Annotated in this window: 397 protein-coding genes, 1 tRNA gene, 8 pseudogenes and 1 riboswitch (1 of these 407 running past the window's edge); of the genes and pseudogenes, 197 read left to right on the top strand and 209 right to left on the bottom strand. The window is 61.5% G+C overall.

What is annotated here, in order from left to right; all coding sequences use genetic code 11:
* Positions 1-22: 22 nt before the first annotated feature.
* Both AACH55_RS12060 and AACH55_RS12055 read right to left on the bottom strand, forming a co-directional pair.
* Entirely contained in the window at positions 23-904 is an 882-nt protein-coding gene (locus tag AACH55_RS12060; protein WP_338714856.1) for a DUF2520 domain-containing protein, read from the bottom strand.
* Entirely contained in the window at positions 901-2,067 is a 1,167-nt protein-coding gene (locus tag AACH55_RS12055; protein ID WP_338719960.1) for a branched-chain amino acid ABC transporter substrate-binding protein, read from the bottom strand. The genes AACH55_RS12060 and AACH55_RS12055 overlap by 4 nt, the downstream gene beginning before the upstream one ends.
* A 230-nt stretch (positions 2,068-2,297) precedes the next feature.
* On the opposite strand from AACH55_RS12055, the gene AACH55_RS12050 reads away from it, so the two are divergent.
* Positions 2,298-3,299: an AraC family transcriptional regulator gene (locus AACH55_RS12050; RefSeq protein ID WP_338719958.1), complete on the top strand. Its 1,002-nt coding sequence runs from the start codon at positions 2,298-2,300 to the stop codon at positions 3,297-3,299.
* Here AACH55_RS12050 and AACH55_RS12045 read toward each other — a convergent pair.
* Positions 3,272-4,336 (bottom strand): branched-chain amino acid aminotransferase, encoded by a 1,065-nt coding sequence (locus AACH55_RS12045; RefSeq protein ID WP_338719957.1) that lies wholly within the window; start codon positions 4,334-4,336, stop codon positions 3,272-3,274. The genes AACH55_RS12050 and AACH55_RS12045 overlap by 28 nt on opposite strands.
* Positions 4,337-4,533: 197 nt before the next feature.
* Positions 4,534-4,764 (bottom strand): annotated as a pseudogene (locus tag AACH55_RS12040) (cytochrome c family protein); the annotation flags it as partial.
* A gap of 3 nt (positions 4,765-4,767) precedes the next feature.
* Here AACH55_RS12040 and AACH55_RS12035 point away from each other — a divergent pair.
* Positions 4,768-4,925, top strand: a pseudogene (locus AACH55_RS12035) (transposase); the annotation flags it as partial.
* A gap of 325 nt (positions 4,926-5,250) precedes the next feature.
* Here AACH55_RS12035 and AACH55_RS12030 read toward each other — a convergent pair.
* Positions 5,251-6,144, bottom strand: coding sequence for a LysR family transcriptional regulator (locus tag AACH55_RS12030; RefSeq protein WP_338719956.1), 894 nt, complete (start codon positions 6,142-6,144; stop codon positions 5,251-5,253).
* A 218-nt stretch (positions 6,145-6,362) separates the two neighbouring features.
* Between AACH55_RS12030 and dld (AACH55_RS12025) the strand changes: the two genes are divergently transcribed.
* The 6 genes from dld (AACH55_RS12025) to AACH55_RS12000 all read left to right on the top strand — a co-directional run bounded on the left by dld (AACH55_RS12025) (position 6,363) and on the right by AACH55_RS12000 (position 14,499).
* Positions 6,363-8,162, top strand: coding sequence for a D-lactate dehydrogenase (gene dld / locus AACH55_RS12025; RefSeq protein ID WP_338719955.1), 1,800 nt, complete (start codon positions 6,363-6,365; stop codon positions 8,160-8,162).
* Between the two features lie 134 nt (positions 8,163-8,296).
* On the top strand, positions 8,297-9,130 hold the full coding sequence (gene budA, locus AACH55_RS12020) for an acetolactate decarboxylase (protein WP_338719954.1): 834 nt from the start codon (positions 8,297-8,299) through the stop codon (positions 9,128-9,130).
* Between the two features lie 14 nt (positions 9,131-9,144).
* The gene (alsS, locus tag AACH55_RS12015; RefSeq protein WP_338719953.1) at positions 9,145-10,821 is read left to right on the top strand and encodes an acetolactate synthase AlsS; all 1,677 of its coding nucleotides are present in this window, start codon (positions 9,145-9,147) and stop codon (positions 10,819-10,821) included.
* 104 nt (positions 10,822-10,925) lie between these two features.
* Positions 10,926-11,312 (top strand): cytochrome d ubiquinol oxidase subunit II, encoded by a 387-nt coding sequence (locus tag AACH55_RS12010; protein ID WP_338719951.1) that lies wholly within the window; start codon positions 10,926-10,928, stop codon positions 11,310-11,312.
* Positions 11,313-11,319: 7 nt separating this feature from the next.
* Entirely contained in the window at positions 11,320-13,416 is a 2,097-nt protein-coding gene (locus AACH55_RS12005) for an FUSC family protein (protein WP_338719949.1), read from the top strand.
* A 429-nt stretch (positions 13,417-13,845) separates the two neighbouring features.
* Positions 13,846-14,499: a hypothetical protein gene (locus AACH55_RS12000; RefSeq protein ID WP_338719947.1), complete on the top strand. Its 654-nt coding sequence runs from the start codon at positions 13,846-13,848 to the stop codon at positions 14,497-14,499.
* A 60-nt stretch (positions 14,500-14,559) separates the two neighbouring features.
* Here the strand turns inward: AACH55_RS12000 and AACH55_RS11995 are convergent, their stop codons facing one another.
* Positions 14,560-15,600 (bottom strand): DNA-binding protein, encoded by a 1,041-nt coding sequence (locus AACH55_RS11995; RefSeq protein WP_338719944.1) that lies wholly within the window; start codon positions 15,598-15,600, stop codon positions 14,560-14,562.
* A 170-nt stretch (positions 15,601-15,770) separates the two neighbouring features.
* On the opposite strand from AACH55_RS11995, the gene AACH55_RS11990 reads away from it, so the two are divergent.
* From AACH55_RS11990 to AACH55_RS11975, 4 genes are all read left to right on the top strand, one after another.
* Positions 15,771-16,775, top strand: a complete 1,005-nt coding sequence (locus AACH55_RS11990) for a site-specific integrase (RefSeq protein ID WP_338719942.1) — start codon at positions 15,771-15,773, stop codon at positions 16,773-16,775.
* A 266-nt stretch (positions 16,776-17,041) separates the two neighbouring features.
* Complete coding sequence (locus AACH55_RS11985) at positions 17,042-18,034, top strand: hypothetical protein (RefSeq protein ID WP_338719940.1); 993 nt, start codon at positions 17,042-17,044, stop codon at positions 18,032-18,034.
* A 324-nt stretch (positions 18,035-18,358) separates the two neighbouring features.
* Positions 18,359-20,158, top strand: a complete 1,800-nt coding sequence (locus tag AACH55_RS11980; RefSeq protein WP_338719938.1) for an AAA family ATPase — start codon at positions 18,359-18,361, stop codon at positions 20,156-20,158.
* A 19-nt stretch (positions 20,159-20,177) separates the two neighbouring features.
* Positions 20,178-21,548, top strand: coding sequence for a UvrD-helicase domain-containing protein (locus tag AACH55_RS11975; protein ID WP_338719936.1), 1,371 nt, complete (start codon positions 20,178-20,180; stop codon positions 21,546-21,548).
* 26 nt (positions 21,549-21,574) lie between these two features.
* Here the strand turns inward: AACH55_RS11975 and AACH55_RS11970 are convergent, their stop codons facing one another.
* The 3 genes from AACH55_RS11970 to AACH55_RS11960 are packed head-to-tail and all read right to left on the bottom strand — an operon-like array spanning position 21,575 to position 22,990.
* A complete protein-coding gene (locus tag AACH55_RS11970; RefSeq protein ID WP_338719934.1) occupies positions 21,575-22,039 on the bottom strand; it encodes a hypothetical protein in 465 nt (154 codons plus the stop codon).
* Between the two features lie 15 nt (positions 22,040-22,054).
* Positions 22,055-22,750: a 3'-5' exonuclease gene (locus tag AACH55_RS11965; protein ID WP_338719932.1), complete on the bottom strand. Its 696-nt coding sequence runs from the start codon at positions 22,748-22,750 to the stop codon at positions 22,055-22,057.
* Positions 22,751-22,771: 21 nt separating this feature from the next.
* The gene (locus AACH55_RS11960) at positions 22,772-22,990 is read right to left on the bottom strand and encodes a hypothetical protein (RefSeq protein WP_338719930.1); all 219 of its coding nucleotides are present in this window, start codon (positions 22,988-22,990) and stop codon (positions 22,772-22,774) included.
* A gap of 306 nt (positions 22,991-23,296) precedes the next feature.
* On the opposite strand from AACH55_RS11960, the gene AACH55_RS11955 reads away from it, so the two are divergent.
* Complete coding sequence (locus tag AACH55_RS11955) at positions 23,297-26,269, top strand: Tn3 family transposase (RefSeq protein ID WP_338719928.1); 2,973 nt, start codon at positions 23,297-23,299, stop codon at positions 26,267-26,269.
* Positions 26,270-26,944: 675 nt separating this feature from the next.
* Here the strand turns inward: AACH55_RS11955 and AACH55_RS11950 are convergent.
* Positions 26,945-27,268, bottom strand: a complete 324-nt coding sequence (locus AACH55_RS11950; protein ID WP_338719926.1) for a DUF3693 domain-containing protein — start codon at positions 27,266-27,268, stop codon at positions 26,945-26,947.
* Between the two features lie 347 nt (positions 27,269-27,615).
* Here AACH55_RS11950 and AACH55_RS11945 point away from each other — a divergent pair, with 347 nt between their 5' ends.
* The 20 genes from AACH55_RS11945 (at position 27,616) to AACH55_RS11850 (ending at position 36,887) form a co-directional block, all read left to right on the top strand.
* Positions 27,616-27,816, top strand: a complete 201-nt coding sequence (locus AACH55_RS11945; RefSeq protein WP_338719924.1) for a hypothetical protein — start codon at positions 27,616-27,618, stop codon at positions 27,814-27,816.
* Entirely contained in the window at positions 27,806-28,012 is a 207-nt protein-coding gene (locus AACH55_RS11940; RefSeq protein ID WP_338719922.1) for a hypothetical protein, read from the top strand. Before AACH55_RS11945 ends, AACH55_RS11940 begins: the two co-directional genes overlap by 11 nt.
* Positions 28,012-29,847, top strand: coding sequence for a replication endonuclease (locus tag AACH55_RS11935; protein WP_338719920.1), 1,836 nt, complete (start codon positions 28,012-28,014; stop codon positions 29,845-29,847). The genes AACH55_RS11940 and AACH55_RS11935 overlap by 1 nt, the downstream gene beginning before the upstream one ends.
* Positions 29,831-29,983: a hypothetical protein gene (locus tag AACH55_RS11930; protein WP_156481294.1), complete on the top strand. Its 153-nt coding sequence runs from the start codon at positions 29,831-29,833 to the stop codon at positions 29,981-29,983. Before AACH55_RS11935 ends, AACH55_RS11930 begins: the two co-directional genes overlap by 17 nt.
* Before the next feature lies 1 nt (position 29,984).
* Entirely contained in the window at positions 29,985-30,326 is a 342-nt protein-coding gene (locus tag AACH55_RS11925) for a hypothetical protein (protein WP_338719914.1), read from the top strand.
* 148 nt (positions 30,327-30,474) lie between these two features.
* A complete protein-coding gene (locus AACH55_RS11920) occupies positions 30,475-30,741 on the top strand; it encodes a hypothetical protein (protein WP_338719912.1) in 267 nt (88 codons plus the stop codon).
* 7 nt (positions 30,742-30,748) lie between these two features.
* Positions 30,749-31,135, top strand: coding sequence for a hypothetical protein (locus AACH55_RS11915; protein ID WP_338719910.1), 387 nt, complete (start codon positions 30,749-30,751; stop codon positions 31,133-31,135).
* Entirely contained in the window at positions 31,119-31,832 is a 714-nt protein-coding gene (locus AACH55_RS11910; protein ID WP_338719908.1) for a hypothetical protein, read from the top strand. Before AACH55_RS11915 ends, AACH55_RS11910 begins: the two co-directional genes overlap by 17 nt.
* A gap of 92 nt (positions 31,833-31,924) precedes the next feature.
* Positions 31,925-32,059, top strand: coding sequence for a hypothetical protein (locus AACH55_RS11905; protein ID WP_255220995.1), 135 nt, complete (start codon positions 31,925-31,927; stop codon positions 32,057-32,059).
* 263 nt (positions 32,060-32,322) lie between these two features.
* Positions 32,323-33,174 (top strand): major capsid protein P2, encoded by an 852-nt coding sequence (locus AACH55_RS11900; RefSeq protein WP_338719904.1) that lies wholly within the window; start codon positions 32,323-32,325, stop codon positions 33,172-33,174.
* Positions 33,175-33,187: 13 nt separating this feature from the next.
* Positions 33,188-33,454 carry a hypothetical protein gene (locus tag AACH55_RS11895; RefSeq protein ID WP_338719903.1) on the top strand — a complete coding sequence of 89 codons (267 nt, stop codon included), beginning with the start codon at positions 33,188-33,190 and terminating at the stop codon, positions 33,452-33,454.
* Between the two features lie 2 nt (positions 33,455-33,456).
* Positions 33,457-33,753: a hypothetical protein gene (locus AACH55_RS11890; RefSeq protein WP_338719902.1), complete on the top strand. Its 297-nt coding sequence runs from the start codon at positions 33,457-33,459 to the stop codon at positions 33,751-33,753.
* Positions 33,732-34,121 carry a hypothetical protein gene (locus AACH55_RS11885; protein WP_338719901.1) on the top strand — a complete coding sequence of 130 codons (390 nt, stop codon included), beginning with the start codon at positions 33,732-33,734 and terminating at the stop codon, positions 34,119-34,121. Before AACH55_RS11890 ends, AACH55_RS11885 begins: the two co-directional genes overlap by 22 nt.
* Positions 34,118-34,564 (top strand): hypothetical protein, encoded by a 447-nt coding sequence (locus tag AACH55_RS11880; RefSeq protein WP_338719900.1) that lies wholly within the window; start codon positions 34,118-34,120, stop codon positions 34,562-34,564. The genes AACH55_RS11885 and AACH55_RS11880 overlap by 4 nt, the downstream gene beginning before the upstream one ends.
* The gene (locus AACH55_RS11875) at positions 34,561-35,310 is read left to right on the top strand and encodes a hypothetical protein (protein ID WP_338719899.1); all 750 of its coding nucleotides are present in this window, start codon (positions 34,561-34,563) and stop codon (positions 35,308-35,310) included. Before AACH55_RS11880 ends, AACH55_RS11875 begins: the two co-directional genes overlap by 4 nt.
* Positions 35,303-35,893, top strand: a complete 591-nt coding sequence (locus AACH55_RS11870; RefSeq protein WP_338719898.1) for a lytic transglycosylase domain-containing protein — start codon at positions 35,303-35,305, stop codon at positions 35,891-35,893. The genes AACH55_RS11875 and AACH55_RS11870 overlap by 8 nt, the downstream gene beginning before the upstream one ends.
* On the top strand, positions 35,890-36,249 hold the full coding sequence (locus tag AACH55_RS11865; protein ID WP_338719897.1) for a hypothetical protein: 360 nt from the start codon (positions 35,890-35,892) through the stop codon (positions 36,247-36,249). The genes AACH55_RS11870 and AACH55_RS11865 overlap by 4 nt, the downstream gene beginning before the upstream one ends.
* Positions 36,250-36,269: 20 nt before the next feature.
* On the top strand, positions 36,270-36,536 hold the full coding sequence (locus AACH55_RS11860) for a hypothetical protein (RefSeq protein WP_338719895.1): 267 nt from the start codon (positions 36,270-36,272) through the stop codon (positions 36,534-36,536).
* 10 nt (positions 36,537-36,546) lie between these two features.
* Entirely contained in the window at positions 36,547-36,708 is a 162-nt protein-coding gene (locus AACH55_RS11855; RefSeq protein ID WP_338719893.1) for a hypothetical protein, read from the top strand.
* Positions 36,708-36,887 (top strand): hypothetical protein, encoded by a 180-nt coding sequence (locus AACH55_RS11850; protein WP_338719891.1) that lies wholly within the window; start codon positions 36,708-36,710, stop codon positions 36,885-36,887. The genes AACH55_RS11855 and AACH55_RS11850 overlap by 1 nt, the downstream gene beginning before the upstream one ends.
* A 105-nt stretch (positions 36,888-36,992) precedes the next feature.
* Here AACH55_RS11850 and AACH55_RS11845 read toward each other — a convergent pair whose 3' ends face one another.
* A complete protein-coding gene (locus AACH55_RS11845; protein ID WP_338719889.1) occupies positions 36,993-37,355 on the bottom strand; it encodes a hypothetical protein in 363 nt (120 codons plus the stop codon).
* Between the two features lie 912 nt (positions 37,356-38,267).
* On the opposite strand from AACH55_RS11845, the gene AACH55_RS11840 reads away from it, so the two are divergent.
* Positions 38,268-38,510: a hypothetical protein gene (locus AACH55_RS11840; protein ID WP_338719888.1), complete on the top strand. Its 243-nt coding sequence runs from the start codon at positions 38,268-38,270 to the stop codon at positions 38,508-38,510.
* Positions 38,511-38,631: 121 nt separating this feature from the next.
* Here the strand turns inward: AACH55_RS11840 and AACH55_RS11835 are convergent, their stop codons facing one another.
* The 3 genes from AACH55_RS11835 to AACH55_RS11825 are packed head-to-tail and all read right to left on the bottom strand — an operon-like array spanning position 38,632 to position 40,124.
* Positions 38,632-38,919, bottom strand: a complete 288-nt coding sequence (locus AACH55_RS11835; protein WP_338719886.1) for a hypothetical protein — start codon at positions 38,917-38,919, stop codon at positions 38,632-38,634.
* 45 nt (positions 38,920-38,964) lie between these two features.
* A complete protein-coding gene (locus AACH55_RS11830; RefSeq protein WP_338719885.1) occupies positions 38,965-39,171 on the bottom strand; it encodes a hypothetical protein in 207 nt (68 codons plus the stop codon).
* 50 nt (positions 39,172-39,221) lie between these two features.
* Positions 39,222-40,124: a hypothetical protein gene (locus AACH55_RS11825; protein WP_338719883.1), complete on the bottom strand. Its 903-nt coding sequence runs from the start codon at positions 40,122-40,124 to the stop codon at positions 39,222-39,224.
* Between the two features lie 636 nt (positions 40,125-40,760).
* On the opposite strand from AACH55_RS11825, the gene AACH55_RS11820 reads away from it, so the two are divergent.
* Complete coding sequence (locus AACH55_RS11820) at positions 40,761-41,060, top strand: hypothetical protein (RefSeq protein ID WP_338719882.1); 300 nt, start codon at positions 40,761-40,763, stop codon at positions 41,058-41,060.
* A gap of 1 nt (position 41,061) precedes the next feature.
* On the opposite strand, the gene AACH55_RS11815 is transcribed toward AACH55_RS11820, so the two are convergent.
* The 7 genes from AACH55_RS11815 to AACH55_RS11785 form a co-directional block, all read right to left on the bottom strand.
* Positions 41,062-42,369: a type II secretory pathway, component PulD gene (locus AACH55_RS11815; RefSeq protein ID WP_338719880.1), complete on the bottom strand. Its 1,308-nt coding sequence runs from the start codon at positions 42,367-42,369 to the stop codon at positions 41,062-41,064.
* Positions 42,366-43,433, bottom strand: coding sequence for a zonular occludens toxin domain-containing protein (locus AACH55_RS11810; RefSeq protein WP_338719878.1), 1,068 nt, complete (start codon positions 43,431-43,433; stop codon positions 42,366-42,368). The genes AACH55_RS11815 and AACH55_RS11810 overlap by 4 nt, the downstream gene beginning before the upstream one ends.
* 2 nt (positions 43,434-43,435) lie before the next feature.
* On the bottom strand, positions 43,436-43,723 hold the full coding sequence (locus AACH55_RS11805; RefSeq protein ID WP_310839192.1) for a DUF2523 family protein: 288 nt from the start codon (positions 43,721-43,723) through the stop codon (positions 43,436-43,438).
* Between the two features lie 12 nt (positions 43,724-43,735).
* Positions 43,736-45,184 (bottom strand): hypothetical protein, encoded by a 1,449-nt coding sequence (locus tag AACH55_RS11800; protein ID WP_338719873.1) that lies wholly within the window; start codon positions 45,182-45,184, stop codon positions 43,736-43,738.
* Positions 45,185-45,349: 165 nt separating this feature from the next.
* Positions 45,350-45,586, bottom strand: a complete 237-nt coding sequence (locus AACH55_RS11795; RefSeq protein ID WP_338719871.1) for a hypothetical protein — start codon at positions 45,584-45,586, stop codon at positions 45,350-45,352.
* Positions 45,587-45,739: 153 nt separating this feature from the next.
* Positions 45,740-45,979 carry a hypothetical protein gene (locus AACH55_RS11790; RefSeq protein WP_338719869.1) on the bottom strand — a complete coding sequence of 80 codons (240 nt, stop codon included), beginning with the start codon at positions 45,977-45,979 and terminating at the stop codon, positions 45,740-45,742.
* A 165-nt stretch (positions 45,980-46,144) separates the two neighbouring features.
* Positions 46,145-46,456: a hypothetical protein gene (locus AACH55_RS11785; protein ID WP_259435171.1), complete on the bottom strand. Its 312-nt coding sequence runs from the start codon at positions 46,454-46,456 to the stop codon at positions 46,145-46,147.
* A gap of 176 nt (positions 46,457-46,632) precedes the next feature.
* Between AACH55_RS11785 and AACH55_RS11780 the strand changes: the two genes are divergently transcribed.
* From AACH55_RS11780 to AACH55_RS11770, 3 genes are all read left to right on the top strand, one after another.
* Complete coding sequence (locus AACH55_RS11780) at positions 46,633-46,956, top strand: hypothetical protein (RefSeq protein WP_338719863.1); 324 nt, start codon at positions 46,633-46,635, stop codon at positions 46,954-46,956.
* Between the two features lie 137 nt (positions 46,957-47,093).
* On the top strand, positions 47,094-47,438 hold the full coding sequence (locus tag AACH55_RS11775; protein WP_338719861.1) for a hypothetical protein: 345 nt from the start codon (positions 47,094-47,096) through the stop codon (positions 47,436-47,438).
* A 30-nt stretch (positions 47,439-47,468) separates the two neighbouring features.
* On the top strand, positions 47,469-47,753 hold the full coding sequence (locus AACH55_RS11770) for a coiled-coil domain-containing protein (protein WP_017453330.1): 285 nt from the start codon (positions 47,469-47,471) through the stop codon (positions 47,751-47,753).
* 888 nt (positions 47,754-48,641) lie between these two features.
* Here the strand turns inward: AACH55_RS11770 and AACH55_RS11765 are convergent.
* Positions 48,642-50,036 carry an AAA family ATPase gene (locus AACH55_RS11765; RefSeq protein ID WP_338719858.1) on the bottom strand — a complete coding sequence of 465 codons (1,395 nt, stop codon included), beginning with the start codon at positions 50,034-50,036 and terminating at the stop codon, positions 48,642-48,644.
* A gap of 236 nt (positions 50,037-50,272) precedes the next feature.
* Positions 50,273-51,175 (bottom strand): hypothetical protein, encoded by a 903-nt coding sequence (locus AACH55_RS11760; protein ID WP_338719856.1) that lies wholly within the window; start codon positions 51,173-51,175, stop codon positions 50,273-50,275.
* Positions 51,176-51,811: 636 nt separating this feature from the next.
* Here AACH55_RS11760 and AACH55_RS11755 point away from each other — a divergent pair.
* A complete protein-coding gene (locus AACH55_RS11755; protein WP_338719854.1) occupies positions 51,812-52,111 on the top strand; it encodes a hypothetical protein in 300 nt (99 codons plus the stop codon).
* Position 52,112: 1 nt separating this feature from the next.
* Here the strand turns inward: AACH55_RS11755 and AACH55_RS11750 are convergent, their stop codons facing one another.
* The 7 genes from AACH55_RS11750 to AACH55_RS11720 form a co-directional block, all read right to left on the bottom strand.
* Positions 52,113-53,420, bottom strand: coding sequence for a type II secretory pathway, component PulD (locus AACH55_RS11750; RefSeq protein ID WP_338719852.1), 1,308 nt, complete (start codon positions 53,418-53,420; stop codon positions 52,113-52,115).
* Positions 53,417-54,484 carry a zonular occludens toxin domain-containing protein gene (locus tag AACH55_RS11745; RefSeq protein ID WP_338719850.1) on the bottom strand — a complete coding sequence of 356 codons (1,068 nt, stop codon included), beginning with the start codon at positions 54,482-54,484 and terminating at the stop codon, positions 53,417-53,419. The genes AACH55_RS11750 and AACH55_RS11745 overlap by 4 nt, the downstream gene beginning before the upstream one ends.
* A gap of 2 nt (positions 54,485-54,486) precedes the next feature.
* A complete protein-coding gene (locus AACH55_RS11740) occupies positions 54,487-54,774 on the bottom strand; it encodes a DUF2523 family protein (RefSeq protein WP_338719847.1) in 288 nt (95 codons plus the stop codon).
* Between the two features lie 12 nt (positions 54,775-54,786).
* Entirely contained in the window at positions 54,787-56,235 is a 1,449-nt protein-coding gene (locus AACH55_RS11735) for a hypothetical protein (RefSeq protein ID WP_338719845.1), read from the bottom strand.
* Between the two features lie 166 nt (positions 56,236-56,401).
* Positions 56,402-56,638, bottom strand: coding sequence for a hypothetical protein (locus AACH55_RS11730; protein ID WP_338719843.1), 237 nt, complete (start codon positions 56,636-56,638; stop codon positions 56,402-56,404).
* Between the two features lie 153 nt (positions 56,639-56,791).
* Complete coding sequence (locus AACH55_RS11725) at positions 56,792-57,031, bottom strand: hypothetical protein (RefSeq protein ID WP_017454896.1); 240 nt, start codon at positions 57,029-57,031, stop codon at positions 56,792-56,794.
* 165 nt (positions 57,032-57,196) lie between these two features.
* On the bottom strand, positions 57,197-57,508 hold the full coding sequence (locus AACH55_RS11720; RefSeq protein ID WP_338719832.1) for a hypothetical protein: 312 nt from the start codon (positions 57,506-57,508) through the stop codon (positions 57,197-57,199).
* Between the two features lie 167 nt (positions 57,509-57,675).
* Here AACH55_RS11720 and AACH55_RS11715 point away from each other — a divergent pair, with 167 nt between their 5' ends.
* From AACH55_RS11715 to AACH55_RS11705, 3 genes are all read left to right on the top strand, one after another.
* Complete coding sequence (locus AACH55_RS11715; RefSeq protein ID WP_338719830.1) at positions 57,676-57,999, top strand: hypothetical protein; 324 nt, start codon at positions 57,676-57,678, stop codon at positions 57,997-57,999.
* 150 nt (positions 58,000-58,149) lie between these two features.
* Positions 58,150-59,010, top strand: coding sequence for a site-specific integrase (locus tag AACH55_RS11710; protein WP_338719828.1), 861 nt, complete (start codon positions 58,150-58,152; stop codon positions 59,008-59,010).
* Positions 59,007-60,074 (top strand): hypothetical protein, encoded by a 1,068-nt coding sequence (locus AACH55_RS11705; protein WP_338719826.1) that lies wholly within the window; start codon positions 59,007-59,009, stop codon positions 60,072-60,074. The genes AACH55_RS11710 and AACH55_RS11705 overlap by 4 nt, the downstream gene beginning before the upstream one ends.
* A gap of 4 nt (positions 60,075-60,078) precedes the next feature.
* Here the strand turns inward: AACH55_RS11705 and AACH55_RS11700 are convergent.
* Positions 60,079-61,178 (bottom strand): IS3 family transposase gene (locus AACH55_RS11700; RefSeq protein ID WP_338719824.1). Its coding sequence is split into 2 segments (ribosomal slippage): positions 60,079-60,923 and positions 60,923-61,178, totalling 1,101 coding nucleotides; the frame shifts between segments, so codons are not numbered across the junction.
* A gap of 94 nt (positions 61,179-61,272) precedes the next feature.
* On the opposite strand from AACH55_RS11700, the gene AACH55_RS11695 reads away from it, so the two are divergent.
* From AACH55_RS11695 to AACH55_RS11685, 3 genes are all read left to right on the top strand, one after another.
* The gene (locus tag AACH55_RS11695; protein ID WP_338719822.1) at positions 61,273-61,707 is read left to right on the top strand and encodes a hypothetical protein; all 435 of its coding nucleotides are present in this window, start codon (positions 61,273-61,275) and stop codon (positions 61,705-61,707) included.
* Positions 61,697-63,478: a hypothetical protein gene (locus AACH55_RS11690; protein WP_338719820.1), complete on the top strand. Its 1,782-nt coding sequence runs from the start codon at positions 61,697-61,699 to the stop codon at positions 63,476-63,478. Before AACH55_RS11695 ends, AACH55_RS11690 begins: the two co-directional genes overlap by 11 nt.
* 29 nt (positions 63,479-63,507) lie before the next feature.
* A protein-coding gene (locus AACH55_RS11685) for an IS5 family transposase (protein ID WP_338717769.1) occupies positions 63,508-64,295 on the top strand; the annotation gives its coding sequence in 2 pieces (ribosomal slippage) (positions 63,508-63,859 and positions 63,859-64,295; 789 coding nt in all).
* Positions 64,296-64,326: 31 nt separating this feature from the next.
* Here the strand turns inward: AACH55_RS11685 and AACH55_RS11680 are convergent.
* Both AACH55_RS11680 and AACH55_RS11675 read right to left on the bottom strand, forming a co-directional pair.
* Positions 64,327-64,560 (bottom strand): hypothetical protein, encoded by a 234-nt coding sequence (locus AACH55_RS11680; protein WP_338719818.1) that lies wholly within the window; start codon positions 64,558-64,560, stop codon positions 64,327-64,329.
* Positions 64,561-64,692: 132 nt separating this feature from the next.
* Positions 64,693-65,480: pseudogene (locus AACH55_RS11675) on the bottom strand (IS5 family transposase).
* Positions 65,481-65,742: 262 nt separating this feature from the next.
* Between AACH55_RS11675 and AACH55_RS11670 the strand changes: the two are divergent.
* A complete protein-coding gene (locus AACH55_RS11670; protein WP_338719816.1) occupies positions 65,743-66,117 on the top strand; it encodes a hypothetical protein in 375 nt (124 codons plus the stop codon).
* A gap of 501 nt (positions 66,118-66,618) precedes the next feature.
* On the opposite strand, the gene AACH55_RS11665 is transcribed toward AACH55_RS11670, so the two are convergent.
* Complete coding sequence (locus AACH55_RS11665; RefSeq protein WP_338719814.1) at positions 66,619-67,188, bottom strand: hypothetical protein; 570 nt, start codon at positions 67,186-67,188, stop codon at positions 66,619-66,621.
* Positions 67,189-67,195: 7 nt separating this feature from the next.
* On the opposite strand from AACH55_RS11665, the pseudogene AACH55_RS11660 reads away from it, so the two are divergent.
* Positions 67,196-67,348: pseudogene (locus tag AACH55_RS11660) on the top strand (integrase core domain-containing protein); the annotation flags it as partial.
* Between the two features lie 118 nt (positions 67,349-67,466).
* On the opposite strand, the gene AACH55_RS11655 reads toward AACH55_RS11660, so the two are convergent.
* Positions 67,467-68,240 carry a 4'-phosphopantetheinyl transferase superfamily protein gene (locus AACH55_RS11655; protein ID WP_338719812.1) on the bottom strand — a complete coding sequence of 258 codons (774 nt, stop codon included), beginning with the start codon at positions 68,238-68,240 and terminating at the stop codon, positions 67,467-67,469.
* Between the two features lie 12 nt (positions 68,241-68,252).
* On the bottom strand, positions 68,253-73,940 hold the full coding sequence (locus tag AACH55_RS11650) for an amino acid adenylation domain-containing protein (RefSeq protein WP_338719810.1): 5,688 nt from the start codon (positions 73,938-73,940) through the stop codon (positions 68,253-68,255).
* Between the two features lie 300 nt (positions 73,941-74,240).
* Between AACH55_RS11650 and AACH55_RS11645 the strand changes: the two genes are divergently transcribed.
* Genes AACH55_RS11645 through AACH55_RS11625 form a run of 5 tightly spaced genes read left to right on the top strand, consistent with a single transcriptional unit; the run spans position 74,241 to position 97,295 of the window.
* Positions 74,241-86,759 carry an amino acid adenylation domain-containing protein gene (locus AACH55_RS11645; protein ID WP_338719808.1) on the top strand — a complete coding sequence of 4,173 codons (12,519 nt, stop codon included), beginning with the start codon at positions 74,241-74,243 and terminating at the stop codon, positions 86,757-86,759.
* A gap of 10 nt (positions 86,760-86,769) precedes the next feature.
* Complete coding sequence (locus AACH55_RS11640; RefSeq protein WP_338719806.1) at positions 86,770-93,714, top strand: beta-ketoacyl synthase N-terminal-like domain-containing protein; 6,945 nt, start codon at positions 86,770-86,772, stop codon at positions 93,712-93,714.
* Positions 93,711-94,853, top strand: coding sequence for a Gfo/Idh/MocA family oxidoreductase (locus AACH55_RS11635; RefSeq protein WP_338719804.1), 1,143 nt, complete (start codon positions 93,711-93,713; stop codon positions 94,851-94,853). The genes AACH55_RS11640 and AACH55_RS11635 overlap by 4 nt, the downstream gene beginning before the upstream one ends.
* Entirely contained in the window at positions 94,840-96,534 is a 1,695-nt protein-coding gene (locus AACH55_RS11630) for a thioesterase domain-containing protein (RefSeq protein ID WP_338719802.1), read from the top strand. Before AACH55_RS11635 ends, AACH55_RS11630 begins: the two co-directional genes overlap by 14 nt.
* Positions 96,531-97,295 (top strand): alpha/beta fold hydrolase, encoded by a 765-nt coding sequence (locus AACH55_RS11625; protein WP_058895442.1) that lies wholly within the window; start codon positions 96,531-96,533, stop codon positions 97,293-97,295. The genes AACH55_RS11630 and AACH55_RS11625 overlap by 4 nt, the downstream gene beginning before the upstream one ends.
* Positions 97,296-97,478: 183 nt before the next feature.
* Here AACH55_RS11625 and AACH55_RS11620 read toward each other — a convergent pair whose 3' ends face one another.
* Positions 97,479-99,530: a TonB-dependent receptor gene (locus AACH55_RS11620; protein WP_338719799.1), complete on the bottom strand. Its 2,052-nt coding sequence runs from the start codon at positions 99,528-99,530 to the stop codon at positions 97,479-97,481.
* 410 nt (positions 99,531-99,940) lie between these two features.
* Here AACH55_RS11620 and AACH55_RS11615 point away from each other — a divergent pair, with 410 nt between their 5' ends.
* Genes AACH55_RS11615 through AACH55_RS11605 form a run of 3 tightly spaced genes read left to right on the top strand, consistent with a single transcriptional unit; the run spans position 99,941 to position 103,970 of the window.
* On the top strand, positions 99,941-100,330 hold the full coding sequence (locus AACH55_RS11615; RefSeq protein ID WP_061790387.1) for a hypothetical protein: 390 nt from the start codon (positions 99,941-99,943) through the stop codon (positions 100,328-100,330).
* Between the two features lie 29 nt (positions 100,331-100,359).
* On the top strand, positions 100,360-102,204 hold the full coding sequence (locus AACH55_RS11610) for an ABC transporter ATP-binding protein (RefSeq protein ID WP_338719793.1): 1,845 nt from the start codon (positions 100,360-100,362) through the stop codon (positions 102,202-102,204).
* Complete coding sequence (locus tag AACH55_RS11605) at positions 102,201-103,970, top strand: ABC transporter ATP-binding protein (protein ID WP_338719791.1); 1,770 nt, start codon at positions 102,201-102,203, stop codon at positions 103,968-103,970. The genes AACH55_RS11610 and AACH55_RS11605 overlap by 4 nt, the downstream gene beginning before the upstream one ends.
* Before the next feature lie 74 nt (positions 103,971-104,044).
* Here AACH55_RS11605 and AACH55_RS11600 read toward each other — a convergent pair.
* The 4 genes and pseudogenes from AACH55_RS11600 to AACH55_RS11585 form a co-directional block, all read right to left on the bottom strand.
* Positions 104,045-104,246, bottom strand: a pseudogene (locus AACH55_RS11600) (IS256 family transposase); the annotation flags it as partial.
* 26 nt (positions 104,247-104,272) lie between these two features.
* Entirely contained in the window at positions 104,273-105,016 is a 744-nt protein-coding gene (gene xopAF, locus AACH55_RS11595) for a XopAF/AvrXv3 family type III secretion system effector (RefSeq protein WP_338719789.1), read from the bottom strand.
* Between the two features lie 168 nt (positions 105,017-105,184).
* A pseudogene (locus AACH55_RS11590) lies at positions 105,185-106,284 on the bottom strand (IS3 family transposase).
* Between the two features lie 81 nt (positions 106,285-106,365).
* Complete coding sequence (locus tag AACH55_RS11585) at positions 106,366-107,259, bottom strand: LysR family transcriptional regulator (RefSeq protein WP_338719787.1); 894 nt, start codon at positions 107,257-107,259, stop codon at positions 106,366-106,368.
* A 115-nt stretch (positions 107,260-107,374) separates the two neighbouring features.
* On the opposite strand from AACH55_RS11585, the gene AACH55_RS11580 reads away from it, so the two are divergent.
* The 5 genes from AACH55_RS11580 (at position 107,375) to AACH55_RS11560 (ending at position 113,677) form a co-directional block, all read left to right on the top strand.
* A complete protein-coding gene (locus AACH55_RS11580) occupies positions 107,375-107,872 on the top strand; it encodes a lactoylglutathione lyase family protein (RefSeq protein ID WP_338719785.1) in 498 nt (165 codons plus the stop codon).
* A complete protein-coding gene (locus AACH55_RS11575; RefSeq protein ID WP_338719783.1) occupies positions 107,865-108,872 on the top strand; it encodes a zinc-binding dehydrogenase in 1,008 nt (335 codons plus the stop codon). Before AACH55_RS11580 ends, AACH55_RS11575 begins: the two co-directional genes overlap by 8 nt.
* Positions 108,869-110,290: an MFS transporter gene (locus AACH55_RS11570; protein ID WP_338719780.1), complete on the top strand. Its 1,422-nt coding sequence runs from the start codon at positions 108,869-108,871 to the stop codon at positions 110,288-110,290. The genes AACH55_RS11575 and AACH55_RS11570 overlap by 4 nt, the downstream gene beginning before the upstream one ends.
* Before the next feature lie 419 nt (positions 110,291-110,709).
* Positions 110,710-112,938, top strand: coding sequence for a catecholate siderophore receptor Fiu (locus AACH55_RS11565; RefSeq protein WP_338719778.1), 2,229 nt, complete (start codon positions 110,710-110,712; stop codon positions 112,936-112,938).
* Positions 112,939-112,990: 52 nt separating this feature from the next.
* Positions 112,991-113,677 carry a Fe2+-dependent dioxygenase gene (locus AACH55_RS11560; RefSeq protein ID WP_338719776.1) on the top strand — a complete coding sequence of 229 codons (687 nt, stop codon included), beginning with the start codon at positions 112,991-112,993 and terminating at the stop codon, positions 113,675-113,677.
* Positions 113,678-113,692: 15 nt separating this feature from the next.
* On the opposite strand, the gene AACH55_RS11555 is transcribed toward AACH55_RS11560, so the two are convergent.
* The 3 genes from AACH55_RS11555 to AACH55_RS11545 all read right to left on the bottom strand — a co-directional run bounded on the left by AACH55_RS11555 (position 113,693) and on the right by AACH55_RS11545 (position 116,927).
* Positions 113,693-114,571, bottom strand: coding sequence for an NAD(P)-dependent oxidoreductase (locus AACH55_RS11555; protein WP_338719774.1), 879 nt, complete (start codon positions 114,569-114,571; stop codon positions 113,693-113,695).
* A gap of 69 nt (positions 114,572-114,640) precedes the next feature.
* Positions 114,641-115,159 carry an SRPBCC domain-containing protein gene (locus tag AACH55_RS11550; RefSeq protein ID WP_338719770.1) on the bottom strand — a complete coding sequence of 173 codons (519 nt, stop codon included), beginning with the start codon at positions 115,157-115,159 and terminating at the stop codon, positions 114,641-114,643.
* 193 nt (positions 115,160-115,352) lie between these two features.
* The gene (locus AACH55_RS11545) at positions 115,353-116,927 is read right to left on the bottom strand and encodes a subtype B tannase (RefSeq protein ID WP_338719768.1); all 1,575 of its coding nucleotides are present in this window, start codon (positions 116,925-116,927) and stop codon (positions 115,353-115,355) included.
* 588 nt (positions 116,928-117,515) lie between these two features.
* On the opposite strand from AACH55_RS11545, the gene AACH55_RS11540 reads away from it, so the two are divergent.
* The gene (locus tag AACH55_RS11540) at positions 117,516-118,976 is read left to right on the top strand and encodes a methyl-accepting chemotaxis protein (protein WP_338719766.1); all 1,461 of its coding nucleotides are present in this window, start codon (positions 117,516-117,518) and stop codon (positions 118,974-118,976) included.
* A gap of 148 nt (positions 118,977-119,124) precedes the next feature.
* Here AACH55_RS11540 and AACH55_RS11535 read toward each other — a convergent pair whose 3' ends face one another.
* Positions 119,125-119,439 (bottom strand): cupin domain-containing protein, encoded by a 315-nt coding sequence (locus tag AACH55_RS11535; RefSeq protein WP_338719764.1) that lies wholly within the window; start codon positions 119,437-119,439, stop codon positions 119,125-119,127.
* A gap of 494 nt (positions 119,440-119,933) precedes the next feature.
* On the opposite strand from AACH55_RS11535, the gene AACH55_RS11530 reads away from it, so the two are divergent.
* Positions 119,934-121,168 (top strand): IS3 family transposase gene (locus AACH55_RS11530; protein WP_338715475.1). Its coding sequence is split into 2 segments (ribosomal slippage): positions 119,934-120,294 and positions 120,294-121,168, totalling 1,236 coding nucleotides; the frame shifts between segments, so codons are not numbered across the junction.
* A 201-nt stretch (positions 121,169-121,369) separates the two neighbouring features.
* Here the strand turns inward: AACH55_RS11530 and AACH55_RS11525 are convergent.
* From AACH55_RS11525 to AACH55_RS11510, 4 genes are all read right to left on the bottom strand, one after another.
* Positions 121,370-122,002, bottom strand: coding sequence for an isochorismatase family cysteine hydrolase (locus AACH55_RS11525; protein ID WP_338719762.1), 633 nt, complete (start codon positions 122,000-122,002; stop codon positions 121,370-121,372).
* A 140-nt stretch (positions 122,003-122,142) separates the two neighbouring features.
* A complete protein-coding gene (locus tag AACH55_RS11520; RefSeq protein ID WP_338719760.1) occupies positions 122,143-123,090 on the bottom strand; it encodes a helix-turn-helix domain-containing protein in 948 nt (315 codons plus the stop codon).
* A 418-nt stretch (positions 123,091-123,508) separates the two neighbouring features.
* Entirely contained in the window at positions 123,509-125,065 is a 1,557-nt protein-coding gene (locus tag AACH55_RS11515) for a methyl-accepting chemotaxis protein (protein WP_338719758.1), read from the bottom strand.
* Positions 125,066-125,294: 229 nt separating this feature from the next.
* A complete protein-coding gene (locus AACH55_RS11510; protein ID WP_338719756.1) occupies positions 125,295-126,488 on the bottom strand; it encodes an HD-GYP domain-containing protein in 1,194 nt (397 codons plus the stop codon).
* Between the two features lie 173 nt (positions 126,489-126,661).
* Here AACH55_RS11510 and AACH55_RS11505 point away from each other — a divergent pair, with 173 nt between their 5' ends.
* On the top strand, positions 126,662-127,375 hold the full coding sequence (locus AACH55_RS11505; RefSeq protein ID WP_338719754.1) for a TetR/AcrR family transcriptional regulator: 714 nt from the start codon (positions 126,662-126,664) through the stop codon (positions 127,373-127,375).
* A gap of 181 nt (positions 127,376-127,556) precedes the next feature.
* On the opposite strand, the pseudogene AACH55_RS11500 reads toward AACH55_RS11505, so the two are convergent.
* The 13 genes and pseudogenes from AACH55_RS11500 to AACH55_RS11440 form a co-directional block, all read right to left on the bottom strand.
* Positions 127,557-128,545, bottom strand: a pseudogene (locus AACH55_RS11500) (porin).
* 205 nt (positions 128,546-128,750) lie between these two features.
* Positions 128,751-129,416, bottom strand: a complete 666-nt coding sequence (maiA, locus tag AACH55_RS11495) for a maleylacetoacetate isomerase (RefSeq protein ID WP_338719752.1) — start codon at positions 129,414-129,416, stop codon at positions 128,751-128,753.
* Between the two features lie 5 nt (positions 129,417-129,421).
* A complete protein-coding gene (locus tag AACH55_RS11490; protein WP_338719750.1) occupies positions 129,422-130,138 on the bottom strand; it encodes an ABC transporter ATP-binding protein in 717 nt (238 codons plus the stop codon).
* Positions 130,135-130,887: an ABC transporter ATP-binding protein gene (locus tag AACH55_RS11485; RefSeq protein WP_338719749.1), complete on the bottom strand. Its 753-nt coding sequence runs from the start codon at positions 130,885-130,887 to the stop codon at positions 130,135-130,137. The genes AACH55_RS11490 and AACH55_RS11485 overlap by 4 nt, the downstream gene beginning before the upstream one ends.
* On the bottom strand, positions 130,884-131,906 hold the full coding sequence (locus tag AACH55_RS11480) for a branched-chain amino acid ABC transporter permease (RefSeq protein ID WP_338720282.1): 1,023 nt from the start codon (positions 131,904-131,906) through the stop codon (positions 130,884-130,886). The genes AACH55_RS11485 and AACH55_RS11480 overlap by 4 nt, the downstream gene beginning before the upstream one ends.
* Positions 131,906-132,829, bottom strand: a complete 924-nt coding sequence (locus AACH55_RS11475) for a branched-chain amino acid ABC transporter permease (protein WP_338719747.1) — start codon at positions 132,827-132,829, stop codon at positions 131,906-131,908. Before AACH55_RS11475 ends, AACH55_RS11480 begins: the two co-directional genes overlap by 1 nt.
* Before the next feature lie 3 nt (positions 132,830-132,832).
* Positions 132,833-133,951: an ABC transporter substrate-binding protein gene (locus AACH55_RS11470; RefSeq protein ID WP_338720280.1), complete on the bottom strand. Its 1,119-nt coding sequence runs from the start codon at positions 133,949-133,951 to the stop codon at positions 132,833-132,835.
* Between the two features lie 213 nt (positions 133,952-134,164).
* A complete protein-coding gene (locus AACH55_RS11465; RefSeq protein ID WP_338719745.1) occupies positions 134,165-134,488 on the bottom strand; it encodes a non-heme iron oxygenase ferredoxin subunit in 324 nt (107 codons plus the stop codon).
* 9 nt (positions 134,489-134,497) lie between these two features.
* A complete protein-coding gene (locus AACH55_RS11460) occupies positions 134,498-134,968 on the bottom strand; it encodes an aromatic-ring-hydroxylating dioxygenase subunit beta (protein WP_338719743.1) in 471 nt (156 codons plus the stop codon).
* Entirely contained in the window at positions 134,969-136,231 is a 1,263-nt protein-coding gene (locus tag AACH55_RS11455) for an aromatic ring-hydroxylating dioxygenase subunit alpha (protein WP_338719741.1), read from the bottom strand.
* 29 nt (positions 136,232-136,260) lie between these two features.
* Entirely contained in the window at positions 136,261-136,959 is a 699-nt protein-coding gene (locus tag AACH55_RS11450; protein WP_338719739.1) for a fumarylacetoacetate hydrolase family protein, read from the bottom strand.
* Between the two features lie 112 nt (positions 136,960-137,071).
* Complete coding sequence (gene gtdA / locus AACH55_RS11445) at positions 137,072-138,130, bottom strand: gentisate 1,2-dioxygenase (RefSeq protein ID WP_338719737.1); 1,059 nt, start codon at positions 138,128-138,130, stop codon at positions 137,072-137,074.
* 14 nt (positions 138,131-138,144) lie between these two features.
* Positions 138,145-139,131 carry a 2Fe-2S iron-sulfur cluster-binding protein gene (locus AACH55_RS11440; RefSeq protein WP_338719736.1) on the bottom strand — a complete coding sequence of 329 codons (987 nt, stop codon included), beginning with the start codon at positions 139,129-139,131 and terminating at the stop codon, positions 138,145-138,147.
* A 146-nt stretch (positions 139,132-139,277) separates the two neighbouring features.
* On the opposite strand from AACH55_RS11440, the gene AACH55_RS11435 reads away from it, so the two are divergent.
* Both AACH55_RS11435 and AACH55_RS11430 read left to right on the top strand, forming a co-directional pair.
* Positions 139,278-140,201, top strand: coding sequence for a LysR family transcriptional regulator (locus tag AACH55_RS11435; protein ID WP_338719734.1), 924 nt, complete (start codon positions 139,278-139,280; stop codon positions 140,199-140,201).
* An 867-nt stretch (positions 140,202-141,068) separates the two neighbouring features.
* Complete coding sequence (locus AACH55_RS11430) at positions 141,069-141,824, top strand: papain-like cysteine protease family protein (protein WP_338719732.1); 756 nt, start codon at positions 141,069-141,071, stop codon at positions 141,822-141,824.
* A 179-nt stretch (positions 141,825-142,003) separates the two neighbouring features.
* Here AACH55_RS11430 and AACH55_RS11425 read toward each other — a convergent pair whose 3' ends face one another.
* The 4 genes from AACH55_RS11425 to AACH55_RS11410 all read right to left on the bottom strand — a co-directional run bounded on the left by AACH55_RS11425 (position 142,004) and on the right by AACH55_RS11410 (position 150,677).
* Positions 142,004-143,908, bottom strand: coding sequence for an acyltransferase family protein (locus AACH55_RS11425; RefSeq protein ID WP_338719730.1), 1,905 nt, complete (start codon positions 143,906-143,908; stop codon positions 142,004-142,006).
* 346 nt (positions 143,909-144,254) lie between these two features.
* Positions 144,255-146,693: a 1,4-alpha-glucan branching protein GlgB gene (gene glgB / locus AACH55_RS11420; protein ID WP_338719728.1), complete on the bottom strand. Its 2,439-nt coding sequence runs from the start codon at positions 146,691-146,693 to the stop codon at positions 144,255-144,257.
* Between the two features lie 271 nt (positions 146,694-146,964).
* Positions 146,965-148,305, bottom strand: coding sequence for a voltage-gated chloride channel family protein (locus tag AACH55_RS11415; protein WP_338719726.1), 1,341 nt, complete (start codon positions 148,303-148,305; stop codon positions 146,965-146,967).
* A gap of 71 nt (positions 148,306-148,376) precedes the next feature.
* Positions 148,377-148,450, bottom strand: a riboswitch (Fluoride riboswitch).
* 178 nt (positions 148,451-148,628) lie between these two features.
* Positions 148,629-150,677, bottom strand: a complete 2,049-nt coding sequence (locus AACH55_RS11410; protein ID WP_338719724.1) for a response regulator — start codon at positions 150,675-150,677, stop codon at positions 148,629-148,631.
* A 251-nt stretch (positions 150,678-150,928) separates the two neighbouring features.
* On the opposite strand from AACH55_RS11410, the gene AACH55_RS11405 reads away from it, so the two are divergent.
* A complete protein-coding gene (locus tag AACH55_RS11405; protein WP_338719722.1) occupies positions 150,929-151,738 on the top strand; it encodes a VOC family protein in 810 nt (269 codons plus the stop codon).
* Between the two features lie 12 nt (positions 151,739-151,750).
* Here the strand turns inward: AACH55_RS11405 and AACH55_RS11400 are convergent, their stop codons facing one another.
* The 20 genes from AACH55_RS11400 to AACH55_RS11305 form a co-directional block, all read right to left on the bottom strand.
* Positions 151,751-153,760 carry an AsmA family protein gene (locus AACH55_RS11400; RefSeq protein ID WP_338719720.1) on the bottom strand — a complete coding sequence of 670 codons (2,010 nt, stop codon included), beginning with the start codon at positions 153,758-153,760 and terminating at the stop codon, positions 151,751-151,753.
* Positions 153,761-153,945: 185 nt separating this feature from the next.
* The gene (locus AACH55_RS11395; RefSeq protein ID WP_338719718.1) at positions 153,946-155,679 is read right to left on the bottom strand and encodes a methyl-accepting chemotaxis protein; all 1,734 of its coding nucleotides are present in this window, start codon (positions 155,677-155,679) and stop codon (positions 153,946-153,948) included.
* Positions 155,680-155,901: 222 nt separating this feature from the next.
* Entirely contained in the window at positions 155,902-156,294 is a 393-nt protein-coding gene (rbsD, locus tag AACH55_RS11390; protein WP_338719715.1) for a D-ribose pyranase, read from the bottom strand.
* Between the two features lie 31 nt (positions 156,295-156,325).
* Complete coding sequence (gene rbsK, locus AACH55_RS11385; protein WP_338719713.1) at positions 156,326-157,237, bottom strand: ribokinase; 912 nt, start codon at positions 157,235-157,237, stop codon at positions 156,326-156,328.
* A 16-nt stretch (positions 157,238-157,253) separates the two neighbouring features.
* Positions 157,254-158,267, bottom strand: a complete 1,014-nt coding sequence (locus tag AACH55_RS11380) for a LacI family DNA-binding transcriptional regulator (RefSeq protein WP_338719711.1) — start codon at positions 158,265-158,267, stop codon at positions 157,254-157,256.
* A gap of 11 nt (positions 158,268-158,278) precedes the next feature.
* The gene (locus tag AACH55_RS11375) at positions 158,279-159,262 is read right to left on the bottom strand and encodes an ABC transporter permease (RefSeq protein ID WP_338719709.1); all 984 of its coding nucleotides are present in this window, start codon (positions 159,260-159,262) and stop codon (positions 158,279-158,281) included.
* Positions 159,263-159,313: 51 nt separating this feature from the next.
* Positions 159,314-160,882, bottom strand: coding sequence for a sugar ABC transporter ATP-binding protein (locus tag AACH55_RS11370; protein ID WP_338719707.1), 1,569 nt, complete (start codon positions 160,880-160,882; stop codon positions 159,314-159,316).
* A gap of 91 nt (positions 160,883-160,973) precedes the next feature.
* Positions 160,974-161,918 carry a sugar ABC transporter substrate-binding protein gene (locus tag AACH55_RS11365; protein WP_338719705.1) on the bottom strand — a complete coding sequence of 315 codons (945 nt, stop codon included), beginning with the start codon at positions 161,916-161,918 and terminating at the stop codon, positions 160,974-160,976.
* 471 nt (positions 161,919-162,389) lie between these two features.
* Complete coding sequence (locus AACH55_RS11360; protein ID WP_338719703.1) at positions 162,390-162,515, bottom strand: hypothetical protein; 126 nt, start codon at positions 162,513-162,515, stop codon at positions 162,390-162,392.
* A 491-nt stretch (positions 162,516-163,006) separates the two neighbouring features.
* Positions 163,007-164,194: a Na+/H+ antiporter NhaA gene (nhaA, locus tag AACH55_RS11355; RefSeq protein WP_338719701.1), complete on the bottom strand. Its 1,188-nt coding sequence runs from the start codon at positions 164,192-164,194 to the stop codon at positions 163,007-163,009.
* Between the two features lie 109 nt (positions 164,195-164,303).
* Entirely contained in the window at positions 164,304-165,221 is a 918-nt protein-coding gene (locus tag AACH55_RS11350; RefSeq protein WP_338719699.1) for a DUF2145 domain-containing protein, read from the bottom strand.
* 19 nt (positions 165,222-165,240) lie between these two features.
* Positions 165,241-165,741 carry a hypothetical protein gene (locus AACH55_RS11345; protein WP_338719697.1) on the bottom strand — a complete coding sequence of 167 codons (501 nt, stop codon included), beginning with the start codon at positions 165,739-165,741 and terminating at the stop codon, positions 165,241-165,243.
* A 299-nt stretch (positions 165,742-166,040) separates the two neighbouring features.
* Complete coding sequence (locus tag AACH55_RS11340; RefSeq protein ID WP_338719695.1) at positions 166,041-166,478, bottom strand: universal stress protein; 438 nt, start codon at positions 166,476-166,478, stop codon at positions 166,041-166,043.
* A gap of 158 nt (positions 166,479-166,636) precedes the next feature.
* Positions 166,637-167,437 (bottom strand): N-formylglutamate deformylase, encoded by an 801-nt coding sequence (gene hutG, locus AACH55_RS11335; protein ID WP_338720278.1) that lies wholly within the window; start codon positions 167,435-167,437, stop codon positions 166,637-166,639.
* 19 nt (positions 167,438-167,456) lie between these two features.
* Positions 167,457-168,905 carry a formimidoylglutamate deiminase gene (locus tag AACH55_RS11330; RefSeq protein ID WP_338719693.1) on the bottom strand — a complete coding sequence of 483 codons (1,449 nt, stop codon included), beginning with the start codon at positions 168,903-168,905 and terminating at the stop codon, positions 167,457-167,459.
* Between the two features lie 89 nt (positions 168,906-168,994).
* Positions 168,995-169,663: a HutD family protein gene (locus AACH55_RS11325; protein WP_338719691.1), complete on the bottom strand. Its 669-nt coding sequence runs from the start codon at positions 169,661-169,663 to the stop codon at positions 168,995-168,997.
* Positions 169,653-170,426, bottom strand: a complete 774-nt coding sequence (locus AACH55_RS11320; protein ID WP_338719689.1) for an amino acid ABC transporter ATP-binding protein — start codon at positions 170,424-170,426, stop codon at positions 169,653-169,655. Before AACH55_RS11320 ends, AACH55_RS11325 begins: the two co-directional genes overlap by 11 nt.
* Complete coding sequence (locus AACH55_RS11315; protein WP_338719687.1) at positions 170,426-171,091, bottom strand: amino acid ABC transporter permease; 666 nt, start codon at positions 171,089-171,091, stop codon at positions 170,426-170,428. The genes AACH55_RS11320 and AACH55_RS11315 overlap by 1 nt, the downstream gene beginning before the upstream one ends.
* Positions 171,092-171,206: 115 nt before the next feature.
* Positions 171,207-171,959 carry a glutamine ABC transporter substrate-binding protein gene (locus AACH55_RS11310; RefSeq protein ID WP_338720276.1) on the bottom strand — a complete coding sequence of 251 codons (753 nt, stop codon included), beginning with the start codon at positions 171,957-171,959 and terminating at the stop codon, positions 171,207-171,209.
* A gap of 144 nt (positions 171,960-172,103) precedes the next feature.
* Positions 172,104-172,841 (bottom strand): IclR family transcriptional regulator, encoded by a 738-nt coding sequence (locus tag AACH55_RS11305; protein WP_338719685.1) that lies wholly within the window; start codon positions 172,839-172,841, stop codon positions 172,104-172,106.
* 261 nt (positions 172,842-173,102) lie between these two features.
* On the opposite strand from AACH55_RS11305, the gene AACH55_RS11300 reads away from it, so the two are divergent.
* Genes AACH55_RS11300 through prpF form a run of 3 tightly spaced genes read left to right on the top strand, consistent with a single transcriptional unit; the run spans position 173,103 to position 177,687 of the window.
* Positions 173,103-173,825: a GntR family transcriptional regulator gene (locus tag AACH55_RS11300; RefSeq protein ID WP_338719683.1), complete on the top strand. Its 723-nt coding sequence runs from the start codon at positions 173,103-173,105 to the stop codon at positions 173,823-173,825.
* Positions 173,826-173,878: 53 nt separating this feature from the next.
* Complete coding sequence (gene acnD, locus AACH55_RS11295) at positions 173,879-176,500, top strand: Fe/S-dependent 2-methylisocitrate dehydratase AcnD (protein ID WP_338719682.1); 2,622 nt, start codon at positions 173,879-173,881, stop codon at positions 176,498-176,500.
* Positions 176,497-177,687, top strand: a complete 1,191-nt coding sequence (gene prpF / locus AACH55_RS11290; RefSeq protein WP_338719680.1) for a 2-methylaconitate cis-trans isomerase PrpF — start codon at positions 176,497-176,499, stop codon at positions 177,685-177,687. The genes acnD and prpF overlap by 4 nt, the downstream gene beginning before the upstream one ends.
* A 62-nt stretch (positions 177,688-177,749) precedes the next feature.
* Here prpF and dld (AACH55_RS11285) read toward each other — a convergent pair whose 3' ends face one another.
* The 9 genes from dld (AACH55_RS11285) to AACH55_RS11245 all read right to left on the bottom strand — a co-directional run bounded on the left by dld (AACH55_RS11285) (position 177,750) and on the right by AACH55_RS11245 (position 188,629).
* Complete coding sequence (gene dld / locus AACH55_RS11285) at positions 177,750-179,456, bottom strand: D-lactate dehydrogenase (protein ID WP_338719678.1); 1,707 nt, start codon at positions 179,454-179,456, stop codon at positions 177,750-177,752.
* Complete coding sequence (locus AACH55_RS11280; protein WP_338719676.1) at positions 179,453-180,463, bottom strand: ABC transporter permease; 1,011 nt, start codon at positions 180,461-180,463, stop codon at positions 179,453-179,455. Before AACH55_RS11280 ends, dld (AACH55_RS11285) begins: the two co-directional genes overlap by 4 nt.
* Positions 180,464-180,491: 28 nt before the next feature.
* The gene (locus AACH55_RS11275) at positions 180,492-182,009 is read right to left on the bottom strand and encodes a sugar ABC transporter ATP-binding protein (protein WP_338719674.1); all 1,518 of its coding nucleotides are present in this window, start codon (positions 182,007-182,009) and stop codon (positions 180,492-180,494) included.
* A gap of 51 nt (positions 182,010-182,060) precedes the next feature.
* A complete protein-coding gene (locus AACH55_RS11270) occupies positions 182,061-183,149 on the bottom strand; it encodes a sugar ABC transporter substrate-binding protein (RefSeq protein ID WP_338719672.1) in 1,089 nt (362 codons plus the stop codon).
* 167 nt (positions 183,150-183,316) lie between these two features.
* A complete protein-coding gene (gene rpiA / locus AACH55_RS11265) occupies positions 183,317-184,030 on the bottom strand; it encodes a ribose-5-phosphate isomerase RpiA (RefSeq protein ID WP_338719670.1) in 714 nt (237 codons plus the stop codon).
* Between the two features lie 65 nt (positions 184,031-184,095).
* Positions 184,096-184,935: a MurR/RpiR family transcriptional regulator gene (locus AACH55_RS11260; protein ID WP_338719668.1), complete on the bottom strand. Its 840-nt coding sequence runs from the start codon at positions 184,933-184,935 to the stop codon at positions 184,096-184,098.
* A 9-nt stretch (positions 184,936-184,944) separates the two neighbouring features.
* Positions 184,945-185,631 carry a phosphoglycolate phosphatase gene (gph, locus tag AACH55_RS11255; protein WP_338719666.1) on the bottom strand — a complete coding sequence of 229 codons (687 nt, stop codon included), beginning with the start codon at positions 185,629-185,631 and terminating at the stop codon, positions 184,945-184,947.
* Entirely contained in the window at positions 185,628-187,151 is a 1,524-nt protein-coding gene (gene xylB / locus AACH55_RS11250) for a xylulokinase (protein WP_338719664.1), read from the bottom strand. Before xylB ends, gph begins: the two co-directional genes overlap by 4 nt.
* A 2-nt stretch (positions 187,152-187,153) precedes the next feature.
* The gene (locus AACH55_RS11245) at positions 187,154-188,629 is read right to left on the bottom strand and encodes an NAD-dependent succinate-semialdehyde dehydrogenase (RefSeq protein WP_338719662.1); all 1,476 of its coding nucleotides are present in this window, start codon (positions 188,627-188,629) and stop codon (positions 187,154-187,156) included.
* 180 nt (positions 188,630-188,809) lie between these two features.
* Here AACH55_RS11245 and AACH55_RS11240 point away from each other — a divergent pair, with 180 nt between their 5' ends.
* The gene (locus tag AACH55_RS11240) at positions 188,810-189,562 is read left to right on the top strand and encodes an SDR family NAD(P)-dependent oxidoreductase (RefSeq protein ID WP_338719660.1); all 753 of its coding nucleotides are present in this window, start codon (positions 188,810-188,812) and stop codon (positions 189,560-189,562) included.
* A gap of 85 nt (positions 189,563-189,647) precedes the next feature.
* Here the strand turns inward: AACH55_RS11240 and AACH55_RS11235 are convergent, their stop codons facing one another.
* The 3 genes from AACH55_RS11235 to AACH55_RS11225 all read right to left on the bottom strand — a co-directional run bounded on the left by AACH55_RS11235 (position 189,648) and on the right by AACH55_RS11225 (position 192,117).
* The gene (locus AACH55_RS11235; protein ID WP_338719658.1) at positions 189,648-189,854 is read right to left on the bottom strand and encodes a hypothetical protein; all 207 of its coding nucleotides are present in this window, start codon (positions 189,852-189,854) and stop codon (positions 189,648-189,650) included.
* A gap of 123 nt (positions 189,855-189,977) precedes the next feature.
* Positions 189,978-190,727 (bottom strand): transporter, encoded by a 750-nt coding sequence (locus AACH55_RS11230; protein ID WP_338719656.1) that lies wholly within the window; start codon positions 190,725-190,727, stop codon positions 189,978-189,980.
* A gap of 457 nt (positions 190,728-191,184) precedes the next feature.
* Positions 191,185-192,117, bottom strand: a complete 933-nt coding sequence (locus AACH55_RS11225; protein WP_338719654.1) for an HDOD domain-containing protein — start codon at positions 192,115-192,117, stop codon at positions 191,185-191,187.
* A gap of 349 nt (positions 192,118-192,466) precedes the next feature.
* On the opposite strand from AACH55_RS11225, the gene AACH55_RS11220 reads away from it, so the two are divergent.
* The 7 genes from AACH55_RS11220 (at position 192,467) to AACH55_RS11190 (ending at position 204,554) form a co-directional block, all read left to right on the top strand.
* A complete protein-coding gene (locus AACH55_RS11220) occupies positions 192,467-193,534 on the top strand; it encodes a ligase-associated DNA damage response exonuclease (protein WP_338719652.1) in 1,068 nt (355 codons plus the stop codon).
* Complete coding sequence (locus AACH55_RS11215; protein WP_338719650.1) at positions 193,527-195,227, top strand: ATP-dependent DNA ligase; 1,701 nt, start codon at positions 193,527-193,529, stop codon at positions 195,225-195,227. The genes AACH55_RS11220 and AACH55_RS11215 overlap by 8 nt, the downstream gene beginning before the upstream one ends.
* Positions 195,228-195,258: 31 nt before the next feature.
* The gene (locus AACH55_RS11210; RefSeq protein ID WP_338719648.1) at positions 195,259-197,775 is read left to right on the top strand and encodes a ligase-associated DNA damage response DEXH box helicase; all 2,517 of its coding nucleotides are present in this window, start codon (positions 195,259-195,261) and stop codon (positions 197,773-197,775) included.
* The gene (pdeM, locus tag AACH55_RS11205) at positions 197,772-198,443 is read left to right on the top strand and encodes a ligase-associated DNA damage response endonuclease PdeM (protein ID WP_338719647.1); all 672 of its coding nucleotides are present in this window, start codon (positions 197,772-197,774) and stop codon (positions 198,441-198,443) included. Before AACH55_RS11210 ends, pdeM begins: the two co-directional genes overlap by 4 nt.
* A gap of 46 nt (positions 198,444-198,489) precedes the next feature.
* On the top strand, positions 198,490-199,293 hold the full coding sequence (locus AACH55_RS11200) for a transporter substrate-binding domain-containing protein (RefSeq protein ID WP_338719645.1): 804 nt from the start codon (positions 198,490-198,492) through the stop codon (positions 199,291-199,293).
* A 292-nt stretch (positions 199,294-199,585) separates the two neighbouring features.
* Positions 199,586-202,357, top strand: coding sequence for a type VI secretion system Vgr family protein (locus tag AACH55_RS11195; RefSeq protein ID WP_338719643.1), 2,772 nt, complete (start codon positions 199,586-199,588; stop codon positions 202,355-202,357).
* Positions 202,358-202,367: 10 nt separating this feature from the next.
* Positions 202,368-204,554, top strand: a complete 2,187-nt coding sequence (locus AACH55_RS11190) for a hydroxyethylthiazole kinase (RefSeq protein ID WP_338719640.1) — start codon at positions 202,368-202,370, stop codon at positions 204,552-204,554.
* 817 nt (positions 204,555-205,371) lie between these two features.
* On the opposite strand, the gene AACH55_RS11185 is transcribed toward AACH55_RS11190, so the two are convergent.
* Together AACH55_RS11185 and AACH55_RS11180 are read right to left on the bottom strand one after the other, a co-directional pair.
* The gene (locus tag AACH55_RS11185) at positions 205,372-206,748 is read right to left on the bottom strand and encodes a hypothetical protein (protein ID WP_338719639.1); all 1,377 of its coding nucleotides are present in this window, start codon (positions 206,746-206,748) and stop codon (positions 205,372-205,374) included.
* Positions 206,749-206,858: 110 nt separating this feature from the next.
* Complete coding sequence (locus AACH55_RS11180) at positions 206,859-207,944, bottom strand: nucleotide excision repair endonuclease (protein ID WP_338719637.1); 1,086 nt, start codon at positions 207,942-207,944, stop codon at positions 206,859-206,861.
* A 169-nt stretch (positions 207,945-208,113) separates the two neighbouring features.
* Here AACH55_RS11180 and AACH55_RS11175 point away from each other — a divergent pair.
* A protein-coding gene (locus tag AACH55_RS11175) for an IS3 family transposase (protein WP_338715475.1) occupies positions 208,114-209,348 on the top strand; the annotation gives its coding sequence in 2 pieces (ribosomal slippage) (positions 208,114-208,474 and positions 208,474-209,348; 1,236 coding nt in all).
* Between the two features lie 116 nt (positions 209,349-209,464).
* Here AACH55_RS11175 and ligD read toward each other — a convergent pair.
* Together ligD and AACH55_RS11165 are read right to left on the bottom strand one after the other, a co-directional pair.
* Positions 209,465-212,020, bottom strand: a complete 2,556-nt coding sequence (ligD, locus tag AACH55_RS11170; RefSeq protein WP_338719635.1) for a DNA ligase D — start codon at positions 212,018-212,020, stop codon at positions 209,465-209,467.
* The gene (locus AACH55_RS11165; RefSeq protein WP_338719633.1) at positions 212,017-213,045 is read right to left on the bottom strand and encodes a Ku protein; all 1,029 of its coding nucleotides are present in this window, start codon (positions 213,043-213,045) and stop codon (positions 212,017-212,019) included. Before AACH55_RS11165 ends, ligD begins: the two co-directional genes overlap by 4 nt.
* A 218-nt stretch (positions 213,046-213,263) precedes the next feature.
* Between AACH55_RS11165 and AACH55_RS11160 the strand changes: the two genes are divergently transcribed.
* The 4 genes and pseudogenes from AACH55_RS11160 to AACH55_RS11145 form a co-directional block, all read left to right on the top strand.
* The gene (locus AACH55_RS11160; protein WP_338719631.1) at positions 213,264-214,958 is read left to right on the top strand and encodes a thiamine pyrophosphate-binding protein; all 1,695 of its coding nucleotides are present in this window, start codon (positions 213,264-213,266) and stop codon (positions 214,956-214,958) included.
* Between the two features lie 3 nt (positions 214,959-214,961).
* Positions 214,962-215,219: a hypothetical protein gene (locus tag AACH55_RS11155; protein ID WP_338719629.1), complete on the top strand. Its 258-nt coding sequence runs from the start codon at positions 214,962-214,964 to the stop codon at positions 215,217-215,219.
* Positions 215,220-215,371: 152 nt separating this feature from the next.
* Entirely contained in the window at positions 215,372-215,590 is a 219-nt protein-coding gene (locus tag AACH55_RS11150) for a hypothetical protein (RefSeq protein ID WP_338719628.1), read from the top strand.
* A 69-nt stretch (positions 215,591-215,659) separates the two neighbouring features.
* Positions 215,660-216,190 (top strand): annotated as a pseudogene (locus AACH55_RS11145) (type 1 glutamine amidotransferase domain-containing protein); the annotation flags it as partial.
* A gap of 363 nt (positions 216,191-216,553) precedes the next feature.
* On the opposite strand, the gene AACH55_RS11140 reads toward AACH55_RS11145, so the two are convergent.
* From AACH55_RS11140 to AACH55_RS11130, 3 genes are all read right to left on the bottom strand, one after another.
* Entirely contained in the window at positions 216,554-216,802 is a 249-nt protein-coding gene (locus tag AACH55_RS11140) for a hypothetical protein (protein ID WP_338719626.1), read from the bottom strand.
* Between the two features lie 157 nt (positions 216,803-216,959).
* A complete protein-coding gene (locus tag AACH55_RS11135) occupies positions 216,960-217,529 on the bottom strand; it encodes a DUF4142 domain-containing protein (protein WP_338719624.1) in 570 nt (189 codons plus the stop codon).
* Positions 217,530-217,662: 133 nt separating this feature from the next.
* Positions 217,663-217,935 (bottom strand): PQ-loop repeat-containing protein, encoded by a 273-nt coding sequence (locus AACH55_RS11130; protein ID WP_338719622.1) that lies wholly within the window; start codon positions 217,933-217,935, stop codon positions 217,663-217,665.
* A gap of 279 nt (positions 217,936-218,214) precedes the next feature.
* Between AACH55_RS11130 and AACH55_RS11125 the strand changes: the two genes are divergently transcribed.
* On the top strand, positions 218,215-218,712 hold the full coding sequence (locus tag AACH55_RS11125) for a CBS domain-containing protein (protein WP_338719620.1): 498 nt from the start codon (positions 218,215-218,217) through the stop codon (positions 218,710-218,712).
* 332 nt (positions 218,713-219,044) lie between these two features.
* Here the strand turns inward: AACH55_RS11125 and AACH55_RS11120 are convergent, their stop codons facing one another.
* Positions 219,045-219,293 (bottom strand): hypothetical protein, encoded by a 249-nt coding sequence (locus AACH55_RS11120; RefSeq protein ID WP_338719619.1) that lies wholly within the window; start codon positions 219,291-219,293, stop codon positions 219,045-219,047.
* A 289-nt stretch (positions 219,294-219,582) separates the two neighbouring features.
* Here AACH55_RS11120 and AACH55_RS11115 point away from each other — a divergent pair, with 289 nt between their 5' ends.
* Positions 219,583-220,338: a YoaK family protein gene (locus AACH55_RS11115; RefSeq protein ID WP_338719618.1), complete on the top strand. Its 756-nt coding sequence runs from the start codon at positions 219,583-219,585 to the stop codon at positions 220,336-220,338.
* Positions 220,339-220,462: 124 nt separating this feature from the next.
* On the opposite strand, the gene AACH55_RS11110 is transcribed toward AACH55_RS11115, so the two are convergent.
* Positions 220,463-220,807 (bottom strand): KGG domain-containing protein, encoded by a 345-nt coding sequence (locus AACH55_RS11110; protein ID WP_338719616.1) that lies wholly within the window; start codon positions 220,805-220,807, stop codon positions 220,463-220,465.
* Positions 220,808-221,189: 382 nt separating this feature from the next.
* Between AACH55_RS11110 and imuA the strand changes: the two genes are divergently transcribed.
* The 3 genes from imuA to AACH55_RS11095 are packed head-to-tail and all read left to right on the top strand — an operon-like array spanning position 221,190 to position 226,569.
* Positions 221,190-221,939 (top strand): translesion DNA synthesis-associated protein ImuA, encoded by a 750-nt coding sequence (imuA, locus tag AACH55_RS11105; protein ID WP_338719614.1) that lies wholly within the window; start codon positions 221,190-221,192, stop codon positions 221,937-221,939.
* Positions 221,866-223,350, top strand: a complete 1,485-nt coding sequence (locus tag AACH55_RS11100; RefSeq protein WP_338719611.1) for a DNA polymerase Y family protein — start codon at positions 221,866-221,868, stop codon at positions 223,348-223,350. Before imuA ends, AACH55_RS11100 begins: the two co-directional genes overlap by 74 nt.
* Before the next feature lie 9 nt (positions 223,351-223,359).
* A complete protein-coding gene (locus AACH55_RS11095) occupies positions 223,360-226,569 on the top strand; it encodes an error-prone DNA polymerase (protein WP_338719609.1) in 3,210 nt (1,069 codons plus the stop codon).
* A gap of 26 nt (positions 226,570-226,595) precedes the next feature.
* On the opposite strand, the gene AACH55_RS11090 is transcribed toward AACH55_RS11095, so the two are convergent.
* The 3 genes from AACH55_RS11090 to AACH55_RS11080 all read right to left on the bottom strand — a co-directional run bounded on the left by AACH55_RS11090 (position 226,596) and on the right by AACH55_RS11080 (position 229,896).
* Complete coding sequence (locus tag AACH55_RS11090; protein WP_338719607.1) at positions 226,596-227,780, bottom strand: GGDEF domain-containing protein; 1,185 nt, start codon at positions 227,778-227,780, stop codon at positions 226,596-226,598.
* A gap of 327 nt (positions 227,781-228,107) precedes the next feature.
* Positions 228,108-229,055: a LysR substrate-binding domain-containing protein gene (locus AACH55_RS11085; protein WP_338719605.1), complete on the bottom strand. Its 948-nt coding sequence runs from the start codon at positions 229,053-229,055 to the stop codon at positions 228,108-228,110.
* A gap of 64 nt (positions 229,056-229,119) precedes the next feature.
* Complete coding sequence (locus tag AACH55_RS11080) at positions 229,120-229,896, bottom strand: FadR/GntR family transcriptional regulator (RefSeq protein WP_338719603.1); 777 nt, start codon at positions 229,894-229,896, stop codon at positions 229,120-229,122.
* 339 nt (positions 229,897-230,235) lie between these two features.
* Here AACH55_RS11080 and AACH55_RS11075 point away from each other — a divergent pair, with 339 nt between their 5' ends.
* The 3 genes from AACH55_RS11075 to AACH55_RS11065 all read left to right on the top strand — a co-directional run bounded on the left by AACH55_RS11075 (position 230,236) and on the right by AACH55_RS11065 (position 234,112).
* Positions 230,236-231,669: an aldehyde dehydrogenase family protein gene (locus AACH55_RS11075; RefSeq protein ID WP_338719601.1), complete on the top strand. Its 1,434-nt coding sequence runs from the start codon at positions 230,236-230,238 to the stop codon at positions 231,667-231,669.
* 217 nt (positions 231,670-231,886) lie between these two features.
* Positions 231,887-232,645 (top strand): SDR family oxidoreductase, encoded by a 759-nt coding sequence (locus AACH55_RS11070; RefSeq protein ID WP_338719599.1) that lies wholly within the window; start codon positions 231,887-231,889, stop codon positions 232,643-232,645.
* Positions 232,646-232,804: 159 nt separating this feature from the next.
* Positions 232,805-234,112 (top strand): MFS transporter, encoded by a 1,308-nt coding sequence (locus AACH55_RS11065; protein ID WP_338719597.1) that lies wholly within the window; start codon positions 232,805-232,807, stop codon positions 234,110-234,112.
* A 57-nt stretch (positions 234,113-234,169) separates the two neighbouring features.
* Here the strand turns inward: AACH55_RS11065 and AACH55_RS11060 are convergent, their stop codons facing one another.
* The 5 genes from AACH55_RS11060 to AACH55_RS11040 all read right to left on the bottom strand — a co-directional run bounded on the left by AACH55_RS11060 (position 234,170) and on the right by AACH55_RS11040 (position 238,172).
* Positions 234,170-234,451, bottom strand: a complete 282-nt coding sequence (locus AACH55_RS11060; RefSeq protein ID WP_338719595.1) for a hypothetical protein — start codon at positions 234,449-234,451, stop codon at positions 234,170-234,172.
* Between the two features lie 94 nt (positions 234,452-234,545).
* On the bottom strand, positions 234,546-235,262 hold the full coding sequence (locus AACH55_RS11055; RefSeq protein ID WP_338719593.1) for an ABC transporter ATP-binding protein: 717 nt from the start codon (positions 235,260-235,262) through the stop codon (positions 234,546-234,548).
* Positions 235,255-236,013: an ABC transporter ATP-binding protein gene (locus AACH55_RS11050; protein WP_338719591.1), complete on the bottom strand. Its 759-nt coding sequence runs from the start codon at positions 236,011-236,013 to the stop codon at positions 235,255-235,257. The genes AACH55_RS11055 and AACH55_RS11050 overlap by 8 nt, the downstream gene beginning before the upstream one ends.
* Complete coding sequence (locus AACH55_RS11045) at positions 236,010-237,233, bottom strand: branched-chain amino acid ABC transporter permease (RefSeq protein WP_338720274.1); 1,224 nt, start codon at positions 237,231-237,233, stop codon at positions 236,010-236,012. The genes AACH55_RS11050 and AACH55_RS11045 overlap by 4 nt, the downstream gene beginning before the upstream one ends.
* Positions 237,234-237,236: 3 nt before the next feature.
* Positions 237,237-238,172: a branched-chain amino acid ABC transporter permease gene (locus AACH55_RS11040; RefSeq protein WP_338719589.1), complete on the bottom strand. Its 936-nt coding sequence runs from the start codon at positions 238,170-238,172 to the stop codon at positions 237,237-237,239.
* Between the two features lie 170 nt (positions 238,173-238,342).
* On the opposite strand from AACH55_RS11040, the gene AACH55_RS11035 reads away from it, so the two are divergent.
* The 5 genes from AACH55_RS11035 (at position 238,343) to AACH55_RS11015 (ending at position 242,112) form a co-directional block, all read left to right on the top strand.
* Positions 238,343-239,818, top strand: a complete 1,476-nt coding sequence (locus AACH55_RS11035) for a YdiU family protein (RefSeq protein WP_338719587.1) — start codon at positions 238,343-238,345, stop codon at positions 239,816-239,818.
* 81 nt (positions 239,819-239,899) lie between these two features.
* Complete coding sequence (msrB, locus tag AACH55_RS11030) at positions 239,900-240,295, top strand: peptide-methionine (R)-S-oxide reductase MsrB (RefSeq protein WP_088753913.1); 396 nt, start codon at positions 239,900-239,902, stop codon at positions 240,293-240,295.
* 43 nt (positions 240,296-240,338) lie between these two features.
* Positions 240,339-240,959 carry a septation protein A gene (locus AACH55_RS11025; protein WP_338719584.1) on the top strand — a complete coding sequence of 207 codons (621 nt, stop codon included), beginning with the start codon at positions 240,339-240,341 and terminating at the stop codon, positions 240,957-240,959.
* On the top strand, positions 240,956-241,240 hold the full coding sequence (locus tag AACH55_RS11020) for a BolA family protein (RefSeq protein ID WP_338719582.1): 285 nt from the start codon (positions 240,956-240,958) through the stop codon (positions 241,238-241,240). Before AACH55_RS11025 ends, AACH55_RS11020 begins: the two co-directional genes overlap by 4 nt.
* A 95-nt stretch (positions 241,241-241,335) precedes the next feature.
* Positions 241,336-242,112 (top strand): peptidylprolyl isomerase, encoded by a 777-nt coding sequence (locus AACH55_RS11015; RefSeq protein WP_338719580.1) that lies wholly within the window; start codon positions 241,336-241,338, stop codon positions 242,110-242,112.
* Between the two features lie 42 nt (positions 242,113-242,154).
* Here the strand turns inward: AACH55_RS11015 and AACH55_RS11010 are convergent, their stop codons facing one another.
* Positions 242,155-242,334 (bottom strand): hypothetical protein, encoded by a 180-nt coding sequence (locus AACH55_RS11010; protein WP_338719578.1) that lies wholly within the window; start codon positions 242,332-242,334, stop codon positions 242,155-242,157.
* Between the two features lie 282 nt (positions 242,335-242,616).
* Between AACH55_RS11010 and AACH55_RS11005 the strand changes: the two genes are divergently transcribed.
* Positions 242,617-243,726, top strand: a complete 1,110-nt coding sequence (locus AACH55_RS11005) for a porin (RefSeq protein WP_338719576.1) — start codon at positions 242,617-242,619, stop codon at positions 243,724-243,726.
* Between the two features lie 181 nt (positions 243,727-243,907).
* Here the strand turns inward: AACH55_RS11005 and purL are convergent, their stop codons facing one another.
* Complete coding sequence (gene purL / locus AACH55_RS11000) at positions 243,908-247,930, bottom strand: phosphoribosylformylglycinamidine synthase (protein ID WP_338719574.1); 4,023 nt, start codon at positions 247,928-247,930, stop codon at positions 243,908-243,910.
* Between the two features lie 494 nt (positions 247,931-248,424).
* Between purL and AACH55_RS10995 the strand changes: the two genes are divergently transcribed.
* The 3 genes from AACH55_RS10995 (at position 248,425) to AACH55_RS10985 (ending at position 252,407) form a co-directional block, all read left to right on the top strand.
* Positions 248,425-249,696, top strand: coding sequence for an FAD-dependent oxidoreductase (locus tag AACH55_RS10995; protein ID WP_338719572.1), 1,272 nt, complete (start codon positions 248,425-248,427; stop codon positions 249,694-249,696).
* A gap of 247 nt (positions 249,697-249,943) precedes the next feature.
* The gene (locus AACH55_RS10990) at positions 249,944-251,503 is read left to right on the top strand and encodes an NAD(P)H-hydrate dehydratase (RefSeq protein WP_338719570.1); all 1,560 of its coding nucleotides are present in this window, start codon (positions 249,944-249,946) and stop codon (positions 251,501-251,503) included.
* Positions 251,463-252,407 carry a DMT family transporter gene (locus tag AACH55_RS10985; RefSeq protein WP_338719568.1) on the top strand — a complete coding sequence of 315 codons (945 nt, stop codon included), beginning with the start codon at positions 251,463-251,465 and terminating at the stop codon, positions 252,405-252,407. Before AACH55_RS10990 ends, AACH55_RS10985 begins: the two co-directional genes overlap by 41 nt.
* Here the strand turns inward: AACH55_RS10985 and AACH55_RS10980 are convergent.
* Positions 252,404-253,108, bottom strand: coding sequence for an ABC transporter ATP-binding protein (locus AACH55_RS10980; protein ID WP_338719566.1), 705 nt, complete (start codon positions 253,106-253,108; stop codon positions 252,404-252,406). The two genes, AACH55_RS10985 and AACH55_RS10980, sit on opposite strands and share 4 nt — an antisense overlap.
* Positions 253,109-253,199: 91 nt before the next feature.
* Here AACH55_RS10980 and AACH55_RS10975 point away from each other — a divergent pair, with 91 nt between their 5' ends.
* Positions 253,200-253,784 carry an arylesterase gene (locus tag AACH55_RS10975; RefSeq protein ID WP_338720272.1) on the top strand — a complete coding sequence of 195 codons (585 nt, stop codon included), beginning with the start codon at positions 253,200-253,202 and terminating at the stop codon, positions 253,782-253,784.
* Between the two features lie 73 nt (positions 253,785-253,857).
* Here the strand turns inward: AACH55_RS10975 and AACH55_RS10970 are convergent, their stop codons facing one another.
* The 3 genes from AACH55_RS10970 to AACH55_RS10960 form a co-directional block, all read right to left on the bottom strand.
* The gene (locus AACH55_RS10970; RefSeq protein ID WP_338719564.1) at positions 253,858-254,577 is read right to left on the bottom strand and encodes a glutamine amidotransferase; all 720 of its coding nucleotides are present in this window, start codon (positions 254,575-254,577) and stop codon (positions 253,858-253,860) included.
* A 457-nt stretch (positions 254,578-255,034) separates the two neighbouring features.
* On the bottom strand, positions 255,035-256,954 hold the full coding sequence (locus AACH55_RS10965) for a SurA N-terminal domain-containing protein (protein ID WP_338719562.1): 1,920 nt from the start codon (positions 256,952-256,954) through the stop codon (positions 255,035-255,037).
* A 215-nt stretch (positions 256,955-257,169) separates the two neighbouring features.
* Entirely contained in the window at positions 257,170-257,658 is a 489-nt protein-coding gene (locus AACH55_RS10960; RefSeq protein ID WP_338720270.1) for a hypothetical protein, read from the bottom strand.
* A gap of 380 nt (positions 257,659-258,038) precedes the next feature.
* Here AACH55_RS10960 and AACH55_RS10955 point away from each other — a divergent pair, with 380 nt between their 5' ends.
* From AACH55_RS10955 to AACH55_RS10935, 5 genes are all read left to right on the top strand, one after another.
* On the top strand, positions 258,039-259,127 hold the full coding sequence (locus AACH55_RS10955) for a putative 2-aminoethylphosphonate ABC transporter ATP-binding protein (RefSeq protein ID WP_338720268.1): 1,089 nt from the start codon (positions 258,039-258,041) through the stop codon (positions 259,125-259,127).
* A 12-nt stretch (positions 259,128-259,139) separates the two neighbouring features.
* A complete protein-coding gene (locus AACH55_RS10950) occupies positions 259,140-260,888 on the top strand; it encodes a putative 2-aminoethylphosphonate ABC transporter permease subunit (RefSeq protein WP_338719560.1) in 1,749 nt (582 codons plus the stop codon).
* Between the two features lie 80 nt (positions 260,889-260,968).
* Entirely contained in the window at positions 260,969-262,000 is a 1,032-nt protein-coding gene (locus AACH55_RS10945; protein WP_338719558.1) for a putative 2-aminoethylphosphonate ABC transporter substrate-binding protein, read from the top strand.
* 255 nt (positions 262,001-262,255) lie between these two features.
* Positions 262,256-263,458, top strand: coding sequence for a TIGR03364 family FAD-dependent oxidoreductase (locus tag AACH55_RS10940; protein WP_338719556.1), 1,203 nt, complete (start codon positions 262,256-262,258; stop codon positions 263,456-263,458).
* A gap of 555 nt (positions 263,459-264,013) precedes the next feature.
* On the top strand, positions 264,014-265,675 hold the full coding sequence (locus AACH55_RS10935) for an MFS transporter (RefSeq protein WP_338719554.1): 1,662 nt from the start codon (positions 264,014-264,016) through the stop codon (positions 265,673-265,675).
* Positions 265,676-265,772: 97 nt separating this feature from the next.
* Here AACH55_RS10935 and AACH55_RS10930 read toward each other — a convergent pair whose 3' ends face one another.
* A complete protein-coding gene (locus tag AACH55_RS10930; protein WP_338719552.1) occupies positions 265,773-265,958 on the bottom strand; it encodes a hypothetical protein in 186 nt (61 codons plus the stop codon).
* A gap of 63 nt (positions 265,959-266,021) precedes the next feature.
* Here AACH55_RS10930 and AACH55_RS10925 point away from each other — a divergent pair, with 63 nt between their 5' ends.
* From AACH55_RS10925 to AACH55_RS10875, 11 genes are all read left to right on the top strand, one after another.
* Entirely contained in the window at positions 266,022-266,666 is a 645-nt protein-coding gene (locus AACH55_RS10925; RefSeq protein ID WP_338719550.1) for a response regulator transcription factor, read from the top strand.
* A 379-nt stretch (positions 266,667-267,045) separates the two neighbouring features.
* Complete coding sequence (locus tag AACH55_RS10920; RefSeq protein ID WP_338719549.1) at positions 267,046-268,962, top strand: methyl-accepting chemotaxis protein; 1,917 nt, start codon at positions 267,046-267,048, stop codon at positions 268,960-268,962.
* Positions 268,963-269,008: 46 nt separating this feature from the next.
* Entirely contained in the window at positions 269,009-270,622 is a 1,614-nt protein-coding gene (locus AACH55_RS10915) for a chemotaxis protein CheW (protein ID WP_338719548.1), read from the top strand.
* Between the two features lie 33 nt (positions 270,623-270,655).
* Positions 270,656-271,762, top strand: a complete 1,107-nt coding sequence (gene cheB / locus AACH55_RS10910; protein ID WP_338719547.1) for a chemotaxis-specific protein-glutamate methyltransferase CheB — start codon at positions 270,656-270,658, stop codon at positions 271,760-271,762.
* 28 nt (positions 271,763-271,790) lie between these two features.
* The gene (locus AACH55_RS10905; RefSeq protein ID WP_338719545.1) at positions 271,791-272,408 is read left to right on the top strand and encodes a HEAT repeat domain-containing protein; all 618 of its coding nucleotides are present in this window, start codon (positions 271,791-271,793) and stop codon (positions 272,406-272,408) included.
* On the top strand, positions 272,405-273,265 hold the full coding sequence (locus AACH55_RS10900; RefSeq protein WP_338719542.1) for a protein-glutamate O-methyltransferase CheR: 861 nt from the start codon (positions 272,405-272,407) through the stop codon (positions 273,263-273,265). The genes AACH55_RS10905 and AACH55_RS10900 overlap by 4 nt, the downstream gene beginning before the upstream one ends.
* On the top strand, positions 273,262-273,648 hold the full coding sequence (locus tag AACH55_RS10895) for a response regulator (RefSeq protein ID WP_338719540.1): 387 nt from the start codon (positions 273,262-273,264) through the stop codon (positions 273,646-273,648). The genes AACH55_RS10900 and AACH55_RS10895 overlap by 4 nt, the downstream gene beginning before the upstream one ends.
* Positions 273,645-276,053, top strand: coding sequence for a chemotaxis protein CheA (locus AACH55_RS10890; RefSeq protein ID WP_338719538.1), 2,409 nt, complete (start codon positions 273,645-273,647; stop codon positions 276,051-276,053). The genes AACH55_RS10895 and AACH55_RS10890 overlap by 4 nt, the downstream gene beginning before the upstream one ends.
* On the top strand, positions 276,050-276,289 hold the full coding sequence (locus tag AACH55_RS10885) for a hypothetical protein (protein ID WP_338719536.1): 240 nt from the start codon (positions 276,050-276,052) through the stop codon (positions 276,287-276,289). Before AACH55_RS10890 ends, AACH55_RS10885 begins: the two co-directional genes overlap by 4 nt.
* A gap of 85 nt (positions 276,290-276,374) precedes the next feature.
* On the top strand, positions 276,375-276,749 hold the full coding sequence (locus AACH55_RS10880; protein ID WP_338719534.1) for a response regulator: 375 nt from the start codon (positions 276,375-276,377) through the stop codon (positions 276,747-276,749).
* A gap of 1 nt (position 276,750) precedes the next feature.
* A complete protein-coding gene (locus tag AACH55_RS10875; RefSeq protein WP_338719532.1) occupies positions 276,751-277,740 on the top strand; it encodes a methyl-accepting chemotaxis protein in 990 nt (329 codons plus the stop codon).
* Here AACH55_RS10875 and AACH55_RS10870 read toward each other — a convergent pair.
* The gene (locus AACH55_RS10870; RefSeq protein WP_338719530.1) at positions 277,737-278,675 is read right to left on the bottom strand and encodes a LysR substrate-binding domain-containing protein; all 939 of its coding nucleotides are present in this window, start codon (positions 278,673-278,675) and stop codon (positions 277,737-277,739) included. The genes AACH55_RS10875 and AACH55_RS10870 overlap by 4 nt on opposite strands.
* A 221-nt stretch (positions 278,676-278,896) precedes the next feature.
* Between AACH55_RS10870 and AACH55_RS10865 the strand changes: the two genes are divergently transcribed.
* From AACH55_RS10865 to nadB, 5 genes are all read left to right on the top strand, one after another.
* A complete protein-coding gene (locus tag AACH55_RS10865; RefSeq protein WP_338719528.1) occupies positions 278,897-280,198 on the top strand; it encodes a citrate:proton symporter in 1,302 nt (433 codons plus the stop codon).
* A gap of 43 nt (positions 280,199-280,241) precedes the next feature.
* Positions 280,242-281,597, top strand: a complete 1,356-nt coding sequence (locus AACH55_RS10860; protein WP_338719526.1) for an acyclic terpene utilization AtuA family protein — start codon at positions 280,242-280,244, stop codon at positions 281,595-281,597.
* Between the two features lies 1 nt (position 281,598).
* Positions 281,599-281,904: a hypothetical protein gene (locus tag AACH55_RS10855; RefSeq protein ID WP_338719524.1), complete on the top strand. Its 306-nt coding sequence runs from the start codon at positions 281,599-281,601 to the stop codon at positions 281,902-281,904.
* 387 nt (positions 281,905-282,291) lie between these two features.
* Positions 282,292-283,503 (top strand): formate-dependent phosphoribosylglycinamide formyltransferase, encoded by a 1,212-nt coding sequence (gene purT, locus AACH55_RS10850; protein ID WP_338719522.1) that lies wholly within the window; start codon positions 282,292-282,294, stop codon positions 283,501-283,503.
* Positions 283,504-283,672: 169 nt separating this feature from the next.
* Positions 283,673-285,277, top strand: coding sequence for an L-aspartate oxidase (nadB, locus tag AACH55_RS10845; RefSeq protein WP_338719520.1), 1,605 nt, complete (start codon positions 283,673-283,675; stop codon positions 285,275-285,277).
* A gap of 4 nt (positions 285,278-285,281) precedes the next feature.
* On the opposite strand, the gene AACH55_RS10840 is transcribed toward nadB, so the two are convergent.
* From AACH55_RS10840 to AACH55_RS10820, 5 genes are all read right to left on the bottom strand, one after another.
* The gene (locus AACH55_RS10840; RefSeq protein WP_338719518.1) at positions 285,282-285,989 is read right to left on the bottom strand and encodes a hypothetical protein; all 708 of its coding nucleotides are present in this window, start codon (positions 285,987-285,989) and stop codon (positions 285,282-285,284) included.
* A 179-nt stretch (positions 285,990-286,168) separates the two neighbouring features.
* A complete protein-coding gene (guaA, locus tag AACH55_RS10835; protein ID WP_338719516.1) occupies positions 286,169-287,761 on the bottom strand; it encodes a glutamine-hydrolyzing GMP synthase in 1,593 nt (530 codons plus the stop codon).
* Between the two features lie 105 nt (positions 287,762-287,866).
* A complete protein-coding gene (guaB, locus tag AACH55_RS10830) occupies positions 287,867-289,336 on the bottom strand; it encodes an IMP dehydrogenase (protein ID WP_338719514.1) in 1,470 nt (489 codons plus the stop codon).
* 135 nt (positions 289,337-289,471) lie between these two features.
* The gene (locus AACH55_RS10825; protein ID WP_338719512.1) at positions 289,472-289,777 is read right to left on the bottom strand and encodes an RnfH family protein; all 306 of its coding nucleotides are present in this window, start codon (positions 289,775-289,777) and stop codon (positions 289,472-289,474) included.
* A complete protein-coding gene (locus AACH55_RS10820) occupies positions 289,770-290,201 on the bottom strand; it encodes a type II toxin-antitoxin system RatA family toxin (RefSeq protein ID WP_013234181.1) in 432 nt (143 codons plus the stop codon). Before AACH55_RS10820 ends, AACH55_RS10825 begins: the two co-directional genes overlap by 8 nt.
* Before the next feature lie 67 nt (positions 290,202-290,268).
* On the opposite strand from AACH55_RS10820, the gene smpB reads away from it, so the two are divergent.
* Positions 290,269-290,718, top strand: a complete 450-nt coding sequence (smpB, locus tag AACH55_RS10815) for an SsrA-binding protein SmpB (protein ID WP_069373883.1) — start codon at positions 290,269-290,271, stop codon at positions 290,716-290,718.
* Between the two features lie 79 nt (positions 290,719-290,797).
* Here the strand turns inward: smpB and AACH55_RS10810 are convergent, their stop codons facing one another.
* Together AACH55_RS10810 and AACH55_RS10805 are read right to left on the bottom strand one after the other, a co-directional pair.
* Positions 290,798-292,366, bottom strand: a complete 1,569-nt coding sequence (locus AACH55_RS10810) for a hypothetical protein (protein ID WP_338719505.1) — start codon at positions 292,364-292,366, stop codon at positions 290,798-290,800.
* A 42-nt stretch (positions 292,367-292,408) separates the two neighbouring features.
* Positions 292,409-293,122 carry a hypothetical protein gene (locus tag AACH55_RS10805; RefSeq protein WP_338719504.1) on the bottom strand — a complete coding sequence of 238 codons (714 nt, stop codon included), beginning with the start codon at positions 293,120-293,122 and terminating at the stop codon, positions 292,409-292,411.
* A 370-nt stretch (positions 293,123-293,492) separates the two neighbouring features.
* On the opposite strand from AACH55_RS10805, the gene AACH55_RS10800 reads away from it, so the two are divergent.
* Positions 293,493-294,182: a response regulator transcription factor gene (locus tag AACH55_RS10800; RefSeq protein ID WP_338719502.1), complete on the top strand. Its 690-nt coding sequence runs from the start codon at positions 293,493-293,495 to the stop codon at positions 294,180-294,182.
* Position 294,183: 1 nt separating this feature from the next.
* Positions 294,184-295,608, top strand: a complete 1,425-nt coding sequence (locus tag AACH55_RS10795) for an ATP-binding protein (protein ID WP_338719500.1) — start codon at positions 294,184-294,186, stop codon at positions 295,606-295,608.
* Between the two features lie 104 nt (positions 295,609-295,712).
* On the opposite strand, the gene AACH55_RS10790 is transcribed toward AACH55_RS10795, so the two are convergent.
* The 5 genes from AACH55_RS10790 to AACH55_RS10770 form a co-directional block, all read right to left on the bottom strand.
* A complete protein-coding gene (locus AACH55_RS10790) occupies positions 295,713-296,969 on the bottom strand; it encodes a serine hydrolase domain-containing protein (protein ID WP_338719498.1) in 1,257 nt (418 codons plus the stop codon).
* Positions 296,970-296,972: 3 nt separating this feature from the next.
* Positions 296,973-297,884, bottom strand: coding sequence for a stomatin-like protein (locus AACH55_RS10785; protein WP_338719496.1), 912 nt, complete (start codon positions 297,882-297,884; stop codon positions 296,973-296,975).
* A 44-nt stretch (positions 297,885-297,928) separates the two neighbouring features.
* A complete protein-coding gene (locus tag AACH55_RS10780) occupies positions 297,929-298,363 on the bottom strand; it encodes an NfeD family protein (protein ID WP_338719494.1) in 435 nt (144 codons plus the stop codon).
* A 137-nt stretch (positions 298,364-298,500) separates the two neighbouring features.
* Complete coding sequence (ppsA, locus tag AACH55_RS10775) at positions 298,501-300,855, bottom strand: phosphoenolpyruvate synthase (RefSeq protein ID WP_338719492.1); 2,355 nt, start codon at positions 300,853-300,855, stop codon at positions 298,501-298,503.
* A 10-nt stretch (positions 300,856-300,865) separates the two neighbouring features.
* On the bottom strand, positions 300,866-301,171 hold the full coding sequence (locus AACH55_RS10770) for a hypothetical protein (RefSeq protein WP_338719490.1): 306 nt from the start codon (positions 301,169-301,171) through the stop codon (positions 300,866-300,868).
* A gap of 48 nt (positions 301,172-301,219) precedes the next feature.
* Here AACH55_RS10770 and AACH55_RS10765 point away from each other — a divergent pair, with 48 nt between their 5' ends.
* Positions 301,220-302,074 (top strand): pyruvate, water dikinase regulatory protein, encoded by an 855-nt coding sequence (locus AACH55_RS10765; RefSeq protein WP_338719488.1) that lies wholly within the window; start codon positions 301,220-301,222, stop codon positions 302,072-302,074.
* Here the strand turns inward: AACH55_RS10765 and AACH55_RS10760 are convergent.
* The 17 genes from AACH55_RS10760 to rpsB form a co-directional block, all read right to left on the bottom strand.
* The gene (locus tag AACH55_RS10760; protein ID WP_338719486.1) at positions 302,055-302,549 is read right to left on the bottom strand and encodes a DUF6314 family protein; all 495 of its coding nucleotides are present in this window, start codon (positions 302,547-302,549) and stop codon (positions 302,055-302,057) included. The genes AACH55_RS10765 and AACH55_RS10760 overlap by 20 nt on opposite strands.
* A gap of 14 nt (positions 302,550-302,563) precedes the next feature.
* Positions 302,564-303,355, bottom strand: a complete 792-nt coding sequence (locus AACH55_RS10755; RefSeq protein WP_338719484.1) for an RNA methyltransferase — start codon at positions 303,353-303,355, stop codon at positions 302,564-302,566.
* 11 nt (positions 303,356-303,366) lie between these two features.
* The gene (gene rnhB, locus AACH55_RS10750; RefSeq protein ID WP_338720266.1) at positions 303,367-303,999 is read right to left on the bottom strand and encodes a ribonuclease HII; all 633 of its coding nucleotides are present in this window, start codon (positions 303,997-303,999) and stop codon (positions 303,367-303,369) included.
* 60 nt (positions 304,000-304,059) lie between these two features.
* Positions 304,060-305,235, bottom strand: a complete 1,176-nt coding sequence (gene lpxB / locus AACH55_RS10745) for a lipid-A-disaccharide synthase (protein ID WP_338719482.1) — start codon at positions 305,233-305,235, stop codon at positions 304,060-304,062.
* Positions 305,219-306,007 (bottom strand): acyl-ACP--UDP-N-acetylglucosamine O-acyltransferase, encoded by a 789-nt coding sequence (gene lpxA, locus AACH55_RS10740; RefSeq protein WP_338719480.1) that lies wholly within the window; start codon positions 306,005-306,007, stop codon positions 305,219-305,221. The genes lpxB and lpxA overlap by 17 nt, the downstream gene beginning before the upstream one ends.
* A 136-nt stretch (positions 306,008-306,143) precedes the next feature.
* Positions 306,144-306,608: a 3-hydroxyacyl-ACP dehydratase FabZ gene (gene fabZ / locus AACH55_RS10735; protein ID WP_006462531.1), complete on the bottom strand. Its 465-nt coding sequence runs from the start codon at positions 306,606-306,608 to the stop codon at positions 306,144-306,146.
* Positions 306,601-307,689, bottom strand: a complete 1,089-nt coding sequence (lpxD, locus tag AACH55_RS10730; RefSeq protein ID WP_338719477.1) for a UDP-3-O-(3-hydroxymyristoyl)glucosamine N-acyltransferase — start codon at positions 307,687-307,689, stop codon at positions 306,601-306,603. Before lpxD ends, fabZ begins: the two co-directional genes overlap by 8 nt.
* Positions 307,690-307,818: 129 nt before the next feature.
* Positions 307,819-308,328, bottom strand: a complete 510-nt coding sequence (locus AACH55_RS10725) for an OmpH family outer membrane protein (protein WP_338719475.1) — start codon at positions 308,326-308,328, stop codon at positions 307,819-307,821.
* Between the two features lie 45 nt (positions 308,329-308,373).
* On the bottom strand, positions 308,374-310,749 hold the full coding sequence (gene bamA / locus AACH55_RS10720; RefSeq protein ID WP_338719473.1) for an outer membrane protein assembly factor BamA: 2,376 nt from the start codon (positions 310,747-310,749) through the stop codon (positions 308,374-308,376).
* 199 nt (positions 310,750-310,948) lie between these two features.
* On the bottom strand, positions 310,949-312,322 hold the full coding sequence (rseP, locus tag AACH55_RS10715) for an RIP metalloprotease RseP (RefSeq protein WP_338719471.1): 1,374 nt from the start codon (positions 312,320-312,322) through the stop codon (positions 310,949-310,951).
* A complete protein-coding gene (gene ispC / locus AACH55_RS10710; protein ID WP_338719469.1) occupies positions 312,319-313,491 on the bottom strand; it encodes a 1-deoxy-D-xylulose-5-phosphate reductoisomerase in 1,173 nt (390 codons plus the stop codon). The genes rseP and ispC overlap by 4 nt, the downstream gene beginning before the upstream one ends.
* Before the next feature lie 26 nt (positions 313,492-313,517).
* A complete protein-coding gene (locus AACH55_RS10705) occupies positions 313,518-314,345 on the bottom strand; it encodes a phosphatidate cytidylyltransferase (RefSeq protein ID WP_338719467.1) in 828 nt (275 codons plus the stop codon).
* Complete coding sequence (uppS, locus tag AACH55_RS10700) at positions 314,345-315,103, bottom strand: polyprenyl diphosphate synthase (RefSeq protein WP_338719465.1); 759 nt, start codon at positions 315,101-315,103, stop codon at positions 314,345-314,347. Before uppS ends, AACH55_RS10705 begins: the two co-directional genes overlap by 1 nt.
* Before the next feature lie 195 nt (positions 315,104-315,298).
* Positions 315,299-315,859, bottom strand: coding sequence for a ribosome recycling factor (gene frr, locus AACH55_RS10695; RefSeq protein ID WP_088753857.1), 561 nt, complete (start codon positions 315,857-315,859; stop codon positions 315,299-315,301).
* Positions 315,860-315,985: 126 nt separating this feature from the next.
* Complete coding sequence (pyrH, locus tag AACH55_RS10690; protein ID WP_006462540.1) at positions 315,986-316,702, bottom strand: UMP kinase; 717 nt, start codon at positions 316,700-316,702, stop codon at positions 315,986-315,988.
* A gap of 325 nt (positions 316,703-317,027) precedes the next feature.
* Positions 317,028-317,915: a translation elongation factor Ts gene (gene tsf / locus AACH55_RS10685; RefSeq protein ID WP_338719460.1), complete on the bottom strand. Its 888-nt coding sequence runs from the start codon at positions 317,913-317,915 to the stop codon at positions 317,028-317,030.
* A gap of 136 nt (positions 317,916-318,051) precedes the next feature.
* Positions 318,052-318,792 (bottom strand): 30S ribosomal protein S2, encoded by a 741-nt coding sequence (gene rpsB / locus AACH55_RS10680; RefSeq protein ID WP_338719458.1) that lies wholly within the window; start codon positions 318,790-318,792, stop codon positions 318,052-318,054.
* A 352-nt stretch (positions 318,793-319,144) separates the two neighbouring features.
* Between rpsB and map the strand changes: the two genes are divergently transcribed.
* The 3 genes from map (at position 319,145) to AACH55_RS10665 (ending at position 323,526) form a co-directional block, all read left to right on the top strand.
* Positions 319,145-319,969: a type I methionyl aminopeptidase gene (gene map, locus AACH55_RS10675; RefSeq protein ID WP_338719456.1), complete on the top strand. Its 825-nt coding sequence runs from the start codon at positions 319,145-319,147 to the stop codon at positions 319,967-319,969.
* A gap of 146 nt (positions 319,970-320,115) precedes the next feature.
* Complete coding sequence (locus tag AACH55_RS10670; protein ID WP_338719454.1) at positions 320,116-322,668, top strand: [protein-PII] uridylyltransferase; 2,553 nt, start codon at positions 320,116-320,118, stop codon at positions 322,666-322,668.
* Positions 322,669-322,779: 111 nt separating this feature from the next.
* On the top strand, positions 322,780-323,526 hold the full coding sequence (locus AACH55_RS10665) for a pseudouridine synthase (RefSeq protein WP_175342508.1): 747 nt from the start codon (positions 322,780-322,782) through the stop codon (positions 323,524-323,526).
* 208 nt (positions 323,527-323,734) lie between these two features.
* Here the strand turns inward: AACH55_RS10665 and AACH55_RS10660 are convergent, their stop codons facing one another.
* Positions 323,735-324,220: a DUF1854 domain-containing protein gene (locus AACH55_RS10660; protein ID WP_338719449.1), complete on the bottom strand. Its 486-nt coding sequence runs from the start codon at positions 324,218-324,220 to the stop codon at positions 323,735-323,737.
* Positions 324,221-324,223: 3 nt separating this feature from the next.
* A complete protein-coding gene (locus AACH55_RS10655) occupies positions 324,224-326,500 on the bottom strand; it encodes an ABC transporter ATP-binding protein (protein ID WP_338719447.1) in 2,277 nt (758 codons plus the stop codon).
* A 678-nt stretch (positions 326,501-327,178) separates the two neighbouring features.
* Between AACH55_RS10655 and cphA (AACH55_RS10650) the strand changes: the two genes are divergently transcribed.
* Together cphA (AACH55_RS10650) and cphA (AACH55_RS10645) are read left to right on the top strand one after the other, a co-directional pair.
* Complete coding sequence (gene cphA, locus AACH55_RS10650; protein ID WP_338719445.1) at positions 327,179-329,377, top strand: cyanophycin synthetase; 2,199 nt, start codon at positions 327,179-327,181, stop codon at positions 329,375-329,377.
* A gap of 53 nt (positions 329,378-329,430) precedes the next feature.
* Positions 329,431-332,004 carry a cyanophycin synthetase gene (gene cphA / locus AACH55_RS10645; RefSeq protein ID WP_338719443.1) on the top strand — a complete coding sequence of 858 codons (2,574 nt, stop codon included), beginning with the start codon at positions 329,431-329,433 and terminating at the stop codon, positions 332,002-332,004.
* 79 nt (positions 332,005-332,083) lie between these two features.
* On the opposite strand, the gene def is transcribed toward cphA (AACH55_RS10645), so the two are convergent.
* From def to AACH55_RS10610, 7 genes are all read right to left on the bottom strand, one after another.
* Positions 332,084-332,620 (bottom strand): peptide deformylase, encoded by a 537-nt coding sequence (gene def / locus AACH55_RS10640; RefSeq protein WP_338719441.1) that lies wholly within the window; start codon positions 332,618-332,620, stop codon positions 332,084-332,086.
* Between the two features lie 93 nt (positions 332,621-332,713).
* On the bottom strand, positions 332,714-333,604 hold the full coding sequence (gene galU / locus AACH55_RS10635; RefSeq protein ID WP_338719439.1) for a UTP--glucose-1-phosphate uridylyltransferase GalU: 891 nt from the start codon (positions 333,602-333,604) through the stop codon (positions 332,714-332,716).
* A gap of 118 nt (positions 333,605-333,722) precedes the next feature.
* On the bottom strand, positions 333,723-335,795 hold the full coding sequence (ligA, locus tag AACH55_RS10630; RefSeq protein ID WP_338719437.1) for an NAD-dependent DNA ligase LigA: 2,073 nt from the start codon (positions 335,793-335,795) through the stop codon (positions 333,723-333,725).
* A gap of 24 nt (positions 335,796-335,819) precedes the next feature.
* Positions 335,820-337,163 (bottom strand): cell division protein ZipA C-terminal FtsZ-binding domain-containing protein, encoded by a 1,344-nt coding sequence (locus tag AACH55_RS10625; protein ID WP_338719435.1) that lies wholly within the window; start codon positions 337,161-337,163, stop codon positions 335,820-335,822.
* Between the two features lie 410 nt (positions 337,164-337,573).
* Positions 337,574-341,104, bottom strand: coding sequence for a chromosome segregation protein SMC (gene smc / locus AACH55_RS10620; protein ID WP_338719433.1), 3,531 nt, complete (start codon positions 341,102-341,104; stop codon positions 337,574-337,576).
* A gap of 208 nt (positions 341,105-341,312) precedes the next feature.
* Positions 341,313-343,088, bottom strand: a complete 1,776-nt coding sequence (locus tag AACH55_RS10615; protein ID WP_338719431.1) for a methyl-accepting chemotaxis protein — start codon at positions 343,086-343,088, stop codon at positions 341,313-341,315.
* Between the two features lie 64 nt (positions 343,089-343,152).
* The gene (locus tag AACH55_RS10610) at positions 343,153-343,365 is read right to left on the bottom strand and encodes a hypothetical protein (RefSeq protein ID WP_338719429.1); all 213 of its coding nucleotides are present in this window, start codon (positions 343,363-343,365) and stop codon (positions 343,153-343,155) included.
* Between the two features lie 156 nt (positions 343,366-343,521).
* Here AACH55_RS10610 and dapC point away from each other — a divergent pair, with 156 nt between their 5' ends.
* The 8 genes from dapC (at position 343,522) to AACH55_RS10570 (ending at position 351,853) form a co-directional block, all read left to right on the top strand.
* Positions 343,522-344,733 (top strand): succinyldiaminopimelate transaminase, encoded by a 1,212-nt coding sequence (dapC, locus tag AACH55_RS10605; protein WP_338719427.1) that lies wholly within the window; start codon positions 343,522-343,524, stop codon positions 344,731-344,733.
* A gap of 58 nt (positions 344,734-344,791) precedes the next feature.
* The gene (gene dapD / locus AACH55_RS10600; protein WP_006462557.1) at positions 344,792-345,625 is read left to right on the top strand and encodes a 2,3,4,5-tetrahydropyridine-2,6-dicarboxylate N-succinyltransferase; all 834 of its coding nucleotides are present in this window, start codon (positions 344,792-344,794) and stop codon (positions 345,623-345,625) included.
* 106 nt (positions 345,626-345,731) lie between these two features.
* A complete protein-coding gene (locus AACH55_RS10595) occupies positions 345,732-346,091 on the top strand; it encodes an ArsC family reductase (RefSeq protein ID WP_338719421.1) in 360 nt (119 codons plus the stop codon).
* A 2-nt stretch (positions 346,092-346,093) separates the two neighbouring features.
* Positions 346,094-347,221 (top strand): succinyl-diaminopimelate desuccinylase, encoded by a 1,128-nt coding sequence (gene dapE, locus AACH55_RS10590; protein WP_338719419.1) that lies wholly within the window; start codon positions 346,094-346,096, stop codon positions 347,219-347,221.
* 29 nt (positions 347,222-347,250) lie between these two features.
* Positions 347,251-348,141, top strand: coding sequence for a 50S ribosomal protein L3 N(5)-glutamine methyltransferase (gene prmB / locus AACH55_RS10585; protein WP_338719417.1), 891 nt, complete (start codon positions 347,251-347,253; stop codon positions 348,139-348,141).
* Between the two features lie 31 nt (positions 348,142-348,172).
* A complete protein-coding gene (locus tag AACH55_RS10580; RefSeq protein ID WP_338719415.1) occupies positions 348,173-350,155 on the top strand; it encodes an ATP-binding cassette domain-containing protein in 1,983 nt (660 codons plus the stop codon).
* A gap of 137 nt (positions 350,156-350,292) precedes the next feature.
* Complete coding sequence (locus AACH55_RS10575) at positions 350,293-351,096, top strand: cystine ABC transporter substrate-binding protein (RefSeq protein WP_338719413.1); 804 nt, start codon at positions 350,293-350,295, stop codon at positions 351,094-351,096.
* Positions 351,097-351,193: 97 nt separating this feature from the next.
* The gene (locus AACH55_RS10570; protein ID WP_338719410.1) at positions 351,194-351,853 is read left to right on the top strand and encodes an amino acid ABC transporter permease; all 660 of its coding nucleotides are present in this window, start codon (positions 351,194-351,196) and stop codon (positions 351,851-351,853) included.
* Positions 351,854-351,939: 86 nt separating this feature from the next.
* Here AACH55_RS10570 and AACH55_RS10565 read toward each other — a convergent pair whose 3' ends face one another.
* Positions 351,940-352,221, bottom strand: coding sequence for a hypothetical protein (locus tag AACH55_RS10565; RefSeq protein WP_338719408.1), 282 nt, complete (start codon positions 352,219-352,221; stop codon positions 351,940-351,942).
* A gap of 187 nt (positions 352,222-352,408) precedes the next feature.
* On the opposite strand from AACH55_RS10565, the gene ompR reads away from it, so the two are divergent.
* Genes ompR through AACH55_RS10550 form a run of 3 tightly spaced genes read left to right on the top strand, consistent with a single transcriptional unit; the run spans position 352,409 to position 355,149 of the window.
* Entirely contained in the window at positions 352,409-353,173 is a 765-nt protein-coding gene (gene ompR, locus AACH55_RS10560) for a two-component system response regulator OmpR (protein ID WP_338719406.1), read from the top strand.
* A 37-nt stretch (positions 353,174-353,210) separates the two neighbouring features.
* Positions 353,211-354,572, top strand: a complete 1,362-nt coding sequence (locus AACH55_RS10555; RefSeq protein WP_338719404.1) for an ATP-binding protein — start codon at positions 353,211-353,213, stop codon at positions 354,570-354,572.
* Positions 354,565-355,149 (top strand): flagellar protein FlhE, encoded by a 585-nt coding sequence (locus AACH55_RS10550; RefSeq protein ID WP_338719402.1) that lies wholly within the window; start codon positions 354,565-354,567, stop codon positions 355,147-355,149. The genes AACH55_RS10555 and AACH55_RS10550 overlap by 8 nt, the downstream gene beginning before the upstream one ends.
* 17 nt (positions 355,150-355,166) lie before the next feature.
* Here the strand turns inward: AACH55_RS10550 and radA are convergent, their stop codons facing one another.
* Together radA and alr are read right to left on the bottom strand one after the other, a co-directional pair.
* Positions 355,167-356,552, bottom strand: a complete 1,386-nt coding sequence (gene radA, locus AACH55_RS10545; RefSeq protein WP_338719400.1) for a DNA repair protein RadA — start codon at positions 356,550-356,552, stop codon at positions 355,167-355,169.
* An 83-nt stretch (positions 356,553-356,635) separates the two neighbouring features.
* The gene (gene alr, locus AACH55_RS10540; RefSeq protein WP_338719399.1) at positions 356,636-357,715 is read right to left on the bottom strand and encodes an alanine racemase; all 1,080 of its coding nucleotides are present in this window, start codon (positions 357,713-357,715) and stop codon (positions 356,636-356,638) included.
* Positions 357,716-357,780: 65 nt separating this feature from the next.
* Here alr and AACH55_RS10535 point away from each other — a divergent pair, with 65 nt between their 5' ends.
* Positions 357,781-357,999, top strand: a complete 219-nt coding sequence (locus AACH55_RS10535; protein WP_338719397.1) for a hypothetical protein — start codon at positions 357,781-357,783, stop codon at positions 357,997-357,999.
* Positions 357,996-359,267: a lysophospholipid transporter LplT gene (gene lplT / locus AACH55_RS10530; RefSeq protein WP_338719395.1), complete on the top strand. Its 1,272-nt coding sequence runs from the start codon at positions 357,996-357,998 to the stop codon at positions 359,265-359,267. Before AACH55_RS10535 ends, lplT begins: the two co-directional genes overlap by 4 nt.
* 32 nt (positions 359,268-359,299) lie before the next feature.
* Here the strand turns inward: lplT and AACH55_RS10525 are convergent, their stop codons facing one another.
* Genes AACH55_RS10525 through tsaB form a run of 4 tightly spaced genes read right to left on the bottom strand, consistent with a single transcriptional unit; the run spans position 359,300 to position 362,556 of the window.
* Positions 359,300-360,310, bottom strand: coding sequence for a DUF1853 family protein (locus AACH55_RS10525; RefSeq protein WP_338719393.1), 1,011 nt, complete (start codon positions 360,308-360,310; stop codon positions 359,300-359,302).
* 13 nt (positions 360,311-360,323) lie between these two features.
* A complete protein-coding gene (locus AACH55_RS10520) occupies positions 360,324-361,334 on the bottom strand; it encodes a uracil-DNA glycosylase (RefSeq protein ID WP_338719391.1) in 1,011 nt (336 codons plus the stop codon).
* Positions 361,331-361,825, bottom strand: coding sequence for a ribosomal protein S18-alanine N-acetyltransferase (gene rimI, locus AACH55_RS10515; RefSeq protein WP_338720264.1), 495 nt, complete (start codon positions 361,823-361,825; stop codon positions 361,331-361,333). Before rimI ends, AACH55_RS10520 begins: the two co-directional genes overlap by 4 nt.
* A 2-nt stretch (positions 361,826-361,827) precedes the next feature.
* A complete protein-coding gene (gene tsaB, locus AACH55_RS10510) occupies positions 361,828-362,556 on the bottom strand; it encodes a tRNA (adenosine(37)-N6)-threonylcarbamoyltransferase complex dimerization subunit type 1 TsaB (RefSeq protein ID WP_338719389.1) in 729 nt (242 codons plus the stop codon).
* Between the two features lie 112 nt (positions 362,557-362,668).
* On the opposite strand from tsaB, the gene AACH55_RS10505 reads away from it, so the two are divergent.
* On the top strand, positions 362,669-363,097 hold the full coding sequence (locus AACH55_RS10505) for a thioredoxin family protein (protein ID WP_338719387.1): 429 nt from the start codon (positions 362,669-362,671) through the stop codon (positions 363,095-363,097).
* A 10-nt stretch (positions 363,098-363,107) separates the two neighbouring features.
* Here AACH55_RS10505 and AACH55_RS10500 read toward each other — a convergent pair whose 3' ends face one another.
* Entirely contained in the window at positions 363,108-364,019 is a 912-nt protein-coding gene (locus AACH55_RS10500) for a LysR family transcriptional regulator (protein WP_338719385.1), read from the bottom strand.
* Positions 364,020-364,257: 238 nt separating this feature from the next.
* Here AACH55_RS10500 and AACH55_RS10495 point away from each other — a divergent pair, with 238 nt between their 5' ends.
* From AACH55_RS10495 to AACH55_RS10485, 3 genes are all read left to right on the top strand, one after another.
* Complete coding sequence (locus AACH55_RS10495) at positions 364,258-364,536, top strand: DUF4148 domain-containing protein (RefSeq protein ID WP_338719383.1); 279 nt, start codon at positions 364,258-364,260, stop codon at positions 364,534-364,536.
* Positions 364,537-365,059: 523 nt separating this feature from the next.
* The gene (locus AACH55_RS10490; RefSeq protein ID WP_338719381.1) at positions 365,060-366,313 is read left to right on the top strand and encodes an aspartate kinase; all 1,254 of its coding nucleotides are present in this window, start codon (positions 365,060-365,062) and stop codon (positions 366,311-366,313) included.
* A 144-nt stretch (positions 366,314-366,457) separates the two neighbouring features.
* Positions 366,458-366,551 (top strand) — tRNA-Ser (locus AACH55_RS10485).
* A gap of 288 nt (positions 366,552-366,839) precedes the next feature.
* Here the strand turns inward: AACH55_RS10485 and sodC are convergent.
* The 6 genes from sodC to rph form a co-directional block, all read right to left on the bottom strand.
* Positions 366,840-367,376, bottom strand: coding sequence for a superoxide dismutase [Cu-Zn] SodC (sodC, locus tag AACH55_RS10480; protein WP_338719380.1), 537 nt, complete (start codon positions 367,374-367,376; stop codon positions 366,840-366,842).
* A 299-nt stretch (positions 367,377-367,675) separates the two neighbouring features.
* Positions 367,676-369,724 (bottom strand): EAL domain-containing protein, encoded by a 2,049-nt coding sequence (locus AACH55_RS10475; protein ID WP_338720262.1) that lies wholly within the window; start codon positions 369,722-369,724, stop codon positions 367,676-367,678.
* A gap of 5 nt (positions 369,725-369,729) precedes the next feature.
* Complete coding sequence (locus AACH55_RS10470; RefSeq protein ID WP_338719379.1) at positions 369,730-370,929, bottom strand: HDOD domain-containing protein; 1,200 nt, start codon at positions 370,927-370,929, stop codon at positions 369,730-369,732.
* A gap of 142 nt (positions 370,930-371,071) precedes the next feature.
* Positions 371,072-372,316, bottom strand: coding sequence for a radical SAM family heme chaperone HemW (gene hemW / locus AACH55_RS10465; protein ID WP_338719378.1), 1,245 nt, complete (start codon positions 372,314-372,316; stop codon positions 371,072-371,074).
* Entirely contained in the window at positions 372,313-372,903 is a 591-nt protein-coding gene (gene rdgB, locus AACH55_RS10460) for an RdgB/HAM1 family non-canonical purine NTP pyrophosphatase (RefSeq protein ID WP_338719376.1), read from the bottom strand. Before rdgB ends, hemW begins: the two co-directional genes overlap by 4 nt.
* A 154-nt stretch (positions 372,904-373,057) precedes the next feature.
* Positions 373,058-373,786, bottom strand: a complete 729-nt coding sequence (rph, locus tag AACH55_RS10455) for a ribonuclease PH (RefSeq protein ID WP_338719375.1) — start codon at positions 373,784-373,786, stop codon at positions 373,058-373,060.
* A gap of 348 nt (positions 373,787-374,134) precedes the next feature.
* On the opposite strand from rph, the gene AACH55_RS10450 reads away from it, so the two are divergent.
* The 4 genes from AACH55_RS10450 (at position 374,135) to AACH55_RS10435 (ending at position 378,334) form a co-directional block, all read left to right on the top strand.
* A complete protein-coding gene (locus tag AACH55_RS10450; RefSeq protein WP_338719373.1) occupies positions 374,135-375,049 on the top strand; it encodes a YicC/YloC family endoribonuclease in 915 nt (304 codons plus the stop codon).
* A 64-nt stretch (positions 375,050-375,113) separates the two neighbouring features.
* Positions 375,114-375,752, top strand: a complete 639-nt coding sequence (gene gmk, locus AACH55_RS10445) for a guanylate kinase (RefSeq protein ID WP_338719371.1) — start codon at positions 375,114-375,116, stop codon at positions 375,750-375,752.
* Positions 375,753-375,833: 81 nt separating this feature from the next.
* Positions 375,834-376,037, top strand: a complete 204-nt coding sequence (rpoZ, locus tag AACH55_RS10440; RefSeq protein ID WP_338719369.1) for a DNA-directed RNA polymerase subunit omega — start codon at positions 375,834-375,836, stop codon at positions 376,035-376,037.
* Between the two features lie 35 nt (positions 376,038-376,072).
* Positions 376,073-378,334 (top strand): bifunctional (p)ppGpp synthetase/guanosine-3',5'-bis(diphosphate) 3'-pyrophosphohydrolase, encoded by a 2,262-nt coding sequence (locus AACH55_RS10435; RefSeq protein ID WP_338719367.1) that lies wholly within the window; start codon positions 376,073-376,075, stop codon positions 378,332-378,334.
* Between the two features lie 76 nt (positions 378,335-378,410).
* On the opposite strand, the gene AACH55_RS10430 is transcribed toward AACH55_RS10435, so the two are convergent.
* The gene (locus AACH55_RS10430; RefSeq protein WP_338719365.1) at positions 378,411-379,382 is read right to left on the bottom strand and encodes a LysR family transcriptional regulator; all 972 of its coding nucleotides are present in this window, start codon (positions 379,380-379,382) and stop codon (positions 378,411-378,413) included.
* Between the two features lie 146 nt (positions 379,383-379,528).
* On the opposite strand from AACH55_RS10430, the gene AACH55_RS10425 reads away from it, so the two are divergent.
* Positions 379,529-380,137, top strand: a complete 609-nt coding sequence (locus tag AACH55_RS10425) for an FMN-dependent NADH-azoreductase (protein ID WP_338719363.1) — start codon at positions 379,529-379,531, stop codon at positions 380,135-380,137.
* A gap of 79 nt (positions 380,138-380,216) precedes the next feature.
* Here AACH55_RS10425 and AACH55_RS10420 read toward each other — a convergent pair whose 3' ends face one another.
* Together AACH55_RS10420 and greB are read right to left on the bottom strand one after the other, a co-directional pair.
* Positions 380,217-381,557 (bottom strand): DUF3422 domain-containing protein, encoded by a 1,341-nt coding sequence (locus AACH55_RS10420; RefSeq protein WP_338719361.1) that lies wholly within the window; start codon positions 381,555-381,557, stop codon positions 380,217-380,219.
* Positions 381,558-381,659: 102 nt separating this feature from the next.
* Entirely contained in the window at positions 381,660-382,217 is a 558-nt protein-coding gene (gene greB, locus AACH55_RS10415; RefSeq protein ID WP_338719360.1) for a transcription elongation factor GreB, read from the bottom strand.
* Between the two features lie 193 nt (positions 382,218-382,410).
* On the opposite strand from greB, the gene AACH55_RS10410 reads away from it, so the two are divergent.
* The 3 genes from AACH55_RS10410 to AACH55_RS10400 all read left to right on the top strand — a co-directional run bounded on the left by AACH55_RS10410 (position 382,411) and on the right by AACH55_RS10400 (position 385,548).
* A complete protein-coding gene (locus tag AACH55_RS10410) occupies positions 382,411-383,298 on the top strand; it encodes a methylglyoxal synthase (protein WP_338719359.1) in 888 nt (295 codons plus the stop codon).
* Between the two features lie 7 nt (positions 383,299-383,305).
* Positions 383,306-383,923 carry a hypothetical protein gene (locus AACH55_RS10405; RefSeq protein WP_338719358.1) on the top strand — a complete coding sequence of 206 codons (618 nt, stop codon included), beginning with the start codon at positions 383,306-383,308 and terminating at the stop codon, positions 383,921-383,923.
* A 158-nt stretch (positions 383,924-384,081) separates the two neighbouring features.
* Positions 384,082-385,548: an IS1182 family transposase gene (locus AACH55_RS10400; RefSeq protein ID WP_338714814.1), complete on the top strand. Its 1,467-nt coding sequence runs from the start codon at positions 384,082-384,084 to the stop codon at positions 385,546-385,548.
* A 108-nt stretch (positions 385,549-385,656) separates the two neighbouring features.
* Here the strand turns inward: AACH55_RS10400 and AACH55_RS10395 are convergent, their stop codons facing one another.
* From AACH55_RS10395 to AACH55_RS10380, 4 genes are all read right to left on the bottom strand, one after another.
* Positions 385,657-387,018, bottom strand: coding sequence for an HDOD domain-containing protein (locus AACH55_RS10395; RefSeq protein ID WP_338719357.1), 1,362 nt, complete (start codon positions 387,016-387,018; stop codon positions 385,657-385,659).
* 151 nt (positions 387,019-387,169) lie between these two features.
* Positions 387,170-388,057 carry a 23S rRNA (adenine(2030)-N(6))-methyltransferase RlmJ gene (gene rlmJ, locus AACH55_RS10390; RefSeq protein WP_338719356.1) on the bottom strand — a complete coding sequence of 296 codons (888 nt, stop codon included), beginning with the start codon at positions 388,055-388,057 and terminating at the stop codon, positions 387,170-387,172.
* Between the two features lie 198 nt (positions 388,058-388,255).
* Positions 388,256-389,992 carry a ClcB-like voltage-gated chloride channel protein gene (locus AACH55_RS10385; RefSeq protein WP_338719355.1) on the bottom strand — a complete coding sequence of 579 codons (1,737 nt, stop codon included), beginning with the start codon at positions 389,990-389,992 and terminating at the stop codon, positions 388,256-388,258.
* Entirely contained in the window at positions 389,985-390,362 is a 378-nt protein-coding gene (locus AACH55_RS10380) for a LysR family transcriptional regulator (protein ID WP_338719354.1), read from the bottom strand. Before AACH55_RS10380 ends, AACH55_RS10385 begins: the two co-directional genes overlap by 8 nt.
* A 126-nt stretch (positions 390,363-390,488) precedes the next feature.
* Here AACH55_RS10380 and modA point away from each other — a divergent pair, with 126 nt between their 5' ends.
* Genes modA through AACH55_RS10365 form a run of 3 tightly spaced genes read left to right on the top strand, consistent with a single transcriptional unit; the run spans position 390,489 to position 392,650 of the window.
* A complete protein-coding gene (gene modA, locus AACH55_RS10375; protein WP_338719353.1) occupies positions 390,489-391,259 on the top strand; it encodes a molybdate ABC transporter substrate-binding protein in 771 nt (256 codons plus the stop codon).
* Positions 391,259-391,933 (top strand): molybdate ABC transporter permease subunit, encoded by a 675-nt coding sequence (gene modB, locus AACH55_RS10370; RefSeq protein WP_338719352.1) that lies wholly within the window; start codon positions 391,259-391,261, stop codon positions 391,931-391,933. The genes modA and modB overlap by 1 nt, the downstream gene beginning before the upstream one ends.
* A gap of 48 nt (positions 391,934-391,981) precedes the next feature.
* The gene (locus AACH55_RS10365) at positions 391,982-392,650 is read left to right on the top strand and encodes an ATP-binding cassette domain-containing protein (protein ID WP_338719351.1); all 669 of its coding nucleotides are present in this window, start codon (positions 391,982-391,984) and stop codon (positions 392,648-392,650) included.
* Positions 392,651-392,771: 121 nt separating this feature from the next.
* Here the strand turns inward: AACH55_RS10365 and aceA are convergent, their stop codons facing one another.
* Positions 392,772-394,076, bottom strand: a complete 1,305-nt coding sequence (gene aceA / locus AACH55_RS10360) for an isocitrate lyase (RefSeq protein ID WP_338719350.1) — start codon at positions 394,074-394,076, stop codon at positions 392,772-392,774.
* A 472-nt stretch (positions 394,077-394,548) separates the two neighbouring features.
* Here aceA and AACH55_RS10355 point away from each other — a divergent pair, with 472 nt between their 5' ends.
* Positions 394,549-396,780, top strand: coding sequence for an FUSC family membrane protein (locus AACH55_RS10355; RefSeq protein ID WP_338720260.1), 2,232 nt, complete (start codon positions 394,549-394,551; stop codon positions 396,778-396,780).
* 302 nt (positions 396,781-397,082) lie between these two features.
* Here the strand turns inward: AACH55_RS10355 and AACH55_RS10350 are convergent, their stop codons facing one another.
* From AACH55_RS10350 to AACH55_RS10325, 6 genes are all read right to left on the bottom strand, one after another.
* A complete protein-coding gene (locus AACH55_RS10350; protein WP_338719349.1) occupies positions 397,083-397,550 on the bottom strand; it encodes a hypothetical protein in 468 nt (155 codons plus the stop codon).
* A gap of 110 nt (positions 397,551-397,660) precedes the next feature.
* Complete coding sequence (locus tag AACH55_RS10345) at positions 397,661-398,008, bottom strand: DUF2169 domain-containing protein (RefSeq protein ID WP_338719347.1); 348 nt, start codon at positions 398,006-398,008, stop codon at positions 397,661-397,663.
* Complete coding sequence (rraA, locus tag AACH55_RS10340; RefSeq protein WP_338719345.1) at positions 397,977-398,477, bottom strand: ribonuclease E activity regulator RraA; 501 nt, start codon at positions 398,475-398,477, stop codon at positions 397,977-397,979. The genes AACH55_RS10345 and rraA overlap by 32 nt, the downstream gene beginning before the upstream one ends.
* Before the next feature lie 38 nt (positions 398,478-398,515).
* Positions 398,516-400,201: a diguanylate cyclase gene (locus AACH55_RS10335; protein WP_338720258.1), complete on the bottom strand. Its 1,686-nt coding sequence runs from the start codon at positions 400,199-400,201 to the stop codon at positions 398,516-398,518.
* A 501-nt stretch (positions 400,202-400,702) separates the two neighbouring features.
* On the bottom strand, positions 400,703-403,291 hold the full coding sequence (clpB, locus tag AACH55_RS10330) for an ATP-dependent chaperone ClpB (RefSeq protein WP_338719343.1): 2,589 nt from the start codon (positions 403,289-403,291) through the stop codon (positions 400,703-400,705).
* A gap of 105 nt (positions 403,292-403,396) precedes the next feature.
* Positions 403,397-404,380 (bottom strand): LysR family transcriptional regulator, encoded by a 984-nt coding sequence (locus tag AACH55_RS10325; protein WP_338719342.1) that lies wholly within the window; start codon positions 404,378-404,380, stop codon positions 403,397-403,399.
* 210 nt (positions 404,381-404,590) lie between these two features.
* Here AACH55_RS10325 and AACH55_RS10320 point away from each other — a divergent pair, with 210 nt between their 5' ends.
* From AACH55_RS10320 to AACH55_RS10305, 4 genes are all read left to right on the top strand, one after another.
* Positions 404,591-406,060, top strand: coding sequence for an efflux transporter outer membrane subunit (locus tag AACH55_RS10320; RefSeq protein WP_338719341.1), 1,470 nt, complete (start codon positions 404,591-404,593; stop codon positions 406,058-406,060).
* Positions 406,057-408,261: an FUSC family protein gene (locus AACH55_RS10315; RefSeq protein ID WP_338719340.1), complete on the top strand. Its 2,205-nt coding sequence runs from the start codon at positions 406,057-406,059 to the stop codon at positions 408,259-408,261. Before AACH55_RS10320 ends, AACH55_RS10315 begins: the two co-directional genes overlap by 4 nt.
* Entirely contained in the window at positions 408,251-408,451 is a 201-nt protein-coding gene (locus AACH55_RS10310) for a DUF1656 domain-containing protein (RefSeq protein WP_338719339.1), read from the top strand. The genes AACH55_RS10315 and AACH55_RS10310 overlap by 11 nt, the downstream gene beginning before the upstream one ends.
* A 68-nt stretch (positions 408,452-408,519) precedes the next feature.
* The gene (locus AACH55_RS10305) at positions 408,520-409,494 is read left to right on the top strand and encodes an HlyD family secretion protein (protein WP_338719338.1); all 975 of its coding nucleotides are present in this window, start codon (positions 408,520-408,522) and stop codon (positions 409,492-409,494) included.
* Positions 409,495-409,547: 53 nt separating this feature from the next.
* On the opposite strand, the gene AACH55_RS10300 is transcribed toward AACH55_RS10305, so the two are convergent.
* From AACH55_RS10300 to thrC, 9 genes are all read right to left on the bottom strand, one after another.
* The gene (locus tag AACH55_RS10300; RefSeq protein ID WP_338719337.1) at positions 409,548-409,835 is read right to left on the bottom strand and encodes a helix-turn-helix transcriptional regulator; all 288 of its coding nucleotides are present in this window, start codon (positions 409,833-409,835) and stop codon (positions 409,548-409,550) included.
* A complete protein-coding gene (locus tag AACH55_RS10295) occupies positions 409,836-411,125 on the bottom strand; it encodes a HipA domain-containing protein (RefSeq protein WP_338719336.1) in 1,290 nt (429 codons plus the stop codon).
* A gap of 75 nt (positions 411,126-411,200) precedes the next feature.
* Positions 411,201-412,547: an Nramp family divalent metal transporter gene (locus AACH55_RS10290; protein WP_338719335.1), complete on the bottom strand. Its 1,347-nt coding sequence runs from the start codon at positions 412,545-412,547 to the stop codon at positions 411,201-411,203.
* 64 nt (positions 412,548-412,611) lie between these two features.
* Positions 412,612-413,064: a molybdopterin synthase catalytic subunit MoaE gene (gene moaE, locus AACH55_RS10285; RefSeq protein ID WP_338719334.1), complete on the bottom strand. Its 453-nt coding sequence runs from the start codon at positions 413,062-413,064 to the stop codon at positions 412,612-412,614.
* A 68-nt stretch (positions 413,065-413,132) separates the two neighbouring features.
* The gene (locus AACH55_RS10280) at positions 413,133-414,503 is read right to left on the bottom strand and encodes a gluconate:H+ symporter (RefSeq protein WP_338719333.1); all 1,371 of its coding nucleotides are present in this window, start codon (positions 414,501-414,503) and stop codon (positions 413,133-413,135) included.
* A gap of 140 nt (positions 414,504-414,643) precedes the next feature.
* Positions 414,644-415,288: a methyltransferase domain-containing protein gene (locus tag AACH55_RS10275; RefSeq protein ID WP_338719332.1), complete on the bottom strand. Its 645-nt coding sequence runs from the start codon at positions 415,286-415,288 to the stop codon at positions 414,644-414,646.
* A 1-nt stretch (position 415,289) separates the two neighbouring features.
* Positions 415,290-415,547 carry a molybdopterin converting factor subunit 1 gene (gene moaD / locus AACH55_RS10270; RefSeq protein ID WP_338719330.1) on the bottom strand — a complete coding sequence of 86 codons (258 nt, stop codon included), beginning with the start codon at positions 415,545-415,547 and terminating at the stop codon, positions 415,290-415,292.
* A gap of 20 nt (positions 415,548-415,567) precedes the next feature.
* Positions 415,568-416,857 carry a gephyrin-like molybdotransferase Glp gene (gene glp, locus AACH55_RS10265; protein ID WP_338719328.1) on the bottom strand — a complete coding sequence of 430 codons (1,290 nt, stop codon included), beginning with the start codon at positions 416,855-416,857 and terminating at the stop codon, positions 415,568-415,570.
* Positions 416,858-417,013: 156 nt separating this feature from the next.
* Complete coding sequence (gene thrC / locus AACH55_RS10260) at positions 417,014-418,474, bottom strand: threonine synthase (protein ID WP_338719326.1); 1,461 nt, start codon at positions 418,472-418,474, stop codon at positions 417,014-417,016.
* 311 nt (positions 418,475-418,785) lie between these two features.
* On the opposite strand from thrC, the gene AACH55_RS10255 reads away from it, so the two are divergent.
* Entirely contained in the window at positions 418,786-419,223 is a 438-nt protein-coding gene (locus AACH55_RS10255) for a surface-adhesin E family protein (RefSeq protein ID WP_338719324.1), read from the top strand.
* A 90-nt stretch (positions 419,224-419,313) separates the two neighbouring features.
* On the opposite strand, the gene AACH55_RS10250 is transcribed toward AACH55_RS10255, so the two are convergent.
* The gene (locus tag AACH55_RS10250; RefSeq protein WP_338719322.1) at positions 419,314-420,624 is read right to left on the bottom strand and encodes a homoserine dehydrogenase; all 1,311 of its coding nucleotides are present in this window, start codon (positions 420,622-420,624) and stop codon (positions 419,314-419,316) included.
* Positions 420,625-420,695: 71 nt separating this feature from the next.
* Positions 420,696-421,925: a pyridoxal phosphate-dependent aminotransferase gene (locus AACH55_RS10245; RefSeq protein ID WP_338719321.1), complete on the bottom strand. Its 1,230-nt coding sequence runs from the start codon at positions 421,923-421,925 to the stop codon at positions 420,696-420,698.
* A gap of 391 nt (positions 421,926-422,316) precedes the next feature.
* Here AACH55_RS10245 and AACH55_RS10240 point away from each other — a divergent pair, with 391 nt between their 5' ends.
* The 10 genes from AACH55_RS10240 (at position 422,317) to AACH55_RS10195 (ending at position 433,154) form a co-directional block, all read left to right on the top strand.
* Entirely contained in the window at positions 422,317-422,697 is a 381-nt protein-coding gene (locus AACH55_RS10240; protein WP_338719319.1) for an Mth938-like domain-containing protein, read from the top strand.
* Positions 422,698-422,753: 56 nt separating this feature from the next.
* Positions 422,754-424,481 (top strand): glycosyltransferase family 39 protein, encoded by a 1,728-nt coding sequence (locus AACH55_RS10235; RefSeq protein ID WP_338719318.1) that lies wholly within the window; start codon positions 422,754-422,756, stop codon positions 424,479-424,481.
* Positions 424,478-424,849 carry an EamA family transporter gene (locus tag AACH55_RS10230; protein WP_338719317.1) on the top strand — a complete coding sequence of 124 codons (372 nt, stop codon included), beginning with the start codon at positions 424,478-424,480 and terminating at the stop codon, positions 424,847-424,849. Before AACH55_RS10235 ends, AACH55_RS10230 begins: the two co-directional genes overlap by 4 nt.
* 97 nt (positions 424,850-424,946) lie before the next feature.
* Positions 424,947-426,068: a DegT/DnrJ/EryC1/StrS aminotransferase family protein gene (locus tag AACH55_RS10225; protein ID WP_338719316.1), complete on the top strand. Its 1,122-nt coding sequence runs from the start codon at positions 424,947-424,949 to the stop codon at positions 426,066-426,068.
* Positions 426,069-426,258: 190 nt separating this feature from the next.
* Positions 426,259-427,215 carry a glycosyltransferase gene (locus AACH55_RS10220; protein WP_006462632.1) on the top strand — a complete coding sequence of 319 codons (957 nt, stop codon included), beginning with the start codon at positions 426,259-426,261 and terminating at the stop codon, positions 427,213-427,215.
* The gene (locus tag AACH55_RS10215; RefSeq protein WP_338719315.1) at positions 427,212-428,129 is read left to right on the top strand and encodes a formyltransferase; all 918 of its coding nucleotides are present in this window, start codon (positions 427,212-427,214) and stop codon (positions 428,127-428,129) included. The genes AACH55_RS10220 and AACH55_RS10215 overlap by 4 nt, the downstream gene beginning before the upstream one ends.
* A gap of 29 nt (positions 428,130-428,158) precedes the next feature.
* Positions 428,159-429,214 (top strand): bifunctional UDP-4-keto-pentose/UDP-xylose synthase, encoded by a 1,056-nt coding sequence (locus AACH55_RS10210; protein ID WP_338719314.1) that lies wholly within the window; start codon positions 428,159-428,161, stop codon positions 429,212-429,214.
* A gap of 263 nt (positions 429,215-429,477) precedes the next feature.
* Positions 429,478-430,419 (top strand): xylanase, encoded by a 942-nt coding sequence (locus AACH55_RS10205; RefSeq protein ID WP_338719313.1) that lies wholly within the window; start codon positions 429,478-429,480, stop codon positions 430,417-430,419.
* A gap of 72 nt (positions 430,420-430,491) precedes the next feature.
* Positions 430,492-430,968, top strand: coding sequence for a peroxiredoxin (locus AACH55_RS10200; protein ID WP_338719311.1), 477 nt, complete (start codon positions 430,492-430,494; stop codon positions 430,966-430,968).
* 482 nt (positions 430,969-431,450) lie between these two features.
* Positions 431,451-433,154: a PhoH family protein gene (locus AACH55_RS10195; protein WP_338719310.1), complete on the top strand. Its 1,704-nt coding sequence runs from the start codon at positions 431,451-431,453 to the stop codon at positions 433,152-433,154.
* Between the two features lie 94 nt (positions 433,155-433,248).
* Here AACH55_RS10195 and AACH55_RS10190 read toward each other — a convergent pair whose 3' ends face one another.
* From AACH55_RS10190 to rpsF, 7 genes are all read right to left on the bottom strand, one after another.
* Positions 433,249-434,256: an inorganic phosphate transporter gene (locus tag AACH55_RS10190; RefSeq protein ID WP_338719309.1), complete on the bottom strand. Its 1,008-nt coding sequence runs from the start codon at positions 434,254-434,256 to the stop codon at positions 433,249-433,251.
* A gap of 70 nt (positions 434,257-434,326) precedes the next feature.
* Complete coding sequence (locus AACH55_RS10185; RefSeq protein WP_338719308.1) at positions 434,327-434,953, bottom strand: DUF47 domain-containing protein; 627 nt, start codon at positions 434,951-434,953, stop codon at positions 434,327-434,329.
* 203 nt (positions 434,954-435,156) lie between these two features.
* Positions 435,157-436,593, bottom strand: coding sequence for a replicative DNA helicase (locus AACH55_RS10180; RefSeq protein WP_338719307.1), 1,437 nt, complete (start codon positions 436,591-436,593; stop codon positions 435,157-435,159).
* A gap of 233 nt (positions 436,594-436,826) precedes the next feature.
* On the bottom strand, positions 436,827-437,279 hold the full coding sequence (gene rplI / locus AACH55_RS10175; protein WP_338719306.1) for a 50S ribosomal protein L9: 453 nt from the start codon (positions 437,277-437,279) through the stop codon (positions 436,827-436,829).
* Positions 437,280-437,305: 26 nt separating this feature from the next.
* Positions 437,306-437,590 (bottom strand): 30S ribosomal protein S18, encoded by a 285-nt coding sequence (gene rpsR / locus AACH55_RS10170; RefSeq protein ID WP_006462643.1) that lies wholly within the window; start codon positions 437,588-437,590, stop codon positions 437,306-437,308.
* Positions 437,591-437,644: 54 nt separating this feature from the next.
* The gene (gene priB, locus AACH55_RS10165; protein WP_088753773.1) at positions 437,645-437,944 is read right to left on the bottom strand and encodes a primosomal replication protein N; all 300 of its coding nucleotides are present in this window, start codon (positions 437,942-437,944) and stop codon (positions 437,645-437,647) included.
* A 23-nt stretch (positions 437,945-437,967) separates the two neighbouring features.
* On the bottom strand, positions 437,968-438,333 hold the full coding sequence (gene rpsF, locus AACH55_RS10160) for a 30S ribosomal protein S6 (RefSeq protein ID WP_006462645.1): 366 nt from the start codon (positions 438,331-438,333) through the stop codon (positions 437,968-437,970).
* A 327-nt stretch (positions 438,334-438,660) separates the two neighbouring features.
* On the opposite strand from rpsF, the gene lexA reads away from it, so the two are divergent.
* The 10 genes from lexA (at position 438,661) to AACH55_RS10110 (ending at position 448,764) form a co-directional block, all read left to right on the top strand.
* Positions 438,661-439,320, top strand: coding sequence for a transcriptional repressor LexA (gene lexA / locus AACH55_RS10155; protein ID WP_338719302.1), 660 nt, complete (start codon positions 438,661-438,663; stop codon positions 439,318-439,320).
* A 187-nt stretch (positions 439,321-439,507) separates the two neighbouring features.
* On the top strand, positions 439,508-441,490 hold the full coding sequence (locus AACH55_RS10150; protein ID WP_338719301.1) for a tetratricopeptide repeat protein: 1,983 nt from the start codon (positions 439,508-439,510) through the stop codon (positions 441,488-441,490).
* Between the two features lie 321 nt (positions 441,491-441,811).
* Positions 441,812-442,900, top strand: a complete 1,089-nt coding sequence (locus AACH55_RS10145) for a flagellin (protein WP_338719300.1) — start codon at positions 441,812-441,814, stop codon at positions 442,898-442,900.
* 78 nt (positions 442,901-442,978) lie between these two features.
* Complete coding sequence (locus AACH55_RS10140; RefSeq protein WP_338719299.1) at positions 442,979-443,338, top strand: flagellar protein FlaG; 360 nt, start codon at positions 442,979-442,981, stop codon at positions 443,336-443,338.
* 230 nt (positions 443,339-443,568) lie between these two features.
* Positions 443,569-445,638, top strand: a complete 2,070-nt coding sequence (fliD, locus tag AACH55_RS10135) for a flagellar filament capping protein FliD (protein ID WP_338719298.1) — start codon at positions 443,569-443,571, stop codon at positions 445,636-445,638.
* A gap of 28 nt (positions 445,639-445,666) precedes the next feature.
* Positions 445,667-446,125 (top strand): flagellar export chaperone FliS, encoded by a 459-nt coding sequence (fliS, locus tag AACH55_RS10130; protein ID WP_338719296.1) that lies wholly within the window; start codon positions 445,667-445,669, stop codon positions 446,123-446,125.
* 5 nt (positions 446,126-446,130) lie between these two features.
* The gene (locus AACH55_RS10125) at positions 446,131-446,460 is read left to right on the top strand and encodes a flagellar protein FliT (protein WP_338720255.1); all 330 of its coding nucleotides are present in this window, start codon (positions 446,131-446,133) and stop codon (positions 446,458-446,460) included.
* Positions 446,461-446,462: 2 nt separating this feature from the next.
* Positions 446,463-447,650: a flagellar hook-length control protein FliK gene (locus tag AACH55_RS10120; RefSeq protein ID WP_338720253.1), complete on the top strand. Its 1,188-nt coding sequence runs from the start codon at positions 446,463-446,465 to the stop codon at positions 447,648-447,650.
* The gene (locus tag AACH55_RS10115) at positions 447,637-447,981 is read left to right on the top strand and encodes an EscU/YscU/HrcU family type III secretion system export apparatus switch protein (RefSeq protein ID WP_338719294.1); all 345 of its coding nucleotides are present in this window, start codon (positions 447,637-447,639) and stop codon (positions 447,979-447,981) included. Before AACH55_RS10120 ends, AACH55_RS10115 begins: the two co-directional genes overlap by 14 nt.
* 27 nt (positions 447,982-448,008) lie before the next feature.
* Entirely contained in the window at positions 448,009-448,764 is a 756-nt protein-coding gene (locus AACH55_RS10110; RefSeq protein WP_338719292.1) for a flagellar brake protein, read from the top strand.
* A gap of 124 nt (positions 448,765-448,888) precedes the next feature.
* Here the strand turns inward: AACH55_RS10110 and fliE are convergent, their stop codons facing one another.
* Positions 448,889-449,245 carry a flagellar hook-basal body complex protein FliE gene (gene fliE, locus AACH55_RS10105; protein WP_338719290.1) on the bottom strand — a complete coding sequence of 119 codons (357 nt, stop codon included), beginning with the start codon at positions 449,243-449,245 and terminating at the stop codon, positions 448,889-448,891.
* Between the two features lie 250 nt (positions 449,246-449,495).
* Between fliE and fliF the strand changes: the two genes are divergently transcribed.
* The 13 genes from fliF to fliR all read left to right on the top strand — a co-directional run bounded on the left by fliF (position 449,496) and on the right by fliR (position 461,052).
* Complete coding sequence (fliF, locus tag AACH55_RS10100) at positions 449,496-451,268, top strand: flagellar basal-body MS-ring/collar protein FliF (RefSeq protein ID WP_338719289.1); 1,773 nt, start codon at positions 449,496-449,498, stop codon at positions 451,266-451,268.
* On the top strand, positions 451,261-452,256 hold the full coding sequence (fliG, locus tag AACH55_RS10095) for a flagellar motor switch protein FliG (protein WP_006462657.1): 996 nt from the start codon (positions 451,261-451,263) through the stop codon (positions 452,254-452,256). The genes fliF and fliG overlap by 8 nt, the downstream gene beginning before the upstream one ends.
* A gap of 62 nt (positions 452,257-452,318) precedes the next feature.
* Positions 452,319-453,020, top strand: a complete 702-nt coding sequence (fliH, locus tag AACH55_RS10090) for a flagellar assembly protein FliH (protein ID WP_338719288.1) — start codon at positions 452,319-452,321, stop codon at positions 453,018-453,020.
* A 38-nt stretch (positions 453,021-453,058) separates the two neighbouring features.
* Positions 453,059-454,465 carry a flagellar protein export ATPase FliI gene (gene fliI, locus AACH55_RS10085; protein ID WP_338719287.1) on the top strand — a complete coding sequence of 469 codons (1,407 nt, stop codon included), beginning with the start codon at positions 453,059-453,061 and terminating at the stop codon, positions 454,463-454,465.
* Positions 454,466-454,502: 37 nt separating this feature from the next.
* Complete coding sequence (fliJ, locus tag AACH55_RS10080; RefSeq protein ID WP_338719285.1) at positions 454,503-454,943, top strand: flagellar export protein FliJ; 441 nt, start codon at positions 454,503-454,505, stop codon at positions 454,941-454,943.
* Positions 454,944-455,044: 101 nt separating this feature from the next.
* A complete protein-coding gene (locus tag AACH55_RS10075) occupies positions 455,045-456,388 on the top strand; it encodes a flagellar hook-length control protein FliK (protein ID WP_338719283.1) in 1,344 nt (447 codons plus the stop codon).
* Positions 456,389-456,512: 124 nt separating this feature from the next.
* Complete coding sequence (gene fliL, locus AACH55_RS10070; RefSeq protein ID WP_338719281.1) at positions 456,513-457,028, top strand: flagellar basal body-associated protein FliL; 516 nt, start codon at positions 456,513-456,515, stop codon at positions 457,026-457,028.
* Between the two features lie 29 nt (positions 457,029-457,057).
* Positions 457,058-458,062 (top strand): flagellar motor switch protein FliM, encoded by a 1,005-nt coding sequence (gene fliM / locus AACH55_RS10065; RefSeq protein ID WP_338719279.1) that lies wholly within the window; start codon positions 457,058-457,060, stop codon positions 458,060-458,062.
* 2 nt (positions 458,063-458,064) lie between these two features.
* Entirely contained in the window at positions 458,065-458,520 is a 456-nt protein-coding gene (gene fliN / locus AACH55_RS10060; protein ID WP_338719277.1) for a flagellar motor switch protein FliN, read from the top strand.
* 19 nt (positions 458,521-458,539) lie between these two features.
* A complete protein-coding gene (gene fliO / locus AACH55_RS10055) occupies positions 458,540-459,133 on the top strand; it encodes a flagellar biosynthetic protein FliO (RefSeq protein ID WP_338719275.1) in 594 nt (197 codons plus the stop codon).
* Positions 459,134-459,179: 46 nt separating this feature from the next.
* Positions 459,180-459,914, top strand: coding sequence for a flagellar type III secretion system pore protein FliP (gene fliP / locus AACH55_RS10050; RefSeq protein WP_338720250.1), 735 nt, complete (start codon positions 459,180-459,182; stop codon positions 459,912-459,914).
* A 19-nt stretch (positions 459,915-459,933) separates the two neighbouring features.
* Positions 459,934-460,203, top strand: a complete 270-nt coding sequence (fliQ, locus tag AACH55_RS10045) for a flagellar biosynthesis protein FliQ (protein WP_338719274.1) — start codon at positions 459,934-459,936, stop codon at positions 460,201-460,203.
* Between the two features lie 45 nt (positions 460,204-460,248).
* A complete protein-coding gene (gene fliR / locus AACH55_RS10040; protein WP_338719272.1) occupies positions 460,249-461,052 on the top strand; it encodes a flagellar biosynthetic protein FliR in 804 nt (267 codons plus the stop codon).
* 107 nt (positions 461,053-461,159) lie between these two features.
* Here the strand turns inward: fliR and flgL are convergent, their stop codons facing one another.
* A protein-coding gene (gene flgL / locus AACH55_RS10035) for a flagellar hook-associated protein FlgL (protein ID WP_338719270.1) crosses the window boundary here: on the bottom strand, positions 461,160-461,373 show its end. The gene runs 920 nt beyond the window's last position; only the last 214 of its 1,134 coding nucleotides appear in the window; its start codon lies beyond the right edge, outside the window — the gene reads right to left on this strand; the stop codon is at positions 461,160-461,162.

Genomic DNA, 461,373 nt, shown 5'->3' with positions numbered 1-461,373 from the left:
TTCTGCAATAAGCTGTGAAGCCTCAGGCCAGGTCACGCAATTCATTAGCGATGGCGGCGTCGATTCGCCCGGCTCCCTCCGCAATGCGGATGCTGCGCAGGTAAAGCGTGCGATAAAACGCCAGATCCTCATCGCCCAATGCGGCCACGGACAGCATTTGTTTCATGACGGTGGCAACATCGCCACGCGATACCGGACCGGGCATGCTTGCCGCGACACCAGCGCTCTCCATCGCAGAAATCGTACCGCGCAGCAGTGGCAGCAGCGCACGCAAGGCGGCTTCTTCCGATGCTCCCCATGAGCGCCAGATCCTGATGGCCTCGTCCAACAGGACGTTGACGTACTGAGATGCATACGCCGCTGCCGCGTGATATCGGCCGCGCGCTCCTGCGGGGATACGGTTTACCTCACATCCAAGCAACTGGGCAATATCCGCCAACCGCGCGCCCAAGGCCTCTCCCGCTTCGATGGTCACCACGCAGCCAGGCAAGGTCCGGGCCGCTGTGAGCGCATCGCCAAAGGTCTGCATCGGATGGAAGCCGCCGATATCCGCACCATCGGCAGCGGCCTTGCCGAGCACCGATATCTCGGTGGCACCGCTGCAATGCACGACGCTACTGCCCGGGCGCCAGGAAAGACCCTCCACGGTCGGCGCTATCAGCGCGTCCGGCGTGGTCACGAAAATGAGGTCGCAGTGATCCGCTACCCCCTGTGCGGTGAGTACGCTGCAAGAGCGCATACGCATGGCCGTCTCGGCGGTCCGCGTTACCGAGCGGCTCGCCAGCGCATGGACATTGCCGCCGTGCGACTCCAGGCTCCAGGCGAGCGCCGTGCCAAGACGGCCCAGTCCTATGATGCCGATCTTGAGACGCCTTGCATCAGCGCGAGTGACAAGCGAGGTCATCGCACGATCCCGATGGGTTCTTTCTTCCCGCCGCGGAACGTTGACAGCGTAAGCGCGCCCTGGAGAATATCGCCCTTCTCATCGAAAGCGATCGGTCCCGTCAGCCCCTTGATCTGTACTTTCGACACCTGCGGGAGATAGATGGCCGGATCCGCGGAGCCTGCCTTCATCATCGCGGCCACCAACACATTGACGGCATCGTAGGCGTTGGCTGCATAGAGTTGCACATCTACCCCATACCTCCGGCGGAACTCGGCCTTCCATTCAAGCATCTTTTTCTCGAATTCACCTTCTACGCCTCCGGCCTCTGCGCAGTAGACGACATCGTCCCCCAGGGCATCGCCTGACAGCTTCGCCATTTCACCAGTACACAGGCCATCGCCGCCAAGGAACTTGAGGTTGATTCCGAGGGCCTTCATCTGCCTGAGCATCGGTCCGCCTACTGCATCCTGGCCACCGAAGAAAATGACGTCGGCATGTGCCGCTTTCAATTTGGTCAGGATGGCATTGAAGTCGGTCGACTTGTCGGTCGTGAATTCGCGACCGACGATGCTTGCGTTGGCGGCTTTAGCCGCCTTCTCAAATTCGTCCGCAACACCTTGACCATAGGCAGTCCGGTCATCAATGATGGCGATCCTGCGGGCCTTGAGCGTGTTCACGGCAAAGCGAGCCATGGCGCCGCCCAACTGGATGTCGTCTGCCACCAGGCGAAACGCTGTCTTGAAACCCTGGCGCGTGTATTTGGGATTGGTCGAGGAGGGCGATATTTCCGGAATGCCGGCCGCACTGTAGATCTTTGATGCGGGAATGGTGACGCCCGAATTGAAGTGGCCCACGACGCCATTGACCTTCATGTCGACGAATTTCTGGGCGATGGCTGTGCCTTGCTTCGGATCACCGGCATCGTCTTCCGATACCATTTCCAGGCGGACCCTGGTCTGCCCGATCACAAGGCCGCTCGCGTTGAGATCATCAATGGCCATCTTCACGCCCAGCTCATTGTCTTTTCCCAGATGCGCTATCGCGCCGCTCAGAGGCGCAGCAGTCGCGATCCGGACCACCGGGATATCGGCAGCCTGTGCGGGCTTTGCGGAATCATTCATCTTGCCACAGGCCATCAGTAACATCGATACGAGCAACACTGCAGTCCACTTTTTGTCCATGACGTTGTTCACCCGATTGAGGTTGATGAAACACCGTGACGCCCACGAACATCGTCACGGCGACTCTGCCGCTCTCTCAGGCCCGTTCCCACTGAATCGCAAATTCGAGATTAAGCGGGAGCAGGCCCTGTGGCAGCGTCAACATTATGGTGAGCAAATCCAGCGCGCCCTTTTACTGAACGGCCGCGTTTTATTGAAAAGTGCCCCGGTCTTCGCTTACCGGTCACCTGATGGCGAACGAGGATCTTTTTCTGGCGCAATTTTTGCTTCAGCCAGAAGACGATGACATCCGTTGGAGCCTGTCTATGTTGCCTTCAAAGTGGAAGCGGTACTCGGACTTTTACCGGGGCTCGGTCTACCAGACCTTCCCGCAAGAGCATCTGAGCAGTCCAGGGAAATTGCGATACGACCTGATCAAGGTGCAGCAGGGGCCGCACAACTTCTCTGACCCGGAAGTACCGGAAACGATTCTCGCCTTACCCTATCGTGTGAAGCAGCGCTGCACCTGGCGCTGGTCGATGGCCGGCCGACGCCACGAGGAAGCGGCCGAGCCCGGACGGCTGCTGGTCGTCCCGTCCGGTGTACAAAGTGAATGGGAAATTGATGGCGAGCGCGAGATTCTGATGCTGGTCATTCCCGATGCGACGGTACAGGCGGTGCTCGGCCAGACGCATGGTCGAAGCATCCGCGAGGCTTTTCGCAGGCTCAGCGAGAACTCATGGGAAGACACGTTCCTGAATGTATTACTACACCGGATGTGGAGTTGCGTCTCGGATGGCGCAGCCGCCAGCCGCCTGCTCAGCGACGGTTTACTGATTTCCGCCCTGTCGCAGCTGATGATCAAGGCCGATGCGCCGCTTGAGGCGGATCCGGCGGTGGCGCTGCCGCGCTGGCGACTCCAGCGGGTGATCAGTTTCGTGGACAACAATATCGACAGGAATCTGAGTCTGGAGGAGCTCGCGGCGGCGGCCGGTTTGAGTCGTCGCCACTTTGCCCGCAGCTTCCGCAGCGAGGTGGGCGAAACGCCGCATCGCTGGCTGATGGAGCGCCGACTTGAAAAAGCCAAGACATTGCTCGCCTCAACGGAGCAATCCCTCATTGATATCGCAATGAGCTGTGGCTTTGCCAGCCAAAGCCACTTCTCTACCGCCATGAAGCAAGCCACGGGCATGAGCCCGTACCACTGGCGCCAGCATCGCCGCGATCAGATCACATCGACACGCCAGCCATAAGGATCCTTGCCTGGCTGGGTATGCAGGCTGGTAATGGCAGCGTGCAGGCGTGCCGTTACTTTTCCGATCCGGCGTGCGCCGACTTCCAGCGTTTGGCCGCGATAGGTCAGTTGACCGATTGGCGATACCACGGCTGCGGTTCCAACGCCCCATATTTCTTCAATGGTGCCGTTGCCAATCCCGGTCATGACGTCGTTGATGTCAATTGGCCGCTCGCTGACCTGCAGTCCCCATTCACGCAGGAGGGCCAGCGCCGTCATGCGTGTGACGCCAGCCAGGATCGAATCGCTGAGGGGCGGGGTGATGATTTCGTTGCCAATTCTCAGCATCACGTTCATGGTGCCGACTTCTTCCAGGAATCTTCGCTCCGTCGAATCCAGCCACAGCACCTGCGTGTAGCCCATCGATTTGGCCTCTTCACTGGCCAGCAGACTAGCGCCATAGTTGGCAGCGGCCTTGGCGGCGCCGATGCCCCCGCGAGCGGCGCGTACATGCTTGTCCGAAACGAGGATGCTGACCGGATTGGCGCCCTCTGCATAGTACGAGCCGACCGGTGACAGGAAAATCATGAAGGTGTATTCGCTGGCCGGGCGTACGCCCATCAGCCCTTCCGTTCCGATCATCGTCTCGCGCACGTAGAGAGCCGTTCCTTTCTGGCGCGGGACCCACCGGCGGTCCAGATCCACCAGCTGAACCATGGCAGCCAACACGCTCTGCGGATCCACTGCGGGCATACACAGCCGGGCCGTCGACTTGTTAATGCGTTCGATATGATCGAGTGGCCGGAACAGGCGGATCACATCGTCGTCGCAGCGGTAAGCTTTGAAACCGTCGAAGATCGATTGCCCATACTGGATGGCAGCACAGGACGGATGCAGGCTGAGCGGGCCAAAAGGAACAATCCTGTGGTTGTACCATCCCAGGCCCTGCTTGTAGTCCATCAGAAACATGTGGTCGGTAAAGTAGGCACCGAAGGTATTTCCCACATCCTCTGGTATCGGCTTGGGGTTCAGGCTGGTCGTGATTGGAAAGGGCATGTCATCCTCAGTCAAACTGTGCAAGGGAGATAGGAATAGCTGCCGGTGCCGGAGAAGCAATCGGAGCCTGTTCACAGTGAGGCATATTAGGGAGGCAGTGCGCCTTTGGCTTTCATAGCCGGGCCCGGCTTTACAGCAGAGAGACATGCTGCGGTGAGGCGCGCCGTCATCTTCGCTTGGACAGGAGCAGGCCGTACTTAAGGATTGAAAGTACGCAGGTAAGCCAGGATGTCATCGATCTGCTTGTCGCTGCCGATGCCCCAGAAGCGCATCTTGTTGCCCGGCACGACCTCGCTGGGCGCCTTGAGGTAGGTACGCAGCTTGTCTTCGGTCCAGATGAAACCGGCCAAGGCCATCGCCGGGGAATACTTGAAATCGCTGGTGAACCCGGCCTTGCGCCCGATCACGTTGGTCAGCTGCGGACCAAAGATAAGTCGAAGATTCGCGCTCGCGTTGAGCATGTATTTGCGGTGGTCAAGCGGTTGAGGGGATTTACGAAGGTACGTTATCGCGGCTTGATGAAGAACGGATGTCGTGCGTTCACCGCTTGGCGTTGGCCAATATTTACCTGGCTCGCAGTCAGCTGATGGGACAGGTGCGTCCAGAATGGGCGCTCTGGAGGGCGAAAATGCCCTCAAAGTTGCCTGTAAGGGCGCAAAAAGTAGAAATCTCCCAGCATTGAAATACGTTGCGCTCTATCTCTCGCACTATCAGCGTAATCGAATGCCAATTCTGCGAAGCCTTAGATGAGGAAGGTAATATCCTGGGTTAGGTTCACGGCATACTCTATTGCGCGGTGGAGAATTTCCCCAATCCGCTGACGGTTCAAAATGCCGTTGAAGATCCGAAGGGACCGAAACACTTACCAAACAAAAAAATTACTGCGCTCTTTTCGGACGAAAGAAGCGTCAAAGTCACTCCATTTGCCGTGCAACGATACGGAGGTTGTCCACAAAATTTCGAACCGTCACGGATTTTTCTCTTGGCTTAACCACGAGCGCTATGGTCGTCTTCAGACTCTTGTTCCTGAGCCTTTGATAAGTCACACCTGTGGCGTGAATTTGTCGAATGGATTCAGGAATCAGCGTTACGCCAAAACCTGCGGCAACCATGTTGACCGTTGACGATAGCTGAGGCGACTCCATTTCCACCTTAGGTGAGAAACTAGCCAATCGGCAGGCGCTGATGATCGAATCATAGAGGTCGGGGCCGATCGGACGGGGAAAGAGAATGAATGAATCGGAAGAGAGCTGCGCGAGTTCGATGCTCCGCAGTCGGCCCAACCGATGGCCGGCCGGCAAGACTGCGATCATCTCTTCTTCGATTAGGGGGACGGTCAACAGCTCCCCACAACTGAGGGGCAACCGGACGATCGCACAGTCCACGTGACCCTCGATGACCTTATCGAGGAGCGCAGTGCTATTGCTTTCTTCCGTCTTGACCAAGACGCCCGGATAGCTTTGGCGAAACCTCCGAAGGGTGGTGGCGACTTGCGGATGAAACACTGTAGACCCGGCGAACCCGATCGAAAGATGGCCGCTTTCTCCTCGCGCCGCTTTCTTCACGTGTTCCAGTGCGTCATGGGCCTCATCCAATACGCGCTTCGCACGTTCCTTGAAGAGGACCCCAGCTTCGGTCAGCTCCACACGGCGTGGATAGCGCATGAAGAGCTTCGTGCCGATTTCCCTTTCCAGTTTGATGATCTGTTGGCTCAACGGCGGCTGCGCAATGCCGAGCCTCTCTGCTGCAACAGTGAAATGCAGGTGCTCTGCAACGGCGAGGAAGTACCGTAGCTGACGGAACTCCATGGGGCTGTCCTCCTAGGATAGGCAATTGACGTCCAATCAATCATACACTTTCGATACGATTTACGTCTTGAAAATGCAATCACGAAGTATTGGATCGAATGGAAGTATGCTCCTAGGATGGCAGCTGTGCAATCCAGCGATCGAATTCTCTGACGCTGGCCGGCGTGTCCTGGCACTCCGGAACGTGTGTCCGATGAACTCAAATCAAGGAGTCTTTCATGTCTGCAGTTCTCGAATGGCCGCCCGCTGCTTCTGTGAAGCCTGGTACCGATCATAGTCATCTTGTCTCTGACCTGGCGTCGATCGTTGGCAAGAAGTATGTGTTGACCGACGAAAGCAAGACCCGTCGCTACCGAACCGGCTTTCGTTTCGGTACGGGCAACGCACTGGCCGTAGTGCGTCCCGGCTCACTGGTCGAGCAATGGCAGGTTCTAAAGGCCTGTGTGGCGGCGAACGTCATCGTGATCTCCCAGGCGTCCAACACGGGCCTGACCGGGGGGTCCACGCCCGACGGGGATGACTATGACCGCGATATCGTCATCGTCAGCACCTCACGCATGAAGAAGATCTATCTAATCGAGGGCGGCAAGCAGGTCATTTGCCTTCCCGGCGCTACGCTCGATCAACTCGAACACGCACTGCTGCCCATTGGGCGCGAACCCCATTCGGTTATCGGCTCAAGCTGCATCGGTGCCTCGGTGTTCGGCGGTATCTGTAACAATTCCGGCGGCGCTCTAGTGCAGCGCGGTCCTGCCTATACCCAGATGTCGGTCTTCGCGCGCGTGGACGAAGCTGGCAACCTGCGCTTGGTGAACCACCTGGGCATTCGCTTCGAAGGTTCCGAGGAAGATGTCCTGGCGCGTCTTGATGCAGGAAAGCTTTCCGACGACGACGTACTGCACGACGCTGGTGCCGGCCACGATCATGACTATGTCGAACACGTGCGTGAGATTGACGAGCCTACGCCTGCCCGTTTCAACGCGGACCCACATCGCCTCTACGAATCCTCGGGATCGGCAGGAAAGGTCATGGTCTTTGCCGTGCGCCTCGATACCTTCCCGATCGAGAAGAACCCAGAAGTGTTCTATATCGGCACCAACAAGACCGAAGAGCTGACCGATATCCGCAGGGAGGTCCTGGGCAAGTTCGAGCACCTGCCCATCTCGGGCGAATACCTCCACCGCGATGCCTTCGAGATCGCCGAGAAGTACGGCAAGGATACTTTCCTGATGATCCATTATCTCGGAACCTCGCGGCTGCCGGGGCTGTTCGCGCTCAAGGCTAAGTTCGACTCAATCTTCGATCGCATTCCTTTCCTGCCGTCGCACTTGACGGATCGCATCATGCAGGCCGCCAGCCATCTCTTCCCGAATCATCTGCCGACACGCATGAAGGACTTTCACAAGAAGTACGAGCATCACTTGCTGCTGAAAGTGACCGCCGAAGGCGCAGACGAAGCGCGTGCCTTTCTGAAGGACTACTTCGCCAAAGCCAGCGGGAGCTTCTTCGAGTGCACGCCGGAAGAGGGCGAAAAAGCATTCCTGCACCGCTTCGCGGCAGCAGGTGCTGCCAATCGCTACCGCGCCGTACACCCGCGGACCGTCGAGAACATCCTGGCGCTGGACATCGCACTGCCACGCAATGAACGGAGCTGGTTCGAGCATCTTCCGCAGGAGATTGAGGAGCCGATGATTCTCAAGCTCTACTACGGCCACTTCCTGTGCCATGTCTTTCATCAAGACTATATCGTAAAGAAAGGCAACGACTGCATGGCTATAGAACACAAGATGTGGAAGCTGCTCGATCGCCGGGGTGCCGAATACCCGGCCGAGCACAACGTCGGCCACCTGTACTACGCCAAACCGGCGTTACGCAAACACTACCTGAAGCTGGATCCGTGCAACTGCTTCAACCCGGGCATCGGCCATACGTCGAAGTTCGCGTTCTACCGGGATTCCGAGAACGCTGAATCGGTGACGCCACCTATCCCGGCACTGGGTGCCCCGCGGAAGCATTAAGCTACCGCTGACTTCGCGGGTAGCTCGAACACCGTAGCCCCCCCTTTGAGAGATAAACCGTAACGCCATCGGCTATGCCAATGGAGGGTGGCTCGCTGCCGCCGTTTTTTTAGCTTTTACCAGGACTTCAGAACATGCCGAACCTCACTCTGGATATTCCAGTTTCCCTGCGATCCGCGCTGGAGCGCGAGACCGAAAGGACCGGAGACAGCGCGTCGTCGATCATGACGGCAGCCCTCGGCCAGTATCTCGGCACACCCATTCACACGCTCTTCCAGGTGTCGACTTCTGGTGCGCTGGTAGCGGGCGTGTATGCCGGCATGGTCGCTGTCGAAACAATTCTGAAGCATGGCGACTTCGGACTCGGCACCTTCGCTGGTCTCGATGGTGAAATGGTGGTGCTCGACGGCGTGGTCTACCAGGTCCGCGGTACAGGCCAAGTTTCCGCGGCGGCACCGAGTGCCGCCGCCCCATTCGCCGTCGTGACTCGATTTTCCGCAGAGCGAGACCTCAGCATCGCCGCCGTATCCACGTTCAGCGAACTCGAAGCGCGATGCGACCTTGAGCGCCAGTCCGACAACATTTTCTACGCGTTACGCGTAGATGGCCGGTTCTCGCGCGTTCGGACACGAGCAGTCAACCCGCCACAGGAAGGCACGCGTCTGGTCGAGGCGTCCAAGCAGCAGACCGAGTTCCACTTCAGCGACGTGGACGGCACTCTCGTGGGTATCTGGTCGCCGGGTTTTTCCAGCGCCTTCAGCGTGCCGGGCCATCACTTCCACTTTCTGTCCAAGGACCGCCGCCAAGGCGGCCATCTTCTCGATTGCGCCTCGGCCGGCCCGCTACGGCTGCGAGTCGAAGCGCTGACCGATTTCCATCTCGCCCTCCCCGAAACCGAGAGTTTCCTCAAGGCCGATCTCGCCCGAGACAGCAGTGAAGAACTCGCCTATGCCGAAAAGGCTAACTAGGAGCTTCCTTCATCATGAACAATTCTTACGATTCGAATACCCAGATTGGCGCGCAACTCGTCGTGCGCATGCTGGAAGCGCAAGGAGTTACCCACGTCTTCGGCATTCCGGGCGCCAAGATCGACGCCGTGTTCAATGCGCTGGTCGATTCGTCGATAGAGACCGTCGTGTGCCGGCATGAGCAGAACGCAGCCTTCATTGCCGGCGGCATTGGCCGCATGACTGGCAAAGCTGGCGTCGCTATTGCCACGTCAGGTCCAGGCGTCTCAAACCTCGTGACGGGGCTTGCCACCGCCAATTCGGAAGGCGATCCGGTCGTAGCACTCGGCGGCGCAGTGGCGACGTCCGAGACGCTCAAGCAGATCCATCAGACGATGGATGCCGTCAACATCCTTAAGCCCGTCACCAAATTTAGTGCGACGGTCGGCGCCTCCGATGCGATCGGCGAGGTAGTCGCCAACGCCTTCCGTGCGGCCGAGTCTGGCCGCCCTGGTGCCGCTTTCGTCAACCTGCCCAAGGACATCATGGCCGCCCCCTGCGCGCACGACGTCTTGCCACTACCGCGCTTTCAAGGGCCGGGCGTGGCCGACAGCGCGGCGATCGCAGAAGCCACGCGGCTGATCAACCAAGCCGACAACCCGGTGGTGTTGCTCGGCATGCTGGCGAGCAGCCCCGCCAACGCTGCTGCCTTGCAAGATTTCATTGGCCGCAACAACTTGCCAGTGGTCGGCACCTTCCAGGCGGCCGGCGCGGTAGGCGCACATCTGTTCGAGAACTTCGGCGGTCGCGTCGGGCAAATGGCCAACCAGCCCGGCGACCGGCTGCTGGATACGGCCGATCTCGTGATCACGGTCGGGTACGACCCGGTGGAATACCCGCCGTCGGACTGGAACGGGTCGAATCCACGCGCGATCATCCATGTCGATGTTCTGCCGGCGGAGCTGGACAACTGCTATCGCCCCCAAGTCGAATTGACGGGGGATATTGCCCAGACGCTCCAGGCGCTCACGCCTCGCCTGCAGCGCGTGGGACGCGCTGCGCTGTCGGTGAGCATGCTCGAAGCCATTCAGGCCGAGCGGCGCCACCTGCGGGACGAATCGGCCCGACGCAGCGGCTTGCCTATCCATCCATTGCGGCTGGTGTACGAGCTTCAGCAACTGCTGAGCACTGATATGACGCTCTGCCTAGACATGGGATCCTTCCATCTCTGGATCGCGCGCTATCTCTACAGCTTCCGGGCGCGCCAGGTTTTGATCACCAACGGCCAGCAGACGCTGGGGGTTGCGCTTCCTTGGGCCATTGCCGCCTCCATCGTGCGGCCTTCCGAGAAGATCCTCTCGATCTCGGGCGATGGGGGTTTCCTGTTCTCATCGATGGAGCTGGAAACGGCTGTGCGGCTGAAGTCGAACCTAGTCCACATGGTGTGGATCGACGGCACATACGACATGGTTGCGGTGCAGGAACAGGCGAAGTACGGCCGCACGTCCGGCATTCAGTTCGGCCCCGTGGATATCGTCAAGTACGCCGAGTCCTTTGGTGCTGTCGGCCTGATGATCCGCATGCCCGATGAGATCGGGCCTGTGCTTCGCAAGGCTTTGGAACTGGGCGGGCCGGTCGTGGTCGGGGTCCACGTCGACTACAACGATAACCACAAGCTCTTCGAAATGCTCAGTGGCGACGGTATCCATTGATGCAGTCCTCGTTTCCATTCTAAGAGGCTGTTGCGAAATTATTTTAAAAGTTGTTTTAACCGGGTCCAGCAAATCAAGGCGCAAGCCAATGACAGGAAGGCTTCGTGGATATCGTTGCGGTGCTATTGATCGGTTTGTTCGTGTATGCGCTTTGGGCCGATTTGGCTGTCATGCAGCGGTGGGCTGACCGTCCTGTCCTGTTCGTGGTTCCGCTGGTCGGCCTGATTGCAACTATCGCGATCGCCATAGGTACACGCCGTGGTGACGACGCTCTGCCGTTCAGGGCGATCGTCGCGCTGTTCGAAATCTCGTTTTGGCCCTACATGATTCCTTTTTCGGTGACGATCAAACAGGCGGCGGCGCCAGCTTCAAGCCTCTCTTTCCTGTTCTGGGGCGCGGGACTGTTCATTTTACCGCTGATGCTGATCTACACCTTTTGCAGCTGCCACTTGTTTAGAGGAAAGGTAGACGGTTCTGCCGGACGCTACTGAGAAAATCATGTCCTTTGGCCTACATAGCATCGAGCTTCTGCTGATCCAGAAACTGCGCGGACTCTCCCGCCAGCGTCCAAGCTGGATGTTGAACATTGCCATCGAGGAAGTGAGCCTTCTCGATGGGTTGCGGGCCGCGTGTGCGTCGACGCTCATGCTGCTGCTGGGCATTCTGCTGGGCAGGCCCGACTTCGCGTGGGCAGCCATCGGTGCGTTTTGGACTTGCCTAGCCGAAAGCCCCGGAACGTCAAGGGAGCGTCTGGCTTCTATGCTGTCATTCTCGACAGCGTCGGCCCTGTGCGGTGGCATCACGGCGTATGCCGCAGCGTTGGGAACCTTGGCGAGCGCCGTAGCGATCTTTGCTTTCGCAACCTTGGCGGGTCTAGTGAGGATGTGGGGAATCGCTTCGTACCAGGTCGCCATTCTTGCAGCGACCACATGTGTCGTGATGGTTGACAGCCCTTTACACGACCTTCATCGGGCAGCGACCTTCATCGGCATTTATTTCGGTGGCTGCCTGTTCGCGACCGCGTTGAGCCTTGCGGCATGGCGAATTCACTATCATTCGCCTAGCCGCTATGCTTTGCGTCTGACGTATTTTCGGCTTTCCGAATTGGCGACAGACGGTGCACGCCTGATCGGGTCAGAGGTAAAGGATATGCAGGCGTGGGCTGTTCATGCTTCCGAGTTGCGAGCACGAACTCGGTCCGCGATCGAAGGGGCACGCCGCGCGCTGAAGAGTTTGCCTAGGCGCTCTGCGGTAAAAAATGGAGAAGTAGATAAAGCGCTTCGCCTCGCACTAGCCGATGCGGAAATGGCGTTTGCAAGTCTGATCGCCGTCGCCCATGTGGAGGAAGAATCACTCCCTACCATCCTCCATACCCTTCGTGCGGCTCGCTGCCTGTCGGCTATTGCCGCGATTCTGCAAGATATCGGACAGCAGATCGGGGATTCAAACGTGGCCCATCCATATACGCTACGTAAACGCCTCTCTCGCTTTTCTCGACGCCTAGAGGCTGCCTTCGGAAATACCTTGGCATTGCCATTCCAGGCTGCACCTTCTGCGGATGGCCTGCCGCAGATCGAACTGGACTGGCTCGATACAGGAACGGCCACTATAAGGCGTTCCCTGCGGATGCTGCGCGATCATTCGTCTATCTACACGCCAAGCGTGCAATTTTCGCTCCGACTCGGTACTGCGGCAACCTTAGTTTTCCTGATTGTTCGGGCGCTGCACTTGCCATTCGGCTACTGGGCCACCATGGCCACGCTGTTGATCCTTCAGCCCTCCGTCGCCACAACCTGGCCACGGAGCGTCGAACGCGGGGTAGGAAGCATCCTGGGTGCCATTCTCGCGATTGCAATCGGCTGCGCCGTCCACACACCGTTAGCGATTTCGCTTGCTGTGTTCCCGTTGATCTGCCTGACGATGGCCTTGCGGCCTGCCAGCTATAGCCTTTATGTGGTTTTCTTGACCCCATCATTCGTCTTGGTGGCGGACTATGCAATGCCCTCCAGCGAGTTGGCCTATGCCATCGCGCGACTGGGAAACAATATTCTGGGCAGTGTGATCGCAGTTCTGGCGACTTATCTGCTATGGCCGAACCGCGAAGCCAAGAACTTGCAGATGGCACTAGTAGATGCGGTCCGGGCAAATCTTGCGTACTTGGCTATCGCTTTGGCGCAACGCTCCGCCCGAAAAGATGAGCACTGCGCGTCACTTCAGCGGCGAGCGGGCCTGGCCAGCAACCGGGCTGAGCATCTCTATAGATTGTCGCGATTGGAAGCGAGGCGGCATGACAAGGCGTTCGTGAAGATGGCAGACGTCTTTCCCTTGTTGCGCCGCATCGCCGGCACCGCAGCGAAGATACAGGCGAGGAAGGTAACACCGGAAGCGACGGTTGAACTTGCCACCTGGGTCGAGGCCGCCGACGACAGCCTTTACTCGTACTTGCGCGGCGAACATCCGTTGATCCAATTGCAACCTTTTCTGATAGATGAAGCGAGCCCTGTCGATGCGGTCGTCATCGAGCAAGTCCATCGCTTGTCGTGCCTACTTGGAGTCGCCACAGAACTCGGGAAAAATCGTACGCTAAGGCTTTGAGGATGGCAGCCGAGATAGGGGCCATGCCGGGATAAGGCCGGAAATGACACACAATCCTGAAAGTGCTTAAGGCTGCCTTCTTTATGCCGTGGGAGCATAAAGAAGGCGCTAAATTGAACACTTATCAACCGGGCATCGGCCGGGATATTTTCTCTTGAATCCTCGCGCTGAATCGGCCCCTCCCCCATAGGGAGCCAGCCGAGATAAGGCAAATTTTCGGATATAAGCGGAAAAGTAATTTGTGAAGGCCTCATTATTGCCATTTGTTATAAAGAGCCTCCGAAAGCGCAAGTAAAAGCTGAGGGTTGGCCGAGTCTTCTTGCGAGCCAGTCAAAATAACGAAAAATTTCGGATGTCCGCGTAAAAGTAACTAAGCCGCTCTATGGATGCTGGGTACGGCGTCCCACTTGGGATTCGGTTTCAAAGGCATTGATCGGCTTGCTTGGCGGCTGCGGCGCCATTTATGCACTTGCGAGCGTAGCTCGCGGGCGCGGGAAGAAGCTTGAAGAGATCCTGGTTGCAAAATGGGGCGGTATGCCAACAACCATCGCGTTGCGGCATCGCGACAAGTTTCTTGATGGTGTCAGCAAGCAGCGCTACCACACTGCCATCACGGCAAAACTGGGCATCGCCATGCCAACGGCAGAAGAAGAATCAGTAAGCCCTGACAAGGCAGACGACATCTACATTGGTGCCACAAAGCGACTTCGTGAACTCACGCGTTCCAACAAGCAGCTCTTGCTGAAAGAGAATATCGCCTACGGATTTCACCGCAATATGCTTGCAATGAAGCCCGTCGGTATATTGTCGTGCCTACTGGGCATCATTTATGGATTGCTGATTGCAAAGATCCTGCATCTAACGCCTCTCCAATTTAATCTAGAGCATCTTGCCGATCCGGGTCTTGCTGCAGGCTTGACACTGCTCATTTCGCTGGCATTGCTTGCTTCGTGGCTGCTGTATTTTGATCACAATGCGGTTAGACGAATGGGGTTCGTCTATGCAGAACGCTTGTTTGAGTGCTTACCGTCTTTGTCTTCTTCAGCTCCAAGAAAAAGAGCCTCAAAATCCACTACGGAGTGAGATTCAATGCTCTTGGGGAGGGTGATGCCGTTGCTTTAAGCTTCGCGTGCGAAACGTCCGCTATTCCGTGACTGGGCGCTCCTGCCCTTGAATTTCGCGCTGCATCAGGATCTTGTCGACCCAGGCAGCCTTGTCACGTTCTGCTTGCTCCGCCTTTCGTTCCGCGGTGACCAACAGATTCCCCAGCATTTCGACTTGCTTGCGGGCAGTCGCTGCCTCAGTCCTGGCCTCGATAAGCGCTTGCTGAACTGTATCGAGCCGACGTTCGGCGTCAGCTTTTGTAACACCCAAATCCTGTAGCTGGAGGTTTTTTTGATCACGCTCGGAAATAACCTGGTGCAGTTCATTTTGGGCGTGAGCCAAGCCTTTGCGAAGCCGATCAAGTTCGGCCGCCTGGTGCGCCAGGCTGGCCTCCTGTTGGCCAAGCAGTGCTTGCTGCGCCTCGTGACGCCTATGTCCGGCGGCAATTTCCTGCTCCAGGCGGCCAAGACGTTGCTCAAAAGCTTGCCGTTCTTCGGCGCGCTGCCGCGCAGTCGCTTCCTGGAAGTGCTCAAACTGCGCGCGCGCCTGCGTCAATTGCTGATTCAAGGCATGAACTTCTGTGGCGCGATCAGCCAGCCGCTGCTGGAGCCCGGCGTTCTCAGTCTGTGCCGCAGTGAGGGCGAGCGCCCCAGACTGAAGCTCTTCGTGGCACTTGCTCAGAGACTGCTGGGCCCGGCTGCACTCGGCGGCCAATGTGCTGTGGGCCTGGCGCAGTTGCGTCTCGCTTGCCAGTGCAGCGTCGCGCTGCTCGCGCATGGCAGTGAGGTCCGCATGGTGGGTTACAGTCATTTCTTCTAATTGCCTAGCAACATCGTCCCGCAGCCGTTGGTAGATGCTTTTGATCGCCTCCACCAGTTCTGCAGGTAAGCCGGTATCTGCGCCGTCGACGCTTTCCTGGTGTTCGGCCTTCCAGCGTTTTAGCATTGGCGCAATCGTACTCTTGCTGCCGGTATCACCCAGCGCCTCACGAACAGTATCAATCGTTGGCGTTTTGCCAGCCTGCGTCAATTGGGCTGCCGCTTTTGCCACCTGAGAGTATAGGATTCCTGCGCGCGCCATTACCGCTCCTCAAATAATGTATCGTAATACGATATACGTAATAATACGTTTAAATGCAATTCAAACCTTTTATGTTTTCGATTGATTATATGTTGCGATAAGTTACCTTATCGCGTGCTATAGTGAAATTCCGACTGCTTTCGCGCACTTACGCCAGTACATTAGCCAAAATGCCCGACAAATTGCTTCGCCCTGATAGTGACTCGACGGCGCTCGCTCTTGATCGCACTTCGATGGGCAGTACGCTTCCTGCGGCTGATTTGGAGTCCGCCCACCGTGACTTCCTTGCCGCAGCCACCTCGGAAAATACCCGCCGAACCTATCGCTCGGCCATTCGCCATTTTCTGGGATGGGGTGGTGTATTGCCCGCCGACGAAAAAGGGATCATTCGGTATTTGCTGGCGCATGCCGGAACACACAACGCCCGCACTCTCGCCTTGCGGTTGACTGCGCTGTCTCAGTGGCACGTGTATCAAGGGTTCCCTGATCCAGCCGGCACCGCCACCGTGCGAAAGACGCTCAAAGGTATCGGTCGTACCTATGGCCGCCCCAAAAAACAGGCCAAGGCCCTGCCTATCGAAGATCTTGAAAAAATCGTCTGTAAGCTGGCCAGCCTGAAAACCATCAAGGCAAAACGCGATATCGCCTTGCTGCAAATGGGTTTTTTTGGCGGATATCGTCGCAGCGAGCTGGCCGCGCTGCAGTTTGCTGATATTGCATGGGAGCCGGACGGTTTGGTCATCACATTGCAACGCTCTAAGACCGACCAACAAGGACAAGGCATCATCAAGGCTATTCCTTACGGCACCGGCACCTGCTGCCCGGCCACAGCACTGCGGACCTGGCTGGACGCAGCTAGCATCGATGGCGGCGCTGTTTTCCGGTCGATTAATAAATGGGAAATGGTCGGTGAGCGAGCCCTCCACCCGGCGAGCATCAATACGATCCTGGCCGACTGTGCAGCATTGGCCGGGCTGAACTATGTCCCAGATCTTTCCAGTCACAGCCTGCGCCGTGGCATGGCGACTAGCGCCTATCGCGCCGGCGCGGATTTCCGAGACATTAAACGGCAAGGCGGCTGGCGACATGACGGCACTGTGCAGGGGTACATCGAGGAGGCCGGCCGTTTTGAAGAGAATGCTGCGCGACACCTACTTCGAAAGCCACCTGCTTGATCCCGTTTCTCGGAGATGCCCTGGAGGTACGACGCTGGCAATCAAGCCGCAAGCTTTCTGCAGACTAGTCTTCTCGTGAAATTCCCAGCAAATGAGCCGCGGCTAGGCGCCCCAGGACCGTGAGCACTGCCAAAAGATAGATGACTAGGCAGAATTTCCACGCGGAACGTTCGTTTAGTCCGAACCAGATAGAACAATAATTTTATTAATAGCTGTATTTGCATACAGTATAATTTCTGGTGTCCATATTCTCCTAGGAGATAGTAATGACACGCAGAACGTCGTTTGCTCAAATTAAGGTGCGATGCTTTGAGTCGGCTGATGAATTCCATGAGCTCAAAGGTTACCGTGAGGGGAACCCACTAACTCGGCAGTCATATCGCGCTCTGGTGGGTTACTACAATTTGGCCGAAAAGCAATTCTGTTGCCTTGAGAAAGAAAATGGAAACCTCTGCAGACATGAGCATAGTAAAGGATGGGTCGTAGAAAAGGACGACGGGACGCACACGCTCCTCGGCAAAGACTGCGCCAACGAAAAATTTGGTGCTGATCCAAGGCTGATCAAAGACATTCAAAATTATAAGAACGCGATCCGGCAACATGAGCGCCAGGAAAAGCTACTGAGTCACTTGGGCAAGCGCACAGAGCGCACCATGGTTCTTAGAAAACTGAGAGCTGATTTAGAAGCCATGCATATCCGTATCTCAGACTTCTTGATCAATTTAGGTCCCGGAATCTCTAAACGTCTACAAAATATGGCGCGGTCGCGAGTTGCAGATGTAGTTGTGACGGCTGTGCGATTTCGTGAATACGTAGAGAGTGGAAGAAAAAAGACTGAACGCAGCGCCTTTCAGCACAGATTGGGAACGCTGAATGCTTTGATGGTGGTGACTAAAGACTCTTACGTACCAACTTTTATTTCCATCAACAACCTGTTAGGTGCATTTGATGCTGCAGCTAGATTAGGAGACCGACCCAAACGGAACGAAATGGATGCTGTAGTTGCTCAGCTGGACGACTTCGATAGGGTTATGAAAGAAGGCAATTCATTGCTTGGCGCTGAAGCTCAGTTCATGAGCAACAATATGGAGCTTCTATGCTATTTGGTGGATGACCGCGCCGAGCGATACAAATGCGCAAGAGTAGCGATGCGCCAGAGTGGCCTCGATGGAGGGAAAGACCAGGCGAAAACATGGCTGAATAATCGCGAGGCTGAACTGAGGACCAAACTCGGAATTGACCAGCTAGAGATCCACTGATCTCTTTTCTGGCTTACCCGCTTAGTGCTTTCCGAGCTTTGTGTCGGCCATGTCATGTGGAACGTGAGCGGGTCGAAATTAGAATGTGCGCATTTATGGCAACGCTCACGCAAACGGATTTGGAAGCGCTTAGAAGTTCTCTTGGCCATGGGTTCTATTGGTTTCAGCCAATTGCAGTAACAGAGTTTCTTACCGCGTTGGGGCTGGAAGAACGGCATTTACAGGCTGCTTTGGAAAAACTCAGGGCAGGCCGAACGGACGCCGACTAGGATTGCATCCCCACAGAACCCTACTCACTAATATAAGGTCGTTGGTCAACAATTCTTGCCGATTATTGGTTATCTCAACTACCATTGTCTGCAAATAAATATCAACGATCATCAGGCCGAAACCGCCATGCAGATCAGATACTTGAAAATCAAAAATTTCCGGGGGATCGCCTCGATGGAGTGGACTCCACGTGATCCGTTTTGTTGCCTGATCGGCGCCGGAGACTCGGGGAAGTCCACGATTTTGGACGCGGCGGAAGCAGCGCTAAACTCGAAATGGTTTTCTTTTTCTGAGTCTGATTTCTTCGCATGTGACACGAGCAACACTATCGAAATCGAAGTTACCGTTGGCGAGTTGTCGAAAACGCTCAAGTCCGATGCGCGTTTTGGTCTCTATATTCGTGGCTGGACTGAAGCTGGAGCGGTGCGTGACGAACCCGAAGACGGAGATGAGCCCGTGCTCACCGTACGCCTCACCGTTGACGCTACGCTGGAGCCGGTGTGGGAGGTTGTCTGTGATCGCGTGGAGACGCCAAGGACGATCTCGAACCGAGATCGAGCCTTGTTCGGGCTGGTCCGACTTGCTGGCGACGATGCTCGTCATCTGGCGTGGGGGCAAGGATCCGTGTTGTCGCGCCTCACCGGGGACAACTCCGAAGCGGCGGCGCGACTAGCAGAGGCGTATCGAGCGGCGCGCGATAGCGCCGAGCTCGACAAAATCAAGTCGCTGGCCGACGCCGCGGCGGAAGCCGAGCGCCATGCGAAAGCGTTGGGCGCCTATGTCGACGGCGCCTACGAACCCGGTCTTGAGCTTGGGCGCTCGGGTCTCTCTTCTGGATCAATCGCGTTGCACGACGATGGAGTTCCCCTGCGTCTTGCGGGGCTAGGCACGCGACGTTTGGCGACATTGGGCATCCAGCGATCCGCCATCAGCGAAGGGGCGATCATTCTCATTGACGAGATAGAGCATGGTCTGGAGCCACATCGGATCATAGGCGCTATATCGCAACTCAAGTCGGACCAAGATGTCGCCACCATCTTGGGTGACCCCGTTGGTCAAGTGCTGATGACTACGCATTCCGACATTGCGTTGGGTGAAACGGGCGGCTCTGGACTCTACGTGGTCAACTTGATCCGCCCAGACCGCCAAGTCACTATGCTCGCTCCAGGGAAGCCCGACCCGATCAATGCTCTTCTCCGCCATACGCCTCGGGCCATGTTTTCTCGGCGCATCCTGGTAACTGAGGGGATGACTGAGGTCGGCATGATGACAGGCATCCGCGAAAAATGGCCGCCTCGCCACAAGAACAAGCCCATCGAACAGCTCGGCGCCGCGATCACCGACGGCAATGGGAACGAAGCTTGTTCGCTCGCTTTGGCGCTGGCGGCACTGGGTTATTCCGTGGCACTCTTCCGTGATTCCGACGTTGCTTTAACAGCCGCTAACATCGCGGACCTGGCAAAGAAAGATGTTCCAGTCTTCGAATACGGAGACATGCTCAATACCGAGCAAGCCTTGTTCACGGTAGCCGATGACAACGCAGTACAAGCTTTGCTGGAATACACGCGGCTACAGCGCGGAGAAGACTCCGTCAACGACAACTTAGCCGCAAAGATCCCCGGCCTTAACCGGGCCAACGCCAGCATTTCTTTCAACGAATGGAAAGACACATTCGGCAAGTCGGGAGAAGAGCTTCGAGAGATTATCGCGGAGGTGACCTCGCGCAAAAAATGGTTTAAGGACCAGCGGATAGGCCGTGGCTTGGCTCCTCACGTTTGGGGTATCGCCTCCGAAAATCCTGAATCCCCTTTAGCAAAAACTTTAGCGGCCGTCGAGGCATGGCTGTATGCCTGAGATAGAGGATCTTGTGGCCATGAAGGTCGGCGCCATTGTGGCGCCGGCAGGGCATGGAAAGACAGAGTTTATTGCCAAACTTGCAGCGCTGGGCCGCCGAGCCTTGATTCTGACACACACTCACGCCGGAGTCCATGCCATCCGTGGCCGCCTCAAGCGACTCGGCATATCCGCCAATGCGGTCGCTGTGGATACGATTGCCGGTTGGTGCATGCGGTATGCAAATGCTTTCCCTGGAGTAGCCAAGCCGCCCAATGGCATGCCTAAAAATGGGGGCGAATGGGACCAACTTTATCGCGGAACCATTCTGGCATTGCGGGTCCGCGCGATGCGAGATGTCGTGGCCGCCTCATACGACAGGATTCTCATCGACGAATACCAGGACTGCCACCTCCTACAGCATGAACTGTCGGTCGCCTTATCTGAAATCGTGCCAACACTTATCTTTGGCGATCCAATGCAAGGCATTTTCGAGTTTGCTGGCGCCACACTTAGTTGGGAAGGCCAAATCCACGACGTATTTCCTCTTGCAGGAAGCTTAGATACCCCCCACCGCTGGAATGGGAAAAATCCAGCGTTGGGAGCGTGGATCGCGGAGACGCGCATAAAGCTTATGGCCGGCGAATCCATCGATCTTGGGGTAGGTCCGATCGCTTTCAAGCAGACAGGTGATGTATTCGACATGGGGCTGTTTTTTGACGGCATCGATGAGCGAGGGGGAACGCAGGCAGCAATTCATTGCAGAAAAGGGATTTGTTACCAGTTGGCGAGAGCGACCAGCGGCGGCTTTCAAGCAATTGAAGAGATGGCGGCCGGCAGGCTACAAAGCTTCGCAACAGCTTGGGATGCGTCGAATTCCAACGCGAGCCGATTGGCTGCGGTTAAAAGCTTGATCGAAGAGTGCGTTCACAAAAAACAAGCCAAGGAAGGGGATGCTCCTAATCCAGAAGATGAAGCCATCGCGACAGAAATGAATGCCATCGCCAAAACGCTTGGGGATGGTGATGGTTCTGCCTCGCTCAGAAAGCTGCTTAGCCTAGCTCGCAAACGCCCGCGCTGGAGGATTTTTCGCGGTGAAATATGGCGGGACGCGGAGCGAGCAGTCAACGAACTAGAATCAGGTCGCTGTGACACCATGACCGAAGCCACTGCAAACATCCGCCAGCGCATGACCAATTCAGGTAGGCGGCTCCCTCCGCGGACCGTATCAACGCCCCTACTTTTGAAAGGGCTGGAATTTGATCATGTCGTCATTCCGAACGCAGCACATTTCGCGAAGGAGGACGCTGCCCAAGCAAAGCTTTTTTATGTAGCGATTTCGCGTGCCACACGATCCTTAACGATTGCATCTTCTAACCGCATTTTGAAGCTCCCCAAGCCGATAACTTAAATATGATCTTTACGCGTCAAGAAAGCTTATGCGGGCTCTCTGAATGCATAACAGTTTGCCCTAGCATCATTCAGCGAGTGGTGCTCGGGAAGCGAGTTTTTTTGATGGTATTTGTACCGAAGTAACTCATTGATACGATCCGCGACAAGACGACGCTTGCACCAGGGCGGGACACGACCGTCTAAGGCGTCGTAAAAGAGATCCCAGTCTGTCTGGTAGTCATAGCAAATGAAGACCTCTTGATCCTTCGGCCTTACCAACCTGAGCCAGTTCGTCATCTGGACGTAGAGATCGTCCTTGGTCATTTCAGCGTGAGGTGCATATCCCAAGAGCGGAAGGACGGCCGCTTTGACGAACTCGCTGCATTCTCGGACTTCATAGGGAAGCTCCGCATAGAATTCCTCGCCACTTTGCGTCACTAGGCCGATGCTGATCAACTGCGGATCAAGAAAATCGGTGAATTCGGTGTCAATAAAGATGTTGAAAGACATCGATGCTCCGTCAGGTTAGGAATTCGCTGGCTTATTGGAACCCTGTAGAGAGGCTTGTCCCAATATCCAGGGCATCAGCTTAGCAATGTTGACAGCATCGTCCAAGCCACGATGATGCTGCCCCTCCAGATCAAGGCCGGCTAGCTTACACGCTCTGGCCATGCCGACCTCTTTACCGATGCGCTGCGCCTTGGCGAATAGTCTCTTAGCATTCTGATGAGGCATAGTCAGCGGCATTGCCACTCCGTGGCGCTGAGCGTCTCTGAGGAACTGCTTGCGGTCGTAGGCGCCCCAGCTCATCCAGACCGTATCATCGGAGACATGGTTATCGACGAACGCTTGAAGCGCCCGTGCCGCGACCGGGAACAAGGGGGCTTGGTCGATTTCTTCTTGGGTAATGCCAATCAATTGTTTGCAAAAAGGCGTGAGTAGCGGCTGCACCAGAGGCTTTACCAGGTGCTGAAATCGCTCCAACACCTGACCGCTTTCGGTGGTCCAGCAGGCTCCGACTTCGATGATTTCCATTTCATCCGGGGCAATTCTGCCGTCATCTGAACACGTCGCTTCCAGGTCGATTACGAGAATTCTGGCCAATTTGATCCTCTGCTGATTGTTTGAGGTTGGAGAGAAGCGCTGGATTTCGCATGCGAAATCGAGACCCTTTAGTGACAAAAGGGATTTGCGCTGCTTCTGCAGCTTGAGCCGGCTCAAGTTTGGAGTAGCGGATAGCTATCAGCTAGCCGAGAAATGTTTGCTGCTGAATTTCCGGCTGATACGCGCGGAAAATATTCGGCCATTCATTGAGCGTGATGGCCGCGTGGTCACGGCAACAGCATTGTCTTTGACGGAGAAGAACACCCGCTGGCCAATCTTCCAGTCCATCAATGCCTTCGGCCAGGAGACCTTACCGCCCCGTTCGATGATGGTTGAGTAGCTCTGACGTCTTTTCATACAAGCCAATCTTGTTCCCTTTTGCATTTTTGATCAGCCACGATCACGTTTTGCTGTATTTCGTGACACAGTTTATAGCATCTCGTGGCCACAATTTTTTCATGCTGCACGTCGAGCTGACGCAGGTTCGGCGCTCGAAATCTTGCAGTGATTTTTTTCCGTTGACAAGCTTATGTTGGTGATGCAATGTCACCATCGCTATGGTATTCAAGGGCTCGCTGAAGAAGATCCTCCTTCCTGTTTGAACTCAAAGATTACCGGCATGCACGAACGATTTCCCATGCCAAACTGGTGGAGCGAGCTTCGATGACGGCAATCCATGAGACAGCGTATCCACGTTTAAAAAATGAATATAGCCAAGAAGAGTTGACGGCTGTATATACACCTACAAGCTCGGAAATAGAATACGTCTTCAAACAGTATCGGCAGGTCGGGCCACGCGCATTCATGCTGATCAAGATGAAGCTACTTCAACGACTTGGATATTTTGTGTCAGTCGCGTCGGTGCCAACTGAAATTATTGAGCACATTTGCGATGCTGCAAATTTACGCAAGCCGGCAAAGCAAGCAATACTGAAATACGATGATTCCGGAACACGCTCACTTCAACATCAGCGCCTACGCTCCTACATTGGACTTCGCCTGATCGATAAGCAAGCGGAGAAATGGCTAGAGAGCTCTGCGATGCAGGCGGCACAGACTAAGCAAGAGCTACCGGACATTATCAACGTTCTGATCGAAGAGCTGGTACTCAGAAAATATGAACTTCCTGGCTTCACGGTTCTTTCTAGGTTGGCTGCCAAATGCCGGAATACAGTCAACGAACAAATCTACAAGACAGTAGGCGGCGTTTTAGGTCAAGACATGATTGAGCGCCTCGAAGCGATCTTGACACCCCAAGCTGGACGTAGTGGATGGGACAGTCTTAAACGGGAGCCGAAGCAACCTAACGTGCGTGAGGTCACTGACTTCCTGCAACACGTAGACAAGATGATGGAGTTGGCAGCAGGACTACCCAGCACCCAACATATTGCAGCCACAAAGCGCGAGCAAATGACGCTTGAGGCGAGAGCACTTGATTTGGCGGAAATGCGCTCTGTGAAGCCATTAAAGCGCTATACCCTGGCAGTACTTTTGATCCAGACACAACTGGAAAAGGCGATGGACGATATCGCCGATATCTTTTTAAAATCGCTGCGCAACCTGCACAATACCGCTGAGGAGAGGCTGCGGCAGTACCATTTGCAGCACGCCGAGCAGACAGAGCGCCTGATCGGACAATTTCGCGATGTTCTGAGTGTGCTAAATGAAGATGGCACGGGTGATCAAAAAATAGCCCGCGTTGACGAATCGCTGCACGGTGACTACGAAAGATGGATCAACCAGTGTGACGAGCATATGGCATTCGCAGGCAATAATTACTATCCATTTATGTTGAATGGATATGGCCCGAAGCGAAGTTTGCTTTTCAAGTGTCTTGAGGCTCTGAGTCTCAGTTCGAGTTCTCAGGACAACAGCTTGCTTCAGGCAATTGCGTTTTTGCAGAAGTATCGATCAAGCCATCGGGAGCAATTACCTTGTGCTGAATCGGGTATAGAGGACTTAGATGTGGAATGGATGCCAGAGAAATGGCATCAGCTTGTCTTCGGCAAGCGACAGGATGATTCTGAGCCACATTTCCATCGAAAATACTTCGAGCTATCGGTCTTTAGCGCGGTCATGGACGAATTGAAGTCCGGAGATCTCTACGTCGAACATAGTGGCGAGTATGATGACTATCGCACCCACTTGGTGTCTTGGGAGCAGTATGAGGAAGAAGTGCAAGCGTATGGCGAACTAGTAAATCTTCCGGTCGATCCGGAAGCATTTGTTGCGGGGCTGAAGCAACAACTGCGTGATCTCGCCAAGATGGTCGATCAGCGATTCCCAGACAATGGTTACGTGGACATCGATCAGACGGGCGTAGTTATCCGTAGGCCTGAACGTCCCAAACCTCCTGATGGTATTGAGGTCATTGATCACGCAATCATCTCTGAGATGACCGAGGCAAGCATACTTGATGTCTTGACCGAGACCGAGAAATGGCTTGATCTACACAAGTTCTTCGGACCACTTTCTGGCTTTGAGCCAAAAATTGACGATCCTAGAAAGCGATTCATCACCACACTTTTCTGCTACGGATGCAACCTGGGCCCCGTTCAAACGGCTCGCTCTGTTAAGGGGCTGAGTCGAAAGCAAGTGGCTTGGCTCAACCTGAAGCACGTGACCGAACAGCGGCTCGATAAGGCCATTGTTAAGGTCATTAATGCCTACAATCGCTTTGCCTTACCCCGGTATTGGGGGACAGGAAAGAGCGCATCGGCTGACGGCACGAAATGGAACGTATTCGAGCAAAATCTGCTGTCCGAATATCACATCAGATATGGCGGGTACGGTGGAATAGGCTATTACCATGTCTCGGATAAGTACATCGCGCTCTTTAGCCACTTTATTCCTTGTGGTGTCTATGAGGCTGTCTACATTCTAGATGGACTGATTAACAACCAATCAGACATTCAGCCAGACACTGTGCATGGCGACACCCAGGCGCAAAGCACGCCCGTGTTTGGACTGGCGCATCTTCTGGGTATCAACCTGATGCCGCGCATAAGGAACATCAAGGACTTGGTGTTTTTCCGTGGAGATCGATCGGATCAGTACGAACACATAGGAGGGTTATTCAGAGGCGTGATCGATTGGGATTTGATCGCTCGCCACCTGAAGGACATGCTGCGGGTAGTAATCTCAATTAAGGCGGGCAAGATTGCTCCATCAACGATCTTGCGACGTCTGGGCACTGCAAGCCGCAAAAATCGGCTCTATTACGCGTTCCGAGAGCTCGGGAGGGCAGTACGTACAATGTTTCTGCTGAAATATATTAATGACGCAGAACTGCGGAAGACAATCAATGCTGCGACAAACAAGAGCGAAGAGTTCAATGATTTTGTCAAATGGCTGTTCTTTGGTGGTGATGGCATCATCGCTGAGAACATCAGGCATGAACAGCGGAAGGTCATCAAATATAACCAACTCGTGGCCAACATGGTGATCCTGCACAACGTTCATACGATGTCCAAGATACTCAAACGGCTCCAGGCTAAGGGCTATGTGCTAACGGAAGAGATTCTCAGAGGAATGGCACCATATCGGCGTGCGCATATCAATCGCTTCGGCGAGTATCCATTGGATCTGGATCGCGCCGCAGAGCCGCTGAACTATAAAATTAATTTTTCTATATAAATCAATTGGTTACTGCGTATCTGGCCAAAATTTCACGAATCCCGGCCGATCCTCGTATAGGCATCCACGGCGACAACGATATCGTTTGGATTGGAAAGGCCGCCAACCATGCTGCAAAACTGGCCAGTCTGGCAGGTTCCGCGATCTGGATTACTTCCGACGTCTACAACGCACTGGCTGATAGCTTAAAGTTTGTGCAGCAGGCTTCCATCTGGGAGAGGTTCAGCTGGAATAACGCCTATATTTATAGAAGTGCCTGGAAGCAAACGTTCGTATAGCTGCAATTCAGGCGATTTAAAAAATAGGCTCAAGCGGCGTAGAGCAGAAACGGTGGCCACGTCCCGCGTGATTGGTGCGGCCATCAACAATGGATGCTTCAGTCCCTGAGTGGAGCGGGGCCAGTTTGTCGGGGAGGTCGAAGGTAACAAGCACAGTGCGTTGTGCGGCAATGTCACCTTCGATATCCACATCCACAGGGCTCAGGAGCGGGGGCGACACCTGAATCATGGCATTTTTACTTCACGCGCAACGGGAATTGGCAAATTTGCTTCAGTAAATTAGGTACTTTTACTTCAGCGAACGGTTGCCTCGGATGTAGCTTTGCATGGGGCTTCAAAATCTGAAGATGTTATTTTACATAATACAAATTGCACCAGACGAAGCCTACCCTTTACCTCATGCCACCACGCCTCTCAGGCGCGGGGTAGAGCGTGGCATGAGGAAATCAAAAGACGCCGACAGGCGTTGCATGACGCTCTGCCATGCGGCACGCACCTCGGGAGCCTTCGAGCGCTCCATATGCATGTCAATCAAGACTTGACCGGACGGCATGCCGAGAATCTCGGCGACACGAACGGCGGTTTCATCACACATGGCGGATTTACCGGCCTGCAAGTTGCTGACGGAACCGCGAGTGACACCTAGCACCTTTGCCAGGGCGTAATCGGACGGCAAGTCCAATTTCCTCTTCACTGCATCCAGATATTCGGGCGTTTTCATACGAGTGCTCTCCTAGGGCTATGTACGCCTACGCGTAGGCGGCGTAGCCGTATGATAGGCGTAGCCCCTCAAACGTTCAATGTACATAGACATACAACGTATTAATACCGTTGACATGTCAACGGCGCTTGAACTATATTTCGGCATCGACCGGGGTTCTTCATCGCTCCCCTAGGCACAGCGGCCAAGCCGCCCCCGGTCGAGTTTCGCCGGGGGAGGGCCAAGACCTAGGGGGTCTCATGTCGAAAAGCAACAAATTCCAAGATATCGCAATGTGCGCTATCGGCTTCGGTCTGCTGTGCTCGGCCACCATCCTCGCCGCACTTGACGTAGTGAAGGGGTGAAACATGCGAACCCTGGAACTGGATGACGATGATGTGAACTTGCTCTGTGCGGTCATGATGATCCGCGTGGAAGACTGCCAGCAGCGGATGGAGGAAGCCCGTCGCCAGAATTGGACGGAGATTGCCGAACGCTGGAAGGGACGGGAAGCATTTGCGCGGAAGATCATTAGCAAGCTCAATAAGCAGGGCGCATATGCTGCATGAAGGACAAATCGCAGTCATAGGCATGGGCCTAGAGCTGCATGCCGACGTGCGCCGCCGCCTGGAACTTGAGGTGGCGGCGCTGAAGGAAGCACGCGTACAGGTGCCGGTGGCACTGTTCGAGCAGGCGCAGCGCGCACTTGATGAACTGAATGACGGCCTGCAACGCGTCATCCTTTCGAGCATCGAGGCGCACTGATGCCAACCATCCGGCAAGAGAATTCCGTGCGCTATGTGGCGGGCCTGCCTCCGTTGTGGGGCAGGGCAGCGCATCGCACATTGTCGCGCACGCTGAAGGGCTGGCAAGTGGGACAGCCCATGCCAGCCGCGTACCTGGAATTCTCGGGCATGCTGGATGAAATGACGGGGGCCGATATACCTCTCGATGCGACAGACGCATATCTGTCGATCATGGCAATGCAGTGCGCGGAAGCCTGCACGCGGGTAATGATGAGCATCCAAGAAAAGGGTCTGGCGCGTGAGCGGATGGAAGCCATCTGCGGCGAGCGGGGTCTCGAGCCGCCGAAGTGCGATAGGCCGAAGAGCAAGCGCGATCCAGACCCGAAGAAAGAGGCCGATATCGTTGCGCGAGCGGTGATTGCGCGCTGCTGCGATCCGCGCTTCTGGCGTCGTCGCCTGAAGGTGAAGCACGCGAGGGCGTTGGAGCATGCAGGCATGCGCCTGGGGCGCGTGTCGAAGTTCGCGGGCCTGTACATCAGCGACGAATCAGCAGCGCGCTACGCAAAGCAACAGACCCGCAATGCCAATTGGGCAGAGGCGACCACGCTGGAAAGCGTGCAGGAGGGCGGCGAGGTGTGCCGCATGACGCTGGCTGAAATCATGGTGAAGACGCCATCCAATCGTGTCATCCGGGCCAATGAGGTGTTGGTGCGGATCCGTGGTATGGAAGACTACGCGCACAGTGGCGGGTGGGTGGGGGTGTTCGTCACGCTGACCGCGCCATCGAAGTATCACGCGGTGCTGTCCGAGTCGGGCGAGGTCAACCCTGCCTACATCGGCACATCGGCCCGTGATGCGCAGGACTATCTTCAAAAGGTGTGGACGCGGATACGCGCCGCCTATGGCCGCCTGGGTATTCGCCCGCTGGGCATGCGCATTGCTGAACCGCACCACGATGGTTGCCCGCACTGGCACCTGCTGCTGTTCATGCCATCGGATCAGGAGGCCGATTTCTCTCGCGTCATGCGCCGCTATGCATTGTCCGAAGATGGACAGGAAAAGGGCGCGCAGGAGAACCGCGTAAAAATCATCAGAATCGAGGCCAGCCAGGGAACGGCAACGGGATACATCCTGAAATACGTCCTGAAGAACACGGGCGACAAGAAGCTAGCGCACAAGGATGCAATGGGGATGCAGAAAAACGTCTTCGGTGATGAGGAATTGCAGCCGGGCGAGCGCGTGCAGGCGTGGGCATCGACGTGGGGAATTCGCCAGTTCCAAGCCATCGGTGAGCCGCCAATCACGGTATATCGTGAGTTTCGGCGGATCAAGGCTGATGCAGTCGAGGGCGGGACGGATGCCGTGCAGCAGGCGCATCACGCCATCCAGAAAGATGCGGAGACGGGGAAGCGCGTGGACTACTGCGCGTACCTGAAGTTGCAGGGTGTGTGCATGGGCCGTGACTATCGTTTCCGCATGTTGAGGGAAACGAAGGTGGTCAACGGTCGATACGAGATGGCAGAGCGCCGCTGCCCGGTGGGCATTTATGACGCCTGGGACCAAGCACGCCCGGAGCGGCCGTATCGCTCCGTGCGGTACGAATGGCGCACCGTCGCAAAAGTAGCAGAGGCTTTTCCTTGGACTCGTGTCAATAACTGTACGCCGCCAGCATGGACGGCGGAAGTGAAGGGCACGAATCCGATAGCCAAATTCGATGACTCGGGCTGGTTCGCCAGCGATGAATACCGGGAAATCGCCATTAGTGAGGGTCGGATGCTGGATTTGGTGGACCACGCCCAGCAGCAGGCCCGTGAGTATCGCAAATACGGGAGAAACCATGCGCGAAAAAATTGAAGCCGCCTTGCTGGTGGTGGGCCTGATGGTGCCGCGAGGCGTCCGCCAGGTGTTGATTGACTTGGGAACGGAGTTCGACCGCCTCCGCGCCGAAGTGGACGAACTGAAGCGGTTGAACTCCAACGACGGGAAATGACATGAACACCTTGCAAGAATCGAAAGGCCGCCTGCGCATGCTGCTGGCATCGCTGCTGACCATCCGTGACAACTACGGTATCACCAGCGCTCAATCCACCAACTTCGCCATCGCGAAGGATGAGTTGGAAGACATCATCACCAACATGGCCGACGTGCCGCCGCCGGCACCGGTGACCGTGGAGGATGTCGTGGCAGGTGTGATGGCCGGCGTCAGCGGCCTGCAGGCTGCAATCGACAATTCGACCAATGCCGCCGTGCATGAACTGGGCGAAAAGATTGACAGTCTCATCGCCCTGGCGAACAACGCCGGCACCGCGAAGCAAGCCGCGCAGGCGGCCTAAGTTTTTCCAATGGGGCGGCGGGCTCACAAGGCCCGTCGTCGCCGCCAACTGGCCGCGCCTTACCGGGCGCGGCAAAAGGGGACCTTACATGGCATCGAAAATCCTGGGCCGGACGGCCTGCCCGTGCTGCCCGCATGAAGCGGCACACGTGAAACTCAAGACGGACAAGGCCGAAGGCCAGACCGCATACCCATACGTACACTGCAAGGGCTGTGGCATCCAGATGCACACCCGGACGCAAGAGCAGGCAGAACATCTGCTGCGCAAGACCCGCGCCGAAAAGCTGGACCTGCCGCCACCGGCACCAGAACCCGAAAAGGAACCGGCACCAGCGCCGGCACCTGCCGACCTGCCGCCCGCCCCCATCCCGCCGAAGTCTGGCCGACCCATGTTCGGAGGGCTGTTCAGTGACTGAGCAAGACATGCAAGCCCTGATCGCGCAGGGCGACAACATCGACAACGACACCGCGCAGCAGGCGCAAGCCGCCATCGCCGGCCCGGCACCGGCCAATCCGGACGCCGCCGCGCTTGAATGGATGATGATTCCGGAAGCCCTGGCCTTCGTCATATGCGGCATGTTCCCTGAAGTGGCCGCCGCGTACACCGACGAAGCGAAACTGAACCTGGCGCGCAAGATTGCCCCGGTGGCCGAAAAACACGGCTGGAACGGGCCGGGCGATTCGCCGGAACTCATGCTGGCTATCGGCGCATTCGGATTCTCCATGCCGGCCATCATGGCCTACCGGAACCGCAAGGCGCTGGCCGCCCAGAAACCGGAGGAAGGCAAGCCCGATGAGCGTCCAGAATAAGGCCCAAATCTGGGCCGTGATGGGGCAATCGGGGACCGGTAAGGGGGCATGGGTAAAGGCGGAGCTAAAACGCCGCAAAATGCGCCGTATTCTAATTCTGGACCCACAGGATGAATACGGCGCATTCGCTCAACCGGTTTCGAAGGCCGGTGACCTGGCGCGCATCGTGGCAGCGGCTGGCGATCGCGGCCCGTTTGCCGTGCGCTACGTCTTCCCCAAGATGTGCAGCGCGGACCACTTCGCCAAGATTTTTGACTTGGCATGCCAGCTCACCTATGGTGCGCGGAACTGCTGTTTCCTGGTCGAGGAACTGTCGAACTTCACCACGGCGCAGCATGCGCCGCCCCTATGGCGTCGAATGTGCAACTCTGGCCGGCATGAGGGCGTGCATGTCATCGGGTGCAGCCAGTTCCCGGCCCAGATTGATAAATCGTTTCTCTCGAACGCAACCCTGATCCATGTCGGATTCCTGGGCGAGCTACCGCACCGCAAGGCGGTGGCGCAGCGCATGGACATCAATCCCGACCTCATACGCGATCTGCCCGACCTGCATTACCTCGAATGGCACCGTGAGGGCCGAAACATCGTGCGCGGCACGATTCACCCGGCATCGGGCCGGATCAACGAAAAACCGTTGCAGGTAGGCGACGAAAAAACCAGCCAGGTGCGCAGCACTACGGGAAGGAAACGCGCCTAGGCGTAGGGGTATCCGTAGGTGCAGGGGAGGGGGCTGTTTACGGGCCGCCGGAAATGGTCAGATGAAGCCTGATTCAACGAACTGAAGAAGGCATGAACAAGTTCTTTCCATCGGCGGAAAAAATCTCTCAAGAAATCATCGCTACGGGCATCGCGGTCATCGTGGTGGCCTGGGTGGTTTCCCGAGTGCCGGCCCTGAAAGCCCTTGTCAAGTCCTACGATTCTTAACACTGGGGAACCCATGAAAACCTACCTGAAAGAAGCCGCATTCATCCTGGTCGTGATCGCTGCCGCCAAGCTGGTGAAGAACAACGTTACGTTGCCTTCCAGCGTTGCCAGCCTGCTGCCGTAACACCACGGCCACCGCCATGAAAGACGCCATCAAGACAACCATTGTGACGCTGGCAGTCATCTACTGCATGAACCGCATCAGCGTCACGCGCCAGTTTGTGCAGACCGCACTGCTGGCATAACACGGGAACAGAAAAACCATGATTAACTTTCCTCTGCAACAGCCGGTCAACGTAGCCGCCGGCGCGGTCGCAACTCTGCGCATTCCGGCGGGCGGCACGCAAACGCTGGTCGGCATCATGCTGGCGCTGTCGGGCACCACCTTCACCAAAGCCCACATCGCGGCCATAAAGGTGAAGATCGGCCCGCGCCTGATGTGGGATTTGACCATCGCCCAGCTGAACGCGATCAACAACTACAAGGGCAACGCGGATCAAGCCGGGTTCCTGTACCTGGACTTCACCGAACGTGACCAGGCCATTTTCCCCGTGAAGGAAGTGGGCGGCATCGACCTCACCGCCGCACTGCCCGTGGGCGATGTGATCGTTGAAATCACCATCCTGGGCACCGCTGTCGCACCGAAGATCGACGCAACCGGCTTCTTCGAGCCCAGCCAAAACAACCCGCTGGTACTCAAGCTCCTGAACTTCCCCGCATCGAGCGCGGTAGGCGGCAAGGTGACTCTGCCCCTCTCGTTCCGTGGTGCGCTGCTCAAGCGACTGCATCACCAGTACGCCGGCACCAACTTCACCGCCAGCGCGAACGGCAACATCAACCGCGTGGAAGTGAAGAAGAACGGCCAGGTGATCTGGGATCAGACCTGCTTGGCAAATCGTTTCCTGCAAGTGCAGCAGAAGAAGGCTCCGCAGGCGCAGTTCTACATCACGGACTTCATCCTGGACAACAACCACGATGCGCACGTGACCACCGTCAGCAACGTGGCGAACGGCACCGCGCAGGTGTACGACACCTTCGAGGTGAACGCCTATCTGACCGCCGCGGATTCGGTCAACACCGTGGTCGAGGTGCTGGACGCCATCACCAATCTGTAATCGGGGGGCAGACATGGACCCGATCAATTCGGCAGTGTGGCCGAACGGTGTGCCGGACCAGTTGGCCCCGCAGCAGATGAACCCGGCGGCGTCGAACTGGGCGGACCTGTTCCTGTATGGGCTCTCGGGCGCAGCGGTCAATGCCGCTTACAACCTGTCGAACACCGTGGGCGCGCCGCAGAGCGGCCCGACCATTGGTGTATCGGTCGGCACCAGCGGCAACATCATGCCGCTGCTGATCGTCGCCGGCCTGCTCTATGTGGTCTTCAAGAAGGGCTGAAGATGGCTGTTCCTGTGAATACCTTTGCTGGCGTGCCTAGCTTCATGGTATCGCCAAGCGCGCAGTCCGGGGCTTCCAACTATTCGACCATCGCGCCATCGGTGCTGACGCCATTCAACTTCGATAACTCGGGCTGGGTGGTACAGGTGAAGAGTTCGGGCAACCCGTCTGCTCAAGGATCGACCGGCGCGAACGGCGGCGGCCTGAATTCTGAACCGGTGGGGTCCAGCGTGGCCCAGCGCCTGAATCCGGTCTTGATATTAGGAGTTCTGGCGGTATGGCTGCTGACGCGCAACTGACGTTCGCACGGTGCGAGGTGGGCGAAGTCCGGCACCTGCTGGAAGGTGCTCGCACTGAGCGCGTGAAGACGAATCCAGCTGAAACGCTGGATCAGTTGTTGGCGCGAGGCGAGGCATTCAAGGTGATGCTGGACGGTGAAATAGTCGGCGCATACCTCCTGGAAGTGCATGGTCCAGAAGTGTGGATTCTGCTGGCCGGAGGACGCGCACCGGTTGACCTGGCGCATTACGGCATTGCGCTGATAGAGCAGCAGGCGCGGGATTTCGATTCGATAGGTTTCCAGACACGCCGGCCAGGACTGATAAAGAAAGCCAAGCGCGCCGGCTTCGAGGTAGCAGCGGTGGTGATGAGAAAGAGATTGCGATGAGCGATAGCAACAGCGATTCGTCCAACAAGAGCGACACGACGACGACGAACAACACCACGTATGCAGATAAACGCAACGTGGCGAGTGAAGGAGCGGTGGCTGTGTCGGGTGACGGCAACAACGTCACGAACAGCTACAGCTACAGCTACAAGACAACCGACCTGGGCGCGGTACAGGCTGGCGTTACGCTGGCCGGCAACGTCGCGACGAAGGCTCTCGACCTGACAACAACAGGGCTTGCCAGCGTGCTGGATGCAATGAAGGCAAGTGCCACACAAAACAAAGAAATTTTTGACCAAACTTTGAAGCTGGTAGGCGATACAAACACATCGACAAAAGACGCATACGCGAAAGCTGCAGAAGAAGTCAACGGGAATCGCGTGCTTGTTGGAATGGGTGTTATCGCAATCGGCCTGGCGCTGGCAAAAGGGGCCTACAAATGATGAATTTTCCATTGAACCTGGCAGTAGGGGCGACACAGCCGGTCAGCCAGGTGGGCAACTATGTCTACTACAAATATGGCAGTGCTGGAGGCGCAGATCAGTCCATCAAGGTGAAAACAGACCTGGGCGACGAATACGTTTTGATGCCAGGCCAGGGATTCCGCCTAGACAATCGAACGTTCACGAATCTGCAAATCACCAACGCAACGGGGCAAGCTACCATCGTCGGAATGCTGCTGATTGCTGATGGCGGGTTCTTCGACAACCGGGTTACCGGATCGGTCGAAGTCATCGACGGCGGGAAGGCCCGCACGCTTGGGAATGGCGCGTTCATGGGCGGGGTGCAGTGCCAGGCGGCGGCGTCAACGTATGCGCATCTGCAACTGTGGAATCCAGCGGGATCAGGAAAGAACCTGATAATCGAATCAGCAACCTATTCCAGCAGCATCAACGGCGGGGTTTTCTTCCGTACGAACGGGGCGGTACTGGCGACATTGCAGGGCAACGGGGTGGCAAAAATGGCGGGCGCTCCTGCATCTGTGGGTGAACTGCGATATGCAAACGTCGCCGCCTATCAGGGCGGAAACAACATGCTGGTGCTGAACCTGGCGGCAGGCCAGTTCTCCACGTTCAATTTCAAAGAGCCCATTGTACTGAAGCCGGGCAATGGTTTCCTGATGATCGAGACCATTGCCAATGGTGACCTAACGGGGTGTTTCGAGTGGTACGAGGAAAGCAATGCGTGATGATCTGCTGATCGTGGCCGGGCTGCTGGTAGCTGCATACGTAGTGATGACAGCGAGCGGCCAGGGTTCACCGATCAGCGAATTCACGCTGACCACGGACCTTACAGCAGGGGATGAGCAATCGAATTTTATTGAGGATGCGGCAGACAATATGCAAAGCATGATTACCGGGTGGCCGGCTGGGTCCGGCCCGTATCAACAGATCATCACGGACAGCGCCAATGCCAACGGCTTGCCCGTGTCGGTCCTGGCGTACCTGCTGTGGAAGGAAAGCCGCTACCGCCAAGAGATTATCGACGGCACTGTGCGAAGCCGTACCGGCGCGATGGGCATTGCTCAGTTCATGCCGGCCACGGCCCGCGAAGAGCTTGGCAGCGAGGCGGCCGCATTGGACCCGCTGCAAGCAATTCCGGGCGCAGCGCGCTACCTGGCGAAGCTGGTGCGCATGGCCGGATCGATGGCGGGTGGCCTGGCCGCCTACAACTGGGGAATCGGCAACGTACAGCGCAAGGGCCTGGCCGCTGCGCCGGCTGAAACCGTGGACTACTACACCACCATCATGAAGAAAGCAGGTATCGCATGAGCAAGGCAATGAGCGGGGGAGGGGGCGGCAGTAACGATATTCTGCTGCTGGGTATCGTCGTCATCGGCGCAATGATGTTATCGCGCACAGCGCGAGCGCAGCAGCAGACAGCACCGCGCACCGTGTACGTGCCGGCAAGCGCATCGGGTGCAAGTGGCACAGGTGCTGCACAGATCGCGGGCGGCATCGCTGGCGGCCTGGCCGCCTGGCTTGGCAACCTGGGTGCGGCTGCTGGCAGCATCAACACCAATCCGGGCAACGGGTACGACACTTGGAACGGCACGGCCACCGTGCAGAACTCGTTCGGTCTGTATGGCCCCATCGGCGGCACCGCTGAAGACCCCTGGTACGGCTGATGGATCGAGGCGACTTCATCATGCTGGGCGTCGTGGCCGTGGCCGTGGTGGGCGCGGCGTATTACGCAAAGAAGAAAATCGGCGCGATGATTCCGCCAGTCGTGCAGGACGGCGTGCAGGCGGCCGGACTGATCGGCTCAAACTTCGCCAACATGCTGACCGATCCACTGGACGCATTTGGCGTCCGGCCACCGGTCAATAACGTGTGGGTCATCACTACGCCTTGGGAAAACCCGAACGACCCGGTGAGCAACAACAGCACCGGCATGAATTTCAACTACTTCTGAGAGGAAAGATATGGATCGCATCAAAGAGCCAAGCACCTGGGCGGGCCTGGGTATCCTGGCCCAAGTCCTGAAAGGCTTCTTCCCGGCGTACGCTCTCGCCCTGGATGGCGTCAGTGCGGCTGCTGGCGCACTGGCGGGCGTTCTGACCGAGAACAAGGGCAAGGCCGTCTGATGGACGTCACGCCCGAACTCATCGGCCAGGCGCTGATTGCACTGTCTACGGGAACGGGCGTGTACGCGGGTATTCGTGCCGATATCAAGGCACTCCGGGAGAAAGCCGACCGCGCCCAAAAAACGGCAGACACTGCGCACAAGCGCATCGACACGATTCTTTATCGGAGGGAGAAATGACCAAACGACGCACGCCGCCGCGCAAGGCAAACGGCCAATTCCGCAAGCGCAAGAAGAAATGAAAAAGCCCCGCAATGCGGGGCTTTTTCGTATCTCGAGGTAGGATCAGGATTCGCAAGTGAAGGTGAGCGTGACTTGATAATCGTCGTCGGCCTGCAGGGTCGGGAAGCTACCGAACTTCGTCCAGCTGAGAACAGCAGATACCGTGCCAAGGTTGCGGTTCGTATCCTCGCTGACGACACCCTTGTAAGCGGTGGTCTCGTTCTGCACCACATGGCGCATCTTGCGCTTGGCGCAAGTTTCCTCGGCGGCGTCAAGGGCGGCTTTCTGTGCGTCTTCCTGGGCGGCACCGAGGCCCGTTGTCTTGTACTGGCCGCCGGCCATCGGCATGACGTTGGCGGGCTTGGTGGATGCACAGGCCGACAGGATGAGGGCCAGGGCGATAGCGGATACGTGCTGCATCTTCATTTCTTTTTTTCCTCGTTAGATGATGGCGTTTAGAGCAAATCTTGCATGGTATGCCGGTTGCGGACGGTCTATGATGGATTCAAAGTCCCCCCGGAGCTTTGCTGCCTTGATCTTATCGACCACGCCCCAGGTGCGGACGTAGTTGCGATAGGAGCGCTCCGGTGTGAGCCAGCGCGGCGAGATAGCCTGTACCCATCGATAGACGTCATCCTCGGTCACCGGAACCTCCCCAAATAGGTCACGGCACATAGTTGTCTATTTTGCAAAATGCAGGGTAATTGTCAGTCAGATAACGGGAACTTGTAAAGAAGAAAAAGCCACCTAAAACGGCGGCTTTTCTGAGGTGCGAAACAGGGTAGGAATCGTTTGGCGCTTTATTGTTACTCTGGCAATAAATACCATTTTACATAATACAAATTATGCGAAATCGACGATATTCCAGCGAAGTGAAAGCAACGGCATAAGTTCTCGTAATTTGGGAACATATTTTTGTTGGCAACCACTTATCCACCCAACTAAATAAAACGCGAGCCCCATATGAGATATCCCAATATCAGATACGGTCACCAAGGCGAACTTGAATTTTGGATGCAAGGACATTCGGTGAAGGACGTCGCCAAGCGACTAAAACGCTCTGAGCGATCCGTGCATGACTGGCTGCACGGCAAACGGAAAATACCTTGGTGGGTTCCAGAGATTCTCAGGCTCCAGCACTACGAATACCAGGATCGACTCAGGCAAATGGGCTTCAAAGCACCTAAGACAAAGCTGGCCATCGCTACCGCCGACATCCTAGAGTTTCCGAAGCCCTCCGAACCGACAAGCGCACCGAGAAAGCCCTCGAGCCAGCACACCGAATTCACCCCGACCAGCGCCCGCTAACACGGTGCTATACTGACTGAAAGCAGCCCAATGGCAACTACACTTTTTGATACTCACGAATACGTCAAACGACTTGAAGCCGCAGGAATCCCAACGGATCAAGCCGAAGCCCACGCAAAAGCACTGGCAGAAGCTATGAATAACGAACTAGTCAGAAAAACAGACTTGAACGAGTTCCGGGCCGAGGTCAAAGGCCAGTTTGAACTTCTAAAATGGATGCTGGGCTTTGTCCTGGCTGGCACCGTTGGGATTTTGTTCAAGATTTTCCACTGACAAGCTCCCTGCTCTTCGCCATTAAAAAGCCCCGGATTTCCGGGGCTTTTTATTTTTACAGGTACAGACCGAGCCTGTCTAGCTAGCAAATAACAAGAACGGAGCAGGGCCGTTTTAAAGCTCATTTCAACGAGCTTTTAGGAATATAGGAAGCCGCCTGCTGCATGGCTTGTCGGTAAGCTGGCTGACTATCAGGGGTGATATCTACTATCAGGTTAAGCTGGCGACTAAACTCGCGAGAGCATTCGTTCTCGTCGGCTACCACCACGACACTAAAGTGATGAAGGGCATCCCGAACGGTCTGTTTTAGGCGACTGGCGACGTCTTCGCCTTGTTGGGCTTTGGTTGCCAGAGCTTGGATTTGTTCTACGTATTGCCGGATAGGTGCATCAATAGAAGACGAAGTCATCTTTTCCCTTTCACATTGTCATAAATTTAGGCCAACGATTAGCTCTCAAATCATTCCGAAGTAACGCATAGATGCTTCAATAAGCGGCCTGGCATGATCGGGACACGGTTTAACACGCCCGCTGGAACGACGATTGGGCGCAGCCTTTGTTTGCAGGCCATTAAGTTCCTTTACATGAGCTATCCAGCAAGACTGGACGGTCAGACCGTGTTTGGCTTTAACATCAAGTTGAATCTGCTTATAGGTAGCCATCCCCCATCCTCATTCTTTTTAACTTTAGGTGATAAAAACAACTAGGAGAATTAAAAAGGAGCAGTCTCCAAAGTTCCCACGCCTTGATAAGGTGCTGTTGCAATCCAAATAACATCTAGCGCCTTGTTATACCAGAATTGAGCGCCGTTTAACAGCCCACTTCCAGCAATCACAAAGGCCGTTTGCACCGCGCCGAGAGAGTCAGTACTAGCGAGGGTCCAGCGCTGCACATCGGGCTTAGGGATACCCCTGGAGGCGAAATAGCGCTTCTGGTCAAAGTCCCTGCACTCCATTTGTTTGCCGCAGTATTTGGCGATATAGGAGGCCAGCTTGTGAATGCCGTCTTTGCCAAAGCCAAATTTTGAGGGATTGCGTACATCGATGTTTGACATCGAGCGCCCGTGTTCATCCAGTCCGACGATGCTTGACCAGATCGAGCGCAAAAGCTGATAGCACTGACGGCCACGTACAGCGACATGGAAATGCAACGCTCCGCGCTGCTGTTCCTCAATCACCGCCACGTAATGGAAATCCACGCACTTCCCAACTCGACGCCGGAACTTGTCCCAATCCTTGAGCGCCTTTTCTCGGTCAACCATGTTGTCGCGATAGGTCAGCGTAATCATCCGATCCGCCCCTATCGACTTGCACCTCTCTCTTACGTTCTTCTTCGCATTGCGAGCGGCGACAGCTTCATTGCGCTCGCGATTTTCCGATTCGCCGCGCTTAGTGCGCTTGCCGATAATCGGGGCCGGGCCTTTGAAGTGTTTTTCACGGCAGACGGTCACTTCCATCTGTCCGTCTGGATATGTGACCTTACGCGCCACATAACGATCATTCCAAGTATTCCTGATGCCCTCATCGCTCCAGCCCGGAGACTTTTGTTCGAATTCGTTGCAGGCATCAAACGAAACGTTTGACAGATCAAAATCCGGGGTATAACTTGCAGACATTCATTCACCTATCTCAGCTAGTTGGATGAACGCCCCGAACGGATTGCGACTCCCTTCGGGGCATTTTCTTTTCTGGACTGCCCTTCCCTACTCTCTTCCTACTTTCGGTTTGTCTGCCTTGGCGTACCGCTCCAGGCTTGTTTCCGTTAAGTATGCTTAATACAAGTCTAGGCGCTCGCTTCGCTCGCGCCGTCCTCGCAAGCTGCGGGCGGCGCGATCTTGCTGCGCCTCTTTTCCGTTACGCGTAACGGAAATTCTCCGCCTTCATCGAGCGCCGCAGCGCCATAGATCAACCGCATAAAACCTGACTTGTGAGTGCTTTGCACTCATGGGCAGTTGAGGCCGTTTCTCCGATCAACCCGCCACCGTTTTCCAGAGTTCTGCGCCTTTTCGATGAACGATAGCCGGCGCGTCTTTTGCCGCAAGGGGGCATTCATAAAAGCGCCAGCAACCGCGCTTTTACAAACCTTCCCCCTTGCGGCAAAAGCCTCATGCGCCGTCTATTCGATCATCGGGCGAAGAACTCAGGAAAACGGCGGCAGGCGGAGGAGTCGAAACGACCGAAACCGCCGGTCTTACGGAGGGCTCCGAATCTAGGAACCCGGTCAGCTTTAACACCACCTCGAAGGCGCGATCATGGAACAACCAGAACTGCCCCTGCTGCATTTCCCGTATCAGCCCTACTTCGCCCATTTCAAGCGCACACGTAAGACGCTGGCCCCGTCCAACTTCGTCCCGCCGTGGAAGCAACTGCGTCTGACGCTCCATATCCGCAATCTGATGCGCAAGGGTGCTGCCTTCATCTGGACGCGCCCGGATGGACGTCAATTCTTCTGCAAGACCATGCGCCAACTGGTGGCGCGGATCATGGACTACGATGGCTATATCCTGCATACGATTTTCCAGTTCAAGAACGGGCGTTTAATCCGCACCTGATTTATAGGCGTGACACCTGCAAGACCAAGAGAATTTCCGTCTTGCTGTTCTGGCCGGTATTGGAGCGCATCCAATCAGGCAGGAACGAGAAGCCAATGCGGCCAGAACTTTCCCGGTTCTCCGCAAGACCACCGATGATGACGACATCACCGTCAGCGACCGATAAGGACGTACTGACTTCCCGCTTGGTCAGCGTGGGCGAATTGTTGACGCCGGTTTGCGTGACAATGAAATTTGATAGCTGCTGGCCGACTGTCAAATCCACTACTGACTCTCGGACAATCGGTTTCAAATCGAAGATCACGCCCGAACTGCGATACTCGACCGACTGCACCGGAGCGCTTCCATTTCCGGGATAGCTGATTGCGCCCAGCACAGGCACATCTTGACCAACTGAGAAACGGCCAGCGGCACCAGAGCGCACACGTAACGACGGTGCAGATATCGTCTTGAACCGGCTGTCACTGGAGAGCGCCGCGAATACCGCGTCAATGGATGCATTTTTGATCCGCACGAAACCGTCAAGCGTGGATGGCGTAGAGAGCCCGGCAGACACAGTGCCGCCGAGCAGATGTAGCGCAAGCGAAAACGCCGAGCCTTCCGCACCATTGGAAGCGACCTCAAACACCTGGCCGCGTACCATCACCTCACCTTGCCGCGTATCCAGTTGCGCAAGCAACCCGGACAGTTTCTTGATGTCTGTTTCCGTTCCATTGAATACCAGCGCATCAGGATCGGTATCGAGTAGCGAGGCGGCAGACCCTGCCGGAGCAGGCATTTTCGATTGGCCGGTAGCTGCATCCGCAGTGATGGTTTGCGGCGCGCCATGAATGGATCGCGTGGAAGTGAATTCTCCTTTCGGGAAAAGACCGCGCAATAGCTCAACTAGATAAGTCACATCCCGATACTTCGGTCGATAGACGAACGGCTCTTTGTCCGGCTCCACTTCTTTCACAATCCCGACGATATCAACGCCGTTCACCGTGCGCACAGACAGTCCAAGCAGATTCATGAATCGCGAGACTTCAGATCGAGCAGAAACGCCAGTGCCGAAGCGGAATGAGACGAGCCGCTCATCGGCTACGACTTCAGGCTGTATCAGGTAGGGCGTTTTGAGTATCTGCGTATACATCGCTTCGACAGCTTCGGCCACATGCACCCGAGAGAACTCCATTGCGCTATCGGACTGTAGCGGTGCACCGGCTGGAAGCGGCATAGACAGAGGCATGAGAGGAAGCAACGGGCCAGCAGGAGCAGCGACCGCGAGCGTGCCATGCGCCATCAGTAATACAGCAATCATGCGCTTCATTTCTTCCCCTCGATATGAACTGGATGAACCACCGCGCCGGAATAGCGCGTCACTTTGGCACCATCAATTTCCCCAATGGTCTGCGGTCCCATCTGCACGAACATCGAGGGAGATTCGTAGCGCAGACGGCCAGCCTCATCCGCAATGACGACATAGCTTGTCGTGCCGAATCGCGCCGTCCCCACAATCCGCCACGCGTCTGAGAATGCTGGCTTCGCGGGCTGTGCAGCAGATTGCTTGGCGTTGTTAGCGTTCGTGTCTTGCTTCCCTGCCTGAGTCGATTCGGCGACCGGCTTCGGGTGAAAAAAACGATTGATGCTGTACAGCCCAACCACCAAGGCCACCAGCAGAACCCCCGCTGTCATCCAAATCTTTTTACGCGCCAGCATGTTTTGGCGCTTATCGACATTGACGATTTTCCCGTCAGCGCCACCCTTGAAGGAGGAATACAGAGGAAAGATATCTTTGCGGTACTTGCGCAGTTCGACACTGATCCGCGCTGCTTTGCTCTGCTTATTTCCCTCAAAAATCGACACGCTGTAATGCGTGGGCATGCCTAGCGATATTTTCTTGTGCGTACGAATGTGGAACGCCACCACGTTTTTTACAAAGCGGTTCAACGTGGACATGTCCTGAATCATCAGCACCAAGTCGCAGGCCACTCCCGTTTTCTCATGAGTGAAATGGCGATGCTCTAGAAAGAAGCTTTTATGCTCTTGCAAGAGATTCGCACCAGTGGCAGGCCAGAAGCGCCACGCCTCATCGATACACACCAAATCACCAGGCAGCACGATGGTGTCTGTATGCGCACCTTTCTTGTCGTCGTAATAGGGGAAGAAGTTGGCGAGCGCAACATCGCCGTTCGTGACATGGACCACCTCGCCTAATTGCTCGGGAACTGGCTTGTAATTCTTTTCAATGTAGGCGCGAATCTTGTCTCCATCGATCCCATCAACATTGGTAACGACGCGCCGCCCTTTAGCGATGGCCGGGACAATGACTTCCGCCACCACCTCATAGCTTTTTCCGGAGCCCATCAGGCCGGTATAGACATTGATGCCCATAATCAGCCAATCAACGGAATACGGCGGATCGTGAACCGCGTCACGTAGGCCGACAGCAGCAGCGGTATCCCGGCTTTGATATTGAATAGGTTCAGGAAATACCAGACCGCATTCGGAATGCCGCCGAAGGCATTCGTGAGTTGATCGCCAGTCGGAAGGAATTGCGCGATGACGGCCATAAATTCAGTCGTCACAAAGAACAGTGCGAAGAACACGACGAACTTAACAATAATCGACCGCAGGACGAAGGCAAGGACCGCATTGAGCGCCGATAGAACGATGCCAAACATGTCTTGTCCCCCTTACGAGCGCAGCACAATAAACAACGCAAGTAGCGCGTAGACCACGGCCATTGCCGCATAGAGAGACGACCTCGATTGCTCCAGTAGGGGGCAGTGATCCTTGAAAGCGATGTCTTTGCCGAAGACCGGAACGCTCCAAGTCGGGCATTGCACATCCACACTAGGGACGACGAAGGATTTCAGTGTCGGAAAAATATTGCGCGTGGGCGCAATAATTTGCGTGGCCGTTGGAATGGGTTCCAATGAGGGCGCGCCAATGCCGGGATCAGGACCGAGATTTTCTAGCGGCTGAGTACTAGGGTTAGTACCAGTATTCGGCGCCGAGCTAGAAGGATCGACCGACGACTGTGGAGTGCTGGAGGTAGGCAATCCAAACGGTGAAGAGCTGGCTGGAGAACTAGAAACAGGGCCAGTGCTAGGAATCGGATTGGTCACATTGCCCGTTCCCGGATCTACCGGCGTGGCTTTTTGGGGCGTTACAAAGTCCCCAACGGTCGGCCAGTAATCAGGGTGCGAAGATTGCCAGTTGGAGACATCGCCCGTTGTGATCGGATTGGAAGCGTCGTAAGGCAAGCCATCATAGCCGGACGAACCTGCAGCGCTTCGCCACGCTGCATTAGCGATATCGGCAATGGGTTGCGTTGGCAAAGGCGCTGCCAGATCAGACGAAGACAGTGACTTGGCCGCGTCAGCAGCGCTCATCGAAGGGGCAGCAGCTAACTCTTTGAAATTGGAAGCGGGACAAACTCCATTGGAAGCAGTGAGTTTGATGCCGGGGCAAAGAGTTTTATTGCCTGACGATTTCTGTGGGAAACCCAATGACCCCATGTCTATGGTGTACGGACTTCCCGTATCAGGAATCACGTAGCGGATGAGGTGGCAATTGCCATCAGAATTCATGACAGCGCGTTGCGTGCCATGTCCACCTGACATTGTAAAGTCGGTAAACGACGCACCTAAACACGCACCATCCGGAGAACCGGCTACTGCATTGGAAAAAATATAAATCGTATCCGGAGGTGCAAGGCCCGCAGGCGTGTTGATCGAGCTAGGGTTATCCCCAACTTGCACACTTCCGTTTTTACCGTAGTACCACTTTGCCCCGAGATAGCCAATAGCCCAACCAACAGCACCGGCCACTGCAAGCGCACCAATGACAATCGCGCCGACCGTCCCCCAAGCTACCAGCGTGCTAGAGACGGCAGCAGCGCCACCGGCAGCAGCTTGTGCTTGCGTCGCCTTCACCACAGCATCCGTGAGCGGATAAGACGAACGCACCAACGTATTTGCCAAGCGGGGATCAGATGGGGAAATACCGTTGGATACGGCTTTAGCTTGAATCACACCGGCCAGCGCATTCTGTACTTTCGAGACAGGCACGTTAGCGCTATGCGCATCCAGCCAAACGGTCCACAGCGCTACGAGCAAGAGGAAATGGGCGCGCTTCATTTTGAAACCTCAAGTCCGACGACCACCGCCCACGCGCAAACCATGCCCCACGCGAATGCGATCAGATACCACCAGTTCGAGTAATTCACGCCTTCCCCCTTTTCGTATGGACGAAAAAAAGGACGATGCAGCGCTACATCGTCCCTGATTACAGCTTCGCGAACCTTAGGCCGACTTCAGGAACGCCATCACCAGCTTGGCCGCTTTCACGGTCACATGCACCACGGCCAGCACCGCACCGATGGCAAGCACGCCGGTCACGATGTCACCGGACGAGACGGCACCGGTGATCGAACTCAGATCAACGCTGGAGCCAGCGGCATGAGCAGGCACCGCGGCGACTGCGGCCAGACCAGCAGCGGCCACGGCTACACCTTTCTTGAACTTGGAGAGCACTTGCATGGTTTTACCCCTATAAAACGCCGGAAACGTCCGGCAGCGCTTGCCCAACATAGGCAAATCTTTAGCAGAAGGCGCGGAAGATCAGAACGAAATCCAGAACCCACAGAGCGGCAACGCCAGCCGCCAATAAACCCGTGATCGCGTCTCTTGACATCATCCCTCCCGAATCATTTGCAATAACGCGCCAATGGACCGCCCGATCAGAAAACACACCATCACCAGAGAGAAACCCGCAGCCCAAACACTAGCGACCGACGACGCATCAGGCGTATCCAATGTTGTTTCCAACAATCCGACCTGTAGCGCCGCCGTACCGCCATCGCACGAGAGCTTGCCGTCTGCTGAAACGGTGGGCGCGGCATCTTGCGAGCAGTACAGGACGTACTTAGGCATTGGATTGATCGTTACGCGTAACGGAAATTAGGAAATCGAACTTGCGCCGCTGGCGAAACTCGCGCTGACGTTGTGCATTCGTTTTAGGTGCGAGCTTCGGCGGGCGGCCACGGCGGCCACTACTAAACAAATCCGCCGTGAATTTATCCGCCGCCTGTTTCATGGTCAGGCCGCAGCTTTTGCTGGTTCTTTTGGTGCGGCCTTTGGTACGTAGGGAACGATGGAATCCACCACGGACTGGATGCGCTTGTCTTGTGCAACCGACAGGCGGAAATCAACTTCGTACATCCCTCGCGGAATATCGTTGTATTGCTTCGGTAGGAGCAGTTCACCAACAAGCGGCTCCACTTGGCCGGTCTCTTTGTTGACGTGATGGACGATGCATTGCGCAAAGCGCATGTCGTAAGCGTTGCCGGACTTTTTACCGACACCGGACAGAGGAACAACGTGGATGATTTCAATGATGGATTTAGCCATTTTCTTCGAGCCTCTAGACTGAATAGAAAAAAGTGAAAATTCGCGAGACTAGCCGTTTCGCTTAGTACACGCGTACTTGTGATATCGTACGAATAGCTCAAATGAACTAAGTACGAATGAGCTAACTCGAGGCCAATGTTAGCCCAAACGTACAAACTTTGTAATTGGAGTTTTATATGAACTACGAAGAATTAATAGCGAAGGCCGTCAAGGGACGAACAGTGAACAGCCTTGCCAAAGAATGGGGAATTCCTCAAAAAACCTTGGACAACTATGTAAAAGGAACGCGAACCCCCGACTTCCATACGGCTTTAATTTTGGTTAAAGAGACGGGGCTAAACGCAGAAAAGGTGCTGTTGGTGCTGGCCGAGCATGAGGCGAATCGAAAGCTGACCAAGAGAGATTTAAGCGCAATTACCGATAAATTTTCGCCGTCTTTTGAAGCGTTACTGCGTTTGGCGAACACTTGCTGGAATCAAATACAGCGAGTGGCGCAGTAACTAATTCGTCGGTTTCGGTAAATACAAATTATGCGAAGTTTGACGGGCGAGCAAAAGCGAGTGCGCAAAGACCGATCGCAGAACTACTGATCTGCATTTGCCACTCATATTCCCAATCACTGAGAACAGGAGGAAGCGTGAGATATCCGAACACCCGCTACGGCCACCTAGGCGAATTAGAATTTTGGATGCAAGGCGACTCCGTGCGTCGAATAGCAAAACGTCTAAAAAGATCAGAGAAAACTGTCCAAAATTGGCTAACTGGCCGCACAAAAATCCCGTGGTGGGTTCCTGAAATCCTCAGGCTGCAGCACTACGAATACCAGGATCGCCTCCGGCAAATGGGCTTCACTCCGCTCAAGACAAAGCTGGCCATCGCTACCGCAGATGTACTGACGTTTCCCAAGCCAACCAGCCCGGTAAGCGCCTCGATAACGCTCTCGAATCCAGACACCGAATTCACCCAAACCAGCGCCCGCTAACACGGTGCTATACTGACTGAAAGCAGCCCAATGGCAACTACACTCTTTGATACTCACGAATACGTCAAACGACTTGAAGCCGCTGGCATTCCCAGGGACCAAGCCGAAGCCCACGCAACCGGTCTTGCAGAAGCCATGAACAGCGAACTCGTAACCAAATCAGACCTAAACGCATTCCGAGCCGAAGTATCAAACAACTTCGCCTCAGTAGCAACCAGCTTCGCGGAGGTGCGCGGCCAATTCGAACTGCTTAAATGGATGCTGGGTTTTATGCTGGCTGGCACCGTGGGGATTTTGTTTAAGATTTTCCACTGACAAGCGCCCTGCTCTTTACCAAACACAAAGCCCCGGAATCCGGGGCTTTTCTTTTCAGCGCAACGCACCCTTGAACATCTGTTTCAGGGTCCTTCTTTGCTTCCGAGATTTGACCGCGTCTGCGCTGAGTCAAGCGGAGAGCCTGGCGCTGAAGTCATCGAGCGAGCTTGGCGAGCGCCTTGCTGGATAAGCAGGTTCGCTGTCATCGGATCGGATGTAGCGGCGAAGGTCAACTTTGGATGCAAATTTCCTGGGAAAGTGGGTCAGTTTTCAATGCAAATCAACAAAAGCCCCAAATCAATGGAGCTTCTTTTTTAAGGGTCGATTCTTTTAATCAAAGAATATAAATCTACCCTCGGGTGATTTGTCAATTTGAAGTACATGTAGTTGCCATACGGAGAAGGCTCTGGCGGAGGGATTTCAGCCGACCTACGTGAGGTCGACTTTCTGACAATATTTCTCGGAGCCATGTTAACTATGCCAAAAAAAATATGCTGACTCAAATCGCCCTTGCTCCAGGCTTTTGTGAAGTCAGCCATTCCAACCAACCACTCAAACGTTCGTCTCGCAGATTCCAATTGCTTAGTCGCACCGTTAGCACTGGACGATTTTAGATCCATAGCGCAAAAATATGTCTTACCGTCACAGACTGCGACGATCATGGCGTCACATACGCTTTTCATACCCGGGAACTTCCCAGTTAACATCGGAAAAGCATCTTTCCCTTTTTGGTCTAGAGAAAAGGCGACACAAGAGCACCCGTGGACATGAACCTCTTTATTATTCGAGCCTTTATTCCCCTCTCTCACAATCCACTTACTTCCGTCCCTGTCCAAATGCCAAGCCTGCGCCACCAATCCTTGGAATAATTTCACCCCCACGTTACCCTCAAACTAGATCAGATAAATCTTGGTCGTCACGATATTGGTAGTAAATATCGTCACTTGTATCGTTCAGATCTCGTATAACTTGGTCGAAAGTTTCCACGAAGATCCCCTCTTCCTCGTTCACCTGCATTGGATTAATTCCTGTTTCGTCAAAATAATATGCGCCGACGTCATCCAACTCTAAAAGTTGTTCAGGGACGTATCCATATTTCTGCATTAGCTCGTCGCGGCGAGGATGGGCCTTAGAAAGCATTATTAGCGTATTAATCTCACGCACAAAATAATCACTGTGAGTACTGACAATAACTGTAATACCTTTATTAGCCACCGCTGCCAGTAGTCTAGCTATCTCTCTCTGAGCGGCAGGATGCAAATTCAATTCTGGCTCATCGATCATCAAAATATCGCCTGGCTTAGCTTGATGTTCCAAGAAAAACCAAATACCAAATAAACTTTTGATAGCAGAAGATGTAAGGTGCAGCGACATCTTTTCTGCAGATGGCTGCCCCCGAATTTTGCGAGGCGTAAAGGAAATTACGCCCTCAGAATCCACCTCGTATTTTCCTCCGATCAGCGTCTTGCGAAGAGCGTCTGCAGAATCATGGCATTCAGCACCTTTAGTTTTTCTACGCGTACGAAGGCCATTAAGCCAATCTATATAATCTGCAATCGGCTCTGCATAGCGGGACTTCATAATGTCTGAAATCAGCTTTGTCACATCTAGCTCTTCGCGAGAGACGTGATGAAGCAGCGCAGAACGCCGGCTGCTCAATTCTCTAAAGAATAAATGAAGCCCATTGCGCTCAGCTGGCACAAGAAAAACATTTCTTCCGTCTTTTTGCTGCAGCAAAAAACGAACTATTACATCTGACAGATAACGCTTTAGATCAGGAAGTTTCTCCGCCAACAAGGTAATGGAAACAGTAGTTTCTCCACGAGGTTTTAGAAGCCGCAGCGCATCAACCTGTTTGCCAAGTTCCAGTCTAAAATCCAGCTCCTCCGTCATAATCACGTGGAGCATTTGCTCCTTGGATATCATCCAATCGATAACCGTGTTATCAAAAGAAACCTGCTCCGCATTAAAGATGGTAGACAGCCGCAATTGACAACCGCGCTTTATAAGGCGAGCTAAGTCCTTATAATGAGTTTGCACCAGAAGCTGCAGATCAAAAACGGCGGAGCCCTCTTTAATCAATGAAGACACGATTTCGTCAAGGCCAGGAATAGGCATGCCGCTAGGGAGGCGATCGAGACAACCATAAAGAGCGTACATTGCCCATGTTTTGCCGGTGTTATTTTTCCCGCAAAACAAAGTTAGTGGCTTAACTTCGAACTCTCCCCGTTTAATATAACCGAGGTTTTCGATATTAAACTTAGCGCCATTGAGTTGTTTCATTTAACAATTCGCTTTGTGAATGTTCACACGTTCTTCGGGTCTGGTTTTCTTACAACCGTTTACGATACACAGTCCGCAATCAAAAAAATCCAGAAGCGAGCAGAGTAACGCGGTGGATTAAAAGTTAGATCAGCGTGAGCCTGACACACGAACTAAGTCAAGCTAATTATATCTTGCCAGGAGCCAAGTTTGAATATTTGGCAATAATCTCCTGGGCACGCAGATGAATTAAAAAGCTAGAAAGGGATATCTCCCAAAGTTCCCACGCCATGATAAGGGCATGTTGCAATCCAGATAACATCGAGCGCCTTGTTATACCAAAACTGCGCGCCATCCAACAATCCGGCACCAGCGATCATAAAAGCTGTTTGAACTGCGCCAAGCGAACAGGTACTAGCAATGCTCCAAGTATGGACATCAGGCTTAGGAATCCCCCTAGAGGAGAAATAACGCTTTTGATCGAAGTCTCGGCACTCCATCTGCTTACCGCAGTATTTCGCGATATAGGAGGCCAGCTTGTGTATGCCGTACTTCCCAAAGCCGAATTTTGAGGGATTGCGTACATCGATGTTTGACATCGAGCGCCCTTGTTCATCCAGTCCGACGATGCTTGACCAGATTGAGCGCAGGAGCTGATAGCACTGACGACCGTGCACAGCCACATGGAAATGCAAAGCACCACGCCGCTGTTCCTCAATCACCGCCACGTAGTGGAAATCGACGCACTTTCCAACGCGACGCCGGAACTTGTCCCAATCCTTGAGCGCCTTTTCCCGGTCAACCATATTGTCCCGATAAGTCAGCGTAATCATGCGATCAGCACCAATGGACTTGCAGCGCTCTCTTACGTTTTTCTTGGCATTGCGAGCGGCGACAGCTTCGTTTCGCTCGCGGTTTTCAGATTCTCCGCGCTTAGTGCGCTTGCCGATAATCGGAGCGGGGCCTTTGAAGTGTTTTTCACGGCAGACAGTCACTTCCATCTGTCCATCTGGATATGTGACCTTGCGGGCGACGTAGCGGTCATTCCACGTGTTTCTGATGCCCTCATCGCTCCAGCCGGGAGCCTTTTGTTCGAATTCGTTGCAGGCATCAAACGAAACGTTTGACAGATCAAAATCCGGGGTATAACTTGCAGACATTCATTCACCTATCTCAGCTAGTTGGATGAACGCCCTGATCGGATCGCGAGTCCTTTCAGGGCATTTTCTTTTCTGGACTACCCTTCCCTACCCTTTTTGCTCTTTCGGTTTGTCTGCCTTGGCACGCCGCGCCAGGCTTGTTTCCGTTAAGTATGCTTAATACAAGTCTAGGCGCTCGCTTCGCTCGCGCCGTCCTCGCAAGCTGCGGGCGGCGCGATCTTGCTACGCCTCTTTTCCGTTACGTGTAACGGAAATTCCCCGCCTTCAGCGAGCGCCGCAGCGCCTTTAATCAACCGCATAAAACCTGACTTGTGAGTGCTTTGCACTCATGGGCAGTTGAGGCCGTTTCTCCGATCAACCCGCCACCGTTTTCCAGAGTTCTCCGCCTTTTCGATGAACGATAGCCGGCGCGTCTTTTGCCGCAAGGGGGCATTCATAAAAGCGCCAGCAACCGCGCTTTTACAAACCTTCCCCCTTGCGGCAAAAGCCTCATGCGCCGTCTATTCGATCATCGGGCGAAGAACTCAGGAAAACGGCGGCAGGCGGTGGAGTAGAAACGACCGAAACCGCCGGTCTTACGGAGGGCTCCGAATCTAGGAACCCGGTCAGTTTTAACACCACTTCGAAGGCGCGATCATGGTACAACCAGAACTGCCCCTGCTGCATTTCCCGTATCAACCTTACTTCGCTCATTTCAAGCGCACGCGTAAGGCGCTGGCCCCGTCCAACTACGTCCCGCCGTGGAAGCAATTGCGTCTTACGTTGTACCTCCGCAATCTGATGCGCAAGGGCGTGGCCTTCATCTGGACACGTCCGGATGGCCGTCAATTCTTCTGCAAGACTATGCGCCAACTGGTGGCGCGGATCATGGACTACGATGGCTATATCCTGCATACGATTTTCCAGTTCAAGAACGGGCGTTTGATCCGCACCTGAGTTACAAGCGCGATACCTGTAGTACCAAGAGAATTTCCGTCTTGCTGTTCTGGCCGGTATTGGAGCGCATCCAATCAGGCAGGAAAGAGAAGCCAATGCGGCCGGAGCTTTCCCGGTTCTCCGCAAGACCACCGATGATGACGACATCACCGTCAGCGACCGATAAGGACGTACTGACTTCGCGTTTGGTCAGCGTGGGCGAATTGTTGACACCGGTTTGCGTGACAACGAAATTTGACAGCTGCTGGCCGACTGTCAAATCCACTACTGACTCTCGGACAATCGGTTTTAGATCGAAGATGACGCCCGAGCTTCGATACTCCACCGACTGCACCGGAGCGCTTCCATTCCCCGGATAACTGATTGCACCCAGAACAGGCACATCCTGACCAACAGCGAAGCGGCCAGCGGCACCAGAACGCACACGCAGCGAAGGTGCGGAAATAGTCTTGAAGCGACTGTCACTAGAGAGCGCTGCAAATACGGCGTCAATGGATGCATTCTTGATCCGCACGAAACCGTCAAGCGTGGAAGGGGTAGAGAGCCCGGTAGAGACAGTGCCGCCAAGCAGATGCAGCGCGAGAGAAAACGCCGAACCTTCCGCGCCATTGGAAGCCACCTCAAACACCTGGCCGCGTACCATCACCTCACCTTGCCGCGTATCCAGTTGCGCAAGCAACGCGGACAGTTTCTTGATGTCTGGTTCCGTCCCATTGAACACCAACGCATCGGGATCAGTATCGAGTAGCGAGGCGGCAGAACCTGCCGGAGCGGGCGCCTTCGATTGGCCGGTGGCTGCATCTGCCGTAATCGCTTGCGGCGCGCCATGAATAGAACGCGCGGAGGTGAATTCTCCCTTTGGAAAAAGACCGCGCAATAGCTCCACCAGATACGTCACATCCCGATACTTCGGTCGATAGACGAACGGTTCTTTGTCCGGCTCCACTTCTTTCACAGTCCCGACGATATCAACACCGTTCACCGTGCGCACAGACAGTCCAAGCAGATTCATGAATCGCGAGACTTCAGATCGAGCAGAAACGCCCGTGCCGAAGCGGAACGAGACAAGCCGCTCATCGGCTACGACTTCAGGCTGTATCAGGTAGGGCGTTTTGAGTATCTGCGTATACATCGCTTCGACCGCTTCGGCCACACGCACCCGCGAGAACTCCATTGCGCTATCGGACTGTGGCGGTGCACCGCCCGGAAGCGGCATAGACAGAGGCATGAGAGGAAGCAACGGGCCAGCAAGAGCAGCGGCTGCAACCGCGCTGTATGCCATCAGTAATGCAGCAATCATGCGCTTCATTTCTTCCCCTCGATATGAACTGGATGAATAACCGCGCCGGAATAGCGCGTCACTTTGGCACCATCAATTTCCCCAATGGTCTGCGGTCCCATCTGGACGAACATTGAGGGAGATTCATAGCGCAAACGGCCCGCATCATCCGCGATGACGACATAGCTTGTCGTGCCGAAGCGCGCCGTCCCTACAATGCGCCACGCATCGGAAAATGCAGGCTTCGCGGACTGTGCGGCAGATTGCTTGGCGTTGTTAGCGTTCGTGTCTTGCTTCCCTGCCTGAGTCGATTCGGTGACCGGCTTCGGGTGAAAAAAACGATTGATGCTGTACAGCCCAACCACCAAGGCCACCAGCAGAACCCCCGCTGTCATCCAAATCTTTTTACGCGCCAGCATGTTTTGGCGCTTATCGACATTGACGATTTTCCCGTCAGCACCGCCCTTGAAGGAGGAATACAGAGGAAAGATATCTTTGCGGTACTTGCGCAGCTCGACACTGATCCGCGCTGCTTTGCTCTGTTTATTCCCCTCGAAAATCGACACGCTGTAATGCGTGGGCATGCCTAGCGATATTTTCTTGTGCGTGCGAATGTGGAACGCCACCACGTTTTTTACGAAGCGGTTCAACGTGGACATGTCCTGAATCATCAGCACCAAGTCGCAGGCCACTCCCGTTTTCTCATGCGTGAAATGCCGATGTTCCAAGAAAAAGCTCTTATGCTCTTGCAAGAGATTCGCACCAGTGGCAGGCCAGAAGCGCCACGCCTCATCGATGCACACCAAATCCCCAGGCTGCACAATGGTGTCGGTATGCGCGCCTTTCTTGTCGTCGTAATAGGGGAAGAAATTGGCGAGCGCGACATCACCATTTGTCACATGCACCACCTCACCCAATTGCTCGGGAACAGGCTTGTACGTCTTTTCAATGTGGGCGCGAATCTTGTCTCCATCGATCCCATCAACATTGGTAACGACGCGCCGCCCTTTAGCGATGGCCGGGACAATGACTTCCGCCACCACCTCATAGCTTTTTCCGGAGCCCATCAGGCCGGTATAGACATTGATGCCCATAATCAGCCAATCAACGGAATACGGCGGATCGTGAACCGCGTCACGTAGGCCGAGAGCAGCAGCGGTATCCCGGCCTTGATATTGAATAGGTTCAGGAAATACCAGACCGCATTAGGAATGCCGCCGAAGGCATTCGTGAGTTGATCGCCGGTCGGAAGGAATTGCACGATGACGGCCATAAATTCAGTCGTCACGAAGAACAGTGCGAAGAACACGACGAGCTTAACAATAATCGACCGCAGGACGAAGGCAAGGACCGCATTGAGCGCCGATAGAACGATGCCAAACATGTCGCCTCTCCTTTATGAGCGAAGCACAATGAACAGCGCTAGGAGCGCATAGACCACGGCCATTGCGGCATAGAGGGATGACCTCGATTGCTCCAGTAGGGGGCAGTGATCCTTGAAAGCGATGTCTTTGCCGAAGACCGGAACGCTCCAAGTCGGGCATTGCACATCCACACTAGGGACGACGAAGGATTTCAGCGTCGGAAAAATATTGCGCGTGGGCGCAATAATTTGCGTGGCCGTTGGAATGGGTTCCAATGAAGGCGCGCCAATGCCGGGATCAGGACCGAGATTTTCTAGCGGCTGAGTACTGGGATTAGTACCCGTATTCGGCGCCGAGCTGGAGGGATCGACCGACGACTGTGGAGTGCTGGAGGTAGGCAATCCAAACGGTGAAGAGCTAGCAGGCGAACTAGACACGGGGCCAGTGCTGGGAATCGGATTGGTTACATTGCCCGTTCCCGGATCTACCGGCGTGGCTTTTTGGGGCGTTACAAAGTCCCCCACGGTCGGCCAGTAATCAGGATGCGAAGATTGCCAGTTGGAGACATCGCCCGTTGTGATCGGATTGGAAGCATCATAAGGCAAGCCATCATAGCCGGACGAACCTGCAGCGCTTCGCCACGCTGCATTAGCGATATCGGCAATGGGTTGCGTTGGCAAAGGCGCTGCCATATCAGACGAAGACAGTGACTTAGCCGCGTCAGCAGCGCTCATCGAAGGGGCCGCAGCTAACTCTTTGAAATTGGAAGCGGGACAAACTCCATTGGAAGCAGTTAGTTTGATGCCGGGGCAAAGAGTTTTATTGCCTGACGATTTCTGTGGGAAACCCAATGACCCCATGTCTATGGTGTACGGACTTCCCGTATCGGGAATCACGTAGCGGATGAGGTGGCAATTACCATCAGAATTCATGACGGCGCGTTGCGTGCCATGTCCACCTGACATCGTGAAGTCGGTAAACGACGCGCCTAAACACGCACCATCCGGAGAACCAGCTACTGCATTGGAAAAAATATAAATCGTATCCGGAGGTGCAAGGCCCGCAGGCGTATTAATCGAGCTAGGATTATCCCCAACTTGCACACTTCCGTTTTTACCGTAGTACCACTTTGCCCCGAGATAGCCGATAGCCCAGCCAACAGCAACAGCCACTGCAGCCGCCCCGATGACAATTGCACCGACCGTCCCCCAAGCTACCAGCGTGCTAGAGGCGGCAGCAGCGCCACCGGCAGCAGCTTGGGCTTGCGTCGCCTTCACCACAGCATCCGTGAGCGGATAAGACGAACGCACTAACGTATTTGCCAAGCGGGGATCAGATGCGGAAATGCCGTTGGATACGGCTTTAGCTTGAATCACACCGGCCAGCGCATTCTGTACTTTCGAGACCGGCACGTTAGCGCTATGCGCATCCAGCCAAACGGTCCACAGCGCTACGAGCAAGAGGAAATGAGCGCGCTTCATTTTGAAACCTCAAGACCGACGACGACAGCCCACGCGCAAACCATGCCCCACGCGAATGCGATCAGATACCACCAGTTCGAGTAATTCACGCCTTCCCCCCTTTTCGTATGGACGAAAAAAAGGACGATGCAGCGCTACATCGTCCCTGATTACAGCTTGGCGAACCTTAGGCCGACTTCAGGAACGCCATCACCAGCTTGGCCGCTTTCACGGTCACATGCACCACGGCCAGAACCGCACCGATGGCAAGCACGCCGGTCACGATGTCACCGGACGAGACGGCACCGGTGATCGAACTCAGATCAACGCTGGAGCCAGCGGCATGAGCAGGCACCGCGGCGACTGCGGCCAGACCAGCAGCGGCCACGGCTGCACCTTTCTTGAACTTGGAGAGCACTTGCATGGTTTTACCCCTATAAAACGCCGGAAACGTCCGGCAGCGCTTGCCCAACATAGGCAAATCTCTAGCAGAAGGTCCGGAAGATCAGAACGAAATCCAGAACCCACAGAGCGGCAACGCCAGCCGCCAATAAACCCGTGATCGCGTCTCTTGACATCATCCCTCCCGAATCATTTGAAGTACTGCGCCAATGCAGCGTCCGATCAGGAAACACGCCATCACCAAGGAGAAACCGGCAGTCCAGACACCGGCCACTGACGATGCATCCGGCGTATCCAGCGTTGTTTCCAGCAACCCGACCTGCAGCGCCGCTGTACCGCCGTCGCATGAAAGCTTGCCGTCTACTGACACGGTAGGCGCGGCATCTTGCGAGCAGTACAGGACGTACTTAGGCATTGGATTGATCGTTACGCGTGACGGAAATTAGGAAATCGAACTTGCGCCGCTGGCGAAACTCGCGCTGACGTTGTGCATTCGTTTTAGGTGCGAGCTTCGGCGGGCGGCCACGGTGGGGACTACTAAACAAATCCGCCGTGAATTTATCCGCCGCCTGTTTCATGGTCAGGCCGCAGCTTTTGCTGGTTCTTTTGGCGCGGCCTTCGGGCTATAGGGAACGATGGTATCGACCACCGACTGAATTCGCTTGTCTTGTGCGACCGACAGGCGAAAATCAACTTCGTACATCCCTCGCGGAATATCGTTGTATTGCTTCGGCAGGAGCAGTTCACCAACAAGCGGCTCCACTTGGCCGGTCTCTTTGTTGACGTGATGAACGATGCATTGCGCAAAGCGCATGTCATAAGCGTTACCGGACTTTTTGCCGACGCCAGACAGGGGGACAACGTGGATGATTTCAATGATCGACTTAGCCATTTTTCGAGCCTCTAGACTGAATATTGAGAAGGGACAAGCGCACAGCCGGACGGATGCCCTCGCGCTTGTGATATGGTACGGATTAACCAAATATGCTTTAACCATAAATGGTTAATTCAAGGCAAATATTAACCATATTTGGTTAATTAACCTAATCGGAGTTTTAAATGACATACGAAGAATTCATAGCGAAAGCCATACGGGGGCGCAGCGTTAACAGCTTGGCGAAAGCCTGGGGCATACCCCAGACATCCCTGAGCAACTACTCACTAGGAAAAACGCTCCCGGATTTTTCGACGGCATTGCTATTAGCCAGAGAAGCGGGAATGGAAGAGGCGGAAGTATTCCGATTGCTCGCACGTGAAGATGCGAGGCGAAAAAAAGAAAAAGGACGAATCAAGCAACCGCTAGAAAAATTATTACCGTCTTTTGATTTGTTACTGCGTACGGCAAACACCTGCTGGATTCGAATCCGGCGAGTGGCGCAGTAACTGATTTTGCCTGTCAAACTTCCTACAAATTATGCGAAATCGACGAGATTCTATGTGCGTGGAACCAACGGCATAAGTTCTCGTATTTTGGGAACATATTTTTGATGGCAACCACTTATCTACCCAACCAAATAAAACGCGAGCGCCCATATGAGATATCCCAATATCAGATACGGTCACCAAGGCGAACTTGAATTTTGGATGCAAGGACATTCAGAGCGACTAGATCGGCTGTATGGCCAGCTGAGGGTGGGCAAGAAAAGCTCTCCTCATTTCGTTCGTGCGCTGCCAGCTTCGGTGTTGTCCGAGCTTTTCGAGTTGGTTGTGCCTGGTGCTGAGGCTAATCCGTTTAAGTCGCCGGCTACGCAGTGGCGCGCTTATTGCACATTCCTGCTCCTGCTTAATGCAGGTCTACGACGCGGCGAAACGTTGACGTTAAGGGCGGATTTCCTAAAATCAGAGAATTCGTTCTCTGGCCGGCAATTTTGGCTTAACGTTCAAACCAGCGCTGATGAAAATGATGATCCACGACATTCGAGTCCGAGCATCAAAAATGTGTCGTCAATTCGACAGATCCCGGTGGGTGGAATTGTGGCGGAGGCCTTTTACACATACTCTGAAAACTATCGTGGGCGTCCAAAACATCCCTACTTCTTGAGCAGCATGCGAGGTCAACCGCTGTCAGCCGAGGGGGTTAATCATTTCTTCAAGGTTCTTACCTCATCGCTTTCATCAACCGCTTTAAGGACTTTGCAGGATCGAACAGGCATGACGTCGATATCCCCGCACGACTTGCGCCATACAGCGGCGGTGATAAGGATGAAGCAGTTACTGACCCTTGGAGATTCAATGCCCGAAGTAATGCAGAAGATGCGCAGCTATTTTGGGTGGGCGGCAACCTCGTCAATGCCATTGCTTTATGCGAAGGCGGCCTTTGAAGAGAGATTGAACGCTGTCTGGGGTGATCATTTTGATGATCGCGTCGCGATGCTTATGGAGTTACCACAATGACCCAGCACCCTTATACAGTGGAAGATGGCTCAAATGTACGACTACTTCTCGTTAACGTCCCTGCTCTACCATCCGTGGTTCGCTACATTGATGATTACACTGATGAAGATTGCAGTATTAAGGATTTGGCATCGGAGCGATGGCTCGTTTCTATCGATGGTCGGAACCACCGGCTGCGTTTCGACCGGTACTCGCCTTCGCCGCCATTGCAGCGCCTGCTGCAAGCGTATGTCGCTGAGCGCTTAACGCGCGGCTCAGCAGCTACCGCCCGGCTCAATTTCTGCAGCCTCGTTCATGTTGAGATTAATGACCTAATTGATCTTATCCAATGCACCCCGGCAGATGCCAGGCCACTTTGGGATAATTTGCGAGTCAAAATCCCCTATGTCGACGTGTTCAAGGGTCTTAAATCCTTACTGGTATTTCTGGCCGAACGAAGAATCGGCGAATGGACGCCGAACTATCTAACCTTCATTTCCTCTTCACTCCCCCTTCCGCCAGTTGACAAATTTGCTGCGGTCCGCAGAAGAGACGTTTTTATATCGATAGAAGACGAAGCGCGGCTGGTTCGGTGGATTGAAGAACGTGCAGTTGCCGCGAAAGATATGTCTCTGGCATCTCTAATCGATACGGCTCTCATAATTTGTAGCTATCAATTCTCGATGCGTCCAAAGCAAATTGGAGTGCTCCGACGCCGCGATTGTCGAATAATTTCGTCCCAAAATGGGAATTTCTCTGTCCATTTGACTTTTCGGATGCTCAAACAGCGTGATGACTCAATGAGGCGGATGCCCTTAGTACGGCGGGTCAAACGGGAGTGGGCAATTATTTTCAGCGAGATTTTTTCCAGAACTTCGCACAACCCGGGAAATGCCCATTTTCTAGCCTACACTGACGCGGCGTCGATCTCTATCCGCATTCGAGAGTTGCTACTGGAAGTGACCGGCGTTGAGTGGTCCGCTAGAGATCTACGACATTCCGGTGCTATGCGAATGGTCGATGCCGGTGCCAGTGCAGAAGAACTCGCCGAATACATGGGGCTGACCTGCGTCGGTAATTTGTAGCCAATCAGGCAGTGAGTCGGTTGTCGATCATATTCGATTCCAACCAGGCTCGACGAACCGTAGCTGGAGGTTGGTAGTTATGTGCGCTATGCGGCCTGCGCTCGTTGTAGAACTGGCGCCATCTTTCGATCAGCACCTTCGCCTCTACCCGGCTGCGGAACCACTCCCGGTTAAGCAGTTCGTCACGCAGCTTGCCATTGAAGCTTTCCACGAATCCGTTCTGCCATGGACTGCCTGGCGCAATGAAGGCCGGACCAACTGAGGCGTCCCGCAGCCATCGCATGACCTTGGCCGCTGTGAACTCGGCTCCATTGTCCGACCGAACGTAGGCCGGCTTTCCATGTAACCGCATCAAGCGCGAGAGCGTCAGGATGACGTCCTGGGAGCGCAAACTGGCAGCAACTTCGATGGCCAGGCATTCCCGGGTGTATTCATCGATCACGCACAGCATCTTCAATGAGCGTCCATCCACCATCTGGTCATGAACAAAGTCGTAGCTCCAGACCGAATTGGGCTTGGTTGCTCCAGGTAGCCGAATATCATTGCCGCATCGACGCCTGCGAGGCCGCTTTCGTGGAAGGCCCAGTTTTAGCTCGCTCCAGAGCCGTCGCACTCGGGACTCGCCCAAGGCCAGCCAGGCAGACATACGCCGGTAGCCGAAGCGAGGGACCTCTTGCGATGCCGCGATGAGCTGCTGCGTCAGGCTCCGATCCTTTTCGGGTTGTAGCAACTGATAACCTGCTACCCGCCGGCTCAGTTCCAGATAACGACATGCCTTGCGTTGCGACAGCCCCCGACGAGTAAGGACTTCAAGCGCTTCGCGCCGGCCCGCGGAGGTCATCATTTTTCTCGGCTTAACTCCTTCAAGCCATCAATCACCAGCAGTTGTTCCGCCACCATGCGTTTGAGCTTGTCGTTCTCCGATTCAAGCTCTCTGAGCCGCCGGGCGTCCGAGACATCCATACCGCCAAACTTGTTTCTCCAGCGGTAAAAGGTCTGCTCAGTAATGTTGTGGCGCTTGCACAGATCTACCGTCGCAATCTCCTTGCTCTCCGCCTCCCGCAAGATGCTGATGATCTGTTCGTCCGTAAATCTCTTCTTCATTGAGTTCTCCTTGGCGTTAGCATAAAGAACTCACTTATCCGGTGGCTACAAAATTCGTCTCAGGTCAGGGCATTCCAGCCTAGAATCAGGGCAGGTGTATTACGCTGCATCGGCCACGCAGGCTGAGCGAGTTAATCAAGCACTGGGTATTTCAGATACATATCGCCAAGTAGCAAATATGGGCACGACGGGCTTCATTCATCCTGAAGAGCTGAGAAAGCTGAAGGGAGAGCAGCAAGTGGCGGGCGTTCCACACGGCATACCAATCGCAGGAATAGGAGCGTGCACTACGGGGCAGCCTTCCTGCCCATTCAATCCGGTGACGGCATGTTACGGATGTCCTAAATTTCTTCCTGTCTCAGACGAATCAATACATCAAGAAGTACTGCGTGGCTTCCGAGAGGTGGTGAACTTCTTTTACTCGACCTCCCGTGGCGAAGCGGATTCTCCGGCCTTTCTCCAGTTGAAGCGAACAATATCAGAAGTCCAAGCTGTTATCGGAGGCTTAGGAGAGCTCAATGCAGACTGAAGACCCATTTGTTGGTGTGCCCCCTGCCCCATTTACCCGATTCATTGATGTTGGAAGAGAGATCGCTGCGCGGGAGCTGATCGGCTGGGAAATACGTCTTGATCATAGTGGCGTGGCCATTGATGGCTCGGCTTGGGATCTTAGGAAGCTGTCGAAAGACGGAAATCCGACGGGTTCAAAACTGCGCCAGTTCGGTACCCTGCCTCAAGTGGCCGTTGAAATGCGCGAACGAGGGCTGCCCTGCATGGTGGCAGCTGACCAGAAGTCAGTGCCCGTTTCAGTGCATTGGCAAGAACTGGTCAAATCATACGTCCTGCAGCAGGTCGTGCTGGCTGGCCGAAGCCTATCGCATGTATTAGCAACCTGCAGTGCGATGCGCCTAATCGCTACCGTAACCAACAATAAGGCGCCGTGGCAATTAGTTGCCGACGACATTGATCTTTGCCTTTCCATTGCGCTTTCACTTCAATCATCCGGGCAGTCTGCAGTCGTCATCCGATCCTTTGTCAAGACTGTTCTCGATGCGCATCATCTTGTCGATGCAGCGCCGCTTATGCCTTTTATTGGGACGGAGCGGCTACGAAAACCTGGGAAGGTGCATCAAGCAAAATTCGTCAAAAAGACGGCAGATATCAAGGCAGCGCTACAAGAGCGAAAGTCGGAGGAAAAACTTCCAGAAATGCGCGCGTTTTGGGAGTTTATGCGCATCGTGTTCACCGAAAGACCGAAGACCTTTACGGATGCTATCCGGTTTGCGCAAGGCAAGCTGCTTACAATCACTGGACTTCGAATCGGTGAAATCGCCTTGCTTCCATTAGATTGGAAGAGAACCCATGATTACCATGATGAATTCGGCGCTCCCGCAGCGAAGCATGGTGGTATTTCTAGGGCTTTACTTCTTAGGCACTATTCAGAGAAACAAGGCAGCACCCGAAAGCAAGGCGGCAATCTATGGGAAGAGTCGCAGTACATCCCGGCGATGTTTGAGCAGATAGTTTGCGAGACGTTGCAAGAAGTGGAGCGCCTAACAGCCCCGCTGCGTCGAACACTTCAAGCTCAATGCGAAACAGGTCGCCTGCTACCTATGTACGAGCCAGATGCCTTACTTCCAATTATCGATCTCTATGTGCACCTGACAGGGATGGTCTTGACGACGGAAATCTCGGCGGCCGCTGCGCAACCGTTCTTCGATAGTTACCGCGCTAGTTATGATCCGATCGAGCTGGACCGATTGATTGATTTACAGCGCTGTGGGTCGCTTAAGCCGCGAATGGCACTTTATCAGTTTTCTATCCGTTTAAGGAAAAACGGAATGATACTTCGTGATCAGAACGGAAGTCCGAACAGAGGTCACGGCGCTTTGCATGCTTTCGTGCGAGTGAGCGATGCAGAAAAATATATTCGCGAACAGACGCCGACCAAGCTTTCCGATCTTACCCCTTTCCAATTGGACGGTGGCAGGCTCGTGCAGCCATGGGAAATGCTCTTCTTGCAGCCAAAACGCGCCCTTGCAGAGGGGCGAGACAATATTCCTTGTCACGTTGGCCGAGTAGTCGGCGTTGGCATCGCCACCCAAGAAGTTCTCAGACTCGGCCTTTCTTCAGACGAGAGCAGTTGCCCTACTCTCTTTGAAATTTACGGGGAAACCGAAGAAGACCGGCGCTTGTCCCTGTTACCTCACTCGCTAAGACACCTACAAAACACTGAGCTCTTTCGGCTGGGTGTTGCAGACACGATTATTAGAATTCATTTCATAAATAGGGTCTGTTAACTTTTTATCGTGCGTGTTAACTTCTTCGTATGGCACGAAGAGAAGAACTAACAGACGAACAATGGGCGATTCTGGAGCCGCTGATACCAGAAACACCTAGACGTGATGATGGGCGTGGACGCCCGGAATTGCACAGCAACCGCGCCGTCATGAACGGGATTCTCTGGGTGCTACGCACCGGTGCGGCCTGGTGTGATTTGCCAGATCGGTTCCCCTCTGGCACGACATGCTTCCGAAGATTTTCGCGCTGGGTCAAGAGTGGCGTGCTACGGCACATACTCGAAGCACTGGCGCAACACCTCGAAGAGGTTGGCCAAATCAATCTTTCCGAATGCTTTATTGACGGCACGTTTGTGTTGGCAAAAAAAGGGGCCCAAAGGTCGGAAAGACCAAGCGGGGCAAGGGTACGAAGCTCATGGTTATTGCAGACGCTACTGGTCTTCCACTCGGCGTGCACACGTCTTCTGCTAGCCCACATGAAGTCACCCTTGTCGAGGCTACCCTCGATGAGATTGTCACAGTGGGACGACCCGAACGAATTATTGGGGATCGCGCCTACGATAGTGATCCGCTCGATCAAAGACTTGCTGCCAAAGGCATTGAACTGATCGCACCACACAAGAGCAATCGAAAAAGAGCGGTCACTCAAGACGGCCGGGCGCTGCGCCGATACCGGCGCCGATGGAAGATCGAACGACTGTTTGCCTGGCTTAATGCCTTCAAGCGTGTACTTACCCGATGGGAGCGTTGCGCCGATCATTACACAGGCTTCGTTCATCTCGCTTTCTCCGTCATCCTCATGCGGCGCTATTTATGAAATGGGTTCTACAAAACGCTTTAACAGGCGTTCAGTTATCCAGAGCTAAGAGTACGACCACCGCAGCCTCAAGGAGGAACTGGATCAAATATCGCTCCCGGGCGAATGGGACGCATATCTTGGCGGCAAAGCAGCAAGCGTCGCCAAGATGATCATGGCGGGCCGCGCAAATGGTCCCATCGTCAAGGAATTCAAGCGTATTCAGGTCGATGAGGGGGATGAGGCTGCCTACATATTTTTGAAAGCCGAGGCGGATGGTTTTCATGCGACACCTTACGGTCACTGCCTGAATTCTTTCACGGTTGATCCGTGCCCTACGCACTTGGAGTATTTTAATGGTTGCGTGCACCTTTCTGCCACGGATCTCCCTGAAAATCGAAGAAATCTAGAACCCATTTCATAAATAGCGCCGCATGAGGATGACGGAGAAAGCGAGATGAACGAAGCCTGTGTAATGATCGGCGCAACGCTCCCATCGGGTAAGTACACGCTTGAAGGCATTAAGCCAGGCAAACAGTCGTTCGATCTTCCATCGGCGCCGGTATCGGCGCAGCGCCCGGCCGTCTTGAGTGACCGCTCTTTTTCGATTGCTCTTGTGTGGTGCGATCAGTTCAATGCCTTTGGCAGCAAGTCTTTGATCGAGCGGATCACTATCGTAGGCGCGATCCCCAATAATTCGTTCGGGTCGTCCCACTGTGACAATCTCATCGAGGGTAGCCTCGACAAGGGTGACTTCATGTGGGCTAGCAGAAGACGTGTGCACGCCGAGTGGAAGACCAGTAGCGTCTGCAATAACCATGAGCTTCGTACCCTTGCCCCGCTTGGTCTTTCCGACCTTTGGGCCCCTTTTTTTGCCAACACAAACGTGCCGTCAATAAAGCATTCGGAAAGATTGATTTGGCCAACCTCTTCGAGGTGTTGCGCCAGTGCTTCGAGTATGTGCCGTAGCACGCCACTCTTGACCCAGCGCGAAAATCTTCGGAAGCATGTCGTGCCAGAGGGGAACCGATCTGGCAAATCACACCAGGCCGCACCGGTGCGTAGCACCCAGAGAATCCCGTTCATGACGGCGCGGTTGCTGTGCAATTCCGGGCGTCCACGCCCATCATCACGTCTAGGTGTTTCTGGTATCAGCGGCTCCAGAATCGCCCATTGTTCGTCTGTTAGTTCTTCTCTTCGTGCCATACGAAGAAGTTAACACGCACGATAAAAAGTTAACAGACCCTATTTATGAAATGAATTCTAATAGTTTTACAGGGAAAGCTGAAAGATGCGCTGGATCTCGCTCGGGCAAAAGAAACAACCGCTATTGGGCGTGAGAACCAAATTAGGCACGCCGAAGTTCGCCTGGCCAACATTGCTCGTCTAATTCAGACCGCGGCTGGCGAGCAGGTCTTCCCAGATGGAGAGGATATTTCTCGGAAAGCGAAAGGAAGGAGCGTTTTAGATGCCTCGTAAGTTACAAGACAAAGACAACAGGGAACTCCTACAAGTTCTGCAGATGTTACTTGATGCAGATATAGATATCACGGCCAGAGAGGTGGCCAGACGCCACGGCACGCTTTCGAGCGCCTCGACAATTACTAGGCACCCTGGCCGGCGGGAACTTGTTGAAGATTTTCAAACAAAGCAGCAAGACATGCGTGAATGGCAAAAGCGACTCCGCAAACGCTCGAAAGGCCAGACTGCAGAACTAGTTTCCACTCAAGAGGCAAAGATCGTCCAACTCGACCAATCCGTTCGAGTTCTAATCGCTGGTCACCTTTCATTGATAGCTGCGGTGGCACAGGTCGGCGGCATGGGTAAGCTGGCTAAATTCTAGAACCCATTTCATAAATAGGCGTGAGTGCGAGCGAGTCCCGTTTGGGATGAAGTGCAAGGCGCGAATTTGGGTCAAGACTGGGCGTCTTGACCCAAATTCGTAACGCAGCAATTCGCCCAAACGGGCCGCTCCCTGCGGGTTCTGTCCAGAAAGGGCGCTGGCCGCGTTGCGCTCCTTGCGTGTGGCACCGCCACACGACGCGTCGCGCGCCTTGCCAGCGCCCTTTCTGGACAGAACGCATCTCACGCCTATTTATGAAATGGGTTCTATGAACGATTCCGGGAAGTTCGAGATCAATTGGCAATTCTGAAGGCGATACCGGACGGCTTAGAAAATGACGAATCCACGCCAATTCGCAATCCTAAGTAAATTGGAAGATATAAGACTAAGTGAATCGTCCCAGCTGCACTAGCTTCAACGATGGCCGCAGCGTCGTTGGCACCGTTCTTATTGGTCTTGACGAAGGGGCTGACGGCTCTGTCTCGGCGAGATAGCCGAGCCTTAGTCTTTCAGCGAATCGAGCAACAGGTCCCTGCTACCTTTGCGTTGAAAATTCTCCAGCTGGTTCAGCTTGCGACGCACTTCCTCAAACGCATTAATCAGGCTCGCCCGCGAGCGCTCCCAAGCCTGGGGGACATGGTACAGCGCCGCGTAGCGATAGTCACGCTCTCCGGTTGACGTGAATGCGGCCGCGCGGGCACGGCCCTCGCCTTCCCAGTACGAGCTATCCGCATGGGGCTGTTCGTCTACCTGCGAGATGGGTAATTCCGGAACAGGGCCATGAGCGCGCGGCGTGACCACGAGCTCCCACCACATCTTCGGTCCCGCAAAAGGCCGCTCTAGCGCGCCTGCCAGATCCAGACCAGCCTGCAGGCGGAAACGTTCGGCGCCTTCGGTCGACAGATGCAAGGTCCCATCAGGCAAGAAGGTCAATTGATTCGTTTTCAATGGCCGCTCAGGCGGCTGCACGCCATCGTACAGTGCCAGCAGAACGGACTCGAAAGCCTCCTCAAACCAAGCTTGTACACTGATCAATACCTGGCCACAGGCCATTACATCGGATTGTGTCATCGTATTCTTCCATACCCTCGGAGAAACTCAGGTCATCATCGAGTGATGGCTTCATCAGTACAATATCGTTCGGCCGCATAGCTCGCTGAAATACCGGCCGTCGGCACCGCAGGCTAAACTGCCGACATCACCCCCAGCACCACTGAGGCTTGCCGCTTAGACAAGCTTTAAGTCTGGACCAGTTGTTTCAGGCTGGTTAGGGTGATCTAGCAAACAATATCCATACAAATCCCGTTGCAGCAGGGCAAGGCCCACCGCTACGGTCACTGCAAGGAATGTCACTCTAACTCTCCATCGATGGATAGGTGCACATCCACCGCTGCAGCGGCTGTGCTCTCAGAGCATGCGATCCAGGTAAGCAACTGCTGGGCGCCAGCAGAAAATCCTCCCGTAAATTGTTTCCCCAGCAACAAGCCTTCGGCCAGGTCCTGATTCAGTCGCAGGCTAAAGCGATGACTCAGCGCATCCACTGCGCACAGCTGCGCGCAGTGGAAATCAAAGAAATGGCCCACCTTGGCAAACAAGGCCTTGTACAGACATTCCTTGGCTGAGAAGGCTAGCGTGAGCAAGCGCGCAGGGGACCAGTGCGCAGCCAGCCCGTCGAGCTCGCCCGGCAGGGTGATGCGGGACTGGATGGCGCTTGCGGTGGCCGCCGGTATCCAGTGCTCCAAGTCCAGTCCCAGGACCCTGTCACCCCGGTCCGGCCACAGCGCAGCCACGGCGCGGTTACCGCTGTGCGTGATCGATCCCAGCCAGCCCGCAGGCCAGAGTGGCTGGCGATGCGGCCCGATGGCCACTTGCCCCGCTTGTCCCTCTGCCTGCATCAGCAGGCGGCACAGGTAGCGTCCGGCCAGATACTCAGCCTTGCGTTTGACCACTGCGCCCATGATCTGCGCAGGCTGCGCCACACCAAGGGTCGCATAGAGTGCGTCGTGATAGGCCTGGCGGTCGAACGTGCAGGACAGCACCCGTAACTGGGAGCCGGCCTGCAGCGATAGCGGCGTGATGGTCGGAATGAAACTGCACATCTGCGCGCCGGCGTCGGCAAGCAAGACCTCCATGCGCTAGCCCAACGACTGCCGGATCAGTGCCGCCAGTTCAGCGGCCCGTATGCTTTGCCAGTGATTGCCCGGCAAGCTCAGGCAGCGGGTGCGCGAACACAGGCTGGCGGGCCAGACAGTCGTGATGTCGGCCCAGTCCTGGCGCTGCTGAGCAGCCTTGCACAGGTAGACCGTTTCCACGAAATCAAACGACTCGGGCAACTGATACCGCACCATGGCATCGATGCTGGCGTGTACGCCATCGATGAAACGGCGCAAGGCCGGATCGTCCAGCTGATCTGCCAAGGGCTGGTTCGCTAGCATCTGACGCCAACAGGCCAGCTTGGCGACGGGCGCGAGGGCCGCGTACTGGGTCGCATCGATGGCCATCGGTGCGCCCTCTTCCGTAAGGAAGGAAAGCAGCAGGCCGTATTCACTGGCCGCCAACGATTGCATGGCGCGTTGGTCCACCGGATCAATCAACCATAGCGCCGCAGCGCGACGGCCGGTGAGCGCAAGATGCTGCCTAGCCATTTCGATGGCGGTGTAGGCGCCCATGGACCAGCCCAGGTAAGCGGTAGTGGCGTTACGTTCTGTCTCGGGTAACTGGCCGTGATAATGCTGCGCCATCGCTTCGATACTGCCTGCCATGCTAGGCGGCAAGACTGTGGGCAACTCGGCGCCCAGGCAGCGGACCTGTCCTTGCAGCAGCCCCGCCAGAGCATTGTAGGACATGGCCTTGCCGTCACTGGCCGGCAGGCACAGCAACGTGGGCGCAGCGGCGGCTGCCGTATTGAGCGGGACTAAGTCCATGGCGGAGCTTGCGCTTGAGCTGGAGCCTGGGCTTTGCGCTTGCAGTTGGGCCACGGCCTGCGCCTGCTGCTCCAGCCGGGAGGTATCGAAGAGCTGGCGGATCGGGATGCTGATCTGGAAGCGTTCCCGGATTGCCGCCGCCAGGCGCGTCACCAGAAGGCTGTCGCCGCCCAGCTGGAAGAAATCGCTGTCGCGGCTGGTCACGGGCTGCTGCAGGATGTCTTGCCATATCGCTGCCAGGCTGCTTTCGCTGCCTGCGCGTACCGGCGTTTCCGGCGGCGCTGCCGATGGGCTGGCCGGCGCCGGAGCGGGAAGCCGGCTGCGGTCCACCTTGCCATTGGCCGACAAGGGCAGCGCATCGAGAGACTGCAGATGCGTGGGCAGCATGTAGGCCGGCAGGCGCTCGGCCAGATGCTGGCGCAGGCTCTTGTCGTCGCATACCGCGACAGCCTTGGTCCACCGGGCTACCAGCACCTGCTGGCCGACGAAGCCCATGTCGCTGTCCTGGGCTGGATAAGCGCCGATGGGCTCGTATCCGCTTGCGCCCAATGCCGCGATCCACTCGTCAGTACCGCGCAGTCTGCTCTGGCGATGCTGTGCCGCACCCTCCTGCGCCGCTTCCAGAACTGCCGCCACGGTAACCCATTGCAGCCTTTTCTGGCGCGTGGCCTCGCACAGCACCAGCAAGCCATCCGGCTTGAGCAGGCTGCCCAGGTAGGACAGCGAGGCATCCAGGTCCAGCGCGTTGTGCAGCACATTGGAGGCCAGGATCAGATCCAGCGAGCCCGGCGCAATGCCCTGATGCGCAGCAGTGCGGTCGATGTCGAACAGAGCGAAACGGGCGCCGGCATGCGTGCCGAATTTTTCCCGGCCGATCTGCAGGAAGAAGTGGCTGAGGTCGGTGTAGTGGTAGAGGGACTGCGGGCTGGCTTGGGACAAGGCCGGCAAGGCATACATGCTCAATCCGCCGACCCCGGCGCCGACTTCCATGAGTTCGAGAGGCCGAGCACAGTGCTGCACCTGATGTTGCAGGCAACGCACTACGATGCCACCCAGGTAGGCGGCCACGATGTTGTCGCCATAGAGCCCCTCCGCGCCTTCGCGCGCCCCTTCGGGGAAGATCAGCTCGGTGGACATGAGCTGGCCGGTGAGGCTGCGCCACAAGCTCGTCGCCGACTGGAACAGCCAGGCCAGGAAGGCCTGTCCATGATCCAGCCATCCAAGGCTGCCCTGCAAGCTCGTCCTGGCTTCGTGCAGAGCGGCTTGCAGCACGTCGCTGGATGGGAAACTGCGGGCGACCCGCCATTGCTGCTCGCCCAGCGGAACCAGCCATTGCTCTTCGCAAAGTATCTGCATCCATGCCTCCAGCACCGGCGCGTACCGTTGCTGGACAGCGTGATTGTCCAGCAGGGCTGCAAGCGAGAGCACTTGCCCCTGCTCGGCGCACAGCTTCAGCTGGATCAGGTTATGCAGGATCAGCAAGGGCGCCAGCGCCTCGCTCTGTTGCTGGAAGCGTGCCAGCGCATCCCGGTCGGTGTCGCCAGGCAACTGGCCGGCGGCTTCCTGTAGGACTGGCGCAAGCAGCGACGGCAGGCGCGACTGTGGCGTCGGACTGGCGGCGGGCTCAGGGACCACGAAGCCCGCCAGTTGCTGTGCTCCGGAGGGCGTGCGCCAGACCGTGACGACCGACGCCTTCACGCCGGGGCAGCTGTTGAGCGCGGCCTCGATCTCGCCCAGCTCGATGCGGTAGCCGTTGAGCTTGACCTGGCTGTTGACGCGTCCGAGGAATTCGATGCAGCCATCCGGCCAGTACCTGGCCAGATCGCCGGTGTTGTAGAGGCGGCCATGCCTGGGATGCTGACTGAAGCTGGCCGCGGTCTGGTCGGGCGCATGCCAGTATTCACGGGCCAGCCCCGCACCCGCGATGAACAGGCGGCCAGTAACCCAGTCGGGACAGTCGCGTCCTTGCGCATCCAGGATGTGGTATTGCTGATTGGCCAGGGGGAAGCCATAGGGGATGGATTTCCATTCAGGCGCAATGTCTGCGACCTCGAAACAGTTGGACCAGATCGCCGCTTCGGTGGCTCCCCCCAGGGCCAGCAAGCGCGCCTGCGGGGCATGCTGGCGTAGCGCCTGCGGCAGATCCAGTCCGATCCAGTCGCCACTGAGCATGACACGGGTAAGGCTGGCGGGAATACCGGCATCATCATGTGCGGCCTGTTCCAGCAGCATGCGGCACAAGGCCGGCACCGAATTCCATACCGTGACCCGATGGCGCTGCACCAGGTCCAGCCAATGCGGGGCATCGCGCAGTGCATCGGGCTCGGGCAGCACCAGCGCCGCACCCTGGCTGAGGGTGGCAAAGACATCGTAGATGGCCAGGTCGAAATTCAGCGCTGAAATGCCGAAGACGCGGTCAGTTGCCGATAGTCCAATGCGCTGGTCGATATCGGCCAGGGTATTGGCCGCGGCGCGATGGGTGATGGCCACCCCTTTGGGTTCACCAGTGGAGCCGGAGGTATAGATGATGTAGGCCAGGTCATCCAGCGCGCTCTGGTGTACCGGGCTGCTCAGGGGGACGGTCGGCACGTCCTCCCATTGCGCGGGCGGTGTCATCAGAATGCGCGGGCAGCCGGGTTCTTCCATCGGTTCTGCGGGGTCCAGCAGGATGGCGTCGATACCCGCCCTTTCTACGATGGCCCGGGTGCGCTCGCGCCCTTGTCCTGTGGGCAGCGGCACCAACACCGCGCCCACTGCCAGGATGGCCAGCGCCGCAGCGACCTGCATCGGGCCTTTGGGTAATGCGCATGCCACCAGATGGCCGGGCTGGATGCGGTGCGCTCTGAGCCGGTCCATCTCCTGTTCCACCAGGGCGCCAAGTTGTCCATAGCTGATCTGATAGTGAGCACCCAACAGCGCGGTCGCCGCTGGCTGGCGGCGGCACTGGGCGAAGAAGCCGGCATGCAGCAGGGCGAGGGTGAAAGCGGTCGCGGTCTGGTTGACCTCGGTGCGCACACGCAACTGCGACTCCGGCAGCAACTGACCGACCGGCTGCTCCCACTGTTGCGGCTGCTGCGCCAGTCGATACAGCAACTGGCTGTAACTGTCGAACATGGCTTGCGCCATGCCTTCCGGGAAGAGCTGGCAGGTGATGATCCAGTTGTATTCGAGGCTGCCTTTGCGCACCATCACCTGATGATCCAGCCAGACCTGGGGCGTGCAGGTGTAGAGGAAATCCGGCTCGCCCAGGGTATCGGCGCCCCGCACCAGCTCATCAAGGTCAATGCCCAGCAGGCTGGTGAAGACCACCGGCATGAGGCTTCCCGCCGCGGCATCAGTCGCGCTCCTGCGGCCCAGTTCGCGCAGCACTTCCACGCCGCCGAAGCGGGTATGGCCCAGGCATTGCCACAGGCTGGCCTGCACCTGGCGCGCACGTTCGACGAAGGATAGCGTGCCGCTGCAATCGAGCGTGAGCAGCAATACCGAGGTGAAGTCGCCCACCAGTTGGTCCACGTCCGGGTGGATGCGGCGGCGATTGAAGTGCGTCAGGTTCAGCGTGAACCGGGGATCCGCTGCCCAGGTGGCCAGCACTTCGGCAAAGGCCGTCAACAGCACTGCCGAGGGCGTGATACCTTGTGCCGAAGCCAGCGCAGACAGCGATTGCCAGGCCGTCTCGGGCAGGCGGTGCTGGAGCCGGATGAATTCGGGCTGGCTCAGTTCGGCCGGTGCGCAGGCCAACGGCAGCGCGGGGGCGGGCGCGATCGTCTCGATGCGTTGCAGCCACCACTCGCGGTCCTGCTGGTAGTGCAACTGGTACTGCGGTTCCTGCTGGGCCAGCATGTAGTCGCGAAAGCTCAGGCCGATGGGATCGACGCTGCGCTCAGGGTGGTGGTAGCGCTGCTCCAGCTCGGCCAGGACGATGTGGAAGCTCTGCACATCAAACATGAGCAGGTCCAGATCCAGATGCAGGCGCACGACCCCGCCGGACTCCAGGCTGGCCGACAGATCGAACAGTGGCCCATGCTCGGCATCGAGCACCTGCGCGCACATCCTGGCGCGCTTGGCGGCCAGCGCTTCGGCCTGGGCGCTGGGTGCGAGGTTGCGCCAGTCATCGACGGCGATGGCGTAATGGGGAAGCTCGGCCAAGATGCGCTGGCGGCCATCGGCGCCGATCACCGCGCGCATCATGCCGTGCCGGGCGATGATCTGGTTCCATGCCTGCTCCATGCGTTGCAGGTCAAGCCCTGCGATGCACCACTCGAAATACACATGGCAGGACACCCCGCCCAGGGACAGGCTGTCACCCCGGCCCAGCCAATAGGCGTGCTGGATATCGGTCAGAGGGAAGGACGGTAGGGATGGTCCGAAGATGCAGCCATGGCAGCCCTCGGTCAGCACCTGCTCCAGCGGCGCAAGGCCCGTCAGGCTGTCCGGCTGCGCACCGATGAGCAGCAGGCGGCCCTGCGGCGCCAGCTGCGCCAACAGCAAGGGCAGGCCGCTCTGCCATGGCTGTGAGCCCAGCGCATCCAGATCCACCACGATGAGCGCATAGCCGGATGGATCATGTTGCGATGAACCTGCCTGCCAGTGCTGGTCGAGCAATGCCCAGTCGAGCGGCAGGCGGGTCTGCCTGCGCGCGGCCGACAGGCGCAGGCTGGAGAACAGTCCCACGGTGTAAGCCACTGTGTCCATTGTGGCCGCTGAGACCGCTGAGCCCGAGGCAGCCGCCCAGCGTGCGCTGATGAGGCGATAGAACGCCTCATCTTCCCACCCTACTTGCAGGCAGCGCAGCGGCTGCGGCTGGCCGGCCAGACCGACCTTTTCCAGCAGTGCCGACAAGCAGACGGCGACTGGGCGCACGCCCTGGCCATTGGAGCGCGGCTCACTTCGTTGACTCAACACAAGCATCCCCTTCCGACGTGAATTTTGCATACGCACCACCCGACGCGGGATGGTCGGGGATGCTCTTTCGGGCTGGGGAACAGGGCCGTCACGACAGGGCCGGAACTGTGGTCCGGAACTGCACTTGCGGCACAACAAAAATGACCTGGCCAACCATCTTATCTAAAAAAATGAATATTGCAAATAGCAATCATTATCATTTAGTATGCCATCGACCTGTACTTTCATTTCACAGCCGGGCACCACCATCGGAGCCTGGCTGTGCTCTTTACATGCTGTTCAACTGAGGATTTCGCCATGACCGACCATGCCCACGACCTGAGTAGCAAACCCGCTTTGCCCGACTGGCTGGAGCATTGGGCCCGGCAGAATGGGGAGCGGGAAGCCCTGCATTTTTCCGACAGCCGCCAGCAGCGGCTCAGTTATGGCGAACTCTCCGAGCGCGTGCGCGCACATGCCGCAGCGCTGCAACAGCGCTGGACGCCAGGGACGGTGGCGCTGATCCTGTTCCCCTCGGGACTGGACTACGTGGTCAGCCTGCTGGCCTGTTTCTATGCCGGCATCATCGCCGTGCCGGTCAATCTGCCGGGGGCAGCGCGGGTCAAGCGGGTGCTGGCCAAGATCGACGCCATCAGCGACGACTGCAAGCCGGCCTTCGTGCTCACGGGCGAAACAATCGAACAGGCGTCAGGCGATGAGCTCAAGCAGTTTGCGGCCCGGCAGGCCATGGACATCGTCCATCTCGAATCGCTGGTGGCCGATGCGGCTGCATGGCAGCGTCCGGATGCACTGAACGCGCAAGCCATCGCCTTCCTGCAATACACGTCGGGCTCGACCGGTCTGCCCAAGGGCGTGGTCAACCGCCACGGGCAACTGCTACACAACATCCAGTTCCAGCGCCGCCTGCTGGCGCCGCAAGGCCAGTCCTGTACGGTGGCGTCGTGGCTGCCGCTGTTCCATGACCTGGGTCTGATCATGGGCATCCTCGCACCGCTGGCGCTGGGTGGCAGGGCGCTGTACATGCCGCCGATGTCCTTCGTGGCCGCCCCGCTGGACTGGCTGCTGCTGGCCAGCCGCGAGCGCGCCACCGTGCTTCCCTGTCCCAGCTTTGCGCTGCGAAGCTGCGTCAGCGCGCTGGCCACCGCCACGCCGCAGCAGCGCGGTGAACTGGACCTGTCCTCGGTGCATTGCCTCATGCCCGCCGCCGAACCAGTGCTGCCGGTGCATGTGCAAGGTTTCATCGACGCCTTTGCACCCTACGGATTGACCGCCACCGCCATGCGCCCTGCCTACGGCCTGGCCGAAGCCACCCTGGTGGTATCGGCCAATACCCATGACCGCGGGCCCTGCCTGCTGGCCGTGGACCGGCAGGCCATTGAGCGCGATATCGTCCTGCCTCATCCTCCCCAGGAGCGCGCCCGCTGGTATGTGGGCAATGGCGACGACTTTGGCGCGCAGGAAGTGCTGATCGTCGATCCCGAACACAAGCGCTGCCTGGGCCAGGACAAGGTGGGGGAAATCTGGGTGCGCGGGCCCAGCGTGGCCGGCGGCTACTGGGGCAAGAACCAGAACGACGAAGCCTTTGCCGGAACACTGGTCGATGCAGCGCCGGGAGAACATCCCTTCCTGCGCACAGGCGATATGGGTTTCCTGCATGAGGGCCAGTTGTTTGTCACCGGACGGCGCAAAGACATGATGATCTTCCGTGGCCAATGCCACTACCCCAATGACATCGAGGCCAGCGCCAGCCAGTGTCATGCACTGGCTGTCGAGGACAGTGCGGCGGCGTTTTCCCTGAGCGATGACAGCGGTGAGGACAGACTGGTGATCGTGCAGGAGGTGCGCAAGAGCGCCCAGGCCCAGAGCTCAGACTACGCCGACCTGGCCGCGACGATCCGCCAGACGGTGGCGCAGGAGCATCAGCTGAGCGCGCATGCCATCATCCTGATCCGCAAAGGCACCCTGCCCCGCACCACCAGCGGCAAGATCCGGCGGCGCACGGTCAGGCAGTCCTATCTCGCGCACGAGCTGGTAGTCTTGCATGAGGATATCCTGACGCCCGCTGCACCGATGGCAGCGCCGACCGCGCCAGCCTTCGACCTTTCCCTCCGTGGCCTGGGCCAATGGCTGGCGCAACACCTGGGCAATGTCTCCGCGCGTTCGCTGGACCCCGAGGTGAGCCTGTTCCAGTATGGTCTGGATTCGATGAGCGCCGTGGAGCTGACCGCCGCACTGGGCCGTGAACTGGGCCGCAACCTGCCCGACGATCTGCTCTACCAGCATCCCAGCATCCATGCACTGCTCAGACAGTTACGCGCCGATCTGGAGCCAGGCCCGGCTGCAGCAGCGCAGCAGGCCAGCGACAGCGCACGGACAAGCGACATCGCCATCATCGGCATGGGCTTGCGGCTGCCCGGTCCGGATGGCGCCGACATCGTCACCGAAGACGCCCTCTGGGACATGCTGGTGCAGGGCAAGGACGCCATCCGCAGCATGCCGGCACAGCGCTTCCGCCGGCGCGACGATATCCCTGGGTTGGGCAGCTACCTGGAAGACATCGACCGCTTCGATGCGCCCTTCTTCAAGATGTCGCCGCGCGAGGCCATCAATACCGATCCCCAGCAGCGGCTGTTGCTGGAAGAGTGCTGGCACGCGCTGGAAAATGCGGGACTGACGCCCTCCTCGCTCAAGGGCAGCGACACCGGCGTGTTCGTCGGCATCGGCACGGCCGACTACGGCCACCTTCCGTTTGCCAGCGCCGATCCGGCGCACCTGGACGCGTACTACGGCACCGGCACCGTCTTTGCGGCGGCGGCGGGACGTCTGTCCTTCCACTTCGACTGGCATGGTCCGGCCATGTCGGTGGACACGGCTTGCTCCTCGGCCCATAGCGCGCTGCACCTGGCCGTGCAGAGCCTGCGCGCGGGTGAATGCCCGCTGGCCGTAGCCGCCGGGGTCAAGCTGCACCTGGTGCCCGAGATCGATGTGGTACTTAACAAGGCCGGCATGCTGGCTGCCGATGGCCGCTGCAAGACCATGGATGCGGCCGCCGATGGCTATGTGCGTGGCGAAGGTTGCCTGGTGCTGGTGCTCAAGCCGCTGCAACAGGCCCTGGCCGATGGCAATACCATCCGCGCCGTCATCCGCGACACGACCGTGCGCCAGGACGGCAGCGGCAGCAGCCTGTCGGCGCCCAATGGACAGGCTCAGTTCCAGCTATTGCGCCGTTCGCTGCAACGGGCCGGACTGAGCCCGGCGCAAATCGACTATGTGGAAATGCACGGCACCGGCACCCGCCTGGGCGACCCGATCGAATATGACTCGCTGGCGCAGCTCTTTGCCGGGCGGGCAGACGATGACCCTCTGTGGCTGGGCTCCATCAAGACCAACATCGGCCACCTGGAAGCCGCTGCCGGGGCGGCGGGCATCGTCAAGACCATCCTGGCGCTGGAAAAAGGGCTGATCCCGCCGCTGGTCGGGCTCAATGAAGTCAACCCGCTGGTTGACCTGCAACGCATCCCTGCGCGGCTGCCGACGGCACCGCAGGCGTGGCCGCAACGCGCACCGGTCCGTCGCGCCGGTGTGACCTCCTATGGGTTTACCGGCACCATCGCCCACGTGGTGCTGGAACAGGCGCCGCCACCGCTGTCTTGCTCCCTGAGCACCGGGCAGCAGCAAGCCGCCGGGCCCTACGTCTTCCACTTCTCGGCCCAGACCGAGACCGCCTTGCGCCAGTTGCTGGCGCGCTATCACGCCCATCTGCTGGACGCAGCCTACCTTCCCGCCCATCTGGCCAATACCTTGGCGCGACAGCGCGAACACCTGCCAGTGCGGCAAGCCCTGGTCGCGCAGGATATCGCCCAACTGCGCACATTGCTGGGCCAACCTGTGGAGGACGGCACACCCGCCACGCAGCCGCCCCGCATCGCGATGATGTTTACCGGCCAGGGAGCGCAATACATCGGGATGGGCCGGCAACTCCATGAGCAACAGCCGGTATTTCGCGCCGCCCTGGACGAGGTCGATACATTGATGCTGCCCTATCTGGGCCGCTCCATCATCGATCTCATGCACCACGGCGAGGAAGCATTGCTGCAACAGACCTGTCACGCACAGCCCGCCTTGTTTGCCATTGAGTACGCACTGGCGCGGCTGTGGCTGCATCTGGGCGTAGCGCCGGTGGCGGTGATGGGCCACTCCATCGGCGAATTCGCCGCCATGGTGATCGCCGGGGCCTTGCCACTGGAACAGGCCTGCCGTCTCATCGTACGTCGCGGCCAGCTGATGCAGGCGCTGCCTGAGGGCGGCAAGATGCTGGCGGCCCGCCTCACCGAAGCACAGGCCAGCGATCATCTGCGGCAGCTGCCGCCGGCCTTGCAGGAAGAGCTGGCCATTGCGGCCATCAACGGCCAGCAGGATGTGGTCTTCTCCGGTTCTGGCAGCGCCATTGCCGTGCTGGCCGAACAGTTGGCCGGCGCAGGCTGCCACTGCCGCGCCCTGAGCGTCTCGCATGCCTTCCATTCGCCCTTGCTCGATCCGATGCTGCAAGAATGGGAGCAGGAGTGTCAGTCGGTCACGTCCAGCGCCCCCGCCACGGCCATGCTCTCCACCCTGACCGGAAGCTGGCTGCAGGAAGCGCCCTCGGCCCACTACCTGCGCCAGCATGCGCGCGAGCCGGTGCGCTTCCACCAGGCCCTGCAGGCGCTGGCCGAGGTGGCCGACGTAGTGCTGGAAGTGGGACCGCATGCCGTGCTAACGGCCCTGGCGCAGCGCAGCCCGTTGTCCAGCCCCGTGCAGTTCGTGGCCAGCCTGCTGCGGCAGCAGGATGATGGCCAGAGCATGGCGCACAGCTGTGCCGCCCTGTACCGGCTGGGTCAGGACTTCCTCTGGGAGCATAGCCATCCCGGCGCCACCGTGGCCGCCCACACGCTGCCGTCCTATCCCTTCGACCGCCATTCCTACTGGCTCGAATACGACGAAGATGCTCCCCGCCATGCACCGCTGGCGCTGCCCCCCCGGCCTCTGCCGGCGCAGGCGGCGGCGGTCCCGCTCTACCAGATCAGTTGGGAAGCCTGGAACCCACCGCAGCCCAAAGCGAGCGACCCGGCGCCGGGCCTGTGGCTGGCCAGTGCGCGCCAGCACGGAGGCGCATCGGCGCAGGCATGTCGCTGGTTCGATCCGGACCAACAGGCGCAGCTTCCCGGCAATGACGACATGCTGGTCTTCCTGGCGCGGGCCAGCGATGAAGCCGCGCCGTTTGCCCACGACGATATCTGGCATCTGGTGCGCTGCCTGCAGACCCTGCAACGCCATGCACGCACGCCCACCATGGTGTTGCTGACCGAACGGGGACAGGCCGTGGCCGGAAACCAAGTTCATCCCGGCCAGGCCGCCCTGTGGGGGAGTGCGCGGGCGCTGGCGCTGGAGTATCCGGCGGTACGCTGGCTGATGATCGACAGCGAGCATGCGGCAGACCTGGACTGGATCGCGGCCCAGGCCGCGCAATGGCAAGCGTGGCTGCCGCAGGAAAATGCCCTGGCCTGGCGACAAGGCCAATGGTGGACGCCAAGACTGGCGCCGCTGCCAGAGATGGCGACGCCAGCCGACGCCACTTTCCGCGCCGATCCGGCCGGACTGTATCTGGTGGCTGGCGCCAACGGTGCGCTGGGGCGGCATATGGTGGACTGGCTGGCGCGACATGGTGCGCGCCATCTGGTGCTGCTGGCGCGTCAGCCGGCCAGCGGGGTGCAGGCGCGGCGGCTGGCCCTGTTGCAGCAACAGGGCATCCGGATTGATCAGGTGCAGGCCGATATCGCTGAGGCAGCCTCCATGCAGCAAGCCTGGCACAGGATTGCTGCATGCGAAGAAGAAAGCGGCCATACCCTCTCTGCCCTCTTCCACTGCGCCGGCACCAGCGTCTTCCGCGAACTGACGCTATTGACCCCAGAAGACTACGAGCGCGTCAGCAGCGCCAAGGTCGAGGGCGCGTGGAACCTGCACCGCCTGAGCCTGCAACGGCCACAGGCCAGCCTGATCTGCTTTAGCTCCATCTCCGGCATCTGGGGCTCGCGCCTGCAGATTCCCTATGGCGCGGCCAATGCCTTCGAAGACGCCCTGATCCGCCTGCGCCGCCAGCAAGGGCTGCCGGGCATGGCCATTGCCTGGGGTCCCTGGGGCGGCGGCGGCATGTCCGACGTGGATGAATCCCTGCTGCAGTTGTTGCGGGCCGCAGGCATCCGACGCCTGAGCCCGGAACATTACCTGCAGCGGCTGGGGCAACTGCTGTCCTGCCCCAGCCTGCTGACCGATGGCTGCGCAGTGGCGGTGCAGGCCGACTGGTCCAGACTGATCGCCCTCATGACGCTGTATCAGCCTCTGGCCTTGTTCAGCCGCTGCCAGGACTTGCTTGGTCAGCGCCAGCCAGGAGCACTGGCGCAAGCGCTCGATACTGCTGACCGGGCCGCGCTGGCCGCCGCCATCCCCGGCTTCGTCACCGCCGAACTCTCCCGCATCCTGCGCATGAGCCCGGCCGAACTCACCCCGGACGCTTCGCTGCTGCGCCTGGGCATGGACTCCATCCTGATCATGGAGCTGGCGCGCCAGTGCGAGCTGACGCTGGGCATCCGCTGCGAGCTCAAGGCCCTGTTCGAACACACCACGGCGGCCTCGCTCACCGACTACCTGTTGCAACAGGCACAGCAGCAGGTCCAGGCGTCCGCTAGCGCGTCCATGGCGGCTGCTGAACCTATCCATGCTGATCCCGCACAGGCCGACCAACCCTTCGTGCTGACCGAACTGCAGCACGCCTACTGGGTCGGCCGGCAAAGCCATTACGCCCTGGGCGGCGTGGCCTGTCATGCCTATCTCGAAGCCGACGCCGTCCACGGCCTGGACAGCGCACGGCTGGAGCGTTGCTGGAACGTGCTCATTGCCCGTCACGGCGCCTTGCGCATTGTCATCGGCAGCGACGGTCTGCAACGGATCCTGCCGCAGACGCCGCATTATGCGATCCAGGTGACTGACTGCCGCCAGCACAGCCAGGCGCAAACCGACGCATTGCAGACACAGTGGCGCCAGGCCATGTCGCACCAGGTGATGGACAGCCAGCAATGGCCGCTGTTCGATGTGCGCGTGATGCACTGCCCGGAAGGCCGCAGCCGCCTCTTCATCGGCATCGACATGCTCATCAACGACGCCACCAGCGGCCAGATCCTGTGGGACGAACTGGCGGCCCTGTACCAGGCCGATGGCGATGCACAAGCGGCGGGACTGCGCCCCTTTAGCATCAGCTTCCGCGACTATATCCAGGCCAAGTACCAGCACAGCACGGCCCGCCAGGCTGCACGCGAACAGGCGCGCCAGTTCTGGCTGGAACAATTGCCGAGCTTGCCGGCCGCGCCGCAGTTGCCGCTGCGCCACGAAGCCCTGCAGCAGCACCAGCCACGCTTTAGCCGACGTCAGCACCGGCTCGACGCTCACCAGTGGAGCCGGCTGCGCGAGCAGGCCGCAAGCGTGAACTGCACCCCGGCGGCCTTGCTCATCACGGCCTTTGCCGAAGTGCTGGCAGCCTGGAGCAGTGAGAAGCGCTTTACGCTGAACCTGACCACTTTTGACCGCCTGCCCTGGCACGAGGATGTGCCGCATCTGCTGGGTGACTTCACTGCCGTCACCCTGCTGCCGCTGGACCTGTCCTCACGCAGCGGCTTTGCCCAGCGGGCCGCGGCGGTCAATGGCAGCATCCTGGGTTATCTGCAGCACCGAGCCTTCAGCGCCGTAGACGTGCTGCGCGAATGGAACCGGGGCCGCGAGCGGGCCGAGGCGCTGTCCATGCCGGTGGTCTTCACCAGCCAGCTGGGCATGAGCGATCCCACCAAGGGTGCGGCCCGCCAGAGTCCACTGGGCGAGGTGGTGTACGGCATCAGCCAGACTCCGCAGGTCTGGCTGGACCATCAGGCCTGTGAACAAGAAGGCGCGCTGGTGTTCAACTGGGATGTGATCGATGACCTGTTCCTGCCCGGCGTGGTCGATGCCATGTTCGATGCCTACTGTACGCTGCTGCACTACCTGGCCGCCGATCCAGAGCACTGGGAGAAGGCGCTGCCGGCCATGCTGCCGTTGCGCCAGCAACAGGTACGGCAAGCGGTCAATGACACCCCGGCGCCCTTGCCGCAAGCCTGCCTGGACCAGCTGTTCTTCTCGCGTGCGCAGCAACAGCCAGAGCAGCTCGCCCTGGTTAGCCGCGAGGGTCAATGGCGCTATGGCCAGCTTGCGCAATGGGCGCAGCGCCTGTCCCAGGCACTGCTGGCGGCCGGCGTGCGACCGGGCGACCGGGTCGCCGTGCTCATGCAGAAATGCAGCCAGCAGGTGGCGGCCTGTCTGGCCATCCAGCAATGCGGCGCGGCCTATGTGCCGGTCGATAGCAGCACCCCGGCCAGCCGGCTGCACAGCATCCTGGCCGGCAGCACCATCCGGGTCGTGCTCAGCCGCAGCGCCGAGCGCGCTCACGTGCAATCCCTGCTCGATGGCCAGGAAACGATCCTGCTGGAAGCCGATGAAGACCAGCTGGCCAGCTATCCGGCCCATACGCCCGAGGCGCCGCGCAATCTGCACGATGCCGCCTATGTGATCTACACCTCAGGCTCCACCGGCACGCCCAAGGGCGTATTGATCGACCACATGGGTGCGGCCAATACGGTGCTGGATATCAACCGGCGCTTTGGCATCACTGCCGGGGACAAGGTACTGGGGCTTTCTTCACTCTACTTCGACCTGTCGGTCTATGACATCTTCGGTACGCTGGCCGCAGGTGGCACACTGGTACTGCCGGATCACGACAAGGTACGTGATCCGGGCCACTGGCTCAGGCTGGTGCAGGAGCATGGTGTCACCGTCTGGAACAGCGTACCGGCGTTGCTGGAATTGCTGCTGGACAGTGCCGAACAGAGCGGCCAGTCCCTGCCCGGACTGCGCCATGTCCTGCTGAGCGGCGACTGGATCTCGCTGGGCCTGCCGCCGCGCCTGCGCCAGGCCGCACCTGCGAGCCAGCTTATCGCCATGGGCGGTGCCACCGAAGCCTCGATCTGGTCGAACTGGTTTGCGGTGCAGGAAGTGGCCGCGCACTGGCGCTCCATTCCCTATGGCAAACCCTTGAGCAACCAGGCCTATCACGTCCTGGACGGCCACGGCCAGCCTTGCCCCGACTATGTGACGGGCGATCTCTACATCGCCGGCATCGGCCTGGCGGTAGGCTATGAGAACGATGCACAGAAGACGGCCGACAGCTTCATCCACATGCCCGATGGCCAACGCCTCTACCGCACCGGCGACCTGGCCCGCTACTGGACCGATGGCAACCTGGAATTCCTGGGCCGCCGCGACTTCCAGGTCAAGATCGCGGGCAACCGCATCGAGCTTGGCGACATCGAGGCAGCGCTGCTGCGCTGCCCGGGCGTGCGCGAAGCAGTGGTCGATACCATCGGCACGCCGCCGCAATTGAGACTGGCAGCCTGGGTGGTGCCACAGGGCGGTCCTTCGCCCATCCTGCAGGCGCTGGAGAGCCCCTTCACAGAGCCGGAGCGGCTCTGGCAGGACATCCTCTCGCACAGCCAGCAAGTGTTTGCCGGCCAGCCGGCGCAGGCTGAGCGTCTGCAGGACTTCTGGCAGCTGATGGATCAACTGGGGCTGCGGATGATGCATGACACCCTGGCGCAGGCAGGCATTGCCGATCCGGCTGGCTGCAGCGCCGACGAGTTCATGCAGCAGACAGGCGCTGCACCGGTCTTTTTCAGCCTGCTGCAACGCTGGCACACGCTGCTGGCGGCGCAGTCTGCCCCCCTGCCGGGCTGGGCCGAACTGCGCGCGCTGGCCAGCGTGCAGCAACTCCCCGCCACGGTGCTGGACAAGCTGCAACACAGCGCCGCATTGCGGCTGGCCATCCTGCGCCAGCAGCGCGACGCCATGGAGTTGTTCTACAGCAGCGACGAGACCCTCTCGCCCGAACAGCTGACCCAGCTCAACCCGCTGGCCACCTGCGCCACCGCCGCTATGGCCGAAGCGATCCGGCGGCTTGCCCGTGCCAGTGCGCAACCGCTGCGCATCCTTGAAGTGGGGGGCCGCAGTGGCCTGGCCGCGCAGCAATTGTTGCTGCAGCTGGTCGGCTGCCCGCTGCATTACCACCTCAGCGATCCGTCGCGCACACTGCTGGAGCAGGCGCGCCAGCGACTGTCCGCGCATCCGCATCCAGAACATCAGTTCAGCTTCGAGCTCACGCAAGCGCCGCAGCATGGCCCGCAGGCCGAACACGACATGGACCTAGTCGTGGCCTTCAATGCCCTGCACCGGGAGCGCGACATTGCCGCTCTGCTGCACGCACTGCGCCAACGGCTGGCGCCTGGCGCTTGCCTGCTGGCCGTGGAGACCACCCGCAACAGCCACTTCCAGCTGGCCACCGTGGCTCTCTTGGAGCAGGGCTATACCCAGTTCGCCGACCAGCGCCAGCACAGCGGCGACGCCTTGCTCAGCGCCGACCAGTGGGTCAGCTCCTTCAACGAGGCTGGCTGGGAGCGGGCCGGCTGGAGCAGCATCCAGCCGGCTCCCCTGGGAGGACTGGCATTGCTGCTGGCGCAGCAGTGTGAACACGTCTACCGCTTCCGAAGCGCGCCCCTGCAACAGGCGCTGCAGCAGCTTCTGCCAGCCTACATGGTGCCGGGCGCCCTGATGGCGCTGGACGAGCTGCCCCTAAGCGCCACCGGCAAGGTGGACCGCAAGCGCCTGCCCAGGCCGGCCATGCGTGCGGCACTGGCATCGGCCACCTCCGCCGTGGCCGACAGTCCATTGGCCCAGCTCTGGCAACAAGCGCTGGGCGTGAGCACACTCACGCCCGACAGTGACTTCTTCGCCCTGGGTGGCGACAGCCTGATTGCGGTGCGTCTCATCGAGCGTATCCGTCATACCCTGCACGCCAATGTGGCGCTGACCGATCTGTTCGAGGCCTCGGGCTTTGGCGCTTTCGAGCGCCGCGTCCTGACCGCACCTGCTATGGCAGAGACGCACAGTGCTGGCTTGCAGCCCGACCCTGCCCACTGGGCCCAGCCCTTCCCGCTGACCGATGTGCAACAGGCTTACTGGATAGGCCGCAAGGCAGGCTTCGAACTGGGCGGCATCTCGACCCATATCTATGCAGAAATCGAGGTGGAGGGCTTCTCCATCGAGCAGTTGCAATCGAGCTGGCAGGCCGTGGTCAGGCGCCACGGCATGCTGCGCGCCGTCATCAACGACGATGGGCTGCAACAGTGCCTGCCCGAGGTGCCTCCCTACGTCATCACCTACCACGATCTGTGCAAGGCCGACGACGCGGCACGCCTGCATTGGCAAGAACAGACCCGCCAGCAGTTGTCGCATGCGGTCCACGACACCACGCGCTGGCCGCTCTTCGCCATTCACGCCGCCAGCCTGGACGCGCAGCGTATCCGCATCTGCATCAGCCTGGATAACCTGATCTGCGATGGCCGCTCCATGCGCCTGATCCTGGCGGAGTGGTCGGCCCGGCTGCGTCACCCGGAACAGTCATGGCCGCTGCTCAGCGCCAGCTTCCGCGACTATGTCCTGTTCCGCGAGGCCCAGCCGGTCAACCAGCAATCGCTGCATTACTGGCTCACACGCCTGCAACAGCTGCCGCCGCCACCTGTCCTGCCTATGCAGGCCAGGGCCAGCGATGCGCTACCGCATTTCACGCGGCGCCAGATGCGGCTGTCAGCGGATCGCTGGCAACGTCTGCAAGGCTTTGCCACCCAGCGCGGCCTGACCATCAATGCCCTGCTGCTGACGGCCTATGCCGAGCTCATTGCCCACTGGTCGGCGCGTGCCGACTTCACGCTGAGCCTGACCTTGTTCAATCGTCCCGCCGTCCATGCCGACATCGATGGCATGGTGGGCGACTTCACCTCGCTGGTCCTGTTTGCCTTCGACGCCCGCACGCCGGCCAGCTTCCAGCAACGCGCCACGGCCGTGCAAGGCCAGATGTGGCAAGACCTGGAACACCAAGATGTGTCGGCGGTGAGGGTGCTGCGCGAAGCGGCGCGCCAGCGCGGCCAGTTGAACATGGTGGCCGCGCCCGTGGTCTTCACCAGCGGGCTGGGTGTGGCCCAGGGGGGCGATGATCACGACAGCTGGCTGGGGGACTTCGTCTATAGCGTCAGCCAGACGCCCCAGGTCTGGCTGGACCAGCAACTGGTGGAGCGCCACGGCAGGCTGGAGTTGAGCTGGGACAGCGTCGATGGCCTCTTCCCGGAGGGCTTGCTCGATGAGATGTTCCATGCGTACGAACTGCTCTTGCACACCCTGGCCGACCATGACAGCGCCTGGGCCACACCGGCCACGTTGTTGCTGCCGGAGCGGCATGCGCGCCTGCTGGAGAGCACCGCCAGCGCGCCTGCGGCCAACGATGCCGCACCCCAGGCGCATCTGCCCGAGGCCATCGCCGATCAGTTGACCAGCCTGCTGGGGGAGCTGGTGGAATTGCCTGCCCATCTGCTGCAGCGGCGCGACGCCTTGTTGCAGACCAACTTCTTCGAACTGGGCGCCAGCTCGCTAGAGTTGATCCGCCTGCATCAACGCCTGCAGCATCGCTTTGACCTGACCCTGCCGGTGGTCGATGTCTTCAGCCACACCACCCTGGCCAGCCTGGCGACCCATCTGGGACGCCTGGCTGGCCAGCAGCAGCCCGCTGATCCTGCCGCCGCCCCGGACAGCGCTTCCCGCCTTGAACGCCGGCGCAACAATGACCGCGCCCAGAAACGCCGCGCACTCTCCGAATAAGGGCCTGATCATGTCCACTACTTCCTCCTCCTTCATGAACGAACACTACGGCGACACCTTCCCGATTGCCATCGTCGGGGCCGGCTGCCGCATGGCCGATGCCGATGATCTCTTTTCCTTCTGGCGCAAGCTGGCCGACGGCGAAAACATGGTGCGTCGCCTCGACGCCGCCGCGCTGGCCGCAGCGGGTGTGGCGACGGGCATGGCGCAGCATCCGGCCCACGTGCCGGTGGCCGCCGTGATCCCCCAGGCAGACCATTTCGACTGGGGATTCTTTGGCTACTCGCGCCAGGAAGCCGAAACCATCGACCCGCAGCAGCGGCTCTTCCTCATGTGCGCCTGGGAAGCCCTGGAAATGGCGGGCTATCCGCCCGAGGCGCTGGGCCGCAACAATCGCATCGCCGTACTCGGCGCCTGCAAGATGAGTACCTATCCGGCCGGGCGCTTCGAGCAGGTCCAGGAGGTCTCCTCTCCGCTGACCTTCCAGCGCCTCATCGGCAACGACAAGGATTACCTGGCCACGCGCGTGTCCTACAAGCTCAACCTCACCGGCCCCAGCCTGACGGTGCAGACGGCCTGTTCCAGTTCGCTGGTGGCGGTGCACATGGCGTGCGAGCAACTGGTCAGCGGCGAATGCGACATGGCCCTGGCCGGCGGTGTCGGGCTGAGCTTTCCACAGGAAAGCGGCTATCTGCACCGGGACGGCATGATCTTTTCGGCCCAGGGCCAATGTCGCCCGTTCGATGCCCAGGCCGATGGGGTGACCATCGGCAACGGCGCTGGCGTGGTCTTGCTCAAACCGCTGCAGCGAGCCCTGGCCGACGGAGATCCCATCCTCGCCGTCATCCGCGGCTCGGCCATCAACAATGATGGACAACGCAAGGCCGGCTTTACCGCCCCCTCGGTGGAAGGCCAACAGGCCGTCATTACCGAAGCCTTGTCGCTGGCCGCCGTCTCGCCGGCCGACATCGGCTTGGTCGAGGCCCATGGCACCGGCACCCCGCTGGGCGATCCCATTGAAGTCCGGGCACTGACCCAGGCATGGCGTCCCCACACCTCGGCCGCCCAGTATTGCGCCCTCGGTTCGGTCAAATCCAATCTCGGCCATCTGGACACGGCGGCCGGCATTGCCAGCCTGCTCAAGGCGGCGCTGGCGGTCCATCACGCCCACATCCCGCCCAGCCTGGGCGTGGAGACACCCAACCCGGCCATCGACTGGCAAGACAGCCCCTTCTATGTGCCACCGGTGCTACTGCCCTGGCCGGACAGCCAGACACCCCGTCGCGCAGGCGTGAGCTCGTTCGCCATCGGCGGCACCAACTGCCATGTGGTGCTGGAAGAGGCCCCGCCGATCACTGCAGCCAGCCCCGACGATGCGATACAGCCGCACAAACATGTGCTGTTGCTCAGCGCCCGCAGCCAGCGCGCACTGAGCCTGCTGGCGCAGCGCCATCTCCAGCGCCTGGAAGATGCGCCCGCCCTGGACCTCGCCGATTACTGCGCCACCAGCCGTCATCACCGGCAACTGTATGGCTGGCGTCTGGCCGTGAGCGGCGCGGACAGGGAGGCGCTGATCGACGAACTGTACCGTTTCCTCGAACAAGCCCCGGCGAGCCTGCATCCGCAATGCTGGGTCATGGGTGCTGACGGCCCCGATGCCGCCGCTCTGGCCGGCATCCTCAGCCAACCGCAGCCCGACTGGCAGGCGCATGTCCTGTTGCGCAGCACGCCACGGCAGCGGCAATTGCTGCCCACCGCCCCCTTCGAGGGTGAACGCTGCTGGTACAGTGCGCCGCCCGCCGCTGTGGAAGAAAGAACGTCCACCCCTTGGGAACACCTGTGCCAGACCGGTGAACAGCTCGGCGCCGAACTGGCGGCGGGGCTGGACCTGAGCCAGTTGGCACTGGAAGAACAAGGCGTCACCGCCCTGCATGCGCACTACGTGAGCATGGCCCTGGCCAGTCTGAAGGTGGTGCCCGAGGAGCAATGGAAGAGCGCCCGTCAATGCCTGCAGGACAGCGGCCTGCCGGACCGCTACCTCGATCTGCTGGCGCGGCTGCTACGCGACCTCGCCAGCGCAGGCCAGCTCAGTTGCCAGCGCCAGGACGGCCAGCCGCACTACCGCCGCCTGCGCCTGCCGCAGGCAGATCGCAGCGCCGAATGGCTGGCCACCATGCGCCAGCTCGGTTATGACCATCTGGCGCAACTGGTGGAGCGCAGCGGGCCGCGACTGGCCGACATGCTAAGCCTGAAGGTGGACCCGGTCAGCGTGGTATTCCCGGCGGCCTCCACGGAGGAAGTGGAACACATGTACCAGGACCAGCCCTATTCACGTTACCTCAACCAACTGGCTGCCGGCCTGCTGGCCCGCCATGCCGCCCAGAGCCCCGCGCCGCTGCGCATCCTGGAAATCGGCGGCGGCACCGGCGGCACCACGCGCGATATCCTCGCCGCCTTACCGGCCGGGCGCTGCCAGCACTACAGCTTCACCGACATCGGGCCGCTATTTCTGCAGCGTGCGGCCAGGAAGTTCGCGGCCTATCCCTTCATGTCCTACGTACCGTTCGACATGAACCAGCCCGCCGCCACTCAGGCGCTGCCGCTGGCGCAATACGATGTCATCGTCGCCGCCAACGTGCTGCACAATGCCCCGCATCTGAGTCACATGCTGCGCAACCTGGCGGGCCTGCTGGCCCCCGGGGGGATCATCATGATGCGCGAGATCACCCAGCCCAAACCCCTGTTTGACTTCGTATTCGGTCCACTGGTCCCACCGCTGGATCCGCAGGACCGACGCGCCGGCGAGCTGTTCGCCTCCCGCGAGATCTGGCAGGCCTCGCTGCAGGACGCCGGCTTCGAGGACTTCGCGGCCTTCCCCGCTGCGGATGATGCTGCCAGCAAGCTGGGGGAGCACATCCTGCTGGCGCGTCATGCCCAGGCGCGCCTTGCCCCGGCGGATCTGCCGGGGCAGCCGATCACTCTCACGGACCTGGCGCCGGGCGCCATCGTGGCGCAACTGCTAGATGGGCTCGATGCAGGCCAGACCAGCCCGCGTCTCTGCCTGGAACAACTGTGCTGGCATCTCGACCTCAGCGACGCACCGCTGCCGCTGACGGCAAGCCTGCAACAGTGGCAGGACCACTTGCAACTGTCGGTACAGCTACCACAGCAACAACGCGCCCTGCTGTTATCGGCACGCCTGCGCCAACTGCGCGCCCTGCCCTGCCAGTTGCCCGCAGGCAGCCTGCCCGGCGGCAAGCTGGCCGACGCAGGCAACGCCTACGACAGCCTGCTGTCGAGCCTGCCGCAGCAAGAACCATCGCCCTATCATCATCAGATCGCCCGCTTATACTGGCCTCAACGGCAGACCGGCAGCAGCCAGTGGTTCCGCCATCCCGACCAGAGCCTGTCGCTGCGCAATGCGCAGGGACAAGCCCTCATGGTCTGGCAGGGACATCGACCGGTCGCCGCTCTCCCGCAGCCATGGCGGCGTTCCGGTGAACCATCGGCGACTCTGTATCAGTGGGAATGGCAGCCCTGTCCCCAGAATGCGCAGGGCGACGGCGCGCTGCCGCGCAAGCTCCTGTGGCTGGATGCCCAGCCTTGCCCAGCGGCGTGGATGCGCCTGTTGCAGGCAGCAGGGATCACGCTGATCCAGCCAGAACAGCCTGCTTCCTGGACGACCGCTGCACTGAACGCTTTGCTGACCCAGCATCAGCCCGACACGCTGTGCTATCGCGCGCATGACAGGGCTGGCGACGCGCCTGAAGAACAAGTCCAGGCCAGCCAGCAGCAACTGGGCGCACTGGCCGTGCTGGTCCAGGCAATAGCGGCATGGCCGCAACCCATGCGGCTGGTCCTGCTGACCGAACAGAGCCTGGCCGTCTGGCCGGACGACGCCGTACACCATCGCACCGGCCAGGCCTTGTCCTGTGTGCTGGGGGTGGCCCGCCATGAATATCCTGCGCTGGACGCGCTGCATCTGGAACTGGACCCATCGCAGCCGCCGACCACGGCCATGCTGCCCTGGCTGGCAGCGGCCAACAGCAACGTACAGACAGTGATCGCCCAGCGCGGCCAGCAACTCTGGCAGCGCCAGCTGGCGGCGGCACGCGCGCACTCGCTCGCCAGCCTACCCCAGGGCCGATGCGTTATCGTGGGCGGACTGGGGGAGATGGGACTGACGCTGGCGCACTGGCTGCAGCAGCAGGGCGTGCGCGATATCGTCTTGCTGGCACGCCGACGCGCCACTGCCGCCGAGCAGGCAAGGCTGCAGATGCTGAGCCTGGACGGCGCGCTGATCCAGGTCGATGCACAGGCCGACGCCACCGATCCCGCACAGTTCCGCGCCGCGCTGCAACGGCTGGCCGAGGGCCCGGCCATCGGTGCGATCTTCCATCTTGCCGGGGTCGTCAACGATGCACCGCTGGCGCGCTATGAAGCGACGAGCTGGCAGGCGTCGGTGAACACCAAGTACCTGCCGGCCCTGTTGCTGCACGAGTACGAAACCCAGCTATCGCCGCAATTGACGGTCTACTTCTCATCGGCGGCCACGGCCTTCGCGCCAGCGGGCCAGGCCGCGCACGCTGGCGCCAACGCGCTGCTGGAAAGCCTGGCGCAGCAACGTAGCCAGGCCGGTTGCGACACCGTGGCGCTGGCCTGGGGGTTCTGGCGCGACATCGCACCGGACCAGCGCCAGGTACTGGCCAGCACCCTGGCGCAACGCGGAATGCTGGGCATGCGCAATAGTGAAGCGCTCGCCCTGCTGGCACAGGCGCTGGCAGGTGAACAGGCCGTGTATGTGGCCTGCCGTCTGGCCTCCACCTTGCCGGCAGAGGCCGTGGGAATCAACCATGCAGCGGCGCTCCCGACAGTGCAAGCCAGTCTGCCTGATGTCTCTGATGTGCGGGGGGTCTCCGGGTCTGGTCTGTTCGAGCAAGTAAGGCGAGACATGGCCGACCTGCTCAAGTGCGATGCCAACAGCCTGCATGGCCATAGCCAGCTGATCCAGTCCGGCCTGGATTCGCTGCTATTGCTGGAATTGTGCGAGCGGCTCAACAAGCGCTACGGCATCGATATCTCCGCCAGCACTGCCTTCGCTTCGCAAACGCTGCAAGGCTTCGTTGATGCCCTGGCCGGGCTGATCCCGCAGCAACGCACGCAAGCCCACGGGCCAACGCAAGTGAGCTTGCAAGCGCTCACACCGACGCGCGAAGAAGATCCGACCGGCCCTTATCTGCGCCAGCAACTGGCGCAACAGCTCAAGTGCGCACCGGACGAGATCGATCCGCTCACGCCGCTGATCCAGCTGGGGCTGGATTCCCTGCTACTGCTGGAACTCAACGAGAGTATCCGGCGCGATACCGGCGTGCATCTCTCTGCCGAAGATATCTTCAAGGCCAGCCATCTGCAGGCCCTCACCGAACTACTACGCCAGAAGCAAGCCCATGCCACCCCGGCCCCAGCGCAGGAAACCCCGCTGCTGCGCCAGGCGCTGCAAGCGCTGGAGCGGCAACGCCCCGGATGGCTGCTGGACAATGGCGATACCGCCCGTCCCGCCAGCGCCGCACCACCACGCCTGCAAGGGTTGCGCGCACTGCGCTGGCAACAGGCACATGCAGACCGGCCGCCACAGCTCTATGTCGAATACGACAAGACCGAGTCCTTCCCCCTGGCCCGCTTCGAGCAAGCCTGGAACAGGCTGCTGCAACGGCACCCCATCCTGCGCTGCGGCATCGCCAGCGATGGCCAGTTGCGTCCGGTCGCCGAGGTACACCAGCGCATCACGCACCATCATCTGACGGCGCAGCAAGGCGACTCCCTGGCGGTAGCGCGCCAGCAGTTGCGGCAACGACTGAGCAGCTATCGTTTCGCACCGGGGGAATGGCCGCTGTTCCAGTGGCACGCCAGCCACCTTCCGGGGGAACGGCTGTGCCTGCATCTGCTGGCCCACACTCTGCTGGTGGATATCGAGAGCTTCCGCATCATGCTGCGTGAGCTGCACCTGCTCATCAACGATCCCGACTATGGCCTGCCCAGCCTGGCCTTTGACGGACTGGACTATCTGCATGCCGAAACAGCACTGAGCCAGACCCCCCTGGCGCAGTCGCATCTGCAGCAGTACCGCAACATCGTGGCCGGCTATCCCACGCCGCCCGAACTGCCGGTCCATGCCAGCCAGCGCGCAGGTGCTGCGCTGCTGACGTGGCGCAGCACCCTGGCGCGCCCGGACTGGCTGCAGCTAAAGCAACAAGGGGAACAAGCCGGCGTGAGCGGCACCGTAGTGCTGCTGGCGGCCTTGGCCATGGCGCTGCAACCGTGGACGCAACAGTCCGCCTTTTCGCTGCGGCTGGACTATCCCGATCGCCTGCCGCTGCATGCCCACATCATGAACGTGATGCTCGATGCCAGCACCTGCGCCGTGCTGCCCTGCGACCTGACGGCCAGCCATGTCACGGCCCTCATGCAACAGTGCCAGCAGGCTCTGCAGCAACGCTTGCAGCTGTTCATCCCCGACCCCGCAGCAGTCTTGCAGGACCATCAGCACAGCACCCTGGGCAGCACCCATCTGGGGGCGCTGCCGCCGGTGGCCATGACCAGCCTACTGGGCGTGCGCCAGGCCTACAGCATCCCGGAAGTGTCCGATCCGCTGCTGGGCATGCCCAGCTACGAAACCGCCAGCCAAGCCGATACCTGGCTGCACCTGCAGGTGCTGGAAGAGGAAAGCGCCCTGCTCTACAACATCGACCTCGACACCAGGATATTCCCGGAAGAAGTCGGCGAGACCGTCATCCTGCGCCTGGAAGCGATCCTGCATGCGCTGGCCCGTTCAGCCGACAACTGGCAACGCCCGCCCACGGCGCTGATCCAGGCCGAGGCCGATCTTGCCGACATGGCCGCCTTTGCCGCTGAACTTCCCCGGCTGTCTTCGCTGCGCAAGAAAGGCCACCCATGAACGCCGACAAGAACTTGGCAACCAGGCCGCCGCACAAGGTCCTCGTCTGCGGCACCCGTTTCGGCGAACACTACCTGGCGGCGCTGGCGCAGCAAAGACCGGGCTACCAGCTGTGCGGCATCCTGGCCAGAGGGAGTGCGCGCTCGGTCGCGCTGGCACGGCAACTGGACATTCCCCTGTACCGGCAGGTGGATCAGTTACCCGCAGATATCGATATCGCCTGCGTGGCGGTGAGGACCAGCATCGTCGGCGGCGATGGCACACGGCTGGCCAGCGCATTGCTGCAACGTGGCATCCATGTGCTTCAAGAGCATCCGCTGCACCCCACCGATACCCAGCGCCTCTTGAGCACGGCGCGCGAGCATGGCGTGCGGTACCAGATCAATACGCTGTATCCCCATCTGCCCGCCGGCCAGCGCTTCATCCAGTACGTGCGCCAGGGCCTGACGCAACAGCCGATGTGGTTCATCGAGATGACGACCAGCCTGCAACTGCTGTACTCCAGCCTGGATATCCTGGGACGCGCCCTGGGCGGCTTGGCGCCCTTTGCTGTAAGCGCGCCCTTGAGCCTGGAGACGCTGCCCCGGCCAGCGCACCCCTGGCCGTTTCGCTCGCTGCAGGGTGTGCTGGCGGGGATTCCCTTGAGCCTGCATCTGCAAACCTATCTGGACCACCGCGACCTGGACCACCACAGTCTGGTGATGCACCGGATCAGCTGCGGTGGACCGCAGGGCAATATCCTGCTGGCCAACAGCTATGGCCCCGTAGTCTGGAGCCACCCGATCTACGCACCCAACTATCAAGAGGATGGTGCCGACGCCTCATACCTCCTCAACGGCGAAGCGCTGCGCAGCAGCCGCTACAACCGCCAGCCCACCTCCATCACCTTCGGGCCGGCGCAGGCGCCCAGCCTCAATGAGGCGGTCGAAGAGGACATTCCCCATGCCATCTTCCGGGCGCTGGACGAACTCATGCAGGAACCCAGCCCGGATAGTCCGCACTGGGTCCAGCATGGCCAGGCCTGGCTGGACATCATGCGCGCCGTCGGCCAGCCCGTCATGACCGAGCTGGCCCCGCCCTGCCCGCCCTTCCCTGATCCCGTTTCCTACGCCAGAGAACATGCCCATGCTGGACGCTAACCATCGCCGCAACCGGCTGGCCTACCAGGGTCTGGCCACCCTGCTGGAACACGCCGGGCTGGCCGACCATGCCCACTATCTGAACTGGGGCTATCACAGCGACTGCCCGGACAGGGACCAGGCCTGCCATCGCATCGCGGATCACGAGCCCAATCACAGCCAGGCCCGCCTGGTGCTGGAAATCATCGGCAAGACGCCCCTGGATGGCAAACGGATCATGGACATCGGCTGTGGCCGAGGTGGAGCGCTGGCCCTGCTGCAGCGTTTCTATGCGCCCACGCAACTGATAGGCATCGACATCAGCCCCAGCAATATCGCTTACTGCCGCCAGCAACACCAGGGACGGCGCCTGCGCTTCCAGCTGGGGGACGCCTGCCGCCTGCCGCATCCCGACAATAGCGTGGATGTGGTGCTGAACATGGAATCCTCGGGCGCCTACAGCGACCTGCCGGCGTTTTTCGAACAGGTGCAGCGCATCCTGGCCCCGCAGGGTTATTTCTGTTTCAGCGACGTCATCGACCAGAACAGCCTGCCGCTGCTGCAAGAGGCCCTGTCCCTGTGCGGCCTGGAGCTGCAGCAGCACCGCTCGGTCAGGCAAGAGGTGCTGGCTTCGCGTCGACGCGCCTCACCCCATTTGTGGCGGCGATTGCAGCAGGTCCTGGCGGAACTGGACAATCCCTCCTTGCACGCTGAACTGCAACAGTATCTGGCCAACCCCGACTCGCCCCTCTTTGCCGCTCTGGAAGAGGGCCGCGCCGACTACATCATCCAGCACTGGCGCAAGAGCACCCGGCGAGCGCAGCCGATTGGCCCTGCACTGCAGGAAGCGCTGCGCCAGCGCGGCCAGCGGCTGGAACAAGTGCAACAACCGCGACAAACACAGCCACCGACGCCACGGCCGGCCACGCCCGCCGAGCGGGGTGGCAGCTGGCTGCCGCTCAGTCATCCGGCCATGCAAGCCAGACCCGGTCATTGCCAACTGTTCGCGCTACCTTATGCAGGCGGCGGCGCGTCCATCTATCGGGACTGGACGTCGGCCAGCGCGCACTGGAGCCTGCATCCGCTCCAGTTGCCCGGGCACGAGAACCGGCTGGCCGAAGCCGCCCATGTGAACATGGACAAGCTGGTGCAGCAACTGGCCGCGGTATTACAGCCCTATGTGCAGCAGCCCTGGGCGCTGCTGGGCTGTAGCCTGGGCGGCAAGATCGCGTTCGAACTGGCGCGTCACTTCAGCGCCCAGGGAACACCGCCGCAGCATCTCATCGTGCTGGCCTGTCCCGCTCCCAGCGTGCCGGTACGACAAGCGCTTTCGCACCTGCCGCCGGCCCAGTTCGCCCACGCCGTGGCCCAACTGGGCGGCACGCCCACCGATATCCTGCAGCATACCGACATGATGCAGACCGTCATGCCGGCCCTGCGCAGCGACAGCCAGCTGGCCGAACACTATTGTTGCGCCAATGACTGCAGCATCGATGCGCCCATCACGCTCTTCTATGCCGAGGACGATCATCTGGTCACGCCTGAGCAGGCGTTGCAATGGCGCAACCACACCCGTGGTCGGTTTTCAGCGCAAGCCGTGGCGGGCGGCCACTTCTTCCTGCGCCAGCAGCGGCCACAACTGCTGGCGTGCATCGATCAACTGCTGTCCAGCCCTTGGACAGAGGAAATAGCACACGCATGATCTCTTCCACACCAACCAGCCCCTACCTGCCCTTCAACGATACGCATCGCAGTGGCATGACCTTGTTCTGCCTGCACCACGCCGGCAGCAATGCGGCCAGCTTCCGCAGCTGGCAAGCCTATTTTGCCGGCTACGGCATCCACATCGCCCCCCTCGAATTGCCCGGACACGGAACGCGCCGCAGCCAATCCCTGCATACCAGCCATCTCACGCTGATCGAGGACATGAGCCACGCTTTGCTCGGGCTACTTCCCGAACGCTATGCCATCTATGGACACAGCCTGGGTGCGCTGCTGGGCTTTGAACTGGCCAGCGCCCTGCAAGCGCAGGGTCGGCCACCGCAGGCCTTGTTCGTTTCGGGCAGGCGACCGCCGCAACTGCCGACACCGATGCCCTGGCGTCATCAGATGGGCGATGCCGAGCTGGTCGAGCAATTGCTGGCACTGGGTGGCAATGGCACCACACTGCTGGCGCACCCGGAACTGCAAGCGCTTTTTCTTCCCGTCATCCGCGCCGACTTTGCCATCACCGAGTGCTATCAATACCAGCCCAGACCGGCGCTGCAATGCCCGCTGCATAGCTTCGTCGGAGAGCGTGATCCCGAAGTGAGCGCGGCACAAATGGCGCTGTGGCAAATGCATACAGCAGCGGACTTCAGCCAGCAGGTCATTGCGGGCGCACATTTCCCCGATGAACAAGCCCAGCAGGGGCTATGGCAGCAGATTGCACGCCGGGCGGTGCAGGGCAGGGAGAAGGTTTGATGATTTGATGGCTTGATCCCGACATCAACATCGATCATCGATAAAGACAAAGGCAAAGATAGAAACGGAATATCAACAACAAAAACAAGAACAGGCAAAGGCCTGCGCCTTTGCCTGTTTTTTTACTTGCTTCGACCAGTGATCACGCCACGACTACGCTGATCAACTGGCCCTGCGCTCCGCTCAGAAATCGTAACGCAGCTTCACGCCGAACTCCCGGCCTTCGCCCAGGGTACCGAACCTCAGTCCGTTGGAGGTAGCGGCATAGTTCAGATAACGCTTGTCGAAGGCATTGTTGATGTAGAAGCTCACATCGAGCTTGCTGGTAGCGCGCCACGACACCTGGCCATCCACCAGCATGTAGCCCTGCTGCTTCAGGCTATTGGCCGCATCGAACTGCTGCTGGCCGATGTAGCGCGCTGCCACGCGCGGACGTACCATGCCCACGTCGGTAGCAATGCGGCCGCTCAGGCTGGCCGCCAGGATATAGCGGGGCACGAAGGGCAGCTTGTTGCCGGTGTAGTCGGTGCTGCTGTTGACGTGATAGTCGGTGAAGATCGAATCGACCACCTGCGCATCCAGGCCCAGCGTCCAGTTGCGCAACACTTCAGCCGACAGGTTGGCTTCGATGCCGCGAGAGCGGGCTTGTCCGGCGTTGGTCAGGTACTGGCTGCCGACGATGCCCTGGTACAGCTGGGTATTGCGGCTTTCGATCTGGAACACGGCGGCGCGGGCGCTCACCTTCTGGTCCGGGGTGTTGAACTTGAGCCCCATCTCATAGTTCAGCGAGGTCTCGGGACGATAGGAGCGGCTGTCGTTGGCGCTGGTCGGCTGGAGATTGTAGCCGCCCGGCTTGTAACCCTGGCTGAGGCTGGCGTAGGAACGCAGCGAAGGTGTGAGCTGATAGCCCGTGCTCAACTTGCCCAGCGCCTTGTTGCTGCTGGTGCTGGCGGCATAGGCAGCCACCCCTTCGATGGGTAGCACCCCGGAGGTCTCGGCCTTGTCCTGCACCAGGCGCGCACCGGCGCTGACATCCCAACGCGGGGTAACGTGCCAGATCCCGTCGACGAACACGGCGGCCGAGTCGGTGGTGGTCTGCGAGCGGTCGGTGCCGAAGGTCGGGAATAGCACGTAACTGCTGCGCTGCTTGTAGCGACCGTGTTCAAAGTAGGCGCCCACCACGCCATCCCATGCACGGCCCGTGCCGCGGGTGGCCAAGCGGACTTCCTGCGACAGGCTCTCCTGGCTTTCGGGCATGGACTTGCCCTGCGCACCCAGCAGCCGCTCGCGGATATCGACCTTGTTGCGGGCCGTGACCAGGCTGAGGCGATAGTCGCTGAAGTCGTAATCGGCGCTCAGCGACACGTTGTCGATACAGCGCTTCATATAGGAGTTCATCGTAGCCAGCCCCGGTACGGAGTTGCCGTCCAGGATGACCCGGTTGCTGAAATTGGTGTAGGAGACGTAGTTGTCTTCGGCAGAGCGGACGCACTCATGGCTGGTCATGAAACGCACGTCCAGCGGCCCGCCCACGGGGGCATAGCGCAGCTTGACCTGGCCGGCCACATCCTCGCGCATGCCCACATTGTCCTGCCCACTGGAGAGGCTACGCAGGAAGCCGTCGGCGCTGTCGTAGGCAATCACGGCTTCGCCATACAGGGTGTCCTTGACCAGCGGTCCTGAGATGGAAGCAGTGGTGGTGCGGCGGCCACGGTTGCCAAACCCACCTTCGACATGGCCGGCCAGTTCATTGTCAGGCTGGCGCGTGACGATATTGATCACCCCGGCGGCGGCATTGCGGCCAAACAGGCTGCCCTGGGGGCCTCGCAGCAGTTCCACCTGTTCCACATTGGTAAGCAGCTGCGACTGTGCCGTCACGAACTGCGGCACACCGTCCACATACATCACCACGGCCGGATTGTAGGTATTGAGGGAGGCCACGCCACGCAGCGACGGTGTGATGAACGCGCTGTTGCCCTGTTGCGGCAGATACAGGTCAGGCAAGGCGCGTTGCAGATCATCGGTGCGGCTGACGTTGGCTTGCTCCAGCGTCGCACCTGAGACTACGCTGATGGAGCCGTTGATCTTCTGCTCGGTCTTGCCCTGCTTGCTTGCCTGCACCGTCACCTCGGGCAGGGCGGCCCCTTGCGAAGCACTATCCTGCGCCACGCCCAGCGGCGAATACAGAGTCATCGCCCCGGTGAGGGCCAGACAGATCGGCTTTCTTTGGAACATGTTTTCGTTGTCCTTAATCTCGTACCTGCAGGTGTCTTGAGAAGACCGCGATGGCATGCCAGCACGCCAATGCGATCCCCTCTCCACTGTTCACGGGCAAGAAACAAGGCTAAGAACAGATTACGCGCCGATGCCGCTATTGAGATCCGCATGCCAGTGTCCTCCCCGGGCAAATTACGCGAGGTGGCACAGATGACACCCCGCTCCAGAACATCGGCCTCGAACGCTACGCAACACCTTCCTGGTATCAAAAAGTTCACGGTTGAATGATTACGACGATTTACAGCGGATCAGATAATACCAATAATGATTCGCATTTGCATCAAATTTTGATAGTATCGCTCGCACGCCCTCCAGGCGTCCACGGCAAAACGTCAACGCCACCTCATGAACAAAAAGGGAAAACCGAGATGAGCATCATCAGCACCCACGACTGGCCTATCGTCCACTACCAGATGCCCGATCATGTCGCCGACGCCGACGCCGACGGCGTCATTGCGCAGCTCGACGCCGTGCTGGCGCGCGGCGCGAAATTCGTTCTGGTCTTTTCCGGGGCGGAGCTGCCGCGCGATTCTGCGCATTTCATGAAGCTGTATGCGCAGTGGAGCAAACGCACCCTGGCCGAACAACGCAAGTGGTGCCTGGGCGCAGTGCGCATCGAGCCTGACGAGCGCAAACGCAATGCCTTCTGGCGCAAGGCGCTGATCTATGTGATGTCCAGCCGCTCGCCCTATCCCTACAAGATCGTGGCCGACAAGGATGCCGCGCTGGCCCAGGCCAACCACTGGCTGGCCGCCTGAGCAGGCCGGATTCCAAGAAAGGTGCTGCCGTGCAAGCGACTCCTCTGACCCCATCGGATGCGGCCCCTCCTGAGGCTGCCTCTGCTTCCGCAGCGCGCGCTGCCCCTGCGCCTGGCGCAGTCTCCCGGCTGCTGGCGCTGACCCGCACGAGACCAGGTCCCCTGCTCATTGCCACGCTGGCCGGCATTGCTGCGGCCATCCTGAGCCTCACGCCCAACTTAGTGGCCTATCAGTTCAGCCTGGCGCTGCTGCATGCGTCGCTCGACCAGGAGCGCCTCATTGCCCTGGTGGGCTGGCTCATTGGCGGGACGCTGGCGGGGCGGCTGTGCTTCCTGGCCAGCCAGGTGAGCTCGCACCTGATGGCGGCAGACATCCAGACCGAGCTGCGCGGCCAGTTGCTCTCCAGGCTGGTCAATGCGCCACTGGGTTTTTTCCAGGACCATTCTTCACAGAAGATCCGGCAGGTGGTGATCGACGACGTCGAGCAACTCGAAGATGGCCTGGCCCATCTGATCCCGGAACTGACTTCGCACTTCATTGCACCGCTCATCGTCATCGCCGCCCTCTTCGCAGTGGACTGGCGACTCAGCCTGGCTTCGCTGTCGAGCCTGGTACTGGGGATGGTGGCCTGCATGCTGCTCATGCGCAAGCGGCACGACATTGCCCAGGACTTCTATCTCAACCAGGGCAAGCTGTTCAAGGCCATGACCGAGATCCTGCGCACCATGCCCGCCGCACGCCTGTTCAACAGCGGGGCCGCCATGCAGGCCCGGGTGGAAGAAGCCAATGGTGACTATGTCGGCACCGCCCATCGCTGGGTGCGTGGCGCGCTGCTGCCCAATCTGGTGATGCAGGTGCTGGTGAGCTCACCGCTGCTGTTGCTGCTGCCGCTGGGCCTGTGGTGGCACCAGCAGGGCAGCCTGGATCTGGCCACCTTGTGCTTCTTTGTCTTCTTCACGCCTGGGCTGGGCAACCTCTTGACCAAGCTGGCCGGTTTTTCCAATCGCTTCGTGCAACAGCAACAGGCCTTCGAACACCTGGACATATTGCTGGGCGCTCCTGAACAGCGCGAGGGCAGCCACACCGCCCTGCCCGAGAAAATCACCATCCGCTGCGAGCAGGTTTCGTTCTCCTATCACCAGCAGGCGGTGCTGGACAATCTCAGCCTGACCCTGCATCCCGGCACCACTACCGCCCTGGTCGGCGGCAGCGGTTCGGGCAAATCGACGCTGGTGAAGCTCTTGCTGCGTCACTGGGATGTGACCAGCGGCCGCATCCTGCTGGGTGAGCGACCCATCAACGACTACACGCGCGAGGCATTGCGCCAGAACATCACCTGCATCTTCCAGGAAAACCAGCTCTTCGACATGAGCATTGCCGACAACATCCGCTTGGGCAAACCTGGCGCCACCGAAGAGGAAGTCATCCAAGCAGCGCGGGCGGCACAGGCGCATGAGTTCATCATGGCGCTGCCGCAGGGCTACCAGACCCTGCTGACGCCGGGCAGCGCACTGCTCTCGGGCGGCGAACAACAACGTCTGGCCATCGCCCGGGCCATTCTCAAGAATGCCCCCATCCTGCTGCTGGACGAAGCCACCTCCCAGGCCGACGCCCTCAATGAACATCGCATCCAACTGGCCCTCTCGGCCCTGGCCGCTGACAAGACCGTACTGGTCATCGCCCACCGCCTGAGCAGCATCGCGCACGCCGACCAGATCGTCTTGCTGGAACAAGGGCACGTACTCGAGCAAGGCCAGCATGCCGCGCTGCTGCAGCAACAAGGGCGCTATGCCAGCCTGTGGCAAATGCAGCACGCCCACGCCGTCACGCCCGCGCAGCCAGCCTCCGAACCCTCTTCTCCCGCCCTCTCATGACGACCCAACAGCCCCTGAGCTGGAAGCAGATTGTCCACACCTGGTTCGGCAACACCCCCGCCCAGGAGCGGCAACGTTATCTGCGCGCACTGTGCATCATGATGCTGGATGGTCTGCTCAGCGCTATCCCCTATCTCTGCGCGGCCATCTTGCTGGGCAGTCTGCTGCGCGGGACGCAGGCAGCACCACCTTACTGGACGGTGCTGCTGGCGTGCGCCTGCCCGCTGCTGCGGCTGCTGATGACTTCCTCTGCCCAGACTGCCCTGTTCATCGAGGGCTATCGCGTCACCGGGCAATTACGCTCCAGCCTGGTCGCCCACGCCATGAAGGTTCCGCTGGGCTTGCTCGCGCGCGCTTTTCCTAGCGAGCGCCTGTCGCGCTTCATCGTGCATGACCTGCGCTGGGTGGAAGAATTTTCTTCCTTCGGGGCCGCCCAGCAGATCAGCAACGTCTTGCTGCTGACTGCCCTGATCGGCGCGCTGGCGTGGCTGGACCTGACGCTGGCCTTCCTGGTCGTGGTCTTGCTGGCCGCAGCGGTGATGGTGCTGGAACGGATCGGCCGCTGGATGCTGGCCAGCGCACGGCAGCAGCAGGCGCAGCTGGAGCAGGTCTCGCGCCATCTGGGCGAGCTCAGCGACGGCATGCCGGTACTGCGCGCCTACCAGGACGATGCCCGCATCAAGCAGCGATTCACCCAACACAACCAGCAACTGCGACAGTTCTATCACCGCACCAGCTGGAAGCTGGCGCCAGGCCTGTTGCTCTCCAACAGCCTGTTCGGCTTGGTCATGGCCGTCGCCCTCAGCTTTGCCGGCTGGCGCTATCTGGACGGCCATCTCGACGGCGCCCAACTGCTCATCATGCTGGCGGTATTGAGCACACTGAGCCTGCCCATCGAATCCCTGTTGGTGCAACGCTTCCAGGCGCTGGCCAGCAAGGAGGCCATGGCCGCTCATGCTGCCCTGCTGGCTCAACCGGCTCTTCCCGACGGCCACGCGGAGGTGGCAGCGGGAGCGGCGCAGATCCGGCTGGAGCAGGTCAGCTTCGGTTACTGGCCTGGCGAGCCGGTGCTGCACAATCTCGATCTCGATTTCCCGGCTGGCAAGACCACCGTGATCGTCGGCCCCAGCGGTGCGGGCAAGTCGACCCTGCTGCAACTGCTGGCGCGCTTCCACGACACCAGCAGTGGTCGCATCCTGGTGGACGGTCAGGATATTCGCGCGGTTACGCTGGGCGACCATCTGGCGCGCATCAGCATGGTGTTCCAGGATGGCCTGCTGTTCCAGGACAGCATCGCAAGCAACATCGCAGCCGGCGCCCGCCATGCCACGCCGGAGCAACTACGCGCCGCTCTGCGCGCCGCCCAGTGCGAAGTTTTCGTAGATGCGATGCCGGATGGAGCCGACACCCAGCTAGCTGAATTAGGACGCAATCTCTCCGGCGGACAGAAGCAAAGACTCACCATCGCCCGCGCCTTGCTCAAGGATGCGCCTGTCGTGCTGTTCGACGAAATGACCTCGGCGCTGGACGCTGAAAATGATCACGCCATCCGCTGCGCGCTGCGTGAGCTGCTGCCGGGACGCACAACTATCATGGTGGCGCACCGCCTGGATCACGCCGTCGCGGCAGACCAGGTCGTAGTGATGGATCAGGGCAAGGTGATCGACTGCGGCAGCCATGCCGAACTGCTACGCCGCTGCACGCTTTACCAGCAGCTTTGGTCGGCATGGAGCCAAGGGCAGTCCTGGCAGTTGGGCCTGCATTGAGCAACTCAGATTGACGTTCGATGTCATCGCCGCGACGTGGGCGTGTCCGAATTTTTTTGCAAACGGGATTTCGTTTAATTCATAGAGATACGTTCACTGAACTGGATAGTAAACCGTGTCGGTGCAGCTTTCCAATCTCGGATGGGCCGCGTCCACTTTTACTGATGTTGCGCAGGCCAGGAAGAAGAGTTTAATCAGTGCCTCATCGCGTGGGAACGAGCCTCGGTTCTTAGTCAGCTTGGGCAAGCTCATGTTGACCGACTCGATGGCATTGGTCATATCTCTAAAGAAATAGCGAAGTCTTATTTGACAAGTTGAGTTACAAACCGAATACGACCGCCGGCGTCAATCACTGCGCCAAGGGCACCATTTCCTTCGCCGCCAGCTCCTGTTTCGTGAAAATCGATTGGAACCTCTAAACCTTCGAGCGTCGCATCAACAGCACCAAGCCTCCGATTGCTAGAAGCTGATGAAGAATCTCCGCCGTGAATAGCGGCACGCACAGAATAACCCTCTCGTTTTAATTGCTGCACATACATTCGAATATCCCGCTGCGCATTTTCATTCGCAGGCATAACATGAAAAACTCGGACTTTCGCTGCAGGCTCTCCCGACGTTTTTTCTCCACCAATGGCAACTGCAAAACATAAGTCAAGGCCATCAGTCATACAAAGAACGCCAGTCTTTGACGTCCCAGTGGTCGCAGGCGATCCTGTAGAAGTGTTATAGCCAACTCCTTTAATTTCAGTAGATCGATTCAGAAGAAATTGACGTTGTAGCACTGAACCTCCAGATCGAACAATTCGGCTTGATGCAAGTCTGGCAGGAAAAGCCGTTTCGTTTGATCTATCTTTTGGCGCTGCATTAGGGTGGCTCCTAAGAGCCTGATTTTGTGCGCTAGTAGCTTGCTGTAGCGGAGGATACTCAGCAGGATTATAGAAATATCGTGTGATCGCACTGGTCATAAACACTCCATTGAGGATAGATTTAATTGCTGTTTTAAATAACGAACAAATGTCGTCAGCGATAGGTGAAAAATAAGTCAATGGCAGTTCCTCTTACAAACGTGATACCTGAAGTACCAAGAGAATTTCCGTCTTGCTGTTCTGGCCGGTATTGGAGCGCATCCAATCAGGCAGAAACGAGAAGCCAATGCGGCCGGAGCTTTCCCGGTTCTCCGCAAGACCTGACCTGCGTCGGTAATTTGTAGCCAATCAGGCAGTGAGTCGGTTGTCGATCATATTCGATTCCAACCAGGCTCGACGAACCGTAGCTGGAGGTTGGTAGTTATGTGCGCTATGCGGCCTGCGCTCGTTGTAGAACTGACGCCATCTTTCAATCAGCACTTTCGCTTCTGCCCGGCTGCGGAACCACTCCCGGTTAAGCAGTTCGTCACGCAGCTTGCCATTGAAGCTTTCCACGAATCCGTTCTGCCATGGACTGCCTGGCGCAATGAAGGCCGGACCAACTGAGGCGTCCCGCAGCCATCGCATGACCTTGGCCGCTGTGAACTCGGCTCCATTGTCCGACCTTACGTAGGCCGGCTTTCCATGTAACCGCATCAAGCGCGAGAGCGTCAGGATGACGTCCTGGGAGCGCAAACTGGCAGCAACTTCGATGGCCAGGCATTCCCGGGTGTATTCATCGATCACGCACAGCATCTTCAACGAGCGTCTATCCACCATCTGGTCATGAACAAAGTCATAGCTCCAGACTGAATTAGGCTTGGTTGCTGCAGGCAACCGAATATCGTTGCCGCATCGACGCCTGCGAGGCCGCTTTCGTGGAATGCCCAGTTTTAGAGCGCTCCAGAGCCGTCGCACTCGGGACTCGCCCAAGGCCAGCCAGGCAGACATACGCCGGTACCCGAAGCGAGGGACCTCTTGCGACGCCGCGATGAGCTGCTGCGTCAGGCTCCGATCCTTTTCGGGTTGTAGCAACTGATAACCTGCTACCCGCCGGCTCAGCTCCAGATAACGACATGCCTTGCGTTGCGACAGCCCCCGACGAGTAAGGACTTCCAGCGCTTCGCGCCGGCCCGCGGAGGTCTTCATTTTTTTCGGCTTAACTCCTTCAAGCCATCAATCACCAGCAGTTGTTCCGCCACCATGCGTTTGAGCTTGTCGTTCTCGGACTCAAGCTCTCTGAGCCGCCGGGCGTCCGAGACATCCATACCGCCAAACTTGTTTCTCCAGCGGTAAAAGGTCTGCTCAGTAATGTTGTGGCGCTTGCACAGATCTACCGTCGCAATCTCCTTGCTCTCCGCCTCCCGCAAGATGCTGATGATCTGTTCGTCCGTAAATCTCTTCTTCATTGAGTTCTCCTTGGCGTTAGCATAAAGAACTCACTTATCCGGTGGCTACAAAATTCGTCTCAGGTCAGAAGTAAGCGCCCTTCAGCACGTTTCGTGATTCTCCCAATGAGGCATATTTTCACGGAGGGAGTCCATCAACCGGCGAGCGCTCGGCGATAGCGGCCATTCCGCACGATGGATGAGCCAGAGATTGTCAACTACCTGAGCACCGTTCTCCATGACATGCAGCTTGTCCTGTTGTGCGAATGCCTGACGCGCAAAGCGTGGTATGACTGTGAACCCCAATCCACGTGCAACCGGCTCTAAGATCAGACTTATCTGGTTACTGAAGCCTCGGACAGGAAGCTGACGTACACCGGGTGCGCTCGGGAAGCGGCGACTGAGCAGACGCGTCGCCATAGCATGACCATCGGGGTGATCAATAAAACCCAGTTTGACAAGGTCATCCCACTGATCAGCACGATGGCCGGCTGGCAACACCAACTCCAATGGCTCTTCCGCGAAATGAGTCACGCTCAGTCGCGCGTCATCCGGCCTTAACGCCAGTACGCCCAATTCATATCGGTTTTCAATTACCTCACGCAATACCTCGGTATCCGGCGCAAATCGGTGACGTATCGACAGCCCCTGCCAGCGCTGCTGCAAATCCATCAGCAGCGGGTACAGGCACAAGCCAATGCTGCCAGGGGTAATCAGTGAGACCTCACCCGGCGTATGATCGGCTTGCGCAAGGCGCTGGCGCAAACGGCGCTCGGCATGTTCAGCCTCCCTGCAGTGTTCCAGCAACAGGAGGCCGGCGGGGGTGAGTTCTAGACGGCGCGGGCCGCGGATCAGCAAGGGCCCCAGGTCAAGTTCCAACTGCCGTACGTGCTGGCTGACGGCTGCCTGCGTGAGACCAAGGCGAGCAGCGCTACGGGTGAAACTACCCTCCTCACCCAATACGGCAAAGGTTCGTAGCCATTGTGGATTTAACATAAGCAGAATTTATTGCACCGATAACTTGCAAGTTATTTTAATGATTTGAGGCCGGTCCTAAACTGGCGTGTGCTGCGTTTGTCGCGTGGCGCCATCAGTTTAAAAAGGAATCCTAGTGTCTCGTTATCCCCGAAATTTCTCCCATATCGGTATATCAGTCACAGATCTTGATGCTGCCGTCAGGTTCTATACCGAAGTGTTGGGATGGTACCTCATCATGCCGCCTACCACGATCAGCGAAAATGACAGTGCCATCGGCGTGATGTGTACCGATGTCTTCGGCGTCGGCTGGGGCTCCTTCCGCATCGCCCATCTCTCCACGGGTGACCGTGTCGGCGTGGAAATCTTCGAGTTCCTCAACGCTGAACGCCCGGCTGACAACTTCCAGTACTGGAAAAGCGGCGTTTTCCATTTCTGTGTGCAGGACCCGGATGTCGAAGGGCTGGCCGCCCGGATCGTGGCAGCCGGAGGCAAGCAGCGCATGCCTGTGAGGTATTACTTTCCTGGCGAAAAACCCTATCGCATGGTCTACATGGAAGACCCTTTCGGCAATATTCTGGAGATATACAGTCACAGCTACGAGCTGACCTATTCGGCGGGAGCTTATGCCTGAGATCGGCTTGCCGCCACTGCCACCCGACCACCTCGCGTGGGGTTGGTATGCAGGTTTTGATGCGCGGGCCTTGCGCCCCGAGCGGCAGCCGCTGCCGCAGGTCGGGACGGGCCAGGTGCTGGTGCGCAATCGTGTCGTCGGTCTCAACCCGGTTGACTGGAAAGTGCTGGGCCGCATGGGCGCATCCTGGGGCCCCGGACATGTGCCCGGGGTGGACGGTGCGGGAGAAGTCATGCGCTTGGGCCCGGACGTACCGTCCAACTGGCTGGGCAGCCGGGTGGCCTATCACCAGGACCTGCGCCGCGGGGGTAGCTTTGCGGAGTACACCGTGGTTGATGCGCGTGCGCTCATGCGTATTCCCTATGCAATGAGCTTTACTGATGCAGCAGCCTTTCCCTGCCCTGCATTGACGGCATGGATGGCGCTGCAGAAGCTGCCTTCTCCTGCGGGCCGGAGGTTGCTCATCAGCGGAGCCGGCGGATCGGTTGGCCACTATCTGGTGCAGCTGGCGCGCCGTCAAGGCTGGCTGGTAACCGCCATGGCCCATGCGCGTCATTGGCAGCGCCTGCATGCGCTGGGAGCGATCAACTGCCTCGATGGCCCCCTGTCGCCGACTCATGGCGCATTGATCAATGACCTGCACGTCACGGCCATCATCGATTGCATCGGTGCACAGCATGCCGCCCTGCTCGCCGCCGCCCTGGATGCCAATGGCCATCTGGTCTGCATACAGGGTCGCCTTGAACACTGGCCTTGCGCGCCATTCGGTCGAGCGCTGTCGCTGCACGAAGTTGCACTCGGGGCGTTGCACACATACGGAAATGATGTCGATTGGAATACGCTAACCATGGCCGGCCAACATATGTTGGAGGATATCGCCAGAGGCCATCTGCAGACCGAGCAGCACATTCTGCATGACTTTGACCAACTATCCACGGCGCTGGAACGACTCAAGCAACGCGATTTCACCGGCAAGTTGCTGGTCCACGTCAGTTCATGAGTGCACTTGCGGGCTTACCCGGGAACGCCGCCCGGATGCGCTGGATTACGTGGCTGGTCACCGGCGCCCTGTTCATGGAGATCCTCGACGGTGCCATCACGACGCCGGCCATCCCCGCCATGGCGCGCGACTTCGGTGTCACGCCGCTGGCCCTCAATGTAGGTATCACTGCCTATCTGCTGGCCGTGGGTATCTTCATCCCTGCCAGCAGCTGGATCGCCGATCGCTTCGGCTCGCGCCGTGTCTTCATGTCGGCCATCGCCCTCTTTACGCTCAGCTCAGTGCTTTGCGCACTGGTGCAGCATCTGGAAGCCTTCGTTGCGATCCGCATCATCCAGGGCATCAGCGGCGCCCTGATGGTCCCGGTCGGGCGATTGGTGATACTGCGACAGACCCCGCGCGAAAATCTCATGGCTGCGATGTCCGCACTGATCTGGCCGGCGCTGGTGGCCCCGGTCCTCGGTCCCCCATTGGGCGGCTTCATCAGCCAGCATCTGGGCTGGCAATGGATTTTCCTGCTCAACGCTCCCCTTGGCCTGCTGGCGTGGGCGGTGGCTTGGCGCATCCTTCCCGACGTCCGTGGCGAACAGATTACTCGCTTCGATTGGACCGGCTTCCTGCTGTGTGGGGGTAGCATCTCGCTGTTGCTGATTGCACTGGAGAAGTTGGAGGCCGATATCGACGCCACCAGCCTCTGGCCCGGCCTGTTCGGCGTGATTCTGGGCGCACTGTCATGTTGGCATTTCTTGCGCAGCAGTGCGCCGATGCTGGACTTGGCAGCACTACGTATTCCTACCTTCCGCTTTGCCATGTTCAGCGGCACACTGGCCCGCATGGCCATCGGTGCTGCGCCTTTCCTGCTGACGCTGATGTTCCAGCTCGGTTTCGGCGCCGATCCAGGTACGGCCGGCCTGCTGGTGCTGGCACTGTTCGCCGGCAACCTTCTGATGAAGAGCATGACCACCCGCGTGTTGCGCGAGTTCGGCTATCGCCAGGTCCTGTTGTTCAATGGGGTGCTCTGTGCGCTTGCGTTGCTGGGTTGTGCCCAGCTTCAGCCACACGACTCACCGGTCCTGGTGGTGCCACTGCTGATCGTTGCCGGAATGACGCGATCGATGCAGTTCACTGCCCTTGGCACCATCGGTTTTGCCGATGTACCCAAAGCCCTGATGGGGCATGCCAACGGACTGTCCAACACGATCAATCAAATTGGCATGGCAGCCGGCATCACCGTCGCTTCACTGAGCGTGCGCCTTGCGCACGGCGGGGTGAACCGTAACCTCGTTACTCCCACCCTGGAAGATTTCCAGACAGCCTTCATCGTACTGGCACTGATGGTGGTGGTCAGCCTGCTGGGCGTGCTGCGGCTACCTGCGCATGCAGGGCAGGATTTCATTCAACGCGGCGGCCAGGGCTGATCCCCAAGTTGGCATTTTGTCGTACGGGTTTCCATGATCATCTCTGGCGTTCTGTCGCGCATGGATCATCTGATCCAACGCAGTCCACCCTGAAAAGAGGCCTATCCCTACATTCGCGGCGACGTTGTCGCAATACACGCGCAACGATTGAAGCGCATACGCCTGTTATTTTCCGGTCCTGAAAATCCTGGTAAAGAACATCGAATATGTTTCAGATATAAATAATTCTTATTTAAAATATTTGAGTTCTAGCAGTCCCTTGCAGACTCCATCCATGGCTTGCACCTGCATCTGCCAGATACTCCGCGAAATCCCGCCATCCGCCAGACTCGCTCCCTCCCTTGAAACCAGGAATCTTCGCCATCTGCATGTCAATGCGGACGGTGGCGATTTCCTTTCCGCTTAACAGAGGATCCTTCGTGTCATACATAAAAAGTCGCAAACGCGCGCCAAACGATTTCCCTGTCTCACCGCTCTCCCGCGGCAGTGCTACCGTCATCACCGGACTGGCCATGACACTGTCGGTTTCCGTGACCCACGCCGCTGATACCGGCACCGGTACTGACAGCAGCAACGCTCTGCCCGGCATCACCGTCGAGGCCAGCGGGGCCAAGGTCCTGTCTTCGCCGAAGTACACTGCCCCGCTGGCAGAGACCACCCAGACCATCCAGGTACTCGACAAGGAAGTGCTGAAATCCGAGGGCGTAACCACCCTCACCGAGGCCATGCGCAACGTACCCGGCGTAGGCACCTTCAACGCTGGCGAGGGCAATGGCGGCCCGAACGTCGGTGATGCGCTCTACATGCGCGGGCTGGATATCTCCAACAGCATCTACGTCGATGGCATTCGCGACCTCGGCTCAGTGACCCGCGACATGTTCAATATCGAACAGGTCGAGGTCACCAAGGGTGCGGCAGGTACCGACAATGGTCGTGGCTCGGCGGCTGGTTCCATCAATCTGGTGACCAAGCAACCCAAGCTGGCTGACAGCTTCGATGCTTCCGCAGGCGCGGGTAGCGGCAGCTACCGCCGCACTACCCTGGACTGGAACAAGAACCTGGATGAATTCAAGAGCGGTACGGCTTTCCGCCTGAACCTGTTTGGCGAGGACTCCGGTGTGGCCGGTCGTGATCAGGTCAGGAACCGCGGTTGGGGTGTTGCCCCCTCACTGGCCTTCGGTTTGCATACCGATACCCGGGTCTACCTGAACCTGCTGCACGTGGAAAAGAACAACCTGCCCGACAGTGGACTGCCTACCATCGGCATGGCCGGTTTCTCCGGAACCGTCGCAGGACTCTCCTCAGCAAGCCAGGTCAACAGCAGCAATTACTACGGCAGTAGCGATTCGCACGACAACTCCATCGCTACCATGGCCACTGCACGTGTCGAGCACGATATCAACGGCTCCACCATGCTGCAGAACACCACGCGCTGGGGCAAGAACAGTGTCGATTACCTGGCCGTCACGGCCGGCGTTCCTACCACCAGCAACGGCACCATTACCCGTCTGGGTGCAGCCAAGCAGCTTGATGACGAGATCATTTCCAACCAGACGAACCTGACGACGAAATTCACGACGTTCGGCATGGAACACAGCCTGAGCTCCGGCTTCGAAATCTCGCGGGAGAAGCAAACCAATTACGGCTTGAACAAGACCGGCACCCTGTCTTCCCTGAGTCTCTACGATCCGCAACTGACCTCCAGCGGTCTGACCATTACCCGCAACGGGCAGGACGCTGTGTGGCAGACCGATACCGCCGCGCTGTATGCGTTCGATACGCTCAAGATCAACCAACGCTGGCAGGTCAATGCGGGTCTGCGCCTGGATCACTACAAGACCACTTACAATGCCATCGCCACTACCGGCAACACGAATATCGAGGGCAGCGGCAACCTGTTCACCTACAAGCTGGGTGCACTCTACAAGCTGACCAGCAACGGCAACCTCTACGTCAACTACGCGCTATCGCAGTTGCCGCCGGGCAGCACCAGCAGCTTCGGTGCCTATTCGCTGTCGAGTTCAACCAGCAGCGCCAGCAATCCGAGTATGGAACCGCAGAAGTCCAAGACGTTGGAAGCGGGCACCAAGTGGGAATTCTTCAACCAGAATCTCCTTCTAACCGCGGCGCTGTTCAGGACCGATGTCTACAACGAAGTCTACGAGAATGACGATGGCACGTATTCCCAGATCGGCAAGAAACGCGTGCAGGGTGTCGAACTGTCCGCTACCGGCAAGATCACCCGCGACTGGGACGTGACTGCGGCCTATACGCATCAGAAGACCGATATCGTGGTCGGCGCGGCGACCGCACAGGATGGCTCGTCCACCCTGCCCTATGCCCCCGAGAACGCGTTGAGCCTGTGGAGCAGCTACCGCATGCCAATGGGACTGACCGTCGGCGGTGGCGCGCGCTATGTCGGCATCGTCAAGCGCCAGACCAAGCTGGCCACCACGCCGGACCATATTCCTGCGTACTGGGTGTATGACGCCATGGCAAGCTACAAGGTCAGCAAGAACTGGGATCTGCAATTCAACGTCTACAACCTCTTCGACAAGCACTACATCACCGCCATCAACTACCTGGGATATCGCTATACCCCGGGCCTGGAGCGCTCGGCACGCGTGACCGTCAATTATCACTTCTGACGGAAGATGTTCCCGGGGCCTTCGGTCCCGGGATTTTTATGAGGTCTGGACGATGTTATTGCATATTCCCAACGTACTGAGCCGGGAGCAGGTCCGGGCGATGCGTGCCGCCATTGATGCAGCCGACTGGATCGATGGTCGCGCCACGGTCGGCAGCCAGGGCGCTCAGGTCAAGCGCAACCGTCAACTGCCCGAAGATTGCCCGGTGGCACGCGAACAGGGACAGATCATCCTGCGCGCCTTGCAGCAGAATCCGATGTTCTTCCGGGCAGCGCTGCCGGCGCGCTACATGCCTCCGCTATTCAACCGCTATGCCAGCAGCACCGGGGAAACCTACGGCCTGCATGTAGATGGTTCGTTGCGCGGGGTTCCCCATTCACCGGTGTGGCTGCGCACCGACGTCTCCAGCACGTTGTTCCTGAGCGATCCCGAGGATTACGACGGCGGCGGTCTCGTCATCGTCGACAGCTATGGTGAACATGAGGTCAAGCTGCCTGCCGGCGACCTGATTCTCTATCCGGCCACCAGCCTGCACAGCGTGGAAACGGTCACGCGCGGAGAGCGCGTGTGCTCCTTCTTCTGGACGCAGAGCCTGATCCGCGATGATGCGCGGCGGACCCTGCTGTACGAAATGGATCGCTCCATCGACAGCCTGCGCAGCCGCGTGGGGGAATGCAAGGAAACGCTCACGCTGACCGGCAATTATCACAACCTGCTGCGCATGTGGAGCGAACCGTGAAGCGGGATCACCGGCTCAAGCGCTACGCGTGGGCTCCGTGAACAGCTTGACCACGGCAGTCATGTTTTCCTTGCCCAGGCCACACTCCATTGCCGTACGGAAGACCCCGCGTGCGGCAGCGATGGTTGGCACCATCAGTTCCGACGTTGCAGTGTCCACGGTATAGGTAAAGTCCTTCTCGATCAGCTCGACCGGAAACTGCGGGGCAAAGCCTCCCGCGAGCATCGAGCCGGCCACACGCCCTGCTACCGGACTCCATACGGGCGTCGCCGCAACCGCTTCGAGTACCCTTGCCACGTCCGCGCCGGCATGACGGAGCAGGCCTATCAGTTCGCCAAGGACGCTGACCTGGATACCAAGCAAGGTATTGGTGGTCAGCTTGGTCAGTGCCCCCGCCCCGAGCGAACCCACGTGCTGGATGACGCTTCCCATCGCCGTCAGGACGGGTTCGGCGCGGGCCAGCGTAGCAGCCTCGCCACCGACCAGATAGACCAGTTGGCCCGCCTCGGCCTGGGGCGTACTTCCCGATACCGGTGCCTCGAGCAGGGCGATCGACCGGTCGGCAGCTTGGCGTCCCAGATCACGTATCCAGTCCGGAGTGAGCGTCGAGCTCTCGATCGCAATGGCGCCAGGACTCATGCCGGCCAGCGCACCGGTGGCTGCATCCAGCCACACCTGCCGCGAAGCCTGATCGTCACGCACCATGGCCATGACGAAGTCCGCGCCCATGGCGGCTTCCTTGGGCGTGCCGGCCCATCTGGCGCCGGCGGCTACCAAGGCATCGGCGGCAGCCGGGCTGCGATTCCAGACGGTCACGGTATGACCTGCCTTGATGAGATTGGCGGCCATGCGCGAGCCCATCGCACCCAAGCCCAATACGGTGATTGTTGTCATGTCTCTTACCTTTTGGTGGGCGGGCTTCCTGTGGGGGCCCGGCCCTGAATGAACAAAATGGCGATGCCGTTACGAGCGACGTGCCTGACGTGCTGCTGCCACCAGGCCATCCAGCCAGTCCTGGTGTCCGTTGATCATCGGATTGGGCTTGGTATTGTGTAGCACCTCGGCCGGCTTGCCTTTCTGAGTTTCCTGCGTAAGGATCCGCACCCGCCCCCCGTCCAGGTCTTCCACCAGCCATGCGTGATGCACGTCCAGGCGATCGTCGCTGCCTACCTCCCCGGCCCAGCCGTGCCAGGCGATACGACCGGCCTGGCCGGCAGCAGGGGCCACGTATTCATTGCATTGCGCCTCGACCGGGAAACCAAAGGTTTCGAAATAGAAGCGGTCCCCGTCCGCCAGTTGCGGCCCCTTGCCGTCGTAGAAACGTACATTCGCCGAGTTGGCGTAATAGGTAGGCCATTGGGATGGCACGGCGAGCAGCGGCCAAACGTCGGCCGCACTCAGGCCGGCGACGATGACCTCGTTGGAAGCAAAATTCTCGGTAAAGCCCGGCACGTAGCCTTCGGGCCAGATGATGGCGTTCATGTCACATCCCTTTACATTGTGCAGTTGAATGAAGATGAAGCAAGCCACAAGCGTGTCGGACTGTCATTTGCCGACGGTTGCAGAGGATTGCCTCATCACAGGAAGGTCATGATGCGAACAAATCAGATATAAATCCAATCCTGTTTTCTTATCATTGTCATCAGCTCAAATGATATGAGAAATGATCATTCCCTCAGCTGGTAGCTTGCTCTACCTGTGTGTGGATCCATGCAAACAACGCATCGAGATCGTAGTCGCCGCTGTGCGGCCGGCCCCAGGCGAATTCCAGGTCGACCGCAGCTCCGCGCTGACGAGCAGCCGCTGCCAACAAGGCGGGAACTGCCAAAGAGGTATCACGGTCCAGCGTCCCCTGACGGATCCGCCAGCGCCCTGCTGCGAGGGAGCGCGGATCATCGATCTGTTGCATGGCATCCATGGCCTTGACGGTCCGGGCGTCGGCCATTGCGGCCCCGGCCACCTTACTGTGGCGCGCCGAGAAGGAGGTGAAGTGACGCTTGTCGGTGGTCGCATCGCCGAAGAGCTGGTTCTCGCCGGTTTCGAGTGCCAGACCATCGAAAGCGGGCTGACTCTTCATGCGACCGACGGTGCGGACGTAGGCGGCAAAATCCAGCGCCACCGGCTGTCCCGCCTGCATGCGCAGCCAGGGCGTTCCGCTGAGGTCAGTGCCGCTGGCGCGAGCCTTGCGCGCGGCCTCCACCAGCAGACCGGCGATGTGCTCGCGCAACGGGCCCTGCCCATCGGCGTGCAGGCCCAACAAGTTGCCATCGGGCGAACGCAGTCCGAGTTTGTTGACATAGTCGACAAAGCTGGCACGCAGTTCAGCCGACAATTGCAGTTGCATATCGTTTAGTTGCCCGACGACTTCCTGGCGCTGCACCTTGTAGTCAAGCATCGAGATCGCAACGTTACGATACTCTCGTAAACCTTCGAACTGCCATTCGTAGGCTTCATCGGCATGAGCCAGATTTGTGATCGGGCAGTAGGCCGATACCGCAAAGATATCGTCGCGCCCGGGCGCCGCACCTATGGCGCCGAGCTCGGCTTCGTAATCAGGATGATTGCCGCTGGCGCCCAGAAGCGCGGACAGTGCGCCCCCGGCGCTGGTACCGTTGGAGATGATGCGCTCCGGATTTCCGGGAAAACGGCCAGCGTTGTAACGTAGCCAGCGTACCGCTGCCTTAAGGTCAACGATGGCAGCCGGTGCCTTACCGGTCCAGCGACCATCGGCTCGCTGCTGGGTGCGGCCGCGCGCACCCGGTGCGGCAACGATGAAACCCTGCGCCAGCGCAATCGCGCTGGCACTGGGAGCGGCTGCAGCATCTGCCATCCCGGGGGGCGGACCATCACCCGGCGGTAATCCGGGCGGACGTCGATCGCCGCCCATTCTTGGTGGCATGCCACGGCCCGTCAGAGTCCCCGGCTTTGCGGGCATATAGCCGCCTACCGCATTGGGAAAGAAGATAGGCGCGGTACGCGCATCGAAGCGACCGAGACTTCCTCCATGGAAATAGGTTTCAGGGATGTACAAGTTCAGGACCTGATATTCCGGCTCCACCGGTCGCGCCACGTAGGCAACGCCCTCGAAAGCTCTTAGCCTGACGACCTGTCCACCGACGGTCACGGTCTGAGGCATATAGCGAGTCAGGTCCAGCAGCAGTCTGTCATCCTGCGCAGACTGTCCCATTGCCAACCCAGAAGCGGTCGCCGCTGCTGCCAGCAGCGCCCAGTTGAATTCTCGACGATCCATGATCCTAGTTTCCTTTGGTAATGAAATATTCAACGCGCACACCGGCTATCTCCACACTCCCAGGCGGCGGCCAGCCCGCATGATCCCCGTCAAAAGCGAGCAAAGATCGCAAAGTTGGGGGCAGCAGTTTGGATTCAAGTTGGGCCTTAATATCCTCACCTCAATTAAATTTCCATAAATTTACGCCAAGGCGCCTGCAAGAAACATGCGGTCAAATGATTTTGTCGCGGGATCGTACCTTTCATTTTAGTTCCGCCAATGCCGTGTACAGATAACTCATTAACCACTTATATACTGGATGTTAAGTTTTTCGCAGGATTGCAAATCACCCCGTCGCGCTCACCCGGCAAGCAACGAACGATAAAGTAATGGCGCGAAGCCCACCGGGTACCGATTTGCAACATTACTTCGGTATTTGGCAACGCTGCTACTGGCCGGTTCGCTTTATGATGTAACGTCAGCACCAAAGCGTCTTATGGACTGATACAAAAACTACTCAGAGGGGGAGAGCACAATGAACATTTCCACACGCCTTTTAGTACTGACATTGACGGCGCTATCCGGGCGGCGCTCGTAGTCGGACTATCTTTGCAAGCGCTGGATACGGCTTTACACAATAGCCGAAAATCGGAAATTCTTAATCTGCTGAGTAAGGCAGAGTATCTCGTTACTGGCTACCAGCAGCAGGTCGCTGACGGCAAACTTCGGGCGGAGGATGCGCAGCAGGCAGTTCGATCAGCCTTGTCAGCACTCAATGCCAACCGCACCAGTTATTTCTTCGTGATGCGTCCCGACGGACTGATGCTGGTGCATCCCAACCGCGATTTGATCGGCCGCAAGATGCTGGGTCAAGGTGCTGTACCTGGGCAGACGGACTTGCAGGCCTATCGGGAAGGGCTGGACAAGGGACATTTCGCGCTGGTCGACGTAGTGGTGAAACGTTCCGCAGATGGTCAGTTGGAGCGAAAATTGCAGGGTCTGGTAGAAGTTCCACAATGGAACTGGTACATCGGGACCGGCTTCTTTTACGATGACATTAATGCTGTCTACTGGGAGGTGGCAACTCGGCTGCTCGGAGTGGGAATAGCCATTTTCCTGGCGTTGGGCACGATCGCCTGGCTCATTGCCCGCAGTGTGCGTCAGGTACTGGGAGGCGAACCGGCGCACGCGGGTGCGATCGTCGCCAAGATTGCCGCTGGCGATCTCTCATGCACGATCGAGCTCGCACAGCAGGACAGCAGCAGTCTGCTGTTTTCATTGAACGAGATGCGCCAGAGACTGAGCGCGATGGTCCGCGGCATCCTGCAATCTAGCGAGGCCATTTCGACGGGCTCGCGCGAGATTGCCCGTGGAAATCTGGACTTGTCGCAACGAACCGAAGCGCAGGCTGCATCGCTGGAGCAAACCGCAGCAAGCATGGCGGAGCTGGCCAATACTATCCATCAAAATCGCGTCAGCGTCGGTAAGGCCAGTGAGATGGCGCAACAGGCTCTACTTAGCACCCAAGACGGCGGGCAGATAATCGAAGAAGTCATCGGCACCATCCAGGGCATTGCAGCGCAGTCGAAGGAGATCGCGCAGATCACCGGACTCATCGAAGGTATTGCTTTTCAAACCAACATCCTGGCACTCAACGCCGCCGTGGAAGCAGCCCGGGCTGGCGAACAAGGACGTGGTTTTGCCGTGGTGGCTACGGAAGTGCGTTCGCTCGCTCAGAAGAGTGCGGGTGCCGCCAAGGACATCAAACAGTTGATCGATTCTTCGGTGATGCGTGTCACCGAAGGTAATAGGCAGGTCTCATCTGCAGGCCAGCAGATGGCCAGTATCACGCAGGCCGTAGAGCGGGTCAGCCAGATAATGAAAGCCATTGACGATGAGGCTGCCGAGCAGAGCAATGGCATCCAGCAGGTCAATGTCGCTGTGATGCAGATGGATCAGGTAACGCAACAGAACGCCGCGCTGGTCGAAGAAATCACTGCCGCTTCTGCCATGCTCGATGATCAGAGCAAACAGTTGCTAGAAATCGTATCCCGCTTCAGCCTGCGTTGACCGCGCCGGCCAGCGATTCAGGGCCTGCTCAGGAGACGGGCCTTTTTGAAACAGCTGGTCCAAAGCATCCCAAATCCAGTCTCCGGTCGACTCAAATTGTATGGACATCTCCATACTGATGAAAGCTGCTGCGTCGATATCGCCGCCATTAGACGCTGCCTTCCCGTTCAATCACGAGTATCCGAGCCTCACCTCGTGGATGTGCGACATGCTCACAACCAATGTCGGCATAAAACATATCACCGGAATCCAACAAGACCGACTGTTCGAATCCATTGTGATCGCGGTAGCGCATTTCTACACTCCCGTCCAGCACGACGAACAGTTCGGCCCCATCGTTGGTGTGCCATTGATAAGGTTGATTGGTCCAATGTAGGCGGCAGGTAATGCCATCCATATTGGCGATATCCAAGGCCTGCCAGGCGCGCTCTGCCTTGAACTCCTTGCTCCTAATGATTTTCATGATGCATTGCCTGTTGAGTTGACCAGTCTGGGCTACGTTTATTTCCGTGAATATTACGACTGGAAATTGACCGAGCACTGCCGTGAATTCCAGACGGGCCACATTAAAAACCATCTGGCTCAGGTCAATCACATTATAAATAGTCGCCGAATCACTCGTAGCCAACAGTTCGCGGCTCAGGACGGGCTGAGGTCGTTACACGGGCCTGGCTTGGATCTGCTTAAGGTCATGATAATAGCCCATGATGTTGTCCCGGTAGTTCGTGTGCGTTTCCCGAGAGTGGTGTCCGTGCACAAACTCAAGGACCATTTAGGTGGCGATCCAGCCACTTTGGTCCGATACAACTATCGAAAACCGATTCCCCCAACTGCCATGCCGACTTGCCGCTGCAGTGATAAATCTAATTCACTGCGCTTGCATCAACTTAAACGCTGCCTGGAATAGCCCCTTGAATCTCAGGACACGAAGACTCTCTTAAAATAGAGGATAGTCTTATGACCAGTTTTACGACTAGGCAAACCGTGGAGCACATCGAGATTCTGACCGAGCCGGAGCGTCGCAGAAGACGCACGCCCCAAGAAAAAATAGCCATCGTCCAGGAGACCTTGGCTCCTGGAGCTTCCGTATCAGCCGTTGCCAGGCGACACGGGGTGAACGCGAACCAGGTGTTTGGTTGGCGCAAGCAGTACCAGGAAGGCAGTCTGACCGCCGTCAAGGCTGGCGAGACGGTAGTCCCGGCCTCGGAGCTGGCCGCGGCCATCAAGGAAATCAAAGAACTGCAGCGGCTGTTGGGCAAGAAGACCATGGAGAACGAGATTCTGCGCGAGGCCGTCGAATGGGGCCGGTCAAAAAACCTGATTGCGCGCTCGCCCTTGCTGCCGGAGGACGACCAATGAAAGTGGTCTGTGACGTTCTCGGTGTGGCGCGCTCTGCAGTGGCAGTAAAACGAGCCCGGAGCCCGGAATGGCGAGATGGCCGTAGTGCTCGCAAAGTCGGCGACAGCGGCTTGCTCGAAGAGATTGAGCTGTATGTCGCGAGCTTGCCGAGCTATGGCTATCGCCGCATCTGGGCTTTGCTGCGACGTAGCCGGGAATCTCTGGGGCAAGCGTGCGTGAACCATAAGCGGGTCTATCGCGTCATGCGAGAGCACGCGTTGCTGCTGCGCCGACCTGGTGTGAGACGCGACAATCGACGCCACGATGGTCGCGTAGCGGTCAAGCAAAGTAATGCGCGCTGGTGTTCGGACGGCTTCGAATTCCGTTGTGATGACGGGGCTGCATTGAGAGTGACGTTTGCACTGGATTGTTGTGACCGTGAAGCCATCAGCTGGGCGGCCACTACCGGTGGGCATAGCGGGGATGTCGTGCGCGACGTGATGCTGGCCGCCGTGGAGCAGAGGTTTGGAAGCACGCAGACTCCACAGGTGATTGAATGGCTCAGCGACAACGGCTCGGCCTACATCGACCATCGCACACGCAGCTTCGCTCGCGAGCTGGGATTGGAGCCCTTGACCACGCCCGTGCGCTCGCCACAGAGTAACGGCATGGCGGAGCGGTTCGTAAAAACGATGAAGCATGATTACATCGCCTTCATGGACAAGCCCGATGTGCCTACGGCGCTCACGCATCTGGCCTCTGCCTTCGAGCAATACAATGAGCGCCATCCGCACAAGGCCCTGAAATACCGCTCGCCTCGCGAGTTCAGACGGGCTGCAGCATCAGTAACTTAACGATGTCTGAGTGTCCTGAATTGCGGGGGCAACTACACTGCCCATATTCATCGCGATCTGTATCCGCATCACTAGACGTCAGTGAAATTACGGGAACATACACAGGTATCAAGATCGCACAGCCAGCGCTCTTAAAGCCCGGATGCGTTGCGGAGAGCGACTCGTCGGCGTGCGCTGTTCCTTGATCTACTCTCGAGATGGTCAGAGCACTTTAGCTTGGAATTGTTGCGCGGTCATCACATGAGCGGTGGAAAATGCAAGCATGATGAGTGTTGCCTTGTGCATTTGCTCGGCCGTCATCGCACCGTGACCCAAGTCCGGATAGTCAAACGTGCCCGTTACGTCCGAAAGGAACACGGTCTTGTAGTTGAGGAACATAGCCTCCCGGGCCGTTGAGAGACAGCAATTTTCGGTCGTGGTGCCTGTGATAATTACTGTATCAATACCCCACTCGCGCAGTATCAGGTCTAGGTCAGTCGCAAAAAAGCCGCTGTAGCGGTGCTTCTTGATGACATGCTCACCAGGTGCGGGCTTCAGGTCCGGGTAAATCTCTGCGCCATGGGTTTCGTCCACCAGTGCTATGCGATTAGCAATCGGAGGGTAAAGATCATCGTAAAGACCCATATCGCTGCCATCCTTGCGATGCACGTGTGCGGTATAGACTACTTTGATACCCTTCTTTCGACAAAACGAAAGCGTCGCGGCGAGCCTGGGCACCATCGCCAGTGCTTGTGCAGACTGCATTGGAGCGCCTTCAACAACGAAGTCGTTTTGCATGTCTACGACAATCATTGCACTTTTCTTCGGGTCGATAATGTCGAGTTGATACGGCATGGCCAAGTTCTCTCCGTTCGGTTGATGAAATTTTCAGAATTATGGTATCGCTCGGTAGCTCCCCCCATTTGCCTGAAACCGACATTCGATTTGCTCAAGAAGACAATCATGCAATGCTGTGCTTGGTTCTAGTTTTCAGATTAAGCGTCGCGAAGTAGCTGTTGCGGGTTAATCCCATGCAGTGCTTTGAAAGAGCGACTAAAGTGGGACAGATTTCGAAAACCATGCGCGTAGGCGACATCGCTCACTCTCTTGAACGGCCCGGACGTCAACGCTGCATAGCTTGACTTGAGGCGTTCCTGCCAAAGCCATTGCATTGGAGTGGTGCCGTGCGCGGCGAACAGACGAAGCAGAGTTCGACTCGACATGTGCAGATCTGTAGAAACGCTGGACAGACTGATATCCGGGTCGCTAAGACGCTGTCGCAGGTAGCGTTGAGCCATGCGAAGACGCGATTTTTGTATTTCGCTCTGCTGTTCCGATTGTGGACAGTTACTTTGTATGGCAGCAAGGCAGATGTCCAAAAGCGGACTCCAGATATTCTTGCCGTGTGTGTCCAGGTCCGAGGCAATGTCGGATAACGCAATTTCACTCAACGTCGCCTTGGCGATTCTTGCAAGTGGAGAAACCGCAGGAACGCGCATGGCTGTACAGTTTGTTGCTTGCGCAAACCGAGACAACATGAGGAGACGCGGCACGGTAATCATCAAAGCGGCGCAATGTTGACCGAATGCAATGTTGAATGGTACTGCCTGATCGTGCAGCATTAAGTCGCCCGATTGAAGCTGCGTGCTGCGGCCGTCTTGCTCGAGCTCCATGGCCCCTAGTCGGCCGAACCAGATCAGAAAATCGTCGCGGTAGTCCTTTCGGATCTCTCTGTTTCCACGCATGACCTGCAATGTCACATCCGGGCTCACCTTAGAGCTAATCTTACTCACAAGCAGGTCGCCGAAGGGACGTACCTGTACTTGCGCGCTGAAGGCTTGGTCTTTGATTGAGCGGCACTCAGTTACGGAATAATTACGACAAGTCACCTGATGCCAGTGCTCAAAAGGATCATCTGGAAAGACATCTTCGTAAGCGGTCATATCGCGTCTTCCTAAGCAGCCTTATTGAAAATAGAGTGAGTTACCTGGGACTATATGATGCCCGAACGCGCTTACTGCAGATACCTGGCCGTCGTACTGTACGGACGCGCTAGCCCGGACACACTCCACGTGCACACCTGCAATACGGCGCTGGACGAACTGCGTACGCATTTTACCGAGGAAGCCTTTATGAATTTCAATGGTATAGCGATGGCGCTATTGAGCACATTCGGTGCACTATCCCGCAGGATGCTCTCCATGTTGCACGCCCTTAGTTCTCGGTCGCCTTCCTTGCCCGGCCAGATTCCGCCGGCCTTCTGCCGTATATCGTCATTGAGAAGTGTTCTGATCATCCCGCTCCCAAACTGAGTAACACGGGATGTAAAAGCATTTCAGCAGATGTGGCAGGCCCTTAGTCTCAGTGGCCCCCCTCCATGTCGACGATGACTCCCTGCGGACGAGTCTCGAAGAATGAGATTGTTTGTTGCAGGAATACCGCCTGCTCTTTCAGGAGGTTAGAAGCGGCCGCTATCTGCTCTACCAACGCTGCATTCTGCTGGGTATTCTGATCGATCTGGACAATGGCGTCATTGATCTGCGAAATTCCCGAGCTCTGTTCCTCAGAAGCATTGGCAATCTCGTGCATCAGTTCTCTGGTCTGTCCGGCACTGGAAGTGATTTGCGAAATCGTATCTACGGTACCTTCAACGATAAGCTTGCCGCTTTGAATATGTTCAACTGACGCCACAATCAAGTCCTTGATTTCCTTGGCTGCACTGGTACTGCGCTGGGCGAGTGCACGCACCTCAGATGCCACTACGGCAAAGCCACGTCCGTTCTCTCCAGCGCGAGCCGCTTCCACTGCAGCATTAAGCGCCAAGATGTTGGTCTGGAAGGATATTCCCTCAATCACAGCGATGATTTCCGACATACGACCGGAGCTGCTTGCAATCTCATGCATGGTATTGACTGCGTTCTGGATTTCAGCGCTACTGCGATGTGCGACATCAGACCCCGCAACTGCCAGTGTACTTGCCTGGCGGGCGTTGGTGGAGTTGGTCTTGACTGCACTCAGCAGCTCTTCCATGCTGGATGCGGTTTCTTCCAGCGATGCCGCTTGCTTCTCTGTCCGATTCGACAAGTCTAAGTTGCCGTTGGAAATTTCCGCGGCAATTGACGTCACAGCATCGGCGCTGTCCTGTACTTTTGCAATCACATCCTCCAGGTTCGACCGCATCGCCGCAATTGAATGCATCAACTTGGCGATCTCGTCACTGCCAGCAGTCTCCACCAAGGTAGTGAGTCGCCCGGCACCGATCTGTTCTGTCACACTTACCGCGCGCCGTAGTCGCGTCGATATCTGGCGCGCCAGCGATACACTGATAAAGAGGACCAACAAGCCCGCTAGGATGGATGCCATCCAACTGGCGCGATTGGACTCCGTCAGCGCGGCCGTCACCTCTGTCTGATATTGTCTGGCGAGTTCCTGGTTGTATGACTTTGTATCCTCTATGCTCTTGACCAGCGCGCCGATTACCTGCCTGCCCTGTAGCAGTATTTCGATTGAACGTTGAGGATCTCTTTGCTCAAGGATCTGCTCTCTCAACTTGTTGTATTCAGTGAAGTTTTTTTCGATCAATACAAACAGAGCACGGTCTTTTTCATCTGAAATATCTTGGCGTTTGTAGCGTTCCAATCCGTCCTGAACACGCTTGTAAGACACCTCCATTTCTTTCTTGGCGTTGACCTTCACCTTATCATCGTTGATGAAGACATAGCTCAATACATCAATCCGCAGTTTATAGACAGCTACACTGATCTCGTCGAGATCGGAAATACTCGGCACCGTATCGTCAACGATCCTGTGGATACTATTGCCAACTTTATCCAATTGCACGAGATTGACGCAGCAGATACTGGCCATCACAGCAACGATGAAAAGTGAAAAGAGATAGAGTTTTCTTGCGATACTCATGGCAGCATATTTCCTAGTCAGGTCGTCGGTTCGCCAGTGCTCTCTTCTCAAGGAGAACATACGCGACCGAACAGAAGATATAAGTCCTATCGAAACCAGATGAAAGGACCGTGAATGTTACTAGTGCCGCGACGTATGACATCGCGATGTCACGAGATGTTGAGAAGACGCCCCCCCCGAGAACGTATTTGTTGATTTATTTTCTTTCACCTGGCCTTCAGGCGTGTCCTTATATGCTTAGAAGCATGGATTTCGCTATTCCCTTCACATCGTTCCAATGCTCATCGATTTTCTCTGCAATCTCGTCTCCTGAATTGCGGTCGGATAGATCAATCAGGACGGGTTCAGTCATTTCTGTTGCCGCAGCGTATTCCACTATCCTGACTACCGGCCGCAAGAGTTCATCGTGGTTTTGTCTGATTACCACCGCATAGCGCCCAGAGCGCATCTTGACGACGCTGCCAACTGGGTAGATACCGATGCTCTTGACGAATGCTGACATCAGAGTGGGATCGAAATGCCCTTTCCAGCACGCCATACGGGATATGGCAGTAGCTGGTTCCCAGCCCTGCTTGTAGGGACGATCTGACGTGAGCGCATCGTAGACATCGGCAATGGCAGCCATGCGCGAATACAAATCGATTTCATTGCTGAGCTTGCGCAAAGGATATCCCGACCCATCCATTTTCTCGTGATGATGGAGACACACCAAAGCGACTGTAGGCGGTATTCGCGGGTTTTCCTGCAGATAACGGTAACCCAGCGTCGTATGGCGCTGGACAAGCTTGTATTCTTCCCTCGTTAGTTGCTCCGGCTTGTTGAGGATGTCCTCGGGAATAAAGGCTTTTCCGATATCGTGAAGATATCCTGCCAAACCGGCCTCCATACAGGCGTCTGCATCCAGGCCGATGGTGCGTCCAAGCGCGACCATCAGAACTGAGACTGAAAGAGAATGCGCATAAACATACTCATCGGCGAGCTTGAGGCGCAACACGCTCATGATGGTATCCGGGTCTCGTATTGCCGCTGCGGTCAGATCTTCGACAATGCGTTGGCAAATCCGCACGTCTACCGCTTTTCCCAGACGTACCTGGCAAAAGAGTTCCTTGGCCAACTCCTTCGTTTCCGCAAAGAGACGCTGCGCATCCTGCCATGCGGCGGGCACTTGTTGCGCTCGTTTCGCATCATCATTCCTAGTCTCAATCAATGGAATCAGATCGCTTGGTCCGGCAAGGTCGTCCCCCAGCGCGATATCAATCCAACAGGTGTCATAGCCCGCCCCAACCACCTCTGCAACATCCGAAGGCGAACTCAACTTGAAGCCTGTTCGCCAGAAGGGCGAGTTAATCCATGAGGCATCAAATCCACAAAAATACATCCCGACAGCCAGTTGTTCGACCGCGATTTTTTTGCGCTCGCTCATGTCATATCAAAGAGAGAAACAAGGGATAGTCGTGGGGTAACATCTGCCCAATTAGACAATGTCTAGTTGACAGCGTCAAGCGTTTCGCAGGCGCAGCGCATACAACAAGCCGAAGCATGGCGAGGTGGCCTGTTAGTTTTCCTGCGTTGGAGGTGCGCGTCCCTCTCGGCGATATGGCACTGGGGCTTTTCTCTGGCATTGCGCCAACTTCGTTTATCATGTATCGATTCCTGCAGGAAAACCAGAATTTGGCGGATCCATTGAGCATGACGAAAAAAGAAAGCAGCAATTTGATACCTGACACCGACCTCCGCGAGACGCTACTGAGGATAGGTAAGGCGATGCTGAATGAAGTCGACGAAGCCTCCCTTAACATGCGTGAGGTAGCAAGGCGATCCGGCTGTACGCATCAGGCGCCCTACTACCATTTCAGAAACAAGGAAGGTTTCGTCGCTGCACTGGTGGCCAGCGGTTTCGAGGAGTTGGCCGCGGCCATGGGTGCCGCCCACGATCAGGTCGATTGCCGCAGTGTTGGCGAAGTACTAAAAGCATCTGCAATTTCCTACCTCGAATTTGCCATCTACAACCCAGGCCTTTTTCGGACGATGTTTGCCCCGGTCGACGCGCGCTCGGAGCAATTCCTGAATACGACCAACCAACGTCGCGCGTCTTTTGCCGAGGTGCAACGACTTGGAACGATTGTCTTCGGTCCGCGAGCGACGCCGGTAGACGTGAGTTTGCTCTGGGTTGCCGTACATGGCTTGTCAAACTTGGTCATCGACGGAAAGCTGGTCGCCGATCCCGGCGACAAAAAAGCAAAGCGATTCGTCGAAAAAGTCATTGATGGCTTCGTCGAGATGTTTTTGGCACGCGCAGAAAAAGCCTGATCCACCGTGACGTCAGTAGAATATTGCCGACCCAGCCAGCGCATCCCTTGGACTCCACGAGGGCGCTGCGCTGACATTATTGACGGTATGCAGGACCTCTACGACCAGACGCGATGGCGCAGAGAGTTACCAACCGAAACCGCCTCTGCCAAAGACGGCTTCGGCGGGCTCCCAGCTCTTCTCAGAATGTATGCCGTAACCCACTCATGATCCCCAACTGGTTTCTGCCAGTCGCCACTGTTCCCCCGGCGTCTAGAGATATCCCCGAGCCACCTCGGTTGCGGATATATCCCAGCGAACCATACAGTGCCGTTCGCCTGGAAAGGTTGTAGGTTAGACGTAGCACCGACATGGTAGCGTCATTGCTGCTCCTCCTGACATTGAGGCGCATCAGCTGTGCATCGGCTACTAGTGCGACAGAGAAGGGATAGCTCACCCCAAGATAGTAAAGATCTGAGTCGGTATTGAGATTGGCCGCCGCGCGTGTGCGACGGTCAATTATTCCTCCCCCCAGCTTGGCCTGTCCGAGCATGACATAGCCGTTGAGGGTCACGCGCTGGTCCGTGTTGTCGCTGCTGCCAAGACCATTGGCGGCCCCTGCATTGCCATACAGGATATCGTAGGATGTACTCACTCCATAGCCCTGTGCGTCATAGCCGAACAAAGCGGTCACCTGGCGGCACGCCTTGTTGTTACCGGCCACTTCTCCGGGGCAGTTGGTGGCCGCCGGCCCACCTGCTGATGCAGTGTCGCGGCCAAAGCTGTAGGTAGCACCAATGGTAAATCCGTTAAAACTTCCCAAGTAGCCGATGGCATTGTCGCTGCGTGCATTCGGCAGATAGGGGTCGATGCTGCTGATGGAGAACAGGCTGGGTCCAATTACATCGCTCTTGGCCGTGGCCAGGAAGGTCATGTTGACCTGACGACCGAGAGACAACTGGCCCCAGCTGTTCTTGAGCCCGACCAATGATTGCCGGCCGAATAGCCGGTTGCCCTGCCCCAGTCCGCCGGTATCGGACCGAAGCCAGACTCCAGTACGAACAGGGCCTGCAGGCCGCCGCCCAAGTCCTCAATCCCCTTAAAACCTATACGTGATGGAAAGGAACCGGTCAGGCTCGGCATCTTCAATACCGAATTCCCTGCCGCATTCGCATTGGTGGTGTACGCCACCGCCGTATCGATGATGCCGTAAATGCTAACGGAATCTTGTGCCCGGACGGTACCGCCCCCCCATCCCGGCCAGCAGCGCGAGCGCGCCGGCCATTGCCATCTTGTGCATATTTCCTCCTGTTGATTGCTGGTTGTCCGCTCTTAATTGGCGTATTTTTATTTTTTGATCAAGCCCGTCTGCCATGTGTCATGCCGCCATAAGGGCTCACTCGGCATCGGGCTGACGCGAGGGATGCGCGCTGGCAAAGGCCTCGATCCGCTCACACTCTGCGGCAATGGCAAGCAGCGTGGGATAGGGTGTGAGATCGACCTCAAAGCGCTGTGCATTGAACAGCTGCGGAACCAAGCAACAATCAGCCAGACCCGGCCTGTCGCCGCACAAGAAGCGGCCGCGCCAGGGCGAGGTGAGGACTTGCTGCTCCAGTCCCTGCAGGCCGAGGCGATTCCAGTGGTGGATCCACTCCCTCTTCTGGGGCTCATCCAGCCCTAGCTTTCCCGAGAGATACTTCAGCACACGCAGGTTATTGAGCGGATGCATCTCGCACGCGATAGTATTTGCGAGTTGACGCACATATGCGCGGGCGAAAGGATCTGCAGGTAGCAAGGGGACCTCCGGATAGCGCTCCTCCAGATATTCAAGGATCGTCAATGACTGGCTAATCAGCGCGCCCTCCTCTTCCAGCACAGGAACCAGCGCATGGGGGTTCAGTGCTTGGAAGGCCGGCTCGAACTGCTCGCCGCCGTTGCGGTTGAGATGTATGGCGCGATATTCAGACGAAAGTCCCTTCAAGTTCAGGGCGATACGCACGCGGTAGGACGAGGAACTACGAAAGTAGTTATGCAGGATGCGTTCGCTGTGGATACCGCTCATGGTGGTCAGACTCCAAGATATTGATGGACCAGCTGGCTTTGTTCGGCCAGTTGGGAAGACTTGCCGGACCAGACCACGCGGCCCTTCTCCAGCACGAAATGACGATCAGCCAGCTTCAGCAGTGGCTTGACGTTTTTGTCGATGACGATCTGGGACAGTCCATCCTGCTTGAGACGCGACAGTGAATCCCATATTTCCTGACGAATCAGTGGCGACAAGCCTTCCGTCGCCTCATCCAACACCAACAGAGTCGGGTTGGTCATCAGTGCACGGCCGATCGCGAGCATCTGCTGCTCGCCACCGGATAATTGCCACCCCTGGTTGCGGCGACGCTCCTGCAGACGCGGGAATAGTCCATACACGCGCTGCAGTGTCCATGGCGCGGGATCGCTCTTGTGGCGCGGAGCACGCGCAGTGGCCACCAAATTTTCCTCCACGCTGAGGTTGGAAAAAATCTGTCGTCCTTCCGGTACCAGCCCCAGCCCAAGCCGGGAAATCTCATGCGAGGGCGCAGCATGAATCGCACGCCCGGCCAGGCGGATGCAACCCCGCTGGGGGCGCAGCAGCCCGAACAGGCATTTCACCGTAGTCGAACGCCCCATGCCATTGCGACCCAGCAGCGTCACCACTTCGCCGGCATGGACATCGAAATCAATACCGAACAATGCCTGTGCGCGACCATAGGCGGCAGACAGGTCTTGTACTTCCAGCAGGGTAGTCATGACACATCATCTCCCAGGTAGATGGCCTTCACCTCGGGGTGATGGCGAATTTCATCAGGCGTCCCGCAAAACATCACCCGACCATAAACCAGTACGGTGATGCGATCAGCTAGGGCGAATACGGCATCCATGTCATGCTCGATAAGCAGGATCCCGTATCGACCCTTGAGCCTCTGCAGCAGGCTCACCACGGCTGCCGATTCCTGCGCGCTCATGCCGGCCATGGGCTCATCGAGCAACAGGAAGCGTGGTTCGGCAGCCAGCGCCATGGCGAGTTCCAGCTGGCGACGCTGCCCATAAGCCAATTCGCCGGCACAGGTATCGGCGACCGCAGCCAGGCCGACTTCAGCTATCACCGGGTCAGACACTGCAACGAGGTCGGGCTGATCCAGCAGTCCGCGCCAGAAACCAAAACCATGGCGCCGCGCACCTTGTGCGGCCAGTACCACGTTCTCGCGCACGGTGAACTCCTCGAAGACGGCGGTAATCTGGTAAGAACGCAGTAGTCCGCTGCGCGCGCGCTGAGCGATACCTTGCCCGGTGACCTCACGGCCGGCAAAGCAGACCGTTCCAGCATCAGCGCGCAGTTCTCCACAGAGCTGGTTGACCAGACTCGTCTTGCCTGCGCCATTGGGACCAATGATGGCGTGTAGTTCGCCAGGGCGAATCTCTAGGTCAACATGATCAGTCACCAGCAGGCCGCCATAGCGCTTGGTGAGTCCGCGGGTTTCCAGCAGCATCCGGGTCATCGGGATTCCTCCGTCAGCAGAACGGACTGTGCTGGGCGCCCAGCCGCAGTGCGTCGCAAGAGCAGCGTATCGATACGTTCGAGCAACCCAGCGATTCCGGCTCGTCCCATCAACGCGATCAATACAATCATCGGGCCAAAGATTACCGCCCAATGATCGCTCCATGACTTTAGTACTTCTTCCATGCCAAGGAAGGCCAGTGCGCCCAACAAGGGCCCAGCCACTGAGCCCATGCCACCCAGCACCACCATCACGATAAGGTCACCGGAGACCGACCAGGCAAGCGAACTGGGAGAGGCGAAGGAATTGAGATTGGCAAAAAGCATACCGGCCACCCCGCACAGCACCGCCGAGAACACATACGCAGCCAGCTGGTAATGCTGTGCCGGAAAGCCCAACGCCTGGATACGACGTGCGTTCTGGCGCGCACCTCGCAGTACCATACCGAAGGGCGCGCTACGGATGCGCCACATCCCCAGCAAGCTCAGGCACAGCAGCACGAGAGTGCTGTAGTACAGAATCGTGAGATTGCCTAGGTCAAGCGGCCCAAGCTGTGACGGTGCCGTAATGGACATGCCGTCATCACCACCATAGTTCTTCAGGCTGACGAACACGAAGTAGCCCATCTGTGCGAAAGCCAGCGTGATCATGATGAAGGCGATACCGCTGGTGCGCAAACTGATCAGCCCGGTAACCGCGCCTAGCAGCGTGCAGACCACTACGCAGGCCAGCAAATGGACCCAACCGGCATCGATACCATAGAAGGCCGGAATGGCGACACAGTAACTGCCGACGCCGAAGAACAGTGCATGACCGAAGCTGACCAGGCCGCCATAGCCGAGCGCAAGATTGAGCGCAACCGCCGCCAGCGCATAGACCAGCATACGGGCCACCAGCGTCACGAAGAAGCCCTGGTCCAGCCATTCGGCCATCACCGGCAGCAAGGCCAATACCAGCAGCAACAGCAGCGGCACCCAGAAAGAAAGGCCGCGCGCTGCCGCAGAGACAGTTGTACGCATCATTTTCCTCCCGCAGGGAACAACCCATTGGGCCTGATCGCCAGCACCAGAGCCATGAGGATATAGACCAGCATGGAAGCTACCGCAGGACCCGCAGCGGTTGCCGTCTCACGCTCCATGAACAAGCGAAACATCTGTGGCAGGAAGGCCCGTCCCAGCGTGTCCGCTGTCCCCACGATCAGTGCAGCATAAAACGCACCTCGGATCGAGCCGATGCCACCGATGACGATCACTACCAGCGTGGCGATTAGTACCGGCTCGCCCATTCCCGACTGGATTGAGAGGATGGGAGCGGCCATCACGCCGGCAAGCCCGGCCAGCAAAGAACCGATGGCGAACAACAGGCCATTGAGCAGACGGATATTGATTCCCAGGGCGGCAACCATCCCCGGATTGACTGAGCCGGCCCTGATCAGCATGCCCAGGCGGGTACCGTTGATCATCCAGTGGCTACCCAGCGCCACCGCGATCCCTGTTACGATGATGGTCAGGCGATATACCGGATACTCCAAGCCGAATAGCGAAACGGTACCTTCGAACATAGCTGGCAGCGGAAGAAAATAGGACTGCGGACCGAACACCATGCGTACAAGTTCATTGAAGAACAATACCAGCCCGAAGGTTGCCAACACGTGATCGAGATGATCGCGCCGATACAGGCGCGCCACCACCAGTCGCTCCAGCAGCATGCCTACCAGCGCACTGCCGGCAAGCGCAGCCAGCACAGCCCAGAAGAAATTGCCGCCGTACTCATAGCCAAGGGCGGAAAAATACGCCCCCAGCATATAAAGCGACCCATGTGCCAGATTGACGAAGCTCATTATCCCGAACACCAGCGTAAGTCCTGCTGCTAGCAGGAACAGCAGTACCCCGTATTGCACGCCGTTTAGCAACTGCGTGGCGATCTGCGTGAAGAGGTCCATGGCTTAAATCCTCTTGCATAAGGCAGCGTAACTGTCGGCATGCCTGCTCAAAGCGACCCCGCCTTCCTTGACTACCACCTGCCCCGCCTCCCTGACCACTTGGAACATGTAGTAATTTTGCAAAGGCATGTTGTTGCGGTTGAAGCTGAACGGTCCTCGAACTGATCGGAACTCGGAACCAGCCGCCTTCACTGCTGCGGCAAAGGCCTTGCGGTCGGTGGTATTGCCTGCCAGTTTCTTCACCGCCACATCCAGTAAACGCGCTGCGTCGTAGCCGGTGGCGGCATACTCGCTGGGCACACGCTTGTACCTTGCTTGGAAGGCATCGACGAACTGGCGGTTCTCTGGTGTCTGCAATGCCGCATCCCACATCGCCCCGTAGACACTGCCCACTGCAGCCTCACGCAAGGCCGGCATGGTGGTACCGTCGACGGTGAAGACCGAGAACATCGGCAACTTGCCCAGCAGGCCGGCCTGACTGAATTGCTTGACGAAGTTCACGCCCATGCCGCCGGGATAAAAGACAAACACCGCATCAGCCTTGGCTGCCTGTATCTGGGCAATCTCCGCGGAATAATCCGTCTGGCCGACCTGGGTGTAGAGTTCATCCGCCGGCGCGTCTTGGTAGAAGCGTTTGAACCCGTTCACCATGTCCTTGCCGGCCTGGTAGTTGGGCGCCATCAGGACAACGCGCTTGTAGCCCTTGGACCTGACGTATTGGCCTACCGCTTCGGCGCTGCCGTCGTTCTGCCAAGCCACGGAGAACACATTGGGGGCGCAGCCGGCACCGGCTGCGGGCGAGGGGCCCGCGTTGGTAGCGATGGCGACCACACCGGCATCCACGACAGTCTTCAAGCCCGCCATGAAGACGTTTGAAAAACCCATGCCGACGATGGCATCAACCTTGTCCTTCTCGACAAACTTGCGCATGATCTGGGCGCCGATCTCCGGCTTGAGCTGGTCGTCCTCCCGCAATACCGTGACCGGACGGCCTCCCAGTTGTCCCTTGGCCTGCTCCAGCGCAAGGTTGAAACCGTCGACCTGATCCTGGCCGACCACCGCCTGGCCACCGCTCAACGGCGCCGACAGGCCGATCTTCAGTGGCTCGGCGGCCACGCTCATCCCGCTGATCAAAATGCCACTGACCGCCACGGCGGTCACGATATGCTTTCTCAATCCCATGTTGTCTCCTCTGTTGTATGCATGGTGGGCATGGATACACCCGCCCGCAGCGGGGCGCATCTTCTCTCTTCTTTTGTTCTGGCGCTGCCTGGCTGTCTTTCTTCTCAGGAGCTGGATACGGCTTTCTTCTGTGGAAAGCGCGGAAATACCTGTTCAGAGGGCGACGAATACCCTCCCCCCTTCGATGCGGATCGGATAGGTCCGCACGTCCACGGTCAGCGGCGCGCACATGGCACGGCCATCGCGGATATCGAACTTGCCTTGATGCAGTGGACATTCAATCTCATGCCCCTCAAGGAAGCCATCGCAGAGCCGCGCATGGCCGTGTGTGCAGATGTTGTCGGTGGCATATACCTGGCCGTCGACGCGGTAGAGGGCCAGGTCCTTCCCGTCCACTTCTACCCCGATCACGTCATCCTCGGGAATGGCCTCAACACTGGCGGCGTCGCACCATTGTTGGCTGCTCTGTTCAGTCATCACGCTGCCTTATATGGGATAGATCAAGGAGTTTGGAATCATCTCGGTATCGTAGATACACAGCTTGCGGTTGAAACGCAGGCCGTCTACGGTCCGCACAACCTGGTCCAGATAGCGACCGGTGTTGAAGACAGTGCTCTCCTGGCTGAGCTTGGTGCGAAAGATGGCGTAGTTGGCCTCTACCTCCAGGACCTCTCCCTGGTGTCCACGCAGCAAAGGCAGACCGGTCAAATTGCGCTGGTAGTAAGGATCATGGAACAGCGTCTCGCGGATCCCATAGACGCGATCATGCAACATGCCCTTGCTGATGAAGGACATGGTGGCCAAGGGAAAGTCTCGCTCGTAGTTCTCGCGCGGCTGCACCTTGTAGGTACATGTATCGGTGAAGAAATCGGGCCATTCTTCCCAGCGGCCGCTGCTGACCACCTCGGCATAGCGGGCGTAGAGCTGGCAAAGTTCGATGTACAGGCTGGCTTCCATTCAAACCTCCATGATCTTGCGCCAGTAGGCATACATGCCGCGAATGAGTGTTTCTGTCACCATATGTTCGGTGTCGCGGCACTCACGGCCATCCAGTTCAGCCAGGGTGCGATGCACTGGCTTTTGTTCGAAACCCGATTGGGAGAACTCGATCACTTCGCCATCGTCGGCAGATACGAATCCGGCCGGCCCGAAAAGGTTGGCCTGGATCAAGCGCCGCTCGGTCATTTCCGGGCTATCGTCTTCGAAACCGAAGTGGGTCCAGACGAAATCGAAGGAGCCGGTGCCATTGGGCTGGATGTGGCGAGTCGAAACGCTGTTGACCTGCTGCTGGAAGATCACGCTCGGGAAGACCGTCATCATCACCGCCGTCGGTCCTTTCCACCAGTCTTCCTGGACAATGTCGAGCAGACGCTTGTCATGCACCTGCATGCCTTCCTTGAAACTGGACACACCTGCGGTCACCTCGGTCTTTAGTCCACCGCTGCCGCGTGTGGAGATCATGGCGGCATGACGGAACTGGTCATCCATGCGCAACTGCGACTTGTTGTCTGCGCGCCAGAGACCATAGGTCACGAACCAGGTATGCAGCAGACCGGGATGATAGGGGTCCTTGATGTTTTCCTGCATCAGCTTCCAGTTACCGGGGATGCGCTGACGGTTATAGCCGAGGATCTTGAGCTGGCGACCATTGAAGAGACGGTCGAAATACTCCAGCATTTGCGGGCCGAGGAACTGCTCAAGCGGTTCAACGTCGTGATCGAAGGAGGCGAACACGACACCTCCACGACGCGCTACCTTGAGCTTGGTGAGTCCATGTTCCTCGATTCTGAAATCGGCAGGCATGCCACCATTGACCTTGCCATCCTGCTTGACGCCACGACGGAACGGTACGCCCTGCAGGTCACCATTGAGGCGGTAATTCCACTGGTGATACGGGCATACCAGTTCCTTGCGGTTGCCATGGCGCTCACGGCAGAACTGCATACCACGATGCGCGCAGACGTTTTCTACAACATGAATGTCTCCCTCGGCATCACGTGTCATGATGACTGAACGCTCACCGACGACAGTACGCTTGAAGTCGCCGTGATGAGGAATTTCCGCTTCCAGTCCGACGTAGTTCCAGTGACCGCGATAGAAAAATCGCTCCAGCTCCCGCTGGTATAGCGCCTGGTCGGTGTAAGCCCAGAAAGGGATGCGGCTGGAGCCATCCCCGTTCCAAATCTGCTCGTGCGGAAAGGCGATCGTCGCTTCTTGCATGATATTCTCCTCCGGAATTGACCGCGGTATCAGCCCGCCACGCGCACGCGGATGGCGCCGAGGCCAGCGACATAACCTTCCATCAGGTCACCGGTGATGACTGGCTTTACGCCTTCGGGCGTGCCGGTCATGATGAGGTCACCTGGCTCGAGTGCTTCGTATTGAGACAGATAGGCAATGCTCTCGGCCACCGACCAGATCAGTTCGCGCACATCGGAACGCTGTCGTGACTGGCCATTGACTGTCAGGCCGATTTCGCCCGTGACGATATGGCCCACGCTGGTCACCGGGTAGATGGGCCCGATCGGTGCCGAATCACGGAAGGATTTGCCGAATTCCCAAGGGCGTCCCTTGTCACGGGCTTCCAGCTGCAGGTCGCGACGGGTCATATCCAGACCGACGGCATAGCCGTAGACGTGCGCCAGCGCATCCTCAACCCGGATATTGCGCCCTCCCTTGCCGATGGCCGCCACCAGCTCAATCTCATGATGGAAATTGGCCGTCATCGGGGGATAGGCAATACTACTTTCGGCCTCACCGGCGCGCACGGCAGCGCACGCCGGCTTCATGAAGAAAAACGGTGGGTCGCGTTCCGGATCTTTGCCCATCTCACGCGCATGTGCAGCATAGTTGCGGCCGACACAGAAGATACGATTGACTGGAAAGGCATCGACGCTGCCAGCCACTTCCAGGCTGGTGACGGGTGCCAGGGGAAGCACGTAGTTCATTGAATCTCCGAATCAAGGTTGAGCCGGGCCCCGGCCCATTGACTGGCCGTATTGACACCGGGAATAACGAAAGAAAAGTAGTGCTATACCGGGGGCCACCCAGTTCGCCGGGCTAGCCTCCCGGGCACACCATGCGTTCGTCGCGCCATAGGCCGAGGGCCTGCTGAGCCGGACGATCCGAATAGCTGAACAGGATAGAGCGGCGTCTGGATTTCATCTGAAGGCTGCTCCACGAAGGCACAACGAAAACATCGTTCTCCTGGAACTGGAGCAACTGGTCGTCGACGTACACTTCGCCCTCTCCTTCAAGGCAGACATACACAGTGGCATCGGTACTGCGATAAGGCAGAGTTTCGAATCCTTTGGGTAGCCATTGGATGAAGGCCGCCATGGTCGGCATCGGCGACGCTCCTGTGGCGGGATTGACGAATCGCTGCTTATATCCATGGTGAGGATCGACAGGCCCTCTGGCTATCGCCTCCAACGCCGCGCGACTCTGCTCGTACGGATAGACGAAGACCTTGGTGGGTGCATTGGTGGCCTGCATGAAATCAACTGGAACCATATTGCTGCCGTAGCGTGCAAGCGCATCGCCTTCAGGACGGTTGACCTCCTGCGACAGGTGGTGACCAGGCTCGGCAAATCCTGCATCGAAGAAGCGCACTAACGGAATATCCAGGCCATCCAGCCAGACGACTGGTTGCTTGCCGAGATTGCCGTGGTCGTGCCAGGTCCAGGCCGGGGTGATGATGAAGTCGCCGCGGCGCATGGTCGTACGTTCGCCGTCAACGGCGGTATAGGCGCCCTCACCATCCAGCACCAGGCGCAACGCAGACTGCGTATGGCGATGAGCCGGAGCAACCTCGCCAGGCATGATCAGTTGCAGGCCGGCATAGAGACTCTGCGTCACGGACGAGTTGCCACGCAGACCGGGATTTTCCAGGATAAGCACACGGCGCTCCGCCTCTTCTGCACTGATAAGACGCCCGGCCAGCATGACCTGCTCACGCAATTCGGCGTATTTCCATAGCACCGGCTGCACCAGCGGCGTCGGTGATTTCGGTACGAGTCGTCCCAGCACTTCCCACAGTGGCGTCATGCTGAACCTATTGATCTGCTCGTAGTACTGTGCACGGGCGACGCGGACCTGTTCAGGGATATCCATTTTCATTCTCATTCCTTGACTTAGTTGGGACTGGCATAGAACGCATCCGCGTAGATGTGCTCCATGGCGATGCCCTTGGTCTTGGCGATCAACGTCGCCGCTTCCACCATCGGCGGAGCACCGCACAGATAAGCGCGCCAACCACTCAGATCCTGCCAGTCGGCGGCGACGGCGTCGGTTACGAGGCCTACGCGGTGACTTGAGCGGGGCTCGTTGGTCGCCAGCACGACATGGGTATGCAGGTTGGGATTTTTGCGAGCGAGAGCTTCCAGCCAATCCATGCCGTACAGATCACGAGACGAGCGCACGCCGAAATAGAGATGGATGGGATTGGTCATCTTCAGTACAGTTGCCGCGCGCACGATGGAGAGTACCGGCGCCAGCCCGGTTCCGCCGGCAATGCACAGCAGCGGTCCTTCATGTTTCTTGCGCAGGTAGGCCGTACCCATGGGCCCTGACACTCGTACCTGATCGCCCAGTTTGAGTTGCTCAAAAACATAGCCAGTCACGCGTCCACCGGGGACGCGACGCAGGTGAAACTCGAGCATGTCATCGTCCGGCATGCTGGCCATGGAATAAGGGCGGATATGCTCGGGTGCAAATTGCAGCAGCGCATACTGCCCTGGTGAAAAGGACAGTGGCTTGCTGGACTTCAGGACCAGGCGCTTGATGTCATGCGTGAGGTCTTCGATCTCAACCACATTGGTCTTCAGGATACGCGCGGGATGCATGACGATTTCGTCGGGCTCGGGGATCTCCACAACACAGCTCTCGGTGATGACGCTCATGCAGGCCAGCACATGACTGCCTTCTCCGGGATTGGTGAGCTTGGCGTCACCGGCTGATTCCAGTACGCGCCCCTCGATGAGCTTGCAACGACAGGTGCCGCAGCGACCGGCGCGGCAACTGTAGGACACCGGTACGTTATTGACTTGCAACACGTCCAGCAGGTTGTCACCTGCCTTCACCGCCAGCGAACGCCCGAGCGGTTGCACCACGACTTCCATGCCTGTCTCCTTCTGCCTGTCGTTTCTTTTTGAATGGGTGAGGCGATTATAGGAACAGGCATTATATAAACATAGAGTATTCTATGAATGTCTAACATCACTGCCAGTGATATTGCCCGCAATAGAAACTATCCGGAGACAAGTCTGTGGAACTGAAGGATATCGACCTGAACCTGCTGGTGGTCTTCAACCAGCTACTTACCGACCGTCGCGTTTCAATCGTGGCCGAAAAGCTTGGGCAGACCCAGCCGGCCATCAGCAATGCCCTGAACCGCTTGCGTAGGCTATTGGGAGATGAACTGTTCCTGCGTACCGCCAAAGGAATGGAACCAACTTCGCTGGCAATCCAGCTGGCCGAGCCGATTGCCTACGCACTCAGCGCCATTCACAGCACTCTCAACCAGCAGGCACTGTTCGATCCGCAGCGCACAAATCGTACCTTCACCATCGGCATGACTGATATCGGTGAAATCTATTTTCTGCCGCGCCTGATGGATACGCTGGCCAGCGTGGCACCCAACATCACGGTCAACACGGTCCGCAACACTTCGCTCAATCTCAAGGAAAGCATGGAGTCTGGTCACGTCGATTTGGCGGTTGGACTGCTGCCTCAGCTTAAGGCAGGATTTTTCCAACAGCGCTTGTTCGAGCAGAGATACGTTTGTCTTATGCGGCGCGGACATCCTCTTGACAAGAAGAAAATCACTGTAGAAGAGTTCTCGAAGGCCGATCACGTCAAGGTGGTAGCGTCGGGCACAGGACACGCGCGCTTGGACGAAGCGATTGAGCGCAAGGGAATACGTCGCAACATCCGTCTGAGCGTACCGCACTTCGTGGCGGTGGGCCATATCCTTTCCACCACCGACATGATTGCGACCGTACCGGAACGCTACGCGTTGCAATGCCTCAAGCCTTTCGACCTGCAATTCCTAAAGCATCCGGTGGATCTACCCGAGACGGGCATCAACTGCTTCTGGCATGCCAAGTTCCACAAGGAACCCGGCAATCAATGGATGCGCCGGCTGATCTTTCAGCTATTCTCAGACAAGAACGTCAAAAACGAGGAATAGGAATCTCAGAACCAAATTATGTCTTGCATCATAAGTACTTAGTTCATTAACTCACCTGCACTCATTAGGCAAATAGTCTTAAATCGTTTGGCCATGTACGCAGTCAAAATGCTGTCATCCCGCGTCTCGGTTGAATTGCATTGAAATCAGACCACATGGGTCAACTTAGGGTGCAAATTTCCGGGGAATGGGTCAGATTTCAATGCAATTCAACTCCTTATAAATGTGAGGGGAACGTCACCTTAATGCCAAGTGACAGGATCATTCTCTTATAAGCTCGCTTTTTTATGCTGACAAAATCCTTACAAATTCAATAACCAGAAATGAGATTTGTAAGTTTTTGTTAGCATCAACGAAAATTCACTTTTATTTTGAGAATCAATTCATCTAGGACGAGAAAATAATATAAATAAATAGATTATAAAAATTTCAAAGCCGAAGATGCGTTTAAACGCAATAAACGAATAAGCAGAAAAAATAGTAATTCTCATAGGTTTCTAAAAATTAACTCGCTTTCTTATTCGCGAAAAATGATATTAAAAAGGGAACTACAAAGTTTCTTTCCCTTGATAAGGGGCAGTCGCTAGGATGCACTCGACGCGAAGCGGCGCTTCTGATCAAAGTCCCTGCATTCCATTTTTTGCCGCAGTATTTCGCGATGTAGCACGCCAGTTTGTGAATGCCGTCCTTCCCGAAACCAGACCAGGAAGGATTGCGTCCATCGGTGTTTGACATCGGCCGCCATCTGCGAGCAAATCAACACGATGCTCAAGAACTATTTCCGCGAGCGTGTTTTAAAAGCGATTTGGAACTTTTAAGGAGAAGTTTTTACTTAGAAATGCCCCGTATGAACTACCAAAAGAGAATATGAAAGTTTCAAGCTTCAACGTCCTTTCAGGAACCGACCACACAAGCCAGGGCCCGGAAGAGGCCAACCACATGAATCGTCATCTGTTAAATGCGAGGGATGATACGAACGATAAGAAAACCCCAGGCGCCCACATGTGGGCTAGCTGTATTCTCGGGAAAAGTCGGCAAGCCAAATTACTCAACGCGGCAAAAGGTCAAAAAAAAGACATCCCGACTCAGATCAGACACGGCTTTCGAGGGGGCCACATGAGCACAGTTGGATCAAGCTCGACTTCAATGCAAGTGGAGGTGATTTCTGATGTGCCGTACATAAAACAAACTGGCTCGTACGGGTGCTGGGACGCAACGATGAATATGATTCGCAAATACTTTGGAGCAGAGCCTCTAGGAAAAGAATGCTTTAGTTATTTGTATGATGCGGAAGGGAATCCCAAAGCACTTGACAGTCAATTAGATTACAAGACGCGAAATCGACGAGCGAATCTTATCAATATCCCTGCTCCCGAAGACAAGCAATGGACTATCGAAAACTTATATTCGATGCTTGATAAATTCGGCCCCGTTGAAGCGACCATATACACTGACGAATCATATGACCACGCCATCGTTCTCATCGGTGTAGATAGAGCAAAAGAAAATGTGATCTATCACGACCCAGCAGAGCAAGAGCATGAATGGATGTCACTCTCCGACTTCAATGAACGCTTCTGCTGGAGAGATCACAGAAGCGCATTGACCGCTTATAAGAAGTAAGACATATGGCTAAATTCTATGCGAATCAAACATGGCAAATAGTCTGTTACTCGGGCCGGCACAGTTTCTAAAGTTCCAGAGCCGTGATAAGGAGCCGTTGGCGCAAGAGCGAGATTGATCGCCGTGACGAGAACGACGGTCCGGCAACCATGTCGTCCGTGGTCCCAGCCCCCGGTAAGTCAACCGTCTCTCAGCAGTTTGGCAATCCGGCTTTCAAGCCGCGCCGCACCGGTAGCAGACAGGTGCCATTGATCAGAGTAATTGGAGCGGCCTTGTTCAACCAGGTTGCACAGTCGCTCATCACAGAGCACATCCATCGGCCGAATGATGTCGACACCGCCACACAGCGATTCGATGCGAGACTCCACGGTCGCAAACACCTGTTCCATGTCGGATTGAGCATCCCGTGGCACGGCCATGCTGTCGATGGGTTTACGTCTGATCAGTTGTTCCATGGCCCAGGTGGATGGCACATCCCACTGGGCAACCGGGATCGGGGCGACCAGCACGACGTGGCGACCGAGACCTTTCAGGCGGCAGACAACCACGGGCAAGCGTTCAGTGAGGATGCCTGGCGCGTAGAGGCGATAGAACATCGCCATCACTACCGTATGGAGCGTTGGCGAGGTTTCTATATGCTGGAGGACCTTTGCCTGATAGCCGGAGGCACAGGATTGGAATCTTGCCCGATCCGCCGCGTCGGCGTAAGGAAAAACGTCCATCGGAGCGCAGCCCGAAACGGTCGCAACCTCGAGACTCGAATTGCTCTGCCTGGACGCAGCATCGAACGCGGGCTGCAGCGCGTCGGCAAAGGAATCCCCCCACAAGATGGCGGTGGCAGGGCCAGCGCGGCCAGAATGGCAGAAGGTGGGCGGATGCGCGGCTTTCGCATCATCCCGCTCCAGAAAACATTCGGCGCGCCTTGGGTTCACGTCCGCCGATGCCAGCTCGGCACGTTGCACATATTGGGGCAGGCGAAAAGGCATACCACCGGATTTGATGGCAGCGACCAGGCCAAGTCCGGTCAGTACGCAGGTGGCTGCATAGCTCCAGCCGATGCGACGATTGCTCCAGAACTGGCGGTCATTGCGCAGTGGCGTCTCTATCCAGCGCCAGCATAAATAGCCGAGCACAATGGAGGCCGAGATGCCGCCGATCCTGGCAATGCTGGAAAGATGCCCCTGCTGAAGCAGCGTGAGAAATACGACGATGGGCCAATGCCACAAATAGAGCGAATAGGAGATGTTTCCGAAAAATTGCGCGATCCCGTTCTGAAGGCATTTGCGCATGAACCCGACGTCTCCGTTCGCGATGAACAAAAGCCCCGTCAAGACCGGGAACAATGCCACCCAACCAGGAAACAAGGTTTGCTCAGTCACCGTCAACATCAAACCGGCCAGAACCATAGCGCCTCCCAAGCGAAGGGCACCCAGGTTCTTCAACTTGTTCCAGGCCGCGCATTGAGGTGGATAAAGGGCCAGCAGTCCTCCGGCCAGCAATTCCCATATGCGTGAAAAAGGCAGGTAGAAGGCGGCAACCGGATTGTGTTGTGTCTGCCACAGGCAGAAAGCCAGTGACATCCCCGACAAGCTCAACAGGGCCAGCTTAAGACGTTTGCGGGGGATGACCTTCAGCAATAACGGGAATGCGAAATAAAACTGCCACTCCACTGCCAGTGACCAGGTATGTATCAGTGGCTTGGTGGTGGTAACGGCATCGAAATAACCCGCCTCGCGCTGAAACGCGACATTCGAAAAAAAGAGCAGCGCCGCGCCGAGGTGGCGCCACAGTTTCAGATAATCGGCCGAGCTCAGAATGGTCCCGAACGCCAGCATTGTGCCCACGCATACAACCACCAGCGCGGGGACAATACGGCGCAGGCGCGCGCTATAGAATGCGCCCAGCCGGAAGCTGCCGGCGTCCACATTGGTAACGATGTTGCGGGTGATGAGGTAGCCTGAAATGACGAAAAAGATGTCTACGCCGATAAAGCCGGCGCGGAAACCCGGGACGCCGAAATGATGCAAGAGAACCAAAAGCACTGCGATGGCGCGCAAGCCATTGATGTTTTTCTGAAAGTCCATGCAGGTAAACGATGACCGAATAGCCGGTCATTGTGTCAGGTAGACCATCAATGAGCAACACTGCAGACCCGTCACCATCAGCGGATGAAAAGTCCCGCCGTCAAAGTTGAAAATTAATACCAAGTGAAATCAATGACTTGACGGCTCTTTGCATTCGCGATGTCAGCGGTTGAGCACCTTTTGCGGCCCGTAACTCTTTTCGATGCCGTGCAACTCCAGGGCCAGCCATTGAAAGCCAATGCTGAATACCGAAGCGATCAGGACGTAATAGACCGCTACCGCCAGCAGGATTTCAATCAGCAGGAAAGCCAGAACAGATCACTTTACGGAAAGGCCGGCAGGCCATTCAACATCGACGCAGCACCAGGGTCGATAACGCAGGCAAGGTCAGCACCAGGGAGGCAGACTGCCCATGAGACGGTTCCCGTTGCGCGGTCAGTTGACCGCCGTTGCCCTCGTTGGCACCACCATAGCAATGAGCGTCGGTATTGAGGATTTCTTCCCATTGATACTGATCGGCCTCACCTGGCGGCACGCCGACCCGGTAGTTGTGACGGGGCACCGGCGTCATGTTGATCACCACCAATACCGTCTCATTACTGGCATGCATGCTGTGCGCATCGGTTTGGCCGCCGTCGTCGCTCGTCTGCCGAAGATAGGCGAATACGCTGTTCGCGGCATCATCGCCCACCACCCACGAAAAGCCTTTTGCCTCCGTGTCATGGCGGTAAAGTGCCGGGGTTCGTACATACAGGCGGTTCAGATCGCGTACCAGCCGCTGGACGCCACGATGACGGAAATCATCCAGCAGATCCCAGTGCGGGGATCGGTCGGGATTGAACTCGTTGTTTTCAGCAAACTCGCAACCCATGAACAGCAGCTTTTTACCGGGATGCGTCCACATGAAGCCCAGATAAGCCCGCAGATTGGCCAGGCGCTGCCACGCGTCGCCAGACATCTTCTGCAACAGCGTGCCTTTTCCATGCACCACTTCATCGTGCGAGATCGGTAGCACAAAGGATTCCGAGAACGCGTAGACCATGCCGAAAGTCATGTCATGGTGGTGGTAGCGCCGATGGATGCTGTCGCGTTCTACGTAGCGTAGCGTATCGTGCATCCAGCCCATGTTCCATTTGTAGGAAAACCCCAGTCCGCCCTTCTCCACCGGCGCCGTGACACCGGGCCAGGCCGTGGATTCCTCGGCGATCATCAGTGCGCCGGGACAGCGCTCGGCTACCGTCTGGTTGAGCTCGCGCAGGAAATCCACGGCTTCCAGGTTTTCCCGGCCGCCATAAATATTGGGCACCCATTCCCCGGCGTTGCGGCTGTAGTCCCGATAGAGCATGGAAGCAACCGCATCCACACGCAGGCCGTCGACATGAAAGTGCTCCAGCCATTCGAGCGCGCTGGCGATGAGGAATCCGCGCACTTCATGCCGCCCGAAATTGTAGATATGGGTATTCCAATCCTGATGAATGCCCTCGCGCGGATCGCCATGTTCATACAAAGGCGTGCCATCAAAATACGCCAGGCCGTGCGCATCCGAAGGAAAATGCGCCGGTACCCAGTCGAGCAGCACCCCGATTTCAGCACGATGGCACGCATTCACGAAGGCGGCAAAATCCGTCGGCGGACCGAAGCGGGCGCTCGGGGCGAACTGCGACAAGGGCTGGTATCCCCATGAACCGCCAAACGGATGCTCCATCACCGGCAGCAGCTCCACATGCGTGAAGCCCATGCCTTTGACGTAGGGAATCAAGCGGTCGGCCAGCTCGTTCCAGTCGAGGTTGCGATTGCCCTCTTCGGTCACCCTTATCCAGGAAGCCGGATGGACTTCATAGACCGACATCGGCGCCTGGCGGGACTGCCGCTGCGGACGCTGGCGCAGCCACGCATCATCCTGCCAGCGGTGGCCTGCGGCCAGTTTTCTGTCATCGATGACGCGCGAGGCGGTGGCCGGAGGAGCTTGGGTGGCGCGCGCCATCGGGTCAGCCTTCCCAGGCAGCAGTTCGCCGCGCGGGCCGATGATTTCATACTTATAAAGCGCGCCCTCACCCAGGCGCGGAATGAACAACTCCCATACGCCGGCGCTCTGGCGCAGCCGCATGGGATTGCGTCTGCCATCCCACTGATTGAAATCGCCGATCACCGAGACACGCTGCGCATTGGGGGCCCAGACCGCGAAACGCACGCCCTCTACGCCATCGATCACCATCACTTGCGAGCCGAAACAGCGCGCCAGTTGCCGATGCCGCCCTTCGCGAAACAGATGCAGATCGAAGTCGCTCAGCAACAGGCCAAAGGCGTAGACATCTTCAGTCACCTGGACCGTTTCCGTGCCATCCCTGCCCGGCCATGCAACGTGATAAACATAGGGGATCGCGTGTGTTGCGCCTCGTATTGGTAGCGTTACCTCACCATAAAAAATGCCACTGCCTGCACGCGCGTTTTCATCGCTTTGACCCACGGCGGCGGTCTCGATGGCAGGCGACCATTCGGGCAAATCGTCCAGCAATGCTCCAGGCACACCGGGCGCGTCGGGTGAGCTGGCATATACCCGCACGGCGCTTGCGCCCGGAAAATAGCAGCAAAGCCGCAACCGCTTTTGTTTGGCTTTGCGAGTCCCCGAACCTGTGGCGCCGGAGATCTCCCGTGGCCCCAGCAATGCAAAGGGGTCGCCCAGCCGTCCTTCCTGCAGCCTGGTCGCCAGTGTCACATCCAAAGAGATTTCCGATGGATGATCATCTGCGTTTTCAGTGAGGCTCTTGCTTTGCGACCGTACCATTCCTGCTCCTTTGTCGATCAGTAGCGTCCCGGGCCGGACGATGTTCTACACGCCGCTTTCCTGTTCTAGAACCCATTTCATAAATAGGCGTGAGTGCGAGCGAGTCCCGTTTGGGATGAAGTGCAAGGTGCCAGTATAGCGGGCAGGCCGTCGTGCTTCGATGACCGGCACAGTACGGGGACAGTACGTGGGCATGTACAGCCGCCCCAGGCCCGCTCAGACAACGCCAGGCGCTATTTACCCGACGTGCGGCACGCAAGGCACGGCTGTTTCATTCATGGCCTTGCGCCTTCTCTGTCACGGCTTCGGAGGTTTGCTGCCGGTAGTTGTTCTTCAGTGTTGCCCGGTAGGCACTGACCTCGGAGATCTTCATCCCCTCCGGATGCGGACGATGCTTGGCCTGACCGATCCGTTGCGCATGGTAGATGCCGGTATGCCCGGAAAACAGATAGCTGACCACGCAGGCAAGCGCAGCGAAGGGGCCGATTTCCGGACCGAACAATTCAATGGCCATGATGGTGGAGGCAATGGGCGTGTTGGCTGCACCGGCAAAGACCGCCACGAATCCGATACCCGCCAGCAGGGAAAACGGCAGGTGCAGCAGCGGCGCCAAGGCATTGCCGAGGGTGGCACCGATGTAGAACAAGGGGGTCACCTCCCCTCCCTTGAAGCCGGTCCCCAGTGAGGTGACGGTAAAGATCATCTTGGTCAGGAAATCCCACGGCGCTACCGGATGCTGAAAGGACTCCACGATCACCGGGATGCCCAACCCGATATAGCGATCCGTGCCCACCAGCCATACCGCGACCGCGACCACCACGCCGCCGATGAAGGGGCGCAACGGCGCATAGGCAATATGCCGCTTCATGAAAGCAGACAGGCGATGCGTGGTGTTGGAGAAGATCATGCCGACCAGACCGAAGACGATGCCTGCTGCGATCACGGCAGCCACGCTCCAGAGCGCGATGGGTGCGCTGCCGGTCATTGCATAGTGGGTGTGATGCACACCCCAGGCCAGACCGACCTGATCGGCCGCAATGGCGGCGACGAAGCAAGGGAAGATGGCGTCATAGCGCATGCGCCCGATGGCCAGGACTTCCAGCCCGAAGATAGCGCCGGCCATGGGGGTGCCGAAGACCGAGGAGAAGCCGGCGCTGATACCGGCCATCAGCAGGATGCGGCGATCCTCCTGCCGCAGCCTGAAGAGGTGTGTCAGCTGGTCTGCCAGCGAACCGCCCATCTGCACGGCCGTGCCCTCGCGGCCGACCGAGGCGCCGAACAGATGCGACATCACGGTGCCGAACAGCACCAGCGGCGCCATTCGCAGCGGGATCACCTTTTTTGGATCGTGGATTTCATCGATCAGCAGGTTGTTGCCGGCCTCGACCGATTTGCCGGTATGGAGGTAGAGCCAACCGACCACGAAGCCGCCCAGCGGCAGCAGCCAGATGATCCAGGCGTGGCTTTGCCGCCATTGCGTGGCATGGTCCAGAGAAAACAGGAAGAAAGCCGATGCCGAGCCAGCCAGCCCCGCAATCAGGCTGGCAATGACGCACCACTTTCCGATGTAGGGAAGCAGATCGAGTTGTTCGGGGTAGTTGTGAGGTTTCATGCTGCCAGGAATCAAGGTCATCGGCCCGGCGCAGAACTATCAGGCGCATGCCTACAGTCCCGGGTTGCCAGGGTGCTGTAGGCATCATCAGCCCCAACAGAACGTTGGTGGCGGTTCAAGGAGGAATGCCATCTCCTAGGCGGCAGATACTAGCAAGTTTCGATTTAAAGAACAACCGGCAGGCGCGCTGCATGTTGTCTTATTCAGACGACGCCTTGAGGTACCTGGCAGTCCGAAAGTCGCATGCAGACAGAATTTCCGGACGGCCACGATGCTTGTGCCAGCCGACCTGCCCCCCCGGCTATGGCTTGCCGCTGCCTGCTTTACTGCGCGGCCGGCTCATCATCCCCCACCAGTTCCTTGACCCTGCGGGCCAGCACATCGGCTGCAAACGGCTTGGTCAGCACCTGCATCCCGCGCTCCAGGTGGCCGTGATTGAGTACCGCGTTCTCGGCATAGCCCGTCACGAAGAGCACCGGCAACTCCGGTCGCGGGGCGCGGATGGCATCTGCCAGCTGGCGGCCGTTCATGCCGTTGGGCAGGCCCACGTCGGTGACCAGCAGATCCAGTTCCGGACAGGCTGTCAGCAGCTTGAGCGCGGAGGGTCCGTCTTCCGCTTCCAGGACGCTGTAACCCAGGTCACTGAGCACCTCCACCGTGACCATGCGCACCAGCGGCTCGTCATCGACCACCAGGATGGTCTTGCTGCCGGGCGCGGCCGGGAGGCTGCTCTCGTCGGGCAATGACAGATCATCTTCGCCACCCTCGCCCAGATGGCGCGGGAGGTAGATGCACAGCGTGGCGCCTTGCCCCAGTTCCGAATAGATCCGCACGGCGCCACCCGATTGCCCGGCAAATCCATACACCATCGACAAGCCCAGCCCCGTGCCCTGCCCGGTGGGCTTGGTGGTGAAGAAAGGATCGAAGGCGCGCGCCACCACATCGGGTGACATGCCGGTGCCGGTATCGCTCACGCACAGCGATACGTATTGCCCTGGCGCCACACCACGCTGCATGGCGGCGATGTCGTCCAGCCAGCGGTTGGCGGTTTCGATGGTCAGGCGCCCGCCGTGCGGCATGGCGTCGCGCGCATTGATGCACAGGTTGAGCAAGGCGTTCTCGAGCTGGCCAATGTCGACGAAGGTGTTCCACAAACCACCTGCGGCGATCGTCTCCACCGTGATGGCCGGGCCGACGCTGCGGCCAATGAGTTCATGCATATCGGCCACGATGCGGTTCAGATCGGCGGGCCGGGGGTCCAGCGTCTGCCGGCGCGAGAAGGCCAGCAGGCGCTGCGTGAGCGCGGCAGCGCGCTTGACGGCGGCTTGCGCACCATTGAGGTGGCGCTCGATATCCGAAATGCGGCCCTGGGCCAGCCTCACCTTCATCAGTTCCAGACTGCCGCTGATGCCCGCAAGGATGTTGTTGAAGTCATGTGCCAGGCCACCGGTGAGCTGCCCCACGGCTTCCATCTTTTGTGCCTGGCGCAGCGCTTCCTCGGCTTCCAGCAAGGCAGCGGTGCGCTCCTGCACGCGTTGTTCGAGGGTGTCATTGAGGGTGCGCAGCGCCGCCAGGGCGCGGTCGCGTTCGGCTTCCACGGCGCGCCGGCCTTCGATGTCGATCAGGACGCCCGGGAAAGTGCTGGCCTGCCCGTCCGGGGTCAGCTCCACGCGGCCATTGGCTTCCAGCCAGTAGTAACGGCCATCGCGCCGACGCGTGCGGTATTGGTGGGCGTAGGCGCCTCCGCGCGCCAGCGCTTCGCCAATGCGCGTGGAAAGCAATTCGCGGTCGTCCGGGTGGACCGATTGCATCAGGTCTTCCAGCGTCAGTCCGACCAGGCCTTTTTCCGGGGGCACGCCGAACGCGGCGGCGAAGCCTTCGTCGACGTTGAAGCGGTCCGAGGGTATGTCCCAGATCCAGGTGCCGATGATGGCGCCAGCCTCCAGCGCCAGCTGCACGCGCTGGACGTTTTCGCGCAGCGCGGCTTCGGTGCGCCTGCGTACGGTGATGTCGCGAAACAGCACCGAGACCTGGCGCATTTCCACCGGCCCCACGCGGGTGGCCGAGACTTCGATGTGGCGGCCGACGGCCTGGAACTCCTGCTCGAAACGCAATGGCCGACCGGTCAGCAGGACCTGACCGTACACGTCCAGCCAGACCTGGGCATTGTCCGGTTCGATTTCGCGCAGGCGCTTGCCGACGATGCCTTCGATACCGGTGTGCCGGTAATAGCCTGAATTGGCTTCGATATGCACGTAATCACTGAGCGGCCCATGCGGGCCATCGATGAATTCGATGATGCAGAACCCGTCATCGATTGCCTCCAGCAAAGCGTGCCGATACGCCTTGCTCAAAGGAGGATTGCCTTCCATTGCCGCTTGCTGATCCAAGATAACGCCCTTCCTCGTCGCACTGGTCTGATTGAGCGTCATCCGCCAACACGGTCGTGCCGTCACGGTAGAGCTTGCCGGCATGGTAATCGAATAACAGGCGCTGCGACCATGTTGCCGGTCAACTCCCCTCGCCATGACAGGCAAGCCCGCGGCCCGTAAAATGGCGGCCCGCCGACCGTTGGCGTGCTCTTTCTTGTTGATTGGCCTCTATGACCTCCGCCCCAAGCAAAATGCTCCCCTCTGCACAAAATATTCCTGCCCGGCTTGATCACGTGGTGCTCAACACCCATGACGACATCGATCATGCCCATGCACAGTTGCAGGCGCTGGGCTTTACCCTCACGCCGCGCGGCCACCATACGCTGGGATCAGTCAATCATCTGGTGATGTTCGAGGGGGGTTACCTGGAGTTGATCGGCCAGCCGCGCGACAGTGCCAAGGTGCGACAGGAAATCCTCGACAGTCCCCTGGGCCTGGATGGACTGGTCTATGCCGTCGAGGACGTGCCTGCCTGTCATGATGCCTGGCAGGCGCTGGGGCTGGCGGTGCAGCCGGTGCAGCATTTCTCGCGGCCGGTGCAGGTGGATGGCGTGACCATCGATGCGCGCTTCTCCACGGTGCGCCTGATCCCCGGCCAGTTCGCGGCGGGCCGCGTCTATGCCTGCCACCACTTCACGCCGGAACTGGTGTGGCGGCGGGAGTGGATGGGACATGCCAACGGCGTGCACGGCATTGCCAGCATGGTGGTGGTGGATGGCGATCCGGAAGCGGCACGCCAGTCCTATGCGCGGCTGGGCCAGTGGGAGGACGGATTCCAGCTGGAGTTCATGGATGCCCGGGCGCTCGCCCAGCGGCTGGACGGGCTGGCAGCCCATGCCCCTGGGAGGCCGTCGTCCTTTGCGGTCTTGCGCTTCAAGGGCGGTGAGCGCGATGCGATTGCCGCCCGCGCGCATGCCCACGGCCTGCCGCTGCAGCAGGATGCACAGCGGCTCTTGGTGGCGCTGCCGGCGTTTGCTACCGTGTTCGAATTCGCCGACTGAGCCGCCATGCCGTCATGAGGGGGCGGCCGCCCCGTGCGCTGCGCAATCGTCCGGGATCTTCTGTCCCGGCGTAATCAGCGGAATCACCGCCGCTACCGGTGCCACCAACGCCAGGGCCGCCGCTGCGCCAGCCCTTGCAGCCAGCCCCTCCTTGTTGGCGCCGATGTCCGGTTTTGCGAAAGTGCCGCTTACATACAAGGGTGTGCGCAGCGACAGGATACGCACCTGTTTGGTCCGCGGAACCACGTTCAAGGCCAGGCTTTCCTTGCCCAGGTCGACCTGCCCGCTGACATCGATGGCTGCATCCTCGGTATTGAGAATACCGTGACGCACCTGCGCCAATCCGTCCTTGATGCTGACATCGGCCGCACCGCACAGCAGCTTGACCTGCTGATCACGATAGAGCTTGGCAAACACCGCATTGGCCAGATTCAAACCGGCCGCTTCGAGAATGAACTGGCTGATCGTGCCTTCACTGAGAGTGGCCTTGATCTCGCCATTGGCGCCCGCCAGCATGCCGGCCACCGAATTGCCGCTGCCGCTCAGCGTCGCCTGACCATCGACCTTGCCAAAGGTCGCATCGAACCTGCTCAGGCGCGGAAACAGCTGGCGCACCTGCACTGCCTGCAATTGCAGCTGCAGCCGCGCACGGATGTCGGTCTGACGTCCGTCCAGACTGATCTCGCCCTCGCCCTTTCCACCGGCCAGCGCAAAGTGCAGCGGTGCGGCTGTCAGCACCTGGTCTTGCAGGCGCAGGGTAGTCGTGGCGTCCTGCAACTGGATGTCTGGATGCAACTCCACGCGTTTTGCATACAAGCCGAACTCCGCGTCCAGCTTGGCCCAGCGCTCGGGCTGGGCGGAGTCCTCCGGAAGGACGCGCGTCCTGGCGCGGCCGTGGCCGTCCGCTGCGTCCTTGCCTGCGGCCGGAACATAATCCGAGAGGCGCAAGAGTTCCGCCTGTGCTTTTACGTTCAGCCGGTTCTTGGGTGGGCCTCGGTAATACTGCGCGTCGCCGGCAAAGTCACTGTCACCGACCTTGCCCGTGAAGTGGGCATAGTGCCAGTTCCAGGCGCGTGTCTCGGTATCGACGCGGCTGATGGTGAGCTGGCCCTGTGTGCTGAAAGCACGCGTGGCCGGCAGCGGTACACCGCTGGCAGCGTAGAGCCGATCCAGGCTGTCGCCGTTGAGCCCGATCTGCAGCTCGGCGCGAGTGAGGTGATGCGGATTGACGAGATTGCCTGCCAGCACGGTATGCACGCCGCCTACGTCGCCTTCGGCCTGCAGCGGATAAATGCTGTTTTCGTTGAGCAGATCAGGCAAGGCACCGCCGCGCAGCTTGCCTTCGATATGGGCCTGGCCAAGGCGGCCGGACACCGCAGCCTGCAACACCAGAGCCTCCGGGCTGGCCGGGCCGACGCTGGCCGGCGCCTGCTTCTCGCGGACCTGCGCCGCCTGATTGGTCGGGCTCACCAACGGACGGACATCGAAGTGCAGATCCAGGTCCAGGGGCTGGTCCACATAGCGGATCTGCGCACGTTCGAAAACGATCTGATGGATGTCGAAACTCCAGCGCGAACGCGGCTGGTCGGAGAAGCGCCAGTTCTTGCGGCGCTCGTCGACGCGTTCCATGGCCAGGTCCAGGCCGTCAACGCGCAGGTCGGTGATGTGCCAATGCCAGTGCAGCAGCGGCAAGGGGGGAAAATGCAGGTCCAGAGTCCGGGCGCGCAACAGATGGCCGGTACTGCGGGCCCAGTCGGGGTTGCCGATTTTTAGCCCGCGTGCGGTGAAATGCAGTTGCGGCAGCCAGTTGACGCTGCCGGTCTCATCCTTGCGCGCCAGCGACCAGCCCAGCGTGATCGGCCCATCGACGCGAATGTCGCGCGCCAGGGCGGCGGAGAGCTGGCGGGTGATCCAGGGCTTGGCGAGGTTCCAGTCGAACAAGGCGACGACCAGTGCCATGACGGCCATCAGTGCAATCAGCGTGAGAGCACACCAGGTCAAGACCTTGGATGCCTTTGCCATCAATGCTGCCTTGGGCCCGTCCGAGCGCATCGTTCTCCCTTCCTCCGTGGCTGCCGTTCATTGGCTGTTGCGATCATGTGAACGCAACAGTATCAGCTTCCCGGCTGGCCCGGGCTATAGGAGGTGAAGCCGCCTGCTTGTCAGAGTTGCGGCAAGCAGGCGCTGCGCGGCAGCGCGTGGGGGGCTCAGAACGTTTCCCAGGCGTCTTCATCCACGCGGGACGCGACTTTGGATTTGGAGGCAGGTGCCGGTGCGGCCACGGCGGGCAGTCGCTGCACCGGAGCAACAGTCGCAGCCCTGGTCACGACCACCGGACGCACCACGGGAGCGGGCTTGACGGGAACGGCTGCGGAGACACCGCTTCCCTGGGCCAGCTTGAAGATACTGATCGCCTGTGCAAGCTGAGCGGCCTGCTCCTGCATGGCACCGGCGGCAGCGGCTGCTTGTTCGACCAGGGCGGCATTTTGCTGGGTGCTTTCGTCCATCTGGCCGACTGCCCGGTTGATTTCTTCGATGCCGCTGCTTTGCTCGGCGCTGGCGGCCGAGATCTCACCCACGATGTCGGTGACGCTACGCACGCTGCTGACCACCTGTTCCATGGTATTGCCAGCGTCGGCCACCAGGGCGCTACCGCCTTCCACCTTGGCAACGGAATCGCTGATGAGCTCCTTGATTTCCTTGGCCGCAGCGGCCGAACGCTGGGCCAGCGAGCGCACTTCCGAAGCCACCACCGCAAAACCGCGTCCCTGCTCGCCGGCACGCGCCGCTTCCACGGCGGCATTCAGGGCCAAGATATTGGTCTGGAAGGCGATGCCGTCGATGACCCCGATGATGTCCACGATCTTGCGCGAGGATTGATTGATCTCTTCCATCGTCGTCACCACGCGACCCACGATTTCGCCGCCTTGCAAGGCGACCTGGGAGGCATTGGCCGCCAGCTGGTTGGCCTGGCGGGCATTGTCGGCATTCTGGCGCACAGTGGAGGTCATCTCTTCCATGGCCGAGGCGGTTTCTTCCAGCGAGCTGGCCTGCTGCTCGGTGCGAGAAGACAGATCCAGGTTGCCGCTGGCGATTTCACCCGAAGCCGTGGCAATGGCGTCCGTGCTGCGCCGCACGCCAGTGACGATATCGATCAGGTTGTCGTTCATCTTGCGCAGCGCCACCATCAGCTGGCCGGTCTCGTCCTTGGAATGGGGCGCGATCTGCGTGGTCAGGTCGCCAGCGGCAACGTTTTCCGCCACCCGCACAGCCTCGTTGAGCGGCTTGACGATGGAGCGCGCCATCAGATAGCCCAGCAGGATGGCCGCCAGCACGGCGGCGGCCGAACAGGCCAGAGTCACCCGGATCGCAACCGCACCATCGGCCACGGCCTGCGCACCTTCGGCGCGCAATTGACTGTCCTGCGAATCGGCGAAGGCCGTGGCCAGAGACAGAAACTTGTTCTGGCTATCGGTGATCTTGCGCAAGACGAATTCGTCGGCAGCATCGCTCTGGCCGGCCCGCACCAGGGCAAGGAACTGGATCCTGCTGGCATCAAAGTCCTGACGCGCGTCATCCAGTACTTTGGCCTTCTTCTGTCCCACCGCCGTGACCTGGCGCGCCGTAATCTTGTCCAGGGCTTCCTTGGTGGCGCGTACGGCCACCTCCAACTGACCGGTGCGCTTTTCATTGGCGGCCGGGTTGGCGATGTCGATGGCCATGCCACGCAGGTACTTGATCTGCTCATTGACGCCATCGCGCAGGTCGAAGGCCCAGCGCACCTTCAGGTAGCGGTCATTGACGATCTGGTCAATCCCGCGATTGATGTTGTTGATCTTGATGAAGGCGGTGACGGCGACCACCGCCAGCAGCGCCACGATGAAGGTAAAGACCACCGCCAGGCGCGTGGCGACCTTGAGATTTCCGAAATATCCAAACATGCTGCTGTCCTCTGCTGTTCATTTATTGGCTGTCTCTCCTTATCCTCGAAGATCCAGCTTGTTGTTATCGAACAGGGTAAGCATCCACTGAACTATTTCTGGAGCCGGAATGATGCGCCAAGGAAACCCGCCACACAACCCTTGACGGACACTATTTCTGCAAGTGTCGCAAAGTCCTCACACAACTAGAGGTATAGATGTATCGTCTTGCAAACTTCTTGTTCAGAACACCACGCCCGAGCCAAGGATGATGTTGGCATAAGGAGTACATTCGCCCGTACGGATATAGGCCCTGGCGCGCCCGCTTGCCTGCTTGAACGCCTCATGCGACATGCTGCGGCGCTGCGGCAGGTGCAGCGCTTCAATCTGCGCGGCCAATGCCGGGCTGACGCTCTGCATTTCATCGGCGACGATGTGGAACTCGACCTGCAATTCGCTGAGCACGGTCTCAAGCACGGTCATGAAACCGGGTACGCCACGCGTGACAGCCAGGTCGATGACAGGCACGCCCGCTGGCGCCGGCAGGCCGACGTCACCGATGACCAGAGTATCGCCATGACCCATGCTAGCGATGAGCTGGGAAATGGCGGCATTGAGCAGAGCAGTCTTTTTCATGGAAATCCTGAATGAAAGCGGACGCAGGCGCTCAGAGCACCACTTCGTCGCGCGTGGGAATGGAGGTCTGCGCGCCGATGCGGGTCACGCTCAGCGCGGCGGCGGCCTGGGCATAGGCGATGGCGTCGAACTGGTCGCGGCCTTGGGCAATGGCGCCGATGAAGCCACCGATGAAGGTGTCGCCAGCCGCCGTGGTATCGACCGCCTGCACCTTGCGGGCCGGCAGATGGCGCTGCTGACCATCGACGAAGGAGCCGTAGACGCCCTTCTCGCCCAGCGTCACCACTACGTTGCGTGCGCCCAGTTCATGCAGCTTCTGGGCCAGCAAGGGAATATCCTCCGACTGCACATCGGACTGCACCTCGGCCAGCATGGCCGCTTCGATTTCATTCAGGATCAGGTAATCGATCTTCTGCAGCAATTCGCGCGGCAAGGCTTGCGCCGGCGCCGGGTTCAGCACCACGGTCTTGCCCAGGGCGTGGGCCAGTTCGATGCTGTGGATGACGGTGGCCATCGGCACTTCCAGTTGCAGCAGCACGATGGAAGCCTGTTCAATCAGCGGGCGGGCGCGCTCGATGCGCTCCACGTCCAGGCGGCCATTGGCGCCGGCGGCGATGACGATGCTGTTCTGGGCCTTGGCATCCACCATGATGGAAGCGATACCGGTGGCCTCGCCGGCCACCTCGTCGATGTAGCGGTCGTCGATGCCGCAGGCGGTGATCGAGCCGCGCATCTGGCTGCCGAAAGCATCGTCGCCCACGCAGGCCACCATGGCGACCGCCGTGCCGGGTGCCGCCAGGCGGGCGCAGGCCACGGCCTGGTTGGCCCCCTTGCCGCCGGGGATGGTCATGAATTTGTCGCCGGCCAGGGTTTCGCCCGGCAAGGGCATGCGCGGTACGCGCAAGACCAGATCCATGTTGACGCTGCCGATGATGACGATCATGTGTGCTCTCTAGTTCTCAAGTCGGTTTGACGCGCGGGGCCGTCGAGCCCCGCTGCTGGAGTTGTGGCGCCACCGTCTCGCGGCGCGCCGGCAGGCCGGGATCGGCGATGCGTTCCAGCAGGAACTGCGCCGTCAGGTTGCCCAGCTTGCGGGTATTCTGTGCCACCGTGGTCAGCGGCGGATGGACGAACTGGGCCAGTTCGATATCGTCGAAACCCACCACCGACAATTCGCCCGGCACCTCGATCTGCAGTTCGCCCGCCGCACGCAGCACGCCGATGGCCATCATGTCGTTACAGCAGAAGATGGCGTCCGGCCGCTCCCCGGCCGGGCGCCCCTGCAACAACTGCATGGCGGCCTGGTAGCCGCCGATGCCGCTGAAGTCGGCATGCAGCAGATCACCCTCGCCCAGGCTCAGGCCACCTGCCTGCAAGGTCTGGCGAAAGCCCTGCACGCGCTCGTCGGACAGTTCAAGACCATCCGGGCCGGCGATGCAGGCCACATGGCGGTGCTGCAGCTCCAGCAGATGAAGCGCGGCCAGGCTGCCGCCCAGAGCGTTGTCGGTGCTGACCAGATCGATATCCAGTTCCTTGGGGGCGCGGTCCAGCAGCACTGTCGGGATATCCAGCTTGCCGGTCGGATTGAGGTCGGCCTGGTTCAGGGTGGCGATGATGAGGCCATCGCAGCGCTTGGTCTGCAGCACCTGCAGGTAATCGCGCTGCTTGTCCGGGTCATCGTCGGAATTGCACAGGATGACGCTGTAGCCGGCACCGTAGCAATGGTCTTCGATCCCGCGCGCCAGTTCCGAGAAGTACGGGTTGGTGTTGTTGGGAATGATCAGGCCGATACTGCCGGTGACCTTGCTGCGCAAGGAGCGCGCCAGGGCGCTGGGCACGTAGTCCAGCTCCTTGACGGCGGCCAGCACGCGCTCGCGGGCGTCGCTGCTGACCGGACGCGTCTGGTTGAGCACATGCGAGACCGTGGTGTAGGACACCCCGGCCAGCCTGGCGACATCCTTGATGGTGGCCATGGCGTGTTCGCTCAGCGCGCGTGGCGTTGGCCGCGGCGGCGATAGGTATCCAGGATCACGGCCACCACGATGACGGCGCCGGTGATGATGCGCTTCATCGGCTCGCTCACGCCGACCTGGGCCAGGCCGGCTTCCAGCACCGAGATGATGAGCACGCCGATGAAGGTACTGACGATGGAACCACGGCCGCCCATCAGGCTGGTGCCACCGATGACCACTGCTGCAATGACTTGCAGTTCCATGCCCACACCGCCATTGGGATCAGCCGCTTCCAGACGCGACACCTGGAACAGCGCAGCGATGCCGGAGAGCGCACCCATCAGGGCGAAGGCCAGGATCTTGCTGGGATTGGGATTCACGCCGGACAACCGCACCGCTTCCTCATTGGTGCCGATACCGATCCAGTAGCGGCCCAGCACGGTACGGGTCAGCACCAGTTGCGCAATGATGACGATGGCGATGGCTGACAGGAAGGCCGGCGACATGCCGAACAGGACCGGCGAACTGATCACGTCCACGGCGCTGCCGATGTATTCGGTGCGCGAATTGGTGACCTGGTAGGCCAGGCCGCGTGCGATTTCGAGCACGCCCAGGGAAACGATGAAGGAAGGAATGCGCCAGTGCACCGACACCATGCCGGTCAGCGTGCCGCACAGCGCAGCCACCACCACGCCCAGGGTGGCGGCGGCATACAGAGGCCAGCCCCAGCGCACCATGGCCATGGAGAGCATGGAGGCCGCCAGCGCCATCACCGAACCGACCGAGAGGTCGATGCCGCCGATGATGAGGATGAAGGTCATGCCCACCGACATCACCACCAGCGGCGGAATGTCATTGGAGAGGGTGATGAAGGTCGCTGCACTGAGGAAGTTCTCGCTCAGGAAGGCGAACATCACGCACATCGCCAGCAAGGCGGCCATCAGGCCCAGGTAGTTCTTGAAACCGGCCAGGTAGGCCGCTTGCCGGCTGGCGGCGGGGGTAGAAGAAGTTTGCATCTGTCTCGTTGATTCTTGGCAGTTGAAAGTCGGGCCGCAGAGTCCGGCCGCTCAGGCGGTGTTGCCCGCCACGTGGGCGGCTTGGGCCGCTTCCTGGCGTCCCACGTAACCACTGAAGGCGGCCGCCAGGATGCGCTCCTGCGACCAGTCGTCGCGGCTGAAGGTATCGGCAATACGCCCTGCGCTCATGACGGCGATGCGGTCGCAGATCTGCATCAGCTCGCGCAGGTCGCTCGATACCACCAACAGGCCCTTGCCTTGCGCGGCCAGCTCGGCGAAGAGACGATAGATATCCGACTTGGCGCCGATATCGATGCCGCGCGTGGGTTCATCGAACAACATGATCGGGCAATCGCGGTACAGCCAGCGCGCGATCACCACCTTCTGCTGGTTGCCGCCCGACAGTTCACCGGCGGCTTGTGCCACGCTGCCGCTGCGGATACGCAGTTTCTTCACATAATCCTGTGCAATGCTGCTCTCGCGGGCATGATCGAGCATGCCGCCGCGGCTCACGCTGCCCAGGTTGGCCAGCGAGGTGTTGACGCTGATGGCCTGCGGCAGCAGCAGGCCCTGCCCTTTGCGGTCTTCGGTGACCATGGCGATACCGGCCTTGACCGCATCCTTGGGACTGCGAATGCGTGCGGGGGCTTGCGCATCGCCGATGAAGATTTCACCCTGGTCGGCACGGTCGGCGCCGAAGATCAGGCGCAGCAGTTCGGTGCGGCCGGAACCGATCAGGCCGGCAATGCCCAGCACTTCACCGGCATGCAGCGCCAGGCTGGCCGGCTGCACGACCGGCGCACGGCCCAGGCCGCGGATGCGCAGCACGGGGGCGCCGATGCGGCGGTGGTCGGCGTCCAGGTCGACCTTGGTCAGCTCGCCCGCCATCAGTTGCACCAGTTGCTCGGTCGAGTAGCGGCCGATATCGTCATTGCAGACCAGCTTGCCGTCGCGCAGGACCACGATGCGGTCGGCGATGCGCTTCAATTCTTCCAGCCGGTGCGAGATGTAGATGATGGCCACGCCTTCGGCGCGCAGGCGCTCGATGCGCGAGAACAGCAGTTCCACCTCGCGGTTGGTCAGCATGGCCGTGGGTTCGTCCAGAATCAGGCAGCGGCAGCTGCCGATCAGGTTGCGCGCGATCTCGACCATCTGCTGGTGGCCCAGGCCCAGGTCGCCAACCGGCGTCCACGGGTCGAGTTCACCCAGACCGACCACTTCCATCTGGGCGCGGGCGGCCTCGGCCAGCTTCTTGCGGTCGATCCAGCCGAAGCGGCGCGGCAGTTTTTCCAGAAACAGGTTTTCGGCAATCGAGAGCGTCGGGATCAGGTTCAATTCCTGCATCACCATGCGGATGCCCAGGCTTTCTGCCTGGGTGCGCGAGGCCGGTGCATAGGGCTGGCCATCCAGTGTCATGCTGCCGGCGCTGGCATCGACCAGGCCGCAGATGATCTTGGAGAGCGTACTCTTGCCGGCACCGTTTTCGCCGGTCAGGGCCAGCACCTGGCCGGGATGCAGATCCAGGTCGATGCCGTCCAGCACCGGGCCGGCGTAGCTCTTGCCGATGCCGGACAACGACAGCAAAGGCGAGCGTGGGGAGGAAGATTCGTTGGGCTGCATGGTTCTGTAGCGCGCAAGGAGGGAGAGGCAAAGTCCCGCGCCCGATGTGGGCGCGGGAACCTTGCAGAGAAGACGCGCAGACGCGCCGGTATTACTTGGTGACCAGCGAGACCTTGGTCTCGACCACGCCACCCAGGGCGCTTTGCGGCTTCTTCTCGGACAGCGCCTTCAGGGCGGTCTCGATGCCAAAGACGGCTTGCTGCTGGGCGAACTGGTCGACGGTCGCCAGCACGCGGCCATCCTTTAACATCGGCTTGATGGCGTTGATGTTGTCGTAGCCCACCAGTTGCACCTTGCCGGTCTTGCCAGCGGCGCGGATGGCAGCCACGGCGCCCAGCGCCATGTTGTCGTTACCGGCCAGGATGGCCTTGATGTCCGGATGGGCGTTCATGATAGAAGCGGCGACCTTGTTGCCCTGGTCGATTTCCCACTGGCCGGACTGAACCGTCACCACGTTGGCACCGACATCCTTCATGGCATCCTGGAAGCCCAGGGTGCGCTGCTGTGCATTGAAGGTGGTGGAGACGCCTTCGATGATGGCAACCTTGTCACCCTTCTGCAGTTGCTTGCCCAGGTAGTCGCCGGCCAGCTTGGCGCCCTTGCGGTTGTCCGGGCCCACGAACGGCACGGTGATGCCCTTTTCCTTCAGGGCGGCGTCGTCGAGTTTGTTGTCGATGTTGACCACGATGATGCCGGCATCGATGGCCTTCTTGACCACCGGCACCAGGGCCTTGGAATCCGCCGGGGCGATCACCAGGGCATTGACCTTGGAAACGATCATCTGCTCGACGATCTTGATCTGGTTGGCGGTGTCCTGCTCATCCTTGATGCCGTTGGCGATCAGGTCGAACTTGCTGGCGTTGGCCTTCTGATATTCGCGGGCGCCGTTCTCCATGTTCAGGAAGAACTCGTTGGCCAGCGACTTCATGACCAGCGCCACCTTGGGCTTGGCCGGGGTCTGCGCCATGGCGGCACCGGGAAGGACTGCACAAGCCAGAGCGGCGATGGCGAAATGGCGGCGGGTGAATTTGTTCATCTGGGTCTCCAGTATTGATGTTGCCGGCGTTTCCCAGGGCCTGTTCACACTTCGAATCTGCATCTCGCAGATTAAGGGCAAACAGGCCCTAGATAGACGCCGTTATCGGAGCGCAAACGTTTGCGCGGATGGGAGAATAGCACCGCAAAAACAGAAAATAAAGCTGCGGTGCAGCTTTATTTTGCATATCGGGAGTCTATCGGCAGAAGCTTGCTGCAGGTCAGGCGGGCAGTCGACGATGCTCGGCGGCGGAGAGCGCCGGCGGACGCTCCCCGCCGCTGTGGCAGGAAAAATGGGAAGAAAAATGACGATACGGACGGAAAACCAGCGCGGCACCGCTCCCATGGCAGCGCCCGTGCGCGGGATGGGAGACGGCATGCTTCAGGCCAGCACTGGTCCGGTACCTGTCGGCTTGACGCCGACTGCGCCGCGTGGGGTTCGCACCCGCGCGCCAGGAAAAACGAATGAGGATCAGTGGCCCAGATGGGTGCGACGCCAGACGTAAGCCCCAAAGGCACAGCTGCCCACGATCACATACATCGCATACCACACCAGCGCCTGGCTACCATAGGCCATGAGCAATTCAACCAGTTTCATGCTTGTCTCCTCTGCTTTTTGATGGCCGGACTGTTATTCGCCCGGCTTATCGTTCCAAGGGGTGAAAATGTCGAAACGACAATATCCCCGGCTTGCTGCGGGCGCTGTTGTCAGTAGTGTCAGCATCGGCGCCCTGCCACGCCGCGCCGTTACAGGCCCGTGCAAGCATGGTGCTACTGCCAAAAGGTGGTGTAAAGCATCGTCTGTTCTGCGCAGCAGCAATTCAAGGCCGAGCTGGTTGATGTCATTTCGTTGTCATAGAGGCGCACTTCGCGATGTGAAACCGGAAAGGCCCTTTCCACCCGGAATCGCACCGTTGATGTGCAAAAACTTAATTTTTATTTAATTTTTTGCGTCGCAAAACCGAAAGTTGCGAAATCGTCGCCAAACGACGACTCAGCGCAGCTTGTGGGCGAATGCTCGGCGCTTTTACGTGACAGCGCGCCGAGTTACCGTGACGAAAACAAGCGTCGCAGTGATGTTCACCGCACTTATATCTCTTTGCGCCACAACACCAGCGTGCCGAGCAGACCGGCGAGGATCGAGCCTCCCAACACGCCCAGCTTGAGTTGGGCCTCAAAATCGGCACTGAGGCCCTGGAAAGCCAGGCCACCGATGAACAGACTCATGGTGAAGCCGATGCCGCACAGCATGCACACGCCCACGAACTGTCGCGTGGTGGCACCGGCCGGGGCCGCTGCCAGGCCGCTTTTGATCATCAGCCAGGCCGCGCCGAAGACGCCGATGGTCTTGCCCAGCACCAGCCCGCCGGCAATGCCCAGCGGAATCGGCGCGAACAGGCTGCCCGGCGACATACCCTGCAGCGAGACGCCGGCATTGGCAAAGGCAAACATGGGCAGTACCAGGAAGGCCACCCAGGGATGCAGGCCATGCTCCAGCGCTGCGGCCAGCGGCTGGCCTTTGGCATCGCGCATGGGGATGGCCAGCGCCGTGACCACGCCGGCCAGCGTAGCGTGAATACCCGACTTGAGCACGCACACCCAGATCACCAGGCCGACCACCAGATAGACATCCGCGCGCCGCACGCCACTGCGATTGAGCAGCACCAGCAGCAGCGTCCCTATCCCCGCACTGGCCAGCATGCCCAGCGACAGGTGGTCGGTATAGAACAGGGCGATCACGACGATGGCACCCAGGTCATCGATGATGGCCACGGCCGTCAAGAACACCTTGAGCGAGGTCGGCACGCGCGAGCCCAACAGCATGACGATGCCGATGGCAAAGGCGATGTCGGTGGCGGCTGGAATGGCCCAGCCGCGCAGGGCAACCGGATCGCCGAAGTTGATGAGGGCATAGATGCCGGCCGGCACCAGCATGCCGCCCAAGGCGGCTGCGGCCGGCAGGATCGCCTGCTTGCGCGAAGCCAGTTCGCCCTCGACGAATTCGCGCTTGATCTCCAGACCCACCAGGAAAAAGAAGACCGCCATCCACAGGTCGTTGACCCACAGCAGCAGCGGCTTGGACAGCACCACCAGACCGCCGACATCGACCGTCCCCGGGATGCGGGTGAAGGCCTCATAGGCCTCGCGCCAGCCGCTGTTGCTGATGATCAGCGCCAGCACGGCGGCGATGGCCAGCACGATGCCGCCAGCGGCTTCATGCGCAAAGAATCGGGTAAAGGCGTTGCCGCCGTGGGTCTTGCTAGGGGATGTGGTCAATGCCGGCTCCTTGTTGGCCTCGTCGAAACAAGGGCCGACTGTAACAAAGGCAGCAGCTTTTCTCCAGACTTCTTCGGCCGGGAGCCCGTAGATTGAATATGAACAGGCCCTAGTTCACGGGCAGAACCTGGTCGTCGGCCGCGGCCACACAGCCATCCGGAATCTGGCTCCATCCCCGGTGGATCACGATGCGGTCTTCGGCCATGCACATTTCGACCCGATAACTCTGCGGATCACGGCGATGGATGAAGGACTCGATGGCAGCCGGCATGGTGACCTGGTACAGGTTCTTCTGAAGATTGGCCGCAGGATGATCGACATCATGCAGCAAGGGAATGAAATGACTGGCCCACATCAGATAGTCGTGCTTCACGTTGATGTCGGTGGGCCGGAAATCGCTCTCGCGCAGCCATTGCTGGGCTGCAGCGCGGGCATCGTCCTTGAGGCGCAACTGCCCCCAGGCGAAGGCCAGCATTTCCATGAGCCACTGGTTGCAGTTCTGGAACTGCGTGGAAAAGGGATAGGCATTGGCACTGTAACGCTGCCCCAGCAGTTGGCTGGTGAGCTTGTCGTCCTCGACCGCGCGGCGCATCTCCACGCCCAGCACCCCGGGCACGAAAACCAGCGACACGTAGGCCGTGGAAGCGCTGTCGTTATCGATCAGGAAGCCGGCGATCCCCTGATCGTAGATGTCTGGCTTCTCTTTCTCGCATTCATAGAACAGCTGGCGCACATGCCAGGACGCCTTCTCGCTGCGGACGGCCAGGCCGGCGTGGGAATAGCGGATGTTGAAGCGGTCCAGATCGATGGCCGAGCGGGAGATGATGGCACTGCCCTCACCCGAACGTTCCAGTTCCGCCCGCACGGTGGAAGCAAAGAGCAGCACGCGGTTCTTCTGGGCCGCACTCAGTTCCAGGGACTGGTCGCAATAGACGAACAGGTTGGCTGCATGCGGCTGCGCCATGGCGCCCAGGGTTAGCACGCAAAGAAACGCCTGCAGCCAGGCGCGGCACCAGGAAAAACTCATGCTCGGGCAACCAGCGGGATTACTGCAACGCCACTTGCCGGGCCGGAAGATCGGCCATCCATTGGTCGTTGAGGACTACAACGAAGGGGTGCTTGTCGTAGTGCTGATAGAACGCCAGGCCATAGGGCTTTTGCGCCGCGTCCACGATTTGTCCCACGCCGAGATTGACGTTGGCGTAATCCTGAGCCGACACATACAGGTAGAGATCCGGTCGTTGCTCGTCGCCCTGGGCTTTCAAGGTCAGCCGCATCTGGTCCTCACGATTTTCCGCTACCTTGATATCGGTGACCTCGTAGGGGCCGTGCGTCTCTTCCACCAGGGTCATCACCGTCGAGGTGGCCTTGCTGATGCTGTCAGAGATACTGGTCACGGTGCCGCTGACGCTGAGCGACACGGAGACCGAGAAGCCCTTGGCAAGGGCATGCTGGGAGCCAAGCAGGAACAAAAGCGCCATTGCCGACGCGCAGGTCTTAGTTAGTCTTTTCATGTAGTGGATGGCTGCGTGGTGCTGGAGTTGCATCTGGCACGGGTCGGTGGCACCAGACCGGCCAGGTTCTCATGGGGCTATCTTCGGCGTGAGTCTATCCTGCGCGATCTGCCCTGCTACCGATCTTTGCGCAGACTGATCGTTATTATCGGAACCTGACGCTTGTAAGCGCACCCTTAACGCTTCGATTTATCGCAGCGCCCCAAAACAAAAAAGGGCCGTCCCTCTCCACAGGAACGGCCCGACCCTCCACACCACAAACCTTCACGACGATACTTTCAATCGCCCAATGCGCACCGCATGCTGAGCGCATTTCTTCATCTTTTGCCCAATCAGCGGTAAACCAGCACCGGCACCTTGCTGTGCGCCAGCAGCTTCTGGGTCTGGCTGCCCAGGAGCAGCCGGCCCAGCGTGGAGCGCGCCTCGGACGCCATGATGATGGCATCGCAATGCTCGCGCTCGGCCACGCGCATGATCTCTTCATAGGGGCGGCCGCCCTGGGCCACCTGCACCGTGCAGGGCACGCCTTCTTCACGTGCCATCGCGGTGATCATTTCAACGCTGGCCAGTGCACGTTCGCGGCCGGCTTCCTCGGTGCGCGCCACATCCACGCCCACGCTGACTTCAGGAATCGACAGTGCCCGCAGATTGCCCGCCACCGACAAACCGATCAAGGTGCTGCCGCAGCTCTTGGCCAGCGCAATGGCGGCCTTCACGGACTCGTTGCACAGACGGGAACCATCGGTTGCCAACAGGATGTTCTTGAACATGATGACCTCAGCAGGTGACTGGATTGCGTTGACTTGGTATGACTGCATACTAAGCCTCACCGAACTGAACGGACTTGACATGCATCAAGCCGCACCGGCTGCACCGCCAGAGCTGGCGTGCATTTGCGCTGGATCAAATGGCGCCGCGCGCGAGCGCCTCAATCGGGACGGAACGCCATGAAGCGTGTCACCAGTTGCATCAGCACCGGCTTGAGCTGTTGGGTCAGTGCCGGCTGCAGCGCATAAGGCGCCTGCTCCTGCATGTAGCTGCGCTGGGCCAGTTCCAGCTGGATGGCATGCACCTGCTGTAGCGGCTGTCCGTAATGACGGGTGATGTAGCCGCCCTTGAAACGCCCGTTGAGCACCGCCGGATACTGCGGCGCCAGTTGCTGCGCCAGCGCCAGCAGGTCCTCGCCCAGGCCGGGCGCGCAGGCAGCGCCGCTGGCGGTGCCAAAATTGAAGACCGGCAGCTCGCCCTCGAACAGATGCGGAATCAGCGAGCGGATCGAATGCGCATCCCACAGCAGCGCGTACCCGTGTCGCGCCTTCAACCTTGCCAGCTCGGCCTGCAAGGCGGCGTGATAGGGATACCAGTAAAGTTCAAGACGGCGTGCGATCTCGGCACCATCGGGCTCACAACCGCTGCGGTACAGCGGCACGTTGTCGAAGGTCGTCAATGGACAGAGCCCGGTGGTGTTCTGGCCCGGATAGAGGCTCTGTCCGTCGGCTGGCCGGTTCAGATCGATCACGTAACGTGAATGAAAAGGACGAATCACCGATGCCCCCAGATCGGCGGCAAAGTCATACAGTTCGGCGATGTGCCAGTCGGTATCGTCGACCTGCAAGCCAACCTGGCTGTACGAAGATGTCAGATCCGCGGGCAGGCGGGTGCCGACGTGCGGCATGGAGATGAGCAAGGGCGAACTGCCCTGGTGCAGGTGGAATACCTCTTGCGGCATGACGGGCATGGTTGTTTCCTCAGTCCTTGAGCAGATCGGCAATCGCACGGCGATAGGCCTGACGGGCCGTCTCCTGCAGGGGATGGCGGCCCGCCGTCACCACCTGGCGGCCACCGACGTAGACATCCTGGATGGGCTGGCCGTCGTGCTCGCAGAACACCAGGGCAGAGAGCAATTGCGCCGGGCTGCGATCGGCCAGATTGACGTCTTCCCCATCGAGCAGCACGAAGTCGGCCCGCTGACCGACCGCCAGCCCGGCCACTGCACGCCCGGTCGCGGCGGCGCCTCCCGCCTGGGCCTGGACGAACAGGCGGTCGGCGGTGGCCGGCACGGATTCGGAAGCCAGCACGTTGCGCCGCCGGTGATGCAGGCGCTGGCCGTATTCCAGCAGGCGCAATTCGGCACGCAGATTGATGGCGATATGGCTGTCCGATCCGATACCCCAGCGTGTCCCCGATTCCAGCAGTTGTCCGGCATCGATGATGCCGTCGCCGAGATTGGCTTCGGTGGTTGGACACAGCCCGACCACCGCCCCGCTGGCCGCCAGTCCACGGTATTCCCCCAGGTCCATGTGCGTGGCATGGATGAGGCACCAGCGGGCATCCAGTTCCTGCTGCGAGAGCAGCAATTGCACCGGCCGCTGGCCGCTCCAGGCCAGGCAATCCTGGATCTCGCGCCATTGCTCGGCAATGTGGATATGAATCGGGGCATCCCGGCCGCCAGGCTGTTGCCGCAATCCGCTCACCAGTTCATCGAGCCCCTCGGGCGACACTGCGCGCAGGGAATGCGGCGCCACCCCGTAGCGCCGCATGGGATTCTCCGGCAAGACCTGCTGCAGGCGCTCGCGCAAGGCCAGCAGGCTCTGCGGCGAACCGAGGAAGCGCGCCTGCTCGGCCGAGGCCGCCTGGCGGCCGAAGCCGCTGTACTGGTACAGCACCGGCAGCAGCGTCATGCCGATACCGGCTTCAGCGGCAGCCTGCATCAGGCGCAGCGCCAGTTCGGCGCGATCAGCATAGGGGGTGCCGCCGGGGGCGTGATGCAGGTAATGGAATTCGCAGACCGAGGTATACCCCGCCTTGAGCATCTCGATGTAGAGATGGCGGGCAATGGCTTCCAGATGCTCGGGCTGCAGGCGCTGCGCAAACCGGTACATCAGCTTGCGCCAGCTCCAGAAAGAATCCGACGGGCTGCCCATGACTTCGGTCAGGCCGGCCATGGCGCGCTGGAAGGCGTGCGAATGCAGATTGGGCATGCCGGCGATGACCGGGCCGCACGCGCTTCTGGCCTCGCCAGCAGCACTGCCAGGGCTGACGTCGACCAGATTGCCGGCAGCGTCCCAACGCAGCAGGACATCCTTGCGCCAGCCTTGCGGCAACAGGGCCAGCGGGCAAAACAATGCATCCCCGGACTGACCATCGGAGCGATGCTGATGCAGGTGTTGCGGCGTATGTTCGCCAAGCGAAACCATGTGCTCACCTTCTTATTGGCGGTTTTGTAGTCTAAACCGGACGCTTCGCTGCCGCTCGCGCGGGTGGAATCAGCAAGGCGCCGGTCCGTTCAACGCTGAGATGCGTGTCCCCTCTCGCGGGTGCGCAGGATGCAGACCACCAGCACCACCGATCCCGGCGCGCAGAGCAGATTGGGCAGGTCTGCCGCGTGGTCCTCGCGCAGGCGGGCAAATTCGCCACGGCGCAGGGATTGCCGCAGCCCGTGCCGATCCGACAGGCAAGCCGCACCCTGTGCGACATAGAGCAGCACGCTATGTCTGGGCAGGCAACGCGGTTTGCCCTCGCCCAGCACCAACACCCTGCCCTCGGCGCACTCGCGCCGCACCATCAGGTTGAAGTCCAACGTGGGCGCGCCATGCAGCCGCACCGTGATGGCTTGCTCGCCCGGGAAGGGATAAGGCACGAAACAATGCGCCAGATCATGCACCTGCCGACCCTGGCTGTGCATGCTGAAGCCGTCGCCTTCGAGCAGGACGATGGTGCGGTCGATGCCGGCGAAGGTGGAAAATTCGCCATCCATGCCCACGTCGGCCACACTGGCGCGCCAGACGAAATGGGCGAAATCCGCACCGGGCGGCTCCACGCACAGTTCGCGGGTCTGGCCGCCCTCGTTCTTCCAGGGTACGGCGTCAATGCGCCCCAGCTCACCGACGTACTCAATGGCACTGACCTGCGCAAGCGTGCCGGACACCGCCGCCGGATGGACCTCAGCGACCATGCACCACCTCGCGGGCCAGCATGGTTTGCAAGAAACTGCGGGTGCGCGCTTCCCGGGGTGAAGTAAAAATCTCGGAGGGCGGACCGGCTTCGACGATGCTGCCGTGATCCATCACCACCACCACATCGGCGACTTCGCGCGCAAAGCCCATTTCATGCGTGACGATCAGCATGGTCATGCCTTCGCCGGCCAGATCCTTCATCACCTGCAGCACTTCACCGACCAGTTCGGGATCCAGCGCCGAGGTCGGTTCATCGAAGAGCATCACCTTGGGTTCCATGGCCAGCGCGCGGGCAATGGCCACCCGCTGCTTCTGGCCACCGGACAAGGTACCGGGATAATCCTTCGCCTTGTGCTCCAGCCCGACCTTCCTGAGCAGGCGCAGGCCCTGCTCCTGGGCCGCCTTGCGCGGCAGGCCGCGCAGGCAGGTGGGCGCCAGGATGATGTTGTCCAGCACGCTCAGATGCGGGAACAGGTTGAAGGACTGGAACACCATGCCCACCTCGGCGCGCAGGGCGTCGAGACTGTCCTCGGGCATCATGCGGCCGCCCTCCACCACCGGATGGCCGCAGACCATCACCGTGCCGCCCTCGGCGGTTTCCAGCCCGTTCAGGCAGCGCAGGAAGGTACTCTTGCCGCTGCCGCTGGGGCCGATGATGACCACCACCTGGCTGGGCGCCACGGCGAAGTCGATGTCCTTCAGGACGAGGTGGCTGCCGAAGGATTTGCGCAAGCCCTTGATGTCGACGATGGCCTGTTGCATCACACCCTCCCTTCCGAACGCAGCACTTTTTCGATGCGCCGCAGCACCAGCGTGGTCACGCCGGTCAGTACGAGATAGATGAGCGCGATGACCAGATAGGTTTCCAGCGAGCGGTAGGTGATGCTGATGATCTTCTCGCCTTCATGCATCAGGTCGGCAATGGTCAGCAGCGACACCAGCGCCGAGTTCTTGATCAGCGCAATGAATTCATTGCCCAGCGGCGGAATCATGCGCACGAAGGCCTGCGGCAGGATCACGCGGCGCATCGCCATGCGGTACGGCAAGCCCAGCGAACGCGCCGCTTCCATCTGGCCGCGCTCGATGGACTGGATGGCGCCACGCACGATTTCCGACACGTAGGCCGCGCTGTAGATGCCCAGCCCGAGGATGCCGCATACATAGGCGGGCAGGATCACGCCCACATGCGGCAGTCCGAAGAACCACAGGAACAACTGCACCAGCAAGGGCGTACCGCGCACCAGCGTCAGATAGAAGGTGCAGATGGCATAGAGCGTGCGGCGGCGCGGATTGAGCCGCCCCAGGCCGACCAGCAGGCCCAGCACGCAACCCAGGACCAGCGAGGCGGCGGTGATTTCCACCGTCACCAAGGTGCCGTGGAGGAGCGAGGGCCAACTGTCCCAGACGCCCGAAAAATCCAGTTTCATGATGTGCTCCGGCAAAAGGAGACCCTTGCCCGGTCAATGACGAACGGGCCAGGTCACGCATGCACAGGGGGGATGAATGCGCCCGGCGAACCCGCCCGGCCGGGCGCTCAGAACCTTACTCGCTCTTGCCGAACCACTTGTCGGTCAGCGCGGTATAGGTGCCGTTGATGCGCAGGGTCTGCAGGGCCTTGTTGAGGTGCTCGGCCAGTTCGGTATCGTTCTTGCGCAAGGCGAAACCATACAGCTCGGTAGTGAGGCCCTTGTCCAGCACCCGCACCAGCGGCTGGGTACGGGCATATTCCACCGCCGCCGGACGGCCGGTCACCACGGCATTCACACGGCCGGTGGCCAGCAGGTCGAACATGGCCTGGTTCTTTTCCACTTCCACTCGCTCCACGCCGGGGAAGTTGTCGCGCAGGTAGCCCACCGATTTGGTGCCGACCTGGACCGAGACGCGCTTGCCGCGATTCAGATCCTCGGGCACCTTGATACTGCTGTCATCGCGGCGCACCAGCACGGCCAGGCCGCCCCGGTAATAGGGATCGCTGAAGGCCACCACCTTGCGGCGCTCGTCGGTCATGTAGATGGCCGAGGCGGCAATGTCGAAGCGGTTGGAGATGAGGCCGGGGATCAGGCCCTTGAAATCGATGTCGATCCACTGGATCTTCTTGCCCATGGTCTTGGCCAGGGCTTCCATCAGTTCGACATCGAAACCGGTGCGTTTGCCATCCTTGACGAACTCCATCGGTGGGAAGGTGGCATCGGTGCCGACCCGGATCACGTTGTCGGCCGCACGGGCGGCGGGCGCGGCCGCCATTAACAGGACCAGGCTGGTCGTGAAGGCGCAGAGCAGCTTGCATAGCTTCATCATGAGTTCCTCAATAGAAACGACGATATCGACTGGACGCCGGGAACCGGCGCAACGGACAGCACATCCCTGGAGCCGGTCGGCCCCCCCCCTTGTCCAGCCAGCACCGTCTTCTGTGGACGGCGCAACCTGAACCTGACTGGCTTAAAAACGATTACATATGCGCTGAGCGGCCTCCACCGTCATGCGTACCAGCTCCTGTTCGCGGTTGCCCACGCGCAGCGCCGGTGCCATCAGGGTGATGGTGCCTTCCAGGCGGCCATTGGAGGTCATGATGGGAACCGAGACGCCCCACACGCCCAGGTCCACTTCACTCTCGCTGATGGAATAGCCGCGGCGGCGGATCTCCTCGAGTTGCACCTCCAGCGCGGCGGCTTCCTCGGGCTTGTCGCCCAGCTGGTCCGCCAGCAGTTTCTGCTGCAGCTTGCGTGGCATGAAGGCCAGCAGGCTTTTGGCCGATGCTCCCTTAAGCAAGGGATGTGCCCGGCCCTTGGTGAAGGAACAGCGCAGCGGCTGGTCGCTTTCTTCCATGGCAATGCACACCATCTGCCCATTGATCGGCACCAGCAGGCCCACGCTCTCGCCGCTGCGCTGGACCAGCGAAATGATTTCTTCGCGGCTCTGGCTGATCAGGTTGGAGTTCTGATCGAATCCCCAGGCCAGTTGCACACCGGTCGGCCCCGGCTCGAAGGTGCCCGAATTCATGTGCTCCTGCAACAGTCCCCACTTCTTGAGGGAGGCCAGGTGGCGATAAACGGTACTGACCGGTTGTTGCACCATGGCAGCAATCTGCTTGGCACTGACGGGCTTGCCGGCACGGGCCACGCCGGAGAGTACGTGGAGAACGCGGTCAACGATGGTAGAGGTTTGTGGTGAGTCCATGGCGGCAATATAAGGTTAGTTTCTCACTTTAGGCGAACGATTCCCGCATATGAGGAAATTTATAGAAAAATTTTGAAGCTCTTATTCATATATTCCCAGCGGGCGGCTGAATTTTCTCACCTGTAACGAAAATTGCCTCATGCTATTTTTTTACTATCCAGTGCCGAAAATATTCTAGTGTCGACACTTCTTCCATTTTTTGGGCAAGATGCTATGATTAAACGCATCAAATCCTAAAGATTGTTGACACGGTAAAAAACCATGAGCGAGCTCATTACACTGCCGGGCACAGACCGCGAGGGAGAAACGCTCTCCGAACACGTTTTTCGCAAAATCCAGAGCGCCATCGTGCAGGGTGAGATCGCCCCCGGCAGCAAGATTTCCGAGCCGGAACTGGCCCGTACCTATGGCATCAGCCGAGGGCCACTGCGTGAAGCCATCCATCGCCTCGAAGGCCAGAACCTGCTGGTGCGCGTGCCGCACGTGGGCGCCCGGGTGGTCTCGCTGACGCTGGAGGGCCTGGTGGAACTGTTCCAGATCCGCGAATCCCTGGAAGGCATGGCCTGCCGCCTGGCTGCACAGCGCATGAGCCGGGCCGAGCTGGACGAACTGCGCCGGGTGCTCGACACCCACGAGAAGGACGAAGCCTTCCAAGCCGGGCGCGGCTACTATCAGCAGGAAGGCGACTACGACTTCCACTACAAGATCATCCAGGCCAGTGGCAACCAGATCCTCACGCGCATCCTCTGCGGCGAGCTGTACCAGCTGGCCCGCATGTACCGCATCCAGTATTCCGCTGCCCCCAACCGGCCGCGCCAGGCCTTTGCCGAACACCATCGCATCCTCGATGCGCTGGCTGATGGCGATGGCGAACTGGCCGACCTGCTCATGCGGCGCCACATCGGCGCCTCCCGCCGCAACATCGAGCACCAGATCGCCCAGGCCGGGCCCGGCAGCACCGGCCAGCAGCGCGACCAGGCCTGAAGCGCATCCCCTGCACAACAACCATTCCATCAACGAGACACGAGCCAACCGCCATGAATACCCAATACCGCAAGCAACTGCCCGGCACCCGACTGGATTATTTCGATGCCCGCGCCGCCGTGGAAGCGATCCGTCCCGGCGCCTGGGACACCCTGCCCTACACCTCCCGCGTGCTGGCAGAAAACCTGGTGCGCCGCTGTGATCCTGCCACCCTCACCGATTCGCTGCGCCAGCTGATCGAACGCAAGCGCGAGCTGGATTTCCCGTGGTTCCCGGCGCGCGTGGTGTGCCACGACATCCTTGGACAGACCGCGCTGGTGGACCTGGCCGGCTTGCGCGACGCGATTGCCGACATGGGCGGCGACCCGGCCAAGGTCAATCCGGTGGTGCCGGTGCAACTGATCGTGGACCACTCGCTGGCGGTGGAATGTGGCGGCGATGATCCGCAGGCCTTTGAAAAGAATCGTGCCATCGAAGACCGCCGCAATGAAGATCGCTTCCACTTCATCGACTGGACCAAGCTGGCCTTCGAGAACGTGGACGTGATCCCCCCCGGCAACGGCATCATGCACCAGATCAATCTGGAGAAGATGTCGCCGGTGATCCATGCCAAGGATGGCGTGGCCTTCCCCGACACCCTGGTCGGCACCGACAGCCACACCCCGCACGTGGACGCGCTGGGCGTGATCGCCATCGGCGTGGGCGGCCTGGAAGCCGAAAACGTCATGCTGGGCCGCGCCTCCTGGATGCGCCTGCCCGACATCATCGGGGTGGAACTGAGCGGCCGCCGCCAGCCGGGCATCACTGCCACCGACATCGTGCTCTCGCTGACCGAATTCCTGCGCAAGCAGAAGGTGGTGGGCGCTTATCTGGAGTTCTACGGCGACGGTGCTGCCAGCCTGACCCTGGGCGACCGCGCCACCATTTCCAACATGGCCCCGGAATATGGCGCGACCGCCGCCATGTTCTCCATCGACCAGCAGACCATCGATTACCTGAAGCTGACCGGCCGTGACGATGAACAGGTCAAGCTGGTGGAAACCTATGCCAAGGAAGCCGGCCTCTGGTCCGACACGCTAGCCAAGGTCGAGTACGAGCGCGTGCTGCGCTTTGACCTCTCCACCGTGGTGCGTACCCTGGCCGGGCCGAGCAATCCGCACAAGCGCCTGCCGGTGTCCGAGCTGGCCGCGCAAGGCATTGCCGGCAAGGTCGAGAACGAACCGGGCAAGATGCCTGATGGCGCCGTCATCATCGCCGCCATCACCAGCTGCACCAATACCAGCAACCCGCGCAACGTGATCGCCGCCGGTTTGCTGGCGCGCAATGCCAATCGTCTCGGCCTGGCGCGCAAGCCTTGGGTGAAGAGTTCGCTGGCGCCCGGTTCCAAGGCGGTTGAACTGTATCTGGAAGAAGCCGGCCTGACCGCCGACCTGGAGAAACTGGGCTTTGGTATCGTGGCGTTTGCCTGCACGACCTGCAATGGCATGTCGGGTGCGCTCGATCCCAGGATCCAGCAGGAAATCATCGACCGCGACCTCTACAGCACTGCCGTGCTGTCCGGCAACCGCAACTTCGATGGCCGCATCCATCCTTACGCCAAGCAGGCCTTCCTGGCTTCGCCACCGCTGGTGGTGGCCTATGCCATCGCCGGCACCATCCGCTTCGACATCGAACAGGACGTGCTGGGCGTCACCGCCGAGGGCCGCGAAATCCGCTTGAAGGACATCTGGCCCAGCGATGAAGAAATCGACGCCGTGGTGGCGACCGCCGTCAAGCCGCAGCAGTTCCGCAATGTCTACACGCCGATGTTCGCCGCCCGGGTCGATCGCAGCCAAGCGGTCAGCCCGCTGTATGACTGGCGCCCCCATAGCACCTACATCCGCCGCCCGCCGTACTGGGAAGGCGCGCTGGCCGGTGAGCGTACGCTCTCGGGCATGCGGGCGCTGGCGGTGCTGGGCGACAACATCACCACCGACCACCTTTCGCCCTCCAACGCCATCCTGCTCGACAGCGCCGCCGGCGAATACCTGGCCAAGATGGGCTTGCCGGAAGAAGACTTCAATTCCTACGCCACCCACCGCGGCGACCACCTCACTGCGCAGCGCGCCACCTTTGCCAACCCCAAGCTGTTCAACGAGATGGTGAAGAAAGCCGACGGCAGCGTGCAGCAAGGTTCACTGGCGCGCCTGGAACCGGAAGGCAAAGTCATGCGCATGTGGGAAACCATCGAAACCTACATGGAGCGCAAACAGCCCCTGATCATCATCGCCGGGGCCGACTACGGCCAGGGCTCGTCCCGTGACTGGGCCGCCAAGGGCGTGCGCCTGGCCGGGGTGGAAGCCATCGTGGCCGAGGGCTTCGAGCGCATCCACCGCACCAACCTGATCGGCATGGGCGTGCTGCCGCTGGAATTCAAACCCGGCGAGAACCGCAACACCTATGCCATCGACGGCACCGAGACCTATGACGTCATCGGCGAACGCCGTCCGCGTGCGGACCTGACGCTGGTCATCCATCGCAGCAACGGCGAGCGTGTGGAAGTGCCGGTGACCTGCCGCCTCGATACCGCCGAAGAAGTCTCGATCTACGAAGCCGGTGGCGTGCTGCAGCGCTTCGCCCAGGATTTCCTGGAAGCCTCCGCCAACGCCGGCCAGAATGCCAAGGAACAAGCATGAGCCAAGTCCCCCAAATCCGCATTCCCGCCACCTACCTGCGTGGCGGTACCAGCAAGGGTGTCTTCTTCAAGCTGGATGACCTGCCCGAAGCTGCCCGTGTGCCGGGCCGTGCCCGCGACAAGCTGCTGCAACGGGTCATCGGCAGTCCCGATCCCTATGGCAAGCAGATCGATGGCATGGGTGGTGCCACCTCCAGCACCAGCAAGACCGTCATCATCTCGCGCAGCGAGCGGCCCGGCCATGACGTCGATTACCTGTTCGGCCAGGTCTCCATCGACAAGGATTTCGTCGACTGGAGCGGCAACTGCGGCAATCTGTCGGCCGCCGTGGGGCCCTTCGCCATCGCTGCCGGGCTGGTCGATCCCTCCAGGCTGCCGCAGGATGGCGTGGCCGTCATCACCATCTGGCAAGCCAACATCGGCAAGACCATCGTGGCCCACGTGCCGATGCGCGGCGGACAGGTACAGGAAACCGGCGACTTCGAACTGGATGGCGTGACCTTCCCGGCCGCCGAAGTGCAACTGGAATTCATGGACCCCGCCGCCGAAGAAGAAGGCGCCGGCGGGGCCATGTTCCCGACCGGCAACGTGGTCGATACGTTGGAGGTGCCCGGCGTGGGCAGCTTCCAGGCGACCATGATCAATGCCGGCATCCCGACCATCTTCCTCAATGCCGAGGAGATCGGCTACACGGGTACCGAGCTGCAGGATGCCATCAACAGCGATCCCGCCGCGCTGGCCCGCTTCGAGACCATCCGTGCCCATGGGGCGATCCGCATGGGGCTCATCAGCAAGGTGGAAGAAGCCGCGACCCGGCAGCACACCCCCAAGGTGGCCTTTGTCGCGCCGCCCAAGGAATATGTCTCTTCCAGCGGCAAGACCGTCACCGTGCAGGACACCGACGTGCTGGTGCGCGCCATGTCCATGGGCAAGCTGCACCACGCCATGATGGGTACCGCCGCGGTGGCCATCGGCACGGCCGCGGCCATTCCCGGCACGCTGGTCAACCTTGCTGCGGGCGGCGGCGAGCGCAACAGCGTGCGCTTCGGCCATCCGTCCGGCACGCTGCGCGTGGGTGCGCAAGCGAAGCTGGAAGGCGGACAATGGGTCGTTACCAAGGCCATCATGAGCCGCAGTGCGCGCGTGCTGATGGAAGGATGGGTGCGGGTGCCGGGGGATGCGTTCTGAGCCGCAAGTAGGCTGCCTCTGCGGCAAGACTAGGGCCTGTGCAGATTCAATGTGAACAGGCCCTAGCGCCAGTGCTTGCGGCGTGAAGTCTGGCCGATGCCGGGATTGAAGCTGTTGGTCGGGTCCAGCCGGCGATAGAAGTCTTCTAGCGCGGGTTCGGCCCGATATTGGTGTCCCACGTTGTGTTCAGCCGGATATCTGGCCCCCTTGGCCTCCAGCAGCGCCAGGATGGCTTCTTTGATGGCGTCGCAATTCTCGCCCTTCCTGACCAGGTATTCCTGGTGCATCACGTGGCAAAAGAAGTGGCCGCACAGCATGGTGAAGCGGATCTTTTCCGCAAGCTTTGCCGGCAGGTGTTCGAACCAGTCCTGCATATTGCGCGGCAAGGCGACGTCCAGCGCCACGATATCTTCCACCTCATCCACATGCACGGCGCGATAACGCACGATGGCCGCGCCCACGACAAAACGGTTCAGGAACGCGGCGCGACCCTCCTCCTCCTCGCATTCGAAGAAATCGCCGGTGGCTGAAGGAAAATGTTGCTGTAGCAACCGGCGCGCCTCTTGCACACCCTCCTCGTTCATTTTCAGCAGCAGATGATGCTCATAGCGGTTGCGCCAAGCGATCAGCCGTGCCGGCAGGTGTGACGGCAGCCAGCCTGAGAGGCGCTGAAGCAGGCGGTCCGTGCAGCCCGGTCGCAGCCCTAGCTTGTCCAGCCATGCATCGACCCGGCTCTTGATCGCATAGGCTTGCATCAGCCGCTCGGTGCCGCAGCGGCGGATGAAGAGAAAGAGGTCCTTGCCATAGCGCTCACTGGCCTCGAAGGCCGAGCGGTGCATGTATTCGCCTGCGATGGGCAGGTGCTCGGCATGCGTGAGCATACTGCGCCGGAACGCTTCCAGCTCGGCAGGGTCATTGCTGCCGATGTAGAACACGGTAGGCGTGAGATCAGCGGCGAAGGTATCAAGCCGCAACGCAAACACCACCACGTGGCCGGCTGAGCCCGAAGCTTCATATAGCCGTCGAGGGTCCGCGTTGTAACGGGCGGGGGTAGCGGCCTGGACATCCCTTACATGCCGGGCATACTCATGATCGGAGGCGTGGCGGGTGCAATGGCGGGAATTTTCGTTCACTTCGGACAAATTCCCTTGCTCCAACCGGGCCAGTATCTCTTCCGGGGTGGTGCCCAGCTCCAGGCCAAGATGATTGATCAGTTGCAGCTGTCCCTGGGAGTCGACCTGGGCATACAAGGCTAGTTCGGTATAGGCTGGACCGCGCCGGATCAGGGAGCCGCCGGAGTTGTTGCAGACGCCGCCGGTGACCGATGCCCCCATGCAACTGGAACCGATCACCGAATGCGGCTCGCGGCCCAGAGGCTTGAGCCGGCGTTCCAGCTGATCTAGCGTCACGCCCGGCTGGGTCACCACCTGCAGTCCCTGGTCCAGCAGATCCAGGCGTCGCAGACGTAGGGTATTGAGCACGATCACCGGGCGGTCATAGCCGCCATCGGCTGGCGTCGAACCACCGGTCAAGCCGGTATTGGCTGCCTGGCATATCACGATGACGTCAGCCGCATGGCAGGCCTGCAATACGCGCCACATTTCGACCAGGCTGCCCGGGCGCACGACGGCGGCGGCTTCCCCCTGCCCGTAGCGATAGCCACGGCAGTAACGCCGCTTGGCTGCGGCACTGATGAGCACCTGACGTGGACCCACGATGCCGCGCAGCTTGCTCAGCAAGCTCTCCACCGTCTCGATGTCGGGGCTCATTGCACGAAAAACCGCACGCGGATGGCGTCGATGGCCACCGCAATGAAGATCATCACGCCACCGATCATGCCCACATAGAAGGACGGCACGTTGATGATGGCCAGCCCGACCTGGATCACCGTAAGCAGGAGCACACCGCCTAGGATGCCCAGCACGCTGCCGCGCCCGCCGAAGGTGCTGACCCCGCCGATGATGGGCGCCGCAATCGCATACAGCAGGTAGCTCGCGCCCTGGTTGGAGGTGATGGCGATCTGCCAGGAGGCCAGCAGATACCCGGCCACGCCAGCCATGCAACCGGCCAGTGCATAGCAGATGATCTTGATGCGATGCACGCGGATGCCGGCCGCGTGCGAGGCCAGCGCATTGCCGCCCACCGCATAGATGGAGCGGCCCAGCACGGTCCGCCGCAGCATGACCGACATAACCAGCAACGCAATGACGAAGATCACCGGCATCAGCGGCCAGCCGCCCAGGGTCGCCGAGCCGATCCAGATGTAGCCATCGTCCAGGTTGGTGATGGTCTTGCCCTGGGTGAGTGCCAGCAAGGCGCCTTGCAGCACGATCATCATCGCCAGGGTCTGGATCAGCGAGACCATGCGCAGGCGCGTAATGCACAGGCCATTGAACCAGCCGATCAGGGTCGCCACCGCCACGCCGGCCAGCATGGTGAGCCACCAAGGTCCGCCCACGCTGGCGTACAACCAGGCGCCGATGGCCGAGGAAAAGCCCAGGTTGGCCGGCAGCGACAGGTCGATCTCTCCCACCAGCAAGGGCAGCGCCACGGCCAGCGCCAACATGCCCAGCACGGTGGCCTGCACCAGGATGTTCTGCAGATTCATCACACTCAGGAAGAACTGGCTGAACAGGCCAAAGCCCAGCACCAGTGTCACCAGCCAGATCCAGACCACATTGCGCAGGATCCAGGCCAGTAGCTGGCGTGACTTGCGCGGCCCCGGGGCGGAATGATCGGGATCCGGCGTCGTGCCGATCTCGGTTGCGGTTGTCATGGAGGAGTCTCCTTGTTTCATGTTGTCGTCACTGCGCCAACTGGCGCAGGCGGTCGGTGCTGATGTCGCTGCCACTGAGCGTGTGCGCGATGCGTCCACGCTGGAAGATGCAGACCCGGTCGGCCGCTCGCGCCAGCTCGTCCACATCGGTGGAGACGATGATCACGGCCACGCCAGAGCGGCTCAACTGATCGAGGATGCGCAGCACATCCTGCTTGACGCCGACGTCGATGCCGCGGGTGGGCTCGTCCAGGATCAACAGGCGCGGCGTGGTGGCCAGCACCCGCCCCAGGCAGACCTTCTGCTGGTTGCCGCCGCTGAGCGTATTGACGGCTTCCTCGCTGCTGCCGGCCTTGATCCCCATGCGCTGGACATAGCTGCTGCAGATGGCGTGCTCCTGCAGCTGGTCCACCAGGCCGGCCCGCAAGCGGCGCGGCAACGATGACAGCGCGATGTTCTCGCGGATGGACAGGTGGCCGACCACGCCGTCGCGCCTGCGGTCGTCGGACAGATAGGCGATGCCCATGGCAAAGGCCTGGTCGGGCGACTGCGGCAGGCGCGCCATATCCTCCCGCGGAAAGCGGATGCTGCCAGCCGGCAGCGGCGTCAAGCCGAACAGGCCGCGCGCCAGTTCCTTGGCCCCCTCGCCCGGCAAGCCGGTGAAACCGATGATCTCGCCGGGCCGGATCGTCAGTTGCTGCACGTCCAGCCGTTCAGCAGCGATATCGCTGAGGCAGATCAACTCCGCCGGCACACTGTGCGCCGGGAGCTGCCCCCGTTCACGCTGAAACAGCGCCAGGCCCCGCCCCAGCACGAATTCGGAGAGTTGTGACGATGTGAGACTCTGCACTTGCTCGCTGGTGGCGACCAGCCGCCCGTCACGCAAGACGGTGACGGCATCGCAGATGTCGAGGATTTCATCGTTATAGTGCGAGATGAAGAGGAAGGTCACGCCGCCAGCGCGCAACTGGCGCATGAACTCGAACAACTGCAGCCGGTCGGGAACGGTCAGTGCCGCCGTCGGCTCATCGAGGATGAGGAGGCTGCCGCCCGAGAACATGGCCCGCAGGATATTGAGCTTGCGCCGCGCAACGGCATTGAGGGAACCGGCCGGACACTCTGCATCAATACCGCTGCCGGCCAGCATGCGCGCGGCATTCTGGCACATGCGCCGGGTCGAGATAAAGCCGCGTGAGGCTGGCCAGAGGCCCAGCATCAGGTTATCCATCACCGACATGTGCTCGATGATCATCGGTTCCTGCGGCACCAGGAAAACACCGGCGGCTTCCATGCGGTGGACGTCGGCGCCCTGGATTTCCTGCTCGCCGAGGAAGATACGGCCCTCGCTGGGCGTGCGCTGGCCGGAGATGAGACCCACCAGCGTACTCTTGCCCGCCCCGTTCTCGCCCAGCAGGCCGTGGATGGTGCCACGCCGGATGCCCAGTGTAACGTCGCGCAGCGCGTGGAAGGCGCCATAGCGTTTGCCCAGCTTGTCCACGCGCAGCGCCAGGTCGGTATGGCCTGCGAGGGAATTGTCAGTCGTCATGGCGTCTCCTTGATTCGGTCACGTGACTCTCGCCTGTACCGTGAGCGGGGCTCAGGTATAGGCGATCCCCCAGACCTTTTCGGCTACATAGCCCCAGTGGCGCTGGTCGGCGGCATTGCTGCGGTCGATCACGAAGGGCGGAATGATGAGCGTGGGACCGGTCTTGCCTTTGACGATCTGGCCCTTTTCCCAGAAGTACTTCTTGTTTTCGTAGGGGCCGATGGGGACGTCCTTGCCGGGGATCGCGTGCTTCACCAGCATCTCCACGGCCACTTCGCCATAGGCAATCGGATCCTGCGAGACGCAGGCGTCCATGTAGCCGTCCTGGATCCAGCGCAGCGCCACCGGCTCGCCATCGATGGTGACGAAGATGACGTGATCCTTTTCATCCACCTTCTTCCAGCGGTTCTTCTGCTGCAAGGCCGTGGCGATGCCGCGCGCGGGCGAATCGCTGGGCGCGTGGACGGCATCGAGGTCAGGATGTTCGGACAGCGTGGCCAGGGTCACGGCCAGCATCTGGTCCAGCTTGCCTTCGGTCGGGCGGCTGATATAGGTGATGCCGGGATACTTGGCGAACTCGGCGTCCATGCCCTCCTTGCGCTGACGCCACGCCACGCTGGCCAGTGCCCCATAGCAGTTGAGCACCTTGCCCTTGGCGCTGCCATGTTTCTTGACGAGACGATTGATGATCTCCTTGGCGGCCATGACGCCGCCCAGATAATTGTCAAAGCTGACGGTGATGGCGACATTGCCGCTTTCGGCCGGCGTATCGATGATGGCCACCGGGATCTTCTGCTGGTTGTAGCGGCGCAGGCCGCTGACGATGGCCTGGCTGTCGATGGGGTCCGACACCAGGGCTGCCGGGCGCGAGAGCATCAGCGACTGCCACTGCTCCAGCTGGCGGGTATTGTCGAAGCTGGCATTGGTGGCCTGGAACTTGCCCTGATTGGCCTCCACCGCGCGCTTGACGGCGGCTTCTTCGATCACGAAAAAGTAATAGTCCAGGCTCTTGTTGCTGAATGGGATCAACAGCTTTTGCTGGGCCCCGGCCCAACCGGGAACACCCAAGGCGCTCAGGCCGCCCAGGGCCAATCCGCCGAGCAGAAGCTGGCGACGCGTCGATGCGGAATGCGATTTCATGTCTACCTCCAATTGGTTTATATAGTTTTACTATCAAGCCCACCGGCAATCAGGGTTCGAAGAAAAGCTTCACCCTGCCAACGGCAGACATCCTCGGGGAAAAACAGCCGGAAAAGAAACGTCATCTTTCGCACGCAAACGGCCCAGCCCGGACGCGCGAAGTTTTACTAGCTCGCCGGACGCAAGGAAACGTAGGTCGAGCCATCGAAACACCCCACCACCATGCCCGCCGCTTCACGGGTGAACAGTCCGTTCTCCACCACGCCGGGGATGCGATTGAGTTCCCTTTCCAACAGCGGTGCATCGGCGATGGCCTGGCAATGGCAATCGAGGATGAAATGACCACTGTCGGTGACCACCGGGCGCTCGTCGCGGGTGCGGCGGACGATGCGGGCCTCGATGCCCTGCGTGCGCAGCAGGCCGGCGATCATGCGGTCGGTCTGCTTCCAGGCGAACTGCACCACTTCCACCGGGAGTGGGAAAGCACCGAGCCGGTCAACGATCTTGCTCTCATCGCAAATGGTGATCATGCGGGTGGAGGCGTGGGCGATGATCTTCTCCCACAGCAGGCAGGCACCGCCACCCTTGATCATCTGGAAATCGCGGTCAATCTCGTCAGGCCCGTCGATGGTCAGATCGATCTGACCGATCTCGTTGGGGTCCACGATGGGGATACCGACTTCGCGCGCGACATCGATGGTCGAGCGCGAGGTGGCGGTGCAGGTGACGTCGAGGCCGTCGGCGATATGCTTGGCCAGTTCCCGCACGAAGAAGTGCGAGGTGGTCCCCGAGCCCAGGCCCAGGCGCATGCCGCCCCTTACGAATTCGTCGATGGCCCGACGACCGGCCAGTTTCTTTGCTTCGTTCTGGTTCAACTGCATGGTCTCTCCTTCAAAAAAGCTGCGTGATCCTGGCCACTGGTCCGACATCCCGGTCCATGGCCGGACTAGATCTTGTCGGTCATCCAGGAATCCAGGGCCGGCAACTGGTCGGGGAATTCGCTGTTGCTGGCCACGGCGATTGCCGTGACCAGCATGTTGACGACCAGGTGGTGATTCAGCCGTGAGGCCAGCGGGGTCATGAATTCGGTCTGGTCATAGGGCAAGACGGCGATGAGCGCATCGGTAACCTGTGCCAGCGGGCTGTCGGCGGCCGTCACCGAGACCACGCGCGCGCCCCCGGCACGCGCCGCGATGGCCAGCTCCACCATGCGCTTGGTATGGCCGGACTGCGAGAAAATCAGTGCCACTTCATGGGGCCGCGATTTCTCGGCATGCATCCATTGCTTCTTCTCTTCCATCACCGCCGAGCAGCGCAGGCCCAGGCGTTGGAACTTGTGCTCGGCATCCAGCGCGGTGATTTCAGAAATGCCGCTGGCATAAATGCCGATCCAGGTGGCCGATTGCAGCAGGGATGCCGCTTCTTCGATCTGTTGCGGCACAAGGTCTTCCAACGCGCGCTGGATGGCCGAAAGCGAATTACGGCAGGTCTTGCGCACGATCTGGCCGATATCGTCCTCCTTGGTGATCTGCTCATAGACGAAAGGTGCCGCAGGCACCAGGCTCTGTGCCAGACTCAGCTTGAAATCCTGATAGCCGTTGAATCCGAAGCGGCGGCAGAAGCGCACGATGGTCGGATCACTGACGGCACAGCGCTCGGCCAGTGATGCCATGCTCATGTGGATCACCTCGCCCGGCGCCTGGCTGACGAAATGCGCGATGCGCAACTCGGCCGGTTTCATTTCCTCTTGCTCGCGCACGATCTGCTGCAACAGACTGTTGCTCATGGCTGTCCTTTATGTGGTTGTCGATGGCCGTGCGGCCAAAGGCGCGATTTTATAAGACAGCAGGTCGATCAGCCGACGCAAGCGTTGCCCCGGGAGCACTTGGACCTCGCTGCCGCCACCCCACGGCACCACGAAGAACGGCACTCCGGCTGCAGCCGCGGTAGCCTGATCGACGGGCGTATCGCCGATGTAGGCCCAAGCACCGTCGACCAGTGCCATGCGCCGTGCCACAGCGCGCAAATGGCCGGGGTCAGGCTTGCAGGCCGGCACGGCATCGGCACCCAGCGCCACCTCCACCAGCGGCGACAAATCCAACAGATCGAGGATTTGGCGCGTCAAGGCATGGGGCTTGTTGGTACAGATACCCAGCCGGATGCCGGCAGCGTGCAGACTTTCCATATCTTCCTTCACATGCGGGAAGAAGCGCGTATGGCGGGCCGGATGGCGGTGATAGTGGCCTAGGTAGGATTGCACAGCCACGTCCAGAGCCGCCTCGTCAACGGCAATGCCCTGATCCATCAGGATATCCTCGATCAGGCGACGCGGACCGTTGCCGATGAAGCGTTCGACACAGGCGACCTCCAGCGTGGCATGCCCTTGCTCCTGCAGGTAGGCATTGACGGCGGCGGCGATATCGGGCGCGCTGTCGATCAGGGTGCCATCAAGATCAAAGATGAAAGCATCGTAGCCGGTCATGCCCCCTCCCCTTGGGCCGCGATCCTGCCCAGCCGCTGGAAGCTCTCGGCCAGTGTGGCGTAGAGGCCCTGATAGATCGCGTGCGCTTCGCGGTACAGCGCACCGCGCGCCGGATCAGGGCGCTCGCGCGTGAGTTCGGGCATGAGGCCGGCGGCGTGGTCGATGTCTGGCCAGACCTGCAGGCTGACACCCGCCAGCAAGGCCGCACCCAGCGCGGCACCTTCTGCTGCGCCCTGGCGGGTGACCACATCGCAGCCCAGCATGTCAGCCTGGATCTGGCGCCACAGCGCAGCCCGTGCACCGCCGCCGGAACTGCTGATCCATCCAGAGACCACGCCCATGGCATTCATCAGGCTGTGCATGTCGGCCAGGGAATGCACCACCCCTTCCAGCACACTGCGCGCCAGGTCGGCAAAACCATGACGCGCCGACAGACCGATGAAGGCGGCACGCGCCAAGGGATCGGGATACGGGCAGCGTTCCCCATGGAGATAAGGCAGGAACAGCAAGCCGCGTGCGCCGGGCAGGCTCTGCGCAGCGGCGGCGACGATATCCTCGAAGCCGGAGACCGGGCCGCCTGCCTGGATGGCGTGACGGAACCAGGCCAGCGCACCGCCCGCATTGAGCGATACGCCCATCGCATGCCAACGTCCGGGATCGACATTGCAGAACAACTGGATACGGCCATCCGAGGAGGACACGGGGCGATCCAGTGCCGCCGCCAGGATGCCGGCGGTACCGATGGTGGTCTGCAAGGCGCCCGGCGCCACCACGCCCGCCCCCAGCGACTGGATCACGCTGTCGCCGCCACCGCCGATGACCGGGATGCCGGGCGCGATACCAAACAAGTCTGCCGCCTGCGCGTGCACCTCGCCGCTGACCACCTGCGATTCATGACAGGCCGGAAAATGTGACGGATCAAGCCCGGCAGCGCGGATCAATCCGTCGGCCCAGCATCGCTCGCGCACGTTGAACAGGCCGGTGCCGGAGGCATCCGAGACTTCGGTGGCCAGCTCGCCGGTAAGCACGTAGCGCAGGTAATCCTTGGGATTGAGCGCCACACGCAGACGTGCATAGTGCTGCGGCTCATGCTGCTGCATCCATAGCAGCTTGCCGCCGGTATAGCCGACCAGCATGCGATTGCCGGTCTGTGCCAGCAAACCGGGCAAGCCGCCCGCCGCCTCGGTGATCTGAGCGGCCTGGGCTTGGTTACGCTGGTCATTCCAGAGGATGGCGTGGCGCAAGGGCCGATAGTGAGCGTCCAGCGCTGTCAGGCCATGCATCTGCCCCGACAGGCCGATACCCAGCAACTGCACTGGCCCCGCCGATTGCAAGGCCGATGCCACCGCCTCGCGTGCTGCCGCGATCCACGCGGCCGGATCCTGCTCAACCCAGCGCTCATGCGGCTGCGAGACGGGATAGCCGGCACTGGCGCTGGCCAGCACATGCGCTTCGGTGGAGAGCAGCAAGGCCTTGCAGGCCGAAGTGCCGAGGTCGATACCCAACAGAGCGGCACGCATGCTCAGCCCCCCACGCCATGACGCAGGCGCACGTGCTTGAACTGGAAATACTCCAGCAAGCCTTCGCGCCCGTGTTCGACACCGATGCCGCTCTGCTTGCGGCCACCATAGGGGGCATTCATGATGCCGGCATCGACATGGTTGATGGCGACGTTGCCGACATCGAGTTCGGCGGCGCAGCGATGGATCTCCTGCAGGTTCTGGGTGTAGACGTAGGCCGCCAAGCCATAAGGGGTGTCGTTGGCCAGGGCGATGGCCTCATCGAGATCGTCGAAGGGGGCAACCCCCACCAGCGGGCCGAAGGTTTCTTCACGCATGACCAGCATCTCGGGAGTGCAATCAGCCACGATGCTAGGCTGAAAGAACAGTCCCTTGTCAAAAGCTTCACCCTGCGGCACAGCACCACCCGTGAGCAACCGCGCGCCCTTGTCCAGCGCATCCTGCAGGTGCTGCCGCGTCTTCTGCAATGGCGCGACCTGGGCCATCGCACCAAGATCAGCCTGCGGAGACAGCAGACCATCACCGATGACCAGCTTGCGCGTGGCGGCAGTCAATTGCATCAGGAAATCTTCATAGACGGTGCGCTCGACGTAGATGCGATTAATGGCAATGCAGATCTGCCCCATGTTGCGGAACGCGCGCCGCACCGCGCCCTGCACGGCCTGCTGCAGGTCGGCATGGCGCGTGACCAGCAGCGGGCAGTTGCCGCCCAACTCCAGCGAGAGCCGCTTGATGGCGGGACAGGATTGCTGGATCCGCAGGCCAGTGCGGGACGAACCGGTAAACGCCACCTTGGGGATGTCCGGGTGATCGACCAGCGCCTGGCCCACGCCGGCGCCATCCCCGGTCAGCACGCTCACCACACCCGGCGGGATGCCGGCCTGGCGAGTCTTGTCAGCGATGTAGAGAGCGGTAAAGGGGGTGAACTCGGAAGGTTTGATGATGACCGGACAGCCCGCCGCCACGGCGGCACAGAGCTTCCAGCCTACCAATTCGGCCGGATAATTCCACGGCGTGATGGCGGCCACCACGCCAATGGCCTCGCGCAGCACCAGGCTCTGGTAGCCAGGCTGATCGTTGGGGATGACTTCGCCATGCACGCGCACGGCTTCTTCGGCGTAGAAGTGGCAGGCTTCGGCCAGTTTCCTGATCTCGCCCTGGGCTTCGTTGAAGGGCTTGCCCTGCTCCAGCGTCATCACCTCGGCCATGCCCGCGGCATCTTCGAGGATCAGGCGGCCTAGCGCGTGCAAGGCTGCGGCCCGCACCCGCGCCGGTTGACCTGCCCAAGGACGCCAGGCGGCGACGGCTGCGGCCACCGTTTCCCTGACCTCGAAGGGCGTGGCCACGGCGATGTGGCCGATCAGCTCGTCGCGGGCCGGATTGCGGACCGGTATGCGGGCGCCCTCTCCGGCAATGAATCGGCCTTGCGCAAACAGCTTGCCCGACAGGCGGGTTACGACCTCATGCATCTCCGACATTATGCATCTCCCAAAGCGATGACAAATATAGTATAACTAGATAAAGAGACGTAATGCAAACCTGCTCTCTCGAATATTTACAGAAAATTGGCGCAAAATCGGATTAAATATGCTGCATTCGTCAATTTCACTACCGCAATATATAGTATAACTACAATCCGTTATTAAAAAGGAGACAAGATGCAATCCCCTGCTTCAAGCGATCTACAGAACAGGCTAGCCTTGGTCACCGGTGCCGGTCAGGGCATAGGCGCGGCCTGCGCCGCTGCCCTTTCACGGCAGGGCGCAAGGGTCATCTGCACCGACCTGGATGGGCAAAGGGCGTGCAACACGGCGCTCCGGCTAGGTGCATCGGCCCAGGCCTTCACCCTGGATGTCACCGACAGCGCTGCCCTCCATGCGCTGGCAGCGCGCCTGCCGCCCCTGGACATCTTGGTCTGCAACGCAGGCATCGTCCGCAATACGCCGGCCGAAGAGATGAGCGATGAAGAATGGGACACGGTGCTGGGCGTGAATCTGGGCGGCGTCTTCAAGACCTGCCGCGCGTTCGGCCGACGTATGCTGGAACGCGGCCGTGGAAGCATCGTCAATATCGGGTCGATGTCGGGGATGATCGTCAACGTGCCGCAGCCGCAATGTCACTACAATGCGTCCAAGGCGGCCGTGCATCACCTGACCCGCTCTTTGGCCGTGGAGTGGGCGGCACGCGGGGTGCGCGTCAATGCGGTCGCGCCCACCTACATCGTCACACCGTTGCTGCAGGAACTGGAAAAGGAACAGACGCAGATGGCGCGCTGGATGACGATGACACCCCAGGGGCGCATGGGGCGGCCGGAGGAAATCGCCGAAGTGGTGGCCTTCCTGGCCTCGGATGCTGCCAGTCTCATGACCGGCGCCATCGTCAATGCAGATGGTGGTTATACCTGCTTATGAAGGTTCGTGCAGGCAGGGGAGGCGCAAAAAAGCCGGCCACCTTGCGGTGCCGGCTTGATCGGCCTGCTGCGGGTCCAGGCTGGACTCAGACGCGGTAGATTTTCTCGCCGGTCTGGACAATCCTGAATTTCTCGTTGGTCAGGGGATCCAGCGCGCGGCCGTCGGCCAGCTTGTAGCTGCGGGTGAAGGCTTGTGCAGCCTCATCGGCCTCATCCTGCTGCGTCTGGTACACCTCTACGTGATAAGGTGCGCCGGTCTTGCCCTTGGCATCGAATTTTTCCACCAGATCCATATGTCGTCTCCTTAGTCGTGGCCTTGCGCCAAGGTGGAAGATAGCAGATTTGGCGCGGCTTTCCAGCGCATTGCATGTTGCAGCGCACAGAGATGAAGCTTTGTGCGCTGCCGGCCGGGCCGATCAGAAGTGCAAGGTGACCCCTGCCCCTAACTGGCGCGTCACCTCGGCCTTGTTCAGGCCGAATTTGGCACCGGCGTCCAGATCCACCGTCTTGCTCGGCGACCAGATCACCCCTACCAGCGCGTAGGACGGCAGCTTCTTGCTGGAGGCATCGGGATTCTGCGCCACGCCGGTATCGGCCACCAGGCGCCATTGCTCGTTCAAGCCATACCAGACGGCCGCCGAAGCGCGCCACAGGGTCTTGCGCTGGGCCTGCTGGTCACTCTCCAGCTTGAAGCGGCTGTAGCGCAGGCCGAGGTTGCCGTGCAAGGTCCACGGACCGGCTTCGTAGGAGGCAATCCCGGTCAGGGCCATGCTGCTCTTGCCCGTGCCCAGGCCCTTGTCTTCATCGCCGCTGGGCATGAAGAACTCCGGCTTGAGCGCCAGCGCCAGGCCGTCGGCCTCGTAGTAGCGCCACTTGGCGCCGGCCGAGACGTCTCCCACGCCCGTTCCGGTCGGGGACTGGAAGGTCTGCGGCAGGTTGAAGAACAGGTCCAGCTTGTCGGTGACCCCATAGGTGAACGTCAACGCACCCACATGACCGGCGTTGCCGTTCTGCTTGCTCCAGTCGGTATTCATTTCGAGCTGGATGCCGCCGGCTCCCTGCACGCCAGCGTCGTCCGTCACCAGCGGGTGCGCCGCGAAGGCCGGATGACTGGCAGCCAGCAGCAGTGCGCTCAGGCAGGACAGCTTGATGGTTTTGGTGTTCATGAAAGACCCCACTTTCTTGTGTTTTTTTCTTTGATCGGTACGGCATTCTCCGCGCCGCCGCGATGACACACCTCCGCCTGCTACGGACGTGACGGAGCACGTCGCAGGCGACGGAAAAGCAATGTGGTCGGAGCGAACCGAAGGGAAATCGCACCACTGGCATGCCAGGACACATTAGCAAAGAGACTGGCCATGCATTCCGGACTGGAGAAGTGCTGGCAAGGCTTATTTGATGAATATGTCCTCGTTGGTGGCTGCGGTAAATGCCGTGGCTTTTACGGAAGGAACATCAATCGGGCTGGGTTCATCGCGCCTAGCACGCAGCTGGAAGCGAAGTGCGGGCCGGGTCCGGTGCGCTTCACTTCCAGAGCGAGGTGGATAGTAACACCGGGGTCTGACAACTCTGCAACAAAAAACTTCGATTTTTGCTGACTAAATCTGACGATTCTTACAGGGCTCAAATCGGCTGCTCGGCGGCGGCGACCAGTTCCGGGCCGATTTCGCGCAATACGCGGGTAGGCACCTTGAGCAAGGCGCCCCAGTCGCTCCAGTCCCAGGAGACACGGCCGCACAGGTATTCCAGACTCGAAACCGGCAACCCGAAACGTTCACCCAAGGCCAGCAGGCGCGGCAGCAAGGCGGCCCGCCCGGTGTCGCTGGCCACGCAGACATCGGCCACACAGGCGGCCAGTTCCAGCAGGCGGATCAGGCGTTGCTGGCGGTCTTCCTCATCCATACCGGTGTGGTCGGCGTCACTATGGTGCAGCACGCTGTCACAGAAGAGCTTGGGGAAGAGCCAGTCCTGCATCATCGCCGCCGCCAGTTCCAGATGGTTGAATCCGAAGAGCGTCTTTTCTTCCTGGCGCAAAGCGGCCCCCTGTACACCACTGCCCAACAGTTCGCCATAAGGCTTCGGGCGCGCCGAGGCCAGGCCCAGGCGGCCGATATCGGCCAGCAGGCCGATGGTGAACATCTCGGCCGGTGGCGCTATCTGCAACAGGTCGCCCAGGGCCTGGCCGGCACAGGCCATGGCAGTGGACCGGCTCCAGAACTGGTCATAGTCGAATTCCTTGCAATCCCCGCGCCGGGCAGATTCGGTCAGCGAGATCGCCAGCGCCATCTGGCGCACGGCGTGCAAGCCCACCATCAGCAGCAGCTCGACATTGACCGACGCCACCATGCGGCCCTTGTTGATGTTGGGGATGTTGGCGATCTGGATCAGACGGCCAGCCAGCACCGGATCGCCCTGGACCTGCGCTACCAGTTCAGGCAGGGCAATGTCTTCCTGCTGGCACATCTGCATGATTTTCAGACGCACACCTGAGGGGGCGGGCAAGACTTCGGAGTCCTGCAATGCACGGAAAACCTGAGGATCGACGTAGTGAGACATGAGGATTTGAGTGATTCTTTGTAGTTCGATACTTGGCGCGGTGCCAATTTGAGTTGGCGACAAGCATACCCAAATAATGGCTGTTGTGCGATGCGGCAATGCAAAGGCGACACAAGTTTTCTCGGCTGGTGATTTCCTGCTTGCTGACAGAAACGCAAGACCGGCGCCGACAGCCGGGCGTCGGACCTGCCGTTAAGCTGACGGGACGGCACCAGGGCAACTTTGCCGAAAGTTTCATATAACGCGCTGCAAAGCCGCTACAAAAGCCCTGCGGGCATGGACAAAAACCTTCAGAGACGGCACAAGAGAGCCGCACGATTTTTCAAAGCAGAGCAAGGACGACACACGCATGGAAGACATGGTGGTGGTACGCAAGGAAGGCCTGTATTGCGTCCCCGGTGATTTCTACATCGACCCCTGGCGCCCGGTAGCGCGCGCAGTGATCACCCACGCCCACGCCGACCACGCCCGCATGGGCCATGCGCACTATCTGGCCGCCGCGCCAGGCGCAGGCATCCTGCGTGCCCGGCTCGGCGCCGGGATCAATCTGCAAGCGCTGCCCTATGGTGAAGGGATCAGCCACAACGGCGTGCAATTGTCGCTGCATCCGGCCGGCCATGTCCTGGGCTCGGCGCAACTGCGCATGGAGCATGCGGGTCGCATCTGGGTGGCCTCCGGCGATTACAAGCTGGAACCCGATGGCACCTGTGCCCCTTTCGAACCGGTACGCTGCCATGCCTTCATTACCGAATCCACCTTTGGCATGCCGATCTACCGCTGGCAGCCGCAGCAGGACATCTTCGAGGAGATCAACCAGTGGTGGCGCGGCAACGCCGCCGAAGGCCGCGCCAGCGTACTGTTCTGCTATTGCTTCGGCAAGGCCCAGCGGATCTTGCATGGTATCGACGCCAGTATCGGCCCCATCGTCTGCCATGGTGCGGTGGAGCCGCTCAATCGTCTCTATCGTGAGGCCGGTGTCGCCTTGCCGGATACCCTCACCGTGGGCGAAGCCGAGGCCGGCAGGCGCGGCAAGGCCGCTGCCTATGCCGGCAGTCTGATCATTGCGCCGCCCTCCGCTGCAGGCTCGCCCTGGATACGCCGCTTTGGCGACTACAGCGATGCCTTCGCCAGCGGCTGGATGCGCCTGCGCGGCACGCGCCGGCGGCGCGGGGTGGACCGTGGGTTCGTGCTGTCCGATCACGCGGACTGGCCGGCGCTGCAGGAAGCGATCAGCGCCACCGGGGCCGAGCGCATCATCGTGACCCACGGGCAAGTCGCCACGATGGTGCGCTGGCTGCGGCAGAACGGGCTGGATGCAGGGGCCTTCGCGACCGAGTATGGCGATGAGGAGACGGAGGACGGCCCGGTCCCGGCCCCGGCTACCGCAGTCATGGAGGAGGACGGCCGCCATGCGTGAATTTTCCCGGCTCTACACCGAACTGGACGCCACCACCTCCACCACCCGCAAGCTGGCGGCCCTGCAGGATTACTTCGGCCGTGCCGAGGCCGCCGATGCTGCCTGGGCGGTCTATTTCCTGGCCGGGGGCAAGCCGCGCCAGGCGGTCCCTACCGGCTTGCTCAAGCAATGTGCGATGGACTATGCGCAGATCGATGAATGGCTGTTCGAGGAGTGCTATCACAGCGTGGGTGACCTGGCCGAAACCATCGCTCACGTGTTGCCCCCGCCGAAGGCCAGCAACGACCTGGGCCTGGCACGCTGGATGGAAGAACGCATCGCCCCGTTGCGGGGGGCCGATCCGACACTGATCCGCACGGCGCTCTTCGCGGCCTGGGATGAACTGGACTGGCAAGGGCGCTTCCTGCTCTCCAAACTGATCGGCGGCGGCTTTCGCGTGGGGGTCTCACGTCTCCTGGTCACGCGTGCGCTGGCAAGCGTCGCCCAGCTCGATCCCAAACTGGTAGCCCAGCGCATGGTTGGCTGGACCGACGGCCGCGCCCGGCCCGATGCCTTGCGCTATGCACAACTGATCGCCCCGGCCGAAGGCCAGGATGCACAATTGCAGGGCGGCCAGCCCTACCCCTTCTTCCTGGCGCATCCCCTGCTGGAGCCGCCGGACACCCTTGGCCCGCTCACGGACTGGCAAGTGGAATGGAAATACGACGGCATCCGCGCCCAGCTGGTGCGGCGCCACGGCAGCAACTGGCTGTGGTCGCGCGGCGAAGAACTGATCACCGATCGCTTTCCGGAACTGGCCGCGCTGGCTCTGCCCGATGGCACCGTCATCGATGGCGAGATCGTGATCCGCCTGCCCGATTCCGGCTCGCAAGCCGATCGCGTAGCACCCTTCGCCGAGCTGCAAAAGCGCATCGGCCGCAAGAACCTGAACGCGCGCCTGCTGGCAGAACTGCCAGCAGGCCTGATCGCCTACGACCTGCTGGAACAGGAGGGCCAGGACCTGCGCAGCCTGCCCCAGCACGAGCGGCGCACCCGGCTGGCAGCGATGGTCCAAGATCATGCGGCACCAGCCCTGATGCTGGCCCCACAAATTGCAGCCGCCGACTGGGATGCGCTGGCGCAGTTGCGCACCACCTCGCGCGAGCGCGGCGTGGAAGGCATGATGTTGAAGCAGCGCGACGCCCACTACGGCATAGGCCGCACCCGCAACGTCGGTACCTGGTGGAAGTGGAAGGTCGACCCCTATTGCATCGATGCCGTGCTGATCTATGCCCAGGCCGGCCACGGGCGGCGCGCCTCGCTCTATACCGACTACACCTTCGCGCTCTGGGATGCCCCTGACGAACAGGGCGAACGCAAGCTGGTGCCCTTCGCCAAGGCCTATTCCGGCCTCACCGATGCGGAGATTGCCGTGGTGGACCAGACCATCCGCAAGACCACCATCGAGAAATTCGGCCCGGTGCGCAGCGTCAGGCCCAGCATGGTCTTCGAGATCGGCTTTGAAGGGATCGCCCTGTCTTCGCGCCACAAGGCCGGGATTGCAGTGCGTTTCCCGCGCATCTTGCGCCAGCGCCTGGACAAGACCGTCGAACAGGCCGATACCCTGGCCAGCCTGCGCGCACTGCTGGGACCATCGCCCAGCCTGCAGCAGGACGATCAGAAAGAACTGCACCGTGCCACGCAAGACGAATAAACCCGGCCCAGACGGAAAAGCCGCGCTGACGATGACCGGACAATGGTTCACCCGGCGCGGCTGGGAGGTCTTCGACTTCCAGCGCGCAGTCTGGCAGGCCGCCAGCCAGGGCAAGAGCGGCCTGCTGCATTCGGGCACCGGGTCGGGCAAGACCTATGCCGTCTGGTTCGGCGCCCTGCTGCACGCCGAGCCGAGGCTGGGTCAGCCTGCACTGCCGGCCAGCGCAAGCGGCCTGCGGGTGTTGTGGATCACCCCGATGCGCGCGCTGGCCGCCGACACCCTGCGCGCCCTGCAAGCGCCGCTGGCCGATCTGCTGCCGCACTGGCAGGCCGGCATGCGGACCGGCGACACCGCCTCGGGCGAACGCGCGCGCCAGATGAAATCCCTGCCCCAGGCGCTGGTGACAACCCCGGAAAGCCTGTCGCTGCTGCTCTCGCAGGCCGATGCCCAACAACGCTTTGGCCGTCTCGACGCGGTAATCGTCGATGAATGGCACGAACTGATGGGCAACAAGCGCGGCGTGCAGGTGCAACTGGCCCTGGCGCGGCTGCGCCGCTGGCGCCCCGGGATGGTCGTATGGGGTCTCTCCGCCACGCTGGGCAATCTGGAACAATCCCTGCAGGCTCTGCTGGGCCCCGGTGCCGCCGCGCAAGGCGTGCTGGTGCGAGGCGAACAGCGCAAGCGCATCGTCATCGATACCCTGTTGCCGCCCCAGCCCGCCCGCTTTGCCTGGGCCGGGCACCTGGGCATGCAGATGCTGCCGGCCGTGGTGCAGGAAATCGAGGCCAGCGGCAGTACTCTGGTCTTCACCAATACACGCTCCCAGGCTGAACTTTGGTACCAGAATCTGTTGGATGCGCGACCCGACTGGGCCGGCCTCATCGCCCTGCATCACGGCTCGCTGGACCGCGAGGTCCGCGACTGGGTGGAGCAAGGCCTGCGCGATGGGCGTCTCAAGGCGGTGGTCTGTACCTCAAGCCTCGATCTCGGCGTGGATTTCACGCCCGTGGAGCGGGTGCTGCAGATCGGCAGCCCGCGCGGCGTGGCCCGGCTGCTGCAGCGCGCCGGGCGATCCGGCCACTCACCGGGGCGCAGCTCGTGCGCCACGCTGGTGCCGACCAACAGCCTGGAACTGGTGGAAGCCATCGCTGCCCAGGATGCGGTAGCGGCCGGCCGCGTCGAACAGCGGCCGGTGCCGGAAACGCCGCTGGACGTGCTGGTCCAGCATCTGGTGACCATCGCCCTGGGCGGCGGCTTCCGGGCCGACAGCTTGCTGGAGGAGGTGCGCCAGGCCTGGTCCTACCGGGACTTGCGCGAGGACCAGTGGCAATGGGCGCTGGATTTCGTGGTGCGCGGCGGCCAGAGCCTGACCGCCTATCCCGAATACCACCGTGTCCGCGCGGGCGAGGATGGCATCTACCGCGTGGAAGTCCCGGCCATCGCGCGCCGGCATCGCATGAACATCGGCACCATCGTGGCCGACGCCAGCCTGCACGTGCAATACATGAAGGGCGGGCGGATCGGCACCATTGAAGAAGGCTTCATTGCGCGCCTGCGTCCGGGTGACCGTTTCCTCTTCGGCGGCCGGGTGCTGGAGTTCGTCCGGGTGCACGAGATGACGGCCTGGGTACGCCGCAGTAACGCCGGCAGTGGCGCCGTGCCGCGCTGGCAAGGCGGCCGTATGCCCTTGTCGTCGACCCTGGCACACGCAGTATTGGACCGTCTGCAACAAGCCGAGCAGCAGCACTTCGACGGACCTGAAATGCAGGCCGTGCAGCCGCTGCTGGCGCTGCAGCACGCCTGGTCGGCACTGCCTACCGGAGCTCGGCTGGTGGTCGAAGCCCTCAAGAGCCGCGAGGGCCATCACCTGTTCTTCTATCCCTTTGCCGGCCGCCTGGTACACATGGGTCTGGCCTCGCTATTGGCCTGGCGCCTGGCCCGCACGCGGGCGGCGACGTTCTCCATTGCCGTCAACGACTACGGTTTTGAACTGCTGGCCGCCGATGAAGTGGAGATGGCCCGGCTGGCTCCGGAACAGGCACAAGCGCTCTTCAGCGAAGACCATCTGCTGGATGACGTGCTCTCCAGCCTGAACGCCACCGAGCTGTCGCAGCGGCGCTTCCGCGAGATCGCCCGCATTGCCGGGCTGGTCAGCCAGGGCTATCCGGGCCAGCACAAAAGCGCGCGCCAGCTGCAGGCCTCCTCGGCGCTGTTCTTCGAAGTCTTCCGCAAGCACGACGCCGGCAACCTGCTGCTGACGCAAGCCCAGCGCGAAGTGCTGGAGCAGGAGCTGGAACTGGAACGCCTGCGCCTCACCCTGGCCGAGCTGCGCGCGCGCAAGCTGACGCTGGTACAACTGGAGCGCCCCACCCCGTTCGCCTTGCCGCTGATGGTGGAACGCTTCCGTGAGAAACTCTCCACCGAGAAACTGGCGGACCGCGTGGCCCGCATGCTGCGCGAACTGGAAGGCGCCGCCGACAAGACCGCCGCCCGTGATCAGCCCAGGCCTGTCGTGCGGCGCACACCCCGCCCCAGGAAAACCGGATGATGGAACACCCTAGCTTCGACGCCGATGGCGTATCCCTGACCATGCTGCCGGAACGCGCCCTGCTGTGGCGCGAGCGGGCCATGCTGATCCTGGCGGACGTGCATTTCGGCAAGGCGGCCGCCTTTCGTGCCGGTGGCATCCCGGTCCCGCACGGAACCACGCGCGCCAATCTGGACGCCATCGATGCGCTGGTTCAGCAGCATGCGGTAGGTCACATCGTTTTCCTCGGCGATTTCCTGCACGCACGCACAGGCCGGGTGGCGGGCACCCTATCGGCCCTGGCGCAATGGCGCGCCCGCAACCGGGCGCTTGCCCTCACACTGGTACGCGGCAATCATGACCACCATGCCGGCGATCCTCCTGCCGAACTTGATATCGAGATTGTCGATGAACCCTGGCGCGCAGGCCCGCTGGCCTTTTGCCATCATCCGCAGACGGTGGCGGGCGCCTTTGCCCTCGTCGGCCATGTGCATCCCGTCTATCGCCTGTCCGCCGCAGGCGATACCCTGCGCCTGCCCTGCTTCGTGGTCGATGGCCGCTGGGCCATGCTGCCGGCTTTCGGCGCCTTTACGGGCGGCTACCCTGTCCAGGCCCAGCCGGGCCAGCGCATCTTCCTGGCGGCCGAAGACTGCGTGCTGCCGCTGCCGGGCTCAATCCCGGCCCGATAAGGGGTATCATCGGCCGCGCCCATATCGATACGAGGAGACAACGAAGATGACACCCAAGAACCGCCTGCTGACCCTCTCGCTTGCGCTCGGCCTGTGCGCGCTGTCCGGTACTGCGGCCCGTGCCGATGCCCTGGCCGACATCCAGAAAGCCGGCGTGGTCCGCATCGGCGTACCGCAGGATTTTGCACCGTTCGGCTCGGTCAATACCGACCTGCAATTGCAGGGCCTGGACATTGACGTGGCAAAGCTGATCGCTCAAAAGATGGGCCTGAAAGTGCAACTGGTCCCGGTGGCCAGCGCCAACCGCATCGCCTACCTGCAGACGCACAAGGCCGATCTGGTCATCTCCACCCTGGGCAAGAATGCCGAGCGTGAAAAGGTGATCGATTTTTCCCAGCCCTATGCGCCCTACAACAACAGCGTATTCGGCGTGGCGAGCATCGCAGTGGCCGGTCCGGCCGACCTGGCCGGCAAGACCGTGGGCGTGGCGCGCGGCACCTTCCAGGATCTGCAACTGACCGACACCGCCCCCAAGAGCGCCACCATCAAGCGCTACGAGGATAACAACGCCATGATCTCAGCCTATGTCTCCGGCCAGGTCCAGCTGGTCGGCACCGGTGACTTCGTGGCCTATGCCCTGGCCGAGAAGGCGCCCAACAACAAGCCGGTGCTCAAGTACATCATCCAGGAGTCCGCCTGCAGCGTCGGGCTGAACAAGGGCGAGGCGGCCTTGCTGGGCAAGGTCAACGACGTATTGACGGCCGCCAAGAAGAGCGGCGAACTCAATGCCATCGTGCAGAAGTGGCTCAATGTGCCGCTGCCGGCGAAGATGGCCAGTACCTTCCAATAAGCGGGAAATCGGATCGGAACTTCATGCTGTGGCAACGCGGCATGAAGCTTTCGGCTGCGCAGCCCTATTTCAGTAGTGAATTAACGAATTAATTCGATGGAGGTAGAAAGCCTGGGTTGGCAAAATGCACGGCACAAAAAACGGACGGACTCTTTATCTGAAGCCGTCGCCATGCAGCAGTCGATGACAGGGGTAGCACGGGGACAACTTGATGCCGGCGTGGTGTTGAAGACCAACACACGTGCATTCGCCGCAGAGCGCGAATGGCGGACCATCAAGATGAGGCTATCCCGTGACCCAAGATGCACCAACGCCCCGCAGGCAGCGCACCGCTCTGGCTGCGCCGCGCTCGTTTCCCGCTTCGAATCTCCCCGCCGCATTCCTTTCTGCGCTGTCCGGTCCAGGCCTGTCGCAACATGCGCGCCTGATCACCCTGAGCAGCGTCCAGGCTGCCGATCTCCCTGAATCGCTGGTGGTGGAACGCTTCCACGGCAAGGAAAGCGTCAATGACAACTTCCTGTTCGACATCGATGCGCTGTCCGTCTCCACCGATCTCGATCTCAAGCAATTCATCGGCACCGAGCTGACCCTGCGGCTGCTGCAGGCCGATGGCAGCCGGCGCGCCTGGCACGGCTACTGCACCCAGGCTTCCTGGCTGGGTGCCGATGGCGGCCTGGCACGCTACCGGCTGCGGCTGGAATCCTTCCTGGCCTTCCTCGACCGGCGCCGCGACAGCTTCCTGTTCCAGGACATGAGCATCACCGACATCGCCAGCGCAGTCCTGAAGGAATACCCACAAGCCAATTTCTCGCTGGACGTGACACAGACGCTCGCCCGGCGCGATATCTGCACGCAATACCGCGAGAGCGATTTCGCCTTCCTGCGCCGCATCCTGGCCAGCGAAGGCCTCAACTTCCGCTTCGAACATCAGCAGGATGGTGACGATGGCCAAGCCTCCGGCCAGCAACAGGCGCGACACAAACTGGTCATCTTCGACCGTAACGCCAAGGCGCCGGACCTGCCGGGTGGCGATACGCGCGTTCGCTTTCACCGTGTCGCAGCCACCGAGTCCAGTGATGCCATCACCGACTTCAGCGCCGTGCGCAGCGTGCGTTCCAACGCGGTGGCCCTGGCCAGCTGGCATCCTGAGAAGATTTCTTCACCTTCGGCCGAAGAGCGCTCCAGCCTGGATGCCGGCGAGCTCCCTGCCCTGCCGATCTACGACGGCAGCGGCCAGCAGGACTTTGCCGACCAGCAGGTGGCATCGGAGCATGCCCTGCTGATGCTGCAGGCCATGGAATTGCAGAACAAGCGCTTCGAAGGTGCGGGTGCGGTGCGTCAGTTCAGTGCCGGTGCTCAGTTCGCGCTCACCCAGCATGAGCGCTATCCCGAGGGAGAGAACCGTTTCAAGCTGCTTTCGGTCAGCCATAGTGCCCGCAATAATTTCGAGAGCAACATCGTCCGGATCCTTGACGAGGTATTGCCCGCGTCGTTCGGCCAGGGCTGGGCCGGCTCACCATCGCCGCGTGCCAGCTCAGACGATGAGCTCAAAGCCGGCACCTACCGCAACAGCTTCGTGGCCGTGCGCGATGTGGTTCCCATCGTTCCGGCTGCGATCACGGAGCGTCTCAAGCCCACTGCACGCGGCACGCAGACCGCATTGGTCACCGGCCTGCCGGACGCTGCCATCACCACGGACCGCAATCATCGCGTCAAGGTGCAGTTCCACTGGCAGCGCGGCCAGGCGCCGAATCCTGGCGGCCTGCGCGAGACCGGCAACCTCGATGACAAAGACGGCAACGCGCCCGGCAACGACGCCTCCGGCACATGGGTACGGGTGGCCGAAGCCCAGTCCGGCCCCAACTGGGGCAGCCAGTTCACGCCGCGCATTGGCAGCGAGGTGCTGATTGATTTCATCGAGGGCGATATCGACCGGCCTGTCGTCGTCGCGCAGCTCTACAACGGCAGCGATGTGCCGCCTTTCCCGGCCGGTGCTGATTCCGCAGCCAACCACGCCGGCACGATCTCGGGATGGCACAGCACGGCGCATGATGGCAGCGGTTTCAATCAATGGGTGGTGGACGACACGCAATCGCAACTACGCATGCGGCTGGCCTCCAGCCAGGCCAGATCCCAGCTCAGTCTCGGCCATCTGATCGAACAGGCCGACACCGGCGCCCAGCGCGGCAGCTATCGCGGCCAGGGCTTTGAATTGCGCAGCGATGCCTGGGGCGTGGTACGCGGTGCGGAGGGCTTGCTGATTTCCTCGACGGCGCGTCCCGCTGCCGGGGCAAGCGTGACCAGCACGCAAATGGATGCTCATGAAGCCGTCGCCCAACTCAAGGGAGCGCAGCAACTGGCCCGAACGATGGGCGACGCTGCCGCAAAGCAACAGGCGCTGCATAGTATGGCTGCCTTGCAGGCCAAGACCGATTTCATCTCCATCATCGACCCGGCTGACCAGGGCAAGCATCCGGGTAGCGTCAATGGTCAGGATGCATTCAAGAGCAAAGAGGGATCCCGCGAGAGCGACAGCGCGCAGCCGGTCGAGAAGTTCGCCAAGGCGGCGGTGCTGATGGAATCCCCTGCCAACATCAACTGGGCCTGCACTGCCTCCACGGTGCTCTATGCCGGCGAGAATCTGCACTGGACCAGCCAGGGCGATACCCACTGGACCGCTGCCGACACCACCAGTCTGGCCGCTGGCAAGACGGCCACTCTGTTTGCGCATGAGGGCGGTATCCAGGCTTATGCGGGCAACGGACCGGTCTCGTTGCAGGCGCATACCGATGCGCTGGAGATCCTGGCCGACAAGGATGTGAGCGTGATCAGCGTCAATGAAGGCATCGAGATCAAAGCGCGCCAGAAGATCGTGCTGCAGGCGGGGCAGGCTTCGGTGACGCTGGAGGGCGGGAATATTACGTTTGCTTGTCCGGGGACGTTTTCGGTGAAGGGGGGAACGCATGCGTTTCCGGGTGGGGCGAGTGCAGCGGCAAGCCAGACTCCTTTACCGAACAGCACCGTGAGTGCAAAAGGTTCACGGAAATTCTCGTTCTCAAGCTAAGGGAGTGTTTATGCTCATCAGTCCGCCTTTTCTTCCTCCTCGTCTCACTCATGACGATGATGCTTATCTGGAGACGGCCATGCGTAGCCCGGAGCATGGAAACTTCCCGGTCAGCCATAAACTCTCGTGGCATGGAGGCTTGCATCTGGAAGCCCCGGCACGCAGCAATGGTCGAGAACCGGTTCGAGCCATTGCTGATGGCATCGTCGCCTATGTCCGCCAACCGACGGCGCGCCCAGACACCGCCTCTGAAGATGAAAAGCATGTACTCGGCTATATGGGATGGACGGATGATGGTTGCATCATCATTCGACACGATTCCACGATTGGAGCCCAGAACGAAACGGAAACGCCGGTACGCTTCTACTCCATCTACATGCATCTGCAGACCATACGCGGTGTTAAAGCTGGCCAAACGATTTCCCGCAAAGCCGAGTTGGGCAGTGCGGGCTCATTTGAGGGACACGCCAACATCATCCACTTTGAGATCATCTGTGACGACGACAACCTCAAAAGACTGATAGGTCGAAATACGGGAGATCTCAATCTCACGACGAACGGTCGTACCGATGCTGTCTTTGGTGAAATCTACTTTAGATTGCCTGCCAATACCCGGCTCTACCCGCAGCGTCCTCCTCTCAACGAAAAATCAGGCTCTGGTGAGACGGTATTGAATGAACCACTGTTCGTCGGCGTACGATTTGGAGGTGGGAACGCATATGTCAGTACCTACCGAGCCGATGGGACTCGGGTAGGTGCAGCGCTGACAGAAAATAATGCTGAATATGAGCTTTACCGACAAGCAGGAAACGTCGTTCAGGCTTACAGAGCCGCACGTGCCAGTCAAGTACCGTCGCATAGTGCTGTCTACGAATTGCTGCGCTTCGGGCGGATATTGGGGCCGGATGCCTTGACGCCAAGTGACACGCCACACTGGCGGCAGATCTCCACAGCGAACGGGCAAGGATGGGTGAACCTGAACGCCGCCGGCGTATTCAAGTACAGCGATGCCGATGCGCAACATTGGGCTGGCTGGAAACTATTGATGGACTACGACGACCAGAACAGTCGCTGCGATATCGATGTCGTCCGCAACATGCTGGATGAAGACGGCGATGGGATCACGACCCGATCCGAAGCGGAAAATCGGATGAAAGACGCAGGGGTTCAACGGTCCATGCGCGGGATGGTGTGTAAATTTCCGACTGAATGGCAACGAGCAGGCGTCGCACAGCGGTGGAATTGGCTGACCAAGGAAGGCCCAAGTTCCAAGGTTGGGAAAACGCCAAGCCTGATGAAAAGTACCTACCTGTCACTCGCCGATTTCCCTGCTTTTCAGCGTCATGTGGAGGCGTTGGCATTCTGGGAGCACGCTGCGCTCGGCGGTATCGATGCCGCGCATTGGCACTTTCATCCGAGGAAATTCATTGAACACTTCAGGAAATGTGGCTGGTTAAGCGTAGGGGAGATGAAGCGCATTTATGCGGACAAGGAGAGCGTCTATAGAGATGTTGGTCAGTCAGGGGATACCGTGAAAGAAAGATTTCGGCTCAGTCTCAATCTCGTTTTTCGGAAATATCTACTCAATACCTCCGTCAGGATGGCGCATTTCTTCGGTCAAGCCGCTCAAGAGAGCTATTTCCTCATGGCGACACGTGAGGTTGCCATAGACGTCAGCACTGCAATCAGGGAAAACCATATCTCGGCCCAGAGTGAAGCAAACGGATATCTTCAGATCACGCCAACTAATCGGAATCAGTTATTGTTTTTTGCCGAACCTGGTCGAAAAGGTTACTACGAAGGACGTACCAGCTTGGGCAACACGGATCAGGGCGACGGAATAAAATTTCGCGGCCGAGGGATGAAGCAATTGACTGGACGCTATAACTATTCAGAGTACTGGGTATTTCGTGGCTGGCTTGATCGTAACTCTTACGACGCTGGCTGGTTTAACAATGGACGAGAGGGACCGGCGATTGGCAACCCGCAAATTGTGGCAGACATCCCTTACAACGCTGTGGATACCGCTGGCTTCTACTGTGCAAAGAACAATATTCTGAAAGCAGCTGATGGCGGGGCTACGGCAGAAGCTTCCGCTGCAGTAAGCCGATTGGTTAATCCATTCGAACGCCCGCTAGCACCAACACGCACAATAGAGACGAAATCTTCCTACCGCATACTTGGCGATGAAAACTAAACTTTCCGTAACTCTATGTTTTTTAATAGGACTCTCTTTCTCAGGGACGACTTTGGGAGAGAGCCTTGAACTCCGCAGTTCGTTCCGAGGGGCTGCGAACCGATTCGAGTTCGAAATTGGCACACGGACTATCAATATTCATCTAAACATCTTCATTAATGACTGGGCCGTTAACTGCGCTCGGACTCGCGCAGTGGTATGGGGAGTCGATCGCAGCAAAGAACAGCTAGGCATACCACCTTTTAGCAAGGTTTACCTCATTAACCTTGAGAAGGGAAAGATCATTAATTACTATACGGTCACGCGGGGCCCCTACGGGGCGACCTTCAGCGCGGATCGAAGAGTTGTCATGGTGGACGACTACGTGATAGACCAAGCTACGGGAGAAGTGGTCAATATGACTTATTACATGAAGCCTGAAATTGAGACATGCCCATCATTTCCAGGAAAGCAGTCGTATTAAAAGTGCCTTAGAGGCTTTACTGCATTTAAAGGCGGAAAAAATATCAATGTAACCGTCGCCCGGTGTTTGTCGTACGGTGAACTTGCGAGTTTCAAGCAATCCCCCCGTGCAAGGCCTGGCGCTGCCCAGGGCCTGTTCACACAATCAACGTTCAGAACTAAAGGAGGAACTAGCCAACGATGCACATCAACTGATCCAGACCCTGCTCTGTGCAAGCAAAACTCCCACCCATAAGGCCTATCTCAGGCAACATGTCACTGTCACGTCCACTGTGGATGCAGAGGTTTGATAAAGGATGCGATTAAACCGCGCCCCAGCACGACATCCATCCCCCATCAGCACTCCGTCCAATAATCAAAACTTGCTCGACACCCCCAACCCCCACTTGCGCTCCGGATCTCCGCTATCCGGCAGCAAGCCGTTCGAATAATCCAGGCTCAAGCCCACATTCTGGTTGAAGTTGTAGGTCAGCACCGACTTCCAGTAGTGAATGCTGCGGCTGCCCTGCAATGCCTTCAATCCCGTAAAGGTCGTCGTGAAATCGAACGGCAACGCCGGATTGGTGGAAGACAGCGTGAACCCCGCCTGCGCACCCAGGCGAATGAAGTCACGATGCTGGTCAACCACATCCGGATCACCCCGGTTGATGTAGATACCATTGCGGCTCTGGCCAATCAGGATGGGCTTGAAGGCCAGGCCATTGTTCCAGCGCAGGAAATCGTTGAGCACGCCCGGCCGCACCGGCGTGAGCGTAAAGTTGACCGTCAGCAGCCGCGATCCGTCGCTGTTGTTGACCAGGTAGTCGGGGCGCGCCGTCAGGTCTTCAGTGTTGGCCGTATCGGCATGGGCAAAGTGGAAGGCCGACAGCATCCCCACCTGACTGGTGCGCGTCGTGGTGACCTCGGCACTGCCGCTGTCATAGTTGATGACACGATTCTGCTTGAAGCCCACATAAGGCACCGCCTCATAAGTGCTGCCCGGCTCCCCCATGGGGCGCTTGTCCAGCGAATAGCCCGCGTAGACCACCACGTCATTGGTGCGCGATTGCGCCACGTCGTCGTTGGCCAGCGCCACGCGCGCGCGGTCGACCGAGGCGAACGCGGCCTTGTCGCGATGATCGATGGACAGCTGGTCAGGATTGCCGCGAATACGCACATGATCCATCCACCCGCCCTGCTGCGTCTGTGCCGCCCCAGCCGCAGCGGCAACGGGTGGCGTCGCGGGGCCAGCCGCCGGCGTGGGCGCAGGAGCCGCCGCCAGACCCATGCGCAAGGCGGTATCAGCGTGGGCCAACGCCGGGGTCGCATCCGCCACCTTGCAGCGCAAGGCCACATGACTGTCGTCGCGGAAGAAAGCCACCACATCGCTGCGACCGCTGGGCTGGAAGCGTGCATCCTGGCCCTCCAGCAGCGATTGCACATCCGCCGCCATGTGGTCAACGTTGCAGCTATCCCCCTGGCAGGGCTGTCCACCTGATTTCTCCATGGCACGCTTGTGCAGCAGCCAGGCCACCAGCGCACGGGGTGAGGTCAAAGGGGCTGGCTCCTTGCCTACCGACAGGTAGGCCGTACTCACCGGATAAGTCCGGATGAGCGTGGCGGCCAACTGGTCCTTGTCGAGGGTCTGTTCACTGGTGCAGAAGCCTCCCGCTTCGGCCGCATGGGCCACGGTCAAGGTCACCGGAGTAGCCAACAGGATGGCGGCGACAGAGAGAGGAAATCGTCGTTGCATCGGATCGGGAAGGAGAAACGCAGAAAAAATCGAGGGAGATGGAGACAGCGCGCCATGAGCCGCGCCAGAAAGGCCACGGGCCGGCGAAACCGGCCCGTGCTGCGGCGTGCTCAGCGCTGCGGCAGCGGCAGGCCCGGCAAAGGACGCAGTTCCAGCTGGCCCAGCAGATACGGCTGGATCACCAGCTTGTACGTTTCCAGGTCAAAGCCCTTGAGGCTGGCCGCCGGGCGGCTGGAAAGCTGGCGGTGGTCCCGGTCCAGCGAACCCAGGTAGCGCCAATGGTCGATCACGTGCACCTGCTGCCAGCCATCGCCCTGCTCCACCAGCCCCATCGGCCCGGCATAAGGCCAGGGCAGGATGCGCAGGTCTTCCAGCGCCTGCATCAGGCGCTGCTGGTGCTGTTCATGCGACTCTTCGCCGGTGCAGGCGCCACGGCAGCGGCGGATCTGGCGGCCGAAACAGGCCATGCCGGATCCGTCACTGCGTTCCAGGCCGGTGGCGATGGAGCACAGGCCGTGGCCTTCCACCATCTTTTGCAAGGCGTCCTGGGCCGCGCGTTCGCTGGTGTAGAGGCCGAAAAGATTCTCGGCGCGGTTGAATTCGTGCTCCCCGACCGGGGCCACTTGCGGCTGGCCAGCGGTATTCAGACGCAAGGTGAACAGTCCGCGCTTGATGCGCTGCTTCTTGTTGTGAGAGGGGCGCAGATCGCGCAGCAGGCAGTTCTCCAGCAAGGCTGCGCCCAGCTCGCCGGCGGTGCGACGGCATTCGATGCGACGCGTCTGGCTGATCAGGAATTGTTCTTCATGATTGTGCAAGTGAGCCAGCACGCGGCTGCGCAGATTCACGCTGCGGCCGACATACAAGGCCTGATCGTTCATATCGCGCAAAATGTACACGCCGCAGGCGGCCGGCAAGGCTTCAATGCTGGCACGGTCGATATGCAGCGGATAGCTGAAGGTGGCCGCCCGATGAGCCGCCGGCTGGGGAGCATTGAAGGTGGCACGGGGTAAATCTGCGTGGCGCATGCCGCGCCGGCCTTCCTGCTCCAGCAACCGGTCCACCAGCGCGGCCGGCAGCTTGCGCGGCTGGGCGGCGTGCAGCGCAGCGGGCGCCTGGGGCATCAGGGCGGGCATCACGGCTTGCAGGGGGCGGGTCAACAGCTGGGTCAGCGAAGTGCGGTGGCTGAGGGTGTTCATGGCGCTGGCCAAATCCTTGTTGTTGTTCATGTCACGGCGAGGCGTGCTCTGTCAGGTTGCAAACGGCCCGGACATGCCGGGCCATCAAGTTGAAGTGGATTATGAAGTTGGTGGAATAGCCCCTTGAATCTCAGGACACGAAGACTCTCTTAAAATAGAGGATAGTCTTATGACCAGTTTTACGACTAGGCAAACCGTGGAGCACATCGAGATTCTGACCGAGCCGGAGCGTCGCAGAAGACGCACGCCCCAAGAAAAAATAGCCATCGTCCAGGAGACCTTGGCTCCTGGAGCTTCCGTATCAGCCGTTGCCAGGCGACACGGGGTGAACGCGAACCAGGTGTTTGGTTGGCGCAAGCAGTACCAGGAAGGCAGTCTGACCGCCGTCAAGGCTGGCGAGACGGTAGTCCCGGCCTCGGAGCTGGCCGCGGCCATCAAGGAAATCAAAGAACTGCAGCGGCTGTTGGGCAAGAAGACCATGGAGAACGAGATTCTGCGCGAGGCCGTCGAATGGGGCCGGTCAAAAAACCTGATTGCGCGCTCGCCCTTGCTGCCGGAGGACGACCAATGAAAGTGGTCTGTGACGTTCTCGGTGTGGCGCGCTCTGCAGTGGCAGTAAAACGAGCCCGGAGCCCGGAATGGCGAGATGGCCGTAGTGCTCGCAAAGTCGGCGACAGCGGCTTGCTCGAAGAGATTGAGCTGTATGTCGCGAGCTTGCCGAGCTATGGCTATCGCCGCATCTGGGCTTTGCTGCGACGTAGCCGGGAATCTCTGGGGCAAGCGTGCGTGAACCATAAGCGGGTCTATCGCGTCATGCGAGAGCACGCGTTGCTGCTGCGCCGACCTGGTGTGAGACGCGACAATCGACGCCACGATGGTCGCGTAGCGGTCAAGCAAAGTAATGCGCGCTGGTGTTCGGACGGCTTCGAATTCCGTTGTGATGACGGGGCTGCATTGAGAGTGACGTTTGCACTGGATTGTTGTGACCGTGAAGCCATCAGCTGGGCGGCCACTACCGGTGGGCATAGCGGGGATGTCGTGCGCGACGTGATGCTGGCCGCCGTGGAGCAGAGGTTTGGAAGCACGCAGACTCCACAGGTGATTGAATGGCTCAGCGACAACGGCTCGGCCTACATCGACCATCGCACACGCAGCTTCGCTCGCGAGCTGGGATTGGAGCCCTTGACCACGCCCGTGCGCTCGCCACAGAGTAACGGCATGGCGGAGCGGTTCGTAAAAACGATGAAGCATGATTACATCGCCTTCATGGACAAGCCCGATGTGCCTACGGCGCTCACGCATCTGGCCTCTGCCTTCGAGCAATACAATGAGCGCCATCCGCACAAGGCCCTGAAATACCGCTCGCCTCGCGAGTTCAGACGGGCTGCAGCATCAGTAACTTAACGATGTCTGAGTGTCCTGAATTGCGGGGGCAACTACAGTTGGGCTCTTGCCCCCGCAGTCGGCAGGAAGATGAAGATCGTGTAGGACATTGCCGCCTTGTAGAGCTTGCATCCGGTTCAGGCGGGGTCGAAAGCGTCCAGCATGGCGCGCGTCAAGCGCTGCGGCGACCTGCCGAAATCGGCCCAGGGATCGCTGCGGGACAGGCTTTGCAGCCGCCGTGGCATGGTCGAGACCTGGAAATGGTCCGCCTGCATGCCCTGCTCCAGCTCTTCCCAGGTAATCGGCACCGAAACCGGCGCGCCATCCCGCGCGCGCACCGAATAGGCCACCACGGTGGTGGCGCCAGGCGCATTGCGCAGATAATCGATGAAGATCTTGCCCTCGCGGGCGGCCTTGCTCATGCGTGCAATGAAGCGATCCGGCAGCAGCCGCGCCAGATGCGCCGCCACCCTGTGCGCCCAGTCCTTGACCACATCCCAGCCGTGTTCCGGGCGGATGGGCACCATGAAATGCAGGCCCTTGCCACCGGAAGTCTTCAAGAAGCACGCCAGACCGATCTCCTGCAGCAGCCCCCGCACCAGCTGCGCGCCCTCCACCACGGTGGCCCACGGCACCCCCGGGGCCGGGTCGAGGTCGAAGACCACCCGGTCGGGCTTGTCCAGTGCGCCGCCGGTGGCGCCCCAGGCGTGCAGCTCCAGCACGCCCATCTGCACGGTCGCCACCAGCCCGGCCACGTCGTTGACCATCATGTAGTGGGCCGTCCCCTCGCCTTCCGGCACTTCGATGGTCTCGATGGCATCCGGCATGCCCTGGCCGGTGTGTTTCTGGAAGAAGCACTTGCCGGCATGGCCATCGGGGCAGCGCACCAGCGACAGTGGGCGCTGCTTGAGTTCGGGCAGAATCCAGGGCGCCGCATTCTGGTAGTAGCGCGCCAGTTCCAGCTTGGTCAGGCCGGTATCGGGAAAGAGGATCTTGCCGGGATGGGTCAGCTTGACGCCCGCCGCCATCACGGGCCTGGACAGGTCTTCGGCGCTGCGCCTGGATGAGTGTGCAGGCGGGGCTGGCTCAGCCGCCTCCGATGTGTCGTCAGGCGCTGCATGGGGCGTCTCGCGCACGATGTCCTCGGGCTCCTTGTCTTCTCGCAGCGCCACGAAACTGCCGTGGCGCAGGATGCCTGCCTGGGTCCACTGCGCAAACTTCACCTCGGCCACCAGCTCCGGCTTCAACCAGTGCACCCCGCGCCGCTGCTGGCCGGCAGGCGGATTGACGAAGGCCGGCCGGTCCTGCTCCAGACGGTGGAACCGCTTGAGCATGCTGCCCAGCAGCCGGTCATCAAAACCGGTCCCCACACGGCCTGCGTACCGCAACTGCCCCTGCTCGTCATGCACACCCACCAGGATGGCGCCAAAGCCGCTACGCTGCCCGGCGGGCTCGGTATACCCGGCGATGACGAATTCCTGCCGGTGCTCGCACTTGACCTTGAGCCAGTTGCGGTCACGCCGCCCGCTATAGGCAGCGTCGGCACGCTTGACCACGATGCCTTCCATGCCGTGCTGGCAGGCGTGGCGAAACACTTCATCGGCATGGCCGGCGATGTGCTCGCTGTAGAGCAGCAAGCCCTGTTCATCGCTGCCCGGGATGATCTCACGCAGCAGTTCCTTGCGCTGACGCAGCGGAAGTTCGCGCACGTCATGGCCGTTGAGGTAGAGCAGGTCAAAGGCATACAGCGCCAGGCGGATGCCGTTGGCCTGCTGGCGGTCACCGCGCACCAGGTTTTGCAGGGCTTCGAAACTGATGTGGCCCTCGGCGTCCAGGGCCACCACTTCGCCATCGATCCAGGCCTGCTCGACCGGCAATCTGCCCAGCGCCTCGACCAGAACGGGCCACCGATGGCTCCAGTCCAGCCCTTCGCGGGTGTAGATGGCCGCCTTGCCGTTTTGTATGCGGCACAGGCCGCGATAACCGTCGAATTTCAATTCGGAGAGCCACTCGTCGCCCTGGGGAGCGCTATCGACCAGCGTCGCCAACTGGACCTCGACTGTCTCGGGCATGTCGCTGCGTGCAGGGTCTGGAGCAGCGCGTCGGGCCTTGCCGGCAGGCGCGGCATCGCCCTTGTCCTTGACGCTTTCCGGGCGCAGCTCGGTAATGGCCGCAGCCTCGCCGGTCTGGGCGGCCTCATCGTCCTCCTTGATGAGCAGCCAGTTCTCCTTGCCATCCCCGGCGGGCTTGCCCATGCGCACCAGGGCCCAGCGGCCTTGCAGCTTGTCGCCCGACAGCGCGAAGCTGAGATGGCCCTTCTTGAGCCCGGCATGCGGATCGCCGTGCGGTAGCCACTGGCCGCGATCCCACAGCACCACGTGCCCGGCGCCGTATTGATGGGCCGGAATGTCGCCTTCAAAGCTGCCGTAATCGAAAGGATGATCTTCCACCCGCACGGCCAGGCGCTTGTCGTGCGGGTCCAGGCTGGGGCCTTTGGGAACGGCCCAGCTCTTGAGCACGCCATCGAGCTCCAGCCGGAAATCGTAATGCAGCCGCCGGGCATGGTGGCGCTGGATGAAAAATTGCAGGCTGCCGGCCTGGCTCGCCCGTTCTCCCCCGCCGGAAGGCTCGGGCGTGATGCTGAAATCGCGCTTGGCGTGATAACGGTCCAGCGCAGAGGACGAACGGCTCATGCCTGTGCCCTCCTGCTGCCGGCACGGGCGGAGCTGCTACGTGCGCTGCTCTTGCCGGTGGCGGCCTTGCTGCGGGACGAGGTTTTACCCGTGGCCGTCGACCTGGCGGCTGCCTTGCTGCCGCTGCTGCCGCTGTTGCGCTTGGCGGCGGGCTTGCGCTCACTGATCCTGTGGACCTTGGCGCCGCCGTCCTCGGCTTTTTCCGGCGCTGAGGGTCTGGATTTGCCGCGCCCTTCCAGGCTGCTTTTGAGCAGCGCCATCAAGTCCACCACGTTGGCGCCGCTGCTGGCAGGCGCGGCGGCCTCATCCGGCTCGGCCACTTCGTGGGTCTGGCGGCTCTTGATCTTTTTCTGGATCAGGGCGAGCACGTCATCGCGGTAGGTATCGTGAAATTGCTCAGGCTCCCAATCGGAGGACATATGGTCCACCAGGGCGCGCGCCATCTCCACTTCCTGTCTGGTCACGGCAGACTTCTTCGACTTGCGCGAAGGCACCGGCAAGTCATCCGGCGTGCGCAATTCGCTGGGGTAGCGCAAGGTGATCAGTTGCAGCATGTCGCCCTGGGGAATCAGCGCGGCCAGATGCTGGCGCGTGCGGATGACGATCTGGGCGATGGCCATCTTGTCGCTGGCCAGCAGGGTCTCGCGCAGCAGGGTGTATGCCTTGTCACCACCCTTGGCCGGTGCCAGGAAATACGGTTGCTCGTAGTAGAGGATGGGCACCTGCCCGCGCTCCACGAAGCTCTGGATGTCGATGCTCTGGGTGGCCTCCACGTTGGCCTGGCGCAGGTCTTCATCGGACATGAGAACAAACTTGCCGTCCTCGTACTGATAGCCCTTGATGATGTTCTCCCACGGCACTTCGCGCCCGGAAGCCTTGTTGTAGCGCTTGTAGCCCACCGGGGACAGGTCGCGCTTGTCCAGCAGGGTGAAGTCCAGCTCATCGTGTTTTTCGGCTGTATAGAGTTCGACCGGGATATTGATCAGCCCGAAGCTGATCGCCCCTTTCCACAGTGCGCGTCGCATCGCTTCCTCCGCAAGTTTGCTGATGGGCCAATTGGGCCAATTATCAAATCGCCCGACGCGCGGCGCAGTCGGAGGGGCAATGAAGCCCGCGTAGGAATGCGCCTGCGGCACAGCCGCAGCACGGGCCTTCTCCTACATGGATTTACCGCACTCACCGATACAGGCAGGGCGCAGCGCGTCTTACTCTTGAGCGATCCCCTCCCCACTCTGGAGCCGCCATGCCCGCCACCGTTGCAGACATCCTCATCGACACCCTCTACGAGATCGGCGTACGCCAGATCTTCGGCGTGGTCGGTGATGCCTTGAATCCCCTGACCGACGCCCTGCGCCGCGACAAGCGCATCGAATGGATAGGCGTACGCCACGAAGAAGGCGCGGCCCTGGCCGCCGCCGGACAAGCCAAGCTGACCGGCCGTCTGGCGGTATGCTGTGGCACCACCGGACCAGGCGCCAACCACCTTGTCGCCGGCCTCTATGAAGCCCGCAAGGACCACGCCCCGGTACTGGCCATCTCCGGCGGCGTGCCGGCCGCGCGGCGCGGTACCGATTATTTGCAGGAAAATTCACCTGACCTGCTGTTCCGCGACGTCGCCGCCTACAGCCAGATCATCACCAGCCCGGAACAGGCGCCGGCTGTGTTCCACCAGGCCATTGCCCAGGCCTACGCGCAACGGGGCGTGGCGCACCTGAACATTCCTGCAGATATCATCGGCGCCAAGGTCAGCGGCACCGTGCCCAGCATTCACACGCTGCGCGAGCGCACCGAGCTGGCACCGCCAGCGGCTGACATCGCTGCGGCGGCCGACCTGATCAATGCGGCCGCTTCGGTCGCCATTTTCGCCGGCAATGGCTGCCGGGGTGCCATCGATGAGGTGCTGGCGCTGGCCAGCAAGCTGCAGGCCCCGGTGATGCATACCTTCCGGGGCAAGGATCTGGCGGCCTATGACCATCCGCACTGGATCGGCGGGGTCGGCCTGATCGGCGGCGCGCCCGGCACCGATGCCCTGCATGCGGCCGAGGTGATGCTGATGCTGGGATCGGACTATCCCTATTCCGAATTCCTGCCCACCAGGTCCAAGGTGATCCAGATCGACGAACGTGGTTTCGTACTGGGCCGCCGCGCCCCGGTCACGCTGGGCATCACCGGCTCGGTGGGGCCGTCGGTACGGGCCTTGCTGGAAAAGGTCGAGGGCAAGACCGACAGCAGCTTTTTGCAGCAGGCCAATGCCGACCGCGAGCGATGGAATGCCAAGCTGGACAGCGCCGCCGACATCAAGCGCCATCACAAGAAGATCAAGCCGCAAAGCGTGGCCCGCGCCCTGAGCGACCTGGCCGACGACGATGCACGCTTCATCATCGATACCGGCGTGGTCACGCTCTGGTGCGGCAACTGGATCCGCCAGCGCGGGCATCAGCGCCTGTTGGCCTCGTTCAACAACGCGGCGGTGGGCACCTCGCTGGGCCAGGCCAACGGGATTCAGGCGCTCAACCGCGAGCGCCAGGTGATCGTGGCCGTGGGCGATGGCGGCTTCACCATGCTGCTGGGTGAATTCATGACCAGCGTGGAGCACAAGCTGCCGGTGAAGGTGGTGGTCTTCAACAACCGCGAATGGGGCCTGGTGCATCTGGAAATGGAAGAAACCGGCATGCCCGCCTTCGAAGGTTCCGAATTTCCCAATGCCGATTTCGCCGCCTTCGCCCGCGCCTGTGGCGGTCAGGGCTTCAGCGCCCGTACGCCCGACCAGTTGCAGGAAAGTCTGCAGCAATTGCTGGCCGCGCCCGGCCCGGCGGTGTTGGATGTGTTCATCGATCCGGCGGAGCTGCCCGTGATGCCGCACATCAAGATGGAACAGATATGGAAGTTCGGTCTGGCCAAGGTCAAGGAAAGCCTGATCGCCATGAAGGGAGGATGAGCCATGCAAGCCCTCGAACAACAGCGAGAAGAATACGCACGCCAGCTACGCGCCCGTTTCGACGATTACCGGCGCTGGGCCATCGAACACTGGCCGGTGGCCGAACAGCCGCTGGAGGACACGGCCTTCATCGCCGCCGAACGGGAGCTGGAACTGATCACCGGCAGCATGCTGCATCCGGGCCGCAAACCCGATGCGGTGCCGGATTCGCCCGCCCGGCAGACGCAGTTCCAGGACGTCACGCCGGCGCCTTGGCCCTGAGTCCGGGCGGAGGAAATCTGCCTCGCGCATTCTTACGTACGGTTGCGCCTCCCGCTTATAGGGGGCCCACGGGCCGCGCAGTAAGCTTCATCTACGGCGGCATCAGGCCCTGTCGATGCCAGTCCATTCCATCAGAACAGAAGGAGAAGAGCATGAGCGCAAGCAAATCCGACAAGGACCATCGTCCCAATCAATACGACACCCCTTCCGAGGTGGCGTTGGATGAAGCCAACGAAATGAGCTTCCCCGGCAGTGATCCGGTAGCCACCTCCAACATCACGCGCATCGAAAAGGCGCCCGAGATGGACCGTGCGCGCAACGACCATCAGAACAGCAACCGTGTCAAGGAAAACACCCCCAAGGCTGGCTGAATCCTTTCCGCCCCCCACGGGCGGCCGGTGCATGCCGGCCGCCTTTTCTTTTTTCAAGGGAGAAGCAAGATGAGCAATCGCTACAACCAACTGAAGGTCGCCGTCCTGGTGACCGACGGCTTCGAGCAGGCCGAGCTGCTGGAACCGAAGAAGGCGCTGGAGGCCGCGGGTGCGACCGTTCACATCCTTTCCGACAAGAGCGACAGCGTGCAGGGTTTCAAGCACGTCGACAAGGGCGAGGTGGTCAGCGTCGATGGCAGCCTCGATGCGGCCAACCCGGCCGACTATTCAGCCGTGCTGCTGCCCGGTGGCGTGGTCAATGGCGACGCCATGCGCCTGCTGCCCGAGGCACGCAATTTCGTGCGCGCCGCCAACGATGCCGAGAAGCCCATCGCCTCCATCTGCCACGGCGGCTGGCTCCTGATCTCGGCTGGCATCGCCAAGGGCCGCACCGTCACCAGCTGGCCCAGCCTGCAGGATGATTTCAAGAATGCGGGCAGCCAGTGGGTGGATCAGGAAGTGGTGCGGGACGAAAACTTCGTCTCCTCGCGCAAACCCACCGATATTCCGGCCTTCAACAATGAATTCATGAAGCTGCTGGATGAACAGCAGCGCCGGGAACAAGCTCAGCAACCGGCCGCCGGCGTGGCAGGCGACGAAGCCGCCACCGGTTCCGCAGGCAAGCCCCATCTGTCCGAGAAAGGCAGCGCCCCGGCAGCCCCGCCCAGCCATGAGAACGAAGCCTTTGCGGTTGCCCACGGCGAATCGGCGCAAAGCGACGGCTGAGGGTGCTTACAGGCCGATATGAAGGAAAATGAAGAATCGCGGGCTGACCCCGCGATTTTTTTGGGCTGGAAGCCGGGTTCTCAAGAAACCGGCTTTGGGGTATGAACGATTCAACCTGAAAACAAGAATGCCGCCCGGAATGATCCGGACGGCATGGAAGTAAGCGGCTTGGGAGAGCTATTCCCTCTGCGCCATCTCATGCTTGCGCATGGCCTGCGCCAGCAAGGCCAGCGCAGCCTTCTCGGCTTCCTTGCGCTTCTTGCAGATGCGCACCGGTTGCGCGCCGAGGTCGTCCAGATCCATATGCCAGAGCGCATCGATGCGGGTATCGAGGTAGGCGACGTATTTATGCTTGTCCAGCTTGGTCACGCGGGGCATGAAGTGACCGGCTTGCTGCTGTTCGACGGATTTGGCGAAGTGTTTCATGGCAAGTCTCCTGGGCGCACAGGCTGTAGGGACGGCACGGGGAACGGGGAGCAAGGCTGCCTTCAGCATAGTCCATCGCTGGCACAAGAGAAGGTCTCTTTTGACGGACTCTTTTCGGTGGCGGGCCGCCGTGCTCCACGGTAAGACGGGCGTTTTCTTATTTCTTGCCGGCGTCCATGCTCTGCTTCAACTCGCGGCCCATCTGCAGGTGTTCCTTCAGGCCCGGCAGGGTCTTGGTGGCGAAGCTCTTCACATCGGGATCTTGCGCTTCAGTGGAACCCTTCTGGAACAGCTTGACCGCATCCTCGTGGGCCGACACGCCGATCATGCTGGCATAGCGCTTGTCGAAGGTATTGCCGGAGAGCTTGTCGAGAATGGCGATCTTGGCGCGCTGGGCCATGCTGGGTTCGGTCGGCAGCGTGACATCCTTGCTGGAAGCGAGTTGCTTGAGCTGCTCATCGACCGTGGTGTGCTGGTCGATCATCTTCTGGGCGTAATCCTTGATGGCCTGGTTGCTGCTCTTTTCCAGGGCGATCTTGCTGGCTTGGATCTCGGTGTGGCCGGCTTCGGCGGCCTTGGTCATGAAGCTCTTGTCCTTGCTGCTGACCGACTCGGCCGCTGCATTCAAGGACAGCGCGGCACCGGCCAGCATCAGCACGCTGGCGCCGATGAGGCGGCGACCGTTACAGGATGGCAGGCGGGAGGGGATGGTCGGGATGAGATGCATGGTGGACTCCTTTGACTTGGGGATGATGGGTCTAGTGCTGACCTGCTGGGGTCAGGATGCTTTCACTCTAACCACCAAGACCGCGCACATGAATCAGACAGCGCCAATGACCGCTGTAAGAATCGATGAGCGGCTACTGCTGACGGCGGCGATTGCGCAGGTACAGCACCTGGCCCAGTAGCGCGGTGAACAGCAGGAACACGTTGGACACCACGAACACCCAATCCCCCTGCAGCACGCTATAGATCACGAAGCCGGTCGACGCCGCCAGTTGCCCGGCGAAGAGCCAGTGCGATACGCCCTGCGTGGAGCGGCTGCGCCATTGTTCATAAACCTGGGAGGAAATGGTGAGCAGAAGGATGAGCGTAGCGGCCCAGCCGATGAGGTCGGTGAGGTGATCGGACATGATGGTCAACCGGAGCTGCACGAGCCCCGCAAGCAGATGGAGTGCCGATGGTGGACCAGGCGGGACGGCGGCCACAGTCGGCCGGCGCCGCGAGGCGTTGTAGGAAGTTTGCCCGGTTCGCTTGCCCTGGCTTCACGGCCGCGCCAGGTCGGCGCATTCGCACGCCCCTGCGCGAATCTGCCGACCCGACAAAAAGCGCATGCGGCATTGCGGCATGGGCGGCCCTTGCCTAGTCTGGAGGGGCAGCAGAAATCCATCCCATCCAATCAGGAGGTCAACATGCACGCTACCCGAACCATTGCCGACGTCATGACGCGCGGCGCCCACACGCTGAGTCCGGATGATTCCGTCATCCGCGCCGCCCAGGCCATGGAGGCGCTGGACGTGGGTGCGCTGCCCGTCTGCGATGCCCAGCACAACCTGGTCGGGCTGGTCACCGACCGCGACATCGTATTGCGCGCGGTGGCCCGCAATCGCCTCTCGGAAAGCCTGCCGCTGACCGAGGTGATGAGCCACGACGTACTGTGGTGCTATGAAGACGAACCGGTCGATGACGTGCTGGACGACATGGTGCAGCGCCAGATCCGCCGCCTGCCCGTGATGGACCGCCAGAAGAACCTGGTCGGCATGGTGAGCCTGGGCGACGTGGCCGCCAAGACCCAGAACCGTGGCGTGGGCGGCGCGCTGGCAGAGATTTCCCTGCCGGCCGCACCGGTGCGCCGCAGCGAGGGGGTGTCGCCATCTGGCGACTACGAATTGCCGGAGGTACGCAAGTGAGGGTTTGCGCTGAGTGCGGCGAGGTAGCTTGTAGGCGTTTTCCTACGAGTTAATCGGGCAATGTCCGATTTTTCTTTTTGCAGCGCATCGCTACTATGCATCTCAACGAACTCGAAACCGAGGACTCCACATTCCGACACGAACGTCCCCCTCCGTCGCGTCATGAATACAGTCCATCCCCCATCGGTTTATCCCCACGAGTCGTTTTCATAAGCAGAAATTCTCCGAAGATTCCCCCGATCCTCGGCGTCTTATATATCCCTCCCCCTCAGGCCGCCTCCCCCAGGCGGCCATTTTTTTATCCTTGTTGGTCGATCTGTATGAACAATGGTTCAGTTGCGCCGTCCGGCAATATAGGCCAGGGCATCGGCGTAGGCCAGTTCGCTGGTCGGACGCAGCAATGCGCAGACGTGCGTGGAGACCGGCTCGTGCGGCGCCTGCGGGGAGGCGCCGATGAGTACGATCCCGCGAAAACCGCCTTCTTCGGATTGCTGCACGCCGGGCTGCATGACCGGCCCGCCCCCAGGACCGCTCAGTTCGCCCAGTTTCTCGCCGCCGGGAATGTCGATGGGAATGCTCATGGTGTGCTCCTGTAGTGTGCTCCTGTATCAAGATCGGGGGCCACGCCGGGGAATGCCGCCAACACCTGCGCCACTGACGCACGTCAGGCATTGCTGCATCCTTCCCCGCGCCGGGCCAGGAAGAAGTATTCTTGTCAGCATAAGAAACACTGAAGGTAAAGGCAGCAAGAAGCCACCGCCGATCTGCGTAGGAAGCAAGGAAGATGAGTCTGTCCGACGTAGCAGGCGAAGCAATGGCGACGCGGGGATGCTGCCGCCTGGTGTCGTTGCTACTTCGTCTGGACCCGTCATGCCCATCAATTACCTGCGCCGCCTCACCAGTCCGGCGCGCACCGATCTTTCCAACCGCCACCTGGGGCGCTCGCTGGCCTTCATCGCCGGCGCCGTCAATGCCGGCGGTTTCCTGGCCGTGGGCCAGTACACCTCGCACATGTCGGGCATCGTCTCTTCGCTGGCCGACAACCTGGTCCTGGGGGAAACCCTGCTGCTGGTGGCCGGGGCCAGTGCCTTGCTGTCTTTCCTGCTGGGGGCGGCGTGTTCGGCGGTGATGATCAACTGGGCCCGGCGGCGCGGCTTGCAGAGCGAATACGCCATGCCGCTGATGCTGGAGGCGATGCTGTTGCTGTGTTTTGGCATCCTCGGCAGCAATCTGGAGAATCACCGCCTGCTGTTCGTCCCGGTCACGGTGGCCTTGCTGTGCTTCGTGATGGGCTTGCAGAATGCCATGATCAGCAAGATTTCGCGCTCGGAGATCCGTACCACCCACGTCACCGGCCTGGTGACCGACATCGGCATCGAAATCGGCAAGATGTGCTACTGGACCCTGGCGCCGCACCAGCCCGGCGAGGCCGTGGCCGACGATCCGGTACCGGGGGCGCGACGCAAGTTCATTCTGCTGACTTCGTTGCTGCTGATGTTCTTCCTGGGTGGGGTGAGCGGCGCTCTCGGTTTCAAGCTGGTGGGCTTCCTGGCCACCATGCCGCTGGCGGCGGCACTGTTCCTGCTGGCGCTGGTGCCGATGATGGATGATCTGGCGCGGCCATGAAAAGGCGCTCAACGCGCCTTTCGTTTTCTTGTTATCGATCTTGCACCGCCCGGTTCCTGATGCGATCAGCCACCATCCTGGGGGGCGCCTGCCATGCCTGAGGTGGCCCCGCCGCCGTGCTCGCTCAGCCTTGCTGCTGCGGCGTGCTGTCGTCCGACTGCTGCGGTTGCTGCGGGGCGTCGTTGCCCTCCTGCGGGGTGCTCTGGGTCATCTGCGGCTGGGCACTGGTGGCGGCGCCGTTGCCGCCATTGCCATTCTGCGCTGCGGCCGCCGCAGCGGCATTCTTGCGGCCGTGGCTGTTCAGGCCGCCCTTGCGTCCGGCTTCCCGGGCTTCGGCAGAGGTGAACTCATGGGCCGCGCCCTTGGCGTGGGCTGCCTTGCCGCCCATACTGGCGATCTGACGCTGTTTCTCCCTGTCCATAGCGGCAAAGCCGCGATTGCTGTTCCCCGGATTTTGTGAATTTGCCATGTGTGACTCCTTGTCTTGGATTCGGATGATCGAATGGAGCAGACATTTGCCACCCGGCAAGCCCTACTGCTCTGCGCGAGCACGCGGCTGGCAACCAACTTGTCCACGTCTGCAGTGTAGAAAGCCTCACCGAACCTCACTATCGGAAGAGCTCCCCAGCCCATGTCAGCAATGGCTGTAGGACATGTAGGAAAGCATGAAGATGAGCTTTCTTTTTTGGTATCGATATTCCCCAGCAACACACATTTCGATATTGCAAGAAGGAAATTTCACTCTCCTGAAGGGATAAAGGCAGTTTTTGTCACACACCAAAACAATTACTGTATATTTATACAGCATCTAATTTTCTGCTGTTCACCGCCCTTCCTGCCGTTTGATTGACATGTTGACACCCGCCTCCCCGGTCCGCAGTCCGGAAATCATCCACCCTTCGCTCTGGCTGGCTTCCCAGCTGGCGCGGGGTGGTGCGCGCGGGGTCGCCAGCGGTTTCGAGGCGCTCGATGCCGAACTGCCCGAACGCGGCTGGCCGCCCGGGGTGCTGATCGAACTGCTGCTGCCGCAGCAAGGCATCGGCGAGCTGCGCCTGTTGCGCCCGGTGCTGGCGCGTCCACCGGCAAGCGCCCAGCGCATGGCGCGCGCTAACCGGATTGCGCTGCTGCAGGCACCGCACCAGATCAATGCCCCCGGCTGGGCCTACATGGGCGTGGATGCGGCGCGGCTGCTGCAGTTGCAGGCCGACCATGCCGCTGATGCCTGCTGGGCCGCCGAGCAGGTCTTGCGGGCCGATAGCTGCCAGGCCCTGCTGATGTGGCAGGCGCGCCTGCGCAAGGGCGATCACGACCTGCTGCGGCGCCTGCATGTGGCGGCCCAGGCCGGGCAGACGCTGTTCTTCATGCTGCGGCCGCTCTCTTGCGCCCGCGAGCCCTCGCCCGCGCCCCTGCGGCTGACGCTCAAGTCGGCGCGGGACGGGCTGGAGATCGGTTTTCTCAAGCGCCGCGGCCCGCTGCGCGAACAAAGCCTGTTTCTCCCTTTGCTGCCTTCACCGAATTTGCAACGCCATGTCCCCCCTGTGGATCGCCGTACACCTGCCACTGCTGCCGCTGGAAGTCTTTCGTCCGAACTGGCTGGATGAGGCCCCGGCGGTGGTCTTCGAGCGCGAGCGCGTAGCCGCCCTGACGGCGCCTGCGCGCGCGCTGGGCGTGCACGAAGGAATGCGGCGCGGCGGCGTGCAATTGCTGGCGCCGCAAGCCCATCTGCACGAGCGCGATGCGGCCCGCGAACAGGCCACCTTGCAGCAGGCCGCCCTGGCCCTGCTGCAATACACCCCCCAGGTGAGGCTGGCCGAAGAGGCCTGCGTTCTGCTGGAAGTCGGCGCCAGCCTGCGCCTGTTCGGTGGCGTGCGGGCCTTGTGCCGCAAGATCCGGGTGACTATCGCCCGGCTGGGCCTGTCAGCCACACTGTCCTGCGCCGTCACGGCCACCGGGGCCTGGATGCTGGCACGCTACGGCTACGTGCGCACCTTGCGCCCAGCCTCCCTGCAGCGCCATCTGGATCGCCTGCCGGTGGCCCTGCTCACTGCCGCGCGCCCCCACCTGGAATGGCTGCACGGACTGGGCTGCCGCCAGCTGGGCCAGGTGCGGCGTCTGCCCCGGGCCGGATTGCAGCGCCGTTGCGGCCAGGCGTTGCTGGCCATGCTGGATCGCGCCTATGGCGATGCTCCCGAGGTGCATGACTGGATCGTGGCGCCGCCCACCTTCCAGGCCAGGGTGGAGTTACCGGACCGCATCGACCATACCGACATCCTGGCCGCCTATGCCCAGGGTTTGCTGGCCCAGTTGGCCGGCTGGCTGGCCGCGCGCCAGCTGGCCATCAAGAGGCTGCACCTGTGGCTGGAACATGAACGCGGACGCCAGGCGGTACCGCCCACCGAATTGCAGGTGGCGCTGTCGGTACCGGCCTGGCAGGAAGACCACCTGCACACCCTGGTCAAGGAAAAACTGGCCCGTTCCGCACTGCCCGCCCCGGCCATCGCCCTGGGCCTGGCCGCCGACGAGCTGGAAAGCCAGCAGGCGGCCAGCGACATGCTCTTCCCCGATCCCGGTGGCAGTGCCGAGGACCATCAGCGCCTGCTGGAGCTGCTGGTGGCGCGGCTGGGCGCGGACAAGGTGCAACAGGCCGCCCCGCGCGCCGATCACCGCCCCGAGATCGCCAACCGCTGGTGCAGCGTGATGCAGTCCGCCGCCAGCCTGCCGGCCCCCTTGAGCAGCGATCCGGCACGGCTGCCGCCACGCCCGCTGTGGCTGCTGCAGGAGCCCCTGCCACTGCGGGTGCAGCAGCACAAGCCCTTCTATCGGAGTGCGCTGGAATTCACCTCACCGCCCGAGCGCATCGAAGCCGGCTGGTGGGAGGGCCGGCCCCTGACGCGCGACTACTTCACGGCGCGCGATGCCAGCCACGTCTATTACTGGATCTTCCGCCAGTGGCGCGGCGGCGAGGGGTCCGATGAAGAACCGCAGTGGTTCCTGCACGGCTTGTTCGGCTAGGAGCAACGCATGCCAACCTCTCTGCCCGACTATGCCGAACTGTATTGCCGCACCAACTTCAGCTTCCTGCAAGGCGCTTCGCATGCGCAGGAACTGGTGGAGCGCGCCATCGAGCTGGGCTACCGCGCCCTGGCCATCACCGATGAATGCACCATGGCCGGCGTGGTGCGCGCCCATGCCGCCTGGATGGAGCAGTTCAGCCGCGGCAAGGCGCAGGATTTCAAACTGCTCATCGGCAGTTGTTTCCGTTTTACCGCCCTCCAAGATGAACCTTCCCACCCGCTGGCCGCCATAACGCTGGTAGCCCTGGCCCGGAACCGCGAAGGCTATGGCAACCTCTGCGAACTCATCACCCTGGCCCGCACCCGCGCCGGCAAAGGCAGCTACCTGCTGTCACCGGAAGACCTGAGCCAGCCCCCGCCCGCCTTGTCGCACCTGCGTGCCCTGCCCGATTGCCAGCTGATCCTGGTGCCGGACTACCCGGCTGATGAAGAAACGCTGGATGCCCAACTGCGCTGGTTCGCCCCGCTGGCCCCCGGCCGCTCGTGGGTCGGCATGACGCGCCTGTATCGTCCGCTGGACGACCTGCACCGCGCCGCCATCGATGCCGCCGCACGGCTGCACGGCCTGCCGCTGGTGGCGGTGGGCGATGTGCAGATGCATCAGCGTTCACGCAAATACCTGCAGGATGTGGTCACGGCCATCCGCCTGGGCAAGCCGGTACAGGAATGCGGCCATGCGCTGGCGCCCAATGCCGAACAGCACCTGCGACCACGCATGCGGCTCTCGCTGGTGCATGGCCCGGCCACCCTGGCCCAGACCCTGGCGGTGGCGGCCGGTTGCCATTTCAGCCTGGCTGAATTGCGATATGAATATCCTGACGAACTGGTGCCGCTGGGCATGAGCCCGGCCGACTATCTGCGGCAGGAAACCCTGGCCGGTGCCGCCAGACGCTATCCCCAGGGGCTGCCGGGCGAGGTACGGGCGCAGATCGAGATGGAACTGTCCCTGATCGCCCAAAAGGAATATGAAGCTTATTTCCTGACCGTCTACGATCTGGTCAGGTTCGCCCGTTCACGCGGCATCCTCTGCCAGGGGCGCGGCTCGGCGGCCAACTCGGCGGTGTGCTACTGCCTGGGAGTGACCGAGGTCGATCCGACTTCCACCCGGCTGCTGTTTGCCCGTTTCATCAGCGAAAAGCGCGAGGAACCGCCCGACATCGATGTCGACTTCGAGCACCAGCGCCGCGAAGAAGTGATCCAGCACATCTACCGCAAGTACGGCCGCCGCCGCGCCGCGCTGGCCGCCGCCGTGCACAGCTACCGGCCGCGCGGCGCCCTGCGCGAGGTCGGCAAGGCGCTAGGGGTGGATGCGGCCATCGTCGATACGGTGGCCAGGTCGCAGCACTGGTTCGACAGCCGCGAAGAATTGCTGGCCCGCTTTGCCGAAGCCGGGCTGGACCCCGAACTGCCGCAGATCGGGCTGTGGGCCAGCATCACCGGCAAGCTGCTGCGCTTTCCGCGCCACCTGTCGCAGCACACCGGCGGTTTCGTGATCGCGCGCGGGCAGTTGTCGCGGCTGGTGCCGATCCAGAATGCGGCCATGGAAGACCGTTCCGTCATCGAATGGGACAAGGACGACCTTGAATCGCTCAAGCTGCTCAAGGTCGACGTGCTGGCCCTGGGCATGCTGACGGCCCTGCGCCGCACGCTCGAACTGGTCAGCCTGCGGCGCGGCCTGCCGCAGGTGATGCAGATGCACGACATTCCGCGTGAAGACCCGGCCACCTTCGAGATGATCTGCAAGGCCGACACCATCGGCGTGTTCCAGATCGAGAGCCGCGCCCAGATGAGCATGTTGCCGCGCATGCAGCCGCGCACCCAGTACGACCTGGTGGTGCAGGTGGCCATCGTGCGGCCGGGCCCGATCCAGGGCGGGATGGTTCACCCCTATCTGCGGCGGCGTGAACTGGTGCGCGAGGGCGGCAGCTTCGACTATCCGGACAACACCAGCAAGAGCGGCAAGATCAGGAAGGTGCTGGAACGCACCCTGGGCATCCCGATCTTCCAGGAACAGGTGATGGACGTGGCCATCGAGGCGGCCGGCTATTCTCCCAGCGAAGCCGATGACCTGCGCCGCTCCATGGCCGCCTGGAAACGCAAGGGTGGCATGGGGCCGCACCATGAACGGCTGGTGATGGGCATGACCGACAATGGGTATTCGCGCGAATTCGCCGAGAGCATCTTCAACCAGATCGAGGGTTTCGGCGAATACGGTTTCCCCGAGAGCCATGCCGCCAGCTTTGCCCTGCTGACCTATTTCAGCAGCTGGCTCAAGTGCCACGAGCCGGAAGCCTTCCTGTGCGGCCTGCTCAACAGCCAGCCCATGGGGTTCTACTCGCCCTCGCAACTGATCCAGGATGCGCGCCGGCATGGTGTGAAAGTGCTGCCGGCCAATGTCTTGCGCAGCCGCTGGGAATCCATCCTGGAACTGGACCCGGCCGGCCGGGCGCGGCCTGCGGTGCGGCTGGGCATGAGCCTGCTGCGCGGCATGCCGGAACAGGCGGCGCAGCGCATCGAAGAAGCCCGCAGCGAACGGCCCTTTGCCGACGTCGATGACCTGGCCCGGCGCGCCGCGCTGGACCGCCACGCCCTGCAGGCGCTGGCGGCGGGCGACGCCTTGCGCGAGCTGGCCGGGCACCGACGGCAGGCGCTGTGGCATGCGGTCGGTGCCGTGCCCGACCGCGACCTGCTGCGCACGGCCCCCCGGGGCGACGATGCCGTGCAGCTGGAAGCGCCCGGCGAAGGCGACCAGATCATCGACGACTACCGCGCCATGAACCTGACCCTGCGCCGCCATCCGCTGGCACTGCTGCGCGAGACCTTGCGGCGGCGCCGCTTCATGAGCGTGGCCGACCTGAACGGCTTGCAGAACCGCCAGTTCGCCTGTTGCTGCGGCATCGTTACCGTGCGCCAGCGCCCGGGCACGGCCAAGGGGGTGATCTTCATGACGCTGGAGGATGAAACCGGCTCGGCCAACGTCATCATCTGGCCTGCCGTGCTGGAGCGGCAGCGCAGCGAAGTGTTGAATGCACGCTTGCTGGGGGTATATGGCAGCTGGCAGTGCCAGGGCGAGGTACGCCACCTGGTGGCGGGACGGCTGGAAGACTGGACCCATCTGCTGGGCGAACTGCAGCCGCGCAGCCGGGATTTTTTCTGAATGTGTTCTGAAGCGACCCTGCCCGATCAGGCCGCCAGCGCCATCCGGAAGGCATTGCGCCCTTCGCTCTTGGCGCGGTACAGCGCCTGGTCGGCCTCATGCACCAGGGCATCCCAGCTGCGGGAGTGGCCCGGCTGCAGGATCGCCAGGCCCACGCTGATGGTGACCGCCTGGCCATGACCAAAGTCGTGGTTGCGTACGGTGTCCAGCAGATGCTGGGCGATCTGGCGTGCCTGCACCTCGGACACCTCCGGGAAGACCCCGCAGAATTCCTCGCCGCCATAGCGTCCGATCAGGCCGCCCGGGTAGCAGTGTTCGCGCAGCAAGGCACCGATGTCGGCCAGTACGCGATCTCCCACCAGGTGGCCGTGGCTGTCGTTGATGAGTTTGAAGTAATCCACGTCGATGAAGGCCAGCGTCAGTACCCGCCCGCCGTGTACCGCCTGTGCCAGAGCCTGCTCGCCGCAGCGCACCAGCTCGCGCCGGTTGAGGGTACCGGTCAGCTCGTCCACCGTGGCAAGGCGCTGCTTCTCGGCCAGCAGGCGTTCGAAGTAGATCATCATCAGCGAGACCGAGAACAGCAGCGAACCACACATGGGAATCATGTAGATCAAGGCCACGCCGATGGTACTCATGGCAGGTGGAACGAACAGTTCCGGCTGCGAAAACGACAGCACGAACCGGGCCGTATGGGTGGAAATGAAGATGAACAGCGACACGACCCCGATGCAGCGCCCGAAACTCCATCCACCCTGGCGTTGGCCGTCCGGCCCGCGCATGCCGCGCACGAATTCGATGAGCGCCAGCCAGAACACCATCTGCAGCGCGAACATGGCCAGGTAGCTGCGATTGGTGAAGCTCGCCTTGTAGACCAGCAGGATCGTAAAAATGATGGCGTAAATACCCACCATCACCAGCGGCAAATACACCGCCGTGCGACGCTGGTAGAAATTGCGCAGTCCGCACCAGGCGGTAAGGCAACCGGCAAACAGCGTGGTATTACCCACCAACAACAGCAAGCCATTCAAGGCCCCGCCCACACCGGCATAGCCCAACACCATGACGCAGATGCCCATGGCCGACAGCCCGCCCGAGAGCGACCACAGACGCGTGCAGCGTTCACGGGGCATGTTCAGGAACAGACCCGCCATGATCACGCCGCCGCAAAACTGTACGAGGGCCAGCGCAAGGCTGGCAGTAGCTGCATTCATCCGGATGTGGTCGCCCCGCAGGGCATTGAAGATTACTGGAAGACCATCGCGCCCCATCCACGCTGATGCGGGCTCATTGCGCCACGGCCCCGTGACGCAAACGCTGCCAGAACCGATGGGATCAAGACCGCCCCCAAGGCGGTCTGCTGTTACCTGTTACGTTGCTGGCCGCAAGATGCATGCCAGGCGCCCTCGCGCACATTCAGGTGTTGATCGGGTGACGCAGGCCCCATGCCTGACAGAAGCTCATCAGTGTACCCGATGATGGCTTTGCAGCAAAAAGATTCATCAAATCATCAAAAAAACTGAATTTACAAACCAGTTTCTTTACGCAGATTCACGTTCCAGCACGCGCGTATGCCCCCACTTGCCCGAGCGGCACAGATCGTCCGTCACATCCAGCACCAGCTGTTCCACCGCTGCGGCGGCCGTGGTCAGGGGGATATTGCGGGAGGCGCACAACGCCAGGGTGCGCGAGATCTGCTGGCCGGCGATGCGATGGGCCACCATCTCGCCGCGCTCGATGTCGGCCAGCAGCGGCGCCACCGGCAGGATGGTGGCGCCGATATCGGCCAGGATGGCGGACTTGAGGATGGCCACCGAGTTGATCTCGATGACATTTTCCAGGCTCATGCCTTGCGCGCGCACCAGATTCTCGATGCGCGGACGCACGCCATGGGCCAGACCGGGCAGGATCAGAGGTGCCTGGATGGCCTTGGCCAAAGGCACGCCCTTGCGGCCCGTCACGCCATAGCGTGATTTGGCGCGGGTGATGTACATCATCTCTTCCTCGATCATCGGCGTGGCCGCGAAGGAAGACAGCTGGCCGTCGTCGAACAGCACGGCCAGATTGATGCGCCCGGATTTGAGCTGGGTGATGAGGTTGCCGGTCAATTCCTCGGTCAGTTGCAGGGTGATCTCGGGATAGTTGGCGCGCACCGCCTTCAACAATGGCAAGGCCAGCGCATTGGAAACACTCTGCGGAATGCCCAGCGCCACCGTCCCCGAGGGTTTGTCGGTGGATTGCGCCACGGCCTGCCGGGCATCCTGCACCTGCTTGAGGATCGCCAGCGCATGTTCATAGAAGACCTTGCCGGCATCGGTGGCGATCACGCCCTGGGCCGAGCGGTGCAGCAGCTGTGCGGCCAGCTCGTCTTCCAGCTGGCGGATCTGCTGGGTCAGCGCCGGCTGGGCGATGTGCAGCACGCGTGCCGCGCGCGAGAACGAACCGTGATCGACGATGGCCACGAAGTAGCGCAGTTGGCGTAATTCCATGCGAGGGGCTTCCTGCAGTCTGGCGAGTAGTTAAATGAATTGACAGCTTAGCTGACAACTGAGCTTACAAGCCGGGCCGGCTGTTGAACATGCGCGTGCGGGCATTCTCGATATGGCCGCGCATGGCGCGCCGGGCGCCTTCGGCATCCTGCTGGCGGATCAGTTCGAAAATCTGGCGATGCTCGTCCATGGCATCCTGGGAACGCTTCCAGGGCGGGATGTGCATCAGGTGGCGCAGCATGTTGACGGCGTGGCTGACATCGTATTCCAGCGTCTTCATCACCTGCACGAAGCGCTGGTTGCCGGTGGCCAGGGCGATGGCTTCATGGAAGGCGAAATCGTAATGATGGGCGATGCCGCCGACCCGGTTGGCTTCCTCGAAACCCAGCAGCAAGGTATCCATCCGTTCCAGATCCTGGCGGTTGCGGCGCAGGGCGGCCATGTAGGCACATTCGGGCTCCAGCACCAGGCGCAGCTCCAGGCCGTTCATGATGTGGCCGATGCGGGTCTCGGGTTCGCCATCGGGACGGGCCGGGGCCAATCCCGCCTTTTCCTTCACATAGGTTCCGGAGCCGCGCAGGGATTCCACCAGTTGATCCTCGCGCAGCCGGTCCAACGCCTGCCGCACCACCGGGCGCGAGACCTCGAAGAGCGTGGCCAGATCGTTTTCCGAGGGCAGCTTGCTGCCGACCGCGATGCGGCCTTCGACGATGGCATGGAACAAGGTTTCATACACCCGTTCAGCGAAGCGCTCCGGCCGCACCGGCCCCAGACCGGCGGCCGCAAGGCTCAGGATTTCGCTGGAAGCGCCGGGGCGCGCGGGCTTGCTGGACAGGGGCATCGGAACTCCGGAGAAAGGCGGCGAAATAGAGAGGGAACAGGGCACGGACTGGTAGGGCGCATGGTAGCGGATTTGTCCGCTTCAGAGCCAGTATTGCCCTGCAGGCAGTCAGCAAAGCAGTAAATTAATTTGACAGCTTGAGCGCACTGACTTAGATTCATGCACAACAAAAACAGCAGCCCACGACATAAGCAATCAGGAGACAAGCCTCTGCAAAACCCGCCTCGGATCACCTCCGGGGCCGCCTTCGCACGCCGCCCTGCCGCCTCTTGTTGCCTCTCGTTGCCCTGCCCGCCCTCCCGCCATCCTGAGATCACGCAAGCCAAGGACCGCCCTGCCATGAAACAGCACTTCATCGACAACCGCTGGGTTGCACCCGCCTCGGGCGAGAGCATCCCCGTCATCGACCCCTCCGATGGCCAGCCTTTCGAGGCCATCGCACGTGGCAATGCCACCGACATCGAGCGCGCCGTGCAGGCTGCGCGCCGGGCCTATGAAGGTGCCTGGGGCAAGCTGTCTGCCGCCGAGCGCAGCCGCCTGCTGATGAAGCTGGCCTACAAGCTGCAGGATCACCAGGAAGAACTGGCCCGGCTGGAAGGCCGCGACTGCGGCAAACCCATGAAGCAGGCGCGCGCCGATGCGGCGGCCATCGTGCGTTATTTCGAGTTTTACGCCGGCGCGGCCGACAAACTGCATGGCGACACCATCCCCTATCAGGCCGGCTACACGGTCCTGACCCTGCGTGAGCCGCATGGCGTGACCGGCCACATCGTGCCCTGGAACTATCCGATGCAGATCTTCGGGCGCTGCGTGGGCGGCGCCCTGGCCGCTGGCAATACCTGCGTGGTCAAGCCGGCCGAGGATGCCTGCCTGTCCCTCTTGCGGGTGGCCGAACTGGCAGCGGAGGTCGGCTTCCCGGAGGGCGCTCTCAACATCGTCACCGGTTATGGTCATGAAGCGGGCGACCTGCTGGTCAGGCATCCGGATGTGGATCATGTGTCCTTCACCGGCTCGCCCAATGTGGGCAAGCTGGTGGTGCGCGCGGCGGCCGAGCATCACACCCCGGTCACGCTGGAGCTGGGAGGCAAGTCGCCGCAGGTGGTGTTCGAGGATGCCGACATGGATGCCCTGCTGCCGGTGGTGGTCAATGCCATCGTGCAGAACGCCGGCCAGACCTGCTCGGCCGGCAGCCGCCTGCTGGTGCAGCGCGGCGCTTACGAAAAGGTGCTGGAACGGCTTGCCGGGCTGTTCTCGCAGCTCAAGGTCGGCTCCTCGCAGATGGACCTGGACTGCGGCCCGCTGATCCGCAAGACCCAGCAGGAGCGCGTGGCCGGTTTCCTCTCGGAGGCGCGGCGCGACGGCATCGCGCTGGTGGCGCAGGGCGAGATCGCGCCCGGCGCCCCCACCGGGGGCTTCTACCAGGCCCCGGCCCTGCTGCGCGACGTGCCACCGCAGCACCGGCTGGCACAGGAAGAAGTCTTCGGTCCGGTGCTGGCGGCCATGTCCTTCGAGGATGAAGCCGAGGCCATCGCCCTGGCCAATGGCACCGATTATGGCCTGGTGGCCAGCGTCTGGACCCGCGACGGCGGCCGCCAGCTGCGACTGGCGCGGGCCATTCGCAGCGGCCAGGTGTTCATCAACAACTATGGCGCCGGGGGCGGCGTGGAGCTGCCCTTCGGCGGCGTGAAGGCCAGCGGACACGGGCGCGAAAAAGGCTTCGAGGCGCTCTATGGCTTCACGGTCCTGAAGACCATCGCCATCCGCCACGGCTGATACCAATACCACCCAAGCCAAACTCTGCTCGGCATCACCCGACTACCGTTCGTCCTGAGTAGGCCCCTTAGGGCCGTATCGAAGGCGAGCCGTCGGTACGCCCCTTCGGCAGGCTCAGGACAGGCTTCGATACGCGGCTGAGCCGCTACTCAGGTCGAACGGTCGAGCGATGCGCAACAGATTCACGACATCTTTTTTACTTTCAAGGAGACACATCATGCGTTTGCAAGACAAGGTAGCCATCGTCACCGGTGGCGGTTCGGGTTTCGGAGAAGGCATCGCCAAAGCCTATGCCCGTGAGGGCGCCGCCGTGGTGGTGGCCGACATCGGCGAGGCCGGTGGCCTGCGGGTGGTGGAAGAGATCAAGGCGGCGGGCGGCCGTGCCGTCTTCGCCAAGGCCGACGTCTCCAGGCGCGCCGACATGGATCAGTTGCTGGCCACCGCCCTGGAACACTTCGGCAAGCTCGATATCGTGGTCAACAATGCCGGCACCACGCACCGCAACCGTCCCATGCTGGAAGTGGAAGAGGAAGAATTCGACCGCGTGTATGCCGTCAACGTGAAGAGCATCTTCCTCTCGGCCAAGACCTTCGTGCCCTACTTCCGCGAGGTCGGCGGCGGCGCTTTCGTCAACATCGCCTCTACCGCCGGCATCCGCCCGCGTCCGGGCCTGACCTGGTACAACGGCAGCAAGGGCGCAGTCATTACCACCAGCAAGTCGATGGCGGCCGAACTGGGCCCGGACAAGATCCGCGTGAACTGCGTCAATCCGGTCATCTCGGCCACCGGCCTGCTGACCGAATTCATGGGCGTGCCCGATACCCCGGAAAACCGCAAGAAGTTCGTCGCCACCATCCCCATGGGCCGCTTCTCCACGCCCGAGGACATCGCCAATGCCTGCCTCTACCTGGGCTCGGATGAAGCCGCGTTCGTCACCGGGGTCTGCATCGAGGTCGATGGCGGACGTTGCGTTTAAGCACACGACGTGCGCCGCCAGTGTAAAAAACTTCACGCAAACGGTGAGGATAACGATTTGACAATACCCTCACCGTCTCTACAATGCTGGGCACCGTCACCGGTCACCAAGAACCGCAACGCAGAACACATCAACGCCCAACATCATCTGGAGTGAGACATGAGCTACCAAGCAGGCGCGGCCGTCGACGGCGCACGCGCATCCTTTGAAGACGCGACCTACAGCAAGGTCACCTGGCGGCTGTTGCCGCTGCTGTTCCTGTGCTACGTGGCTTCCTACCTGGATCGGGTCAACGTCGGCTTTGCCAAGCTGCAGATGCTGCAGGACCTCAAGTTCAGCGATACCGTCTATGGGCTGGGTGCGGGCATCTTCTTCCTGGGTTATTTCGTCTTCGAAGTGCCCAGCAACATGATCCTGCACAAGGTCGGCGCGCGCTTGTGGATCGCCCGCATCATGATCACCTGGGGCATCATCTCCGGCGCCATGGCCTACGTCACCTCGCCGGAGATGTTCTACATCATGCGCTTCCTGCTGGGGGTGGCCGAGGCGGGCTTCTTCCCTGGCGTGATCCTGTACCTGACCTACTGGTATCCGGCCGCCCGGCGCGGCAAGATCACCGCGCTCTTCATGACCGGCATTGCACTCTCGGGCGTGATCGGCGGCCCGCTGTCGGGCTGGATCATGCATGCCATGCCGGGGGTGTGGGGTCATACGGGATGGCAGTGGATGTTCATTCTGGAAGCCATTCCTTCGCTGATTCTGGGCGCGCTGGTGATCCTCTATATGAAGGATCGCATCCGTGATGCCGAGTGGCTCAGCGAAGACGAAAAGCGTCTGCTGGAAGCCAACATCAGCCATGAAGAAAGCCAGAAGGAACACCTCTCCCTGGGCGCCATGTTCGCCAATGCGCGGGTCTGGCTGGGTGCGCTGATCTACTTCTGCTTCGTCATGGGTCTGTATGGCGTGAGCTTCTGGCTGCCCACCATCATCAAGGCTACCGGCGTCTCCGATCCGCTCAACGTGGGCTTGCTCACCGCCATTCCCTACGCCTTTGCAGCCGCCGCCATGGTACTCATCGGCCGCAGTGCCGACGCCCGCCGTGAACGCCGCTGGCACGTGGCCATCCCGGCCTTCATCGGCTGCATCGGCCTGCTGCTCTCCACCCAGTACGGCAGCAACACCGCCCTGGCGATGGCCTCGCTGACGCTGGCCAGCATCGGCATCCTGACCACCCTGCCCTTGTTCTGGAGCCTGCCGACGGCCTTCCTGTCGGGCACGGCCGCTGCCGCCGGTATCGCGCTGATCAACTCGCTGGGCAACCTGGCCGGTTTCGTCAGCCCCTTCCTGGTGGGCTGGCTCAAGGACACCACCCAGAGCACCAATGCCGGCATGTACGTCCTGGCAGCCTCGCTGGTGATCGGCGGCCTGCTCACGCTGAGCCTGCTGGCCAAGCTGGTCAACAGGTAATCATCCGGTTTCACTGACTCACGGCGACTCGCTCACAGCGAGCCGCCGTTTTTGTTTTCAGGAATGGCCGGCAGACTGCGGTTCCAGCAACTGACGCATGGCCAGCCTTACCAGCTCGGCATGCGCAGCCTGCGGAAAGCGCTGACGCTGGCGCGCAATCAACTGATCGACCCGCGCACGGTCGCCGTGGCAGAGTTCGGTCATGCGGGCGGTCATCTCCAGATAGCCCTGCGGATCGTACAAGGGCAGGTCCTCGCGCCGGACGTGACGCAGCCAGGCGCGGTCAGCGGCATAGAGGGCGAGGATGGCAAGGGAAATCAGCAGGGGCCAGAGCAGCATGAGGATCTCGCTTCAGGTAAAGCGGCCATTGTGCGCATGGGGCGGCGCCCTATCCATCGACAGTGCGCGAGAATTGCGCAGATTTGCCCCCCCGTCAGAGCGCCAGCCACTCCTGCTGCAAGGCGTGGTTCGCAGTCAGTTGCGCCGGCGTTCCCCGGAAGACCATCTCGCCCCGTCCCATCACGTAGACCTGCTGCGAAAGGTCCAGCGCCAGAGCCTGTTTCTGCTCGATCAGCAGCACCGCCACCTGGCGCTGGCGCAGCAGTTCCAGACAATGCGCCACCTGCTCGACCATCTGCGGCGCGAGGCCTTCGGTGGGCTCGTCGATCAGCAGCAGGACGGGATTGCCCATCAGCGCGCGGCCCAGCGCCAGCATCTGCTGCTCGCCACCGGAGAGCGCGCCGGCTGCCACCTTGTGACGCCGTGCCAGGGCCGGGAACAGGGCCAGCACGTCTTCTTCGCGCCAGCCATCGGCCGGCGCGCGGCCGCTCTTGCGGCCCAGCAGCAGGTTCTGCTCCACGGTGAGCGTGGGGAAGACATCGCGGCTTTCCGGCACATAGCCGATACCGCGCCGGGCGATGGCGTGGGTAGGCAGTCCGGCCAGCGAACGACCGTCGAACTGGATTTCACCACTGCTGCGCACCTGACCCATCAGGGCCTTGAGCAAGGTCGAGCGGCCCGCGCCATTGCGCCCGAGGATGCTGACGATCTCGCCGCGCCCCACTTCCAGGGACAGGCCATGCAGCACGTGACTCTGGCCGTACCAGGCTTGCAAGCCGCTGACCTTGAGCAGGGGTGAAGGCTTATCCATGGCGCCTGCGGTCCAGATACAAGGCCTGCACTTCAGGATTGGCGCGGATGCGCCCGGCAGTGTCGCAGGCGATCACGCGGCCGTTGTCCATGACGGCGATGCGGTCGGCCAGGCCGAAGACGACCTGCATGTCGTGCTCCACCATCAGCAGGGTCTTGCCCACGGTGACTTCGCGGATCAGCGCCACCATGGCCGCGCTCTCGGCGCGGCTCATGCCGGCGGTCGGTTCATCGAGCAGGATCACGGAGGCATCGGTGGCCATCGTCACGGCCAGCTCCAGGGCGCGTTGTTCGGCATAGCTCAGCTCACCTGCGGTCACCTCGGCACGCGCGGCCAGGCCGACCTTCTCCAGCATGGAGAGCGCCCGTTCGCTGGCATCGCGCAACTGGCCGATGCGGCGCCAGAAGGCATAGCGGTAGCCCAGCGTCCACAGCAGTGCACAGCGCACGTTCTCGAAGGCGCTCAGGCGCGGGAACAGACTAGTGATCTGGAAGCTGCGCGCCAGCCCCAGGCGATTGATCCGCTGGGGTGGCTCACGCGTGATGTCGCGCCCGTGCAGCAGCACGCGGCCGGCATCGGCGCGGTAGCGGCCCGAGATCACATGGAACAGGCTGGACTTGCCCGCCCCGTTGGGCCCGATCAGGGCGCAGCGCTCGCCGGGCTGCAATTGCAGATCGACGCCGCGCAAAATTTCACTGCGGTCGAAGGCTTTATGCACGCCCTGCAGCACCAGGGGAGAAGGCTGGTTCATCGGCCCTTCCCCTTGCGATGCCAGACCGCCAGCGCCATTGCGCCCACCGCAATGAGCAGCATCGCCACGATCCACGGGCGTGCCGAATGGACATCGATGGACCAGCCCCACAGCACCAGCGATGCGCCCTCCCCCCCCGTCTCTGCCAGGCTCCCCAGGCTGGCCTGATAGGCCATCTCGGTGGCCAGGATGACGCCGGCCAGCGTACACAGCGCGGCCATCAGCCACAGGCCCAGCCGCATGAGCAGACGCGCTTCGATGTCGCCGCTGCGCAGCAGACGCCAGCCCCGGTCGGTCAGGCTGGCCAGCCCGCCCGGGGCGGTCATCACGATCAGGATGAAGAAGGCGCCCAGGTAAAACTGCCAGGCCTGCGTATAGGCCGAGAGCCAGGAAGAAAACAGCACCCCGACCACGCCACCGATGATGGGGCCGTAGAAATAGGCAGTGCCGCCGATGAAGGTGAAAAGCAGGATGGCGCCCGAGCGCAGTGCGCCCACGTATTCGGCGCTGACGATCTCGAAGTTGATGGCCGAGAGTCCGCCCGCGACGCCGGCAAAGAAAGCCGACAGGATCAGCGCCAGGTAGCGCACCCGCTGCGGATCGTAGCCGATGAAGGCGGCGCGTTCGGGATTGTCGCGCACGGCATTGAGGATGCGGCCCAGCGGCGTGTGGCGCAGCGCGTAGATGGCGATGGCGCAGACCAGCAGCCAGCCGGCGATCAGGTAATACACCTGGATCTGCGGCCCGTAGCTGATCCCCAGCACCGGCTCGCCGATGACGCGGTTTCCCGAGATGCCGCCCTCGCCGCCAAAGACTTCCGGAAACATCAGCACGCAGGCCGACACCAGTTCCACCAGTCCCAGCGTGATCATGGCAAAGGTGGTGCCGGCGCGGCGCGTGGTGAGATAGCCCAGCACCACCGCGCAGAGTGCACCGGTCAGGCCGCCTGCCAGCGGCACCAGGGTCACCGGAAAGGCCACTCCCCCATCAGCCATGCGATTCATCAGATGGATCGCGCCAAAAGCCCCCAACCCTGAATACACCGCATGTCCGAAGGAGAGCATGCCGCCCTCGCCCAGCAACATGTTGCAGGAGAGGCAGAGCAACACCATCGTGCCCATCTGCGAGAGCAGCGACAAGGCTGCACTTTGCGCAAACACCAGAGGCGCAAGCAGCAGCAGGAGGGCGAACAGCAGCCAGGGAAGGACGGTGCGTCGCATCATTCAGCCCTCCCGCCGTCCCAGTAGCCCCTTGGGGCGCACGATCAGCATCACCACCAGCAGCAGGTAGGGCAACACCGGCGCCACCTGCGCCAGAGTCAGATGCACCAGCGGCGCCAGGGCGCTGCCGGCCGATACCGGCACCCCCAGGCTGGCCAGCGACACATCCAGCGCCACGGCAAAGGTCTGCATCATCCCGATCAGGAGCGAAGTAATGAAGGCGCCCGCCAGCGAACCCAGGCCGCCCACCACCACCACCACGAAGATGATGCTGCCCACGGCCGCCGCCATGCCCGGTTCGGTGACGAAGGCATTGCCGCCGATGACGCCGGCCAGCGCCGCCAGCGCGCAGCCACCGCCAAACACCAGCATGAACACGCGCGGCACGTTGTGGCCCAGCGCCTCGGCCATCTGCGGATGGGTCAGTGCCGCCTGGATCACCAGGCCGATGCGGGTATGACGCAATAGCAGCCACAAGGCCAGCAGCATCAGTGCCGCCACCAGCAGCATGAAGCCACGATAGATCGGGAAGGCCGTCGAATAGAGGGTAAAGAGCGTGCCGTCCAGTTCGGGCGGAATCCGATAAGGCACGGGCGAGCGCCCCCACACCAGCTGCACCAGTTCCACCACCAGATAGGACAGGCCAAAGGTGAACAATAATTCCGGCACATGCCCATAGCGATGCACGATGCGCAGGCCGTAATGTTCCACCAGCGCCCCGACGATGCCCACGGCCAGCGGCGCCAGCAGCAGCGCCCACCAGAATCCCAGCACGCCCGCCAGTGCATAGGCGACGTAGGCGCCCAGCATGTAGAAGCTGGCATGGGCGAAGTTGGGCACGCCCATCATGCTGTAGATGAGCGTGAGACCCGATGACAGCAGGAACAGCAGGAAGCCGTAGCCCAGGCCGTTCAGGAAGGTGATCAGCGCGAATTCCAAATTGCCAGCCTTGCCGGGGGACGATGTTGACGGGGTTGACGTGAGTGAAGCCTTTGCCGCGCCCCGCCAAGCGCGGCCGGACGCAAAAGTGGAGCGATCCTATGGGATTCGCGCTTCTCTGTCAAAATACGGGATTGCGCGTCCGCTCCGGGCCGCGCCACAGGCTGAACATGACGCAAGCTTATTCACTTCCTCCTTTCGAAAACCGCTTTGCCGCGCTGCCCCCGGCGTTCTACACCCGGCTGCAGCCCACGCCCCTGCCCGCGCCTTACCTAGTCGGTTTCAGCGAGGATGCTGCCGCCACCGTCGGGCTGAGCACGCCGGCGATCGATGATCGCAGCTTCTTGGACATCTTTGCCGGCAACCAGATCGCGCCCGGTTCGGCACCGCTCTCGGCGGTGTATTCGGGCCACCAGTTCGGCGTCTGGGCCGGCCAGCTGGGGGATGGCCGCGCCATTACCCTGGGTGACCTGCCGGCGGCCGACGGCCAGGGGCGCATCGAACTGCAATTGAAGGGGGCCGGCCAGACGCCCTATTCGCGCATGGGTGACGGCCGTGCCGTGCTGCGCTCCTCGATCCGCGAATTTCTCTGTTCAGAAGCCATGGCGGCGCTCGGCATCCCCACCACGCGCGCGCTGACCGTGATCGGCTCGGACCAGCGCGTGCTGCGCGAAGCCCCGGAAACGGCCGCCGTGGTCACCCGCATGGCGCCCAGCTTCATCCGCTTCGGCTCCTTCGAGCACTGGTACTACAACCAGCGCTTCGATGAACTGAAGATCCTGGCCGATACCGTGCTGGAGCAGTTCTATCCGGAACTGCTGGCCGAAGAAAACCCCTATCAGGCCCTGCTCAGGGAAGTCACCCGCCGCACCGCCGTCCTGATGGCGCAATGGCAGGCGGTGGGCTTCATGCATGGCGTGATGAACACCGACAATATGTCCATCCTGGGCCTGACGCTGGATTACGGTCCCTTCGGCTTCATGGAAGCCTTCGACGCCCGCCACATCTGCAACCATACCGACAGCCAGGGCCGCTACAGCTACCAGATGCAGCCGCGCATCGGCCAGTGGAACTGCTTCGCGCTGGGCCAGGCCATGCTGCCGCTGATCGGGTCGGTGGAACAGACCGAAGCGGCCCTGGCCGGCTATGAAGCGATCTTCCAGGCGCAGCACGATGCCCTGCTGCACGCCAAACTGGGCCTGACGACGCAGCAAGCCGAGGATGCCCGGCTGTTCGAAGCGATGTTTGGCATCCTGCAGGCCAACGGGGTCGATTTCACCCTGTTCTTCCGCCGCCTGGGTGACTTGCGGATCGACAACACCGCCCACGACGAGCCCTTGCGCGACCTCATCCTCGACCGGCCGGCCTTCGATGCCTGGGCCGCACAATATCGCGCCCGGCTGCGCGCCGAGGACAGCGACGACGATGCCCGTCGGCTTGCAATGCATGCCGTCAACCCCAAATACGTGCTTCGCAATTACCTCGCCCAGGTCGCCATCGAGCAGGCGCAACAGAAAGATTTCAGCGAAGTGGCGCGCCTGCAGCAGATGCTGCGCCATCCCTTCGACGAACAGCCCGGATTCGAACGCTATGCGGCCCTGCCACCGGACTGGGCCAGCCATCTCGAGGTGAGCTGCTCTTCCTGAGGACGCCTTTGCGGCTTTTGAATCTTTCTTCCTGTGCGGGCCGTATTTGCCCGTCGCCCCGTCATCCACAAGGAGTCAAGCATGAACAAACGTGTAGAAAAGACCGAAGCGCAATGGCGCGAACAGCTCGACCCGATGGAATACCAGGTCACCCGTGAAGCCGCCACCGAGCGCGCCTTTACCGGCCGTTACTGGGATCACCACGAAGCCGGCATCTATACCTGTGTCTGCTGCGACACGCCGCTGTTCACCTCGGACGCCAAGTTCGACTCCGGCTGCGGCTGGCCCAGCTACTTCGAACCCATCGATCCGGCCAACGTGCGCGAGAAACTGGACCGCAGTTATGGCATGATTCGCACCGAGATCATCTGCAACGTCTGCGACGCCCACCTGGGCCACGTCTTCCCCGACGGCCCGCCGCCTACCGGACTGCGCTATTGCATCAATTCGGCTTCGCTGCGCTTCGACCCGGCGTAAGCCGGCCTGCCACTTTTGACTGACTTACTGAAGAAGCCACCCGATGAAGTTTTTGTTCGACCTGTTCCCTGTCATCCTGTTTTTCGGCGTCTTCAAATGGGCTGAGGGTCACCCCTCGGCCGCACAAGACCTGGTGATGCAATATCTGGGCGGAGCCATGTCGGCCGGTGCCGTCACCGCCTCGCAAGCGCCCATCCTGCTGTCCACCGCCGTGGCCATCGTCGCCTCGCTGGGCCAGATCGCCTGGCTGCTGCTGCGCCGGCGCAAGGTGGACGGCATGCTGTGGGTGTCGCTGGCCATCATCGTGGTCTTCGGCGGGGCCACCATCTATTTCCGTGACGATACCTTCATCAAGTGGAAACCCACCATCCTGTACTGGGCCTTCGGCCTGGCCTTGCTGGTGTCGCAGCTGTTCATGAACAAAAATCTCATCCGCGTCATGATGGAAAAGCAGGTCACCCTGCCCGAACCGATCTGGCCGCGCCTGAACCTGGCCTGGATCGTGTTCTTCGCGGTCATGGGCGTGCTGAACCTGTATATCGCCTTCAACTATTCGCTCGATACCTGGGTCAACTTCAAGATGTTCGGCAGCATGGGCCTGATGTTTGCCTTCATCATCGGCCAGAGCCTGTTCCTCTCCAAATATATGAAGGATGAACAATGACCACATCTGACACCCGGGTGCAGCGCATTACCGAGCGCCTGACTGCAACTTTCTCGCCCGAGGTCTGTCTGGTCGAGGATGAGTCTGCCCTGCATGCTGGCCATGCCGGTGCAGCCTCTGGCGGAGGACATTACAGGGTCCGCCTGGTTTCCCGGTTGTTCGACGGCAAAAATCGCTTGAACCGCCACCGGCTGGTGTATGATTGCCTGTCTGACCTGATGCAGCAGGAGATCCACGCGCTGGCCATCGTGGCACTCTCGCCGTCAGAGGCAAAGAACTGAGACAAAGCACAAGACCGACGCCTACTCTACTTATCAAGCCCCTCCTGTTTTTCTTCTCCGTTTTGATTCATTCCTTTCTTTTCTAGGATTCAACAATGACATTCAAACCCGCTCGTCTGCTGGTGCTGCTGTTCGCCATCGCTTCCATCCCGGCCTTCGCACAAAACCTGGCCGTTGTGAACGGCAAGGCGATCCCCTCCTCCCGCGCCGATCTGATGGTCAAGCAGATGACCGCCCAAGGCCAGCCCGACACCCCGCAGCTGCGCGGCGCCATCAAGGAAGAACTGATCAACCGTGAAATCCTGATGCAAGAGGCCGACAAACAAGGCCTGGCCAACAGCACCGACGTCAAGAACCAGCTGGAACTGGCCCGCCAGTCCATCGTGATCCGCGCCCTGATCGCCGACTACCTGAAGAAGAACCCGGTCTCGGACGCCGACATCAAGGCCGAATACGACAAGTTCAAGGCCCAGGCCGGCGACAAGGAATACCACGCCCGCCACATCCTGGTGGACAAGAAGGAAGATGCCGAAGCCATCATCGCCAAGCTGAAGGCCGGCACCAAGTTCGAAGACCTGGCCAAGCAGTCCAAGGACACCGGTTCGGCAGCCAACGGCGGCGACCTGGACTGGGCGACCCCGGCCTCCTTCGTCAAGCCTTTCTCCGACGCCATGGTGGCCCTGAAGAAGGGTGAAGTCACCCAGACCCCGGTGCAGACCCAGTTCGGCTGGCACGTGATCCAGCTGGAAGACGTGCGTCCGGCCAAGGTCCCGACCCTGGATGAAGTCAAGCCGCAGATCGCCGAAGCCCTGCAACAGAAGAAGCTGCAGGCTTACCAGGAAACGCTGCGCGCCAAGGCCAAGGTGCAATAAGCCCAGCCTCGATGCTTGAAGAGGAAGGCCTCGCCCTCCTCTTCACCGCTCTCCCGCATGCCCGGACAGGCCTCCTGTCCGGGCATGTTGCTTTTTAGCCACGATTTCACGCACAAGTTCTGCGGCAGCCAGCAAAAAGTCGCCCAAAAACGCCGGATTTCCTCCCAAAAAACCGCCGAAATTGCCCTTCTCGTCATGCGGGAGACACAATTCACGCTTCATAGTGCAAATTTATTTTTATAAAAAATTTATTCAATAAATTTTTTTTAATCATATAAATTGAATAAATAATTAAAAAAGCGGAATTTTTCTGCAGCATTTCGCGCATTTTGCGAACCATCGTTCTGATATTCTTCGATCCAGTTCCAAATAGGGACAGGCTGCGATCAGCCACGCATTTCGTGATCGCGGCGAAAAAAAGAGGTGTTTCGGGGAGAAGCACACAAGGCCGATCCGCGACCACGCCATCACAAACACAACATCGTGCTTTCTGGAGAGAAACCTATGAAAAAGAGTTCCATGCTGCTGCTGGCAGCCGGCCTGACCACCGGCGGCGCAGCGTTTGCCCAGTCCTCCGTGACCATCTACGGCATCGTCGATACCAGCATCCGTTATCTGAGCAATGACAATGCCCAGGGCAACAGCAACGTGCGCATGGACAATGGCGCCATTTCGAACAGCCGTATCGGCTTCAAGGGTACCGAGGACCTGGGTGGCGGCCTGAAGGCTGTCTTCCGCCTGGAAAACGGCTTCAATGGCGACAACGGCAGCATGAGCAGCGCCGGCACCATCTTCAACCGCCAGTCGTGGGTGGGTCTGGCCGGTGACTTCGGCAAGGTCTCGATCGGCCGCCAGAACACGGCCCTGTTCGACCTGATGGGCGATCACTTCGATCCGCTGACCGTGGGCAACTACGAAACCAATTCCTGGATGCCGGCCGCCGCCACCCGCGTGCGCAGCAGCAACACCGTGCGTTATGACGGCCAGTTCGGTCCCGTGGCCGCTTCCGTGAGCTACGCCTTCGGCGAGCAGGCCGGTTCGACCCGCAGCGGCAGCCAGATCAGCACCGCCCTGCGTTACAACAACGGCGGCTTCGCCCTGGGTGGCGGCTTCCAGCAAACCGTGGACACCACGGCAGCCCGCAACAAGGCCACTACCTACAACCTGTCGGCTTCCTACGCCTTCGGTGCAGCCAAGGTCTTCGCCGGTTACTACCGCATGAAGGATGCTACCGGCCAGAACGGTCTGTACATGGAAACCACCAACTACTCGCTGGCCAACACCGCAGGTGGCAACACCGTCGGCGTGGAACGCAAGGATGATGGCTACTTCTTCGGCGCCAACTACCAGGCTACCGCTGCACTGAGCCTGACCACCGGCGTGTACTACGACAAGAGCAAGAACGTGGCCTACACCAGCCTGGGCAATGTCGGCGACGGCAAGCGTTACGCCATCGTGGGCGTGGCTGAATATGCGCTGTCCAAGCGCACCCAGCTCTACACCACCATCGACTACAACAAGGCCAAGGATGCTGCCGTGTACGAGATCACCAACTCGGCCAATGGCAAGAGCAACCTGACCACCTTCGGCGTCGGTATCCGTCACATCTTCTGATCAGGCTTGAGCACCGCTCTCCCCCCGGGAGAGCGGAAACGCTCCAGACAGGCAGCAGAAACGAAAAACGCAGTTCCTCACGGAACTGCGTTTTTTTTCATCCTGCTTTTCCATCCCCTGCCCGAATGCCCCGTGCGGCGGGCAGTCGGAACAGGAAACTTCATATCAGGCCATTTCCGGCTCAACCCACCCACTTGCGGGCATTGCGGAACATGCGCATCCACGGCGAATCCTCGCCCCACGACTCCGGGTGCCAAGATTGGGTCACAGTGCGGAACACGCGTTCGGCATGCGGCATCAGGACCGTGAAGCGGCCGTCCGGAGTAGTCACCGAGGTGATGCCCTGGGGCGAACCGTTGGGGTTGAACGGATAGGCTTCGGTGGGCGCGCCGCGATGGTCGACATAGCGCATGGCGATGATGGCACGGTCGATGTCACCGGTCTGCGAGAAGTCGGCAAAACCTTCACCGTGGGCGGTGGCGATCGGTGCCTGCGTACCGGCCATGCCCTGCATGAAGATGGACGGCGAATCGGCCACTTCCACCATCACGAAACGCGCCTCGAACTGCTCGGACTTGTTGCGGGTGAACTTGGGCCAGGCTTCGGCGCCCGGGATCATGGATTTGAGGTTGCTCATCATCTGGCAGCCGTTGCAGATGCCCAGCGAGAAGGTGTCCTGGCGCTGGAAGAAGCGCGAGAACTGCTCGGCCAGTTGCGCATTGAAGAGAATGGTCTTGGCCCAGCCTTCGCCCGCACCCAGCACGTCACCATAGGAGAATCCACCCACGGCGATGAAGCCCTTGAAGTCATCCAGCCTGGCGCGATTGGCAATCAGGTCGCTCATGTGCACGTCCACGGCGGTGAAGCCGGCCTTGTGCATGGCGTAGGCGGTCTCGATGTGCGAGTTCACGCCCTGCTCGCGCAGGATGGCGACCTTGGGACGCGCCGCTGCGCCCAGCGACAGGTAGGGTGCGGCGATGTCTTCCTGCGGATCGAACGTCAGCTTGGGCGTCATGCCGGGATCGGCCGCATCCAGCAGGCGTTCGTATTCGGCATCGGCGCAGGCCGGGTTGTCGCGCAGGCGGGCGATGCGCCAGCTGGTCTCGCTCCACACGCGATGCAGCTCGGCACGCGGCTGGCTGTAGATGTTCTTGGCGTCGCGCATGAATTCGATCACATCGCGGTCGTTGGGCTTGCCGATGATGTGGCTGCACGCGCCCAGGTTGTAGCTGCGCAGCACGTTCATGACCTCCGACTTCTGCTCGGCCGGGACCTGGATGACCGCGCCCAGTTCTTCACTGAACAGCGCGCGCAGCGTCAGTTCATTGCGGCGCTCGGCCACTTGCGTGGTCCAGTTCTTGGAATCGCCCCAGTCGGCGGCGTGCTCGGCTTCCATGGTGAGGATGTCGAGGTTGACCGAAATGCCGGTGTGGCCGGCAAAGGCCATTTCGGCGAGCGTCGCATACAGGCCGCCATCGGAACGGTCGTGGTAAGCCAGCAGGCGGTCTTCGGTGTTGAGTTGCTGGATGGCGTTGAAGAATGCCTTCAGGTCTTCGGCGCTATCCACATCCGGGGTCTCGTTGCCGATCTGCTGCATCACCTGCGTCAACGCCGAGGCACCCATGCGGTTCTTGCCACGACCCAGGTCGATCAGGATCAGGACGGTTTCGCCCTTGTCCTTGCGCAGTTGCGGGGTCAGCACGCGGCGCACGTCGGTCACCGGCGCAAAGCCGGAGACGATCAGCGAGACCGGCGAGGTCACCGACTTGGCGCCCTCTTCATCGCTCCAGGTGCTGCGCATGGACAGCGAATCCTTGCCCACCGGGATCGAGATGCCCAGTGCCGGGCACAGCTCCATGCCCACGGCCTTCACGGTATCGAACAGCGCGGCGTCCTGGCCGGGCTGGCCACAGGCGGCCATCCAGTTGGCCGACAGCTTGATGTCGCCGATCTCGGCGATGGGTGCGGCGGCAATGTTGGTGATGGCTTCACCGACGGCCATGCGGCCCGAAGCGGGCGCGTCGATCACGGCCAGCGGGGTGCGCTCGCCCATGGCCATGGCTTCGCCGAGATAGCCTTCCAGGCCCATGGCGGTCACGGCCACGTCAGCCACCGGCACCTGCCAGGGTCCGACCATCTGGTCGCGCACGGTCATGGCGCCGACGCTGCGGTCACCGATGGTGATCAGGAAGGACTTGTCGGCCACGGCCGGCAGGCGCAGCACGCGCTGGGCCACGTCCACCAGGTCCATGCCGGTCAGGTCCACCGGGGGCAGCTGCTTTTCGACGCGCTGCACGTCGCGGTGCATCTTGGGCGGCTTGCCCAGCAGCACGTCCATGGGCATGTCGACCGGGTTGTTGTTGTGCTCGGGATCGATCACCTTGAGCTGGCGTTCTTCGGTGGCGGTACCGACCACGGCGAAGGGCGCGCGCTCGCGCTCGCACAGGTATCTGAACAGTTCCAGGTGTTCCGGCAGGATGGCCAGCACGTAGCGCTCCTGGGATTCATTGCTCCAGATCTCGCGCGGGGCCAGGCCGCTTTCTTCCAGCGGTACCTTGCGCAGATCGAAGATGGCGCCGCGCCTGGCGTCGTTGGTGATTTCCGGGAAGGCGTTGGACAGACCGCCCGCGCCCACATCGTGGATGGACTGGATGGGATTGTCGTCACCCAGCGCCCAGCAGGCGTTGATGACTTCCTGGGCGCGGCGCTCCATTTCCGGGTTGCCACGCTGGACCGAATCGAAGTCCAGATCAGCCGTGTTAACGCCGGTCGCCATCGAGGAGGCAGCGCCGCCGCCCATGCCGATGCGCATGCCGGGGCCGCCCAGCTGGATCAGCAGGCTGCCGACCGGCAGGTCGTTCTTCTTGGTGTGCTTGGCCGAGATGTTGCCCATGCCGCCGGCAATCATGATGGGCTTGTGATAGCCCATCACCTGGCCGCCCACGTTCTGCTCGTAGGTACGGAAGTAACCGCCCAGGTTGGGACGGCCGAATTCATTGTTGAAAGCCGCGCCACCGAGCGGGCCGTCGATCATGATCTGCAGGGGCGAGGCGATGCGCTCGGGCTTGCCGTAGATGCCGCCCTGGGCGTGCTCGGCACGCTCGGCGACCGGCTGGGCCACGTCGCGGGCGTTTTCCCAGGGTTGCACGGCGTGGGTCACCATCAGGTTGGAGACGGTAAAGCCGGTCAGGCCCGCCTTGGGCTTGGAGCCGCGGCCGGTGGCGCCTTCATCGCGGATCTCGCCACCGGCGCCGGTGGAGGCGCCCGGGAAGGGGGAAATCGCGGTCGGGTGGTTGTGGGTTTCCACCTTCATCAGGATGTGGGTCAGCTCGTCCGAAGCTTCATAGACGTTGCCCTTGATGGCGCCGCGCTGGTAGAAGCGCGAGACGGTGGCGCCCTCGATGATGGAAGAGTTGTCCGAATAGGCCACCACGGTGCCCTTGGGCGCCAGCTGGTGGGTGTTCTTGATCATGCCGAAGAGCGACTTGTCCTGCTTTTCGCCGTCGATGGTCCAGTCGGCGTTGAAGATCTTGTGGCGGCAGTGTTCGCTGTTGGCCTGGGCGAACATCATCAGTTCGACGTCGGTGGGATTGCGCTGGGCCTTGGTGAAGGCGTCCACCAGATAATCGATCTCATCGTCCGACAGGGCCAGGCCCAGCTCGGTATTGGCGCGTTCCAGCGCGGCACGGCCGCCGCCGATCACGTCCACCGATTCCAGCGGCTTGGCCTGCAGCTCCGTGAACAAGCCGGCCGCGTCTTGCGGATCGCGCAGCACGGTTTCCGTCATGCGGTCGTGCAGCAATGCGGCCACGGCCGAAATGTTGGCTTCGTTGAGCTTTTTGGTGCCGCCCAGCAAGCCCGTCTTGACCTGCACGCGGAAGATGATGCCGCGCTCCACGCGGTGGATGTGGCCCATGCCGCAATTGCGCACGATGTCGGTGGCCTTGCTGGCCCAGGGGGAGATGGTACCGAAACGCGGAATCACCACGAAGGCGTCGCCCTCGTCGCTGCCATTGAAGGGGTCGCCGTAGGTCAGCAGGCCGTTGAGGCGGGCCTCATCCTCTTGCGTCAGGGCCTTGGCGTCGACGAAATGCAGGTAGCGGCCGGACACGCCGGTGATGGCGGCATCGACTGCTTGCAATTGGGTCAGAAGGCGTTGGGTACGGAAAGCGGAAAGGGCATTGGAGCCCGGCAGGATCAGCATGGCGAGGTCGAGGCAGTTAGCTTGAATCGGGAAAACCGTGGCAGCATCGCGGCAGGGACCGGTCCACCGGCACCGGCCAGCCCCGGAAGTCGCATGGCACAAGGAAAAAACGTGCAGGCCGGGGTGGGTCGGAATGATGGATCGTGCGCGCGTTAGCTGGCAGAGCCGGCATTATACAGTGGTCACCGCGCCAAGTCCCGTGCAACGCGCGCCGTGCCGGGCGCCTGGCACTGCGGGTGGCGCACCTCGCCATTTGGGGAGCCTTGACAGCCCGGTCCGCGCTTGATGTCATCGCCAACACGTCACCATGCGTTGTCCCCGGATGCATCAAATGGCTTCACCCTCCAGCACGCCGGAATGTAGCAATGCGGCAATATCCGAACGACAAGGAAATTTCGCGGTATCATTCGGCCCGCACCGGAACCGGGCCAGCCCGGCGAGCCACGGCCGATGCCAACGACCACAGCGGCCCTGCCGCTTCCAAGACGAACAGAGTGAACAGCACACATCGACAGATCGCCGTCATCGGCGGGGGACTTTCAGGGATTTGCAGCGCCTACTTCCTGGCCGCCAAGGGCTATGAAGTCGCCGTCATCGAACGGCGCGCGCACGTGGCCGAAGAAGCCACCTTCGGCGACTCCGGCCTGCTGGCGCCGGGCGCCGCCACACCGCTGACCTTGCCGGGCGCCATGGCGACCTTTGCCTGCCGTTTCCAGGACGAGCCGCGAGTCCTGCTGGCTTCCGGCACCGACTTTGGCCGCCGCCGCTGGATGCGCGCCACGCGCCAGGCCCAGCAACACCACTTCGCCGAAAACAAGCTGCGCCTGTCGCGCCTGTCGGCCTATGGTCAGCGCCTGACGCTGCAACTGCAAGCCCATTACAACCTGGAAAACGAAAACGGTAACGGCGTCTTCCACCTGTTCCGCCAGCCCGCCGAAGCCGCGCGCATGGAAGCGATGCAGGAAGCCGCCCGGCAATGCGATTTCCAGCACCAGAGGCTGGATGCGGCCGCCATCCGCATGCTGGAACCGGCCTTTTCCTCGGAGGCCAGGCTCTCCGGCGCCCTCTATTACCCCGATGATCTGGCCGGCAATTGCGTCCTCTTTGCCAAGCAGATGCGCAACGCGGCCCAGGCCCTGGGGGTGAGTTTTCATTTCGATGCCAGGGTCACGGCCATCAGCCCCGACTTCGGCGGCCGCGTCGCCCTGCAGATCGACTCGCCGCACCTGGCCGCGCAGATGCGCGTGGATGCGGTGGTGGTGGCGGCGGGCATGGGCAGTGCCGAGCTGCTACGTGCGCTCGACACCGTGCTGCCACTGCGGGCGCTGCAGACCTATTCGGCACTGGTCCCGGTCAAGAATCCGGACGATGCGCCCAACATGGCGCTCTACGACGACAGCTACAAGGTCGCCATGACGCGCCTGGGCGGACGCATCCGCATCAGCGGTCTGCTGGGCTTCGTACCGCCGAGCCAGACCTTGCCGCCCAAGGCCTTGCGCAACCTGCTCAAGATTGCCGGCGATTATTACCCCAACGCCGCCAACTACAACCAGGCGCACTTCTGGAGCAATACCCTCGCCCTGCTGCCGCACGGCCTGCCCGTGGTGGGTCCGACGCGGCATGGCAACGTCTTCGTCAACGTCGGCCACGGCGCCACCGGCTGGGCAGCCAGCGTCGGCTCGGCGCGCCTGCTCGCCGATATGGTCAGCGGTGAAGAGCTGGAAATCCCGCCCGATGGCTTGCAGCCGCGCGACGTGCTGGCCTGAGCCGGCGCATCGTCGGCATGCAGCATGCAGCGCGGCCTTGGCCGCGCGCATTCTTTTCATCAATGTTTCGTCGATGTTCGTCGATGATGTGCCTGCGCTGACAGAACAATTCACTTAAAATCAAGCTCGCGCATTTCCACCGCTTGTGCAGGTGAACATTTCTGCACTTGGCTCTGTCAGCGCCGTATTACGCGACATTCACGCGACATTCACGCCACCTCCATTTAAGGCTACAGCGATCACGATCATGAGCGCGCTCCATTCCGTTGCCGAGATCCGCCAGGTCGAACAAGAGGCACTGTCCGCCCTCCCCCCCTACACCCTGATGCAACGCGCCGGCGCCGCCATTGCCGGGCAGGCGCAGCAACTGCTGTGCTCGACCACGGACTCGTCGCCCTCGGTGCTGATCCTGGCCGGCCCCGGCAACAATGGCGGCGATGCCCTGGAAGCAGCCTGCCTGCTGGAAGAAGCCGGCATCGAAGTGAGCGTGCAGCTGCACGCCGACGAAAGCCGCCAGCCGCCCGATGCGCGCCGCGCGCTGGCGCGTGCCCGCGAAGCCGAGATCCAGTTCATCGAAGGGACCGATGACGCACCGCTGCGCGCGCAATCCTGGGCGCTGGTAATCGACGGCCTGTTCGGCATCGGCCTGACACGTCCGCCGGGTCCGGCCCTGCGCCCCATCATCGAGTACGTCAACAGCCTGCGCTGTCCGGTGCTGTCCATCGACGTCCCCAGCGGGCTCAACGCCGATACCGGCAGCATCGTCGGCGGCCGCGAGGGTGTGGCGGTGCAGGCCACCCATACCATTACCTTCATCGGCGACAAACCCGGACTGCACACTTGTGACGGCAGCGACCACAGCGGCCGGATCGTGGTCGATCCGCTGGAGATCGCGCCGGTGCTGCTGCCGCCTGCACGGGCTTTCCTCAATGGTCCGCAAGGCTTTGCCACCGCCCTCAGGCCGCGCGCCAACAACAGCCACAAGGGCAGCTATGGCGACGTGATCGTGGTGGGTGGCGCGCGCGGCATGGCCGGCGCGCCGGTGCTGGCCGCGCGCACGGCGGCCTTCGGCGGGGCCGGACGGGTCTATGTGGCCTTCGTCGAGGATGGCCCGGCTTACGACGACAAGCACCCCGAACTGATGTTCCGCCTGGCAGACCGGGTGGAATTCGGCGCCAGTGCGGCACTGGTGGTCGGCCCCGGCATGGGCACCTCGCGCCACGCCCATGACCTGCTGGCGCGCGCCCTGGACAGCGAGGCCGATATCGTCGTCGATGCCGATGCCCTGAACCTGATCTCGGCCGAGCCGGTCTTGCAGCACAAGCTGCACCGGCGCAGCCAGCGGGCCGAGGCCTGCAGCATCATCACGCCGCATCCGCTGGAAGCGGCGCGCCTGCTCGACAGCACCACCCAGCAGGTCCAGCAGGACCGCCCGCAGGCCGCGCGCCTGCTGGCGCGCCAGTTCAACGCCATCACCGTGCTCAAGGGTGCGGGCACGGTGATCGCCTTCCCCGATGGCGAGATCGCCATCAACCCCAGCGGCAATCCGGCGCTGTCCACGGCCGGCACGGGCGACGTGCTGTCCGGGCTGTGCGGTGCCCTGCTGGCACAGGGCTGGCCGACCCGCGCGGCGGCACTGGCGGCCACCTGGATCCACGGCGCGGCCGCCGACCAGCTGGTGGCCGTCGGCCAGGGACCGGTGGGACTGACCGCCAGCGAATTCATTCCGGCCATCCGTGCCGTGTTCAACCAGATCATCCGAGACCATGTCCAGCGCCGTCCTGCCGATCACACGCATCGCCCATAACCATAAGCTGGGCATCCTCTTTCTGATCTCGGGGCTGTGGACGCTCTCCCTGCTGGATACGGCCGGCAAGCTGCTGGCCCTGGCCGGGTATCACGTGGTGATGATTGCCTGGATGCGCTACACCATCAATCTGTTCTTCATGGCGGCCACGCTGGCGCCGCTGTACCGGCGCCGCCACGGGCGCAGCATCCTGCACACCAGGCGGCTGGGGCTGCAATTGGCACGGGGAGCGCTGCTGCTGGGCTCGACCCTGATTTTCTTTTCGGTGCTCAAGATCGTGCCGCTGGCCGAAGGCACGGCCATGAATTTCTGCGCGCCGCTGATCGTGCTGGCCATTTCGCCCTGGCTGCTGGGGGAGCGCAGTTATTTCTCGCGCTGGGTTGCGGTGCTGATCGGCTTTACGGGCATGCTCATCGTGATCCGCCCCAGCGGCGACATCCCGCCGGTTGGCGTGGCACTGGGACTGGTCTCGGCCTTCACCCAGGCCTTGCTGTCCATCCTCAACCGCAAGGCCAGCCAGGCGGACAATCCGATGGTGACGCTCTTCTACGGTGCCCTGGTCGGCAGCATCGTCTCTACGCTGCTGCTGCCCTTCTTCTGGACCAGCCATACGCCGACGATGGTGGAACTGGCGATCCTGGTATCGACCGGCATCACCAGCACCATCGGCCACTTCCTGCAGAACTCGGCCTACCGGCACGCGGAAGCCTCGGTGCTCACGCCCTTCTTCTATGCCCAGATCATCTCGGCCTGCGGCATGGGCTGGCTGGTCTTCGGACAATTCCCGGACCAGATCACGGTGCTGGGCATCGCCATCATCTGCGCCAGCGGCATCGGCATCGCGTATATCGAACACAAGCGGGCGCATCCGCTGCCGCCTGCCGATCCGATGGAGTCGGTCTAGAGCAGACGCCCGGCCGAAATCGTCAGGGTGCGCTCGCAGCGCGCCGCAATGCCGTTGTCATGGGTCACCAGCACCAGCGTGGAGCCGCGCTCGCGGTTCAGTTCGAACATCAGCTGGATGACCGATTCGCCGGTGGCGGCATCGAGGCTTCCGGTCGGCTCGTCCGCAAACAGCAACGGCGGCTCGGTGACAAAGGCGCGCGCCAGCGCCACACGCTGCTGCTCGCCCCCGGAGAGGTATTTGGGATAGTGCTTCAGGCGGCTGCCCAGGCCCACGCGGCCCAGCATCTGCTCGGCCTTGGCGCGGGCCTGAGCGTCGCCGCGCAATTCCAGCGGCAGCATCACGTTCTCCAGGGCATTGAGGTGCCCCAGCAGCTGGAAGGACTGAAACACGAAACCCAGCTTGCGCTTCCTCAACAGCGCCCGGCCGTCTTCATCGAGGGCGGAGATGTCTTCGCCGTCGAGCCGCACGGAACCTTCGCTGGGCGTATCCAGTCCAGCCAGCAGGCCCAGCAGGGTCGACTTGCCGGAGCCGGAGGCGCCGACGATGGCCACCGTGGTGCCGGCGGCCACGGTAAAATCGATGTCGCTCAAGATGGTCAGCCGGCCTGAAGGGGCGGAAGCATCGGCAACATGTTTGGACAACTGAAGGACTTCAATGGCGGCAATGATGGCGGGACTGGCAGGAGCGGAAGCAGGCATGCAAGGCAATCGGGCAAGGTGGTCCGGGAGAGTGGCGAGACGCAATGCGCTGGTGGGCGCCGTGTTGCGTCTGCTGGCGGGCGTCATCCTGATGGTGGCAGCGACGAGCGCTTATTCTGCCCCAAAAAACCTGCTCGTGCTCGGTGACAGCCTCTCGGCCGAATACGGCCTGCAGCGCGGTACCGGCTGGGCCGTCCTGCTGCAGCAGCGGCTGCAGCAGAACAAGCTGGATTACCAGGTGGTCAATGCCAGCATCAGCGGCGACACCACCATTGGCGGGCGCAACCGCCTGCCACCATTGATGGCGCAGCACAAGCCGGCCGTGGTGGTGATCGAACTGGGTGCCAACGATGCCCTGCGCGGCCTGCCGCTCAAGACCAGCCAGGACAACCTGCAAGCCATGATCGACCTGGCGCACCAGCAACAGGCCAAGGTGCTGCTGGTGGGCATGCAGATCCCGCCCAATTACGGCCCCGACTACACCCGCCGCTTCGCCGCGATGTATCAGGACCTGGCCAAGGCCAACAAGGTGGCGCTGGTGCCGTTCTTCTTCGAGGGCATCGCCGCTGATCTCTCCTTGTTCCAGGCCGACCGCATTCATCCCACGGAACAGGCGCAACCCCGGTTGCTGGATAACGTCTGGCCTTATCTCAAACCGCTGGTCGGGCTGAAGTAAGCGTAGCTCTCCAAGAACAAAGCCCCTGTGCCGTGGCTGGCATCAGGGGCTTTGTTCATGATGGGAGCCTGCTTCAGTGCCGCGCGTACAGATCCAGGAAGCGCCGCAGCAGTCCAGTCGACTGCGGCGTCTCGCTGACCTTCTCGCACAGCGCCTGGGCATCGATGCCGCAGCCACGATAGCTGTCTGCGTAGTAATTCAGGTAGGCACGCACGAACTCGGGCGAAAACTCGGGATGGAACTGCGTCGAGTAGACATTGTGCTTGTGCTTGATGATGTGGTGCGGGTCCATCGGCGAGCGGGCCATGACGATGGCGTCCTTGGGCGGGCGCAGCACCGACTGCATGTGCAGCATGTGGGCCGGGAATTCGTCCGGCAGCACGCCCAGCAACTCATCCTCGCGGCAGCATTCCAGCGTCTTGACGTGCATGGTGCCGGCCGCGCGTCCGGCCGGGTTGTAGCCGACTTCGCCGCCGAAGGCATAGGTCAGCAACTGGTGGCCGTAGCAGATGCCGAACATGGGCGTATCCAGTGCGGCGGCATCGCGGATCCATTCGGCGGTGCGCTCGCTCCAGTCTTCCTTGTCGGTCACCATGGCCGGTGAACCGGTGATGAAGACCGCGCGGTAACTGCGCGGGCAGGACGGGCGCTGGCCCTGGTAGACAGGCACGACTTCGATTTCGGTGTGGCACAGGCCGGCGGCGCAGCCTATCTGGTCGGCGAAACCACCGTAGTTGGTCTTGAGGGCGGGATGGGGATCGCCGGTTTGAATGATCAGGACTGGGGCAGGCATAAAAAACGTGGTCGTATTCCGGGCAAGACTCGCATCGGACGCACTCCTCGTGGAAATACCCCCTGCGATCACTTTTCGAATGGCGACTGGAGAAAGCGACAACTTGATCGGCAGCCGTTTGTTTCCGAAACGGCGCAACATGACGTGCGGATGACAGGAGTTTCATCCAGACAGCATAAAAACTGCATCTTCCCACCAGGTGGAAAGCGGACGAAACGCCAACGGACGATGGAAGAAATGAAGCGGATTCCCCGGTGCCGGCTCCCTCGTGCATCCCCCTCGAATGCAGCGCCGGTGTACATGATGAAACAAAAAAGGCCGCTGGGAAAGCGGCCTCTGTAAATTTTTTAGTAAATTGTGGCAGTCATGCCGACAACTCCCCACCCTGGGGCAGCGCTGCGCGCCGATTCACGCTCACGGTGCGCTGGCTGCCCCACGGCGGGCCATCCTGCCGGTCTCACTTGGCGGCATCATACGCGCTGACGGCGGCGGCGCCCTTCAGGAGCTTGGTCTTGGCCTTCTCGCGCAGGAAGTCCAGGTAACCCAGGGTTTCCTGCTGCGCCAGGGCGGCGGTGATCTGCTCCTGTTCGGCCTTGCGGCGCGCGGTATCGACGGTCTTGGGCTGTTCCACCTTGGTGATGCGGTAGATCTGGTAACCCATGCCCGGGGTTTCGGCACCGGTGTAGGCCGGCAGCTTGGCGGTGTCGGCCTTCATGACGGCGGTGAAGGCCTCTTGGGTCCAGCCCTCGGATTTCACCCGCGAGACTACCTTGGGCTCGCTGAAGCCGGTGGCATCATCCTTGGCCTGCAATTGCGCCAGGCGCTCCTGGCCGGCCTTCACGGCCAGGGACTGCTCTTCGGCGGCCAGCACAGCCTTCTGCACGTCGGCCTTGACTTCCTCGAACGGACGCTTGGTCACCGGCTTGTAGCTGACCATGCGGCCGGCCACCAGGGTATTGGGGGCGGTCTGCACGGCTTCGGTGTTGTGCTTGGCCTTGATCACGTCGTCGGTGAAGAGCGCCGTCAGGAACTTGGCATTGTTGTAGGGTGCAGCACCTGCGGCCGGGTTGGGGACGCGGGTCACGCCGGAGGCGGTCTGGATCTTCAGCTTGAGCTTGTCGGAGACGGCCTTGAGGCTGTCGCCGTTTTCATAGACCAGGTTGTTGAACTGGTCGGCCATGTCCGAATACTTCTTGGCGGCGATCTGCTTCTTGATCTCGGCGCCGATCTCGGCCTTGACCGATTCCAGCGGCTTGACGGAGGCCGGCTTGATGCCGGTCACTTCGATGACGTGATAGCCGAAATCGGATTCCACCGGATCGCTGATCTCACCCTGCTTGAGGCTGAAGGCTGCATCGGCGAAGGGTTTGACCATGGCATCGCGGGTGAAGTAGCCCAGGTCGCCGCCATTGGCAGCCGAACCGGGGTCTTGCGAATTGGCCTTGGCCAGCTTGGCGAAGTCGCCCGGATTCTTGCGCAGCTGCGCCACCAGGGCCTCGGCCTTGCTCTTGGCAGCGGCCTTCTCGGCAGCCGGGGCATCCTTCTTCACGGTGATCAGGATGTGGCTGGCGCGGCGTTGTTCTTCCGTGGCGTACTGCTTCTGGTTCTGGTCGTAGTAGGCCTTGATGTCATCGTCGGTGACGACGGCCTGGGCTGCCACGGCAGCCGCATCCAGCACCACGTATTCGATGTCGGCCTGCTCCGGGGTTTCGAAACGGGCCCCGTTCTTGTCGTAGTAGGCCTTGAGCATGTCATCGCTCACCTTGACCTGGGCGGCATAGCTGTCCGGCTTGAAGTTGAGCATCAGCACCGTGCGTTCCTGATCGTTCAGGTTGGACAGGTTCTCGGCCACGGTCCTGGGCGAGAAAGCGGTGTTCTGGATGGCCGCATTGAGTTGTTGCAGGGCCATCTCGCGGCGCAGGCCGGCTTCGTAGGATTTCTGGGTCATGCCCTGGGCAGCCAGCAGCACGCGGTACTGGTCATTGTCAAAGCTGCCGTCCGGCTTGGTCAGGCCGGGGATCTGCAGGATGGTCTGCTGCAGCGCCTGGTCGGGCACCACCAGCTTGCTGGCCACCACTTCGGCACCCAGAGCGCGCTGGGCGATCAGGTTGTCGAGGATGGCGCGACGCGCCTGCGGGCTATCGAAGATCTTGCTGTCGAACTGATTGCCGTACACCTGGCGCATGCGCTCCAGTTGCTGGCGATGCGCGGCATCCCACTCTTCCTTGGTGATGGTCTGGCCGGCCACCTTGGCCACGCCGCTGTCATCGGTCAGGCGGCTGTAACCCTCCAGGCCGAAGAAGGCAAACGACGGGAAGATGAGCAACAGCAGCAGGAGCTGCATCAGGCGCTGGTGAGTACGAATGAAATCAAACATGTATAGCCAATCAATAAACGATCTGGTCAAGGAAGGACAGCGAGGGTCAGAAGACCGCCGCTGGCGTGCGCCCATAAGAAAAAAGGCGAACTCGCGTTCGCCCTGATGCGGCGCAGGCCCGTCAGGCCCGAGAGACACGACGCACACCGTCGTGCCCGCGCGACATTATACACATGCCAATGCCGGGCGGCACCTTTGCCCGGCGCCGCCAGCCGCTATTGGTCCATCTGGGCCAGCGCCACGCTGCGCAGCTGGAAACGGCCGTCATTGTTGAACAGCCAGCTTTCCGACAGTTCGATGCGCCCCTGCTTGAGCAAGGCCGGTGGCGGCTTGGGGAAAGGCGCGGCCGATTTCAGGCTGCCCAGGGCGCTGGCTTCGGCGTGCTTGTCGCGGTTGCTGCGCAGGATCTCGCTCTTGACCAGGTTGCCGTCGCCATCGACGACGTACTTGATGACGATCACCGAACGCAGCAGCGCCTGCGGACGCTCCACATAGACGCTGGTGAAATTGACCTGGGAAATGCGTTTGGCCAGGTCGACCTTGTAGCCATCCACGGTGGTGGCGGTGGAGGTGGCGTCCTCAAGGGTCTTCTTCTGCTCGATCAGGGAGCGCGCCAGAGCATCACGCTCCTGCTGGGTACTCTCGGGGGCCGAGCAGGCGGCCAGCATGGCGGCCACACCCACGCCGGACATCGCCAGGCGCATGCCGGGCCGGCGTCCTGGCTTGATGTTTTTCTTCATCTTCTCCTCCTGAGAGTTGACTGATCTTGCTTCACTCAATGCATGACGTCAATGAAGCTTTTGGTCAGATTTGGACCAGTTTCCGCTGCCAGGATTCCCCCGCCGCGAGAGCAGGGAGGGCGATCCATAGCTTCAATCTATAGCAGGGATTCCGGGCCGCTATCACAGCAGGGGGTGTCATCCAGCAGTCATATTAGGCCCGTACCATCCGCTTGCCTCCGAACCCGCCCCCGATGTTTCAATCAGGCGCAAGCCCGCATGGGCACTGCGTTTGGGCAACACCGCGACCTGGCCATGACCATTCCGAGATGATGCAGACACCTTCTTTCGCCGCCCCTTCCGCCATGCCGGCTTGCTTGCAGGATGATGGCCATGCCGAGCAGCGTTTCCTCTCGGTGCGCGGGATCGAAAAGCGTTTCGGCGCCTTCACCGCGCTGGACCGGGTGTCGCTGGACGTGCAGCGGGGCGAGATGGTCTGCCTGCTGGGCCCCTCGGGCTGCGGCAAGACCACCCTGCTGCGCACCATCGCCGGGCTGGAGCGCCAGGATGCCGGCCAGCTCTTCGCCGCCGGCCGCGAGATGTCTGATTTGCCGCCGCAATCGCGCGATTACGGCATCCTGTTCCAGTCCTACGCCCTCTTCCCGAACCTGAGCGTGGCCGACAACGTGGCCTACGGCTTGCGCGGCATGAAGCGTCAGGCGCGCCAGGAACGCGTGGCCGAGATGCTGGCCATGGTTGGCCTGGCCGGCAGCCAGGACAAGTACCCCGGCCAGTTGTCCGGCGGCCAGCAGCAGCGCGTGGCTCTGGCGCGGGCGCTGGCGCCCTCGCCTTCGCTGCTGTTGCTCGATGAACCGCTCTCGGCCCTGGATGCGCAGGTGCGCGAACACCTGCAACTGGAAATCCGCCGCCTGCAAAAACAGTTCCGCATCACCACCCTGATGGTCACGCACGATCAGGAAGAAGCCATGGTCATGGCCGACCGCATCGCCGTCATGCAGCATGGCCGCATCGAACAGTTCGGCACGCCCGCCGAGATCTACCGCCGCCCGGCCACGCCCTTCGTGGCGGACTTCATCGGCCACGCCAACTGGCTGCCCTTCACCCGCGTCTCCGGTTCCCAGGTCACGGTGGGCGGATTGCGCCTGGAAGTGCAAGCCGAAGAAGCCGAACTGCAGACCGGCCGCCTGTTCTGCCGGCCGGAAGCAGTCGAGCTGTTCGCCAGCGACACCAGCGCCAACCGCTTCCAGGCGCGCGTGGTCGATCAAATCTATCTCGGCAACCGCTACCGCCTCGCCTTGTCGGCCGATGCCCTGCCCGGTCAGACCCTGCTGGCCGATGTGAGCAGCGAGTCGCACGGCCGTCTGGCGGCCCTGCCCTCCCAGGATGGCCTGTGGGTCGCCCTGCCGCGCCAGGCCCTGCAGGTCTTTGCCTGAGGCACGCCGCCCATGACGACGCAATCCTCTCTGCCCACCCCGCCCGCCCTGGCGCTGGAGCAGCCCCTGCCGCGCACGGCACCGGCCAGCCAGCGCCTCGCGGGCCTTCACCAGCGGCTGCCGGGCGCGCTCAAATGGCTGCTGCTGGCGCTGTTGCTGCTGGGCCTGGGCGGGCCGCTGGTCTTCATCCTGGCACAGGCGGTCCTTACACCTGAAGGCAACTGGGCCGGCAGCCAGCCCTTCGTCACGCTCTTCGCCAACATCAACTTCCTGCCCATGCTGGGACGCAGCCTGTGGGTCTCGGCGGTGACCGCCGTGGTCACCGTGCCGCTGGCCTATGTGTTTGCGTATGCCCTGCAGCGCAGCTGCATTCCCTTCAAGGGCCTGTGGCGCGGGATCGGCCTGCTGCCGCTCCTGGCACCATCACTGCTGCCGGGCATCGCGCTGATCTACCTGTTCGGCAACCAGGGCCTGTTCAAGGAATGGATGGATGGCAGCATCTACGGCTTCTGGGGCATCCTGCTGGGTGAAGTGTTCTACACCTTCCCGCATGCCATGATGATCCTGCTGTCGGCGCTGTCGCAGGCCGATGGTCGCCTGTACGACGCGGCCCACGCCATGGGCGCCTCGCGCTGGCGCGTCTTCACCACCGTCACCCTGCCGGCCACGCGCTACGGCATCTTTGGTGCGCTGTGCCTGGTCTTCACGCTGACCATCACCGACTTCGGCGTGCCCAAGATCACCGGCGGCGCCTACAGCGTGCTGGCAGTGGAAGCCTACAAGGCCGTGGTCGGCCAGCAGCAATTCGGACGCGGTGCCCTGATCGGCTTGCTGCTGCTGGTGCCGGCCCTGTTGACCTTCGCCCTGGACGCCTGGCTGCAGCGCCGCCAGCGCGCCACCATGAGCAGCCGCTCGGAAGCGTACGTTGCCCGGCCCGACTGGCGCCGGGACGGCATCAACCTGCTGGCGGTGGCACTGATCGCGGCCGCCATCCTGATGATGATCGTGGTGGCCATGGGCGCCTCGCTGGTCAAGCTGTGGCCCTACAACCTGCAACTGACCCTGCAGCACTACGACTTCGACAACATGGACGGCGGCGGCTGGCTGGCCTACTGGAACAGCCTGAAACTGGCCTGCGGCACCAGCGTGGCCGGTACCCTGGTCATCTTCACCGGCGCCTGGCTGATGGAAAAGACGCGCGGCCAGGCCTGGCTGTCGACCCTGCTGCGCATGCTGAGCTTCCTGCCGATGGCGGTGCCCGGGCTGGTGCTGGGCCTGGGCAGCCTGCTGTTCTTCAATCACCCGTCCAACCCGTTCAACTTCCTCTACGGGACGATGACGCTGCTGGTGCTCTGCTCCATCGTGCACTTCTACACCACCGCCCATCTCACCGCCGTTACCGCCCTCAAGCAGCTCGATCCTGAATTCGAAGCCGCCTCGCTGTCGCTGAAGGTGCCGCTGCTGCAGACCTTCCTGCGCGTGACCGTGCCGCTGTGCCTGCCGCAGATGCTGGAGATCTTCCGCTACCTGTTCGTGTCCTCGATGACCACGGTGTCGGCGGTGATCTTCCTGTATCGCCCCGATACGGTGCTGGCCTCGGTGGCGGTGCTCAACATGGACGACGCCGGCGACGTCGGTCCGGCGGCCGCCATGTCCACACTGATCCTGCTGACCTCGGCGGCGGCCTCGCTCTTCATGCACCTGGCCGGCAGTCGCTGGCTGGCGCGGGCCCAGGCCTGGCGCCGGGGACGGGCGCACTGAGCCAAACCGGCGACCCACGATTTCTCCACCTTGCGTCCCCGACGCGTTTTCAACCCAGCCATTCACAGACGAAGGCCATCATGAAAAAAACCAAGCTGTTTTCCCTGTTCGCATCGGTGATCGGCGCCGGCATGCTGTTCTCGGCCCAGGCTCACGCCGCCACCACGCTGACCGTCTACACCGCCCTCGAAGCCGACCAGATCAAGGCTTACCAGGCCGCGTTCCAGAAGGCCAACCCGGACATCGAGATCAAATGGGTGCGCGACTCCACCGGCATCGTCACCGCCAAGCTGCTGGCCGAAAAGGCCAACCCGCAGGCTGACGTGATCTGGGGCCTGGCCGCCACCAGCCTGGCGCTGCTGGACAAGGAAGGCATGTTGACGCCCTACGCTCCGCAAGGCCTGTCGGCCATCGACGCCAAGTACCGCAGCGCCGCCAATCCGCCGGCCTGGGTCGGCATGGACGTGTGGGCCTCGGCGATCTGCTTCAACACCGTGGAAGCGCAAAAGCAGGGCCTGCCCAAGCCGACCTCCTGGGCCGACCTGACCAAGCCGGTCTATGCCGGCAAGATCGTCATGCCCAATCCGGCTTCTTCGGGTACCGGCTACCTGGATGTCTCGGCCTGGCTGCAGATGATGGGTGAAGAAAAAGGCTGGGCCTACATGGACGCCCTGCACAAGAACATCGGCCAGTACACCCACTCCGGTTCCAAGCCCTGCAAGCAGGCCGCCACCGGTGAATTCCCCATCGGCATCGCCTTTGAATACCGCGCCGTCAAGACCAAGAAGGAAGGCGCCCCCATCGACGTGATCCTGCCGTCGGAGGGCCTGGGCTGGGATATCGAAGCCACCGCCATCGTCAAGGGAACCAAGAATCTGGAAGCGGCCAAGAAGCTGGCCGATTTCTCCGCCAGCAAGGAAGCCATGGCCCTGTATGAAAAGAACTTCGCCGTGGTCGCCATTCCGGGCGTGGCCAAGCCGGATGAACTGCTGCCGGCCGACTATGAGAAGCGCCTGATCAAGAACGACTTCACCTGGGCCAGCACCCAGCGCGACCGCATCCTGACCGAGTGGAGCAAGCGTTACGAAAGCAAGTCCGAGAAGAAGCAGTAAATCTCATAGAGGCTGTCAGGAAACGCCACCTGATACCGTTCGGCCTGAGTAGCGGCGTAGCCGCGTATCGAAGGATCACCGTAGGCGGGCCTACTCAGGACGAACGGTAGTCGGGAGACAACAGCCTGGCAGCGCTGAAAGCTGCCGCAGCCCAGCCTGCGACAGCGCACAGAGAGGATCGCAGGACGCCGCCAGAGCGTCCCCGCACAACAGGCAACACGACATCTCGCAACCGACTCCGATGGAGCACTCCCCATGAGCATTTCCCTCTCAGAAAACGATCCGCAGCATTTCGACCTGGCCGTGGTCGGCTCGGGCATTCTCGGCCTGGCGCACGCTTACGCGGCCGTCAAACGCGGCCTCAAGGTGGCCGTCTTCGAACGCACCGGCACCCCGCTGGGCGCTTCCGTACGCAATTTCGGCATGGGCCTGGTGACCGGCCAGCCACCCGGCATCATGCTCGACCTGGCCCGCGAAAGCCGCGCCATCTGGCTGCACCTGGCCACCCGCGCCCACTTCAGCGCCCGTGAAGCCGGCACCCTGCTGTTTGCGCGCAGCGAGGCCGAGCACGACGTGCTGCTGGAATTCATGACCGTGCGCGCGCGCCAGTACGATTACCGCGCCTCGCTGCTCGAAGGCGACAAGCTCAACGCCCTCTACAACGGCCGCTTCCGCCATCACCGCTCAGCCCTGCACGGCACCGAAGACCTGCAGCTGTATTCGCGCGAAGCCATGCCGGCGCTGGTGGCCTATCTGCATTCGCAGGGCGTGCATTTCCGCTTCAACACGCTGGTGCATGGCACCGCCGACGGACGCCTCTCGACCACCGCCGGTGAATTCCGCGCCGAGCGCGTGGTGGTCTGCTCGGGTCATGATTACCTGACCCTCTTTGCCGATCGCCTGCAGCCGATGAACCTGAAACAGTGCCGCCTGCAGATGCTGCGCCTGAAGACCGAGGAGCCGCTGCCGCTGACCCATGCGGTGCTGACCGGCCTGTCCTGCACCCACTATGGCGCCTTCTCGGACTTGCCGACGGCCCGCGCGGTGCATGCCGAGATCGAGGCCAATGCCCCGCTGCTGAACAAACATGGCATCCACCTGCTGGTCAGCCCGACGCCGTATCAGGAACTCATCGTCGGCGATTCGCACCACTACGGCACCGATTCGCCGCCCTTCAACAGTGAAGAAATCGATGAACTGCTGCTGGGCCTGACCGAGCACACCCTGGCCACCCGCGTACAGGTGGTCGAGCGCTGGCAAGGTGTCTATGGCAGCAAGGGACCGGGCCCGTTCTCGGCCCTGGCCATCGACGACCACACCTCGGTGGTGCTGATGCACACCGGCATCGGCATGAGCGTCGGGCTGGGACTCGGTGAACGTGTCGTGAAGGCCCTGCTGGAAGGGGGCAGCCTGCCCACGCCGTCCGCCCAGCCGGCCCCGGCGACCGCCCTGGCCTGATTGGCTGCCTGTTCTCCCCGGTACGGCGGCAAGCGCTGCCGTACCGCCCTCTACCCTCCCGTCCCGCCTGGCCTTGCGGCCCACGGCACAGCCCGCCAAGCCGCATGTTTGGCAAGATGCTTCACTTGCCTGCATTGATACCTGACAGAAAAATTTTTTCTGGCCCGGTTTTCCAGGCGCCAGCCGCTGCCGCGCCTCGCTGCACCGCAATATCCCTCAATGCCTGCAAAGCCTTGGCAGAAGAGGCTTTCCCTACTGCATCGCAACCAGAAACGGGCCTGCCGCGCTGTAAGCTTGTGTAAGTTTGGAGCAAGTCCTGCGTAAGCTTGGCGTCGCACACTCGCCGCATGGACAAGTGGGTCCTTACGCAAGCAATGCGAAGCCAATATCGCGGTTTGTGTCAGACGGGGAAGCGAGGGAAGTCGGTTCTTCATGCTCTGTTCTCCGGTGCGTTCTTGCATAACGCCCCATTCGGCCATCTGTTGCATTGTTGCCCCGAGTACCTGGTTGCATTCCATGCAGTAGCACATATTCATTAAAACCAAGGAGACAAACATGACCACAGCATCAGTCAACACGACTGCGCGCGGCATCACGAAGGAGGAGAAGAAAGTCATCTTCGCTTCCTCGCTAGGCACCGTTTTCGAATGGTATGACTTTTACCTGTACGGCTCGCTGGCGGCCATCATCGCCAAGCAGTTCTTTGCCGGCACCGACCCCAATACCGCTTTCATCTTCGCCCTGCTGGCCTTTGCTGCCGGCTTCATCGTGCGCCCGTTCGGCGCGCTGGTGTTCGGCCGCCTGGGCGACCTGGTAGGCCGCAAATACACCTTCCTGGTGACCATCCTGATCATGGGTGCCTCGACCTTCATCGTCGGCGTGCTGCCCAACTACAACTCCATCGGCATCACCGCCCCGATCATCCTGATCATCCTGCGCATCCTGCAGGGCCTGGCGCTGGGCGGTGAATACGGCGGTGCCGCCACCTACGTGGCCGAGCACGCACCGGAAGGCCGCCGCGGCGCCTTCACCGCCTGGATCCAGACCACTGCCACGATGGGCCTGTTCCTGTCGCTGCTGGTGATTCTGGGCGTGCGTACCTCGGTGGGTGAAGCAGCGTTTGCCGACTGGGGCTGGCGCATTCCCTTCCTGGTCTCCATCCTGCTGTTGGCCATCTCGGTGTGGATCCGCATGTCCATGAACGAGTCGCCGGCCTTCCTGAAGATGAAGGCTGAAGGCAAGACCTCCAAGGCCCCGCTGACCGAAGCCTTCGGCCAGTGGAAGAACCTGAAGCTGGTCATCCTGGCCCTGATCGGTCTGACCGCCGGTCAGGCCGTGGTGTGGTACACCGGCCAGTTCTACGCCCTGTTCTTCCTGACCCAGACCCTGAAGGTCGACGGCCCCACCGCCAACCTGCTGATCGCAGCCGCCCTGCTGCTGGCCACGCCCTTCTTCCTGTTCTTCGGCTCGCTGTCGGACAAGATCGGCCGCAAGCCCATCATCCTGGGTGGCTGCCTGATCGCGGCGGTGACCTACTTCCCGATCTTCAACGGCCTGACCCACTTCGCCAACCCGGCGCTGGAAGCAGCTCTGCAAAAGTCCCCGGTGATCGTCACCGCCGACCCGGCCAGCTGCCAGTTCCAGTTCAACCCGACTGGCACCAAGAAGTTCACCTCGTCCTGCGATATCGTGAAGGCCAAGCTGTCGGCTGCCTCGGTGAACTACCAGAACGTGGCCGGTGCACCGGGTTCGGTGGCCACCGTCAAGATCGGCGACCGCGTGATCACCTCGTATGATGCCACCGGCCTGTCCAAGGAAGACGCTGCCGCCAAGGACAAGGAACTGTCCAAGGCCCTGGCCGACGACATCAAGGCGGCCGGCTACCCGGCCAAGGCTGATCCGGAGCAGATCAACAAGCCCATGGTCCTGCTGCTGCTGTTCATCCTGGTGATCTACGTGACCATGGTCTACGGCCCGATCGCCGCCTGCCTGGTCGAAATGTTCCCGACCCGCATCCGCTACACCTCCATGTCCATGCCGTACCACATCGGCAACGGCTGGTTCGGCGGCCTGCTGCCCACCACCTCCTTCGCGCTGGTGGCTTACCAGGGCGACATCTACTACGGCCTGTGGTATCCGATCGTGATCTCGGTCATCACCGTGGTCATCGGTCTGCTGTTCGTGAAGGAAACCGTGCACAACAACATTCACCAGTAATGCTTGCAGTGAGGTGCTCGCTGTCCGGCCCGAAGGCAGGACGGCGCAGCGCGAAGCTCTCCCGGACCGGGCGCAATCATGATTGCGCCCGGTTTTTTCATGAAGAAATGACCGCCCAAAGCCTGTCCTCGAGAAACGTGAATACATTGACCAGATCATTTTCATCGAAAATCATATTTTTATCAAAATGTCGTATATTCGTTATATTTGGTTGAAATGTTGCCGGCGATCCAGTAAATTCACTGCTGAAAACAGGCATACCAAGGTCTGCACGCGTGCTCATGCACTACTGCCAGCAGCGCCACGGATTGCCGCACGATAGCTTGTAGAGCGGGGGATCCAGAACATGAACATAGTCCTGGTGGACGACCAGATCATGATGCGCGCCGGCCTGCGCTGCCTGATCGAAAAAATGGAAGGCCAGCAGGTGATCGGCGAAGTGGAAGCCGGGCCGGTGGCCCTGCATGTGATCCAGAGCGTGGCGCCGGACGCAGTCATCATCGATCTCTCCACAGATACCCGCAAGGGCCTTGCCCTGCTGGCCGACATCTGCTCCAAATGCCCTGCCAGCCGGATGGTCGTCGTTGGCGATCAGCCCGATGCCGAGCTGCTGGCCGAGGTAATGCGCATGGGTGTGGCGGCGTACCTGCTCAAGCAATCCAGTCCCGCCGAACTCGATATCGCCTTGCAGGCGGTAGCGCGCAACGAGTGCTATCTGACCCCGGCCGTAGCCAAATCCATGATCAGCCACTGCCTCTACACGGGGGCCGCCCGGCAGGCCCAGCCGGATCCGCTCACGCCGCGCCAGCACCAGATCCTGGCCATGATTGCGCATCGCAAGACCACCAAGGAAATCGCCTACGAGCTGGACCTGAGCGAAAAGACCATCGCCGCCCATCGCGCCCAGATCATGGACCGCATCGGCGTACGCGACGTGGTCGGGCTGGTCCTGTGGGCCGTCAAGAACAACCTGGTGGAACGGCAGACCTGAGGTGCTCTCCTACAGCTGCTGCGGTCATTTCTTCCTGATCTCTGCGTAACTTCCCGCGCTCTGTCCGTCACCGATCCTTCCACCCGGCACGTCACTGCGGCTACTCTGCGCCGCACTCCTTTGTCCAGAACAGCACCCGCCCACAGCGGTACGCCTCCTTTTGCGTTGGCCCAGCGCAAGGCGTCGTCCTGCACACGGGGACAAGGCGTCAACACGGCCAGTCAGGGGCCTAGGCAAGCGCAACCGAGCTGCCCGGATTGCCTAGGACATTTCCTATGTATCCCCTAGGAACAAAACCGATTCCACACGGCAACAAGCATCCCTACCATTTCATCTGCAAGTCCGTCCGTTTGAGCACAACTTTTTTCAGGAGGCGCACATGGCGCTCGTCAAGACTATTCAGAACTCCAACTATGAGAGCGCAACCGACCCGCGTGCGGCCGCCTCGACTTCGCGCCAGGCCGATGCCCTGCGCAAGAAGGCCCGCACCTTGGCCAAGCAGCAGCAGGCTGCCGAGCGCATCGCCGCGGCTACCGCTGAACTCAGCGCCGGCATCTCGGAGGCCTCGGCTGCCACCGAAGAACTGAAAAGCGCCTCCGACCAGATCGCGCGGGGAGCCGAACAGGCCTCCAGCGCAGCCCAAGAGTCGCTGGCAGCCTTCCGCCAGGTGGAGCAAGCCATCGGCCGCCAGTTGCAGAATGCCGATCAAAGCCAGGCGCGCATGCTGGCCGTGCAGAACCAGGTCACCCGCACCAGCGGCGATATCGCTACCCTGGTCACCAATGTGGGGATCGCTGCCCAGCGCCAGTCCAGCTCCGTGACCATGGTGGCCGAACTGGAAAAGCAGGCCGCCAATATCGGTGAAATCGTCAAGGCCGTAGCCCGTATCGCCGACCAGACCAATCTGCTGGCCCTGAACGCGGCCATCGAAGCGGCCCGCGCCGGGCAGCACGGCAAGGGCTTTGCGGTCGTGGCCGATGAAGTGCGTACCCTGGCCGAGACGTCGGAGAAAAGCGCCAAGCAGATCCAGGAGCTGGTCGGCCAGATCCAGCGTGAGGTCAAGGCCGTGGTCGAAGGCATCGGCGCGGCCGCCACCACGGTCCTGGGCGAGGTCGAGAGCGGCAGGATGATCAGTGCCCAACTGGAGAACATCCGCCGCGATGCCCAGGTGATCGTCGCCGGCGTGCAGGAAATCGCCGTGGGCGCCCAGCAGTCGGTCGCCGCGGCCAAGCAGGCGCTCGATGGTGCCCAGGAAATCGCCGCCGCCGCCGAGGAGCAATCGGCCGCTGCCGTCGAATCGGCCAAGACCGTGGCCGAGCAAGGCCAGGCATTGTCAGAGGCGGAAACCACTTCGCAAGCGCTCTCGGAACTGTCCGAAGACCTCAAGAATTCCACCGATGTGGCCAAGAGCGCGGAGGAAGTCGCCGCCAGTGCCGAAGAACTCTCAGCGGCCGTACAGGAAATCAGCCGCGCCAGCGCCCAGATCATGTCGGCCATCGAGCAGATCCGCAAAGGCACGCAGGTACAGTCGGTGGCCACCGAAGAATCGGCCACCGCCATCGAGCAGATCTCGCGCGGCCTGCAGGTGGCGCAGGCTCGCGCCGGCACCAGCGGCGAACGCGCCACCGCCATCCGGGCGCTGCTGGGCGAGAACAAGAAGGCCGTCGACTCGCTCATCGCCGGCATCGCCAATTCGGTCGAGGCCTCGCGCGCCTCGATCCGCCAGATCAAGGACCTGGCCCTGGTCTCGCGCCGCATCGACAAGATCGTCGATGCCATCACCACGGTTTCCATCCAGACCAACATGCTGGCCGTGAACGGCTCCATCGAGGCGGCCCGCGCCGGGGAGTTCGGCAAGGGCTTCGTAGTGGTCGCTACCGATATCCGCAACCTGGCCCATGACTCGGCCGGCAATGCCGACAACATCAAGGACCTGGTCAAGGCAGTGCAAGACCAGATCGCTGTCGTCGAGCGCGACCTGGAAGAGATTGCCGAGGCCGCCATCGGCGAAGCGGAGAAAGCCAAGACCATCACCAGTGCCTTGATCAGCATTGAAAGCGATGTGTCCGCCGTGGAGCAAGGTGCCCAGGAAATCCTGTCAGCCGCCAGTGAAGTGGCCGCGGCCATCGTACAGGTTCGAACCGGCACCGAGCAGATTGCCGCCGCCGCCCAGGAGGCCGACCGTGCCGCCACCGAAGCCGCAGCCGCCGCGCGCCAGCAGTCCCAGGGTGCCGAGCAACTGGCAGCCGCCGTCGAGGAAGTGGCCTCGCTGGCCGATGAGCTGCAAAGCACCTGACTCGCTGCCCCAGTGAAACCGTGGACCCGAGAAAGGCACACACAACATGAATGACGCATCCCTCATCGAGCCTCATGCGGCCACGGCCGCTATCGCGCCCGCACCCGACGCGGCAACTCCGCCCGCCCACAGCAGCGAAACTGACGGCGCCCTGCCCCTGCCTGCGGCCGGCGACACCGAACTGCGCCAGTTTGTCACCTTCACGGTCGGCGACGAGGTCTTTGGCGTGGATATGGCGCCGGTACAAGAAATCATCCGCGTGCCGGAAGTGGTGCATGTGCCTCTGGCGCCGCGGGCCCTCCTGGGCTTGGCCAACCTGCGTGGCAAGGTGCTGCCCATCGTCAGCCTGAGCCGCATCTTCGGGCTGCCGGACCGGCCGGCCGACGATGCCAGCCGTGCCGTGGTGATCGATCTGGGCCAGCCGCTGGGCTTCGTGGTGGATCACGTGGCCAGCGTGGTCGGCGTGGACCTGCGCCAGATCGAAGACGTGGCCTGCATCGCCTCCTCGGTGCGCACGGAGTTGCTGTCCGGACTGATCAAGGACGTCGGCGGCTACCCCATGATCATGGTGCTCGATTTTGCCCGGCTGGTGGCGGCCGAATTTGCCGAAGTCGCCGCCGGTGCGCAGGCCGGCCAGGCGGCCATGGACGGCGGCAGCGCCGAGGAAGTGCAGGCCGAGGGCGGCGACGAACTGCAACTGGTCAGCTTCATGGTGGCCGGCCAGGAATATGCAGTGGCCATCGAAGACGTGCAGGAAATCGTGCAGATGCCACAACACATCGTGCAGGTGCCGCATGCGGAGCCCCACGTGCTGGGCATCATGACACTGCGCAACCGGCTCCTGCCGCTGGTGTCGCTGCGCCACATGTTCGGATTGTCGCCGCGCCAGCAGGACCACAGCAGCCGCATCGCCGTGGTCGCGCCAGCGGCCGCGGAATCGATCGGGGCCGTGGGCGTGGTCATCGATACCGTCAATGAAGTGCTGCGGGTGGCGCTCGACACGGTCGAAGCGGTGCCCACGCTGCTGGCGCGCGACAAGGCAATGGCAGACATCGCCCGCATCTGCCGTCTGGAGAACGGCAAGCGGCTGGTGTCGGTGATCGACGCCGTGAGCCTGCTGCGCCAGCCCGCCATCGAAACCTTGCTGGAGGACAACCAGATGAACCAGGACAATCATCCCGAGACCCGCAGCGACGATGAGGAACAGGTGGTGGTGTTCCGCTTCGGCGACGAGGAATTCGGCGTGCCCATCGACAGCGTGCAGGAGATCGTGCGCGTGCCCAAGCAACTGACCCATGTGCCGCGCGCCCCGGCGTTCGTGGAAGGCGTCATCAACCTGCGCGGTGCCGTGCTGCCCGTGATCGACCTGCGCATGCGGCTGGGCCTGCCACGGGTGGAACGCAGTGATCGCCAGCGCATCATGGTGTTCCTGATCGACCAGGTATGCACCGGCTTCATCGTCGATTCGGTGGCCGAGGTCCTGAAGATCGAACGCCGTGCCATCGGGCCCGCGCCTTCGCTGTCGAGCCAGCAGGTGCGCCTGCTCTCGCGCATGGCCAACATCGAGAAACAGAAACGCATGATCCAGCTGGTGGAACCCCGCTACCTCGTGGAAGGCGAAGAGCTGACCCTGCTGGCCGGCATGGGACAAGCCGCGTAAGTCTACGCACGAGAAAGGACAGGAGAGAGAAGGATGAAGCTGCTCATCGTCGACGATTCAGCCCTCATGCGCAAGCAACTGGGCGAGCTCTTCGAGCAGACCGGTGGCTTTGCCGTGGCCTTTGCCCGCAATGGCCGCGAAGCCGTCAGCATGAACCTGGAATTCGCGCCCGATGTCGTCACCCTAGACATCAACATGCCCGAACTCGATGGTCTCTCGGCGCTGGCGGAGATGATGCTGCAACGTCCGGTCCCGGTGATCATGCTCTCGTCGCTGACTGCCCAAGGTGCACTGGCGACCTTCGAGGCCCTGGCCCTGGGTGCGGTGGATTACGTGGCCAAACCGGGCGGCACTATTAGCCTGGGCATCGATGCGCTGCGCACCGAGCTGGTGGCCAAAGTACGGGGCGCCGCCAAAGCCAAGGTACGAGGGCCCGACGGGGCGTCACCGGCCACCTCGGCGCGCACTGCTGCCCGCAGCGCCGCACGGCCGGCCGCTCCTGCCGGACCAGCGGCAGGCCCACCGGCACCGGCCTGCTCCGCGCCGCTGGATGCCCGCCAGCAGGGCGTGGTGGTGATCGGCGTGTCCACCGGCGGCCCGCGCACGCTGGAGCGCATCCTGCCGCAACTGCCGGCGCACTTCCCCTGGCCGGTGGTGGTGGCGCAGCACATGCCCACCAGTTTTACCGCGCCCTTCGCCGAGCGCCTGGACCGGCTGTGCGCCCTGCGTGTGGTCGAGGCGGCGCAACCCATGCCGCTGGAAGCCGGCACGGTCTATATCTGCAAGGGCGGTGCTGACAGTATCTTCACCACCCGCCATGGTCGTCCCACACTGGTCAGTCGCCCGCCAGACGCAACCCAGCTGTGGCATCCCTCGGTCTCGCTGCTGGGCGCCAGCGCCCTGCAGCTATATCCGCCCCAGGCCATCGTGGGCGTCATGCTGACCGGCATGGGCAGCGATGGTGCCGAGGCCTATACCGGAATCCGGCAAGCCGGCGGCCGAACCATCGCCGAAAGCGAACAATCCGCGGTGGTCTTCGGCATGCCGGCCGAGCTGATCCGCCGTGGCGGCGCCAGCAGCGTACTGCCGGCCGACCAGATTGCGGGCCAGCTGGTCCAGTGGCTGTGCCCCCTCACCTGACAAGAATCACACCGATACGGAACTCATCATGCCCTTGAACAAGTCCACAGGAATGTCCAGCGCCAGTATTGAGGAGGCGGCCCGCGCCACGGCCCTGGCCAGCCTGCAGGCCGCCGATCCGGCCCTGCGCCGCAGTGCGGCCCAGACCCTGGCAGGACAGCCGGAGGCGGTACCGGTCATCATCGATGCCTTGGAACGGGAATCAAGCCTGGCCGTGCGCACCGCCCTGCTCGATTCGCTGGCGGCCACGCCCGGCGACGAGGCCGTCCAAGCCCTGGCCGGCTGCCTGCGCAGCGAAGACGCCTGGCTGCGTAACGCCGCCATCGACTTGCTGCGCGGCATGCCAGAACAGGTGGCGCCGGTGATCGCCCACATGCTGATCGATCCCGAGACCGATATCCGCATCCTGGCCGTGGGCATTCTCGACACGCTGCGCCATGCGCGGGTGGAGGAATGGCTGCTGCAACTGATCGATGCCGAGACCGATGTCAACGTCTGCGGCGCTGCACTGGAAGTGCTGACCACCATCGGCACGCCGTCGGCCATCGGACCGGTGACGACGCTCATGCGCCGCTTTGCCGACGAGCCCTACATCACCTTTGCCGGGCGCCTGCTGCTGAATCGGCTTGGACGGGGCGCGGAATGAACGTTTCTGCAGAAGCCCCCACCAGCAGCATCAGCGCCGAGGACTTCGAGCGCTTTCGTGAATATTTTTACCGTCGCAGTGGCATCCACTTCGAATCGACCAAACGCTACTTCGTCGACAAACGGCTCATCGACCGCATCCAGGCTGCGGGCTGCGCCGACTTCCGCGAGTACTTCTCGCTGCTGCGCTTCGAGACATCAGGCCGCGAATGGCAGCGCCTGGTCAACGAGATGACGGTCAACGAGACCTACTTCATGCGCGAGCACTACCAGTTCGACTGCATGGTGCAGTCGATGCTGCCCGAACTGGTGACGCGCAAGCCGCGCGATGAACCGCTGCGCATCTGGATCATGCCGTCGTCTTCCGGCGAGGAAGCCTACACGGTCGCCATGTATCTGCTGGAACGCTGGCCGGAACTGGTGCGCTGGGATGTGGAGATCGTCTCCTCGGACATCGACACCCGCATCCTGGCCCAGGCCGAAGCTGGCTTGTATTCGCCGCGTGCCGTGCACCAGCTGCCAGCGGCATGGCTGCAGAAATATTTCACCCGCGAGGGGGAAAACTGGCGTATCAACCGCAGCCTGCGCGAAGTCGTGGCCTTCACCCGTGTGAACCTGAATGAACGCACTGAAGTGGCGGCCTACCGCAACTACGACCTGGTGTTCTGCCGCAACCTGCTGATCTACTTCGACGACGCCTCACGCCGCCGTGCCGCTGAGGCCTTCTATGACGTATTGCGCCCGGGCGGCTTCATCTGCCTGGGCCACTCGGAATCAATGAGCCGCATCTCGTCGCTGTTTGCGATCCGCAAGTTTGCACAAGCGATCGTCTACCAGAAGCCATTGGAGCAAGCATGAAACATATCCTCATCGTGGACGACGCTGCCACCGTCCGCCTGTATGAACGGGCCATCTTCGAGGACGCCGGCTATATCGTGCGTGAAGCCAGCAACGGCCTGGAGGCGCTGGAATCGGCGCTGGCCGCCTGCGCCGAAGGCCAGCATCCTTTCGACCTGTACGTGGTCGACGTCAACATGCCGCAAATGGATGGCTACTCCTTCCTGCGCACCCTGCGCCAGCACGACATCCCCCAGGCACCGGCCATCATGGTCAGCACCGAAGCCCAGGAATGTGATCGCCGCAAGGCCTTCGAGGCTGGTGCCAATCTGTATATCGTCAAGCCGGCGCGCCCGGTGCCGCTGCTGCGCAACGTGAAACTGATGCTGGGAGAAACGCAATGACGACCGCCTTCTCCCCCCTGCTGCTGCAATTCATGCAGGAGTCGCGCGACGGCCTGCAGGAGATCGCCACCCGCCTGCTGGCCCTGGAACGCCAGCCGGCCGATCCCGAACTAATGGAGTCCCTGTTCCGCGTAGTGCATACGCTCAAGGGCAACTGCGGACTGTTCGAATTTCCCGAGATGTTCCGGGTGCTGCATGCGGCCGAAGATCTGATGAGCGCGGTACGCGACGGCCAGGTCGCCTATGACCGCGAAATGGCCGACCTGCTGCTGGAGGCGATGGACTTCGTGGCACACCAGTTCGACGACATCGAGCTGGCCGGCCAGCCGGATCCGGCCCAGGCCGTGTCGTGTGCAGAGCTGGTGGCACGCCTGCGGCAACGCTGCGGGATGCAGCTGGCCGAGGGCGGCGGCCAGGATGGGCAGCAGGCGACCCGGCACGCGGCTGAAGAGGCCGCCCGCAGCTACATGACCGAGGCACTGGCCCGGGTACCGCCCAGCCTGCGCATGGCCTGGGCCGATGCCACCCGTGCTGGCGAGACTCTGCTGTGGGTGCAATACACGCCCGAACCGGAATGCTTCTTCAAGGGCGAGGATCCGCTGCGCCTGGCCGTACAGATGCCAGGCGTGCTGTGGCGCCGCGTCCTGCCCGGCAGCGCCTGGCCGGCTGTGGGCGAGCTCGATGCCTATCGCGCCAACCTGGTGTTCCAGGCGGTGGCCACGGCCGACCGCAGTGTGCTGGATGAACATTTCCGCTACGTGCCGGGGCAGTTCTGGATCACCGACCTGCCGACGGCCGCCATCGACGTCAAGGACCAGACGCGGACCAACGATGCGCTGATGATCGTGCAGACCCAGAACGATGCACTGTGGTCGCTCGAAGGTTCGCCCTGGGTTCCGGGCCACCTGAAGGCGGCCGTGACGACCATCGCCAATTGCATGCGCGCCATCGGACGCCTGGAGGTCTTGCCGGCACTGGAGGCCTGCGCCGAGCAAGCCCTGGCGCAATCAAGCGTGGCACCGGTGGTGGCCTGGATCGAGCGCCATGCCCAAGTGCAGGCTATGGCCGAGGTGAGCCCAAACGCTGATCTGCAGGAAGACATCCCTGCGGCAGAGATCACCGCGCCGGTCGCGGCGGCCGCTGCCACGGCGGCTGCAGCAGTCACAACCGTTACTGCCGACGCCGATCCCCCGGTCAACTTCGGGCGCCGCGCCGAGGACAGCAATGGCGCGCGGGTCCTGAAGGTGGAACAGGAAAAAGTGGACCGCCTGATGAACCTGATCGGCGAGATGGTGGTGGCCCGCAACGGCCTGCCCTACCTGGCCTCCCGGGCCGAAAACCAGTACGGCGAGCGCGAGCTGGGCCGTGATATCCGGGCCCAGCATGCGGTCATCAACCGCATCGTCGAGGAGATGCAGGATGCCATCATGCAGGTGCGCATGATGCCGGTGTCCTTCGTGTTCCAGCGCTTCCCGCGCCTGGTGCGTGACATTGCGCGGCGTCTGGGCAAGGAGGTGCAGTTGCAACTCGAAGGCGAGACCACCGAGGCCGACAAGAACGTCATCGAGGCCCTGGCCGATCCGCTGGTTCACCTGGTGCGCAATGCGCTGGACCACGGCATGGAAATGCCCGAAGAACGCCGCGCCGCCGGCAAGCCGGCCACCGGCAAGCTGATCATGAGTGCACGCCAGGAAGCCGATTGCGTGGTCATCGAGATCGCCGACGACGGGCGCGGCATCGACCCCGCCGTGATCCGCGGCAAGGCCTATGCGCGCGGCCTGGTGGATGAAGCGACACTGGAAAGGATGAGCGATCGCGAGGCAGTGAACCTGGTGTTCCTGCCGGGCTTCTCCACGGCCGAGGCCGTCACCGATCTCTCGGGGCGGGGCGTGGGCATGGATGCGGTCCGTACCGCCATCGAACGGCTGCATGGCAGCGTGCACCTGGAGAGCCAGGCTGGCCAGGGCACTCGCCTGCAACTGTCGCTGCCGCTGTCGATGGCGGTGACCAACGTGATGATCGTGCAGTCGGGCGACGTGCAGTACGGCTTGCCGATGGAAGCCGTGGTGGAAACGGTACGCGTGCCGGCCGCCGACGTGCATCGCATCAAGCAGCACAATGCCGCCGTCCTGCGCGGGCGCATCGTGCCGCTGCTGGAACTGAACAGCCAGCTCGGGCTGGACACACCGCAGCGCTGCAACGAGCACGACGAATGGGCCACCCTGATCCTGCGCGTGCACGGGCAATACCTGGGGCTGGTCATCGATGACTTCCGGGAGGTGGTGGAAGTAATCCTCAAGCCCCTCTCGGGGGTGCTCGCCGGCCTCACGGCCTACGCCGGTTCGGCCCTGCTGGGCGACGGCTCTGTGCTGATGGTCCTCAATCCCAAGGAGCTGCTGAAATGACGATCGAACTCAAGGACGACACCCTGCACTGCGCGGGCGTACTGGGGGTGGAAGATGCCGAGGCCCTGCTGGTCCTGGTGGCCACGCATCCGGCCGCCGCAGTGGACCTCTCCGCCTGCGAGCATGTACATACGGCCTGCGTGCAGGTCTTGATGGCGGGCGCAGCCAGCATTAGCGCCTGGCCGGCGGCGCCGGAACTCAGTGAATGGCTGCGCGCAGCCTTGCCGCAGCACTGAGGCCATCTGCACCCTCAACACCCCTTACAAAGCAGACAGACCTGACAAACCAGACAAGCAGCATCAACCAGCAAGGAGTACCCAAATGAGCAAGACCATCCTGGTAGTGGACGATTCAGGCACCATGATCCTGAGCCTGAAAAACAATCTTGAAATTTCCGGCTTCAAGGTCATCACCGCCAACGACGGCGCGGCTGCCCTGACCCACCTGGGCCAGGCTCCCAAGCCGGACCTGATCATCACCGACATCAACATGCCCAACATGGGCGGCATCGAATTCATCGGCAAGGCGCGCGCCATGCCGGGTTTCCGCTTCACGCCCATCCTGGTGCTGAGTACCGAGAGCCAGCAGGCCAAACGCGATGAAGCCCGCAGTGCCGGTGCCACCGGATGGATGGTCAAGCCGGTGCCAGGCGCGGAGCTGCTCAAGATCGTCAAGCAGGTCTTGCCGGGAGCCTGATGTGGGAATCATCCATACCTGGCGCACCCGGGCACGCGCCATGCCGCAGCAGCCGGCAGAACCGGGACCGAACTGCCAAGCCGCGCTGGTGGCCAGCATGCAGCTCGATGAAGAAATCGCCATGCGCCTCAAGGGCGCAGTCGAACAGACCGAGAATTCGTCGCTGGCCATCATGAGCGAAGCGCGCGCCCTGTGCGACCGCTCTGCGCAACTGCTGGAACGCATGCAGCGTGCCAGCCAAGAAAACGAACGCGTACGCGACGAGATGCTGGAAACCGTCAATGCCCTTGTCTGCATGACGGAATTCCTCAAGAGCCTGCCGGAACGCATGCGCCGCGACGTGGAAAGCATAGCCCGCATCGCCGTGGAGATCGACAATCTCTCGGACCTGGCGCAGAGCGTACAAGGCATCAGCACGCAGTCGCACCTGTTGTCGATCAACACGGCCATCGAGGCCAGCCGTGCCGGCCCGCAAGGTGCGGCCTTCAAGGTGATCGCCTCGGAGGTCCGCAACCTGGCGGCCAATTCGCACACGGCGGCAGCGCGGATCCGCACCACGCTCTCAGAAGTGCGTAAAACCCTGCACGACGAACTGGGCGGCAATACCGCGCAATCGGCCGCCGACCTCGACCGCATCGCCGCCACGGCCGAGGCCGTGGGCAGACTGCGTACCAGCTTCGAGCACGTGCGCGACACTGGTGACCAGCAATACGCGCAGATGATGACGCATGGCGAGGAACTGGTAGCGACCACCGGCAACATGCTGGGCCATCTGCAGTTCCAGGACGTGGTCAGACAATGCGTGGACCGCATCCAGAATGCCGTGGTACGCCGCAATGCCGCGCTGGCGCAGATGACGGGCGAAACTTCGATCATCCTGCCGGCCCATGAGGCGGCCGAGGTGATCGCACAAGTGGTCATCGATTACGTGGAACAGGAGCACCGCCACCTAGTGCGCGAACCGGACTTGCCGGCCATGGAATTGTTCTAGCAAACCTGTGGTTTACGGCTGCGCCGCGCGGGTGCGCCACCTTCAGCGCGCGCCTTGGCCTGGACCAGCTCCAGCAAGCCTTGCGCAGCAATGGACAGACTGCGCTCCTTGGGCGTGACGATCAGCAAGGGTCGCACCAGCTCGGGCGCATCCACCGGAATGGCCACCAGACCGGGCAGGCGGAACTGGAACAGCGTCAGTTCCGGCACCACGCTCACGCCCAGGCCGCTTTCGATCAAGGCGGCCAAGGTCGCCAGGTGCTCCACTTCCAGCCCGGTGTGGATCACCGCGCCCGGCCGCAACACGGCATCCAGATGCTGGCGCACGCTGGTCGAACGCGCCAGGTGGATCATCTCGCATCCGGCCAGCTGCGCCACCTTGATGCGGCGCTTGCCGGCCAGCCGATGGTCCTTGCGGCAGACCAGATAGAAGGGGTCGGCGCACAGCGGCTGGGTGGTGAACTCCAGCAGATCCGGCCCCGGTGCCGTGAGGGCGATATCGGCCTTGCCCTGGCGCAGCAAGGCCAGGCATTGATCCGAGATGGCATCGAACAGCTCCACCTTCACGCCAGGATGATGCTGCCGGTACTGCGACAGCACCGGCGGCAGCCAGCCCGCCGCCAACGAGGGCAAGGCCGCAATGGCCACCCTGCCCTTGCGCCGCGCGACGTAATCGTTCATGTCCGCCAGCGCGGCTTGCATGTCTGAGACCAGCTGGCGCGCCACCTGGACGAATACTTCACCTTCGGGCGTGAGGCTCACGTTGCGCGTATCCCGCTCGAACAGGCGTGCGCCGGTGGCGCTTTCCAGCTTCTGGATCATGGCGCTGAAGGCGGACTGCGAGACATGGCAGCGCTCGGCCGCGTGGCCGAAATGGCGGCAATCGGCCAGGGCGAGGAAGGCTTGCAGCAGGCGGGTGGAGAGGTTGGCATGCATGGCGTGGGTGGCAAATGAGCGTGCAGTGGATTATGCGGAAAATCTGTTCAATCCATCGAAAAAATCGACTTTACAACAAAATCGGCCGCCACCTACACTCGCCCTGCACTCATCCCGCCGCCCCGGTGCCGCACCCGGCACCACCACTGAACCACAACAACAAGCGGGTGCCGGATGGAATGACACGACAAGAACATCACACCCATAAAACGGAGACACGCATGTTGGCCCTGCTCGGCTTTGTCACGATCGTATCCTTGTTCACGGCCATCCTCACCAAGAGGATGTCGCCGCTGGTGGCGCTGATCGCCATTCCCATCATTGCCGCGCTGGTCGGCGGCTTCGGCTTGCAGACCTCCAAGTTCATCGTCCAGGGCGTGACCGCCATTGCACCGGTGGCGGGCATGTTCGTCTTTGCCATCCTGTTCTTCGGCATCGTCACCGACGCCGGCATGCTGGACCCGATCATCAGCCGCATCCTCAAGACCGTGGGCAGCCGCCCCACCCGTATCGTGCCCGGTACCGCCCTGCTGGCGCTGCTGATCCACCTCGATGGTTCGGGTGCGGTGACCTTCCTTATCACCATCCCCGCCATGCTGCCCCTGTACACGCGGCTGGGCATCGACAAGCGCATCCTGGCCTGCGTGGCCTCGATGGCGGCGGGCGTGAATTTCCTGCCGTGGACCGGGCCGATGATCCGCGCCTCGGCCGCGCTGCATATCCCGGTCTCGGACATCTTCACGCCGCTGGTGCCGGTGCAGCTGGTGGGCCTGGCCTTCGTCTTCATCGCCTCCTATCTGCTGGGCCTGAAGGAAGAGCGGCGACTCGGGCTGGGCAAGGGATCGACGGTGGATTTCGTGCAGCAGCATGAACTGAGCGAGGCGCAACTCAAAATCCGCCGTCCGCAGAATTTCTGGGCCAACATCGTGCTCACGGTCTTCGTGCTGGGCGTGATGATCAGCGGCAAGGTCGATCCGGTGGTGATGTTCATGATCGGCGTGGTGCTGGCGCTGATGATCAACTACCGCGACGTGACCATGCAGCGCGAGCGCATCGACGCCCATGCCAAGGCGGCCCTGCTGATGGCCAGCATCCTGTTTGCGGCGGGCGTGTTCACCGGCATCATGACCAAATCCGGCATGCTCTCGGCCATGGCCAAGACGGCCGTGGGCTTCGTGCCGCCGGAGATGGCCGGGCATATCCCGGTGGTGCTGGGGCTGCTGTCGATGCCGCTGTCGCTGCTGTTCGATCCGGATTCCTTCTACTTCGGCGTGCTGCCGGTGATTGCCGAGGTCAGCCATATGCTGGGCGTGCCCACCATCCAGGTGGCCCAGGCGGCACTGTTGGGCCAGATGACCACCGGCTTCCCGGTCAGCCCGCTCACGCCCGCCACTTTCCTGGTGTGCGGCCTGGCCGGGATCGAACTGGCGGACCATCAGAAATACACCATTCCCTTCCTCTTCGGTGCCTCCGTGGTGATGACCATCGCCTGCGTGGTGCTGGGGCTGTTCCCGCTGTTCTGAGCGCGGGCCACTGGAAGTGCAACACCCTGTTTTGGAGAACCGCATGACCCAAGATCCACAGCGCATCGTGCGCATCGGCGCCGGTGCCGGCTATTCGGGCGACCGCATCGAGCCGGCCGCCGAACTGGCCGAACACGGCCAGCTGGATTACCTGATCTTCGAATGCCTGGCCGAGCGCACCATCGCCATCGGCCAGCAGGCCCGGCTGGCGGACCCTAGCAAGGGCTACGATCCCCTGCTGGCCGAGCGCATGCATGCGGTACTGAAGACCTGCGCCGACCAGGGCATCCGCATCATCACCAACATGGGTGCGGCCAATCCGCTGGCCGCGGCGCAACGCGTGCGCGAGATCGCCCGCGAACTGGGGCTGACCGGACTGAAGGTAGCAGCCGTGGTCGGTGATGATGTGCTGGAGGCCGTACAGCAAGGCCAATGGCATATCGAGGACAATGGCCAGCCGGTCGCGTCGTTGGGTGCGCGCCTGATTTCGGCCAACGCCTACCTGGGGATCGCTCCCATCGTCGAGGCGCTGCAAGCCGGCGCCCAGGTCATCATCACGGGCCGGGTGGCTGATCCGGCGCTGGTGCTGGCGCCGCTGGTCCACGAGTTCGGCTGGGCTGCCGACGACTGGGACAAGCTCGGCCAGGGCACGCTCATCGGCCATCTGCTGGAATGCGCCGGCCAGATCACCGGCGGCTACTTTGCCGATCCCGGCAAGAAGGACGTGGCCGGACTGGCGCGGCTGGGCTTTCCCATCGGCGAGGTGAAAGCCGATGGCAGCGCGGTCATCACCAAGGTCGCCGGCTCGGGCGGCGAGGTCACGGCGCGTACCTGCAAGGAGCAATTGCTCTATGAGATCCATGATCCGAGTGCCTACTTCACGCCGGATGTGATTGCCGATTTCTCGCAAGTGCGCATCGAAGAAGTCGGGCCGGACCGCGTAGCCATCACCGGCGGCCGAGGTCGTGCGCGACCGCAGACACTCAAGACCACGCTGGGCTACCGCGACAGCTTCATCGGCGAAGGCCAGATCTCCTACGCCGGCCCCGGTGCACAGGCGCGTGCGCAACTGGCTGGCGAGATCGTGCGCGAACGGCTGGCCCTCACCGGCGTGCAGACCGAAGAACTGCGTGTGGACCTGATCGGCATCAATGCCATCGCCGGTCAACAGATGTCGGCGCATGCACCCGAGCCACAGGAAGTACGCCTGCGCGTCACCGGCCGCACGGCCAGCATGAAGGAAGCGGTCCGCATCGGCAACGAAGTCGAAACGCTCTATACCAATGGCCCGGCCGGTGGCGGCGGTGCCACCAAGTCGGCCCGCGAAGTCATCGCCGTGCTGTCGCTGCTGCTGCCGCGCACGCTGGTGCATCCATCCGTTTTCATCGAGGAGGCCTGAGATGCTGCTCAGAGAGATTGCTCATTCGCGCGCCGGGGACAAGGGCGACATTTCCAATATCTCCGTTATCGCCTATCGGCAGGAGGACTATGCGCTGCTGGAGCGCATCCTCACGGCCGAGCGCGTACGCGCGCATTTTGCCGGGGTGGTCCATGGAGAGGTGGTGCGCCATGCCTTGCCGCATCTGGGTGCGCTGAACTTCGTGATGCAGCGTGCGCTGGGCGGGGGCGTCACCCGCTCACTGGCGCTGGATGCACATGGGAAGGCGTTGTCGGGGGTGATGCTGGACCTGGAACTGGACGACTGACAAGTCGCCCGTGTGGGCGGTGGGTGTCACGGCCTGGCAGCCCTCGGGAACACTGTCCTGACATGGATGTTCTCTTTTCTGTTGCGATAAATGAATTTGGCTAGACAATCCAGACCCGTACAGCGCCAAAGTCCCATCTCGCAGGAAAGAAGCTCAATTGCGCTCATTCGCTGCAAAAAAGCGAAGAAAGACGGACATTATTCGGTGCAACAAAGCGCGACAGCTGAAATTAATTGCCCCACGGAAAAATAGGCAATTTTTCGCCAATTCTTCACGGTGAAACTACGTACATTGCGACTGTCCAAACTGTGCAAGATTTGGTATCGTCCGCCCGTGATTGATTTTCGCACTGCATCAGCGTCCCCCGCTGACCCATCCCCCTCCGATATGAAAAAACCAACCCGACTCGGTACGCCGCTGTCCCCGTCCGCCACCAAAGTCATGCTGCTGGGTTCCGGCGAACTCGGCAAGGAAGTCATCATCGCCCTGCAACGCCTGGGCGTGGAAGTCATTGCCGTTGATCGCTATGAAAACGCGCCCGGCCAGCAGGTAGCCCATCGCGCCCACGTCATCAACATGACTGATGGTGCCGCCCTGGCCGCACTGATCGAGCAGGAGCAGCCCGACCTGATCGTGCCCGAGATCGAGGCCATTGCCACCGAAACCCTGGTCAAGCTGGAAGAAGCCGGCCGCGCCCGCGTGATTCCCACCGCCCGTGCTGCCTGGCTGACCATGAACCGCGAAGGCATCCGCCGCCTGGCCGGTGAAACCCTGGGCCTGGCGACCTCGCCCTACCGCTTCGCCGACAGCCTGGAAGAACTGAAGGCTGCCATCGACCAGATCGGCTTCCCCTGCGTGATCAAGCCGGTGATGTCGTCCTCGGGCAAGGGCCAGTCCAAGATCGATGGTCCCGACGAAATCGAAGCCGCGTGGAATTACGCAGCCGCCGGCGGCCGCGTCGATGCCGGCCGGGTGATCGTGGAAGGCTTCATCGACTTCGACTATGAAATCACTCTGCTGACGGTGCGTTCGTTGAACGAAAACGGCGACACCATCACCAGCTTCTGCGACCCCATCGGCCACGTGCAGGTCAAGGGTGATTACGTCGAGTCGTGGCAACCGCATCCCATGCCCAACGCTGCCCTGGAAAAGGCCCGCGACATCGCCCGCAAGGTCACCGAGAACCTCGGCGGCCTGGGCCTGTTCGGCGTGGAGCTGTTCGTCAAGGGCGATATGGTCTGGTTCTCCGAAGTCAGCCCGCGTCCGCATGACACCGGCATGGTCACCATGGTCAGCCAGGTGCAGAGCGAGTTCGAACTGCATGCCAAGGCCATCCTCGGCCTGCCCGTCAATACCGCCTTGAAGAACCCCGGCGCCTCGGCCGTGATCTACGGCCAGCACGACGCCCGTGGCATCGCCTTCGACGGCGTGGCCGATGCGCTGCGCATTCCTGGCGCCGACATCCGCCTGTTCGGCAAGCCGGAATCCTTCGCCCGCCGCCGCATGGGCGTGGCCCTGGCCTCCGGCGACAGCGTGGAAACCGCGCGCATCCGCGCCAAGCAGGCGGCGGCCAAGGTCAAGCCGGTGATTCCACAATGAGCTTGCGCTGATTCTGGCGCCGTGAAACGGGCTCCGATGCAAATCGGGTCCCGTTTTGTTTTGGGCGCCCCGGTCATCATCCCGGCACCGGAAACGATATAAAGAATATGCCCGCCGCGAGTGGTTATAATCATCGCCTCCCTCCACAACAGCAGCTTTGCTCACGATCATGAAGTGTGATGTCGCCATCCTCGGCAGCGGTCTGGCCGGTCTTTCCGTGGCCCTCCATCTGGCTGAGAAGTACCAGGTGGTGGTCGTTTCCAAGGGCGAGCTGCTGGACGGGGCCAGCAACTGGGCGCAAGGCGGCATTGCTGCGGTCCTCGATTCGGGCGACAGCCACGCCCAGCATATCGACGACACCCTGGTGGCCGGCGCCGGCCTGTGCGATGAAAGCGCCACCCGCTATATCGTCGAACATGGACGCGAGGCCATCGAATGGCTGATCGCCCAGGGCGTGCCCTTCACCCGCGATGACAGCGCCGAGCTGGGCTATCACCTCACGCGCGAAGGCGGCCACAGCCAGCGCCGCATCATCCACGCCGCCGACGCCACCGGCCACGCGGTGCAGGTGACGCTGGAACAGCGCGTGCGCGCCCATCCCAACATCACCCTGCTGGAACATCACTGCGCCATCGACCTGATCCACGCGCGCAAGCTCGACCCCAAGGCCGAGCCGCGCTGTCTGGGCGTGCATGTGCAGGACACCGCCAGCGGCCGCGTGCTGGCCATTGCGGCCGGACGCACGGTGCTGGCCACGGGCGGGGCCGGCAAGGTCTATCTGTACACATCCAACCCGGATTCGGCCACCGGCGACGGCATCGCCATGGCCTGGCGGGCCGGCTGCCGGGTGGCCAATATGGAATTCATCCAGTTTCACCCGACCTGCCTGTATCACCCTTACGCCAAATCCTTCCTGATCAGCGAGGCCTTGCGCGGCGAAGGGGCCCTGCTCAAGCTGCCGGCGTCGGCGGGCGCGTTGGCGGGCCAGCGTTTCATGCCGGACCATGACGAGCGCGCTGAACTCGCCCCGCGCGACATCGTGGCGCGCGCCATCGATTTCGAGATGAAGAAGCGCGGGCTGGATCACGTCGACCTGGATATCAGCCATCAAAGCCCGGCCTTCATCGCCGAGCACTTCCCGACCATCCAGGCGCGCTGCCTGGAGTTCGGCATCGACATCACGCGCCAGCCCATCCCGGTGGTGCCGGCAGCGCACTACACCTGCGGCGGCGTGGTCACCGACATGGCCGGCCGCACCGACCTGCCGGGCTTGTACGCGGTCGGCGAGACGGCCTATACCGGGCTGCATGGTGCCAATCGCCTGGCCAGCAATTCGCTGCTGGAATGCCTGGTGCTGGGCCGCTCGGCTGCCGAGGATATCGAACGGGAGTTGTCAGCGGGCACCTGGCGCATCGCCGAAGTGCCGCAATGGGACGAAAGCCGCGTCAGCGATGCCGACGAGGAAGTGGTGATCGCCCACAACTGGGACGAACTGCGCCGCTTCATGTGGAATTACGTCAGCATCGTGCGCACCGACAAGCGGCTGGAACGCGCCCAGCACCGCATCCGGCTGCTCAAGGAAGAGATCGACGAGTACTACGCCAACTTCCGCATCTCGCGCGATCTGCTGGAACTGCGCAACCTGGTGGATGTGGCGCAGCTGATCGTCTCGAGCGCGCTCATGCGCAAGGAGAGCCGCGGCCTGCACTTCAGCCAAGACTATCCGCGCACCTTGCCGCGCGCCACGCCGACCATACTGCCGGGGCGTCAGTAAGCGGCTATTTGCGCTGGCGGTATTGCTTGCGATAGACGTTGGTCGCCGCCAGCACGTCAGCGACGGTCTGGCTATAGCGGGCAGCCGATTCCCCTTCCAGCGTATCGAAGTGAAGCATAGGTCGTTCGCGCGGCACCACCATGCATTGGGCCACGGGCATGCCCTTGGGCAGCACGCCGACAAAATCCTCATCGGCCCAGACAGCCGGGAAATTGATCCCGGCATCATGGAAATGATCCGCGTCCACCAGTCCTGATAGCAGCCGGAACGGCAGGTCGTGGCGGTTCACCGGATGAGTCGCGAACAGTGACCAGCCCGGCTCCAGTTCGATGGTCCAGAAGCTGTTGAACTTCAGCACCAGCGCATCGCCGTGTTCAAACGGTGTGCCCATAACCTGCGCGGGTGGATGAAAACTCAGCGGCGCGCGCGGATGGCCCTCCACGGTGGTCGCCGGTGCTTCCCAATCCCAGCTGAAGGTCCCTTTGTCCACGTGCACATCGCAAGGCAGCAGGATCATGAAACCATGCGCCATCGCATCAATGAAAGGCGGACATTGCTTGACGGTGCGGATATCGCGGTCGTGCAGCGCGGAGAAGGCCTTGGCCGGCATGCTGCGGATCCAGTCCGGGATCAGCTCGCGGGCCAGGCGCGGACGTGGCAAATGATCGGCCAGCGCGGGGTCGCAGCGGAAGTGGATTTGCGGTGAAGACATGGCGGCTAAAGGGCGATATGAAGGATTGAGATCAAGACTTTGCCCGAAAATGCCGATTCACGGGGATTTCGCCGACGATATCGGCGTAATGTCGCCATCCTGATGTGAAAAAACCCGCTGAAAAGCGGGTTTTTTCACGGCAGGCAGTTTCAGAATGCCGGGGCGGACTGCCCCTACAATCACTCCCACTCAATCGTCGCCGGCGGCTTCCCCGAAATGTCATACACCACCCGGTTCAAGCCACGCACCTCGTTGATGATCCGGTTGGACACCCGCCCCAGCAGCTCATGCGGCAGATGCGCCCAGTGCGCCGTCATGAAGTCCTGCGTCTGCACGGCACGCAAGGCCACCACGTATTCGTAGGTGCGGCCATCGCCCATGACACCCACCGACTTCACCGGCAGGAACACGGCAAAGGCCTGGCTGGTCTTTTCGTACCAGGTCTGGCCGTCTTCATCCTTCGTATTGCGCAGCTCTTCGATGAAGATCGCATCCGCGCGGCGCAGCAGGTCGGCGTACTCTTTCTTCACTTCACCCAGGATACGCACGCCCAGGCCAGGACCGGGGAACGGATGGCGATACACCATCTCCGGCGGCAGGCCCAGCGCCACGCCCAGCTCACGGACTTCATCCTTGAACAGTTCGCGCAGCGGCTCCAAAAGCTTCAGGTTCAGCGTTTCGGGCAGGCCGCCGACGTTGTGGTGGCTCTTGATGGTGTGGGCGGTCTTCTTGCCCTTGCCGGCGCTTTCGATCACGTCCGGGTAGATGGTGCCCTGGGCCAGCCACTTGGCGCTGGTCAGCTTGGCCGATTCGGCCTGGAACACTTCCACGAACTCGCGGCCGATGATCTTGCGCTTGGCTTCCGGATCGGTCACGCCGGCCAGGTGGCCCATGAACTGCGCTGTGGCGTCCACATGGATCACCTTCACGCCCAGGTTCTTGGCGAACATCTCCATGACCATCTTGCCTTCGTCCAGGCGCAGCAGTCCGTGGTCGACGAACACACAGGTCAGCTGGTCACCGATGGCGCGATGGATCAACGCTGCCGCCACGCTGCTGTCGACACCGCCCGACAGGCCCAGGATGACTTCATCGCTGCCCACTTGCTGGCGGATCATCTCGACGGCTTCGGCGATGTAGTCGGGCATGTTCCAGTCCGACTGGCAGCCGCAGATCTCGTGCACGAAGCGGCCCAGCATGGCCTTGCCCTGCACGGTGTGGGTGACTTCCGGGTGGAACTGCACACCGTAGAAACGACGCTCTTCGTCGGCCATGCCGGCGATCGGGCAGTTGCCGGTGGAGGCCATCAGCTTGAAGCCGGCGGGCATTTCGTTAACCTTGTCGCCGTGGCTCATCCAGACCTTCAGCATGCCGTGGCCTTGCGCATTGGTGAAATCACTGATGTTGTCCAGCAGCTTGGTGTGACCGTGGGCGCGCACTTCGGCGTAGCCGAATTCGCGCAGGTGGCCGTTCTCGACCTTGCCGCCCAACTGCTCGGCCATGGTCTGCATGCCGTAGCAGATGCCCAGCACCGGCACGCCCAGTTCGAAGACCGCTTGCGGGGCACGCGGGGTGTCGCCTTCGGTGACGCTGTTGGGGCCACCGGAGAGGATGACGCCGGCCGCGCCGTAGTTGCGCACGAACTCGTCGGTCACATCATGCGGGAATACCTCGGAAAACACACCGGCTTCGCGCACGCGGCGAGCGATGAGCTGGGTCACCTGGGAACCGAAGTCGAGGATCAGGATTTTCGAATGCGAATGCGTGGACATGGGCAGTGAGGTCTGGCTACGTTAAAAATGGACTTCTGAAAAGATCAACAGCCCGACAGCCTGGCATGATGCCGATGGACTGTCGGGCTGTGGCCGCATCGAAACTTACTCGGCGCGGTAGTTCGGGGCTTCCTTGGTGATCTGCACGTCGTGGACATGCGACTCGCGCATGCCGGCCGCCGTGATCTCGACAAACTCGGCGCGCTCGCGGAAGTCGTCGATGGAGGCGCAACCGCAGTAACCCATGGAGGAGCGCACGCCACCCACCAGCTGGTACAGGATGGCGACCACCGAGCCCTTGTAGGCGACGCGGCCTTCGATGCCTTCCGGCACGAACTTGTCGGCGGTGTTGTCGCCGTCCTGGAAGTAGCGGTCGGCCGAACCGTCGGCCATCGCACCCAGCGAACCCATGCCGCGATACGACTTGTAGCTGCGGCCCTGGTACAGGATCACTTCGCCCGGGGCTTCTTCGGTACCGGCGAACATGCTGCCCATCATCACGGCCGACGCGCCGGCGGCCAGCGCCTTGGCGACGTCGCCCGAGAAGCGGATACCGCCGTCGGCGATGACCGGAACACCTGTGCCCTTCAGGGCCTCAGCGACGTTGGCGATGGCCGAGATCTGCGGCACGCCGACACCGGCGACGATACGGGTGGTGCAGATGGAGCCGGGGCCGATGCCGACCTTGACGGCATCGGCGCCATGCTCGACCAGTGCCTTGGCGGCAGCGGCGGTCGCGATGTTGCCGCCGATGACTTCGACGTGCGGGTATTTGGTTTTGACCCACTTGACGCGGTTCAACACGCCAGCGGAGTGGCCGTGGGCAGTATCGACCACGATCACATCCACGCCGGCAGCGACCAGCAGCTCGATGCGCTCGTCATTGTCCGGGCCGACGCCGACGGCCGCGCCCACGCGCAGCTTGCCGTGCACGTCCTTGCAGGCGAAGGGGTGTTCGGTGGATTTCTCGATGTCCTTGACGGTGATCAGGCCGCGCAGCTCAAACGCATCGTTGACCACCATCACGCGCTCCAGGCGGTGCTTGTTCATCAGGCGCTTGGCTTCTTCCGGATCGGCGCTGGAGCCGTTTTCCTTCACGTAGACCAGCTTGTCGCGCGGGGTCATCTTGGCGCGGACTTCCGCGTCCAGTTCTTCTTCGAAACGCAGGTCGCGGTTGGTGATGATGCCTACCAGTGCCTTGCCTTCCACCACCGGGAAGCCGGAGATACCATGCTGCTTGGACAGCGCGATGACGTCACGGATCTTCATGGTGGGGGGAATGGTGATCGGGTCGCGCACCACGCCGGATTCGAAACGCTTGACCTTGGAAACCTCGCGCGCCTGTTCCTTGGGCGTCAGGTTCTTGTGGATGATGCCGATACCGCCTTCTTGCGCCATGGCAATGGCCAGGCGGGCTTCAGTCACGGTGTCCATGGCCGCGGAGACCAGCGGAATGTTCAGCGAGATGTTGCGCGTCAGACGCGTGGTCAGGGAAGTATCTTTGGGGAGGATGTCCGAGAAGGCCGGAACGAGCAGCACATCATCGAACGTGAGTGCTTTTTGGAGAAGACGCATAGTGTTTCCTATAGGCGCAAAAGCGAATTATACAGAAAAGTTGATCGCGCGTCTTGCTCTACTTGCGTTTCTCCCTCCGGGCGTCGTAAAAATGCCGGAAGGCTGGAATGGAAGCCGGGGCCACACGCCGGCCGCTCACGGGCGGTCCGCGTGCTCCCGGTGCGCGGCGCGGCGGCGGCGCGATTGCTTGGGGTCGGCGATGAGCGGCCGGTAGATCTCGATGCGGTCACGCTCGCGCAGCACCGTCTCCAGCGTCTTGACCTTGCCGAAGATGCCGACCTTGCAGACCGACAGGTCGATGGCCGGCTGCTCGCGCAGCAGGCCGCTGCCTAGGATGGCCTGCTGGATGGTCGTGCCGGGCGCTACCTGCAGGTCCTGCAGGATCTGCAGGCCGGGCGCGGCGTAGCAGAGCTGGACTTGCAAAAAGGCATCTTCAGCCATATATCTGTTCGGCGCGTTTGCAGAAGGAATCGACGAAACTGTTGGCGATCATGCTGAAGACCGGCCCGATCACCCCTTCCAGGATGCGGCTGGAAAATTCATATTCCATGTCGAATTCGATCTTGCAGGCATCCTCGCGCAGCGGCTTGAAGGTCCAGCGGCCTTCGAAATGCTTGAACGGGCCTTCCACCAGGCGCATGGTCATGCTGGTCGGGCGCACATTGGTGTTCTGGGTACTGAAGGATTGCTTCAAGCCGTGGTAATTGATCTTGATCTTGGCCGTGAGGCTCTCATCACTGCGCTCGGAGACCTCGACACCACCACACCAGGGCAGGAACTCAGGGTAATCCTCAACCTTGTCGACCAGGTTGAACATCTGCTCCGCGCTATAGTTGATCAGGACGGTTTTGTGTACGACTGCCATCGAGGGTGATCCGTTTGATAAAATCGCAAAGGCACAATTTTAACCGACGAGACGAATTTTTATTTAGATGAGCATTATTGATAACAAAAAGGCCTTTTTCGATTACTTCATCGAAGAGCGATTCGAAGCAGGCCTCGTCTTGCAAGGTTGGGAAGTCAAATCGATCCGCGCCGGCCGCGTGCAACTGAAGGAAGCCTACGTGATCGTGCGCAATGGCGAGGTCTATCTGTTCGGCTGCCACATCAGTGCGCTGACCAGCACCTCCACACACGTGCATCCGGAAACGACGCGCACCCGCAAGCTGCTGTTGAATGCCGCTGAAATCAGCAAGCTGATCGGCAAGGTGGAACGGTCCGGCTACACGCTGGTGCCGCTGAACCTGCACTACAGCAAAGGCCGTATCAAATGCGACATCGGCCTGGCCAAGGGCAAGAAGCAGCACGACAAGCGCGAGACCGAAAAGCAGCGCGACAGCCAGCGTGAAATCCAGACGGCGATGAAGCAGCATCGCCGCTGATCCCTTCCTGCACTCCCCCTCACTGCGACCACGGCTGCCTCGCGCAGCCGTTTTCATGTGCGCTGCTTGTGCAGGATCTCTATGCCCAATCCGCAAACCTGGCGCGGCAAGCCGCCACCAGCTCCTCCACGACACTGCCCCACTGCCCGCGCTGCTGCTGGCGGAACAGCCGTACCGACGGATACCACAAGCTCCCGGCCCCCTCCACACCCCAGCGCCACTCGCCTTCCAGCCGCTGCGGCAGGAAGCACGGCAAGCCCAGCGCGCCGGCCAGGTGCACCACGGCGGTATCGACGCTGATCACCAGGTCCAGTGCACAGGCCAGTGCGGCGGAGTCTCCCCAGTCGGCCAGGGGGAAGGTCTGCAGCCTGCCACCCAGTTCCTGGTGAATGGCCTGATCGGCCTGCGGGATCTCCAGCTGCAGGCTGATGACATCGACCGGCAGCTCAAACAAGGGCAGCAACTCGGCCAGCGGCACATCGCGGCTGGGATGGGGCGTCGCGTACTGGCGCCCGGCCCAGGCCAGTCCGATGCGCGGACGGCGCGGCGATGCCTCGGCCGTCTGCGCCAGGCGCTGCTGCCATTGCTGCAGGCGCGCCGCATCCACCTGCAGATAAGGTGCCTGCGGCCCCTGGCGAGGATGCGGCAGATCCAGCAGGAGCGGCAGGCTCAGCAGCGAGGCATGGCAATCGTGCGGCCCGGCTTCATTGACGTGGGCCACGCAGCGCGCCTGCGGGAAAGACGGTGCCAGCACCGCCAGTAAGCCCACCGGGGCGCACAGTGTGACCTGGGCCGCCTGCTGCGCTACCAACGGAAGATACCGCACAAATTGCAGGCAATCGCCCTGCCCTTGTTCGGCCCATAGCAGCACGTGCTTGCCGCGCACCTCCTCACCGGGTTGCCAGCGTGGACTGGGGCTGGCGATGGCGTTGCGTGCCAACTCCGGGATCTGGAAGCGCGCTTCATGCGCGCGCCACCCTTGGGCATAGTCCCCACGCGTGAGCAGCATATGGGCCAGCCCCACGCGGGCTTGCGGGAAGTCGGGAATCCAGCGTAAGGCTTCTTCATATCCGGCCTGCGCCGCCTCGATACGGCCCATCCGGCGCAGGATGTCGGCGCGGTTGAAGGCGATCAGGGCGCGTGCCTCGTCGCTGGCGACCCCGGCCGGATAGCACTCGAGCGCCTCCTCATGCCGGTTCAGGCGCAGCAGGATGTCAGCATGCAGGGCCTGTTCATCCAGCGTCGCCAGCGGGCGCGCACCTTCGATGGCAAGCAGTGCCTGGCGGGGCTGGTCGAGCAGGTAGTGGAGACGTGCAAGCGTGACGAGTTGATCCGGACGCGGCCTGCTTTCCTGTGCGAGCGCGTTGGCCCATTGTTCCAGTACGGCACGATGCGCCACGCGCGCCTCGTCGTAGTCTGGAACCAGATCGAGACAGGCGGCATAGGCAGCTGCCGCAGCGGCAAGGTCACCGGTCTCCTGCAGGAGAGCGGCGCGCTGCATGTGCGCCGGCAGGAAATTGGCATCGAGCAGCAGCGCCTGATCCAGCGCAGCCAGGGCAGCCTCGGGCTGGTGGGCGCCACGCAGGGCGATGGCTTCGCACATCAGGCCCATGATGCGCGCCAGGAGGGCAGGGTCGGAAACATTCATGGGCGGCAGCTTAGCATGGCCGCCGCCCCTTCCGAGAAGCCCTCACGCCGTGGTATCGACCAGGTTGCCAGTGGTTTTGCCCGCTGCCAGCTTGCTTTGCAGGCTCTGCAGGAAGCTCGAGAGCGAGGTCGAACCTGAGGAGGCGCCGAGCGAACTCAAGAGGTCGCTGTAGGCGCTTTGCAGCGAGGAGACCGTGCCATCGCCTGAGCCCGAATCGGTCCCGTTGCTGGTCCCGGAGAGGCTGGCGATGAGGCTCTGAAGATCGGCCTCCAGACCACCGCCCGGTGGCGGCGGACGACCGCCGGGCGTGTACGAGCGCGCTGTGGCATCCGTGCTGGCAGTACTGCTGGCATCGCTGGTGGCCGATATGCTACTGGTGCTGCTGGCGCTGCTGGTGCTGCTGTCGGAAGACGACGGCGGGCGATCCGGCGGCGGGGTGTGCTGGCTCTGCAGGGCCGCCATCAGTTGCTGCAGGAAGGTATCGAGCTTGGAGTCGACGTTGGTGGCCGAAATGCTGCTGTCAGCGGAAGCCGAGGTCGCCGAGGTGGCACTGGTAGCGATGCTGTCCAGGCCGATGCCCAGCGCCGCCAGAATATCCTTGAGCGCGCCCATGAGACCGCCGCTCTTGTCGCCGGGCGGAGGCGGCGGGGGCGCATCCATGCGCGGCGCGGCGCTGGTCGAAAAGCCGCTGGTGCCGGATAGCGCCGACAGATCGGCAAGGCTGAAGTTGCTGGACGATACCGTGCTCAAGGCCATGACAGACTCCTTTGTTATGCGCGACGCCCCGTGCGTCGCCCCCTTGTGAATGTCAAAAGTATCGGACATCAAGACGCGTTAAGTTAGCGTCGCTTGCGTAAATCCGCGTAAAGTACTGTTAATAGCCGCTCCTGCCTGCGTCTGCCCGGACCAGCGCTGGCGTGGGTTGCCTGCGGGCACTCATGAAATCTTGTGACGGAAAAATGCATGTTGATGAGGTTTGCAAGACACGGGAACGGGCGGTAAATGAATGTAAAGATGCAAATGTAAAGATCGCCTGAAACACTTCTGCAAAACCTTTTACGGCATATTACGGGCTGCCGACGCCCTGCGGCCTGGAGGCAGGGCAATTCGAGAATGGAATGCAGCAATGTCTAAAGTGCTTTTGATCGACGACGATGTGGAACTCGTCGACATGCTCAAGGAATACCTGGAGCAAGAAAAATTCGAAGTCAACGTCGCCCATGACGGCGAAGTCGGGGCCGCCGAGGCGCTCACCGGCCAGTACGCCATCGCCGTGCTGGACGTGATGATGCCGCGCCTGAACGGCGTCGACACCCTGCGCCGCATCCGCGCCAAGAGCAACATGCCGGTGGTGATGCTGACCGCCAAGGGCGATGACACCGACCGCATCATCGGCCTGGAACTGGGCGCCGACGATTACGTGCCCAAGCCCTGCACGCCGCGCGAGATCGCCGCCCGCATCCGCGCCATCCTGCGCCGCGCCTCGGCCGAGAGCAGCGAACAGGCGCCCTATTCCCCCCTGGCCGTGGGTGCCCTGTCGATGTGGCCGGAACAGCGCCGCGCCACCTGGAACGGCCGTCCGCTGGAACTGACCAGCAGTGAATTCAACCTGCTCGAAGTGCTGGCCCGCAATGCCGGCAAGCCGGTCAGCAAGCAAACCTTGTCCGAACAGGGCCTGGGCCGTCCGCTGGCGCGCTTCGACCGCAACATCGACGTCCACCTCTCCAGCATCCGCCAGAAGATCGCCGCGCTGGGCAGTGACAAGAGCTGCATCCAGACCGTCTACCGCCTGGGTTACCAGTTCATCAAGGAATAAAGTGGGCCGGTTATTCTGGAAGTTCTTCTTCTTCATTGCGATCGCCCAGATCACCGCCACCTTCGGCGTGGGCGTGCTGTTTTGGATCGAGAACCTGGAACGCAGCAACCGCAATTCCGAGATCGACCTCAGCCCGCCGGCTTCCTTCATGATCCGCTCGGCTGCCGCCACGCTGCAGTTTGGCGGGACGGAAGCCTTGCGTAGCCTGATCAACGAGGGCCGCCCGCATCGCCTGCAGTTGTATGCCGTTGACGAAGACAATCAGGACCTGATGGGCCGCGAGGTCTCGCCCCATCTGGTGGAACAGGCGCGCCAGCTGCTGGCGAGTGAACGCGAACGCCGGGTGGTGGAGCTGGTCAAGGCCACCAATGGTCATAGCTACCTGATGTTCATCCCCACCCCCAACGACGAGTTCGGCCCGCCGCCGCCAGGTGGCATGGGGGGACGGGAACCGCACTATATGAAGAATCGCAGTAGCAAGCCGCTGTTCTTCCCGACCATGCCCATTGCGGTGGCGCTGCTGGCCAGCCTGGTCTTTGCGCTGCTGCTGGCGTGGTATTTCTCGCACCCGATCCGGCATCTCAAGAATGCCTTCAACCAGGCCGCCAATGGCAACCTGGACCTGGAGCTGGAACCGGTCATGAGCGCCCGCAATGACGAACTGGCCGACCTCGGCCGCGACTTCGACGCCATGACGGCCAAGCTGCGCACCCTGATGGAAAGCCAGCGCCGCCTGCTGCACGATGTCTCGCACGAGCTGCGCTCGCCGATTGCGCGGCTGCAGATGGCCATCGGCCTGGCACGGGTGCAGGACAAGGACAAGCTGGAACTGACACTGGAACGCATCGAACGCGAAAGCGTGCGCATGGACAAGCTGGTGGGCGAATTGCTGACCCTCTCGCGGCTGGAGGCCAATGTGCCCGGTTCGATGGAAGAAGCCATCGCCATCCAGTCCATGCTGGCCGACATGATCAATGACGCCCGCTTCGAAGCCGAAGCACTGGGCAAGCAGGTCGACAGCAGCATCGAGTGCCGGGTGGAGGTCAAGGGCAATCCGGAGCTGCTCTACCGCGCCATTGAAAACGTCCTGCGCAACGCCATCAAGCACACCGCCCCCGAGACGGCGGTACAGGTCGTGGCCGAGATCGATGAGGACCACAAGCTGCTGCACCTGTCGATTCTGGATCGCGGGCCGGGCGTGCCGGAGGAAGAAATGGACAGCATCTTTGAACTGTTCTTCCGCAGCAGCCGTACCAAGAGCAACAGTGCCGGACACGGCCTGGGCCTGTCGATTGCCCGCCGCATCGTGGAGGCGCACCAGGGCTTCATCCGCGCGGCCAACCGGCACGATGGCGGGCTGCGGATGGATATCACCCTGCCCTTCATGGCCGACGAGCCAGCGCGCGGCCAGACGCTGGAGAGCTGAACCCCGGCGCCTGGCCGGCCCGCACCGGCATCCACAAGAATGAGCCCCGTCCGGCTTTGCTCCGGACGGGGCTTTTCAATGCGCGCTGGTGATCTGTCTGCGACTCAAGGTGCAGCCGGATTGACGATGGCATTCATCAGCCCGCGCTGCACCGCCACCTGGAAAGCCTGCAGCTCGGTCACGCCCTGCTCGGGCGGATAGGGAAGCGGCAAGCGGTTCATCAGCACCGCCCAGGTCCAGCCATCGGCGCGCCACTGCAGGTAGGCATAGGTGCCGGTGGTCAGTGCGCCGCTGTGGGAGAGGATTTGCACGCCATTGCTGCGGGTGACGACCCAGCCCAGCCCGTAGTTGTTCTCGGCCTGGGCGGGATTGCGTTGCTTCATCAGCGCCAGGGTCTGCGGCTGCAGCAAGGCGGGCACGCCGCGCCCCAGCGTGGCATCGGCAAAATGCACCAGGTCGGTGGCCGTCGCCATCCAGCCGGCGGTAGCATCCATGGCCTTGAAATGCAGCGCCGAATAGGATTGCGGACCGGTGGCCCCACTGCCATCGCGGTCGGCCACGGCAGGCCAGCGCGGGTCGTCGTAGTAGACGGTCTCGTTGGCAGCGCGCTCGATGCGGCGGTCGCCGGCGATGGCAGCGTCCTCCACCCCGGCGGGATGGAACACCAGCGCCTGCACCGCCTGCTCATAGGGCATGCCGGACTTGTGCTCGATGATCCGGCCCAGCACGTTGTAGGCGAAATTGCCGTAGAAGTATTCACTTCCAGGCGCTGCATCCAGAAGGCGTTGCTTGAGCACATAGGCGATCACGTCGTGCGCCGAGGCCGGGGCCGGCACCTGGCGCGCCTTGGCGATGTTGACCAGATCGTATTGCGGGTCATAGTCGCTGCCGCCCCAGCCGCTGGTGTGCTGCAGGAGGTCGCGCAGGGTGATCTTCAACACCCGCTGATCCAGCGGCTGGGCGAAATCGGGATAGGCCGCGTCGGGCAGCAGGCCCGCCGGACCGAACACCGGACGATCCAGCGCCTGCGGCAATTCCTGCTCGAACAGCTTGAGCACGGCCACCGCCGTTACCGCCTTGGAGACGCTGCCGATACGAAAACGCGTGATAGGCGTCACCGGCGTGTTGGTCTCGGTCACCGCCATGCCATAACCACGCTGGTAGACCAGCTTGCCCTGGTAGGCAATCGCAATGCTGGCCCCCGGCACCGGATATTGAGCGAGCAATTGCGTCATCTGCTGGTCCACGCGTTCGGCCAGGGCAGTCTCGTCGATGTCCTGCGCAGACGCGCAAACGGCAATGAAAGCCAGGCCAGCGGCCAGCAGCTTGGCCCTCAGAACGGGCATGAAACGTGGACGCATGATTTATTTCTGTTGTCTCACCACTTGCAGGGCCGAGGCGATCAGCCCGCTCATGTCCGACAGGTTGGCCGGCACGATGATGGAATTGTTGGTCTTGGCCAGCTTGCTGAAGGCATCCACATACTGTTCTGCGACCTTCAGGTTGACCGCATCCGAACCACCCGGCTGCTCGATGGCGGCGGCGGTTTTGCGGATGGCTTCAGCGCTGGCTTCGGCGATGGCGAGAATGGCGGCGGCCTGGCCTTCGGCGCGGTTGATGGAAGCCTGCTTCTCGCCTTCGGAACGGGCGATGGCCGCCTCGCGCTCGCCGGTGGCGATGTTGATCTGCTCCTGCTTGCGGCCCTCGGAGGCGGCGATGAGGGCGCGCTTCTCACGCTCGGCGGTGATCTGGGCCTGCATGGCGTGCAGGATTTCCTTGGGCGGGGTCAGGTCCTTGATTTCATAGCGCAGCACCTTCACGCCCCAGTTCTCGGCCGATTCATCAATGGCGCTGACGATGGCGGTGTTGATGTGGTCGCGTTCCTCGAAGGTCTTGTCGAGTTCCATCTTGCCGATCACCGAACGCAGCGTGGTCTGGGCCAGTTGCGTGATGGCGGCGATGTAGTTGGACGAACCATAGGACGCGCGCATCGGATCGGTGATCTGGAAATACAGGATGCCATCCACCTGCAATTGCGTATTGTCCTTGGTGATGCAGACCTGCGGCGGCACGTCCAGCGGGATTTCCTTGAGGATGTGCTTGTAGGCCACGCGATCGATGAAGGGCACCACGATGTTCAGCCCCGGCGCCAGCGTGGCGTGATATTTGCCCAGGCGTTCGACCACCCAGGCGTGCTGCTGCGGGACCACCTTGACCGTCTGCACGACGAAGACGATGGCGAGGAAGAAAATGACCAGAGTAACGCTACCCAGCATGGAATTCTCCTGAAAACGAGGGGGGGAAGAAATGAAGATGCCGATCAACGGGGCGCCACCAGCAAACGGCTGCCACGGATTTCGCGGATGACGTAGCTGCCCGGCAGCGCATGATGGCCGGGCAGCAGCTCGACATCCCACTGTGCTCCGCGATACGGCACGCGGGCAAGGTATTGGTCGCCATGGGTTTGCCAGGCCCGCACCTCGACGCTCTGGCCGATATCGAGCAACAGATTGGGATCATCGTTGGCGCTGCTGCGGCGCAGCCGGCCGTACGGACTGCGGCGCAGTCCAAGGACCGCAGCCACGCCGACCACGGCGGCCACCAGCAACTGCCACTCCAGCATCAGCCCGGCCCACGCGGCGATGGCACCGGCCGCCATGCCCAGCGCGATCATGAGCAGGTAAAAGGTGCCTGTGAAGAGTTCTGCACCCAGCAGCCCGCCAGCCAGCACCAGCCAGATAGCCCAGTCGCTCATCGTCGAATCCCCATGAAGAAATCTGCAAACACAGCAAGTCTACCGCAGCTTGAGAATCTAAAAATAAAGGCGCGGACATTTCTGCCCGCGCCTTCCACTTCTTTTGAAGACCGTCTTGAGTGACGCTTAAAGCTTCATCACTTCTTGGCCAGTTGCTGCCAGGTGTCGATGACGGTATCCGGGTTCAGCGAGATGGACTCGATGCCCTGTTCCATCAGCCATTCGGCGAAGTCCGGATGGTCCGAGGGGCCCTGGCCGCAGATGCCGACGTACTTGCCCTTTTGGCGGCAGGTGGCGATGACCTTGGTCAGCAAGGCCTGCACGGCCGGATCACGCTCGTCGAAGTCAGCCGCCAGCAGTTCCATGCCGGAATCGCGATCCAGGCCCAGGGTCAGCTGGGTCAGGTCGTTGGAACCGATGGAGAAGCCGTCGAAGTGTTCCAGGAACTGCTCGGCCAGAATGGCGTTGGAGGGCACTTCGCACATCATGATGACGCGCAGGCCGTTCTCGCCGCGCTTGAGACCATACTTGCCCAAGAGGCCGATGACCTTCTCGGCCTGGCCCAGGGTACGCACGAAGGGCACCATCACCTCGACGTTGGTCAGGCCCATGTCTTCACGCACGCGCTTCATGGCCTGGCATTCCATCTGGAAGGCTTCGGCGAAGTCGTCGGCCAGGTAGCGCGCGGCGCCACGGAAGCCCAGCATCGGGTTTTCTTCGTCCGGCTCGTAGCGCGAACCGCCGATGAGCTTCTTGTACTCGTTGGACTTGAAGTCCGACAGGCGCACGATCACCGGCTTGGGCCAGAAGGCCGCCGCAATGGTGGCGATACCTTCGGCCAGCTTGTCGACGTAGAAGGCCTTGGGCGAGGCATGGCCACGGGCCACCGATTCGACGGCCTTCTTCAGGTCGGCGTCGATGTTCGGGTATTCCAGGATGGCCTTGGGGTGCACGCCGATGTTGTTGTTGATGATGAATTCCAGACGCGCCAGGCCGACACCGCCGTTGGGGATCGACTGGAAGTCGAAGGCCAGCTGCGGGTTGCCCACGTTCATCATCACCTTCAGCGGGATCGGGGGCAGTTCGCCACGGGCCACTTCGGTCACTTCGGTTTCCAGCAGGCCGTCATAGATCTTGCCTTCGTCGCCTTCGGCGCAGGAGACCGTCACCAGGGTGCCATCCTTCAACACGTCGGTGGCGTCGCCGCAGCCGACCACGGCCGGCACGCCCAGTTCACGGGCGATGATGGCGGCGTGGCAGGTACGGCCGCCACGGTTGGTGACGATGGCCGAGGCGCGCTTCATGACCGGTTCCCAGTTGGGGTCGGTCATGTCGGCCACCAGCACGTCGCCGGGCTGCACGCGTTCCATTTCGGCGGGATCGTTGATCACGCGCACCGGACCGGCGCCGATCTTCTGGCCGATCGCACGGCCGGTGGCCAGCACCGTGCCGGAGCTCTTGAGCTTGAAGCGCTGTTGCGCATCGGTGGCCTTCTGCTGCGACTTCACCGTTTCCGGACGGGCCTGCAGGATGTAGAGCTTGCCGTCGCGGCCATCCTTGCCCCATTCGATGTCCATCGGACGCTGGTAGTGCTTCTCGATGATGGTGGCGTACCTGGCCAGTTCCACCACTTCGGCGTCGGTCAGGGAATAGCGGTTGCGCAGTTCCACCGGCACATCCACGGTCTTGACCGAGCGGCCGGCCTTGGCCTCGCCGGTGAATTCCATCTTGATCAGCTTGGAACCCAGGTTGCGGCGGATCACCGGCTGCTTGCCCAGTTCCAGCATGGGCTTGTGGACGTAGTATTCGTCCGGGTTGACGGCGCCCTGCACCACGGTCTCGCCCAGGCCATAGCTGGAGGTGATGAAGACCACATCCTTGAAGCCGGATTCGGTATCGATGGTAAACATCACGCCGGCCGCGCCCACGTCCGAACGGACCATGCGCTGCACGCCAGCCGACAGCGCCACTTCCGCGTGGGTGAAGCCCTTGTGCACGCGATAGGAGATCGCGCGGTCGTTGTAGAGCGAGGCGAAGACGTGCTTCATGGCTTCGAGCACGTTGTCGATGCCGACCACGTTGAGGAAGGTTTCCTGCTGACCGGCGAAGGACGCGTCAGGCAGGTCTTCTGCGGTGGCGGAAGAGCGCACGGCGAAGGACATCTCGGCGGTCGAATCGGCCACCAGCTTGTCGTAGAAGGCACGGATTTCCTGATCCAGGCGCGGCTGGAACGGGGTCTCGATGATCCATTGACGGATCTCGGCGCCGGCTTGCGCCAGTGCACGCACGTCATCGATATCCAGACCTTCGAGACGCTTGGCGATACGGGCGGCCAGGGTCGGGCCGCCATCGGCGCTGTGTTCCAGGAAATCGCGGAAAGCTTGCGCAGTCGTGGCGAAACCGCCCGGCACGCGAACGCCCGCGCCGGCCAGCTGGGAGATCATTTCCCCCAGCGATGCGTTTTTGCCACCGACGGACTCGACGTCCGTCATGCGAAGATTTTCAAAGGAGGCTACGTATACCGCCCCCTGGGTGTTTACTGCGTTGGACATGACAACCCCTAGCTTGATGATAAGAAATCTTCGCGGGCGCGGCATGGGTCGGTTTATTTTTGTTATTCTGCGACGGTTGCGGCAGCAGGTGCGGCTTCGAGGACCAGCCCAGGGACAGCATCAGGCGCGCAGCCGGACCAGCGACGTTTGCCAGTGCAAACATCATCAGGAACTCGGGCAAATTGCGCAGCGGCATGAGGGTCATCAAGATGGGCTTCTCGAAATTGTTGCCAAGCATTGTACCGCGTGAAATCATTTTTGTTCGTAGCACCCAATACTTTTTCTATTTTCCAAAAGACAAGACATGCTCGACCCCATGCCGATCCCGCACCCTTCTCCCGTCCTGGCCGCCAACCGCACCGTGTTCTTCGTCTCCGACGGCACCGGGATCACGGCGGAGACCTTCGGACACTCGGTGCTGAGCCAGTTCGAGCTGCGCTTCAAGCAGGTGCGCCTGCCCTTCATCGATACGCTGGAAAAAGCCCACGACGCCACCCGCAAGATCAACGAAGCCTATGCGGTGGATGGCAAGCTGCCCATCGTCTTCTCGACCCTGGTGAAGTCGGAACTGTCCTCGGTAATCCGCCGCGCCAAGGCCATGCACATGGACCTGTTCCAGACCTTCGTGGAGCCGCTGGAGCAGGAGCTGGAGATGAAGTCCACCCACACCATCGGCCGCAGCCACAACACCACCGATTCGGAGGAATACCGCAACCGCATCGAGGCCATCAATTTCTCGCTGGCGCACGATGACGGACAATCCAACAAGAACCTGTCGGAAGCCGATGTGATCCTGGTGGGCGTGTCGCGCTCGGGCAAGACCCCGACCAGCCTGTACCTGGCCATGCAGTTTGGCATCAAGTGCGCCAACTATCCGCTGATCCCGGAAGACTTCGAACGCGAAAAGCTGCCCAGCGGCCTGGTGCTGCACAAGAAGAAGATTTTTGGCCTCACCATCGCCGCCGAACGCCTCTCGGAAGTGCGCAACGAGCGCCGTCCCGGCAGCAAGTACGCCGCGCTGGAAAATTGCCGCTATGAAATCAATGAGGCCGAGAAGATGATGCGGCGCGAAGGCATACGCTGGATGTCCTCGACCACCAAGTCCATCGAGGAAATCGCCGCCACCATCCTGCAGGAGATCAAGCTGGAGACGCGCTGACCGAAAATCGGCGAGAAAATTCAGTGCGCACGCGGGTGCGCTTCCTGGGGCCGTTGATGGTGGTCTCCATGGTGAAGGAGTCTTCACTATGGACTGTATACACTGCGCTATAGCAGTCCGGGCCGCACAGGTGATCGGCGGCCGGGATCAGTTCTTGTCCACGTAACAGATAGTCCTGATAGGGCTGGCCGATACGCTCGCCGTCGGCGAACAGCACGGACAGCCGATCTGCGCTGAAGCGATAGTCAAAGACACGCGAAAACGGAATCAAGCGGCCGGGCGCGCCGCTCATGCGCAACTGGCCCTGCTCGCGGTAGACCAGCTGGCCCGGGGTCTGGCCTGGTATGAAACTTAGTTCACCTGTGGCCGTGGCCTGAGGGGTGTCGCTGCCCTCCCAGATGGTGCGGGTGAAGATCCATTCCCCGAGGAAGCAATCGGCCATGGCGGCCAGATCGATGGGGGGAAAGGCAGCCATGATCCGCGCCGCCCTCAGCGCCCGACGGTACGCTGGCGCAGTTGTTCGAACAGGCAGACCGCCGCTGCAGCCGCCACGTTGAGCGACTCCATCTCACCCAGATGCGGGATCACCACTTCATGGGTGGCGGCATCCTGCAAGGCCGGCGACACGCCCTGCCCTTCATGCCCCAGCAGCCAGGCCACCGGACCGGACAGGTCGCAGTCGTAGATGGTCTGGGCCGCGTGCGAACTGGTGGCCAGCAAGGGGATGCGGCTGGCGGCGCACAGGGCCACCAGATCGACATTCTCGAAGATGTCCAGCACGAAGTGCGCGCCCATCCCGGCCCGCAACACCTTGGGCGACCAGGCAGCAGCGGTGCCGGGCGAGCAGAACACCTGCTTCACGCCCGCAGCGGCGGCGCTGCGCAGGATGGAGCCGAGATTGCCCGGATCCTGCAGGCCATCGAGCAGCACTGCCGATTCCTTCAACGCCGCCGGGGCCACCGGATCGGGCGTACTCACCAGCAACAGCAGACCCACGCCGTTCTCAACGGTGCTGATGGCGTCATAGAGCTTGTCGGCCAGCACCAGGCATTGCGCGCGCAAGGCTTCACATTGCGTGAGGATGGGCGCCACTTCAGGGTGATACTGAGCACTCTCGGCCACCACGCACACCTGCGGCGCGCCGCGATGCTGCAGCCAGGCCTGGGCCAGGTGCACGCCGTCCAGCAGGCTCTGGCCGGCGCGGCGGCGCGCCTGGCTGCTGGTGGCCAGTTGCTTCAGGTCCTTGAAGACCGGATTGTCCTTGGAGGTGATCAGTTTCATGCTCATCCCGCTCACGCCATCACCACCGTCTGGCCGGACAGCAAGGCCTTGACCGGCGCATAGGAGCGGCGATGCACCGGCGAGACGCCATGCAGCCGCAGCATTTCGAGGTGCAACGGGGTCGGATAGCCCTTGTGGCGGTCGAAACCGTAGTGCGGATAGGTGTCGTGCAAGACCAGCAGCGCCGCATCGCGCGCGGTCTTGGCGAGGATGGAGGCGGCCGAGATGGCGGGCACCTTGTCGTCGCCCTTGACGATGGCTTCCGAGCGGATGCTCATGACCGGGCAGCGGTTGCCATCGATCAGGGCCAGCGTGGGCGGCGTCGAGAGCGCTTCCACCGCACGGCGCATGGCCAGCATGCTGGCGTGCAGGATGTTGAGTTCGTCGATCTCCTGCTCGTTGCAGGAGGCAATCGCCCAGGCCAGTGCCGATTCCTTGATTTCCAGCGCCAGACTGTCGCGCGCGGCCTCGGAAAGCTTCTTGGAATCGCGCAGGCCCTTGACCGGACGCGCCGGATCGAGGATCACGGCCGCCGCAAAGACCGGCCCGGCCAGCGGACCACGGCCGGCCTCATCGACCCCGCAGATGATCTCGCCGGTATGGTCGTCAAACAAAGCCAGGGTCTGGGGGGCCGCCTTGGGCATAGCAAATTCCTTCATCAAACTCTCAAACGGATCGCCGCAGCGATCCTTCTTGGCGGCATATCAGCGGCGCCGCGCGCCAATGACTTCACATACCGCGTTGGCGCTCTCCCGGCTGGTATCGCGCAGCAGCGACTGGTGCAAGTCGGCAAAGCGCCTCGCCAGGCGCTGCTGGTGCGCATGGTCTTCCAGCTGGTGCCACATGGCATCGGCCAGCGCCTCGGGTGTGGCCTGGTGCTGCAGCAGTTCCGGCACCAGGAAGTCGCGCGCCAGGATGTTGGGCAGGCCCACCCAGGGCTGGTAGGCCATGTGCCGCATGATCTGGTACGAGGCCCAGTTGACCTTGTAGGAGATCACCATCGGCTTCTTGTACAGCGCCACTTCCAGCGAGGCGGTGCCGGAAGCCACCAGCACCGCGTCCGAGGCCTCCATCGCACTGTGCGACTGGCCACGGATCACGCTGACGCCAAGATCTTCATATCCGCCCTGGCGAATCTGATCCTCAAAGAAGGCCATCTGCCGGTCACCCGCCATGGGCGTGACAAACTGCAATTGCGCATCGCGCTGCCGCAACAGCCGTGCCGCGGCCAAGAAACCTTCGCCATTCTGCTTCAGTTCGCTCATGCGGCTGCCCGGCAGGATGGCCACCACCCTGCCCGGCCCGGTCAAACCGAGGCGCTGGCGGGCGCCTTCGGTATCGGGTTGCAGCGGGATCACCTCGGCCAGCGGGTGGCCCACATAGGTGACCGGCACGCCGGCCTGGCGATAGAGATTTTCCTCGAAGGGAAAGATCACCAGCATATGCGACACCGCACGCTGGATCTTCTTGATGCGCCAGCCGCGCCAGGCCCAGATCTGCGGGCCGATGAAGTGGATGGTCGGGATGCCGGCCTTCTTGAGCTGTTCTTCCAGGCCCAGGTTGAAGCCGGGGTAATCGACCCCCACGAAGACATCCGGACGATCCGCCAGCAGCTTGTCGCGCAGCGAGTCCTGGATACCCTTGATCTCGCGGTAGCGCGGAATCACCTCGAACAGGCCACGCACGGTCAGCTTGTCCATCGGCCAGTCGCTGGTAAAGCCCTGCGCCATCATGTGCTCGCCGCCGATGCCGTGCAGCCGCACGTCGGGCAGGCGCTCGCGCACCCCGGCCAGCAGGCGGCTGCCCAGCAGGTCGCCCGAGCTTTCTCCGGCCACCAGTGCGATCGACTGGCGGCGGGTGATGTCAGCGGATGATGCCACGGGCCGAAGCCTCGATGAATTCGCGCAGCAGGCGAATGTATTCGGCGCTGTGAGCGGACTTGGCTTCCATGTCCGCCAGTTGCTGCTTGGCCTCTTCCAGCGGCAGGCCGGCACGGTAGATCACCTTGTAGGCGCGCTTGATCTCCATGATCTGCTCGCTGGAGAAACCACGGCGCTTCAAGCCCTCGCTGTTGATGCCGGCCGGCACCGCACGGTTGCCAGCTGCCGTCACGAAGGGTGGCACGTCCTGGCTCACGGCCGCCGTAAAGGCGGTCATGGCATGGGCACCGATATGGCAGAACTGGTGCACCGTGGTGAAACCGCCCAGGAACACGTGGTCGCCCAGGTGCACGTGGCCGGCCAGGGTGGCATTGTTGGCCAGGATGATGTGGCTGCCCAGCTGGCAGTCGTGCGCCAGGTGGACGTAGGCCATGATCCAGTTGTCGTTGCCGATGCGGGTGGCGCCGCCATCCTGCACGGTGCCCCGGTTGAAGGTGACGAATTCGCGGATGGTGTTGCGGTCGCCGATTTCCATGGTGGTCGGCTCGCCGGCGTACTTCTTGTCCTGCGGCGCGGCGCCGATGGAGGCGAACTGGAAAATCTCGTTGTCGCGGCCGATGGTGGTGTGGCCTTCGATCACCACGTGGGGGCCGATGCGGGTGCCCGCGCCGATGCGCACGTCAGGGCCGATGACGGCGTAGGCGCCGATCTCGACGGATTCGTCGATCTGCGCTCCGGGAGCAATCACTGCGCTTGGATGGATCTTGGACATGTCCTGTGCTTCGGTAGGTTCACTGGTTGCACATCTTGCAATGAAGCAATCTGCACAATGAATCAGGCCCGGCGCGATCCTGCCGATCGCCGCCGGGCCTGGCTTGATACGTCAAGCCTTGCAGGCTGGCCTGCGGTCAGGCGCTCTGGCTGGCGTCGGCGGCGCTGCGCATGGTGCACATCAGGTCGCCTTCCACGGCCACCTGGCCGTCCACGGTGGCCACGGCACGGTATTTCCAGATGCCACGGGCACGGCGGGTGATTTCCACTTCCATCTTCAGCTGGTCGCCTGGCTCCACCGGACGCTTGAAGCGGGCATTGTCGATGCCGACGAAATAGACCACGGTGTTTTCATCGGGCTTCCTGCCTTCGGTCAGGAAGGACAGCAGCGCGGCCGTCTGAGCCAGCGCCTCGATCATCAGCACGCCCGGCATCACCGGCTTGTGCGGGAAGTGGCCGTTGAAGAATTCTTCATTCACGGTCACGTTCTTGATCGCGGTGATGGTCTTGCCGCTCTCCCAGTTCAGCACGCGATCAACCAGCAGCAGCGGGTAGCGGTGTGGCAGGTACTGTTTGATTTGATTGATGTCGAGGCTATTCATTCTCTTCTTGATTCTCTGAAAGCGGGGCTTGGCCTGCTTGTTCTTGTGTTAACGTTTTAAGCGATTTTTCCAACGCCCGGATTTTCTCACGCATCGTGCCCAGATTGCGCACCAAGGCAGCGGATTTTTCCCAGTCGCGGTGTTCGGTGATGGGGTAGAAGCCGGTGTACTGCCCCGGCTCCAGGATGGAACGCAAGGCCAGCGTACCGGCCGAGACGTGCACCTTGTCGACGATGGTGATGTGGCCGTGGATCATGGCGGCACCGCCGATGGAGCAATACTTGCCGATTTTCGCGCTGCCGGCGATGCCGGCACAGGCGGCGATGGCGGTATGCGCGCCGATGTGGCAGTTGTGGGCGATCTGGATCTGGTTGTCGAGCTTGACGCCCTCCTCGATCACGGTATCGGCCAGGGCGCCACGGTCGATGGTGGTATTGGCGCCGATTTCGACGTCATCGCCGATCATCACACGGCCGACTTGCGGGATCTTGATCCATTGCCCGGCTTCGTTGGCGAAACCGAAGCCATCGGCGCCGATCACCGCACCCGAATGGACGATGCCGCGTGCACCGATCTCGCAGGCGTGATGCAGGGTGGCGCGGGCATGAAAATGGGTGTCTTCGCCGACCTTGGCGTGATGGCCGATGAAGCTGCCGGCATCGATGCGGGCACGCGCGCCGATGACGGCACCGGCTTCGATGACCACCAGCGGGCCGATCACGGCGTCCGGCGCCACCTGCGCAGAAGGATCAACGACAGCGCTGGAGTGAATGCCTGTAGCAGGACGAACTTCCGCCTCCGCCTGGAACAACTGCGCGGCGCGCGCAAAGTAGGCGTAAGGGTTGCGGGTGACGATACGGGCGCCGGCGTAGCCCTGCACCTGGGCATCATCAGCCTCGGACAGGATCAGCGCCGCCGCCTGGGTCGCTTCGGCTTGTGCGCGGAACTTGGGATTGGAGAGGAAGGTAATGTGGCTGGCACCTGCGACGTCCAGCGGCGCGATGCCCTGGACCGCGATGGTCGCATCACCCTTCAGCTGCCCGCCCAGGCGCTCGACCAGTTGCTGCAGTCGAATACTCATCTTGGCTTTTCCGAATGATAGGCGTTGCTTGGCGTTACGGAAGAACAAAGGCCACCAAGACGGCGGCCCCTGAAGCGACATGCGGGCGCCAGGGCGTTGCCACCCTGCGCCCGCATGGCAATACGGCGATTACTTCGCCAGTTCCTTGAGCACCTTGTCGGTGATGTCGATGCGCTTGGAAGCATAGACGGCTTCCTGGAAGACGATATCGTACTTCTCGGCTTCAGCGATCTGGCGGATCACCTTGTTGGTGCGTTCCAGGACCACGGCCAGTTCCTCGTTGCGGCGCTGGTTCAGGTCTTCACGGAATTCGCGCTGCTTGCGCTGGAATTCCTTGTCCAGGTCGGACAGGTCGCGCTGGCGCTTGGCGCGGTCGGAGTCCGACAGCACGGCAGCATCCTTGTCCAGCTTGTCGGACTGCGCCTTCAGACGTGCGGCCATGTCTTGCAGGTCACGGTCACGCTTGGCGAACTCGGCTTCCAGCTTGGCTTGCGCGGCCTTGGCGGGCGCCGCTTCGCGGAAGATGCGCTCGGTGCTCACGAAAGCGATTTTGGAGCTTTCCTGCGCGTGGGCAGGAGCAAAGCTCAACAGGCAGGCCGCCATCACGATGGTCTGCAGGGACAGGAACGATTTGGTCATGAACTTCAAGATTACTCTCCGTATTACGAATCAATGATGACCGCTTTAGAAGCCGGTACCCAGTTGGAACTGGAAGGTTTGAGACTTGTCACCCGCCTTCAGGTTCAATGGCTTGCCGAAGCTCAGCTTCAGCGGACCGATCGGCGACACCCAGCTGATACCGACACCGGCCGAATAGCGCAGGTCGTTGAGCTTGATGTTTTCGCCGTCGGCGAAGACGTTGCCGCCGTCAAAGAAGGTGAACCAGCGCAGCGTGCGGTCCTGGCCCGAGCCCGGGAACGGGAACTGCAGTTCGGCATTGCCATACAGACGCGAGGCGCCGCCCATGGAGTCGCCGTACTGGTCCTTGAGGCTACCCAGCGAGGAAGCCTCGTAGCCACGGACAGTGCCGATACCGCCGGCGTAATAGTTCTTGAACACGGGATAGGGCTTGCTGCCCAGGCCGCGACCGTAATCCACTTCGCCGTTCAGGGCCAGAGTCACGGCCTTGCTGAAGAAGGGCTGGAAGTACTGCTGCTGGTAGCTGGCACGATAGTACTTCAGGGTACCGACGTAGGAAACCTCGAAATTGGCACGCTGATAGCGGCCGGTGGTCGGCACCAGGGCGGAGTCTCGACCATCACGCTGCCATGCGACGGTCAGCGGGATGCTGGTGGTACGGGCGCTGCCCACGCCGCAGTTGTTAGTGCTGGAGGTCACGTCGCAGTCGTTGGCGCCCACGCCGCCAAAGTCTCGCACGTACTGGCGATACAGAGTCGGGCTGGTGCTGTCGGTACTGACGTTGGTGTTTTCAACGCCGACGCCAAAGAACACCCGGTCCAGTTCCGAGAACGGCACGCCAAACTTGATGCTGCCGCCCAGCGTCTTGACCTTGTAGTCACCGGTGGCGTACACCGACGGACGAATCGTGCGCAGGTAGACTTCGTAGGTGCGGCTGATACCGTCGTCAGTGAAGTACGGGTTGGTGGTCGACAGCGAGATCGTGCGATAGCGCGAGCTGGTATTGACCTCGATACCGACGGTATTGCCGCTGCCGAAGGCGTTTTCCTGCGAGATCGAGCCAGTCAGGCTCACCTTGTCGGCCTGCGAGAAACCGGCACCGATCATGATGTTGCCGGTCGGCTTTTCTTCGACCTTCATGTTCACATCCACCTGGTCGCTGGTGCCCGGAACTTCAGGCGTATCGACGGTGACTTCCTTGAAGTAGCCCAGGCGGTCCACGCGGTCGCGGGAGAGCTTGATCTTCTCGCCGTCGTACCAGGAATCCTCGAACTGGCGGAATTCGCGGCGGATCACTTCATCACGGGTCTTGGTGTTGCCGGCGATGTTGACGTGACGCACGTAGACGCGCTTGCCCGGGTCGACCATGATGGTGAAGGCGACTTCCTTCTTTTCGCGGTCGACATTGGGGTTGGCGTTGACGTTGGCGAAGGCGTAACCGAAGTTGCCCAGGCGTTCGCCGATCTTCTTGGTGCTGTCGGTGAGCTTGGCGCCGGAATAGACGTCGCCCTTCTTCAGCTGCACCAGCTTGGCCAGTTCCGGCTCCATGCCGAACATCTCTCCTTCCAGCTTGATGTCGGAGACGGTGTACTTCTCACCTTCCTTGATATTGACGGTGATGTAGATGTCTTTCTTGTCAGGCGTAATCGATACCTGGGTCGACTCGACCTGCATTTCCAGATAGCCACGGTCCAGGTAGTAGGAGCGCAGGGTTTCAATGTCGCCCTGCAGCTTTTCCTTGGAGTACTGGTCGGCCTTGGTGTACCAGGTGAACCAGCCCGGCGTGGTCAGCTTGATCTGGTCGCGCAAGGTGCTGTCGGAGAAGACCTTGTTGCCGACGAAGTTGATCTGCTTGATGCGCGAAACTTCACCCTCGTCCACCGCAAAGGTAATGGCCACGCGATTGCGTTCGACCGGGGTGACGGTGGTGGACACCTTGGCGCCATACAGGCCGCGCGAGAGGTATTGACGCTTCAGTTCCTGTTCGGCGCGATCGACCTGCGAGCGGTCGAAGATGCGCGACTCGGCCACGCCGATTTCCTTCAGGGCCTTGGTCAGCTGTTCCTTGTCGAATTCCTTGATGCCGGAGAAGTCGACGCTGGCGATAGCCGGGCGCTCGACCACCTGCACCACCAGCACGTCGCCTTCGGCTTCGATGCGCACATCGCGGAAGAAACCGGTGGCGTACAGCGCCTTGATGGCGGCCGTGGCCTTTTCATCGTTGAAGGTATCGCCCACGCGCACCGGCAGATAGCTGAAGACGGTACCGGCTTCAGTACGCTGGATGCCTTCGACGCGAATGTCCTTGACCACGAAGGGCGTGATCGCCATGGCCTGGCTGGAGCACAGGGCAAATGCGGCGGCAGCGATCAGGCGACGGGAGAAAGTCGGGATGGGATGTTGCGCAGGGTGTAATTTCATCTATCGTTCATCAACAGTTTTTCGCTGCGGCTCTGCCTGACATGATGCTGGTAAGCAATTGAAAACGGATGCTTGATCCATTGCCAATTGCTTAACAACTGCCATCGGGGTTGGCCGGCAAATGTAAAAAATCCGGTCTTTCTCGCCGCCCCGCCGCGTTCTTGCTCGCTTGCTCGCCGGGGCCGGCATCAGGCCGGATTCATCCTTGGAACATCAGTCGCACGATATCGTTGAATGCAGCAACGAGCATCAGCGCCATCAGTAATCCCAGGCCGGCGCGCTGCGCGATTTCCCCAAACCGCTCGGAAACGGGCCGCCCTGTCAAAATCTCCAGCGCATAATACAGCAAATGACCGCCGTCTAAAACCGGGATTGGTAACAGATTCATCACTCCCAGGCTGATACTGATGAAGGCCAGGAAGCTCAGATAGCTCACCAGGCCCACGCGGGCGGTCTGTCCGGCATAGTCGGCGATCGTGATGGGGCCGGTGATGTTCTTCAGCGAAACCTGTCCGACGATCATCTTGCCGATCATCTTGACGGTCATCGCGCTGGTATCCCAGGTACGCTGCGCGCCCTTGGCCACGGCGGTCAGCAGATCGTCGCTGACGGTGGCCATCTCGGGTGCCAGCGGCACTTCGACCTTGATGCGGCCGATACGCTTGCCGCTTTCAGCCTCTTCCACCGTGTCTGGCGTGACGCGCGCTTCGAAGGTGGTGTTGCCGCGCAGCCCCTGCAGCAGCAGCGCCTTGCCGGCCGACTCGCGCACCTTTTCGACGAAGGCCAGGCCATCCTGCACGGGCAGGCCATCGATGGAGGTGATGTGGTCGCCCGTCTGCAAACCGGCCGCCTTGGCCGGTCCATCCAGGATCTTGCCCATGATCGCGGGCGGACGCGCCAAGGCCAGCCCCAGCTTGGCCAGGAAGTCGCCCTCCAGCTCATTGCTGCCGATGCCGGCCAGGCGCAGGGTCACGGTATCGAGCAGCTTGCCATTGCCGGAGGGATTGGGACGCTCGATGTCGAGCCGGGCATCGGCCTTTTCCAGCACCAGTTGCATCAGTTTCCAGCGCACTTCGGACCAGACCTGCACCGGGGCGCCATTGATGGCGGTAATGCGGTCACCTGCGCGCAGGCCGGCCTGATAGGCGGCACTCTGCTGGGCCGCCGCACGCAGCACGGGGACCGGCTCGGGCACGCCATGCATGTAAAGTCCGGCAAAGAGGGCGATGGCCAGCAGGAAATTGGCAATCGGACCGGCCGCCACGATGGCGATCCGGCGCCAGACCGACTGGCGGGTGAACTCGCGCTGGAGATCAGCCTCGGGAATCTCCTCCATGGACTGCTCGCGGGCGTCCAGCATCTTCACATAGCCGCCCAGCGGCAAGATGGAAATCGCCCACTCGGTCTGGTCCCGGCCGAAGCGGCGCGACCAGATCACCCGACCCATCCCCACCGAGAAGCGCAATACCTTCACGCCGCACCAGCGCGCCACCAGGTAATGCCCCAACTCATGGACCACCACCAGGGTGCCCAGGGCAACGAAGAAAGCGATCAGGGTATGCAACAGGTTCATCGTGAAATCAGGGCACTGGCAAGGTCACGCGCCTGCCGGTCCTGATCCAGCAAGGCCGCGATGTCGTCGGCTTGCCGGTTGGGAATGGCGGACATGACTTCTTCAATCAGGGGAGCGATCTTCCCGAAGCCGATGCGGCCATCGAGGAAGGCTTGCACGGCGACTTCATTGGCGGCATTGAGGATGGCCGCCAGCGTACCGCCGGCTCGCAGGGCATCATACGCCAGTTTCAGGCAGGGGAAGCGCTGATAGTCGGGCGGGAAGAAGGACAACTGGGCGATCTGGGCCAGATTCAGCGGCGCCACGCCCGAGGCGATACGCTCCGGATAGGCCAGCGCGTTGGCAATGGGCGTACGCATGTCGGGATTGCCCAGCTGCGCCAGCACCGAGCCATCGGCATAGGAAACCATGGAATGGATCACGCTTTGCGGGTGGATCACCACCTCGATCTTGTCCGCAGGTGCGCCGAAGAGCCAGTGGGCCTCGATCACCTCCAGACCCTTGTTCATCATGGTGGCCGAATCCACCGAGATCTTGCGACCCATCACCCACTTGGGATGGGCGACGGCCTCTTCCACGCTCACCTGATCCAGCGTACTCACGTCGCGGTGAAGGAAAGGCCCGCCGGAAGCCGTCAACAGGATCTTTTCGACCCCATGGGCAGCCATCGAACGGGTATAGCCAGCCGGCAGGCACTGGAAGATGGCGTTGTGTTCGCTGTCGATCGGCAACAGGCTGGCGCCGTGGGCCTGAACCGCATCCATCAGCAACTGGCCGGAGATGACCAGCGCCTCCTTGTTGGCCAGCAGGATCTTCTTGCCGGCGCGGGCGGCAGCCAGCGTGGAGGCCAGTCCGGCCGCCCCGACAATGGCCGCCATGACCATATCGCAGCCGTCGGCGGCCGCGATGTCGCACAAGGCTTGCGGACCGTGGGCCACTTCCGTGCTCAGATTGGCGGCACGCAGCAAGACCTGCAACTGAGACGCCGCCTCGGCCGAGCCAACCACGGCCACTTGAGGGCGAAAGCGCTGGCATTGCTCGGCCAGTTCGGCCACGCGCGCATGGGCGCTGAGCGCAAAGACACGATAACGGTCGGGATGGCGGGCCACCACGTCCAGCGTGGACACGCCGATGGAACCGGTGGCGCCGAGAATGCTGATGGACTGCATGGAATTTCCAGGAGGAAAGCGGCGGCTCAGGCAGCCGCCAGCCAGAGGTCGACCAGCGCTGCCAGCGGCAGCACCGGAATGAGCGCATCGATACGGTCGAGCACGCCGCCGTGGCCGGGCAGCAGGTTGCTGCTGTCCTTCATGCCGGCGCGGCGCTTCAACTGTGATTCGAACAGGTCGCCCACCACGCTGGCCGCCACCATCAGGCTGAGAATGCCGACGAAGCCACCCCAGCCCCAATGGCTATAGAGGTGATATTGGAAGGTTTCACCTCCGCTCATGGACATGGCCACCGCCGCCGAGATCACCAGCACGGCCAGCCAGCCGCCGATGGCGCCTTCCCAGGACTTGCCGGGGGAAATGGTCGGTGCCAGCTTGTGACGGCCGAAGCCCTTGCCCGAGAAATAGGCGCCGATATCCGCCACCCAGACCACGGCCATCACCGACAGCAGGTACAGCGGCGAATGCTGGAACAGGTCCACGATGGCCACGAAGCAGCCGAGGATGGAAAGCATGTAGGTGCCGTTGAGCAGGCGATTGCCGAAGGCCTCGATCCTGGGCAAGCCCAGGCCCAGCGCCGGCACGAATCGCAGCGCCCACAGCAGCACGCACAGTACGTAGAGCGCACGCACACTGGGCAGGCCCGAGAAGAACAGGATCACGCTGAATACAAGCGTCCACACCAGCGCCCACAGGGTCGGACGGGGACTCTTGAAGAGGCGGAAGCATTCCCAGGCGCCAGCGGCGAAGAACACCAGCACCGCCATCGCAAAGGCCGGGAAATAACCGAAATACAGGATGGGCAACAGGATTGCCAGCAGGATCAACGCCGTGATGACACGCGTCTTGAGCATCAGGAAGCCTTTTTCTGGTCCAGCACCTGGGCGCTGGTGCGCCCGAAACGGCGCTCGCGTTGTTGATAGGAGGCGATCGCCTGGTCCAGTGCCTTGGCATCGAAATCAGGCCAGAAGGTCTCGGTGAAGTACAGTTCGCTATAAGCCAGCTGCCACAACAGGAAATTGGAGATACGCTGCTCGCCGCCGGTACGGATGAACAGATCGGGCTCGGGCGCGTAGGCCATGGCCAGGTAGGGAGCCAGCTCTTCTTCGGTGTAGTCGGTAGCGCCCGGCTTGTCCTTGACCATCTTCGAGACGGCCTGCATGACATCCCAGCGGCCGCCATAGTTGGCGCACACGGTCAGCGTCAGGCGGCTGTTGCCGGCGGTCTGCTCTTCGGCCTTGATGGCCATCTCCTGCAATTTGGAATCGAAACGGCTCATATCGCCGACGATGCGCAGGCGTATGCCGTTGTTGGCCATCTTGCCCACTTCACGCTCCAGCACCGTCATGAACAGGCGCATGAGGACCGACACTTCGTCGGCAGGGCGGCGCCAGTTCTCGGAGCTGAAGGCAAACAGGGTCAGAAATTCGATGCCGCGCTCAGCACAGGCCTCGACGATGGAGCGCACGGCATCCACGCCCTTGGCATGCCCGGCCACGCGCGGCAGGAAACGCTTGGTCGCCCAACGACCGTTGCCGTCCATGATGATGGCAACATGGCGCGGAACCGCGGAAGTCTCCGGAACCGCCAGAGTTGAGCTTTGATGCTTCATGTAAATGATTTATTACTTTTCCGTACACGGGACAGAGAAGCGCAACATGGTAACGGGCGGCGACCGCTTTGACAAACCGACCTGCCTGCGTCTGCAATTTCCCCCATTGCCTCTCCCCCCTGCACTTTTCTGTCTTGGACTTGTTCGTGCAGCGCGGCCGCCGTGGCAGCCGCGCGTGGGCCCTGCAGGGACGGCTTACACCGTCATCACTTCCTTTTCCTTCTCGGTGACCATCTTGTCGATGTCAGCAACGAACTTGTCGGTCAGCTTCTGGATCTCGTCCTGGCCGCGGCGCTCTTCGTCTTCCGAGGCGATCTTGTCCTTGACCAGCTTCTTCAGGCCTTCGTTACCTTCGCGGCGGATGTTGCGCACGGCGATCTTGGCATCTTCGGCTTCGCTCTTGACCAGCTTGACCATTTCCTTGCGACGTTCTTCGGTCAGCGCCGGCATCGGCACGCGGATCAGGTCACCGTGGGTGGCCGGATTCAGGCCCAGGTCGGCTTCACGGATGGCCTTTTCGATGACGGCGGCCATCTTCTTTTCGAAGGGCTGCACACCGATGGTGCGGGCATCGATCAGGGTCAGGTTGGCCACCTGCGACAGACCGGTGGGCGAACCGTAGTACTCGACCATGACCTGATCCAGCAGGCCGGTGTGAGCACGGCCGGTACGGACCTTGGCCAGGTTGGCCTTGAGGGTTTCGATGGACTTGGCCATCTTCTGTTCGGTATTTTTCTTGACGTCAGCGACACTCATGCTGCTCTCCTAACTGTGGTGCAATAACTTGGCTTGTCTTGATGGCAAATGCCTGAAAGACCGGCATTGTAAACGGGAATCCCGGCCTGCGGCCGGTTTCTGCACTGCAATATCGCTCAGATGTGATCAGACGTGAACCAGGGTGCCCTCGTCATCGCCCATGACCACGCTCTTCAGCGCGCCCGGCTTGACGATGGAAAACACCTTGATCGGCAGCTTCTGGTCGCGGCACAGCGCAAAGGCGGTGGCATCCATCACCTGCAGGTGCTTGGCGATGGCTTCATCAAAGGAAATCGACTGGTAGCGTGTGGCTGCCGGATCCTTCTTGGGGTCGGCGGTGTAGACGCCATCGACCTTGGTGGCCTTCAACACGATCTGGGCGCCGATTTCCGAGCCACGCAGTGCAGCGGCGGTGTCGGTGGTGAAGAAGGGGTTGCCGGTGCCGGCCGCGAAGACCACGATCTTGCCTTCTTCCAGATATTGCAGCGCCTTGGGGCGCACGTAGGGCTCGACCACCTGCTCGATGCCGATGGCCGACATCACGCGGGCCGTCAGGCCGGCCTGGCGCATGGCATCGGCCAGGGCCAGCGAGTTCATCACGGTGGCCAGCATGCCCATGTAGTCGGCGGTCGCACGATCCATGCCCTGGGCGCCCGGCGCCACGCCGCGGAAGATGTTGCCGCCACCGATCACGATGGCCAGTTCCACGCCCAGTTTGCTGATTTCTGCTACATCCGCGACCATGCGTTCGATGGTCGCGCGATTGATACCATAGGCGTCGTCGCCCATCAGTGCTTCGCCGGAGAGTTTGAGGAGTACGCGCTTGTAAGCTGGTGTTGTCATTGCAGGGCTCCGTGTTCTTTCCGAGGTTGAATTACGTATTGACGCGCCGGCACTCGCTGTGACCCGACGAAATGGCGCGTTTTCGTCATCAGAGGGTAGCTCGAACGCATGAGGGGATGTACTGCTGCGCCTTGTTCTGTTGCCTGTATTGCCTGTATTTCGTTTATTACTGGTTGCTGCCGGTACTGCCGGCACGACCTTGCCGTTCCTGCCTTCATCAGCGCCAGCCCCATGAGCGACCCTGACTGTAGATGCAGCCGACCCCGAAAGTTCCCGGGCGCCGGCTTAAAAAAACGGGCCTCTCGGCCCGTTTTTCCTGCGACGCTTACTGAGCTTGTTTCGCTGCAGCCACTTGCGCTGCCACTTCGGCAGCGAAGTCGTCTTGCTTCTTCTCGATGCCCTCGCCCACCACGTACATGGCGAACGACTTGACGGTGGTATTGGCCGCCTTCAGCATCTGTTCCACGCTTTGCTTGTCGTTCTTCACGAAAGCCTGGTTGAACAGGGACACTTCCTTCAGGTACTTCTGCACCGAACCATCGACCATCTTGGCGACGATATCAGCCGGCTTGCCGGATTCGGCAGCCTTCAGGGCGGCGACCGAACGTTCCTTCTCGATCAGGTCGGCCGGCACTTGCTCGGCCGACAGGGCGACCGGCTTCATGGCAGCGATGTGCATGGCCACGTCCTTGCCCACTTGCTCTTCGGCGCCGTCGAACTCGACGATCACACCGATGCGGGTGCCGTGCAGGTAGGAAGCCAGCTTGCCGCTGGTTTCGAAACGCTGGAAGCGACGGAACGACATGTTCTCGCCGATGCGGCCGATCAGTTCGGTGCGCAGTTCTTCCAGGGTCTTGCCGTCGGGCAGCTTGCAGGCGCCCAGGGCAGCCACGTCAGCCGGGTTCTGCTCGACCACCAGCTTGGCAGCGGCTTCGACCAGACCGATGAACTCGTCGTTCTTGGTCACGAAGTCGGTTTCGCAGTTCACTTCGACCAGGGCGCCGACATTGCCAGCGATGTAGGTCGAAATCACGCCTTCTGCGGTGATGCGGGAAGAGGCCTTGGAAGCCTTGCTGCCCAGCTTGACGCGCAGAATCTCTTCGGCCTTGGCCATGTCGCCATCGGCTTCGGTCAGCGCCTTCTTGCATTCCATCATCGGCGCGTCGGTCTTCGCGCGCAGATCGCCCACCATTGCTGCGGTAATTGCCGCCATACTTTTCTCCTGACTTGGAGGCATCCCGCGCTTGCGGCATGCCTGAAACTCGAAAATTGAATCAAAAAAAAGGGGCCACTGCGTCACTACCCGCTGTTACCCCTTTTTGAACTACCGTACTACCGGAAGAGCAGAATCAAGCCTGCTCGACCTCGACGAATTCATCGCCCTTGACGGCTTCAACGACGTCATTGACGGCGTTGGCGCGGCCTTCCAGCACGGCGTCAGCCATGCCGCGAGCGTACAGAGCGATCGCCTTGGCGGAATCGTCGTTACCCGGGATCACGTAGGTGACGCCTTCGGGCGAGTGGTTGGTGTCGACCACGCCGATGACCGGAATGCCCAGCTTGGCGGCTTCGGTGATGGCGCCCTTGTGGTAGCCGACGTCGATGACGAAGATGGCGTCAGGAATGCCGCCCATGTCCTTGATGCCGCCGATGGCCTTCTGCAGCTTTTCCTGTTCACGGGTGAACAGCAGGGCTTCCTTCTTCGACAGCTTCTCGACCGAACCGTCTTCGATGGCAGCTTCCATGTCCTTCAGGCGCTTGATCGAGGTCTTGATGGTCTTGAAGTTGGTCAGCATGCCGCCCAGCCAGCGCTGGTCAACGTAGGGCACGCCGGCGCGTTGCGCTTCTGCAGCCAGGATTTCGCGGGCTTGACGCTTGGTGCCGACGAACAGGATGGTGCCGCGGTTGGCCGACAGCTGGCGCACGTACTTGACGGCTTCCTGGTACATGCCCAGGGTCTTTTCCAGGTTGACGATGTGAATCTTGTTGCGATGACCGAAAATGAAGGGGGCCATCTTGGGGTTCCAGAAGCGGGTTTGGTGACCGAAGTGGACACCGGCTTCCAGCATTTCGCGCATGGTAACGGACATGAATTTCTCCAGGGTTAGGTCTGGAATCCGCTCGGTCATCCGGCTCATGCAGCCGGACACCCTTTTAGCGAACGGATTCGCGTTTCAAAAGATTTTTACGACGGTTTTTACATCATTTATTGCCAAAGTTGCATGAAGAATCATTCCGCACACCGCATTCGACAACCAATCTGTGGTTTTCAGATCAGCCCGGCATTCTACTCGACCCTACACTTTTGTTCAAGTAGCACATAAAACCGGGTCGCACAGTCGACGCCAGGCCGCGCCCTGCTGCTCCGAGCGGGCAAAACAGAAACCACCCCCATCATCTATAATCCCGTCTTGACGATTTTCTAGCGAATTGCGATTTATCATGGGCAACATCACCATCAAGACCGCCGAAGACATCGAAGGCATGCGCGTGGCCGGCCGCCTGGCCGCCGAGGTGCTGGACTACATCACCCCCTTCGTGAAACCGGGCGTGACCACCGGCGAGATCGACCGCCTCTGCCACGAGTACATGACCAACGTGCAAGGCAGCATCCCGGCCCCGCTGAACTATTGCCCGCCGGGCTACACGCCCTACCCCAAGGCCATCTGCACGTCCCTGAACGATGTGATCTGCCACGGCATCCCGGGCGACAAGGTGATGAAGGACGGCGACGTGCTCAACATCGACGTCACCATCATCAAGAACGGCTACCACGGCGACACCAGCCGCATGTTCTTCCTGGGTGAGCCCTCCATCCTGGCCCGCCGCCTGACCGAGATCACCTATGAATGCATGTGGCTGGGCATCTCCAAGATCAAGCCCGGCGCACATCTGGGCGACATCGGCCACGTCATCCAGCAGCACGCCGAAAAAGCCGGCTACAGCGTGGTGCGCGAATTCTGCGGTCACGGCATCGGCAAGGTGTTCCACGAAGAACCGCAGGTGCTGCACTACGGCCGCCCCGGCACGCTGGAGAAACTGGAAGCCGGCATGATCTTCACGGTGGAACCAATGATCAACGCCGGCCGCCGCGAAATCCGCGAAATGGGCGACGGCTGGACCATCAAGACCAAGGACCGCAGCCTGTCGGCGCAGTGGGAACATACCGTACTGGTCACCGAAACCGGCTTCGAAGTGCTGACCGTCTCGCCCGGCATGCCGGCGCCGCCGGCCTTCATCCAGAACCAGGTCGCCACCCCGGCGTAATCCTGATGGCCGCAAATCTGTGCACGCCCCTTCATCTGCACAGTTTCCGGCATAAAACCTGCTTGGGGCGCGAAGCCGCATGGGGATGCGGCTTTGTTCATATGGGCGCTGCCCCGCCGCCCTGCCTGCTCTGATTGCCTACCACGATGCCCACACTCGCCATCACGCTCAAGAAACAGCTCAAGGCCGCGCGCCAGCAAGCCATCGAGGTGTTCCAGTCCAACCACAAGACCGAGCAGTTGCTGGCGCAATTGCGCCGCAACGTCGACGAAGCCCTGACGCGGGCCTGGGAAGAACTGGGCATGTCCGGCAATGCCGCCCTGGTGGCAGTGGGCGGCTATGGCCGTGGCGAACTGTTCCCGCATTCGGACGTGGACGTGCTGATCCTGCTGGACCAGGCCCCGGATGCGGCCAAGAAGGAAAAGCTGGAATCCCTGGTGCAACTGTTCTGGGACATCGGCCTGGAAATCGGCCACAGCATCCGCACCATCGACGAATGCCTGGACGAATCGGCCGCCGACATCACGGTGCAGACCAGCCTCCTGGAAGCGCGTCTGGTCACGGGCAGCCGCACCCTCTTCAAGCGGCTGCAGGAGCGCTATCAGGCCGCGCTGGACCCGCTGGCCTTCTTCCAGGCCAAGACCCTGGAAATGCGCCAGCGCCACATCAAATATGAAGACACGCCCTACAGTCTCGAACCCAACTGCAAGGAAAGCCCCGGCGGCCTGCGCGACCTGCAGGTGATCCTGTGGGTGGCCAAGGCGGCCGGGCTGGGCAACTCCTGGGCCGAACTGGCCGTGCACGGCATGCTGACCTCTACCGAGGCGCGCCAGCTGCGCCAGAAGGAACGCGCCTTCAAGGACATCCGCATCCGCCTGCACATCCTCACCGACCGCCGCGAAGACCGGCTGGTGTTCGACATCCAGACCCAGCTTGCCGAAACCTTCGGCTTCAAGACCACCGACACGCGCCGCGCCAGCGAATACCTGATGCAGCGCTACTACTGGGCCGCCAAGGCCGTGACCCAGTTGAACACCATCCTGCTGCAGAACATCGAAGCCCACCTCTTCCCGCAACAGGCGGTGCCACGCCCGCTCACCGAGCGCTTCAACGAAGTCAACGGCTTCGTCGACATCGCCCATGACAAGGTGTTTGAAGAAACGCCCTCGGCGATGTTCGAAGTCTTCCTGGTGCTGGCCGAGCATCCGGAACTCAAGGACATGTCCGCACGCACCCTGCGCGCGCTCTGGCATGCCCGCTTCAAGATCGACAATGCCTTCCGCGCCGATCCCGAGAATCACCGCCTGTTCATGCGGATCATCCAGAGCAAGCGCGGCATCCTCCACGCCCTGCGCGGGATGAATGCCACCAGCGTGTTGGGCCGCTATCTGCCGAACTTCCGCCAGATCGTCGGGCAGATGCAGCATGACCTGTTCCACGTCTACACGGTGGACCAGCACATCCTGATGGTGGTGCGTAACGTGCGTCGCTTCACCATGAGCGAACATGCGCATGAATATCCCTTCTGCAGCCAGCTCATGGCCAACTTCGGCCAGCCCTGGGTACTGTATGTGGCGGCGCTGTTCCACGACATCGCCAAGGGCCGCGGCGGCGATCACTCCAAGCTGGGCATGGCCGATGCACGCGCCTTCTGCGAGCAGCATGGCATCTCGGAAGAGAACACCGAACTCATCGTCTTCCTGGTCGAGCAGCACCTGGCCATGTCGCACGTGGCGCAAAAGCAGGACATGTCGGACCCCGACGTCATCACCGCCTTCGCCCAGCTGGTCAAGGATGAGCGCCACCTGACCGCGCTCTACCTGCTGACGGTGGCCGACATCCGCGGCACCAGCCCCAAGGTCTGGAACGCCTGGAAAGGCAAGCTGCTCGAAGATCTCTACCGCATGACCCTGCGCGTACTGGGCGGCGAAGCCCCCTCGGCCGACCGCGAACTGAAAAATACCCAGCAGGAAGCCATCAAGACCCTGCGCCTGTACGGCCTGCCGGCCGACGCCCACGAAGCGCTGTGGAAGCAGCTGGACGTGGCCTACTTCCTGCGCCACGATGCCTCCGACATCGCCTGGCAGACGCGCTGCTTCTACGACAAGGTGGAGACCGGCGTGCCGCTGGTACGCTGCCGTCTGGCACCGATTGGCGAAGGCGTTCAGGTGGCGGTCTACACGCCTGACCGCCCCGACCTGTTTGCGCGCATCTGCAGCTACTTCGATGAAAAAAGCTTCAGTATCTTCGACGCCAAGATCCACACCACCCGCAACAACTATGCGCTGGATGCCTTCCTCATCAATGCGCCGGTCTTCGCCAAGAACTACCGCGACATCATCAACCTGATCGAGCACGAACTGGGTGCCCTGCTGCAGTCCGACGCCCCCCTGCCGGCACCGTCCAAGGCACGTCTGTCGCGCCTGTCGCGCACCTTCCCGGTCAATCCCTCGGTGGACCTGCGCCCCGATGAGCGCGGCCAGTACTACCTGCTGTCGGTCTCGGCCAATGACCGCGCCGGGCTGCTGTATTCGATCTCCAACGTGCTGGCCAAGTACCGCATCAACCTGCACACCGCCAAGGTGATGACCCTGGGCGAGCGCGTGGAAGACGTGTTCCTCATCGACGGCCCCGGCCTGTCCCAGCCGCGCAACCAGATCCTGCTGGAAACCGAACTGCTGCAGACCCTGCGCATCTGACCCGCCTCCCCCTGTCCGCGCTGCCGCCCGCGTCTGGCGCGGCGGCGCGGCTGGTCGTACAATCTCACCCTCGCCGCTGGCCGGCCCTCCGTTTTTCGCAAGGCAATCCCCATGACTGAACCTGTACGACTTTCCAAACGCATGTCCGAACTCGGCCTGTGCTCGCGCCGCGAAGCCGACGAATGGATAGAAAAAGGCTGGGTGCGCGTGGATGGCCAGGTGGTGTCGGTGCTGGGTAGCAAGGTGCTGCCACACCAGAAGGTCACCGTGGAACGCCAGGCCAGCGCCGAGCAGGCCCAGCGCGTGACCATCCTCATCAACAAGCCTATGGGCTACGTCAGCGGGCAGGCCGAGGATGGCTACAAGCCGGCCGTGGTGCTGGTCAACGAACAGTCGCGCTGGGCCGAAGACCAGACCGAGATGCGCTTCCACCCGCGCCAGTTGAAGAGCCTGGTGCCGGCCGGACGGCTGGACATCGATTCGGTGGGCCTCTTGGTACTGACCCAGGATGGCCGCATCGCCAAGCAATTGATCGGCGAGGATTCGGCGGTCGACAAGGAATACCTGGTGCGCGTGCAATACACCCGCCCGGGCAAGCTGCCCGAATCCGATCTCAAGCGCCTGAACCACGGCCTGATCATGGATGGCAAGCCGCTGCGTCCGGCCAAGGTGATGTGGCAGAACGAGGATCAGCTGCGCTTCATCCTGCGCGAAGGCAAGAAGCGCCAGATCCGCCGCATGTGCGATATGGTCGGCCTGAAGGTGATCGGCTTGAAGCGCGTGCGCATCGGTGGCGTCAAGCTGGGCGAGCTGCCGACGGGTCAGTGGCGGTATCTGCGGCCGGACGAAAAGTTCTAGGCAGCACATGACCAAAAAACAAAGACCCTGATCGAAAAATCAGGGCCTTTATGTGTTCGTCATTCGATATCAATAAGGCACCGTTCATCCTGAGTAGGGCCGCAAGGCCCGTATCGAAGGCGCAGCGTCCGTACGCCTTCGATACGCGGCGATGCCGCCGCTACTCAGGACGAACGGCAGGTTGATGGACCGCCCGGCCGTCCTGAGATCAGAGGAAACGATCCAGTATCTTGCGGCTGTGCTTGTCCAGCGCCTTCTGGTCGCGGATCAGGAACTGGATGCCGTGGCTGTCCGCAATCAGCAAGGCCGGTGCCGCCAGACGACGGATATCTTCCTCGCCCTTGAGCGTGAAGGTGGTGGTGCCGCGCGTGGTCTGCACGGTCCAGTCGCTGGGCGTGGCAAAGGTGGAGACGCTGACGATGCGCTGGATCTCCGGCATGAATTCGCGGCTGGCCAGTTCTTCCTCGATCAGGCGGCGCGTCGGGGCATCCACTTCGTCCAGGGTATCGATCCAGGCCAGCTCATGGCCGTCGCTGCTGACCAGAGAAAGGCCGCGTTCAGGCGATGTGATCGGAAATGCACGCACCGGAATCACGTGCTCGTGCAGGCCGCCCTGGGCGTCGGTCAGCACCAGACGTCCAAAAGCGTTGCGTTCCAAAGTGAAGGTTTGGGCAGAATTCATCAGAGTGCTCATGGCTTATTCACCCTTCTCTTCTTCGCTCACCGAGACCTCGGCCTCGCCGTCAGGATTGCGCGCCTGTGCCTGGTAGAGCTTGTAGTAATGCCCTTCACGGGCCATCAGTTCTTCGTGATTGCCGACCTCGACCACCTGGCCGCGATCCAGCACCACCAGACGATCGGCCTTGCGCAGCGTGGACAGGCGGTGGGCGATGGCGATCGTGGTACGGCCTTGCACCAGGTTGTCCAGCGCCTTCTGGATTTCCTTTTCGGTGGTGGTATCGACCGAGGACGTGGCCTCATCCAGGATCAGGATGCGCGGGTCGATCAGCAGTGCGCGCGCAATCGAGATGCGCTGGCGTTCACCGCCTGACAAGGCCTGGCCGCGCTCGCCCACCAGCGAGTCATACCCCTGCGGCAGGCGCAGGATGAATTCATGCGCGTGGGCGGCACGGGCGGCGGCGATGATTTCCTCACGGGTGGCTTCCGGCTTGCCGTAGGCGATGTTCTCGGCAATGGTGCCGAAGAACAGGAAGGGTTCCTGCAGCACCAGACCGATGTTGCGGCGGTATTCGGAAATCGGCAGCGAACGGATGTCCACGCCATCGATGCGGATCGCGCCTTCGGAGACATCATAAAAGCGGCAGATCAGGTTCACCATGGTGGACTTGCCCGAACCGCTGTGGCCGACCAGACCGATCATCTCGCCCGGCGCAATGGACAGGCTCATGTTGCGGATCACCGCACGGTTGCCATAGCGGAAGCCGATGTTGCGCACTTCGATGGCGCCCTGCACCTTCTCCAGGTGCACCGGATTGGCCGGCTCCGGCACGCTGGAGACGTGATCCAGGATGTCGAAGATGCGCTTGGCGCCGGCCGCGGCCTTCTGCGTGACCGAAACGATGCGGCTCATCGAATCCAGGCGGGTATAGAAGCGGCTGATATAAGCCAGGAAGGCGGTCAGCACACCCACCGTGATCTGGTTGCTGGAGACCTGCCAGATCCCGAACACCCAGACCACCAGCAAGCCCACTTCGGTCAGGAAAGTCACGGTCGGGGTGAACAGCGACCAGATCTTGTTCACCCGGTCATTGACCATCAGGTTGTGGCGGTTGGCCTCACGGAAACGCGCCACTTCGCGCTTTTCCTGCGCAAAGGCCTTCACCACGCGGATGCCGGGGATGGTATCGGCCAGCACATTGGTCACTTCCGACCAGATGCGGTCGATCTTCTCGAAGCCGTGACGCAGGCGGTCGCGCACCACGTGGATCATCCAGGCGATGAAGGGCAGCGGCAGCAGGGTCACCAGCGCCAGCCAGGGATTGATGGAGATCAGGATGGCCGCCGTCATGATGATCATCAACACGTCGATGGCGAAATCCAGCAGATGCAGCGACAGGAACACGCAGATGCGGTCGGTCTCCGATCCGATGCGCGCCATCAGGTCGCCGGTGCGCTTGCCGCCGAAATATTCCTGCGACAGCCGCAACAGGTGGGCATAGGTGGTGGTGCGCAGGTCCGCGCCGATGCGCTCCGAGACCAGCGCCAGGATATAGGTCCGTGCCCAGCCCAGGCCCCAGGCCAGCAATGCCGCACCCAGCAGGCCCGACAGGTAGAGCGTGGCCAGATGGGTATCGATGGGGGCGCCGTTCTGGAACGGGATCAACACGTTGTCCATCAGCGGCATCGTCATGTACGGCGGCACCAGCGTGGCGGCGGTGGAGGCCAGCGTCAGCAGGAAGCCCAGCAGCAGCGAGCCCTTGTAGGGCTTGGCAAAGCGCGACAGGCGGAACAGCGCCCAGGTGGAAGGCGGCGCTTCCTTGGTCTCGGGGCAGATGGCACAGGTTTCCTGGCCTTCGGGCAGCACGGCCTTGCAGGTCGGGCAGACGTCACCTTCTTCCTCGGCCCGCACGCCCGAGGCCAGCAGTTCGCGCTGCTGCTCGAACAGCTTGATCAGGCGCAGCGCCTGCGGGTTCTGCGCCAGGGTATAACGCCAGGCGGCCAGGCGGCCGGCACCGTCGCACAGTTCCAGCGTGCCCACGCCGGCGTGGTCGGCATGCTTCAGTTGCAGCGCGGGGCGATAGGGCCAGTCCTGCCATGTCTGTCCGTCCGGGGCCGCGGCCAGCAGGCGCTGGTCGGTGGCCACCACCAGCGAGGACTTGAAGTGCAGCTGGGCGTCCAGGTCCAGCTCCAGCCAGGCCAGCACGGATTCACCGGGCGCCAGGCGGGCAGCAGTTTCCGTTTGCCAGCGCTCGGGCAGGCTGGCGGTCGCGGAAGGTATTGAGTCAGTAGTCATGTAACGGCAACGTTGAGGCCCGAAGCGAGCAGTTTGGCTAGGTATTTGAGTATTCGAGGGAGTTCAGGTCTCGCCGGACCTGTTGTCTTGATGCCTGCAGGGATGTGCCAACGGGCAGCGCGCGATTATAGCGCAGCGTCCCCCGTTCCCCATCGACGATCTGCGTGCCCATCTGTGGCCGCCCTTCCGATAACGCGAGAGCGCACCAAACGGTGTACCGGGATGTTCATTCGCTACCGCACAGCTATGAAGATTCCCGCTCAATGCGAATGGCCGGAGCGCCAACATCTTCACATGCCTGCAGCAAGACAAGCAGCCCGCGGTTTTTTATGCCCCCATTGCCACGGCAGCGGGACAGTCTGCGACAATATCGTTCATATCCACCCTTTTCCCCTCTGCCTGCCCGATGAACCCCGCATTTCGCCCGCGCCGCTCTGTTCTTCCCCCATGCAACAGGCGCGCTGATCGTTTTCTTTGAGGCAATCTCATCTTTCATTCATTTATTGCATACGACAAATGCAGTAAACCAAAAGCCGCGCTGCGCGTTACTGATCCATGCGTTATTCTGACAGGGCGCTGACCGGCTTTGCCGGACGGCGCCCTGGTACGGCCGATGCGGCCCGGATCGGCCAACGGTCTCAGGCGCCTTGGGCAACTACAGCGGACTCCCCACCACACATGAAAAACATCGAATTCCTCCGTTTCCTGAATCTCAAGGGCCCCAACATCTGGACCTACCGTTCCGCGCTCGAAGTGTGGATCGATATCGGCGAACTGGAAGACTTTCCCTCCAATACCATTCCCGGCTTCGTCGACCGCCTGACCACCTGGCTACCGACCCTGATCGAACACCGCTGCAGCTATGAAGAACGCGGCGGCTTCGTACGTCGCCTGCATGAAGGCACCTGGCCCGGCCACATCCTGGAACATGTCACGCTGGAACTGCAGAACCTGGCCGGCCTGCCCGGCGGCTTCGGCAAGGCGCGCGAGACCAATGTGCGCGGCGTCTACAAGGTGGTGGTGCGCGCCCGCCATGAAACGGTCACCCGCGCAGCGCTCTTCGCCGCCCGCGACCTGGTGATGGCCGCCATCGAAGATCAGCCGTACGACCTCGATGCCACCCTGCGCAAGCTGCGCCGCATGGTCGACCGCCTGTGCCTCGGTCCCAGCACCGCTTGCATCGTGGACGCCGCCGACGAGCGCCGCATCCCCACCATCCGCCTCTCCGAAGGCAACCTGGTGCAACTGGGCCACGGCTGCAAGTCGCGCCGCATCTGGACCGCCGAATCCGACCAGACCGGCGCGATTGCCGAAGGCATCTCGCGTGACAAGGACCTCACCAAGTCGCTGCTGGAAACCTGCGGCGTGCCGGTCCCCGAAGGCCGCCTGGTGGACAGCCCGGAAGACGCCTGGGATGCCGCCCAGGACATCGGCCTGCCGGTGGTGGTCAAGCCCTGCGATGCCAACCACGGCCGTGGCGTCTTCATCAACTTGAATACCCGCGAGGAAATCGAGACCGCCTTCAAGGTCGCGCTGGAAGAAGGCAGCGGCGTGCTGGTCGAACGCTTCATCCCGGGCCTGGAACACCGCCTGCTGATCGTCGGCGGCAAGCTGGCCGCCGCCGCCCGTGGTGAACCGATCTTCATCGTCGGCGATGGCAAGTCCACCGTGCAGGATCTGCTGGACGAACTGAACCGCGATCCGCGCCGCGGCCTGCTGGAAGAACACCTGCTGGACCCGGTGCTGCTGGACCGTGAACCGGCCGCCGCGCTGGAACTGCAGCGCCAGAACCTGACCACCGAATCGGTGCCCGCTGCCGGTCGCCGCATCCTGCTGCTGCGCAATGGCAACGTTTCCTCCGACATCACCGACCTGGTGCACCCGAGCGTGGCCGCTGCCGCCTCGCTGGCCGCGCGCATCGTCGGCCTGGACATCGCCGGCGTGGACATCGTGGCCGAAGACATTTCCCGTCCGCTGCAAGACCAGGGCGGCGCCATCGTCGAGGTCAACGCCGGCCCCGGCCTGCTGATGCATCTGAAGCCCTCGGACGGCAAGCCGCGTCCGGTCGGCGAAGCCATCATCGACAACCTGTTCGGCCCGGAAGAAAACGGTCGCATCCCCATCGTCGGCGTCACCGGCACCCACGGCAAGACCACCATCGCCCGCCTGATCGCGCGCATCGTGCATCTGTCGGGCAAGCACGTGGGCCTGGCCTGCGGCGAAGGCCTGTATTTCGGCGAACGCCAGATCGAGCGCGGCAACCGCGCCACCTGGGACGCCGCCCATCGCGTGCTGTTGAACCGCGCGGTGGAAGCCGCCGTGTTCGAGAACGGCAGCGCCGCCATCCTGGCCGAAGGCCTGGCCTATGACCGCTGCCTGGTCGGCGTGGTCGCCAACATCGATCCCACCGACAGCCTGCCCGAGTTCTACATCGAGAACGCCGAGCAGATCGCCACCAAGGTCAAGCGCACCCAGGTCGATCTGGTACTGCCCGAAGGCGCCGCCGTGCTCAATGCCGACGACCCGCTGGTGGCCGACATGGCCCAGCTGTGCGATGGCGAAGTCATCTTCTTCAGCACCGATCCGGCTTCCGAACTGCTGGCCAGCCACCTGAAGGAAGGCGGTCGTGCCGTGTTCCTGCGCGATGGCGACCTGATCCAGGCCGATGGCCAGCGCCAGTGCAAGGTCAGCTCGGTGGATGCCATCCCGCTGACCGAAAACGGCGCCGTCGCCTACCAGGTCGAGAACGTGCTGGCCGCCGTCGGTGCCGCCTGGGCGCTGGGCATCGGACCCGAGGTGATCCGTGCCGGCATCGAGCTGTTCGGTACCGAACGCGCCGAAGAGCAAGGCCTGAAGTTCAAGAGCCAGGCGGCCTGAGCCCGGCACGCCTGACCGATTCAAGATCAAGAGACACCTAGGAAAAATTGTCCATGGACGTATCCCGCATTCGCGCCCTGCGCGGCCCCAATCTCTGGAGCAGACATACTGCCATCGAAGCCATCGTTTCCTGCCCGGAAAACGAGCGCGTCATCGATGACATGCCCGGCTTCGAACTGCGCCTGCGCGCCCGCTTCCCGCAGATCGGCTTCCTCGAACCCGATGGCGGCAAGCAGGTCGTCTCCATGGCCCACGCCCTGGCTGCCGCTGCCCTGGCACTGCAAAGCCAGGCCGGCTGCCCGGTGACCTTCAGCCGCACGGTATCGACCGTCGATACCGGCATCTATCAGGTGGTGGTGGAATACAGCGAAGAAGAAGTCGGCCGCCTGGCCTTCGATCTGGCGCTGGAACTGGTGCGCGCCGCCCAGGCGGATACGCCCTTCGACCTCACCGGCGCCCTGGCCCGCATCCGCGAACTGGATGAGGACGTGCGCCTGGGCCCCTCGACCGGCTCCATCGTCAACGCCGCCATCAAGCGCGGCATCCCCTATCGCCGCCTGACCCAGGGCAGCATGGTGCAATTCGGCTGGGGCAGCCGCCAGAAACGTATCCAGGCCGCCGAAACCAGCAACACCAGCGCCATTGCCGAATCGATTGCGCAAGACAAGGACCTGACCAAGATGCTGCTGCACGCCGCCGGCGTGCCGGTGCCCAATGGCCGCGTGGTCGAGACCGTGGAAGATGCCCTCAAGGCGGCCGAGGAAATCGGCTCGGCCGTGGTCATCAAGCCGCTCGACGGCAACCAGGGCAAGGGCGTGGCGGTCAACGTCAGCACCCCGGAACAGATCACCCGCGCCTTCAACAATGCGGCCCTGATCAGCGATGAGGTCATCGTCGAACGCTACCTGCCCGGCCACGACTTCCGCCTGCTGGTGATCGGCAAGACCCTGGTGGCGGCGGCCCGCCGCGATCCGCCGCAAGTCATCGGCGACGGCGTGCACACCATCCGCCAGCTGATCGATCAGGTCAACGCCGACCCGCTGCGCGGCGACGGCCATGCGACTTCGCTGACCAAGATCCGCCTGGACGACATCGCCCTGTCGGTGCTGGCCGGCCAGAACCTGGACCCGGAAGCCATCCCCGCCCAGGGCGTGCGCGTGGTCCTGCGCAACAATGCCAACCTCTCCACCGGCGGTACCGCCACCGATGTCACCGATGACGTACACCCGGACGTCGCTGCACGCGCCATCGCGGCGGCGCAGATGGTCGGGCTCGATATCTGCGGCGTGGACGTGGTTTGCAACTCGGTGCACATGTCGCTGGAAGAACAAGGCGGCGGCATCGTCGAAGTCAATGCCGCGCCCGGCCTGCGCATGCATCTCTCGCCCTCGTACGGCAAGGCGCGTGATGTGGGCGAAGCCATCATCTCGACCATGTATGAAGATGGCGACGATGGCCGCATCCCGGTCGTGGCCGTGGCCGGCACCAACGGCAAGACCACCACCGTGCGCCTGATCACCCACCTGCTGGCCAAGACCGGCCTGCGCGTGGGCATGACCAATACCGATGGCGTCTACATCGACGGCCAGCGTACCGATACCGGCGACTGCAGCGGCCCGCGCAGCGCCCGCAACGTACTGTTCCACCCGGATGTGGATGCCGCCGTGCTGGAAACCGCCCGTGGCGGGGTGCTGCGCGAGGGGCTCGGCTTCGACCGCTGCGCCGTGGCCGTGGTCACCAACATCGGCATGGGCGACCACCTGGGCCTGTCCTACATCAGCACCGTGGAAGACCTGGCCGTGGTCAAGCGCGTCATCGTCGAGAACGTGGCGCCGACGGGGACTGCCGTGTTGAATGCGGCCGACCCGATGGTCTCCAAGATGGCCTCTTCCTGCCCCGGCTCGGTGACCTTCTTCGCACTGGACCCGGCCCACCCGATCATGGCCACGCACCGTGCGCAAGGCCATCGCATCGTCTATCGCGACGGCGACGCCATCGTGGCCGCACAAGGCACGTTCGAAAAGCGCCTGAAGCTGTCCGGCATTCCGCTGACCCGCAGCGGCGCCATCGGCTTCCAGGTCGAGAACGTGATGGCGTCCGTGGGTGCCGCCTGGGCGCTAAACCTGGACTGGGAACAGATCACCGGCGCCCTGGCCAGCTTCATCAGCGACAGCGGTACCGCACCGGGCCGCTTCAACCTGTTCGACTACAAGGGCGCCACCCTGATCGCCGACTACGGCCACAACCCGGATGCCATCCAGGCCCTGATCAAGGCCGTCGACAGCATGCCGGCCAAGCGCCGCTCGGTGGTCATCAGCGGGGCCGGTGACCGCCGCGACGTCGACATCACGCGCCAGACCGAACTGCTGGGCGATGCCTTCGATGAAGTGGTGCTCTACCAGGACCAGTGCCAGCGCGGCCGTGAAGACGGCGAAGTGATTGCGCTGCTGCGTCAGGGCCTGCAAGGGGCCAAGCGTACCAGCGATGTGAAGGAAATCAACGGCGAATTCCTCGCCATCGATACCGCCCTCGCTTCCCTGCAGCCCGGCGACCTGTGCCTGATCCTGATCGACCAGGTGGAAGAGGCGCTGGCCCATATCGACCAGCGTGTGAAGGAAAGCGCCTGATTCCCCGAACGCGGTTTCATCGCTCCTGAAACGAACATCCCGGTCTGGTGCCGGGATGTTTTTTTTGCAGCGTCCTTGTTCAGTCGTCCTGGTTGGGATCCAGGTCCGGGAACAGCACTTCCGTAAATCCGAACTGGCGGAAGTCCCGAATGCGCATCGGATACAGGATGCCCTGCAGGTGATCGCACTCATGCTGCACTACGCGGGCATGGAAGCCATCGACAGTGCGGTCGATCTCGTTGCCGTGCTGGTCCACCCCCTGATAGCGCAAGCGGCTCCAGCGTGGCACCACGCCGCGCATGCCGGGCACCGACAGGCAACCTTCCCAGCCCTCTTCTTCCTCCTCCGACAAGGGCGTCAGCACCGGATTGATGAGCACCGTCTCGGGTACCGCCGGTGCATCCGGATAGCGCTGGTTATGGCCGAAGCCGAAGATCACCAGTTGCAGGTCCACCCCGATCTGCGGTGCCGCCAGCCCGGCGCCATTGACGGCGCGCATGGTCTCGAACATATCCTCGACCAGTTGCGCCAGTTCGGGCGTACCGAATTGCGTGACGGGCTGCGCCTGGCGCAGCAGGCGCGGGTCGCCCATTTTGAGGATCTCGCGTATTGCCATTGAAGCTCTCCATGAAAGACGCCCGGCAGGAACCGGGCGTCATTGTGCAAGCAGTGCGCCGCACAAGATGCGGGCGCTGGACAGCAGCAGCGATCAGCGCGCCTTGCTGGCCGCTTCCTGCAGGTACTCCGAAAAGGCCGGGCCGGTTTCCGGATGCTTCAGGCCCATGGCCACCATAGCCTTCAGGTAACCAAGCTTGGAGCCGCAATCATAACGCTGGCCCTGATAGCGGTAAGCCAGCACGGATTCGGCCTGCATCAGCTTGGCGATGCCGTCGGTGAGCTGGATCTCGCCACCGGCACCGCGCGGGATGTTTTCCAGATAGTGGAAGATGCGGCTGTTCAACACGTAGCGGCCCACCACGGCCAGCGTGGACGGAGCTTCTTCCGGCGCCGGCTTTTCGACGATGGCGTTGATGCGTTCCAGGTCCGGCTGGTAAGGCGTGGCGCTGACGATGCCGTACTGGCGGGTATCGCTCTTGGGCACTTCCTGCACGGCCAGCATGCTCATGCCTTCACGTGCATAGATGTCGGTCATCTGCGCCAGCACCGGCTTGACGCCTGGATCGGTATCCATGAAGTCGTCGGCCAGCAGGATGGCGAAGGGTTCTTCACCCACCACCGGACGCGCGCACAGCACCGCGTGGCCCAGACCCAGCGGCTCGGACTGGCGGATGAAGATGCAATTGACGCTCTTGGGCACGACGTTGCGCACGATTTCCAGCAGCTTCAGCTTGCCGGCAGCCTCCAGCTCGCTTTCCAGCTCATACGCCTTGTCGAAGTGGTCTTCGATGGCGCGCTTGTTGCGGCCGGTGATGAACACCATTTCAGTGATGCCGGCAGCGACCGCCTCTTCCACTGCGTAATGGATCAGCGGCTTGTCGACGATGGGCAGCATTTCCTTGGGCTGCGCCTTGGTGGCGGGCAGGAAACGGCTACCGAGACCGGCGACAGGAAAAACGGCTTTCTTGATCTTCTTGATCATCATCACTCCGAGGTAAAAAGAGGTCTTGCTATATTGTTATGCTGATATCCTGCACCGCGGTCCCGGAGTCCAGGACTGCATACCGGCGGCATTGTATATGAATAAAAAGACAAGGTGATTACGCTGCTGACGGATCCTGACCGGCGCACAGCGCCTTGAGCCCGTCTTCGTCGAGGATGGCGATGCCCAGCTCCTCAGCCTTGGCCAGCTTGCTGCCGGCTTCGGCACCGGCGACCACGTAGCTGGTCTTCTTGGAGACCGAACCGGAGACCTTGCCGCCAGCCGCCTCGATCAGCGCAGAGGCCTCATCGCGGGACAGGTTGGGCAAGGTGCCGGTCAGCACGAAGGTCTTGCCGGCCAGGTGCTTGGCGCCGCCCTCCACGCCTTCGCTCTCGGGCCAGTGTACGCCGACCGCGCGCAATTGCTCGACCAGCTCCACATTGAGCGGATCGCTGAAGAAGGCGCGAATCGAGGCTGCCACCACCGGTCCGATGTCGGCCACTTCCAGCAATTGTTCTTCGCTGGCGGCCAGCACCTTGTCGATGCCGCCGAAGTGGCGCGCCAGTTCCTTGGCGGTGGCTTCGCCCACGTGGCGGATGCCCAGCGCATAGATGAAGCGGGCCAGCGTGGTGGACTTGGATTTCTGCAGCGCGTCCAGCACGTTCTGCGCCGATTTCTCGGCCATGCGGTCCAGCTCGGCCAGGGCCGACAAGCCCAGGCGGTAGAGATCGGCGGGCGTATTGACGACCTGGCGGTCCACCAGTTGCTCCACCAGCTGCTCGCCCAGGCCTTCAATATCCATGGCACGGCGTGAAGCAAAATGCTGCAGTCCGCCCTTGCGCTGTGCTGAACATTTCAGCCATCCACCCGAGCAGCGCGCCACCGCTTCATCTTCGGCGCGCACGATGGGCGAGCCGCACACCGGGCAGCTGGCGGGCATGACGAAAGCGCGCGCATCGGCCGGACGCTTCTCGGGTACGAAAGCCACGACTTCAGGAATCACGTCACCGGCGCGGCGCACGATGACGGTATCGCCGATCTGGATATCCTTGCGGCGCACTTCATCTTCGTTATGCAGGGTGGCGTTGGTGACCGTGACTCCGCCGACGAAGACGGGATTCAGGCGCGCCACCGGGGTGATGGCTCCGGTGCGGCCGACTTGCACTTCGATGTCCTGCACCACGGTCAGGGCTTCCTGCGCCGGAAATTTGTGAGCCAGCGCAAAGCGCGGGGCGCGCGAGACGAAGCCCAGGTGCTTTTGCTGGTCCAGCCGGTCGACCTTGTAGACCACGCCATCGATCTCGTAGGGCAGGCTCTCGCGCTTGGCGCCGATGCTGCGGAAGAAGTCCAGCAAGCCCGCCGCACCGGTGACCACGGCGCGCTCCTTGCAGACCGGCAGGCCCAGTTCCTGATACCAGTCCAGCAGGGCCGAATGCGAAGCCGGCATCTCGGCACCTTCCAGCACGCCGATGCCATAGGCGAAGAAGCGCAGCGTGCGTTGCGCGGTGATGCGCGAATCTAGCTGGCGCAGGCTGCCTGCGGCCGCATTGCGGGGGTTGGCGAATTCCTTCTGGCCGGCATCGCGCTGGCGCTGGTTCAGGCGTGCGAAGTCTTCCTTGTACATCAGCACTTCGCCGCGCACGTCGATCACCTCGGGGAGGTTCTCGCCATGCAGGCGCAGTGGAATGGCGCGCACGGTGCGGATGTTGGCGGTGACGTTTTCGCCGGTGGTGCCGTCGCCGCGCGTGGCAGCCTGCACCAAGACGCCGTTCTCGTAGCGCAGGCTGATGGCCAGGCCGTCGAACTTCAGTTCGGTGGCGTAGCGCACTTCCTGCAGGGTTTCCAGGCCGTCGCGCACGCGCTTGTCGAAGGCTTCGATGTCTTCGTCGGCAAAGCCGTTGCCCAGCGAGAGCATGGGGATGTCATGGCGCACCGGCTCGAACTGCGGCAGCGGACCGGCGCCCACGCGTTGCGTCGGCGAATCCGGCGTGAGCAGTTCGGGATGGGCGGTTTCCAGTGCCTGCAGCTCCTGAAACAGGCGGTCGTATTCGGCGTCCGGGATGCTGGGCTGGTCCAGCACGTAATAGCTGTGGTTGTGGCGGTTCAGTTCATCGCGCAGCGCATGGGCGCGCGACTGCCAGTCCGGCACCCCTTGCGGGGGCCGTCCGGCGGAAAACAAGTCGTCTTGCATCGTAGGGGGAGTGAAAACGTGGCCTTAGCTGAACAGGCGCAAGGCACGGGTGGAGCCAGCGGGAATCTCGGCCGATTCCATGGCGCTGTAGAACGCGGCCACCTGTTCGGCGATATCGGAAAGCGCTTCGTCGGTCAGCGGCTGGTCGCTGTCATCGACGATGATGCCGCCAAGGCGTGCCGACAACGATTTGGCGCAGGCCACCAGGGCACCATAGCCATCGCGGGACGGGGCCACGCGGGGCACGTCCAGCAAGAGCGTGAGGCGGTCGGTAGTCTCATCGGTCGGGGTGGCGTTGGTGGAGAGTGCGAAGAGGACTTCACCTTCGCCATCCTGCATCACCAGATAGCCTTCGGTGCGGCGGTCGAAGCCCTGGCGCGTCAATGCCGCCAGCAAGGTGGCCAGGCTCCAGGGCGCGCCTTGCGAACGCACATTCACCGACAGCTGCGCATCGTGGTCGATGATGAACTGATGCAGCGCCTGGGCGGTACGGATGACGTCAGGCATGTCCGGCAGCTCCGGCTCGCCCGAGAGTGCATCGGTCAGGTCGCGCAGGCGCATGACCAGTTCCGAATACTCGATCTCGTTGATGGCATTGCTGCGGTTGGCCAGTTGCGCGCCGGCCAGCAAGGCATTGTAGATGCTGCCGTGGGCGATGGCTTCCCAATGGCCCTCGGTGGTGCGGCCGATGAAATGCACCGGCTTGTTGCCGACGTGACGCAGGCCCTGCAGCATCGGCAGCAGTTTCTCGCCGCGCAGCGGGTTGTCCAGGGCGATGGGGATGTTGCAGTCGATCAGCTCGTCGACCGGCAGCTCGCGCTTGGGTGCCAGACGGGCCTGCATCTCGGGGGGCGGCATGAAGGCCGGGGCCGGTGCGATATCGGCCTGCTCCTCGGCACCGGCGATGACCTGGGCCACGGTCGATTGCGGGGCCTGGGCCAGCGCTTCGACCAGCACGGCATCATCAGCGGCGACAGCCGCCGGCGCAGCAGCGCTCACCGCAGGCTCACCCAGGTAGGGCTCGCGCGGCTCGAACTCGGCCTGGTCCTGGTAGGCTTTCACGGGCGCCGGGACCGGCTTGCGTTCAGGCGGATCGTACAAGGAAGGTTCGGCGCGCTCGACGCCCGGGTCCAGCACCGGCTCGGCCATGCGGGGTGCCGCGGCGCTGCGTTCGGCTGCTGGCGGCACGAATGCCGGTTCGGCGGCGGCCGGCTCATCCGGCGACATCAGCACGTCATCATGCGACGAAGAAAAGGCGCGCTCCACCGTCTTGCGCGCTTTGTGTTCCTGCCACTTGTTGTAGGTAATGACCCCGGCGACGAAGATGCCGCCAAGGATGATCAGGCTGGTCTGGAGATCCATCATCATGCTGCACGACCTTTCAGGCTGGCGGGCTGGAGGGCGCCATCAAGGGCAGCGCGTGGCATGGTCGGCTGGGAAAAGCTGCTCATCGAAGAAATCCGAATCCTATCAATCCAAGAATGCCCGGACCGCGCGGGCCGCTCACACGGCCACCCACCGCGCCCGCCGGATCGCCGGCAGGCTCCCGCATCGCCATGATGAGGCCATGCAGGTGAATCGAACGGATCGGGTACGACAAGTGCGCGGTCAAGATATTGTTATTTTTCCATGGCCCGTGGGGGCCGATATCAGTGCGGTTCCAGCTCGGGCTCGCGCCGCTGCGGGCTGGCCGGCAAGGTTTTCAGGGTACGGTCACGCCCCCTGCTTGTCAAGCCGACAAAGCTTCGGGACCGGCCCGCACAAGCCCCGGCAGGCCATCAGGCAGCCTGCTCGGCGCTGGAGAAGTTGGCGGCCGACTCCATGTCCACCGCCACGATGCGTGACACGCCCTGCTCCTGCATGGTCACCCCTATCAGCTGCTGCGCCATTTCCATGGCGATCTTGTTGTGGGAGATGAAGAGGAACTGGGTGTGATCCGACATGCGCTTGACCATGTTGGCGAAGCGTTCGGTGTTGGCATCGTCCAGCGGCGCGTCCACTTCGTCGAGCAGGCAGAACGGCGCCGGGTTCAGCTGGAACATCGAGAACACCAGGGCCGTGGCGGTCAGCGCCTTCTCACCACCGGAGAGCAGGTGAATCGTGGCGTTCTTCTTGCCCGGCGGCTGGGCCATGACCTGCACGCCCGAATCGAGGATCTCGTCGCCGGTCATGATGAGCTTGGCCTGGCCGCCGCCGAAGAGCACCGGGAACAGTTCCGAGAAGTGGTGGTTCACCTTGTCGAAAGTGTCCTGCAGCAGGTCGCGGGTTTCCATGTCGATCTTGTGGATCGCATCCTGCAGCGTGGTGATGGCTTCGTTCAGGTCGGCGTGCTGGGCATCGAGGAAGTGCTTGCGCTCGGAAGCGGTAGCGAGTTCGTCCAGCGCGGCCAGGTTGACCGCGCCCAGTGCCGCGATGGCATTGGTCAGTCGCGTCACTTCGCCTTGCAGGTAGGACGGGCGCATGTCGCTGGTCAGCTTTTCCGACAGGGCCGCCTCGTCGGCCTGGGTCTGGGCCAGCGCTTCGGAGAATTGCTCCTGGTTCAGGCGCGCGGCCTGTTCCTTCAGTTGCAGTTCGGTGATGCGGTCACGCTGCGGCTGCAGGCTGCGCTCGGCCTGCATGCGCGATTCTTCATGTGAACGAAGTTGCTGCGACAGCTGATCCAGTTCGTGGCGGGCGTCTGCCAGCGCACGCTCCTGCTCGCTGCGGCGGTCCAGCAATTCCTGCAGGCCGGCCTGGGCGGCCTGGTCGTCCAGGCTTTCCAGTTCCAGCGAGCCTTGCTGCATGCTGGCGAACAGTTGCGCAGCCTGTTCCAGCGCAGTGGCGATGCCGCGCTTCAATTCCTCGATCTTGTTGCGATGCGACTTCTCGGCGAATTCGGTTTCCTGGGCGGCGCGTTCCAGCTCGCGCAGGCGGGTGCGGGCGTCGTTGAGCTGCTGTTCCTTGTTGAGGTAATCGGTCTGGCCGTTCTCGTGCTGCTCCTGCAGTTCGGCCAGTTCGATGTCCAGCGCCTCGAAGCGAGCCTCGGATTCGGCCTGCACCTGCTGCTGCTCGGCTTCCTGCATCGCGATTTCTTCCAGATCGGTGGCGATCTGGGTGCTGCGCTGGTTGAAGCGCTCCTGCACCTCGGCCAGCTTCATCACCTCGATCTGCAGACTGTGCGCCGACTGTGTGAGCGAATTGACGCGCTGGCGCAGTTCCTGCAGGCGCTGCGAGGCCGCCGACAGGGCCGCCTCGGCGCGCACGGCGCGGCCCTTGGCTTCCTCGGCCAGCATGGCCTGGGCGCGCTGCTGCTTGGTGATGTTCTCGATTTCCTGCTGGCGCGCCAGCATGCCATCCTGCTCCGAATCGGAGGCGTAGAACCGCACGCTGGCATTGCTCACCACGTGGCCCTGACGGGTCACGAAGAGGCCGCCCAATGGCAGCTTGGAGCGCTCGGCAAAGGCGCTGGCGGTGTCGTCGGCGATGTAGATGTGGTTGAGCCAGTCGTTCATCAGGGCACGCAGGCCCGGATCGTTCAGCTGCAGCAGCGTCACGAAGGGCTTCAGGCCAGCCACCGGCTGGGCGTCGGGCTGGGCCAGGCCGGCGTTGGGGGCGTACAGCGCCAGCTTGGCCGGCGGGGCATCGCTGAAGAAAGCCTTGGCCCAGTCCAGGTTGGACATTTCCAGTGCCGACATGCGCTCGCGCAGCACCGCTTCCAGCGCGGTTTCCCAGCCGGATTCGATGTGCAGCTTCTGCCACAGGCGCGGCAGCTCGGCCAGGCCGTGCTTTTCCAGCCAGGGTTGCACCTTGCCCTGGGCCTGCACGCTTTCCTGCAATTGCTTCAGGGCGGTGAGGCGGGCTTCCAGCTGGGCATTGGCCGAGGTTTCCTTGCTGACCAGTTCCTGGGCGGCGCGGCGCTCTTCTTCCAGGCGCGGCAACTGCTCCTGCGCTTCTTCCAGATACATGTTGGCCTCTTCCAGCGAGGCCTGCTTTTCTTCCAGCTGCATGCGCAGGTTGGAGAGATGCGTCTCGTCGGGCAGGGCCATGCCGTTCTTTTCCTGCATCAGGCGTTCGCGGCGCGCGGCCAGGCCCGAGAGGATGTTGGAGGCATTGCGCTGGTGCGTGGACTGCAGTTCGATCTGCTGCTGCACCTGCATGATCTTGCCGCGCGACTCGGTGGTCTTGACCTGCGCTTCGCGCCAGGCCGATTCCAGCGACGGCAGGCGGTCGCTGGTGTCCTGCACGGCGTGCTGGGCCTGCTCCACGCGCATGCCGAATTCTTCCAGCTGGATTTCGGCCTCGGCCAGTTCTTCCTGCTGCTGCGTGCCCTGGCGCTGCCACTGGTCGCGCTGGGCGCCCAGCGAGTTCAACTGGGCTTGCAGACGATTGCGCGATTCGATGACGAACTTGATCTGCGCTTCCAGGCTGCCGATCTCGGAATTGGTCTGGTACAGGTGGCCCTGCGCCTGGTGCAGGCGGTCGCCGGCGGCGTAGTGCGCCTGGCGCATGTGTTCCAGCTCGGTTTCGACGTGGCGCAGCTTGGCGGTCTGCTCCTCCAGGTCGATCTGGGCGCGTTCGATTTCCTTGAAGAAGCGCTCCTGCTCGGCGCGGGCTTCATTCTTGCGCAGCAGCCAGAGCAGTTTCTGCTTTTCTTCCTGATCGTTCTGCAGCTCGTGGAATTTCTTGGCCACGGCCGCTTGCGCTTCCAGCTTTTCCAGGTTGGCGTTGAGTTCGCGCAGGATGTCTTCCAGGCGCGTGAGGTTTTCGGTGGTGTCGTGCAGCCGGTTCTCGGTCTCGCGGCGGCGTTCCTTGTACTTCGATACGCCTGCGGCTTCTTCCAGGAAGATGCGCAGCTCTTCAGGACGCGCCTCGATGATGCGCGAGATCATGCCCTGGCCGATGATGGCGTAGGCGCGCGGGCCCAGGCCGGTGCCCAGGAAGATGTCCTGGATGTCGCGGCGGCGTACCGACTGGTTGTTGATGTAGTAGGAAGACGTGCCGTCGCGGGTGAGCGTGCGCTTGACGGCGATTTCGGCATACTGACCCCACTGGCCGGCCGCCTTGCCGGCCGAGTTGTCGAACACCAGTTCGACCGAGGCGCGACCGGCCGGCTTGCGATGGGTGGAGCCGTTGAAGATGACGTCCTGCATCGACTCGCCGCGCAGCTCGGAGGCCTTGGATTCGCCCAGGACCCAGCGCACGGCATCGATGATGTTGGATTTGCCGCAGCCATTGGGCCCGACCACACCCACCAGCTGCCCCGGAACCTGGAAATGCGTAGGCTCGACGAAGGACTTGAATCCAGATAATTTGATGGAAGTTAGACGCACGTTATCGACAAATTGAAACAGTTGGGAGGAAGCGGGATTTTTGCTTCCGGAACGGCCGGTATCATAACATCGCCCGGCCCCGGCAAGGCCAAAAAGGGCGCGGGATCGCCTCTGGCCGCCCTTGGGCCGGTGTTCTGCCCGCTCATGAAAAACGCCGCACCGGCAACACCCGGTACGGCGTCCATTGCTTCATATCAGAGGCGTTGGATCAGAAGGTTTCCCAATCCCCATCATCGTTTGCGGGCGATGGCCTGCCCGCAGAAGCCGGTTTGGCGGGGGCTGCAGGCTTGCCCGGTGGCGGCAGCGGCGCCTCAGCACGGGCCGGGAGCTTGGCAGCGGGCTTCGGGACGGGCTTGGGTGCAGCCGTTGGCCTGGCAACCACCGGCGCCACCTTGGGGGTGGCCGCTGCTTGCTTGGGTGCAGCCGCATCCTCCTCGCCTTCGACCCGGAAGGTCGCCACGGCCGCCTTGAGGCGCCGCGCCTGCTCTTCCAGGGAACCGGCCGCAGCGGCCGCTTCTTCCACCAGAGCGGCATTCTGCTGGGTCACCTGATCCATTTCTCCGATAGCCAGGTTGACCTGTTCGATGCCACGGCGCTGTTCTTCGGAGGCCGCGGAGATTTCGCTGACGATATCGGTCAGGCGGTGTACTGCCGCGACCACTTCGCCCATGGTTTGCCCGGCGCGCGCCACCTGATCCGAACCATCGCCCACGCGCTGCACCGAATCCTCGATCAGGGCCTTGATCTCCTTGGCGGCCTGGGCGCTGCGTTGGGCCAGCGAACGTACTTCCGAGGCCACCACCGCAAAGCCGCGCCCCTGCTCACCGGCACGGGCCGCTTCCACTGCCGCATTCAAGGCCAGGATATTGGTCTGGAAGGCGATGCCATCAATCACGCCGATGATGTCGGAAATCTTGCGCGAACTTTCCGTGATGCCTTCCATCGTCTGCACCACCTGCCCCACCACCTCGCCGCCACGCCGGGCGATGTCCGAGGCGTTGTTGGCCAGCTGGCCGGCCTGGCGGGCGTTGTCGGCGTTTTGCTTGACGGTGGCCGTCAGCGTATCCATGTTGGAGGCCGTAGTCGCCAGCGAACCGGCCTGCTCTTCCGTACGGGAGGACAAGTCGAGGTTGCCCGCCGCGATCTCGCGCGCGCCGATGTCGATGGCGTCGGTGCCCTGGCGGATACCCTTGATGACGCCGGCCAGCCGCTCCCGCATGCTGGCCATCTCGAAGAGGAGGCTGCGCTTGTCACCGGCACGGGTATCGACCCGCACCGTGAGGTCGCCGCTGGCGATGCGCGTGGCGATGGCCACCGCATAGGCCGGCTCGCCGCCGAGGCTACCGGTGATACGGCGGATGATGGCCAGCATCATCACCGATACCAGCACGCCCACGACCACCAGAATCCCGATGAGCCGCAACACGTCTGAGCGGAACTGGGCCTGCACGTCGGAGAGGAACACGCCCGTGACGATGAACCAGTCCCAGGTCTTGTTGTGCACCACGTAGCTCATCTTGGGGGTGCGGTTGCTGTCGTCGGTACCGGGCAGGCGGCCCATGTATTGCACGAAGCCCTGCCCCTTTTCCTGCCCGATCTTCATCATCTCGACGTAATACGGCTTGCCCTCCGAGTCCTTGCGGTCGGCCACGTTCTTGCCCACCATGGTCTTGTTGGAGGGCAGCATCAGCACCACCGGACGAGCATCGAAGATGAACAGGTAGTTGTCGCCGTCATAGCGCATGGCGGCGATGCGTTCCAGAGCGTTCTTCTGGGCCTCTTCCTTGGACACCTTGCCGGCCGCGACATCGGCCGCGTAACTGTTGACCACGCCATTGGCGGCTTCCACCACGCGGCGCAGGCCATCCTTGCGTTCATCCATCATGTTTTCGCGGGCGCTGTAGGCCGACCAGGCGGCCAGCGCCAGCAATCCTACCCACATCACGACCAGCGCAGACAGTAACTGCGCTTTGAGGCTTTTCATTCTTGTGCTCCGGGAATTTGTGGGCGCACCTTGTGAGCACGCCCGTTTTTGGCGAGCGACCACTTTACTCTCCGACCTTCCCTGACAATCCGCTGAACAGATCGCTTACCTGGCCCTGATTTTCCGGATTGCCATTTTTCTTTGCCAGCGCACGGGAGATGAACGGATGCGCACGCAAAACCACCCGAGCCGCTTTTTGCTCCTTTCTTGCTCCTTTCTTGCTCCTTTCTTGCTCCTTTCTTGCTCGTTTCTTGCTCGTTTCTGGCTTCACAGGCATGCCGTCAGGTCAACATTGCGCCCAACCGCAAGCACGGCAATGCCTGCAAATGACGGTATAATCGCAAGCTTTCCCAGTCCTTTGCCGTGGCCGCCCAAGTTCGCTGACGCCTCTGCGAGCCTGCCGACCCGGGAAGCCTTACTCCAGTCCAGCGACGTGAATCCCCTACTCGACAAACTGCAGCCCTATCCCTTCGAAAAGCTCAAGAAGCTCTTCGCCGGCATCACGCCCGACCCGGCTTACCGCCCGATCAGCCTGGGCATAGGCGAGCCCAAGCATCCCACGCCCGCCTTCATCCAGCAGGCGCTGACGGACAACCTGTCCGGCCTGGCCTCGTATCCGGCCACCCTGGGCAGCGACGCCCTGCGCGGCGCGATTGCCGACTGGCTGCAAAAACGTTACGACATCCCGCGCCCTGACCCGGCCACCGAGATCCTGCCGGTAATCGGTTCGCGCGAGGCGCTGTTCTCGCTGACCCAGACCGTGGTCGATCCGACCCGGCCGGGCGCACTGGTGATGTGCCCCAACCCGTTCTACCAGATCTACGAAGGCTCGGCCTATCTCGCCGGCGCCGAGCCCTACTTCGTCAATTCGGACCCGGCGCGCAACTTTGCGCCGGACTTCAGCCAGGTGCCGCAGGATGTGTGGGAACGCGTGCAACTGCTGTTCGTCTGCTCGCCCGGCAACCCCACCGGTGCCGTGCTGACGCTGGAGGACTGGAAGGAACTGTTCGCCCTGTCGGACCGCTATGGCTTCGTGATCGCCTCCGACGAGTGCTATTCCGAGATCTACTTCAAGCAGGACCCGCCGCTGGGGGGCATGCAGGCCGCGCGCCTCCTGGGCCGCGACTATCGCAATCTGGTGTCTTTCTCCAGCCTGTCCAAGCGCTCCAACGTGCCAGGCATGCGTTCGGGCTTCGTGGCCGGCGACGCCGCCATCCTGAAGAAATTCCTGCTCTACCGCACCTATCACGGCGCGGCCATGAGCCCGGTGATCCAGGCCGCGTCGGTACTGGCCTGGCAGGACGAGACCCATGTCCAGGACAACATCGCCAAGTATGTCACCAAGTTTTCGCAGGTCACGCCGCTGCTGCAGGAAGTGATGGAGGTCGCATTGCCCGATGCCGCCTTCTACCTGTGGGCCAAGGTCGACAAGCTGGTCGATATCAGCGATACCGAATTCGCCCGCCGTCTCTACGCCGAATATAATGTCACGGTGCTGCCCGGCAGCTACCTGGCGCGCGAGGCGCATGGCGTCAATCCGGGCGCCGGCCGCATCCGCATGGCGCTGGTGGCCGAAGTCGAAGAATGCCTGGAAGCGGCGCAACGCATCGTCGCCTTCACCAGGAAACTGGCCGGCCAGGCATAAGCCCGGCGCAAGAAGCCAGATTCACTCCCCTTTCACCCAACCGTTCATAGATATCAACATGACACAGTCCATTCAGCAAATCATCGATCAGGCGTGGGAAGACCGCGCCAGCCTGTCCCCCAAGAGCGCTCCGGCCGACATCCGCAATGCGGTGGCCGAAGTGATCGCAGGCCTGAACGATGGCACCCTGCGCGTCGCCAACCGTCAAGGCGTCGGCCAGTGGGAAGTCAACCAATGGGTGAAGAAAGCCATCCTGCTGTCCTTCCGCCTGGAAGACAACGTGCCGATGTCGGCCGGCACCGGCTATCCGCAGTTCTACGACAAGGTGCCCACCAAGTTCGCCAACTACACCGCTGAAGATTTCGCCAAGGGTGGCTTCCGCGTGGTGCCGCCGGCAGTGGCCCGTCACGGTTCCTTCATCGGCCGCAACGTGGTGCTGATGCCTTCCTACGTCAACATCGGCGCCTATGTCGATGAAGGCACGATGGTCGACACCTGGGCTACCGTCGGCTCGGCTGCCCAGATCGGCAAGAATGTTCACTTGTCCGGCGGTGTCGGCATCGGCGGCGTGCTCGAGCCGGTGCAGGCCGGCCCCGTCATCATCGAAGACAATTGCTTCATCGGCGCCCGTTCCGAAGTGGTCGAAGGCGTCATCATCGAAGAAAACTCGGTGCTGTCCATGGGCGTCTACATCGGCCAGTCGACCAAGATCTACGACCGCGAAACCGGCGAAGTCCACTACGGCCGCGTGCCGGCGGGCTCGGTGGTGGTGCCGGGCAACCTGCCCTCCAAGGATGGCAAGTACAGCCTGTACGCTGCGATCATCGTCAAGAAGGTCGATGCTCAGACCCGCTCCAAGACTTCCATCAACGAACTGCTGCGCGGCGAGTAATCCCGCAGCAGCGGCTTGCCTGAAGTCCTGAAGCACCCACGCGCCGCGCCGGTCGTCCTGTCCGGCGCGGCGTCGTGTTCTAGTGGCCCCGATTGCGAGAACGAGCATGAGCGACAAGATCACCCTCTATGGCATCCCCAATTGCGATACCGTCAAGAAAGCCCGTGTGTGGCTCGACGAGCACGGGATCACCTTTCACTTCCACGATTTCAAGAAGGCCGGCCTCACCGCCGAACAGGTGCAAGCCTGGCTGAAGGACGTGGAGCGCGACGTACTGGTCAACCGCAAGGGGACCACCTGGCGCGCCCTGCCGGACGAACGCAAGGCGGCCATCACCGATGACGCCGCCGCCGTCGCCCTGATGGTGGAAAACCCCTCGGTGGTGAAGCGGCCGGTGCTCTTCGATGGCAAGCAGTATCACGTCGGCTTCAAGGCCGATCAGTATCAACACATTTTCGAGAAATGATCATGAGCAAGACGCTGGCCCTGACCCAGGAATTGATGTCCCTTTCTTCCGTCACCCCCGAAGACAAAGGCTGCCAGGCCAGGCTGGCGGAATTGCTCACGCCGCTGGGCTTCGTTTGCGAGACCATCCAGTCGGGCGACGTCACCAACCTGTGGGCGCGCAAGGGAACGGCCCAGCCGCTGGTGGTCTTTGCCGGCCATACCGACGTGGTGCCGACCGGTCCGCTGGAAAAATGGCAGTCGCATCCCTTCCAGCCGACCCTGCGCGACGGCCGCCTGTATGGCCGTGGCGCCTCCGACATGAAGACCTCGATTGCCGCCATGGTGGTGGCTTGCGAAGAGTTCACGGCGGCCCATCCGGACCACAGGGGTTCGATTGGTTTCCTCATCACCAGCGATGAAGAAGGTCCAGCCACCGATGGCACGGTCGTCGTCTGCAATGCCCTCAAGGCGCGTGGCGAACAACTGGATTACTGTATCGTCGGCGAACCGACCTCGGCCAAGACCCTGGGCGACATGATCAAGAACGGCCGCCGCGGCACCATGTCGGGCAAGCTGACCGTCAAGGGCATCCAGGGCCATATCGCCTATCCGCAGCTGGCGCGCAACCCCATCCACCAGGCCGCACCGGCACTGGCGGAGCTGGTGGCCGAACAGTGGGACGCGGGCAATGAATACTATCTGCCGACTTCCTGGCAGATCTCCAATATCCACGGCGGCACAGGTGCCTCCAACGTGATTCCGGGCGAAGTGGTAATCGACTTCAACTTCCGCTTCTCCACCGCCAGCACCGTGGAAGGTCTGCAGCAGCGCGTGCATGCCATCCTCGACAAGCACGGCCTGGAATACGAGCTGAAGTGGACCGTCGGCGGCCTGCCCTTCCTGACCCCGCGCGGCGATCTCTCGGATGCGCTGTCCAGGGCGATCAAGGACGAGACCGGACTCGACACCGAACTGTCGACCACCGGCGGCACCTCCGACGGCCGCTTCATCGCCCAGATCTGCCCGCAGGTGATTGAGTTCGGTCCGCCCAATGACAGCATCCACAAGATCGATGAGCACATCGAAGTGCGCTATATCGATCCGCTCAAGAACATCTACCGCAAGACGCTGGAAAACCTGCTCGCCTGAGCGGGCAGCCTTGCATTGAAGAGAACCTCATGACCCCCAACAATTTCTCCACCGTGCGCGACCTGCTGCGCTACGCCGTGACCCGCTTCAACACTGAACAACTGTTCTTCGGCCACGGCAGCAGTAATGCGCTCGATGAAGCGGCCTACCTGATCCTGCATACCCTGAAGCTGCCGCTGGACCAGCTCGATCCCTTCCTCGATGCGCGTCTGCTGCCCGAGGAAATCGCCTCCGTCATGCGCGTCATCGAACGCCGCAGCAAGGACCGCGTGCCGGCCGCCTACATCACCAACGAAGCCTGGCTGGGCGCCTATCGCTTCTACGTCGATGAACGCGTGATCGTGCCGCGTTCCTTCATCGCCGAACTGATTCCGCAGCATTTCTCGCCCTGGATCCAGGAGCCGGACGCCATCGAAAATGCGCTGGACCTGTGCACCGGTTCCGCCTGCCTGCCCATCCTGCTGGCCGATGCCTTCCCGAATGCGCAGATCGATGCCGTCGACATCTCCGCCGATGCCCTGGCCGTGGCGCGCAAGAACGTGGACGACTACCAGCTGCAGGACCGCATCAACCTGGTCGAGTCCGATCTGTACACCCAGCTGCCGCTGCGCAAGTACGATCTGATCATCAGCAATCCACCGTATGTGAATTCCGGTTCCATGAGCAAGCTGCCCCAGGAATACCTGCGCGAGCCGCAACTGGCGCTGGCCGGTGGCGAGGATGGCATGGACCTGGTGCGCAAGATCGTGGCTGGCGCCGCCGAGCGCTTGACGCCCGAGGGTGTGCTGGTGGTCGAGATCGGCAATGAGCGCGCCTTCGCCGAAGCGGCCTTCCCGGAATTGGAACTGACCTGGCTGACCACCAGCGCCGGTGACGACATGGTGTTCCTGGTCACGGCCGAACAACTGCAACTGGCCTGAGCCTGAGCGCCCCTTTGAGTCTGAATCACCGATGATCCGTTTCCAGCAAGTTTCCCTCCAGCGCGGCGTCAAGCCGCTGTTGGAGAATGTCGACCTGACGCTCAACCCGGGCGACAAGATCGGCCTGATCGGCGCCAATGGCGCCGGCAAGTCCAGCCTGTTCGCCATGCTGCGTGGCGAGCTGCATGCCGACCAGGGCAACATCGATTACCCGGCGCGCTGGCGCATGGCCTACGTGGCGCAGGAAACCCCGGCGCTGGATCGTCCGGCCATCGAATACGCCATCGATGGCGACGCCCATCTGCGCCAGCTGCAAGCCGAACTGGCCCGCGCTGAAGCCCAGCCGGACGACCAGCACGACGGCAATCACATCGCCGAGCTGCATACCGCCCTGGCCGATGCCGATGCCTATACCGTGCGCTCGCGCGCCGAGCAGTTGCTGCTGGGCCTGGGGTTTTCGCTGGAACAGATGGAGCGGCCGGTGGCCAGCTTCTCCGGCGGCTGGCGCATGCGCCTGAACCTGGCGCAGGCGCTGATGTGCCCGTCCGACCTGCTGCTGCTGGACGAACCGACCAACCACCTGGACCTGGATGCCATCATCTGGCTGGAAGACTGGTTGAAGCGTTACGAGGGCACCCTGCTCATCATTTCACACGACCGCGATTTCCTGGATGGCGTGGTGAACGTGATCGTTCATATCGATGATCGCAAACTGAAGCGTTATTCCGGCAACTACAGCGCGTTCGAGCGCCAGCGCTCGGCCCAGCTGGAGCTGATGGCGGGCATGATCGAGAAGCAGCAGCGCCAGCGCGCGCATCTGCAATCCTTCATCGACCGCTTCAAGGCCAAGGCGACCAAGGCGCGCCAGGCGCAGAGCCGTATGAAGGCTTTGTCCAAGATGGAAGAGCTCGCACCGCTGCGGGCGGCCGCCGAGTTCTCGTTCGAATTCCGCGAGCCCTTGTCCGCGCCCAATCCGCTGCTGGTGATGGAAAAGGTCAACGCCGGCTATCACATCGAGGGCAAGAACGGCGCGCCGGATGAAGACAAGATCATCGTGCATGGCATCGATTTTTCGCTCCAGAATGGGCAGCGCATTGGCCTGTTGGGTGTCAACGGCGCGGGCAAGTCCACCCTCATCAAGACCGTGGCGGGCGAGATCGATCCGCTCTCCGGTACCGCGCGCCTGGGCAAGGGGCTGGTGATCGGCTACTTCGCCCAGCACCAGGTGGAGATGCTGCGCCATGACGAATCACCGCTGTGGCACCTGATGCGGCTGGCACCCGACGTGCGTGAACAAGAGTTGCGCAATTTTCTGGGCAGCTTCAACTTCAACGGCACCATGGCGACCTCCTCCATCGCCCCCTTCTCGGGCGGTGAAAAGGCACGCCTGGCGCTCGCCCTCATCGTCTGGCAGCGCCCCAACCTGCTGCTGCTGGATGAACCGACCAACCACCTGGATCTGGAAACCCGCGAAGCGCTGACCATGGCGCTGGCGCAGTTCGAAGGCACGCTGGTGCTGGTCTCCCACGATCGCCACCTGCTGCGCGCCACCACCGACCAGTTCCTCATCGTGGCCGAAGGCAAGCTGCAACCCTTCGATGGCGACCTGGACGATTACAAGGACTGGCTCTTCAAGACCAAGCTGGCGGCCCGCAATGACGCCGCAGCCGCCGCGCCGCTGCCGACGGCCAGCCAGCCGATGGAAATCGCGCCCGCGTCTCTGGTGGACCGCAAAGAACAGAAGCGGCTGGAAGCCGAGCAGCGCCAGAAGATGTCGGCCCTGAAGAAACCCATCGAGGCCCGCATCAAGCGACTCGATGAGCAGATCGCCAAGCTCAACGTCCGCAAGGCCGAGATCGATGCGCGCCTGGCCAGCCCCGACATCTACGACGCCGCCAACAAGGAAGAACTGAAGACGCTCATCACCGACCAGGCCTACTGCAGCAAGGAACTGGAACAACTGGAAAACGAATGGCTGGAGCAGCAGGAAGCGCTGGAGCAATTGCAGGCCTGAAGCGCGCGGAACCGGGGGGTGGCATAAGCTTTCTACATCATTGTCTTAAGCCAGCCCTTGCAGTTGGGCAAAACGAAGGCATCATTGCGCCCTGGCCACACTTTTTGTGGCGAAAGTTTTTATAAGGACATCGACATATGAACAAGAACATCAAGCAATGGCTGCTGGCCGGTGTCGGCGCGGCACTGCTGGCTTCCTCCCTGAGTGTCTCGGCTGCCGACCTGCTGCAATCGGTCAAGAGCAGCGGCACCCTGAAGGTAGCGCTGGAAGGCAACTATCCTCCGTTCAACTTCAAGGATGCCAAGACGGGCGAGCTGACCGGTTTCGAAGTCGACGTGGCCAAGCTGCTGGCAGCCAAGCTGGGCGTGAAGCCCGTGTTCACCACCACCGAGTGGAGCGGCATCCTGGCCGGCCTGGGGGCTGGCAAGTATGACGTCATCATCAACCAGGTCGGCATCACCGACGAGCGCCAGAAGGCCTTCGATTTCTCCGAGCCGTACACCCTCTCCAGTGCCCAGCTGATCGTGCGCAAGGATGAGAAGCGCGAGTTCAAGAGCCTGGACGACCTCAAGGGCAAGAAGCTCGGCCTGGGCCAGGGCACCAACTTCGAACAGAAGGCCAAGGCCGTGCCGGGCATCGACGTGCGCACCTATCCGGGTTCGCCCGAGTACCTGGCGGACCTGGCGGCTGGTCGCATCGACGCTGCCCTCAACGACAGCCTGCTGGTGGGCTACATCCTCAAGTCGACCAACCTGCCCCTGAAGGCTGGTAGCCCCATCGGCACCGTCGACAAGATCGGCATCCCCTTCCGCAAGGGCAACCCCGAGTTCAAGGCCGCGCTGAACAAGGCCCTGGCCGACATCAAGGCCGATGGCAGCCTCAAGGCCGCTTCCGAGAAGTGGTTCGGTATTGACGTGAGCCAGCCGCCGAAAGCACAATAAGCCGCGCTCCATCCAGCACTGCACTCCGCCCGGCACGGTCCGGGCGGACCGACTTATCCCCGCATCGCGGGGATAATTTTTTTTAGTTCGAATGCTTATGGAAATTCTGGAACTGCTGCAGCAAGCCGCCCCCACCCTGGCCAAGGGCGTGGGCTATACCCTGCTCTTCGCGCTGGCTTCGATGGTCGGCGGGCTGGTGCTGGGCTTCGTGCTGGCGGTGGCACGCATCGTTCCCTGGCGCCCGATCCACTGGCCCGCTGCACTCTACGTCAGCATGATGCGCGGCACGCCCCTGCTGGTGCAGATCTTCGTGGTCTATTACGGCTTGCCTGGGATCGGCATCGAATTCTCGCCGCTGACTGCGGGCGTGCTCACGCTCAGTCTCAATGCCGGGGCGTATCTGTCGGAAAGCCTGCGCGGTGCCATCCTCGGCGTGACACGAGGCCAGTGGAATGCTTCCTACAGCGTCGGGCTGAACTACTTCCAGACCTTGCGCTACATCATCGTGCCGCAGGCCGTGCGCATTGCGGTGCCCTCGATGAGCAATACCCTGATCAGCCTCATCAAGGATACGTCGCTGGTCTCGGTCATCACGGTGACCGAACTGATGTTGGCGACCAAGGAAGTCATTGCCGTGACCTTCCGCCCGCTGCCGCTGTACCTGGCTGCTGCGGCCATCTACTGGATGCTGAGCCTGTGTTTCGAGGCCTTGCAGCACCGGCTGGAGAAGCGGCTGGGCAAGGCGCACCAGCACTGATCTCGCCCGGCCAGAACAAAAAGCCCGAATGCGATGCACTCGGGCTTTTTGTTGGGTGAAACGGGAATCTTTTCGGGTGGGAGAACTCAACGCTTGACGCGGTAGATATCCTGGCCGACCTCGTTGATCTGACGGCGCAGTTCGCGACGCTCATCGGCACTGAGCTTGCCGTTGCGGCGCTGATCCTGGTCACTGGCAATCTGGTTGCGATGGTCGGGCGGGCCGAAGTCGCCACCATGCTGTCTGAAGTCGCCCGGCTGTCCCGGCATCGGCCGGCCGCCCTGGGGTGGGCCAGCCAGCGCGGCCGCTCCCACTCCGAGCGCCAGCATCGCTGCCAGACATAGCTTGTTGACGACTGCAATCTTCATAATGCGATTTTTCCGGGGACAGAGAATCAGGAAGAGAAAGCAATAACGGCATGGCTTTCCCGACGTGATTCCAGTTTAGGCCGCAGGCCGCGATGGTATAAGATGATTAAGGTAAGGTATGTAACAGTTTGTAATGGATCAACAGCCCCGACTTGCTCAAAATCGCCAAGACGCTACCATAGGCAACATGAATACAACTCCCGGCAACAACAATAGTAATACGACAACATCCACCAATCAATTCAAAGTATTGGTGGTGGATGACGACATCCGCCTGCGTGACCTGCTGCGCCGCTATCTGACCGAGCAAGGCTTCAACGTGGTGACGGCGGAAAACGCCCAGGCCATGAACAAGCTGTGGATCCGCGAGCGCTACGATCTGCTGGTGCTGGACCTGATGCTGCCTGGCGAAGATGGCCTGGCCATCTGCCGCCGCCTGCGTGGCGCCGGCGACCAGACCCCGATCATCATGCTCACCGCCAAGGGCGAGGACGTGGACCGCATCATCGGCCTGGAAATGGGTGCCGACGACTACCTGCCCAAGCCCTTCAACCCGCGTGAACTGGTGGCCCGCATCAATGCGGTACTGCGCCGCAAGGGCCCCGACGAACTCCCGGGTGCGCCCTCGGAAACACCGGAAACCTTCGAGTTCGGCGATTTCATCCTCGACCTGGGTACCCGCACCCTGAAGAAGAACGGCGAAACGATTTCCCTGACCACGGGCGAATTCTCGGTACTGAAGGTATTTGCACGCAACGCCCGCCAGCCGCTGTCACGCGAAAAGCTGATGGAAATGGCGCGAGGCCGCGAATATGAAGTCTTCGACCGCAGCCTGGACGTGCAGATCTCGCGCCTGCGCAAGCTGATTGAACCGGACCCGGCCAATCCGCTCTACATCCAGACCGTCTGGGGTCTGGGCTATGTCTTCATCCCGGAAGGGAAACCGCGCTGATCTCCCGCTTTACCCCTGACCTGCAGGCCGTTTGCCGATGAAAACCCGCCCTCAATCCGGATGGTTCAGCAACGGCCTGTTCTGGCGCACCTTCTTCCTCCTGACCTTCCTCATCACCGCCAGCATGGTGGCCTGGGTGGCCAGCTTCCGCATGGTCGAACGCGGCCCGCGGGCAGAGCAACTGGCCGCGCAGATCGTCTCGGTGGTCACCATCACGCGCGCCGCCCTGACTCACTCTGCCCCCGAGATGCGCAGAGAACTGCTGTTCGACCTGGCCAGCAATGAAGGTATCCGGATCTATCCGCTGGAAAAAACCGACCGCATCGCCCCTCTCGATGATTCGCCCATCGTGCCCGAGCTGGAATACTACGTGCGCCAGTCGCTGGACGAGAACACCACCTTCGCCTCCAGCGTCAACGACGTGGATGGTTTCTGGATCAGTTTCAACATCGACGATGACCAATACTGGCTCATGCTCGACCGCGGCCGCCTGGATCGCACCTCGGGCCTGCAATGGCTGGGCTGGGGGTCGATTGCCCTGTTCCTCTCGCTGATCGGCGCGGTCTTCATCTCTACCCTCATCAACCAGCCGCTGGCCCGCCTGACGGCGGCCGCCCGCGCCATCGCCAAAGGCCGCCAGCCCGAACCGCTGCCCGAATCCGGCCCGACCGAGATCGAGGAAGCCAACCGCAGCTTCAACCAGATGGTGGCCGACCTCAACCGCATCGAATCGGACCGCGCGCTGATCCTGGCCGGCATTTCCCACGACCTGCGCACGCCCTTGGCGCGCATGCAGCTGGAGGTGGAGATGGCCAATCTGTCCGATGAATCGCGCGACGGCATGCACTCCGACCTGGCACAGATGGACAGCATCATCGGCCAGTTCCTCGACTACGCGAAACCCTTCGACAGCAACAGCCTGGAAAGCACCGACCTGGCCGGGGTACTGGAGGATGTCGCGGCGAAGTCAGCGCGGCTGTCGGACGTCAAGATGACCACCGAGATCACCCCCGCCACCGAGATCGCCGGCAACGGCACCGAACTGGCCCGGGTGTTCAGCAACCTGGTGGAGAACGCGCGCCGCTACGGCAAGACACCCGGCACCGACTGCGCCGAGATACATCTGCGCAGCCGCATCGAAGGCCATCAGGTGGTGGTGGACGTGTTCGACCACGGCCCCGGCGTACCTGAGAACGAATGTGAGCGCCTGCTGCGCCCCTTCACCCGGCTCGATACCGCACGTGGCCAGGCCAATGGTTCCGGCCTGGGGCTGGCCATCGTCAACCGCATCGTGCTCAAGCACAATGGCAAGCTGCTATTGAAGGGCCATGAAGAAACCCATGGCGGGCTGCTGGTGCAGATTTCCCTGCCGTTGAAGGGCCATCGCCGCCATGCGTGAGCGCGCCCTCGTCCTCGCCCTCGTCCGACCTCTGCTGCCCTGGCTGCTGCTGGGCAGCGCCCTGCCCGGCCTGGCCTGGGCCCAGACCTACACGAACCGCAATCTCAGCATCCCGGCCACCGGCAGCGACGCCGGCCAGCGGCCCATCGTGATCGTCTCGCCGGTCACGCCGACCGGCCCCGCGCCGCGCAATATCGCGCCAGCCAGCGGGGGCCCGTCCGGGGCTTATGCCTCCGACGAGCCGGGACCGGACATCCGCCAGCGCAACACGGACTACATCACGCAATTCAAGGTGGTGGGACAGGTGCCGCCGGGTGCGACGATTCGCAAGGTCAGCTGGCGCTATACGCTGGCCAGCAAGCCGCCCGGATTCGAGGCAAAACTCTGCTGGCAGGATGCAGGATGGTGCTGGGACGTGAGCCAGGCCAATGCCGGCAGCACCGATTTCTTCAACGGTCGCGACGCCACCCGGCCGTTCCAGCTGCATTACAGCGTGCGCGGCACGGCACGCACGGGCGAGGCCCCCATCAAGGGCGAGATCAACCAGGTCATCGTCACCTTTGACACGCCCGGCTGAGCCCCGGCCAACCCTCTTCAGGCAGCGTAATCGTCGATCTCGCGCGCCTTCTGCAAGGCGTCATCGATGCGCTCCACCGGAATCACCTTCAATCCCTCGATGGCTTGCTTGGGCGCATTGGCCTTGGGAATGACGGCAATCGAGAAGCCCAGCTTGGCCGCCTCGCGCAAGCGTTCCTGGCCGCGCGGTGCCGGACGGATCTCACCAGCCAGGCCGACTTCCCCGAAGACCACCAGTCCGCGCGGCAAGGGCTTGTTGCGCATGGAGGAATTGATGGCCAGCAGCACCGCCAGGTCGGCAGCAGGTTCGGTAATCTTCACACCACCGACTGCATTGATGAACACGTCCTGATCGAACGCCGCCACACCGGCATGACGGTGCAGCACCGCCAGCAGCATGGCCAGGCGGTTCTGCTCCAGACCGACCGAGAGCCGGCGTGCATTGGGCACATGCGAACTGTCCACCAGGGCCTGGATTTCCACCAGCAGTGGACGCGTGCCTTCCTGCGTCACCATGACACAGGAGCCCGGCACCTGATTTTCGTGCTGCGACAGGAACAGGGCCGAGGGATTGGAAACGCCCTTCAAGCCCTTCTCGGTCATGGCAAACACGCCCAGTTCGTTCACTGCGCCAAAGCGATTCTTGAAGGCGCGCACCAGGCGGAAACTGGAATGGGTATCGCCCTCGAAATAGAGCACCGTATCGACGATGTGCTCCAGCACGCGCGGCCCCGCCAGCGCGCCCTCCTTGGTGACATGGCCGACCATGATGATGGTGATGCCGGAGGTCTTGGCCACGCGCGTCAGCTGCGCCGCGCATTCGCGCACCTGCGCCACCGAACCGGGGGCCGAGGTCAGGGCATCCGAATAGAGAGTCTGGATGGAGTCGATCACCGCCACTTCGGGCTTGTGCTCGGCCAGGGTGGCGAGAATCTTTTCCAGCTGGATCTCGGCCTGCAATTGCAGCTCGCGCGCATCCACCGCCAGCCGCTTGGCGCGCAGCGCAATCTGCGAGCCGGACTCTTCGCCACTCACATAGAGCACCTTCTTGAGCTTGGAAATGTTGGCCAGCGCCTGCAGCAGCAGGGTCGACTTGCCGATGCCGGGATCCCCCCCGATCAGCGCCACCCCGCCCGGCACCAGCCCGCCGCCGAGTACGCGGTCGAATTCCTCGATGCCGGTGCCAAAGCGCGGAACGTCAATGGCTTCGATATCGGCCAGGCTCAAGACCGGCGCGGTCTGTGCCAGGCTTTGCGGCGTGGACGAATAGCGATTGCCGCCGCCCGCCTCCACCAGCGTCTCGACCAGGGTATTCCACTGCCCGCAGGCCGGACACTGGCCGGCCCATTTGTTACTGACCCCGCCGCATTCTGTGCAGGTGTAATTGGTCTTGACCTTCGCCATCGTCGCCTTGCTGCTCTGTGCTCTGTGCTGTCCGTGTCCACGGAACTTCCTGAAAATCGGTCAGGAAGTTCATCTGTTTTCGATCAGTCGACCTCGCGTACCGCCACCCGTGGCGCCAATGCGCACATCAATTCATATCCGATCGTACCCGCCGCAAATGCGACCTCATCGATGGGCAACTGCTGGCCCCACAGCTCGACGCGGCTACCCACGCCAGCATTGGGCAGGTCGGTCAGGTCCACGCAGAGCATGTCCATCGAGACCCGGCCGAGGGTGCCGGTCTTGATGCCATCGACCACCACCGGGGTGCCGGTAGGCGCGTGGCGCGGATAGCCGTCAGCATAGCCGCAGGCGACCACGCCCACGCGCGTGGTCTTGTCGGCCACGAAGCGGCTGCCGTAGCCGATGGCTTCGCCGGGGCCGATTTCCTGTACGCCGATGATCTGGCTCTCCAGCGTCATCGCCGGGCGCAGGCCGAAGTCGGCCGCGCTGCCGCCGCCGGGCGTACCGCCGTAGAGCATGATGCCGGGGCGCACCCAGTCATGGGCCAGCTCGCCATGCATCAGGTCGGCGGCGGAATTGCACAGGCTCAGGGGACCGGGCAGACCTTCGCTGCCGGCCCGGAAGCGGCGCACCTGCTCGGACAGCGGCAGGGCCGGATTGCGGGCATCATCGGCATTGGCAAAGTGGGTCATCAGGGTGATGCTGCGCACGCTGGCGATCTTGCTTACGCGCGCATGGGCGGCACGGAAGGCCTCGGGCTTGAAACCCAGGCGGTTCATGCCGCTGTTCATCTTCAGGTGCACATGCAGGGGACGATCAGTGACGAATTGTTCCAGCAGCGCGATCTGCTCCTCGCAATGCACGGCGAACTGGATGTCGTGCATGGCCAGCACCGGCAAGTCATCGGCATCAAAGAAACCTTCCAGCAGCAGGATGGGCTTGGCCCAGCCCAGTTCGCGCAGGCGTACCGCATAGTCCGGCTCGACCAGCGCCAGGCCGTCGGCCTCGGCGAAACCGCGCATGGCGCGTTCCAGCCCGTGGCCGTAGCCGTTGGCCTTGAGCACGCCCCAGACGCGAGCGTTGGGTGCGTGGGCGCGGGCGACGGCAAGATTGTGTTGAAGTGCGGAAATGCTGATGGAAGCGACGATCGGTCTTGGCATGATATCCAGTGGCGGTAACGAGGGCAGATGGCTAATCAGAGGGCTGGTCAAAGGCGGATCGCGGGATGGCGATCCGCCTGCATCAGCTGGCAATGCGTACGGCGAAAGGCAATGCCGCCATGGGCCTGCCTGTCACGGTTCGCCCGGAAGTTTTGCCCAGCGGGGAACAAGCGAGCATTTTACCGGACGAACATCTTTCTGGTGGGACTTATGACGGAGTGCGCATGGTTTCATGGTATAAAGCTAGCCGGACATCATTTGTTATACATCTTGGACAGGGATGAATCGCGGTTTCTATACCATCATGGCAGCGCAGTTCTTTTCGTCGCTCGCCGATAACGCGCTGCTGATCGCCGCCATCGCCCTACTTGCCGAAATGCATTCTCCAGCGTGGATGACCCCGCTGCTGAAGCTGTTCTTCGTGCTTTCCTATGTGCTGCTGGCCGCCTTCGTGGGCGCCTTCGCCGATGCCTTCCCCAAGGGCAAGGTCATGCTGATCACCAACATGATCAAGATCGTCGGCTGTTCCCTCATGTTCTTTACCGTGCATCCGCTGCTGGCCTATGCCGTAGTCGGCTTTGGCGCGGCGGCGTATTCGCCGGCCAAGTACGGCATCCTCACCGAACTGCTGCCACCTGAAAAACTGGTTGCCGCCAATGGCTGGATCGAGGGGCTGACGGTGGGCTCCATCATCATGGGCACCGTGCTGGGCGGGGCGCTGGTCAATCCCAAGATTTCCGCCGTGATCCTCAGCTTCGATTTCCCCCTCTTCGACCTGCCCGTCGATACCCCCACTGAAGCGGCGTTGTGCATCATCTCCTGCATCTACGTCATCGCTGCCCTGTTCAATTTCTACATTCCCGATACCGGTGCCCGCTACGAGCACCAGGAACGCAATCCCATCCGCCTCATCGTCGATTTCGCCGGCTGCTTCACCACCCTGTGGAAGGACAAGCTGGGCCAGATCTCGCTGGCCGTGACCACGCTCTTCTGGGGTGCGGGGGCGACGCTGCAGTTCATCGTGCTGAAGTGGGCAGAGAAATCGCTGCACATGCCGCTGGACCGCGCCGCCATCCTGCAGGGCATCGTCGCCGTGGGCGTGGCGATGGGGGCGGTGGCGGCAGCCCGTTTCGTGCCACTGAAGAAATCACTGACCGTGATGCCCCTGGGCATCATCATGGGCATCGTGGTGATGCTGATGACCACCACCACCTCGGTGTGGGTGGCCTATCCGTTGCTGGTGATCGTGGGCGCGTTGTCGGGCTATTTCGTGGTGCCCATGAACGCCCTGCTGCAGCATCGCGGTCACGTGCTCATGAGCGCGGGACATTCGATTGCCGTGCAGAACTTCAATGAGAACCTCTCGGTGCTGACCATGCTGGTGCTGTATGCCTTCATGGTGCGCATGAACCTGGATGTGAATACCGTCATCATCATCTTCGGCTGCTTCGTGGCCGGCGTCATGTATCTGATCATGCGCCGCCATGCCGCCAACCAGCGCGAGCATGACTCGCTGGCGCTGATCGGCGAGGACAAGCATCCTCACCACTGATGTCTGATGAATAAATGGTCAGAGCCGCCGGCTCAGACCTGAACGATCGCGTGCTGTACCGTAGTCGCAGCACGCGCTTCCCACTGCGGCGGCACGACGAAGCCGCGCCTGACTTCCAGCAGTTCTGGCTCGGCCCCTTCCTTCAGGCGGCATTGCGCCACCATGACCGGGCTGTCGTCGGCGTGGAACCGCTCCTCCAGCCTGCCCCTCAATTGCGCCAGCGACATCCCCTCGGCGGCCGGCAGGCGTGCCGGCGCCAGCCAGGAAAGGCGCGGCAGCAAGGCATAGCACGCAGCGCCATCATCGATCGTCTGCAAGGACGGCGCATCGCACCAGAATCCCCGGCAATGATCCGCGTTAATGCCCATCGCCGGCGGCAAGGTCAACTCCACACCCAGCGGATAGAACAGCCATCCCTTGACAAGGGCGCGGGCCGCCACTACCGGCGCGGGCAACACCGCCTGCGCGGCCGGATGCTCGGAAAGCCGCAGTTGCTGCTGCATGATCTTGCGCATCTTGCGGCCCAGTGAATCGGCCAGGTTGGGACCGACGAAGGCGTCGGCTTGCGCTTGTATTGAAGCGTCGCGAGCCTGCAGCAGGTAGAACTTGGTGGCGAACTCCCAATGCACGACGCCTGCATCACTTTCCGCATCGGGCGAGCGCACCAGGAAATCGAATTCCCCCAGCGTCTCGCGCGTCGCTCCCTGGTTGCGCACCTGAAGATTGGCGGCGACCAGGCAATCCTGCTGGCGCAGGTAGAAGCCGAGGAGTTTTTCGGCATACCGCCCGAGGCGCCCCGAAGGCTGCTGCGCCATGTGGGCGTGCAGCGCCTCATTGAGGATGGGATCGTATTGCAGGTCATGCAGCCAGCCGGCCACCTCGGGCGAGAGCTGGCCCAGCGTGGCGATGCGAGCCTCCCAGCAGGCCGCATCCGGCGCCAGCAGATCGGGCGCATACAGCAACCAGGCCAGCGCGCGCACATGGGGATCGCGCAACGCCGGCCAGCGCTGGTGGAAGCGCGCCTGATGCTTGGTCAAGTCCATGCCCGGCATGATCTCAGCGCGCTTGCGCCTGATAGGTGTTCATGGCCAGGCACAGGTCGGCCCAGGCCTTGCTTTTGTCATTGAGCGTGCGCAGCAGGTAGGCCGGGTGATAGGTCACCACCAGCGGCCGGTCCTGATAGCGATGCACCGTGCCGCGCAGGCGCGAGACCGGCGTGGCCGGGTCCATGCCCAAGAGCGAAATGGCGGCGGTCTTGCCCAACGCCACCAGCACGGTGGGCTGGATCAGTTCGATCTGGCGCTGCAGGTAAGGCAGGCAGGAGGCCACTTCCTGTGGCGAGGGCGGGCGGTCGCGGCCGTTGTCATCGGTGGGCCGGCATTTGACGATGTTGGCGATGTAGGCATTCTCGCCCCGCTTGACGCCCATGGCCTGCAGCATGTTGTCCAGCAGCTTGCCGGCCGGACCGACGAAGGGTTCACCCTGCTGGTCCTCGTTGCGGCCCGGGCCTTCGCCGATGAAGAGCCATTTGGCCTTCTCGTCGCCCACGCCGAAGACAGTGTTCTTGCGCCCCTGACACAGCCCGCAGCGGCGGCACTCGGCGACCTGCTGCTTGAGCTGTGGCCACTCCATGACCTTGATGCGGGCCAACACGGGATCGACGGCTGGAGCCTCTTCGTCCTCATCGCCATCAGGAATGAGCATGGGCTCCAAGGAGGTGGCGAAGTCCATCTCGTCCAGCCAGGACGGCGGCCCCCCCTCTTCCTCGGCCGGCGCACGAGGGCGCACCGGCGCAGCGGGGGCCGCTGGGGATGGGGGGGGCGCAGCAGGGGGAGCGGCGGGTGCCTTGGATTGCGCGAGAGCGGGCTCAGGCGCGATAGTTTCTTGCAGTTCAGCCGGTGCTGCCGGCGCGGAGGCAACGCTTTCCTGCGCGGGCGCTTCGGCTTGTGCCGCCTGCATTTCTTCCACCGCCAGTTCGCGCCGTACCCATACCGGGCCGATGCCCAGGGCATCCAGCAAGGCCAGGGAGGAACCGAAGTCCGGTTCTTGTTTCAATTCTTCACTCATAAGGGCAGGCTCATGACGATAGCCCCTTCTCGGGTCTGATTGGCGGCGGGATAGTAGTTCTTGCGCCGGCCGATTTCGGAAAAGCCGTACTGGCGGTAGACCTTGGCCGCGTGCAGGTTCGATTCACGCACTTCCAGCAGCATGGTGCGCATGTGGCGCTGGCGCGCCATTGCCGTGGCCTGGTCCAGCAGCAGGCGGCCCAGCCCTTGATGCTGATGCAGCGCGGCCACGCTGATGTTGAGCAGATGCGCCTCATCCACGGCCAGCATCACCAGGAAATAGCCCAGCAATTCGCCGTGGCCGTCACGCAGCGTCTGCGCCTGATAGCCGCTGTAGAGCGAATCCTGGAAATTGCCGCGGGTCCAGGGATGGGAATAGACGGCCTCTTCGATCCGCACGACCGCATCCAGGTCGCTCGCGCCCATGGCCGCGAAGTGCAGGCGGCCGTAACGCGGATGCAAGACCGGCTGAGGCAGCGCCAGTTCATCCATGCTCATGCAGCACCTTTGGCGGCATCGCGCACTTCGCGTTCGGCGGTGGTGAGGGCGACCTTGTTGCGCAGGTAAAGCGGCTGCGCCTGCTGCGCCTGCTGCGCCGGCAAGGCTACGCCCTCATTGAAATGCACCTGCCCCAGCCTGGCCACCTGGCGCGCATGAGGCATGGCCAGCGGATGGATGGAGGCAAAGGCGCCGGCACAGAAGTCAGCGCTGAAGTGCCCGGCATACACCGACAAACCATTGCCGCACGCGTGGGGGCGGTGATCGACCGGCACCTGGGCGGCGCAAGACAGCGCCGGTTCGGCCAGCACATCCCAGCCGCCCTGGGCGCGGGCCCGGTAACGGGCCCAGTAGACTTCGCCCATGCGGGCGTCGAGGATGGCCAGCACCTCATCGGCCTCGGGCGCTTCGTCGCGGCATGCCTGGGCTGCGGCCTCCAAGGTAATGACAGGAACTACGGGCCGGTCGGCCCCGAAGGCAAGCCCCTGCACCACGCCGCAGGCCGTGCGCACGCCCGTGAAGGAGCCGGGCCCGACCCCGAAGGCCAGCGCATCGCATTGCGATAGCGCCAGGCCGGCATCGGCCAGCAATTGCTGGATCATGGGGAGAATGGCATCGGAGTGGGTCTGGGCGCCGGCGGACTGGCGCGCAATCAGTTCGCCCCGGTAGAGCAAGGCCGCCGAGGCCAGCTCGGTGGAGGTTTCTATGGCAAGAATCGTGGACATCCCGCTATTTTACCGTGCGGCGCGCAATTGTTCGGTTCGTTCGCGTCTATCGTGAGCCTTTGTGCGGCAGCGCAAAACCATGCGCTGCGAAGGGGGGTAAAATAACCGCGCCATGTCCTACCTGAAACTAGACCAAACCAATCGCCGCCACCTTGCAGAGGCGCTTCGCAACGACACCTGGGTCGTGGCCTGCCTGTGTGCGAACTGGTGCGGCAGTTGCCGTGAATATGAAGCTGCCTTCCAGGCCTGGGCGGCACGCTATCCGCAACACCATTTCGTCTGGATCGACATCGAAGACCAGGCCGATCTGGTCGGTGATCTCGACATCGACAATTTCCCCACCCTCCTGATCGAACGCGGTGCCACCGTGGCGTTCTTCGGTCCCATGGAACCGGATACCCGCCTGGCCGAACGCATCCTGCTGGCCCAGCTCGACAAGAGCGATGCCGAGCTGCAACGCGAAGCCGCCAGTACCGCCGAACGCCGCAGCTGGCAACAAGAGTGCGCCCTGCTGGACAAGCTCGCGGACGTCATCGGCTGAAGCGTGCGCCTCAGCCCAGCCAGGGATCGGTTTCCGGATGCGGAAAGCGCGCGCTGACGAAATCGGCAAAGCTGCGCACCTTGGCCGACAACAGCCGGCGGCTCGGATAGACCATCGAAATGACCACCTGGCCCATATCGAAGCCCGGCAACACCTGCACCAGCTTGCCACAGCGCAGGTCATCCCCGAGCGAATAGGAAGGCCGCAACGCGATGCCCATGCCGGCCAGCGCCAGGTCGCGCAAAAGCACCCCGCTGTTGGACACCACCTTGCTGACGATGGGCACATCCATCACGCCACCCTCGGTATTGACATGCCAGTGATGGCGCAAATATTCATGCGAGAAGTTCAGGCAGCTGTGCCGGGACAGATCTTCGGGCTGCTCGGGCGCACCGGCGCGGGCCACGTAGGCAGGTGAAGCACAAAGGATCACCTTGGCTACACCCAGCTGTCGCACGATCATGCTGGCATCGAACTTCTGCATGCTACTGAAGAATCCGATATCGATGCCCTCTTCCACCAGATCGATGGAGCGGTCCGAGAGGTGGATGTCCAGCCCCACCTCCGGGTAGGCCTCGGCATAGGCGGCCAGCATCTCACCCAGCTGCGACTGCCCGAAACCGGCATTGGAATAGATCGCCAGGGTGCCCGCCGGGCGTTTGGTCTCCAGCGACACCAGCGCCTCGGCATCATCGACCTCGGCCAGGATCATGCGTACCCGCTCCAGATAGGCCTGCCCGGCCTCGGTGAGGGAAAGCCGGCGGGTCGACCGGTTGAGCAGACGCGTGCCCAGATGGGCTTCCAGATCAGCAATGAAGCGGGTGGCCACCGCATTGGAAATCTCCAGCAACTCGGCCGCGCGCACGAAACTGCCCTGCTCCACCACCTTCGCAAACACCCGCATTGATTGCAGACGATCCATTTTTCAAGCCCTTGATTGTTCCACAAAGAGAAATAGTCAATTCCGATTAAACCTATTTTTCTTCGTCTTCGCAATATTTACACTTCATGCATCGGTTGGCGCACTGCAGCACAGCAACATGCAAGACGCCTGCCGGCTTCGCCAGAGGGCCCACGAGTGGGCTTTCCCACAAGGAGAGCACCGACTTGCCGGCCTCTGGAGAAGAAGACCCCCACTTACCTGAACAGAGGACACTATCATGAACATCAAGAATATCGTCGTTGCCGCCTCCCTGCTGGCTGCTGCCGGTGCCGCCATGGCTGAAGCACCGTATCCTCCGGAAACCCCGTTCCACTCGACCCAGACCCGCGCCGACGTGAAGGCCGAACTGCAACGCGCCCAGGCCAATCACGAGATCGTCTCGCGCAATGAATATCCCTTCATTCGCCAGGCTCCCTCGCAACTGAGCCGCCAGGATATCGAAAAGCAGGTGCAACAGGCCAACGGTGCCTCGCAAAACCTCTACACCGGCGCCTGATCGGAACCGATCTGCATCCGGACAATGGATGGACCGATTCCCTCATGGCCGCGTTCCGCACCGGAGCATGCCCCGCGCCGAACCTGAATGAGCGCGAACGAATGCCCGCCGCCTGCGTCTGAACCAGCTTGCCGGGAACCAGCACTACCTTAGCGTCTCACCCGCAGTACCGAAGTTTCAAGTACCGCAGCACCACCTGCCATGCCGCCATGAATGACCGGGCGCATGACAGCTGGTGCACCAGCCTTCACCCTGCCTCTTCTCGCATCCCCTTTTTCTTCACTTATCCCGCCCTTGGTGCACGGCCTGCGCATTCTCACCGCCTGAGCCTGGCAAATCGTGCAGACAGCCGCTTGCCGACGCTCATTTTTGCTGCGTCGCCACATGCAAAATTCCCCGCAAAGTCGTGCCAGATCAAGCTTTCCCTTGAGCTTTTTGCGCACCGCATGTAAAGTCAAGGGTTTGTTCCTTCCGGCCTAGCTAAGGGTTTCTTGTCAAAGTCGGGCCACCTATTTTTATCCCTATGGCTTTATACGTTCACAAATACGGCGGCACCTCGATGGGCTCAATCGAGCGCATCCAGAATGTCGCAAAGCGCGTTGCCAAATGGCACGACGCCGGCCATCAGATCGTTGTCGTGCCCTCGGCGATGTCTGGTGAAACCAACCGCCTCCTGGGCATGGCCAAGGAAATCATGGCCCAGCCCGACGGCCGCGAGCTGGACATGCTGGCCTCCACCGGCGAACAGGTCTCGGTGGCGCTCTTGGCCATCGCCCTGCAGGCGCTGGGCAAGCAGGCCGTGTCCTACGCTGGCTGGCAGGTTCCCATCAAGACCGATTCGGCCTTCACCAAGGCGCGCATCCGCTCCATCGATGATGCCAAGGTCCGCAAGGATTTGAATGCCGGCAAGATCGTCATCATCACCGGCTTCCAGGGCGTGGACGCCGACGGCAACATCACCACCCTGGGCCGTGGCGGCTCGGACACTTCGGCCGTGGCCGTGGCCGCGGCCATGAAGGCTGCCGAATGCCTGATCTACACCGACGTGGATGGTGTCTACACCACCGACCCGCGCGTGGTGAGCGATGCCCGGCGCCTGAAGACCGTGACCTTCGAGGAGATGCTGGAAATGGCCTCCCTGGGTTCCAAGGTCCTGCAGATCCGCTCCGTGGAATTCGCCGGCAACTACAAGATGCCGACCCGCGTGCTGTCGTCGCTGACCGACCCGCTCACGCCGCTGGCCGAAGAAGCCGCCTCCGGCACCCTGATTTCGTTTGAGGAAGACAAGAACATGGAACAAGCAACCATCACCGGCATCGCCTTCAGCCGCGACGAAGCCAAGATCACCGTGCTGGGCGTGCCCGACCGTCCGGGCATCGCCTACCAGATCCTGGGCCCGGTGGCCGACGCCAACATCGAAGTGGACATGATCATCCAGAACCAGTCGGTGGAAGGCAAGACCGACTTCACTTTCACGGTGCCGCGCGGCGAATACGCCAAGGCCGTGGAAGTGTTGAACAGCAGCGTGAAGGCGCACATCGGTGCAGCTGCCATCAACGGCGACACCAAGGTCTCCAAGGTCTCGGTGGTGGGCGTGGGCATGCGCAGCCACGTGGGTATCGCTTCGCAGATGTTCCGCACCCTGTCCGAAGAAGGCGTGAACATCCAGATGATCTCCACTTCGGAAATCAAGATCTCGGTGCTGATCGACGAGAAGTACATGGAACTGGCCGTGCGCGCCCTGCACAAGGCATTTGACCTGGACAGCGCCAAGTAAATCGCGCGCCGATACAAGGCGAAGACCGCATGGCTGAAAAAACGGTGATTTTTTGCAAGACCACTGTTGACCGGATGCAAATGAGAAGATATTATCTCGGTCTTCGCTGAGGCAACGCAGCAATGCGACAACAGCCTTCAGTGTGGAGACGTGGCCGAGTGGTCGAAGGCACTTCCCTGCTAAGGAAGCATACGGGCTTAAACCTGTATCGAGGGTTCGAATCCCTCCGTCTCCGCCAAGCATTACTAAGCCCCTGTTTTACAGGGGCTTTTTTATTGGTTCTTCGATGTTGGTGTCACTCTTAGGGGTGCCTCTTTCACTTGAAAGAGCCTATAAGAATCCCCAGCAAGATCAGCCAATCTCGCCACGGCATTTATGCGTTGCCATACAGACCGGCCTCGGCACGCCTTTGCCGAGGTACTGGGCGAATCCCCGCAAAAGATCCTGCGCGATATTCGCGCCCGCCAGCAGGCCTGAGCCTGCGGGGCCGGCACTGAGGCCCCTCAGGCACAGGCGCGCGGCCTGCTTACTGGATCACCCCACACGCCAACCGCACACCCCCGCCACCCAGCGCCGCCGGATGATCCGAGTGATTGTCTCCGCCCACATGCACCATCAGCGCATGTCCACGGACTTCGGCCAAGGTCTTCAGGCGCGGCGCCAGCACCGGATAATCGGCCTTGCCATCCGCCGTGACGTACAGGGCCGGCAGATCGCCCAGGTGCCCGTCGCCATAAGGGCCCTCGTGCTTGCCGGTCTTTTGCGGATCCCAATGTCCGCCTGCGGCCAGGGCCGGCTCCATCTTGCCGTCCTTCTCCAGCGGCGCGCAGGAAGGATTCTGATGCACATGGAAGCCATGCACACCCGCCGGCAAGCCCGTCAGCGCCGGCTGGAACAACAATCCATAGGGGGTCTCGCTGATGGTGACCTCTCCCGCCGGGGACGCCACGCCCTGTGCATTGACCAGGTTCAGCGCCACCTTGACCGGCGCCTCGGCCGCCAGGGTGGCGGAGGCCACAGATGCGCCAGCCATCAGGGCCAGCAGTGCAATAGCTCGTTTCATAATCATTCTCCTTGGTTGAACGAAGGGTGAAGAATAGACACTGACGCCACGGGTCGCCGGAAAGCGGCGAAATCGGCGATGAAATCTGGACAATATTCTCCCATCAGACCGAAAAGATTCGAGAGAATGCCCAAAGAATATGCATTTGATTGTCACACGAACTAGCGGACAGGAGTCGCCCCGGCGGAGGACAACGCGCAAATGCAAGGAAAGGCAGCAACAAGCCGGGCAACACAGGCGGGCCCGACAAAGGCATCACGGATCATTGGAGGCGGCAGACGATGCCGCCCTATGCCACCCTATGCCGCAGCATCCGGCATTACATTGAGCTTGCGCCCTTCCAGCAACATGGCATGGAAGTCGGCTGCCGGAATCGGACGTGAAAACAGGAAGCCCTGCAGTTCATTGCAGCCGGCTTCGCGCAGGAAGTTGAATTGCTTCTCGGTCTCCACCCCTTCGGCAATGACCTTGTGGCGCAGTTGCTTGGCGATGCCGATGATGGCGCTGGCAATGGCGCAGTCATTGGTATCGTCGGGGATGCCCATGGTGAAGGAACGGTCGATCTTGAGCGTGTTGATGGGGAAGCGCTTCAGGTAAGACAGGCTGGAATAGCCGGTACCAAAGTCATCCAGCGAAATCGTGATGCCCAGGCTGCAGATCTTTTCCATGATGGAGATAACGCGGTCGGTGCTGTGCATCAGCATGCTCTCGGTGATTTCCAGCTCCAGCCAGTCGCCGCTGAGAGAGTGACGGTTCAAGGCAGCACGCACGCGATCCGGCAGCGAGCGGGTGAACTCGCGCGCCGTCACGTTCAGGGCGATGCGGACCGGCGGCAGGCCGGCATCCTTCCAGGAGCGGGCCTGGCGACACACGGCGTCCAGCACCCAATCGCTGAGCTGCACGATCAGGCCCGTTTCTTCCGCAATGGGGATGAACTCGCCCGGCAACAGCAAACCGCGCTCTGGATGCTGCCAGCGCACCAGTGCTTCGCCGCCGGTGATGGCCAGGGTGTTCATATCCACCTTGGGCTGGTAGTACAGCAGCAATTCGTCGTATTCGAAGGCGTGCAGCAGGCCCGTTTCGATGCGCAACACATCCAGCGTGTTGCGGTTCATCTCTTCGCTGTAATAGACGTAGCCGCCTTCGTTGTTGTCGCCACCCTGCTTGGCCCGGTACATGGCGATGTCGGCCAGGCGCAGCAGGGTCTCGGTGTCGCTGGCGTCTTCCGGATACATGCTCACGCCGATGCTGGCGCCTACGCGCAGCTCGTGGCCATCGATGAAGAAAGGTTCATCGAACACGCCCAGCAGCTTCTGGGCGACGAAGCCGGGATGGTAATCCTTGTCGATGTCGAACAGCGCCACCGCGAATTCATCCGCACCCAGGCGCGCCACCAGATCCTGCTCGCGCAATGCGCGGCGCAGGCGGATGGCCACTTCCACCAGCAGCATGTCGCCGGCCACGTGACCCAGCGTGTCGTTGATGGGCTTGAAGCGGTTCAGGTCGACAAACATCACGCAGCCATGCATGTCCTCGTGGCGGGCCTCGGTAAGCGCCTGATCCACGGTGCGCGTGAGCAAGGTACGGTTGGGCAGGCCGGTCAGGGCGTCATAGTAAGCCAGATGATGGATCAGCTTTTCGGCGTTCTTGCGCTCGGTGATGTCGTTGAGATAGCCGATCAGGCCAATGGCGTGGCCGCTCTGGTCACGCATGACCGACAGCGACAGGCTGGCCCAGAACACCTCGCCGGACTTCTTGCGGCGGCGCACCTCCATCTCGCGGCCACCCTGCTCCAGGAACAGGTCGCGCAGGGAGTCTTCCTCCTCCTCGTTCTCGTAGAGGAAGAGCACGTTGCGGCCGATGGCTTCCTGTGCGCTGTAGCCGAACAGTTGCTCGGCACCGCGGTTCCAGCTGGTGATGAAGCCGGCCGGGTCCATGGTGATGACCGACTCATGCATCTGGTTCAGGATCTGCGCCTGCTGTTCCAGCTTGGCCTCGATCTGATCCAGTGAACGGGCGCGCTTCTCGGTCTCGGCGCGGCGCTGCATCAGGCGTCCGAGGAAGGACGCCAGCAAGCCCAGGCGGTTGCGCTCATGCTCGGTGTAGGGACGGGTCAGCGGCGGAAAGACGAAGTAGCCGAATTGGGCGCCCTCGTACTGCACTGCCTGGCATATCCCCTCGGCCACCTCAGGCGGAGCGCTGACCAGATAGCGTCCACCCGGGCGCTTCAAGAAACCGGAAGCAATCCCCCCGAGCGCCGCGTACAGAGCCATGCCCTGCAGGTTCTGCACGGCGTCCAGCAGTGCCGAACAGCATGCCAGATCGTCATTGCCCACGGAGGAAATCATCGTCATCACGCCTCGGTACTGACGCGTGTGGCCCAATTGAAGGCCTGGATGAGACAGCGGCAATAGACCTCGGCATCCAGACCCGCAGCATCCAGGTCGCTATGACGCAGCGGGATGCGGCCATCCTCGGAGCGCTCCACCACATCCAGCAGCTTGCCCAGCGGGCCATTGCGACAGACCAGGGCGTTGACAACATCCACCGGCAGCTTGAGCGGCTCGATGATGTCGTTCAGGGGCATGCCCAAGAGGATGTCCAGCAGCGAGAACATGCCCGTGATGAAGGCGCGGTCCAGTTCTTCCTGGCTGCATTCCACCTTCAGTGCCATGGCTTCCATCATCGCGGCGCGGGCAGCGGCGCGCGGCAGCAGCGGGTTGGCCGACTCGTCGCCGGGGAAGCGGGCATACAGCAGCAGTTGCAGCCAGCGCTGCAACTGGCGGCGACCCAGCAGGTTGATGGCCTGGGTGAAATTGGTGATATGCGCCGAGAAGCCGAAGGCGGCCGAGCTGACCAGTTTGAAGAGCTGGTAGGACAAGGCCGGATCCTGCTTGAGCAAGGATTCCAGCTCGTTGGCGTCGGCATCGCGGGCCACCAGCTCCAGCAGCTTCAACAGCCGCGCACGGGAAATCGAATTCTTTTGCGACAGGCGGCTGTCCGGATGCAAGGCATAGTCGCCCGAGAACCAGCGGAAACCTTCCACTCTGCAAGCATCGAACTGAACCGGATCGCCTACATTCTCGGCCAGGTGCGGGCCGCGCAGGCGCTGCAGCCATTGCCGGGTTTCCGGCAGGTGGCCCATGCCGGCATCCAGCGCCATCGACCCGACGAAGGGGAACACACTCGCGCCCTGCGCCGGCAAGCCATCGGCGATGATGGCGAAGCCACGGCTATGCAGCCAGTCCAGCGCATCGATCTTGCCGGGATCCACGCAGTGCTCCACCGGCACGCGCAAGGCCAGCTGGCCCGCCGGGATCTCTTTCTGGAACGTGGGCGCAAAGATGGCAGGATCGCGCACCGGAATGATGCAACTCAGCCCGCCCAGCGCCTCATGCAGGTCAAATTCATTGAACAGGCGCGACAGCAAGGCACTGCCATCCTCGACGGCCGGTGAAATATGCAGAGACAGCGCGGTCCAGACGTGATGGACGTCGGCAACGGGCTGCAAAAACACGAGTGGGAATGGAACGCTTTTATCCTGAACAGCCATATTTTTATCGTGGCGCGCCCCGTCAGACTGCCGGGACGCTCTGTCATGTTGAAAAACTATAAATAAGTTTCCCAGCAGAATACTTAATTAAAATTAAATTTTTTCTAAATATACCTGATAAAAGCTGGCTTGCAACAAGGCTTTACTCTGACAAGAAAATTTCCTGCAAATCATTGAGAAAACGGCGGCCAAGATCGGTCGGCCGGATCAAAGCGTGATCGCGATACAACATGCCTTTTTGCTCGGCCAGGTTGAGCGCTTTTTCGATCTGGTTCAGGCCCATGCCGGTGCGCTCGGCAAACAGGTAGGGGGAGAAGCCTTCGGTCAGGCGCAGAGCATTGAGCATGAACTCGAAGCCCAGCGCATCGCGGCCGATTTCGGCCTCTTCCTGGATGGGCTTGCCGGCGCTGGCATGCTCCAGGTAGGCCTGGGGATGCTTGTAGCGCATCTGCCGCACGATACGATGCGGGAACGACAGCTTGGAATGTGCCCCCGCGCCAATGCCGAGGTAATCGCCGAATTGCCAGTAGTTCAGGTTGTGCCGGGCGCGACGCCTGGGCTGGGCATAGGCCGAAACTTCATAGTTGGTGTAGCCGGCGGCGCTGGTCAGATCGGCAATCATGTCCTGCATGTCGGCGCTGGCATCGTCGTCCGGCACCGCCGGCGGATACTTGGCAAAGAGCGTATTGGGCTCCAGCGTCAGGTGGTACAGGGACAGGTGCGGCGGCGCAAAGCCGATGGCCGTGCCGATGTCGGCGCGCGCCTCCTCCAGCGTCTGCTGTGGCAGCGCGTACATCAGATCGAGGTTGAAATTGTCGAAATTGGCGTGCGCAATCTCCACCGCCTTGCGCGCCTGGTCGCCGTCATGGATGCGTCCCAAGGCATGCAGATGCTGGCTGTTGAAGCTCTGGATGCCGATGGAGAGGCGGTTGATGCCGCTCTCCCGGTAGGCGCGGAATTTGTCAGCCTCGAAGGTACCGGGATTGGCTTCCATGGTGATCTCGATGTCGCCATCGAACGGCAGCAGCGTGCGCAGATCCGACAGCAGGCGATCGAGGCCGGCCGCCGAAAGCAGGCTGGGCGTGCCGCCGCCAATGAAGATCGTATGGATCTTGCGACCCCAGATCAGCGGCAGGGACTGTTCCAGATCGCTGCGCAGGGCATCCAGGTAAGCCTCTTCGGGGAAGCTGCCCTTCACTTCATGCGAATTGAAGTCGCAATACGGGCACTTGCGCACGCACCACGGAAAATGCACATACAGCGACAAGGGCGGCAAGGCGGTCAGCTGCAAGCTCCCCGGCTTCAGGAAGGCCAGCGCCGCCTGCGCCGGGCCGCTGGCGGCGTGGGTGGCGGGGATGTCGGACGGGACCGGCTTGATCGGGATCATGCCAGCTTCCCGACCAGCGCACGCAAGGCCTGGCCACGGTGCGAAACGGCGTTCTTCTCGGCTGACGTCAGTTCGGCGGCGGTCTTGCCCAGCGCCGGCAGCAGGAAGTACGGATCATAGCCAAAACCACCCTGCCCGCGCGGCTGGTCGATGATTTCCCCCTTCCAGACGCCATCGGCGATGACCGGCTGCGGGTCCTCGGCATGGCGCACGTAGACCAGCACGCAGTAGTAATAGGCGGACTTGTCGGCATGCGCCGCCAGCTCGGCGATGAGCCTGGCGTTGTTGTTGGCGTCGGACTTGGGCTCGCCGGCATAGCGGGCGGAATGGACGCCCGGCGCACCGCCCAGGGCATTGACGCAGACGCCGGAATCATCGGCCAGCGCCGGCAGCCCGGTCAGGCGGGCGGCGTGGCGGGCCTTGGCGAGGGCGTTCTCGACGAAGGTGCCGAAGGGCTCCTCCGCCTCGGGTACGTCGAACTCGCCCTGGGGGCGGACGTCCAGTCCGATGTCGCCCAGAAGACTGGCGAATTCCTTCAGTTTGCCGGCGTTGTTGGACGCCATCACGATCTTTTGCTTGGGTTGCATGTCTGTCCTGATCCTTGCTGGGGCGCGCCGGGTGCGCAAGAGCGGAGGCGGCGCCACAATGAAAAACGCCATGTCGGTGCGGCACATGGCGTTTTTGTTCATATCGCTTCTGAGCCGCATTGTACGGCCATTTGCGCCGGCGCGTTGTTAGGGCTTACAGGCCCAGGGCCTGCTTCTGCAAGCCGTTGAGCGTGGCGATGCCCTGCTGGGCCAGGTCCAGCAGGCTGTTCAGGGTCGCACGGTCGAACGCCGCGCCTTCCGCCGTGCCCTGCACTTCGACGAAATGGCCGGCATCGGTCATGACCACGTTCATGTCGGTATCGCAATCCGAGTCTTCCAGGTAGTCCAGGTCCAGCACCGGCACGCCCTGGTAGACGCCCACTGAAATCGCCGCCACGAATTGCTTGACCGGGATGGTCTCGATCAGGCCACGCGACTGCAGCACGGTGAAGGCGTCATAAGCGGCCACCATGGCGCCGGTAATGGCGGCGGTACGGGTGCCGCCATCGGCTTGCAGCACGTCGCAGTCCAGCTGAAGGGTGCGTTCGCCGAAGGCTTCCAGGTCAAAGGCGGCGCGCAGGGCGCGGCCGATCAGGCGCTGGATTTCCTGGGTGCGGCCAGACTGCTTGCCCTTGGCGGCTTCGCGATCCATGCGGGTATGGGTGGAGCGCGGCAGCATGCCGTATTCGGCGGTCAGCCAGCCTTGTCCTTTACCCTTGAGGAATCCCGGGACCTTTTCCTCGATGGAGGCGGTGCAGAGCACCCGGGTATCGCCGAATTCCACCAGCACCGAGCCTTCGGCGTGCTTGGTGTACTGGCGGGTCAGGCGCACGTCGCGCAATTGCGAAACGCTGCGGCCACTGGGGCGATGGGAAGCTGTCATGGTGATCCTTGTCTTGTACTGAGCGAGCTGGGCAGGTACCGGGTCGGCGAAAGGCCGGCGGAGGCAGCGAAATGCAGCCAGCCAGCGGCCAATCGCCGCCAAAAACCGCCCGATTGATGTTTTTGATAGCGCGGCGCCGCCAATCTTCATTAAAATGCGGGCTCCGACCGGGTGGCACCCGGGCAGACCGCACAGGCGGTGCCGCAACGTTCAAGTCCGGCATTGTAAAGGAACACGATGCCCGCCGTCGCGGCATCGGCCATTTGCCTTCCCTGCCCGCCCCACCCGCAACCCGATCCGCTGGCGCAGCCCTGCTGCGTCGCCCGCCCGCTTTATGGAGTCCCGACCTTGACCATCTACAGCATGACCGGCTATGCCGTCACCACCCGTGAAACCACTGCCGGCACGGTCACCCTGGAAATGAAGAGCGTCAATTCGCGCTTCCTCGACCTGCAGTTCCGCATCAACGACGACCTGCGCGCGGTCGAGCCGATGCTGCGTGAAGCCATCATGGGCCGTCTGGTGCGCGGCAAGGTGGAATGCCGCCTGTCCTTCGGCCGCAAGGTGGCCAGCGGCAACAGCCAAGCATTGAACCACACCCTGGTGGCCCAGCTGGCCAGCCTGCAAGACCAGCTGCGCGCGCAATTCCCCGATGCCGCGCCGCTATCGATCAACGAACTGCTGCGCTGGCCGGGCGTGATGGAAGAAGCCGAAATCAGCCAGGAAACCCTGCAGGCCGACATCCTCTCGACCATGCAGCAGACCCTGGACGCCTTCGTCGAATCGCGTGCCCGTGAAGGCGCGGCCCTGCAAGCCGTGATCCTGGCACGGGTGGATGCGATGGAAGCCATCGTGGCGCGCATCACCCCGCTGGTGCCGCAACTGGTCGAGCAATTCCAGCAGAAGGCCACCGAACGCATGACCGAAGCCCTGGGCCTGGCGCTGCAGACCCAGAACGGCGCCGCCCCCGTGGCGACCCGTGAAGAATCGCTGGAACGCATCCGCCAGGAAGTGACCCTTTACGGCATCCGCATCGACATCGCCGAGGAACTGGCGCGCCTGTCGGCCCACCTGGCCGAGACCCGTCACATCCTCAAAAAGGGCGGCCAGGTCGGCAAGCGCCTCGATTTCATGATGCAGGAACTGAACCGCGAGGCCAACACGGTCGGCTCCAAGGCCGCCGTCAAGGAACTGGCCGATGCCTCCATGGAACTGAAGCTGCTGATCGACCAGATGCGCGAGCAGGTGCAGAATCTGGAATGACGCGGCCACCGCCCCATTCCACCCCGACATTGCTTAGATAAAAGACATTTTCCGCGAGGACCCCATGCCCGTCCAAAAACCCACTTCCGGTAGCCTCTTCATGGTGGTCGCCCCGTCCGGTGCCGGCAAATCCACCCTGGTCAACGCCCTGCTCAAGCAGGAGCCGGCCATCAAATTGTCGATCTCCTACACCACCCGCGCGCCGCGCCCGGGCGAAGAACATGGACGTGAATATTATTTCACTGATGTGGAAGATTTCCTGAAGCGCCAGGCAGAAGGCGAATTCCTCGAATGGGCCGAAGTCCACGGCAACTATTACGGCACCTCGCGCCTGATGATCGCCGACCAGATCGCCAACGGGACGGACGTGCTGCTGGAAATCGACTGGCAAGGTGCCCAGCAGGTGAAGAAACAGTTCTCCAATGCCATCGGCATCTTCATCCTGCCGCCCTCCATCGCCGCCCTGGAAGAGCGCCTGAAGAAGCGCGGACAGGACGAACCGCACGTCATCACGCGCCGCATCCTGGCCGCGGGCGGCGAAATCGCGCACTCTCCGGAGTTCGAATATGTTATTATCAATCAAGAGTTTGCCGTCGCTTTGTCCGAACTGACGGCAATCGTCCAGGCCGCCCGCTGCCGCTTCCCGCAACAAGCCGCCCGCAATGCCTACTTGTTCACACAGTTGGGCATCCACGCGAGCTGAACAGCAACAGCAAGCACCGCACGGGCAACCCCGCGCCGGACTCATCAATCCACACGCAACACCGTCTTTCAGGAGTGTCACATGGCCCGTATTACCATTGAAGATTGCCTCAAGCAGATCCCCAACCGTTTCCAGCTGACCCTCTCGGCCACCTATCGCGCCCGCCAGCTGCTGCAAGGCCACACCCCCAAGGTCGAAGCCCGCGACAAGCCCACCGTGACCGCCCTGCGCGAAATCGCCGCCGGCAAGGTCGGCATCGAAATGCTGAAGAAGGTTCCGGCCTGATCCTGGTCCGTCCATGAAGCTGATAACGGACAAGTATGAGCCTCACCACTACCGACTCCACCTTATCAGCCGCTGCTAGCCCCAAACGTGCCGCCGGTTCCGGTCGCACCGCAACTCCCCTCGAAGTCGCCCCGGCCGCCCACAGCGGCGTGGCGACCTTCGCGCATCTGATCCCCAAGCTCGAAGAGTACCTGACCCCTTCCGAACTGAAGAAGGTCAAGGAAGCCTATCGCTTCGCCGACGAGATGCACCTGGGCCAGATGCGCAAGTCCGGCGAGCCCTACATCTCGCATCCGCTGGCGGTGGCCGAGATCTGCGCCGAATGGAAACTGGATGCCCAGGCCATGATGGCGGCCTTCCTGCACGACGTGATGGAAGACCAGGGCGTCAAGAAGGAAGAGCTGATCGAGCGCTTCGGCGCCTCCGTGGCCTCGCTGGTGGATGGCCTGTCCAAGCTGGACAAGATCGAATTCCAGAGCCAGGTCGAGGCGCAGGCGGAAAACTTCCGCAAGATGCTGCTGGCCATGGCGCGCGACGTGCGGGTGATCCTGGTCAAGCTGGCCGACCGCCTGCACAACATGCGCACGCTGGGTTCGATGCCGCCCGAGAAGAAGCGCCGCATCTCGCGCGAGACCATGGAAGTCTACGTGCCCATCGCGCACCGCCTGGGCCTGAACAACATCTACCGCGAACTGCAGGAGCTGTCCTTCTCGCACCTGTACCCGCTGCGCCATCGGACCCTGCTCAAGGCCGTCAAGGCTGCGCGCGGCAACCGCCGCGAAGTGGTGACCAAGATCATGGAGTCCGTCACCAGCACCCTGATCGCCGCCGGCATCCCGGCCCAGGTCGATGGCCGCGAAAAGACCCTTTACGGCATCTACCGCAAGATGCGCAACAAGCACCTGAGCTTCTCCCAGGTGCTGGACGTCTACGGTTTCCGCGTGGTGGTGGACAGCTTTGCCAACTGCTACGTGGCGCTGGGCACGCTGCATTCACTGTTCAAGCCCATGCCGGGCAAGTTCAAGGATTACATCGCCATTCCCAAGCTGAATGGCTACCAGTCGCTGCACACCACCCTGATCGGCCCCTACGGCACGCCGGTCGAGTTCCAGATCCGCACTACCGACATGCACCGCGTGGCCGAGTCCGGCGTGGCCGCGCACTGGCTGTACAAGGACGACGAAGGCAGCCTCACCGACCTGCAGCAGCGCACCCATGCCTGGCTGCAGTCACTCCTGGACATCCAGAAGCAGACCGGCGATTCGGCCGAGTTCCTGGAACACGTCAAGGTCGACCTGTTCCCCGATTCGGTCTACGTCTTCACGCCCAAATCGAAGATCATCGCCCTGCCGCGTGGCGCCACGGCGCTCGATTTCGCCTACAGCATCCACACCGACATCGGCGACCAGACCACCTCGGCCATCATCAACCACGAACCGGCCGCGCTGCGTTCGGAACTGCACAACGGCGATATCGTCGAGATCATCACCTCGCCCACTTCCCGCCCCAGCCCCAACTGGCTGGGCTACGTGCGTACCGGCAAGGCGCGTTCGGCCATCCGTCACCGCCTGCGCACGGCCAACCGGGCCGAGTCGCAAGCCGTCGGACGCCGCCTGTTGGGCAATGCTCTTCATACGCTGGGCATTGAACCTGAACTTCCTTCCCATATCGTGGAGCGTCTGCTCAACGAATCCAGCGCCAAGACCATGGATGACCTGTATGCCGAGATCGGTATCGGCACCCGCATGGCACCGCTGGTGGCGCGCCACATCATGACCATGATGGATACCGGCGTGAGCGTGCCGCAGCTCGATCCGGAAGGCCACATGCTGCCCAACAAGCCCGACCCGGTAGTCATCACCGGCAGCGAAGGCGCGTCGGCGCAATTGTCGCCCTGCTGTATGCCGATCCCGGGCGACCGCCTGACCGGCTATCTCAAGCCGGACCAGACCCTGATCGTGCATACCCAGGAATGCGACACCGCCAAGCGCCTGCACGAAAAGGAGCCGGACCGCTGGATCGATCTGGTCTGGGGCCACGACCTGAACCGCCGCTTCGATTGCCGCATCACCATCCTGATCCACAATGAACGCGGCACCCTGGCCCGCATCGCCGCCGAAATCGGCGAATCGGATGCCAACATCGTCTCGGTGGCCATGGATGACGAAGGCGGCAATGGCTCGATGAAGTATCTGCGCTTCACCATTCAGGTCGAGGATCGCGTGCACCTGGCGCGCTTGATGCGCGGCATCCGCAAGATCGACAGCGTGGCCCGTATCCTGCGCGAACGCGGTTGATTCAGCTTTCCTCGCCCGCCATGACAAACGCCCGCTCGATGCGGGCGTTTGTCATTGGATCAGGTGATGCGGCTGTTCAGGCCGCCGCTTTGACAGCCGCCGGAGCGCTCCTGCCCTTGTCTTCGAGATGCTTCTGACAGGCCTGCGCGCCCTTGTCGGCGATACCGCGCTCGAGCTTGTCGGCGAAGAATTCGATGAGCGCGCTGACCGCGCTGGGCAACTGGCGCCGATGCACGTACACCGCATAAAAGCCCATGGTGTCGCGCTGGTAATCCGGCAGGATATTGACCAGGCTGCCGTTGCGCAGATCTTCGGAGGCCAGCATGGTCGGCAGCAGTGCAATCCCCAGCCCGGCCCGGGCCGCACGCAATTGCCCTTGCGCGGTGTTGATGCACAGGCGTGGCACGACGCGCACGCTTTCCGGACCGTGCGGCCCTTCCAGCTTCCACACCGTATGCTGTGACGCCTGCGAGGTCGCCAGGCAGGCGTGGCCGACCAGATCGGCCAGGGTCTGCGGCGTGCCCTGGCGTTCCAGATACCGCGGACTGGCGATCAGGGCCATATGGCTTTGCACCAGCTTGCGGGCCACCAGGCTGGAATCGGGCAGCACGCCGCCACGGAAGGCCAGGTCGATGCCCTCCGCAATCAGGTCGGCACGGCCATCGTTGAGTACGAACTCCAGCTGCACCTTCGGATAGAGATGCATGAACTCATGCATCCACTCGATGGAGAAATTGTCGAAGAAGTCCACCGGCGCGGCCACCCGCAGGCTGCCGGAGGGCTCGCGCTGGCTGTCGGTCAGGCTGGCGCTGGCGTGTTCGATGTCCTCCAGACCCGGCGCGCAGCGCTCGAAGAATTCGCGCCCGGCCGCCGTCATGTTGAGCTGGCGCGTGGAGCGCTGCAGCAGGCGCACGCCCATGGCCGCTTCCAGCGCCTGCAGGCGCCGGCTGATGGTATTGGGTGGCATGGACAGCCGGCGTCCGGCAGCGGCAAAGCTGCCGGCCCGCACTACGTGGACGAAGAGCCAGATGTCGTTCAGGTCTAGCATGGCGGTTCTCGATTACAACCAAAAATGGATCAGTGAAATGCGATTCTCGCATCTATTGCAACAAATGAAAACTGGGTATCGTTGACCCCCAATGCAAGCGCCCTCACCGCAGTGGCCTTGCCCACCGAACAACGAAAGGAAACACCATGAGCACCCTGCTGCACATCGACTCCAGCGCCCGTACCGGCGGCTCCATCTCGCGCCAGCTGACCGCTTCCTTTGCCCAGCAATGGCAAGCCAAGAACCCCGGCGGCAAGATCGTTCACCGTGACCTGGCCAGCAATGCCCTGCCGCACCTGAGCGAAGCGCTCATGGGCGCTTTCTTCACCCCGGCCGACGCCCGCAGCCCCGAGCAGGCGCAAGTCATCCAGCAATCCGACGCACTGGTGGACGAACTGCTGGCTGCCGATACCATCGTCATCGGCGTGCCGATGTACAACTTCGCCCCGCCCTCCACGCTGAAGGCCTGGATCGATCACGTTTTCCGCGCCGGCCGCACCTTCAAGTACACCGAAACCGGTCCGGTGGGTCTCGTGACCGGCAAGAAGGCCGTCATCATCCTCTCGCGCGGCGGCAAGTATTCCGAAGGCCCGATGGAAGCGCTGGACTTCCAGGGCAAATACCTCAAGAGCGCCCTGGGCTTCATCGGCATCACCGATGTCGAGCTGGTGGTGGCCGAAGGCGTGGCGATGGGCGAAGAAGCTGCCAAGGCGGCCGTCGCTGGCGCTGAAGCCAAGATCAACGCGACCGTCTGATCGCGGGCCTGCATCAACGCTCCCAGCAACGGGGCGCACCGCATCAGGCGGTGCGCCCCGTTGTCCTTTGTGCTGCAGCTCAGTGGTTGCCCAGGCCCTTGTGCATGCGCCGCAAGCCCAGCCAGACGCACGCCGCCACCACCGGCATGGCCAGCCCTGTGGCCAGGTCCGGATTGATGGGCAGGCCCGCCGCCTTGGCGGCCTTGCCGGCATAGCCCAGCAGGCCGATCACGTAGTAGGAGATGGCCGCCACCGACAAACCCTCCACCGCCTGCTGCAGCTTCAGTTGCTGGGCGGCGCGGGCATTCATGGATTCCAGGATCTGGCGGTTCTGGCGCTCCTGCACGATGCCGATGCGGGTGCGCAGCAGGTCGTTGGTATGGGCGATGCGCTCGGCCAGCGCTTCCTGACGGCGGGCGATGGCCTGGCAGGTGTTCATGGCCGGCGCCAGGCGGCGTTCCATGAATTCGCCGATGGTCGGCACGCCTTCGATGCGCTGCTCGCGCAATTCCTCGATGCGCGCCTGCACCAGTCGGAAATAGGCTTGCGAGGCCGAAAAGCGGTAGCTGTTCTCCAGCGACAGTTTTTCGATGCGCGCGGCCAGCCCCGTGATCTTGCGCAGGATGCGCTCATCCTCGGCCATCTCTTCGGGCGTACCCGTGGTGGATTGCTCGGACTGCACCATGGCCGCCGTCAGCGCCGCCAGATCGCCTTCGATCTCGTTGAGCAGGGGGCCGGACTGCTGGGCGTGCGGCAGGCCCAGCAGCGCCATCATGCGGTAGGTCTCGATTTCCAGGATGCGCTGCGCCAGCCGCCCGCCCTGCAACTCGCGCAGGTCGATGTCGCGTACCACGAAGCGCGAGAAGCCATCCGACTGGATCTGGAAGTCGGTCCAGATCTCGCCACCCTGCAAGACCTTGCTGGAACTCATCAGCTTGCCTTCGAAGATGCGCTGCATCTGGCGCGCCGTCGCGGCCGGATCATCGGCGGCGGGCTCCACCACCACGTGCGCGGCCACCATCAGCTTGCCCTTCAGGCTCACCAGCCATTGCTGCGGGATGTGCGCCAGCGGCGCGCGGGTGAAGGCCTGATCGGTGGAGAGTTCCTCTTCATGGGCCTGGGCGAAGGTATAGGTGGCGAACTCGGTGTGGCACTCCCACTTGAGGCGGAAACGGCCGAAATCATGATAGAAGTGCTTGGCCTCGCCGCCCGGCGCGACCACGCCGAAATGGGTGCACAGCTCGTCCAGCAGCGCATGCTGGGCACTGGCATGACGGCCGCTGTTGCCGTCTTCGCGCACGTAGACGGCCAGGTGCGTGAGGGTTTCCGAGCGCGTGAGCTGCAGGAAGGGGCGCGAATGCACCTCGGCAGCCAGGACGACACGCTGCGGGTGGTTCAGGCTGGCAAAAACGATGGACATGGAGCGTTCTCGTGGAGGATGGAAATTCTGTGGGCCGGGCGCGCGCAAGCGCGCATCCGGTAACGGCATGGCCGGGTCAGGTTTGCGCAGACGGGGCGGGCGCTACTGCGGTGCCGGATACGTCACTTCCAGGATGGTCAGCTGCTCCATCCCGGAAGGCGTCTGCAGCACCACTTCATCGCCTTCACGCGCCTTGGTCAGCGCCCGCGCCACGGGCGAAATCCAGCTGATGCGGCCCTTCAGGGGATCGAGTTCATCGATGCCCACGATGGTGACGGTATGTTCTTCACCCTTCTGGTTTTCGTAGGTCACGGTCGCGCCGAAGAAGATCTGGTCGCTGCCATGATGCACCGACGGGTCGACCACCTCGGCATTGTCCAGCCGCTTGGTCAGGAAGCGGATACGGCGGTCGATCTCGCGCAGGCGTTTCTTGCCGTAGAGGTAATCGCCGTTCTCGGAGCGGTCGCCATTGGAGGCGGCCCAGGACACCACGCGCACCACCTCCGGCCGCTCTTCATCGATCAGGTGCAGCAGTTCATCCTTGATGCGCTGATGCCCCTGCGGAGTCATGTAATTCTTGCTGCCGGCCGGGATGGCCGGCAAGGCGATCTCGTCATCGTCGTCGGCGCCGTCGGATTCTTTTACAAAAGCCTTGTTCATGCTGGAGTGGGTTGGTATGCAGAGTCACGCTTATTGTAGCCGCATGCGGAGGGACTCAACGGTACAGTTATACCGAATAATGCGCGTGGCACTGTGCCGGACTCGCCCTTTGGCGCGCACTCGGCGATAATCTGCACTCGCGCCTGCGCATGACCGCCATGCCAGGGTTCATCCACTCGCCTGCCTGCGCCCCATGTCTTCCATCGCTCCCCGCTATCGCATCGGTCTCATCGCCAACCGCGCCCATCAGGACGCTTCGGATTCCGCCCTGGTCCAGTTGCTGACCGGCTCGCGCCATCGCATCGAAAGCCTGCAACCCGAACTGATCGTGGTCGGCCGCACCCTGGATGCGATCAGCCAGATGAACCTGTTGCCCGGCTATGCCCACCTGGTGCGCTTCCCCTATGGCCGGCATGGCGGGCTGATGAAGCTGGTCTCGCGCACCGTCGATCCCGATCCCGAACGCACCCTGGATGCCGTGATCTACCTGATCGATCCGGTCGATCCCTCGTCCACCTTTCCGGAAGCGGTGGCCCTCAAGCGCCAGTGCGTCATCCACGGCAAGCCCTTCCTCTCGACCCTGGCCGGTGCCCAGGAATGGTTTGAACTGGAAGCTCTGGCCAATGGCGCAACGCCCGACAGTTTCCTCGATGACCGCTTCCACCTGAAGGACGAAGGCATCGCCCTGATCGCCCACGACGCCATGAAGTCGCGCATGCTGGAGCTGGCCGAGAAGCACTTCGAGGTGCTCGACCAGTTCGCCTTCCGCTGTGCCACCGGCACCACCGGCGGCCTGCTCAACCAGCTGGCCATGAAGAAAAAAGGCGAAGCCGGACGCAACTGGGTCAAGCCCTTCCTCTCCGGCCCCCTGGGTGGCGATGCCCAGATAGCCGAGCTGATCCTGGAGCGCCAGTGCCGCCGCGTGCTGTTCCTGGAAGACCCGCACGTGGCACGCCAGCACGAAGCAGACATCCAGCTGCTCGAACGCGCCGCCCGCACCGTGACCGGCTATGCTTCCTGCATGAGCGACGTGAAGTGGGGCGACCGCTGGCTGTCGCTGATCAAGGCGCGCGCCGTCTGAGCACTGGATGACGTCTTCCGTACCGCCGCCGCGCCGGCCGACCCGCTGGCGCCGGCGCCTGCTGGCACCATTGATCTACACCGCCGCCCTGCTGCTGATGCTGGAAGAATGGCTGTGGGATACCACCCAGGCCGCGCTGGCCCGCATCCCCGAATGGCCCTGGCTGGTGCGGCTGCAGCGCTGGGTGGAGCGGCTGTCGCCCTATGCGGCGCTGCTGATCTTCCTGGCGCCGACCTTGCTGCTCTTGCCGGTGAAGATTCTGGCACTGCTGTCGATCACGCACGGCCACCCTACCCTGGGCCTGTTGATCGTCCTGACCGCCAAGGTGCTGGGCACCGCCCTGGTCGCGCGTATCTATGCCCTGACGCGGCGCAGCCTGCTCTCGCTGGACTGGTTCCAGCGCTATCACGACCGCCTGCTGGCCCTCAAAGCCCGGCTCACGGCGCAACTGCGGGCCACGGCCGGCTGGCAACAGGTGCAGCGCCTGCTCAAGGCCTTGAAAGACGCCATCGTCCGTCTCAAGCACGCGCTCGCTGCCCGCATCGCCGCACCGGGTCCGGGAGCGCCGTGGACTCGGGCGTTGCGGGTGGTGCGCCGGCTGGTGAGCCGCATGCGGAGCAAATAGATTCAGATTTAATGAAGTAAAAATGAAGAAGGCTGCTCAAAGGCAGCCTCAGATTGATGACAAAGCCTTGGAAAGCCTTGGCGAGAGCCAAGGCTCAGATTGATGACAAAGCCTTGGAAAGCCTTGGCGAGAGCCAAGGCTTTGTTGTTTAATCGGTCATGCTCAAAAAACCGACAGCCGCCCAGCACGAGTTAGAGATGGTGACCATCGAGATGCTCGTGCCCAAGGACCACCTGCTGCGCAAGATCGACGCGGCGGTGGATTTCGAGTTCATCCGCGAGAAGGTGGCGCATCTGTATTGCGCCGACAATGGCCGCCCGGCACTGGACCCGGTGGTACTCTTCAAGCTCTTGTTCATCGGCTACCTCTTCGGTATCCGCAGCGAGCGCCAGCTCATCCGCGAGGTCCAGGTCAACGTGGCCTATCGCTGGTTTGCCGGATTCCGTCTGACCGACAAGGTGCCGGACTCCTCCACCTTCTCCCAGAACCGGCGCCGCCGCTTCATTGATACCACCGTCTATCAAGACATCTTCGACGAGATCGTGCGCCAGGCCATTGGACGCGGCATGGTCGATGGCCGTGTGCTCTACAGCGACAGCACCCACCTCAAGGCCAACGCCAACAAGAACAAGTTCGACTACGTTCAAGTTGCCCAGACACCCTCGGCCTATCTGGCCGAACTGGATGCGGCTGTGGATATCGACCGTGCCGAGCATGGCAAGAAGCCGCTCAAACGTGACGATGATGATGAGCCGCCCACCAAAGAGATCAAGGTTAGTCGCACCGATCCCGAGAGCGGCTACATGGTGCGCGACGACAAGCCCAAGGGCTTCTTCTACCTGGATCACCGCACCGTCGATGCCAAGCATTGCATCATTACCGATACCCATGTCACGCCCGCCTCAGTCCATGACAGTCAACCTTATCTGGCACGCCTGGATCGTCAGCGCCAGACGTTCGGATTTGATGTACAGGCCGTTGGCCTGGATGCTGGCTATTTCACACCGGCCGTCTGCCAGGGACTGGAGAATCGCGAGATCAGCGGCGTGATGGGCTACCGCACACCCAACCACAAGCCGGGGACATTCTTTAAACGGGCGTATGAGTACGATGCCTACCGTGACGAATACATCTGCCCGCAGGGCCAGTCCTTGCACTACAGCACCACCAATCGGCAGGGGTATCGGGAATACAAATCCAAGCCTGAACAATGCCGGGGCTGCAAGGTACGCGAGCAATGCACCAATAGCGCCAATGCGGTCAAGGTGGTGACGCGCCATGTGTGGGAGCGTTCCAAGGAGAAGGTGGATGATCGGCGTCGTACCGAATGGGGCAAGCGCATCTATGCCCGACGCAAGGAAACGGTAGAACGCAGCTTCGCCGACGCCAAGCAATTGCACGGACATCGCTATGCCCGCATGCGCGGCTTGCGCAAGGTCGCCGAGCAGTGCTTGTTGGCGGCGGCGGCCCAGAACATGAAGAAGATTGCCCTGCTGGTGGCGCGCTTGCGCGCGCTTTTACCGGGCTTGAACGCCTATGCCAGCGTACAAAAGTGGCTACAGAGAAAAATGAGCGCATTGCTTGGCTTCTGCGCCATTGACCATCTGCAAATTACCTGCGCCTGAAAAACAAAACCCCGTGTTCGAAAACACGGGGTTCGTCATCAACCTGAGGCTGCTCAAAGGCAGCCTTTTTTTCAGGGGCAATCCCGCCCGCCATCGAGGGCGACGCGCTCAGTCATCGTCGTCATCATCGTCATCGATATAGCCTTCCGGCGGCGGCGACATCTGCATGCTGGCGTGCTCGCCGATGTTGTTGTTGGCAATGCTGTTGCCCCATTCAAAGGCCTGCTTTTCGGCGGCGAAGAAATCGTCTGCCGACAGGTGCAACTCGTCCAGCAGACGCTGCATCTCCGCCTGGTCAGGCGCCCGCAACTCGGTGCATTCCACCAGCTTGAGCACGGTGCCGTAGAAGCCGGTGCGACGCAGCAGGGCTTCGCGGATCTCGGTACTGACCGTGATCTGGCGCAGCACGGTTTCCATGCTCATGCCGAAGAGCGCGTCCACCAGCGACATGATGCCGACCGTGAAGGCCATCTCCGACATCTTGCGCCGGCCCGGACGGATCCTGGCCGTGACCAGTTCCAGCATCTTGCCGCGCGTGGCCGCCAGGATCATCAGCGGCGACATGGTATGCGCACGATCCTTGTCGGTATTGGCAAACAGCAGGATCTGCAGCCAGCGCTTGAGCTGGCGGCGGCCCAGCACGATCAGTGCCTGACCGAGCGAATCGATGAACTTCTGGAAGCCGTAGACGGGCGTATTGACCAGCCGCAGCAGCGTCAGCGACAGCGCCACGTCACGCTTGATGTAGCGCACGATCTCGGCGTTGTCGACATTGCGCACCAAGAGCGTCAGCAGATGCATGATGACCATCTTCGAGGCTTCCAGCTTCTTGCCCTGGAGGATCATCGGCTTGGCAAAATAATAGCCCTGGAAGAAATCGAAGCCGAAGGTCATGCAGTCATTGAATTGCTGCAGCGTTTCGACCTTCTCGGCCAGCAACTCTTTGCGGGCCCGCTTGAAATGCACCGACAGCTTGAGCAGCTTGCTCGGATCGACTTCCATCACGTCGATCTTGATGATCTTCACCAGCGGCAGCAGTTCTTCGATTTCCTGCGACTCGGCCACCACGTCGTCCAGCGCAAACACATAACCCGCAGCCACCAGTTCGCGTACTCGCACCACCAGCTCGGGCGTGACGCGCACCGTCTCCAGAATCTCCAGCACCACCTTGTCGGCCGGCAGGAAATAAATGAAGTCGCTCATCAGCACGGCCGCATCGACATTGATGAAGCCCTGCAGATTGCCGATCACGTTGGACAAGCCCAGCTCGGAAGCATGGGCAATCACCGCCGCCGTGGCCGTGACGTCATCCTTCACATTGGCCGGACCGAAGGCGGCGCTGCGAAACAGCAATTCGTAGCCGATCAGATCTTGGTCACGGCTCAGGATGGGCTGGCGCGCCAGAAAGAAATCCAGGGCCTGGTGCGCGGGTTGGGGCGAAACGGTTGGATCGGCGGACTGGTCTGACATGGTTGTTTTTCTACGAGCCCCTGGCGTTGCGTTAAATGTTGACTTGAAGCAATGATCTTATTGTATGCCGTTTTGTCATGATTTCGGTGACATTACGACCACTACAAGCGAAAAAACTCACAAATATTCACAAGGCAAGCCCCCGCCCGGCTCAGTTCTCGCCCGACTCCAGAACATATTCGGCGCTGTCGTCCACGCCCAGCACCTCGATCAGGTAGGGCATGACCTCCTTCAAGGTCGCTTCCAGCGTCCAGGGCGGGTTGAGGATGAACATGCCGCTGTTGTGCAAGCCGAAACCATCCGGCGCCGGTCCATGGATGGCCAGTGTGACGTTGAGCCAGCTCTTGGCACCCAGGCGCTTGAGGCGCTCAGGCAGCTGGCGCGATTCATTGCGTTGCAGGACCGGGTACCAGACCGCGTAGGTGCCGGTCGGAAAACGCGTCAGCGCATCGGTCAGCACCTGGGCCACGTGGCTGTAGTCGCGCTTGTCTTCATAGGGCGGGTCGATGAGCACCAGGCCACGGCGCGAAGGCGGCGGCAGCAGGGCCTTGAGGCCCTGGAAGCCATCGCCCCGGTGCACCATCACGCGCCTGCCGCGCGTGGTCGGCCGCTGGCCCTGGGCGGCGGCGTGGGCTTCGAGCTTGCGGAAGTTGTCTTCCAGCACCTTCACTTCACTGGGATGCAACTCGAACAGGCGCAGGCGATCCTGCTCGCGCATGATCTTCTCAGCGCAATACGGCGAGCCGGGGTAGTAACGCATCTTGCCGCTGGGATTGAGCGACTTGACCACATCGACATATTCCTTCACCGCCGCCGGCAGGTCCTTGCGGTCCCACAGCTTGGCGATGCCGGTTTCGTATTCGGCGTTCTTGCTGGCGTAATCTCCATCGAGCGCGTAGACGCCCGCGCCGGCATGGGTGTCGATGACCATGTAGGCAGTCTCTTTCTGCCCGAGATAGCGCATCAACTGGATGATCACCATATGCTTCAGGACATCGGCGTGGTTGCCGGCGTGAAAAGCGTGGCGATAACTCAGCATGGGAAATTCACTTCTAGGATGGGGTTGAAATCGGGCGGCGGGTCGGTCCGGACAGGCCCGAACAGGCCGCGGCGACGACCACCGATGAGGTGGAAACGCTTCACATTTTATCAAGGATAAGTGAGCAGTTGTCGGACCAGTCCGGTATTGTTACAAACAACGCCGGTGGCAAGGAGCGTGCTGATGGCTCCCCTGCCCTCAATTACCGGCCCGATCCAGCCGGAAATACGCATCCAGCAAGGAGGTCTTGAAGACCACCCCGAGCAGACGCGGGTCTTCCGCGCTGGCGATCACGGGCAGGCGTTCGCCCTGGTGATCGAGGAACAACTGCAGCGCCTCGCCCAGCGACATGTCGGGTGTGACCTCATGCAGGAAATGCGGCCGCAGGAAGTCGCGCGCCACGCGCCCGGCGGGCTCTTTCTTGTCCAGCAGCCAGGAGGTGATGTCCTGCAAGGCCACCACGCCCTGGTAGCGCTCCCGGGCATCGACGATATAGACGTACTTGACCGGATACTTCAGGAACAGGGCACTGACCTCTTCCAGGCTGGCCGTCTCCGCCAGGACCGTCTCGGCCGGCCGGATCAGTTCGCTCATGTGGGTGCCGCGCAGGCGCAGCCGTTCTTCGTTGTCGCGATGGCGTTTCAGGGTGATCTCGTACATCGAGCGCCCGTCCACGCTGCGCGCCACCACATACGCCACCACGCAGGACAGCATCAGCGGCAGCACCACCTGGTAGCTGAGCGTCATCTCGAAGATCATCAGGATCGCCATCAGCGGCGCATAGGACGCCGCTGCCAGGAAGGCTCCCATACCCACCATGGCATAGGCGAAGGGTTGCGACATGTGGAAGGGCAACAGGGCCGAGGCGGTATCGCCAAACAGATAGCCGACCGCCGCGCCGACGAAAAGCGTGGGCGTAAAGATCCCCCCGACCGCGCCCGAGCCGACGGTGATGGCCGTGGCCAGCACCTTGATGACCAGCACCGTCAGCACGGCCTGCCACAGCCAGGTGGTATGCAACAGCGAATTGACCAGACTGTAGCCATTGCCCCAGACCTCGGGCACCTGGATGGAAATGAGGCCCACCAGCAAGCCGCCCACCCCCAGGCGCACCGGCAGCGGCAGCTTGAGCTTGCCGAAGCCATGCTTGCCCAGCTCCAGCACGCGCAGGAACTGCGGTGCCAGCAGTCCCGCCAGCACGCCCAGCACCAGGAACAGCAGCACTTCCCAGCCGCCGATCTCGGGGAAGTAAGGCATCTCGTAGGCGGCGCGGTAACCGGGCAGCTCGCGCATGGTGATGTTGGCCACCACCGAGGCCACCACCACCGGGCCGAAGCTTTCCATCACCAGCGAACCGAGCACAATCTCGGTGATGAAGAAAGCGCCCGCGATGGGCGCGTTGTAGGCCGAGGTAATGCCCGCTGCAGCCCCGCAGGCCACCAGCAGGCGCAGGCGAGATGAAGGAAAATGCGAAAACTTGCCCACCAGCGAAGCACACAGCGCCGACAGCTGCACCATCGGCCCTTCGCGCCCGATGGAGCCGCCCGAGGCAATCGAGGCCAGCGAGGAGAGGCTGCGCAAGAGCGTATTGCGCACCGGAATGGCGCCGTCGCCGATGGCCACCGCCTCCATGTAGTCGCCGCCATTGCCGGCAGGCGTGCGCCTGGCCCACACCAGGATCACGCCGGCAATCACGCCGCCGCAGGTCGGCAGCAGCACCCTCACCGGCCAGGACAAGCCCTTGGCGATATCGACGAAGCTGCCATCATGGCCGGTCAGCCAGATCTGCAGCGTCGCAATGCATTCGCGGAAGGCAATCGTGGCCAGCGCACCGACGAAGCCGGCCAGCGCGCCCCACAGCAGCATGGAATGGTTTTCCGAAACGCGGCAGGCGTTCAGTACCCGCAGGCGGTACTTGATCCACAGCTCATGCATGGTCGCCGTCGCCCTCTTCGCTCGTCTGGTTCATGAGTCCCTGCAGATGCCTGAGATCGGCGGCAATGCTGGCCGCCGCCTTTTTCTGCATGCGCCGGTAGCGCGCCAGCACCTCCTGCCCCAGCTCGGTCACCGCCGCCCCGCCTCCGCGCGCGCCGCCCGTGGCCGTGGACACCAAAGGACTGGCGAAGCAGCGGTTCATCTCTTCCACCAGCAGCCAGGCGCGGCGATAGGACATCTGCATCTCGCGCGCCGCCCCGGAAATCGATCCGGTCCGGACGATGGCCTGCAGCAGATCGGCCTTCCCCGGGCCGAAGGCGATGGTGTCGCCTTGCATCACACGCACGCGTAGGGTCTTGGAATCATTCATGCGCGTGATTGTACTAGCGGGTAGCCAGGCGCGGCCATACGGGTGCGCGGAATTGACGTTCGTTATATCCTTGCGTATATTTCGCCCACGCCGCTTTCCCCAGTTTCCTGCCGATCGAGGAGCCTCATGTTCAAGACCTTCCGCTTCAAAGCCACCCTGGGCGCCGCCTGCGCCGCCACGCTGATGCTGGCCAGCACGGCCGCCCAGGCCACCGATCTGGTGGTCTCGGCGGCGGCCAGCCTGACCAATGCCTTCAAGGATCTGGCACAAAGCTTCGAACAGCAGCACCCCGGTGTGAAGGTCATTACCAACTTCGGCGCCTCCGACATCCTCATGCAGCAGATCGTGCGCGGCGCCCCGGCCGACGTCTTCGCCTCGGCCGACCAGACCGCGATGGACAAGGCGGTCGCCGAAAAAGCCGTGGACCCGGCCACGCGCAAGAACTTCGCCGCCAACCAGATCGTGGTGATCGTGCCGCACGACGCAAAGCAGCAACCGGCCACGCTGGCCGACCTCACCGGCGCGGCCTACCAGCGCATCGCCCTGGGCAATCCGGCCTCGGTGCCCTTCGGTCGCTATACCAAGACCGCGCTGGAACAGGCCGGACTCTGGACCCAGGTACAGGCCAAGGGCGTGATGGCCGAAAACGTGCGCACCAGCCTGGATTACGTGGCGCGCGGCGAGGTCGATGCCGGCTTCGTCTTCGCCACCGATGCGGCGGTCATGCCGGAGAAGGTCAAGGTCGCCCTGCGCATCCCCTCCGCCACCCCGGCCACCTATCCCATCGCGGTAACTGCGGCCAGCAGGCAGCAGGCGCTGGCAGCGCAGTTCGTGGCGCACGTGCTGTCGGCCAGCGGCCAGGCAGTGCTGGCGCGTTACGGCTTCCAGAAACCCTGATGCATCCGGTCTGGACACCCCTGCTGCTGTCGCTCAAGGTCGCGGGACTGGCCACCGTGCTCAACCTGGTGCTGGGCGTGGCCGCCGCCTATGGCCTGTCGCGCTGGCGCTCGCCGCTGCGCGACTTCATCGATTCGGTACTGACCCTGCCGCTGGTGCTGCCGCCGACCGTGCTGGGCTATTACCTGCTGGTGCTGTTCGGCCGCCGGGGCGCGCTGGGCGCCTGGCTGGAGAGCTGGGGCATCCAGCTGGTCTTCACGTGGCAGGGCGCGGTGCTGGCCTCCACCGTAGTGGCCTTCCCGCTGGTGTTGAAGGCTGCGCGCGCCGCGTTCGAAAGCGTCGATCATCAGTTGGAAAATGCCGCCCGCGTGCTGGGCGTATCCGAAGCCGGCGTCTTTTTCCGTGTCAGCCTGCCGCTGGCCACGCGCGGCATCACGGCCGGCGTGCTGCTGGCCTTCGCCCGCGCGCTGGGGGAATTCGGCGCCACCCTGATGGTGGCCGGCAACCTGCCGGGTCGCACGCAAACGCTGTCGGTCGCCATCTACGAGGCCGTGCAGGCGGGCGATGATGGAGCGGCCACCTTCCTGGTGCTCATCACCTCGATCACCTGTATCGTGCTGCTGATGGTGGCCGGGCGCCTGGTACCGGATCGCTCGCAATTGCAGATTCGCTGAACAGCGCAAATCATTCATATCGTCATATCTTTTACCCCATTTCCGTTCGTGAGCGTCGACCTCCAGATCCAGAAACAACTGCGCGCCGGTGATCGCGTCTTCGATCTCGACATCGCCCTGGCCTCCGAAAGCCAGCGTATCGTGCTCTATGGTCCTTCCGGTTCGGGCAAGAGCCTGACCCTGAAGGCCATCGCCGGACTGATGCGGCCCGACCGCGGGCACATCCGCGTGCAGGGACGCACGCTTTTCGATAGCGCCGAAGGCATCGATGTGCGCGTACAGGAGCGCAATGTCGCTTATCTGTTCCAGGACTACGCCCTCTTCCCGCATCTGACGGTGGCGCAGAACATCGCCTTTGGCCTGTCGCGCGGCAGCCTCGGCATCCGCCGTCCGGCCGAACATCCGGCGGTGCGGCAATGGCTGCAGGCCTTCGAGTTACAGGCCATCGCCCACAGCCACCCGGCCCAGATTTCCGGTGGCCAGCGGCAGCGCGTGGCGCTGGCACGGGCGCTGGTAGCCGAACCGGCCATGCTCCTGCTGGATGAACCTTTCTCCGCCCTGGACCTGTCCTTGCGCGAGCGTATGCGCTCAGAACTGGCCGAACTGCAAACCCGCCTGCAGGTGCCGATGCTGCTCATCACTCACGATCCGGCCGACGCGCAAGCGCTGGGGCAGACCGTCTTTGAACTGCGCGACGGGCGCCTGCATCCCGGCTGAACAAAAAAAGCCGCACTCTTGTGGAGTACGGCATCAAGTTCGGGGATCGCCCCACCGGCCCGCGCAAGGATGCGGGCCGGTTTTCCACACACATTCACTCAAGACTCGGATCGCTCTTGCCTCAGGCCGCCTTCTTGGCCTTGTCGTCGAAGAATTGTTCATCTTCGGTCGAACCGTGCAGCGCCGTGGTCGACGACTGGCCTTGCTGGATGGCCTGGGTCACGGCGTCGAAGTAGCCGGTGCCGACTTCGCGCTGGTGCTTGACCGCCGTGAAGCCCTTGGCGGCGGCGGCGAATTCGGCTTCCTGCAGTTCCACGAAGGCCGACATCTGATTGCGGGCATAGCCGTGCGCCAGGTTGAACATGGAGTAGTTCAGCGCATGGAAACCTGCCAGCGTGATGAACTGGAACTTGTAGCCCATGGCACCCAGTTCGCGCTGGAACTTGGCGATGGTGGCGTCATCCAGATTCTTCTTCCAGTTGAAGGACGGCGAGCAGTTGTAGGCCAGGAGCTTGCCCGGGAACTTGGCATGGATGGCTTCAGCGAAGGTCTTGGCAAAGGCCAGGTCGGGCTTGCCGGTTTCGCACCAGACCATATCCGCATACTCGGCATACGCCAGGCCGCGCGAGATCGCCTGGTCGATGCCCGGATGGGTCTTGAAGAAGCCTTCGACGGTACGCTCGCCGGACAGGAAGGGCTTGTCGTTGGCATCCACGTCGGAGGTCAGCAGGTCGGCGGCTTCGGCATCGGTACGGGCGATCACCAGGGTCCGGGTGCCCATGACGTCAGCGGCCAGGCGGGCGGCGTTGAGCTTTTCACAGGCTTCGCGGGTCGGCACCAGCACCTTGCCGCCCATGTGGCCGCACTTCTTGACCGAGGCCAGCTGGTCTTCGAAGTGCACGCCGGCGGCGCCGGCTTCGATCATCGACTTCATCAGTTCGAAGGCGTTCAGAACGCCGCCGAAACCGGCTTCGGCATCGGCCACGATGGGCGCGAAGAAGTCGATGTCGTCACGGCCTTCGGACCACTGGATCTGGTCGGCGCGGGCGAAAGTGTTGTTGATGCGCTTGACCACCATCGGCACCGAATTGGCCGGGTACAGCGACTGGTCGGGATACATTTCACCGGCCAGGTTGGCGTCGCCGGCGACTTGCCAGCCGGACAGGTAGATCGCCTTCAGACCGGCCTTGACCTGCTGCATGGCCTGGTTGCCGGTCAGCGCGCCCAGGGCGTTAACGAAGGGCTCGCTGTTGACCAGATTCCAGAGCTTCTCGGCGCCGCGCTTGGCCAGGGTGTGCTCGATCTGCAGCGAGCCGCGCAGACGAACCACGTCGGCCGCGCTGTAGTTGCGCTTGATGCCCTTCCAGCGGGGGTTCTCTGCCCAGTCGCGTTCCAGGGCCTGGATTTGCTGTTCACGTGTGCTCATGTGGATCTCCTTGTTGGTCAATATGAAGTGGCTTGAAACCGGATGAAATCGTTGATTCCATGACTTCATAGTAGGCCTGCCTTCGCGGAGCAACAATGTCTTATATAAGATATGTGTAAAATTTTTATATGAATAAAATCAGCTACTTATACGACTGATTTTGCGATACGAAACGAAAATCCGGAGAATGAAAAAGAGTTTTGATGCGGCGCACCGGCACTTTTCACCATACAAAATGAAGACTTCGTATCGTAAAAAATCGCGGAAATGAAACCTCTTGCACCACGGTCGTTCATACGAACGCTGCCGTCAGTGACGAAGCAGCGCCGTGAAATTCGCTTTTCTGTTCATCTTCCCGCTTAACGGAATGTCTTCTTTGACGCGAAGCCATCGGGTTGTCTAATTGCAAAAGAAGGCAGAGAATAAGCGCCTAACTCATTCCAAAGCGGTGATGCAACGCCGCCCTGTCTACATGCATTACGCCCTGGACATTCGTACCTTCCTCTTCAGTCATTATTTCTATACAGGTGTACGGATTGCGATCGGGGTAGTCGGCCTGACCCTGCTGGTGTTCAACGTGGCCGACATGCCGACCACGATGACGGTCTTCCTCGGCGCGCTCTGTACCAGCCTGATGGACCTGCCCAGCCCCTTGCGCCACAAGTTCAACGAGATGCTGGCCGGGGTGCTGCTCTGTACGGCGGTCATGCTGGTCATCAGCCTGTGTGCGCCGGTGCCCTGGCTGGTCAGCGCGATGATGGTGGTGGTGAGCTTCTTCGCCAGCATGATGGTGGTCTACGGCAAGAAGACCATGCCGCTGCAATTCGCCGCGCTCATGGTGATGACCCTCTCGATGGAAAACCAGCTACCGATGGCCGATGCCTTCCTGCATGCGGTGCTGTTCCTGGGCGGCGGGCTGGGCTACCTGGCCTATTCGATGGCGGTGTCGTGGTTCCTGCGCCGGCGCATCAAGCAGCAGGTGCTGGCCGAAGCGCTCTTCGAGCTGGCGCGCTATCTGCGCATCAAGGCCGATTTCTATGACGTCAAGCACGACCTGGCCAGCCAGTTCAACCAGCTGGTGCGCCAGCAGATCGTGGTGGCCGACAAGCAGCAGGCCTCGCGCGACCTGATCCTGCGCGACCTGCATACCAAGCAGGATGGCCTCTTGGTGCAGGTGCACCTGTCGATGCTGGAGCTGTATGAACAGGTGCTGTCCACCCATGCCGACTACGCCTTCCTGCGCGAGCACTTCGGCGGCTCCGACGTGATGATCTTCCTGCGCGACCTGGCCACCAAGGCGGCCCAGGACATTGAATCGATCGCTTATGCCATCACCCGCAAGAAAGCGTCCGAACCCAGCGTGAACTACAAGGCCGAATTGCGTGCCGTGCAGTTCGAGATCCAGGAACTGGCCCTGCCCGGCCCGCGCCAGGCCTCGCCCGAAGCGCTGACGCTGCTGCGGGTGACCTACAACAAGATCCGCGACATCATCGAATTCATCGGCCAGGTGCACCAGGCCACGCAAAATCCGGTCGATCCGCTGCCCATCCTGCCGGGCTCGGACATGACGCCCTTCCTGACCCAGCAGAAGTTCAAGTTCAACATGCTGCTGGTGAACCTGCGCTGGCAGTCGCCGATCTTCCGTTTTGCCATCCGGGTGGCGCTGGCGGTGACCACGGGCCTGTGGGTCGCCGGGCTGCTGCCTTACATGTCGCATGGCTACTGGATTGTGCTGACCATCGTCATCATCTTGAAACCCAATTTCAGCGCCACCAAGCAACGCATGGCCGACCGCCTCATCGGCACCGTCATCGGTTGCATGATCACCTTGCTGATCCTGCGCTTCGTGCACAATCCGCTGGGCGAGCTGGCCGTACTCTTCGCCGCCAGCGTGGCCGCACCGGCCTTCACTTACATCAAGTACCGCTACACGGCCATTGCCGCCTCGGTCCAGATCCTGATGCTGCTCAACCTGCTCATGCCAGCCGGTCACCAGACGGTGATCGGCGAGCGGCTCATCGATACCATCATCGGTGTGGTCATCGCCACCCTCTTCAGCTACGTGCTGCCGGCCTGGGAATACCGCGACCTGCCCAAGCTGCTGCGCAACGTGCTCAAGGCCAGCCAGCGCTATCTCACCGCCAGCCGTGACATGCTCGAAGGCAAGGTCAAGGACGACTTCTTCTACCGGGTCTGCCGCAAGGGCTTCATGGACAGCCTGGCCGCACTCATCTCGGCCCTGGTGCGCATGATGGACGAGCCGGCCACCAAGCAGCGCGCGGTGCGCGAGCTGAACCGCTTCATCGTGCAAAACTACCTGGTGGCCGCCCACATCGCCGCCTTGCGCCTGATGCTGCGGCGCCATCAGGACAACATGCCCCAGGGCGCGGTGTCCAGGCTGATTGAGGAAACCTACCTGGAAGCCAGCCAGCATCTGGCCGAAGCCCAGCGTCTGCTGGTACCCAAGCCGAAAAAGCGCGGCGGCGCCGTGGTGGTCTCGCCCGAGGCGCCGGCCGAGAAGGCCTTGTCAGGCAAGATCGAACTGATCGGCCCGGTCACGCCGGAACCAGTCCCGGCCGAGGCCAGCGCATGGTCGGGCTGGGACAATCTGCGCCGCCGTACCAGCCTGCTTAACCAGGATTTGAAGGAAATTGTCAGCCAGACCGCCGCCATCGACCAGGTGCTGCGCAAATCCCCCGACTGAGCGGCTGCGCAGACCCAAACGAAAGCCCGCACGCGGCGGGCTTTAAAGGCTGTGGCGCCATTTTGCCCCTGATGTCCTTGAGGAGGCTTGGGGATTTTGGTGTACTTACGGGATGAGTACACGTGTTCCCTCATCATCGGCATGGCCAATAAAAAAGCGCCCGGCTCGATGGAAAAATCCAATGGGCTACCAGAATTATTGAGCAAAAGCGTGAGCTGGAATCGGCTCGTACTCGACGGCAAGCTGATTTGGCAGCAATGGATCTGGCTTTGCGGGTTGCTGCTGATTTTTCGCTTAATTTATTATTCTTCGGCCATACCGCTCAAGTCCAAAGGTTCAGGACTCACCTGCGCATCGACCGCCCGCTTCAAGGTTCCTTTTTTTCTACGCAACGCATAAGAACGCATCACCAGAATAGGGGCAAACTCCACTCCTTCGACTGGTGCATGGCCGACCAGGACCGGCATATTGAAATGCGGGCTTCGGGGATCTTCCAGCGAAAGAACCCACTTGCCGCCATAGTTCAAGCGAACGACTTCCCCTAACTGACGGGCAAATGTGGTCGTCAATTTCGAGACGAACTCTTTGTCCTGATTAGCAGACATCACATCAAATAACTGCTCCAGTTTCTCGAGGTCATCCACCGTCGCTTCGAAACTGATGCTGATGCCGTATTGTTCGGCTTCATCTTCCAGCCACTCCAGCTGCTCATCCATGTCCATCAAAAAACCATCAAATCTTGCTTCCGCTTCGTCTCGCGTGATGTTCACTTCTCACTCCTTATGGAATTTGGGGCCGATATGCACATCGATGCCAGCTTTTTCCAGCCGTACAGGCAAGGCGTTAGCCGTGGATTACCGGCGTTTTATCGACCAGGCGTTCATCGGGAATGCCCGATTTCCTTAAATGCTCCACCTCCGAGCGCCGCGCTACCACGGCCTAGGGCGAGGCGGGCATGAACGGGTTCAATCCTTGCGGCTCGGGTGGGTGGCAGCGGTGCCGGGGCGTCGGGGCGTATGACGACCACACGTACCGTGAAACGGTACGGCGTTTTACCGCTCAATGCTGCGGGAGGATAAGCAGTGGCATTGACGATGACGTCGCAGCGCGGCTTGTATGGAAGACACAGGTCGGACTCCTGCCGTACGCTTGCATGCAGATCCTCCCCGAAAAATTCATCGGCTTCGCACAAAGGCTCAAAGCCGGGTACGCGACACCAGCACCCCATCCACGTCGGCGTAGATCCAGTCGCCCGGATGCACCGCCACACCGGCGATGCCGACCTTGATATCGGCATCCCCTGCTCCCTTGCGGAAACTGCGTTGCGGGTGCGTCGCCAGGGCGCGGATGCCGACCTCGCAGGCATTCAATTCGGCCGTATCGCGCACGCAGCCGTTGACGAGGAGTCCGGCCCAGCCATTGTCCTGGGCCAGTTGCGCCAGATTGCCCCCTACCAGGGCGCAACGCAGGCTGCCACCGCCATCGACCACCAGCACGTGGCCGTTGCCGGGCGTCTCCAGGGTGGCGCGCACCAGCACGTTGTCCTCGAAGACCTTGAGCGTCCTGGCCGGGCCGGCGAAGGCCTGCTTGCGGCCGAAGGAAGCGAAGATGGGTGGCAGGACGTGCAGCGTGCCGGCGGCCAGCTTGTCTTCGTTGGCGTCGCACAGGTCACAGGTGGCAAAGCTGGCTGATGTCATGGATTCCTCCGGAGGGGTTCGATGGGCGGGTCTTGCGCTCACACCGCCAGGATGCGATGCAGGCGCTTCTGGTCGAACATACGTGAATCGGCAACCCTCAGCAAGGTTTCCACATCCAAGCCGTCGTCCGGATAAAGGGATACTCCCACGGACGCATCGACCGTGTAGGACTGGCCATCGCGCCCCTCGATGGGCTTGTTGACGGCGTGGCGGATCTTGTCGGCAATGCTGCGCGCCACCTCCATGTCGGTCACGCCGTGCAGGTAGACCACGAATTCATCGCCACCGAAGCGGGCCACCGAATCATCATGGCGCAGGCTGTGCTGCAGGCGTTCGGCAATGGCGATCAATACCTTGTCGCCCTCGTCGTGACCATATTCGTCATTGACCGCCTTGAAACGGTCGAGATCAATGAAGAGCAAGGCGAACTGCAGCGGATTGGCCTGCGAACTGTTGCGGCGGCGGAAATCGATCTGCGCGATCAGTGAATCGCGGTTCAGGACATTGGTCAGGCGGTCGGTGCGCAGATTGCGCTCCATCTCCACGAAGCTTTGCGCCAGCTGGCCGATTTCATCGTTGCGGTCGATGTTGAGCGCCGGGAACGGACTGCCGTTGCCGATGCTCTTGGCCGCCAGCGTGAGCTTGCGGATATCGCGCAGCACCCAGCGCAGCAGCAGGAAGCCGATCACGAAAGTCAGGCAGACAGCCAGCAAGCCCAATATCAGGGTCTGGTAGACGCCGCTGGTGACCGAGCCGAGGAAATCCGAGCGCGGTGCCGTGCTGATGGCCAGCCATTCCAGCCCGGCCGGGTCGCGATGCAGGCGGAAGGCCACTTCGATCTTGCTGCCCTCGCTGCGCGCGCCGAGCAGCACCAGCTTGTCCGGCTCGGCGCCATAGGCATCGAGATGGCGACGCACCTCGTCGAAGGCCTGCTGCACCATCGGCGACTTGCTCCGGCGGGCATTGAGCCGCTGCGGTTCCTGCCCCGGCTGGTCGGCCGCATAGATGGGCTCATCCAGGGAGGTCGCCACCACGTCGCCCTGCAGCTCGGTGACGAAGGCCACGCCATGGGCCGACAGCGGCACCTGATGCAGCAGCGTACTCAACTGCTGCAGGCCGATACTGCTGTTGGCCACGCCCAGCAGGGTGCCGTCGGCATCGAAGATGGGCTTGGAAAGGTTGATGCCGACGATGTTCTTGACGCGGTAATCGATGTAGACCGGGGACCAGGTTTCGCGGCCCTGCTGCACGGCCTGCACGTACCAGGGGCGCTTGCGCGGCTCATAGTCCTGGATGGCGACGAGCTTCATCTCGGTGCCCGGTCCGCGCAGATAATAGACGAAGTTCTTTTGCCCCGGCTCCCGTACGCTGTACATGAAAACGGTGGGCTGTTCCTGCTTGATCCCCACGAAACTGCCATCGGCGCCGCCGAAATAAACGTAGCTGGGCTCATCGAAAAGTGAATTGGCCAGCCACAGGCGGTCTTCCAGTTCCTTGCGGGTCTTGGGGAAAGGCAGATGGGCGGGCAGCTGGCCAGACTCGGCCGGCGGCACCGGCTGGGGCGCCACGACGTTGAGGGTTTCACGCGCGCCCATGGTCTGCCGCAGGATGGCCTGGCTCACGCGTCCCATCACTTCGGTCAGGGCATTGCGTGCCAGCACCTCGGTGGCATCATCGCCTGCCCGATACAAAAACCAGCCGATGGTCAGCACCAGGCAGACCATCAGGAAAATGAACGGCAAGATGAATAGCCGCTGCAAGGACGATTGCTTCAGAATCGCCCCCTTTCATGCCATTGCCCCCTGCTGCGACGCGCCGCGCGCTGACGTCCGATCACCGAGTTGCCCATGAATTCCTTGCTGCCAGACAATCCAATGCGGCCTGGCGATTGCTGCACGGGCTCGCGCCCCATGTTGATGGCGCACCGGTCTTTGTGGTCGTGGCGCGTCCCCCTTGTATGAAGTAAATATCACATTCGCCCTCTTTTGGGGAAGGTTTTTTGCAGTGCGGCGCAACCTGGCTCAGCAGTCCGCTGCTCCGAGAGCCGCTCTGGGCGCGGTCAGAAGAAACTCCGTCAACTATTTTTGACGTAACAAAAACTGTTGCCTGCACCTGAATCCGGCGGAATGTTCCCCCAGCAAACGACATAAAAAAACGGCGGGACATGAACACATGTTCCCGCCGCTTCCGTCTGCCTCGCCGCACTTGCCGGCTCAGTTACCGGCTCATGCCTTGTTGAAAGCCAGTTGACCGTTCTGCACCTCGACATGCACCACATCCTTGGGACCGAACTTGCCGGCCAGGATCTGCTTGGACAGCGGGTTTTCGATCTCCTGCTGGATGGCGCGCTTGAGCGGCCGAGCTCCATAGACCGGATCGAAACCGGCCTCGGCGATCTTCTGCAAGCCGGCCTCGCTGACTTGCAGGCCAATGTCCAGCTTGGCCAGGCGCTGTTCCAGGATGCGCAACTGGATCTTGGCAATGGCGCCGATGTTCTTGGCGTCCAGCGCGTGGAAGACCACGATCTCATCGACCCGGTTGATGAATTCCGGGCGGAAGTGCGTACGGACCTCGGCCATCACCGCCAGCTTCACCAGTGCCGGATCGCTGTCTTCCATGCTCTGGATCTTGTGCGAACCCAGGTTGGAGGTCATCACGATCACCGTATTCTTGAAGTCCACGGTGCGGCCCTGGCCATCGGTCATGCGGCCATCGTCCAGTACCTGTAGCAGCACGTTGAAGACGTCCGGGTGTGCCTTCTCGATTTCGTCGAGCAGGATCACGCTGTAGGGCTTGCGCCGCACGGCCTCGGTCAGGTAGCCGCCCTCTTCATAGCCCACATAGCCCGGCGGCGCGCCTATGAGGCGGGCCACCGAATGCTTCTCCATGAATTCGCTCATGTCGATGCGGATCATGGCTTCTTCGGTATCGAAGAGATAGGACGCCAGCGCCTTGCACAGCTCGGTCTTGCCCACGCCGGTGGGGCCCAGGAACATGAAGGAACCGTACGGCTTGCTGGGGTCGCCCAGGCCGGCACGGGAGCGGCGAATGGCATCCGACACGGCCACGATGGCTTCGTCCTGGCCGACTACGCGTTCATGCAGCACGTCTTCCATATGCAGCAATTTTTCGCGTTCGCCCTGCATCATGCGCGAGACCGGAATGCCGGTAGCGCGCGCGACGATCTCGGCGATTTCCTCGGCGCCCACTTGCGTACGGACCAGCTTGGGCTTCTCGCTCTTGACGCCGGCGGCATCCTTCTTGTTCTGTACTTCCAGGGCGGCTTCCAGCTCGGCCAGCTTGCCGTACTTCAGTTCGGAGACCTTCTGCCAGTCGCTCTTGCGGGTGGCCTCTTCCATCTGCAGGCGCACCTTCTCGATTTCTTCCTTCAATTGCTGGCCGCCCTGGGCGGTCGATTTCTCGGCCTTCCAGATTTCTTCCAGGTCGGCATATTCACGCTCGAGCTTCTCGATTTCTTCCTCGATCAGCTGCAGGCGCTTTTGCGAGGCTTCATCCTTCTCGCGCTTGACCGCTTCGCGCTCGATCTTCAGCTGGATCAGGCGACGGTCGAGCTTGTCCATCACTTCCGGCTTGGAGTCGATCTCGATCTTGATCTTCGACGCAGCTTCGTCGATCAGGTCGATGGCCTTGTCCGGCAGGAAGCGGTCGGTAATGTAGCGATGCGACAGCTCGGCAGCGGCGACGATGGCCGGGTCGGTGATGTCCACGCCGTGGTGCACTTCGTACTTTTCCTGCAGGCCGCGCAGGATGGCGATGGTGGCTTCCACGCTGGGCTCGTCCACCAGGATCTTCTGGAAGCGGCGCTCAAGGGCCGCATCCTTCTCGATGTACTGGCGATATTCGTCCAGCGTGGTGGCACCCACGCAATGCAGCTCGCCACGCGCCAGTGCGGGCTTCAACATGTTGCCGGCATCCATGGCGCCTTCGGCCTTGCCGGCGCCGACCATGGTGTGCAGCTCATCAATGAAGACGATGGTCTGGCCCTCGTCCTGGGCGATTTCCTTCAGGACGGCTTTGAGGCGCTCCTCGAACTCGCCGCGATATTTGGCGCCGGCCAGCAGCGCAGCCATGTCCAGCGACAGCACGCGCTTGGATTTGAGGCTGTCCGGCACTTCACCATTGACGATGCGCTGGGCCAGCCCTTCGACGATGGCGGTCTTGCCCACGCCGGGCTCGCCGATCAAGACCGGATTGTTCTTGCTGCGCCGTTGCAACACCTGGATGGCGCGGCGGATTTCATCGTCGCGACCGATCACCGGGTCGAGCTTGCCGGCACGGGCGCGCTCGGTCAGGTCCAGGGTATATTTCTTCAAGGCTTCGCGCTGTCCTTCATCCTGCTGCGAGGACACCGAGGCGCCACCGCGCACTGCGGTGATGGCCGCTTCCAGCGACTTGCGGGTCAGGCCGTTGTCGCGGGCGGCGCGGCCGGCATCGGACTTGTCATCCACCAGGCCCAGCAGCACCATTTCGCTGGCGACGAACTGGTCGCCATGCTTTTGCGCTTCCTTGTCGGCCAGGTTGAGCAAGGCGACCAGCTCGCGGCCGACCTGCACTTCGCCGCCATTGCCGGAGACCTGCGGCAGACGCTTGACGGCGGCCTGCAAGGCGGTGGAAAGACCGTTCACATTCACGCCGGCGCGCTGCAGCAGCGAGCGGGCGCCGCCGTCGTCCTGGTTCAGCAGCGCCAGGATGAGGTGAACGGGTTCGATGTATTGATTGTCGTGGCCGACGGCCTGGGATTGCGCATCGGCCAGCGCTTCCTGCAATTTGGTGGTGAGTTTGTCGAGACGCATGGTTCGCTCCAATTTTTCAATGAAATGAAAGTTGGGCCAGCGCCTGTGATTTTCAAGCAATGATCGTGCCGTCTGATTTGATCTGCATCAGGTCGCTTGCAGTGGTCATTCTGCCAGCGGTCCACTGCGCACGGTCAGGCCCTGCATTTCCTCGCGCAGGCTGCCCAGGCGCTCCAGTGCCTGATGGTCTTGCTGCAAGGTCTTGTCCACCGTCTCGTGCATCCAGTCTACCCAGGTGCTGATCTTGGCATCGAGGTACTGGCGGGAAGGATACAACGCATACACCCCCATGTTCTGCAGGCGATGCTGCGGCAGCACCCGCACGATGGCTCCGGCCCGCAAGGCTTCCATGGCGGAATAGATGGGTAGCACGCCGATGCCCATGCCCTCGCGGATGGCGGTCAGCATGCCCTCGGCCACGTTGACCTGGAAATTGCTCTTGATGGCAATCACGCTTGCGCCCTCCGGACCTTCCAGCGCCCACTCGTCCAGCGGCGAAATCGGGCTGACCAGTTGCAGGCAAGCATGCTTGAGCAGGTCGGCCGGCTGCTGGGGCACACCGTATTTATCCAGATAGGCCGGGGAAGCGCACAACATGCTGAAGGTAGTGCCAAGCTGGCGGTAGATCAGGCCGGAATCCGGCAGTTCCCGCGCCAGCACCAGGGAGACGTCATAGCCCTCTTCCAGCATGTCGGGGATACGCTGGGCCAGGGTCAGTTCTACCGCCACATCCGGATAGCGCTTGTGATAGCCGGAGATCGAGGGAATCACGTAGCGCTGGCCAAAACTGGTCATGGCATGGATGCGCAAGCGACCGGAGGGCTTGACGTAGGCGGCACTGGCTTCGGCCTCGGCCTCATCCACATACGCCATGATCTGCTGGCAACGCAGCAGATATCGCTCGCCCGCCTCGGTCAGGGCGATGCGGCGCGTGGTCCGGTTCATCAGACGGGTGCGCAGATGGCGCTCCAGATCGGCCACGGCACGCGAGACATGGGCCGTGGTCAAGCCCATCTGCTGAGCCGCCTGGGTGAAGCTGCCAGCCTCGACCACGCGCGTGAAGACGCGCATGTTTTGCAGGGTATCCATGGTTTTCCTATCACTATGCAGGGGGCGGGCACCAACGAGCCAGAAACTGCCCGCATGGACGCACCACGCCAGGGCAGCATTGTTACCCAGAATGGAGCAATTATTATTGCAGCATTCGATATAAACAATTGCGATATGCCGTATTTTTTCGAAAATAATTACAAAATAGAATACGTAACTTCTGATATTTGCATATTTTTGGGTAATTCCATGACACGTATCGCCTTCTCGAAGTTATCAGCCCTGACCGTCATTGCGTTTTCGCTGACAATGGCCGGCTGCGCTGACCAGGGCGGCATCCGGCCGCAGGCCCAGGTACGCGACGTGGCCGTGCTCGACGCCGGCCAGGCCATCCGCCAGGCCGCCGGCGAAGCCGGCTGGCCGCAGCGGGCCTGGTGGGAGGCGTATGGCGATGCGCAACTGAATCAGCTGGTGACCCGCGCCGTGGCCGGCAACCCCAGCATGGCCGTGGCTGCAGCCCGGGTGCGTCAGGCCCGGTCGATGGCGCAGTCCACGCATGCCGGTGAATTGCCCAGCGCCCAGCTGGACGTGTCGATGGGCCGCAAGGATTGGTCCGACAACGTGTATTACGGCGCTGCCTTCCGCGACAAGCTGACCTGGAACAACACGGCGACCCTGGGCCTGTCCTATAACGTCGACCTGTGGGACCGCAACAGGAACGCCACGCTGCGCGCCGAGGATGAAATGCACGCGCTGGCCGCCGATGCGCGCGCCGCCCAGCTGGATCTGGAAGGCAACGTGGTCCGCACCTACGTACAACTGGCACTGCAATACGGCCTGCTGGACAACACCGAAGCCCTGCTCAAGGAAGAACAGAAAATCCTCGACCTGGCCCATCGCCGCTTCAAGGGCGGCCTCGGCACCCAGCTGGAAATCACCCAGGCCGAGTCGCCGCTGCCGGAAACCCGCCGCCAGATCGAAGCCCTGCATGAAAACATTGCCCTGATCCGCAACCAGCTGGCCGCGCTGCTGGGCGCAGGCCCGGGCGCCGCCGATGGCATCACCCGGCCGACCATGCAGCTGCAAACCGCCATCGGCCTGCCCAGCGCGCTACCGGCCGACCTGGTGGGCCGCCGACCTGACATCAGCGCCGCGCGCTGGCGCGTGGAAGCGGCGGCCAAGGGCATTTCGGTGGCCAAGGCAGCCTTCTATCCCAACATCAACCTACTGGCTGGCATCGGCCCGGCGGCGGCCGGTGGCGGGCTGTTCTCCTTCCTCTCCGGGCCCAACCTGCAGACCACCTATGGCCCGGCGATCTCGCTGCCGGTCTTCGAGGGCGGACGCCTGCGCGGGCAACTGGGCGCGGCCAGTGCCGGTTATGACATCGAGGTCGAGCACTACAATGCCCTGTTGTCGCAAGCCTTGAAGGGCATCTCGGACCAGGTGGTGACCCTGCAATCGGTAGTGCGCCAGCAAGTGCAGGCACAGGAATCGGTACAGGCCGCGCAGAAGAACGTGGACATCGCCACCCGCGCCTACCAGCGCGGCCTGACCGATTACCTCAACGTCCTGCAAGCGCAAACCCAATGGCTGCGCCAGCAGCAGATCGTGCAGCAATTGCAGGCGCAACGCCTGGCCTCCTATGCCGCCCTGCAGACCGCCCTGGGTGGCGGCATGCAGGACGGCAGCAGCGCCCCTGCCGAAGTGGCCGCGCAATGAATACCCAGTCCCTTTCCTTCAAGGCGCAAGTGCGCGAGGCCGCCGCCGACTGGTGGCGCAGCGATGCGCCGACCTGGGTCTACGTCTTCAAGATGGTCTTCGCCAGCCTGCTGGCGCTGGGCATCGGCTATGGGCTGGACCTGGAATCGCCGCGCTCGGCACTCATCACGGTATTCATCGTCATGCAGCCGCAGAGCGGGATGATCCTGGCCAAGAGCTTCTATCGGGTCATCGGCACCCTGGTCGGTTCGGCGGCCATCGTGGTCTTCGTCGATCTGTTTGCCCAGACTCCGGAACTGTTCCTGCTGGCCTCGGCGCTGTGGATCGGGCTGTGCACCGTCGGGTCGGCCCATAACCGGAATTTTCGTTCATACGGCTTCGTGCTCTCCGGCTATACGGTGGCCCTGATCGGCCTGCCTGCGGCGCTGCATCCGGCCATCACCTTTGATTCGGTAATGACGCGGGTCAGCGAGATCATGGTCGGCATCGTCTGCGTCGGGCTGGTCAGTGCACTGGTGTTTCCGCAGGCCAGCGCGCCCGGACTGGTGCGCATCATCCGTGGCCGCTTCACGGCCTTCGTCGATCTCATCAGCGCCACCCTGGGCGGCACCGCCGACCGCAAGCAGCTCGAAGCGACCAATGCCCGCTTCGTGGGCGACATCATCGGTCTGGAAGCCATGCGCAGCTCGGCCATCTTCGAGGATCCGGAAGTGCGCCTGCGCAGCGGCCGCCTGACCCGGATGAACAGCGAGTTCATGGCCCTGTCCACCCGCATGCATGCGCTGCACCAACTGATGAACCGCCTGCATGCCAACCCGGCAGCGAGCGCCCAGCTGGTCATCGCGGCGATCTCGCCTTATTTCCGCGAAGTGCAGCCCTTGCTGACACGCGCCAGCGGCGAGCCCGTCATGAGTGCGCTGGATGCTGCCGACGCAGCCCTGAAGCTGGACGCCTACAAACGCGAACTGCCCCGCCGCGTCCGTGCCACCCGCAACACGCTGTCCGAACAGTGTCAGAGCGACAGTGCCATGCTGGACTTCGATACGGCCTGCGAACTGCTCTATCGCGTCATCGAAGAACTGCACGCCTATACCCTCACCTATGCCTCGCTGACCCAGCGCCGCCATGAACGTGAGCAGTGGGAGCATTCATATGCGCCCAAGACCAGCATGACCACCGCCCTCATCGCTGGCGCGCGTGCGGCCATCGTGATGCTGGCCCTGGCGGCGTTCTGGATTGCCAGCGGCTGGCCCAGCGGCGACGTGGCCGTGCTCAATGCCGCCGCGTTCTGCGCCATCACCTCGGCCGCGCCCGATCCGGCCAGGGCGACCCGTACGGTGGCCATCGGCGTGCTCTTCGCGGCTGTGGCCGGCTATGTCTACACCTTCCACATCCTGCCGCGCCTGGATGGTTACTGGATGCTGGCCAGCGCCATCATGCCGGTGCTGATGCTGGCGGTGTTCCTGACCACCAAGCCCAAATGGGCCGGTCATGGCCTGGGGATCTGCATCTTCTTCCCCTTCCTGGCAGTGCCGGACAACTTCGCCCACTTCAACGCCGCCAGCTATCTGAACGAATCGGTGGCGCTGGTGCTGTCGCTGCTGGTGACGGCCGTGGCCTTCATGCTGCTGCTGCCGCCGACCACCGACTGGACCGTGCACGTGCTGGAAAAGCAGTTGCGCAAGCAGGTGGTGGATGCCTGCTTTGGCAAGCTGGCGCACCTGGCCCTGAAATTCGAGAGCGGTACCCGCGACCTGATGCACCAGATCACGATGTTCACCACCAGCCGCCCGCTGCTGCGCCAGAAGGCACTGGGCTGGATGTTCGCCACGCTGGAAGTGGGCCACGCCATCATCGAGCTGCGCAACGAACTGCACGGCATCCGCACCGCAACACCGGATCTCCTGCCCGCCTCGGCCTACGCGGCCCTGAACCGGCTGCGCGAGACCATCCCGGCCCTGTTCGCGCAGCCCTCGGCTGCGACCCTGGCCGCCGCACTGGAAGCCAATGACGCCACCATCGCCGAGGTCCAGAGCGCCATCGGCCCGCATTACCGCGAACGCAGCGAACGCCATCGCCTGCAACGCACCTTGAGTTACCTGCATTTCATCCGTACCGCCCTGCTGGACGAGCAATCACCGCTGCACACCATGCGCGCCGGGGGCCAGAACAACACAACGGGAGAGCACCATGCCACGTGAGATTTCCTTCTTCGATGCCTATATTCCGACCGTCCTGCTGCTGGCCGTGGTGGCCGCCGTGCTGGCCATGCTGGCTGACCGCGTGCTGGTGCGATTGGGCTTCTACGAACTGACCTGGCATCCGGCGCTCTTCCGGGTGAGCCTGTTCGTCTGCCTGACGGCCTTGCTGGGGCTGGCGGTGTATCGCTAGCTCACCGCACTTCCTTGCGCGCCCATCCCTTACGAAAAGATAAAGAAACACATCAGGAGTAGTTCATCATGTCGGTCAAATCGATCTTCCGCGTTCTCATCACCACGGCCATCTTCCTGCTGGCCATCCTGCTGGCCTGGAGCCTGTGGCAGCACTACATGCACTCGCCCTGGACCCGCGATGGCCGGGTGCGTGCCGATGTGGTCAACATTGCCCCGGATGTCTCCGGCCAGGTAGTCGCCCTGCCGGTGCGCGACAACCAGCTGGTCAAGAAAGGCGACCTGCTGATGGAAATCGACCCGGCCCGCTACACGCTGGCGCTGCAGCAGGCGGAGGCCGCCGTCTCGGCCCGCAAGGCCGATCTGGACGTGCGCAAGGCCGAAGTGGAAGCCCGCCGCGCCGACCTGAACATGCGCCGTGCGCAAGCCCGCCGCCGTGCTGACGTGGACGCGCTGGTGGTCTCGCGCGAAGCCCGGGAAGACGCCGGCAGCCAGGTCACCACCTCGCAAGCCCAGCTGGAAGCCGCCCAAGCCCAATTCCAGGGAGCGCAGGCGCAATACCAGGCAGCCCTGTCGCAGCGCGATACGGCCAGGCTGAACCTGGAACGCACCAAGGTCTACTCGCCCGTGGATGGCTACATCACCAACCTGAGCGTGCGCCGGGGCGACTACGCAGCCGCCGGTGCAGCCAAGATCGCGGTGATCGACAGCCACTCCTTCTGGGTCTATGCCTACTTCGAAGAAACCAAGCTGCCGCTCTTGTCCATCGGCGACCGGGCCAAGATCCAGCTGATCAACGGTGCCTCAATGGAAGGCCACGTGGACAGCATCGCCCGCGGCATCTATGACCGCGACAATCCGCAAAGCCGCGAGCTGACCGCAGATGTGAACCCGACCTTCAACTGGGTGCGCCTGGCCCAGCGCATCCCGGTGCGTATCCACCTCGACAAGGTGCCGGAGAATGTGCTGCTGGCCTCGGGACTGACCTGCACGGTGGTGCTGGAGCCGGGCAGCGGCAAGCAGCAGCCGGTGGCGAAGAATTGATGAAATTGCAGTGAGATGAAACGATGCGGCGACCTGGGGACAGGTCGCCTTTTTTATGAACGCTTGCGCATGACCGCACCGACAGTCATGCCAACCGGCTTGAGCAGCTTGTCGGCCGTAGCCAGGGTAGGACTGGATTGGCCGCGTTCGATGTCCTGCAGGGTACGAGCCGATACGCCGCACACCTTGGCATATTCGGCGATGGTCAGGCGCAGGGTGGTGCGAATCTTGCGGACCACGGCCGGCACCGGCAGCGTGGGATCGGCGGCCAGTTCGTCGAAGAGCGCGCGGCGCTCTTCCATCTGCTCGATGGCGCTCAGGGGCTTGAAGCGTTTGTCCATTCAGAGCGCCTCCAGCTGTGCCCGTACCTGGTCCACGGTAGCGGCCAGCGGGTCAAGGAAAGTGCTTTCGATACCCAGGCTGCGACCATAGGGCAGCAGGTCCGCCAGCGGGGACGCCATCTCGCGCACGGCCGACCTGACCGGCCCCTCTTCGATCTGCGCGGCTTGGCAGGCCTGCGTGATGACGCTGGCCCACTGCGGTGAGCCGCCATCGTCGCGTTCCCAGCGCATGCGCCGTGCGATGCCATCCGGATGCAGCCACATCGGGGCAAAGTCGAACAGCGGCGTCAGGCCGATCCGCCCCTGCGCATCGCGCCGGATGGCGGTGTTGCGGGCGTGATTGTCCTTGTTGCGCAAGACGATGTTGGCGATGTCGCGCTTGAGGTATTCGATGATCTCGGGGAGCGGTTCGGTAGCGACTTCACCCAGCCTGGCGCAGACAGCATTGTGGGACGGGATGGCCGCAAAGCCGGTCACACCGCACAGGGAAGCAATGCTTTCCTGGGCGTGGCGCACTACTTCGGTCCCGCGCACTTCGCGGTCGAAGCGGGGGATGAACAAGGCCTTGCCATGCAATTCCAGCGCATCGTAGACCTTCAGGCCCAGGTGCGTCGCCAGCTGCATGTAGGGTGCCTCCAGACGCAGGATGTCGGCCAGATCGGGGTCGGGTCCGCGTCCGAACTTGACGATGTAATGGCGCTCGGCCAGTTCGTCGGGCAAGGCATGATCCAGGTAGAACAGGCCATCGCGGGCGCGGGTGAGCAGGATCTTGGGCCACTCGCCCTGTACCCCCGACGAGCCCGCCAGGAACAGGCCATGCTGGGCGAGGTATTCATTGAAATCTTCGGAGCGCGCAGCGATGTCATCCATCGCAAAGCCGCGCAATTGCGGTCCGCTGCGTGCCTGCGCCCACTCCCAGGCTTCCTGCACGCGCAGGTTGCCAATGGGATTGCCCGCACCGGCACACAGCAGCGGCCAATCGGCGCTGGCTTCGGCGCGCTCATCCAGCCCCAGCTGACGCAACAGCTCGCCACGGCCGTAACCTTGCGGCAGCAGATCGATCAGGCAAGCCGGCCAGCGCGCTTCACTCAGGCTCTCCAGACCCACCGGGACGTTTACCGACAAGGCAGCGGCATCGCGCCTGCCCATGTAATCGATGGCGTGCACGGCGTCGTAGCTGAAATAAGTCGACGCCGCCATCCCCAGCTCGACAGGCGCAGTCAACGACAGCGCACCAGCCTGCCGCCAGGCGCCGTCGATATGAACTTGAAGTGTGCAGGAAGTCTTCATATACACACCATACTATCATTATTAATCTGCAAATCCAGTGCAATCATGATAGTTTGATGTGAAAATGGTGTTGTACTACTCCACAAACACCTGCCACACCAACCACACATTGGCCGCCGAAATAGTCACGAAGAGCAACCAGGCCAATGCGCTCACCCACCAGCGATTGACCAGATCGCCCATCAGATCGCGGCGGCTGGTCAGGCGGATCAGCGGGACCATGGCAAAGGGCAATTGCAGCGACAACACCACCTGGCTGGCCACCAGCAACTTGCCCACCGAGTGCGGCCCCAGCGTGAGCACGCCGATCAGCGCCGGCACCAGGGCCAGCCCGCGGGTGATGACGCGGCGCTGCCAGCAGGGAATCTTCAGCTTGAGGAAGCCTTCCATGATGACCTGTCCGGCGATGGTGCCGGTGAAGGTCGAACTCTGGCCCGAAGCGAACAGGCCCACGCCGAACAGGATGGCTGCCAGGGCCGACCCGGTGATCGGATCGAGCAGGTGATAGGCCTCATCCAGCTCGGCCACCTGAGTATTGCCGCTCTTGTGGAAGGCCGAGGCCGCCAGGATCAGGATGGTGGCGTTGATGACCATGGCGATCAGCAACGACACCGTGGTGTCGACCCGCGTATAGCGCACCGCCTCCAGCAGCGAAGCCGGATCGCGCTGCACGCTGCGCGTCTGGACGATGGAGGAATGCAGGTAGAGGTTGTGCGGCATCACCGTGGCGCCGATGATGCCGATGGCCAGATACAGCGGCTCGCGGCTGGAGATGGCCTGCAGCGAGGGGACGAAGCCCTGCATCACTGCATGCCAGTCGGCCTTGACGAAGGCCAGCTGTGCCAGCAGGCAAGCGGCAATGGTGATGACCAGCCCGAGGATGATGGCCTCCACCTGGCGGAATCCCCTGCCCTTCAAGCCCAGCACGATCAGGGTATCGAGCGCGGTCAGCAAGACTCCCACCGGCAGCGACACGCCCAAGAGCAGATTGAAGGCCAGCGCGCAGCCCAGCACCTCGGCCAGGTCGCAGGCGATGATGGAGAGTTCGGCCAGCACCCACAAGCCCTTGCCCACGGCCGGCGGATAGTGCTCACGCGAATGCACCGCCAGGTCCTTGCCGGTGGCGATGCCCAGCCGCGCGCACAGGCATTGCAGCACGATGGCGGACAGGCTGGAGAGCATTACCACGAACAGCAGCTGGTAACCGAACTGTGAACCCGCCTGGATGGAGGTGGCCCAGTTGCCGGGGTCCATGTAACCGATCGACACCAATAGCCCCGGTCCCACATAAATACGCAGCTTCTGCCAGACCGAGGCGCCGCGCGGCACGTTGACCGTGCCCGCCACTTCGGAAGGACAGAACGGTGCCGTGGCCGTGGTGGGCAAACCCGGGATGCGGGGAAAGCGGAAAGTGAATGGCAAGACGAAAATCCCCCTGTATGCCGTTGATGGCTTGGCCGGGATCAGCGTCCCGGGTGATGCTGCCTTATTGCGCCCACTTGGCCAGCGCCGTGTCGTCGCTCTCGCGGGCGTCGACCCAGCGCTCGCCCTGGGGCGTCTGCTCTTTCTTCCAGAACGGCGCCTGGGTCTTCAGATAATCCATGATGAATTCGCAAGCCGCAAAGGCTTCGCCGCGATGGGGCGAGGTCACCGCCACCAGCACGATCTGCTCGCGCGGCTGCAGCGGCCCGACGCGATGGATCACCAGCGCATCGAAGATGGGCCAGCGCGCCTTGGCCTGCTCGACGATCTGCTCCAGGGCGCGCTCGGTCATGATCGGATAATGTTCCAGCTCCATCTCCGAAACCGCTGCACCATCATTGAGATCGCGCACGGTGCCTACGAAACTGACCACGGCACCCACGCGTGGATTGGACAGGCGCAACTGCGCCACTTCAGTGGAGAGATCGAAATCGGCAGTCTGGACGCGGACGGGCATGGCTGGACAGGAAGTGAATCGCAGCCTGCGATTCTACCAGCGCAGGCCCATCCGCGAGCAGCGCGGGATCAGACCAGCAGCCCCCACAGCAGCAGCGTCATGCCCAGGCCGATCACCGAGACCAGCGTCTGGATCACCGACCAGGTGGCCAGGGTCTGCTTCAGGTTCAGGCCGAAGTATTCCTTGACCATCCAGAAACCAGCGTCATTGACGTGGCAGAAAAACACCGAGCCCGCACCGATGGCCAGCGCCATGAGCGAATTGTGGGTGGCAGAGAGGCCCGCCACGAGCGGCGCAACGATGCCGGCGGTGGCCGTCGTGGCCACGGTGGCTGAACCGGTTGCCTGGCGCAGCGCCACGGCGATGATCCAGGCCAGCAGGATCAGCGGCATGTGGGTGCCATCGGCGATCTTGGTGATGGTGTCGCTGATACCGGCCGACAGCAGGGTCTGCTTCAGTCCGCCACCCGCACCGATGGTCAGCAAGAGACCGGCAATCGGCGGCAAGGCGCGGCGCAGCGTGGCGCCGACTTCAAAGCGGCTGCTGCCCTGACCCCAGCCCAGCACCACCACGGCAAAGAGTACCGTTACGGTCAGCGCGATGATCGGTTCACCAAAGAAGTTGAGCATGTCGAACAGCTCGGTCTTGGGCGTGACCCAGATGCGTGCCACGGTGCGGCCCAGCATCAGCACCACCGGCAGCAGGATGGTCACCAGGGCCACCAGGAAGCTGGGTTGCGACTGGCCTTCACGGGCGCTGAACAGTTTGCCGATCTGGTCCGGTTCGGCCAGGTTCAGGCGCGGCGCGATGAAGTTGCCGTACAGGGGACCGGCAATGATCACCGCCGGAATGGCCACGATGAAGCCCAGCAGCATGGTCGTGCCCAGGTCCGCATGCAGCGCGGACACGGCGATCAGCGGGCCCGGATGCGGCGGCAGCAACGCGTGCAGCGTGGTCATGCCGGCCAGCGCCGGAATGGCCACGCGCATGATGGGCAGCTCGGAACGGCGCGCCATGACGAAGATGATCGGCGCCATCATCACCAGCCCTACTTCAAAGAACAGCGGCAGGCCCACCACCAGCGCCACCAGCGCCATCATCCAGGGGATGAGGCTGCCGCGCGCATAGCGCAGCAGGGTGTTGACGATGCGGTCGGCCGCGCCGGATTCGGCCATGAGTGCGCCCAGCATGGCCCCCAGGGCGATGATGATGCCGGCTTCGCCGAGCAGGCTGCCGGCGCCTTTGCTGAAGGCTTTGGCGATGTCTTCCAGCGGCAGGCCGGCACCGATGCCGGCCACGAAGGTACCGATGAGAATGGACAGGAAAGGTGCGATCGACAAGAAACTGATCAGCACCACGATGGTGACCAGTGCGGCCAGCGTCACCAGCAGCAATTGCGTGTCCTGAGCCGCCCAGGCGGCCAGATGGGTAGAAATCAAGATGTTTCCTTCTTCAGGTGTGGATGAATGCGCATCGCTTCATTGAACGATGTCTTGTGCACCCCCTCCGCAGGCCTGTTTGGCGCAGGCCTGGTCTCCTCCCAAAGAATCCGGATGTGCGAATCGATGCTGGGGCGGCTTCAGTGCTCGTCTTCTGTTTTTTGCCAGACACTGGCCAGCCACGGCTGCTGCTCGCGCGGCAAACCGTCAGGGCGGTAATAATTCCGCAATTCAACGAATCCTGCTGGCTCCAGATAGCGCCGCCAGCCTTCCAGGCTGTGCCAGACGCCATAGCGCGGCCCGCTCCATCCCTCCAGATCCTCACCGCGCGGATTGGAACTGAAGAGGATGCCGCCCGGCTTCAGGCTGGCGCGCAATTGTGCCAGCACACGCGGCAACTCGGCCGAGGGTACGTGGAACAGGGACGCATTGGCAAAGATGCCGTCAAAGCGCTGGCGCGGCAGATCCAGTTGCAGGAAGTCCTGATGCAGAACCTCGCAGCCGCTGGCCGCGCGCGCCATCTCGACGAATTCGGCGGTGCCGTCCAGTCCCACGGCCACGTGGCCGCGCCGGGTGAATGCAATCAGGTCGCGGCCGGGACCACAGCCCAGATCGAGCACCGTGAACGGTCCCTGCCCGGCTGCACCCGGCCTTGCGCTCAAGGCATCCAGGAGCGCCGCCATGTTCTGGCTGACGTCATGATCCCAGGTGCCCTCCCGGAAGCTCTCGGCGTTGCTGCTGTAATGCGCAATCGTGCCGGCTGCGGGATCGCGGCGGGGGCCCATCTCAGCCTCCGGTGACCGGCGGGAAGAAGGCCACTTCGCCGCCATCGGCGATTTCGGTATCGGCTTCGGTCATTTCGTGGTCATAGGCCATGCGCAGGTTCTTTTCCGGTCCCAGCACCTCGGCCCACAGACCGCCCCGGCCCATCAGGAAGGCGCGCACGTCGCCGACGGTCTTGACGCTGGCCGGCAGCTCGACCACTTCCTGCGCGGTCTGTAGGGCTTCGCGCACGCTGGCGAAGAAACGGAGTTCGATTTTCATGAAGGAAAATTCCTTGAGAGTCAGTTCAGCAGATGGTCGAAGGCCAGGAACTGCACGGTGTCACCGGCGGCGATGGTCTGCCCCGGCGGATTGTCGATCAGGCCATCGGCCCAGACAGTCGAGGTCAGCACCGCCGAGCCCTGGCTGGGGAACAGATCCAGTCCGCCCCGGGCATTGCGGCGCACGCGCAGGAATTCCTGGCGGCGGTCGGCGCGGGGCCAGTCGAAGTCGGCGCGCATGGCCACCGGCTGGGGCAGCACGGCCTCGCGCGGCAATCCCTGCAACCGCAGTATGAAAGGGCGCACGAACAGCAGGAAGGTCACGAAAGAAGACACCGGATTGCCCGGCAATCCCAGGAAGAAAGCTTCACTTCCCTGTTCACCCGCCCCTTGCCCGCGCCGCACCTGGCCGAACGCCAGCGGCTTCCCGGGCTTCATGGCGATCTGCCACATGTTCAGGCGCCCTTCGGCTTCGACAGCAGGCTTCACATGATCCTCTTCCCCCACCGAGACGCCGCCGCTGGTGATGATGAGGTCATGCTCGCGCGCTGCCTGGCGCAGGGTCTGGCGGGTGGCGTCCAGGCTGTCCGGGACGATGCCGAAATCGCTGACATGGCAACCCAGCTTCTGCAGCAGGCCGCGCAGCAAGAAACGGTTGGAATTGTAGATGCCGCCCGGTTTCAGCGGCTGGCCCGGCATGGTCAGTTCATCGCCGGTGAAGAACACCGCCACGCGCACCGGACGCACCACCTGCAGCCGGGCCTGCCCTATGGAAGCTGCCAGACCCAGATCCTGCGCACGCAAGCGTGTGCCGGCGGCGAGGATGGTGCTGCCCTGGCGGATGTCTTCACCAATGGTGCGGACCCACTCGCCGGCCTTGGGCGCATGGCGGATCACCACGTGCTCGCCATCGGCTTCGCAGGCTTCCTGCATGACCACGGCATCGGCCCCCTCGGGCATCATGGCGCCGGTGAAAATGCGAGCCGCCGTGCCAGGCTCCAGCGGCTGGCCAACCTGCCCGGCCGGGATGCGCTGGGAGACGCGCAACCGTACTTCACCCGAAGCACAATCCGCCGCACGCACCGCGTAGCCATCCATCTGCGAATTGTCCATGCCCGGCACGTTGATGGTGGCCGTGACCGGCTCGGCCAGCACGCGGCCGCAAGCGTCGAGGGTATCGACGGTCTCGCTCTCTTGGATCGGCACGGCGGCGGTCAGCAAGGTGTCGAGCGCCTGGCTGACACTTTGCATGGGCGCGCGGGCCGGCTTGTCAGAGGACGCGGGGGCAGAAGAATGGGCAGAGGAAGACATGGCAGGCTTGACGTGGAGATCGGATAACGGGTCAGCGTTGTTTTCTGGTCGATACAGCGACCCGACATTCTAATGCAATCAGCCCTCCCCTGCGCCCGATGAAAAACGCCGTCCGGGCCAATGGCGCGGACGGCGTACAGAACCAAGCGGCAGCGATTACAGACCGGTGTGTTCGGCCACGTAAGCCTTCACCCGTGCAGCATCGGCCGGCATCACCTCGAAACGCTGCGGCAGCGCCTCGATGTTCTCGAACCCGGCCGGACGATCGGCATCGCGGCCCAGGGCTTCGCGGATGGTTTCATTGAACTTGGCCGGCAAGGCCGTCTCCAGCACGATCATGGTCACGCCCGGGGTCAGATGCTCGCGCGCCACCTTGATGCCGTCGGCGGTGTGGGTATCGACCGTGATGCCGTAGGTCTTTTCGGCGAAGCGGATGGTCTCCAGGCGGTCGGCATGGGTGGACTTGCCGGACGCAAAGCCATACCGGATCACGCTGGCGAATTCATTGCCGTCGCTGCCGGCCTGGCCGCTCAGGTCAAAGCCGCCTTCAGTCTCTACCTTGTTGAACAGGGACTTCACGCGGGCACTGTCACGGCCCAGCAGGTCGTAGACGAAGCGCTCGAAGTTGGAGGCCTTGCTGATGTCCATGCTGGGGCTGCTGGTGTGGTAGGTCTCGGCCGACTTGCGCACGCGGTAGATGCCGGTGCGGAAGAATTCGTCCAGCACGTCGTTCTCGTTGGTGGCCACCACCAGCTTGTCGATGGGCAGGCCCATCATGCGCGCGATGTGGCCGGCGCAAATGTTGCCGAAGTTGCCCGAGGGGACGGTGAAGGACACCTTCTGGTCATTGCTGGTGGTCGCGGCCAGATAGCCACGGAAGTAGTACACCACCTGCGCCACCACGCGCGCCCAGTTGATCGAGTTGACGGTGCCGATCTTCTTGGCCGCCTTGTACTCCAGGTCATTGGAGATGGCCTTGACGATATCCTGGCAGTCGTCGAAGACGCCTTCGACAGCCAGGTTGAAGATGTTGGGGTCTTGCAGGCTGAACATCTGCGCCGTCTGGAAGGCGCTCATCTTCTTGTGCGGCGACAGCATGAAGACGCGGATGCCCTTCTTGCCGCGCATGGCGTATTCGGCGGCGCTGCCGGTGTCACCGGAAGTGGCGCCGACGATATTCAACTCCGCGCCCTTCTTGGCCAGCGCATATTCGAACAGGTTGCCCAGCAGTTGCATGGCCATGTCCTTGAAGGCCAGCGTCGGGCCGTTGGACAGGCTTTGCAGCACCAGCTTCTTGCCGCCTTCTTCCTGCAGGGTGCGCAACGGGGTGATCTGGCTGGCATCCTCACCGGCGCGGGTGTTGCGGTAGACGTCGGCGGTATAGGTCTTGTGGGCCAGTGCCTTCAGGTCGGCTTCGGGAATGTCGGTGGCGAACTTCTTGAGCACTTCGAAGGCCAGATCGGCATATGACAGCGTGCGCCACCGGTCCAGCTCGGCGCCGCTGACCTGCGGATACACCGCCGGCAGGTACAGGCCACCGTCAGGGGCCAGGCCGCCCAGCAGGATGTCGGAAAAGGAAGGGGTTGCAGCGTGACCGCGGGTGGAAACGTAGTGCATGTCGATAGGATGCGCCGGCAGGCGGCGGGAGCGTGGAGTCGAGGGAAAGCGTCGATTATAAGGCCAGCGGGCGCTGCACAAAAGCGCGGCATGGCAGAAAGGCCGTCTGGGCGCCCGTGGCGGGTGCAGCGGTTGTTGCACTGGATCATCACCCGGCCAGCCCAAGCTGAAATAAAACGTTACCGCCCTTGAAAGCCTGGCATGGCCGGGCTATGCTGCGCCACTTCGTGCAATGCCGCCGGGATGGCGGGAATGTTTGCACACTGGCTACATCAAAGACGCATTTCACACTCAAAAGGATGGAAAACGGCATGAACCACAAGATCAAGACCCTGCTGGCCACGGCCGGCCTGTTCGGCGCCCTGCTGGCAAGCCTGCCGGCGCACGCCGAGAACTGGCAATCGCTGGGCGGCACCGATACGTCCGAACTGCTGGTCGATACCGACTCCATCGTCGAATCCGGTGGCATCCGCGAAGCCTGGTCGATGTGGAACTTCAAGGAAGCGCGCCCCAACAATGGAGACAAGAGCTTCCCGTCCCTGAAGTCCTACAGGGACCTGCACCAGTACAACTGCAAGGCCGGCACCATGAAGCTGGTGCGCGAAATCATCTTTGCCGAGAACGATGGCAAGGGCGACAAGCGTGACCACAGCGATGCCCTGAAGGGACAAGAGTTCATCAAGCCCAAGCCGATGTCGGTGGGCGACGCCATGCTGCAGGCGGTCTGCAATTTCGAACTGAAGAAATGATCACAGGCGGCTCCAGCCGCCCCTGATACGCAAAACGGAGCCCGCGGGCTCCGTTTTTTACTGGCTCCGTCCGAGACCGATGAGCATCAATCAGCTCAGCTCTTCCAGGCGGATCTTGGTGACCGGGCCCACCACCGTGGACAGCCCCTCGATCTTGGCAATGGCTGCCTCGATGTTCTTTTCCTGGGTCTGGTGGGTCAGCATGATGATGTCGGTCTGCTGCTCGCCTTCGGCCGGCTCCTTCTGCAACATGGCATCGATGGAGATGGTCGAGTCGGCCAGGATGCGCGTCACGTCGGCCAGCACGCCAGCCTGGTCGGCCACGCGGATGCGCAGGTAGTAGCTGGTCACCACCTCGCTCATCGGCAGCACGGGGGTGTCGGCCATGGCGTTGAGCTGGAAGGCCAGCGAGGGCACATGGTGTTCCGGATCGGCCGTGGCCAGGCGGGTGATGTCCACCAGGTCGGCGATCACGGCCGAGGCGGTCGGCTCGGAACCGGCGCCCTTGCCGTAGTACAGCGCTTCACCCACGGCGTCGCCACGCACCACCACCGCATTCATCGCGCCTTCGACATTGGCGATCAGCCGCGCCGCCGGGATCAGCGTCGGGTGCACACGCAGCTCGATGCCCTTGGCGGTCTGACGGGTGATGCCCAGCAGCTTGATGCGATAGCCCAGTTGCTCGGCATAGGTGATGTCGCTGGCCTGCAGCCTGGTGATGCCTTCCACGTAAGCCTTGTCAAACTGCACCGGGATGCCGAAGGCGATCGAGGCCATGATGGTCAGCTTGTGGGCCGCGTCCACGCCTTCGATGTCGAAGGTCGGATCGGCTTCGGCGTAGCCCAGGCGTTGCGCTTCCTTGAGCACCACATCGAAGTCCAGACCCTTGTCGCGCATCTCCGAAAGAATGAAGTTGGTGGTGCCGTTGATGATGCCGGCCACCCACTGGATGCGGTTGGCAGACAAGCCTTCGCGCAGCGCCTTGATGATGGGGATGCCACCGGCCACGGCCGCCTCGAAGGCCACGATGACGCCCTTTTCACGTGCGGCCTTGAAGATTTCGTTGCCGTGCTTGGCGATCAGGGCCTTGTTGGCGGTGACCACGTGCTTGCCGTTGGCGATGGCTTTCATCACAAGATCACGGGCGATGTCATCGCCGCCGATCAGCTCCACGACGATATCGATCTCGGGATCGTTCACCACCAGATTGCCGTCGTTGACGACCTTGACTTTTCCCTGGGTCAGTTCGGTCGCGCGGGCAGTATTGCGAGCGGCGACCATGGTAATTTCAATGCCCCGGCCTGCACGGCGCGCAATCTCTTGCTGGTTGCGCTGGAGAACATTGAAAGTACCGGAACCCACGGTGCCGATGCCGAGCAAACCTACTTTGATGGATTTCATATTGTCTTCGTGGTTGGTGAAAAAGACCGCCACGCCGCAACGGGCATGCGTGACGGGTAGTGCAAAACGGATCAGGCGGTGCCGTGACGGCGACGATAGCCTTCCAGGAAGTGGGCGATGCGGCCCATGGATTCGGTCAGGTCGTCGGTATTGGGCAGGAACACCACGCGGAAGTGGTCCGGCGTGGGGCAATTGAAGCCGGTGCCCTGCACGATCAGCACTTTTTCCTCGGCCAGCAGCTCGTAGGCGAACTCCTGGTCATCCTTGATCGGATAAATCTCGGGATCCAGGCGCGGGAACATGTACAGCGCCGACTTGGGCTTGACGCAGGTCACGCCGGGGATATCGGTGAGCAGCTTGTGCGCCAGATCGCGCTGCTTGGTCAGGCGGCCATTCGGGCCCACCAGGTCATTGATGCTCTGGTAGCCGCCCAGCGCGGTCTGGATGGCGAACTGGCCGGGCGCATTGGCGCACAGGCGCATCGAGGCCAGCATGTTCAGGCCTTCGATGTAGTCGCGCGCATGCTTCTTTTCGCCGGAGACCACCATCCAGCCGGCACGGTAGCCGCAGGAACGATAGTTCTTCGACAGGCCGTTGAACGTGATGAACAGCACATCATCGGCCAGCGAAGCCAGCGAGGTGTGGGTATTGCCGTCGTAGAGCACCTTGTCGTAGATCTCGTCAGCCAGGATGATCAGCTGGTGCTGGCGCGCCAGTTCAATGATTTCCTTCAACACGTCCACCGAATACAGCGCCCCGGTCGGATTGTTGGGGTTGATGACGACGATGGCCTTGGTATTGGGGGTGATCTTCTTCTTGATGTCGGCGATGTCGGGCTGCCAGCCTTGCTGCTCGTCGCAGACGTAATGCACCGGGGTGCCGCCGGACAGGCTCACGGCAGCCGTCCACAGCGGGTAGTCGGGCGACGGCACCAGCACTTCGTCGCCGGTGTTGAGCAATGCGTTCACGCTCATGACGATCAGTTCGGAGGCGCCATTGCCCAGGTAGATGTCATCGATGGTGACGCCCTCGATCTTCTTTTGCTGGGTGTAGTGCATGACCGACTTGCGCGGCGCGAACAGGCCCTTGGAATCGGTATAGCCGGAAGCATTGCCCATGTTGCGGATCATGTCCTGCACGATCTCGTCGGGGGCATCGAAGCCAAAGGCGGCCAGGTTGCCGATGTTGAGCTTGATGATCTTGTGGCCCTCTTCCTCCATCTGACGCGCTTTTTCCAGCACGGGACCACGAATGTCGTAACACACATCTGCCAGCTTCTTGGATTTCTGAATCGGTCGCACAGCTCTTCCTCTAATCGTTTCGCGGCGGGCGCCTTCTCCATCTCAGCCTGTGCCCGCCGTGCTTCATCGGCCTGCATGCGCCGGACCGGAACCTTTGGCCTCCGGTTCTCTCCATTACCACGCCAGCCGTCATTTCCCTGCATCTCCGCGGCTCTTGCAGTGCAGTGCAATGCACTTGCAAAGAGCCTGGCGGCGCCCCACGGGCTTGCCGGGAACCGGCCATTTTGCCCAAAGCTAAGCATTTTATCAATCAAATAGGCGTGCGCCGGGGTCGGAAACGGCTACAATGGCGCACTTTACGGCCGCGTTGCCTCAATGCATGTCGAGATGACATCATGCGCCGGCCGTTTGCCCCCGCGGGGCCGCCTGTAACCCATCCTGCCCATCTGCGATGAAGCTCCATTCGACCGAAACCAAGCAATACCAGACCGTCACCGCCTATGATGAGGACGGTGTCGAGCTCAATGCCATCCGTTTCACCGACAGTCTGCTGGTCCTGCCAGAAAGCGAGCCGGTGGCCTGGCCGGTGACCAGCTTCGAGGCACTCACCACCGAGCATTTCGCCCAGATCGATGCCACCGCGCCCGACGTGGTGATCCTGGGCACGGGCGAGCGCCAGCGCTTCGTCCATCCCAAGCTGACCACGGTGCTGACCGCACGCCGCATCGGCGTGGAATGCATGGACAACCAGGCCGCCTGCCGGACCTACAACATTCTCATGGCCGAAGGGCGCAAGGTGGCACTGGCGCTGATCATCCCGCCCAAAGCCTGACGCCGGCACCTGCCGCGACAAGAAACCCAAGAACACGCAACAAGGAACCGCTGTCAATGCGCGAACTGTACAAATCCAAGGCGTTCATCTGGACGCTGATCATTCTTTTCCTGCTGGTCTGGTTCTGGATGCTGGGCGCCCGTGTGCTGGTGCCCACCGATGAAGGCCGCTACGCCGAAATGGCGCGCGAGATGGTGGCCACGCAGGACTGGATCACGACCCGACTGAACGGCATCAAGTACTTCGAAAAGCCGCCCCTGCAAACCTGGATGAATGCCATCACCTTCGAGCTGTTTGGCCTGGGTGAATGGCAGGCACGCCTGTGGACGGGCCTGTGCGGCCTCCTGGGCATCGGCCTGGCGGCTTATTCCGGCACCCGCGTCTTCAATGGCCGCGTCGGCTTCTACGCCGCCCTGGTGCTGGCCTCCAGCTTCTTCTGGGCTGGCATGGGCCACATCAATACGCTGGACATGGGCTTGTCGGGCATGATGACCATCGCCCTGTGCTCCCTGCTGATGGCGCAGCGCAACGGCGTCTCCCGCGAGGGCCAGCGCAACTGGATGCTGCTGTGCTGGGCCGGGATGGCGCTGGCGGTGCTGTCCAAGGGGCTGATCGGTATCGTCCTGCCCGGTGCGGTGCTGGTGCTCTATTCGATCTTCGCGCGCGACTGGGCGATCTGGAAGCGGCTGCACCTGTTCAAGGGCCTGCTGCTGTTCTTTGCGATCTGTACGCCCTGGTTCGTGGCGGTGTCGCTGCGCAATCCGGAATTCCCGCAGTTCTTCTTCATCCACGAGCATTTCCAGCGTTTCACCACCAAGATTCATAGCCGTACCGGCCCTTGGTACTACTTCATCCCGATTCTGGTGCTGGGCATCATTCCCTGGCTGGGCGTGTTCTTCCAGAGCCTCTGGAAAGGCACCCGCGAACAGCGCGACACCGCCGGCTACAACAGCCTGAACGGTGGCCGCTTCCAGCCCAAGCGGCTGCTGCTGGTGTGGGCGGTATTCATCTTCGTGTTCTTCAGCATTTCGGACTCCAAGCTGCCTTCCTACATCCTGCCGATCTTCCCGGCGCTGGCACTGCTGATCGCCTGCTACCTCGAAGAAGCCGACTACAAGGCGCTGGCCTGGGCCGGTTCTCTGGTAGCGCTGCCCTCGGCGGTGGCGCTGGCCTTCATCCCGCGCGTGCCCTCGCTGGCCAAGGATGCCTATTCGCTGCCGCTGATCCAGGCCCACGTGCCTTACCTGTATGCGGGTGCCCTGATCTTCTTCGTCGGTGGCATCGCCGCCATCCGTCTGGCGCGCCAGCACAAGGACTGGGCCGTGACCTCGCTGGCCGCCACCGCCTTCGTCGCCGGCCAGTTGCTGATGCTGGGCCATGACCCGCAAGGCCGCTATTCGGCCGGCGTGGACTACGTTCCCGCCCTGCAGGCCGAATTGAAGCCGGAAACCCCGATCTACCTGGTCGGCCGCTATGAACAGGCCCTGCCTTTCTACCTGCGCCGTACCATGACCCTGGTGGAGCACGCCGACGAGATGGAATTCGGCCTCAAGCAAGAACCGCAGCTGTGGCTGCCGACTGTCGATGCCTTCGTGGCACAGTGGGTGGCCGACCATGCGGCCGGCAAGAAGGACATCGCCATCATCGATCCCACCATCTACAAGCAGCTGGTGGAACGCAAGCTGCCCATGCGCCTGATCGGCCAGGACCCGCGCCGCGTGATCGTGGCCAATGACCCGGCACCGGCGGCCCCTGCCGCCGGCGAGAAGAAGGAAGCCAAATGAACCTGACGACCTTTGGCTTCATCTTCGTCGGCATCTGCCTGAACGCTGTTGCACAACTGCTGCTCAAGGCCGGCACCAATGCCGTTGGGGCGATCCACCTGACGGCCGAGAACTGGTTTTCCACCGGCATCAAGCTGGCCACCCAGCTGCCCATCATCGGCGGCCTGTCCTGCTACGTGATCTCGGTGGGCGTATGGATCATCGGCCTGTCGCGGGTCGACGTGACCATTGCCTATCCGCTGCTCTCGCTGGGCTACATCATCAACGCCATCGGCGCCTGGTACTTCCTGGGCGAGGCGATCTCCCTGCAACGCCTGCTGGCCATTGGCGTGATCATCGTCGGCGTGGTCTTGCTGACGCGAAGCTGATTTACAATAGCGAGTTGCCGTGCGCCCGGCGCGCCGGCAACGGCCGCGCTTGCCCGGCGCCGCATCCCCCCTGAACCTCGTCTGACCGGATTCCACCATGAGCCTGCCCTTCCTTCCGTTTGCCAAACCCACCATCGATGAAGCCACCATCACCGCCGTCGGCGAGGTGCTGCGTTCGGGCTGGATCACCAGCGGCCCCAAGGTGCAGGCGTTCGAAAAGGCCTTGTCGGATTACCTGGGCGGGCGCATCGTGCGCACCTTCAATTCCGGCACCTGCACGATGGAAATCGCCCTGCGCATCGCCGGCATCGGCCCCGGCGATGAAGTCATCACCACGCCGATCTCCTGGGTGGCCACCGCCAACGTGATCCTGGAAACCGGCGCCACCCCGGTCTTTGCCGACATCGATCCGGTCACCCGCAACATCGACCTGGACAAACTGGAAGCCGCCATCACCCCGCGCACCAGGGCCATCATCCCGGTCTACCTGTCGGGCCTGCCGGTGGACATGGACCGCCTCTACGCCATCGCCGCCAAACACCAGCTGCGCGTGGTGGAAGACGCCGCCCAGGCGCTGGGTTCGACCTGGAACGGCAAGCGCATCGGCGCCTTCGGCGATTTCGTGTCCTTCAGCCTGCAGGCCAACAAGAACATCACCAGCTCCGAAGGCGGTTTCCTGGTCCTCAACAACGCCGAAGAAGCGCGCCTGGCCGAGAAATACCGCCTGCAAGGCGTCACCCGCAGCGGCTTCGACGGCCTCGAAGTGGACGTGCTGGGTGGCAAGTTCAACATGACCGACGTGGCCGCCGCCATCGGCCTGGGCCAGTTCGCCCATGTGGATGCCGTCACCGCCCACCGCAAGGAACTGGCGCGCCACTATTTCGCCTGCTTCGGCAGCGACTTCGAGGCCAACTACGGCGCCCAGCTGCCGGTGGCCGACTTCGAGAACTCCAACTGGCACATGTTCCAGCTGGTTCTGCCGGAGCGCATCACCCGCGCCGCCTTCATGGAAAAGATGATGGAAAAGCAGATCGGCATCGGCTACCACTACCCGGCCATTCATTTGCTCAAACTCTATCGTGAACGTGGCTTCAAGGAAGGCATGTTCCCGGTGGCCGAACGAGTCGGCCAGCGCATCGTCTCGCTCCCCATGTTCAATGCAATGAGTAAAGAAGACGTTGAACGTTCGGTTGAAACGGTAAAATCGGTGCTCGGCTGATTTTTGCGGATTATGTGAAGAAATTCGGCATAATTCGATTTATTTGCATTTTCACAATTCTCAGCAATGCACTCCCTGGCCTGAACGCCGCGATGAAGCTGATCGTGGCGCATCGGGCCTTTGATTTATGGCCGTCGAGGTGGGTCCACCCTCCCCGGCACCACGTAATTCCAGCAATTTTCAATATTTGATGAAACCAGAACTGTCCGTCGTCATCCCGGTATACAACGAGGAATCCGGGCTCTCCAAACTGTTCGAGCGCCTCTACCCGGCGCTGGACGCCCTGGGTTACAGCTACGAAGTCATCTTCGTCAACGATGGCAGCCGTGACCGCTCCGCCGGCATCCTGGCCGAGCAGTACCGCCTGCGGCCCGATGTGACGCGCGTGGTGCTTTTCAATGGCAACTATGGCCAGCACATGGCCATCATGGCCGGCTTCGAAGCCACCCGCGGCGAAGTCGTGGTGACCCTGGACGCCGACCTGCAGAATCCGCCGGAGGAAATCGGCAACCTGGTGGCCAAGATGCGCGAGGGCTACGACTACGTGGGCTCGATCCGCCGCAAGCGCCAGGATTCGGCCTGGCGCACCTATGCCTCCAAGGCCATGAACCGCCTGCGCGAAAAGATCACCCGCATCAAGATGACCGACCAGGGCAACATGCTGCGCGCCTATGGCCGCAACGTCATCGATCTGGTCAACCGCTGCCGCGAAGTCAATACCTTCGTGCCGGCCCTGGCCTACACCTTCTCGCGCAACCCGACCGAGATCGTGGTGGAGCATGAAGAACGCTCGGCCGGCGAATCGAAGTATTCCTTCTACAGCCTGATCCGCCTCAATTTCGACCTGGTGACCGGCTTCTCGCTGGTGCCGCTGCAGTTCTTCTCTCTGCTGGGGATCGGCCTGTCGTTCGCGTCGGCCGCGCTGTTCATCCTCATCGTGCTGCGCCGCCTGCTGATCGGCGCCGAAGTCGGCGGTGTGTTTACGCTCTTTGCGATCACCTTCTTCCTGATGGGCGTGATCCTGTTCTCCATAGGCCTGCTGGGCGAATACATCGGCCGCATCTACATGCAGGTGCGGGCTCGCCCGCGCTATGTGGTGCAGGCCATCCTTGAGCAATCCTCTTCAGAAGACAAGCAAGCCTTATGAACGCCGTCGTCTTTGCTTACCATGATGTGGGTGTGCGCTGCCTGAAGGTCTTGCTCGCCCGTGGCGTGCAGGTCTCGCTGGTGGTGACCCACGAAGACAGCGCTACCGAGAACATCTGGTTCGGTTCGGTGGCGGGCCTGTGCCGCGAGCACGGGATCACCTGCATCACCCCGGCGGATGCGCGTTCTCCGCAGTTGCTGGCCCAGCTGCAGGCCGCACAGCCGGACTTTATCTTCAGTTTTTATTATCGCCATATGCTGCCGGCGGAAATCCTGGCCTGCGCCAGGCGCGGCGCCTACAACATGCACGGCTCGCTGCTGCCCAAGTATCGTGGCCGCGTGCCGATCAACTGGGCGGTGCTGCATGGCGAAATCGAAACCGGTGCCACCCTGCACGAAATGACGGTCAAGCCAGATGCGGGCGCCATCGTGGCGCAGACCGCCGTGCCGATTCTGCCCGACGACACTGCGCATGAAGTATTTGGCAAGGTCGTGGTGGCCGCCGAAATGACGCTCTGGAACGTGTTGCCGGCCATGCTGGCGGGCAATACTCCCCAGTTGCCCAATGACTTGTCGCAGGGCAGCTACTTCAGCGGCCGCAAGCCCGAAGATGGCCGCATCGACTGGCGCCGTACCGCCGGCGAAGTCCATAATCTGGTGCGCGCGGTGGCTCCGCCCTATCCAGGCGCCTTCGAGGAAATCGCGGGTGATAAAATTACGGTCACGAGAACCCGGCTGGTTCCGCCAGCGGCCCATCCTGCGCTGCAGCGGGCCCATGGTACGCAAGACAAGTTCTTCGAAGGCGGCAAGCTGTACGCCCGTTGTGGCGATGGCAACTTCCTGCAAATCCTGGACATCCAGATCAACGATCAGGATGCTTCACTCAACAATTACCTGAAATACATGGCCTCCTGAAGTCCGGCCATTCACTAGCTCTCTACATTATGAAAAAAGTCCTCATTCTCGGCGTCAACGGCTTCATCGGCCACCACCTGTCCAAGCGCATCCTGGAAACCACGGACTGGCACGTCTATGGCATGGACATGATGACCGACCGTATCACCGACATTCTGGAAAACGAGGCCTACAAGTCGCGCATGCACTTCTTCGAGGGCGACATCACCATCAACCAGGAATGGGTGGAATACCACGTCAAGAAGTGTGACGTGATCCTGCCGCTGGTGGCCATCGCCACCCCGTCGACCTACGTGAACGCCCCGCTGCGCGTGTTCGAGCTGGACTTCGAAGCCAACCTGCCGATCGTGCGTTCGGCCGCCAAGTACAAGAAGCACCTGGTCTTCCCCTCGACTTCGGAAGTCTACGGCATGTGCCATGACGAGGAATTCGATCCGGAAGAATCCGAACTGATCTGCGGCCCCATCAACAAGCCGCGCTGGATCTACTCCTGCGCCAAGCAGCTGATGGACCGCGTGATCTGGGGCTACGGCATGGAATCGGGCCTGAACTTCACCCTGTTCCGTCCGTTCAACTGGATCGGTGCCGGCCTGGACTCGATCCATACCCCCAAGGAAGGTTCCTCGCGCGTGGTGACCCAGTTCTTCGGCCACATCGTCCGTGGCGAGAACATCTCCCTGGTCGACGGCGGCCAGCAGAAGCGTGCCTTCACCTACATCGATGACGGCATCGACGCCCTGATGAAGATCATCGCCAACGAAGGCGGCGTGGCTTCCGGCAAGATCTACAACATCGGCAACCCGACCAACAACTACTCCATCAAGGAGCTGGCCGGCATGATGCTGACGCTGGCCGCCGAGTATCCGGAGTACGCCGAGACGGCCAAGCAGGTCCAGCTGGTCGAGACCACCTCCGCCGCCTACTACGGCAAGGGTTACCAGGACGTGCAGAACCGCGTGCCCAAGATCACCAATACCTGCGAAGAACTGAACTGGGCGCCCAAGACCACCATGGCCGACACCCTGCGCAACATCTTCGATGCCTACCGCAGCCAGGTGGCCCAGGCGCGTGCGCTGATGGACTGATCGCCTGCCGCTCAGCTGGTCCCATGCAAACCGCGCTTCGGCGCGGTTTTGCTTTTTTGTTCATTTCCCGGCCGGCTTGAATGCAGAACAGATCCGTTTGCTGACCCTGTATTGCCACTCAATGCTGCGCCGCTGCATATTGTTCTATCCCGCGCAGGATGCTAGTCTCGCAACTTGTCATCCGCCGCCGCAGACCACTGCCCGGCGCAGCGCCCAGAACATGGCGGACCACCGCCGATTACCCTCTTTTCCGGTCCAGCGAATTGCCCAAACTCACTCTCAAGATCGACGCCGACACTTACCGCGGCACCCGCGTGGGCGTCCCCAACCTGATCCGGCAGTTGCGCCGCCACCATGCCGGCGCCACGTTCCTTTTTTCGCTCGGCCCCGACCACACCGGGTGGGCGCTGAAGCAGATCTTCCGTCCCGGCTTCTTCAGCAAGGTCTCGCGCACCTCGGTGGTGGAACATTACGGCTTGAAGACCCTGATGTACGGCACCCTGCTGCCCGCGCCCGACATCGGCAAGACCTGTGCCGGTTTCATGCGTGCCGCCAGAGAAGCGGGCTTTGAATGCGGCATCCATACCTGGGACCATCGCGTCTGGCAGGACGACGTACGCACCGCCGAGGCCCAATGGACGGTGGAAACCATGCACCGGTCCCATGCACGCTACCGCGAAATCTTCGGCGAGGCGCCACGCACGCACGGCGCGGCCGGCTGGCAGATGAACGAGCATGCCTTCGTCCAGCTGGACCAGTTCGGCATGGCCTACTCGTCCGACGGCCGCTCGCAATTGCGCGAGGATGGCCGCCTGGCCGATGCCGATGCCGGTCCGCACCGCCTCTCGGCCTTCGGCAAGCCGCTGTCCTGCGTGCAACTGCCGACCACCCTGCCCACGCTGGATGAAATCCTGGGCCGCGAGATCGGCGGCAAGATGATCGATGCGGGCAATGCGGCTGAGTTTTTGCTTCAGTTGACCAAAGAACCACGTGATCACGTCTTCACCCTGCACGCGGAACTTGAAGGACAGAAACTCGGCCCCATTTTCGAACGATTGCTCACAGGCTGGCGTGCCCAAGGCTACGAACTGGTGTCCATGGGCGACTACTACGAGAGCATCAAGAATGACGTCCTGCCCATCCTGCCGATCGCCTGGGGCGAGTTGCCGGGCCGTTCGGGCGAGATGATCGTGCAGGCCATGTAAGGGCCACGCACAGGCCGTGCAAACCGGCCGGCCAATCTTCCACCAACAAGACTTCACCTACGGGGCGCCACTTTGACAGACCGACCATCCCTCCTGAACAAGACCGTGCCGGACTTCTCGGCCGCCATGACCAGTGGCAAGACCTTCAACCTCGCCGACTACCGTGGCAAGAACCTGGTCCTGTATTTCTATCCCAAGGACAACACGCCCGGCTGTACCACCGAGGGCATGCAGTTCCGCGACCTGCATCCGCAGTTCCAGGCCGCCAATACCGAAATCTTCGGTATCAGCCGCGACAGCCTGAAGTCCCATGAAAACTTCAAGGCCAAGCTGGGCATGCCTTTCGAGCTGATCTCCGATCCCGATGAAAGCCTGTGCACCATGTTCGACGTCATGAAGATGAAAAACATGTATGGCAAGCAGGTACGTGGCGTGGAGCGCAGCACGTTTGTGATTGACGCCGCAGGCAAAGTGGTGAAAGAATGGCGTGGAGTGAAGGTTCCTGCACACGTGGATGAGGTGCTGGCCTTCATCAAAACCCTGGCCTGAATGAAGTTCGATACCTGAGACAGGCTGTCCGGTTGCTGCAGCGCAATGGCCTACCCGGCTGCTGCGCGAGCCCCGACAGCAGGCATTGATTCAGGCCGCGGCGCAGACACCTGGCAAGTGCTTGCGACGCGTTCCAAACATGCGGTCAAACGATACAAGCCATTGAATTCAAACAGAAAAACGTTTGCTGGGAGCCGTTTCAGGTTAAGGCCGGAGGCCTGCCGAAACGGCTTTTTTACTTTTTACTTTGCCAACCCCGCTGCTGGCGCAGTGGTTTTCCCCGCCGTCCCGGCCAATCAAGCCCTCGCCTCCTCCCTGTCTGCACCCCGTCCGGGATCGTCCGGTACGTTGCATGGCAGCGGCAAGGATTTCATTGGCATGCCCGGCCCCGCAGCAAGATCCCTCCCTTTGCTGTCTGATGTATTGCTTCACCTGTTCGCTCTGACAAAGCGGTGTTTTCTTCATCCACTTCCGAGGTCCTGATGCCCCTGCCCAAAATGCCGAGCAAACCAGCTTCGATGCTGTCTCCCGAGGACTATCCCAAGGCCGATCGCAACAAGCCCGTCAAACCGAACATCACTCTCGTTGAAACCTCCGCTCCCGTAGTTGCACCACAAGAAGTTGCAGTTGCCGTTGCCGACGTCTCCGACACCAAGGTCACCGCGCCGCGCGCGCGCATCACCGGCAAGACCGCCGCCGTGGCCGAGAAACCCAAAGCCGCTTCCAAGAGCGCCGAAGTCCGTCCCAAGTCGCCCACCAGCCGCGTGGCTGACAAGCTGGGCAAGTCCAAGCTGTTCGTGCTCGATACCAACGTGCTGATGCACGATCCGACCTCGCTGTTCCGCTTCGAGGAGCACGACATCTACCTGCCGATGGTCACGCTGGAAGAGCTGGACAACCACAAGAAGGGCATGTCCGAAGTGGCCCGCAATGCGCGCCAGATCTCGCGTTCGCTGGATGCGCTGGTGTCCGACGTGGCCGAGGACTCGATCGACCTGGGCATTCCCCTGTCCAAGCTGGGCAACAAGGATGCCAAGGGTCGCCTGTACTTCCAGACCAAACTGCAGAACGCCGCCCTGCCCGAAGGCCTGCCCGAGGGCAAGGCCGACAACCAGATCCTGGGCGTGGTGCGAGCCCTGGACCAGCAGTATCCGGAACGCCCGGTGGTGCTGGTGTCCAAGGACATCAACATGCGCCTGAAGGCGCGTGCCATCGGCCTGCCCGCTGAAGATTACTTCAACGACCACGTGCTGGAAGATACCGATCTGCTGTACTCGGGCATCCAGCAACTGCCGGATGACTTCTGGAACAAGCACGGCAAGGGCATGGAGTCCTGGCAGGAAAGCCGTCACGGCAGCAGCTATACCTACTACCGTGTCACCGGCCCCTATGTGCCTTTGCTCCTGGTCAATCAGTTCGTCTTCATCGAGCCCAAGAATGGCGAGCCGGCCTTCTACGGCCAGGTCACGCAGATCAACGGCAAGACCGCCGTGCTGCAGACCCTGCGCGACTTCGGCCATGCCAAGAACAGCGTCTGGGGCATCACCGCACGCAACCGCGAGCAGAATTTCGCGCTGAACCTGCTGATGAACCCGGAGTGTGATTTCGTCACCCTGCTGGGCCAGGCCGGTACCGGCAAGACCCTGCTGGCGCTGGCCTCGGGCCTGGCACAGGTGCTGGAAACCAAGCTCTACAACGAAATCATCGTCACCCGCGTGACGGTGCCGGTCGGTGAAGACATCGGTTTCCTGCCGGGTACGGAAGAAGAGAAGATGGGCCCCTGGATGGGCGCCTTCGACGACAACCTCGAGGTGCTCAACAAGTCCGATGGCGATGCCGGTGAATGGGGTCGCGCCGCGACCCAGGACCTGATCCGCTCGCGCATCAAGATCAAGTCGCTCAACTTCATGCGCGGCCGTACTTTCGTGAACAAGTTCTTGATCATCGACGAGGCCCAGAACCTGACGCCCAAGCAGATGAAGACCCTGGTCACGCGCGCCGGTCCCGGCACCAAGATCGTCTGCCTGGGCAACATCGCCCAGATCGACACGCCCTACCTGACCGAAGGCTCCAGCGGCCTGACCTATGTGGTCGACCGCTTCAAGGGCTGGGCGCACAGCGGGCATGTCACCCTGGCCCGCGGCGAACGCTCGCGCCTGGCCGATCACGCCAGCGACGTGTTGTAAGCACTTTATTCGGCATCAATGCAAAAAGCCACGTGAAAACGTGGCTTTTTGCTTTTGGGCGGCCGCTACAGGTGCAGCGTCCAGGCAGGATGGCTTACAGCACGTGCACGCCGATCCACCACGCGATCGCCGCCACGAAGGCCGACGCCGGAATGGTGAAGATCCAGGCCCAGACGATGTTGCTGGCCACGCCCCAGCGCACCGCCGACATCTTCTGCGCTGCGCCCACGCCGACGATGGCACCGGTGATGGTATGGGTGGTCGAGACCGGGATGCCCAGGGCGGTCGCGAGGAACAGAGTGATGGCGCCACCGGTTTCGGCGCAGAAGCCGCCGACCGGCTTCAGCTTGGTGATCTTCTGGCCCATGGTCTTGACGATGCGCCAGCCGCCAAAGAGCGTGCCCAGGCTGATGGCGCAGTAGCAGCAGATGATGACCCACATCGGCGGCGTTTCCGGCGAGGAATAGCCGGAAGCGATCAGCAGCATCCAGATGATGCCGATGGTCTTCTGCGCGTCATTGCCACCGTGACCCAGGCTGTACATGGAAGCCGACAGCAACTGCAGACGCCGGAACCAGCCATCGATCTTGCGTGGCGTGGAGCGATAGAAGATCCACGATACCGCGAGCATCATCAGCGAGCCGAACACCAGACCCAGCAAGGGAGACAGCACGATGAAGAGTATCGTCTTCAACAGGCCCGCCGAGATCAGCGCGCCGGTCCCGGCCTTGGCCACGGCCGAGCCCACCAGGCCGCCGATCAGGGCGTGCGAGGAGGAAGACGGGATGCCGTAGTACCAGGTCACCAGGTTCCAGAAGATGGCGCCGATGAGCGCGCCGAAGATGACGTACTGGTCCACGATGGCCGGGTCGATGGTGCCCTTGCCCACCGAGGCCGCCACGTGCAGCTGGTGGAACACGAACACGGCGGCCAGGTTGAAGAAGGCCGCCATGGCCACGGCGGTCTGCGGGCGCAGCACGCCCGTGGAGACCACGGTGGCAATCGCGTTGGCGGCGTCATGGAAGCCGTTCATGAAGTCGAACAGCAGCGCCAGGACGATCAACAACGCAAGGATATGTAAGCTGATTTGGATTGTTTGCATGGGGAAACCGTTGTGTGAAGCCAGCGGCGTCCCCGTCGGAAATCGAGGGAATCGCCGCGATGCCGACCGATCAGGCGTTTTCGACGATGATGCCTTCGATGATGTTGGCCACGTCTTCGCAGCGGTCAGTCACGGTTTCCAGGATTTCGTAGATGGCTTTGAGCTTGATGAGGGTGCGCACGTCCGGCTCATCGCGGAACAGCTTGGACATGGCCGCGCGCATGACGTGATCGGCATCGGATTCGAGGCGGTCGATTTCCTGGCAGATCGACAGGATCTGACGGGAATTGTCCATGTTCGACAGCAGGCCCACGGCGCCTTGCACCTTCTCGGCGCAGGACAGGCACAGCTCGGCCAGGCGCTTGGCTTCGGGCGTGATGGACTTGATGTCGTAGAGCGAGATGGTCTGGGCGGCGTCTTCGAGCAGGTCCAGGATGTCATCCATGCGGGTGATCAGCTGGTGGATGTCGTCGCGGTCCAGCGGGGTGATGAAGGTCTTGTGCAGCAATTCGATGGCATTGTGCGTCACCTTGTCGGCTTCCTTCTCGACAGCTTCAATGGCGTGCACGCGAATTTCAAGGTCATCGAAATTGGTCATCAGCGCCACCATTTCTTTTGCGCACTTGACCGCCAGCTCTGCATGCTGATTGAAAAGGTCAAAGAATTTGCCTTCGGTCGGCATCAATCGTCCAAACATTTTTCTCTCTCATCAATGGTTAGCGCCCGGTCGGAGCGCCGTTTCGAACCGGCATGCGGCCAGCCTCAATGGAAGCCGTGAACCGCCCTGCCGGCCCTGCACGGACAGCCTTGAGAGCCGTCCGCCTTGCGTGACACGGGCGACCCCCGCCGCCCGCGATCCTTGTGCAGCAACCTGCCAGCCTGGCACGCTGCCAATGGCCATCAATCGCCGCCGTAAGGCTGCGCCAGATTGCCGATATAGTTGTCGTACTTGGTATACATCCCCAGGAAGGACAGGCGAATGCTGCCGATGGGGCCATTACGCTGCTTGCCGATGATGATTTCCGCCGTCCCCTTGTCGGGCGAGTCGGGATTGTAAACTTCATCACGGTAAATGAACAAAATAACGTCAGCATCCTGCTCGATGGCGCCCGATTCGCGCAAGTCGGACATCACGGGACGCTTGTTGGGACGTTGTTCCAGCGAGCGGTTCAGCTGCGACAGCGCAATCACCGGGCAATTGAGTTCCTTGGCCAGCCCCTTCAGGCTACGCGAGATTTCCGAGATTTCGGAGGCGCGGTTCTCGGAAGAGCTGCCGCCGTTACCCGACATCAGCTGCAGGTAGTCGATGATGATCAGGCCCAGTTTGCCGCACTGGCGGGCCAGGCGACGTGAACGGGCGCGCAATTCTATGGGCGACAGCGCCGGGGTTTCGTCGATGTAGAACTGGGCATCGTTCATCTTCTGGATGGCGTGCGTCAGGCGCGGCCAGTCTTCGTCCAGCAGGCGGCCCGTACGCAGGCGGTGCTGGTCCAGGCGTCCGACCGAGCCCAGCATACGCATGGCCAGCTGGGCGCCGCCCATTTCCATGGAGAACACGGCCACTGGCAAGCCCGATTCGATGGCCACATGCTCGCCGATGTTGATCGAGAAGGCGGTCTTACCCATCGAAGGACGGCCGGCCACGATGATCAGGTCGCCCGGCTGCAGACCGGAGGTCATCTTGTCGAGGTCGATGAAGCCGGTCGGCACGCCCGTGATGTCGCTGGTATTGTCGCGGTTGTACAGTTCATCGATACGTTCCACCACCTGGGTCAGCAGCGGCTGGATTTCCATGAAACCCTGCGAGCCGCGCGAGCCCTCTTCGGCGATGGCGAAGATCTTGGATTCGGCCTCGTCCAGCATGGACTTCACATCCTTGCCCTGCGGATTGAAGGCATTGCCGGAAATCTCGTCGGCCACCGTGATCAGCTTGCGCAGGATGCCGCGATCACGCACGATCTCGGCGTAGCGGCGGATGTTGGCGGCCGAGGGCGTGTTCTGGGCAAGCGCGTTCAGGTAGACCAGTCCGCCCACCTCTTCGGCCTTGCCGCTGGTGGACATGGCCTCATAGACGGTGATGACGTCAGCCGGCTTGGTGCTGTTGATGAGCTTGACGATGTGCTCGAAGATGATGCGGTGGTCGTAGCGGTAGAAGTCGTCGGCACTGACGAAATCGGCGATACGGTCCCAGGCCGCGTTATCCAGCAGCAGACCACCCAGCACCGATTGCTCGGCCTCGATGGAGTGGGGCGGCACGCGGAGCGCATCGATCTGCGGATCGGAAGACTCTTTCTGGCCGCGGAAAAATTCTGGATTGCCGCGTGACGATTCTTTCATGGCGCGCATTATAACCTGCTGATGTAAAGCCGTTGGGCCGCCTGGACGTTTTTGCACAACCGCCCTGCAGAGCCGAACAGATGCGACAGGCCAAGTATTTTTCTTCACCTCGTCTGGTGAGAAGCGAAGCTAAAAACCAGAAAACGAAGAAACAAAAAATAAGCAACAGGCAATAAAAAAGCCAGGCGAACCCGGCTTTTCTATTGCAAAACGAATTGCAGCAAACAGGTGTATTACGCTTGCTCGCCCTTGACTGCGATGGTGACGTCGACCACCACGTCGGTGTGCAGAGCCACCGACACCGGGTGTTCGCCAACGATCTTCAGCGGGCCGTTGGGCAGACGCACTTGCGCCTTTTCCACGGCGAAGCCCTTCTTGCCCAGGGCTTCAGCGATGTCGAAGTTGGTGACGGAACCGAACAGACGGCCGTCAACGCCGGCCTTCTGCGACACTTCCACGGTGGTGCCAGCCAGCTTTTCGCCTTGGGCTTGTGCAGCAGCCAGCTTCTCGGCAGCGGCCTTTTCCAACTCGGCGCGCTTGGCTTCGAATTCAGCGATGGCTGCATCGGTAGCACGGCGGGCCTTGCGTTGCGGGATCAGGAAGTTGCGTGCGAAACCGTCCTTGACGCGCACGACATCACCCAGACCGCCGAGATTCACGATTTTTTCCAACAGAATGACTTGCATGTTTTTCTCCTATTTCTCGACGCTGATTACGCGTTGTGCAGATCGGTGTACGGCAGCAGGGCCAGGTAACGCGCGCGCTTGATGGCGGTGTCAACTTGACGCTGGTAGTGGGCCTTGGTACCGGTCAGGCGTGCCGGCATGATCTTGCCGTTTTCCTGGACGAAGTCCTTCAGGGTGTCCACGTCCTTGTAATCGACCTGTTCAACGCCAGCGGCGGTGAAACGGCAGAATTTCTTGCGCTTGAACAGCGGGTTTTGCTGTTGACGCTTGTTTTTCAGCTTGCTTTTATCGAACTTTTTACCGAATGCCATGGTTGGCTCCTGTATCTAAAAATTGGGTAAGGTCTGTTTGGCTACCTTGCGCCTTCAATCCGGCGCGACCGGGCCAAAATCAACGATATGAAACACGACGCTCTTGCTGTTGCGATTCCTGCGGGCCAAAAAGCCGGTGAACCGGAAGACTTCACCCAGTGCCGCCCTGTTGAGGGCACCGGAGATTTCCCCTGCTGCCAGCGCCGCGATCTCGAATTCGACCTGGCGCTGCATGCCAGCTTCCATCTGCTCCGACTGATGCTGCAACCTGGCAGTGACAATCGGGATACCGGCCGGCGTGTAACGTAAAACGTCACGTTCTGCCAGGCTGGCGATGACTTGAAGCTGGTTCACTCTCCGCTATGGTGCCGCAGCGCTCAGGCTGCCGGCGCTTCGGTACGGCTCTTGGCCGCGTCTTCCTTCTGCACTGCCTTCAGGATGGGGGAAGGACCGGTTTCGGCCTTCTTCATCTTGACGGTCAGGTGGCGCAGGACGGCGTCGTTGAACTTGAAGCCGGTTTCGATTTCAGCCAGCGTTTCGCTGTCGACTTCGATGTTCAGGCAGACGTAGTGAGCCTTGGCCAGCTTCTGGATCTGGTAAGCCAGTTGGCGACGGCCCCAATCTTCGACACGGTGGACCTTGCCGCCGCGGGTGGTGACGATGCCCTTGTAACGCTCGATCATCGCCGGCACTTGCTCGCTTTGGTCCGGGTGGACGATAAATACGATTTCATAATGACGCATGTAGACTCCTTATGGACTTATTGAAGACGCCCACCCCGGCGTCAAGACGGGTGTGGGAAGAGGAAAACCCAAGATCATACTAGGTTTCAGGCTTGACAGCAATCACGGCGAGCCCCGGCGCGGCTCAAAGACCACAGCAGGTCGCTCATGCGCGGCAAATTGCCGGCAAACCGGCAGGAACTTCATCTGTCTCTTCATATATATAAAGAAGAAAGCTTGCCTTTTACATGCCGGAATATGCATGTTGCCGTTGACACAAGGAATGCACCTGTATAAAAATACAGACTGTTCATCCAGACAGCCTTCCCTGCGAGAAAGGCCAACCCCATGCTCAAACTGACCGCGCGCCAGGAACAGATCCTGAACCTGATCAAGAACGCCATCGAGAACACCGGCTTCCCTCCCACGCGCGCAGAAATCGCGGCCGAACTGGGCTTTCGCTCCGCCAACGCCGCCGAAGAGCATCTGCAGGCGCTGGCACGCAAGGGCGCCATCGAAATTTCCCCAGGCACCTCGCGCGGCATCCGCCTGCGCGAGTCCGGTGCCGGGGCGAGCATCAATTCGGCACGGCAGATGGCCCTGCCGCATCCCGCCCTGATGCAGCTGAGCCTGCCGCTGATCGGCCGGGTGGCCGCCGGTTCGCCCATCCTGGCCCAGGAACACGTGGAGAAGACCTATCAGGTCGACCCGGCCATGTTCCCGGCCAAGCCCGACTACCTGCTCAAGGTGCGCGGCATGTCCATGCGCGACGCCGGCATCCTGGATGGCGACCTGCTGGCGGTGCGCCGCGCCGACCAGGCGCGCAATGGCCAGATCGTGGTGGCGCGCCTGGCCGATGAGGTCACAGTCAAGCGCTACCAGAAGACTGGCAGCGTCATCACCCTCTTCCCCGAAAACCCGGAATTCGACCCCATCATCGTCAAGCCGGAAGAAGACCAGTTCGCCCTGGAGGGACTGGCAGTCGGATTGTTACGCAGCTGGAACTGAGCCCCGGTCTGGGGTCCACCCTCCGCACCAGCTGCGTCAGGCTGCCTTTTGCACATGAACCTCCGCCTAAAACGGAGGTTTTTTGCTTTCTATTCACCTCTTCGCAGGTGACGTGTTGCGCATATCATCCTTGCTGGATAGCTATGCCCGGCGCCACCGATGCGCCCAACCAAGAGGACCCCTTTCGATGTCGACGCGCAAGAGCAGCAACAAGCACGGCAAACACATTCCGGCCCCGGCCGCCGCCAAGTCCAACCTGCAGGATCTGCTGGATGTCCGCAAATCCCTCGATCTGCTGGACAGCCGCAAGACCGAAGAAGCCAAGAACCTCTGCATGGCCGTGCTGGCGCGGGCACCCAAGCTGGTCTTTGCCAACCACGCGCGCGGGCTGGTGGCCATGCAGGAGGGTCAGTTCGCCGAAGCGGAAATCTATCTGCGCAAAGCCGTCGACGCCGACCCCGACAATGCCGAATACCTGAGCAACCTGGCCGGCACGATCCTGAACCAGGACCGGATAGATGAAGCGATCGCCCTCTATGAGCGCGCCATCTCGATCGACAAGGAGAATCGGGCAGCGCGCATCGGCCTGGCCAACGCCTTGCACGAAAAAGCCGATCCGGAAGCCTCGGTGGCCTATTTCGAGGATGCCGTCAAGCGCGAACCGAATGCGCCCGGCCCGCTCTCCCACCTGGGACGCGCGCTGATCGAGGCGAACCGCCTCAACGAGGCGGTCGCCACCATCCTCAAGTCACTGGAATTGCAGATCAATTTCGCCCCCTCGCATACCGCCCTGGGCGAGGCGCTGCACGCCATGGAAATGTACAAGGAAGCGGTGGAGTCCCATAAAACCGCCATCCTGCTTGATCCGCAGGATACCTATGCGCACAACAAGATCGCCGACACCTATCTGAAATTGAACCGCATCGAGGAAGCCCACGAGCACCTGCTGCGCGTCATCGAGATCGCCCCCAAAGACCCGAACGGCTATGTGAAGCTGGGTTCCAGCTATTTCAGCACCGGCGACCGCTTCGACGATGCCATGCGCATGTTCAACCAGGCGCTGACACTGGACCCGAAGCACGCACTGACCTACAACAACATCGGGGCCATCCTGCACGACCACGGCGACGACGAAGAAGCCATCAAGAACTTCCGCAAGGCCCTGGCAATACGCCCCAATTATCCGACCGCCAAGCACAACCTGGCGCTTACACTGTTGCTCAAGGGACAATTCGAGGAAGGCTGGGAATGCCATGAGAGCCGCCTGGTGACCAAGGAGCGCGCGCACGTCTACCGCCTGATCCACAAGTTGTTCGAACTCATCCCCAAATGGGATGGCAAGTCGTCACTGGCAGGCAAGTCCATCCTGCTGATGCATGAACAAGGCTTCGGCGACAGCATCCAGTTCCTGCGCTACGTGCGCCTGGTGGTGGACCAAGGCGCGCGCGTGGCGGTGCATGTGAAGAATCCTTTGTACCGCCTGTTCCAATCCTTCACACCGCAAGTCACGCTGGTGCGGGAAAGCGACCCCCTGCCACCCTGCGACTGCGCTTACGTGCTCATGAGCCTGCCGTACGCCATGCGCACGCATACGGTGGACGATATTCCACGCTACCCCGAAGGCTATCTGGCGGCCGATGCCATCCTGGCGGCCACTTGGCGTGAAAAAATCAATGCCTTGTCCAGATCCGAACGCAACTTGCGGGTGGGCATCATCTGGGGCGGCAATCCCGAGCACGGTAATGACCGCCACCGCTCCATCCCGCTGGACACCTTCAGGCAGCTGTTTGACCTGCCCAACATGGAATTCTATTCCCTGCAGAAAGGCAAACCACTGGAGGCACTCAAGGCGCTGCCTGCCGGCTTGCCCGTCTTCAACCTTGGCGACGACTGCCAGGACTTTGCCGATACGGCCGCGGCCATCAGCAACCTCGATCTGGTCATCAGCGTGGACACCTCAGTGGCCCACCTGGCCGGTGCCATGAGCCATCCGACCTGGGTTCTGCTGCCGCACGTGCCCGACTGGCGCTGGCTGAACGACCGTGAGGACTCGCCCTGGTACCCCAGCATGCGCCTGTTCCGGCAACCCGCCGTCAGTGACTGGAACTCGGTCCTGAAGAAAGTGGGCGAAGAATTGACCGTCATGCAACAGAAAAAAGCACAAGGCTGAGCTGTCCAGCCGCGCTGCGAGGTACGAAAACCGCCCTGCCCGGGCGGTTTTTGCTTTTCGGCAGCTTTTTCTTTACCGCAACAGGGATTTTCCTAAAGTTTTTCGAATTGCCGTCGAAAAAGGAGTTGCTTGGAGTTTCAAAGCACGCAGTTTTAGTTCGGAAAGCCTTGAAAAAGATTTTTTTGCGCAAGCCCTAAACTTTTTCCAAGACTGCCCGATAAAGCAATCAACAGAGGTTGAAACGCCTGGGGCTCATGGGTAGAAGACCAACGTTAGGCACTGAAACTCGGATCATCGGTCTCAAATCTTAGGAGAATTAACATGGCATCAGTCATCAATACCAACATTCCGTCGCTCAATACGCAGCGGAACCTGAATTCCTCGCAGTCGTCGCTCAATACCTCGATCCAACGTCTGTCTTCCGGTCTGCGTGTCAACAGCGCCAAGGACGACGCCGCCGGCCTGGCCATCGCCGACCGCATGAACTCCCAGATCAAGGGTCTGGCAGTTGCTCAACGTAACGCCAACGACGGTATCTCGATGGCGCAAACCGCTGAAGGCGCTCTGTCGACCGTCGGCGATAACCTGCAACGTATGCGTGAACTGGCTGTGCAGGCTGCCAACGGCACCAACAGCGCACAAGACCGCAAGACCCTCAACGACGAATACACCCAGCTGTCGCAGGAAGTGTTCCGCGTTCTGAACGGCACCAGCTTCAACGGCCAAAACCTGTTCACCGGCGTGGGCCAAGGCGCATCCGCTGGCGTGGGCTCCAGCTCGGCCAACGTGTCGGCCTCCCTGACCCTGTCCTTCCAGGTCGGCGCCAACGTGCAAGACAACAAGCTGAACGACCAGATCACCATCACCCTGGATGACCTGTCGAACAACGCCACCATCGCCAACGTGATCGGCACCAGCGCCAGCGGCCTGATCGGTCTGGGCAACACTTCCGGCGTGAGCACCGCGCAAGCGACCTACACCTCGGCCAAGGCTGCCCTGGACAACCTGTTCGCCACCGGCTCGTCCCTGTCGGCCACTGCCCTGGCTTCCTCGGCTGTGGCCCTGCAACAAGCTGTTGACAGCGCCAAGCTGTCGCTGGATCAGGCAGTTGCTGCTCCGTCCGCACAGAGCGACGCTCAGAAGGCGATCCAGAACCTGGACAAGGCCATCAGCCTGATCTCCTCCAAGCGTGCCGAGTTCGGTGCCGTGCAGAACCGCTTCAGCGCCGTCATCAGCAACTTGCAAGTGTCGAGCGAGAACATCACCGCATCGCGCAGCCGTATCATGGATACCGACTACGCGCAGGAAACCGCGAACCTGACCCGTGCGCAGATCCTGCAACAAGCTGGTACGGCGATGCTGTCGCAGGCCAACTCGGCGCCGCAGCAAGTCCTCTCGCTGTTGAAATAAGCCAGATAGCTAGGTAGGATGACGTGCGGGGGATAGTCCTTATTCTCCGCACGTTCCTTTAAGGAAGGGAGTAGTACCATGTCGATTGCCCCACTTAATATCACCGCTGCTGGCGACTCCGGTACTGCATATGCAGCACCGAAGGCGGCCGACAAGCCCGATCCCGTGGTATCGACGGTCGCACCGGCGGCCACCCCGGAAGCTCGCCGCGCAACCGAAAGCGAAGTCAACGACGCCGTAGGCAAGCTGAACGATTTTGCAGCCGCCAATGCTGCCGCACTGAATTTTTCCAAAGACCAGGATACCGGCAAGACCATCATCAAAGTGGTCGATACGGCTACCGATACCGTGATTCGTCAGATTCCCAGTGAAGAAGCGATCGCCATCGCCAAATCGATCGACAAGATGCAAGGCTTGCTGATCAAGGAAAAGGCTTGAGTTTTCCCTCGAGTCTGGTACGAACTGCAGTGGCTCGAAACCCGCATGCGTCAGTGCTCGCTCATTGCGCATGACGGATTCGGCTACCCCAGTTCATAACGGATTCCCGCAGTTATCCCGCACAGCGTCCCTCCTCTGCCCCGACGCCGTACTTGAGAGCCCATCTCCTCTTGACCGCGCTGGACCATTGCACAGCGCTGTGCCTCACGCAAAGATTCAGGAGTTGAACCGTGGCGACTTCCACCGGCACCATTTCCACATCGGCAGGCCCACTCGATGTGGCCACCCTCGTCAGCAAGCTGATTTCGGCTGAAAGCCAGTCCCAGCTCACACCGCTGACCACCCAGGCCAGCAGCTACAACACTCTCATCTCCGCCTACGGCAGCCTCAAAGGCGCGCTGTCGACCTATCAGTCGGCGCTCAAGGCGATGACTGCAGCAAGTTTCAGCTCCCAGAAGAGTTCCGTGAGCAACGCCGGCACCGGCAGCAACCTGACGACCGATCCCTTCACGGCCGACGTCAACACCGATGACTCGACCAAGATCCTGGCGCAGAAGATTCAGTCGGCCGGGGTCAGCAGCGGCACCACCTACAATGCCGGCGATTCGATCGCCATCAAGATCGGCACCAATTCGCCCACCTTCATCACCTTGCAGGCAAATTCCACGCTGGCCGGCGTGCGCGATGCGATCAACGCCTCCAAGGCCGGCGTCACCGCTTCCATCACCACCGACAGCAACGGCGACCACCTGGTGCTGGAGTCGAACACCGGCGGCACCGCCAACACCATCAAGGTGAGTGCCAACAACAGCCTGTCCGCATTCGCGTACGATCCCTCCAGCTCGACGCCGAGTACGATGACTCAAATCCAGGCCCCGCGTGACGCCACCAAGGCGGCCTCGGGCACCTACTCGGTCGCCGTGTCGCAACTGGCGCAGACGGAAAAACTGAGCTCGGCCGCCATCGCGCCGGGCACCACCTTCGACAACGGCATCCTGGCCATCAAGACCGGCACCGGCTCCACCGCCATCATCCAGCCCGCCTCCAACACGCTGGCCGGCGTGCGGGACGCCATCAACAGCAGCGATGCAGGCGTGAACGCCTCCATCGTCAGCGACGGAACCAACGACCACCTGGTCATCACGGCCAAGGACAGCGGCGCGGCCAATACCATCAAGATCACCGGCACCGGCAATTTTTCGGTGTTCAACGCCGACACCAGCGGCACGGTCATCTCGTCCAACGTCGGGACCAGCCAGACCTACAGCTCCGGCACGCTGAGCCTGAAGGTCGGCGACACTACGGTGGCCATCAACCCGACCGCCAATGGCAGCGGCAATATCGACCTGAACCAGGTCATGAGCGCCATCAACAGCGCCAGCGCCGGCGTGACCGCTTCCATCAGCAACGATGGCACCAACAACCACCTGGTATTGACTCCCACCGGCAGCAGCGCGACGGCTGCGGTCTCCCTCACGGGCACGGGCGACTATTCCGGCCTGACCATGAGTGGCATGGGCCAATTGCTCAAGGCCCAGGATGCCAAGCTGTCCATCGACGGCGTAGCCGTGACCAGCACCAGCAACAAGGTCGAGAACGTCATTTCCGGCGTCACGCTGAACCTGTCCAAGGTCACCAATTCGTCCGACAATTTCACGCTGAACATCAGCAACGACACTTCAGGCATCAGCACCGCCGCCAACAGTTTCGTGACGGCCTACAACACCCTGGCCAAGGCGGTAGCGGGCATGACTGCGCAGACGCCCTCGACCACCCTGGGCCAGGCCAACACCTCGGCCCCGCTGGCCAGCGAGTCCTCGGTGCAGACCATCATGAACCAGCTGCGCAACACCCTCTTTGCCAGCGTGGATGGCGGCAACGGCATCAGCAGCCTGTCCGACATCGGCATCAGCTTCCAGAAGGATGGCACCCTGGCGCTGGACGCTGCCAAACTGACCACGGCCACCACCAACAATTTCGCGGGCATTGCCAATCTCTTCACTGGCACCGATCCGGATACGACCAACACTACATCCTCCAAAAATGGTATCGTCACCAAGTTGCAGACCCTGATGACGAGTCTGCTGAGCGATAGCGGCATCATCGCCTCCAAGACCAACGGCCTGCAGGCCAGTCTGAAGATCAACCAGGATCGCCAGACCACCGTGCAGAAGCGTTTGTCCAATCTGCAGGATGACTACACCAATCAGTTCAACCGGCTCAACACGACCCTAGCCAGCATGCAGTCGACGCAAAGTTACCTGACGCAGCAACTGGCCAGCCTGGCCAAGAGCAGTTGAAGCGTTACCGCGAACATAGGAGAACGTCATGTTCGGAAGCATGAAACGCGGGGCCAATGCCTACGCCAACATCGGGGTGGAAACCGGCGTGATCGCCGCCAGCCCGCACAAGCTCATTACCATGCTCTTCGACGGCGCACTGGTGGCGATTGCCTTGGGCAAGAAGTCCATGGGCGAGGGCAACATCAAGGACAAGGGCGAATCCATCACCAAGGCCATCCTGATCATCGACAATGGCCTGCGTGCCAGCCTGAACAAGGAAGTCGGCGGCGAACTGGCGCTCAATCTGGATTCGCTCTATGAGTACATGAGTCGCCGCCTGTTCGAGGCCAACGCCACCAACAATCCGGCCATCCTGGACGAGATCCACGGACTGCTGGATGACATCCGTTCGGCCTGGGAACAGATCGGCCCGAATACCGCACAGGCGGCGCCGCAGATGGCCATGTTGCAGGACCCCTCCCACACCAGCTTTGCAAAGGCTTGACTGACATGAACGGTGACGAGATCATCGCCATTTACGAGTCCATCTCGCAACTGACCGATGAGATGCTTTCGGCCGCCCGCGCGGGCGACTGGGATTTGCTGGCGGCGCTGGAAGCCCAATGCGGCAAACACATTGCCAGCCTGCGCTACAGCGAGGAAAGCGTCACCCTCCCAGAGCCGCTGCGTCACCGCAAGGTCGACATCATCAAGAAGATCCTGGAAGACGACCGCGACATCCGCAACCTCACCGAACCCGGCTTGCGCAAGCTGTCAGCGCTGATCCAAAGCAACCAGACCGAACAGAAGCTGCTCAATACCTACGGCATGGGTAGTTGACCATGTTGCCGCGGGCCGATATCGCCAGCGCCGTCCAGCCCGTCAATCCCGTCGAAGCGGCCACTGCCGTCGTTTCGGTTGCCGATGCGCGGCAGGAAGCCTTCAGCCGCCTGGCCCAGATTGCGGTGGGCCAGCAAATGGCGGGCCGCATCCTCTCCAACTTCAATGACGGCACCTTTCTTGTGCGCATCGCCAACACGGCCGCGCGCATGGTGCTGCCCAACAGCGCCAAGGTCGGCGATACGCTGACCTTGACCCTGGTCTCCAAAGACCCGCGCCCGACCTTCTCGGTCCACGAAAACAGCATCCGTCCCGATGAAGAAAGCGCCTCGGTCGCCCTGAGCACGGCCGGACGCGCCATGCAAAAGGACCTGAAGTCACTGCAGTTCGTCACACGCGATGAAAGCGGTACCGGCCAGATCGCCCAGCACGAGGACGTCGCCGTCAACACCCAGGCCAAAGGCGCAGGCCAGGGCCAGTCGGGGGCGCCCGCCAGCACCACTACCACGCTCAGCAATGCCGCTCGCCTGATCGATACCTTGCTGCATGCTTCGCAACAAGGCGACGTCGCCGACCACATCAGCGCCCCTGCCCCGCTGCTACCCAAAGCGGGCGTACCCGTGGATCAAATGGCGGCGGCGCTCAAGGACGGGATCAGCCACAGCGGCGTCTTCTATGAGTCCCACGTCGCCGCCTGGGCCGCCGGCCAGCGTCCCACCGAAGAGCTGATGAAGGAGCCGCAAGCCCAGGTGGCCGCCCGGAACGGCGGCGAAATCAACCTGCTCAGCGACAGCGATCCGGCGCAGAACCAGCTGGGACAGATCATCAACCTGCAGCTCAATGCGCTGGAACAGCAACGCGTGGTCTGGCATGGCGAAGTGTGGCCGGGCCAGAAGATGGAATGGGAAATCAACCAGGAACATGGCCAGGATTCCCCCTCCAACGGCACCACCGAGGAGCAAGGCGCGCCCTCCTGGCACAGCGTGGTGCGCTTCAACTTTGCTCATCTGGGCAGCGTGTCGGCCTCGATCCGCCTGATTGGTCAGCAGGTCCACGTGCAGGTGAAAGCGGACAACGAAGCTGCCGCCTCCGCCCTGCGCGGCAACAGTAGCCTCTTTGCCAATGCCATGGCCGCCGCCGGCACCTCCCTCGACTCACTGATCGTCAAGCAAGCCGATGGAGAAACCTAACATCCCGCTGCAAAATGCCGTGGCCCTGGCCTACAACGCCAGCCAGGCAGCCCCCCAGGTAGTGGCCAAGGGCCGTGGCCTGGTGGCCGAAGCCATCATCGCGCGGGCGCGCGATGCCGGCGTCTACGTCCACGAATCCAAGGAACTGGTCTCGTTACTGATGCAGGTCGAACTGGACCAGCAGATCCCCCCCGCGCTGTACCGCACCGTGGCCGAATTGCTTGCCTGGTTATATCGTATTGAAAATATGCAATTAAGCGGGGCAGTGATGTATGATACAGGGTCAAATTATTCAAATAAGTTCCCAGGGGAAAGCGATTCCACTCGCTGAATTACGACGTACCAGACGCACTCACAGATGGCCAACCACGACGAGATCGACGACGACAGCCCATACCGGGTTCATTCACGGCGGGAGATCATTGCCCTGCTGACCAGCATGATGGAGAAGAACCAGCTCCTGAGCCTGCTGATCAAGGGCGGATCCGAATCCGTGATCACTTCCATTCTGGAGGTTGATGCCGATGACGACTCGCTCATCATCGACGCCGCGCCCAGCGCCATGCTCAACGAGAGCATCGTGAGCAGCAAGCGCATCAACTTCGAAGCCCTCTACAACAGCATCCGCATTACCTTCGCGGTGGACGGCGCACGCCAGGTCGAGTACCAGAACCGCCCGGCGCTGCAGGTGAATATCCCGGAAAGCCTGGTGCGCCTGCAGCGGCGCGAATACTTCCGCATTCCGACCCCGATCGCCAAGCCGCTGCGCTGCACCTTCCGCATCACCCAGTCGGACGGCTCCTTCATCACGGTGATCACGCTGCTCAACAACATCAGCGCCGGCGGTGTCGGCATTACCGACGAAAAGAAACTGCTCCCCACCGCCATCGGCGCCACCTATGAGGATTGCCAACTGGAACTGGGCGACAACACCCTGGTGTCGGTCAAGCTGCAGGTGCGCGATTGCAAGGAATTCAAGATGACCAATGGCAAGGTGGTCAACCGCTTCGGCCTGCAATTCATCGACATCCCGCGCACCGTCCTGGCCGCCATCCAGCGCTTCATCACCAAGCTGGAGCGCGAACAGAACGCCAAGGCCTCGGGCATGCTATAAGCTGCCATCCCGGATCAAGGGCGCACCAAAGACAAAACACCCCAGCAACCGGACGCCCGGTTGCTGGGGTGTTTTGTTTCATATCCTGCGACCCGCGCTCCCGGGCCACCAGGACCAGCAAGCATCACACCTGCATGGTCATGATGTCGCGGTAGGCCGAGACCAGCTTGTTGCGCACCTGGATGCTGGTCTGGAAGGAGATGCTGGCCTTCTGTGAAGCAATCATCACATCCGACAGATTCACGTTATCATCGCCCATCGCAAAAGCCTGCGACATCTTGGCGGCTTTCTGCTGGGAATCATTGACCTGATCGATCGCCCCCTTGAGCACGTCCGAAAAGTCCACCCGCGGGGCCGGCTTTTCTGCCGCCACGCTGTTCTGGACCGGGTCCACGCCGCCCTGGGCGCGCGCCGCGGCGGCCTTCAACTGGGCCACCATTGCCTCGATCTTGCTGGTATCAATCACGCTGTCGATCGCCATTTCCCACCTCTTGAGTTCATTTTTACCGCCTCGGCAGGGGCGTAATACGCACCTCCGCCATCTACAGCAGCACATTAACACTGCCGCATTGACAAAACGCACCAATAAGCGGGGAATTTGCCATTCTGTTCGGACGATCAAATTCCCGCTGCCAACGGACAATCCAGACTGAGCAAAAAACCTCACAAAGGTAGGCAGTGATCAAAGTCTTTAACAAGCTGGCAATCGAGGGAACGCCAGAGGGGAAATCATGGCGGTAGCAGCCGACGGCACGATGACCGGCGAAACCAACAATCCGGGCGAACTCGGCAATATCGAGGGCATGCCCCAGGGGCAGTCCGCCCAGGGCGGCGTGCTGGGTTATGCCCGCTCGCCGCAGGGCAAGCGCGTCCTGCTCATCATCGCCGCAGCCGCCACCCTGGCGCTGATGGCCGGCATCTGGCTGTGGAGCCAGAAGGTCGAGTATCGCGTCCTGTTCTCCAATTTCAATGACCGCGACGGCGGCGCCATCGTGGCCTCGCTGCAGCAGATGAACGTGCCCTACAAGTATTCGGAGGGCGGCACGGCCATCCTGGTGCCCGAGAACATGGTGCATGACGCGCGCCTGAAGCTGGCCGCCCAAGGCCTGCCCAAGGGCGGCAACGTCGGCTTCGAGCTGATGGAAAACCAGAAGCTGGGCATTTCCCAGTTCCTGGAACAGGTCAACTTCCAGCGCGCCCTCGAAGGCGAACTGGCGCGCTCGGTACAGTCGCTCTCCTCGGTACAGACCGCCCGCGTACACCTGGCGTTGCCCAAGGCATCGGTGTTCGTGCGCGACCAGCAAAAACCGACCGCCTCGGTGATCCTGAGCCTTTATCCCGGCCGCTACCTGGACCAGCAGCAAGTCAGCGCCATCGTGCACCTGGTCGCCAGCAGCGTGCCCGAGCTTTCGCCCAAGGCCGTGACCATTGTCGACCAGAACGGCAACCTGCTTTCCGATACCACCAAGCAAGCCCAGACCAACACGCTTGACCCCACCCAGCTGAAGTATGTCCAGGACATGCAGCAGGATATCGTCAAGCGCGTCGAATCCATCATCGCCCCCATCGTCGGCAACGGCAACGTACGTGCGGAAGCCACCGCCGACGTCGATTTCTCGCGTTCGGAACAAGCCTCCGAAGCCTACAAGCCCAACCAGACCAAAGATACCGCAGCGGTTCGCAGCAAGCAGAGCAGCGAGGCCAACAGCGCCAGCTCCGGCACCTCCGGTGTGCCCGGCGCATTGACCAACCAGCCCCCTGCCCCCGCCACCGCCCAGATCGTCAATCCGGCCGCCGCCAATGGCGCAGCCGGCGCGGCCACGCCCAATGGCGCAGCCCCGACCCCTGCGGCCAGCGGCAATTCGCGCAAGGACGAGACCATCAACTACGAGGTCGACAAGACGGTCCGCTACACCCAGCAACCCATGGGCGGCGTGCGCCGCCTGACAGTGGCCGTGGTGGTGAACTACAAGCGCACCCTGGACAACACCGGCAAGATCGTCATGCGTCCGCTGACCGAGGCCGAGCGCAACCAGATCACCGATCTGGTCAAGGAAGCGATGGGTTACAACAAGGATCGCGGCGACTCGCTCAACGTGGTCAATACCCAGTTCAGCACCGACATGGAACCGGAAGTGCCGCTCTGGAAGCAGCCGGGCATGATCGAGCTGGCCAAGGAAATCGGCAAGTACATCCTGGTGGGTGCAGTCCTGCTGTTCCTCTACTTCCGCGTCCTGCGCCCGATCGTCTGGAAGCTGTCGGGCCGCGAAGAACGCGAACGCCTAGCCAAGGAAAAGGCCGAGGCCGAAGCCGCCGCCGCTGCCGCTGCGGTTGCTGCCGGCTTCGATCCGGACGATCCGGACGCCATCGTCAACCTCTCCGGCGAACCGGCCGTGGACGAACGCGCCCAGTACAAGGCCAATCTGGAAACCGCCAAGCAGTGGGCCAAGAATGATCCGAAACTGGTGGCAAGCATCATCAAGTCATGGGTGAACAATGAGTAACGACGGCGTTCAGAAAGGTGCCATCCTCATGCTCGCCCTGGGCGAGGATGAAGCCGCCGAAGTCATGAAATACCTGGGCCCCAAAGAGGTCCAGAAGCTGGGCGCGGCCATGTCGGCCCTGCGCAACGTCAGCTTCGAAGAAATCAACGAAGTGCTGGAAGCCTTCGTCGCCGAAACCGGCCAGGCGTCTTCGCTGGGCCTGGATTCGGACGAATACATCCGTAGCGTCCTGACCAAGGCGCTGGGTGACGACAAGGCCACTTCCCTGCTCAACCGCATCCTGGGCGGACGCGATGCCTCCGGCATCGAAAGCCTCAAGTGGATGGACGCGCAGTCGGTGGCCGAACTCATCCGCAACGAACACCCGCAGATCATCGCCACCATCCTGGTCCACCTGGAGCGCGACCATGCCTGCGGCATCATCAACAATTTCACGGAACGTTTGCGCAACGACGTCATCCTTCGTATTGCAACCCTGGACGGCGTGCAGCCGGCCGCGTTGCGCGAACTCAATGATGTGTTGACCAAGCTGCTGACCGGCAACGAAAGCCTCAAGAAGCAACAGATGGGCGGTATCCGCACCGCGGCCGAGATCCTCAACTTCATGTCGGGCGAGAACGAGACCTCGGTGATGAACAACCTGCGCTCCTACGACGAGGACATGGCGCAGAAGATCATGGACGAGATGTTCGTCTTCGAGAACATCATCGACATCGACGGCCGCGGCATCCAGCTGCTGCTGCGCGAAGTCCAGTCCGAATCGCTGATCGTGGCCCTCAAGGGTGCCTCGCAAGGCCTGCGCGACAAGATCTTCGCCAACATGTCGCAGCGTGCGGCCGAGATGATGAAGGAAGACCTGGAATCCAAGGGACCGGTGCGCCTGTCCGAAGTGGATGCGCAACAGAAGGCCATCCTGCAGATCGTGCGCCGCCTGGCCGACGAAGGCCAGATCGTGCTGGGCGCCAAGGGCGAGGACGCGTTCATCTGATGCGCCTGAAGCGGTCCATGCAGGATGCCGTCGGCATGCCGGCCTGAGGAGTCAAATAAGCCATGCGTGCAAAGATCATTCCCAAGGAAGAAATGACGCCCTACCAGCGCTGGGAGCTGGCGTCATTCAATGAGGAGCCCGAGCCGGAGCCCGAACCGCTGCCCGAAGAGGAGGAATTCCTCGAGGAACCGCCGCCGGTACCCCAGCTCACGGCCGAACAACTCGATGCCATCCGCGAAGCCGCCCGCCAGGAAGGCTTTGCCGAAGGCCGCGAACACGGCCTGCAGGCCGGCCGTGCCGAAGGCTACATGGCTGGACTGCAGCAAGGCCAGCAGGAAATCAACGAGGTCATCCAGCACTTCCGCCAGATCGCGGTCAACTTCAGTACCGAAGTTTCGCAATGCAGTGAAAAGATGGCGCCCGAAATGCTGGACCTGGCGCTGGACCTGGCCAAGGCCATGCTGAAGACGGCCCTGAACGTGCGCCCCGAGCTCATCCTGCCCACCGTGAGCGCCGCCATCCACGCCCTGCCCGTACTGCAACTGCCGGCCAGCCTGGCGCTGCACCCGGAAGATGCCGCGCTGGTACGCGAGCACCTCGGTGAAGAACTGGCCCAGCAAGGCTGGAAGATCGAGGAAGACGCCCATCTCGACCGTGGCGGCTGCCGTGTCGAAACCCGCACCAACCAGATCGATGCCACCACCCAGACGCGCTGGCAGCGCCTGGGCGAGTCGCTGTCCAAGCAGCTCGACTGGCTGGAATGATTCACCCGACGTGATACCGACCTGAACGGGAGACCCGCATGAACTCCCCGATGCCTTCCCATAGCAGCCTGTGGCAAGCCTATCTGAACAACTGTCGCAGCCTGGTCGCCATGGCCGAGCCTACCCGCACGGCCGGGCGCATCACGCGCGTGGCCGGCCTGGTGATGGAAGCGGTCGGACTGAAGCTTCCGGTCGGCAGCCCCTGCAACGTGCCCTTGCCCAACGGCATGATGATCGAAGCCGAAGTCGTGGGCTTCCAGGATGAACGTTTGTTCCTGATGCCGCAGAGCGACGTCGAAGGCATCGTCCCCGGCACCCGGGTCTATCCGGTCGAACCGGTGCGTCCGCCACCGCGTACCGGCCCCATCAGCTTCACCCCGCGCCGTGCCGACGAGCACAGCCGCCGCCTGCCCGTGGGCGACGAATTGCTGGGCCGCGTGCTCGACGGTGCCGGCCGCCCGCTCGACAATCTCGGCCCCCTGCACACCGAACGCTCGGCCCCGCTGGCCGTACGGGCCGCCAATCCGCTGGGGCGCGCGCCGATCCGCGACATTCTGGATACCGGCATTCGCGCCATCAACACCATGCTTACCGTCGGCCGCGGCCAGCGCATGGGCCTGTTCGCCGGCTCGGGCGTGGGCAAGAGCGTGCTGCTGGGCATGATGGCGCGCTATACCAGCGCGGATGTCATCGTGGTCGGCCTCATCGGTGAGCGCGGCCGTGAAGTCAAGGAATTCATCGAGCAGATCCTCGGTACCGAAGGTCTGGCACGCTCGGTGGTGGTGGCCGCACCGGCCGATACACCGCCGCTGATGCGCCTGCAGGGCGCGGCCTATTGCACCTCCATTGCCGAGTATTTCCGCGACCAGGGCAAGGACGTACTGCTGATCATGGATTCGCTGACCCGCTATGCCATGGCCCAGCGCGAAATCGCCCTGGCCATCGGTGAACCGCCGGCCACCAAGGGCTATCCGCCCTCGGTCTTTGCCAAGCTGCCGGCCCTGGTGGAACGTGCCGGCAATGGCGATGAAGGCGGCGGCTCCATCACTGCCTTCTACACCGTGCTCACCGAAGGCGATGACCAGCAGGACCCCATCGCCGACGCCGCCCGCGCCATCCTCGACGGCCACATCGTGCTCAACCGCCAGCTGGCCGAGGCCGGCCACTATCCGGCCATCGATATCGAACAATCCATCAGCCGCGCCATGCACAGCATCACCGATGCCGACCATCAGCGCCGTGCGCGCCATCTGAAGCAATTGTATTCACGTTTCCAGCGCAACCGCGACCTGATCAGCGTGGGCGCCTACGCCGCCGGCAGTGATCCGATCCTGGATGAAGCTATTGCCCTGTTGCCAAGAATGGAGGCCTTTTTGCAGCAAGGCATCCACGAGCAGGCCGATGTATCAGAGAGCTTGAGGCAACTTACCGCTCTATTCGGTTGATTGAGCGCGCATCCTCAAAAATATAATCAGAGCGATCATGGCTACTCCCTCCGCACTTGATACGCTGATTGAATTGGCGACCAAAGAGACCGACGAAGCGACCAAACGCCTCGGACGGGCTATTCGCGTGAGTGAAGAAGCACAGCAGAAGCTGGGCATCCTGCAGCAATACCGCGACGATTACGCCGCGCGCTTCCAGGACACGCTCACCAACGGCTTGACCGCCCTGGCCTATCGCAACTTCCAGTTGTTCCTGGAAAAGATCGATACCGCCATCGATGGCCAGGTCGATGTGGTGCGCAACAGCCAGCAGCGTGTGGCCGAAGCGCGTGCAGCATGGCAGGCCTGCGAGCGCAAGCGCATGTCCTACGACACCCTGGCCACGCGCGCACGCGATCAGGAGATGCGCAAGGAAAACAAACGCGACCAGAAGTCCATGGACGAGCATGCCGCCCGCATCAGCTTCTACAAGCGCTGACCGCGCATTGCGGCCAGCCAGGCAATACCGATACCGCGCAAGCAGAGAACCGCAAAGAGCACCCTAGAGCAGCACATCGCATTTACCGACAGGCCACCATCATGAACACTTCCCTGCCGCTACTGAACGTGATTACCGGCTCCCAGGCCGCCACCGGCGCGCGCTCGGGCAATACCGCCGACAGCTTCTCGGCCGATGTACCGTTCAACCAGTTGCTCAACAGCCAGGTCAGCACGCGCGCGCAAGACAGCCAGGCGCAGGCGCGCCAGGCCCAGCAGAACACCGACAACCAGGCCGCCGATGCCCAGGCCGCAGCCAGACAGGCCGCCGCCAACCAGTCGGCAAGCAACCAGTCCGCCCAGAACACGGCCAGCACCAGCAGCAAGAGCGACGGCAGCGACAAGAGCGCCCAGGTCGGCGACGACGATGAGGATCAGGACAGCAGCGATACCGCCACCCAGGCCTCGGCCGAATTGCTGGCGCTGGTGGCCAACATTGCCCAGAACGCTGTCAAGCCCGTCGACGGCAAGGCCAAGGGCGACAGCAGCGAGGCCGACCTGCTGGCCCTGGCCAAGCGCGGCAGCGGCAAGCTGTCCCTGGCCGACCAGCAGCAGGCCCTGGCCGGTAACGGCAAGGATGGCAAGATCGATCCGGCCGCCCTGCAGGACGCCCTGGCCACCGCGCGCGGCAAGCAAGACGCGGCCGCCAATGCCCTGGCCCACAAGACCGGCGAAGAAGCCAATCCGGAACCCCGCATCAGCAGCGCCAGAGACGACAAGCCGGCCATCGACCTGTCCGCCGCCATCAAGGCCGAACCGAAGGAAGATGCCACCGCCCTGGCCACCCGTGCCCACCTGAGCAAGACCGCGCCCGAGATCAGCGCGCCTGCGGTCAAGCAGGAGGCCGCGCAAGCCACCCCGAGTCCGGTGGTACTGCCGGTCATGCAGCAAAGCGCAGCCCTGAACTCGCCGCAAGCCGTGTTTGCCCCGGCCTACACCGACAAGATCCAGTCCAACGTCGGCAGCGCCGGCTGGAACCAGGCGCTGGGCACCAAGATTACCTGGATGGCCACGGCCGGCATGCAAAGCGCCTCGCTGAGCCTGAATCCGCCCGACCTCGGTCCGATGCAGGTGGTGCTGAACGTGCACAACCAGCAGGCCGACGCCACCTTCATCACCGCTCAGCCCGAAGTGAAGCAGGCGCTGGAAGCGGCCATGCCCAAGCTGCGCGAAATGATGGACCAGGCTGGCATCCAGCTCGGCCAGGCCAATGTCCAGACCGGCATGCCCAACCAGCAGCAAGGCGCCGGCAACGGCCAGCAGCAGGCCCGCAGCGGCGGCTCCGGCAGCTTTGGCAAGGAGCCCGAAGGCGATGCCACCCTCAGCGGCACGATCACCGCGACGGCCAGCTCCGGCGGCCTCGGCCTGGTCGATACCTTCGTGTAAGCAGCCGGCACTGAAAACTTATAAGATAAGCAATTTTCGTCCGCGCAGGACTCAACAATGTGATTTTCCTGCCGATAAGCAGATATCCCTGCAACCCGCGCTGACGACCTGAAAGGAATAGTAGATGGCAACAAAAGGAAAAGCCCCTGCCAAGGGAGCTGAAGCAGAGGCTGCACCGGCCAAGTCGAGCAAGAAGATGCTGTTCATCATCGTCGGTGCAGTGCTGGTGCTGGTCATCGGCGGTGCGGCAGCCTTCATGATGATGGGTGGCAAGGGCAAGAAGGGTGAGGATCATGGCGACGAGAAGGCCGAAGCCAAGGCCCCCACCTTCGTGGTGATCGAACCCTTCGTGGTAAACCTTCAGCAGGAAAACGGTGACCAGTACCTGCAAGTGGCGATGACCCTGCAAGTGCCGGACGGCCAGACCGCCGAAGCCCTGAAGCTGTACATGCCCCAGGTGCGCAGCCGCCTGCTGATGGTGCTCTCCAGTAAGAAGGCGTCCGAACTGCTCACCAGCGAAGGCAAGCGCAGGCTCACCGACGAGATCATCGACCAACTGGGCGAGCCGTTCTCGGGCAAGGGCAAGGGACCGCAGATCACCGACGTGTTCTACACCTCGTTCGTGATCCAACAGCAGTAACACCGCATCGAAGTCAGAGATCGTCGACCATGGCCGAGCATTTTCTATCACAGGAAGAAGTCGATGCCCTTTTGAAGGGCGTGACGGGAGATGAAGACGAAGAAAAAATCGTCGAAGAAGCTCCTGGTACGGTACGTACCTACAACCTGGCCACGCAGGAACGCATCGTGCGTGGGCGCATGCCCACGCTGGAAATCATCAACGAGCGTTTCGCGCGCCTGTTCCGCATCGGCTTGTTCAACTTCATTCACCGTACCGCCGAGATTTCGGTCGGTCCGGTGAAGGTGTCCAAGTACAGCGAATTCATCCGCAACCTGGTGGTGCCGACCAACCTCAACCTGGTCCATATCAAGCCCTTCCGTGGCATCGGGCTGGTGGTGTTCGACCCGCAGTTCGTGTTCATGCTGGTGGACAACATGTTCGGCGGCGATGGCCGCTTCCACACCCGCATCGAAGGCCGCGAATTCACGCCCACCGAGCAGCGCATCATCATGCGCGTGCTGGAGATCACCTTCGAGACCTACGCCAAGTCGTGGGAACCGATCTATCCGATCGAATTCGAATTCATCCGCTCGGAAATGAATACCCAGTTCGCCAACATCGCCACGCCCAACGAAGTGGTGGTGTCGACCACCTTCACCGTTGAGCTGGGGCCGGTATCGGGCGAAATCCACGTCTGCACGCCCTACTCGATGATCGAGCCGGTGCGTGACCGCCTCACCAGCAGCATGCAGGGCGAGGCGCTGGAAGTGGACAAGCGCTGGATCCGCCTGATGAAACAGCAGATCCAGACCGCCGAGGTCGAACTGATCGTCAATTTCGGCACTGCCCGCGTCAACTTCACCGACCTGCTGCACATGCAGGTGGGCGACGTCATTCCGCTGCAGACCAATGCAACCGTCGAAGCACAGGTTGACGGCGTGCCGGTGATGGAATGCAGCTACGGCCAGTCCAATGGCCAATACGCCCTGCGCGTTGAAAAACTGCTGTCCATCACCCATCAAGAAACACCGGAAAGCTTTCAAGGAGATTAGTAATGGCTGATGAGAACGTAGCAGGCGCAGGCGCGGCGGAGGACGATCCGTGGGGCGCGGCCATGGCCGAGCAAAGCGAAGCCGAACAGTCGCAGAAAAAAGGCGAGATGGAAGACGAGAAAGGCATCACGGCTGCCCCCGCGATGGCCACCGTCTTCAAGGACCTGAGCGCGGCCGATATCAAGACCAACACCCCCAACGACATCGACTTCATCCTCGACATCCCGGTGCAGCTGACCGTGGAACTGGGACGCACCAAGATCGCCATCAAGAACCTGCTGCAACTGGCCCAGGGTTCGGTGGTGGAGCTGGACGGCATGGCCGGTGAACCGATGGACGTGCTGGTCAACGGCTGCCTGATCGCCCAGGGCGAAGTGGTGGTGGTCAACGACAAGTTCGGTATCCGCCTGACCGACATCATCACGCCCGCCGAACGCATTCGCAAGCTCAACCGCTGAGCGGAACGGTCTTAGTTTGATGACACGTTTTTACGCAGTATCGCTGTTGCAGGGCTTGCGCCGGATCCGCCCGGCGCTGACATCGGCCCTGCTCCTGCTGGGTGGCAGCCTGATCGCGACGGCCCAGGCCTGGGCCGACAACGCGCCGGCAGGCAGCAGTACTGCCGCCGCATCGCCGGTAGCATCAACGCCCCCTGCGGCCGCACCGGCAGCGGCCGGCACTTCCCTTCCCTCGTCCACCGGCAGCGCCTTCACCATGCTCTTCGGGCTGGTGGCGGTATTGGCCGTGATGGCCGCAGTCGCATGGCTGGTCAAGCGCTTCGGCCTGGCCAGCAGCATGGGCGGCAATGGCGTGGCCAAGGTGGTCGGCGGCGTCTCGGTGGGCACACGCGAACGGGTCATCGTGGTCGAAGTGGGTGAGCAGTGGATCGTGGTCGGTGTGGCGCCAGGCCGGGTCAATGCCCTGGCCACCCTGCCGCGCCAGGAAGGGGCGGCTGCCCAGCCGGCCGCCGCCGCGCCGGCCTTTGCCACCTGGCTCAAGCACACCATGGATAAACGAAATGGCGGCACCGGCAACGGCGACCGTCCGGGTAATGATGGCAGCACACGCTAAGCCGCAAGGCACACTTTCTTTCCTGCTCCACCGTACGGCAGCCCTGCTGCGCAGCCGCTACTGGTGGCTGGCGCTGCTGTGCCTGCCGCTGGCGGCCTCGGCCCAGCAAGGCCTGCCCGCGCTGAACAGCATGCCCGCACCGGGCGGCGGCACGAATTATTCGCTGCCGATCCAGACCATGCTGTTCCTCACTTCGCTGTCGTTCATTCCGGCGGCGTTGCTGATGATGACCTGTTTCACCCGCATCGTGATCGTGCTTTCCCTGCTGCGACAGGCGCTGGGCACGCAATCGACGCCGCCTACCCAGGTGCTGGTAGGGCTGTCGCTGTTCCTGACCTTCTTCGTCATGAGCCCGGTGTTCGACCGCATCTACACCGAGGCCTACCAGCCCTTCTCGGAAAACAAGATCCAGATGATGGAGGCCCTCGACAAGGGTGCCGCACCGCTCAAGGAATTCATGCTCAAGCAGACCCGCCAGTCGGACCTGGCGCTGTATGTGAAGCTTTCTCGCGGCCCGGCACTGCAAGGCCCGGAGGACGTGCCCCTGCGCCTGCTGGTGCCGGCCTTCGTCACCAGCGAACTGAAGACTTCTTTCCAGATCGGCTTTGCCATCTTCATCCCCTTCCTCATCATCGACATGGTGGTGGCCAGTATCCTGATGTCGATGGGCATGATGATGATGTCGCCGGCCATCGTCTCGCTCCCCTTCAAGCTGATGCTGTTCGTGCTGGTGGATGGATGGCAGCTGCTGATTGGCTCGCTGGCCCAGAGTTTCTACTAGCCCCCGGCAAGGAATACCTATGACTCCCGAAAGCGTCATGACCATGGGCCGCCAGGCCATGGAAGTCACCCTCCTGATCGCCGCCCCGATGCTGATCACGGCCCTGCTCATCGGGCTGGTGGTGAGCATCTTCCAGGCCGCGACCCAGATCAACGAACAGACCCTGGCCTTCATTCCCAAGCTGGTGGGCGTGTTCCTGGCACTCATCATTGCCGGGCCGTGGATGCTGACCATCATCCTGGACTACATGCATACCATGTTCAGCGGCATCCCCGCGATGGTCCAGTAAGATTTTCACGCCGGGCCTCGGCCCTGCCGGCCCGGTTCCTGCGCCATGCTCACCTTCACCAGCCAGCAACTCTATGCCTGGGTCGCCATGTTCATCTGGCCGACCACGCGCATCCTCGGGTTGCTGTCCATCGCCCCGCCCTTCGGCAGCGCCAGCGTGCCCATGCTGGTGAAGGTGCTGCTGGGCATTGCCATCGGCGTGGTGCTGGCACCGGACGTGCCGATCCCGCCGGCGATCGATCCGATGTCGATGACGGGCCTGCTGATCCTGCTGCAGCAGTTGCTCATCGGCTTGTCCATGGGCTTTGCCATGCGGGTGGTCTTCGCCGCCGTGGAAACCGCAGGTGAACTGACCAGCTCCACCATGGGCCTGTCCTTTGCCGCTTTCTTCGATCCCCAGACCCAGGGCCGCACAGCCGTCATCAGCCAGATCTTCTCGCTGCTGGCCACCATGGTGTTCCTCAGCCTGAACGGCCACCTGCTGCTGCTGCAGGCGATGGCAGAAAGCTTTCACACCTTGCCCATTACGGGCGTGCCCATCACCACCGAGGGCTTCCACCAGCTGGCGCTGTGGGGGGCCAAGGTGTTCAGCATGGGCGTGCAGCTCTCGCTGCCGCTCTTGATTGCCCTGCTCATCACCAACTTCGCCCTGGGCATCCTGACCCGTGCTGCGCCCCAGCTCAATCTCTTCGGCATCGGCTTTTCCATTACGATGCTGGCGGGTTTCATCCTCATCGCCTTCACCCTGCCCTACATGCTCACGCCCTTGCAGCGCTTCCTGGCCGATGGCATCGAGATGGTCCGCCTGCTGGGCAGCGTACCGCCGGTCAATGCGCTGCCCAGGCCGTAAGCGTTGAAACGCCGGACAAAACAAAAAGGCGAACCCGAAAGTTCGCCTTTTTGCATTTTCGTTCACCTCAGTCGGCCTGCAAGGCCGCCACAGTGAAGCGAAATTCGTTATTTGAGGTAATTCAGCAAAGTCAGGCCACTGGTGGTGACAAACACCTTCTGCGCCGCCGAGAGATAGGTCTGCTTGAGCGTGAGCTCGCTGATCAGCTCGGTGGTATCGGAGGGGTTGCGGCCCAGGAGGTTGTTGAGGGTCTGGGTGTAGTTTTCCTTGTTGACCTCGCCGGCGGCGTCCAGGTTGTCCAGTTCGTTCTGGCGTGCGCCG

The organism is Herbaspirillum sp. DW155 (assembly GCF_037076565.1).
In the GTDB taxonomy this organism is placed as follows: domain Bacteria; phylum Pseudomonadota; class Gammaproteobacteria; order Burkholderiales; family Burkholderiaceae_D; genus Herbaspirillum.
The sequence above is the reverse complement of the archived record's forward strand: the minus strand, read 5'-3'. Positions and strand labels throughout refer to the sequence as shown.

Excerpts from the sequence above, each read along its gene's own strand:
- AACH55_RS12060 (WP_338714856.1), bottom strand. The coding sequence starts at position 904 with ATGACCTCGCTTGTCACTCGCGCTGATGCAAGGCGTCTCAAGATCGGC.
- AACH55_RS12055 (WP_338719960.1), bottom strand. The coding sequence starts at position 2,067 with ATGGACAAAAAGTGGACTGCAGTGTTGCTCGTATCGATGTTACTGATG.
- AACH55_RS12050 (WP_338719958.1), top strand. The coding sequence starts at position 2,298 with ATGGCGAACGAGGATCTTTTTCTGGCGCAATTTTTGCTTCAGCCAGAA.
- AACH55_RS12045 (WP_338719957.1), bottom strand. The coding sequence starts at position 4,336 with ATGCCCTTTCCAATCACGACCAGCCTGAACCCCAAGCCGATACCAGAG.
- AACH55_RS12030 (WP_338719956.1), bottom strand. The coding sequence starts at position 6,144 with ATGGAGTTCCGTCAGCTACGGTACTTCCTCGCCGTTGCAGAGCACCTG.
- dld (WP_338719955.1), top strand. The coding sequence starts at position 6,363 with ATGTCTGCAGTTCTCGAATGGCCGCCCGCTGCTTCTGTGAAGCCTGGT.
- budA (WP_338719954.1), top strand. The coding sequence starts at position 8,297 with ATGCCGAACCTCACTCTGGATATTCCAGTTTCCCTGCGATCCGCGCTG.
- alsS (WP_338719953.1), top strand. The coding sequence starts at position 9,145 with ATGAACAATTCTTACGATTCGAATACCCAGATTGGCGCGCAACTCGTC.
- AACH55_RS12005 (WP_338719949.1), top strand. The coding sequence starts at position 11,320 with ATGTCCTTTGGCCTACATAGCATCGAGCTTCTGCTGATCCAGAAACTG.
- AACH55_RS11995 (WP_338719944.1), bottom strand. The coding sequence starts at position 15,600 with ATGGCGCGCGCAGGAATCCTATACTCTCAGGTGGCAAAAGCGGCAGCC.
- AACH55_RS11990 (WP_338719942.1), top strand. The coding sequence starts at position 15,771 with ATGCCCGACAAATTGCTTCGCCCTGATAGTGACTCGACGGCGCTCGCT.
- AACH55_RS11985 (WP_338719940.1), top strand. The coding sequence starts at position 17,042 with ATGACACGCAGAACGTCGTTTGCTCAAATTAAGGTGCGATGCTTTGAG.
- AACH55_RS11975 (WP_338719936.1), top strand. The coding sequence starts at position 20,178 with ATGAAGGTCGGCGCCATTGTGGCGCCGGCAGGGCATGGAAAGACAGAG.
- AACH55_RS11970 (WP_338719934.1), bottom strand. The coding sequence starts at position 22,039 with ATGTCTTTCAACATCTTTATTGACACCGAATTCACCGATTTTCTTGAT.
- AACH55_RS11960 (WP_338719930.1), bottom strand. The coding sequence starts at position 22,990 with ATGAAAAGACGTCAGAGCTACTCAACCATCATCGAACGGGGCGGTAAG.
- AACH55_RS11955 (WP_338719928.1), top strand. The coding sequence starts at position 23,297 with ATGACGGCAATCCATGAGACAGCGTATCCACGTTTAAAAAATGAATAT.
- AACH55_RS11950 (WP_338719926.1), bottom strand. The coding sequence starts at position 27,268 with ATGAAAACGCCCGAATATCTGGATGCAGTGAAGAGGAAATTGGACTTG.
- AACH55_RS11945 (WP_338719924.1), top strand. The coding sequence starts at position 27,616 with ATGCGAACCCTGGAACTGGATGACGATGATGTGAACTTGCTCTGTGCG.
- AACH55_RS11940 (WP_338719922.1), top strand. The coding sequence starts at position 27,806 with ATGCTGCATGAAGGACAAATCGCAGTCATAGGCATGGGCCTAGAGCTG.
- AACH55_RS11935 (WP_338719920.1), top strand. The coding sequence starts at position 28,012 with ATGCCAACCATCCGGCAAGAGAATTCCGTGCGCTATGTGGCGGGCCTG.
- AACH55_RS11930 (WP_156481294.1), top strand. The coding sequence starts at position 29,831 with ATGCGCGAAAAAATTGAAGCCGCCTTGCTGGTGGTGGGCCTGATGGTG.
- AACH55_RS11925 (WP_338719914.1), top strand. The coding sequence starts at position 29,985 with ATGAACACCTTGCAAGAATCGAAAGGCCGCCTGCGCATGCTGCTGGCA.
- AACH55_RS11915 (WP_338719910.1), top strand. The coding sequence starts at position 30,749 with ATGCAAGCCCTGATCGCGCAGGGCGACAACATCGACAACGACACCGCG.
- AACH55_RS11910 (WP_338719908.1), top strand. The coding sequence starts at position 31,119 with ATGAGCGTCCAGAATAAGGCCCAAATCTGGGCCGTGATGGGGCAATCG.
- AACH55_RS11905 (WP_255220995.1), top strand. The coding sequence starts at position 31,925 with ATGAACAAGTTCTTTCCATCGGCGGAAAAAATCTCTCAAGAAATCATC.
- AACH55_RS11900 (WP_338719904.1), top strand. The coding sequence starts at position 32,323 with ATGATTAACTTTCCTCTGCAACAGCCGGTCAACGTAGCCGCCGGCGCG.
- AACH55_RS11895 (WP_338719903.1), top strand. The coding sequence starts at position 33,188 with ATGGACCCGATCAATTCGGCAGTGTGGCCGAACGGTGTGCCGGACCAG.
- AACH55_RS11890 (WP_338719902.1), top strand. The coding sequence starts at position 33,457 with ATGGCTGTTCCTGTGAATACCTTTGCTGGCGTGCCTAGCTTCATGGTA.
- AACH55_RS11885 (WP_338719901.1), top strand. The coding sequence starts at position 33,732 with ATGGCTGCTGACGCGCAACTGACGTTCGCACGGTGCGAGGTGGGCGAA.
- AACH55_RS11880 (WP_338719900.1), top strand. The coding sequence starts at position 34,118 with ATGAGCGATAGCAACAGCGATTCGTCCAACAAGAGCGACACGACGACG.
- AACH55_RS11875 (WP_338719899.1), top strand. The coding sequence starts at position 34,561 with ATGATGAATTTTCCATTGAACCTGGCAGTAGGGGCGACACAGCCGGTC.
- AACH55_RS11870 (WP_338719898.1), top strand. The coding sequence starts at position 35,303 with ATGCGTGATGATCTGCTGATCGTGGCCGGGCTGCTGGTAGCTGCATAC.
- AACH55_RS11865 (WP_338719897.1), top strand. The coding sequence starts at position 35,890 with ATGAGCAAGGCAATGAGCGGGGGAGGGGGCGGCAGTAACGATATTCTG.
- AACH55_RS11860 (WP_338719895.1), top strand. The coding sequence starts at position 36,270 with ATGCTGGGCGTCGTGGCCGTGGCCGTGGTGGGCGCGGCGTATTACGCA.
- AACH55_RS11855 (WP_338719893.1), top strand. The coding sequence starts at position 36,547 with ATGGATCGCATCAAAGAGCCAAGCACCTGGGCGGGCCTGGGTATCCTG.
- AACH55_RS11850 (WP_338719891.1), top strand. The coding sequence starts at position 36,708 with ATGGACGTCACGCCCGAACTCATCGGCCAGGCGCTGATTGCACTGTCT.
- AACH55_RS11845 (WP_338719889.1), bottom strand. The coding sequence starts at position 37,355 with ATGAAGATGCAGCACGTATCCGCTATCGCCCTGGCCCTCATCCTGTCG.
- AACH55_RS11840 (WP_338719888.1), top strand. The coding sequence starts at position 38,268 with ATGGCAACTACACTTTTTGATACTCACGAATACGTCAAACGACTTGAA.
- AACH55_RS11835 (WP_338719886.1), bottom strand. The coding sequence starts at position 38,919 with ATGACTTCGTCTTCTATTGATGCACCTATCCGGCAATACGTAGAACAA.
- AACH55_RS11830 (WP_338719885.1), bottom strand. The coding sequence starts at position 39,171 with ATGGCTACCTATAAGCAGATTCAACTTGATGTTAAAGCCAAACACGGT.
- AACH55_RS11825 (WP_338719883.1), bottom strand. The coding sequence starts at position 40,124 with ATGTCTGCAAGTTATACCCCGGATTTTGATCTGTCAAACGTTTCGTTT.
- AACH55_RS11820 (WP_338719882.1), top strand. The coding sequence starts at position 40,761 with ATGGAACAACCAGAACTGCCCCTGCTGCATTTCCCGTATCAGCCCTAC.
- AACH55_RS11815 (WP_338719880.1), bottom strand. The coding sequence starts at position 42,369 with ATGAAGCGCATGATTGCTGTATTACTGATGGCGCATGGCACGCTCGCG.
- AACH55_RS11810 (WP_338719878.1), bottom strand. The coding sequence starts at position 43,433 with ATGGGCATCAATGTCTATACCGGCCTGATGGGCTCCGGAAAAAGCTAT.
- AACH55_RS11805 (WP_310839192.1), bottom strand. The coding sequence starts at position 43,723 with ATGTTTGGCATCGTTCTATCGGCGCTCAATGCGGTCCTTGCCTTCGTC.
- AACH55_RS11800 (WP_338719873.1), bottom strand. The coding sequence starts at position 45,184 with ATGAAGCGCGCCCATTTCCTCTTGCTCGTAGCGCTGTGGACCGTTTGG.
- AACH55_RS11795 (WP_338719871.1), bottom strand. The coding sequence starts at position 45,586 with ATGCAAGTGCTCTCCAAGTTCAAGAAAGGTGTAGCCGTGGCCGCTGCT.
- AACH55_RS11790 (WP_338719869.1), bottom strand. The coding sequence starts at position 45,979 with ATGCCTAAGTACGTCCTGTACTGCTCGCAAGATGCCGCGCCCACCGTT.
- AACH55_RS11785 (WP_259435171.1), bottom strand. The coding sequence starts at position 46,456 with ATGGCTAAATCCATCATTGAAATCATCCACGTTGTTCCTCTGTCCGGT.
- AACH55_RS11780 (WP_338719863.1), top strand. The coding sequence starts at position 46,633 with ATGAACTACGAAGAATTAATAGCGAAGGCCGTCAAGGGACGAACAGTG.
- AACH55_RS11770 (WP_017453330.1), top strand. The coding sequence starts at position 47,469 with ATGGCAACTACACTCTTTGATACTCACGAATACGTCAAACGACTTGAA.
- AACH55_RS11765 (WP_338719858.1), bottom strand. The coding sequence starts at position 50,036 with ATGAAACAACTCAATGGCGCTAAGTTTAATATCGAAAACCTCGGTTAT.
- AACH55_RS11760 (WP_338719856.1), bottom strand. The coding sequence starts at position 51,175 with ATGTCTGCAAGTTATACCCCGGATTTTGATCTGTCAAACGTTTCGTTT.
- AACH55_RS11755 (WP_338719854.1), top strand. The coding sequence starts at position 51,812 with ATGGTACAACCAGAACTGCCCCTGCTGCATTTCCCGTATCAACCTTAC.
- AACH55_RS11750 (WP_338719852.1), bottom strand. The coding sequence starts at position 53,420 with ATGAAGCGCATGATTGCTGCATTACTGATGGCATACAGCGCGGTTGCA.
- AACH55_RS11745 (WP_338719850.1), bottom strand. The coding sequence starts at position 54,484 with ATGGGCATCAATGTCTATACCGGCCTGATGGGCTCCGGAAAAAGCTAT.
- AACH55_RS11740 (WP_338719847.1), bottom strand. The coding sequence starts at position 54,774 with ATGTTTGGCATCGTTCTATCGGCGCTCAATGCGGTCCTTGCCTTCGTC.
- AACH55_RS11735 (WP_338719845.1), bottom strand. The coding sequence starts at position 56,235 with ATGAAGCGCGCTCATTTCCTCTTGCTCGTAGCGCTGTGGACCGTTTGG.
- AACH55_RS11730 (WP_338719843.1), bottom strand. The coding sequence starts at position 56,638 with ATGCAAGTGCTCTCCAAGTTCAAGAAAGGTGCAGCCGTGGCCGCTGCT.
- AACH55_RS11725 (WP_017454896.1), bottom strand. The coding sequence starts at position 57,031 with ATGCCTAAGTACGTCCTGTACTGCTCGCAAGATGCCGCGCCTACCGTG.
- AACH55_RS11720 (WP_338719832.1), bottom strand. The coding sequence starts at position 57,508 with ATGGCTAAGTCGATCATTGAAATCATCCACGTTGTCCCCCTGTCTGGC.
- AACH55_RS11715 (WP_338719830.1), top strand. The coding sequence starts at position 57,676 with ATGACATACGAAGAATTCATAGCGAAAGCCATACGGGGGCGCAGCGTT.
- AACH55_RS11710 (WP_338719828.1), top strand. The coding sequence starts at position 58,150 with ATGAGATATCCCAATATCAGATACGGTCACCAAGGCGAACTTGAATTT.
- AACH55_RS11705 (WP_338719826.1), top strand. The coding sequence starts at position 59,007 with ATGACCCAGCACCCTTATACAGTGGAAGATGGCTCAAATGTACGACTA.
- AACH55_RS11690 (WP_338719820.1), top strand. The coding sequence starts at position 61,697 with ATGCAGACTGAAGACCCATTTGTTGGTGTGCCCCCTGCCCCATTTACC.
- AACH55_RS11680 (WP_338719818.1), bottom strand. The coding sequence starts at position 64,560 with ATGAAAACCATCCGCCTCGGCTTTCAAAAATATGTAGGCAGCCTCATC.
- AACH55_RS11670 (WP_338719816.1), top strand. The coding sequence starts at position 65,743 with ATGCCTCGTAAGTTACAAGACAAAGACAACAGGGAACTCCTACAAGTT.
- AACH55_RS11665 (WP_338719814.1), bottom strand. The coding sequence starts at position 67,188 with ATGACACAATCCGATGTAATGGCCTGTGGCCAGGTATTGATCAGTGTA.
- AACH55_RS11645 (WP_338719808.1), top strand. The coding sequence starts at position 74,241 with ATGACCGACCATGCCCACGACCTGAGTAGCAAACCCGCTTTGCCCGAC.
- AACH55_RS11640 (WP_338719806.1), top strand. The coding sequence starts at position 86,770 with ATGTCCACTACTTCCTCCTCCTTCATGAACGAACACTACGGCGACACC.
- AACH55_RS11635 (WP_338719804.1), top strand. The coding sequence starts at position 93,711 with ATGAACGCCGACAAGAACTTGGCAACCAGGCCGCCGCACAAGGTCCTC.
- AACH55_RS11630 (WP_338719802.1), top strand. The coding sequence starts at position 94,840 with ATGCTGGACGCTAACCATCGCCGCAACCGGCTGGCCTACCAGGGTCTG.
- AACH55_RS11625 (WP_058895442.1), top strand. The coding sequence starts at position 96,531 with ATGATCTCTTCCACACCAACCAGCCCCTACCTGCCCTTCAACGATACG.
- AACH55_RS11620 (WP_338719799.1), bottom strand. The coding sequence starts at position 99,530 with ATGTTCCAAAGAAAGCCGATCTGTCTGGCCCTCACCGGGGCGATGACT.
- AACH55_RS11615 (WP_061790387.1), top strand. The coding sequence starts at position 99,941 with ATGAGCATCATCAGCACCCACGACTGGCCTATCGTCCACTACCAGATG.
- AACH55_RS11605 (WP_338719791.1), top strand. The coding sequence starts at position 102,201 with ATGACGACCCAACAGCCCCTGAGCTGGAAGCAGATTGTCCACACCTGG.
- AACH55_RS11585 (WP_338719787.1), bottom strand. The coding sequence starts at position 107,259 with ATGTTAAATCCACAATGGCTACGAACCTTTGCCGTATTGGGTGAGGAG.
- AACH55_RS11575 (WP_338719783.1), top strand. The coding sequence starts at position 107,865 with ATGCCTGAGATCGGCTTGCCGCCACTGCCACCCGACCACCTCGCGTGG.
- AACH55_RS11570 (WP_338719780.1), top strand. The coding sequence starts at position 108,869 with ATGAGTGCACTTGCGGGCTTACCCGGGAACGCCGCCCGGATGCGCTGG.
- AACH55_RS11560 (WP_338719776.1), top strand. The coding sequence starts at position 112,991 with ATGTTATTGCATATTCCCAACGTACTGAGCCGGGAGCAGGTCCGGGCG.
- AACH55_RS11555 (WP_338719774.1), bottom strand. The coding sequence starts at position 114,571 with ATGACAACAATCACCGTATTGGGCTTGGGTGCGATGGGCTCGCGCATG.
- AACH55_RS11550 (WP_338719770.1), bottom strand. The coding sequence starts at position 115,159 with ATGAACGCCATCATCTGGCCCGAAGGCTACGTGCCGGGCTTTACCGAG.
- AACH55_RS11545 (WP_338719768.1), bottom strand. The coding sequence starts at position 116,927 with ATGGATCGTCGAGAATTCAACTGGGCGCTGCTGGCAGCAGCGGCGACC.
- AACH55_RS11535 (WP_338719764.1), bottom strand. The coding sequence starts at position 119,439 with ATGAAAATCATTAGGAGCAAGGAGTTCAAGGCAGAGCGCGCCTGGCAG.
- AACH55_RS11525 (WP_338719762.1), bottom strand. The coding sequence starts at position 122,002 with ATGCCGTATCAACTCGACATTATCGACCCGAAGAAAAGTGCAATGATT.
- AACH55_RS11520 (WP_338719760.1), bottom strand. The coding sequence starts at position 123,090 with ATGACCGCTTACGAAGATGTCTTTCCAGATGATCCTTTTGAGCACTGG.
- AACH55_RS11515 (WP_338719758.1), bottom strand. The coding sequence starts at position 125,065 with ATGAGTATCGCAAGAAAACTCTATCTCTTTTCACTTTTCATCGTTGCT.
- AACH55_RS11510 (WP_338719756.1), bottom strand. The coding sequence starts at position 126,488 with ATGAGCGAGCGCAAAAAAATCGCGGTCGAACAACTGGCTGTCGGGATG.
- AACH55_RS11505 (WP_338719754.1), top strand. The coding sequence starts at position 126,662 with ATGGCACTGGGGCTTTTCTCTGGCATTGCGCCAACTTCGTTTATCATG.
- maiA (WP_338719752.1), bottom strand. The coding sequence starts at position 129,416 with ATGAGCGGTATCCACAGCGAACGCATCCTGCATAACTACTTTCGTAGT.
- AACH55_RS11490 (WP_338719750.1), bottom strand. The coding sequence starts at position 130,138 with ATGACTACCCTGCTGGAAGTACAAGACCTGTCTGCCGCCTATGGTCGC.
- AACH55_RS11485 (WP_338719749.1), bottom strand. The coding sequence starts at position 130,887 with ATGACCCGGATGCTGCTGGAAACCCGCGGACTCACCAAGCGCTATGGC.
- AACH55_RS11480 (WP_338720282.1), bottom strand. The coding sequence starts at position 131,906 with ATGCGTACAACTGTCTCTGCGGCAGCGCGCGGCCTTTCTTTCTGGGTG.
- AACH55_RS11475 (WP_338719747.1), bottom strand. The coding sequence starts at position 132,829 with ATGGACCTCTTCACGCAGATCGCCACGCAGTTGCTAAACGGCGTGCAA.
- AACH55_RS11470 (WP_338720280.1), bottom strand. The coding sequence starts at position 133,951 with ATGAGCGTGGCCGCCGAGCCACTGAAGATCGGCCTGTCGGCGCCGTTG.
- AACH55_RS11465 (WP_338719745.1), bottom strand. The coding sequence starts at position 134,488 with ATGACTGAACAGAGCAGCCAACAATGGTGCGACGCCGCCAGTGTTGAG.
- AACH55_RS11460 (WP_338719743.1), bottom strand. The coding sequence starts at position 134,968 with ATGGAAGCCAGCCTGTACATCGAACTTTGCCAGCTCTACGCCCGCTAT.
- AACH55_RS11455 (WP_338719741.1), bottom strand. The coding sequence starts at position 136,231 with ATGCAAGAAGCGACGATCGCCTTTCCGCACGAGCAGATTTGGAACGGG.
- AACH55_RS11450 (WP_338719739.1), bottom strand. The coding sequence starts at position 136,959 with ATGAACTACGTGCTTCCCCTGGCACCCGTCACCAGCCTGGAAGTGGCT.
- gtdA (WP_338719737.1), bottom strand. The coding sequence starts at position 138,130 with ATGAAAATGGATATCCCTGAACAGGTCCGCGTCGCCCGTGCACAGTAC.
- AACH55_RS11440 (WP_338719736.1), bottom strand. The coding sequence starts at position 139,131 with ATGGAAGTCGTGGTGCAACCGCTCGGGCGTTCGCTGGCGGTGAAGGCA.
- AACH55_RS11430 (WP_338719732.1), top strand. The coding sequence starts at position 141,069 with ATGAAAGTTTCAAGCTTCAACGTCCTTTCAGGAACCGACCACACAAGC.
- AACH55_RS11425 (WP_338719730.1), bottom strand. The coding sequence starts at position 143,908 with ATGGACTTTCAGAAAAACATCAATGGCTTGCGCGCCATCGCAGTGCTT.
- glgB (WP_338719728.1), bottom strand. The coding sequence starts at position 146,693 with ATGGTACGGTCGCAAAGCAAGAGCCTCACTGAAAACGCAGATGATCAT.
- AACH55_RS11415 (WP_338719726.1), bottom strand. The coding sequence starts at position 148,305 with ATGAAACCTCACAACTACCCCGAACAACTCGATCTGCTTCCCTACATC.
- AACH55_RS11410 (WP_338719724.1), bottom strand. The coding sequence starts at position 150,677 with ATGGAAGGCAATCCTCCTTTGAGCAAGGCGTATCGGCACGCTTTGCTG.
- AACH55_RS11405 (WP_338719722.1), top strand. The coding sequence starts at position 150,929 with ATGCTCCCCTCTGCACAAAATATTCCTGCCCGGCTTGATCACGTGGTG.
- AACH55_RS11400 (WP_338719720.1), bottom strand. The coding sequence starts at position 153,760 with ATGGCAAAGGCATCCAAGGTCTTGACCTGGTGTGCTCTCACGCTGATT.
- AACH55_RS11395 (WP_338719718.1), bottom strand. The coding sequence starts at position 155,679 with ATGTTTGGATATTTCGGAAATCTCAAGGTCGCCACGCGCCTGGCGGTG.
- rbsD (WP_338719715.1), bottom strand. The coding sequence starts at position 156,294 with ATGAAAAAGACTGCTCTGCTCAATGCCGCCATTTCCCAGCTCATCGCT.
- rbsK (WP_338719713.1), bottom strand. The coding sequence starts at position 157,237 with ATGATCGTCATCATCGGCAGCGTCAACATGGATCTGGTCTTGCGCGTA.
- AACH55_RS11380 (WP_338719711.1), bottom strand. The coding sequence starts at position 158,267 with ATGGCCACCATCAAGGATGTCGCCAGGCTGGCCGGGGTGTCCTACACC.
- AACH55_RS11375 (WP_338719709.1), bottom strand. The coding sequence starts at position 159,262 with ATGCAAACTTCTTCTACCCCCGCCGCCAGCCGGCAAGCGGCCTACCTG.
- AACH55_RS11370 (WP_338719707.1), bottom strand. The coding sequence starts at position 160,882 with ATGCAGCCCAACGAATCTTCCTCCCCACGCTCGCCTTTGCTGTCGTTG.
- AACH55_RS11365 (WP_338719705.1), bottom strand. The coding sequence starts at position 161,918 with ATGAACAAATTCACCCGCCGCCATTTCGCCATCGCCGCTCTGGCTTGT.
- AACH55_RS11360 (WP_338719703.1), bottom strand. The coding sequence starts at position 162,515 with ATGAAACTGGTTGAATTGCTCATGGCCTATGGTAGCCAGGCGCTGGTG.
- AACH55_RS11350 (WP_338719699.1), bottom strand. The coding sequence starts at position 165,221 with ATGAGTTTTTCCTGGTGCCGCGCCTGGCTGCAGGCGTTTCTTTGCGTG.
- AACH55_RS11345 (WP_338719697.1), bottom strand. The coding sequence starts at position 165,741 with ATGCAACTCCAGCACCACGCAGCCATCCACTACATGAAAAGACTAACT.
- AACH55_RS11340 (WP_338719695.1), bottom strand. The coding sequence starts at position 166,478 with ATGTTCAAGAACATCCTGTTGGCAACCGATGGTTCCCGTCTGTGCAAC.
- hutG (WP_338720278.1), bottom strand. The coding sequence starts at position 167,437 with ATGCCGCAAGAGGTATTCCACCTGCACCAGGGCAGTTCGCCCTTGCTC.
- AACH55_RS11330 (WP_338719693.1), bottom strand. The coding sequence starts at position 168,905 with ATGGTTTCGCTTGGCGAACATACGCCGCAACACCTGCATCAGCATCGC.
- AACH55_RS11325 (WP_338719691.1), bottom strand. The coding sequence starts at position 169,663 with ATGGTCGCTGAGGTCCATCCGGCGGCGGTGTCCGGCACGCTTGCGCAG.
- AACH55_RS11320 (WP_338719689.1), bottom strand. The coding sequence starts at position 170,426 with ATGCAACAGGCCATCGTCGACATCAAGGGCTTGCGCAAATCCTTCGGC.
- AACH55_RS11315 (WP_338719687.1), bottom strand. The coding sequence starts at position 171,091 with ATGAAACTGGATTTTTCGGGCGTCTGGGACAGTTGGCCCTCGCTCCTC.
- AACH55_RS11310 (WP_338720276.1), bottom strand. The coding sequence starts at position 171,959 with ATGAAGCTATGCAAGCTGCTCTGCGCCTTCACGACCAGCCTGGTCCTG.
- AACH55_RS11305 (WP_338719685.1), bottom strand. The coding sequence starts at position 172,841 with ATGGACTCACCACAAACCTCTACCATCGTTGACCGCGTTCTCCACGTA.
- AACH55_RS11300 (WP_338719683.1), top strand. The coding sequence starts at position 173,103 with ATGAGCGAGCTCATTACACTGCCGGGCACAGACCGCGAGGGAGAAACG.
- acnD (WP_338719682.1), top strand. The coding sequence starts at position 173,879 with ATGAATACCCAATACCGCAAGCAACTGCCCGGCACCCGACTGGATTAT.
- prpF (WP_338719680.1), top strand. The coding sequence starts at position 176,497 with ATGAGCCAAGTCCCCCAAATCCGCATTCCCGCCACCTACCTGCGTGGC.
- dld (WP_338719678.1), bottom strand. The coding sequence starts at position 179,456 with ATGAGCCCCGACATCGAGACGGTGGAGAGCTTGCTGAGCAAGCTGCGC.
- AACH55_RS11280 (WP_338719676.1), bottom strand. The coding sequence starts at position 180,463 with ATGACAACCGCAACCGAGATCGGCACGACGCCGGATCCCGATCATTCC.
- AACH55_RS11275 (WP_338719674.1), bottom strand. The coding sequence starts at position 182,009 with ATGACGACTGACAATTCCCTCGCAGGCCATACCGACCTGGCGCTGCGC.
- AACH55_RS11270 (WP_338719672.1), bottom strand. The coding sequence starts at position 183,149 with ATGAAATCGCATTCCGCATCGACGCGTCGCCAGCTTCTGCTCGGCGGA.
- rpiA (WP_338719670.1), bottom strand. The coding sequence starts at position 184,030 with ATGCAGTTGAACCAGAACGAAGCAAAGAAACTGGCCGGTCGTCGGGCC.
- AACH55_RS11260 (WP_338719668.1), bottom strand. The coding sequence starts at position 184,935 with ATGAGCAACAGTCTGTTGCAGCAGATCGTGCGCGAGCAAGAGGAAATG.
- gph (WP_338719666.1), bottom strand. The coding sequence starts at position 185,631 with ATGACCGGCTACGATGCTTTCATCTTTGATCTTGATGGCACCCTGATC.
- xylB (WP_338719664.1), bottom strand. The coding sequence starts at position 187,151 with ATGCGTGCCGCTCTGTTGGGTATCGACCTCGGCACTTCGGCCTGCAAG.
- AACH55_RS11245 (WP_338719662.1), bottom strand. The coding sequence starts at position 188,629 with ATGTCGGAGATGCATGAGGTCGTAACCCGCCTGTCGGGCAAGCTGTTT.
- AACH55_RS11240 (WP_338719660.1), top strand. The coding sequence starts at position 188,810 with ATGCAATCCCCTGCTTCAAGCGATCTACAGAACAGGCTAGCCTTGGTC.
- AACH55_RS11235 (WP_338719658.1), bottom strand. The coding sequence starts at position 189,854 with ATGGATCTGGTGGAAAAATTCGATGCCAAGGGCAAGACCGGCGCACCT.
- AACH55_RS11230 (WP_338719656.1), bottom strand. The coding sequence starts at position 190,727 with ATGAACACCAAAACCATCAAGCTGTCCTGCCTGAGCGCACTGCTGCTG.
- AACH55_RS11225 (WP_338719654.1), bottom strand. The coding sequence starts at position 192,117 with ATGTCTCACTACGTCGATCCTCAGGTTTTCCGTGCATTGCAGGACTCC.
- AACH55_RS11220 (WP_338719652.1), top strand. The coding sequence starts at position 192,467 with ATGGAAGACATGGTGGTGGTACGCAAGGAAGGCCTGTATTGCGTCCCC.
- AACH55_RS11215 (WP_338719650.1), top strand. The coding sequence starts at position 193,527 with ATGCGTGAATTTTCCCGGCTCTACACCGAACTGGACGCCACCACCTCC.
- AACH55_RS11210 (WP_338719648.1), top strand. The coding sequence starts at position 195,259 with ATGACCGGACAATGGTTCACCCGGCGCGGCTGGGAGGTCTTCGACTTC.
- pdeM (WP_338719647.1), top strand. The coding sequence starts at position 197,772 with ATGATGGAACACCCTAGCTTCGACGCCGATGGCGTATCCCTGACCATG.
- AACH55_RS11200 (WP_338719645.1), top strand. The coding sequence starts at position 198,490 with ATGACACCCAAGAACCGCCTGCTGACCCTCTCGCTTGCGCTCGGCCTG.
- AACH55_RS11190 (WP_338719640.1), top strand. The coding sequence starts at position 202,368 with ATGCTCATCAGTCCGCCTTTTCTTCCTCCTCGTCTCACTCATGACGAT.
- AACH55_RS11185 (WP_338719639.1), bottom strand. The coding sequence starts at position 206,748 with ATGCAACGACGATTTCCTCTCTCTGTCGCCGCCATCCTGTTGGCTACT.
- AACH55_RS11180 (WP_338719637.1), bottom strand. The coding sequence starts at position 207,944 with ATGAACACCCTCAGCCACCGCACTTCGCTGACCCAGCTGTTGACCCGC.
- ligD (WP_338719635.1), bottom strand. The coding sequence starts at position 212,020 with ATGAGCCGTTCGTCCTCTGCGCTGGACCGTTATCACGCCAAGCGCGAT.
- AACH55_RS11165 (WP_338719633.1), bottom strand. The coding sequence starts at position 213,045 with ATGCGACGCGCACTGTGGAAAGGGGCGATCAGCTTCGGGCTGATCAAT.
- AACH55_RS11160 (WP_338719631.1), top strand. The coding sequence starts at position 213,264 with ATGCCCGCCACCGTTGCAGACATCCTCATCGACACCCTCTACGAGATC.
- AACH55_RS11155 (WP_338719629.1), top strand. The coding sequence starts at position 214,962 with ATGCAAGCCCTCGAACAACAGCGAGAAGAATACGCACGCCAGCTACGC.
- AACH55_RS11150 (WP_338719628.1), top strand. The coding sequence starts at position 215,372 with ATGAGCGCAAGCAAATCCGACAAGGACCATCGTCCCAATCAATACGAC.
- AACH55_RS11140 (WP_338719626.1), bottom strand. The coding sequence starts at position 216,802 with ATGAAACACTTCGCCAAATCCGTCGAACAGCAGCAAGCCGGTCACTTC.
- AACH55_RS11135 (WP_338719624.1), bottom strand. The coding sequence starts at position 217,529 with ATGCATCTCATCCCGACCATCCCCTCCCGCCTGCCATCCTGTAACGGT.
- AACH55_RS11130 (WP_338719622.1), bottom strand. The coding sequence starts at position 217,935 with ATGTCCGATCACCTCACCGACCTCATCGGCTGGGCCGCTACGCTCATC.
- AACH55_RS11125 (WP_338719620.1), top strand. The coding sequence starts at position 218,215 with ATGCACGCTACCCGAACCATTGCCGACGTCATGACGCGCGGCGCCCAC.
- AACH55_RS11120 (WP_338719619.1), bottom strand. The coding sequence starts at position 219,293 with ATGAGCATTCCCATCGACATTCCCGGCGGCGAGAAACTGGGCGAACTG.
- AACH55_RS11115 (WP_338719618.1), top strand. The coding sequence starts at position 219,583 with ATGCCCATCAATTACCTGCGCCGCCTCACCAGTCCGGCGCGCACCGAT.
- AACH55_RS11110 (WP_338719616.1), bottom strand. The coding sequence starts at position 220,807 with ATGGCAAATTCACAAAATCCGGGGAACAGCAATCGCGGCTTTGCCGCT.
- imuA (WP_338719614.1), top strand. The coding sequence starts at position 221,190 with ATGTTGACACCCGCCTCCCCGGTCCGCAGTCCGGAAATCATCCACCCT.
- AACH55_RS11100 (WP_338719611.1), top strand. The coding sequence starts at position 221,866 with ATGTCCCCCCTGTGGATCGCCGTACACCTGCCACTGCTGCCGCTGGAA.
- AACH55_RS11095 (WP_338719609.1), top strand. The coding sequence starts at position 223,360 with ATGCCAACCTCTCTGCCCGACTATGCCGAACTGTATTGCCGCACCAAC.
- AACH55_RS11090 (WP_338719607.1), bottom strand. The coding sequence starts at position 227,780 with ATGAATGCAGCTACTGCCAGCCTTGCGCTGGCCCTCGTACAGTTTTGC.
- AACH55_RS11085 (WP_338719605.1), bottom strand. The coding sequence starts at position 229,055 with ATGGAATTACGCCAACTGCGCTACTTCGTGGCCATCGTCGATCACGGT.
- AACH55_RS11080 (WP_338719603.1), bottom strand. The coding sequence starts at position 229,896 with ATGCCCCTGTCCAGCAAGCCCGCGCGCCCCGGCGCTTCCAGCGAAATC.
- AACH55_RS11075 (WP_338719601.1), top strand. The coding sequence starts at position 230,236 with ATGAAACAGCACTTCATCGACAACCGCTGGGTTGCACCCGCCTCGGGC.
- AACH55_RS11070 (WP_338719599.1), top strand. The coding sequence starts at position 231,887 with ATGCGTTTGCAAGACAAGGTAGCCATCGTCACCGGTGGCGGTTCGGGT.
- AACH55_RS11065 (WP_338719597.1), top strand. The coding sequence starts at position 232,805 with ATGAGCTACCAAGCAGGCGCGGCCGTCGACGGCGCACGCGCATCCTTT.
- AACH55_RS11060 (WP_338719595.1), bottom strand. The coding sequence starts at position 234,451 with ATGCTGCTCTGGCCCCTGCTGATTTCCCTTGCCATCCTCGCCCTCTAT.
- AACH55_RS11055 (WP_338719593.1), bottom strand. The coding sequence starts at position 235,262 with ATGGATAAGCCTTCACCCCTGCTCAAGGTCAGCGGCTTGCAAGCCTGG.
- AACH55_RS11050 (WP_338719591.1), bottom strand. The coding sequence starts at position 236,013 with ATGAACCAGCCTTCTCCCCTGGTGCTGCAGGGCGTGCATAAAGCCTTC.
- AACH55_RS11045 (WP_338720274.1), bottom strand. The coding sequence starts at position 237,233 with ATGCGACGCACCGTCCTTCCCTGGCTGCTGTTCGCCCTCCTGCTGCTG.
- AACH55_RS11035 (WP_338719587.1), top strand. The coding sequence starts at position 238,343 with ATGACGCAAGCTTATTCACTTCCTCCTTTCGAAAACCGCTTTGCCGCG.
- msrB (WP_088753913.1), top strand. The coding sequence starts at position 239,900 with ATGAACAAACGTGTAGAAAAGACCGAAGCGCAATGGCGCGAACAGCTC.
- AACH55_RS11025 (WP_338719584.1), top strand. The coding sequence starts at position 240,339 with ATGAAGTTTTTGTTCGACCTGTTCCCTGTCATCCTGTTTTTCGGCGTC.
- AACH55_RS11020 (WP_338719582.1), top strand. The coding sequence starts at position 240,956 with ATGACCACATCTGACACCCGGGTGCAGCGCATTACCGAGCGCCTGACT.
- AACH55_RS11015 (WP_338719580.1), top strand. The coding sequence starts at position 241,336 with ATGACATTCAAACCCGCTCGTCTGCTGGTGCTGCTGTTCGCCATCGCT.
- AACH55_RS11010 (WP_338719578.1), bottom strand. The coding sequence starts at position 242,334 with ATGAAGCGTGAATTGTGTCTCCCGCATGACGAGAAGGGCAATTTCGGC.
- AACH55_RS11005 (WP_338719576.1), top strand. The coding sequence starts at position 242,617 with ATGAAAAAGAGTTCCATGCTGCTGCTGGCAGCCGGCCTGACCACCGGC.
- purL (WP_338719574.1), bottom strand. The coding sequence starts at position 247,930 with ATGCTGATCCTGCCGGGCTCCAATGCCCTTTCCGCTTTCCGTACCCAA.
- AACH55_RS10990 (WP_338719570.1), top strand. The coding sequence starts at position 249,944 with ATGAGCGCGCTCCATTCCGTTGCCGAGATCCGCCAGGTCGAACAAGAG.
- AACH55_RS10985 (WP_338719568.1), top strand. The coding sequence starts at position 251,463 with ATGTCCAGCGCCGTCCTGCCGATCACACGCATCGCCCATAACCATAAG.
- AACH55_RS10980 (WP_338719566.1), bottom strand. The coding sequence starts at position 253,108 with ATGCCTGCTTCCGCTCCTGCCAGTCCCGCCATCATTGCCGCCATTGAA.
- AACH55_RS10975 (WP_338720272.1), top strand. The coding sequence starts at position 253,200 with ATGGTGGCAGCGACGAGCGCTTATTCTGCCCCAAAAAACCTGCTCGTG.
- AACH55_RS10970 (WP_338719564.1), bottom strand. The coding sequence starts at position 254,577 with ATGCCTGCCCCAGTCCTGATCATTCAAACCGGCGATCCCCATCCCGCC.
- AACH55_RS10965 (WP_338719562.1), bottom strand. The coding sequence starts at position 256,954 with ATGTTTGATTTCATTCGTACTCACCAGCGCCTGATGCAGCTCCTGCTG.
- AACH55_RS10960 (WP_338720270.1), bottom strand. The coding sequence starts at position 257,658 with ATGCGCCTGGCGATGTCCGGCGTGGGTGTGGCCGCCATGCTGGCCGCC.
- AACH55_RS10955 (WP_338720268.1), top strand. The coding sequence starts at position 258,039 with ATGCCGGCTTGCTTGCAGGATGATGGCCATGCCGAGCAGCGTTTCCTC.
- AACH55_RS10950 (WP_338719560.1), top strand. The coding sequence starts at position 259,140 with ATGACGACGCAATCCTCTCTGCCCACCCCGCCCGCCCTGGCGCTGGAG.
- AACH55_RS10945 (WP_338719558.1), top strand. The coding sequence starts at position 260,969 with ATGAAAAAAACCAAGCTGTTTTCCCTGTTCGCATCGGTGATCGGCGCC.
- AACH55_RS10940 (WP_338719556.1), top strand. The coding sequence starts at position 262,256 with ATGAGCATTTCCCTCTCAGAAAACGATCCGCAGCATTTCGACCTGGCC.
- AACH55_RS10935 (WP_338719554.1), top strand. The coding sequence starts at position 264,014 with ATGACCACAGCATCAGTCAACACGACTGCGCGCGGCATCACGAAGGAG.
- AACH55_RS10930 (WP_338719552.1), bottom strand. The coding sequence starts at position 265,958 with ATGAGCACGCGTGCAGACCTTGGTATGCCTGTTTTCAGCAGTGAATTT.
- AACH55_RS10925 (WP_338719550.1), top strand. The coding sequence starts at position 266,022 with ATGAACATAGTCCTGGTGGACGACCAGATCATGATGCGCGCCGGCCTG.
- AACH55_RS10920 (WP_338719549.1), top strand. The coding sequence starts at position 267,046 with ATGGCGCTCGTCAAGACTATTCAGAACTCCAACTATGAGAGCGCAACC.
- AACH55_RS10915 (WP_338719548.1), top strand. The coding sequence starts at position 269,009 with ATGAATGACGCATCCCTCATCGAGCCTCATGCGGCCACGGCCGCTATC.
- cheB (WP_338719547.1), top strand. The coding sequence starts at position 270,656 with ATGAAGCTGCTCATCGTCGACGATTCAGCCCTCATGCGCAAGCAACTG.
- AACH55_RS10905 (WP_338719545.1), top strand. The coding sequence starts at position 271,791 with ATGCCCTTGAACAAGTCCACAGGAATGTCCAGCGCCAGTATTGAGGAG.
- AACH55_RS10900 (WP_338719542.1), top strand. The coding sequence starts at position 272,405 with ATGAACGTTTCTGCAGAAGCCCCCACCAGCAGCATCAGCGCCGAGGAC.
- AACH55_RS10895 (WP_338719540.1), top strand. The coding sequence starts at position 273,262 with ATGAAACATATCCTCATCGTGGACGACGCTGCCACCGTCCGCCTGTAT.
- AACH55_RS10890 (WP_338719538.1), top strand. The coding sequence starts at position 273,645 with ATGACGACCGCCTTCTCCCCCCTGCTGCTGCAATTCATGCAGGAGTCG.
- AACH55_RS10885 (WP_338719536.1), top strand. The coding sequence starts at position 276,050 with ATGACGATCGAACTCAAGGACGACACCCTGCACTGCGCGGGCGTACTG.
- AACH55_RS10880 (WP_338719534.1), top strand. The coding sequence starts at position 276,375 with ATGAGCAAGACCATCCTGGTAGTGGACGATTCAGGCACCATGATCCTG.
- AACH55_RS10870 (WP_338719530.1), bottom strand. The coding sequence starts at position 278,675 with ATGCATGCCAACCTCTCCACCCGCCTGCTGCAAGCCTTCCTCGCCCTG.
- AACH55_RS10865 (WP_338719528.1), top strand. The coding sequence starts at position 278,897 with ATGTTGGCCCTGCTCGGCTTTGTCACGATCGTATCCTTGTTCACGGCC.
- AACH55_RS10860 (WP_338719526.1), top strand. The coding sequence starts at position 280,242 with ATGACCCAAGATCCACAGCGCATCGTGCGCATCGGCGCCGGTGCCGGC.
- AACH55_RS10855 (WP_338719524.1), top strand. The coding sequence starts at position 281,599 with ATGCTGCTCAGAGAGATTGCTCATTCGCGCGCCGGGGACAAGGGCGAC.
- purT (WP_338719522.1), top strand. The coding sequence starts at position 282,292 with ATGAAAAAACCAACCCGACTCGGTACGCCGCTGTCCCCGTCCGCCACC.
- nadB (WP_338719520.1), top strand. The coding sequence starts at position 283,673 with ATGAAGTGTGATGTCGCCATCCTCGGCAGCGGTCTGGCCGGTCTTTCC.
- AACH55_RS10840 (WP_338719518.1), bottom strand. The coding sequence starts at position 285,989 with ATGTCTTCACCGCAAATCCACTTCCGCTGCGACCCCGCGCTGGCCGAT.
- guaA (WP_338719516.1), bottom strand. The coding sequence starts at position 287,761 with ATGTCCACGCATTCGCATTCGAAAATCCTGATCCTCGACTTCGGTTCC.
- guaB (WP_338719514.1), bottom strand. The coding sequence starts at position 289,336 with ATGCGTCTTCTCCAAAAAGCACTCACGTTCGATGATGTGCTGCTCGTT.
- AACH55_RS10825 (WP_338719512.1), bottom strand. The coding sequence starts at position 289,777 with ATGGCTGAAGATGCCTTTTTGCAAGTCCAGCTCTGCTACGCCGCGCCC.
- AACH55_RS10820 (WP_013234181.1), bottom strand. The coding sequence starts at position 290,201 with ATGGCAGTCGTACACAAAACCGTCCTGATCAACTATAGCGCGGAGCAG.
- smpB (WP_069373883.1), top strand. The coding sequence starts at position 290,269 with ATGAGCATTATTGATAACAAAAAGGCCTTTTTCGATTACTTCATCGAA.
- AACH55_RS10810 (WP_338719505.1), bottom strand. The coding sequence starts at position 292,366 with ATGAATGTTTCCGACCCTGCCCTCCTGGCGCGCATCATGGGCCTGATG.
- AACH55_RS10805 (WP_338719504.1), bottom strand. The coding sequence starts at position 293,122 with ATGGCCTTGAGCACGGTATCGTCCAGCAACTTCAGCCTTGCCGATCTG.
- AACH55_RS10800 (WP_338719502.1), top strand. The coding sequence starts at position 293,493 with ATGTCTAAAGTGCTTTTGATCGACGACGATGTGGAACTCGTCGACATG.
- AACH55_RS10790 (WP_338719498.1), bottom strand. The coding sequence starts at position 296,969 with ATGCGTCCACGTTTCATGCCCGTTCTGAGGGCCAAGCTGCTGGCCGCT.
- AACH55_RS10785 (WP_338719496.1), bottom strand. The coding sequence starts at position 297,884 with ATGCTGGGTAGCGTTACTCTGGTCATTTTCTTCCTCGCCATCGTCTTC.
- AACH55_RS10780 (WP_338719494.1), bottom strand. The coding sequence starts at position 298,363 with ATGAGCGACTGGGCTATCTGGCTGGTGCTGGCTGGCGGGCTGCTGGGT.
- ppsA (WP_338719492.1), bottom strand. The coding sequence starts at position 300,855 with ATGACGGACGTCGAGTCCGTCGGTGGCAAAAACGCATCGCTGGGGGAA.
- AACH55_RS10770 (WP_338719490.1), bottom strand. The coding sequence starts at position 301,171 with ATGATTTCACGCGGTACAATGCTTGGCAACAATTTCGAGAAGCCCATC.
- AACH55_RS10765 (WP_338719488.1), top strand. The coding sequence starts at position 301,220 with ATGCTCGACCCCATGCCGATCCCGCACCCTTCTCCCGTCCTGGCCGCC.
- AACH55_RS10760 (WP_338719486.1), bottom strand. The coding sequence starts at position 302,549 with ATGGCTGCCTTTCCCCCCATCGATCTGGCCGCCATGGCCGATTGCTTC.
- AACH55_RS10755 (WP_338719484.1), bottom strand. The coding sequence starts at position 303,355 with ATGAAACTGATCACCTCCAAGGACAATCCGGTCTTCAAGGACCTGAAG.
- rnhB (WP_338720266.1), bottom strand. The coding sequence starts at position 303,999 with ATGCCCAAGGCGGCCCCCCAGACCCTGGCTTTGTTTGACGACCATACC.
- lpxA (WP_338719480.1), bottom strand. The coding sequence starts at position 306,007 with ATGTCCAAGATCCATCCAAGCGCAGTGATTGCTCCCGGAGCGCAGATC.
- fabZ (WP_006462531.1), bottom strand. The coding sequence starts at position 306,608 with ATGAATAGCCTCGACATCAATCAAATCAAACAGTACCTGCCACACCGC.
- lpxD (WP_338719477.1), bottom strand. The coding sequence starts at position 307,689 with ATGAGTATTCGACTGCAGCAACTGGTCGAGCGCCTGGGCGGGCAGCTG.
- AACH55_RS10725 (WP_338719475.1), bottom strand. The coding sequence starts at position 308,328 with ATGACCAAATCGTTCCTGTCCCTGCAGACCATCGTGATGGCGGCCTGC.
- bamA (WP_338719473.1), bottom strand. The coding sequence starts at position 310,749 with ATGAAATTACACCCTGCGCAACATCCCATCCCGACTTTCTCCCGTCGC.
- rseP (WP_338719471.1), bottom strand. The coding sequence starts at position 312,322 with ATGAACCTGTTGCATACCCTGATCGCTTTCTTCGTTGCCCTGGGCACC.
- ispC (WP_338719469.1), bottom strand. The coding sequence starts at position 313,491 with ATGCAGTCCATCAGCATTCTCGGCGCCACCGGTTCCATCGGCGTGTCC.
- AACH55_RS10705 (WP_338719467.1), bottom strand. The coding sequence starts at position 314,345 with ATGCTCAAGACGCGTGTCATCACGGCGTTGATCCTGCTGGCAATCCTG.
- uppS (WP_338719465.1), bottom strand. The coding sequence starts at position 315,103 with ATGAAGCATCAAAGCTCAACTCTGGCGGTTCCGGAGACTTCCGCGGTT.
- frr (WP_088753857.1), bottom strand. The coding sequence starts at position 315,859 with ATGAGTGTCGCTGACGTCAAGAAAAATACCGAACAGAAGATGGCCAAG.
- pyrH (WP_006462540.1), bottom strand. The coding sequence starts at position 316,702 with ATGACAACACCAGCTTACAAGCGCGTACTCCTCAAACTCTCCGGCGAA.
- tsf (WP_338719460.1), bottom strand. The coding sequence starts at position 317,915 with ATGGCGGCAATTACCGCAGCAATGGTGGGCGATCTGCGCGCGAAGACC.
- rpsB (WP_338719458.1), bottom strand. The coding sequence starts at position 318,792 with ATGTCCGTTACCATGCGCGAAATGCTGGAAGCCGGTGTCCACTTCGGT.
- map (WP_338719456.1), top strand. The coding sequence starts at position 319,145 with ATGGGCAACATCACCATCAAGACCGCCGAAGACATCGAAGGCATGCGC.
- AACH55_RS10670 (WP_338719454.1), top strand. The coding sequence starts at position 320,116 with ATGCCCACACTCGCCATCACGCTCAAGAAACAGCTCAAGGCCGCGCGC.
- AACH55_RS10665 (WP_175342508.1), top strand. The coding sequence starts at position 322,780 with ATGACTGAACCTGTACGACTTTCCAAACGCATGTCCGAACTCGGCCTG.
- AACH55_RS10660 (WP_338719449.1), bottom strand. The coding sequence starts at position 324,220 with ATGAGCACTCTGATGAATTCTGCCCAAACCTTCACTTTGGAACGCAAC.
- AACH55_RS10655 (WP_338719447.1), bottom strand. The coding sequence starts at position 326,500 with ATGACTACTGACTCAATACCTTCCGCGACCGCCAGCCTGCCCGAGCGC.
- cphA (WP_338719445.1), top strand. The coding sequence starts at position 327,179 with ATGAAAAACATCGAATTCCTCCGTTTCCTGAATCTCAAGGGCCCCAAC.
- cphA (WP_338719443.1), top strand. The coding sequence starts at position 329,431 with ATGGACGTATCCCGCATTCGCGCCCTGCGCGGCCCCAATCTCTGGAGC.
- def (WP_338719441.1), bottom strand. The coding sequence starts at position 332,620 with ATGGCAATACGCGAGATCCTCAAAATGGGCGACCCGCGCCTGCTGCGC.
- galU (WP_338719439.1), bottom strand. The coding sequence starts at position 333,604 with ATGATCAAGAAGATCAAGAAAGCCGTTTTTCCTGTCGCCGGTCTCGGT.
- ligA (WP_338719437.1), bottom strand. The coding sequence starts at position 335,795 with ATGCAAGACGACTTGTTTTCCGCCGGACGGCCCCCGCAAGGGGTGCCG.
- AACH55_RS10625 (WP_338719435.1), bottom strand. The coding sequence starts at position 337,163 with ATGATGATGGATCTCCAGACCAGCCTGATCATCCTTGGCGGCATCTTC.
- AACH55_RS10615 (WP_338719431.1), bottom strand. The coding sequence starts at position 343,088 with ATGAAAAGCCTCAAAGCGCAGTTACTGTCTGCGCTGGTCGTGATGTGG.
- AACH55_RS10610 (WP_338719429.1), bottom strand. The coding sequence starts at position 343,365 with ATGCCTGTGAAGCCAGAAACGAGCAAGAAACGAGCAAGAAAGGAGCAA.
- dapD (WP_006462557.1), top strand. The coding sequence starts at position 344,792 with ATGACACAGTCCATTCAGCAAATCATCGATCAGGCGTGGGAAGACCGC.
- AACH55_RS10595 (WP_338719421.1), top strand. The coding sequence starts at position 345,732 with ATGAGCGACAAGATCACCCTCTATGGCATCCCCAATTGCGATACCGTC.
- dapE (WP_338719419.1), top strand. The coding sequence starts at position 346,094 with ATGAGCAAGACGCTGGCCCTGACCCAGGAATTGATGTCCCTTTCTTCC.
- prmB (WP_338719417.1), top strand. The coding sequence starts at position 347,251 with ATGACCCCCAACAATTTCTCCACCGTGCGCGACCTGCTGCGCTACGCC.
- AACH55_RS10580 (WP_338719415.1), top strand. The coding sequence starts at position 348,173 with ATGATCCGTTTCCAGCAAGTTTCCCTCCAGCGCGGCGTCAAGCCGCTG.
- AACH55_RS10575 (WP_338719413.1), top strand. The coding sequence starts at position 350,293 with ATGAACAAGAACATCAAGCAATGGCTGCTGGCCGGTGTCGGCGCGGCA.
- AACH55_RS10570 (WP_338719410.1), top strand. The coding sequence starts at position 351,194 with ATGGAAATTCTGGAACTGCTGCAGCAAGCCGCCCCCACCCTGGCCAAG.
- AACH55_RS10565 (WP_338719408.1), bottom strand. The coding sequence starts at position 352,221 with ATGAAGATTGCAGTCGTCAACAAGCTATGTCTGGCAGCGATGCTGGCG.
- ompR (WP_338719406.1), top strand. The coding sequence starts at position 352,409 with ATGAATACAACTCCCGGCAACAACAATAGTAATACGACAACATCCACC.
- AACH55_RS10555 (WP_338719404.1), top strand. The coding sequence starts at position 353,211 with ATGAAAACCCGCCCTCAATCCGGATGGTTCAGCAACGGCCTGTTCTGG.
- AACH55_RS10550 (WP_338719402.1), top strand. The coding sequence starts at position 354,565 with ATGCGTGAGCGCGCCCTCGTCCTCGCCCTCGTCCGACCTCTGCTGCCC.
- radA (WP_338719400.1), bottom strand. The coding sequence starts at position 356,552 with ATGGCGAAGGTCAAGACCAATTACACCTGCACAGAATGCGGCGGGGTC.
- alr (WP_338719399.1), bottom strand. The coding sequence starts at position 357,715 with ATGCCAAGACCGATCGTCGCTTCCATCAGCATTTCCGCACTTCAACAC.
- AACH55_RS10535 (WP_338719397.1), top strand. The coding sequence starts at position 357,781 with ATGGCGATCCGCCTGCATCAGCTGGCAATGCGTACGGCGAAAGGCAAT.
- lplT (WP_338719395.1), top strand. The coding sequence starts at position 357,996 with ATGAATCGCGGTTTCTATACCATCATGGCAGCGCAGTTCTTTTCGTCG.
- AACH55_RS10525 (WP_338719393.1), bottom strand. The coding sequence starts at position 360,310 with ATGGACTTGACCAAGCATCAGGCGCGCTTCCACCAGCGCTGGCCGGCG.
- AACH55_RS10520 (WP_338719391.1), bottom strand. The coding sequence starts at position 361,334 with ATGAGTGAAGAATTGAAACAAGAACCGGACTTCGGTTCCTCCCTGGCC.
- rimI (WP_338720264.1), bottom strand. The coding sequence starts at position 361,825 with ATGGATGAACTGGCGCTGCCTCAGCCGGTCTTGCATCCGCGTTACGGC.
- tsaB (WP_338719389.1), bottom strand. The coding sequence starts at position 362,556 with ATGTCCACGATTCTTGCCATAGAAACCTCCACCGAGCTGGCCTCGGCG.
- AACH55_RS10505 (WP_338719387.1), top strand. The coding sequence starts at position 362,669 with ATGTCCTACCTGAAACTAGACCAAACCAATCGCCGCCACCTTGCAGAG.
- AACH55_RS10500 (WP_338719385.1), bottom strand. The coding sequence starts at position 364,019 with ATGGATCGTCTGCAATCAATGCGGGTGTTTGCGAAGGTGGTGGAGCAG.
- AACH55_RS10495 (WP_338719383.1), top strand. The coding sequence starts at position 364,258 with ATGAACATCAAGAATATCGTCGTTGCCGCCTCCCTGCTGGCTGCTGCC.
- AACH55_RS10490 (WP_338719381.1), top strand. The coding sequence starts at position 365,060 with ATGGCTTTATACGTTCACAAATACGGCGGCACCTCGATGGGCTCAATC.
- sodC (WP_338719380.1), bottom strand. The coding sequence starts at position 367,376 with ATGAAACGAGCTATTGCACTGCTGGCCCTGATGGCTGGCGCATCTGTG.
- AACH55_RS10475 (WP_338720262.1), bottom strand. The coding sequence starts at position 369,724 with ATGATTTCCTCCGTGGGCAATGACGATCTGGCATGCTGTTCGGCACTG.
- AACH55_RS10470 (WP_338719379.1), bottom strand. The coding sequence starts at position 370,929 with ATGGCTGTTCAGGATAAAAGCGTTCCATTCCCACTCGTGTTTTTGCAG.
- hemW (WP_338719378.1), bottom strand. The coding sequence starts at position 372,316 with ATGATCCCGATCAAGCCGGTCCCGTCCGACATCCCCGCCACCCACGCC.
- rdgB (WP_338719376.1), bottom strand. The coding sequence starts at position 372,903 with ATGCAACCCAAGCAAAAGATCGTGATGGCGTCCAACAACGCCGGCAAA.
- rph (WP_338719375.1), bottom strand. The coding sequence starts at position 373,786 with ATGACAGCTTCCCATCGCCCCAGTGGCCGCAGCGTTTCGCAATTGCGC.
- gmk (WP_338719371.1), top strand. The coding sequence starts at position 375,114 with ATGCCCGTCCAAAAACCCACTTCCGGTAGCCTCTTCATGGTGGTCGCC.
- rpoZ (WP_338719369.1), top strand. The coding sequence starts at position 375,834 with ATGGCCCGTATTACCATTGAAGATTGCCTCAAGCAGATCCCCAACCGT.
- AACH55_RS10435 (WP_338719367.1), top strand. The coding sequence starts at position 376,073 with ATGAGCCTCACCACTACCGACTCCACCTTATCAGCCGCTGCTAGCCCC.
- AACH55_RS10430 (WP_338719365.1), bottom strand. The coding sequence starts at position 379,382 with ATGCTAGACCTGAACGACATCTGGCTCTTCGTCCACGTAGTGCGGGCC.
- AACH55_RS10425 (WP_338719363.1), top strand. The coding sequence starts at position 379,529 with ATGAGCACCCTGCTGCACATCGACTCCAGCGCCCGTACCGGCGGCTCC.
- AACH55_RS10420 (WP_338719361.1), bottom strand. The coding sequence starts at position 381,557 with ATGTCCATCGTTTTTGCCAGCCTGAACCACCCGCAGCGTGTCGTCCTG.
- greB (WP_338719360.1), bottom strand. The coding sequence starts at position 382,217 with ATGAACAAGGCTTTTGTAAAAGAATCCGACGGCGCCGACGACGATGAC.
- AACH55_RS10410 (WP_338719359.1), top strand. The coding sequence starts at position 382,411 with ATGTCTTCCATCGCTCCCCGCTATCGCATCGGTCTCATCGCCAACCGC.
- AACH55_RS10405 (WP_338719358.1), top strand. The coding sequence starts at position 383,306 with ATGACGTCTTCCGTACCGCCGCCGCGCCGGCCGACCCGCTGGCGCCGG.
- AACH55_RS10400 (WP_338714814.1), top strand. The coding sequence starts at position 384,082 with ATGCTCAAAAAACCGACAGCCGCCCAGCACGAGTTAGAGATGGTGACC.
- AACH55_RS10395 (WP_338719357.1), bottom strand. The coding sequence starts at position 387,018 with ATGTCAGACCAGTCCGCCGATCCAACCGTTTCGCCCCAACCCGCGCAC.
- rlmJ (WP_338719356.1), bottom strand. The coding sequence starts at position 388,057 with ATGCTGAGTTATCGCCACGCTTTTCACGCCGGCAACCACGCCGATGTC.
- AACH55_RS10385 (WP_338719355.1), bottom strand. The coding sequence starts at position 389,992 with ATGCATGAGCTGTGGATCAAGTACCGCCTGCGGGTACTGAACGCCTGC.
- AACH55_RS10380 (WP_338719354.1), bottom strand. The coding sequence starts at position 390,362 with ATGAATGATTCCAAGACCCTACGCGTGCGTGTGATGCAAGGCGACACC.
- modA (WP_338719353.1), top strand. The coding sequence starts at position 390,489 with ATGTTCAAGACCTTCCGCTTCAAAGCCACCCTGGGCGCCGCCTGCGCC.
- modB (WP_338719352.1), top strand. The coding sequence starts at position 391,259 with ATGCATCCGGTCTGGACACCCCTGCTGCTGTCGCTCAAGGTCGCGGGA.
- aceA (WP_338719350.1), bottom strand. The coding sequence starts at position 394,076 with ATGAGCACACGTGAACAGCAAATCCAGGCCCTGGAACGCGACTGGGCA.
- AACH55_RS10355 (WP_338720260.1), top strand. The coding sequence starts at position 394,549 with ATGCATTACGCCCTGGACATTCGTACCTTCCTCTTCAGTCATTATTTC.
- AACH55_RS10345 (WP_338719347.1), bottom strand. The coding sequence starts at position 398,008 with ATGGGGTGCTGGTGTCGCGTACCCGGCTTTGAGCCTTTGTGCGAAGCC.
- rraA (WP_338719345.1), bottom strand. The coding sequence starts at position 398,477 with ATGACATCAGCCAGCTTTGCCACCTGTGACCTGTGCGACGCCAACGAA.
- AACH55_RS10335 (WP_338720258.1), bottom strand. The coding sequence starts at position 400,201 with ATGGTCTGCCTGGTGCTGACCATCGGCTGGTTTTTGTATCGGGCAGGC.
- clpB (WP_338719343.1), bottom strand. The coding sequence starts at position 403,291 with ATGCGTCTCGACAAACTCACCACCAAATTGCAGGAAGCGCTGGCCGAT.
- AACH55_RS10325 (WP_338719342.1), bottom strand. The coding sequence starts at position 404,380 with ATGGATACCCTGCAAAACATGCGCGTCTTCACGCGCGTGGTCGAGGCT.
- AACH55_RS10320 (WP_338719341.1), top strand. The coding sequence starts at position 404,591 with ATGACACGTATCGCCTTCTCGAAGTTATCAGCCCTGACCGTCATTGCG.
- AACH55_RS10315 (WP_338719340.1), top strand. The coding sequence starts at position 406,057 with ATGAATACCCAGTCCCTTTCCTTCAAGGCGCAAGTGCGCGAGGCCGCC.
- AACH55_RS10310 (WP_338719339.1), top strand. The coding sequence starts at position 408,251 with ATGCCACGTGAGATTTCCTTCTTCGATGCCTATATTCCGACCGTCCTG.
- AACH55_RS10305 (WP_338719338.1), top strand. The coding sequence starts at position 408,520 with ATGTCGGTCAAATCGATCTTCCGCGTTCTCATCACCACGGCCATCTTC.
- AACH55_RS10300 (WP_338719337.1), bottom strand. The coding sequence starts at position 409,835 with ATGGACAAACGCTTCAAGCCCCTGAGCGCCATCGAGCAGATGGAAGAG.
- AACH55_RS10295 (WP_338719336.1), bottom strand. The coding sequence starts at position 411,125 with ATGAAGACTTCCTGCACACTTCAAGTTCATATCGACGGCGCCTGGCGG.
- moaE (WP_338719334.1), bottom strand. The coding sequence starts at position 413,064 with ATGCCCGTCCGCGTCCAGACTGCCGATTTCGATCTCTCCACTGAAGTG.
- AACH55_RS10275 (WP_338719332.1), bottom strand. The coding sequence starts at position 415,288 with ATGGGCCCCCGCCGCGATCCCGCAGCCGGCACGATTGCGCATTACAGC.
- moaD (WP_338719330.1), bottom strand. The coding sequence starts at position 415,547 with ATGAAAATCGAACTCCGTTTCTTCGCCAGCGTGCGCGAAGCCCTACAG.
- glp (WP_338719328.1), bottom strand. The coding sequence starts at position 416,857 with ATGTCTTCCTCTGCCCATTCTTCTGCCCCCGCGTCCTCTGACAAGCCG.
- thrC (WP_338719326.1), bottom strand. The coding sequence starts at position 418,474 with ATGCACTACGTTTCCACCCGCGGTCACGCTGCAACCCCTTCCTTTTCC.
- AACH55_RS10255 (WP_338719324.1), top strand. The coding sequence starts at position 418,786 with ATGAACCACAAGATCAAGACCCTGCTGGCCACGGCCGGCCTGTTCGGC.
- AACH55_RS10250 (WP_338719322.1), bottom strand. The coding sequence starts at position 420,624 with ATGAAATCCATCAAAGTAGGTTTGCTCGGCATCGGCACCGTGGGTTCC.
- AACH55_RS10240 (WP_338719319.1), top strand. The coding sequence starts at position 422,317 with ATGAAGCTCCATTCGACCGAAACCAAGCAATACCAGACCGTCACCGCC.
- AACH55_RS10235 (WP_338719318.1), top strand. The coding sequence starts at position 422,754 with ATGCGCGAACTGTACAAATCCAAGGCGTTCATCTGGACGCTGATCATT.
- AACH55_RS10230 (WP_338719317.1), top strand. The coding sequence starts at position 424,478 with ATGAACCTGACGACCTTTGGCTTCATCTTCGTCGGCATCTGCCTGAAC.
- AACH55_RS10225 (WP_338719316.1), top strand. The coding sequence starts at position 424,947 with ATGAGCCTGCCCTTCCTTCCGTTTGCCAAACCCACCATCGATGAAGCC.
- AACH55_RS10220 (WP_006462632.1), top strand. The coding sequence starts at position 426,259 with ATGAAACCAGAACTGTCCGTCGTCATCCCGGTATACAACGAGGAATCC.
- AACH55_RS10215 (WP_338719315.1), top strand. The coding sequence starts at position 427,212 with ATGAACGCCGTCGTCTTTGCTTACCATGATGTGGGTGTGCGCTGCCTG.
- AACH55_RS10210 (WP_338719314.1), top strand. The coding sequence starts at position 428,159 with ATGAAAAAAGTCCTCATTCTCGGCGTCAACGGCTTCATCGGCCACCAC.
- AACH55_RS10195 (WP_338719310.1), top strand. The coding sequence starts at position 431,451 with ATGCCCCTGCCCAAAATGCCGAGCAAACCAGCTTCGATGCTGTCTCCC.
- AACH55_RS10190 (WP_338719309.1), bottom strand. The coding sequence starts at position 434,256 with ATGCAAACAATCCAAATCAGCTTACATATCCTTGCGTTGTTGATCGTC.
- AACH55_RS10185 (WP_338719308.1), bottom strand. The coding sequence starts at position 434,953 with ATGTTTGGACGATTGATGCCGACCGAAGGCAAATTCTTTGACCTTTTC.
- AACH55_RS10180 (WP_338719307.1), bottom strand. The coding sequence starts at position 436,593 with ATGAAAGAATCGTCACGCGGCAATCCAGAATTTTTCCGCGGCCAGAAA.
- rplI (WP_338719306.1), bottom strand. The coding sequence starts at position 437,279 with ATGCAAGTCATTCTGTTGGAAAAAATCGTGAATCTCGGCGGTCTGGGT.
- rpsR (WP_006462643.1), bottom strand. The coding sequence starts at position 437,590 with ATGGCATTCGGTAAAAAGTTCGATAAAAGCAAGCTGAAAAACAAGCGT.
- rpsF (WP_006462645.1), bottom strand. The coding sequence starts at position 438,333 with ATGCGTCATTATGAAATCGTATTTATCGTCCACCCGGACCAAAGCGAG.
- lexA (WP_338719302.1), top strand. The coding sequence starts at position 438,661 with ATGCTCAAACTGACCGCGCGCCAGGAACAGATCCTGAACCTGATCAAG.
- AACH55_RS10150 (WP_338719301.1), top strand. The coding sequence starts at position 439,508 with ATGTCGACGCGCAAGAGCAGCAACAAGCACGGCAAACACATTCCGGCC.
- AACH55_RS10145 (WP_338719300.1), top strand. The coding sequence starts at position 441,812 with ATGGCATCAGTCATCAATACCAACATTCCGTCGCTCAATACGCAGCGG.
- AACH55_RS10140 (WP_338719299.1), top strand. The coding sequence starts at position 442,979 with ATGTCGATTGCCCCACTTAATATCACCGCTGCTGGCGACTCCGGTACT.
- fliS (WP_338719296.1), top strand. The coding sequence starts at position 445,667 with ATGTTCGGAAGCATGAAACGCGGGGCCAATGCCTACGCCAACATCGGG.
- AACH55_RS10125 (WP_338720255.1), top strand. The coding sequence starts at position 446,131 with ATGAACGGTGACGAGATCATCGCCATTTACGAGTCCATCTCGCAACTG.
- AACH55_RS10120 (WP_338720253.1), top strand. The coding sequence starts at position 446,463 with ATGTTGCCGCGGGCCGATATCGCCAGCGCCGTCCAGCCCGTCAATCCC.
- AACH55_RS10115 (WP_338719294.1), top strand. The coding sequence starts at position 447,637 with ATGGAGAAACCTAACATCCCGCTGCAAAATGCCGTGGCCCTGGCCTAC.
- AACH55_RS10110 (WP_338719292.1), top strand. The coding sequence starts at position 448,009 with ATGGCCAACCACGACGAGATCGACGACGACAGCCCATACCGGGTTCAT.
- fliE (WP_338719290.1), bottom strand. The coding sequence starts at position 449,245 with ATGGCGATCGACAGCGTGATTGATACCAGCAAGATCGAGGCAATGGTG.
- fliF (WP_338719289.1), top strand. The coding sequence starts at position 449,496 with ATGGCGGTAGCAGCCGACGGCACGATGACCGGCGAAACCAACAATCCG.
- fliG (WP_006462657.1), top strand. The coding sequence starts at position 451,261 with ATGAGTAACGACGGCGTTCAGAAAGGTGCCATCCTCATGCTCGCCCTG.
- fliH (WP_338719288.1), top strand. The coding sequence starts at position 452,319 with ATGCGTGCAAAGATCATTCCCAAGGAAGAAATGACGCCCTACCAGCGC.
- fliI (WP_338719287.1), top strand. The coding sequence starts at position 453,059 with ATGAACTCCCCGATGCCTTCCCATAGCAGCCTGTGGCAAGCCTATCTG.
- fliJ (WP_338719285.1), top strand. The coding sequence starts at position 454,503 with ATGGCTACTCCCTCCGCACTTGATACGCTGATTGAATTGGCGACCAAA.
- AACH55_RS10075 (WP_338719283.1), top strand. The coding sequence starts at position 455,045 with ATGAACACTTCCCTGCCGCTACTGAACGTGATTACCGGCTCCCAGGCC.
- fliL (WP_338719281.1), top strand. The coding sequence starts at position 456,513 with ATGGCAACAAAAGGAAAAGCCCCTGCCAAGGGAGCTGAAGCAGAGGCT.
- fliM (WP_338719279.1), top strand. The coding sequence starts at position 457,058 with ATGGCCGAGCATTTTCTATCACAGGAAGAAGTCGATGCCCTTTTGAAG.
- fliN (WP_338719277.1), top strand. The coding sequence starts at position 458,065 with ATGGCTGATGAGAACGTAGCAGGCGCAGGCGCGGCGGAGGACGATCCG.
- fliO (WP_338719275.1), top strand. The coding sequence starts at position 458,540 with ATGACACGTTTTTACGCAGTATCGCTGTTGCAGGGCTTGCGCCGGATC.
- fliQ (WP_338719274.1), top strand. The coding sequence starts at position 459,934 with ATGACTCCCGAAAGCGTCATGACCATGGGCCGCCAGGCCATGGAAGTC.
- fliR (WP_338719272.1), top strand. The coding sequence starts at position 460,249 with ATGCTCACCTTCACCAGCCAGCAACTCTATGCCTGGGTCGCCATGTTC.